Genomic DNA, 461,373 nt, shown 5'->3' with positions numbered 1-461,373 from the left:
AATTTCGTCTCCAGGTTGGGCTATGGAAATAGCTTTATTAAATGCTTCGACGGTAGTAACAAGATTGCCTCCATCGGTTTGTTTTGTATTATTAGTTTGCGTGCAAGAATTTGCAGTTAATAGAATAGCTAGTAAATAGCTATAGAGTCTACTTTTTTTCATTTGTTTGTTTTGAAATATTTGTATTAAACATTCCCATTAAACTTTAAAAAATAGTCTAATGCTTTATTAAAAAGTAGATACTTGTAAGCTGTGTGTGGAGAGCAATTTAGGTCTATTTTTTATAATAACCAAGTCGGTTCTTAATGAATGGAGGATTAACAAAAACATAAAAGGTGTTTATGTATCAAGTTAGCATAAACACCTTTTCGCTTTTAGATATTTAGTCACAATAGCAAGCTGGGTGAAGAGGCCAGGTTTCTAATGACTTACAAACCCATACAGGACATGGAGGTTCGCCACCTGTTATTGTTCTTTGCTTTTCTTTCTTGAGAATCTCAATCCCCTCTAAATTTAAAATTTTGTGTAACATATTTTAGTTTTTTAAATTTTTGTATTCTTTAAATTTATAAAAAGAAAAGGGTATTTTGCTAAGAAGAAAGTCATTTTAGGATTTAAATAACTTTTCGAAGATTTTTCCCCATCTAAGTTTACGGATAAAACGTCCTTCAGGTTCGGTAACTAAGAAAGGTTGTTGTGTTCTTTTAGCTTTAAAAAAACCAGTTATGTAATCATTAATTAGTCTAGGTTGTTTTTTTAGTAAAGCTAATTTTGTAGATGCGATCAAAGTGATAATGAAACCATATCGCATTTTATAAAAAGCCTCACCTTGCTTATATTTTGCTTTTGGGTTATAGGTATTTCCTGTTGGTTTTAGGTGTTTTACCTTTAACGATTCATCAGTTTTGATTTCCCAATGATGGTATTGTGCTAATAGTTCATCTACTGTATCCCAGCCCATTGCAGGTTTAAGCCCTCCGATCTTCTGAAAACAAGATTTCCTATAAGCTTTTAATGCCCCTCGAATATGATCTTTATTTGTTAGGTTTTCTAGGATCCAATTATTGCCTTTTTGGATATAACAGAAACCACCAACCATTCCAGTTTTTTGATTTTTTTCGAAATGTTTTATTAATGTCTCCAGATAGTTTTTTGGAAAAATAAGATCCGCATCAAACTTGCAGATTACATCATATGTATCGTCTAGTGTTTTATACCCTTGATAGAATGCATTGATAACTTTGCTACCTGGCATATGATCTTCAGAAGAACTTGTATTTACTAAAGAAATATAATCATGTTTGCTAATGAATTCATTAACCATAGCCGCTGTACCATCGGTAGAGTTGTCATTAACTACTACTATTTTTTTAGGAAGTATTGTCTGAGTAACTATTGAGTCTAAAGTTTTAGCAATCAATAGTTCTTCGTTATGTGCTGGTATGACAATATAAATGTTCAAGATAGTAGTATTTTAATCTAAACTATTTTCTTTCTGCGTATACGATATAATATCGTGGAGTAAAATACCTAAGCAAAGGTCTGAAACCGATCTTTCTAATAGGATGTGTCCATTTCTTTCTGGCTTTTATTTCCCAACCAGCTTTTTCTAATAACCAATCAAATTGCCAATCTTCGAACTCGTGATAGTGACGATCCCAAGGATCTGTTTTACTCCTGTACGCTGGAGAAAACCATAGTTTTAAAGGAATAGAGGCTACTATTTTGTTTGCTTTAATATCAGATAATACATTAAAAGGAGCAATTAAATGTTCGAAAATTTCGAAAGCTGTTATAACTTCCGCGTTGCTTATTTTTACAGCTTCAGTTTCTACATCAAGATCTTCTCCAGATGTATTACTTACTGTATATCCTTCTTTCTCCATAAACTCCACAAAAGGGTTATGGACACCAAGATCTAGTATAGTTGCCGGAGCCGAAATGTGCGCTCTTAAGAATTCTAATGTTTCTTTATATCGTTTGTGAGGAAACGTTCCTTCGTACATATTAGTTCTAACTTTTCTTAATTAAAAACAAAATTACGTTTAACAAAAAAGGATACCATAAATATAGTATCCTTTTTTACTTATTTTTTTAGAAGTCTAATTGCATTCGTTTGTATATTCATATATGTGTTTAGCAAATTCTGACCATTTGATTCCATCGCTGTATTTTTCAATCATAGCAGGACAATCTCCAAAGAATTCTTTAAATTCTTCTTCATAATTTTTTTTCTTAAGACGAATTGCAACTTTTTCTCCATCCTTTTTTACATAGTAAGATTTAGCAATACCACCAGCTTTAAGAGGACCAATACCAATACTAGCGGTTTCTCCTGCAAATGGATCTTGATAAACCTTAATTTTATTACTAAAATCAGGATTAACCAATTGTACCATTAAGGTTTGTGTCTTTTTCTTAATTTGAACTTCAGATTTTTCGAAAAAAGTATATCCTTCTTTAAACAAATTCTGATCTAGGTCTTTGTTTTTCCATTGCTGAGCATCGGTGATAAATTTTCCAAAATTATTAAGTTTGGCAAGTTTACTTGGTGGTAAATACATAAACACAATGTCTTTTGGTTCAATTTTCACCTTGTTTTCACTTGCATCCTTAATGTAAATAGCTTTTATAAGACCTTTTTTGTAGTTAAATCCTTTTAGGTTTCCTTCAGTTGTTGTTCCATCTTCTAGATGAACATATGTGGTTTTCTTTTTAGAAAATCCGTTAAATCCAGGAAGAAAATTTTGTGCTTGAACAGATAAAGTGGTAGCTAAAAAAAAGATAATGCTTAGGGCTAAGTAATTTTCTCTTTTCATAATTTGTTTAAATTTAGGGGTTTAATTTATTTTGCAAATATAAGATTTCCATTTGTTATTTAGAACAGCACTGTTTTTAATGAAATAAATTGATAATGTTAGAGTTGTACAGCGGATACGTTGGTTTAGAATTGATACAGAAAAGCATTGATATTCATACCGGCACCGACACTGGCAAATAATAATATATCCCCTGGATGAATAGATTGATTCGTTATTTTTCCTTTTAGAATTAAATCAAAAAGTGTAGGAATGGTGGCTACGCTACTGTTTCCAAGTTTTTGTATGCTCATAGGCATTATACCATCAGGAGCTTCCCGATCATAGAGTTCATAAAATCGTTTTACGATGGCTTCGTCCATTTTTTCATTTGCTTGATGGATGAGAATTTTTTTAACCTCAGAAATGTCAACGTTAGCTTGATCCAGACATCTTTTCATTGCCTTGGGAACGTTGGTTAAAGCAAATTCATATATTTTACGGCCATACATTTTGATATATTTAGTCGTATCGTTTGATGTAGTATCATAGGTGTTTCCGAAGTATAAAAAATTAGCCTCTTCATAGGTGTAAGATGCACTTGCAGAAGATATAATTCCTCCAGTATTTTCTGTGATTTCTATAATAGAGGCTCCAGATCCATCAGAGTAAATCATGGAATCTCGGTCGTGTTTATCAATGACACGAGATAAAGTTTCTGCACCGATTATCAGACACTTTTTTGCCATACCACTTTTTATAAAAGAAACTGCCTGTATAATTCCTTCTATCCAACCGGGACACCCGAACAGTACATCATAAGCTACACAATATGGATTCTTTATTTTTAAAAGATGTTTTACTCTAGTAGCCAGACTAGGCACGGTATCAGCTTGTGATGAATTTTTAGTAACGTCTCCGAAGTTGTGAGCAACAATAATATAATCTAAGGTTTCTGGGTCTATACCAGAGTCAGCAATGGCTTTTTGGGCAGAAAGAAAAGCAATATCCGAGGTGTTTAATGTAGAAGAAGCATATCTACGCTCTTCAATACCTGTAATTTTTTGGAATTTATCTATAACAACGGAAGAAGGATGTCTGATTTGACTACCATCAGTGTTAAGGAATTGATGGTTTTCAAAATCTTCATTTCGTATAATTTCTGTAGGAATATAGCTTCCTGTACCGGTTATTTTGATATTCATTTTCCCTTTTCTTTTTTGCAGTAGGGAAGGTAGTTATTAAAAACCACTTTATTATGCTTGCATAATAAATTTTACGACGGCTAAGTTTTTGTAGCTATTGTAAGAAGTAATAAGGGAGGATCATTTTTTTTGAGTTTTTAGTTGTATTACGGTAGCGATTGATAAGGCTCGGGTTTTCATTAATTCTGCCTTGATTCCACTAAAGTTGTTGTCCACCGTTGTGGTAAATAATGCTAACCAGGTATCAAAATGGATTTTTTCTAGTATCTTTTTTTGATGCAGATTTTGGTGAATCTGCAATACATTCTTTTTGTAGTTGCCCGTATAAAATAGTTGTTGTTCCCAGAAATCAGTTATATGCGGGATGTGATCTTTCAGGTTAATTTGGGCTATTTCTGTAAAGAACAAGCCAATAGTAGGGTTTTTCAATGCCTTTTTATAAAACGCCCATATTAAATATTCAATATCCTCACGGTTGGTTATGTCTTTTAAATTATCCTTGTCCAAAAATACCTTGATTTACATTAATGTATAAATGCAAAATTACAAGGTATTCGGGCAAGTACTTTGGTTTTGGGTTATAATTTTTGTTTAGAGACAATAAGATCTCGCAATTCTTGTTGTTTTTCTTTTTCGATCATTTTTTGATGGGCATAGGCAAAAATTGCATTTTCCACGACCTCATTTTCTCTTTCTCCTGATAGAATATAGGAGATACTCGTTTTGGAATATGATTTTTTACTAGGGCTTAAAATCTTGTTCTGGTTTAAGTAGGCTTGTATTTTCTTTACATGCTTACTTCCTATGACCTTTAAGATCGCGGTACGTTCTTCAGGTGTGATCATAAATAAGTTGGCTAATATTGTTGGTATAAGTATCTTTGTGAATGTAGTGTTATCGTTTTGTTATGCAATATTATATAAAATATTAGATATACACAAATAATAGTCAATATTTTGGATAAAAAAGATAAAATTTTAGATAGAGTTATTGTATTTTCGGCCCATTTAGGAATTAGTCTTAGAAGTTTTAGTCTCTCCATTGGTGCGAGTGCTGGGTATTTACATAGATTACAATCAGCCAATAGTAATATTGGAGGAGACTTTATAGAAAAGGTTATACAATTGTATACAGATATTAATCCTACCTGGTTGGTTACCGGAGAGGGAAATATGCTTAAGGAAGGTCATCTTGTCGAAGAATCTCAGGTCATTTATGGCGATAAAGATTACTTCAAACAAGCTTTACTAAGATATCTAGATGATCAGGATATTAGGGATAAACTTGCAGAAATAAAAAAGAAAGAGGAGCTCGACATAGATTGAGAATCTCCCCTATTTTATACAAAAATCACAATATTTCTTTTGCTTCTGCGGCAGCCTTAAGAATTACTTTTACCACAACGATACTGTTCAGAAACTTCTTTCCATCTTTTCTTTTAATGGTAATATGCGTTTTTCCTTCTATTTCTTCTTTATTGGTAACAACTACTTGAACTCCTTCTAATTTTCTGAAATTAGTGGTTCCTCCCTTTTTGATGATAAAATTTAAACGAGGGAACAGGATGTATTGATACGTCTGCGCTGATGGAGCTCCTAAGGTAATAATATCGCCAATGGATATAGTCTCTGAGGATAAAACTTTCGAATCTTGAGCATTCATCGTAACGATCGATAAAAATGCTATAAATACTAGATTTTTCATAGATGTGTAATTTTTATGGAATGATGTGTGTCCTAAATTTACCAATATTTGATTAACTACAAAACACAAAATTTGGTTAAATAATAGTTAATGTATTAAATATTGATAGTAATACTATTACTTTTGAACAAAATAGTTTTAATAATGAAATTTATACTTCAAGACTTAAAAGTTAATATCAACAATAATATATATCTGAAGGATCCGGAATCCTCGACTTTAGGAAAAAAAATTATAGAGTTTAGTATCCTATTAATTGATGAGATAGGCTTTGATAGTTTCACTTTTAAAAAACTGGGCGAAAAAATTGGATCTAATGAAAGTTCGATTTATAGATATTTCGAAAATAAACATAAATTACTTTTATACCTTACTTCTTGGTATTGGGGATGGTTAGAATACCAATTGGTATTTACAACTAATAGTATTTCTGATGCGAAAGAAAAACTAAATAAAGCGATAGAAATTATTACACGTGCAACAAAAGAAGATTCTTCTTTTTCTCATATTAATGAGGTGTTACTAAACAAAATTGTTATTAATGAATATTCTAAATCATATTTGACTAAAGAGGTCGATAATGAAAACAAAGAAGGATATTTTTCTATATATAAAAGGCTGGTAAATCGGATAAAGGATATGATTATGGAAGTTGATAATCATTATAAATATCCCACCAGTTTGGCAAGTACAGTGACCGAAGGATCTTTGCATCAGCATTTTCTAAAGGATCATTTTTCTTCATTAACCGATTGTGATGAGAAGATCACACCCACTACATACTTTATTAACCTAGTATTTAATTCTTTAAATAACCAAAAGAATGGCTAAAAACATATTGACTGCTTGGCAGCGTCTGATGGGACTCTTAAAACTTGATAAAAGAGATATCCTCCAAATATTTTATTATGCAATTTTTGCGGGATTGGTAAGTTTATCGCTTCCTTTAGGGATACAAGCGATTATCAATTTATTGCAAGGAGCTCAGGTGAGTACATCTTGGATAATTCTGGTAATTTTAGTTACCGCAGGTGTCTTATTTGTTGGGATACTTCAGTTTATGCAAATTAGAATTATTGAAAATGTACAGCAGAAGATCTTTACCAGAGCTTCTTTTGAGTTTACGTATCGATTTCCTAAAATCAAGATGAGTGAATTACGTAATTATTATCCACCAGAACTGGCAAATCGTTTTTTTGATACGCTAACAATTCAAAAGGGATTATCTAAAATATTAGTGGATTTCCCTACCGCTTTAGTACAAATCATTTTTGGACTCTTACTTTTATCTTTTTATCATCCATTCTTTATTATTTATGGTTTGTTGTTATTGGTATTAATCTATATCGTATTTAAATACACAGCAACCAAAGGATTGGAGACAAGTCTAAGTGAATCCAAAAGTAAATATAAAGTAGCGCATTGGATTCAGGAGGTAGCACGATCTATTGTAAGTTTTAAGTTGTCTGGTAGAACGAGTCTGGCGTTAAATAAGAATGATGCTTTGGTAGCCGATTATCTGGATTCTAGAGAGAGTCATTTTAGAATATTGGTGATACAATTTATTCAGATGATTGGTTTTAAGGTGCTGGTAACAGCGGGACTTTTATTAATAGGTGGAGTACTGGTTTTAAATCAACAGATGAATATAGGTCAGTTTGTAGCAGCAGAGATTATTATTTTACTAGTGATTAGTTCTGTAGAAAAATTGATTGTAGGGCTCGAATCATTTTATGATGTACTAACTTCTTTAGAAAAAATAGGGCAAGTTGTCGATAAAGAATTAGAACCTCAGGAAGGAGAAAAACCCTTTAAAGAAGATGAAGGATTTGTAATAGAACTAGATCAGGTTTCTTATTCAGTTCCAGATAGAGACAAAAAAATCATAGATAATATTTCTTTAACGATATCAGAGACTTGTACCATATTAATACAAGGATCTAATGGCTCTGGTAAGACAACTCTTTTACGATTGATGGCAGGGTTACTAGAACCAGACAGTGGTAGTATTTATATCAATAATGTTTCACTAAAAGGAGTAAACCTTAATTACTATAGAGGGTATTTAGGACAGTCGCTTACAGAAGAATCTCCTTTTGAAGGAACTATTTTGGAGAATATAACTTTTGGCGATAGCAATATTACCAGTGAACAGGTGTATTGGGCATTAGAGAAAGTAGGGCTACTTCAATTTGTAAAAGAACAACCAAAAGGATTACAAACCATGTTATATCCAGAAGGAAGACAAATACCATATACAATTGGTAAAAAGATTGTATTAGCTCGAGGTATTGTGAGAAAACCAAAATTACTGATTCTTAAAGACCCATTAGATCAATTTAATGGAGCAGAAGCTACAAGGATTATGGATTTTCTTGCAGATCCAGAAAATCCTTGGGCATTAGTTGTAGTTAGTGAGAATAATAAATGGTCATCACGCTGTAGTAGAATTATTACAATGGATAACGGAAAAATAGTAAGCGAAAAATAAAAGGTATGCTAAATATTTCAAATAACAAGCTAAACAAAACTGTGGATATTTTAGGATATAAAGCATCACAGAGGGTCTTTGGTAAGGAACATTATAAATATTTTAATCGATTTTTATTAACATTTACCATTATCGTTTTTATCATATTGTTTTTTCCTTGGACTCAAAACATTACGGGTAATGGGTTTGTAACTACCTTAACTCCAGGTCAACGACCGCAGACAATTCAATCTCCAATACCGGGTAGAATAGAGGAGTGGTATGTGCGAGAAGGAGATTACGTTAAAAAAGGGGATACGATCCTACGAATCTCTGAGGTTAAAAACGAATATTTTGACCCTAATCTAGTATCGAGAACAGGACAGCAGATCAAAGCAAAATCTATGTCGGTTACTTCGTATGGCGAAAAGGTCAAAGCATTAGGTAACCAAGCAGACGCACTAGTGCGAGAACGTGTGCTAAAATTACAACAAGCGAATAATAAGTTACTACAATCTCGATTAAAAGTGAAAAGTGATAGTATTGATCTGGAAGCTGCAAAAACTAATATTAGTATTGCAGAACGACAGTTCAAGCGTACTGAACAACTAGAACAAGAAGGACTGAAATCGCTTACAGATGTAGAGACAAAACGATTAAAACTACAAGAAACACAAGCTAAATTAATTTCGCAAGAGAATAAATTATTGGCCAGTGAGAATAATGTGATCAATGCACAGATAGAGATGAACCGTATCCAGGCAGAGTATGCAGAGAAAATATCAAAATCTCAAAGTGATCGTTTTACTGCGCAATCGGGTCAGTTTGATGCGGAGGCACAAGTAACCAAGTTAGAGAACGAATATACCAATTATGAGATGCGTAATGATTTATACTTCATAAAAGCACCACAAAATGGATACATTAATAAAGCGATCCAATCTGGTATTGGAGAAACCTTTAAAGAAGGAGATCAGTTAGTAGGGATTATGCCATCAGAATATGACATGGCAGTAGAAACCTTTGTAAGGCCTATAGATCTGCCTTTGGTACATATTGGCGAAGAAATAAGAGTACAGTTTGATGGTTGGCCGGCAATCATATTTAGTGGTTGGCCTAATGTATCCTACGGAACCTATGGAGGAAAAGTAGTTGCCGTAGAAACATTTATAAGTGCTAACGGAAAATATAGAGTGCTAATATCACCAGATCCTAATGACCACGAATGGCCAGACGGTGTACGTGTAGGATCAGGAGCGTATACGATTGCATTACTGGAGGATGTGCCGATCTGGTTCGAATTATGGCGCCAATTAAATGGTTTTCCACCTAATTATTATCAACCTGAAGGTAAAACAGCAACTGCCAAAAAGAAAAAATAACCTATGAACAAATACGTGTTGTACAGTTTTCTTTTTTTGACCACGGTGCTATGTGCACAGGAAGAAGATACCATTACGCTTAATTTTGAAGAATATCTGGGTTTTGTAAAGAAACATCATCCGGTAGCTAAACAAGCGGAGTTAAATATAAGTGTAGGAGAAGCAAATCTATTAAAATCCAGAGGTGGTTTTGATCCTAAAATAGAAGTGGATTATGATCGAAAAAAATTCAAAGGGTTAGAATATTATGATTTGCTGAATGCTACTTTCAAGGTGCCAACCTGGTATGGAATCGAGCTGAAAGCTAATTTCGAACAGAATGAAGGGGTTTTTCTTAATGAAGAAAGAACAGTGCCTGATGAAGGACTGTATAGTGCAGGAATATCGGTACCTATTGCACAGGGATTATTGATCAATGATCGTATGGCATCACTAAAAAAGGCACGATTATTTAGGGAACAAACCAAAGCAGATCGGGATCTTCTGGTCAATGAGATTTTATACGATGCATCATTAGCCTATTTTGATTGGTTAGAAGCATTTAATGAAAAAGAAATCTATCAGAATTTTCTAACCAATGCTAGAGCACGTTTCCAAGGTGTAAAGAAGAGTGCCTTAGCAGGAGATAAAGCGATTATTGATACGGTCGAGGCAAAAATTACGGTACAGAATCGTCAGTTAAGCTTAGAACAGGCAAAGGTAAAATTGATGAAAGCCAGCTTAGATCTTTCTAATTATCTGTGGATTGGTAACAATATTCCTGTAGAGTTACAGCCTAATGTGATTCCAGATAATGAGGTAGATGCAGTTATTGATCAGACATTACAAATACAGCAAGCCTTGTTTACAGAAGTAGACTTGGTAAACCATCCTAAACTAAGATCACTTAACTATAAAATAGAAGGACTAGAGATAGATCGTAGACTCAAAGCCAATAAGTTGCTGCCTAAAATTAATCTGGAGTACAATTTCCTAACAGCTTCACCAGAAATAGGTAATTCCTTTAATACGGCAGATTATAAAGGAGGAGTTAGCTTTCAGTTTCCATTATTTTTGCGAAAAGAGCGTGGTGCGGTAAAACTAGCTAAATATAAGATCCAGGATGGGCAGTATGAATTGGCCAGTGTACAATTGCAAATAGAAAATAAAGTAAATGCCATTTATAACGAGTTAGAATCCTTTAAAACTCAAAATAATTTAATCGCCAATATTGTAAATGATTATACCACTTTATTACAAGCAGAGGAGCGTAAATTTAGTTTTGGTGAGAGTTCATTGTTTTTGATCAATTCACGAGAAAGTAAATTGATTGATGCAGAGTTAAAAAGTAATAAATTGCAGAATAAGTATTTTGGTACGAAAGCAAAGTTATTTAAGAACCTAGCCGTCAATCCAGAGAATCTGTAATCTTATTTATATTTCTTCTTTTTTGTAATAAAAAATCATCAAGCTGTCATTCTGCTGTATAGCAGTATCCAGAATAATGGTAACATGTTTATAGTGAATTCCGGCCTCCGCTGGAATGACAAAAAAAGATAATACCGGTAAATTCAAATGATAACTGATATAAGCCCTTCGACTACATTTCGGTTTCGCTCGGTGTGAACGCTCCAGGCTCTGGGCAGGCATATAAACGGTCGAGCTCGAAGGGTTTCTCTCACCCGCATAAGCCTTCTAGCTTTTAGAGAACTCCTGGTTAGTATTAAAACAATCCTTCGCAGGGTCACTTTATGACCTCTAACCCCTAAAATTAGGGGTAATTACCTTCTATAATGGGCTCCCAGCCCTAATTTCTGGCCATAGTGTCTTCATTTTTGGCCTTAGAGACTTTACCAAACTCCTTCTACCTATTAAATCAATGCTTCGAACTACCTTCTCGATGGCTAAAGGGTATGTCACTAAGGGGTTAATGCCTAAAATACCGGGTATTGGGTATTGAGATCATATAATTTGCAGGGTAGTTTTACATCAGAAATTAATTCAATACTATGGATACGAATAATTACCTAATTTTTTCTGCATTGACATATAAACTGGTATGTCTAGCAGTAGGAGGACTTGCTGTTTATCTTGGATACAGATTGTTTTCTAAAGGGATATGGGGACAGTCAGGAGATTTACAAGCCAAGTTTAGTGATACTAGATTGGTGCTAAAGAATGGGGCTCCAGGAACCTTTTTTGCTGTGATGGGAGCAGTGATTATTTGTGCGACCATAATGAGTGGATTTAAAGGAAAAAATGAAATCTCTGGTAATAGTGCTGTCTTGCAAACTGATACACAGTTAAACAAACCACAAAAAGAAGTCAATAAACCACCATTAGATTAATAGATATGAAAACAAAGACTATAACTCTAGCAGTATTCCTTACCCTATTATCAGTATCGACATCTGCACAAATAGAACGAAAAGACCTATATGTTATAGGAAAAGAATTTTATGAGAATGATAATTTTAAGGAAGCTGTTGTGTACCTGTTTGCTTATAGAGAAATAAATTTAGAGTATCTAAAAACAAATGCATTAGAAGATCTCGGAAAAATAAATGCTGCATTAGACCATTGTAGAGAGAATATACGAAATGAATCTTCGATTACTTTTATGGTGACTTCCGATATGCAGGCAGCTATACCCTACAACACTACGATTAACATAGAAGGCAAAATGTATAAAATACAAAACCTTCAGCCTAATGTAAGTGCACCGTTGCTTATAGAGCAATAACACTTCAGATAATACTTAAAAACTTATCATAAACAGGAGTAACACATCAATGAATTTCTTAATTATTATAGGATGGGTTGTGATATGTTCTGTCTAAAAATAATAGTAATTAAAATAAATAAAGTATGAGTCAACAGAATGAAAAAATCGAAAAGATGATTCGCGTCATCAGAGAAAAATTTGAAAGTCGAATTAACGAAATTAAAAAGAGAGGAACTAAAAAAATAAATCAAATTAGTGATGAAACTCCGGATCCATCAGGTTTAGAAGCAAGCTTAGATGTTATTTTTGATGTTAAATGGAAAACAACCTCTATAAAATTTGATGTACCACAATTCAGTATGAAGCTGGAGTCTATAAAATTTGATATTCCAGAGGTTAAAATGAAATTAGAATCTATAAAGTTTGATGTTCCGAGAACTCGAATGAAGATGAGGTGTGTGGCTAAAAATCCAATAGGTGGCGGTTGTTTGTTAAAGACCAAAATACCAGAGGTATATATGCATACTATAGAAATCAAAACAGATATTCCTCAGATTCATTCTAAACGAGTAGAGGTGAAGTTACACCTCCCTGAGGTAAGGATGGAAACAACAGAAATCAAACTAGATCTTCCACAGTTTTATTTGAAGCGTCTTAGTGGTGAGTTGCAGAACCAAGAAAGAGATGTACAGGAAGTTTCTAATGAAATGACTTCAGAGATTACGAAAGCAGAAGCTGATCTTAAAATTGAAATACAAAAAAATCTGTCTACTGAAATCGAAGCATTATTCTCTGAAATGCTAGAAGAGATAATAAAAAAGAGAGAAGATATTGCTACGAAGTATGATGAAGCCATTGCTAAAACAAAATCATCTATTAAAACACTGAAAGAAAATAATGCGACCGCAGAGGTTCAAAAATTAGAATCTCAATTAGGAAAAATGGTCAATGAATATATTGTAATACTCAAAGATCTAGATAATGCAATTGAACAAATTCATTCTCAGAAAAGAGATACATTACTATCATTAAAAATCGTGTGAAAATTGATATAGCAGTAAATGCTCACCTTATTTAAGTAGTTGGGGGAAACAAAAAAAACAGGTACTATTACCTGTTTTTTTCGTGTAGAGGAAGCAGTACTTTGCAAAAATAAAATACATTTGTAACAAGAGAATTTTCCCCGATATGTCAACCATGTTTCCTGTGATGATACAACAAATTGTAAATGAAAGTAGTACGGATGCGATTCCCAATCCTGCTCGCTCTGGTTATTTGTGTGTGCCTACTGATTTTTTATCGGGATTGATCCGATTTGTGTCTATGATGCAAGTAATAAAGATCGGTGTCGGTAGTGAAATTGCAGCCATAAAAAATGATTTAGAAATAGCCAATCAGTCACCATTTATTACACAATCCGATGATCGATTGTATAAACTAATGGTGGGTGCTATAGAACGTATAGTTACTATTTGTACCACAGAAGGAGAACGCGCAGCATCAGCAGGAGAGAAGAAATTAGCAGAAACCTATGCCTGGTGTATCGCAGGATGCCAATTGTTTTTAGAATACTCTAAATCTATAGAGTAACATACTGAGCCCTTCGATTGCGTTCAGGACTAGACTGTTGAAGTATGCAACTCAAAAAATATGGTACGCTGAGCCCTTCGGCTCAGGACATGCATGTCGAAGTGAAACCAGAATCCAAAAGTAATAAGATGTCACAACACATACCGTAACGTTACGAACATTTGAGGAGCGTCCTGCGAAAAACAAAAAATGGAGATATATAAAAGGATTATTGAAATAATTGATGTGAATCTGATTTTCTGTCTGATTCCAATAATTCTGACTTTAATTTTTGTAAAACTAATTTTCAAAAACCGATTTGAAACAAAAAAAGTGCTGAATTTAGTTTGCTTGACAATTATTTCCTACACATTAATTACTTGGACTTTTTATTTAATTGGAATGGTAACTACTGAAAATCCTGAGGAATATGCACTCTTGAATAGAGCAACTGGACCTTATGCTTGGGCATATTGGATAATGTTCTTATCTGCTTTAATTTTACCGTTGACTTTATTAATTAAAAAATTAGCATCAAAATTTTGGTATGTACTTTTAGTTGCATTCGGAATGAAAAGCGGAATGTATTTTGAGCGTTTTGTGATAATTGTGACTAGTTTTCATCGAGATTATTTGCCGAATAATGTAGGCACAGAATTTGATAATAGAAATGTTGAATTAATAGACTTATTCTCATTCGGAATTGGAATGACTTTTCTGCAAGGAATTATAATTACAATTTTGACTTTAGGAATATTTGAAATAATAAAAAGAAAAAAACTACACATAACAAAGGTAACCGTTGAACAAGCCTCTAAAAAATGAAAATTGATTAAAAACCAATGTTCTAAGCTCTTCTTTTTTTAAGTAAATACATATGCTCTAAACGGCTTATTTGATGGTTTAGAATGGGTTTTAATCGAAAAACAAAGGTAAAACATACTTCATGACTTACTGGCGTTTTCTTTATGAATTTCCAGTATTTCTTCAGGTTATAAGCAATAGCTGCCATAAGCATACACTTATTTGCATTTCGGATTCCTAATGTATTGACTTTTCGCAGGGCCATAAATCTTTTTGAAGTACCGAATACTGGTTCTACTATACTTTGTCTTTTGGTTTTCATATACCGTACCCGATCCCTCGGATATGATAGCGCGGAATTGCTTTCCGTGCCAAGTATGAGTAAGATTTCAGAATGATGTTATTAAATAATTAGTAAATCTGCGCTATCTGGTTTTGGCTTTATGCACAAAAAAGATAAAATAAAAAGTTTTGGCTAAGTGCTTAATCGAAAGTTCACTACTTTTAATTCCTGTACTAACCATAGTCTTAACGTTAGCAAACATTTTAGCAGTAATGAATAAATTTTTCTCAATTTTCTTAATCATTCTAACATTTTTTAGTTGTAAAAACAACACTATTTCATATTTCGACGAAGAACCTCCTTCTACAATTCCTAAATTATTTGCACCATCAATTGTTAATACTGGAAATATCGAACTTAATGTAGTTTTTAATTATGACAATACAGAAATGTTCTTTTCAAGAATTGTTGACAACAGTTTTGTTATTCACCATTCTGAATTAATCAATGGCAAGTGGTCTGACATTAAACCCATTAAATTATATGACGATAATGTCTTATTTTCAGTTGCTTGCGACCCCACAATTACAAAAGATGGAAAGACAATGTATTTTCTCGGTGTAGATCCTAAGCTTTATAAAAATGATGTTACCAGAGAAGAACTTTACACAATACCACCAGACATTTATGAGAGTAAAAAAGTGGACGGTAAATGGGAATTAGCCTCTAAAGTGGATTTTTTGGTTTCCACCGAATATTTAGAAACCTATCCTGTTGTTACAGCAGATGGGAGTTTATATTTTCGCTCAAATAGACCAAGTGATGAAGGTGGAATGAACACATATCGTGCACAATATTTAGGAAATGAAAAATTTGAAACACCGGTTATCATTAACACTAAGACAGAAAAAAAAGAACTAATAACTTATGTTTCACCAGATGAGCGGTATGCCATTACTAATGGCCAAGGTAAATTTCAAATAACGTTTAATGATAATGGTGAATGGACAAAACCGAAAGAAATACCATTAAAATATGAAAGTAACTGGCGCTATTATTGTCCGTATATGTCTTCGGATAAAAAATATTTCATCTACTCTAGAAGATATAATAACCCTGAAAAAAAAGGATGGGCTGGTGTTGAAAAAGGAGAGGTTTATTGGGTAAACGCTGATGTACTCTTCAATGCAAAAACAGAATAAAACATTTGCTAAGCCGTGTATAACCCGATCGCTCGGATATGATAGCGCAGAAATGCTTTTCGTGCCGAGTATGAGTAAAGTTTCAGAATGATGTTATACATAACTAGTAAAACCGTACAGATAGCAAATCTGCGCTATCAGAATGTCTGATTATAAAAATTGGTACTTTAGCGTATATATTTCTGGATGCTTACGCTCTTCGTAAAAGGCATTGACTATAAAGAAGAGCTAAAACGTGAGATCCAAAATGTTACTATTAATAAAAGAATATGAAGCAAAAAGAACTATTAGAATTAACAGATCAAGAATTATTAGACGAAGCAAAAAAAATGAGAAAAGCATCCATCATTAATGCTTCCTTAATTGGATTTATGATTGGAATTATTATTTATAGTATTCTGAAAAACACTGTTGGACTTTTTACATTAATCCCCTTGTTTTTTATATTCAAGGTATTTCATAAACCAGAAAAAAATGCAGCATTGAAAAAACTTTTGAAAGAAAGAAATTTGAAATAAGAAATTACCCCCACAACGTTTCTGAATGATAATGTGCTGGTGTAACTTCATAACTTTTTATGGAGCACCTTTTTTCTAAAAAAAATACGCGTCTAATTTTCGGTTGCTATACGGATATGAGTATCGGTCCTTTGTATAAAAACAAAGGACAATGAATTTTAAAGAACTACATAATCAAAAAACACCTTTGCTACTAGGGAATGTTTGGGATGTACCTAGTACCAAAACAGCTGAGAAATTGGGGTTTCAAGCCATAGGAACATCGAGTGCTGCTATTGCCAGTCTTTTGGGATACCATGATGGTGAGGAAATGAGATTTTCAGAACTCGCATATTTTGTAAAACGAATTGCAGCCAATACCCATCTGCCAGTATCTGTAGATCTGGAATCTGGTTATAGTCGAGACCCAAAAATCATCGCCCAACATATCAAAGAACTTGTAGATTTTGGTGTCGTAGGAATCAATATAGAAGATAGTATTAGTACCGATACAAGAATATTATTAGATGCAGATGTATTTGCCAATACAATCATAGCGGTAAACAGCATACTTGCACAAGAAAATATTGATATCTTCTTAAATGTACGAACGGATGGATTTTTATTAGGAGACCCAAATCCCATAACAACAACCAAAAACCGAATCCAATTATATGAAGCCGCAGGTGCGGATGGGATTTTTACTCCCTGTATAGAACAGGAGTCAGATATCAAAGAAATTGTAACTTGTACACGGTTACCAGTTAATGTGATGTGCAGGCCAGATCTTCCGGATTTTGAGACGTTATCAAATTTAGGTGTACGACGGATTAGTATGGGTAATTTTCTTTTTGATAAGATGTATGGTCAGTTAGAAATTACTGCCAAAGAGGTTATAGAACAACAATCATTTCAATCCATTTTTTAAGATGTTGATTACAGAAAACAAAACGATAGAAATATATTACAAAGCATTGCTAGAAAGAAAAGAAAGCTTTGTGGGAATATTTTTTGTGGGTGTAAAAACGACTTCTGTTTTTTGTATCGCTACCTGTAGAGCGAGAAAGCCAAAATTAGAGAATGTGGAATTTTATACTTCGTTTAAAGAGGCACTGGATCATGGATATCGACCTTGCAAAATTTGTAAGCCTACAGAAAATGCTAATGAAGCACCAGAACAGGTAGAAAAAGCCATTGCCCTGATAAAGCAACATCCTAAGGAGAAAATCACAGATGATCAGTTACGGAAACTAGCCATCAGTCCAGAGGTTGTGAGACGATGGTTTAAGAAAAACTACGGAATGACGTTTCAGTCATATCAGCGAATGTATCGGATTAACAATGCTTTTCAGGAATTAAAAAAAGGAAAAAATGCTACGCATACTGCTTTTGATTCTGGATATGAATCCTTGAGTGGTTTTGGGTACACTTTTAAAAAAGTAATCGGTAATTCTCCTCTAAAAAGTATACATAAGAATGTAATTTTAATTAGTCGATTAACAACACCTTTGGGACCTATGTTTGTGTGTGCTACAAAAAAAGGAATTTGTTTGTTAGAATTTGTAGATAGGCGCATGCTAGAAACCGAGTTTACCGATTTACAAAAGCGATTAGAAGCACAGATCATAGCAGGAGAAAACGAACACATCAAGCAAGCCAAAAAAGAAATCACTGAATATTTTAACGGGAAAAGAAAAATCTTTGATGTAGCCATAGAATCACCTGGAACGGAGTTTCAGAAAAGAGTTTGGCATAGTTTAAAAGAAATCGAATACGGAAAGGTAACTACCTATAAACAACAAGCAGAAAAAATCAATAATCCCAAAGCGGTTAGAGCAGTGGCGGCTGCAAATGGTTGTAATAGAATTTCTATCATAATTCCGTGCCACAGAGTAATCGGAAAAGATGGAAGTATGACAGGTTATAGTGGAGGTGTCGAACGAAAGAAATGGTTGTTAACACACGAAAATGAACATCTCTAATCTGGTTCGCTTATTATGGAAATAACGAACATATTGAGAAAAGATAATCTATGATCAGTTGTGTTAAAATCTCCTTTATTTTAGAGCGCATCACAAGTATCTTTCCTATTTTGCGAATAAAGACATATTAGATTGATTACAAATAGACTGCTATGAAATATTATACATCCTTACTGTTATGGATTGTTACATCAACTGCGTTTAGCCAATATGCCCAGAATGCGTTGATACCTATAAAACGTCATACTTTTTCTTCAGAAATATTAAAGGAGGAACGAAGTTTTCAGGTGTATTTGCCACCTAGTTATTTTTATAGTGATCAAGGTAGTTTTCCGGTCGTATATCTTATGGATGGGGATTATAATTTTTACCACGATACAGGACTCATCGAGTTTTTGTCTACGGTAGCAGATAAAATCCCAGAAATGATTGTAGTAGGTATTTCGGATAAAGGCAGTGCCAAATACCGTGAGTATTGTCGTCCTAATGCAGAAGGGACAGAAGGAGGACGTGCTAATACCTTTATGACTTTTCTGGAAGAAGAATTAAAACCTCTAATTAATAAAAAATACAGAACATCATCTTATGAAATCCTAGTAGGTCACTCTATGGGTGGTTTATTCGTTACGAATCATTATCTGGAAAAACCAGATGCATTTCATAGTTATATTGCCATTGATCCTTCTTTATGGTGGAATGACTATGCGCTAACTAAAAAAGCGAATACTGTTTTTATGGATCAAAAAGAATTAAGCTCCAACCTGTTTATTTCTCTAGCTAATACGCAAGGTATGGGTGTTAGGGGATTTGTAGGTGTACTGGATACGTATTTTCCATATGATACTAAATGGAGTTTTACGCATTATGAAGATGAGAATCATGGGTCTGTGCATATGATAGCGGTAAAAGAAGCTTTGTTACAATTATTTAAGAATTGGGAAGTAAGCCGAGACACGTTTTATACATTTAAATCATCGCAAGATTTAATGGATCACTACAAGAAGCTAAACTCAGAGTTTGCGACTCAGTTTTCCTTACCAGCATATAATTTTGGGAATATGATGAACTATTATTATCGCAAAAACTTAACAGCAGATATAGCCATAATAGGGTCTGAGATAATGAATCATTTTCCTAATTCTTTGGATGAGTTTTATAGTGTTTTAGGGCGATATCATCTGGAGGCAAAAAAATATGAGGAAGCTGAAAAGACATATAATACATGCTTAATAAAACGACCAAATTCTTTTCGTGCTTATGATGGTTTATCAAAAGTATATACTAACAGAAAAGAATTTAAAAAAGCAACAGAAACGAGCCGTCGTGCTATAGAACTAGCTAAAAAAGCAAACGCAAGACAATGGCAATTGAATGAATTACAATCTAATCTAGACAACATTATTGAGCTTTCTAAAAAGAAAAATTAGATAATGTTATAGCGCTTTTAACTTATTTGTGTCTTTACTAACCTATAGAAGTTGCGGGGTGTCAATGTACTTTAAAATTAAGTTGTTTTCAAATGAAAGACAATAGCTCCAATTCTCAAAATATGCATACAAAATTAAGGCTGAATTTTTTGGTTTAACCTTAGAATTCAGCCTCTATTTGTAAAATGTATAAAATCACGATTTAGTAGGAACCGCTAATTACTTTTTTTGTTACAATTACTTTATTTGTTGAGTCCAATAACCTGAGGAAATAAACTCCTTTGGGTACGTTTGTAGAAAAACTACTACTGCTAGCAGAGTTACTTATCGGTTCATTGGCAACTTCTCTACCATACATATCTATAAGTTGTATGCTGGTAATTTCATTCTTGTTTCCTGATAATTGAACTGTTAGATTTGTTGTAAACGGGTTTGGATAAATCGAAATATTGGTAATCTCTTCATTTCCAATTCTATTAGATAGACTCTGGCTACCACCAGAACAAATTACTTTAAATTCATTTACAGACGACCAACTACCAGAATATCCTGATGCACCTGTAATAGTTAGTTTTACATATCTAGCAGTTTGCGCAGAAAAACTTCTGTTAATCACCGAACCGCCAGATGTGTTATTGGAAGCATTGGTTAACACTGAGAATCCTGAAGTAGGGGAGTTTTTAGAGCCTTCAACAATAAACTGATATGCTCTATTGTTATATGGATATAAATCGATCTCACTAATAGCATATTCTTCTCCTAGATCTATTACTACGTTTTGAGGAAATCCTTCTGCGGACCATCTATTATCAGTATCGTTATCGATAATATTGCTTGCTGGGTTTGTTGTTTGTTGATCACTATATGAAGAAAGATTAGCATTTAATGATAAATTACTTCCCGCAGTACAACTAGGAATATCAATGGTATTGCCAAAGGCTCTAAATTGAAGAATGCTAACCCAAGATCCCGAATACACAGATGCACCGGATACGGTTACTCTAATATAACGTGCGTTTATAGAAGAGAAAGAATCCGTTACAGGAGCAGAAATTGTTCCAGGTGTAGCGTTATTGGTTCTATCAACTATTTCTGTATAAGTCCCGTTGGCATTAGTAGCAGTTTCGATAGTATATTGATATGCTCTGCCTTGATAAAAAACCAATTCTGTTTTATTAATGCTGAAATTATCTCCGAGATCTACAGTAAATGATTGAGGAAAACCATTGACTGACCAACGAGAATTAGTAGATCCATCTACTAGGTTGTCGGCAATATTGTTGCCATCTGGAGTTCCTGTGGACGTTACAGGTTTATTTAAAGCTAAATTGGCACTGGTAGTAGGAGAAATTACAGTTACAGTTGAGGTATCAGTGAACCCTCCATCCTCTGTATTTACTGTAATAATAGCTTGACCTGCACCAATGGCGTTGATTAATCCGTTAGAATCGATTGTTACCGCAGAAGTGTTATTACTGCTGTAGGTGACGTTTTGATTCGTTGCATTGTTAGGCGATATCATGGCTGTTAATTGCTGTGTGTTTCCAATTTCTATAGTGGTAGCATTCGGAGAAAGAATCACACTATCCACGGATATAGTAGCTGTTATACCTAATTGAGTTATAATGATTGTTCTGGTCAAAGATCCACCACTGACGATTACAGTACCAGTTCTTGTAGTGCTTTGTGAATTAGCGGAGACTGATATCACAGTGCTGCCATTATTTACTCCAGATGTAGGACTTACGGTGATCCAGGAACTATTATCGGATATTGTCCAGTTAACATTGGATGTTATCGTAAGTGTCTGACTTCCGGATGTAGCTGCAAAATCATCAATTGTGGATACTGCTAATATATCTGTAGGAGGTGTATTGCTGCAGGAACTTAAAGAATCACCCATATAATCAACAAAACAAGCACCTACGAGTAAAGCTACATCGCTATCGGAGTATGGAGATTGAGAAATATTTGATCCTGCATTAGTGCCAGAAATACTTAAAATTTCACCATTAGTACTAGCTGATAAATTTGCCGAAGAGAATCCATTTACTGATGCACCTAAGTTTGTGTTATCATATACATTTCCTGAATAAGATAACGATGAACCAATAGCTGAAAAATCACCATTATCATCTTCTGTAATAACATTTGTACTATTTGATGAATTACTAGAAAAGAAAATGACATTGTTATCAATGTTACCAGTGTTGTTGCTAGTACCTTTATCTCCATTAAAAAATAAAGGAGCATTGGTGTTTACAATTGTATTGTTGGAAACAGTAATGTCTTCTGATTCTTGGTAACCATTAGATACACTAGTAGCATCACAATTATCTTGAGAACTGGTAGAGCCTCCCATAAATGTAATTCCATTATTCCATTTAGCTTGATCAATAACAGTGATACAATCCTGGATGTAATTGTTGGTAATTGTATGGTCGCTATCTACTATTCGAATTCCTCCTGTTCCATCAACATTTTCTCCTAAGAAGTAGTTGCCTTCTACAGTAGCACCAGAACCATGACGTAATGTTAATGATCCTCTACACCTTCTAAAAGTATTGTTTTGGTAGGTGTTATTGTCACTTTTGTTGGTAATGATTTCGTTTTCGCCATCTGCCTCAACAAAATAGTTATTGCTAACTGTTGTTCTACAATCTACATTCTGGAATTCACTAGTCCCTACACGAATGGTTTCACTATCACCGGAGTTGGATAATGAAGGATCCATTTTTTCGTATTTATAAAAATAATTATTACGTATTGTATGACCAACAATGTCACAGCGGTTAACTTCTGCATTGTATTCTAATTCAACTAATACCAAAGCTCCCGCAGTAGATTTATTTAAAAAAGAACAATTTAAAACATTGTTATTATTTCCATATAAGACAATCCATCTATGTTTAACAATGGCCCCATCTTGTTCCGCTTCAGCCGCATCGCCTGGTTCAACACCTAAACCATCAATTACGCAATTTCTGATTGTAGAATTTTGTGCATAGGTTGTTCCGTTTCTGAATTGTATAAAATTACTAGCTCCGTAGCCTCCTTTCCAGTGAAAACCTTCGACTATGAGGTAGTTTCCGGCAATATCCATTTGTAGTCCGTTATTAAAAACAACACCACCAGGCGTTTGGGCTTTTAGAGTAATAGGATTTGATGAGGTTCCATTGGCACTAAATACAAGTCTTTCATCATTATTATAAGTTCCGTTTTCCCAGATGACTACATCACCTGGCGATAAGTTTAAATTGTTAAAATCGTCTATTGAATTAATGATGTACTCCGCAGCCAAAAGGGGAGTGGAGAAGAGAAAAACAATCATAAATAATGCTTTTACACTTCTTTTTTTTAGTAGTTTATTAAAGAGAAAAACATCTAGATCAGATTGTTTTTGCTTTTTTACAGACCAAAATGTGTGAAGATTTTTCATATAAAATGTGTTAAATAGTTTAGTTACAAAATGAGCTAGCCTTCGCAGTTTGGTTTGATTTTTATGTTTAGGTTTTAAAAGCTAGAGTATTAGTTTTGTTTTTGATTAAGGAATAAGTTTAGTTCTTAGTAGTGATATATTAAATTGGTTGACCAATTTAATGTTTTTTGCTGATATATTAATATTCTACGTGTGTAAATAATCTGATTGCGTGAATTTTGTTAATTAATTAGGGAAATATCAGTGATGTACTTATTGATATCTAAGATTAAACCATCCAAAGGCTTCATATAATTCTATATCGATCTTAATAACCTACACTTCATTAATAAGATTATATAGATAATAAGTTAGCTGTCTAACAAATTGATTTTTTTTATAACATAATATTTGATTCACCAATTTAAATAGTTCAATTTATATGAAAAATCTAATTAGCTCCTCCGTCTTCTTAACACTTAATACGTATTACTATTTTAATCTCCATTGAAATTATTTTGGACAGTTAAGTGTGCCATTTTTTTATCTTTTTATAAAATGCTCTAAAAAAAGTGATTTAGAATTATATTTAGTTTAACCTGAACTCAGTATAGCTATAATCATCTATTAGATCAATGTCATGGCATAGAATATATACCGTTTTTTTTGATTCTTTTTTTTCAAATCACCATTAATCTTTGATTCGTCTGATGTTGAAAATACGAAGCGTGCAAAAAAATCAATGTGATATCCAAGCGCTTAATCAATTCTATATAGTACCGTTAACCATTTTACTTTTCATTAATATATAACACAAAATATCATGACTCTAAAAAAAACCGTTTTTATCGCAAGTATTCTATTCACATCCTTAAGCATCTATAGTGTAAAAGGGCAAAATGCTATCGGAGGCCACTTTGGCTTTGTACAACCTTTAGTAACTATTCAGGACGGAGAGGTCTCTGATGGATTTGATCCATACACTATTGGGTTTCCAATAGGGGTAACAATCCGGAAAAGTGAAAAATTTGCTTTTGATGTAGAACTTGTGCCATTTATAAGTTCTAATAAGAATGCTGGCGGGGATAATGTTAGTTCTGTAAGTGAGTTATTAATACATCCAGGTTTACTCTGGGGTATCGGTAATAAACTTACGTTTGGAAATAGGATTGCTTATGAAACCAGAAGCGGAAGATATGGTATCACTCCACTATTAAATAGAGGATTTCTTATAGGAAAAACCAATGTTTTTGCAGAGCTAGTATTACCTGTAAGAGTAGGGAATGATCAAGAAATATCATTTACTGCTGCATTACATTTTGGAATAGGTTTCTAAATAATTTAGTAAAAAATAGCTATTTCCTTTATATGGTTTTTTGTATAAGGATTTCCCGTAATTATAGATAATATCTATTTACTTATAATTTTATAAATAATATTCTCTTTTTAGTTACAAAAAAGTACTACTATTTTTAAAAATCGGTACTCAAACAGTTTATTAATTAAAAAAAACACACAAATGAAAAAACCACTCTTAATAACCTTAATCTGCGTGGCATTTCTCTTAGTTGGATGTCAGCAAGATGAAGTAAAAGCAATACCAGGCGAAGCGCCTGCAAAAGGTGAATGCCCTTTTGGCTTCACATCAGAAGGACCATCAGGAGGTCTTAATGTCAGTAATGATGGTAAAACCAATAGAGACTGGTTTCCTAATCAAATCGATCTAAGCGTGCTTCGACAACACGCAGCTAAATCAGATCCTATGGGGAATGAATTTAACTACTCAGAACAGTTTGAAAGCTTAGATTACGATGCATTAAAAAAAGATCTTACGGATTTAATGACAGATTCTCAAGACTGGTGGCCAGCAGATTATGGGCACTACGGGGGATTATTCATTCGTATGGCATGGCACAGTGCGGGTACGTATAGAACTGGAGATGGTCGTGGTGGTTCTCGAGAAGGACAACAACGTTTTGCTCCACTTAACAGCTGGCCAGATAATGGTAACTTGGATAAAGCACGTAGACTTCTTTGGCCTATTAAAAAGAAATATGGAAGTAAAATCTCATGGGCAGATTTAATGATACTTACGGGAAATGTAGCCTTCGAATCTATGGGATTTAAGACCATTGGTTTTGCAGGAGGTAGAGAAGATGTTTGGGAACCTGCAAGCAATGTCTATTGGGGTTCAGAAACCAAAATGTTGGATGATGAACGATATACTGGTGATCGAGAACTCGAAAAACCTTTAGCAGCAGTTCAGATGGGACTTATTTATGTAAACCCAGAAGGCCCAAATGGAAATCCAGATCCTGTAGCGGCAGCGATTGATATAAAGGAGACTTTTGGACGCATGGGGATGAATGATGAAGAAACCGTAGCGCTTATTGCAGGTGGTCATACTCTTGGTAAAACTCACGGGGCTGCCCCTGGTTCTCACTTAGGTGCTTCACCAGAAGAAGCTAAGATAGAAGAACAAGGGTTGGGTTGGAAAAATGATTATGGTACAGGAAAAGGAAAAGATGCGATTACCTCAGGTTTAGAAGTAATCTGGACTGCGACACCTACACGATGGAATAATACGTTCTTTGCTAATCTATTTAATTTTGAATGGGAGTTGACCAAAAGCCCAGCAGGAGCCCATCAATGGCAAGCAAAGGATGTAGGAGAAATATTTCCAGATGCTTTTGATTCAGAAAAGAAACATAAACCTACGATGCTAACTACGGATCTTTCCTTACGTTTTGATCCGGTTTATGAGAAGATTTCAAGAAGATTTCTAGAAAAACCAGAAGAATTTAATGCTGCTTTTGCACGCGCATGGTTTAAACTAACGCATAGAGATATGGGACCGAGTACTACATATCTTGGACCTGAAATTCCTAAAGAAGAATTTATCTGGCAAGATCCAATTCCAGCGGTTAATCACAAATTAGTGAATGCAAAAGATATTGCTGACTTAAAATCAAGTATCCTAAATTCCGGTTTAACGAATAGCGAATTGATCTCTACAGCGTGGGCTTCTGCATCTACCTATCGCAATTCAGATAGAAGGGGTGGTGCTAATGGCGCACGTATTCAATTAGAACCTCAGAGAAATTGGGAAGTCAATAATCCTAAACAATTGAATAAAGTATTAACTACCTTAGAAAAGCTTCAAAGTGATTTTAATGCAAAAGGTAAAAAAGTATCAATCGCTGATCTGATCGTTTTAGGAGGATCTGCAGCTGTAGAAGAAGCTGCTAAAAAAGCTGGGTATCCTATCGAAGTTTCTTTTACTCCAGGACGTATGGATGCTACACAAGAGCAAACTGATGTAAAATCTATGGCATTATTAGAACCCATGGCTGATGGATTCAGAAATTATCTAAAAACAAAATATACACTAACAATCGAAGAATTGCTTGTAGATAAGGCTCAGTTGTTAACCTTAACTGTTCCCGAAATGACAGTTCTTCTGGGAGGTATGCGCGTTTTAAATACAAATCATGATAATTCTAAACATGGTGTTTTTACCAAAAACCCAGGAACGTTGACGAATGATTTCTTTGTCAATCTTTTGGATATGAGCACAGAATGGAAAGCTGTCTCTGATGCGAAGGAAAAATATGAAGGAAGAGACCGAGCAACAAAAGAGCTTAAGTGGACAGCTACACGTGCTGATCTTATCTTTGGCTCAAATTCAGAATTAAGAGCATTGGCTGAGGTATATGCTGGTGATGATGCTCGAGAGAAATTCGTAAAAGACTTTGTGAATGCTTGGAATAAGGTTATGAAACTTGATCGTTTCGATCTATAGTAAACTAGATATAATACCCGTTGTGCATTTTGATTTTTTATTCAAAATTCGTCGATTCGAGTGCTTCGAATAAAAGAAGAAGTGTATCGAGAATAGGATTTTGGATTAAAAAAGCTATTCTCGATACAATTTCCCTCCATTTCATTTTGGAAAATTACTCGAATTGACGCTTTTCTTTAAAAATGTATAATAGGTATATAACATAAAATTTCACCAATGAACCCCGCTTAATTATTAAAACTAAGCGGGGTTCTTTTATAGAATTCATTTAGAATTTTTTGACCGTAGTACAGGTTTTCTATTAAAAGGATTTGGTCGTTTCTGTCTTGGGCGTGACCGCAAGGGTATGTTTTGTAGTTTATCGTGAACGAAGCCAAAGAACTACAATTTCTCGCACTTTTTGGCCTCGGAGGAGAAGGCCATGGGATTTCCATTGCAATCCTTCAAGCAAAAAAGGAAATTTTCCGTAGACTTTTTTTTGAATTATAGATAATCAATATTTTGCTAGGTTTTACTTTTTTGTAAATTAATAATCTTAAAATAAGGTATCCCTAATTCTATGATAGTGTTACGTAAAATAATATCATTAACTATTGAATTAGAAAGTGTATAGTATTAGATTTGTGGTTAATAAAAAAATAATATAGATGAAATACGCCATATTCACTTTTATAATCGTTCTTTTTGTTTCTTGTAATGCAGGTCAAATAAAAGCGGATCTTAGAGCAGAGAACGAGAAAGAGATTATAAAATATATAGAGGATAATGGTCTGATCGCAGGAAAAAGTGATACAGGTTTACATTTTGTTATTCGTGAGCCAGGAACCGGAATCAGGCCCAGAAGATCAGATAAGGTTACTGTGGCATATAAAGGATATTTTACAAACGGTGCGGTGTTCGATAAAAGTGATGCAAACGGTATTTCTTTTGATTTACAAGAGGTAATAAAAGGCTGGAGAGAAGGGATTAGATATTTGAAAGAAGGTGGTAGCGGTACACTATTGATACCTGCACATTTGGGATATGGTCGCAGATCTGTAGGGCCGATTCCGGCAGGTTCTGTATTACTATTTGATATTACATTGATTTCGGTGAATTAAGAATCTTTAAATAGAACTAATGTAAAATTATGAAAGTAATCGGAATAGAAATAGATAAAAAAAGAGCAATCTGCGTGGTATTATCTAAAGATCCGCAAGGTGAATATATCAATCTTACTGGTAAGATCAAGTATATTGAAATTAAAGATGATCAGAGCAATCAGGATATTCAAGCTTTTCTAAAAGAGATTCATGCTTTTTTTGATGTTATAGAGCCAGCGCATGTTGCTATTATTAGTAGACAAACTAAAGGAAAGTTTGCAGCGGCAGCTGTTTCCTTTAAATTAGAAGCATTGATACAATGTTATCCAAATATCGAAATGAGTTTTGTTTCCAAGCAAACCTTGACTGCTTATTATAAAAAGAATACCCTTCCGGTATCGTTTGATAATGCTTACCAAGAAAATGCAACCAGATTGGCGGCGTATTTGTTGAGAAATTAGTGGCGTTTGATATCGCCAATACTTTTTTAGACGCTTTAGAATAGGAAAAATTCCATTATAAGAGGAAAAATTCCAAATCTCGATTATTTATTTTAAATTTGTACTCCAAAAAAAAGTAATGTCAGAAAAATTATATGCTGTTATTGATGTAGAAACCACAGGTAAAGGCATTAATGGTAATCGCATTACAGAAATTTGTATTGTATTGTTACAAGGCAATACAATAATAGATAAATTTACTTCTCTGGTAAATCCTGAATGTCATATTCCACCCTTTATTACAGGCCTTACAGGGATTGATAATGATATGGTGCGAAGTGCACCTAGATTTCATGAAATAGCAGAACGTATTGTACAGATGACTACAGGAGCCATCTTTGTGGCGCATAATGTAACTTTTGATTATAATGTGGTCAGAGGAGAGTTTAAAAACCTCGGGTATTCATTTGTTCGAAAGAAACTTTGTACCGTTCGCTTATCCAGAAAATTAATTCCGGGTATGTTTTCGTATAGTTTAGGGAAACTATGTTCTTCTCTTAATATTCCTTTAGAAGATCGACATAGAGCAGAAGGTGATACGGATGCTACTGTAATTCTTTTTCAACGGATTCTTAGCCTAGATCCTGAATTTTTGGTCATTAATAAATTCTTAAATGCGCGCTCTAAGGAAGCCACATTGCCGCCACATCTCAAAGTCGAAAACATAGATGCACTGCCAGAAGAAACAGGTATTTACTTATTTAAAGATCAAAAAGGGAAGGTGATATATGCTGGCAAAGCTAAAAATATTAAACAACGAGTGATCAGTCATTTTTATGATAAAAAGAATAAAGAATATGCACTAGGTCAGGCTACCTATACTATAGATTACGAAGTAACAGGTAATGAACTCGTTGCTTTACTATTAGAATCAGAAAAAATCCAAAAACATTATCCGAAGTTTAATAAAGCTCAGAAAAGACCAGTAGCTCCTTATTGTGTTATGTTTTATACGAATAGAAAAGGAGTGGTCCAATTGGCAATTGATAGATCGCATTCTATAGATCATTCGGTAGAAATATTTTATAGCAGGGCAGAGGCCGTAGAAAAACTCGAACAGCTTTGTGAAGATCATCAACTATGTCCACGATATTGTAGTTTACAGAGTACGACAGAAAAATGTTCTCATTATAAAATTAAGAACTGCAAAGGTATTTGCATAGGAGAAGAGTCTGTTGCCTTGTATAATATGAGAGTCCAAAAAGCTTTATCTTCTTTACGAAGAGATCAAAAGAGTTATTTTATTAAAGAAAAAGGCAGAACATTTAATGAGCAAAGTTTTGTAATGATCCAAGATGGTGTTTATAAAGGTTTTGGATATATCCAGGAAGATGAACAAATTGCTAAAATAGAAGATTTTGATGATTTTTTAAATCTTCAGAAGCATACTTACCATACAACCAAAATAATCAAAAGCTATCTACGTAAGAATGGAGATAGGAATATTGTTCCGATATAAATATTCTTAATACCTTTTTAGAAATTATAACAAAATCATGGTATACATCTATACTGTAAATTAGTACTTTGAGGAACTTATTATTAGCGATCGAAGTGGGATTGAAATTTTTAAAACAAGTCGTTTAAGTTTGTATGTCAGATCGAGTGGAGTATAGACCTAACCAATTATTAAGGATAACCTCTCGACTCTACTTGAGGAAACATTCTGATAGTTGTTTTTTTGTTATAATTATAATTGAACTGAAATTTCTAAATTAAATCATTTATTATCTATGAAAAATATACTTACTACAATGATTATATTCCTGACCATATCAATCTATGGTCAAAAAACTATTGATTTTCCTTCTAAAGATGGATTAACGATAACGGCAGATATGTACGAAGCTAAAGGCAGTAATCAGTTTATCATTCTTTTTCATCAGGCAGGATGGAGTCGTGGAGAATATCTAGAGATTGCTCCAAAACTTACCGCATTAGGATATCATTGTATGGCAGTGGACCAGCGATCTGGTGGTGCAGTAAATGAGATAACTAATAAAACAAATGCTGCGGCTAAAACAGAAGGTAAGCAAACAGGATTTAATGACGCCTACCAAGATGTAGAAGCTGCCATAGCGTATGTAAAAAACACTTATAATCCTGATAAAATTATTATTTGGGGTAGTTCGTACTCTTCTTCATTAGTTTTAAAATATGCAGGAGATTATCCAGATGCTGTGCAAGGAGTATTATCATTTTCTCCAGGAGAATACTTTGATAAAAAGAACTTTATTACTACCAGTGCAGATAATATTAAAATTCCTGTGTTTATTACTTCTGCGAAAAGCGAAAAAAAGAGTTGGTCAGGAATCTATGATGCTATTCCGTCAGATAAAAAGCAATTCTTTCTTCCCGAAACAAAAGGAAACCATGGGTCAAGAGCGCTTTGGGATAAATTTCCTGATAGTGATGATTACTGGAAAGTAGTAAATGAGTTTTTGAAAACTATATAATTAAATAAAAATTGCCTGATACTTTATTATTAGTACCAGGCAATTTTTATTTAAATATACATTAATTTATACCTCTTCCATATATTCCTCAATAGGAGCACAAGTACAAATAAGGTTTCTATCTCCGTAAGCATCATCTACACGTCTTACCGTTGGCCAGAATTTATTATCCGCTACATATGATAATGGATAAGCTGCTTGTTCTCTGGTATATGGAAAATCCCAAGAGTCTGCAGTTAACATGGTCATAGTATGAGGAGCATTTTTCATTACATTGTTAGGGTTGTCTGCGTTAGCTTCTGCTATTTCCTGACGAATACTAATCATTGCATCACAAAAACGATCTAACTCCGCTTTGCTTTCACTTTCTGTTGGTTCAATCATAATTGTTCCTGCAACAGGGAAAGAAACCGTAGGAGCGTGGAATCCATAATCCATTAATCGCTTGGCGATATCTGTTACTTCAATTCCGTGTGCTTTAAATGGGCGACAATCTACAATCATTTCGTGAGCAGCACGACCGCGTTCTCCAGAATATAAAGTGCTATAATGTCCATCTAATCGTTCCTTGATATAATTAGCATTTAGGATAGCATATTCTGTAGATTCTTTAAGACCTTTTTCGCCTAACATGGTTATATAACCATATGATATTAAACAGGCTAAAGCTGATCCCCAAGGTGCTGCAGAAATAGCAGTAATTGCCTGATCTCCTCCTGTGGCAATAACAGGATTACCAGGTAAAAATGGTACCAATTGTTTTGCTACACAAATCGGTCCAACTCCAGGCCCTCCACCTCCGTGAGGAATAGCAAATGTTTTATGCAGGTTTAGGTGGCATACATCAGCGCCAATGGCTCCTGGATGTGTTAATCCTACTTGAGCATTCATATTAGCGCCATCCATGTATACTTGCCCTCCATTATCATGGATAATTTTAGTAATTTCTTTAATTGCAGATTCGTAGACTCCGTGAGTAGAAGGATACGTTACCATTAATGCAGAAAGGTTGTCCTTATACTTTTCAGCTTTTTCTCTTAGGTCTTCTACATCTATATTTCCTTCTTCGGTGGCTTTGGTTACTACTACTTTCATTCCAGCCATCACTGCAGATGCAGGGTTGGTACCGTGCGCAGAAGAAGGGATCAAACAAATATTTCTGTGATGATCTCCTCTGGATTCGTGATACGCGCGAATCACCATTAAACCTGCAAATTCTCCTTGTGCTCCTGAATTAGGTTGCAAAGAAGTTCCTGCAAAACCTGTAATTTCGGTTAACTGATCCTCTAGTTTTTTTAGTACTTCTTGATATCCTTTGGCTTGTTCTACCGGAACCATCGGATGAATGTTACCCCATTGTGGATCACTTAACGGTAGCATTTCGGATGCAGCATTTAGCTTCATTGTACAAGAACCTAACGGAATCATAGAATGATTTAAAGAAAGGTCTTTACGTTCTAGCTTTTTGATATAACGCATCAATTCCGTTTCAGAATGATAGGTGTTAAATACTTCATTCGTTAAGAATTCTGTATTTCGTTTTATTGTATCCGGAATATTTACCAAATTATTATTTACACTTATTTCTATACTTTCTTTTCCCGCTGCTTTTGCAAAAATCGATACAATTGTATTTAGATCTGCAGTAGTAGTAGCTTCATTTAAAGAGATGGATACTGTTTCCGTATCTGGATAGTAGAAATTTACCTGATGTTCTTCAGCGATTTCTTTAATTTTGTTTGCTGATGATTTGATTCTGATGGTATCAAAGTATACTGTATTCAATTGTTGATATCCTAATGATTCAATGGTATTAGCCAACTCAGAAGCTGAAGTGTTTACTTTATTAGCGATGTATTGCAATCCATCCTTACCGTGATATACAGCATACATTCCCGCCATCACAGCAAGCAATACCTGAGCGGTACATATATTAGAAGTTGCTTTATCGCGTTTAATATGTTGTTCGCGGGTTTGTAATGCCATACGTAATGCACGACTCCCATTCATATCCTGAGTAACACCAATGATTCTACCAGGAATATTTCTTTTATATTCTTCTCTAGTTGCAAAATATGCTGCGTGAGGTCCTCCATATCCTAATGGAATTCCGAATCGCTGTGTAGTACCTACTACTACATCTGCATCAAAACTACCAGGGGATTTAAGCACTACAAGACTAAGGATATCGGCAGCTACTGCTACTTTAATTTCAGACTGATGCGCGTTTTCTACAAAAGCGGCATAGTCAAATACTTGACCAGATACACCTGGATATTGTAAAATAGCACCATAAAAATCTGTTGAAAAATCAAATTTTGTGTGGTCACCTATTATTAATTCAATACCTAATGGAATTGCTCTGGTTTTTAATAAGGAAAGCGTTTGTGGTAGTATTTCTTCAGAAACAAAAAACTTATGAATGTTTTCTTTTTTCTGCGCTCTGGATCTCACTGCAAATAACATGGTCATTGCTTCTGCAGCTGCAGTACTTTCATCAAGTAAAGATGCGTTAGCCAATTCCATTCCGGTTAGATCACAAACCATAGTTTGATAATTTAGCAATGCTTCTAATCTACCTTGAGCAATTTCTGCCTGATATGGTGTATAAGCAGTATACCATCCTGGATTTTCTAAGATATTACGTTGTATTACTGCTGGCAAACTTGCTTCGTGATATCCTAAACCCATGTAGGTTTTAAACATCTTATTTTTAGCGGCTAACAGCTGTATGTGAGCAGAATACTCTTGTTCGCTCATCGCCTCGTCAAGTTTTAACGGGGCTTTTAGTAAAATGTCATTAGGGACAGTTTCGTGGATAAGTTGATCCATAGAATCAGCCTTGATTGTATTCAGCATATTGTCAAGATCCTTTTCTGAAGGACCAATATGACGCAGTTTAAATGAGTCAGTTTTCATAGCAAAAAAACAGTTGAGATTGAAAGCGCAAAAGTACATATTTAATCCCTAAAATTTTCACAATAAATTAACCTAACCCTATCAAGTTTTTAACCAATTTACAGTGTTATTAACAGATTCCCCTAAATTCACCGTGTGAAAACCTTAAAAAGCATATTTAGTTTTTATGTAAACAGCAGTATCCATGTAGCCTTAGCCGTGGCAGCCTTGGTTAAGCTTACTTTTTTAAAGTTCGAAATTCTGGGAGGGGATGTGTATATATATTTCAGTTTTGTGGGGGCTATTGTAGCGTATAATTTTGTGAAGTATGCTAATATATCCGAATTATATCACAAACGATTGACAAAATCAATGACTGTCATAAAAATATTTACAACGGTTTGTGCTATAATTTTTGTGTATTTTGGGTATCAGCTTTCCATAGATACGTTGATTTGGATGTTACCTTTTGTGTTCCTTACAATACTTTATGCTGTTCCTGTTTTTCCAAATAAAAAGAATTTAAGAAGTGTAGCAGGAATTAAGATTTTTATTATTGGTGTTACTTGGACTGGAATAACTGTATTGATACCTGTTATTTATACAGAAGGAGCTTTAGAGTTTAATATGAGTATAGAAATCATACAGCGTTTTTTGTTTGTCGTAGTGATAATGCTGCCTTTTGAGATTAGAGATTTACAGTATGACGGAAAAGAATTAGAAACAATCCCTCAGAAAATTGGTATCACAAGAACCAAAGTATTTGGAAGTATTTTACTAGTGATTTTTTTACTAATTACCGTGTTTAAGGATGAACTTTTTTCTACAGAAATTCTCAGTACAGTGTCTATTACAATTATTAGTTTATTGTTTTTATGGGGTACGGATAAAAAACAATCGGAATACTTTTGTTCCTTTTGGGTCGAAAGCATTCCGATTATTTGGTTGTTTATATGGGTCTTGATGCAGCGCTTATTTGGCTAATTCTTTTCGTAGTTGTTCTTTCATCTCTTCCTTTTTAGAAGCTTCTATCACCTGTACTTTAGACTTTTTAATTGCTTTAGTAAGTTTGCTGTTTCTTTTAGAATAAGCTCTTGTTACTTTGCAATACATTAACCTGATATTCAATTTGATAATTTCCATAACGGATGCCTCACCATATTGATTCTTATCACAGATATACTTCGCTTCCTCGCAGGAGATTGATAAATTATTACTTGTTTTCATTACAATTTTAAAATACTATTATTTTGGGTGTTATTTAACTTATTTATTCTTGTTCAGACATTTTTTTCTTTAATTGTTCTTTCATCGCATCCTTAGCTGATTGATTGATACTTATTACCTTAGGATCTTTAAATAAATTAGTTAGTTTCGTATTCTTAGACGAGTATTTCCTACAAGCCTTACAATAAATCAAATGAATATTTAATTTTACTTTTTCCCAAAAAGAGGCTTCCCTATATTGATTTTTATCGCAAATGTGATTAGCGTTTTCACAACTTACAAATATTTTGTTTTCTGTACTCATGTGTATTAAAACCAGTTTTTTTCTAAGCATTCTGCCATCGCTGTACGTGCACGATGAATGATTACCCATAAATTAGACGCAGTAATATCGAATTCATTACAGATTGCTTCTGTATCAAATCCTTGAATAGTTTTCATAGAGAAAATACGAGCTTGTTTCTCAGGTAATTTGCCGAGGCAATCGTGGATTGCGACTCCTAATTCTTTATTCTCAATTTTACCTTCGGCGTTTTGATCAAAGGGATCCGCTACTCTTTCTTCTAACCAATCTCCTTCAGTCTCACCATCATTGGTGTAATTGATACGCACTTCTGCTTTACCTTTATTACTATTTATTTTTCTATAATGATCAATGATTTTTCTTTTAAGTATAGAAATAAGCCAAGTACGTTCGCTTGCCTCTCCTTTAAAGTTTTTCATTGATTTAAGACCTGCAAAAAAGGTCTCTTGCACTAAATCTTGTGCAATTTCTCTGTCATCAACTCGCACTATGGTATAGTTAAATAGGTAGTCACTGTATTTATCTATCCACGAATTGGGGTCTATTGTGTTTGTCGGCATAGTGTATTCGCTCTTTTCCTCAAAAATAGGATAAAAAGTTGAATCTTAAATAAGTTTAAACCATTGAATTGCAGAAGAACTTCTTAAAGAAACCTTGCAGGATATCGATAACGTTGTTTTTTTAATAGCTATGTGATTTACGATTACTGTCATGATTCACTAAAAATAGCTTAATACAATAAGTAAAGATAATTACCTTATGGTTGATTGTTCTGTTTCAGTCTTTATATGCTGGTTTCTTGTAGAGAGGAATTTGGTTAAATGATTTTTTAAAAAAAACCGATCAAAAAATCTTCCTAAAAACCCATAAGGAGTTTCGTATTCTAGAAGATCAATCATTTTAGTTCCGGTTATTGTTTCCTTAAAAATATGTTGATGTTTAAAACTCTTAAAATGACCATGAATCATTTCATCTATAAAGAAGGTTGGATATTTTAAAGATGTTATTTTGCTTTGGTGCTTTAGATACAAGCCAAAATGCTTTCCTTTCCAAGTAACAGTTTCATATAAGTTTATCAATCCTGAGGTTTTTCCAGCAATGGCTATTTCCTTAGTTCTCTTTGCAGAACTCATATGAAGATCAATATTTCTTGCAGCATCGAAAACAGTTGCCAAAGGAGCATCGATAAGAGTACATAGTTCAATTTTAGTCATAATTATGAGGTTAAATCTATTAGTGCTTTGGTGAGGTTAGGGTGCTTAAATCTAAAACCTGAATCTTGTAGCTTTTTTGGAATAACATTTCTGCTTTTTAGAATCAATTCAGTTTCGGTTTTAATAATTCTAGCTCCGATCTCTAAAAGAGGTTTGGGTAATGGAATTCCGAAGGGAGTTTTAGTAGCATTTCGCAGTGTTTTCATTAACCCATTATTATCTGTTGGTTTAGGAGCAACGATATTTATAGGACCTTGAATTTCTGAGTTTTCAATAATAAATTCCAAACTTCTTGCAAAATCGTCTTCATGAATCCAACTAAATTTTTGATTTCCTTTCCCTTGTTTCCCGCCAAAACCAATTTTTACTAAATTGAGAATGGGTTGCAAAGCGCCACCATTTTTACCTAAAACAATAGACGTTCTCAAAGCTACTTTTCTGGTTTTGGGAGTCTGATGAGAGAAAAAGACACTTTCCCAATTGGTAGCTACATCCACAGAAAAACCCGTTCCGATCTCACCATTGACTTCATCCATTTCTTTGTCCAAAGAATGTCTGTAGATGGTCGCCGTAGAAGAGTTTAACCAAACTTTAGGAGGATTTTTACAAGCTAAAACAGCTTCGCCTAATACAGCAGTAGAGTCTACTCTAGAGGAAAGAATGAGATTCTTATTCTTTTGATGATATCTGCAATCGACTGATTTTCCTGTCATATTGATAAGAACATCTGCATCATCAAGTTCTTGTTTCCATACTCCTAGAGTTTTGGCATCCCAATGCACATATTTGATATTCTCTATGGATTTGTTTTTACTACGAGTAAGTATTACTATAGTCTCTGCTTTGTTTTTAAAATGCTCAACTAGTACGTTTCCTAAAAAACCTGTTCCTGCTGCTATAATTAGTTTTTTCATATTCTTTAAAATTAAAATAATAATATTGGTAACCATAGGATTCTGTATGTAATCCAGGTTAGGGTCAAGTAAGATGGTAATGCTAGTTTTTTAACTCTTCTTGCGTGTTCAATAATCATTAGTAAAACAACCGCTAAGAATAAAAGAATTCGGATCTCTATGGATATTTGTTCTTTTTGAAACAATAATATCATCGGAATTAGTGCTAACGACCCTAATAAAGAAACCGTAATCATATTATAGAGATAACTATGAAGTTTTTTCTTTATAAAAATCAATATGATACTTCCTTGCCATAAAAGTTGACCAGAACACATGATCATTTCTTTGGTTAAATTATCATTGGGAATCAATTCCGGAAGTGCTTTTGCGTAGTAAAACAATACAACTGTTGATAGTATGGTAGCGATGATGATATACATCCATTGATATGTGATCCGAGCTATATTCATTAAGTTATTTTTCTGCTGTTATGATATAATATCCAAAGCTTTTCATATGCAATCCTGATAGTAATGCAAAAATAGATCCTTTAAGGTTTTTCCAACTTTGAGGCTTTAGCATTTCTTTTTTAAATAATTTTTTGAAAATAAAACCAATTATTGCAAAAGGCACGTGTAATACCGAAGGTGCCACTCTGAAAGAAACATCTTCTACGATTACGTTTTTGAAACCAACTTCCTCTAAGGTTTTTTTGACTCGCTGTATACTGCCTAGCCCTTCCAGGCTCCATCCTTTGCATAGTTGATCATAACAATAATGACTTCCTGGGCATAATTGATCTTCATCTTTTTTTAGAAAAGCATCTGCTATTACTAGTTTGCCGCCAGGTTTAACTATTCTGTAAGCTTCCTTTAATGCTGTTTCGCTATGACCAGAATGACAATAACTTTCTATAGCATATGCACTATCCATACTATTAGAAGTAAAATATGTGTGGCAATAATTTTCTTCTAGAATCAATCCGTTCATGTTTTTAAGTCTTTTATTACCTTCCTGAACCTGAAAACGAGAAAGTGTTACTCCCATAACACTAAGACGTGGATATTTGCGTAAACCATATCTCATAGTACCACCAATTCCACAACCCAAATCTGCAATCAATCCATTTCTTTTATTGAAGTTTAACCGATTAAATACCTGATTATTCATTTCATTAAGCATGGTATCTCTTTTAAAAAGTGTTGTTTTAAAAGGAATGTAATATCCAAAATGCATATTGAAATCCTTGCTCCAGAACTCATAATCTTCTGTAGCTTCATCATAGAGTTCTATAAGATTTTCTTTATTAGATTTTTGAAATCTGATTTTATGTAAGAGTGGAAGTGTAGTATTCATAACTTGATGTTTTATTTATGATTGAAAAACACAATATATTTATTGAACCTGAGGCCCTTTTGGTCTTATTGTTTGAGTAACAACTGGTGGCCTTTGTTTAGATTTTTTTCTTCCTCTAAAAAACAGGTACATGTTAAGGAATAGCATTAACCCTAGGTAAATTGAAAATCCACCAATTTTAAAGCTCAATATTTCTACTAAATTTTGATAAGTGTCATTAAAGTTATAGTTGTCAATCTTTAGGATTAATAATGCCCAACCAATATTTAGTAAGTAAAAACCAACTTCAAAAAGACGATTCGTTGCGATTGCAATATCATCTTTACCTTTAAAAATGTCGATCATAAAGGTTTTTCCATTCTTAAAAAGTGTTTTAGAGACAAAATAGGTAAGGATAATTGCTATGGGTAAATAAATAATATATCCTATAAAAATTTTAGAAGTTTCCATAAAGTTCGTATTTATAATTATTTAATGTTTTTAATAAATTTTGTAATCCAGAACAGATTGAAATAATGTAAAGTCGCCAGTATACAGATTATGGTTGCTGTATGTTTAGACAAGCTTTCGATCATTTGCGAAATAGAATTGATCGTAGTCCATCCGGTTAATGTTATTACTGTGTATCCAATGTTTATAAGATAGTACCCTGTCAAAAGCATATTGTTTATTCGTAAACAGAAATCTTTATCATCAGGAACAAGATGCGCCACAAATATATTTCCGTTTTTATAGCAAATAAGTCCTACCTTGATAATAATGAATACAGTGATTAGTATGTATATACTATATGTAATCAGGTTTAAGTTCATGGATTTCTTTTTTGATTTGATACGTGGTATACACAAAGTATGAAGCAATACCCATTGGAATTACAGCATAAAAAATTAATCCATATGTGTTTTCAAAACTTTGATTTAAAAGATAGAATGCTAACCAGTACGAAATAAAAAGGAACCAATAAATTGAGATCAACTTTTTAGATAATGGATTCAGTTCTTTCCAACGACTTAAAATGGATAATGCTAAAATGAACTGAATAAATCCAAGCGGTATTTGGGCTAACAATCCTAGATATACCGTTAAATAAAGCAATAAAGTGATGATAAAACTCCATTTGTTAATGTTATGCGTTGTCTTCATAATTCTAATATTTTTAAAGTTTCAATAATTTATGAAACATCATTTGAAAAAGAAAAGGAATTTCTTCCTTGTATCTTATTGATTACGTTTTAGGTTATTATTTAATAAGTTTCATAAGCGTTTTTGTAATCCAATTAGATTCTTGATTTACGATTTTGTTCATCATCGTATCTGCATTATTTGCCAATTCATACAAGGCCTTCGTTTGTTTTATTAATTCTTCTGTCTTTTTTGACCCATCTCCTTCTATCCCGGATACTTCTCTTAAGACCTTTATAACGGGCTTTATTTCTCTTCTGCTTCTTTCTTTGGCTACTTGTCTTGCTAACTCTTGCACATCCTTTTCAGAAACAAAATACTCTTTACGCTCTCCTGGTTTACTTTCTTTAAAAACAATACCCCAATCCATTAATTGGCGAAGATTCATACTTGTATTTCCTCTGGAAATATGTAACTCCTCCATAATATCTTCCATAGAAAGTGGTTCTGGTGAGATCCACAATAATGCATGGATTTGCGCCATAGCCTTATTAATACCCCACAAAGTACCTAAGGCTCCCCACGTTGATATAAATTTATCTTTTGCTTCTTTGTAATTCATAGTACAAATATACAATAAATCTTAAACTTTCAGTAATTATTGAAAGTTTAATTTATTGATTATGTTAAAACCATAGACTAACAGATGTTAGTGCAGTTGTTTTTTTGCGGATTAGCCACTTTGGTAATAGTTTGGTTTTGTGTAAGTTAATAGTCTAACACAAACTCATTTAAAAATGCAAAAGTTAAACTTAATTATTTCAACAATTTTGCTTAGTCTATTTATGTATAATAGTCATGCACAGGAACCATCGGATATGTTTTATGCTACGATGGAGACAAAAGATGCCTTGGGGCTTCAAAAGAATCATCCTGAAGATATACAAATTATCGAATCAAAAAATGGTTATAGTGCAGTGCTGCTTAGTGATGAAGCTGCTCATGAATTACACCATAAGGTATTAGTTCACGGTCCTGGTTTTATCTATCAAAACTCAAAAAAGAGCGCAGTTTCGGCGATACAACAGAGAAGATTATTTCAGAAACTTGCTGGAGGGTTTTCTATTACCCAAGATCAATTAGTAAGACAAAGTCTCGATTTAGTGAATAATCTAAATATTGCAAATCAAATTCAAGAATTAGAAAATTATGGGACTCGCTATCATACAAAAAGTAATGCTACCCAAGCTGTTTTAGATCTAAAAACAAAATGGGAAAACTTGGCTAGTGGTAGAAGTGATGTGTCGGTTCGTATTGTAAATCATACGAGTACCAATATGCCTTCTGTGGTTATGACGATTACGGGAACTGAAGCTCCTGACGAATTTGTAATCATTGGTGGTCACATAGATTCTACCTCTGGTGGCAACAATAATGATGCTCCTGGAGCTGATGATAATGCATCAGGAATTGCTACAATTACTGAAGCAGCAAGAGTTTTGTTCGATATGAATTTTAGACCTAAAAGAACCATGGAATTTATGGCTTTTGCAGCAGAAGAAGTTGGGCTTAGAGGTTCCAGAGAAATCGCCGAAGATTATCGAAATAGAAATGTAAATGTAGTTAGTTATATGCAATTAGATATGACAAACTATAAAGGCTCCGCCAATGACGTCTATGTTTCTACAGATTCATATAATGATGATACATTAAATGACTTTTTGGTAGAGTTGATGGACTATTATAATACCTCGGGTACTCATAGAATTACCTACGGGACTTCTCAATGTAATTATGGGTGCTCTGATCACTATAGTTGGGCGCAAGAAGGATACGCGGTGGCTTTTCCTTTCGAAGCAACATTTAATCAAAGTAATCCAAATATTCATACAACAAGAGATACTTTTGATAGATCTCCAACGCCTAATGCAACTCACGCAGCTAAATTTTGTAAACTAGCATTAGAATATTTAATAGAAATCTCCAACGGAGTAAACACAGGTGGAGGTGGAGGAGAAGAATGTAATATTAGTATTACAAGTTTTCCTAACGCGGAAAGTTTTGAAGGATCAGTCGGCGCTTGGACGCAATCCACAAATGATGATGTTAATTGGACAGTGGATGCTAATGGTACACCATCTAACGGCACTGGTCCGGTAAGTGCGGCAGATGGATCTTCTTATATTTATGTAGAAGCTTCTGGAAATGGAACAGGGTTTCCAAACAAAAGAGCAATATTAAATTCTCCGTGTTTTGATTTAAATGGATTGACCAATCCTACTATTGGTTTTAAATATCATATGGAAGGAAGTGCAATCGGTAGCCTATCAATTGACATAAGTACTGATGATGGAGCCAATTGGACAAGCCTTTTTAGTAAATCAGGTTCACAAGGAAGTGATTGGAATGCAGCTGATGTAGATTTGGCATCTTATAATGGAACAAGTATCCAGCTTAGATTCAATACCGTAACAGGATCTAGTTGGCAAGGAGATATAGCGATAGATGATTTTAGAATAGGAGAGTCTTCTTTGGATCCAGATCCAGATTCATGTATTGCTTTAGATTTTAATGATTATACGATTTCAGCTTTTTCTAATCAGGATTCGGCAGGTGATTTTTCTGTCCTAAATAATGGATCAGGAGTTTCTTTACAAAATAACACTTGGAAATACATCTCACTTAACTATACTGTAACATCCTCTACAGTCTTAGAGTTTGATTTTAGTAGTACTACGCAAGGAGAAATTCATGGAATAGGTTTCGAGGATGATAATACCTTAACCTCTAATAGATATTTTAAAGTTCACGGTTCTCAAAACTACGGCTTAACTAATTATGACAATTATTCAAGTGGTACAACATCATATGCGATCCCAGTTGGAGATTTTTATACTGGTGCTATGGATAGGTTGGTATTTGTAAATGATAATGATGCAGGAAGTGGAAACAATTCTATTTTTTCTAATGTGAAAATCTATGAAAGTTCTTGTACCAGATCTTCGACAGCTGCAGTAGCTTTCGGGACTAAAACTCCAATACTGGGAGATGAAGAGGAGTTAGGCGCATCTATAATTACCATAGCTCCTAATCCTACTAAAGATAGTTTTGTGCTAAATGTTAACGGAGCTACTAAAAAGGGGATTGTTGCGACGATTTATACTATTTTAGGAAAAAAAGCATCTAGAATTCAATTAAATTCTGGAGCTAACAATATTTCGGCCAGTAATCTGTCATTAGGATCAGGAATATATCTTATACGAATAGAAAGTGAAGGAGAAAAACTAGCTGTACGCAAATTAATAATTCAATAATCCCAAAATAAATCGAAACAATAACTTAAAACCGTAATCTAAAAAGGTGCTTCAATTTGAAGCACCTTTTTTATTTGCTTATTTCTTATAAATTATTCTTTTATCAACCCAGCGCGTTTTAACAGTGCTTCTGGTTTTGGTTCTTGGCCTCTAAATCGTTTATATAATGTCATAGGGTTTTCAGTTCCTCCTTGAGATAATACATTATCCTTAAATTTAGTAGCTACTTCTTTATTAAAGATTCCATTTTCTTTAAAATACTCAAAAGCATCTGCATCTAATACTTCTGCCCATTTATAGGAATAATATCCAGCAGAATAGCCTCCCTGAAAAATATGAGAAAAAGAGGTGCTCATACAGTTCGTAGCAACATCAGGATATAAAGAAGTATCAATAAATGCTTTCTTTTCATGTGCTTTTACATCCTTAATATCAGCAGGGTTTTGTGAATGCCAAGACATATCTAATAACCCGAAACTTAATTGACGCATTGTGGCCATTCCTTCCATAAAAGTGGATGATTCTTTTATCTTTTGAACCAATTCCATAGGTATAACTTCACCGGTCTCATAGTGTTTGGCGAATAATTCTAATGCTTCTTTCTCATAACACCAGTTCTCTAATACCTGACTTGGTAGTTCTACGAAATCCCAATAAACGCTTGTTCCCGATAGTCCAGGATACGTAGTATTGGCTAACATCCCATGTAAAGCGTGACCAAATTCATGAAACAATGTCGTTACCTCGTTAAAAGTTAATAGTGAAGGCTTGCTTGGTGTAGGTTTGGTGAAATTACACACGATAGAGATGTGTGGTCTTATATTTTTATTATCCTTTCTCATTTGAGGCTTATACGATGTCATCCAGGCACCATTTCGTTTTCCAGATCTTGGATGGAAATCTGCATAAAATTCGGCAATAAAATTTCCTTGAGTATCCGTAACATGATACGTTTTGACCTCTTCGTGGTATTTGTCTACTTGATTTGTTTCTTCAAATTGTAACCCGAATAGATTAGTAGCTATCTGAAAAACACCTCCTATAACATTCTCTAGTTTGAAATATGGTTTCAATTTTTCATCATCTAGATCAAAAAGTTTTTGCTTTAATTTTTCTGAATAGTAAGATCCATCCCATTTTTGAAGTTGATCGATTCCGTCTAATTCTTTAGCGAAATTTTCTAATTGTTTAAATTCTCTTTCCGCAGCTGGCTTTGCTTTTTCCATAATTTCATTTAGAAAAGAGAATACTTTATCCGGAGTTTCTGCCATACGTTCTTCTAAAACATAATTAGCGTGAGATGTATAACCTAAAACATTGGAGCGTTCATAACGTAGTTTAGCAATTTTAAGCACAATTTCTTGATTATCTAACTCATTATTTTGAAATCCTTTAGAACCAAAAGCGAGTGCTAATTTTTTACGTAATTCTCTGTTGTCTGCATAGGTCATAAAAGGGATGTAGCTAGGATAATCTAGGGTAATCATCCAGCCCTTTTTTTCTTTAGATTCGGCAAGTGCCTTAGCTGCTTCTTTAGCTCCCTCCGGCAAACCGGCAAGATCAGTTTCGTCCGTTAATAACATTTCGAACTTATTGGTCTCAGCAAGTACATTTTCGCCAAACTTAAGACTCAATTGGGAAAGTTCTTTATCAATTTCTCTGAGTTGCTCTTTTTTATCCGTAGGAAGATTCGCCCCATTTCTAGAAAATGATTTATATCTCTTTTCTAATAGAGTAGATTGTTCTGGAGAAAGGTTTAGTGAATTCTTTTTCATATAAACAGTTTCTATTCTTTTGAATAGATCTGTGTTTAGAGCAATATCGTTACCAAACTCAGATAATAGTGGAGAAGCTTCTTGTGCAATCTTCTGAATTTCTTCGTTGGTTTCGGCACTATTAAGATTAAAAAAGATACTAGTTACTCTATCGAGCAATTCTCCACTATATTCTAGTTTTTCTATAGTATTCGAAAAAGATGGATTTTCTGTATTAGTTACAATAGCATCTACTTCTTGTTTCGCAATAGTAATTGCATTTCTTATAGCTGGCAAAAAGTGCTCAGATTGTATTTGAGAAAAAGGAGCAAGGTCAAATAATTCTAATAATGGGTTTTTCATTATCTAATAGTGTTTTCTTTATGTTTTATATGTTCACTTGTCGAAAAAGTGTGTTCTTTATCGGCGATTGCTTTTTTTGTGATATTACATTTTGATTAAACCACAGTTGATAAGCATACATTTGTATTAGGTTTATTAGTAATGATCTATGCAAAGAACCTAAATTACATTATTGCTGTAGGGGTATGGCAACGATAAGTAATCTTTGTAAAGGTCAAATATATTGAAAGAGCTACAATAATTGTAGCTCTTTTCTTTTCTATTTTGATTAAAAAGCTACAGTTTTAACCGAGAAATACGTAAAATGTATATTTTTCTATGGGAAAAAAATGAAATAAATGCAGTTTTATCACGTATTATCGATAAAAATCGCATTTTATCGAAAATGTTAATAAGTTTTGACAGATAATTATTGCGTAGTTAAAGTAAGGGATTACCTTTGTACCAGGTTTTAAGAGTATGGTCTTACGATGAATTTTTTGTGTAATATATTTAAGTTGGTTAATAAATATTGTTATATTCTATTGTAAGACCTGATATTGGAAAGAGTCGCTGAGGAGCGACTCTTTTTTTTGCAGTAATTTTTAGTGTTTATTTTTTTATCTGTTTAGCGCCTTCGATTACTTTTTGTTTCAATCCTTCTTTGTATATTAAAATTTTGTCCAATACACATTTGTCAGATACACCAATGATTTGGGCAGCAAGAATTCCAGCATTCATTGCACCATCTAGTGCTACAGTTGCTACAGGAACACCACCAGGCATTTGTAATATAGAAAGAACAGAATCCCAACCATCAATTGAGTTTCTAGATTTAACAGGAACTCCTATCACCGGCAAAGGGGATAAAGAAGCCACCATTCCGGGAAGATGAGCAGCTCCACCAGCTCCGGCAATAACTACCGATATTCCTCTGGTATGAGCATTCTTTCCGTAATCGAATAATTTTTCTGGTGTACGATGTGCGGATACAATATCAATTTCTACTTCTATATCAAAGCCTTTTAGTACTTCAATTGCTTTTTCCATAACGGGCATATCGCTTGTACTACCCATGATAATTCCTACTTTACTCATTTGCTTGCTATTTCTTATTGTTAAAAGCTAGTTTTATGCTTTGGCTCGAGATATTGTGATACTTGATTTCTATTAAGGATTAACCAGTGACTACTTTGATAGTTTTCTTTACTTTTTCCGCAATTTTTCTTGCTTCAGAAATATCTTCATTAACAATAGTTACGTGCCCCATTTTTCTGAAAGGTCTGGTTTGCTTCTTGCCATAAATATGTGGCGTAACACCTTTTAGTTTCATAATGGTTTCGATGTTTTCATAAACGACATTTCCTGCATGTCCTTCGGCTCCTACAAGATTCACCATAATTCCGGCGACTTTACTCTCAGTAGCACCGAGTGGTAAATCTAGTATTGCTCTTATATGTTGTTCGAATTGATTGGTGTAACTAGCCTCAATACTATAATGACCACTATTATGGGGTCTTGGAGCAACTTCATTGACCAGAATATCATCATCTTTTGTTTGAAACATTTCTACAGCTAATATACCAACATGTGAGAAGGCTGAGGATACTTTTTCAGCAATTTCCCGTGCTTTTTCAGCAATTTTTTCGTCAATTCTAGCTGGACAAATCACATACTCTACTTGATTGGCTTCTGGATGAAACTCCATTTCTACCACAGGATACGTTTTTATTTCATTCGAAGGATTACGAACAACAATTACTGCAAGTTCATTTTTAAAATTAATTAAGGTTTCTGCTATACATTCTGTATCAGGAAGTTTAGCAATATCTGCTCCAGTTCGTATAATAGAAACTCCTTTACCGTCATACCCGCCTTGAGTACTTTTCCATACAAAAGGAAGTTTTACTTTACCACTGGTAATACCTTCTGTTAGATGTGCTTTATTAGAAAACTGAATAAAATCGGCTGTAGGTATTCCTTGTTCTTTGTAGAAAAGTTTCTGTCTTCCTTTATTTTGAATTTTTTCTAAAGTTTTAGAATCAGGATATACTTTTTTTCCTTCTCGTTCTAATCTGGCTAAAGCCTTTATATTAACAGTTTCAATTTCGAAAGTTAGTATGTCTACTTTTTTTCCAAAGTTGTAGACAGTGTCATAATCCATAAGATCACCTTTCTGAAAGTGATCACAGGCTATTCTGCAAGGGGCATCGGGGTTGGGATCTAGAACATAGGTTTGGATATCGTATTTTCGGGTTTCGTAGAGCATCATTTTACCTAATTGACCACCACCCAGAATACCTAACTTAAAGTCTGACGAAAAATAGTTTGTCATTTTTTGGAGTATCTAATTTACCTTAAGCAACAAAAATAAATTTTTAATAAGTAAAAACCGCAATATTGGACAGTAAATGCAGTAGAGATCTATCATAAGTCTTGTTTGTAATCACTATATTTGCCGCTTTAAAAACAAAACGGATACTGTGATAATCTCATAATACAATGATTACACTACACGACTTACAATTTGAACCCTTTATTGCTGAAGAAAAAATAACCAAAGCAATGGACAAATTGTCTGATAGACTTAATGAAGATTTATCAGGTAAAAAACCTCTTTTTATTGGAGTGCTAAACGGTGCTTTTATGTTTGTGTCTGAAGTATTGAAGCGATTCAATCACGATTGTGAAGTGAGTTTTGTAAAACTAGCTTCTTATGAAGGGACAGAAACAACTGCGAATGTCCAACAGCTTATAGGATTGAAAGAAGATATATCGGGTAGAACTGTGGTTATTCTTGAAGACATAGTCGACACCGGTAATACGATTGTAGAATTGACAAAAATGCTTCAGAATAAAGGATGTAAAGAAGTGAAAATTGCAACTTTATTTTTTAAACCAGAAGCATATACTAAAGAAATTACTATAGATTATATAGGGATAGAAATCCCAAATCGATTTATTGTAGGATATGGACTAGATTATGACGGCTTAGGTCGTAATCTTACAGAAGTTTACCAATTAAAACAAAACAACATGACAAATTTAGTGTTATTCGGACCTCCAGGAGCAGGAAAAGGAACACAAGCAGAAGTTTTAAAACAAAAATATAATCTTGTACATATTTCTACGGGAGATGTATTTAGGTATAACATAAAAAATGCTACAGAATTAGGAACATTAGCTAAATCATATATTGACAAAGGACAATTGGTACCCGATGAAGTAACGATTAATATGCTAAACGCTGAGGTTGACAAAAACCCAGACGCTAAAGGTTTTATATTTGATGGTTTCCCGAGAACTGAAGCACAAGCAAAGTCATTAGCAGAATTATTATCTTCTAAAGGAGCAGAAGTAAGTGCTATGGTTGCTCTAGAAGTAGATGATGAGGTGTTGGTAGGGCGTTTATTGGAGAGAGGAAAAACATCTGGTCGTCCTGATGATGCAGATGAAGGTGTTATTAGAAATCGTATCAAAGTATATTATGATGAAACTGCCATTCTAAAAAACTATTATCAAAAACAAGATAAGTATTTTGGAGTTGATGGAGTAGGAGGTATCGCTGAGATTACTGAACGTTTAAGTAACGTTATTGATAAATTATAGTTGCTAGTTGAAGCATTTAGAAACTTCGCTTGCGATTATGAAAAGATTAAATTGAAAAGATTCCGGTCTAGGCCCGAATAAGATGTAAAGTATTATGACAGAAGGGAATTTTGTAGATTATGTAAAGTTACACGTAGCTTCAGGAAATGGAGGTAAAGGATCTGTACATTTACATAGAGAAAAATATATTACTAAAGGAGGCCCCGATGGAGGTGATGGTGGTCGTGGAGGTCACGTCATTTTTAGAGGTAATCCAAATATGTGGACATTACTCCACCTTAAGTTCAAACGTCACTTTAGAGCAGAACATGGAGGGCACGGAAGTAAAAGTAGGAGTAGTGGAGCAGATGGAGAAGATGTATATGTAGATGTACCTTTAGGAACTGTAGTACGAGATACTGAAACTCAGGAGATTCTTCATGAAATTACAGAAGGGGGACAACAAATCATACTTGCAGAAGGAGGAAAGGGTGGACGTGGAAACTGGCATTTTAAGAATTCAGTGAATCAAACTCCAAGATATGCGCAACCCGGTATCGAAGGTCAGGAATATGAAATCACACTAGAACTAAAAATATTGGCAGATGTAGGTTTGGTTGGTTTTCCTAATGCAGGGAAATCTACTTTACTATCTGTAATTACTTCTGCAAAACCAAAAATTGCGGACTATGAGTTTACAACACTTAAACCAAATTTGGGGATTGTAGAGTATAGAGATTTTCAGACCTTTGTGATGGCAGATATTCCTGGTATTATCGAGGGAGCTGCAGAAGGCAAAGGTATTGGACATCGTTTTCTGAGACATATAGAACGTAACTCTACGTTACTTTTTTTAGTTCCTGCGGATGCTTCAGATATTAAAGAACAATACGAGATCTTATTAGACGAATTAAGAAGATACAATCCTGATTTATTGGATAAAGAGCGATTGATAGCTATTTCTAAATGTGATATGTTAGATGATGAATTAAAAGCAGAGTTAAAGTCAGAATTGGATACACAATTAAATGTACCTTATTTATTTATTTCTTCTGTTGCTCAACAAGGACTGCAAGATCTTAAAGATGAGTTATGGAAAATGCTAAATAATTGATCAATAAAATCCTATGCTATTTTTGATTTCTCTCTAAGCTTATCTGAGCATTAGTTTTAAAGTAATATCTGATATTCCCATTTTTAAAAAGTATAATCCTTTTGGATATCCTGTAAGGTCAACAGTTTTACTAATGCCATTTATAATCTCTTTTCCTGAAAGATCATAGACTATCCAATTTGTCTTTTTAGGAAGGTTATAGGACCCTGAACTGGGATTAGGGAAAATTTTGATGTTCGATTTTTCATTATGATTTTCTACAGATAAAGCATTTGTATAAAAATCCCACTCGTTAATTCTTTGTTTTGAGACTCTAAATTCATCAAACCAAACATAATAATCATCATCTTTCGGAGCATAATCATCCACATTAGATCCTCCTAGAAAAGTGGAGATTAATATATGATTGATTGTTATGTTTTCTCTGTTTTCTGATGGGTTCCTGTAGTAATTAAAATAATTAGACTCTACAAAATCATAATTTACACCATCTACCCATCCTTCAAAGAGACCATCGTTACCGTTCGGAGAACTTTCCAGAACATAATGTAATTCGATATTATGCCACCCTTGCGCTCGAAGATAATTTTCATATTCAAAAGAACAAATATTAGCGCCATCTACTATACGATCTCCCCAAAATCGCAGTTCATTTTCATCCTCGTTAATAGCGTCATCTGCAGGTTCTTGCTCACCTGGAAGTTCCATATAGAACTGAATAGCACCACCTTTTCTGAACATAATACGACCTTTCCATCTATTGCGATCTCGATCTCCATCAGGAGTATTTGGATCAGACCCACCAAGACTTGGTAACTTACCACCACATAAATTAAAGTCAAAATCATCACTAAACTTTATCCAATATGATAGATATAGATCTGAAGATTCATAATAGTTATCTTTAAAGGTATTCATTAATGGTATTCTAGTGTCAATACCTGAACTACTAGTTTTGAGTAATCCTTTAGGGTATTTTACTTTTAGAGAAACTCCGCCGGGATCAATACTGTTTTCATAATCAATGGACACTCTGTCTTGTGTGTCATCTTTTTGACCATTTATGGTTTGGCCATCATAAAACCCGATTCCGTTAGAAGTAGGAAAATCTGTTTTAAGTTCATTTTCGGTATATGTATCGCCAACTCTTAAGTGATCAAAGCTGATATGGTATTCATCATTTTCTAGCAATGGATCTGGAGCAAGAATGATATTTCTCTGTGATGTGGATGCTACAGTTTCATATTTTAAAGCACCAATTTTTAATTGAGTACTACTATTGCCGGTTGTTAAATCGAAAACTCCATTTTCATCTGTTTTGGCATAATTACCAACGTCATTCGCATTACATACTAATGCGTTTTCGATTGGATTTCCAGATTGATCTTTTACGGTTCCTGAAATCTGTGCTTCTACATTTGCTATGGATGCTAGCAATAGTAGTAGACCAAGTTGGTAATTTTTCATAGTGGTTAGTTAGGTTAATCGATTCGAAAACGAAAATATTTTAAAAAAAGTATACCTATATTCGGTTATTAATTTTAATCCTTACATATCCACATTAACAAAATATAATTGTATATCAACTGCTTATAGAATATCCTTTTTTTAATATTCCATCTGCAGCTTCGGGATGTTTTTTTAAATAAGCTGCAACAAAGGGACAAAGCGGTACCATTTTATATCCTTTCTCCTGAATGTAGTTGAGTACTTTTTTTACAATCATACTCCCTAATCCTTTTCCTTCCATAGTTTTTGGTACTTCAGTATGAGTAAGGTATATGGAATTGTCATTAGTCAGGATATACTCTATAAATATAATTTCATTTTCTACCTGAAGTTCAAATCTCTTTTTAGGACGATCTGTGTTATTTATTAATTCCAGTTGTGACCAGTCATTCTTTGCCATAAGTGATTTTTGAAGTTATATCTCAAAATTATGATATAAATGATTATCAATGACTTAACGAATGGTTAAAAACTCGAGGTAATTGTTTTAACTTATCTCTTTGCCGAATAACAGGTCGATTTCTAGATATTGTTCTTTTATAAGACTTAAACCAAATGCTGCAGCAGATGCAGAGAATACAGAATAATCTAAAGGACCTTTGATACCCAATGTAATTGTCATTGCAACCCCAAAAATCAATAATAAAAATCCACTTGCTTTTGCTGCTAATGAGGTTTTGAAACCAATAAATAAAAAAACTGCCAACAGTATTTCTAAGAATGTTGCTACTATTCCAAGACTATTGATCATAAACTCTGAAGCCCAAGGATTCAGTAACTTTGTGTACGCTAAAAAACTTTCCCAAGTACCCCAAGCCGATTTTTCTTTTGACCAAAAACCAAACCTGTCTGCAACCGCTGATATAAACCCGATGGAAATACTAACTCGTAAGAAGAGTTTTATAAAATTGATTTTCATAATAAAATAGTTTCTAGATTTATTCTTGTGAAGGTACAGGTACAAGTAAAGTAGCTATTCCTATTCTGTTCCATGAGTTGATTCCACATATAGCCATAATAATATCGGCTACTTTTTTTTCTCCAAATGTTTCAATAGCTTTTTGATACACATTATCTGATAATCCATAATCTGAAATATTAGTAACCTCTTCTGTCATTGCTAAGATAACTTGTTCTTCTTTAGTAAAAAAAGGAGAATCTTTCCATACAGGCAGTGCGTGGATACGGTATTGTTTTTCACCTTTTTCAACAGCTTCTTTAATGTGCATTTGCATACAGTATGCGCATCCATTGATTTGTGAAGCTCTGATTTCGATCAACAAAAACTCTTGTTCGGTTAATGTACTTTTTTTACAATTAGTGTATAAATCAAATAGTGGTTGGTATGCGTTTGGCCTTACTTTACTAATATCTATTCTATCCGTTTTCATATGTATGAGATTATTTGTTTAGTACAAAATTCAGCATATCGAATGATGAAAAACTTAATCTAGATTAAGAAATATATTAGGAGTGTTTTTTTGCTCTTATTTTGCTAAGGAATTCTGGAGTAAAGCCAAGATAGGATGCTAACATATATTGTGGGATACGTTGGACAAATTCGGGATTGTATTCATAGAAAGTGTTATAAAGTTCTTCTCCAGAAAGATTAAACATGTACTGAATCCTTCTTTGATCTGCTATGCGTACACGCTCCAAAATGATCCTGAAATACTTATTAATTTCTAAAGAGTTTTGTAAAATAAGATCCAGTTTTGCTTTACTAATTTTTAGAACTATAGCATCTTCAGTGGCCTGTATATTAAGTTGTGATTGCGTTCGATTCATAAAACTATCAAAATCGGTAAGCCACCAATCTTCAATACCAAAATTGATGGTTTTTTCAATACCTTTTTTATTGATAAAAAATGATCTGAAACAACCTTTTACAATGAAATGATTGTAATTACAATAGTGTCCTTCTTTTAATATGTAATGCTTGGCAGAAATTTTTTCAGACTCAATAATATTCAGGAAATCTTGCATCTCTTTTTTAGAGGGACTTACGAATTTTAGGATATGATTTTTTAAGGATGCTATCATTGTTTAGTAAAAGTAGAATTACAAAATTATTCAGACTGCTTGATCTATTAATTTTTTGTTTTCAGGATTAAGAAATGATCATCCATAACATTCCCAGTTATAATAAAATCTTCAAAAGGAGTCGCGACAGTTGATCCAGACATTACTGTTCCATCGTTTGTATATACCTGCTCTATATCGTAATCATTTTCACCACGATACGTAACTTTAATAATTTCTGAAGGAGAAGTTTCTTTTTTCCCTTTGGCATAGGATCCAAATCGCAATAAATTAGGGTGCGCCCCTATCCATAGATTTCCCTTCGTATCGATTTCAATATTATCTACTCCTGTACCGCAAGGGATATCTTCTACAAATTTCAGAGAACCATCTAGATTTCTTGAATATACTTTAACCAAAAAAGCTCTGGGAGACGCTACAAATAATAGGTTTCGTTTAGTATCGAAATTAATTCCATTGGCATAGGCAATTCCGTTAGCAACTTCAATATAGTTTTCACCATCATAATACAGTACATTGGATATAGAAAGTCCAAGATATTCTTCTAATACTTTACCAAATCCATCCGTATATTTATGATCATTGGTTACATAAAAACGATTTTCATCAATTAGTACAAGATCGTTTGGGCTAACCAAGGAAGGATGTGTTAATGTTTTTTCGTGAACCAGGATTTTATTTTGCATTGTAAAAACTTCGATAGCATGTTGTCCATCTGGAGTATGGTTAATTGCCATTACTTTATAGGTGCTATCTTTTTTAATCATCGAAATTCCATGTGGGGCAAAAGATTTTTGATAAGAAGATGTAAGATGGGTAATACTAAAATCATTGTCCTTTATATTCATAAGATATAATCCTCCCTTTTCTTCCTTCACAGGAGGATGTATTTCTCTATTTGTAGAGGATATTAGTGCAAAACCATCAGAGGTGCTTACAGTGATATCCTCTGCACCGGGAATAGGAATTTTCTTTAGAACAGTTCCTTTAAATTGATTTTCGACTGTTCTAAAAAAACCAGTTGATATTAATGTATAAGCAACAAAGGCAATAATTGCTACTAAAAGAATTAATAAAATTCTTTTACTAAAACGCTTCATATATTTCTGATCTTATTATTTTTTATTATTGTTAGGGATTGGTGGTGGTCCTTCAGGAACAATAGCTTCATATACTTCATCTCCTTTACGTTCTTTGTATTCAGCTTTTACTTTTTCTAGAGCTTCAGGGTTTTCGTAAAGATCTGTCATTGTCATAGCCATTGCTTTAGAAGCGTATAACATTCCTTTATGACCAATACTCATCCCACCACATGCTACTACAGCCCAAGAATGCCAAGGTGTATCTTTTGGAGCAGTTGTAACTCCTAGATTAATATTAGCTACATTCCAGCTTACATCTCCCACATCGGTAGAACCGCCACCTGGATGTTCCTTAGTTAATTCGAGCGGATTGATGGCGCTGTCCATACCTACTTGTTCTTTTTTAGTCACTTCTTGAATTTTTTTACCGAAAGCAATTTCCTCATCGGTATAGGTAATCGGTCCAAGAAGTTCTAGATTATTCTGCATTAGTTTTCCTCCTTCTCGATTTACAAGCACTTCATAAATGCCGGAGATCAAAGAGATTTTGTAGTCAACATTTGCCATTATAGCGGCTCCTTCTGCCATTTTCTGTACTCGTTCATATACAGGCATCATACCAGAGCGTTTGGTGTCGCGCACTCGCATCCATAATCTAGCGTAGTCTGGAACTACATTAACCACTTGTCCACCATCCTGAATGTGATAGTGCATACGAACGGTTGGTTTTACATGTTCTCTATAATAGTTGATTCCGGTTGTGTATAACTCTAATGCATCAGAGGCACTTCTACCATTCCATGGATCAGCAGAAGCGTGTGCCGCTTGTCCAAAAAACTCTATTTTAAAATCTACTAATGCTAATGAGCTTTGTACATCTGCTTTGGTAGATGCGGATGGATGCCAACTAATATTTGCATCGACATCATTCCATAACCCTTCTCTAACCATCCATATTTTTCCAAAGTATTTTTCTTCACTAGGTGTGCCAAAAAACTTTACCGTTCCTTTGATCTTACCGCTTTGAATCAGTTCTTTTACAGCGATCGCAGCTCCTAAGCTTCCTGCTCCAAATAGATTGTGTCCGCAACCGTGTCCTCCAGCTCCTTCATTAAGCGGAGATTTTGTAGGTTGTGCTTTTTGCGAGATTCCGGGTAATGCATCAAATTCGCCTAATACACTAATTACAGGTTTTCCAGAACCATAGGTTGCAACAAACGCTGTTGGCATTCCCGCAACTCCTCGTTCTACAGTAAACCCTTGCTTTTCTGCATAATCTGCTAATAATTTTGAAGATTGATTTTCTTCAAAAGCGGTTTCTGCTAATGCCCAAATTTTATCACTGATACTGATAAGTTCTTGTTGATGTCTTTCTATTGATTTTATGATTGCTTGTTTACTTTCAGAAGGTTTTTTTTGGCCATAGATCGGAATGATCAATATGGAACAAAACAATAAACATATAAAGTTATTTGATTTCATAATAGCCCAGTTTTTGACAAGTTTGATTAAGATGATTACCTTAAAAATAATGTTTTTTATACTGATAATGACATTTTAAAACATTCTTATGAGCTTTTACTTTTAGATTTTTGATAATCGTATATAGGTCTTTTACGGCACAACCACATGTGTAAAAAGACGTTTACTAATTAAGTTCTTACGAATACTCATTTGTTAACATTTCTTAACGTTAATTACAATAGTTTTAACCTGTAGTCAAGTAATACATTGATTATATAATTGTTATTGATAACATAAGAATTGTAAAAATTACTCCATAAAAATCAATTTTAAAAATGAAGATTAATAGTTTATTTAATGTTTTTGCATTTATCCTGATTATTACATTTGTTTCTTGTCAAGATCTTGTTGTTCAGAAAGAAGATCGGACCTTAGAAAACAATAAATTAATTGCACAAGCCGATGTTACTTCAAAAGAAGAAAATCTTTCAAACATCAATGAGTTGGTATCCTATGATATAGCGTTTTCTGATTTAAATAAGATCGTTCAATCTTCTGAGTATGCTACCAAGTTTAATGGCACAACATCATATACTGTATTTGCTCCGTTAAATGGTGCTTTTAAGAAATTACCGAAAGGAACATTAGAAAAATTAATAGCATCCGAAAATAAAGATGAGTTGACTGCAATTATGAATTGCCACATCATTCCGGGAACCATAAATGAGCAAGATATGATCAAAGCTATTAATGAAGGAGGAGGAAGTGTAAAGTTAAAAACACTTGGAGGTACTAAACTGATAGCAAGTAGAAAAAGAGGTAAAATTTATTTAATCGATAAAAACGGTAATGCGGGTAGATTGATGAAAACAGATATTGAAGCTACTAATGGAGTGATCCATACGCTAGAGACTGTAATGATGCCTAGAAAATAGAAAGACATAATTTAATGTGTTTGTTTAAAACCGGAGAACCTCACAATTAGATAGAGTTGTGAGGTTTTTTATGATTTAAAATCAGCTTTTTCTGCCCACTCCAAATCTTTTATCAGTTCCTTGTTGCTGAACTCTAAATGGATAACTCTTCTTCTTTGATCATTTGTTGTACGACTGGAACTATGCAATAATAGAGGTTGCATAAGCATAACGTCTCCTGTTGGTACGTTGCAAACTATTTCTTTTTCTATATTCCAGTCAATGGTTTCTGGTCTATAGATTCCTTTGAGGTGAGATTCAGGGATTACTTTTAAAGCTCCATTATGCTCATTAGTTTCATCCAGATGTATTCGTATAGTATAGATGTTTTCTAAAACTTCTAAAGGAGGTTGTACTCCAAATTGATTTTGCTTTACTGTCCAATTAGTATATCCCGGTATTATTACTTTTTTGTTTACTGAAATTGACAAATCCTGATGGTAGGATACAAACCAATTAGAAGCGGGTGGTTTATCAAAGTATATCGACTTAACTAGGAAATAATCTTTTCCGAAGTATTCGTGAATTAAATGCTTAAGGGTATTATTAAAAAGCAGATCTTTAATCTCAGGAACTTCTTTTAAGAACCGTCTAATTGCAAATAGGTCTTTCGTTTTTCTGAAATTAGTATTCTCAATGTTCAAGAATTCCAACACCTCAATCAATTCATCTATTTCTTTACTTGAATAGATATTTGGAAGGGTTGTGAAACCTTGTTTTTGAAGCTCTAATTTGTGGTTTAGTACTATTGACATTGTTAAGAAGATAATATTGTTAGCAATAATTCATTTTTCAATTATCAAATTTTCTAGATATCTAACAGCGGAGGCTATTAAATTCTTACGATTCATTGCTTTTTTTTCAAAGTAATCAAGAGTCTCTTTATTTAATTTTCTTCCCTTTATAAATACAGTTGATGGGTTTTGCAATGTAGATAAGTCTAATAAAGGATTATTATCCATTAATATTAGGTTTGCAATTTTGCCAACTTCAATAGTACCCATATTGTTCATAATCGAATGAGTTTTTGAAGCATTTACAGTGGCTGTTTTTAATACCTCATAATTGGAAAGCCCAGCTTCTTTATAGAATGCAAGTTCTTGATGAATTGAAAACCCAGGTATAGTTATACCTATTCCAGCATCCGTTCCACAGATAAATGTGGTACCTGCTTCATGGAGTTTTTTGATAATTTTCAAATGAAAATCATGCTGATTTTTAATAGTCTTGACAGTAGAAGAATCTTTTAGCTTAGCAGTATACCACCTTTCAAACTGTGCTTTACTATCTACTTTTTTAATAAGCGGATTCATGAATTGTAGTTGCTCTGACATTAAAATTTTATCATCAATAAGCATTTGGTAAATGTTATTGTAAACCGTTAAAGTTGGGCTAAAAGAACTGTGTTTTGATTTCGAGAAATCATTAATCACTTCTTTTAATTTTAATGTATCTAATTTATAGTTTAAAGGTTGCTGAATAATGTCTTCAGCATGTTCTATAGATTTTATTTGAGGATTAAAATGATAGGAGTAAGGTACTTTTTGTGAAGGATGTGCAACAATATCTATATCAGAGATTATTGCTTGTTCAATAACGGCATCGAATATATCTTCTGTCATGCCATAAAAGGTTTTTATAAAATCGTATCCTCTCTCCTTATATGAAATTACTTTCTCCTTAGCTTCATTGGGACTTGTTAATTGTAAATTATCATCTCCAATAAATTCTGGACCTGTGAGTTTAGGCCCGGTTGTGAAAAATATTGGTGAAATAATCTCGTCATTGTTTACAGCTTCTTTAATTCTTAAATGCATTGGCATCCCCCATAAATTACGAACCGCTGTAACACCATTGGATAGATACAAACCAAGTTCATATCGATCCCATATGTGGACATGCATATCTATAAGTCCCGGCATAACATATCCATTCCCTCCGTCAATAATTTCAATGCCTTGAACTTTAGTACTGTTTTCAATAGATTGAATAATACCTTCCTTGACATATATCATTTTGTTTGTTAAAATAGTGTCTTGCGTCATCGGGATAATGTTAATATTCTTAATGAGGTATGAGTTGTTATTTGCAAACTCATTCTTTTCAACTTTCAGGTAGCTTGTTTTTTGTATATCAACTCCCAGTATAATAAGAATTGTTATTAGTAGTATACCAATGAGTATGAAGATGATCTTAAAAATTCGTTTTAATAATTTCATTTATTCCAATTATTATTAAGGTTCAATATGTCAATTTTAAAAAATAAATTATATCTGAGCCAATCGATTCTTTTTCGTTAATTTTTATTCTTTAAAACTTATAAGAATTTAGTGTCTTTTTAGAATAGGTAATAATCTTTCAACTTGGGCTAAGCTACTATGATTTTATAGATTGTTTGTTCTTCTGATTGAAAATAACCATTAATTCTATAGCTACCAATCCAAAAATAACTAGGAGTTCCAAGAAAAAGTAAAGAAGCCCTAAAACAGTCATATTTTGGAAGTAGTAATAGATGAATACAATGGTGATAAAACAATAGGCTAGATTTGCAAAAGCTATGATCTTCAAAAAAGGTTGCCAATTTCTGGGATTAAGAAAATAGCAAGAAATTGAATATATTCCATAAATAACTGCTATTACGGATAAAAAATAGAGTGTCTTTTTAGGCATTCCAATATATTCCTGAAATGTGGTTAATACGATAGTCAGAAAAAATATGGTGAGCAATGCCCCCAATCCATCGATAAAGAAAAGTTGTCTTGGTTTTTTTCTGAAGGTGTCAATTAATTGCTGAATTCTGTGAGTCATACTTCAAAACGGTGTTGTTTAGTTTTTATGAATCCTTAATAATCCAAAATCAAAAGGAGTCCAAAGACAAGATTTTAATCCACTTTCCTTAAATCCTAGGTTTACCCAACTATTACAGGTTTTAAAACATGAATAACTTCCTTTTGCTCTGTAAAAGTCATCTATTGAAGAATAACCTTGATTCTCTAAAATAACTTTCATTCCATTTTCATGAGTTTTAAAAGTACTTCGTAGATAAGAATTCAGTTTATCTAATTCAGTTTTGCTTATTTTTATTTGAACCCAGTCAGAGTGTATAGATTTATAACGTGTTACGTGCATTAGAGTAGAACTTTTTAAAAACATAGCTTTTAAAGCATTTTTAAAAGTTAAATCTCCCCAAGTGGGTGTGTTAATGTAAAAATTCTCATCTCCCCAACCAAAAGAGAAGTAGTAGTCCGATGGTTCTCTTTTTATTCCACGAAGTAATAAGCTGTCAATGTTATTTTTTGGAATTACAATGTCTAAATGGACTCCATTGGTGGCTAAATAAATACTTTTATTCTGTTCCTCGCTATTCGTTTTTGGAGTTACGGGAATATAAGAACAAACTAAGGCAACAATTAAATATGTGATCGGAATTAGGAGTGCTACTCCTAAGTATTTTAGTGTCTTTTTTACCAGTTGCATAGTACTAGTTACAAAAAATCAATGAATTCTTTTGGATGATCCAGGAACTAATATCAGCTTGCTACGACCTAGCTATGTAACTTATACCTAACCTTTAGTAACTGTAATCGTATAAGTAGCCACGATATCGCCATTAATTTTTAGATGAGTGTCATAAACTCCTTTGTTTTTAAAAGAGTGTGTAAAGGATATGATATTGTCTGTGTTTTGAGTATTGTAAATTTTGAATATTTTTTCTTCGATACCAATATAATGTACCAACGCAATATTCTTATCCAAAATGTTTTTAGATGATTTGAAACTAAACGTAATTTCATCATCTTTTTTGATGGATATATTCATGAGTTGTGGAGACATAGGAATGATGCTGTTTTCAAAAGTTTCTGCATATACTAATGGCGCTTTTATAAAATCAGTAGACGTTACATTATCATTAAGCAACCACTTTTGTTCTAAAGGGAAGTGGTTTTTTCCGAATAAAACTGGGTCTGTCAAGAAGTATCCATCATTATAGGCAGTTACAAAAGTATTATATTCGTTTAAGTAACCGCTCGCCCAAGTAGCATCGCATAAATACCATTTATCATTTAACTGTACAGCATTCCAGGAATGATTGGCCATTTCCAACTCTTTAATGTTAGACGTTACAGATCTTCCGTATCCATCTACAATCTCACATTGGATATTTGCCAAAAAACATAATTCTTTAATTAGATAGGCATAGCCAGTACACATTGTTTTTTTACGTTTCAGTAACTTTTTAAAAACAGTTTTCTTGTATTCGTGATTCCATCTCAAAAATGAAATAGAATCATGTTGAAGCTTTTTACGTTTCTTATTCACTATAGTAAACTGTGTATTATCCCCTTTAATGTTTTGGCAAACCCACTTGTAGATTGCTCTAAACTTTTCTGCATCGCTGGGCAATGTATTTGTTAGTTGATATGCTAAAATAGGGAGGTTTTCTAAAGAAGCTCCTTCATTCAATTGGGCAATGTTATCGGCTCTTATAAAATCTATGGATGCAAAATCAGAGATTTGTGGATATAGGCAATTCGTAAAAACGGTAATAAAAAAAATATAAAAGCTGGCTCTCATAACGATGCTGATTGATTAATTCTTTTTTGAACTATATACTTTTTTTACCGCTACTTTACCCATAAGTACACAACCAGATGTTTTTAGGTTTACATGTAAGGAGATATCGTTAGCAGAATTTTTATCCTGAATTACTATTTTTTTAGACGTAAAACCTATGTAACTGAATACTAAAACATCCCCTTTTTTAAGTTGTTCAGGAAATTCAAAATTACCATCAAAATCGGAAGATGTTCCTATTGCAGTTCCCTCTAAAACTACATTGGCGCCTGGCAACGGAATGCCATTTTCGGATACAACGCCTTTTACGGTGATGTTATTTTCATTAACGATATTCTGAAATTTCGAAGGATTCTTATTCGTATTTTTTATTTGACTTTTTATATTTTGTGCCTGTGTTTTGGTAATAGAAAATAAGGCAATAAAGCCAAAAGCAATTCCACTAATAAAACTAATATTTTTTCTTTTTGGAGCGGGATATGTATAGGTTGTTAATTGCTTACTGCTAAACCTTCTGCATGTATTTTTAGTGGTGTTTGTTTCAAAGTAATGTATGATTTCCTGAGAATTCATTGTAGAGAAATCGATTACCTCTTTTGTGCAAGCATTGCAAAATCCACCTTTCTCAGTTTGAGAAAAGTTATTGAAATTCTCCGTACAAGGACTTTTGACGTTTAAGCTAAATTGATTATTCATAGTATTCTTCTTTATAGTTAATACTTCAAACCTAGGATATCAATAGCTTTTATGAAATGTAGAATTAGTGAACACCTCTTTTTGATAGGTAAAGTGTTCTTTTTGGTGAGTGAGAAAATATCAGAACAATAAAATAATGAAGGTTATCGAGGAGGCGGATGCCTTTGATAGGTCACATAGCGCTTACTTATATCTTTTAATGATGTTGTTTGATTATCGGAGATAGTGAAATAGATGTCATACACTTTTCTATATACCAACCTCTTTCTAGGCAATTCGTAATAACGTGTAATGTTCTCATTGTAATCTAGTATATATAATCATATATAATGCATCGATCAGCGGTATGCTTTGAGTATTCCGGAAAGCTATACTACCCATCCGCGGAGTACAATCATCGGTTATCTTTAGCAATTCCTGGTGGGTATAGAAGTAGTCCGCGGACTATTTTACTTGCTCAGCGTGCCGATGGTCGATAATCCTACTTGATTTAATAGAAAATCTACTACAGCATCACTCCACCTTTACTCTCACACCTTTAGAATGAGTGCTGAACTCTGGTGCATACATGCTTTGGATCTTAGTAATGCCGTTAGAGAAATCGCCTTTGTTGTTGACACGTAGATCGTATTCAAATATATAAACTCCTTTTGGTAAATAGTCAAAGAAAAAGTTAGTAGAAGCATCTTTGGTGCTTTCATAATATCCTAATCCATCCTTATATTTATATTGAGAGATGACATTGATAGGCTCTAGTCCAGAAGCACGCATATCTTTCATATGTACAAACTCAAAGTTGTTTTTTACATTCAGTTCCACACGTACTGTGATGAGGTTACCTATGCTAAGTTGTTCTTGGTCAGTAATTCTTTTTAACACAGTTCCTTCATCATCATTTTGTTTAAGAAAAAGTTCTTTTTTGATCATGATTTGATGTGCTGTTGGAGCTGTGATGTTATCCAAATCTTCAAAATACTGCCAGTAATATCCTCCATATTGGGGTACGCTACTTTTGTTCTGTATGGTTACATAATTCATTGTATCAGTAATCTCCTTCGTGTTCCACTGTTTTTTTATATATCCGGTTCCGGCTTCTGTAGAATTCATCGGTAATAGTTCTTCAGGATTCAATTTTCTCCCAAAAGAAATATCGGCACCTTCTTCTACAGATAACCAATCACTACCGTGTAATAATAGCGCATAAATCGCTTCTGTAGTAGCTTTGGTAGTACTCCAACTCTGTAATTGTTTGTTTCTCAATAACCAGGTTTTTAGCTCATTGATCGTTTCAGTATCTCCAGTAATTTCAGAAAAGGCTTCGGTAATTAATGCCTGTAATTCTATAGGGGATTGATGCCAATACAAGCCAGATTTATTTTCTTTCCAATACATTCCGTTTTCCTTAGACATCACTGCATTTTCTTCTAAGGTTTTGATAATGTTTTTGGCAATTTGTTGATCTCCGTTTCGCTGCAGAATTAATGCTAAGATGGTTTTATCAAACAAACCTTTCTGCATCCACTTTTTTTGTTCTTTAGGAATGTGTCTTTTATAAATACTATCTATTTTTTTACTCGTTGGATACTTTTCTTTCCAAAAACTTCGGGCATAGAAGTAATGTAGATCGCTTTTAGAAAAAGAGTAGGTACTATCAAATAATAGCGCACGCTTATAATTTTCTAGGTATTTTTTGTCCAGATAGGCGATTGCTTTTTTAGCAATTGTATTAGCGGTATACATGTTTTCTGTATCAACTTGTAATTTTTTGAGATGTCCTAATCCAGATACAATATGTCTGGTGATATATGGGTTAACATTACCGCCACTAAACCAAGGAAATCCACCAGAGGCATCTTGTAATCCTTGTAGTTTTTCTAAAATAGCTTCTTGTTTTGTAGTAATTTTTACTAAATCAAACAACTCTGCAAGTCTGGTTTGTTGTTCTTTTTCGTTTTGAGAATTTCTAAGCCAAGGTGTTTCCTGTATTAATATATTTTTTAACTCTTGATTCTTTTCTAGATCAGATACCAATTGTCCATTTTTTTTCCAGCTATCAAAAACCGCTTTAATTTTTGGATTGCTATTCAGGATATGACTTGCAATTTCATTACTGTAATATCTGGCAAAGGTCTGCTCCGCGCATTCGTATGGATATTCCATCAGGTACGGAATGGATTTAATAGCAAACCAAGCAGGATTAGTCGTATATTCTAGTGTGATCTGATGGTTTTTTCTGGTTGCAGAAGGTTGATTGTTCATTTTAGAGAAACCAAAGGATTTTTGTTCTCCAGGGCGCACCCACATAGGAATACTTTCAGTCACTAACATTCTGTTGGTCAACACGGGAATGATACTCTCTTCGCCATCACTAAATGTACCAGCTTTTGCTACAATTTTATATCTAATGGCCTGTACAGATTGAGGAATGTATAATTTCCAACTTGTAACCGTGTTTCCTCTGGCATCTATGGCAAAATTTTGCACGTGATTATTGTCTATAAATAGTGCTTTTAAATCTTTTTGAGAAATCTCATCAGTTAAATTTAAAGATACCAAACCTTTCATTTTCTTGATATCTAGGTTAGCAATTTTGGCAGATATAGTAATGGTATCGCCTTCTCGTAAGAAACGGGGAATGTTAGGGACAATACTTAGTTCTTTTTGAGTAACTACCTCGCTTTGAATTAACTTCGTATTGAGTTTTTTATCGTAAGCAAAAGCTTGAAACTTCCATCTAGTCAATGCTTCTGGCGAACTAAAACTAAAACTTACGTTTCCTTTTTTATCTGTGTGTAATTGCGGAAAGAAAAAGGCAGTTTCCTTTAAATTTTTTCTGGGAACTACTTTTTGTAGTTCTTTCAACCCTTTTTTGGTAGTGATAATGATAACACCATTAACTCCTCTGCTTCCGTAGATGGCTTCCGCAGCAGAACCTTTAAGCATCTTTATATCTGCCAAATCCATTGTGTTTAGTGATTGTTGTCCTTTTAAAAAAGGTACTCCATCTACGATAACCAGTAGGTTGTTATCATTTTTAAAAGAGGAGTTTCCTCTTATTTTTATCGTAGCGGAAGATCCGGGAGTCCCTGTTGCAGATACTACTTGCACTCCGGCAACTTTGCCTTGTAGAATATCACTATAGGTGCTATTCACCTCTTCTGAAGTAATTGTTGAAACTGAATAGCCTAGAGATCGTCTTTCTCGTCTAATTCCCATAGCGGTAATCACAACTTCTTCTAGATGAGAGACATCTTCTCTCATTACTACCGAGGCTTGATTGTTATGCACCTTGATTTCTGAAGAAATAAATCCTATATAAGAAAAAATAAGAAGATCATTTTTAGTAGCGTCAATCGTAAATAGTCCATCAAAATCGGTTTGAGTTCCCTGAGTAGTTCCTTTGATAACCACATTTACCCCTGGTAACGGAAGCCCAGAATCATCTGTTACGATTCCGGTTATAGTACCTCCTGAAGCTCTTAATAGTTTGCCAGCTTTAGGTTTTGATGGTCTAGGATGATAGCTAAGAGTTCTTAGGTAATTTCTATGACCTCTATCTGGATTAGAAAAATGGAATCCAAAGGTATTGATCGCATTATATGTAAAATTGCTAGGACGATAATACTTAACCTGAAGATTTTTTATCCAGATGGAAATATTCTGAAACGAAATTCCAGTATCTATCCTTGGGAGCTTATTATAATAGTAGGATTCTTGTTTGTGTATTTTTATATCACTTCTCCATTGGTGTCCAATAAAAGTATCTAGTGACATATCGTACATAGAGACCAATACTTCTGCTGAAGCTGGGTCGCTACTGCTGTTCAGAACCTTAAGCTTCCAAGTTTCATTAGTGCCAGGCTCTAATTTGTTTCTAAAGGTTTCTAATTCTATCGCTAAATCAGTATTTTGTATCTCCCTAGGGAAGTAATATGCGAGCTGATCTGTCCATATACAGTTATATTTTATAAATGAGACTTGTATATCAATTTGATCTTTTTTCTGCTGTAAGCGTATTGGAATGTTGTATTGACCATCAATGATTTCAATAATGTCATTAAAGATTAGCTTGTTTTTTTGGTAAGCTTTCACATTAACAAATAAAGATTTTGTTGCTGTCCTTAATTCAATTTGTAAAATATTTTTAGTGTTTAGCTGATCATCATTTATTTTGAAGTTAAATATTTGTTTATCAGCAAGATATTTTTCTTCCGGATTTGTAAGTGTAAATCGCCGTTCTGTAGTGATGTTATAACCAAACTCATCTTTAGTATGAAATTTAACGATGTATTTTCCGCCTTTCCAGTCTTTTATATTACCTAAAGATATTTTGTCATCCTCTTTTGTGTTCACGATATAAGTTCTTATTGCATTCGTATCATCATATTGCTCATCATATTCTGTTGTGTAAGCGTCGTTAGGAAATAGTTTTAAAAAAGTGTCCTTAGGAATTTGCTGAACATCCGGAATACTCCAGGGTCTTTTTCGTAAAACTCTATCCGGATGTTTTAGTTTATATATAGATACGGTTCCTTCATATCCTATTGGATGATTGTTCAGGTTTTTTATACTAGCGTAAAGTTTATTATCTGTTTTGTCCGAAGATAACTTTTGATCCATTAGAATAGTAGCTTCCAGGCTATGATATCCCACTCGTACATATTGTGTCTCATTTCTTGTTTCTCCATTAATATCTGTGATCTCCGCATCGATACGATATCTATAAACGGGTCTTAATACTGGTGTAGCTCTGGAATCAGTTGTAGCGATAAACCCAATTGTAAAATCTCCTTTTAGGTTAGTACTGGTGTTTCCGGTAACAACCTTTTCTTCTTGATCAAAAGGTAGTTGATAATTCGTTTCTCTGGTAATGGTATAATTTACCGGGACCTTAGATATAGCTGATCCTAAAAATGCCTTGGCAGTTCCTTTTACTTTTATCGAATCGTTTAAGGTATATGTCTTGGTTATTTTATCAAATGTAATTTCGAATCTAGGACGTTTGTATTCTTCTACTTTGATCCCGTGTTCTGCGATCTCAAAATCATACATGTTTTCCCAAAAATCTGAATCTTCCTCGTAATCTTCATCTATTTCTATTGTAAATTCTCCGTTTAATCTATTGGTAGGTAATGTAAATTCTCCATGAACAGATCCAAATTCATTCGTTTTCAGGCGTAGTTCTTTAATTTCATCTTCATTAGCGTCATATAATGTGACGATAACGTATTCTCCAGAAACCGGGCTGGAAATTTTCTTTCTCCGTTGTGTAAGTACACCTTTAAAGAATACTTTCTGTCCGGGACGATATATGCTTCTGTCGGTAAATATTTTTGCTTTCGCTTCAAAATCTTCTGAATCTTTATTACGATAGTTATAAGGTATATATCGTTGATTTATGGATGTTTCCAAAAAAAGAGAGTCACTATCTTTAGACACTAAAGTATTTAACTGATGAGATTTTTTTTGTAAGTTAATATTTATATTTCCTTTTTTGTCAGTAGTGAGTTTCCTAAAAAAAGGGCTTTCTATTCTAGTATCCTGCAATAATATGAGAGCCTTTTTGATGGGTGAACCACTATGTCGGTTTACCACCTGATAGCTGTTTTTTTGGTCACTAGAAGAGGATATCAAGGCCAATGGAGTGGATTGAATATAATTAATTCCATAAATGTCATTTTCGAAAGAGGCTTGTGGATCTTTTCGAACAATAATAACATATTTGCCAGGTGTTAGTTTTGGTAAAATAATTTCTGTTGATCTTTTTAGGTGATATTTGTTTTTTGGTAATGCATATGCAGCTTTTTTAGCTGGAACGCGATTCTTTGTGAAATCGGTGATTAAAGAATCGATATCATAATAACTGTCTTTTATGGATTGATAGGTAAACGGAACTTGATAAAAAGAAACATGAATACTGTCCACGTCTTTATATTCAATTAAAGCTCTACTCTTTTTGTTAGGAAGGATAAACTTTTCTGTGGTAATATGTAAGCTTGGGTTAGTTATCAGTTCCTTAAGTTTGAGTGCTTCGATTCCCGTAATGCTATTCGGTGCTGTTTCAAGAATTCGATTACATATTTCTATTGCTTTTTCATTATAATCAGGATAGGAGGTGAGGTTCATATGATTCTTAAAGTAGCGCGCTAAGTATAATAAGATTGGCAGACGCGATGCTCCAGTAAATTGAGATTGTAAGCTCTTCAGAGCATCAAAATATAAAGGATCTGCAGGATAGTTTTTACTATTAAGAAATTCTAAACGATCTATTGCTGTATAGACAACCGATAAAGAATCTTCTCTTGTTAAATGTATTTTTTCAATACTTTGGTATAACTCCAGCGCATTTTGTGTGGATGAGTATTCGATATCATTGTCTATCATTGTAGAAATAAAGATAGAGGGAGTGCTGTAATGTTCTTTGTGTATTGAAAAGTTGTCTTTCTTGCTGTAGTAATAGTTTTGAGTACTATAAAAACTGATAGCTCTATTGGCCAAGATATCGTAAAGGGTATTGCGATATTTTTGATCATTATCTCCGAACTTTAAAATTTCAGAGAATACGGTATCCCTAATCTTTACAAGTTCTGTAGATTGTTTCAACGAGTTCTGAAAATGCGTATGTATTTGTTTGTTTAGCGTTTTAACATCCCAGGTTCTATAATCTGTGGAGATAATAGTATCAATAGTAGTCGTTCGTTTTCGGATTTTGTAAGCATTACTATCCAAATAGCCTTCTAAACTTTTGGCTAGAATAGATTCTAGAATATTTTTAGTCGGGAAAGAGGTGTTTTTTACCTCAGAGAGTAGCATTTGATAAACGTGAATACTGGCATCTTCTTCTAATAAAAGTGTGTACTTCGCTTTATATAAAAAGGATTTGATGATTTGTGATTGGTTATTTTCTCGTTTTGCTAAACCAGAGATTTGATCAATTTGTTTAGAAGCGGATCTCGTTTTACCTTCAATTTCTAGGTTCTCAACTTTAGCCCATAGTTTATCATATTTATATTGACCATTAATAGTAAAGCTCAAAAAGATCAAGAATGATAGGATATAGTATTGCTTTTTCATAGTTGTTAGTTTACTACGAAGTACTTAAATCAATATAATTTATGCCATAAGGAATGAGTGAACTTGGTATTTGGGTTAGGGAAGTAACGTTTTTAAAACAACAACCTCTTTTCTGAAATAAATTAGGAAAGAGGTTGTTTTAAATAATCTGAATGTCGCTTTTACTCCTCGTAAATATCAAACTCTGCAGAAATAGCTTTCATTAATTCAGTATCTTCAAAATCACTATCAGACATCTGAGACAATTTTTCTAAGTATAAGTCAAATTGACCATTTTTAAATATGCTAAGCATTTTTCCTCCGTCTTTACAACTTGCAGTATGCCATACATTAGGTGGTACAGTGATCGTGTCTCCTGGTTTTGCGATAATAGTTTCGTCATCAAAAATTAATTCAACTTCGCCCTCTAGTATGTAAAATACTTCAGTCATTATTTTATGATGATGCCTGGCTAGATAGAATCCGGGCTTTAAAGTGTCTTCTACAAAACACAACTCTCCTTGGGTTCTATCCGAAGAAAGCTTAATAAAGCAATGATCCTGAGAGTAATTGTAATTGTCACCTTTTCCGTTTCTTATAATTTCTTTTTCTTTCATTTATGTATTTTTTAATTAAACCAAATTCTCTTTAATGTATTTTCTTTTTTCTGCACCCAATGCAGCACAAATCCAGAAATATGAAATAATAGTAAAAGGAATATCATTTTGGCCATTATGTGATGCGATAACATAATAGGATGAAAACCATTTGTGCTTATTTCTGGAAGATCCTGCCAATTACCAGATTTTAATGAATATATAATTCCTTCTAAAAAAAGAGAGAATAATCCAGATATGCACATCCAAATAATACCAATGTAAAAGCCATAATACACCCATTTTTTTAACCGTTCTCTAATCGATGTTTTAGAATATAAACTATTAGGTCTTGGGTCATTAAATAAAGCTATAACCCTTATAATGGTGAGCATGAACACTAGAATTCCGAATGAGAAGTGTGTTTGGTATAGTACAAATTTACTTTCACTAATGGATTGATGTTCCATACGGATTCCTGTATAGATTAATCCTAAAATAAGTAATGTAGAAACCCAATGAATCCAAATGGTACGATTACTATATTTTAAAAAAGACTTTCGCAGCATGATTAGTTTGTAACTATAGAAGTGTAATTAGAAATACTTTACCATTGTATTGTGGTTTTAGTCTATATTTTGGTTGTTGACTAATAACTTCTAAAAATTGTTGAGTTTCTTTCATGTTGGCGTTATCTACATAAATGGTAGTATTGGGATGAAAATTAGGTTCAAGCATTCGAAATAAAGGTAGGTACAAGTCTTTCCAACCATCTAAAAGCAATAGATCTATTGGTGCTTTATGATTTTCTAATGTTTTCATTGCATCCCCAATTTTTATATCAATGAGATTGTCAACTCCTGCTTTTTTGAATGTTTCATTTGCTTTTTCAGCTTTAGAAACAATTAATTCAGTCGTTATAATATGACCGTTAGTTTCTATGGCACCTAAGGCCAGATAGAGTGTTGATATTCCGAATGAGGTTCCGAATTCAACTATGTTTTTATAGTTGTTTTCTATAATTAGTTTAGTTAAATCGTCACCTTGTTCTTTAGAAATGGAGAGATATAAATCTTTAAAGTCATCAGGTTTTAAGGGTCGGATTACACTTTTTGAAACAGCCTTAATCATTTTAAAAAAGTCACCTTTAGAATCACGAAACAATTCATCTAAAATCATGTTGGTTTTTTCTTTGCTCATAGCATGTTCTTATAAATAGAGTTTGATGAAAAGGATGAAACTGTTTTTTCAGTGATAACTGTATGTACTATTTGATAGTACATACAGTTAGTTAAGTTTACGTTCTAAATTAGTTGAGGGTTATGGTAAAACTTGTTCCGGGATTGAAATTAAACCCCTCTCCAATTTCTACTACTAGAACACTGTTAGAATCTATTCTAAGACTTACAGAGTCATTATTAGAAGAAAAACCAGTTACATTTTGCGGTTCATCAAAAGTGAAATAATACCTATCAAAAGTTCCTGTTTCTAAAGTCCTGAATAAATCTCCATACGTTGCATCTCCAGTTTGTGCTACCAATTCAAAAGAAATGGTGTTTTGATCAATATCAATATCATATAAACCTAGTAAATAAGCGGGGAATTCAATAGCATTTTCTACATCTGCCGTTGCTTCTAATGAGCCGGCAGGCTGCATGAATAAATCTTCGATTGCGGTTTCGACACTGCTTGTAATTGTAGTTGATTGAAATGTGTTCGCTACTGTTACACGTACTCCTGAGGCAATAGGAGGAGATGCAGTATCGTCGTCACTATCACAGGAGATGAATGAGGTAAATACCAATGATAGTATTAAGTAGCAAATAATAGGTTTTAAAGTTTTCATGTTTAAAGTTTTAAAGTTTTAAAAAGTTTACGTTCGTTTTAAAATAAATGTATGTATTGGAGTTTTTAGTCTAGAATTTTCCATTCTCATTCTTCCATTCTGATTTAGGTGGAATTGTTGTAATTACATCCCAATGCTCTACTATCAATCCATTTTCTAATCTAAATAAATCATAAAAAGCAGTCTGGTCTCCTTTGCCAAATTTTCCTTCACTTACAGCTAGCACAAAGTTTCCTTCACCCATAACCATATGTAATTTTTCATACTCCATGACCAATCCATTCTTAGCAAAATACTTCATTGCTTCTCCAAAGCCTTCTAGTCCATCTGCAACAGCAGGATTATGTTGTACATATTTTTTAGGATTTATATAGTTAGTTATCTTATCCATTTCACCATTTAGAAGTATTTTTTCAATAAAATCTTTTACTTTTATTTTGTTCGCCTTTGTTTTATCCAAATCTGTAATTTTAGTAGCACCGTCAAATTGGGTATGTCCACTAGGGTTAGGTTTTTGTACCTCTAATAAATTATCCCAATGCTCTACAATGAGACCATTTTCAAACTTGAAAATATCAAATCCTGCTTTTGGGCCAAAGAAGTCATATTCTGTATGGGTAAATACATAATCACCATCTTCAAAAGCTCTAATTACCTTTGTTTTAAATCCTCCTTCAGGAGCATTTTTCATTACTTCCCCAAAGCCAGCTAATCCATCTGCTACATCTAGATTGTGTTGAATATATTTTTGTGGATTGATATAAGAAATAGGTGTTTGATCTCCCGTGTTAAAACTATTTAGCAATGCGATTACTTTTTCTTTTTTGAATATGTGCGCAGGTAAAGATTCATAGCGTCCCATAAACATAGATGATTGATCCATTTTCGACATAAACTCCTTTGCTGTTGGATTTGCCATAAAACCGCTCAAAGATGCATCTGAAGCTGCTTTGTTAGTCCAGTAAACAGCAACTGCCTGCTTTCCTTTTTCATTTACCCCGGTAAGTCTTTGTATAAATCCTTGTCTTTTACCTGTGAAATTTGTTTCTACTTTTTGATTAAGTTGATTAAGTTTTTCTAAATCTGTGTCCGGCTTTAGATCAAATGTCATCACTTCTACAAATTCACTTTTGTTTGCATTAAATGCTTTATCCATGGTATAACGTTCCATTTTCATTGTTGAACCATTGATCATTTGCGCATAATCTGCAACAGATTTATCGCTCATAAATTTATTCATAGATGCTTCTGCATTTGCGATATTCTCCCAATAAACGATTACTAAATATGCTCCATTTTCGTCAATAGCACTTTGTCTTTTTATAAAACCAGGTTGTTTGCTTGTGAAATCTTTTTCTATAAGTTGATCTCTGGTTTTAAATGCTATTGGGTCTACATTAGCATTTATATTGAAAGTAGTTACCTCCATAATGGTTTTACTTTCTTTAGATGTTTTTTTGGTTTTGGCACAATGACTTAGAGATAAAGTCATTAAAACGAGGGTAAGTTTGATTGCGTGTTTCATTTTACTGTGTTTGATAATAATAGAAATTGTATTATCAAAAGTAGTTCAGTATCAAAACTATAAAGTGGTTAATATTGTCCCGATTAGTGTCAAAATAGGAAAATATTACTGATGTGATCGTCTAAAGGTTTCTGGAGAACTTCCAACGTATTTTTTAAAATACTTAAAAAAATTAGCAGGGTCATCGAACCCTGATGTATATGCTATCTCTTTAACTGATGTATTAGTACCTATAAGCAATCTTTTTATTTGCGTAATGGTAATTTCATCAATAAAATTTTTGGCAGGTTTATTAACTATTGCCTGCACAATATTGTTTAATGTTTTGGTAGAACAGCCCATTTTTTGAGCATAATACATCACTTTTTTATTAGTAAAGCAATTTTCTTCGACCATTTCCTGAAGCGATAAGAATTCTGTTAAATATTTTTTCTTGTTTGGTAGTTGTCCGTTATTAAATTTGATACGAAATAGTTTGGTAATTAGGATGTGCAAGGCACTACGGGTTATACTAATAGAGTATTCATCTTTTAATTTATACTCGGATACTGTTTGCTCAATTAAAGAGTGAAAATTGGAAAAATTATTTTCTTTTACATTTAATTCAATCTTAGGAAAGCTTATCAACTCATTAAATAGTTGAAATGATTTTAACGCTTCTAGTTTGTTGATATGACTAACTATAAACTCTTCTGTAAATATTAGTAAGTACCCTTTTACAGTTGAGTTTTTTGAAAATTTTTGAATTTGGTCTTTCCTAATTAATAGCACAGAACCTTTTTGGTATTTATAATCTACAAAATCAATAGTATGGTAACCATTCCCTTCTATGATAAAAATTATGATGTAGAATTTCACAATATGATTTTTACAAATATCATGATCCAACTTTCTATTTAGTAATTCCTCAAGTTGTACTACTTCAAAATAAGATTTAGGATTCGTCTTATTGTCAAATTTTATATGTTTTATATCATTATTCATTAATCAAGTTAAAAATGGTCATAACCATTGTGCTTGTATTCCAATTTCTTTAAGTTCTTCAATAACGTGGTTTTTAGCATAACATAATGTAACCTTTTTAAGGTTCGGGAAGTTTTTAACATCTTCAGTGTTTTCTATATCCCAATATTCCTCCCAACCTTCTCCAAATCGTAATAAATTTAAGTATACATCATTTCCACCGTCTTGATAGATTTCAGTTATTTCGGCTGCCAATTTTTTTGGTATTTGTAAATCTTTAAAATATTCTGTAACCTCTGGTATTGGTTGATATCCTTCTTTTTCTATATCAATTTTTCTTTTATCATACCACGCTACGAATTCATATAAGTCGAATTTTGGTTTTAACAAATTTTTGCGATACATCAATTCTTGAATAATTGATAGTTTAAATCCAAAATCACTGAATTCAATTTGTTCTTCAGCTAAATCTTTTATTAGGTATTTATCTTTAGGAGTTTCTTCTTTAAAGTTTAAATTTTTACCAATTGAAATTGAATAAGGCTTAACTTGTCCTTTATAAGTTAGCTTTTGAACTTTGTGCTTTTTTAATTCAAATTTTTTGAAATCTTCGTTTTGTATTTCATTATTATCTACCGAAATTTTACCAGAGAAAAAACTCTTAGGAAAGTGTTTTAATTTATGCTTTTTTGAAAGAAGAAATTTGATATTCAGTATATTGTCCCAAGTTGCATAATCAGCATATATCCCTAAATCATCCCAAACTACTCGCCATAATAAATCGTGATCCTGTTTCGAAGGTTCTCCAAATAATTCTTTGAGAGTATTTAGATGTATTGGGAATGTTACTTCTAAATTATTTATCGTAATACATTTTTCGTCGCATTGCACTAAAATACGGACTCCTTTTTTTTCTTTCTTTTTAAATATATTAAACATCTTTAATCTATTCTCTTACAAATTGGTTGTTACGCTCCAGAGATGCATCGTAGCTTGAATAAATCAATGGTTTTGAGCTGCAATGACATATATCTATCATTAATATTTACAATTTCAGTTAAAATATATGATATTATAATAACAAACTAAGATAGAAAGTGTTTTTTCAATCCTATTCCTGTCGAAATTACTTTTCGTTTCGTTATTCTCCATTTTTGTTATGGTTTAAGATATGTCGTGGTTGTACAAATAATAGTTCATTTCTTTTTGAAAGTGTTTTTTACTTTTTATGAAATTCAATAGGTTCTTTTTGAGCATATATTTCTAACATTGATGTTTTTCCTTTTGTATCCATAATAAATTTAACAGTAAATTCAGGGTTAAAGGATTCTTTAAAATCTTCCATACCTTTTAGATAGAAATTATTATAGTTTTGATGTGCCAATTTAAATGTATGAGTAGGAAATATTGCCAGTAATTTACCTGCTTTTTCGATAACTTCTATTTTTCCGAAACCGTCAGCATAATAGAATCCCGAAAAATTACTGATAGGTTGTGTTGGCATTTTATCAATATTAAATGATGTATCCTCGCTGTTAGGTTTATACAGATCAGAAATAAGTACTGGATATTCATTTTCTGGAGGAAGTTGAAGTAGTCTTCTTGAAATCTTATCAGATATGATGTAAGGAAGTATAGAGCCATTTTGATTACACAAAACAACAATTCCTATATTTTTAAAAGGAAATAACTCCGTTACACTACTAAAACCTTGAGTATTGCCTCCATGGCGTAATCTGTAGTGACCATTCCAAGATCTAATACGCCAACCGAACCCTTCTGTATATAAAAACGAATCTTCTGTGTACTCTTCTTTATGCTTTAGGTTTTGAGGTCTGGAAGCTTCATAAACATATTCTTTTGGGATGACTTGATTTCCATTAAAAACACCTTTGTTTAACCAAGTACGCATCCAGTTGGATAGATCTTTTACGGAGCTTTTAATGACTCCAGCTGGACCAAAAGCGTAATAGTTTTGATAGGGAACTTTTTCTGATTTTCCTTTATACACTCCATAACCCAATGAAAAATTATTAGACTGCTTCATCTCTTCGATTGTAGTACAAGAGTTTTTCATGTGTAAAGGGGCAAATATTTTTTCTTGAAGATTAGTTTCCCAATTTTTGTTTGTTACTTGTTCAACAATAGTTCCTGCAAGAGTATATCCCATATTGCTGTAATTCCAACTGTTTTTAACTTCAGACTCAGGCTTTAAATACTGTAATCGTTGTACTGTTATTAATTTATCTTTATCTGGGAACATTTCTAAAGAAACACCCTGAGAACCAATTCCACTTTTGTGACTTAATAAATCTTCAATAGTAATAAGGTTGTTCATTTCGTCATTGTAGAACTTAAAATTTGGAACGTATTGTCCAGGTTTGTCTTTTAAAGATAATTGATTATTTGATTCTAAAATACCTAACAAAGAACCAGTGAAAGCTTTTGTCATAGAAGCAATATGAAAAAGTGTATTTTCAGTAACAGGTAATTGTTGTTTTAAGTTTCGATAACCAAATCCCTTAGAATATATAACCTTATCATCTTTGACTACAGCCACAGATAGGCCAATTGTATTATATGCTGTCATTAATTGAATGATTTCATCATCAATCCCTTTTAATTCTTTTAGTATTTGTTGACTAAAACAAAGTTGAGCAGATAAGACTAATGCGAATGTGTAAATAAATTTCATCATTGTGAATTATTAATTTTTAAGCGAAAATGAGGAATCATTTAGATTTAAAAGTCCGAGTAAAGAAAGTAGGACTGATTTTTATTTGTTGTATTTGTATGCTTAATTGATTTTTTTGAAAACTATATTTTTTAGATTTTGTCCAGATACTTTTAGGGATTCAATAGTTGTTCCATTAGTATTAGTAATAAAATCTATTTTCCCAAAATATGATTGGTTAGAGTAAAAACTATTCTTTCCTAAAGGTTTCAATACGATATCATAACTTTTATTACTATGGATTGCAATTAAAAGATTGTTTTTTACGACCAAATTATATGAAGTATTATGTTCGGTGCTTTTATATGTTCCGGTGAAGTCTTGTAAGTTTATGTTCTCTAGTTTTGGTGATTTTAGAACTGTTTTTGTGCAAGGATACATCATATCAGCAATATGAAAATCAACTCTGTTGTTGTTGAAGACAAACCTAGCATGTGGGATATACGGAAAATTAAATACGTTTTTATCTAGGATTGTAAGCAACGTTTTATCTGTTGTTCCATATTCTTGAAAATATAGATTTCCTTTCTCAGCAATAAATGTATAATATACGCCCGGAAACATTTCATAAGTTCCTTCGAGCTTTTTTAGCTCTTTATAGTTTGCGGTATTGTCCGCTTTCTCTTCTTGAATAGCATCTTTTAAAATAATTTCAAGAGCATTGTACAAAATATCCAATCCTAACATACCTCCCTTATTTGATAAAAAGATGAGTGATAATTGGTGTTCTGGTGCGTGCAGAATGTATGATCGATAACTTTCTGTGCCTCCACCATGAAATACAACATCAATACCTTTGTAATTATCGTGTTGTAAACCTAAACCGTAGTTTGTTTTTTTACCAGAATTTAGAACAGTTATGGTTTGCATTCTTTCATAAAACTCCCTTTTTCCTAAAGTTGTATTTTGATAATTTTTAACCCATAAACCTAAGTCTTCTATTGTTGTGAAAATACCAGATGATCCAATCGTTGAAAGTTTAACTGGATTATTTATGTATTTGTTATCGATTAAGTTATATGAATATGCTTTATCCATTATCACAGTGTTTTTATTATCAACAACAGTTGTATTATTCATTCCTAATGGAGTAAAAATCTTTTTTTCTAGTTGCTCTTTAAATGATCCTTTACCAACTCGCTCAATAATTATTGAGAGTAATATATATCCCGTATTATTATATACATGCTTATCTCCAGCTTCAAAATTAATTTGTTTTATGTTTAACAACATTTCAACAACTTCCTTATGATTCATTGTTTCTATACCTTTTAGTTGTGATAATTCATCTGGATTAGGTAAACCGTGTGTATGATTGGCAAGTTGTCTAATTGTTATTTTATTAGGTAAATCTTTAAGCTCTTTTATATAGGATCTAATATCATCGTTAAAAGAGAGTTTCCCTTCTTCTTCTAATAGCATTGAAAGAAAAGTCGTGAATTGCTTGGAGACGGATGCAATGTTAAATACAGTAGAATTGGATATTGGAATTTGGTATTCTATGTTAGCTAGCCCCTTATAATTCTGATACATAGTTTTCTCATTTTGTATAATAGATATTATAGATCCGGTATGATTATCTTGATGATAGAAGTTAAATAAAGAATCTATTTTTTTTTCTGCTCGTTTTTCAAGAATCTCATGTTGTGATAGAATTGACTGAGAGAAAAGTAGTAATGCTATAACCTTTACTGTTTTTAGAATATAATCCATGAGTATCTATTTTTTTAATTTGATACAAATCTGAATTATTTTGATGTATTAGAAGTCCGAGTAAAGAAAGTCGGACTGATTTTATCCAAAATAATAAGTTCGATATAAAATCGGACTATGTTTAATTAATTGATTTTCTGTATTCTGAAGGTGTTTGGTTTGTTGTTTTCTTGAAAGCTGTGTAAAAAGAGGATTTAGAATTGAAGCCAACTTTATACAAGATTTCTAAAACAGTAAGCTTTTTTTTGGTAGGATCTTGTAGCAGTATTTTTGCATCATTTATTCTGTATTCATTTATGAAGTCAAAAAAGTGTTTCCCTAAATGATGATTGATTAGTATGGATAATTCTCTTTCTGGAATATCAGTTTGTAGAGCTAGCTTTTGTAATGTTAATTCGAAATCTAAAAAGGGTTTTTCCTCTTCCATAAATGAAGTCAGTTTTTTTAGATATTCATTTTTGGATTCATTTTTTTGAATATTAGTTTTAACAGTTCTCTTTTCTACAAAGGATTTTATTGGACTTAGATTTATATTAATCCCAGTAAAAAGTTCTGGTTGGTACAAGGCTTTTAAAACAAAGAATATGGTTATGGATAGAACAGAAAGACTTATCACTATATTCATGTTTAGAACATATTCTTGATATATGGAATTAGATAAATACCATCTTGTAATAACAAATGTATGAGCTATACACGAGAATATTGTAATTTGAAACAACCACTTATAGATTGCATAATTTGCATTTGAATAATTTTCAAGATATACAGTTTTGTATTTCTTTAAAACTATAAATACCGCTATGATATAAGTGAAATATTGTAATTCTCCTATTATTTCAAAGAACAATAAACTTTGGCTAGAGAATGCAGTTATTTTGAAAATGATAAGGAATGATATGAATAAAAAGAAATGTATAATGTGCTTTTTTGTAATCCTAAAATTAGAATAACAAGCGGATAATACATAGAGATAAAATAAGGGTAATTGAAGTAGACTAGAAGAGATTTTTAAATTTCGGATATTAGGATACTCTAATGTTTTGTTGGTAAACAAACCAATTAAATCAAATGCTATAACTAATAAGTAGATACCAAATAATCTATTTGATAACTTGTTTTTAGTTTTAACTGTAAAAAGAAAAACAGAAAGGATGACCATTATAAAAACAACTATCTTTCCAATACTCTCTATTAGTTCTACTTTAATTTCCAATAATTTTGAACTTTTTTTTATCCTTCTACCAAATATATAAATCTGATTAAGGAAAGCAAGCCTGAATCAATTGATTTTTTTTCACGTATTTTTATTTCTTATTTACGAAATAAAAACTTAGCGCAGTTGGAAAAGGGAAATCAGCTTTCAATTGGCACCAAACTTTGCTCCGATTTTATATATGATGTTAGTAATAGTTATTTATGGATTTCACAGACACATCTAAATCCAATAAAATTTTTGTTGTTGATCCCTTCATTGATTGATAATTTTTCACTTTTTGTAAATTCAAATATAGGTAAAACCCTATACCCTTTTGGATGATATGAAAAATAGGTTTTTAATAGTTTTTTATCTTTAAAGTTTGTTAATTGATTTGTTCTCTTAAACCAAGTTTTTGCATCAAACAATTCACTTTCACTAGGTAATCGGTATAGGATCTTTGTTGATAAATCTCTTTTTCTTTCATCACTTTTTTGAGAAAACCATAAGTTTTTTACCACTTCAGTTCTCCATTGACAAAAGTCAATAGCTTGTTCTTTAGAAATATTTAATATTGGATGATCGATATAAATTGTGTCTTTATAGTATTTTTTTCTTTTTAGGTATTTATCTGAGGGAGACATTTCTATTAAGAAAGGAGAAGGGTATTCAAAATCAAACATTGATTCATCAGAATCTTTATTTTCAATATTACATTTAGAATATTCTTCATAAGATTTGAATCCTTTTCTTTTTAAAAAATCTTTTCCTATTAAATATTCAACAAACATAAAATTAGTTATTGGAGTACTGTCTATGTATATACTATCATTAAGTTTTATTGTTCCTGGAGGATTTGCAGATTGGCAATAAATAAAACTTGGTATAAAAAACAAGATTATCAAGGTTTTAGTCATAATTATTGCTAACGTGTTTGTATATGGTTTGTTGCGTGTTTTAAACACCTAATTTAACAAATACAAACCGAATCGAAAATTCTTGAGAATTTTCGTAAGTAAGTTAGAACAAGCAATTACTTATAGCCATTGTGCCTGTTGCATAAGTTAAGAAAAAATGTTAATTTCACGATATACCAGGCAAGAAGGAATATCAAAAAAACTCTTCACTAGTTTTCGATTAAGTGATCGAGTTGCTCAACATAATTTTTATCGTCATTTAAAAGAATGTTTGGAATTAGATTTTCTACGTTCTGTTACGAAATGTTTTTATGGAGAAAGTGTTCATACTCAGGCTATCAATTCCGCTCCTGTGAATACCAATGCTTCGATGTATAGCCTGGAGTTAAAGGTTCCCGCAGAGGAACTCGAAGATCATTTACGCAAAATACGTCATATCAATGTTAGGAATAAAGAAGAACCACTACGAAAAGCCAAAGAAGACAAGGCTAGTAAAGCACAACAAACCATTAGTGTCAGTGAAAAAGAATTACGCGCTATCACTATCAGAAACAAGAAATGGACAAAGGGTCAGGATCAGCGACCTTAGGCAGGAAATAAAGGCAGTAGATATACTTCTAATAAGACACATTACAGTCCCACCGATCCAGATGCCCGTATGAGTGTAAAACCTAGTAAAGCCAGAAAGCTCAATTATCTAAGTCGACTTACCCTAGATACTGCCCATCACGTGATCACTGATATACAAGCTTATCACGCAGGCAAAAAAGATTATCAATACTTATAAGATACAGGAGAAAGAGTTCGACAACGCCTATGGCAACAAGGTTTGGTTTTTCAAAACTGTGTTGCCGATAATGGCTATAGTAGCGGAGAGAATTATGCGTACCTAGAATCTAAGAATATTAAAAGCTTTATACCGCCCCACGGAACTTATAAAGGAGGTCCAGATGAGTTCGTTTACGATAAAAAAGAAGATCATTATGTATGCCACAAGGCAAGATCATTCCTTTTACTAAAGTTTTTATAGAGAAGAAAAGTAATACGAAAAAGAAAGAATACCGGGCTTCTAATAAGATCTATATAGACTGTCCATTACGCAGTAGCTGTTTAGGTAAATCTGCTCAGGAAAAGAAGTTTAGTGTTACGTATTATAGAAAGGAGTATTAGCGAAACATCGCTAGAGTAAACAGTAAACGAGGGCGGTATATGAAAGCCAAAAGACAAAGTGCCGTAGAACCAGTATTCAGTACTTTAAAAGAGTTTATGGCCTTAAGAAAAGTCAATACATTAGGAATCCGAAATGCAAATAAGTGCATGCTTATGGCAGCTATTGCTTATAACCTGAAGAAATACTTGAAATTCATAAAGAAAACTCCAGTAAGTCAAACTGGAGTATGTTTTACCTTTGTTTTTCGATTAAAACCCATTCTAAACCATCAAATAAGCCGTTTAGAGCATATGTATTTACTTAAGATATTACAATATTAGTACCAAAAAGAAGAGCTTAGAACATTGGTTTTTTAATCAATTTTCATTTTTTAGAGGCTTGTACAACGGTTACCCTTGTTAGCATTAGTGGTGTTTTTTCTGTTATTTTTTTCAAGAAATAAATTCTGATGTTTCATAATTTAATTGTGCCTGTCAAAAAATGTTTTTACTAAATTGAAATACTCATCGCGAACGGATTCCTTTTTTAAATTGTGTGCTGTATTAGGGATAATATGTAGTTCTTTATTTTCTTCTGGAACTCCTTTAAGCGCATTATAAATCATTTCACCTTGTTTAATACCAACAGCATAATCATATTCTCCTTGCAGAACAATAACTGGTTTATTTATAATATTCATTTCATCGATAATATTCAAATTGTTGTAAGAAGGTGTATTGCGAAATTGCTTATTTACAATTTCCATTTTTTCTAAAGAAGTTTTTAGCATTTCTGGTGTGTAATTGGCTCTTTTAAATACCGCAATTGTATCTAATAGCTTCTTGTTTTCATCATCTTCCTTTTCGTATTTATAAGGACTAAAACCGAGTTTTTTTGGAAATTTATGTTTTATCAAGTTCATATTAGTGTAGAAATCTTTAAAACCACTATTTTTTATTTCAGATAGCTTTGTCAGCATATCGTCAAATAGCTTTTTATCCTTTGGATTGTTCGTTTTTGCCAAAAACTTCTTTGCGAGTTCTTCTTCGTGTTCTATCAAAGAAATATTTTGATAAACAGAATTAGCTTTTCCGCTTGTGCAGGCAAAAGATGTTATTTTATCTTGGTGGTCGATTAAATATAGTAAACCATATGTCCCACCCCAAGAAGTGCCTAAAAGATTTATATTCTTATTCGGATATCTGTTCTGAAGTGTATCAACTACAACATCTAAATCTTTTACAAATTGCTGTGTAGTTAATAAGGTCGAATCGTTCGAAATATCAGACCTACCACTTCCTCTTTGGTCAAGGTAAACAAGTAAATAATCGTTTTCAAGGTAAGGGGCGTATATTTCGTGGCTAAAACCTGAAAAACCACCAGGTCCTCCGTGCAAATCGATAATTATAGGTTTGTTTGGATTACCAACTAAACGGATAAATAAATTTGATTTTTCAACAGGAATATAAAATTCTGTATCAATAGCACTTTTTTCCTTATTTTGTTTGCAAGAGGTTAATATTAAAATTGAAGTAATTAATAATGGGTAAAATATTTGTTTCATTTTTTTAAATCTTCTTTTTTGAATTTAGCAGAATGTTTTTTTTCATGCTCGTAAAGGGACATGGTTACACAAGTTAAAGATTAGGTGTTTACACTAAATTAGTTTCTAACGTTGTCGGTTGTTGTTTGTTTCTAAGATGTTTTTCATCAAAGAAACCTAAAAATACATTTCTATAAAAGACTTTCCAAATTCCATTTCCAATATCTTCAATAGCAATGTATTTTCCTTTTAAAGCAGCTGATATATATACCCAATAATAGGACTTCCATCTCACCGCTTCACTTTTAGTTACTTTAAGAATTCTATACTTAGAATCATAGTCAAAATTTGCTATTTTTTCAAGGAATGGCCTGTGAGAAAAGTCATGAATATATGCTGGTGTTTTCATGTCTAATGCCTCATGCAGTCTTATGTTATTGTATTGTTTTACAAAGTGGTTTAATCGCCTTTGCTGCGCTTTTAAATCATAAGCAGAAGGTTTTGCACAAGCAGCTTTTAAATCGCGACGCATACGTTCATGTCTACCGTTTTGTTGTAGCTGTCCAGGATCAGAGAAAACAGGAGTAATGCCGATTTCAATAAACCAATAGCAGAGCTGTGTAAATCGTTGAATTGCCTTACCGATCCGAAAGGACTGCCGTTATCGGTGTGTAACTGTTTAGGGAGAGCAAATATTCTAAAAACCCTTTTAAACGCTGCCTTAGCCGACTTTAGATTTTCTTTGTAATGCCCTTTAGCAGTGAATAAAAATCGACTTTTAGAATCTGCAATGGTTAGCGGATGACAGTATGTTTTATTTCCCATTAAGAACTTTCCTTTATAGTCCGCACTTCAAACTTCATTACATGATTTAGGGTCGAAAATAATGTGTGCGGGTTTGACTCTTCGCATTCTTTTTTGAGGACATACCAAACCATTTTTCTTTAGAATATTATGAACCGTAACCACCGAAGGAACTTCTTGGGATGGAAACTCTTTAAACAATAATTCTCTTATTTTTTTAGCTCCCCAAAGTTTGTATTCTGCTTTCAAATTTAGAATACTTTTAATGATATCTTCTTTTGTTGCGTTGGGATTATTTGTAGGCGCTCTAGAGTGCTTTTTTTAAGCCCTCAAAACCTTGTTTTTCAAACCTACTTATTAACTTATAAGCTGTGGGTCTTGAGATTTCAAAACTTCTAAATAATTCTGTAATGGTATATTTTCCAGCACACCATTCACAGATGAATTCAATTTTTTGTTCCATAGTTGTTGTTGATTTCCAAGGCATGATAATTTGATTTTTGTCTCAAATTATAACTTTAAAAAGTGTAAACTATGTTCCTTTAACGTACCTGCTTGCAGGTAACGTTTAATATATGGCAAGTTGGGCAGAAAATAAGCGATTATTTTCGGTTAAGCCACAGGCCAAATTTTTTCATTTTGTTTTAATTTTTCTCTTTTAATACCAAATCAAAAGATTTGGTGACTTTGCAAATACACAATAATTTTTTGATTGAAAACTAATCGCCCTATTTGCTATATATCGTGTTAGCAACCGTTTTCATTTTCAGAACTAGATATAATCAAGTCGTAACAAATAACACTATAAATCGTCTTCAATAAAACATGAAAGTATGAAATACCCTTTGATTAAACCTAAATATTACTTCTCATTATTTAAAGAAATTGTAGGTTTTATTAAAAAGCCTAGAATTGAGAAAAATCTCGAAAAATCAGTGAAGTTTAAAATTTACGATACCATTGGACTCTATTTTTTAAAGTTAGTATTCTTAATTCCGGTTGTTTTATTTTTTGCAATTGTATATGATCCAGAAAATATACAAAAAGGAAATATGTCTGAACGTTTTACTCCAATTGTTTTTTTATTAGTAGGAGGAGTGATTCTACCATTTATTGAAGAAGTTGCCTTCAGGCTTTCATTGAAGTTTAAACCTATTTATTTAGTTTTATCATCAAGTGTACTCTGCTATTATATTTTAACTAAATTTCTTTTTCACACCAAAATTAGTGTTATTGATGAAAGCTTTTCTACTAGGATAGTTATATCAACTTTTTTAGGAATAGCTTTTTATTTGGTAATCAATATTAAATCAGTAAATGAAAAATTGATTAAATTTTGGAGCGTGCACTTTCGAAATATTTATTATATCTCTTGTATATTTTTTGCTTGGATACACATATCGAAGTATGAATTAAACAGGTATAATATTCTTTTACTTCCAATTCTTACTTTACCACAATTGATGAGTGCTTTAATTTATGGGTATATTAGAATATCCTTTGGATTTCAATACCCACTATTTTTTCATATGTCTAATAATTTGATAGGTGTAGGTTTATCTTTTTTACCCTTTACCGATTTAATTTTAATTTGATATTGGTGAGTTTAATAGAAATGTTCGTAAAGGGAAATGGTTGCTAACGTTTAGCTATGCGTAGTGCGGGAGCAGAAAATCACTGGTTTTCGAGTAAGCACTTAGCCAAAGTTTATGTTTTGTTTTTATATTTTCTAAAATACTAAATTTAATACTTTGGCGATAAACCAAATAAGCACTGACTTTTTGAATAAACCTAAACTCCGCATTATCGCATAGATGTTGTTAGGCACAGTTTCTTTTCAACTCAATTTCCGCACAATCTTTTACAAAATCATCGAAATGTGTTAAGAAATATGATTTTAGTATTACTTCTGCTTTGTCTTTCCCAAAGTAATAGGTTAAATCAATTATTTTCTGAATAGCAATTAACAAATCACTATCCTTACTTTTATCAATTGAGTATTCAAGTTTTGAAATTTTCTTTATCTCTTTTGTTAGATCATTTACTTGTTTAGAATTCAACTCTTCGATTAATCCAGGATTATGGAAATAGATATCAAATATTAAATAATAAGAATATTCAACATTTTGTTTGTCAATTTCGTGATGAGTATCTGTCAAAATATTTAGAGTATTTATCAGTTCAATACTAACTTTCTCTTCTATTTCTCCATCAAAATTATAAGTACTATATAAAATTCCAAGTATAGAGTTTAATGATTTAATATCACTTCTAAATAAATTTAGTTTGATCAAATCTAGTATAGTCAACTCCTCATTTTTATTCCAATTTTTGATTTCAGATTCAATCTCTTCAAGTAATTCAACTGAGTAAGCTTTACTCTTTTGTAAATCCTTGATCTTATTATTTAGTTCTTGAATATTTGTCATTTTTAGAATTGTGTCTAACATGTTTATATAGTTACAAAAGGTAACCATATATCTATTATATCTTTATTTTTATCCGTAGAATTAAACGTTTAATTCTACGGATAATTTTTATTTTATGTTCTAAAAAAAATACAAAATTCCCCACAAAAAAACAATAATCCATTCTTGTAATCATATCTATCAGTTCGTTTTGGCAAGCAGAAAAGTATTATTATTCAACTTTTATTCGTACTCCTTCAGAATGACTACTAAACTCTGGTGCATACATACTCTGTATGGTAGTGATACCATTAGAGAAATTGCCTTTGTTGTTGACACGCAGATCATATTCAAAAACGTACACCCCTTTTGGTAAATAGTCAAAGAAGAAGTTGGTAGAAGCATCTTTTGTACTTTCATAATACCCCAATCCATCCTGGTATTTGTATTGTGAGATGACATTGATGGGTTCTAATCCAGCCGCACGCATATCTTTCATATGCACAAACTCCATGGTGCGATCTGACCTTAATTCTATGCGTACTCTCACCAAGTCTCCTAATTTTAATTGTGTTTTATTAGTGATTTCTGTAATCTCCTCACCAGTATCCGTATTCTTTTTAAGGAATAACTTTTTCTTCAACTTTAATGGAGTTTCTGCCGAGGTTATCTTATCCAGATTTTCAAAATACTGCCAGTACAAAGCTCCCCAAGCAATCCCTTTTCCTTTTTTGGTGATTTTTGCTGTAGCCATATCTTTTTGTATTTCACTACCATTCCAAGAAGTTTTAAAATATCCCGTTCCGGCTTCTACTTTTACATCTTCCATCTGGCTAGGATCGATTTTTTGATCGCCTAATACAATCTCTACCATATCAGTAACGGATAACCAATCACTGCCTTGTAATAGTAAAGCATATACAGCTTCTGTAGTGGCTTTGGTAGTTTTCCAACGATTGGTCTGTTTATTCTTTAATAACCAAACCTTAAGATTATCTACGATCTCTGTTTTTTTTGGTTCTTGCTCAATCTCCGCAAAAACTTCAATCATTAATGCTTGAGTTTCTATTGGTGCTTGATACCAATACCAACTAGCAGTATTGGATTTCCAATACATGCCCAGTTCTTCACTAGTAATACTTTTCTCATCTAATGATTTAATGATTTTGGTTGCTGTAGTAGCATCATTATTTCGATGTAATATCAAGGCCAACATTCCTTGTGAATACAAGCTTTTATTTAGCCAATACTTTTTGGACTGTCCCATATAATACTTCCAAGCCTCATTAGTGCTGTTAGCCCGTTTGATATCCGAAAAGAAACTACGCATGTATAAATAGTGAGTCTGTGTGTAACTCAGGTGATCTTTATTGATATCGATCTTATTTCGTTCACAGTATTTCTTAAGCTCTTTATATTCTTTTACAAACTCCTGATCTAGATAGCGAACTGCTTTTTGTAGCATATTCTGAGTCTTATTCTCAAATTTTGTAACGCCTAGTTTTTTTAAGTGTCCAAAACCTGCTGCTATGTGCTGCGTGATATAGCGATTCTCTCTTCCGCCTTTAAACCAGGGAAATGCTCCTGAACCAAATTGCATTTGCTGTAATTTATTTAATGCACGCTGCAATTCGTTATTCATCTTATTAAGATCAAAAAGCAATGCGATTCGTTTCTTTTGTTCGGTTTCGCTTTGGGCATCTCGTAACCATGGAGTTTCTTGGATAATCAAAGATTTTAACTCTTGATTTTTTTCTAGATTACTTAGTAACGCATCTGTATTCTTCCATTGATTAAATACCTCTTGGATTCTAGGGTTAGCATTTGCTATATGACTCGCTAGGGAATTGGCATAATATCTGGAGAATGTTTGTTCAGCACATTCATATGGATATTCCATAAGGTAAGGTAGTGCCTGTACAGCATACCACGCCGGATTAGAGGTCATTTCTAAAGTAAGCTTATGATTTTTTAATGTAGTGGACGTATTACTCTTTAGTTTATCTAGCGTAAATGTTTTGGTCTGATCAGAACGTATCCACATTGGTAATGTCTCTGTTACCAACATTCTGTTGGATAACACAGGTAATACATTCTGTTCACCATCAGAGAAATCTCCTGCTTTGGCTACAATCTTATATTGAACTGTTTGCACATTGTCTGGAATCTTCAGATTCCAATATACATTCGTATTTCCTGCTGCTTTTACAGAAAATTCCTGACGAATATTGGTGTTCTGTAAATCTGCATCAATAGATTTTCCTGTTAAAGCATCTATTAATTGTAATTCAATAATGCCTGTAAGATCTTTGGTGGAAATATTAGAAACCTTAGAACTTAGAATAATCTGATCACCTTCTCTCAAGAATCTCGGTGGATTCGGCAAGATCATTAATTCTTTTTGGGTAATCGTCTCTAATATTTGTGTCCCTGCATTCAATTCTTTGGTATGAGCAAGTAGTTGTAATTTCCATTTAGTTAAAGCTTCTGGAGCTGTAAAATTGAAACTTATATTGCCTTCAGGATCCGTGGTTAACTTCGGAAAGAAAAAAGCGGTTTCCTGAAGGTTTTTACGAATTTTGACACCTTCTAGAGATTGCTCTTTCTTATCATCTTTTTTATTACTTTTATTTTCGACACCAATTGAATCTACTTCACTTTCTTCTTTCATAGCATTACCAGCTACGGCAACTTCTTCCATTTCCGCATCATCTGCAGCCATTTCCATGGATGCCATTGGGGCAGGAGCAGATTTACTCATTCTACCTCTTTTTTGAGATCCGAGATTGTTATAACGATAGCTTTGCCCAAAATATAAACCAAACCAATTTAGTTGGTCATATCCTTGATGTTGGAAACTGGTATTGCGAGTATATCCATTATAAATATTAAAATTTCCTTGGGTAAAACTTCTAGCAGCTTTTCGCTGTGAATAAGAATAATAAATAGGTCTATTAATCGGATTGAAATACCATTGATGTGGTCTGAACTGATCCAAAGAAATATCATACATACTTGCTAGCAGTTCGGCAGTGACTTTGTCTCCCTTTGGACCTTTAACTGTAAAACTCCATGTTTCTTGTTGTCCTGGTTGTAGTTTGTCTCTAAATGTTTTTGTTTCTATAGTAAGTTCTGTAGGTTGGTAAGGGACCGCGATAGGAATTGTTCCACTTGTATATGCATTGTAATTTGCAAAACTATACATAACTGCAAACCCACCCAAATCTTCTTTATTTACTGGAATTTTTATCGTTTTGCTAGTATTGGATAGCTTTACAATTTTGGTTTCGATAACCTTATGATTTTTTTCAATATCTATAGTAATAGAAATATCTTCAGATGCTGAACTTAGTTTTAACACCACTTCATCTCCGATATTATAAGTACTCTTGTTTGTTGTAATTTCAAACAATTTGTTATCCGAAATAGTATCGTCTGACTGATCAAATACGGTGATGTACTTGATATCTTTTACCTTTTGTCCGAATTTATCTTTAGTACTAAGTTCTATAATATATTTACCAGTTTCCCACTTTTTAATATTTCCAAAAGATATATCTTTGGTGCCTTTAGCATTGTTTTTAGTTTCTTTAGTATCATAGGTTTTGTCAAAAACTATGCTTCCTTTTTTCCAGTTTCTAAAATCATCTTCATTGCCATATGCGTCGTGAGGGAATAATTTTTTGAATTCTTCTTTTGTAAAGCTACTGTAGTCTGGTGCTTTCCATGGGCGAATACGCAAAGGGCATTCTGGCGCTTGTAGCTTATGTATTTTGATCGTTCCGCTATTAGCTACAAATTCATTATTTAAATTTTGAGTAGCGATGCTGAGTGTATTATCTTTTTTGGTTTTATCAATTTCGGAAGAGATATTTATGGATGTGGTTAAGGCGTGATATCCAACATTAACAGTGGTAGTAGTACTTCTTGTTTCTCCATTGATATCTGTTACGTCTGCTATCACTTTATAGGTAAAAATCGGCTGATTATCTTTCGAAACATTTTTGTCTGGTAGTGCGGCAAAAGTGATGTTGTATTCACCCGTATCATCAGTTTTGGTTTCTCCATGTGTAATTTCTTGCTCTTCGGTTCTGTTTCTTGGATACCAATAACACCAGCGAGGATATTGCACTTGTCTATATACTCGATATACTACTTTAGCATCTGTAATATTACTTCCTGCATAAGCGGTGGCGGTTCCTGTAAGTTTTATACTGTCGTTAATTTTGTAGGTTTCAGTAACCGGGTTAAATTTAGTTTCAAATTTAGGACGTTTATATTCTTCCACAGAAATAGAAGTACTGTAATAATTATTCGTTTGAATGCTATAATTACCGGTTAATCCTGAAGATGGTAATATAAACTCACCTGCAAAGGATCCGTATTCATTCGTTGTAAAACTCAACAACTTTACTTCTTGTCCGTTTACATCAATTAATTTTGCAAAAGCAGATGCGTTGGTGACAACTTTAGGGTTTTCTTTTCCTTTGGCAGTCATCATAATTCCTTTGAAATAGACCGTTTGTCCTGGTCTGTATATACTTCGGTCTGTAAAAAGGAAGGAGGTGTATCTAGTACTTGTATCTGGTTTGCTATTGTCTGGATAATGATTAAGATATAATCCACTAAAATAAGCTTTGTCGGTTCCCTTGCTTACTGTTGCTAAAACATTGTAATAATAGCCTTCTTTAGAAAAAGAAGCTTCTCCTTTCTCATTAGTAGTCAAGGTTTGGTTTAAGCTATTTCTTTGGTTGTTAGAAACCAATTTTATAGAGGCTTTAGGAATCGGAGCACCATTGTTTCTATCTGTTATCTGAAACTTTGTTTTGCTTGCTGTTTTGTTTTCAATGAGTGTAATGTTGGTGACCTGAAGGTTTCCAAAAGAAAATGTATGTTCTTCGCTTAGGTCTTTTGTAGTTGATCCAACGATAATGTAACTTCCTTGTTCTAATTCAGGGACTGCAATTTCTGTGGTATGATTTTGATAGTCTTTTTCGTCACGAATCGCGGAACTCCATGAATTAACAATAGATAATTTATTCAGAAAAGCAATTTTCTCTTTTTGTTTATAAATTTCCTGAAATGATTTTAATTGATTTTGTTTGACTGTTAGAACTTTAAAATATAGTAGCTCTAAGTTTTTATAATTCACTAGAAGCCTGGATGGTTTGTTAATCGGAATATAACTTTCTAATGTGATAGAATTTACTTGTTTATTAAGAATTTGATCTTTTAAATAACTACAATTGTTAGCTCCTCTAGATTCTGGATATTTATTAATCGCTTCTTCACAAACTTTTAAGGCTTTCTGAAGTGTCCATCGATGTGTTTCATTTTCGGCAGGGATATACGTTGCGGCCTGTGTTTGGTATAGCGCAGCAATTTCATAGTCATATAAAGTAGAAGAAGCATTATTTTGATGTTTTTCTTTTTCTGAAACCAAAGTTGCTAGTAGCAGTTTTTGTTTATCACTAAATGTAGCATTGTCGTGGATGAACTTCAGGCGCTCTATATTTACCTCAATTAAGGCATCAGGTTGCTTATCTCTTTTGTGAAAATTAATAAGGTTTTGATATATTTTTAACGCGTGAAATTGTAATGATAATGAATCTTTAGTGGTGATGTTCAATCTAGAAAATTCCTCATAACTCTTTAAATAATCAGGAGAATCTATCTCAAACGCATATGCTGGTTTTGTAATGTTGGTTTCTGAAGTTTTATAAAATGCCAAAGCATTATGTGATAAAAAATCAAAAAGTGTGGGTCTATATGTTTTAGAATCATTGGATTGAGAAAGTATATCATTAAATTCTGCAAGATCCGTTTGTTGGGCTAATAGACCGTTGTTTAATGATTTCTCATAATAGGAATGGATTTCGGTAAATAAAGTTTCTAAATCCCAGGTTCTAAAATCTTCGGTGTCTACTTTTTGAGAAGTTTTAGTCCTGTTATAAAATTGCCATCGATGCTCCTGAAAATATTGCCAATATAGATTGGCTAAAATACTTTCTAGAATATTCCTTCTAGGAAATTCACTATTTGCAATTTCACTTTTAAATTCCTTTATGATATTTAGTTGTGCATTTTCTTCTAATACCAAATTATACTTAGCTTTATAGAATAATGCTTTAGTGATTTGATTCGTGTTGTTAGTTTTTTTAGCATTAGTGTGAATCGTTTCTACAGCTTCTAATGCAGATTTTGGAAGCCCTTGTTGATCAAAATCTTTTACTTTTTTCCAATCGTTTTGATAGTTATCTTGAGCCATCATATAATTTAGGTTTGTAATAAAGAGTATGAAAACAAGAATGATATATTTGTTCATCTGTTTGATTTTTTGTGTTTGTTAAAACAATAATACAAGTCTTATTCCAATGTTTATTAAATAAAAACTCGAATAAAGTAAATAACTATATAAAGCTACATAATTGCAACGATAAATTAGGGAAAACCTTGTTTTGTTTAGTGTAGTATTTTAGCGGGTGAGTATGTCCGTGTTTGAGAAACTCAGTATAGAGGCTTAAAGCGTTAGCTTAACAAAGCGATAAAAGTTTGTTTTTTGACAGAAAAAAATAAAGTCCAAAACCTACATGTTTTGTTTTATCGTAAATCATAATTCTAACTTCGCAATTAATTTTATCTTTACTCTTTCGAATCAAGAATATAATTATGCGTGTACATTTTATTGCGATAGGAGGTAGTGCCATGCACAACCTAGCTATGGCACTGCATCAAAAAGGAGATCAGGTAACTGGGAGTGATGATGTGATTTTTGAACCATCAAAGTCTAGATTAGATCGGTATGGATTACTTCCCGAAACGTTTGGATGGTATCCTGAAAAGGTTACTGAAGATATTGATGCTATTATTCTAGGAATGCATGCCAAGGAAGATAATCCGGAATTAAATAAAGCACAGGGATTAGGATTAAAAATATATTCATATCCTGAATTTCTTTATGAACAATCTAAGAATAAAACTCGTGTAGTCATTGGTGGTTCTCATGGTAAGACTACTATAACTTCTATGATTTTGCACGTATTACATTACCACGAAAAGGAAGTGGATTATATGGTGGGAGCTCAATTAGAAGGTTTTGACACTATGGTGCATCTCACAGAAGATAATGATTTTATGGTACTGGAAGGTGATGAGTACCTTTCTTCACCAATAGATAGAAGACCTAAATTTCACTTATATCAACCAAATATTGCGTTGATAAGTGGCATTGCATGGGATCATATTAATGTATTTCCAACATTTGATAATTATGTAGAACAGTTTCAGGTTTTTGTAGATAGTATTGTTCGTGGAGGAAGCATAAACTATAATTCAGAAGATCCTGAAGTCGTTAAAGTGGTTGAAAACTCAGAAAATCAGATTCGCAAAATACCATATACGACTCCAGAATATCGTGTAGAAAAAGGAGAGACTTTATTACAAACTCCAGAAGGGGAAATGCCTATTGAAGTTTTTGGAGCGCATAATCTGAGTAATTTGGCTGGAGCCAAATGGATTTGCCAGCATATGGGTATTGATGAGGATGAGTTTTATGAGGCAATTGCATCTTTTACAGGCGCTTCTAAACGCTTAGAGAAAATTGCAGAGAGTGCTACAGCTGTTGCTTATAAAGATTTTGCACATAGTCCATCAAAAGTAAGTGCAACTACTAATGCTGTCAAGGAGCAATATGAAGATAGGCAGTTAGTCGCTTGTCTTGAGTTGCATACATATAGCAGTCTTAACGCAGAGTTTCTAAAGGAATATGAAGGAGCACTAAATGCTGCAGATGAAGCTGTGGTGTTTTATTCTCCTGATGCTGTGAAAATTAAACAGTTAGAAGAAGTGTCTGTAGATCAGATAGAAAAAGCTTTTAAAAGAGATGACCTTATTATTTATACCAATCCAGAGGAATTTAAATCATATTTAAAACAAAAGGATTTTACAGATTCTACCTTGTTGCTTATGAGTAGCGGTAATTACGGAGGACTAGATTTTGATGAAGTGAAAGAGATGATTTAATTTAAATTTAAGGAAAGATAAAAATAGGGTGTTACATTTTTGTGACACCTTTTTCTGTTTAGTCATGTAACACTACGGTTGTAAATAGTACCAATATTGTAGAGGAATTATTTATGAAGCGGCATAGTATGATAAAAAGGAAATTTGGAGATAACGATTTTGATTTTAAAAAGATAAGTTTCAGCAGACTCATAGCTGGGTTAGGAATTGGTTTTTTTGTAGTATTTCTAGTGTACTCTTTTTTGATCATTTTTGTTGAAGTTTTTAGAGTGTTTCAATTTGGGTTTAGTAATAGTAATGGAATTATAAAATTTGACCCTTATCAACAATATTGGAACAATGTTTTGTTATCTGGATTAGCAGTCGTACTAGGTAATTCAGCATTTATTTTATTCTGCTTAAGCAGGCCTCAAAGAATATTTAGAAATCACTCCACAAAGTATAAACGACTTATTAATGATCAGATATTTCTTACGTTTAATTTTGTGTATTGGTTTACGAAAGTTGCTTATTTTATTGGTTTGATGGTTTCTATGCTCATAGATTTTGAATTCATTTATCAATATTATTATGTATTTGTCTTATTATTAATTGTCTTGTTTTTAGAAAGCTGGAAAACTTTAAGTCAGGTGATCAAAAAAAATAAACTAAGAACAAAGATTCTACATTTTTTAATGTTAACAATTATTGCACTGGTTTTAGCTTTTTATCATCCGTTAGACTCACAAAAAATAAATGATTTAATGGAAGAAAGTAATCCTGTAATAGAGTTGCCGGTTTCTGAACACGAAAATTATGAGGATATAATTTCATCTATGACTCTTAAATTGTTTTGGGATGAAGGAAAGTATTATGTTATTTATGATAGAGGAGATTTTAGGATAGCTTTGGATAAGTATAATGATTATTTGAAAAGTATGGAGAATGATATATATAGAAGGCAATTTACCATGATTAGTTTGTTAGCTCCAAAAAAGACGCCAATTACGATTTTGAAAAAATTAGAGAAAGTACTTTATATTAATGGCTATCATAGAATTAAATATGTTACTAAAAAGAATGACAAACGTGCAGAACGTTATCCTAAATATGGTATTGTAACAAGAATTAGGATTCCTGATTATTTGATGTCAGAGTTTCCAATGCCACTTGGGTTAGATATGATTTACTTAGAGGGACTTACAAAAAAAACTATACGGATTGAAAATGGTTATACTATAGAAGAACAAAAAAATGTGGGAGATAAAGAGTTAAAAAAAATATTCGAAAGATATGCTAGAGAAGATGTTTATTTTGAATTCGAATATTCTAAAGACCTATCTTATCAAAAATACATAGATGTTTTATCTAGCTATAAGCAAGTTATTTTGGAAAAGAGAAAAAGCCTTGAAGTAGTATCAGATAGAGGGAATTGTTTTATTTATTCTTTTAATAATGAGCAATTTAAATTTTGTAAGGAAGAGGTTAAGAATATTAAACGTGAATATCCTTTTAATTATAGTGAGGTAATAATAGATTAATAGATTTTAAAAATGTTATGTTAAAAATGCATCTCAAACAATTCATTTACAAAATCAGCAACACTCTTCTGATTGTTTTTGATTAATTCTTGTTTAGCATTTTCAATATCAGAAGGTACTTTATCCTGACTAAGTTTAAATTTCCCTTCCCATTGTTGTACTTCGATTTCAAAACAATGTATATAAGGAACTAAACGATCCATGCGTGAATCTTCTATTGATAATTTAAAATCTTTATTAGGAGCCTCTAGGAAATCAGTCATAGTAACTATAGATTTTTTTATAGATTCAGGATCTTTAATTTCTTTTACAATTCCTGTTGCATGTGCAATGATATAATTCCAGGTAGGTAATTGCTTGGTAGTATAAATAGATGGTGAAATATAAGTTTGTGGCCCTTGAAAAACAGTGGTTACAGGGTAGTTGTCTTTTAATAATTCAACATGCGGATTATTGGCATCGATATGTCCCACAAGTTTATTTTCATGAAATATAAGGGGAGCATGAGTAATAAAAGGTTTTGTTTCTTGTGCAGAAATTATGGTAGCAAAGGGATATGCAACTGCTACATTTTTAATATTCTCTGTGTTATAGTCTTGGTGATGTTTTGGTGGGTACACAGACTATATGTTAAACTGTTGTAAATGATGATCCAGATGCTTGTATTGCATTTTACCCCATTGATCTTTTGTGAATTTTCCAAACATAGGATGTGGATCCCATTCGGTAATCGTTCTTTTTTCAGAGAATTCGTTTACTAATTTTAGTAAAGTCTGTTTTTCTTCTTCAAAAACCTTTGTTTCTACTACTTTAAGTTTTGGATGTGTTGGTAAACTTTTCTTCCACGGTTTGTCATTATACATTGCTTTTTTAAAGAATAACTTAGCCAATAAACTAGGTTTCATCGGCGGATGTTCTTTTTTTAAAGCAATTTTAAGCGGAAATTGACAATGATAAAACATTTGAGAAATATTCATCTTGCCCCATACCGGAACACTGTCAGTAGATAATTTATGAATACGATTTTCTATTTCGTTTTTTATAGTTTCATCAAAGAGGGATTTCATATTTTATATTGTTTAACATCCAATACTCAAAAATAACAGAATTATTTTAAAAATTGGCTATAAAAACCCTAAGCTATTGATAAATAACTTTTCAATAAAACTAAAAATAAATAAATTAAGTCTGCCTAACCTACTTTTTCAAAAACAAGTTTTAATATACCCTCTAGATCATCATTAGCAGAAATATCTGAAGGTGTTCCTAAATTGATCATCAAGGGTTGGTCTTTAATTTTTCCCATCAAGAAATACTGAAAAGTAGTTCCAGACTTAAATTTAAATCCAGTAAGTGGTGATCCAAAAGAAGTAAATGTTACTTCAGATTTAGATGTGTTACTTGCAGTAAAAGCTTCAATAGTAGCGTCAAAAACAGCCGAAAGCATATCGTCACTATAATAGTCCCACTTAATAGAGGTTCCATTGCAGGCTAGTAATTCAAATTCTGATTGTGCTTGACACCCTCTAGGAACTTGTATGTGGTTTCCTACTAGGTTCAAAAAACTTATACGTTTTCTGTCTTGTCCATAGAAACTTATGGTAACTAATAATAATACGAAAGTAAAAATGTTCTTCATAAATAGGTTAATTTGAAGTTGTTAAATTCAATGTTTTTAGATTATGGGTGGTCAAATATAGTAAAACTTTCATTTTCAAACAAATATATGTTTGGTCAATCTGTAAATATCAACAGATTAAACAATATTTGTTGGTATGTTTTGAATAATAATATCTTGTATTTGAGATAAATAGTTTATACTTATGCCTTAAAGTGTTCAGGGAATAAAACTGTATTAAAAATTTTTATGAGTGAATATAATTCTTCATTTTCTATCAGGGAATGGGATGAAAATGATCGTCCAAGAGAGAAATTAATGGTTAAAGGGAAGAATACGCTTAGTGATTCTGAGTTGATTGCTATTTTGATTGGTTCAGGAAATCGTGATGAAAGTGCTGTAGCGCTAAGTAAGAGAATTTTGGCTAGTGTAGACCATCAAATCAATTCATTAGGAAAGCTATCCGTAAAGCAGTTGATGAGTTTCAAAGGTATAGGAGAAGCAAAAGCAATCACTATTGTAGCTGGTTTGGAACTGGGAAGAAGAAGGAAGGAAGAAGACGATCCTGTGATATCTAAAATTACCAGTAGTAAAGATGTGTATAATATTATTTATCCTTTTATAGGAGATTTAGAGCATGAAGAATTTTGGGTACTTTATTTAAATAATTCAAATAAAGTATTACAGAAAAAGCAGATCAGTATTGGAGGTAAGACCGGAACATTGGTAGATCCAAGAATTGTATATAGATATGCATTAGAATTTGGTGCAACCTCTATAATCTTGGCTCATAATCATCCTAGTGGATCGTTAATTCCCAGTTCATCAGATAAGGCATTAACTCAAAAGCTAAAACACGCAGGAGTAAGTTTAGATATAAAATTGTTAGATCACTTAATAATAACAGAAAAGAAGTATTTTAGCTTTGCAGATGAAGTAATGCTATAATCAGAAGTATGCTATTAGTTTATGTCCAAAAAATAACTCCAAGAGTATCTTACACGTTTCGACATATCTGTAAACGAATTTTGGGGTTAGAAGTTGATTTTACTTCTAAAATAGAGTCATTCATCGCACATGACGGGCCTAAACTGTCATATGGTAAACAACCATTGGGAAAAGAACTTTATTTTCAGAGTGTTGATTTACTTTTTGAGCATGGATTTAATGAGGTGGATATTCAAGTTTTTCCTTGGGAAGATACACAATGTTTTTTTCAGGTAAAACATGCAAATACAGTATTACCATTTGATATTTTTGCAGCCACGTTTTATCTTCTAACCAGATATGAGGAATATCTTCCACATGTAAAAGATGAACTTGGGAGATTTACTGCTAAAGAAAGTATAGCTTACGCGAATGGATTTCTGGAAGAACCAGTTGTTGATATGTGGGCACATAAATTCAAGAATGTTTTAAAAGAAAAATATCCAAATATAGAATTTCAGGAAAAGAAATTTAGCGTTCTTCCTATTTTATACATAAACCAAACTTTTGCATATTGGCAAAAAGGAATTTTAAGGTCAATAGGGGGAGGGGTGCGTGATCTTTGGCAGTTAAAAATTAATGAGGTAACAGATAGAATTAAGGTAATGTTAGGATTTAAAAAAGATCCATATGATACCTTTGATTTTATTATTGATTTACAAAAAAAGAATTTCAGGAAATGTATTATGTTTTTTGGTCTTGGTGATTATACAAATTATGAGAAAAATATTAGTCATAATAATCCCGAACATCGAAGTATAATTAAGCACGTTTCGGATTATACCGATATTGGACTAAAGGTATCTTATGAGGCTATTTCTGATTTAAGAGCATTAAAAAAAGAGAAAATGAGAATTGAGAATATTGTAAACAGACAGTTGCAATATTCGTTATGCGCTTTTTATAAAATTAAGTTGCCTGAAGCTTACAGAAATTTTATTGAATTAGAAGTAAAAGAAGACTATTCTATGGGCTATCCAGGGCATTCTGGTTTTAGAGCGGGGACTTGTACTCCTTTTATGTTTTATGATCTGGATTATGAGGTGCAAACACCATTGGTCATACATTCTTTTTGCTGTACACCTAAAAGTTTTGAAAATGCCGAAAATGAATATGCTGTAAAGCAAGAGTTAAACGCTTATGTAGATAAAATTAAAAAGGTAAACGGGTTGTTTATTCCAGTTTTTAGCAATGGTTTATTTAGTGACCTTAATGAGCAAAGTTATTGGAAATCAATATTGGAATTTATTTGGGATAAAGATGAAAATAGAAAAAATTGATCACATATTCTTTGATTTAGATCATACACTTTGGGATTTTGATAAAAATTCGGCTTTGGCGTTTCGGTTGATGTTTGATAAATTCGAAATTCAGATTTCCATGGATCAATTTTTATCAGCTTATCAACCGATAAATTTACGTTACTGGAAATTATACAGAGAGGAGCAAGTAACCAAAACAGAACTACGTAGAGGACGTCTTATAGAAGCTTTTGCTGTTTTCGGTAAACAATTTTCATTAGAGGTTATAGATGCTTTGTCTGATGATTATATTAATTTTTTACCTCTTAATAATTATTTAATTGACGGCGCAAAAGAATTATTAGAGTATTTAATGCCAAAATATCAGTTGCATATTATTACTAATGGTTTTAGAGAAGTACAGCATACAAAACTTTCTAATGCTAAAATTGAGCATTATTTTAAGACAGTAACTAACAGTGAAGAGGTTGGTGTTAAAAAACCTAACCCTATAATATTTGAACATGCCTTAAAGGTTTCCGGAGCAGATATAGATAAAAGTTTGATGATTGGAGATAATTATGAAGCAGATATTGTTGGTGCAGAAACTTTGGGAATCAGGACAATATGTTTTAACTATCATCAAGAAGAATTACCAGCGAAAGCTAGGCAAGTTTCAACATTAAATCAGATAAAAAGTTATATTTAGTAATAAATATTTGTATATTTTCGTTATTACTAAACAACTCCCCCCAGATGAAAACAAAAAAGGCCTATGCATTGCTGCTATTTATTGGCGCAATTTTGATAACAGCTTCTTGCGTCAAGGAGCTAGATTTTGAGCAACTTGATGAAGTTGTTCTTACACCTGTGTTTGAAGCAGATTTTATTTATTCGGAATTTGATGTAGAAAATAATATTCCTGAAGGGACTCCTCCAAATACTGAATTCACAATTCCTCCAGAAGTTTTACGAGACACGATAAATTACGATTTAGTAGGTTCGGATTTTGCGATAGATAATTTAGATAGAGTAGAGTTAACTATGGAAGTTCGGAATATTATTCCAATAGCATTCACGATCCAGTTTCAGTTTTTAACACAAGCTGGTCAACCAATAGGGCAATTGTACAGGATTCCGGTACAAGCTGGACTAGGTGAGGGAACAGAGCCTGTAATATCATTTTCCGACCCTAATCCAATAGTACTTGATAACGCTACTTTAAATCAACTAGCTTCGGCTCAAAAAATAGCTACAGAGATTATTGTTCCAGCTTTAAATTCTGACCTAAGGGGAGTCTTGCAGATAAGATCAAAGGCTAGTTATTATGTAAATTATCAATTATGAGAGTCTTACTATGCCTTTTGGGGTTGTTAGGATGCTCATTGTATTCTCAGAATAAAGAAACCTTATACGATTTTACGGATTTGCCTCAATCATTAATGCTTAATCCAGGTGCGGATGTAAATTTTAAGTATCATGCAGGAGTTCCGTTTCTGTCTCAGATACATTTTAATGTTGGATTTAAAGGAGCTTCGATTTATGATGTTTTTGCAGATGATGGTAGAGATATAAATGATAAAATTGAAAATACAATAAACAAGTTAGGTAGTAATGACTATTTTACGCTAACACAGCAATTGGATCTCATAAATTTTGGTTGGAGAAGTAAAAGGGATAGTAACTTATACTATTCTGGAGGTATATACCAAGAGCTTGATCTGATTGTTTATTTCCCGAAAGATTTTGCAGTATTAGCATATCAGGGAAATCAAGATTTTATTAATGTTCCGTTTCGATTTTCTAATATTAGCGCTACAGGAGAATTCTTGACTGTTTACCATTTTGGCTATAATAAAAAAGTAAATAAAAAACTTACTTTTGGGGCTAGAGCAAAATTTTATTCTAGTATGTTTAACTTTAGAAGTACAAAAAATAGAGGAACTTTTACGACGATAGAAACGCCTCAGGGAAATAATATATATCAGCATGTAATTAGCAATGCAGATGTCAGTGTTCAAACGTCTGGATATGCTTCTTTGCGTGACATTGAATCTGAAGATAATGCTGATGGAGCAAAACAAGTGCTCAATAAGTTTGTGGGAAGAGCATTTCTAGGAGGGAATTTAGGTGTTGGTGTGGATATTGGGTTTAGTTATAAATTAGAAGATCAGTGGACTATTACTGGTAGTATGACCGATTTAGGAATGATTTTTTATACAAAAGATGTTGAGACCTATAGGGCTAGAGGTAGTTTTGTTTTTGAAGGATTAGAGACTCCGATTACAGATAATAATGGTCAGGATGTTTTAGACGAGTTAGAAGATGCAATACCTATTGATACTCTTAATACAAGTTATGCAGCTTTGCGTCCTTTAAAACTTAACGGTTCAATTAAATATTCTTTTAATAAATATGATGACGGTACCTGTGATTGTATGGATTCTCCTTACCAAGATGCGTTTGGATTACAGATTTTTACACAATTTAGACCCAAAAGGCCTCAGTATGCCGCATCACTGTTTTATTATAAGCGCTTATCTAGTTTTCTGAGAACAAAATTGACATATACAGTCGATGATTATTCTTTTAAGAATATTGGTTTTTTAATGTCTACCCATATTAATAAAATTAATTTCTATATTTCGGCAAATAATCTTTTAGAATATTCTAATCTTGCAGATGCCAGGGGAGCATCTGTTCAATTAGGATTTAATGTAATAATGTAATGAATATAACACGTATTTTATTTTTTGGGCTTGCATTTTTCTTTACTATCAATTTTTCTGCTCAACAGAGTGTGAATGATTACAAATACATCATTGTCCCAGAAGGATATGTGTTTTTAAGAGAAAATGACGGGTATCAGTTAAACTCTTTGACAAAATTTTTGTTTAAAAAGTATGGTTTTACAGCCTTTATAAGAGGAGATGAATTGCCAGATGATCTAAAAAGAAATGGATGTAAAGGATTAAGAGCTGATGTCAAAAAGGAATCAGGATTATTGAAGACTAAACTTATTGTTAATTTAACTGATTGTAACGGTAAAGTTATTTTTAGTTCTAAAGAAGGAACAAGTAGGGAAAAAGATTTCAAGAAATCATACCATGAGGCTCTTAGAGATGCTTTTAAAGATGTAAAGTACCTAAAATATAAGTATAATGGCAAACAGGAAATCCCTGTACAGAATAAAGATAATTCAGTCCAAGAACCAAAAATTTTAGCTCAATCGGTTGTAATAGAAAAAACTCCAGTAGCCAAAAATGGTAGAGTAGCGACAATAAATGAAACTAGAGATGGACTCTCAAAAGATTTGCCAATTACAAAAGCGGTTTCCTTTACTTATAATGAAGAAACGTTCTTTTTTGAAAGCAAAGTATATGGTTTTGAATTAATGCAAAAGAAAAATGTAAAATTAACTTCTATAGGGAAGGTTTTTAAGTCTAGCAGGAAGAACAATTATATTATACAGGCAGGTGAGTTAAGTGGAATTGGATATTTTGATGCCTACGGAAATTTTGTTCTGGAAAGAATTAATCCCGTTACTGATAAGTTGATTACAGATATTTTTGCCCGTCAGTAATTCTAGTAATTGTATTTATCACCCCAACGAGATTTTAGAAAAGTTCTTAGTGCATTTTCGCGCTGATTATTACCTGGTTCATAAAGTTTTGTGTTTTCTATTGATTCAGGAAGAAATTCTTGGTGTATAAAGTTTTTGTTATGATCATGAGCGTATTTATAATCTTCGCCATAGCCTAATTCTTTCATTAATTTAGTTGGAGCATTTCTAATATGCAAGGGCACAGATAAATCTCCGGTTTGTCTCACTAATTGCTGAGCTTTATTAATAGCCATATATGATGCATTGCTTTTTGGAGAAGTCGCCAAATAAACGGCACATTGACTTAAAACAATTCTAGCTTCGGGATAACCTATAGTTGTAACCGCCTGAAACGTATTATTAGCCATAATTAATGCGGTAGGGTTAGCATTTCCAATATCTTCGGATGCTAATATGAGCATTCTACGGGCTAGGAATTTTAGGTCTTCTCCACCTTCAATCATTCGTGCTAGCCAGTATACAGCTGCGTTAGGATCACTTCCTCTAACAGATTTAATAAATGCTGAAATGATGTCATAATGTTGTTCTCCTGTTTTGTCGTATCTAACGGTGTTTTGTTGTACTAGTTTTAAAACAAGATCGTTGGTAATTATAATATCATCTTGATCCTGACTAGAAACTATTAATTCAAAAATGTTTAATAATTTTCTAGCATCTCCGCCACTTAATCTAAGTAATGCTTCTGTTTCCTTGAGTTTTATCTTTTTTGATAGTAAATAGTCATCTTGTTGCATTGCTCTATCTAGTAGGGCTTCTAATTCTTTTTTTCCAAAAGGATTAAGAACATATACCTGACAACGGGATAGGAGAGCAGGAATCACCTCGAAACTTGGATTCTCTGTGGTAGCTCCTATTAATGTGATCCAACCTTTTTCTACAGCTCCTAACAAAGAATCTTGCTGAGATTTACTAAAACGATGAATCTCATCAATAAATAAGATTGGGTTTTTGGAAGTAAATAACCCACCACTTTGTTTTGCTTTATCAATTACCTCACGTACTTCTTTTACACCGCTGTTAATAGCACTAAGAGTGTAGAACGGTCTACCAGACTCATTAGCTATGATATTAGCCAAGGTAGTTTTTCCTACTCCAGGAGGCCCCCAAAGAATTAAAGAAGGAATAATTCCTTTTTTAATTTGTTTAATTAATGAACCGTCATCACCAATTAAATGCTCTTGACTCAAGTATTCCTCTAAAGATTTAGGTCGTATTCTTTCTGCCAGTGGTTTATTCATGATCACAAAGGTACTAAAGAGCATTAAGTAGATATATTATAATTAGTAACTTTATTCATTGTTCAATTAGTTTCTGACACTTTTCATATGGTTTGAATGTTCGAATTACTGACAAATTAGCGGTGTTTGATTTTTGGATGGTTTTTTGATTTGTATTAAATGACTATGGAAGGAAGTAATGATTTTAAATTTAGTACCGGAGTTATTGGATATCCATTATTATTTGTGTTGGTTATCTGGATTACTTTTTGGTTTGAGATTCGCTTTGGCTTTGATTTTAATCATTTTGGAATATACCCAAGAACTTTAACAGGGCTTAGAGGAGTGCTTTTTTCTCCATTTATTCACGGAGATTTATCGCATTTATGGCATAATACTTTGCCGCTATTAATTTTATCGATGGCGCTTTTTTTCTTTTATCCAAAAAATTCTTGGAAGGTACTATTCTTAGGAGCTTTGTTTACAGGAGCAATGACTTGGTTATTAGGTCGGCCGGCAAACCATATAGGAGCTAGTGGAGTTATTTATATGCTTTTTGGGTTTCTGTTTTTTAAAGGAATAATAGCAAAACATTTTAGGTTAATCGCATTGTCATTTGTAGTTGTCTTTATATATGGTAGCATGATTTGGTATACATTACCAGTGGATCCAAAAATCTCTTGGGAAGGACATTTATCGGGTTTAATAGTCGGTGTATTGTTAGCTTTCTTGATAAAAAGAGGGATCGCCAAACCAAAAACATATTATTGGGAATCTTCAGATTATAACCCTGATGATGATGAGTTTCTAAATCATTTTGATGAACATGGTAATTTTATCGAAAAACTACCCGAAGAAGAAGAAGGTGATATAGAAATAGTATATGAATATAAATCTAAAGATCATTCTTCTAAAGAGAATTAGTAATATTTATTGGTTCTTACATCCTTTGTCTTATAGCTTCATATAAGAATACACCACAGGCAACAGAAACGTTTAAAGAGGCTATTTCTCCGTACATTGGTAATTTAGCCATATGATCAGCAATTTTTAATACAGAGTTAGATATGCCTTTACCTTCACTACCCATAACTATTGCTGTAGGAGTGGTTACATCAATATCATAGATAGGGGAAGCTGCTTTTTCGGTTGCTGCTACTATTTGAACCCCTGATGCTTGTAAATAAAACATAGCGTCTTTAATATGATCGACCTTGCAAATTGGAATTTTGAATATAGCACCAGCAGAGGTTTTTACAGTATCAGCACTTACTGGAGCTCCACCTTTCTTTTGGATAATTATTCCATGCACACCCGTGCATTCTGCAGTTCTAATAATTGCACCAAAATTACGAACATCAGATAACTGGTCAAGGATCAAAAATAGGGGAGTCTTACCAGATTCTATCACCTGAAGTACTAAGTTTTCTAAATCCTGAAATTCAATTGGTGCTATATGAGCAACAACGCCTTGATGATTTTTACGAGTGAGTCTATTAAGCTTTTCTACAGGTACGTAAGAAAAACTGAGGCTTTCTTTGTTTAGTAGGTTTATCAGCTCTTTGGCTAGTTCTCCTTGTAAACCTTTTTGGATAAAAAGTTTGTCAATCGTTTTACCTGAATTAATTGCTTCGATTACTGCTCTTATTCCAAAGATTTGTGATTCGTTTTTCATTAATAAGTATTGTTTTAAATAGTAAAGGTTGCCTATAATTAGGCAACCTTTACTGTTTTATTAATGTTACTTCTATTTTAATATATTAAAGAGAAGTAACAGTATAAGTAGTTCCAGCTTTAATAACTCTTGCTACCCCAATTGATGCAGAGTCATAATCTCCAGCTGAGCCATCCCAAGTTTCAGATCCAGCAGGTAGAGTACCTGTAAAGAAAGCAACAGTTCCGTCTGGTAACGAATAAAATACTGTGTATTCTATATCAGCTGTTGTTTGAGTTTCTACTGTATTAAAAATCTGTACAGAAAAAACAAATTCACCATCTGGAAAATTAGATGCAATTGATAGGCTTTCGTATCTAGTTCCCGTTTGAGAAGGAGGATCTATATCACCAAGGCCAGTAAGAGTACCTCTAAGATCCAGATCATTAGAAGGTGCACCACTCCAGTCTACCAATAAATTCATATTACCAACAGCAGAAACTGCTGGAAATTGGTTATAAACATCAATGATGACTGCTTCAGAACTTAAGGCTGTATTGTCATTAGCTACAGGAGTAACTGTTTCATCAGTACCTTCACCTTCAATAGTCACCAATCTTACTCCAGAAGCAGTAATTGCAACTTTTTCAGGAGTATATCCAATCCCTGCGTCTATATCTAGAACAGTGATGGTACCCGAACCAGTTGTTGCACCATCTTCTAATCTTACCTGAGTAGTTGAAAGAATTGAACCAGATTTTGAATCAACTTGGATTATAGCGTCGTTAGAAAAACCTTGAGGAACTGAGATATCAAAGTCTAAATCACTTCCTATAGATGTAAAAGTAGCACTAGGAGTAACAGTAGCTGTTACATTTACAGAAGGTGCTTCTGGCAGTACTACATTGTTTAGCTCATTATCTTCACCGTCACAAGAAGCAAATCCTGCAAGAATAACAGATAGTGATAATATATATTTATAATTTTTCATTTTATTATTGTTTTTGAAGGTTAAATGGATGTGCATTTCCTGCAAATGCGTCAAAATCAACTGTTAAGTTAATTAATCCACCAGCACAAGGAAGTACTAATCCTGATACATCACCATAATTATCAGTTGCGAAAGCACCGGCAGCAGCGTCAAAAGCTAGTCCATCGGCACCACGAGATACAGTCCCAGTAGTGAAATTCACATTCAGTACTAAATCATCAGCACCATAATCAGGATATTCTCCACCAACAATAGTGATTTGACCATCACCAGGTCCAGCTATGATTTCTCTTGTTGCAGTATTGATAGGGAATGTAGCACCAAAACTAAAATTAAGAACATCATAAGTACCTACTACATCTGCAGTAGTAAATACAGGACACGCAAAAGTGAAATTAAATGCCATTGCGTTTCTGTATACTCCAGTTAATAGATTTGCAGAAGTGTTACCACCTGAAAGAATGCCAGTATCTCCATCAAAAACAGGAACTTGTCCAGTAAATGCAACACCGTCATTTCTCACCGCTTCGGCAACAAAAGCAAAGTTGTCACCAAAATCTAAATCACTTAATGGCATATTTAAAGCATCTGCTATCATTTGCGCACTAATTGTTAATGTAGCTGGAAAACTGTCAATTGTAATAAAATCATCTACAATAGCAACATTACCACCTACAGTTGCTACCATATCTAAAGTATAACTAGTGGTGTTTCCATTTACGTCCTCTATTGGTAAAGATAAACTAGCTTCAGCAGGAACTGCAAAACTAACAGTTGCAGGAGCTATTTCATCTACAAAGCGAATAAATGAACCTTGAGAAGCAGCAAAATCAGGTAAAGGATTTTTACTGTCATCGGTACATGAAATAATCATGGTTAATGACAATAAGACTAATATTTTATGTAAGTTTTTCATGTCTTTTGTAAATTAAATTAATCGATGAAGCCTGCAGGATTGTTATCCCAGAAAACTTGATCTGTAAGTTGATTAAAATCAAAATTAGGATTCACATTTACCTCATCTCCTGGTACTATAAATGATCTTGGGAATGGTGAAGCATCAATTGGATCCTCAAGTTCAGGAAGACCAGTTCTTCTATAGAAGTTAAATGCTTCTATACCATTACCATAGGTAGTAATGTAATATTGCTCTATAATAATAGTCTGTCTCTCCGTATCGGTAGTAGCAGCATCATAATCACTTAATACACCATTAACAAAAGTATCTACATCAGCCGTACTTGGTATAAATGCAGCTTCAGCATCTGCAGCTCCAAAAGCCATTACTTTAGCGATATGATTTCTTACTCCTTCTTCTAAAAGAGTTCTAGGATCACCTGTAGTTCCTAGAGTTATAGCTGCCTCAGCTTGTATGAATTTTGCATAACTAGATAATAAGATAGGGTTAATTCCGGCCCCATTTAATCCTGTGTTTAAAGTACCTGGTGTATTATTGTCATTATCAAATGCTCCACCACCAGGATAAATACCGTAAATAGTTCTGGCTAAGTTATCAGCTGGAATTCCTTGTGCATTAGTATGTTCTCTTCCCCAATAAAAGCCACCAATGTAACATTGAGCTAAAGTGGTTGTACATGGCAAATCATCACCAGATGGATCAGTTAAAGATTGTCTGTAAAAATAGTATCGTAACCTAGGGTCATCACTATCTCTCATTCTTCTCATTAAGTCATTACTCATATAGATGGCTGCACCTCCAGGAAGATAATTTTCCGTAAAATAAGGGTGTCTACTTTCTGCTGGAGCACTGTCAGTGGTATAACTAAATTGGAAATCGTCACTTGCAGTTTCCATTAAATTACCACCTGCAATTAAAGCATTGATACCTGTTGTTGCTCTAGTAGCATCTATATTACTAATTTGATTATACATTTTTAATTTTAATGTATTTCCGAATTTAATCCAATTCGTCAAATCTCCATTAGCATAAAACAAGTCGTTAGATATTACTCTACTGGTTTCTCCTTGTAATGCACTAATGCTTTCATCAATTAATAAGAACATCTCTTCATAAATCGCAACCTGATCATCAGCTGAAGGATTAAGAATTCCTGAATCATTTGCCTCACTAAATGGAATATCTCCAAAAATATCTACAAACAGAGTAAACGTATAGGCAGTTATTAATCCTCCTATTGATTTCTGTTGAACTATATCTGGATTAGCCTCCGCTAAAGATTCTAATAAAAGTCTATTTCCATTTATACGATATGCTCTTGTCCAAACATTATCATCAGAAGGAGGAGCAAAAGCATTAAATGTAGTATTTTCTATATTACTCTGATATGCGCCAAACATATTAGCCAATCTCATAGTAGTTGTGGCTTCATCTCTAACCCCCTCAAACAATCGATTTAAATCAATTTGCATTTGGTTTAAGATGAAGTTTGGATCGGCACTTTCAGGAGAAAGCGTATTTGGCGAAACTGTAAGGTCTAACTCTGTTGTATCACAAGATCCTAATAGGATGGCAACAGATGTAGCAACCCCTACAAAGTATCTACTTATATTATTTTTAATTTTTTTCATTTTCAATTTAATTTGTTATTAAAAAGTAGCTTTTATACTAAAAGAATATCTTTTAGATGTAGGAGCAGTTTGGAAGTCTAATCCTTGTCCATTACCAACACCTGTACTTAATACTTCCGGATCAAAATTTAGATATTCAGGAAAGTTGTAAGCTTTGTACCATATGTTTTGACCAGATATAGCGAATGAAATACTTCCGAAAGGAGTCTTTGCTAACATTTCTTCTGATAATTTATATGCTAAGGTTACATCTCTTAATCTTAGTGTTGAACCGTCAAAAACTTGCCCTTCATTTGCTCTGAATACATTCTGGAAATAGATGTCATTTGCACCAATTTGAACTGTATTCTGTATTGGTTGTCCGTTGGCATCCAAAACAGGAAGTCCTGTAGTAGGATTTCCGACAACACCCGGTAATATAGTTGTAGATTCTCTATCTTCTGTATCTCTAGTAACACCTCTTGTTAGTAGGTTAGAGGCAGTATTCGAAAGAATATCACCACCGTGAGTATACTCTAACTGTGCTGATAGAGAAAGCCCTTTATAGCTAAAGGTATTGATAGTAGTCATTCTCCAGTCTGGATTTGGATCTCCAATAACAGCTAAATTGTCTTCAACAGGAACATCGTTACTTGTTAAATATCTTCCTTGTGTAGTTGTATTTGTAGCGTCCACAAGTATGTTACCATTGTCATCTCTTATATAATAAGTTCCTACGATCACACCTAATGGTAAACCTTCTATTGCATAGTTACCTAATCCTCCGAATCCTGATGTTAAAATTCTTTCTTCAGGAATCTCTACAACTTCTGTTTCAGCAGCAGTAAAGTTATTCTGTATATTCCAAGAAAAAGAATCCGTTTTTACAGGTGTTAAACCTAAGGCAATTTCTATACCTTCTCCATCAATTTGACCAGCATTAAAAAATTGTGCTGAAAACCCTGTAGATGGACCCAAATTTCGTTGTAAGATTTGATCTTTCGATACCCTAGAATATACACTAGCATCTAATGTAATTCTACTATTAAAGAAATTTGCTTCAATACCTAATTCTATCTCTCTGTGTAGTTCTGGCTTTAAGTCTGGATTAGCTAAAAAGCCAGAAAATGTGTTTGTAGTAGTAGGGTTAGTACTTGGACCAAATGCATTAGCTACAGAATTTAGCTGTTGAGCTGTTCTAAATAATGTTGGGAAACCTGCTGATGTAGCATAACCTCCACGTATTTTTAGAAAATTAAGAACATCACCTCTTAATCCTTCAAATGCTGAAGTAGGAATAAAGGAAATTGATGTACTTGGATAGAAAATTGATCTGTTTGCTGGTTGAACGTTAGACACCCAGTCATTTCTTCCTGATATTGTAGCGTATAAGTAGTCGTTGTAATCTACCTTAACTTCTCCAAAGAAACCAACTACATTTCTCTCATCGTTAAATTGTAAATCTACACCCGATACTGGGTCAAGACTGTTATGATTGATATAATTATCATGATTTTGTCTTCCAAATACAACTTGATTAGTACTTGCGATTCCGTCTCTTCCAAACTCATCACGTCTACTCTCAAATCCAACTAACGCACCAAATCTGAAGTTACCAGCACGGTAACCATCAAAATTTAAAATAGCTCTATGATTTAAAATTTCGTTTGTTGATGTAGTTGTTCTTAGGTAACCTACTTGGTATTCTGCTCTGGCAACTGCCCCTTTATTTACAGAAAAACGTTGTAAGTCTGTATAGGTATCAAGACCAAATGTATATTGTAGACTAATATGATCATTAAAAGTATATCCAGCATTGAAAGAACCATATGTTCTTCTAGTATCAGATGAAGTACCTGCATTATCAAGTAACCAATATGGATTTTCGATATCAGGTCTGTAATAAACACTAGAACCATCAACCGGATTTTGAAATGGTAAGTTTGTTAAGTCAATATTTCTAGGAATAAATAAAAGTCTTTGGAAAATAGTAAGCGCTCCAATACCGTTACTCGCACTAATAGGAGGAGTCCTAAGAGTTGTATTAACATAATTAAGAGTACCACCAACATTAAAGTTGTTTGATAATTTTAAATTACCACCAATACTAAAACTGTTTTTTCTTAAATTATTACTTTCGATATATCCATCTTCATCAGTATTGTTGTAGTTAATACTGAAGTTTCCTTTTTCAGAAGCACTTGATACACCAACAGATGTAGATCTACCAAGACCAGTTCTGAAAAAATCTTTAACATTGTTTTCTGCAGCTTGATAAGGAATTTCTATCCCAAAAAATTGAGGAAATAATTGATCAAACCCTGGGTTTCTTCCGTTAGCATAAGGATGAATAACATTATCGATATCAGAAAATGCAGCACCCCAGTTACCAACAAAACCAGGATTAAAAGCTTGGTCAGCTCCTTGTCCATATGTGTTTTGAAATTCAGGTAAATTAGATATTTGAGTGATATAAGTTGTATTAGAAAAACTCACCTCAAATTTCTTGTTACTTTTTTCAGTAGAACCTGCTTTTGTAGTAATCAATATAACTCCATTTCTACCACGTGATCCATATAGATTGGCAGCACTTAAACCTTTAAGAACACTTATGTTTGCAATGTTATCTGGATTTAAGTCGAGCGTACGGTTACTAGTACTCGTAGTACCAGATGTAAAACCACCAGTCGTATTAGGACTGGATTCAAAAGGAACACCATCTACTATATAAAGTGGTTGGTTGTTACCAGTAATAGAAACACTTGTTCTAATGAATACGTTTGTTGCACTACCTGTAGCACCACCCGCTCCTGTAATTTGAACACCAGGTATTTTACCATTTAATGCTCTATTGATATCAGATTCAGGTTTTTGCTCGATTTCATCACTTTGTACAACTGTAACTGCATATCCTAAAGATTTTTTCTCTCTTCGAATACCCTGTGCAGTAACTACTACTTCTTCTAAGGTAGCAGCATCTTCAGCAAGTTGGATGTTGATGGAGTCTCCATCCCCAACCGCAACTTCTTTTGTTGTAAAACCTAGATAACTAAATGAAAGAACCGCTCCTCGATTTACTTCAATAGTATAATTACCATCAAAATCAGATTGCGTACCCTTACTAGTACCTTTTACAACGATATTTACCCCTGGTAATGGTAGACCACTATTATCGGTCACATTACCTGAGATCGTTTTTTCTTGTGCAAACGTTAGTTGCACTACAAACGCCAGCAATAGCGTTAGAATTCCTCTAAACTTTGTTCTCATTTTATAATTTATTTGAATTAGCCAATGCCAAAAATCATAATAATATCTTAATTAAACAACTTTTATTTAGTTAAAAATTAAATTATTATTTCGTTAGGGCTTATATAATGGGAAATGTAACTATAACGTTATAGTGGAAGGTTTTTGTGTTTTTGTTCATCTAAAATGAACTTTATTATATGTTTTATTATTTTTTTGAATGATTTTTTATTTAATATCTTTCTTTCGGAAAACGTTAGTTTTAAAATGGTTATGTTTTTTTTATGATTTAATTTGAGTGTTATTTGGTTTTAAAATTGATCTTATACATTAATAGGCTATCGTCATTAGCAAGAGCGATTAGATATTCTTTTTCTTTATAGTTAATTAATCTTAATTTTTCAATTTGTTTTTTCAGTGAATTTATGCTCATTTCCTGTAAAAGCTGGTATTTTATAAGAGAAACTTGTTTGTTTTGGTGTATTAAAAAGTTAGTATTAGCGTTAAAAACTCCATGGTACGTATTGAGACCATTAAAATTGCCGGCGGTTAGTAATTGATTATTACCTGTTTTATTGAAATCATGTTTTAGAAAACAGTTTATTGACGATAATTGGAGTGGTGGAGGGAATTCTTTGAAGTCACTAAAGCTATTACCATTGTTGATAACGTAACCACTAGCTAGCGTATTTATTTTATATATGGTTATCGGAGAAGAAGTGTTGAGTTTTTTTATTATGTCTTCGATTGTCTCGTTAGCATAACTTTTGTAACTACTATATAATTTATTGATAATAGGTAATTGTGATGCTAATTCATCTTTAGAGTTTACTGGGTAATATTTCTGATCTATTGGGTAAGCCAGAATAGTTTCTTTTTTGCCGTTTTTATCAAAATCAGCATAGTACATTCTGATCGGAGCTATGGATGTTGCTTTAAATTTTGTATTCAATCCCCAGTTACCTAACATGATGTCTTGGTCTCCATCATTGTCGATGTCATAAGTTGCGATAGATTGCCATAATCCTTTAAGTGAGTTTAGTTCTTCTATTTCTTGTAATTTACCTAATTGATTTATATAGACTCTTGGGTGGTCCCATTCTGAGGCGATTAACAAGTCTTTAATTCCATCGTTATTGATGTCTGTCCAAGTCGCATCTGTAATCATCGTTTTAACAACGAAATCTGCGTCTTTTTCAAATATACCATTACCCTTGTTTTTAAGTATGTATGAGGTTGTTTTTTCTCCGAAATTTTTTGGATTGGATTTATTTCCTACAAAAATGTCAATATCTCCATCTTGGTCATAATCATAAGGTTTTAAAGTGGCTGTGTTTAATAAGTTTTTAGGTAAGTTGTTACCTTTTTTGAAAGAGCCATTTCCATCGTTTATGTATATTCGATTATTTTGATATATAGAATCTTTTTTTGAAATAATACCCGATGCTACTAGCAAGTCATTATCATTATCATTGTCGATGTCTATAAAAATAGCATCTATATCTTCACTTATAGAGTCTTTTTCTATCTCCGGGATGGCTGTCTCTTTGTAACCCCCAGGAGAGCTGATAAACAACTTAGATTTTTTGTAGGAAGCACCTCCAATAAAAATATCATCCATTCCATCTTTGTTTAGGTCACTTAAAGCGATAGCTGGACCTTGAGTGGAAACTTTATAAGGAATCAGTTTGTCAATGTTAAAATCGTTATAATAATCCTCTTGATGTTTATGTAGAATTAAGTTTTCTTTTGTAAATAGAGACGGTTTGTTTTTTATTTTAGTAGAGAAGGGCTTAGCGCTATTATTATAATTTACAATAATATTATTGGAAGAAGTTTCGGGTAGGAATTGTTGTTTTGTTTGGTTAGGCCATACAATCACAATGGAGTCTATTTTATCATTATGTGCTAGACCAAAATGAAGTTTTGGTTCTACGGAAGAAATGAACCCCCTTGAAGAAAATAGTTGCTTGTATTGAATGTTTCTTTTGCTGTATAGATATACTTTGGAGCCAATGCCTAATTTGTTGAACTTCTTGTAGTTAAGTTTTATAGATAGATTAGAGTTGTTGTTTGTAGAATCGGAATTGTTTTCGTAGATACTAGCATCATTATTAAGGTTGTTAGTGATGATGTCTAGATCCCCGTCTAAATCTAGGTCGGCATATACAGCACCATTTGATAGAGAAGGAGTGTTGGCAATCCAATTTCCTGTTCTGTTTACAAAGATTTCAGAATTTCCTTCAAAGATTTGATTTGGAGCTTCCCCTGTCGGCATAACAGCTAATGATTTAATTAGCCAATCATTATTACTTTTATTTTGAGACTTTGTTTTAAATGAATTAGAGAGATACCTCATAAAGTCTAGATTATTTGGCCTTTTGGCGATTCCATTTGTTACAAATAAATCTTGATGGCCATCATTGTTGAAGTCAGCAAAAAGTGGTGACCAGCTCCAGTCTGTAGCGGCTACGTTGTTGTATAACCCTGTCTCAGTGAAATGAGTTCCCTTATTGTTTAATTGAAGCATATTTCTAGCATACTGTTTTTGGTACCCTTGTTTAATAAGAAAGTCTTGAGTATCGTATGAAATATCTCCGTCTGATTGCTTTAATACTTTTTCATTATTTGGAAGCATGTCTAATGTAATTAAGTCCAGATATCCGTCGTTATTTACATCTGCTACATCACTACCCATAGAAAACCTGCTGGTATAGGCAAATTTTTTAGATAGTTCATTCTTAAAAGTGCCATCTCCATTGTTTATGTAGTAATAGTCATCTTCATGAAAATCATTACAAACATATATATCATCCCATCCGTCATTATTAAAATCTGCAATTGCTGCGCTAAGTCCGTACCCATTTGCTCCTCCATAAATCTTAGCCTCAAGACTTACGTCTTTAAAAAAGGAATTGTCATTTCTCAATAATCGATCACCAATAAATTCAACTCTTTTTCTTCTTATGTAAGAGGGGCCATGAGAGGTTTTAGTGTGTAATGCATGATTAACTATGTAAACATCTAAGTCATCATCTTTGTCATAATCAAAAAAATATGCTTGTGTGGCATATCCTTTAAGGTTTAATCCGTACTTTTTTGATTCTTCTCTAAAGGTTCCGTCTCCATTATTAATGAATAATTCATTACTGCCATTAAACCCTAGTATTTTAGTTACGGCACAGACGTAGATATCAAGCAAACCATCTCCATTAATATCAACCATTGTAGAGCCAGTATTCCAATCAGAGTTTCCACCAGTTCCTGATTTTTCAGTAATGTCTTTAAATTTTAAATTACCTTGATTTAGATAAAGTCTGTTTTTTTCTCTATTGGAAGTCAAATAAAGGTCGGGTAAACCATCATCATTAATGTCTCCAACAGATACTCCTCCTCCATTATAATAATAAAGGTAATTCACGATGTTGTGCTTACTATCCTCTAAAATGTTGTTCTGAAAATTTATTCCCGTGGATTCGTTATCCAATTTTGAAAATAAAAAGGAAGGCTGTAAAGTTTCTTTTTCAGTGCAGGAAGTTAAGAAAAGAAGCGATATCAGGATTTTAAAGATATTTTTCATTACTTAAAATTAAAAAAAAAGAGGCTGTTTATTGAACAACCTCTTTCATTGTGTAAAAAAACTTAGTTCGTTTTGTTATTCTAAAGATGATGGAATATTGTTAAAATCTGATTCGAATGCAGGTACTGGCCAATATTCCAGATATCCATAATTAATCGTAGCATTTGTGTTTAGTACAGCATTTTGATCTAGTACACGTGCTCCCGTTCTAGAACCGGAAGCTATACCGTAACGACGAGCGTCATAAAAGGAAACAGCTCTAAAAATTAGTGCTAAACGACGTTCTTTTCTAATTTCCTCTAAGGCTTGATCTTGGGTTAAACCTGTTCCAACGGTAGCGGCTAATCCTGAGTTTTGAAGGGTTCTTACTGCATCCAAATGAACAAGGCCGCCTTCGATATCGTTAGTTCTCACTTTGGCTTCTGCTAAAAATAATTGATTTTCTTCAAAACTACCTGCATAATACATTGCTATTTCTTCAGCTTCATTCGATTGGATTGGCGATTCTACCTGCCAAAAATAAGAGGCTCCATATTGTATTCCTCTACCTCTTTGATTAGGGAAAGGAAATCCATCATCTGGGTCTTGGATAAAGTATTCGTCGAACCGTTCATCTCCAGGATTTATATCTTGAATTAAACGATCACTCGGAAAGTACCAAAAACCTAATACAGCAGATGGTAACCAACCATTCGCAATAAACGAAGATTCTGACCTCATAACAAAAGCATTATCATTTAAGGAAACACCATTATTAGCTAGAGTAATCACTTCATTCCAATCAGTAGCACTCATGTCAACAACCTTTGTGTTGTATACAAGATTTCGAACTCTTAAGGTGTTGATATTTTCTAGTAAACCAGCTTTACCCAGATCTCCAATATGACCAAGAAAGAAACTTGTGAAAGTACTGTCAAAACTGCCGTCATTTGTAACGCTGTTTAAAAGAGATTCTAATTCATCTAATAAGGAATTAGACTTTGCAATTATTGCAGTATTTGCAACAAACGCTGTGCTTGGGACAGAAGTGGGGTTTGTAATTAATCCACTATCATTAATTACACCGCGTTCGTATAACGATCCTAATCTACTGTAAGCATACGCTTTCCACCATAAAGACCAGGCAAGAAAAGCATTTTTAGTTACGTCGTCAGCTGGTAGCTCTGGTAACGCTTCTGCAATAGTGTTACTTTGTACTATGGTACTATACATATCTCTCCATTCGTATTGCAAAGCATTGTCACTACCAGCATCTCGGGTGTTTCTAATTGCGATCTCACCAGGCTGAGACCCTCCTGCTGGAGGGGTAACAACAGTTCCATCGTCTAAAACAATGGATTCTGTTTGATTTACCCATCTTCCACCAAAATTACCCCAAGGCATAGTAAGTACATCTCCCATAGTTTCGTGGTATCCATAAGTAAACCATAGCATAGGACTTTCTTTTTCTGGTCCTACACTCTCGAAAACATCTTCAGAAGAAATAAAGTCATAAATTCCTTTCGAAAAAGTAGTCAGTCCATCAACATTTCCTAATGAAGCGATAGTTGGTAGATTGTTATCTACGGGGTCAATGTCCGTGTCAAGTATGTTATCCTGACATCCTGTAAAACAGGTTAGTATTAATAGAAATACTATTGAGTTAAATAAACTTTTCATAGTTTTTATTTTTTAGAATGTAAGATTTAATCCAAAATTGTAACTCTTTACATTTGGGTGTGTGAATTCATCAAATCCTCTCTGGAAGGTGTTTCCAAAGCCTCTTGCTGCTTCAGGATCTAAACCTTTATAGTCTGTTATGGTGATAAGATTTCTCCCCGAAACAGTTAAGTTTATTTGATCGAAGATATCTGCCTTAAGTAACTTATTAATTTTAAATCTAAGACTAATATCTCTGAAACGTATAAATGATCCGTCTTCAACAAATTCTGAAGTAGGTACATTTGTGTTGTAAAGGGATGTGTAATAACTTACGAAAGCACCCGTTTGAACCGTCCCGGTAGGATCTTCAATAGAAACAGGTACAGCAGTGTCAGCATGCAATCCATTATTGTATAGCCATTGTCTTGCTCTATTATATACATCTAAACCTTGAAACCAATCAATTTGGAATGAAATCCCTACAATATCGTTAAATAAAGAAACGTCATTTAAGAAAGTTAAAACAAAATCTGGTTGTGTACTACCTCTTACCTCTTTATCTGGGCCAATAACTACATTACCAGTATTCTTATTTACAACATACCCTGAGCTCGCTATAGTAAAATCATCTACGTCAGCAGCTGGGATAATTCTATTTCCACTGTTGTCTACAGCATCCAGACTGGTAATAACAGGAAAAACTGAAAATGTACCGATCTCCTCGCCTTCTTGTAAAACAAAATTGTCATTAACTACTACCGGAAGCCCATTTTCTATTCTGTCCAATGTGGCTGTAGATTTTGTAAAACGTACCCCAAAATCCCACTTAGTTTTTTGAGAATTGTACATTCCAAGATCTATTGAGGCTTCGATACCATCACTACTAATATCATAAGAGTTGTCGAAAACTGCAGAACCACCCGTGCTCGTAGGGATTCCCAAATCAAAAATAGCCCCTTCTGTTTTACGGTCAAAGTAATTGATGGAACCATCCACTCTATTAAACCAAACACCATCGCTAGGAGTAAAGGTGTAGTCAATACCAACCTCAGTTTCTTGAGATGTTTCAACTTCAAGATCCGGATTAGAAACCGTAGATGGGATACTGGATAAAGCTTCACTACCTACTGTTGTTAAGGCAAACGTAAAGATGTTTTGGCTAAATAGGGGTTGTATCCCTGCTTCACCATATGCAGCTCTTAATTTTAATGAGTTTATAGTTTTAGAGTCAAAAAGTTCTGCAATATTGAAATACGCATCAGCACGTGGGAAAGTAAAGTCTAAACCATTACCGAATCTATTGGAAAAATCTCTCCTAAAACCACCTGAGAACCCGAATAACGATTTATAATCAAATTTTTGGTTGATTAAAAATCCATAGGTTCTAAAAGGAGATTCAAGAAAACCATTAAAGGTTTTTACGACAGCTTGATTTATATTAAAGGATCCAAAAGGTCCTGCAGGAAGATTTGTACCTGTTACAAGTGTCTGTCTTAGTTCTTGATCTCTCCAGTCAAAATTAAAAGTCGTAGTAGACGTAATAGGTACATTCAGCTTTAGGTCTTCATCGAAATCTAATGTTAGATTTGCTGATAGTAATAAGTTTTGAAAATATTCTTGAGTATCTATCTGATTAATGATTCCTGTGATATTTGTAGGGATCGAACCTGATTGTAAATGATTGCTTTGGTTTTCTTGAAAAAAAGTAAAGTTTTGTATGTAAGTGTCATATCCATATTTCATGTTAAGCGAAAGGATATCAAGAGGTTTGTATGTTAAGTCAAAATTAGCCAGATAACGGGTGATATTATCTTGTCTTGTTTGAGTTTCTCTAAAGAAAAATGGATTAATAGAATTTGGATCAGTGGCATCAGGAGAAACCGTTAAGTCACCATCAGAATTTCTATTAAAGAAATTTACGTGAGGTAAATTCTGAAATACATTGTTGATTAGATTGCTGGCATTTGCATTATCAGTATTAGTTCCTGTGTCATTGGTACTGTTGATGACATCAAATCTGGTGTTTATTTTTATTTTTTTACCCAAATCAAAACCTAGGTTTAATCGCGCGTCATATTTTACATACTTGCCTTCTACGAGAACACTTTCCTGCTCTGATCTGTTACCCGCAACTAAGTATGTAATATTATCAGACCCTCCGGAAACTGTTATTCCTGTTGTGCTGTTAAATGCGTCATTAAACAAAATGTCCGTTGCCAAAAAGATTGGTTCGGCGAATGGTGTGTCATTAATACCTTGTGCTCCTAGCATTGTTCCATTTACATCTCTTTCGTTTGGATCAACTGCTAAATATTGAGAGTTGCCATTTAGATTCGTAACAGGGGTTCCGTTTAGATCTATTAAAAAACCTTGTGGATTAGTAGAATAATGATGTAAAGTTGCTCTATTTGCATCATCATTTGTAATAGCAGAAGCGATACTGACGTTGGATCTAATAGTTACCTTTGGAGCTCCAGCTTTACCTTTTTTGGTAATAATGTTGATAACACCATTTGCTCCCTGAGCACCATATATGGTACCGGCTGCAGCACCTGATATTGTCTCTACTCTTTCTATGTTAGTGAAGTCAATATCTGCTAAACGAGAACTCTGATTGGAAGCACCACCAACACTGGTTTGGGAGGTGGAAACTTGAATTCCATCAATTAATATCATTGGCTGGGAAGAGTTCAAGCTATTAATTGACCGGAGAATTATATTTTGTTGTTGTCCAGGTTGACCTGTTGTAGACTGGATAATAGTACCAGCGATCTTACCCTGTAATGCCTGATCAACTGATTGGGCGCCTTGAACCTGTAAATCTTCAGCCTTCACTGAGTTTACAGAAACACCTAATTTGCGTTTGCTGGTCCCAGAGGCAACACCAGTTACTACTACCTCATCAAGAGCTGCAGCATCTTCTGAAAGTTGAACATTAATTTGATTGTTACTTCCAACGGTAACTTCTTTAGTAGCAAAACCAAGATAGCTAAAAGTTAAAACTGCTCCAGAGCTAACATTTATAGTGTATTTACCGTCAAAATCTGACTGAGTTCCACTATTTGTTCCTTTTACTATTATGTTTACTCCAGGTAGTGGTATGCCTGTGTCGTCCGTAACTTTACCCGTTACAGTGCTTTCTTGCGCAAACGAGATTTGCGTGACTAATGCTATAAAAAGCATCAGAATTCGATTTTTGTGTGATTTCATTGTTGTTTTAATTATTTAAATTAGCCTATTCCAAAAATCTTAATAATATCTTAAAAAAACAATTTTTATTTAGTTTAAAACCAAATTATTACTCTCGTTAGATTAAAATGGTTTAAAACTTTAATTAAGTCTTAGTGTTCGGTTTTTAGGTGTTTTTATACTAATTTTTCAACCTCTGTTTCTGGGTTGTATTAGAGTAGAAGATTAATTGTCTTTTTTTGATTTTTAATTGAAATCAACTTATTTTTTAGCTTGTTGTTTAGGTTTAGTTTTATTGGTTGGTCTTACTTTTGGTTGTTATTTAATGTATATTAACTTTTGGTATTCATTTAAAATGTTTTGTAGGTTCTTTTTGGTTTTAATGTAGTTTTATGATGCTTAAAATGATGCGTTAAGACTAATATGAACCTTTGTGTTAGAGAACTTGAAGTTCGAATCACTGTTTTTTCCATTTGCAAAGATTATTCTAAATAACCCTGTTTGAGTATTTAGTCCTAGCCCAAATCCAAAGCTTGTGAGGTTGTCGGATGATTCAGAGCTTTCGTCTTCAAAATAAGAGTAGTCTATAATAGAGTGGATATATAGGTTTGAAGATAGTATGTATTGATATTCTGTATTTAACACATTATATAAGGATGCGTTAATACTGTTTTCTTCAAAGCCTCTTATAGAATTGATGCCCCCAAATCTCAATAACTCATTAGTGAAAAGATTGTCAGAAAAAATTGCAGAGGCAGTGTTTTTTAATAAAATAGAGTTTCTTTGGTTTAGTTTAAAAGTATAACTAATATCAATACTTCCTTTTATTTGGTTAATACTTTCTATGTCCGTTTTCCTGTTGCCAAACTCTCCTGTAATGATATATTTATTTTTGATTGGAAATAAGCTGTTGTTTTGTCTTCTTGTATGATTAAAACCAGCGGTAAAAAATGAGGAGGAGTAGTCGGTAATGTTTAAAGATGGTTGAGGGGTGTCTAGGAGGTTGTTTGAGGAAATAGCTTTGTATCCGATAAAGACACTTTTTTTATCGTTGATAAGATAATTAAGGTTTGCCTTTTGTTCTGTAATTAAAAAACTTGAATCTTTTTTAAATATATCTAAACCGGCTTCTATACCAATAGGCGTTTTTAATATATAAGGTAATGAGATATTCGCCTGAAATCTTTGTTGCTCGTTCCCGTCACTTTTGTATATTAGATTTAGTTGTTCTCCGTAATTCAGGTTGTTGATCAAGTTTAAGTTTAAATACCCATTTAATTTTAGGTCTCCAGATTCGGTATCAGAAGAAAAGCCAAGAAACCCATCAAAGGTGTTGGCTGACTTTTTTTCAAGATATAGGTATACTTTGGTAGAATCTTTCTCGAATAGAACCTCTGGAGATTTAATGTTTTTTGCGAAACCAAGATTATCAATTTTCTTAGATTTTTCAATGACATCATTTTTTTTAAAGAGGGTTCCTTTTCGTATTTTACTGTTGTATTTTAAATAAGAGTATGGGAACTTGCTGTAGCCTTTGATTATTATATCGTCAATTGTTCTGGTTTTGCTTTTTGTGCTTATAAGCTTTGCTGAAATTTCGTTTTTATTTTTTTTAATATTGATAAGTGATAAGTTGCTAAAGGTATTTCCTTGATTAACTAGGTAGTTTGTTAGAAATTGAAGTGTTTCTTCTGTTTTTTCAAAGGGTATAGAAAAGTATTTATCAGTTATCGTGGTTGATATTTGATTAAAGGTTTCCTTCGGGATTAAATTTTTGTTATAATAGATGGTTAGTATGTCGTATTTCTCATTTAACTCAAAAACACTTGTAAATAAGGAATCGGATGTTTTTTTGAGTTCAACTAATCTGGTGTCAAGATATCCTGACTTTAAAAGTCTTTCTTGAATAGTGCTTATCTCTGTTTTTAAATCTAGAAAATTCTTGAAATTCTTTTTGTATCCAATACTATCTATTTTCTGAGTTTCTAAAGAATCATTCCCTGCGATAGATAAATGCAGAATAGGTTTTTGTGCATAACAAAATGAATGTATACTTATATATATTATTAGAAGATAATGTTGCGATGTTTTCAACTTGCTTTTTAATGGTGCTAAAATAACGTAAAACGTAAGGATTTCTTACAGTTAATAGCTGAGATTTTAAATCTATTTGAAAATTAATGTATTAGGATTTGAATTGCCGAAAAATATTTCTACCTTTGCAGCCCTCATAAAAGAGGTATTGTAAAATATATTTAAAAATAGTGTAAAGCAAATTATGCCAACAATTTCACAATTAGTAAGAAAAGGTAGAGCCAAAATAACTAAGAAGAGTAAATCGGCTGCTTTGGATTCGTGCCCGCAACGCCGCGGTGTTTGTACGCGTGTTTATACTACTACACCAAAAAAACCAAATTCAGCTATGCGAAAAGTAGCTCGTGTTAGGTTAACAAATGGTAAAGAAGTAAACGCATACATCGGAGGTGAGGGTCACAATCTACAGGAGCACTCGATAGTATTAGTTAGAGGTGGAAGGGTAAAAGATTTACCAGGAGTTAGGTATCACATTGTTCGTGGAGCTTTAGACACCGCTGGTGTTGAAGGAAGAACGCAACGTAGATCTAAGTATGGTGCAAAACGCCCTAAGAAGTAATTAAAAAACTTTAAGAAGAAGACATGAGAAAAAGAAAGGCTAAAAAAAGACCTATTTTGCCGGATCCACGTTTTAACGATCAATTGGTGACTCGTTTTGTAAACATGATGATGTGGGACGGAAAGAAATCGGTTGCTTTCAAAATTTTCTATGATGCTATTGATATCGTAGAAGAAAAAAGACAGAACGAAGAAAAGACAGCTTTAGAAATGTGGAAAGATGCGTTATCTAACGTAATGCCACACGTAGAAGTAAGAAGTCGTCGTGTTGGAGGTGCTACCTTCCAGATTCCTAACCCAATTAGACCTGATAGAAAGATATCTACTGCTATGAAGTGGTTGATTCAATTCTCTCGTAAGAGGAATGAGAAGTCTATGGCTCAGAAGCTTGCTGCAGAGATTATTGCTGCAGAAAAAGAAGAAGGAGCTGCGGTTAAGAAAAGAGTTGATACTCATAAGATGGCTGAAGCAAATAAAGCATTCTCACACTTTAGATTTTAATCACGAACAGAAATGGCTAGAGATTTAAAATATACAAGAAATATAGGTATTGCTGCGCACATTGACGCAGGAAAAACTACGACAACTGAGCGTATTTTATACTATACGGGAGTTAGTCACAAGATTGGTGAGGTGCACGATGGTGCTGCTACAATGGACTGGATGGAGCAAGAGCAGGAAAGAGGTATTACAATTACTTCTGCCGCAACAACTTGTGAGTGGAGTTTTCCAACAGAAAATGGTCAGCCTTTGGATGATACTAAAGGATATCATTTTAATATTATCGATACTCCAGGTCACGTTGATTTTACGGTTGAAGTAAATCGTTCTCTTCGTGTACTTGATGGATTGGTATTCTTGTTTAGTGCTGTTGATGGTGTAGAGCCACAATCAGAGACTAACTGGAGACTTGCTGATAACTACAAAGTTCCAAGAATTGGTTTTGTAAATAAAATGGACCGTCAAGGGTCTAATTTTATGGAAGTGTGTCAACAGGTTAAAGATATGCTAGGTTCTAATGCAGTGCCTATAGTATTGAATATTGGTGACGAAGAAGATTTTAAAGGAATCGTAGATTTGGTTAAGAATCGTGCTATTGTATGGCATGAAGAAGGGCAAGGAGCTACGTTTGATGTTGTAGATATTCCTGAAGATCTAAAAGAAGAAGCGAAAATGCTTCGTGGTAAACTTATAGAAGAGGTTGCTGCATATGATGAAGATCTCCTTGAGAAATTTATGGAAGATGAGGATTCAATTACAGAAGAAGAAGTGCATGCTGCACTTAGAGCTGCTGTAATGGATATGTCTATTATTCCTATGATTTGTGGATCTGCGTTTAAAAATAAAGGTGTTCAGTTTTTATTAGATGCGGTATGTCGTTACTTGCCTTCTCCTACAGATAAAGAAGGTATCGTGGGTGTGAATCCAGATACGGATAAGGAAGAGCTTCGTAAGCCAGATGTAAAAGAGCCATTTGCAGCTCTTGCATTCAAAATTGCTACTGATCCATTTGTTGGTCGTTTAGCATTTTTCCGTGCATATTCAGGTCGTTTGGATGCTGGTTCTTATGTATTAAATAATCGTTCCGGTAAAAAAGAACGTATTTCTCGTATTTATCAAATGCATGCTAACAAGCAAAATGCGATTGATTTTATAGAAGCTGGAGATATTGGAGCTGCTGTTGGATTTAAATCTATCAAAACAGGAGATACGCTTACAGATGAAAAACATCCTATAGTTTTAGAATCTATGGACTTTCCTGATCCTGTAATCGGTATTGCGGTAGAGCCAAAGACTAAAGCTGATGTTGATAAGTTAGGAATTGGCCTGGGTAAACTAGCCGAGGAAGATCCTACATTTACTGTGCGTTCAGATGAAGCTTCAGGACAGACTATAATATCTGGAATGGGTGAGCTTCACTTAGATGTTATTGTAGATCGTTTAAGACGTGAATTCAAAGTAGAAGTTAATCAAGGTCAACCTCAAGTAGAATATAAAGAAGCTATTACTGCAGCTGCGGATCATAGAGAAGTTTATAAGAAACAATCTGGAGGTCGTGGTAAATTTGCTGATATTGTATTTACAATTGAACCAGGTGAAGAAGGTGCTGTTGGTTTAGAGTTTATAAACAAGATTAAAGGTGGAAACGTACCAAAAGAATTTGTTCCTTCTATTGAGAAAGGTTTCAAAATGGCTATGGTAAATGGACCTTTAGCTGGTTATGAAGTAGATGCTATTAAAGTGACTTTAACTGATGGTTCATATCACGATGTGGATTCGGATCAGTTATCATTCGAATTAGCTGCTAAATTAGGATTTAAAAACTCTGCTAAAGCTGCTAAAGCTGTTATAATGGAGCCTATTATGAAATTAGAAGTTATTACTCCAGAAGAGAATATGGGTGATATCGTAGGTGATCTTAATAGACGTAGAGGACAAGTTAGTGATATGGGTGATAGAGCTGGTGCAAAAACTGTTAAGGCTACTGTACCACTTTCAGAAATGTTTGGATATGTTACGACATTAAGAACATTGTCATCTGGTAGGGCAACATCAACTATGGAATTTTCTCACTATGCTGAAACTCCTTCTAATATTTCAGAAGAGGTAATTGCAGCAGCAAAAGGAGTTAACGCTTAATTTTACAGAAATGAGTCAAAAAATTAGAATAAAACTAAAATCTTACGATCATAACTTGGTAGATAAATCTGCAGAGAAGATTGTTAAGACCGTTAAGAGTACTGGAGCTGTGGTTACTGGCCCGATTCCATTACCAACACATAAAAAGATTTTTACAGTATTACGTTCTCCTCACGTTAACAAAAAATCTAGAGAGCAATTTCAATTAAGTTCTTACAAAAGACTTTTGGATATTTATAGCTCTTCTTCAAAAACGATTGATGCGTTAATGAAGCTAGAATTACCGAGTGGAGTAGAGGTTGAGATCAAAGTTTGATAAAACTTCTAAGTAAGGAAATCTTACGATAAATGTCCCAAGCTGCGTGCAAGGGAAAAACGGCAAAAAAAATACATTCAGGGTTGAAGTGTTTTGACCCTGTTTTTTTGCAAAAGAATGAGTAGAATACTAATTAATAATTAATAAATATGTCTGGGTTAATAGGAAAAAAGATCGGCATGACTAGCATCTTCGACGAAAATGGGAAGAATATTCCTTGTACTGTTATCGAAGCTGGGCCATGTGTGGTTACCCAAGTCAGAACTCAAGAAGTGGATGGTTATGAAGCTATTCAATTAGGTTTCGATGACAAAGCAGACAAAAATGCTACTAAAGCGGCTTTAGGTCACTTTAAGAAAGCAGGAACTGTTGCTAAACGTAAAGTTGTCGAATTTCAAGGTTTTGATGAGGAGTACAAATTAGGAGATACAGTAACAGTGGATCATTTTGCTGAAGGAGAGTTTGTTGATGTTTCAGCAACCTCTAAAGGAAAAGGTTTTCAGGGTGTTGTTAAAAGACACGGCTTTGCTGGTGTTGGTCAAGCGACTCACGGTCAGCACAACCGTTTAAGAGCTCCAGGTTCGATAGGTGCAGCATCTTACCCTGCTAGAGTGTTCAAAGGAATGCGAATGGCTGGAAGAATGGGTGGAGATCAAGTAAAAATTCAAAACTTAAAAGTGTTAAAAGTAGTTGCTGAAAAGAACTTACTTGTTGTGAAAGGATGTGTTCCTGGACATAAAAACGCTTATGTAACGATTCAGAAGTAATGAAGGTAGCAGTAATTGATATTAACGGAAAAGAAACAGGAAGAAAGGTTGACCTTTCTGATGCTGTTTTCGGTATAGAACCTAATGATCATGCTGTATACTTAGATGTGAAGCAGTACTTGGCAAATCAACGTCAAGGAACTCACAAAGCTAAGGAGCGTGCTGAGATTGTAGGTAGTACAAGGAAAATAAAGAAACAAAAAGGAACTGGTACAGCTAGAGCAGGTAGTATTAAATCTCCTATTTTCAAAGGTGGAGGTAGAATTTTTGGTCCTAGACCTCGTAGTTATTCTTTTAAATTGAATAAAAATTTAAAAAGATTAGCACGTAAATCTGCGCTAAGTATTAAAGCAAACGAGAAGGCGATTACAATTGTAGAAGACTTTACTTTTGATACAATTAAAACAAAGAATTTTACTACTGTTTTAAAGTCTTTAGGGCTTGATGGGAAAAAATCTTTATTTGTGTTGGGAGAGTCAAATAAAAATGTATATTTGTCGTCACGCAATTTAAAAAGCTCAGAAGTTATAACTTCCTCAGAATTAAGTACTTATAAAATACTTAATGCTAAGAATGTTGTTCTTTTAGAAGGTTCTTTGAAAGGAATTGAAACGAATTTAAGTAAATAGAAGCCATGAGTATCTTAATAAAACCTATTATTACGGAAAAGGCTACTGCTGATAGTGAGGTGTATAACCGCTATGGTTTTGTAGTAGATAAGAAAGCGAATAAGGTAGAGATCAAAAAAGCGGTTGAGTCTGCTTATGGAGTATCTGTTACTAAGGTTCGTACAATTAATGTCCGTCCAGACCGTAAAACTCGTTATACAAAAACGGGAATGGTCACTGGTAAAACAAAAGCTGTTAAAAAAGCTATTGTACAGGTGGCGGAAGGTGAAGTAATTGATTTATATAGTAATCTTTAAGACTAAAAAATGTCAGTAAGAAAATTGAAACCAATTACCCCAGGTCAGCGTTTTAGAGTAGTTAATGGGTATGATGCCCTTACTACTGATAAGCCGGAGAAGAGTTTATTAGCTCCGAAAAAAAGATCTGGAGGTAGAAACAATCAAGGAAAAATGACCATGCGCTACAAAGGTGGTGGTCATAAGAAAAGGTATCGTATCATTGATTTTAAACGTGATAAGCAGGGAATTCCTGCTACCGTTGCGACAATAGAATATGATCCAAACAGAACTGCTTTTATTGCGCTTCTAAACTATCAAGATGGTGAGAAGCGTTATGTTATAGCTCAAAATGGTCTACAAGTTGGTCAGAATATTGTTTCTGGAAGCGATGTTGCTCCAGAAATTGGAAACGCAATGCCACTTAGTGATATCCCTTTAGGTACAATCATTTCTTGTATAGAGTTACGTCCTGGTCAAGGTGCTGTAATGGCGCGTAGTGCAGGATCTTTCGCTCAGCTTATGGCTCGTGATGGTAAATTTGCTACGGTAAAATTACCTTCTGGAGAGGTGAGATTGGTTCTGGTGAGTTGTATGGCAACTATAGGTGCGGTTTCTAACAGTGATCATCAATTATTGGTTGGTGGTAAAGCAGGTAGAAGTCGTTGGTTAGGTCGTCGTCCACGTACACGTCCAGTAGTGATGAATCCAGTCGATCATCCAATGGGTGGTGGTGAAGGTAAATCTTCAGGTGGTCATCCACGTTCTAGAAAAGGTCTTCCTGCTAAAGGATATAGAACCCGTTCTAAGACGAAAGCGAGTAATAAGTATATTGTAGAACGTAGAAAGAAATAATAAGATATGGCACGTTCATTAAAAAAAGGACCTTACATTCACTATAAATTAGAGAAGAAAGTAGCTGCAAATGTAGAGGCTAATAAAAAGACTGTGATAAAGACTTGGTCAAGAGCATCAATGATATCACCCGATTTTGTTGGTCAGACAATCGCAGTGCATAATGGTCGCCAATTCGTTCCTGTATATATTACGGAAAATATGGTGGGTCATAAGTTAGGAGAGTTTTCGCCAACACGTTCTTTTAGAGGGCACGCTGGTGCTAAAAATAAAGGTAAAAAATAATTTAAGCTATGGGAGTTCGTAAAAGAGAAATGGCAGAAAGAATTAAGGAAGAGAAAAAGCAGATTGCTTTTGCTAAACTTAATAACTGTCCTACGTCACCTCGTAAAATGCGCTTAGTAGCGGATTTAGTTCGTGGTGAAAAAGTTGAAAGAGCACTTCATATTCTTAGATTTAACCCTAAAGAAGCATCACGTCGTTTAGAGAAGTTATTGCTTTCTGCAATAGCAAATTGGCAGGCGAAAAATGAAGACGCTAGCATCGAAGATGCAGATCTTTTTGTAAAAGAGATTCGTGTAGATGGAGGTAGTATGTTGAAAAGACTGCGTCCAGCTCCACAAGGTCGCGCACACAGAATAAGAAAACGCTCTAATCACGTTACAATCGTGGTTGCAGCAAAAAATAATACACAAAGCTAATATAAATAGTATGGGACAGAAGACAAATCCAATCGGAAATCGCCTTGGTATCATTAGAGGATGGGAATCCAACTGGTACGGGGGTAATGACTACGGTGATAAACTTGCCGAAGACGATAAGATTAGAAAGTACGTACACGCACGTTTATCTAAGGCTAGTGTATCTAGAGTAATTATTGAGCGAACGCTTAAGCTTGTAACCGTTACTATCACTACTGCTAGACCTGGTATAATTATTGGGAAAGGTGGCCAAGAGGTAGACAAGCTAAAAGAAGAGCTTAAGAAAATTACTGATAAGGAAGTTCAGATCAATATTTTCGAAATCAAAAGACCAGAACTTGATGCATTTTTAGTTGGATCCAGCGTTGCAAGGCAAATAGAGAGTCGTATCTCTTATCGTCGTGCGATTAAGATGGCTATTGCGGCTGCAATGAGAATGAATGCTGAAGGTATCAAAATCCAGATTTCAGGACGTTTGAATGGTGCGGAGATGGCACGTTCAGAGTCATATAAAGATGGTCGTATTCCTTTATCAACATTTAGAGCTGACATAGATTATGCTTTGGTTGAGGCGCACACTACTTATGGTAGATTGGGTGTTAAAGTATGGATTATGAAAGGCGAGGTATATGGTAAGAGAGAACTTTCTCCTTTAGTTGGTCTTTCTAAGAAACAAGGAAAAGGTGGCGATAGAGGAGCCGGACGAGGTGGAAATAATAAATCACGTCGTAGAAAGTAATTTTTTAAAGTAAATTAACAATGTTACAGCCTAAAAGAACAAAATTCCGTAAGCAACAAAAAGGACGTATGAAAGGTCTTTCTCAAAGAGGACATACACTTTCTAACGGGACTTTCGGAATTAAATCATTAGATTCAAGTTTTGTTACTGCTAGACAAATAGAAGCAGCACGTATTTCTGCTACTCGTTATATGAAAAGAGAAGGTTCTCTGTGGATTAAGATTTTCCCAGACAAGCCTATAACTAAGAAACCTCTTGAAGTACGTATGGGTAAAGGAAAAGGAGCTGTTGAGTATTGGGCGGCAGTGGTAAAACCAGGAAGAATCTTATTTGAGATCAGTGGTGTGCCATATGATGTAGCAAAAGAAGCATTACGCTTAGCTGCACAGAAGCTACCAGTAAAAACTAAGTTTATCGTGTCAAGAACCTATCAAGGTTAAAATTCAAAAAGAGACTATGAAACAAACACAAGTAAAAGAATCGTCTACAGCTGAATTGCAAGAAGAACTTGGTAAATCTCGTAAAGAGTATTCAGATTTAAAAATGGCTCATGCTATGTCTCCATTAGAAAATCCTTTACAATTACGTAAAGTGAGAAGATCTATTGCAAGAATGGCTACTGAGTTAACTAAAAGAGAATTAAACGGTTAATTCTGCTGAAAGATGGAAAAAAGAAACTTAAGAAAAGAGCGTATAGGTGTAGTTACTAGTAACAAGATGCAAAAATCAATTGTTGTTGCTGAAGTAAAAAAAGTAAAACACCCGATGTACGGAAAGTTCGTGTTGAAAACGAAAAAATACGTTGCACACGACGAGAAAAATGACTGCAATATTGGTGACACTGTAAAGATCATGGAAACAAGACCTATGAGTAGAACCAAATGCTGGAGATTAGTAGAAGTAATTGAAAGAGCGAAGTAATTATGGTACAACAAGAGTCTAGATTAAAAGTAGCAGACAACACAGGTGGTAAAGAAGTTTTAGTTATCCGTGTTTTAGGTGGTACAAAAAGAAGATACGCCTCTGTAGGAGACAAGATAGTTGTCAGTGTAAAAGAAGCAACTCCTAATGGAAACATTAAAAAAGGAGCAGTTTCTACTGCAGTTGTAGTTCGTACCAAAAAGGAAGTGCGCAGACCAGATGGTTCTTATATCCGTTTCGACGATAACGCTTGTGTTCTTTTGAACCCAGCCGGAGAAATGAGAGGAACACGTGTTTTTGGACCTGTAGCAAGAGAACTTCGTGACAAGCAGTTCATGAAGATTGTTTCACTAGCGCCAGAAGTGCTTTAATAGTATAGCGAAGATGACAAAGCTAAAAATTAAATCAGGAGATACAGTAAAAGTTATCGCTGGAGACAATAAAGGTCAACAGGGAACGGTACAAAAAGTATTGAAAGATAAAAACAAGGCGATTGTAGAAGGTGTTAACTTAGTTTCTAAGCACCAAAAGCCTAGTGCAGCTAATCCACAAGGTGGTATAGTGAAGCAAGAAGCAGCTATTCATATTTCTAATTTAACGTTGTTAACCTCTGGTGGTGATACGACAAGAGTAGGATATAGAGTAGAAGGAGATAAGAAAGTAAGGTTTTCTAAAAAATCTAATGAAGTAATATAGTTATGGCTTATATCCCAAGACTAAAACAAGAGTATAAGGACAGGGTAATGTCTACTCTTACAGAAGAATTCAGCTATGGTAATGTAATGGAAGTGCCAAAACTTAAAAAAATTGTTTTAAGTAGAGGTGTGGGTGCAGCTGTAGCCGATAAGAAATTAATCGACTACGCAGTAGATGAATTAACAATGATCACAGGTCAAAAAGCCGTTGCTACAATTTCTAAAAAGGATGTTGCGACTTTCAAATTACGTAAAGGAATGCCAATTGGAGCAAAGGTTACGTTAAGAGGAGAAAGAATGTACGAATTTTTAGATCGTCTGATTACTTCAGCCTTACCTCGAGTAAGAGATTTTGGTGGAATTAACGCTACTGGTTTTGATGGTAGAGGTAATTATTCACTAGGAATTACTGAGCAGATCATTTTCCCAGAGATTGATATCGATAAAGTGAATAAAATTTCAGGAATGAACATTACTTTTGAAACTTCTGCGAATACAGATAAAGAAGCAAAATCATTGTTAACACAACTAGGGTTACCTTTTAAAAAGAATTAATTATGGCTAAAGAATCAATGAAAGCCCGCGAGGTGAAGAGAGCAAAGACAGTTGCTAAATATGCTGAGAAACGTAAAGCTTTAAAAGAAGCTGGAGATTATGAGGCATTACAGAAACTGCCAAAAAATGCATCTCCAATCCGTATGCACAATCGTTGTAAATTAACAGGAAGACCAAAAGGATATATGCGTCAATTTGGTATCTCTCGTGTTACATTTAGAGAGATGGCTAATCAGGGATTAATCCCAGGAGTAACTAAAGCTAGTTGGTAATAATAAAAAATTAATTGGTTTAAGGTTCTGCTAAACTAGTGGAAAACCAAGATCATAAATTATATACAATGAATACAGATCCTATAGCAGATTATTTAACCAGAATACGTAATGCAAATAGTGCTCAACATAGAGTTGTTGAGATTCCTGCATCGAAGGTTAAGAAAGAAATCACTAAAATATTATTCGATCAAGGGTATATTTTAAGTTATAAATTTGAAGATAATACGACACAAGGTAGTATTAAGATAGCTCTTAAATACAATAAATTGACCAAAGAACCTGTAATAAAAGAATTGCAAAGAATCAGTAAGCCTGGTTTACGTAAATACGCAGGGTCAGGCGAGATACCAAGAATTCTTAATGGATTAGGTATAGCTATTGTTTCTACTTCTCATGGTGTTATGACTGGTAAACAGGCTAAGCAAGAGAACGTAGGTGGAGAAGTACTTTGTTACGTATATTAACAGTATAAAAGGCAAAAGAAATGTCAAGAATAGGAAAAAATCCAGTAACTATTCCGTCTGGTGTCACTGTAGAAGTGACAGGTAATGTTGTTACTGTTAAAGGAAAATTAGGAGAGCTTTCTCAGGAGATAGATGCTATCGAAGTGAAAGTAGAAGAAGGTCAGGTTGTTCTAGAAAGACCTACTGAAACTAAAGATCATAAGGCAAAGCACGGTTTATATAGAGCTTTGATCAATAATATGGTACAAGGTGTGTCAGAAGGTTATACTAAAGAATTGGAATTGGTAGGAGTAGGTTATAGAGCTTCTAATCAAGGACAAAAATTAGATTTAGCTCTAGGTTTTTCTCACAACATCGTACTAGATGTTGCTCCAGAGGTAAAAGTAGAAACTATATCTGAAAAAGGTAAAAATCCGATCGTAAAATTAACTTCTCACGATAAACAATTAGTGGGGCAGGTAGCAGCTAAAATTAGAGGTTTCCGTAAGCCAGAGCCGTATAAAGGTAAAGGAGTTAAATTCGTAGGAGAACAATTAAGAAGAAAAGCAGGTAAATCTGCATAATAACGAAGTTATGGCATTCTCAAAAGATTTAAGAAGATTAAAAATCAGAAAGCGAATCCGCGGTAAAGTAAGCGGAACAGAACAACGTCCTAGATTATCTGTTTTTAGAAGTAATAAAGAGATCTATGCGCAAATCATAGACGATGTAACCGGTAAAACTATTGGTTCAGCTTCTTCTAGAGATAAAGACATTGCTACTGCATCAGGAAATAAAGCAGAAAAAGCAAGTTTGGTAGGTAAAGCTCTTGCTGAAAAAGCTAAAAAAGCAGGTGTAGATATCGTTTCCTTTGATAGAGGAGGGTATTTATATCATGGTAGAGTAAAATCATTAGCTGAAGGAGCTAGAGAAGCAGGACTTAAATTCTAAGAAATTATGTATCAAAAATATAAAAACGCAGAATTAGTAAAACCAAGTGGACTTGAATTAAAAGACCGTTTAGTTGGAGTACAACGTGTTACTAAAGTAACTAAAGGTGGTAGAGCATTCGGATTTTCTGCTATTGTAGTTGTAGGAGATGAAAATGGTGTTGTAGGTCACGGTTTAGGTAAGTCTAAAGAAGTGGCAGAAGCTATTTCGAAAGCAGTAGAAGATGCTAAGAAAAATTTAGTCCGTATACCTTTAACTAAAGGAACTTTACCTCACGAACAGAAAGGTAAGTATGGTGGGGCAAGAGTATTGTTACTCCCTGCTGCAACTGGTACAGGAGTTATTGCTGGTGGAGCAATCCGTGCAGTATTAGAGTCTGTAGGTGTACATGATGTACTATCTAAAAATCAAGGATCGTCTAACCCACACAATGTGGTGAAAGCAACTTTTGATGCTTTATTGCAAATGCGAAGTGCAGCGCAAGTAGCAAAACAAAGAGGAGTTTCACTAGAAAAAGTGTTTAAAGGATAAATATTAGGAACGATGGCAAAGATTAGAGTTAAGAAAGTAAAAAGCGCTATTAACCGCACACAAAGACAAAAAAGAACTTTGGAGGCTTTAGGTCTTAAAAAGATCGGTCAGGTTGTAGAGCATGATGACACTCCTAATATCCTTGGGATGGTAAATAAAGTTAAACATTTAGTTTCCGTAGAAACAAAATAAAATAAGCACATGGATTTAAGTAACTTAAAACCTGCTGCAGGTTCAGTAAAAAATAACAGTAAGCGATTAGGTCGCGGTCAGGGTTCCGGAAAAGGTGGAACTGCTGCTCGTGGTCATAAAGGAGCAAAATCACGTTCTGGGTATTCTAGGAAAATTGGTTTTGAAGGTGGTCAGATGCCACTTCAAAGACGTGTGCCTAAATTTGGTTTCACAAATATCAATAGAAAAGAATATCAAGGAGTCAATTTAGATACCTTACAGAAGTTAGTTGATGCTGGTAAAATAACTGATACCGTTAATGTTGACGTGTTATTAGATACACGTCTCGCAGGAAAAAATGATTTAGTTAAGATACTGGGTAGAGGTGAATTGAAGGCTAAATTAAAAGTCTCAGCTCATAAATTTACAGCCACTGCTAAGGCAGCTATAGAAGCAGCTGGTGGTGAAGCAGTAACCTTATAAAAGACATTTCATGAAATTTATTGATACAATAAAAAACATTTGGAAAATCGAAGAACTAAAGAATAGAATCTTAATTACTTTAGGATTACTTTTAGTCTATCGATTTGGAGCACAAGTTGTACTACCAGGAGTAGATGCGGCAGAGTTGGCTAATTTGGGTACTCAGACTCAAGATGGTTTACTAGGATTACTTAATGCATTTACAGGAGGGGCTTTTGCAAATGCTTCTGTATTTGCTTTAGGAATTATGCCTTACATATCTGCTTCGATTGTTGTGCAGTTGATGGGAATAGCTATTCCATATCTTCAGAAATTACAAAAAGAAGGGGAAAGCGGAAGAAAGAAAATTAATCAAATTACCAGGTGGTTGACTATCGCAATTACTTTAGTTCAAGGGCCGGGGTATATTTATAATTTGTTTGCAACACTTCCTCCAGCAGCTTTTAGTACAGAGATCAGTCAAACTGTTTTCGTTGTATCATCAGTAATTATCTTAACTACAGGTTGTATTTTTGCTATGTGGTTAGGTGAAAAAATTACAGATAAAGGTATCGGTAATGGTATTTCATTATTGATTATGGTTGGTATTATTGCTACACTTCCTCAATCATTTGTTCAGAATTTTATTTCTAGAACTTCTGGAGAAGGTGGAGATATTATTATGGTATTGATTGAATTGGTAATATGGTTTGTAATTATTTTAGCATCGGTGCTATTAGTAATGGCTGTACGTCAAATTCCAGTCCAATATGCTAGAAGAACTGCTAGCGGCGGATATGAAAAGAATGTTTTCGGATCACGACAATACATACCATTGAAGCTTAATGCTTCCGGTGTAATGCCGATTATATTTGCACAAGCAATTATGTTTATTCCAGCTGCGGTAGCAGGTCTTTCAGAGTCTGAAACTTCTCAAGGTATAGCAGCCGCTTTTAGCGATATATTCGGATTATGGTATAATTTATTGTTTGGACTATTGATAATAGTGTTCACATATTTTTATACTGCTATAACTGTTCCAACTAATAAGATGGCTGACGATTTAAAGCGAAGTGGTGGTTTTATCCCTGGAATTAGACCGGGTAGTGAAACTGCGGAGTACCTAGATAAGATAATGTCACAAATAACGTTGCCAGGATCTATATTTTTAGCGTTAATTGCTGTTTTTCCAGCAATCGCTGTAAAGGTTTTAGGTGTTCAGCAAGGTTGGGCATTGTTTTTTGGAGGAACTTCACTACTGATTATGGTAGGTGTTGCAATAGATACAATGCAACAAGTCAATTCTTATCTATTGAATAGACACTACGATGGATTAATGAAAACTGGTAAAAACCGAAAAGCAGTAGCATAATGGCAAAACAACCAGCAATAGAACAAGATGGAAGTATAATCGAAGCATTGTCTAATGCAATGTTTCGTGTAGAGCTAGAAAACGGTCACGTAGTGACAGCTCATATCTCAGGTAAAATGCGTATGCATTATATAAAATTACTACCTGGAGATAAGGTTAAGTTAGAAATGAGTCCTTATGATTTATCAAAGGCTCGTATAACATACAGATACTAATAATTTTAAGAATATTAGTTAATTAAGATTTTTTACGTACTTTTGCGGGCTGAAAATCTTGTTAACGACACCTTCTGAAATGCTTAATATGTATTTTCAGGATTTAAACACAAAGAGATGAAAGTTAGAGCATCAATAAAAAAGAGAAGTGCCGAGTGCAAGATTGTGCGTAGAAAAGGCCGTCTTTACGTAATTAATAAAAAGAATCCTAGATTTAAACAAAGACAAGGGTAATTATGGCAAGAATTGCAGGGGTAGATATACCTAAACAAAAGCGAGGAGTTATAGCATTAACCTATATCTTCGGAATTGGTAGAAGTAGAGCTAAAGAAATTTTAGTGGCTGCCAAAGTAGATGAAAATATTAAAGTTTCTGACTGGGATGATGATCAAATTGGTCGTATACGTGAAGCTGTAGGAACCTTTACTATTGAAGGAGAATTACGTTCTGAAGTACAGTTGAATATCAAACGTCTTATGGATATAGGATGTTACAGAGGTATTCGTCACAGAGCTGGTTTACCACTTAGAGGACAGCGTACTAAGAATAATTCTAGAACGCGTAAAGGAAGAAGAAAAACAGTTGCTAATAAGAAAAAAGCAACTAAATAATAAGTAGTATGGCAAAGTCAACTTCAAAAAAACGTAAAGTAATTGTTGAATCAGTAGGAGAAGCACATGTAACAGCTTCTTTTAACAACATTATTGTATCGTTAACAAATAAAAAAGGAGACGTTATTTCTTGGTCTTCAGCTGGAAAAATGGGATTCAGAGGTTCTAAAAAGAATACTCCCTATGCTGCACAGTTAGCTGCAGAAGATGCTTCTAAAGTGGCAATCGAAGCTGGGTTAAAGAAAGTAAAGGTCTATGTTAAAGGACCTGGAAATGGTAGAGAATCTGCGATACGATCTCTTCACAATTCAGGAATTGAAGTTTCAGAAATTATTGATGTAACTCCAATGCCACATAACGGATGTCGTCCTCCAAAAAGACGTAGAGTTTAATAATTGTATCCCGGAATTTTTTCGGGATCTTTTATACCTCATATATAATAATTAAAAGTAAGTCTAAAAGAGGAACAAAGGATTATCGAAGGAAAGAGACCTTAATTCATAACCTCCTCTAACAATTAAATTAATAAAATAATGGCAAGATATACTGGTCCAAAAACTAAAATCGCTCGTAAATTTGGTGAAGCGATCTTCGGAGACGATAAGTCATTCGAGAAAAGAAATTATCCTCCTGGTCAACACGGTAATAACCGACGTAGAGGTAAAAAAAGTGAATATGCTATTCAGTTAATGGAAAAGCAAAAAGCTAAATATACATATGGTGTATTAGAGCGTCAATTCCGAAATATGTTTGAAAAAGCAACAAGATCACAAGGTATTACAGGTGAGGTTCTACTTCAACTATGTGAATCTCGTTTAGATAATGTAGCTTTCAGAATGGGATTGGCAAATTCTCGTAGAGGTGCTAGACAGTTAGTCTCCCACAGACACGTTACCGTAAATGGAGAATTAGTGAATATTCCATCTTATCAGTTGAGACCTGGTGATGTTGTAGGGGTAAGAGAAAAATCAAAATCTTTAGAAGTTATTCAAAACTCTCTTTCTAATAATAGCAAAGTATACGAGTGGATTACTTTTAATAATGACACAAAACAAGGTACTTTCGTATCTGTTCCGGCTAGAATTCAAATTCCGGAAAACATCAACGAACAATTCATCGTCGAATTATATTCGAAGTAATAACTCTTAGAAGAAACAATAATATGGCAATATTAAATTTTCAGAAGCCCGATAAAGTTATCATGATCGACTCTAGTGAGTTTGATGGTAAATTCGAATTTAGACCATTAGAACCAGGGTACGGATTAACAGTTGGTAACGCTTTGCGAAGAGTTTTGCTATCTTCTTTAGAGGGATTCGCTATAACTTCGTTAAGAATTGAGGGGGTAGATCATGAGTTTTCTACTATTTCTGGAGTTGTAGAAGATGTAACAGAAATTATTTTGAATCTTAAACAAGTACGCTTTAAGCGTCAGATAGAGGATATCGATAACGAGTCTGTTACAATTTCAATTTCTGGTCAAGAGCAATTGACGGCTGGAGATTTTCAAAAGTTCATTTCTGGTTTCCAAGTTCTTAATCCGGACTTAGTAATCTGTAATATGGATAAGAAAGTAGCACTTAACCTTGAGATTACTATTGAAAAGGGAAGAGGTTATGTTCCTGCAGAAGAAAACAAGAAAGCGAACGCTCCTATTGGTACAATTTTCACAGATTCAATATATACTCCAATTAAGAACGTTAAGTATAGTATTGAGAATTATCGTGTTGAACAAAAAACAGATTACGAAAAATTAGTTTTCGAAATTGTTACCGATGGTTCAATACATCCTAAGGATGCATTGACTGAAGCTGCAAAAATCTTGATTCATCACTTTATGTTATTTTCTGATGAGCGTATTACATTAGAAGCTGATGAGATCGCTCAGACTGAAACATATGATGAAGAATCTTTACATATGAGACAGTTGTTAAAAACTAAGTTGATTGATATGGATCTTTCTGTAAGAGCTCTTAATTGTTTGAAAGCAGCAGAAGTTGATACATTAGGTGATTTAGTATCATATAACAAGAATGACTTGATGAAGTTCCGTAACTTTGGTAAGAAATCTTTAACAGAGCTTGAAGAGCTTGTAAATGTTAAAGGTCTTAATTTTGGTATGGATCTTTCCAAATATAAATTAGATAAAGACTAACACATCATATTTTGCTCTCTGCACGAAGCAGATTGAGCAAGATGATGCTTAAATTTTTAATGTCATGAGACACGGAAAAAAAATAAATCATTTAGGTAGAAAGACAGCCCATCGTAAAGCTATGCTTGCTAATATGGCTTGTTCTCTTATAGAGCATAAGAGAATAAATACTACTGTTGCAAAAGCAAAAGCGCTTAAACAATTTGTAGAGCCATTGGTAACTAAATCTAAAGAAGATACTACGCACAATCGTCGTATTGTGTTCAGTAAATTACGTAGCAAGTACGCAGTAGCGGAATTGTTTAGAGATGTAGCTGCTAAAGTTGGTGATAGACCTGGAGGATATACCAGAATTATTAAACTTGGTAATCGTCTTGGGGATAATGCAGATATGGCAATGATAGAGTTAGTTGATTATAATGAGCTTTATAATGCGGGTAAACCAGCTAAAAAGAAATCTACTAGAAGAGGTAGAACTAAGAAGACTGAAGCTGCACCAGTAGTAGAAACTCCTAGTTCTGAAGAAGAATAAATGGGAAATGTGATTTACACATAATTATAAAGGATAAACGTTCGTCGTTTATCCTTTTTTTTTGAATATTTTTAAATTTTTTAAAAGCCTTTAATAGGAAATTAAATAGCAAAAAGTATATAAGATGAAATATCAATCTCGAAAAAAAGCAATTGTCTTATTAGCAGACGGAACCATTTTTTATGGAAAAGCTGTTGGAAAAGAGGGTACGGCATTTGGTGAAGTATGTTTTAATACAGGAATGACGGGTTATCAGGAGATTTTTACAGACCCTTCATATTTCGGACAGTTAATGGTGACTACCAATGCGCATATTGGAAATTATGGAACGAATGATGAGGAGGTAGAGTCAGATTCGATTAAAATTTCTGGTTTGATTGTTAAAAATTTTAGTTATGAATTTTCTCGTGATCTTGCTGATTGGTCTCTTCAAGAGTTTTTAGAAAAGCATAATTTATTAGCCGTGTCTGATGTAGATACGCGTGCTTTGGTAAGTTATATACGCGATAATGGTGCAATGAATGCCTTAATCTCTACAGAAATTGATGATATTGATTCGTTGAAAAAACAATTAGCTGCAGTTCCTGATATGAACGGTCTAGAGCTTGCATCCAAGGTTTCTACAAAAGAACCTTATTTTTTTGGAGATCCTAATGCAACATACAAGATTTCCGCTTTAGATATTGGGATAAAAAAGAATATACTTCGTAACCTGGCAAAAAGAGATGCGTATGTTAAGGTTTTTCCTTACGATACGACTTTCGGGGAAATGAGTGAATGGGGTCCAGATGGATATTTTCTTTCTAATGGACCAGGTGATCCTGAGCCGTTATCGAAAGCTATTGAAACTGCTAGAGAAATCATCAAAAGGGATTTGCCATTGTTTGGTATTTGTTTAGGTCATCAGGTAATAGCTCTAGCCAATGGTATAAGTACATATAAAATGCATCATGGCCATAGAGGTATAAATCACCCTGTAAAAAATTTAGTTACTGGAAAAGGAGAAATAACATCTCAGAATCATGGTTTTGCAATCAATAGAGAAGAAACAGAAAACAATTCTGATGTAGAGATAACTCATGTTCATTTAAATGATCATACAGTAGCTGGAATTAAAATGAAGAATAAAAATTGTTTTTCAGTTCAATATCATCCAGAAGCTAGTCCAGGACCAAATGATTCTATTTATTTATTTGATCAGTTTATTAGTAATATTAAGAAAGCAAAGGAGGAAGTTTAAACTTTTATGTTTGTTGCGAATACCGTGTGTTTAACGAGAAGTTAATCTATAACGTTATAGTTGATAACTTGTTGTGTTTGCTGTGGTTTAAGCAATAAATTAAGAGGTTTTCTGAGGTATTTAAATTTACCTGTTTTGTATATTGCGAAGAATTAAAATTATCCAACAAAAACAAATCAAGAAATGAGTGTAATTATAAATATTCACGCTAGACAAATTTTAGATTCACGTGGTAACCCTACAGTAGAAGTAGACGTGATTACCGAAAATGGTGTTTTAGGTAGGGCCGCAGTTCCTTCCGGAGCGTCAACAGGAGAACACGAGGCTGTGGAGCTAAGAGATGGTGGAAGTGATTATATGGGTAAAGGAGTTAAAAAGGCAGTAGAAAATGTGAATACTATAATTGCTGAAGAATTATTGGGATATTCTATATTTGACCAAAACTTATTAGATCAGACTATGATCGAACTGGATGGAACTCCTAATAAATCTAAATTAGGTGCAAATGCAATTTTAGGTGTTTCCTTAGCCGCTGCAAAGGCAGCTGCAAACGAACTTAATATGCCATTATATCGTTATGTTGGAGGAGTAAGTGCTAATACATTGCCTGTTCCGATGATGAATATTATTAATGGAGGGTCTCATAGTGATGCACCAATTGCATTTCAAGAGTTTATGGTGATGCCTGTAAAAGCGAAAGATTTTACTCATGCAATGCAAATGGGAACAGAAATTTTCCATAATTTAAAGAAAGTACTTCATGATAGAGGATTAAGTACTGCGGTAGGTGACGAAGGTGGTTTTGCACCAACTTTGGACGGTACAGAAGATGCTTTGGATTCGATTGCATTAGCTGTTGAGAAAGCTGGGTATAAGTTTGGAGATGAAGTAATGGTTGCTTTAGACTGTGCCGCTGCAGAATTTTTTGTTGATGGGAAGTATGACTATACTAAATTTGAAGGAAAAACTGGTGTCATAAGAACTAGCGAAGAACAAGCTGATTACCTTGCTGAATTAGCTTCTAAGTACCCTATTGTTTCAATAGAAGATGGTATGGATGAAAATGACTGGGATGGTTGGAAATATCTAACGGATAAAGTTGGAGATAAAGTACAATTGGTTGGAGATGATTTATTTGTAACAAATGTAGAAAGGTTGTCAAGAGGAATTGAAAATGGTATAGCTAATTCAATTTTAATTAAAGTTAACCAAATAGGAACACTTACAGAGACAATAGCAGCCGTAAATATGGCACATAATGCAGGGTATACTTCTGTGATGTCTCACCGATCTGGTGAAACTGAAGATAATACTATTGCAGATTTAGCAGTTGCTTTAAATACTGGTCAGATTAAAACAGGTTCAGCATCACGTAGTGATAGAATGGCAAAGTATAATCAATTACTTCGAATAGAGGAAGAATTGGGTGTAATAGCCTATTATCCTAAGGAAAAAGCATTCAAAGTTAAAAAATAAGTAAGTAGAGAATAGGGAGAGTTCTTGTTATATTCTTCTTATTGATAGAGTTTTATGTATTTGAAAATGACTAATCAATTTCTGTGTTTTATGAGTTGATTTTTTATAAAAAATATAGATTTTTAAAAGAGGATTCATTGTGAATCCTCTTTTTTTTAGAAGTAACATCAAAGAGAGAGTTCTATTCTAAAATAGATGGTATCATTAATAATATATTAACACTATATTTTGTAATTTAGCAACCCTTATTATAACAGCAAAATTCTAAATAATCACAATGTCAAAAAAAGCTACTTTAGAAATAGACGGTAACAAATATGAGTTCCCAATAATAGAAGGAACTGAAAAAGAATTAGGAATTGATATCAAAACTCTTAGAGGTGTCACTGGAGGTATAACTACTATTGATCCAGGGTATAAAAACACAGGGAGTTGTGAGAGTGCGATTACTTTTCTGGATGGAGAAAAAGGAATTCTGAGATACCGAGGATATTCTATAGAAGAGCTAGCCGAGAAAGCAGATTTTTTAGAAGTAGCTTACTTATTGATTTTTGGAGAGTTACCATCAGCTGAGCAGCTTGGTAAATTTGATAAAGATATCAAAGAGGAGTCTCATGTTGATGAAGACATGAAAAAGATTCTTGATGGATTTCCAAAAAGTGCCCATCCTATGGGAGTTCTTTCATCTTTGACAAGTGCATTAATAGCCTTTAATCCAGGATCTGTTGATGTCGATTCTGAAGAGGAGATGTACAATGCTATTGTGAAAATATTGGCTAAGTTTCCTGTGTTAGCAGCTTGGACAATGAGAAAAAGAAAAAGTTTGCCATTGGATTATGGAGACAATGCTTTGGGGTATGTTGAGAATTTGCATAAAATGATGTTCTCTAGGCCTAATAAAACATATGAAGCTAATAAGATTGTAAATGATGCATTAGACAAACTGTTAATTCTACATGCAGATCACGAGCAAAATTGTTCTACTTCTACTGTTAGAATTGTAGGATCATCTCATGCAGGATTGTTTACTTCTTTGTCAGCAGGAATTTCAGCACTATGGGGACCTTTACATGGGGGAGCAAATCAGGCAGTTATAGAAATGCTTGAAGCAATAAAAGAAGATGGAGGAGATACGGCAAAATATATAGCTAAAGCAAAAGATAAAGAGGATTCTTTCCGTTTGATGGGGTTTGGGCATAGAGTTTACAAAAACTTTGATCCAAGAGCAAAAATTATAAAAGTAGCTGCAGAAGAGGTACTTGCTGATCTGGGAATTGAAGATCCTGTTCTAGATATTGCTAAAGGTCTTGCTAAAGTAGCTTTAGAAGATGAATATTTCGTAAAAAGGAAATTATATCCTAATGTGGATTTCTATTCTGGAATTATATATAGAGCCTTAGGAATACCAACCGAAATGTTTACCGTTATGTTTGCGTTAGGAAGATTACCTGGTTGGATTGCGCAATGGAGAGAAATGCGTCTTCGTAAAGAACCAATAGGAAGACCAAGACAAATATATACTGGAGAAACATTTAGGGCTTTTAAACCAGTTTCTGATAGATAATTAAAAGCTTATAAAAGTGAAAGGGTGTTGAAGTATTTCAACACCCTTTTTTTATGAAATTATCAATATGTTGTTTTTAAAGAAGCTCACTTTAGGGATTTGATAAAAAGTTAATATTTTTTTCGAATAAAATTAGCATCTACATAACCCCTATTCCTATATTTGTTGGATCATAAAATGATATAACAACTATAGTTTTACCTTAAAAATAAACGATTGAAACTAAACATCCAAAATGAAACTTCAAGACTCAGAGCAGTTGTTTTAGGTACGGCCATAAGTAACGGTCCTGTTCCAAAAATTGAAGAAGCTTATGATCCTAAATCCATAGAGCATATTAAAGCTGGGACATATCCCAAAGAGTCTGATATGGTTTTGGAGATAGAAGCTGTAGCTAAGGTTTTTGAAAAATATGATGTAAAAGTATATAGACCTGAAGTAATACAGAATTATAACCAAATTTTCGCAAGAGATATTGGATTAGTAATAGAGGATACATTTATAAAATCAAATATACTTCCAGATAGAGAAAAAGAGATTAAGGCTATTGAATATGTAATTGATCAAATCAATCCTAAAAAAGTCTATAAAGCCCCATCAGAAGATATCCATTTTGAAGGCGGTGATATTATGATTCACAACGATCATGTTTTTATAGGAACTTATAGAGGACAAGATTATAGTGATTGTATTGTCGCAAGAACCAACATGAAAGGGGTGGAATATATTAGATCACTTTTTCCAAACAAAATAGTGAAGGAGTTTGATCTTCGTAAATCAATGGATGATCCAAGAAATAATGCTTTACACTTAGATTGTTGTTTTCAACCTGTAGGTAAAAATAAAGCTATAATCCATAAAGAAGGATTCAGAAATTTAGATGATTATAAATATTTAGTTGACTTTTTTGGAAATGAAAATTTATTTCATATTAACAGAGATGAAATGTATTATATGAATTCTAATATATTTTCTATATCGGAAAATATAGTGATTTCTGAGAAAGGTTTTACTAGATTAAATACTTGGTTACGTAGCTTAGATATAACTGTAGAAGAGGTTGCTTATTCGGAAATAGCAAAACAAGAAGGTCTTTTACGTTGTTCCACTATGCCATTGATAAGAGATTAGATAATGAAACAAATTACAAACACTATAGTAATGATTCGTCCGGTTAAGTTTAGGATGAATGAGGAAACAGCAGTTAATAACTATTATCAAGATACTACTGATAATAGTAGGGAAGACGTTAATATAATAGCACAAAAAGAATTTGATAGTTTCGTCGAAAAACTCAAATTAGTAGGTGTAAATGTTATTGTAATAGATGATAAGCTAGAAAATGATACACCAGATTCTATTTTTCCAAATAACTGGGTTTCTTTTCACGAGAATGGAGATGTGGGTTTATATCCTATGTTTGCTGTTAATAGGAGGAGAGAACGTCGTCCAGAGGTTTTAGATGTAATTGAAGATGCTGGATTTGAAATAAAAAATATAATAGACTATACTGCGGCAGAGGAAGATGATATTTTTCTTGAAGGGACAGGAAGTCTTGTTTTGGATAGATTTCATAGAAAAGCGTACTGTGCACTTTCGCCACGAGCAGATGAACAATTACTGATTGAGTTCTGTGAGGATTTTGAATATACTCCAGTAATTTTTACTGCATATCAAACGGTGAAAGGTGAGCGATTGGCAATTTATCATACCAATGTTATGATGGGAGTTGGAGAAACTTTTGCAGTAGTGTGTTTGGATTGTGTCGATGATAAAAAAGAACGGAAAAGTTTGGTAAAGCATCTAAAGAATGATGGCAAAGAAATAATTTCAATAACCGAAGCTCAGGTTAATAATTTCGCTGGGAATATGTTACAAGTAGTTGGAGCCGATGAGAAACAATATTTGGTAATGTCCTCTGCTGCATATAATAGTTTATCAAAGGATCAAGTATCTAAAATAGAGAAACATTGTGATATTTTACATAGTAACCTTGAAACAATCGAAAGATTAGGTGGAGGAAGTGCTCGTTGTATGATGGCGGAAATTTTTCTTCCCAAAAGATAATTATGATCTGAAAACGGTTAAAAGATATCGTAAAAATACGAAGTGATATCTTTTAACTATTTTTGATACAATAAATAAACAAATGCTTTCGAAGAAAACAAAATATGGATTAAAAGCACTAACCTATATAGCAAGAAAAAGGTGTGAACATCCTGTTTTAATATCTGAGATTGCTAAAAGTGAAAATATTTCTCAAAAATTTTTAGAAAGTATATTACTTACGCTTCGTAAGAATGGTCTTTTAGGTTCTAAAAAAGGAAAAGGCGGTGGGTATTATTTAATTAAAGAACCTAAAGAAATTTCAATGGCATCAGTAATAAGAGTACTAGAGGGACCAATAGCAATGTTACCTTGTGTAAGTTTGAACTTTTATGAAAAATGTGATGATTGTCCTGATGAAGATGCTTGTACTGTGCATCGACTTATGTTAGAGGTAAGAGATAATACCTTAAAAGTTTTGGAAAATAGAACGTTAGGCGACTTTATGGGTTGATCTCTTAATATTCGGGAACTCGAATAAATTTATAAGGCCCTTGAATGCTTCCCCAAACTTGTTTACCTTCTATATCATAACCTCTATCCCAAGAGGTAATTTTATTTTTACTGATTACGATATTACTCGTTGTATAAGATATTTTATTGCTGAAACTACTGGGGCAAGTGCCATTTTTAGTTTTTCCATGATAAATAGTTGAAGTCTCTTTTTTAAAATATACATTACATCCTTCCTTATTTTTAAGACTATCAATGGTTAATTTATCAAACTTAGAAATGTCTTTCCAACCATTTATATATTTTTTTTGATTAGGGATGATATAGTTAACACTGTTAATAGTTGTACTATCTAACTTCTGAAAATTTATTATCCTTTGATTATAAATTGAGGAACTATTCTTTTCATTATATAGTTCTTGATAGAACCAATAACCTGGTCTATCTTTCCATATGGGAATATTAACCAAGCATACTGCAAAATAGCCAGATTCTTCTTGCGCTTGTTTTTTTGAAGAAAATTTCCCTGATAAAAACCCAGTAAAATCATCTAGTTGAGAATCACGCTCTATCTTAGTACTACAACTCAAAGTAGTAATTAATAAGATTAGAAAAAGTGATGATCTCTGCATGTGCTTTTTGTACAAAAATACTAATATTTTAACAAAAAAACGTTGTTTACCGATAAAATAGGCTTTTTATCTATTTTTATTTTTGTTTTGTGACGCGATATTACGTATCATTCCACCGAATATAAAGTAATGAAAAGGAACCATGAGATACCAGTACAATCTACCCCAAATTCCTCTCGGTCTAAAGGTAGCGGTTTGATGGAGGATGTTATCTTTATCAATATCAAATTCTAACCAAGCCTCTCCAGGAACCTTCATTTCGGCAAAAAGTAACAAGCGCTTTTCGTTTTTATCAGCAACCAAAACTCGCCAAAAATCTAAAGCGTCTCCAGAGTAAATTTTATCTAGATTTGTCCTTCCTCTTCTTAATCCAACTCCACCAAAAAATTTATCTATATGTCCTCTTATTTTCCACATCCAATCTCCATAATACCAACCGGTTTCTCCACCAATTGCCCATATTCTTTCAACGACAAGATTAGGATCATTAATTTTAATTTTCTTCTTGTCTCTAAGGCATCCTTTTTTAGGAACTGTAACATATTTCTGAATATCTTCATTAAAACGTCCGCTGATCATAGAATCCTTCCAGCTAGATACTACTTGATTTTGTTCAATTTTAATAAAAGCTAATTCCAAGGCTTTGGTATATGTCATAGGTTCAATCTCTAACATTTCTTGTAACCGTTTATCATTAGCAACTACAGGTATGCTCATGCTGTCTACCAGGTTTAATGCAAGTTTATAAGAGGTAGATGTTACAAAATATAACCAATAAGAAGAAAGCTTAGGAGTCATGACGGGTAACGTAAAAATAAATAGTTTAACTCCTCTTACTTTTGCGTAGAGTAATAACATTTGTTTATAGGTGATTACATTGGGTCCACTTATATCAAATGATTGGTTATAACATTCTGAATTACCTAATACTCCCGTCATAAAACTGAGAACATCTCTAACGGCAATAGGATGAGTTTTGGTGTTTACCCATTTTGGTGTTATCATTACGGGTAATTTTTCACATAGATCTCTTATGATTTCAAAAGAAGAACTACCAGATCCAACGATAATTCCTGATCGTAAAACAGTTAGGTTAAAATCTCCTTGATATAAGGTTTCTTCAACATTCTTTCGCGACCAAAGATGTTTAGATAAATTCTTTTCATTTACAATGCCACTTAGATAGATTACTTGTTTGATATTGGTTTGAGCAACATATATATTGAAGTTTTGAGCAGAAATTTCTTCCTTTTTGTCAAAGTCAGAAGTTGATGAACTCATAGAATGAATTAGATAATATGCGGCATCAATGTCTTTAGGTAGGATTTTAGTATCTGGATCTTCTAAAAAATCAATCTCTACAATAGAAATTCTTTTCAATGTTTCTTGATCGATTGAGAGTCTGTCTTTATCTCTTACCGCACAAATGACCTCGTGACCAGAATCTAATAATAAGGGTAGTAATCTCATACCAATATATCCGTTGGCACCGGTAAGTAGTATTCGCATTTTTTATGTAAAAGATACGAAGAAATAAATTGGTCAGACCTACATGGAATAAGAAGGATTTTATTTAATTGAGCAATTAAAGTTTTAATAGAATTTAATTATAAATCTTCCACGCATGTAGGCCTATTGTATGCTTTATAGTTGATTATTTTTTTTACATATTGATGAATTTTGGTATCAGTACTTTTTGCGTAAAATTTAATAAAATAATTGTCTTTATAAATACTATATTCTTTTGCTTTCCTTTTGTAGAGAGTTAATTTATAAAAAGGAATAGCTAATAGATATGTTTCTAAGCAAATTCCAAATCCTACTAAAACATCTTTAGGTCTAAACTCTATATTACAGCTATTTAGATTATTATCTAGTATTAGTGAATTATTGATTTCTACACTGGCTTTAGTTATGCTAAGTTTAGGAGAACCGACACTACCTAATTTTATTTGCTCTTTTATGGTAAATGGCTTCCGAACTTGTTCGTGAAGATTTTTTTTAAGTTTTGGATGTCGGCACGTATAATTAACCAGCATTTTTTCTTTTGTTACAAGATACGAATTGATCCATATTCAAGTGGTAGAAGATTATATTTCTATTATCTTTACTGCCTGATTTTTGTACCAAAGACAATTTATAAAATGACATTACAACAAACCATTTCGGGACAGGTAAAAGCAGCAGTAAAAGAACTGTATAGTGCAAACTTAGAATCTGTAGAATTACAAGGAACTCGCAAAGAGTTCGAAGGTGATATTACAGTAGTAGTTTTTCCTATGTTGCGCGTCGTAAAGGGTAATCCTGTTCAGATAGGTGAAGCTGTAGGAGCTTATTTAATAGAGCATGTAGAAGAGATTACATCATTTAATGTGGTAAAAGGATTTCTTAATCTTGTAATTGCCGATCAATATTATCTAAACTTTTTTACAGATATAAAAGATGTCAAACAGTATGGTTTTGTAACTCCAAAAAAAGGGGGTAAAGCTGTAATGGTTGAATATTCTTCTCCAAATACGAATAAGCCATTGCATCTTGGCCATGTAAGGAATAATTTATTAGGCTATGCGGTATCAGAAATCATTAAAGCTAGTGGTAAAAAAGTATATAAAACCCAGATTATTAATGATAGAGGAATCCATATTTGTAAAAGTATGGTAGCATGGCAAAAATTTGGGGATGAAGCAACTCCAGAGTCTACAGGGTTAAAAGGAGATAAACTGGTTGGTAATTTTTATGTAAAGTTTGATCAAGAATATAAAAGCGAAATATCAGAGTTGATTGCTTCTGGTAAAACAGAAGACGAAGCAAAAAAGGAAGCTTCTATTTTGATGGAAGCTCAAGAAATGCTTAGAAAATGGGAAGCTGGAGATGAAGATGTTGTAAAGCTTTGGAAAACCATGAACAGTTGGGTATATGCTGGTTTTGATGAGACATATAAATCACTAGGTGTCGATTTTGATAGCTATTATTATGAAAGCAATACATATCTTTTAGGAAAGGATAACATAGAAGAAGGTCTTGCCAGTGGCGTATTCTTTAAAAAAGGAGATGGATCTATTTGGTGTGATCTTACTGATGAAGGCTTGGATGAAAAATTAGTATTACGTAGTGATGGTACGTCGGTATATATGACTCAAGACATTGGTACGGCCATACAGCGTGTTAAAGATAATCCAGATATCGGAGGTATGATTTATACTGTAGGTAATGAACAAGATTATCATTTTAAAGTACTTTTTCTAATTCTTAAAAAACTTGGATATGATTGGTCCAAGAATTTACACCATCTAAGCTATGGAATGGTAGATCTACCTAGTGGTAAAATGAAAAGTAGAGAAGGTACTGTAGTGGATGCGGATGAGCTTATCATAGAAATGGCAGAAACCGCTGGAGAAATTTCTAAGGAATTAGGAAAATTAGAAGGATATTCTGAAGAAGAAAAAAATTCAGTTTACAAAACCATTGGATTGGGAGCATTAAAATATTTTCTTCTAAAAGTAGACCCTAAAAAAAGAATACTCTTTGACCCTTCAGAGTCGGTAGATTTTCAAGGTAATACTGGACCTTTTATCCAATATACATATGCAAGAATCCAGGCCATAATACGCAAAGCAGATTTTGATTTGAATGATTCTGTGAAAAATATTACATTGGATGGAAAAGAGAAAGAACTAATAAAATTATTAGAAGTATATCCTGAAATCATTCAGAATGCGGCAAAGGATTTGAGTCCAGCAATTATAGCTAATTACACTTATGATTTAGTGAAGGGGTATAATTCGTTTTTTCAGAATGTATCTATATTTGGAGCAGATTCTGAAGCCGAAAAGATTTTTAGAGTTCAACTTTCGGGAGTAGTTGGTGCTACTATTAAATCTGCATTTGGACTATTAGGGGTTGAGGTTCCAGAGCGTATGTAATAATCTACGAGACCGAAGTTTTAGGAAGTGTAATACAAAAGGTGCTTCCTTCCCCTTGAGTACTTTTAACATCTAAGGTTCCTTGATTTAGAGTAATTAGTTCTTTGCAAATTTTTAATCCTAACCCAGTACCTGTTTCATTGTTTGTCCCTTTAGTAGTTAGGTTTTCATCGGTAAATAGTTTGCTTGTGTTTTTCTTAGAAATTCCTATTCCTGTATCTTTAAAATAGATTTTGGTGCTATTTCCCTCTTCTTTTTTATAAATAGTGATCGTGTCGCCGGAGTTGCAAAATTTTATAGCATTAGCAATTAGATTTTGAGTTACAATAGTAGACATATCTTTATCTGCATATACTCTTGTAACTTCAGTCATATTATTGATGAGTTTTATTCCTTTCTTAGAAGCTTTAGATGCAAAAAACACAAACTTATTTTTTATTATTTCAGAGAAATCAAAAGTTTTAGGATTAGCCTTAAGTTCATTCATTTGTGACTTAGACCAGTTTAAAAGATTAGTTAATAGTAAAGAAGTCTGATGAGTGCTATTAGACAACAGTGGAATTATTTCCTTGAATTCATTTTCAGAAATTACATCATCTCTTAATAAGTTAAGTGTAGTGTCTAGTCCGTGAATTTCATTTTTTAAATCGTGAGAGACGATAGAAAATAATTTGTTTTTTACCTGATTAGATTCATTAAGTTCCTTGATATACTTAGCTCTTTGTAACCTGCTTTTTACTATTCCAATGATAAAAATAATGGCTACAGCAAAACCAGCAATCGCAATATAAGTGTAAATTTTTTGTTTAAATAGTTCTTCTTTAACCTCTTGTTCAGCTATTTTTTGTTTATCTAAAATTGCCTGTTGTTTTTTTTCATTTTCGAGTCTTTTTTTAACGAGGTCTATTTTCTGACTGGTTTCTTTAAGTGTATGTTCATTAAATAAATTTTTATATTCTTTCTGCCACCTGTAAGCGCCTACATAATTACCTTTTGCAGAATCTAATATCGAAGATAAATCATAACTATTAAGTAATAATGGAGTAGAGTTAAGGTTTTTTGCTTCTTTTCTAGCGGCAGAGATATATGTATCAGCTTCTTGATATTTGTTCGTTTTGATAGCAATTTCGCCTAATGACAGTTTCGTTCGAGTAAGTCGTTCTTTGTAAGCTATTTTCCCACCAAGAAAAAGTGCAGATTCGTAATATTTCTTAGCCTGCTGATATTCTTTCTTAAGAAAAGAAATTTTGCCCAGTGCACTATATGCTTCAGAGATACCTTGACTGTCATTATCTTCTTTGTTTGTTTTTAATGATTGGTTCAATAATACTAATGCGCTATCAAGCTTGTTTTCTTTTGTGTAAATTATAGCTAAATTATTTAAAGTAGAACCTATGGTATTGGAATTAGTTTTCTTTTTTAGTTGTAAAGACTGATAGTAGTATTTTTTAGCAGCATCAAAGTCATTTAGGTCAGCATAAACATTTCCAATATTATTGATAGTCGTCGATAAACTAGCACTATCCTTTAGCTTTTCATAGTACATGTTTGCTTCTAAGAGATGAGTAATACTCTTTTCTGGGTTGCCTAATCGCTGTTCTATAACAGCTTTGTTATTTTGGATCATTGCAAGTCCTCGGGTGTAATTAATTCTTCCGTAATATAAAGCCGCCTGATCAAAACATTTTAATGATTCATAGAGTTTATCTGTTTGGTTGTATATAGATGCTTTTTCATTGTGTAATTGACCAACTCCTTTATCATATTTTATTTTTTTAGAAATTCTTATGAAAGTGTCGCAATACTTTAAACCTTCCGTGAATTTTTCATTCAAGCTCAATTCATAAATTAGATCGGCAGCTGAGTTAATATGTAATGAATCTGATATAGAATTTGTAGCTAGAATAAGGCTGTCCAATTGTTTTTGTTGACAAAAAGAAATACTACTAAAAAATAATAGTATCAATGTAAAAAGAAGGCGTAGGTGTTTCATACATATTATTTAGGGCAGGTATAAATTACAATATTTTCATCTAGTTTTGTGTTTTTTTTAACAAAAATTTTTATTTCTGTGTGTTTTTTGTTTATTTTAGGGAAAAGTTGTTTTACCCCATAACAAAAGAAGTTCTCTTCTACGATACTAAATGAATTATCAAATTTCTAAAGCTACGGATAGTGATTTACCATTAATGCAGCGTCTGTTTTATCAGACAGTTACTATTTATGGTTCTAAAATTTTCACGAAAGAAGAAGTGAAAATATATTCTAGATTAGCTTTAGATAAAAAACATTGGATTCAAAAATTCACTGAAGATTTTGTGTACAATGCAAAACTAAATGGAGAGGTGGTTGGTTCATTTTCTCTTAGTAAAGATGGTGTCATAGAGTATATTTTTGTCCATCAGAATTATCAAGGTCGAGGTATTGCGAAAGAGTTGTATAAAACTTTGGAAAGAGTAACTAAAGAAGCTAGGATAGGAATCTTAACAACTCGAATTAATATGAGTACAAAAGATTTTTTTAAGAAAAATGGTTTTGAAATAATTAAAAGTATAGAGAAAGTAGCTGGAGGAGAAGATATAGTTACTTACAATGGCGTAAAGAATTTTTAGAAATTTAGACGTAAAACAGCATTTGGGGTAATCCTGAGACCTAATTCTTTTACTTCTTCTACTTCGTTTTGATCTCTTCTTATATAATAATTATTAAAAATATTTTCCTGATCAGTAATATTCCAAATAGAAATTCCTGCAAGCCCATTTATTTTTTTGGTAATTTTAAAAGTATACGTGGAGGAAAGATCTAACCTAATGTAACTACCCAATCGATTGCTATTAGGGTTTAAGTAGTTTATAGTATCGTTTTGGATTATATTGTTTGGGTTAGGTAAAGTAGTTGGTTTTCCGCTATGCCAGTTAATACCAGCAGATATTTTTAGATTATTCTTGTTATATGCAACAGCAAAATTTACATTATGACGTATATCATTATTATTAGGAAAGTTAGAAGGACTTAAACTATTAAATGTATATTCATTGTCTGCATAGGAATAGCTAAGCCAAGTACTAAAGTTTTTGAATCTTTTATTGACTAAAAAATCAATTCCTAAAACAGAATAACTACCATGATCATTTTCAAATTCAAATTGATTTTGAAAACCTTGACTTCTGGTAATAATACCTTTAACATCTTTATAATAAAGATCTGTAGTAACTAACCAGTTATTATGGTTATAGCTAAGACCAATAGAGGCTTGTTTACTTTTTAGAATAGGAATGTCTTCATCATTTGATAATACCCATCTTCGACTTTCTATACCTAAAAAATCATTTTGAAGATCAATAATCTGTGAGCTTGATTGGCTTTTTATTTCACCAAGAAGTTCCAGTGTGAAATGATTCATAAATCGTTTGTAAAGATTTATACGAGGTTCAAAAATATAGGTATTAAACTTCTCTAAATAGTTAAGACGAGCTCCCAAATTGGCATATATGGAATTACCGTCAGACCTATATTCTATCTCCGAAAATAGACTATGTGTTCGAACTACTTCTTTCGTGAGATCTCTAAATGTCGGATTGTTTACATCTCGTAGATATGATACTCCAGTTTCGTTAAATTGATATCCATTTTTTAAATTAATATTAAAATTAGTCTTAAGCAGAGTGTTTAGTTTTACACCATTTTCCAAGACATCATTTTCTTGGAGAAGTCTCTGATTATTTTGTATATCCGAATTAACCGTTTCCAGAGTATAGTTTGTTCCGTACAGGAGTAATTCACTCTGGAAAAATTCACTCCAATTACGCTGGTACAGAATACCACCTACAAGATTTTTTTGTTTAGCACTACTTTCTCTTGAAATATCAATTTGACTATCCATGGCATTTTCCTGAAAAACAAGATTATTACGCATTGCCAAGGTGTTTATTTTAATAAGATCTTTTGATGATAGTTGGTATAACCATCTTATACTTAAATCATAAAAAGAAAACCGTTCATCAGAATTATCACTGCTGATTACCTCAGAATTCTGGAATGCTTTACGAAAGAATCGATTATAGGTAGGAGTTTTAAGGATTTCATTAGTAGAGTGTCTTACGGCTAATTGAATGGAAGATTTTTTACTAATAGGAGTGTCAATATAGCCATCAATACTTATTAAATTAAGACCAATACTAGCATCTAGTTCATCGTTAATGTTGTTAGTAGTGTTCATTGCGATCACACTAGAAACTCCATCACCATACCTTGCACTAGAACCATTTTTAAATACTTGTACGTTTTTGGTTAGATATGGATTAAACGCAGAAATGAGACCAAAAAAGTGACTGGATTGGTACATCTTTATGCCATCCCATAGTATTAGATTTTGATCATTAGTTCCACCACGTACATTAATATCAGAAACAGTTTCGTTTACGCTCAGTATGCCTGGAAGAGCTTGTATCGTTTGTAATAAATCCGGTTCAGTAAGGCCTGGTAGAATGCCAAAATTATTATAATCTATACGAATGGAACCATCTAGCTGTTTATCTATTCCTTTAATCAGGTAATCGTTAAGAATAATTTCATTTATGTATTCAATTTTTTGAGTCAAAATAACATTCTTACAAGGTTCTTTAATGAAGTCTAATGAAGAAAGTGTTAGAGGTAGATACCCTAGGTAATTTATTTTAATTTTCTCATTTGGTGAGTTAATTTTAAGTATGAATTTACCCTCAGGATCACTAATTGTAGCACTGCTCGGACTCTGAATAGTAGCATCAGTTATAATAGTATCATCAATACCTTTTAGAATTCCGCAAATTTCTAAAGGTTTAAAACTTAATGCTACTGTATTATCTTTTAAAATAGTATAGTTAAAAGGTGTGTTGTTTTCAAGATACTTTATGGTTTCCTCAAAACTTATCGAAGCCAAAGGTTGAGGAGTGTACACACCTTCTAGTTCTTGGTTAATATATGAAAAATCGTATCCAAATTTTTTCTGAATAGTGTTTAAAACAGATATAAGAGAATACTTGCCTTTTTCAGTTTGGGATGTAACCGTAAAAAGAACAAAAAATATGAGGACACTGGAAACGAGGATTTTGGGTTTAATCACTCTTTGTATAAGGTTACAGTTTTGTTATTAATCACATATTTTAAACGCATCGGAATCGTAATAGATTTTAATGCCGTTTGAATATCTGAATGTACAAAATTACCTGTAAAAAGTATAGAAGGATCAATATTTTTTGTTTTTACAGTCACTCCATACTGCCATTCTAATTCTTTCAATACCCTTACGAAAGGAGTTTCCTGGAAATAGCTTTTATTAGAATACCAATTAGGTTCTTTATCTATAATTTTCTTCTCCTTTATCTGTTCAGAAACTAGTTCCAAAGCATTTCCCGCTTTTAAATATTTGACTTGATTAGCAATAGTAACGCTAACAACTCCTTCGTAACAAATTACCTCAAAAATGTCACCTCTTTGTTTAATATTAAATTGAGTTCCAATAACACTTACAACACCCGCTGGAGTGTAAACGTCAAACTTATTGCCTTTCGCTACGTTAAAAAATGCTTCTCCTTCTAAGGATAGTTTTCGCTCATCATCCCAATTTTTTTTATCATAAGTAATAGAGGAAAGCGCATTGAGCTTTATAATAGATTTGTCAGGTAACTCATGAGTAGCTTTCTCACTGGCAATAGTATTTATGGTGGTGTCATACTCTTTGAAGAAAGAAAAATATAATCCAAGTCCGAGAACAAAAACCGCAGCAATTCGCAAAAATATTTTTTGGTAAGAATTTTTTTGAATATTTCCTTTTCGTTCTAATAATTTCTTTTCAAGTATTTCTTGATTACTTGAAATATTATAATCTGGAGCGCTGAAACTTTTAGCAGCTTCTGATATCTTTATGTAAGAATCATAGGCGTTCAATTTCTCAAACGCCTCTGATTCATGCTTAGTGAGTTGTTCGTTGCTCAACCACTTTTTAATAAGATCCTTCTTTTTCATAACAAGATTCTTATTACTATAACAATCGATAAGCATTAATTCCTACCCTTTGTTTTGTTTTGTTTTTAAATCCCTTCAATATCTTTTCTTAATTTTTCTAGAGCACCATAGATTCTTTTTTCTACCGCTTTTCTTGAAATCCCTAGTAACTCAGCAATTTCTTTGTGTTTTTTCCCCTCAACTCTATTCATCAGAAAAGCTACTCGCTGAGCTTCGGTTAATTTTGTAAGTGCTGTTTGATATTTTTGCAAGTATTCTTTTTCTTCTAATATAAAATGTGGACTTTCGTTAGTTCTGTCTTTCGTCTCTGTCTGTTGATACCTTAATTTTACTTTATCGTGTTTTATTTGATTTAAGGAAAGATTGTTGGCAACTGTAAACAAAAAACTTTTTGCTTTTTCTAAAGAAACTTTATTACAATTATCCCAAAGTTTAATAAATGCTTCCTGAACTTGATCTTTTGGATTAATGTGTTCACCATATTTATAATATATAAAGTCGTGAAGATTTTTAGAATGCTTTACGAAAAGTTCTGAAAACAATCTTTCTTCACAAACATTTTCAAATAGATCTTTAGGCATTTTTAGTTTTCTTCAAAATTAAAAAAAAACTTAAGTTACTGGGAATTTAAGCTCTTAAATTGTTATTATAGAAAGTTGAATAAAGAATTGTGGTATGAAAAAGTTAGGGTATTGGTTTATAGGATTATTTGTTAGTTGCGCTTTTTTTATGATTTCTTGTCAAGAAGAAGAGCGAGAATTAATTGATTCGACACTGTATAATAATGCCATTCCAAAAGATTCACAACTAGCAAAATTAATGAGAAATATTGTTATACACGATGGATCTTATGATGATTTGGTAGATGGAGGTAATTGCTATAGTATTAATTTGCCATATTTTATTATAAGAAATATAACAGAGGAAATTATAATTGATGAGATAGAAGATTATAATCGATTAAATCAATCTGATGATATTAAGATTAAATTTCCTATTACTGTAACTAGAGATAATCATTTAGAAGAAATTATCGAAAATGATATAGAGTTACAATTGTTAGCTAATAGCTGTGAAACACAGGATGATGATATTGAATGTGTAGATTTTGTATATCCTTTTCGGTTTGCAACTTTTAATTCTGATAACAATATAATCAGTACCATAGAAGTTATACATGATGCTCAGGTATTTGGATTTATGGAAAATCTGGACGAAAGTACTGTGGTGGCAATAAATTATCCTATTAGATTATTGCTTAGTACTGGAGAGTATTTGGATGCAACGCATAACGATGAGCTATTGTCTAGAATTCTTGCCTTTGAAACATCCTGTGAAGAAAACGATGGATAATTTTTGTTTAATTTTTTTAACTAAAACATTAAACAAAAAGTTAAAAAAGTATTAAAATCACTTTTTGAGGTAGCACTTTTCTTCTATCAGTTGTTTCATCATCGAACAATTAATTATAAAATTAAAACCAATAACATGAAAAATTTCTTCAAAAAAGCTTTTTTAGTATTATGTATAATTTCAATCGCTTCCTGTAGTGATGATGACGATACGATATTTACTCCAGATTCGATGACCATAGCAGATTTTGTGGCGAATAATGCGGATTATAGTTCATTGTTAGCTGCTTTACAAAGAACTGGTCTAGATGTGGATTTAAATGGAAACGGTACTTTTACTGTTTTTGCACCAAACAACGATGCATTTACTGAATTTTTAGATGGAGCATCCCTAGATGATGTGCCTGATGCTACCTTAGAACAATTATTAAGAAATCACGTATTAGGTACAACTGAGACTGCTGCTGATTTAACAACGGGTTATGTGAAAAATATAGCAACCGAAACGAATTCTGGAGCAAATATAAGTATGTACATAAATACTACTGCTGGCGTAGTTATTAATGGAGAATCTACAGTGACTACTGCAGATATAATGACAGATAATGGTGTGATACACGCTGTAGACAAAGTGATTCCATTGCCAACAATGCTTACGTTTGTAGGTTTAGATAGTAATTTTTCTACATTAGCAACGGTTGCTACAACAACTATTGGATTTAACACGGATTTTGCAGCTGTATTAAGTGGAGCGGATAGTAATTTGACTTTATTAGCTCCAGATAATGATGCTTTTACAGATTTTGGTGATATTTCAGGATTTTCTGCTGCTGAGGTAGAGCAAGTATTATTAAATCACGTAATTGCCGGAACAAATGTTTCTACAGCTCTTACTACGACATACTCGAATACGTTAGCTACCTACGGAGATACTATGAATAATTTGAGTATTTATATTAATACAGATAGTGGTGTTTCTTTCAATGGTATTTCTGATGTTAGTGAGGCGGATATTGTAACGTCTAATGGGGTAATTCATAAGGTAGATGCAGTAATTGCATTGCCTACAGTGGTAACTTTTGCAATAGCAGATGCTAACTTTTCTACCTTAGTATCCGCATTAACAGATTTAACTCCTATGACTGATTTTGCTTCTATTTTGTCGAGAACTGAAGCGGGCAATTTGGATGGTTTGGATCCTGCTTTCACAGTTTTTGCTCCAACGAATGCGGCATTTGATGCACTTGCATCAATTCCTGACGAAAGTGGTTTAACACCAATATTACTTCACCATGTAATTGGAGCGGCTAATGTACGTTCTAGTGATTTAAGTGATGGTTTGGTTACACCAGGTACACTAGAAGGAGATGCTCTTACGGTTAGTATCCCAGGAACTAATGGTGCTATAGCTAATTTAACCGATGGAGCAGGAAATGATGATGTAGAGGTTGTTGCTGTTGATGTGCAAGCGAGTAATGGAATTATTCACGTGATCAATAAAGTAATGATTCCAAATCCATTAAACTAATATAATTTTCTTCAAAATATAATTCCCCCGAAAGGGCATTTAGAAATTGGAACCCCCAATTTTTTCAAAACTAAATGCCCTTTTTTTTCACACTCATTTTAAGTATTAACTAATTTAAATTAAAACCCATGAAAACGCTAATCCAAAGATTAACGGTACCATTCTTGTGCCTTTTTGTAACGTCTCTTTTGGTCTCTTGCCAAACGGATAATAACGAGTTAGACCAATCAAACCCTGATCAGATCCAATTTGAGGAATCAAAGATTATAAGCTTTGATGAAATCGAAGAAATGACCCAAAATATTATTGATGGAGAGTTTGCAGAACCTGAAAATGATGGAAAATCTTTTTCAGATTCTAAAAATTCTAGATTCGATATTAGTCGAGAAAAAAGGGTATATGATTTTTCAGCTACAGTAAATAGTGGAGCGGGAGCTGGAACCGAGATTGAAGGTGAGCTCAGATTACATTTCACTTTGTATCATGCAAGTTTTACAATTGTAAGAGGAAATTTGTCATTGCCTGATGGAACTAGAGCAAGAGCAAGAGGAGCTATTGTAAGTGATGGAATTGTTTATTTAATAATCAATCCACCGGGTAGAGGTTTTATTTTCGGAATTGGAAGAGTGAATGAAGAGGGTAACTTACAAGGAGGATTCAGAATTTTTGGTAACGGTATAGGACGAGGAGAGTGGAGTGCAGAATTGATAGAAACTACTTTTCCAGATAAGACTATAGTTGATTTAATTGTTGAGGATGGTAGATTTACATCTTTAGTAGGAGCTTTACAAGCTACAGATTTAGTAGCGCCATTATCAGGAGAAGGCCCTTTTACAGTTTTTGCTCCAACAGATGAAGCTTTCGCTGCCTTAGATGAAGTTCCAGAATTGGAAGTTTTAAAACAAGTTCTTTTATACCATGTTACTAGCGGAAGATTCAATACACCTGAGTTATTACAAGAGGAAATGATCGAAACATTGCAAGGAGAAGATATAAAAGTAAGTTTAAATGAAAATGATGAGATCGTTATTAATGATACCGTAAAACTTCTTTCCGCTAATATTGGAGGATCTAACGGAGTAATTCAAATTATCGATGCAGTATTGATCCCACCATCTTTTCAACCATTACAATCAATTGTAGAAATAGCAGTTGCTACTCCAGAACTTTCTACTTTAGTGGGAGCTCTACAAGCAGCTGATTTAGTAGATACTCTGAATGGGGATGGACCATTTACAGTTTTTGCACCAACTAATGATGCATTCGCTGCATTAGATGCAATTCCGGAAGGAGATGCATTAACAGAAGTACTTTTATATCACGTTGCTGCTGGTAAATTTACAGCAGAAGATTTACTTGCTGGTCAGGCGGTTACAACTGTTCAAGGTGATGAGGTTACTATCGAGATGATTAATGATGAAGTCTTTTTAAATGGTTCTATTAAAGTAAGTATAGCTGATATTGAGGCGTCTAATGGTATTGTACACGTAATCGATGGAGTATTGCTTCCTCCGACAGATCTACAATCTATTGTTGAGATCGCTGTAGCTACACCAGAACTTTCTACATTAGTTGGAGTGTTACAAGCAGCTAATTTGGTAGATACCTTAAATGGAGACGGACCTTTTACAGTATTCGCTCCAACTAACGATGCATTCGCTGCTTTAGATGCAATTCCGGAAGGAGATGCCTTAACAGAAGTACTTTTGTATCATGTTGCTGCTGGTAGATTTACAGCAGAAGATTTACTTGCAGGGCAAACTGTAACTACGGTTCAAGGTAATGAAGTTACTATCGAGATGATCGATGGAGAAGTTTTTTTGAATGGAAATATAAAGGTTAGTATTGCTGATATCGAGGCTTCTAATGGTATTGTGCACGTAATTGATGGAGTACTGCTTCCTCCTGCAGACCTACAATCAATTGTTGATATCGCTATAGCTACACCAGAACTTTCTATATTGGTTGGAGCGTTACAAGTAGCTAATTTAGTAGATACCCTAAATGGCGACGGACCTTTTACAGTATTTGCTCCAACGAATGCTGCATTCGCTGCTCTAGATGAAATTCCACACGGAGATGCATTAGCAGAGGTGCTTTTATATCACGTTGCTGCTGGTAAATTTACAGCAGAAGATTTGCTTGCAGGTCAAACTGTTACAACGGCGCAGGGTGATGAAGTTACAATTGATATGATCGATGGAGAAGTCTTTTTGAATGGAGATATAAAAGTTAGTATTGCTAATATTGAAGCATCAAATGGTATCGTACACGTAATTAATGGAGTATTACTCCCTTGATCTTTATAAAACAAAGGGCATAAATTTGAATTAGCCAAAATTATGATGTCCACAAAGCTATTAGAAAGAGAATTCTTATTCTTTCTAATAGCTTTTTTATTTTAAACAAATTTCTCTTAGGATATTTAGAATTCTATCTTATCCATTCTTTATTAATACACATCAAATCATTAAATTTGCACCTGTCTACTAAAAAAGTAGAATTTTTCAAAACCTGAAGAAAGCATATGTTTGATAATTTAAGTGATAAGTTAGATAAGGCGTTACATATTCTAAAAGGCCATGGTCAGATTACTGAAGTAAATGTCGCTGAGACACTTAAGGAAGTTCGTAGAGCATTGGTTGATGCAGATGTAAACTATAAAATAGCAAAAGATTTTACCGCTACTGTAAAGGAAAAAGCTTTAGGGCAAAATGTACTTAAAAGCCTTAAACCTGGTCAGTTAATGGTGAAACTTGTTAAGGATGAATTGACTGAATTGATGGGGGGCGAAGTTGCAGGAGTAAATTTGTCTGGAAATCCTTCTGTAGTTTTAATGTCTGGATTACAGGGTTCTGGTAAAACTACATTTTCTGGGAAATTAGCAAACTTTCTTAAAACTAAAAAGACTAAAAAGCCTCTTTTAGTAGCTTGTGATGTATACAGACCAGCAGCGATAGATCAGTTACACGTTGTCGGTGGTCAAATAAATGTTGAGGTTTATAGTGATAAAGGTAATAATGATCCTGTTGCAATTGCAAAAGCAGGTTTGGCACATGCTAAGGAGAATGGATTTAATGTAGTTATTATAGATACGGCTGGTCGTCTGGCTGTAGATGAAGTAATGATGACCGAAATTGCAAATATTCATAAAGCAGTAACTCCAGATGAAACCTTATTTGTGGTAGATTCTATGACAGGTCAGGATGCTGTGAATACAGCAAAAGCGTTTAACGATGTCTTAAATTTTGATGGAGTAATACTTACCAAACTCGATGGTGATACTAGAGGTGGTGCAGCTATTTCTATTAAATCTGTTGTTAATAAGCCAATTAAGTTTATTGGTACTGGAGAGAAGATGGAAGCTATTGATGTGTTCTATCCTTCTCGTATGGCTGATCGTATTTTGGGAATGGGAGATGTAGTTTCTCTTGTAGAAAGAGCTCAAGAACAATTTGATGAAGAGGAAGCAAGAAAATTACAGAAAAAAATTGCTAAAAATCAATTTGGTTTTGATGACTTTTTGAAACAAATTCAGCAAGTTAAGAAAATGGGGAACATGAAAGATCTTGTAGGCATGATTCCTGGAGCCGGTAAGATGATGAAGAATGTGGATATAGATGATGATGCTTTTAAACATATAGAGGCAATTATTCATTCAATGACGCTTGATGAACGTACAAAACCTCAAATTATAAATGCTAGTAGAAAAAAGCGTATTGGTAAAGGTTCAGGTACTTCCGTCCAGCAAGTCAATCAATTGCTAAAGCAGTTTGATCAGATGAGTAAAATGATGAAAATGATGCAAGGTGGCGGAGGAAAACGCATGATGCAAATGATGGGTAAAATGAAATAACTTGTACAAACAATATATAATTTAAAAATAGAGTAGGGGTTTAATATGGAAGTTTTAGACGGAAAAAAAGTAAGTAACGACATAAAAAATGAAATCGCTGTCGAGGTTCAGAAAATAAAAGACCAAGGCGAGAAAGTTCCGCACCTTGCTGCTGTTTTGGTAGGTAATGATGGAGCGAGTCTTACTTATGTGGGTAGTAAAGTAAAAGCATGTGAAAGAGTAGGTTTTGAGTCTACTTTGGTGAAAATGCCAAGTACTACTAGTGAAATTGAGTTATTAGCCAAAATAAAGGAGCTGAATGAAAATTCGGATATTGATGGTTTTATAGTTCAATTACCTTTGCCTCCACAAATTGATACTCAGAAAGTGTTATTAGCTGTAGATCCTAATAAAGATGTGGATGGTTTTCATCCAATGAATTTTGGTAAAATGGCATTAGATATGTCGACTTTTATTCCTGCGACTCCATTTGGTATTTTAGAACTATTAGAGCGTTATAATGTGGATACTAAAGGAAAGCATACGGTAGTGATAGGAAGAAGTCATATTGTTGGTAGACCTATGAGTATACTAATGGGAAGAAAAGGGTGGCCAGGTAATTCTACAGTAACGTTAACCCATAGTCATACTAAAAATATAACTCAGATTATTTCTCAAGCGGATATCGTTATTTCCGCCTTAGGTGTTCCTAACTTCTTAAAGGCTGAAATGGTAAAAGATGATGCTGTTATTATAGATGTTGGTATAACGAGAGTTGCTGATGATAGTAGAGAGAGAGGTTATAGAATTGTGGGTGATGTTGATTATGAAAATGTTAGTAAAAAAGCTTCTTTTATTACACCTGTTCCGGGGGGAGTTGGTCCGATGACTATAGCGATGCTTCTTAAAAACACATTATTAGCTAGAGAGAGACACCGTAATAATAGATAGTTTCTATTTATTTATTATTAGAACTAAATAATTCGCTATATATTTTAGCAAGTCAATAAGATATTAATATAAAGGCCTTAGAAGTTTAATTATAAACGCTAGGGCTTTTTTGTTGTTGATTAAGATGAAATATAAATCTGATGATTGTTTTTGATGATTTCTTTTGAAATTGAAGTCTTAAATTGGCTGGGTTGTCTTAAATTAATTTTCTGAATGAAATAATGGATAATGAAAAGAAATAAAATAGGCACCATAAAATGGTGCCTATTTACTTTACATTTATTATTGGTGATAATAAAAATATATTTTTGTTTAGATTATTTTCTTAGAATGCATTAAACTTGCTTGCATCAATATTATCTTGATCTTCTGCATCATTGTTGTATAATGTTCCGTTAGGCATAAGGTCTAAAGATAAACTGTAAGATGGTACATTAATACCTTCAGAAGTCTTAATCGTGTTGTAGTCTAAGATATCTTGCCCTTTTTCATACAAAGCATTTTTTGTAAATGTTCCTTGACGTTTTCCATTAGACTTTCCTTCTTCTTTCCATTCTTTTCCGTAAGCAATTACACAGTAATACTCACCTTGAGGGATGTTTCTGATGAACTGAGTTGATCCACTATTTATAAATACGATTCTTACAGTTTCATCATCCTTTTCAGTTTTACCCATTTTTACGAGTTTAACAACTACATCGGTATTGTTACCAACATCTACTTTAAGATAGTTGTCTAACTTATATTCAAATTTACCTTTGAAATTGAATGATTTCGGAGTCGCACCTGATTTATAGGTCTTTTTCTCCCAACTAGCGAATTTATTTTCTCTAGTTACTTTTGATGGAGCAGCTGAAGTTCTAGATGAACTAGCGTTACTGCCATTTGAAGCTGTTTTAGATTCTATAGGGCTGTAAGCTGTATCGGTGTTACCTAAGGTTCTTCTGTTAGCTGCCTCTAAAGCTTTTTGTGTGTCTGCAAGTTCTGATAATCTTCTTTGTTCAGCAGCACTTCTGTTTTGATTTGCAGCGGCAGCAGCGGCAGCGGCGGCAGCAGCATCAGCTTCAGCTTGTCTTGTTAATCTTTCAGCCTCAGCGATAGCTTTTCTTGCGGCTTCAGCAGCAGCGATTTTTGCAGCCTCAGCAGCAGCGATTGCTTTATTGGCAGCATCTTGTGCAGCCAATTTTTTAGCATTAGCAGCTCTTGCAGCTGCTTCAGCATCTGCAATACTACTATCTTGAGCTAGTAACTTTGTTTGCACAAAACCGTTACCGTTTTTGTGTTGTACTGTACTCCAGTCTCCGTATCCAGAACTAATAACATATACCTGAGTTCCCTGAGGAATCTCTGCGATAATGTCAAAGTTTGCACCTGGTCCAGTTCGTAATTCTAATTTGGCGGTAGCCATTAAATAGCGATCCAAAGACTTTATTTGAGCAAAAGTCGAGGATGTCATCACCAATAGTAAAATAAATGTAAAAATTGATTTCATAATCTTTCTGTGTTTACATAATTAAAATTCAAAAAATAAAGCAGATTAGGGTTCTTTTATAAAAGGGTGTTAATCTTTTTCGCTTTAATATCTTATTTTATAAGTTTTAAAAGTTTTTAATTAAATTAATATTCAAAAATTTCACTTTCAAAAAGCATGCCAAATATATTTTTTAGCATTAATAAATTATTAACAAATATTGATACCGTGTTAAAATTTATAATCTTTTAAAGAACTTTTTTTAGCTTAAGAGATTGATTTTCAGTTTTTTAGGCATGTTTTTCTTTAGTATAAGTTTAAACTTGCTGATTAATTAACTGAGTTGAAAACTCTTAAACTATAAACAAAAGTAAGTTATTAATATGAAAAACACAACTTGTTTCTATTTTATTTGCATAAAATTCCACTTTTTTTTTCAACAATTTGTGTTTTTCAACGATTTTTTTATGCATTACATCTGATTTGTTCTGTATTTACAAGGGTTAAAGTCGGTTAGGGTCAATTTCTATTTGAATAAAGTTTTTTCGATTTTTATATGAAAAAATATTCGTAGATAGAATTAATTTTTTTTGCAATATTTTAACATTTATTATTATGCTTGCATAGTAATTTATTGAATTTTTGAATGAGTTGATTTTTAAAGTAGACGTGTATAATTTTGATATTAAGACTCTTACCGTATTGCTGAATTTTGTTTTCTGTAAAGTCTAAAAGACTGTTTTAATATGAGATATGTTATGAAATTTAACAAAATCAATTTTTCCTTTCTTTTTAAAAACACAAATTTTAATGCTCTTTTTTTTAATGAATTATGGTGTCGTCAGAAATAGCTGACCTTTTTTATGTGTACGATTTTATTGAGAATACGATTCTTTTGATAAAGAATCTGTAAATGTGTGATGAGAAACCGATTAATGAGTGTCTTTAATTAATTCGGGGAATTTTTTATGAAAACGTTTTAATCTAGGAATAGAAATATTTTGAATATATCTGTTATATGGGTTTCTTTTTTCATAATCTTGATGGTAGTCTTCGGCTTTCCAAAATTTTTGAAAAGAAGTTACTTCTGCTGCAATCTTTCTGTTTAAGGTTTTGCTTAGGAAATCTTTCTTTTTTTGGATTATGTTTTTTTGACTTTGATTTTGAAAGAATATAATAGATCTGTATTGGGAGCCTATATCTGGTCCTTGTCCATTTATTTGTGTTGGGTTTTGTGATCCAAAGTAAACGTCTACTAAAGTGGAAAAGGAAATGGTTTTTGGGTCGTATAGGACTTCTATGGCTTCGGCGTGACCCGTTCGTCCTGTATTGCTTGATTCGTATGTTGGATTTTCTGTATGACCTCCAGAGTATCCTGAGATAACTTCTTCTACTCCTTTCACGCTTTCATAAATTGCTTCTACACACCAAAAGCATCCACTTGCGAAATAAGCTCGCTCTAGTCCGTTAATTGGTTTTGTCTGAACTGGAGCGATGTCTTGGTTTTGTTGTGTAGTGTTTTTTTGATCTTGAGTTTGACTATTGCCTTGACAGCCTGCTAATAAAATAGAAATGGTACATATGCTATATAATAAAGTCTTCATGGTAAATATATTTTTAGTAGTGCTTAGTCTGGATTTATTTCTAAACCTTTCGAGCAATAGTTTTAAAATGTAAAATTAATTAGATAGAAGGAGGTTTGGTCTTAAAGAAATTTTAAATAAAAACGGCTGTCAAATTTTGACAGCCGTTTCGTATATATTATATGGTTAGTAATCTATCCATTCATAGAAATCAAAAATTCGTCATTATTACGAGTTTGTTTAAATCGATCATTGATAAATTCCATCGCTTCAACAGGATTCATGTCTGCGAGATATTTACGCATTACCCACATTCTTTGAATAGTGTTTGCGTCTAATAAAATATCATCACGACGTGTACTGGAAGATGTAAGGTCGATAGCAGGGAAAATTCTACGATTAGATATTTTACGATCTAACTGTAATTCCATGTTACCAGTTCCTTTAAACTCTTCAAAAATAACTTCGTCCATTTTAGAACCAGTTTCTGTTAAAGCTGTAGCTATAATGGTAAGCGATCCTCCGTTTTCTATGTTACGAGCTGCACCAAAGAAACGTTTTGGTTTGTGCAGAGCATTAGCATCTACACCACCACTAAGGATTTTACCTGAAGCGGGTTGCACGGTGTTATATGCTCTTGCTAGACGTGTTATAGAGTCTAAAAGTATTACTACATCATGACCGCATTCTACTAAACGTTTTGCTTTCTCTAGTACAATGTTTGCAATTTTAACATGTTCGTGAGCTTCTTTGTCAAATGTAGAGGCGATAACTTCTCCACGTACATTACGTTGCATATCTGTTACTTCTTCGGGACGTTCATCGATTAGAAGTATCATTTGGTATACTTCTGGATGATTGGCAGCAATTGCATTGGCTACATCCTTAAGTAGCATTGTCTTACCCGTTTTTGGTTGAGATACAATCATACCACGTTGTCCTTTTCCGATAGGAGAAAACAAATCCATTATTCTTGTAGAAATAGTGCTTTGTCTTTCTGCTAATTTGAATTTTTCTTGTGGAAAAAGCGGGGTAAGATGTTCAAAAGATACTCTGTCTCTTACTACTTGTGGATCCAAACCATTAATCTTGTTTACCTTAATTAAAGGGAAATACTTTTCGCCTTCTTTTGGAGGTCTTACTTGTCCGAGAACTGTGTCTCCGGTCTTAAGTCCAAAAAGTCTTATCTGTGATTGAGATACATATATGTCATCTGGAGAAGAAAGATAGTTGTAGTCACTAGATCTTAAAAAGCCATATCCGTCCTGCATAATGTCAAGTACTCCTTCACTTTGGATAATTGCGTCAAATTCGTAGTCAGGTTCTTTATAGCGATTTCGGTTATCTCTATTACCGCTATCCCTATTTCCGTTATTTTCCTTTTTATTGGTATTCCGGTTTTTGTTTTGGGGTTTATCGTTATTTCTATTACGATTATCTTTTCTGTCGTCCTTTCTATCGTCCTTTTTGTCTTCTCTTTTTTGTTGAGGTTTTTTATTTTCAGGAACTTCTTTAGGTTTAGTAGTGTTGGTTTCTTTTGTTTCCGTTTTTGGAACTGGACTTTTCTCCACTACGATATTAGTTTCCTTTTTGTTAGGAGGGTTTTGGTTTTTATTAGAAGGGTTCTGAGTATTCGGTGGCTTGCGAGGTCTTCTCTGACGAGGAGCTTCTTTTGGCTTTTCATTTTCAGTTTTACCAGAAGATTCTTCAGTAATAACTTCTTTTACTTTGCTGGGGTTTGCAGCTTGGTAGTCTAAGATTTGGTATACCAAATCTAGTTTTTTCATGGTGCGAAATTTAGGTACTTTTAAATTTTTCGCAATTTCCTGTAGCTCAGGAAGCTTTTTCGCTTTTAATTCAGAAATCTCTAACATTTAAATTTGTTATATAATTTAAGGTTCTGGTAATAAATTTTCTAAAGAAGAATTCTAGGAAAATTTTATTTTGAAGGTAAGTAACCTAAATAGAATAGATTACATAATTTGTGTTGCAAGTATACGACTTTATTTTTAATTTTTTAGACATATTTATAAAAAGAAACTCTTATTTTTGCTTTTCCAAAAGAAGTAAGGGGCGATGATACAAAGAATCCAATCTGTTTATTTGTTTTTAGTAGTGGTATTATCTGGTGGGATATCCACGATGTTGCCGTATGGACTAAATCAAGATGGAGAAGCTTTATTGTCTCAGAATAATTTTTTGGTTTTAGGAATGTTTACTGGATCTGCTGTATTAGCTTTGGTAAGTATTTTTTTATTTAAAAATAGACAGCTTCAATTTGTATTGGGGCGTATCAATATCTTATTAAACTTTATTTTACTAGGAGTATTTGTTTATTGGTCACTAACATTATCTGGAGAAACTTTGGTTTCGGAGAAAGGTATTGGGATGTTGATTCCTGTTATTTCTATCGTTTTATTAGTAGTAGCTAACAAGGCTATCAAAAAGGATGAGAATCTCGTAAAATCTGTTGATCGATTACGATAAACCTAAAATCTTAGTAGTATTAGTGCGTTAAGACCCGAAGTATGCCAACTTCGGGTCTTATTTTTTACCTAATTCAATAACTTCTAAATTTTCGATTTTACCAAGATTCAATGTAAATCTTAACATGGTTCTTACTTTATGAAATCCGTGTTTTCCCGCAGCACCAGGATTCATATGTAATACATCATTAATTTTATCAGGAATTACTTTAAGAATGTGAGAATGACCGCAAATAAATAATTTAGGTGGATTAGTTTTGATTTCTTCCCTAGTATTTACATTATATTTTGGGGGATACCCTCCGATATGCGTTATCCAAATGGAAACTCCTTCGCAGGAGAATCTCTGATTTAAGGGAAAGGTAGCTCTTGCTTTATCGTCGTCAATGTTTCCATAAACGGCTCGAAGCGGTTTAAGATTCTCAATAGCATCAGAGACTTTTAGATCTCCAATATCTCCTGCATGCCATACTTCGTCTGCTTCTTTTACATAATGTAAAATACGTTCGTCAATATAACTATGTGTATCGCTAAGTAAAAGTATTTTTTTCAAATTGGTAATAAAAATGATTTATGATGTTATAAATAAACTGAACGACCCTATACAATTCATCTCTGTAATATAAAGTATATTTGCCATCAGATTTTGAACAAAAATAGCATAAAGCTTTGAGATATTTTTTAGAACTTTCATATAATGGCACACCTTATCATGGATGGCAACGCCAGCCTAATGCAATTTCTGTTCAAGAGGTCTTAGAAGATTCTTTATCATTATTATTGAGGTGTAAAATTGTTGTTGTGGGCGCAGGTAGAACGGATACAGGAGTTCATGCACGACAAATAATGGCTCATTTTGATAGTGAAGCAGTCTTAGATACTATTCATTTTGAATACAGGCTTAATTCACTTCTTCCCAAGGAAATTGCTGTGGATAAAGTGAGTTTAGTAAAAGAGGATACACATGCTAGATTTGATGCTATCAGTAGGTCGTACGAGTATATTATATCACTATCTAAAGACCCTTTTAGAATAAATAGTGCATATTATCTTAAGAAAGAATTAGACGTAGATTTGATGAATGAAGCTGCTAAATTACTGTTAAACTATACTAATTTTAAATGTTTTAGTAAGTCTAAAACCGATGTAAAAACGTATAATTGTAACATAACTGATGCTATGTGGGAGAAGACTGGTGATGTGTTAGTTTTTAAAATTTCTGCAAATCGCTTTCTTAGGAATATGGTTAGAGCTATTGTTGGTACTTTACTTGAAATTGGAGAACATAAACTTGATCTGAATGATTTAAAGAGTATAATAAAAAGCGAAAATCGAAGTGAAGCGGGTTATTCAGTTCCAGCACACGGTTTATATTTAACAGAAGTACAATACCCAAATACTATATACCTTATTTAATAATGGCTGAAAAAAGCGGTAAAGCATTTGACTTTAAATTGTTTAAGAGATTGATTAGTTTTACTAATCCATATCGCGTTACATTTTATTTTGTGGCTTTATCTGCTATATTATTATCTGTATTTGCAATACTTAGGCCTCTTTTATTGCAAAAAGCTATTGATAAAAGTTTTATTCCAAAGGATGAAGAGCTGATATTATTTTATATCAGTTTGATGCTAGGGGTATTATTATTAGAAGTGATATTTCAATTCCTATTTATTTATTTTGCCAATTGGTTAGGGCAAGAAGTGATTAGAGATTTAAGAGTAAAGCTTTTTGATCATATGCTAGGTTTTAAAAAACAGTATTATGATAGGTCTGCGGTTGGTCGCTTGGTAACAAGAGCCGTGAGTGATATCGAAACTATTGCCAGTATTTTTAGTCAAGGTCTTTTTATGATTATTAGTGATCTTCTAAAGATGATGGTTATTCTTGGTTTTATGATTTATTATAGTTGGCAGCTTACTTTAATAGTTTTAGCGGTACTACCTTTTATAATTTTTGCTACTAGGGTTTTTCAAAGAAAAATGAAAACTGCTTTTGAAGAAGTGAGAACCCAGGTTTCGAATTTAAATTCTTTTGTTCAGGAGCGAATTACTGGAATGAAAATAGTTCAACTATTTACCAGAGAAGAGATAGAGTATACGAATTTTAAAGAAATTAATGATAAGCATAAAAAGGGATGGATAAAAACAGTTTGGTATAATTCTATATTTTTTCCTATAGCAGAAATGTCTAGCTCTATAACTATTGGACTAATTGTGTGGTACGGTGGATTGAGGGCGGCACAAGGCGATGTAATCACATTAGGTGTAGTCATTGCGTTTATTGAGTTATCCCAAATGCTATTCAGACCTTTACGTCAGATTGCTGATAAATTTAATACACTGCAGATGGGTATGGTAGCTGCCAACCGAGTATTTGCAATTTTGGACACTGAATCAAAAATTAATGACGTTGGACAATTAGAATTACCAGCTATTAATGGAGATATTAAATTTGATAATGTAAGATTCAGTTATTTAGAAGGAGAAGAAGTATTAAAAGGAGTTACATTGTCTGTAACGTCTGGAGAGACCGTTGCTATAGTTGGAGCTACAGGAGCTGGAAAGTCTACTATTATTAATTTGCTAAGTAGGTTTTATGAAATCGATAGTGGAACTATTTCAATTGACAAAAAGCCAATTAATACCATTGATCTAAAATCTTTAAGAAGTCATATCGCAGTAGTGTTGCAAGATGTATTTCTTTTTGCTGATACGATTCTTAATAATATAACACTTAATAATCCTGATATTACGGAAGAACAAGTTCAAAAAGCTGCTAAGGAAATTGGGATCCATGATTTTATAATGAGCCTTCCTAATGGATATTACTATAATGTAAAAGAAAGAGGGGTAATGCTTTCTTCTGGTCAAAGACAATTGATTTCTTTTCTGAGAGCATATGTTACTAATCCAGAGATTTTAGTTTTAGACGAAGCAACTTCTTCTATTGACTCGCATAGTGAGCAACTTATTCAGGATGCTACGGACAAAATAACTGAAGGTAGAACTTCTATAGTAATCGCCCACAGATTGGCTACTATTAAAAATGCGGATAAGATTATCGTTATGGATAACGGTAAAATAGTAGAAGAGGGTAATCATAATGAGCTACTAGAAGTAGAAAATGGATATTATAAAAACCTCTATGATGTTCAGTTTGCAGAAGTGAGAGCGGTTTAGTTTATGAATCCATATTCTTTTAGAAATTTGGATGAGAGCGCTATAATTACTCCAATACCTATCGTGATTAATATAACTAAGAACCACCCAATAAACCCTTTGATTATTACTTTTTTGTAACTTATTAAGTATAGGTTTTTGAATAAAAAAGTAGCATATATGAACTGAATTAATAGGAATATGAAACTACTTTTTTCTATATAGTCTCCAAAAATAAAAGTTATGATATAAGGGATAAAAGTTAATATGGTAAGGTGAGATGTAAGGTAAGAGTTAATGACAATGTGTTCGGTGAAATTATATTTTTTATACTTTCTAAATATAAAGCGTGATATGACAGCATAAAACGGGATTAAAAGAAAATATCCCAACGTAGGAAATTTTTCAGTTACTTCAATAAAAAGCTGAACAAATTTTGCTGATTCATCATACTTTTTAGCTTCCGAAGGTATGTCAAAACCCCTCTCTTTTATAAACGTAAGCATCGCAGCTAGTGTGACGGATAACAAGAAATATGAAGCTACATTTAGATATCTCTTTCTTACTCCATTAATATAACCATCGATTACTATGTGTGGTTTTGTAGTTAAATCTTTTATTGTATTAATAAACGTATTATCAACATTAAGATATACCTCACTTATTTCGGTGATTAGGTTTTTAAAAGTAATGCGTTTTGTGATTTTTTTGGCTCCGCAATTAGAACAAAAATTAACGTCTTCTATATTGTTTTTACAATTTTTACAGTTTTTTATTGTAATAGTCTTAGCCATTTTATTTTGGTGTTAATCTCCTTTTTTTGATTTTTAATAATGCTTTTCTACAAATTAGAGGCTATATAGTAGAAGGTTCTCCATTTGGTATTAAACCCATTTTTGCCATAATAATGCCAACAATTATTGAAAAGATTATAAAAAAGATGCTTATAATCAATACGAACAAGAGGGTTTTAATAACTATTTTTTTCAAGCTAAGGTTGTAAAGACTTTTAAGAACGTATGCGATGTAGATTATAGAAACAGGAAATTGAATCCAGAGAATCAAGAATAAATTTTTTAAAGTTAGAAGTAATGGTAAGGTTATAAAACTTATAACCATAGTAATATGTGAATACGCATATAAATGGATGACGAAATGTTCTGTTAGATTATATTTTTTATAATTTAGGAATACCAGTCTTGATATGAAGGCTAAAAGTGGAATCGTTAAAAATGAGATCAGAGATTGATATTCAAAAGATAAATCTGAAGCTACTTTGGAGACTTCAATTTGATTAACATCGGTAAAGACGTCGGAGAAAATGGTATCCTTGTATTTCCCTAAGACAAAACTATATAAACTGGCAATAGTAAGGGAGATTGCGAAATAACTAAAAACATTTATATACCTTTTTCTAACACCGTTAATATAGCCATCGATTACATCTTTGGGCGTTGTAAATAGATGTATGAATGTTCTTATGAATGAATTATCAAGATTTAGAAAACGATCACTAAATTCCTGAGTCAAGTTTTTAAATGTAATACGTTTTGTGATTTTTTTAGCCCCACACTCTGGACAAAAAGAATAATGATCAATTTGGAAACCACAGTTTTTGCAGTGATTTATGTTTGTAAGATTAGTACTCATTATTGAAGATCTCTCTTTATTTTTTCTATTAACTCTTCGGGTGTTTTAAAAATTACAAACTCACCATTTCTTATATATGACATTTGACCTGTTTCTTCACTGACTATAAGAGCTAGCGCATCGGTTTTTTCTGTTATACCTATAGCTGCACGATGTCTTAATCCAAAACGCAACGGAATGTCTCTATCATTCGTTACAGGTAGAATGACACGAGTAGCTACAATCCTATTGTCCTCTACAATCATAGCACCATCATGCAATGGACTGTTTTTGTAAAAAATACTTTCTATAATCGGAGTTTTTACTAAAATATCTAGTTCATCACCAGAGGTTTTTACAAAATCCATAGAAGTATTTCTTTTAATTACGATTAGTGCTCCTGTAAAAGTAGTTCCCATTTTTTGACAAGCTTTCACAATTGAGGTTACATCGGTAATACTATCTTCAGGAGTGTCTCTAATAAATTTTAATTGGCGTAGAAACTTCCTTCTTCTTCCAAAATTCGTCGAGCCAATCATTAATAGAAACTTTCGAATTTCTTGCTGGAAAACAACAATTAATGCAAACATTCCTACTCCAATAAATTCTCCTAGAACACTACTGAGCATCTCCATAGCCAGAAACTGTGTAAGTTTCCAAACCAGATAGATCATTACAATACCGATAAAAATATTGATGGCTGCGGTCCCTTTAACCAACTTATAGATATAGTACAGTAGGAGTGCTACAAGTACGATATCTAGGATATCTAATATTCTAAGGTTGATTAAATCCAAATGAGGTCTTTTTGTAAAAATAGAAAAATTAGTGAAACTCTGATTTGAAAAGCTTGAAAAAGCGTATTTAAATCAGTTAGTAGGACTAATTTCGTTGAAGAATAGGAGCTATTGTTGATTAATATTTTATAATTAGAAAATTTGCTTAAGACAGAAAATTCGAATTAGTTAGTTAAGATTGTTCACGATACGTATTAGTGAGAGCAATACATTCCATTGCTTCTTTTACGTCGTGTACTCTTAAGATCGAAGCTCCTTTAAGCAATGCTATGGTATTTAGTGAAGTTGTTCCATTTAATGATTCTGATGGGGTAATGTCTAAAGATTTATAAATCATGGATTTTCTTGATACTCCTATCAAAAGTGGTAACCCTTGAAGCTTTAATAAGTCCAGTTTTCTAAGAAGTTCAAAGTTTTGATCGATGTTTTTTGCAAAACCAAAACCAGGATCAATAATAATATCATTAATACCTTCTTTTCTTGCTTCAGTTACTTTTTGAGAAAAATAAAACTGAATATCTTTTAGTAAGTCTTCATATTGATTTAACGATTTCATAGTTTGCGGTGTACCTTTCATATGCATCATAATATATGGTACTTTAAGCTGTCCAATAGTTTGAATCATATTTTTATCCAGATTTCCGGCCGAAATATCATTAATCATTGCCGCTCCCGTATCAATACATTGTTTTGCAATTTCACTTCTAAAGGTGTCTATCGATAAGATAGTATCCGGAAAATTAGAAAGAATTAATGCTATTACAGGTAAAATTCTTTTCTCTTCTTCTTCAATAGAAATGTGATCTGCCCCAGGTCTTGAAGAATATGCACCTATATCTATAAAAGTAGCTCCTTCTCGAAGCATTTTCTCTACCTGATGTAAGATTTGTAATTCGTCTTTGTATTTTCCTCCATCATAAAAAGAATCTGGTGTTAGATTTAAAATTCCCATTACTTTTGGGGAAGAGAGATCTACTAAGGAACCTTTGCAATTAATAGTCATATAAGAGTTTATACTATATTTTTAATGTTTATTTGGTATTATTGCCATATTAAAGCGAAATTTACGCAAAATTCAACAGTTATATGCAAGATACGTCAACACAATATGACGCGGTAATCACTAAATGTCGTGATCTGTTTATTAAAAAAATGAAAGATTATGGCAGTGCATGGAGAATCCTTAGATTGCCATCACTCACAGATCAGATTTTTATAAAAGCACAACGGATTAGAGGACTACAAGAAAATGAGGTTAGAAAGGTAGATGAAGGCGAGGTTTCTGAGTTTATCGGTATCATAAATTATAGTTTGATGGCTCTGATTCAGCTAGAGGAAGGAATTGCAGAACAACCTGATTTGTCTACAGAAGAAGCTACGGACTTGTATGATAAGCATATAAAAATTACAAAAACATTGATGATGAATAAAAATCATGATTATGGCGAGGCATGGCGTGATATGAGAGTTAGTTCACTAACAGATTTAATTATACAGAAATTACTTCGTGTTAAGCAAATTGAAGATAATAAAGGAAAAACATTGGTGAGTGAAGGTATCGATGCTAATTATCAAGATATGATTAATTACGCCATTTTTGCAATGATTCATTTAGGTGAAGCTAAATAATTTGCGATTTTATAAAATACTGTTAAACTAAAAGCAACAAGGTATAAAGCTATTATCTTGTTCGAAATAAATTATAATTACCATTCTAATGATGAAAATACTTGTTGGTTTTTCCAGAATATTTGTAGCAGCTCTTTTTTTATTTTCAGGATTTATTAAACTTAATGATCCTTTAGGGTTTTCTTATAAATTACAGGAATATTTTAGTGAGGGCGTATTGAATATGGAGTTTCTAATTCCATTCGCGCTACTAATGGCAGTATTCTTATGTGTTTTTGAAATAATAGTAGGAGTGACATTATTGTTAGGGTATCTACCAAAATTTACCGTATGGTCCTTATTAGGTATGATTGTCTTTTTTACGTTTCTTACTTTTTATTCTGCTTATTTTAATAAGGTAACGGATTGTGGGTGCTTTGGGGATGCTTTGCCATTGACTCCTTGGGAGTCTTTTACAAAAGATATTATACTGCTAGTATTTATTTTAATTTTGTTCTTCGGAAGAAAGTATATAAAACCAATACTACAGGAGTCTTCCCATAAATGGATTGTATTTGCTTGCTTTACTGCGTGTTTGGGATTTGCATATCAAGTATTAATGCATTTGCCAACTTTTGATTTCAGAGCTTATAAAATAGGAACAAACATACAGGAAGGGATGTCAGTTCCCGAAGGAGCTCCAGAAGCGGCGTTTGAATATTTCTGGAAATTCAATATAGATGGAAAAGAAGAAATTATTAAAACTAGTGGCGAATATCCTCAAGTAGATGGTAAGTATATAGGTGTAGAAACCAAAATGCTTGATGAAGGATATATTCCACCTATTCATGATTTCGCGATAGAAAAAGATAGTCAGGATTATACCACAGAGTTTTTAGAAAAAGAAAATGTTGTCCTTATTATTATGTATAATCTTTCTAAAAGTGAAGGAGAAGGAATGAATGCGATGAAAGGACTTACTGATAAGGCTTTGTCTCAGGGGTATGATGTAATAGGACTTACAGCATCTTCTCCTAAGGAAGTTTCTCAGAAAAAAGAACAGTATGATTTAAGTTTTGATTTTTATAGCACTGACGAAACTGCACTTAAAACTATCTTACGATCTAATCCAGGAATCGTAAAATTGAATAAAGGGATCATCATAGAAAAATTACACTGGAATGATGCCGATAAATTAATTTTAGACAAGGTAGAACGATCAAAGCCAATTATTAAGGAAGCAATAGAGATAGAAATAGACAGCCTATCGATTGATACTTTATCTAGAGATTCAGAAAAATCTAATTAAACATGATTAAATACTTCTATAAATTTGGGTACTCGTTACTTACTTTACTAGGAGTAATTACTGTGATTTTTTTATTGTTTACAATCCTTCCGGGTGACCCAGCACAAATGATGATGGGTCAAAACGAAAATAAAGAACAATTAGATATCATAAATAGAAAATATGGTTTCGACCTTCCTACTAGTACTCAATATCGTTATTATCTAAATGATCTTTCCCCAATTTCATTTCATAGTACTAAAGAGGATGATTTCTCATATTTCGATTCTAAAAAATATTCTGGAATTTCATTATTTATTATAAATGATACGAAAACAGTTTTTAAGTACCCTTATCTTAGAGAATCTTTCCAGAAAAATGGAAAAAAAGTAAGTCAGGTAATCAAGGAAACATTACCCAATACAGCTGTATTGGCGGTGTCTGCAATTTTGATAGCTATATTTTTGGGTATTTCTATGGGAATTGTTAGTGCATTGACGAAGGATCGATGGCCCGATCGATTAATTCAATTGGTGAGTACTATAGGAATGAGTGTTCCTTCTTTTTTTAGTGCTATTATTTTTGCTTGGCTGTTTGGGTATGTATTGCACGAATATACCAGCCTTAATATGACCGGAAGTCTTTATGAAGTGGACGATTTTGGAAAAGGGACATATATCCAGTGGAAAAATTTAATACTGCCTGCAATAGTTTTAGGAGTGCGACCATTAGCAGTGGTTACTCAATTAATGCGAAACTCTTTGTTAGAGGTAATGAGCCAGGATTATATAAGAACAGCTAGCGCAAAAGGTTTGTCATTACTTCAAGTGATTAGAAAACATGCATTAAAAAATGCGTTAAATCCAGTTGTAACAGCAATTTCAGGATGGTTTGCATCCATGTTAGCAGGAGCAGTATTTGTAGAGTATATTTTTGGATGGAATGGACTAGGAAAGGAGATAGTGGATGCATTGAATACATCGGATCTTCCTATTATTATGGGGGCGGTAATTGTGATCTCTTCTGTTTTTATTCTAATCAATATATTTGTTGATGTTATTTATAGATGGTTGGACCCAAGAATTCGGGTGTAATTATTATGTTTTAGATTGTAACCAAATAATAACCACACACACATAAATTAAAATTAATGAGAGCGAAAATTGTAGCAGGAAACTGGAAAATGAATAAAAACCTTGCAGAGACAGGGGTTTTACTTTCAGAACTAAAAACGGAACTCAAGGAAGTGCAAGACGCAAAAATCATCGTAGCGCCAACATTTACAAATTTATATTATGCTTTTGAAGAGCTTAAAGGATTTGATATCGAGGTAGCAGCACAAAATATGCATCAAGCGGAAAATGGAGCATTTACTGGAGAAATTTCTGCAGATATGTTAAAAAGTGTTGGCATCGAAATAGTTATTCTTGGTCATAGTGAACGTAGAGCATATTTTGGAGAAACGGATGCATTGCTAGAGGAAAAAGTAAATACAGCGTTAAAACATGATATGACAGTTATCTTTTGTTTCGGAGAAGAGTTAGAAGATCGTAAGGCTGGTAAACATTTTGATTTAGTAGAGAGTCAGTTAAAAAATGCCTTGTTTAAACTAGATACTTCCGCTTGGAAAAATATTATTTTGGCATATGAGCCAGTTTGGGCAATAGGAACAGGAGAAACAGCAAGTCCAGAACAAGCGCAAGAAATGCATGCATTTATTCGTAAAACGATTGCTGATGGATTTAATACAGAAATCGCAGAAGAAGTTTCTATACTATACGGAGGAAGTGTAAAACCTGCCAATGCAAAAGAGATTTTTGCTAAGCCTGATGTTGATGGAGGATTAATAGGTGGAGCTGCATTAGATCCTGAGAGTTTTGCTGCAATAGCAAATTCATTCTAAATTAAAAATTTAAAGAACAAAAAAAGGTATTCGTTTGCGCGAATACCTTTTTTTTATTGGTCAAAATAGTAACTTTGCAACTTAATTTTAAATGATAATAATGACACCTATATATATCGGCTATTACTTTACTATTGAGCCTTTACAGCCGGCAACGGAAATTTTGATTGCAGAATTAGGTTATGAAGGTTTTGAGAGCTTTGTAGAAACTGAAAAAGGAGTAGATGCCTTTATTCAAAAAGAGGAATGGAATGAAAATATCTTGAATGATATTCATGTACTGAATTCGGATGAATTTGATATAACATATACTTCAGAGGAAATAGAACAAGTAAACTGGAACAAAGAATGGGAGAAAAATTTCACTCCTATTATGGTAGATGATATTTGTAGTGTACGAGCTCCATTCCACGAAAATCCAGAAGTGGCATATGATATTGTGATAGAGCCTAAAATGTCTTTTGGTACAGGTCATCATGAAACGACTCATATGATGATTCAACACCTACTAAAAAACCATTTTGAAGGTAAAAAGGTGCTGGATATGGGTTGTGGAACTGGAGTTTTGGCAATATTAGCAGAAATGAAAGGAGCAGAACTTGTAGATGCTATTGATATTGATAATTGGTGTTATCTGAATACAATCGAAAATGTGGAGCGTAATAATTGTAAATATATAACTGCCTATGAAGGTGATTCATCATTATTGGTAGGTAAACAATATGATGCTGTTATCGCTAATATAAATAGAAACATACTGCTAAATGATATTTCCGTATATACAGGAACATTGACTTCAGGAGGAAATCTTTTTCTAAGTGGTTTCTATAAAGAAGATTTAGAGATGATTACTGAAGAGTGTAATGCTCATAATTTGGAACTTCAAGAAAGTATTGAGCGAAATAATTGGATAGCAGCTAATTACAGATTAAAATAATCTAATAGACGATTAATTTTTCTTTTCGAAATAGTATATTTGTATAAAATTAATGTGATGAGCACTCAAGAAAAGGTTTTAGAGGAGGTTTTAGAAAAAACGGTAGAACAAAATAATAATGAGATTGTTTTATATAATGATGATGTCAATACATTTGATCACGTAATTGAAACTTTGATCTATACGTGTGAGCATACACCTGTGCAGGCGGAGCAATGCGCAATGCTAGTTCATTATAAAGGTAAATGCACAGTAAAAACAGGGGTTTACGAAGAATTGGTTCCCAGGTGTTCTAAGTTATTACAGGCAGGTTTAAGCGCAGAAATCGTTTAAGTATAATAATATTTGTAGGAATAATCGCTCAATAAAATTGTTTATTGAGCGATTTTTTTGGTCTAAAATTAAAAATTACGGTTATGACATAATGATAGTAAGGTTTTTGGAGTTTTATTAATTGTGTCATTCATCGAAAAAATGATATTATATTGATGAATATTTAATGATTATTTGTTTTAGTAAAGAATAATTCAACACATTAACTTTTTTTAGTAAAAAATTATCATATCTTTGGATTGGAAAAATTGTACGCCCCAAAACTTTCTTATTGATTTTTAAGCTAGCGCAGTTCGTTGGTTTTGAATGTACTTTCCCAAAATAATTTATACAAACTCAACACATTTTTACAATGAAAAGAATTAAATTCTTAGCACTATGTGCTATCGCAGCAGGTCTTATTACATCTTGCCAAAAAGAAGACGTTTCATCAGAAATCGAAACAACAAACAAAGAAGTTTCCAAAGAGGTAAAGCTTCAATTAGAAGCAATTGGAGTAAATTCTGATGATGTTACTATACAAACTAGAACATTTTTAGACGGTTCTAAAATTTCAGGAATTAGATCTGGGGATTACTTTTCTACCTTAGATAATCTTATGAATACTCCTGCTTTAGGAACTGGTGAAGCTAATACTAAGCAATATAGAACTAACAACTTAGTGACGGGTTCTAGCAGAACTATTGATATTATTGGTTATACAGGAAATAATAGTAATGGTCTGAGTAGTAAAGAGCAAACTGGACTGCAATGGGCGGTTAATAATTATAATAGATTAAACTTATCAGTTAGTTTTAGGTTAACCTTTGGTACAGATTATCAATCTAAGGATATGGTAGTCTATCATGATCCAAATGAAGAAGCAGCCGGAGAACAAGGAGGAGTTGCAGGATTTCCTGACTCACAGGGAAGACCAAATAAGTGGGTTGCAATTTATGGTTTAGGTGGATACTCTAATAACGTAAATGAGCACGTAATTACACATGAGATTGGTCATTCTATTGGTTTCCGCCATACAGATTGGTTTAGCCGTCAAAGTTGTGGACAATCAGGAGAAAGTGCTGGATCTGATGGAGCTATTAATATTCCAGGGACACCAACAGGATATGATTCTACTTCTATTATGCTAGCATGTTTTAGTACTAGCGCTGATGGTGAGTTTAATGGTAATGATGTAACCGCATTAAATTACTTGTACTAGTTATAGATACTCTATAATTATAAGGTGAGTATAAAAAAAGCCCGACATTAGTTGGGCTTTTTTTATACTCACCTTATAATTATGGTTATCAGAATACAATCTTTAAAAGATTGGAGAGCTACTTTTTTTCAGAATAAAGTACGGTAAAACATCCATTAGTATTTTTTTAACACTTTTTAGTTAAAAATTTATGATAAGTAAGAAATAACTTTCAAAATTTTTTTTTATAAAAAATTGAAAGTTATTAGATATTATTGATGCTGCTTCATTTTTTTATAGATAGAGAATATGTGTGATTATAATGGCAATGCATTTAATCGGTTTTATCGTGTAACTTAAAGGTGTGTGTTTTTTAAGTAAATGTTCGATTTACTGAATTTAATGTATGTATTTTGATGATAATCAGAGAATAGTTCAAATAATTAACTGATTTTTAAAAAAAAATATCATATCTTCAGCCCGCTTAAATTTTAAAAAGGTTCAAAGCATTACTAAAATTTATTTCAACAAAATGGATAACGTAGTAAATCTATTTTGTTTAATAGTAACTACACAAACTCAACTTTTTAAAAATGAAAAAAATCAAATTTTTAGCGCTTTGCGCTATCGCGGCTGGTGTTATGACATCTTGCCAAAAAGACGAAATTGCCAACGATGCTCAGCCAGTTTCATTAGAACTTAGTAAAGATTTACAAAACAAATTATTAGATGCCGGAGTAAACCCTGGAGATGCAGAAATTGTTACAATAACTGGTCTTGATGGTATTGCAACACAATATGTTAAATCTGGTGATATTACGCTAAACTTATCTTTATTAGAAAATGATTCTTATAAGTTAGGTGTTGCGGATGATGGTGAAAATAAGCAATACAGAACCTCTAATCTTGTTACTGGTTCTAGAAGAACTATTGATATTTTAGGTTTTACTGGTTCTGGAAATGCACTTTCTAGCAATATGCAGACTGGATTACAGTGGGCTGTTAATAATTACAATAGATTAAATAATACATTAACATTTAGATTGACTTTTGGGACTAATTTTCAAGCTGCTGATATGGTAGTGTATAATAATAATCAGTCTGGACAAGGTGGATCTGCTGGTTTCCCAAGTGGAGGAGCTCCTTTTAAATTTGTTCAGATTTTAAACGGATTAAGTAACGCTAGTAATAACTTAAATGAGCATGTAATTGGTCACGAAATAGGACACTCTATAGGTTTCCGTCACACGGATTATGCTCGTAGAAGATGTGGTGGATCTAACGAAGGTAGCGCAGGAGTAGGAGCAATCAACATTCCAGGAACTCCTACAGCTAATCAGTGGGGTCAGAATGGTTTAGATTCTAATTCTATAATGATTTCTTGCTTCGATGGAAGTGAAGATGGAGAATTTAGTAGTGCCGATATTACTGCTTTAAACTTTTTATACTAAAACTAAGTATATATTATAAATAAACTTTGAATCTTTTTATAAACCATCCGTCTTAGGCGGATGGTTTTTTTTATGGACAATGTTAAGAGTAATGAAATGGGAAACCATGTCTTGGAATTATGGAATGAATAGATCTGAACCCGAATAAAGAATAAGTTTAATAAAGAAAATGAAATGGTTGACTAAACCTTATGATAATCAAGTGAATGAACATTAAAAAAAGTATTAATAACAGATGCTTTGTGATGTTAAAAATCAATTCTAAACGATACATTGGGGGTAATGCCAGAGGAAAATGTGTTTACTTCTTGTAATAAATAATTATCGTTATCAAATTTGATATTGTATGTTCGGTTTAGGATGTTTTTTTCATCATATAAGTTAAATAGAGAAAATCCTATTTTGCTTCGCCATGTATCATTTTTTGACAAATTAAACTTGTAAGATGCAGAAAAATCTAATCGATGATAACTATCTAATCGTTCACTATTAATCTCTCCGTAATCGATAAAAAGAAATTGATCAGTTTCAGTAATGCCTAGTGCAGGAGTAAAAGGTCTTCCAGTTCTAATTGTCCATCCTAATGAGAATTCGAAATTATTCCATTGATAACTATGAATCCAGGATAGATAGTGACCAATGTCAAAATTACCTGGAAACGACTTTCCTTCATTAACATTCGCAAATTCAAAATCTTGATCGGTTAAGGAATAGGAGATCCATGTTCTATAATCTCTTATTCTTTTTTTGATTAATATGTCTAAACCCAGAATTTCACTTTCTCCTGTCTCTAAAGCAAGTACTCCATTAAAACCATTAGCAAACGATGTAAGTCCGTCTATTGCCTTGTAATACCCCTCAATATCGATATACCAATCATTCTTGTTGATAGTAAAACCGGCAGAAACTTGATTGCTCCCAAGCATTGAAACAAATTCAGAATCAGCTAATAACCATATTTGATTATCCAGATTAAAATCATTTGGCAGGTAATTAGAAACCTGACTAATCACTTGATTTCTTCTTTCTGCAGATAATTTGGTTATGATACTTTTAGACAAATTAACTTCTAGATTAATTCTTGGTTCCCAATATGTTTTATCAAGAACAGAGAAATAATTACCTCGAATACCAGCGCTTATTTTAAGTTTTTCGTTAGAATTAAATTTATATTCTCCAAATATGGCGTGTGTCATATTGTTGTCACTTTCATCGAAAGAAACCCCATCAGCAGAATAATTAGCGTTATATGCTACATCATTGTTAGAAAAATCATAACCAGAAGTAAAACTATGTTTGGGATTTATGTACCAATTTCCATGAATAGACCCACCAGCATCTCTTATTGTATTCTTCTCTGTAATATTATTCTCAAAAAAAAGGAATCCATCACTACTTGCCCTAGATTCTCTTAATCCATCATAGTCAAATTCATAGTTTGAAAAATAAATGTTAGTTGAATGAGAGAAATGAGGGTTCCATTTTTTCTCCCATTTCATGTTGATTCCTTGATTTACAAATTCTAAGTCATCTTTCTGGTTTTCATCAAATGGTTCGCTAAATCCTAGAATGTTTTTGATGTTTAATGTGTAATTGAGATTGTTATTTGTGAATATGGAGCTTATCGTAAATTTTTCATTGTTAGATATTTTAAAAATTCCTTTAACCGTAAGATCCGTAAAGTAAAACACATTTTCGTTTTCTACAGTTTCTTGATCTAACTTTTGATTATCCACAAAGAAACGAATACTTTGAAAAGCTCTATCGGAGTAACTCCGAAAAGTAGATGTTTCGAGAAGATCAGTGAATGATCGTCTTGCGGATATGACTACTCCAAAACCTTCATCAATAGGAGCTTCGATATATGCATCTACGGTAGTCATATTAAAACCAATTCCAAAACCAAAATCTTTTGGGATTTCACTTTTGGATTCTATATCAACAACCCCTGAAATTCTGTTTCCATATTTAGCTTCTGTGCTACTTCTAAAAAGCTTTATGTTTTCGGTAATGTATGGGTTGAAAATAGATAATAGATCAAAAAAATGACCTGTACTATACATTTTTATACCATCCCATAAAATCAAATTATGATCAGGAGTTCCTCCTCTAATATGTAAAGCTGAAGCAGTCTCGGTGGGACTTTGTACTCCAGGCAGAAACTGAAGGATTTGTAATACATCGGGTTCAACTAATCGCGGTAAAATACCTAATTTGCTTGGATCAATATTTATGGAGCTACTTGCTCCTTGTCTTGATATTCCCGATGTTACGTATTCTGTAATAAGAACCTCGTCTAACTGAAAATTATCTTCAGACAGAAATATTTTAATACAGTCCTTCTTTTCAAGATCTTTAGCAATAAATTGTTGATTTTTATATCCTAAGAATCTAATATTAATCGTGTCATTAGGTTCAGATAGGAATAATTGAAAATAACCGTTAACGTCTGAAATGACGGATTTAGATTGATTTCTGTTATTTACAAAAGCTTCTGCTATAGGTTTTTTGGTAGAACTATCAAGTAAGTATCCGCAGAGTGAAATTCTTCCTGCTTTGTTTTTTCTTCGAATAACATAGTATCTGTTATTAATCTTTTGAAAAAAGATAGAAGTTTGAGATTGTATTTTTTGGAGGATTTTTTCCAACGGATCTTTTGCAGAAACACTAACCCTTTCACTTTTAATAATTTCAGGATTGAAAGAAAACTTAATAGCATACGTTTTTTCTAAAACTTTTAAAACGTTGTTTAAAGGAGTATTATCATACGCTAAACCAGCTGTTTTTTGAGAAAAAGAGCTAAAGTAGATGAATATAAAAAGATAGAAAAAAATTGATTTCATTTATTCTTTAACGAGAACTATGTTGTTTTCGTTGTTAAAAGTATATGAAATTTCCATAGGAACAAAGATTGTTTTTAAAGCTAGTTCAATATTCTCGTGATTATAACTACCAGTAAAACGTTGATTTTGATCAATTTTGTCTTTGTTAAAAGTAATTTTAAACTGATTCTCTAGAGAAAATATTACCTGTTTTAATGGAGTATTGGTAAACGTAGTTTCGCCAGATATCCAACTTGGTTTTGTTGTTGGTGTTTCCCAGTTTTCGACACTATTGTTTGCTACCCTAAAAGCTTTTCCTTTAACAAGAATAGCTTCATTAGAATTGTAACCAATTGCTTTTACTTTACCTTCATGACAGATAACTTCAAAAAAATCTTTTTGAGTATTTACGTTAAACTCCGTTCCTATAACTTTTACATTTCCAGATGCTGTTTCTACTAAGAAATCAGAACCTTTTTTTACTTTAAAAAATGCTTCTCCTGACAAAGTAACTTTTCTATTATTCTTCCAGTCAGATTCTTTAAATGATAATTCAGATTTAGAGTTAAGAATTACTTCAGATCCATCCAAAAGTTTTATTGTGATTTGTTCACCATAATCAGTTGTGTGTGTAGTAGCTTTGTTAAAGAAAAAAAATAGTCCTATTAGTGCCAATAAGGTAGCCGCAATACCATAGCTCCAGTTTGGAATTAAAGATGTGTTTTTTTTATTTCTAACGATATCATTTTTAATTGCTCGAAATATCTTATCTTTTTTGTATTCAGGAGAATCCAGCGTATCTATTTTATTTATAATAGTCACGTATTTCCGATAATCTTCCGATTTTTCAAACGCTATTTTTTCTTTAGCATCTAGAGCCCCATTAAGCCACCTTGCTAAAAATGTTTCATCAGAATATGGATTTTTCATTAGTTATGTTTTGCTTTCTATATGTCTTCCTTATTAATAACAGCCTTATACTATATTACCCTACATATGATTATAAAATATCACCCAGTTTTTGCCGTAAGCTTAGTAATGCGTAGTGTATTCTTTTTTCAATAGCTTTTACAGAAACCCCTGTGATTTCAGCAATTTCTTTATAAGATTTCTTGTCAATCCTTGATAATAAAAATGTTTCTCTTTGTTTTTCAGGAAGAGCATCTATTGCATTTTTGAGTTTTGACATGAACTCTTTTTCCTCAATAATGAACTGTGGATCCTGATTATTAAGATCCGAATGCGGCTTTTGTTCATATCTAAGAACTACTTTTTTATGAGCGATATGATTTAATAAAGTGTTGTTAGCTACAGTAAAGACATATGATTTTGCTTTGTAATAGATAACTTTTTTACAGTTCTGCCACAATTTTATAAAAGCATCTTGAATTATATCTTCTGCCAGATCAATATCACCACATTTATAGTAGATAAGATTCCGTAGCGACTTTGAACAATCATCAAAGATTGCTTCAAAATTTTTCTCATCACAAACAGATTTCTTTTCCATATATTTTTCGAAGATATTTATTTTATTGAGATTTTAAAACTTAATGGATTATAGTTTTTTTAATCTGAATAAGTTTTATGGATAGATTTTTTAGTTTTTACTTGAGACTGATTTGAAACCCGTTGGGCTGCATATTTTGTTAGTAATGAAGTTTTTTTTAGCTCACAATTAAAAAAAATAAAGTATACTAACCAAATTTAAAAAAAAACAGTTGTGTATGTAGGGTTTCCTTCTGTTAAGTTGTTTACTATAGAAGTAACTCAACAAAATTTTTAAAATGAAAAAAATTATCCTCTTAGTTGTAGCATTATCTTTCGGGTTTTCTGGGACTGCACAATTTAACTCAAGTGCTCCCTGGATGAAAGAGCTAAACGTGCGAAAAAAATCTTCTGGAATAGAAGAATCTATCAAATTCCAAGAGATTGTCGATGCATTTAATGAATATTGGAAAGATAAAGATCATACAAAAAAAGGATCTGGATATAAACCTTTTAAAAGATGGGAGAATTTCTGGAAAGATTGCTTAAATGATGATGGTACATTAATGAGTGCAAAACAAATATGGGATGCAGGATTACAGAAAAAAGCTTCGTTTAATAAAATGGCTGATCTGAGTAATTGGATTGCTTTAGGTCCTGATGATTTTATAGATAGATCTTTTTCTAGTGCTAATATAGGTCGTGTTAATACAATTATTGTAGACCCTGTTGATCCTAATAAATATTATGCGGGGACACCAGCAGGAGGAATATGGAAATCAGAAGATGCTGGAGGAAGTTGGATTCCGTTATCTGATGAACTTCCACAAATAGGAGTTTCTGCTATCGCGATAGATCCAGTTGACACTAATATTATTTATATAGGAACGGGTGATGATGATGCTAATGATACGGTTAGTGTAGGACTATTGAAGTCTAATGATGGAGGGCAAACTTGGAATACTACAGGATTAAGTTTTACTATATCAAATGGAATTAAAATAGGTGAAGTATATTTAGATCCATTAGATAGAAACAAAGTGTTTGTTGCAACCAGCAGCGGTTTTTATAAATCCGTAGATGGAGGAACTAGTTTCACTCGTACTCTTAACACAGATGTAAACGATGCTAAATTAAAACCAGGAGATTCTAATATTATATATGCAGTTTCTGATGTTAGTGTTTATAAATCTATTGATAATGGAGATTCTTTTTCGTTGATATCGAGTGGTTTACCAAGTTCTTCAACTAGATTAGCTATTGATGTGACTCCAGCTGATCCTAATTATGTATATGTTTTAAGTGCAGGATCAGGAAGTTCTTTCCAAGGTTTATATAAATCTACGGATAGTGGTGTTTCATTTACTAAATCATCAACTTCTGAAAATGTTTTTGGAGCAGGTCAAGCTTGGTATGATATGGCACTTGCTGTTTCTGATACCAATGCAGAAGAAATATATACAGGAGAGCTTGATGTATGGAAATCTACTAATGGAGGGGATAATTTTACCCAAGTAAACAACTGGTCATCAAGAACAGTTTCATATACACACGCTGATATTCATTTTTTACGATTTTTTAATGGCGAATTATTTTGTGGAAGTGATGGAGGTATTTTTAAGTCTACTAATGGTGGGAATACTTTTTCAGATTTAACAGAAAAAATGCAGATTGGACAGTTTTATAAAATTGCCGTTTCTAAGTCCAATGGTAAGTCTAAGAAAATGGCTGGTGGACTACAGGATAATGGAAGTTTTGGGTTAACTAATTCTGGAGAATGGAATGTCTATGGAGGAGGTGATGGTATGGATGCAGCTATTGATCCCAATAATGATAATAATTATTATGGATTTATGCAGAATGGACAGAATCTTTGGATTTCAAATAATGGAGGGGTCAGTCAAGCTACAAGTGTTTCACAGCCATCTGGTAGTTCTGGGAATTGGATAACTCCGCTTGCGATGAATAAAGAGAGTGAATTATATGCTGGATATAATGCGGTTTATAAGCTTGATAGTTCTAGTTTTGTTAGAGTTTCACCTGATTTTTTTGGAGGCAGCATTGATAGGCTAGAAATAGATCCTTCTAACTCAGATAATATGTATGTGGCTATTAATGGAGTACTTTATAAAAGTACAGACAGAGGTGTTACTTTTAGTGTCGCTGAAAATTTTTCAAGATCAATTACATCTGTTACGGTTCATAATGGTGACAGTAATATAGTATATGTAACTACTTCTGGAACGTCAGGAAAAGTATATAAATCAGTAGATGGAGGCCTTGACTTTAGCGATATTACAGGAGATTTGCCAAATATTCCAAAGCTTGTTATAAAGCATCAAGGATCACATTCTGATGATCCATTGTTTGTAGGTACAACTACAGGTGTATATAGAACAGATGAAACAACTCCAGGAGTTTGGGAGATTTTTGATAATAATTTGCCAAATGTTCCTATTAGGGATTTAGAGATTAATATTAATGATGCTAATATCACTGCAGCAACTTATGGTAGAGGGGTTTGGCAATCAGAAATACCTGTTCAATTGGCTCAGGATGATGTACGCTTAATTTCTATAAATGCCCCCGGTATCGAAATAAACTGTGGTGATGTAACTCCTTCTATTGATGTTGAAAATAATGGATTGAATCCTATTACTTCTATTGATATAGAGTACATCGTTGATGGTAATTCTAACACGATTTCTTGGACTGGAAATATTAATTCTAGCGAAACACAAATAATTGACTTACCTCAATTAAATGTAAACCTTGGGGAACATACTTTGAACATAATAACTACAACTTCTGGTGATGCTAATCTCGGTAATAATTCATTATCCAGTACTTTTATTACTAATGCAAGTGCGATCGGTGTAGATATTAATGATTTTGAAGATTCAACTGATGATGTTTTGGTTGTAGGAGGTGTTTGGGAGCGTGGAATTCCTACAGGAACTGATCTTAATACGGCCTCATCAGGACAAAACGTGTATGGAACTAACTTAGATGGTAACTATTCGGATTCGAATACTAGTTTTTTAGTATCTAATTGTTATGATCTTACAACTATTGGGAATCCTATTTTAAAATTTAATATGGCTTTTGATATCGAGTTAGATTGGGATTTTGTCAACATAGAACACTCTACTGATGGAGGTTTGAACTGGAATATTTTGGGATCAGCTAATGATGCGAATTGGTATAATAGTAATACTTTACCAAATAATTCTAATTGCTTTAATTGTCCAGGAGCTCAATGGACAGGAAAAGACGCTACTATGAAAGAATATAGTTATGATCTTGCAGCTTTTGCAAGTGAACAGAGTTTTATGTTTAGATTTAATTTTGTTACGGATCAAAACACTAATGAAGAAGGAGTTATTGTAGATGATCTTCAGATAGAAGGTAATACGCTGAGCGTAGATGACTTGGAGAATAGACCAGCATTCAGTTTATTCCCTAACCCTTCTAAAGATGTATTTAATATCCAATGGAGAAACGCTACAAAAGTTTCGTATCGAGTTACTGATCTAGCAGGAAAATTAATTTCCTCTAGAAGTGGATTGGATTCTTCAGGAAATACTGCGCAAATTGATTTGTCTAATTATTCAAAAGGAATGTATTTTCTTAGTGTTTCTTTAGATGGTGTTGATAAAACAATGAAGTTAATTAGAAACTAAAAAGAATAGATTTTTTTAAATAAAATTTATTTTATGAATCCAAGACCCTTGCCTAATTTATCGCAAGGGTCTTTTTTTAACTCAATTTTAGAGAGTATAATTAATTTTTTTGGTAATAAATTATTGTTCCAATTTGTATCTAAATTTTAAAAGGATACTTAGTAGGTTGCAATTTTCTTTTTAATAATTATTATTCCTTTTAGAAAAGAAATGGGTCTTAATTATAGATTGAAAAGATTATGTTATCCTGATTGTATATGTTTTAAATGAGGTAGTAAAAAAATATGATCAAGAAACTTTCTCTGCATACGAAGAAGGTTTTATTCCTGACCCATATGTTAAGGCAAGCGCTTTTGTGAATTCTGCTCCAAAGAACAAAATAAGGCTAGAATACGAAACCCACAACAATATTAATATTACAGATCCTGCTGCGCCAAATGTGGATCCAGGATTGACTGTTCCAAAATAAATACTTAAAGCATATTTACCGATACTAAATAAAATCGTAGTCACGAAAGCCCCTAACCAAACATCTTTCCATTTCATTTTTACATCAGGTAAGACTTTAAATATCATTGCAAATAGTACCGTGGTCAAAACAATAGATAATAGAAAATTAATAATCAGAATAACATAAATAATAATATCTGGGAAATGTTTGCCTATCCAATCTGTAGTTGCTGTGACCAAAGTTGTCAATATTAATGAGGTTAATAACAAAAGACCAATCATAAGAATCAATCCCAAAGAAAAAATTCGGTCTTTAATCATTTTTAATATTTCACTTTTAGGTTTAGGCTTTACACCCCAAATCGTATTTAGTGCTTTTTGTAAGGCGACAAACATTCCTGTTGCTCCATAAAGAAGTGTAAAAATACCTATGATAATTAATAAGGTAGGTTGTTCTTGATCTATAGCATTTTTAAGCATTATTTCGATGGTTTTAGCCACATCTTTTCCTAGAACATCGGTAATTTCGTTTATAATTTTTCCTTTAACCTCATTTTTTTGATAAAATAAACCGGTAGTTTGGATAATTATAATCAATAGAGCGGGAAAAGAAAATAATGCATAATAGCTTACTGCTGCACTCATTTGGAACGGCTCATTAGCACTCCAATTTTTATAAGTGGTTATGAGAATCTTAAAAAATGATTTTATTGGTATCAATATGTGCTTCATAATGCTAAAAATAAATTAATCAACGACTTCATTTATAATATTTCCTGTGACTCCATTTGGATTTGAAATACCTAATAAAGCTGAAATGGTAGGTGCAATATCTGATACTGTGGTTTTTATTTTTGTAGCCCCTCGTGATATCCCGTTTCCATAAAATAGTAGAGGAACATGAGAATCATAAGTATATCCGCTTCCGTGTGAAGAGCCAGTCCTGGAATATGCAATTATAGAAGGGGAAAGTGTATAAAGAACATCTCCACTTCTCTTTTGATGAAATCCATTTTGGAGTAACGCTACTGTTCCGTATGTATAATTCATATTTTCTAGTTGACTTCTTGTATACACTTTATCAATACTTTTAAGAGTTAAAAGGTGATTAGTAATTTTATTCTGAATTTCTTCTATGTTTAGATTTTTATTGTTTATCAACTCATAATTTAAAAATACTTGATTGTTTGATATGTTTTGGATAATTTCATTGTCTTGATATAAAGAATTGATATAATATTTCATGTTTAAATGAACTGAAGCTTCCTTAAAATATCCTGCTGGAATTTTTACAGATTTTAAGTATTGGGGAACTTGTGTGGCTCCATGATCAGACGTTAGAAAAACGGTATATTGATTTTCACCTACTTTCTTATCCAAAGTCATTAACAAACGTTTTATATCTTGATCTAAGCGAAGGTAGGTATCTTCGACTTCCTTAGAATTTGCTCCGAAATTATGCCCTATGTAATCTGTACTCGAAAAACTGATCGTTAAAAAGTCCGTATCATTACTTTTTCCTAATTTTTCTTTAGTTATCGCTTCAATGGCAAAATCAACAGTTAAGCTATTTCCATAAGGGGTATGCTTGATAATATCGTACTGACCATTAAATTCTTTAAGTCTTAGTAAATCATAAGGAAACATGGCTTTTTCTTGTCCTTTAAAACCTCTCTCAAATTTTGTATTGTCATTTCCGCTAGCAGTATAGGAGTCAATTTCATAAAGAGTATCCCAATCCCTAAAATAAGAATCAATCAAGTTCGATTCATTAAAATCTACAACCCATTTGGGTAATTTAGTCATATAATAAGAAGATGAAATCCAACCTCCTTGTCCTTTTCCTCTGAACCAATAAGCAGCATTTGCTGTATGTCCTCCAGAAAGTATTGCTCCTCTATCTTTAAGGGCTATGCTAATAGTTTTACCTCGCATTTGGGTATGTAAACGATTTTGATCAGCGATAGTAGTAATTTTAAGCTTTATTGGAGACATTCTACCAGCGGAGCTACTTGTGCCAATCGGAGAGACAGTATTATCTTCAACACAATATACTTTTTGCTTACTTATTTTATCATACCAACTATTACCAATAATACCATGGTTTTGAGGAGTAGTGCCTGTAAAAATAGAAGCATGTCCAGGCGCGGTGGTCGTTGGAATGTAATCAATATGATGATTATTACAAGAAAAACCATCTCTAATCATTCTTTTAAAACCGCCTTCGCTAAATCGATTATAAAAGCGGGTTAGATAATCATAGCGCATTTGATCAACCACAATACCTACTACAAGTTTAGGTTTTGTCTTTTTTACATCTTTTTTAATTTTTTCTTGAGCGTTTGTCGATAAAAAAAAAAGTAAGATGATAATGAATAATCTGTAAGTCATAGATTCAAATTCATAATAAACCTCAAAGTAATCAAAAAGTATGTAACTTGATAGTGATTTATGGATACAGTCAAAACTTCTAGGGATTACGTCATATTTAGACACTATTTGTTTCCATATTTGTAATGGTGAAAAATGTTTACTAAATAAGCTCAATGAAGTTTAAAAAAAATGTACTATTTATATATCTATTGATATTTTTATGTCATTCTCAAATGTACTCTCAGGATATTGAGACGATAATTCCTAAAAAAGAGAGCTACGGTATAGACCAGAAACATAATATTATTGTGTGGAATTTTAAGATTCCAGCCTCTCCAAATCACAATGATAGGTTAAAAATAACTTTTGATAAAGACTACATATTCTATTCACCATTAGATAGTTTGTCATATACAAGAAGTTATAATGTGAACCATAATGACAAAGTATTTAAATTATACATAACAGAATTACCTATTATTCAAATAACTTCTGAAGAAGATATAAAAGATGATCCAAAAGTTTCTTCTCAATTCACCATTATCAATCAAGATAGTATTCAGAATGCTATAGCAGGTTTGGAATTACGAGGTAATATATCATTAAAATTCCCGAAAAAATCATATGATTTAGAATTTTGGGAGACTACTGAAGGAGAAACTTCAGTGGATATAAGTTTCGGAAACTTAAGAGAAGATGATGATTGGATCCTAGATGGATTATATAATGAGCCACTTCGTTTACGATCTTATTTTTGTAATAAACTTTGGTTATCGATTAATAAACCTTCATATGTAGGTAAAGAAGAAGACGCAAAAAGTGGTATTGATTTAATGTTTACGGAAGTGTTTTTAGATTCAAAATATATAGGAATTCATGCTTTGACCGAACAAGTAGATCGAAAACTGCTGCAGCTTAAAAAATATAAAAAAGGTAAAGTAAAAGGTGAATTATTTAAAGCAGGAAGTCATAATGGTGCCCCAGCATACAAAACGTCACCAAAGTATAAAAATATTTTCCCGCATTGGGCTGGATATGAGGTAGAATATCCCTTCATAAATTATAAAGCACAATGGAAAAATATTTATCGATATACTAAATTTGTGATCAAATCTAAAGATTCCACATTCAAGAAAAAGATAGCAAAAAAGTTTGATCTAGATAATGCTATTGATTATTTCTTATTTATTAATCTTGTTCGTGCTACAGATAATCTAGGAAAAAACTTTTATGTTGCCAGGCACGATAATAAAACACCTTATTTTAATGTGCCTTGGGATTTAGATGGTGTCTTAGGAACTATTCAGGATGGTAAAAGAATTCCAACAACAAATGATATTTTAAGTAATGGACTATTTGATAAATTGCTAAGAGTAAATCCTGACAATTATAAACAAAGATTAAAGGCTCGCTGGTTTTTTCTGCGAAAGCAAGAATTTAGTAATTCTTCTTTATTAGGAAATATTAGAGAGACATATGATTTTTTTGAAAAAAATAAAGTGTACGAAAGAGAAATGTTAGTTTGGGCTTCAGATGCAGTGTTATCGGATCATTTAGATTATATGGAATCTTGGTTATCTGATCGTCTTAGATATTTAGATACTTATTTTAATGACCTACCCTAATTTTTTATTAGAATTATCAAAATAGAGCTCTTTTTAACAAAAAAGGAGGAATATCCATCAAAAGAGTTACCCTTTCTATCATATGCATTAATCCCTGAGAGAGTTCTTATTTATCTTGCAAGTGGTAATGCGATATTTACAAATATTTAAAATTATTCTAATCATTAGTCTCTATACAGTGACTATAAATAATATTATGGCCTCATTAGACACTATACATTTAAAGAACAAAATTATTCCCTTATCGATTATTAAGGAGGCTGGAATAGCGCTATCACATTATCCAGAATTAGAAGAAGTGAGAATCGAATTTAAGTTTAAGCCTTCTCTCAAGAAATCATTTATGAAGGCGCAACCAAAGTTTTCTACGCTCTTTGGATCAAAAAGGAAAAGAGCTTATGTCATTTTGATGAGTGAGGTTTTTAAGATAGATAGTCTAGAACTCTCTATTAAAGATATCCCAGAAAATGTGATGATAGGTTGGTTAGGACACGAGTTAGGTCATATTATGGATTATCACAGAAGAAGTAGTTTGAATCTCGTGTCATTTGGAATACAATATTGGATTTCACCAAATTATATTAGGGAGGCAGAACGTATGGCAGATACTTATGCCGTAACTCACGCTATGAAAGATTACATCTTAGCGACTAAAAAGTTTATCCTTAATCATAGCTCCTTATCAGAGAAATATAAAGCACGTATAAGGCGATTATATTTATCTCCTGATGAAATATTGCATTTGGTTAAAGAGCAAGAAGCAAACTAACTTAAATTCTTAATATACTCGACTAACAATTTTTTAATTAAAAAGAATACAAATGGAAGCTATACTGGAAAAAGCGGAAAACTACATATTTGAACTCTTTAAGGAAAAATTACCCAAAACGTATTTATATCATAATTTCCTACATACGCAAAGAGTTGTAGAAAGTGTACAAGAGATTATTGAAAAAACTGATATAAGTAATGAAGATTCAGAAGCAATTCAGATAGCGGCTTGGTTTCACGATGCAGGATATATAAATGGAAAAGAAAATCACGAAAAAGAAAGTGTAAGAATTGCGACTCAATTTTTATCAGAACATCAAATAAGTGATAAAACAATAACGACAATACAAAATTGTATTCTGGCAACAGAGTTTGGGAAAAAACCAAATACTATTCTTGAAGAAATTATCAAAGATGCAGACAGTTCCCACTTGGCTAAAGATTATTTTGTAGAAGTCAGTGAACTTCTACATCAGGAGCTAATACTTCAAGGTATTTCAGAATTGTCTGGAAAAGAATGGAGAGCAGAAAATGTAAAACTGTTTTCTAGGCAACACAAATATTATACTCGATATGCAGTTGAGAATTGGGAGCCAGAAAAAAATAAAAACTTATTAAGTCTTCTTAAAAAGCAGAAGAAAAATAAAAAAAAGCATAAAAAAGAAGTTGTCAAGGCAAAACTTAAGGCGAAATACAAAGAAGAAAGCCCGGAGAGAAGTATTCAAACCCTATTTAGGGTTACGTTAAGGAATCATATTAAACTTAGTGATATAGCAGATACCAAAGCCAATATTCTACTTTCTGTAAATGCAATTATTATTTCACTAGCACTAGCAAATCTAATCCCTAAGCTTGATGCAGCAAGCAATCGTCATTTAATGATTCCTAGTTTGGTTTTAGTGCTCTTTAGTGTGGCATCTATTATTTTGTCTATAATGTCTACACAACCAAAAGTCACTGGAGGAGAGTTTACCAAGGAGCAAGTCATGAATAGAAAAGTGAATTTATTATTCTTTGGGAATTTCTACAAAATGTCTTACGATAGATATCAATGGGCAATAGATGAAATTATTAATGATAAATCTTATGTATATAAAATGCTAACGAAAGATCTTTATTTATTAGGGTTGGTACTTAAAAAGAAATACACTTTACTTAAAATAACATACATAGTATTTACCATAGGGATTATATTATCGGTGGTAGCGTTTATTGTCGCTTTTGCAGGAATTGATTTAGTAGAACAAGCAGGTAATCCAGAAATTTTAGAAAAAATAACAGAATAGACATGGCAATTATAGGATCATTAATAAAAGGTGCGATTGAATTGAAAGGGGCATTGACTTCAGAAACCAATCATATAGAGGCGCAACAAAAAATACTGGAGATGTTACTAAAAAAAGCTTCTGATACCGAATTTGGCAAAGCTTATAAGTTTAATGAAATTCTCGAATCAGATAATATACAAAAAGCATATACTAATAAAGTACCCTATTTTGACTACCATAAGTTACATAAAGAGTGGTGGTCTAAAGTGATTGATGGAGAAGAGGATGTAACCTGGCCAGGTAATCCGGATTATTTTGCATTGAGTTCTGGAACTACTGGAAAAAAAAGTAAGCGCATTCCAGTTACAAATGACATGATTGAAGCTATTCGCAATGCTGGAATTAAACAAGTTGAAGCGCTATCTAATTTCGATTTACCTGCAGAATTCTTTGAAAAAGAAATCATGATGTTGGGTAGTTCTACCGATTTACAAGAAAAAGATGGGCATCTAGAAGGAGAAATTAGTGGTATTAGTGCTAGTAATATTCCTTTTTGGTTTGAGGGGTTTTATAAACCCGGTCGTGATATTGCAAAAATTGATGATTGGGACAAACGTGTTCAGCGTATTGCAGAAAAAGCAAAAGATTGGGACATAGGAGCATTAAGTGGTATCCCATCTTGGATGGAGTTAATGCTTCAGAAAGTTATTGAGTATCACAATGCTGAAACCATACATGATATATGGCCAAACTTACAAGTTTATACCTCTGGAGGGGTAGCTTTTGCACCTTACGAGAAAAGTTTTAATAATTTATTAAAACATTCCATTACCATAATTGATACATATCTCGCCTCTGAAGGATTTATAGCCTATCAGGAACGTCCTGAAACCGATGCAATGAAGTTGATTACAGATAACGGTATTTATTTCGAATTCGTTCCTTTTCAACCAGAGTATATCAACCAAGATGGTTCTTTAAAACAAGATGCACCTTCAATCACATTAGCAGAAGTAGAAACCGATCAGGATTATGTGTTATTGATGAGTACCGTTTCTGGTGCATGGCGTTATATAATTGGTGACACGATAGAATTTATCGATGTAGCAAGAGCCGAGATTAGAATTACTGGACGGACCAAGTTTTTTCTAAATGTTGTTGGCTCACAATTATCGGTAAATAAAATGAATGTGGCTCTGCGCGAAATAGAAGAGAGATTTGATATTGAGATTCCTGAGTTTACACTGGCAGCTACACGTATTAATGACGAATTCTATCATCATTGGTATTTGGGAACCGAAACTTCTGTAGAAAATACTGTTTTGGCAGAAAAACTAGATGAGGTACTTAAAAAAGCTAACAAGAATTATAAAGTCGCCCGAAGCAAGGCTTTAAAGGGAGTAAAAGTGACCACAGTGCCGATGTCCATATTTTCAGAATGGAGTGGGACACAAAAGAAAAAGGGAGGACAGGTAAAAATGGAACGTGTTATGTCTGAAGAAAAGTTTGCAGAATGGGAAGCGTTTATATCTAAGACTGTTTAAAACTACAAAGAACTATAAATTATTATGAATTATAAATATATAACACTTACTATACTTGCTTTTTTAGCGTCTAGCTGTGCACTTTATGAACCAAAATATAGAGAAGCTTTTGATGATACGGTTATACTTCAAGAAAAAGAAATCGAAAAAACTTTTTATTTGATTGGAGACGCAGGATATGCAAAACCAGATCAAAGTACAACTGCTCTATTGGCTTTAGAAAAATATTTAGAGAATCATAAACAAAAAGGAAACTATACCATCTTTCTTGGAGATAATATTTACCCTGATGGGATGCCAAAAAAGGATAAAAAAGATAGAGAAATAGCAGAACATCGTTTAAATACTCAAATAGATGCTGTCAAAAATTTCGATGGGCAAGTGTATTTTATTCCGGGTAATCACGATTGGTACAATGAAGGTTTAAAGGGATTAGAACGCGAGGAAAAATACTTTGAGAAGAAGTTAAAAGACAAAAAAGTATTTAGGCCATCAAAAGGTTGTGCACTAGAAAGTATAGAAATCACAGATAATATTCAATTAATTATTCTAGACTCGCAGTGGTATCTTGAAGATTGGGATAAACATCCAACGATTAATGATAACTGTCCAGAAATTAAAACCAGAGAAGCGATGTTTCTCGAGGTAGAAAGTGAATTCAAAAAAAATCAAGACAAAACAATTCTTTTTGCTTTACACCATCCTTTATATACTAATGGCGTTCACGGAGGTAAATACGCACCTGTTAAACACTTGTATCCATCACAAAAAAAAGTGCCAGTACCTATTTTGGGGTCATTGGCTATGCAAATCCGTACAGCAGGAGCAATATCAACTCAGGATAATCAAAACAAGCAATATAAATCTTTAGTGCAACGACTAGAAACATTGGCCAAAGGATCAGAACGTATCATTTTTGCTTCGGGTCACGAACATTCTTTGCAGTACATAGAACATAACGGAATCAAACAGATAGTCTCTGGAGCTGGGGCTAAAAATTCATATGCTACCTTAAGTAATGACGGGCTTTTTGCCTATGGAGGACAAGGTTTTGTAAAGTTAGATGTTTATAAAGATGGAGCTGTGTGGGCTTCGTTTTTTAGTAGTAAAAATAATAAGCCAGAATTGCTTTTCAAGAAAGAAATTTATGAAAAAACCCCAATGTATGATCTTTCTACTATTGCTGAAATAAACCAACCAACTATTGCTGCTTCGATTTATGAAAAAGAAGGTACTGATCGAACTGAGTTTTATGAAAGCATTTGGGGGGATCATTATAGGGATTTATATGGTACTAAAATCCAAACTAAAGTTGCTATTTTGGATACGTTATATGGAGGGTTAGAAGTCGTGCGTAAAGGGGGAGGGCATCAAACCAGATCATTGCGACTAAAAACAAAAAGCGGTAAAGAATATAACATGCGTGCTTTAAAAAAGAGTGGTATAAAATTTTTACAGTCTACTGTTTTTCAGAATAACTATATCGAAGAATCTTTAGAGAATACTATTTCCGAAGATATTCTGCTGGATTTTTATACAGCTGGACATCCATATATTTTCACAATAATTCCCGAATTATCTGAAGCTATTGGAGTTTTTCATACAAACCCCAAGCTATATTATGTTCCCAAACAAAATGCTTTAGGAAAATACAATGCTGATTATGGAGATGAATTGTATATGATTGAGGAACGACCAGAAGAGAATCATAAAGATTTAGCTTCTTTCGGAAAACCTGATGATATAGAAAGTACTTCGGATGTATACGAAAGGCTACGAAGAGACGAAAAATATAGAATCGATGAATCATCTTATATAAGAGCTAGAATTTTTGATATGTTGATTGGTGATTGGGATCGTCATCAAGATCAGTGGCGATGGGCAGAATATGAAATGAAAAATGGAGATCATGTTTTTAAACCGATACCGCGAGATCGAGATCAGGCTTTTTCTAATTTTGATGGCGGATTTTTAGGAACTTTAAGAGGACTAATGGGATTTGCAAATCAGTTTCAGGTTTATGATGAGGAATTAAAAGATGTAAAGTGGATTAATTCTTCTGCTACTAGATTAGATCGTACCTTGATTAGAAACAGTGGAAGAGCTGAATGGCTAAAGCAAGCAAAATACATACGACAAAATCTTACGGATACAGCTATAGAAAGTGCTTTTCTGAATATTCCTGCTGAAGCAAAAGGAGAGGACTTAGATAATATTAAGAAGAACCTAAAAGGAAGAAGACAAAATATCGTTGACATCGCAGATCGATACTATGATTATCTTACTAGTCTAGCTATTGTAATGGGTACGGATAAAGATGATCTTATAGAGATTCATCGGATGAAGAAAGGTAAAACTAGAGTAACAGTCTCCAGAATTAAGGATGGTCTAAAAGGGAAAATTGTAAGTGATAAAACATTTGATAAGAAAGAAACAAAAGAAATTTGGATTTATGGGCTAGATGATGATGATGTTTTTGAATCAAGTGGAAAAGCAGATAATCCTATAAAAATCAATATTATTGGAGGGCAGAATAACGACATTTATCGATTTAAAAAAGGTCGTAAAATTGCTGTGTATGATCATAAGAGTAAGCCTAATACTATAGAGAAAAAAGGTGGAGCAAAAATTAGATTTACAGATAATTATCAAATTAATAATTTTGATAAGAATGAAGGTGTGCTAACTACTTCTTCTGTATTACCAGTCATTGGTTTTAATCCAGATGACGGTGTGCGTATAGGTCCAATGGCGGTGTATACAATTAATGGATTCCATAGAAATCCTTTTTCCAGTAGTCATAGTTTTTCTGGAGGATATTATTTTGCTACACAAGGTTTTGACCTTGGATATCGTGGCGAATTTGCAGGAATTTTAGGAGATTACAATTTGTTAATCGGTCTTAAATATACTAGTCCTAGTTTTGCAATAAACTTCTTTGGCTTTGGAAACGAGACAGAAAATAATCAAGACGAGTTAGATTTTGATTTTAATCGAGTGAAATTAAGTACTTATGGAGTATCTCTAGGAGCTGTAAAAAACGGACGTTTAGGTAGTTACTTTGAGTATAAAGGTTCTATAGAAGGTATCGAGGTAGATGATACTCCAGATCGTTTTATCACTCAGGAAGCAGGTTTACAAAATCCAGAAGCTTTTGAGCGAAAATGGTTCGCTGGATTAGACGGAACCTATAGATATGAAAGTTATGATGTGGTTGTAAATCCTACCAGAGGTATGAAATTTGAAGTTAATGTAGGTGGAAGAATGAACGTAAAAGATGTTGATAGAACTTTTGGGTACATCAAACCATATCTTGGATTTTATAACGCGCTAACTCGGAATCGTAAGTTGGTTCTCAAAACTGCTGCTCAAGGGCAGTTTAATATCGGAGAAAATTATGAATTTTATCAAGCCGCACAATTGGGTGATGAGAACTTGTTAAGAGGTTACCGAACGGAACGTTTTACCGGACAATCTTCTCTAGCTGGTAGTGCAGATATTCGATATAGTTTTAATCAATTTAAAACTCGAGTGCTACCATTGCAAATTGGAATATTTGTTGGAGGCGATACAGGTCGAGTTTGGATTGCTGATAATGATACTTCTGATAAATGGCATAGTGATTATGGATGTGGTTTTTGGATAAATAGTGCTAATGCTATGAGTGGAACTTTTAATCTATTTACTGGAGAAGACGGAGCTAGATTTTCATTTTCTTTTGCATTTAAATTTTAAAATATCTTATGATTAAACATATACTACTTTTTATATTATTAGTTATTACAGTATCTGTTCAATCTCAAGTTTCGGATCTTGCGCGAGTAGAGTATACTTTTTTTCCACAAAAAGATAGCGACAACTCTTTTCGGAGGCTCAGAGTATTTGCTAAATATCCAATAAAATTGAATAATAAAGGAAGCTATTTGGTACCAGGTATCGAATACCGAAACGTGAATTTTATATATCGAGATGAAACTGCTTTTGATACAAATGATTTAGAACGTTTCAGTTCATTTGAAGGTAGCTTGACATATACTTTTTTGTTAAAAAATAACTGGCGCTTTGCAGCACAGGTGGGAGCTATAGTAGCCTCTGATTTTGAGGGAGAGGGGATAGGTGCGGAAGATATTTTATTTACAGGTTCAGTTTTTTTCGTAAAGGATAAAACAAAAGAGGCTGTCTCAAAACCTTGGCGCCTTATTTTGGGGATGCGTTATTCAACAACCGCGGGGAGACCTTTTCCATTACCTTTTATAAATTACTATAGAGAGTTTCGTCCTAATTGGTCATTTGTGTTAGGAGTCCCTAAATCTAATATCAAGTATCGCTTTAAAAAGAAAAATGCTTTGCAGAGCTTTGTTACATTAGACGGTTTTTTTGCTAATATTCAAAATAATCGAAATTTTACAGATATCGTAACCTCAGAGGAGAAAATAGCGAATAATATTTCCATGACAATTGTACTTACCGGACTAGGATATGAAAGATATCTATCAGATCATCTGGTTTTATACTCTTATGCTGGTTTTACGGTTATAAACGATATACGTTTACGTAATGATAATCAGGAAAATGTGTTAACCATTAATGATCGAAATAGCTTCTATATTCGAGGTGGATTAAAGTTGAAAATATAATTTTTTAGTATGCTAAGGAAGGACGAATTTCTAAATATATGTATCGAGAAGTAAATTTTTATAAGTAAACCCCGTAATTCTCATTACGGGGTTTTATTTTTATAAGCCAAATTTATTAAAATGAAGTACTATAAAAGGCTTTATGAATTTGGAAATTTTCAAAATATCGGTGTTTGTACAAGCTTAACTTGCAGATACTTTGTGCATCGCTGTTGCGATTAAATTATCACCCTTTAAAATTTCGAAAACAGAATAGTTAGCGCTATCATTATGTAATGATCTTACTAGCGTCTGCGCCACATCATCTCGACTAATCTCTCCAGAATTTTTTAGTTTTGAATCTAAAATTATTTTACCAGTTCCAGGTTCATCTGTAAGACTTCCAGGTCTTACAATAGCAAAGTTTAAATCACTACGCTTTAAGTATTCATCGGCATTGTGTTTAGCTCTTAAATATTCTTTTAATTCGTCTGCGTCTTCTGGAGAGTCTGCTCCCATTGAACTAAGCATGACAAATTTTTTGATTTTAGTTTTATTTGATAAGTCTATAAGTTTTTTTGCTCCTTCTTGATCTACTGCTACAACTTTTTTTCCTCCAGAACCAGCTGCAAAAATAATCTTATCTATTCCTTCAGTTACACCAGAAATATCTTCTTCCAGATCTCCAACCACTGTAGCAATATTTCTAATTTCAAATTGTTTTTTTTGCTCTTCTTTTCTAATCATTGCAACAGGTTTAAAGTATTGCGATGCTTCTAAAAGATTAACTATTTTTTTTCCTACAGCACCGTTGGCACCTGCTACTAGTATATTTTCCATAAAGTATTTGTTTAAGCGCAAAGCTCTTTTTTTTACGTCGAATAACTTAATGCAAATCATATAATATTTAGCTCATATAGAATGACTTGTTATTGATATGAGTCAACAATTTTAGGGATTATGATAACAACTATTTTATGATTAAATGATCTTTGTAAAAAGAGAATTATTATCAAAAAAAATAATTATGAAGTTAGATAAAAGTGTTTTAATTATTACAGGTGCTTCAAGTGGTATCGGTGAAGCAACTGCTCTGAAACTTGCAGAAAAAGGTGTAAGAGTTGTATTGACTGCAAGAAGAAAAGACAAACTAGAAGAGTTAAAAGATAAGATCGAGAAAAAAGGTGGTAATGCACTTGTGATCACAGGCGATGTTACAAAAAAAGAAGATTTTGACAGCATTGTTTCTAAAACCTTAAATGAATATAATACGATTAACGGAATTATTAATAATGCCGGGCTTATGCCATTATCTTATGTGAAGAATTTGAAAACCGAAGAATGGGAAAAAATGGTAGACGTTAATATCAAAGGCGTGCTTAATGGAGTTGCTGCTGTACTTCCAACGCTAATAGAAAATAAAGGCGGACATATTATAAACATATCTTCAACAGCAGCTTATAAATATTTTCCGGGTGGAGCTGTGTATTGCGCAACGAAAGCAGCAGTAAAGATGTTCTCAGAAGGACTCCGGCAAGAGCTTTCTCCTAAATATGGTATCAATGTGACGTCAATTGAGCCAGGAGCAGTTTCCACAGAACTTATGGAAACTATTACAGATGAGGAAATTTTGGAAAAATTATCAGACATGCAAAAGATGACTACTCTAGAGGCAGAAGATATTGCAGAAGCGATTTATTATGCTATTTCACAGCCAAAACGTGTAAATATTAACGACGTATATATTATGCCTAGCGAACAACAATAAGTAAGAGTCTCTTTTTTTTTAAGACGAAACTATTAACACAAAAATTACTATGAAAACTATAACAAAGGAAAATACAATTACAACTATTAATCCAGCAACTGGTGAAGAGATACAACACTATGAATATATAACAGATGAGGTACTCACTACTAAAATTGAAAATTGTCATAATGCTTTTTTAAACTGGAGACATGTATCCTTAGAAGAAAGAGCTAAGGCTATTCGAAACTTAGGGAAAAGCTTAAAAAAATATAAGACTGAAATTGCTGAAACCATGACCAAGGAAATGGGCAAACTGTTATCACAAAGTGAACATGAGGTAGACTTGTGCGTCGCTATTTGCGAATATACAGCAGAAAATGGACCTAAGGAACTCCAAGATGATGAGCGCGAGCTTTCGAATGGTGGCAAAGGTATTGTTGCATATAGACCATTAGGTGTTATTTATGGTATCCAACCTTGGAACTATCCTTCTTATCAAGTGGTTAGGTATGCCGTTGCAAGTATTATGGCGGGGAACGGTGTGCTACTAAAACATGCTTCAAATGTAACAGGTTCTGCTGAAATACTAGAAAAAACATTTCAGGATTCAGGTCTACCAAAAAACCTTTTTACAGTATTAATTATAAGTCATCAACAATCTGATAGTGTTATAAAGAATGATTTAGTGAAGGGTATCACATTAACCGGAAGCCCTAAAGCTGGAAAAGATATAGGCGAAAAGGCAGGTGCACAATTAAAAAAGTCAGTACTGGAATTAGGGAGTAATGATGCTTACATTGTATTAGATGATGCTGATGTTGATGTAGCTGTTAAAATGTGTGTTAAAGGTCGTATTTACAATAATGGAGAAACCTGCATTGCTGCAAAACGCTTTATAGCCGTGGCTTCCGTTTATGAATCCTTTAAAAAACGTTTTGTAGCAGCTATGGAAGCTGTAAAAATAGGTGATCCTTTTTCTAATGAAAATGATATGGGCCCAATAGCAAGAGAGGACCTACGTGATGAGTTGCACGATCAAGTAAAGAAAAGTGTAGCGAATGGTGCAGAAATATTATGTGGTGGAGAGATTCCCGAAGGAAAAGGGTTTTATTATCCGGCAACTATTTTAGGGTCAGTACAACCAGGCCAACCTGCTTATGAAGATGAGTTATTTGGACCTGTAGCATCATTAATAAAAGCCAAAGATACAGAGGATGCTTTTCGCATAGCAAACGATAGTAGGTTTGGATTGGGCGGTGGAATATTTTCTAAAGATATAGATAAGGCTATAAAATTAGCAGAAGACCATTTTGACACAGGAATGGTATTTATAAATTCTTTTGGATTAGCAGAGCCAACTATGCCCTTTGGAGGTGTTAAAAATTCTGGTTTTGGAAGAGAACACGGTGGTTTTGGAATAAAAGAGTTCGTAAATATTAAATCCATTATCATTAGGAATTAATTTCATAGGAAATCTTAAATTTATAAATATGAATTTTCTTGTTAGAAATAAGGAGCAATATTGAAGATCTAAGACAAGTAACTCATCTATAATAGAGGGCTGAAAAATCGCGCAATACCTTCTGATAATTTTCGTTTCATCCCTCTTTTTTTATAGGTTTCATAGTCCAATAATATACTTTCTCCGCAATCGGCTAAAAAATCTTGAGATATACTTTCTGCAATTGCGGGGTCATAGATCAAAGCATTGGTTTCAAAATTATGTTCAAAACTTCGGTGATCAAAATTACCTGAACCAATAGAGGCTATCTCACCATCCATGACGATTACTTTACTATGCAGGAAATCATCCTTTTGTTGGTAAATTTCAATTCCCAAAAAGAGTAATTCCTCGAAAAATGACAACATACTATGTTTTGCTAACCAAGAATCAGATTTCTTAGGAACTAGTAGTTTTATTGTCACATCACTTAGAGACGCTATTCTAAGTGCCTCAAGCATCGCATTGTTTGGAATGAAATAAGGGTTAGAAATATAAATATATTCTTCGGCGAGATTAATCATGCTAATATATTGTTGCATAATCGAGGGATGATCTGCATCAGGTCCACCTGCTACAATCTGAACCGCTACATCTCCTTGTTTTTCAATTTCGGGAAGGTATTTATTTGTTAATAATAATTCCTCATTACTTGCAAAATAGTAATCTTTAATGAATACTCTATGTAAGCTATCCACTGCAGGACCATTTAGATATAAGTGTGTGTCATCCCAAATACCAAGTTCTGATTTAGGATTAATATATTTATCGGAGATGTTGACACCCCCGGTAAAACCGATTTTGCCATCTATAATTATAATTTTTCGGTGATTGCGATAATTTAAAGTAAATAAAAAACTCCCAAAATTTAACGGCATAATAGGGTATACACTTGCTCCTATATCCTTAAATTTTTTGATTGCTTTTTTGCGTAGCGAATAACTGCCTATTGCATCATATAATATACGTACCTCGACATTGTTTTCCAGTTTATCTTTAAGTAGAGAATAAAGTTTGTCCACTAACTCTCCTTCTTCAAAAATGTAGTATTGTAAGTGTATGAATTTTTCGGCTTTTTGCAATTCTTTAAAAATAGTATCAAAAGTCTGTTTCCCATTTTGAAGTACTTCAATTTGATTTGAGGGTTGGGTAGCAAAATTTGAACTGTTTCGTAACAATTTAGATAATTTGGAACTCTTTTTATTCTCAAATTCAATTTTTTGTTCTTTAACTAATCGGTCTCTAAAATTTTCATCATATAAACGCCTTCTAACTGTCTGTTTAAGTTTAAAGAACTTAAATCTTCTTCGGTTGATACCAAAAACAATATACAATACAATGCCCAAAAATGGGAATATTAAGACAATTAGAAGCCAGCTTAGAGATTTAGTAGGTCTTGAGCCATAAAGAATAATATGTAGAATAGCTAGAATAGTGAGCGTGCTGTATAAGCCAATTGCGATGATCATATTAACAATGTTTTAAATGAGTATGACAATTGCTATGATTTTTAAATGAGTTACTATTTATAGCTATTGGACTACTAAAATTTGGTAGTGGTTTTTATTTTTATTAAAAGTAAAAATTTAAACATTATGGGAATCATTTCTACCGATAAAAATAAAATTACATTAATTTATAACTCCGGAACTTCATTAGGTAAACAAACTTATAGTTACGTATATACATCAGATAAAGATATCTTAGCTATCGACACTTCTAAAACTAATATTACTGGAACACAATGGCTGGAAATTGCTGAAGGTCTTGATTTGGAGATTTCGGACTTAATCCAGAAAGAATTTCCTAATTATAAAAAGTTGTACGATCCAAAAGTTATACTTGAACCAGAAGACTGGATAAAAATCATTAAAAATCATCCTGAAGTAGTCTTGTTTCCTATAATAATTTTGGGAGAGAAATTTTATCAAATTAAAAATCCTTCGGATTTTATTAGATTAAGTAACGCCAATTTGCATAATGTTTCTAGAAATTAATGTTACAAAAAAGTAATTAGTTTTTATCTGGGATTAAAGTAAAAAGTCCTCTTTTGAAATGTTTTCCTGTGGTATATTATCAAAGAAATTTGATACTAAATCCAGCTCTTGCTTTGGGTTGTTTTTTTGTATAAAAGTTCCTTTTGATCCATTGATCGTTTTGAGCACGTATAAAATAGAAGTGTCCGCAGGATTTTTGATTCCTTCAAAAAGGTATCTTGCAATAATATATACTTCGTTAGGTTTAAATTCTTTTGAATCTGAAACATCTACAAGTTTATGCTGATGTAGGATGTAATCTGAAGTGTATCCTTTTTTTTTATAAATCTCTTTATATTTATTTTCATTGGCATCAAAATTCGATTCCATTAATTTATGTTTTATTATGCTATGATGTTTAAAATGATAAGAAAGTAGAAGCACATTAAGAAGAATAGTAGAAAAAAGAAAAATATAGCATAGGTTGCTATTTTTTTATATCCGAATTTATAAAGAAATACCCTTTTTAATCTTAACATAATTATTAATTCATAGAGGAATTAGTATCAACAGGCAATTAATAAAAAATTACCTGTTGATAAAAAAGTGCTTTTGCTTCATATGATTAATTATCATCAGTGGCATCGTCTACAGCATCTTTCACTTCCTCGGCCCCATCTTCTATAGCATCTCCTGTCTCTTCTACAGCATCTTCAATTTTTTCTCCAGTACTTTTCTTTTCTCTACAGCTAATTGTGGTTGCAGCAATTAAGCAAAATATTGTGAATGATAATAATATTTTTTTCATGATATTTAATTTTATGATTAGTTTATGCTTTAAATCTTTTACCAAATATGAGAGATAAAATAAATAGCACTATGAATATGAAGAATAAAATTTTAGCAATACTGGCAGCACCTGCGGCAATACCACCGAATCCAAAGACTCCAGCTACAATTGCTAAAATGACAAAAATGATAGTGTAACGTAACATAAAAATAATTTTTGGTTATTAAAGGCTCTATACTAGAGAGCAATTTGATTATCAAATATTTATACTTCAAAATTCTTAAAATATTTGGAACCTCGTTAACTGTATCGCTAAGATTGTTAACTCCATTACCGGGTATGATTCATTTTTGGTTTGAATTGATTAAATTAGAAGTATATTTATACCTATACCTGTTGACAATCAAAATAAATGAAGAAAAAAATAGAAGTACAGGATCATCATGTAAAAAATGTGGTTATTGCCTTAGCCGATAGCCTTGGAATAGATTATGAGAATTCTCATCAGGAATATTGCGTGCGATTACCAGAGGAGTTTGGCTCAGGGTATATAAAGTCTTACCAATTTGATTTTGGAATTGGTATTATAGAAACTGATTATTTATTAAAAAAGGAGTTCATCTATAAACTGTCGAAAGGACTTATTCACCCTTTGAAAATTATGTTCAATAGAGAGTCTGGTTTTTATCACAAGTTTGAAAATAGCGAAGAATTTCACGAAATACGTAGGCTTGAGAATGCCATGATTTCCAGCACTTCTAAAAATAATCATGTTTTTAAAACACCTGAGAATACCCCTATTTGTATTTTTAGTATTGAGATTAACAGAAAACTGTTTGAAGAAAAAATAGAATCTTTTTTACCGAACATGAATGAGGATCTTATTGAATTGTTCAGAGATGTAAATGGTATCAATCAATTTTATTACAAAAACTATTACAGTCTTGAGATTTCCAAATTCATTTCTGAGTTTACTGAGTGCGAACTCACTGGCTTTATGCGCCAAGTATTTCTAGAAGGAAAGGCATACGAAATATTGACCCATCAATTACAACAATATCTTGATGATCTTAATGAACCAGACAAAAGATTGATCTTAAGACAAGCTACGATCGAAAGTATAGAAGATGCCGTATCCATAATTAAAGAGGAAATGGATAGTATTGGTAATATTGTGGATCTAGCAAAGCGTGTCGGGCTGAATCAAAATACATTACAAAATGGATTTAAACAACTTTATAAAACATCAGTGAACGAATATATTAAGGATCATAGGATAGAAACAGCCAAAGATTTGTTAGAATCATCTAATCTTAATATCACTGAAATCACTTATAAGGTGGGTATAAATTCAAGGAGCTACTTTTCAAAAGTTTTCAAAAAAAAATACGGAGTAACTCCAAAGCAATACTTAGATCAAGCAAGAAACAAAAAAGATAATTCCGTATCAGCATAAAGCGTCGAGGTCAATAAAATACTTAAGAGAACTCTTTTTATCTAGAAAAATTCACTATCACATTGGGCTAAAACTGATCAATAGTGTTAGTATATGTTTCAAAATTGTTAATCTGTTTATTCTAAATCTAATTTCTTTGCACAAGGCACAAAATATAGCATAGAATTTAGAAAGAGAATGCAAAAAATTGAGATACATAGCATTGATGGTGCAGAAATTTTAGAACAATTAAATGTTCATTTGAAAGGAAAGTTAACCGATCAATGGGGAGAACATGTTTTGGAATTTGATAATGAATTCGGAAAAGGAATTGTGCGAAGTATTACATTTGATTGGGGTGTTTCTTTGGTGGATTATGACGTTAGTTTTACTCAAGACACTAAAATTGTATTCACTATTGAAAAAACCAATCCGATAGAATTTATTTTTATATCAGAAGGTAAGCTTAATTATACCAATAACGCAGAAGAAAGACCATATACCTTTGAGCGGTATCAAAACATAATTATTTCTACAAAGAAGTTTTCTAAAGAAACGTATGTTTTTCCTAAAACAGCAGCTGTTAAAGTCAATTTTATTTATGTAATACCTGGAGAATATGCAAAGAAAAAAAATAACAACTTATCATATTTGAGTAAAACTTTATTCTCCGAATTTGAAGGAAAAAATGAAAACTCTCCTTATAAACATTACGGGAATTATAACCTGAAGATAGCAGACCAGATTAAACAATTGCAGGAAAGCCATGAAAGCGGTATTGTTCGTACACTTTCGATTGAAGGTCAGCTCAATTTGATAATGGCAATGCAAATGTTGGAACATGATAATTATGAAAAAGGTTTGACATTGCCGGATTCTTTATCCAAGGAGGATATTAAAAAGATTCATAATTTATCAGGGTTTATTATTGATAATATTTCGGAACCATTGTCAGTACAATCTTTGGCAACAAGGGCTAGTATGAGTTCCAAGAAATTACAACTTGGATTCAGAGTTTTATATTCTAAATCCGTTAATGAATATATAAGACAGTTAAAATTAGAAATCTCTAGAGATTATATAAAAAATACCGACGATTCTATTTCTGAAATAGTATATAAAATAGGCCTTAAAAGTAGAAGTTACTTCTCGAAAATATTTTCTGATCATTATGGAATATTACCGGCTGAATACAGGAAAAAAATCAAAGCAAAGGGATAACATTAATAATTTATCTTTTTGGATTAAGACCAATACTACCACCTGTCTTAAATTTGCCACAGAATTTAAACTTGATGGTATTTCATAACCTTTTGGTTTATGATTAAATATGCTCTAACCTACTAATCATTTACATGCAGAACGAAAAAACAATTGTTAATCTGAGATTTAAATCAAATTTGCCTATTGATGAAGTTTGTAAAATATCGACAAATCGGAAACAAATACTAAAAAAAACCGAAGGACTGATTTCTTTATTTTGTTATACAAATGAAGAAACTAACATCATTGGTGGTACTTATATTTTTGAAAATATACAACTTGCACATCAATATTTAGGACAGTTCTTAACTCAGGGTATTGCTCCAAAATATGGAATAATTCCAGTAACATTAAAGATAGATGTTGCTTCTCTAAAAGAGGAAATACAAGGAGATAATATAGAGTAAAAAAAATCTATTTTCGTGCTAAAGGAATGCCTTTGTAATAAACAGGTTCAAGCATGGATTCGTAAGAGATGTCGTTCTTGAAAAATTCTTTGGCGATTGGGTGTGCTTTAAATTCTAGTGTATTAGGGAGATTTAGAATATAATCAATTTCATCCATATCAGTTTTAGGATTTAACCAAATATCACTTAAATTATCAGAAACAAATATTGGCATTGAAGTACTTAGATTTTGTATTTTATCTATGATGCCTGTTGTTTTTGTCATTACCATGGAACAAGTAATGAAACCATCATCTAGTGTATTGTAAACTCCTGCTATATAGAAAGGCTTTTTAGAATCAAGGTACACGTAGTATGGATATAACGTGCCGTTGTATAAATGATATATAAAAAAACCAGTAACAATGATAAGACAACGTCTTTTATGATAAGGCTCCTGAAATATTCCATTAGAATTTAAATTTTCTTTAGGAACACTTAAGGTGTCCAAAGCTTTTTGAAAATCAGACCACTCACCTTCATAGTTTTTAGGTAATATTCCCCAGATAGCGTATGATATATGATCTGGGTTATCCATGGTAATTATGGATAATGTAGCCTCTTGAGAACCATCGATTACTGAACTTGGAGTGTATAGCCTTGGAAACTTATACTTAACACCTAATTCCTTCTCGATAAATTCTCGATCTGCAATATTTGAAATCTTCTTATACATTATTATAAATTACTTGTGCAAGTAAAAAAAAAAACGAATCCTAAGGTAGCGCGTATCAATTAAATAATAACGCAATCAATAAGTTGAGCGTTAAAATTTAGTAATTATTTATTGAATTACACAATAGCGATAAGTAAATACCCAAAAACGTTAAACATTAGCATATTAACGAACTACTTTTGTAGTATAGATATGTTGTGTAACTATCTTATAATCAATTATTAAATTATTAAGAAGGGTGTAATGAAAAAAACAGAAAATGATTTGGTGAGCGTTCCTTCTGAGTTAAATGTTCTTAAAGAACACCTTCAGGGAAATATTACTGTAGATTATGATATCCATACATTAACTTTAGATTCGGTGATTGGAAAAGGTCAAGTACGTTATACAAATTTACAAAGCGGTTTACAATCGTTCGATTTTGATTTAAAGCTAATAAAGGATATTGAAATCCCGATAGCTTCTATGACATCAGAATCAATTCAATTTTTGTATTGTTTAGAAGGTCATTGTTCTCATCAATTTGAAACTTTCGAAGAAGCTACGTTAGTTGAACAATTTCAAACCGCAGTTGTCCATAGTAATAGGGGTTTAGCAAGTAAGATTATAATAAAAAAAGGGGATCACTTGATGCTTAACATAATCTGTGTGAATAAGAAAGAATATTTCGATAAGTTTGGCAAAGAGAACAATCCATTTAGTAAAAAACTTCAAGGGTTGCTTTATGAGATAGGAACCAAATCGAAACACTTTCATTTGGGAGGTTATAGTTTGAAAATAGCAGAGCAATTAAAATTGTTGTTTGGAATAGAGTATAGCAATGAAGTTTCTGAATTATTATCTCAAAAAGGACGCTATTATTTGATCTTAGCAAAACATATTGAACAGTTCCATTCGGAAATTGAGAATAACTCAAATACAAGTGGTTTGCTCAAGAATGAATTAAAGGCTATTTCTCAAGTAAGTGACTTTATTAAAAAATATCCAGAGATACAGCATAGTATAAAATCGTTATGCTTGGAGTCTGGACTTTCTCCTGCAAAACTACAAGAAGGTTTTAAATTTATGTTTCAAAGAACTGTCTCTGATTTCGTAAGAAACGTGCGATTAGAAAAGGCAGAAAAACTAATAAAGACTACAGAGTTAACTATTTCTGAAGTGGTGTATTCTGTTGGATTAACTAGTAGAAGTTATTTCTGTAAAATCTTTAAGAAAAAATACTCTTATAGCCCAAAAGAATATAAATCAAAGTAATCAGCAATATTTCAGATTTACTTTACGTTTTTCTCAGGTAACGTAAGTCTTTTATCTAATAAATGCATATAAGAAAGAGATCATTAAAATATTAATGATCTCTTTCTTATATGTGAAAAATAATTTATCTAGTGTAAGTCTTCTAATCTTTTAATAGAAGATAGTCCTTGTAGAATTTTATTTTTTTGTTGTGTTAATACAGTTTGTGTAGTTGGAGGTAATGTAGATTCAGAAAGAACATCGTTATATTCCTCTAATGCAGATTTCTCTCCTCTAATAGCCTCTTCTAACATGGACTCTTCATTATCAGATGATAAAAATGATTTTATATCCATCCATGCTCGATGTGCTGATCCTGTAATGCTTCCTCCTTTATCGATCTCTTGACCAACAGATTTAATTTCTGTTTTAAGCTCGTGACCAAAATCATAACGCTCTTGAGATTTTTGAGTGAAATAATTTTTTAGTCCAGAGTGTTCGGTATTTTCAGCAGCTTTTTTAAACCCTTTTTCTGCATCATACGTCTTTTCTAATAAATCATTAAGTTTGTTTCCAACTTTTTCAGAATAAGTTGCCATAAATTTTAGTTTTAAATGAACGATAATTATTTATAGATGCTTATCGATTAACATCTTTATGCGTTTTACTTATAGTATCTGTTATCGTATTGTACTACTTCCTATTTCTGTTTTTTCGCATACCTGTTGTAACAACAATAATTACACCCGAAGCAAATCCGCTTGCAAATATTAATAGAAATTGAAGCACCATTTTTTATTTAGATTTTACACGAAGATAAAGTCGTTTAATAGTTCCTTTTTGCTCAGATAAGCGAAAAGTTAACTCATTTAGAATTTAACTTTTTTTTAGTTAAGTGTAGGTTTATCAATGGGTTTGAGTTAATAATATTTTTGATAGGATTAATCTGTATGATTTGTAAAATTGATCTTGCAATAAAAATTATGATACAAAGGGGTAGCAAGGTTTCGTGGAAATGGGGGCAAGGTAAAGCAGAGGGAAAGGTAGAAGAAACCTTTATTCAGAAGGTAACCAAAACAATAAAAGGAACTGAAGTAACTAGAATTGGTGAGAAAGGAAATAAAGCACTATTTATAAAACAAGATGATGGGGATTATGTGCTTAAAAGTGAAAACGAGGTTGAGCATGAACAGGTGGATTGAAATAATTAAAAATTATAGGATGATAAAAAAAGGAGAAAAAGTAAGGTGGACACAAGATCAAACTACTTTATTCGGGATTGTCGAAGAGACATATGTGTACAAGATTACAAGAAAAATAAAGGAGAATTCACTGGTCCGCTTTAGTAATGCGAATAAGGCTTTATATATTAAGAGTCAAGATGGTTCTCACGTGTTAAAAAACGATACAGAGGTTATTTTGTGTAGGTAATTCTATTAACGGACCAAAGCAATTTTAATAAACAAAGAATTAATAACTAATAAAACATAAAACGATGTCTTTACTAACAATAATTTTAAATATTTTATTACCACCATTGGCGGTCTTTCTGAAACACGGATTAGGTACTACTTTTTTAATTAGCCTAGTACTAACCCTTATTGGTTGGTTGCCTGGTGTTATTCATGCTTTTATTGTCAATGATTAATTTTTATAATAAGAGGAAACTAACGATAATTCAGGCGCTTAAAATATGAGGGTTGAGAGCGGGAATATAGTAAGATGATTGCACCTTAAAGGTATAAATATAAGATCATACCTTCATGTTTTCAGAAATCTCTTTATTGTAACATTTACAATCTTTCCTGACCTGAATTATCCGGTTTACCATACTCAGACTTATAGATCTGGACAACAATAAGAAATAAACTAATAAGTAAGGGGCCAAATATCAAACCTATAAAACCAAATAAAGGAACACCGACAATCACTCCAATAAGAGTTATTATTGGGTGCACATTATCTAATTTTTGTAAAACATATAACCTGACTAAATTATCGGAGAATCCAACAACTATTAATCCGTAAATTAAAATTCCCCAAGCCTGAAAAACGTTTCCGGTTGAGTGGGTAATTATAAATACTGGTAGAATACCAATGATTGTACCTACAAAAGGAATCATTGATCCAACGATTACTATAACGAACCAAAACAAAGGATCTTCTATGCCGAATATTAGAAATCCAATAAGGGCTACGACTCCTTGTATGATGGCAACTAATGGAATGCCAACAGCATTAGATCTAACCATTTTTTGACTTTCATCCCCAATAATTTTTAAATTATCTATATTAATTGGGATGTACTCAAAAAGAGATTCTCTTAATTTCCTTCTATTTGTAAACATATAGTACAGTAAAAAGTACATTATTCCTATAGAAATAAATACATTAAAAGTCCCTCCGGCAAATTTTTGTAGATTCTCTGTAACCCACGAAGAAATTGCATCAGGATCCATTTGAGTACTAATATCATAACCTAGTTGATTTTCCCAAGTATCGAGACGTCCTTTCAATGCTATAACGATCCTTTTAGAGTTTTCAGTTACATCACCAATTTTGTTACCTAACATGAATAAGATTCCAATCACAGGCATTAATATACCTGCAAAGGAAGCTATCATCAAAGTAATAGCAGCAAGATCTGGATGCCAACCTTTGCGAACCAAAAGGACCATCCACTTTCGTAGAATCACATAAATCGTGATCGCTCCCAGAATACCTGACAGATACGGAAGGATTTCTTTGAAGATAAGCCCGCCAATTAGGAATATAAGAAGTAATACAAAAACCTGCCGTATAACGTTTGGGCTAATATTTTTCATTTATAGTTTTGATTTATTCTTTAAAGATATTCTATTTTTCTTCTTTTTTCATTAATTCAAAACCTTTAGGTAAATCCAATGTTCGTATTGGGAACGGAATATTGACGTTATTTTCATCGTATGCTTTTTTCATTAACATCATGGTTTCACTTTTAGCTTTAGCTACTTCCAAAGCAGAGGTTGAATTAATCCAAAAACGGAGTTCGTAGTTAATTGAACTATCACCAAATTCTCTCCATAAGAATAAAACGTCGTTTTTTTTCTGTACTGCCTCAAAATTAGAGACGATAGTTTCCTTAGTAAGTTTTTCAACAAATCGTAGATCCGATTCATATCCAACACCGCATTCAAGAATAACACGCGATTGTGCAGTAGTTGAATAATTTTTGATTGGATTGTCTACTACCAACTTATTAGGGATATATACCAAATTATTATCTACTTGCTTTATAGTAATAGCGCGGAGATCTATATCGATGACTTCTCCCTCAAAGTTATTAGTTTCTATCCAGTCTCCAAATTTAATTTGTTTGATGTAAGAAAGGATTATACCAGAATAGGTGTTAGCTAATGCTCCTTGCAATGCCAAACCAACGGCAAGACCAGCTACTCCAGCACCCGCAAGAATAGTGTTGAGTGCTTTATCCAGATTAAGAATGCCTAGAATCAGAAATAAACCTATGATGACAACAGCAATAGATATAAATTTTGCAATTAGGCTTTTCATCGATGGTTGAAGGCTACTTTTATTAAGTATCTTTCGCGCTAGTTTACTAATATATTTTGAAGCAATAAGTGCCATTACGAAAACAAGAACTGCTATTAAAATATTGGGTAAGTTCACTACAATCGAATTTAACCAAGATTCAAGTTTTTCATACATTTTATTCCAAGCATTGATTAGTTTGTCATTCATATTTTTTGATTTTTATTCTTCAATATTTTTTAAAAATGTTGGCGTATAGTCTGTTAATAAATTTAAAATAGCGTGTTCCGTATTAGTGAAATAATCGGCTGATTGATTAGAAGTATTAATTTTGTTAAATACCTTTTTTATAGAGCCATCTTTATACGATGATTCTATAAATGGATGCACATAGTATTTACGGCATACATTTCTGGTATTTCCTAAACTGGCTGCAGCCATATCGTACGCTTTTAGGATGTTTTTTTGTATTTCTTTTTCTTTAGTACTAATTCCCAGATCCATTAAGGTTTCAAAAAAAATTGTAGTTGCGCCCCAGGTTCTGAAATCTTTTGCAGTAAACAGATCACCACCAATCTCATGAAGATATTTGTTAACCATGCTACTTTCAATACTGTGTTTTTCTCCTTGCTGATCATAATACTGGAATAGCTCCCAACCTGGTATTTCTTCACAACGATTAACCAGGCGAATTAGTTTCTTGTTTCGAAGTGTTATAGAATGTTTTTTTCCTTTTTTTCCCACAAACTCAAACTTAAGTTTATCCTTTTCTATGTTTACATGTCGAGTTCTCATTGTAGATAAACCATAGGTTTTATTACGTTTGGCATACTGCTCATTGCCGATACGTATATGAGTTTCTTCCATTAGCCGTATGATGAGTGCTAATACTTTTGTTTTTGACCAATTTTTTTGTTCTAAATCCTGATCTACCTGTTTTCTTATTTTGGAAAGTTGCCTTCCAAAAACAGCCATTTTATAAAATTTTGTCTGGTTGCGTATGGTGTTCCAGAGTGGATGATATCGGTATTGTTTTCGGTTTTTTAAATCTCTACCAATGGCTTGTAGGTGTCCATTGTCTATAGCAGCAATTCTGACATGGTTCCAAGCAGGAGGAATTACTATTTTTTTTATTCTTTCTAAATCTTTTTCAGTTGACAGTGTTTTACCATTTAGAAGGTATTGAAAACTTTTCTTGTGTTTTAATCTAGTTATTATTAAAGCATCGTCTTTTACGTATACTAGATTTAGTTGATCAATTACCAATTCGGGTTCTTTGATGATCTGAGTTATAAATTTTGCATCTGTAAAATTTGTGTTCATCATATTATGTTTTTAAAATAAAAATGACCTCTTCGAGTATATCTAAAGAGGCCATTTTATCAACTAACCATATCTATCTGGAATTAGATATACTATTTAGTGAAAATCACTTTAGATTTTTTTAGGTCTGATTTAAAAGCATTTATATCTTTTACATATTTATACTGATCGTTGAATACTCTGTCTGGTTTTTCTCCCATAATAATATGCTTTACATTAAGATCAGGAGCATTAAGAATTACACGGTCAGAAATTCTTAATTTTTTATCGCCTAGATCTTGATCTAATTCTTTTAGTCTAGAAATCACATATAACTTGTCGTTAGAAGCTATGATCTCTGTTATATCTATAGAATGTTCTTTACCAGTAACTTCTGCTTCTACAGTTAATGTCAATTCTTCTTTCTCTCCACTATTTGGCATATCTACATCTACATAAGGTACTTCTACCTCTACTTCTTCCATTACTACAACAACCTTAGGAACTTTAACCATTTTAGTTTTGGTTCCCACATTCACCTCAGCCCAATCAACATCGAATGTTGGAAGTTGTCCTGCTTCGGTATCAATATCTATGGCTACATCAGGTAATTTTGTTTCTTTTTTTTGTTGTACATCACAACTAGTTACTAAAAGAATGATCATAAATATTCCTGCAATTTTTTTCATAATTAAAAGATTTTTTGTTTTAAAAATTAAGGGCTACTTAATTTAACACATCACATTTGCCCTAATGATATTTTACATTTTTGATTTTTGTAGCCCTTATTTCTATTTACATTATTTAACACGACAAAGGTAGATTCCGAAGATTGATAAACTGTGCGCATATACAATTTTCCTTGACTGTTTTGATAGTTAGGCGGGATTGAGTAAGGAGTACTTTCCTTTAGGTATTGAGTTAATAAATATAGTGATTGCACACCAATAGCGAAGATTAATTTCTCAACTTGTAATTCATGATAATTTTTAAAACTAGAACGATATGAGTTCCATAAAACAACCGAATTTTTCTAATCTAAAAGCATTGTATATCAATTGTACTTTAAAAAGCTCCAGCCAAAAAAGTCACACAGAGGGGCTTATGAATGTGTCTATGAATATTATGAAATCTGAAAATGTATTGGTAGAATATCTTCGATTAGTAGATTATGATGTGGCTTACGGGTTAATGCCCGATATGAGGGAAGAAGGAAAAGAAAAAGATGATTGGCCGGAAATCTATGAAAAAATAAAGAATGCTGATATTCTAATTATAGGAACACCTATATGGTTAGGAGAAAAATCATCTGTAGCGACTAAATTAATAGAACGGTTGTACGGTATGAGTGGAAAAACGAATAAAAAGGGGCAGTATATTTATTACGGAAAAGTAGGTGGTTGTGTTATCACAGGTAATGAAGACGGTATAAAACATTGTGCCATGGGTATCTTATATGCTTTGCAGCATTTAGGTTATAGCATACCTCCACAGGCGGATTGTGGATGGATTGGCGAAGCAGGTCCCGGACCAAGTTATCTAGATGAAGAGTCTGGCGCAAAAAACAATACTTTCACCAATAGAAACACTACCTTTATGACTTATAATTTACTTCATTTGGCTACTATGTTAAGTAACAATGGTGGTTATAACTCATATGGTAATTCTAGAGAAGATTGGGATGATGGGACAAGATGGAATTTTGAAAATCCTGAATATCGTTAATCTATATCTTATGAAAAACAGATAGACCGTTATGAAATCAACATTGAAGTTTTTAAAAAGGATAAAAAGTGCTGTCTTTCATAGTATCGCATTTTACCCCATTCTAATCAGTGCAGCATTTTTTTTGTTAGCAATTACTTTATTGTTTGTAGAAAATCTAGAGGTAACTAATGCATTAAAAAAAGAAGTGCCTTATCTTTTGGTACAGGATAATGAAACTGCTAGAACAATTCTTTCTACACTGTTTGGTGGAATATTATCGTTAACTGTTTTTAGTTTTACGATGGTAATGGTAGTGCTTAATCAAGCTTCATCTAACTTCTCTCCAAGACTTCTACCCGGATTAATTTCTAACAAAAAGCATCAAATTATATTGGGGTTTTATATAGGAACAATCTTATTTTCGATAATTGTTTTAATGTCTTTGGGTGCTTATGGCGCATCTGCAAATGCTGTAGGGTTTTCTGTTATGGTATCAGCTGTATTGGGTGCATTTTGTATTGGTTTGTTTGTGTATTTTATTCATAGTATATCCCAGGCAATACAAATACATAATATTATAGATAAGATTTATGCCTCTAGTACTAAGTTGCTTGAAAAGGAAAAAGAAGAACAAAAAGAAAAGGGTTTCGAAAACCAAAATATCCCATATGAATATTGGAAAACGATACCTAGTCAAAAAACCGGTTATTATCGGTCATTTGATATTACACTATTAAATGATTCTTTGAAAAAGAAAGAAAATACAATAGAAATAATCCCATATGCTGATCAACATATATGGAAAGGAGATCCCGTTCTTGGTATCAAAGAGCCTCTTTCTGAAGATGAATTAGCATCCTTGCATATTTGTCTCTATATTCTATCTAATCGACATGAAGATGATAGTGGTGTTGGAGGAATGATAAAATTAACCGAGGTAGCCGTAAAAGCTTTATCACCAGGTATCAATGATCCAGGAACTGCAATTAATGCGATTTCTAAATTAGGTCAATTAGTGCAACAGGCGTTTAAAATTCAACCAAAAACTATATTGGGTGTAACTGATTGTGAAATCACTATAATTCATAATAAAATAAGTGCTTCAGAATTGATGCGTATTGTGATCGAACCAATTCGCGTATATGCTAAAGCAGACAGTACGGTTTCTTATGAACTATTGAGTGCATTGATTTTTATTAGAAAAAGTAAGGACACACACACTGATTATACTGAAGCGGTACAGAATGAGATAATGGCATTAAGCAACGATTTAAAAAAACATATAAGTAATAATCAAGATCTAAAACGTATCTTAGAGTTATTAGAGACTTAACTTTTTTCTTCAATATATGAAAGCAACACCCACATTACTATGCATACCCGATATTAGTGGTTTTACTGAGTTTATGAGTTCTACAAATATAGAATTAAGTTCTAAAGTCATACCATCACTACTTAATAGAGTAATCTATGCGAATAAATTAGATCTTAAAGTTTCAGAAATTGAAGGAGATGCTATTTTGTTTTACAGAACTGGTCCATTGCCAACATTCACAGAACTGGTATATCAGTGTAGATTGTTTTATACAGAATTTTATGAACAGTTAAAAAAACTTCACAACCAATATAAAAATACAGAAGAAGGAAAGAATATTCCAGAGATGCTCGGTCTTAAAATTGTATTACATTATGGTCAGGAAATTAGTGCGGTTCCAATAGGTAAAAACATAAAACTTATGGGAGAAGATGTTATTATAGCGCATAGATTATTGAAAAATAAAATCCCAATAGACGAATATATTCTGCTTTCTGAAGATTTGTTATCGGAATTTAAAAATGAAACTATCGAACGAAATTTTGGTTGGGGAGAACTCCACGATCGAGAAGCTGAATATAAGCATATAGGAGAAATTAACTATAGTTATATTAATCTAGAGCCTTTGGTCGATTAAAACTTTTTACTACAATTTGATATAGCTTTGTATAAACCGGAAAAGATGCTTTTTCTCGATTAATACCAGATTTCTAAAACCCTATTCTTATGATATTCGGCTAGTGTTTCCTCTCCTCACGATAGAGTTAAGATAAATAGTATATGAGCAAAAGATGCCATTATACTTCAGGTATCTTTGTGTTGAACAATAAACAATCACACAATTCTATTGTTCGATTTCAATATATTATTAATCTTAAAAAATTGCTATGAATTATTTGAACATGGATGAGAAAAAGCTTTTACCTGTAGTATTAGAGTTAAATATACTTTTAGCTGACTACAATTTATACTATCAAAAATTAAGAGGTTTCCACTGGAATATTTTAGGAAAGAACTTCTTTGATCTTCACGTAAAATTTGAAGAATTATATAATGATGCCAAAATAAAAATAGATGAAGTCGCAGAGCGTATTTTAACGTTACAGCATCATCCAGTAAGCCAGTTCGCAGAATATATAAAACTAGCAGATATAGAAGAGGTTACACCTTTGATGAAAGATATAGAAATGGTAAAAGAATTACTCGGAGACCATAAAAAATTACTTACTCAAATGAGAGTAACATTAACTCATGCGGAAGAGGCAAGAGATGAAGGTACAATAGATATGGTAGGAGCTTATATTAGAGAGTTAGAAAAATCAAGCTGGATGCTAAACGCTTGGTCAAAAAATACTTCAGACCACTTAGATACTAGCTTGATTAGAAAAGCATAGAGGACAAAACAATTTAAAAAAAAATAAATATAAAAATGAAGATAATAAAAATTATTACAACGCTATTAATAGCATTTACTTTAACAGGAATAAGTGCGCAAACAGTAAAGACGAAAACCACTAAAACCTATAATTTCAAGAAAGACGGTAAAACCATTCCTTATAGAGTTACGGTTTATAAAACTGCTAAGTCTAAAACAGTTTTAAACAAAGCTGATAAAGACAAAGTAAATCAGGAAATAAAAGTTTCTGATAAAGAGATAACGAAATTGATTTATGTTGATAACGATATCTATGATGACTACGACAAATATATAGTACTTAGATATACAAAAGAAGCTGATGACAGTTTTGAGCTAATACCGACTGATAAAGGATTTAAGGTTGTGGTGGATAATAAAAATGTAGAATACATTATTGGTGAAGGCGTGTATTTTGTGAATAATATTGATAAAGATTACTTTTTTGTGGATGAATTTGATTCGATCTAAAAAGCCACTTAGAAAAAATATTTGTTTTGAAGACTCCCTTTTTGGGAGTCTTTTTGATTTTATAAGAAATATTATTTGTAATAGTATTTCTTTTTTTGGTGTATCTTAACAAAATAATATGTCATAAATTATTTATTTTTGTTCAACATTGAGTAACAAAAAAAACTTCATCCTAACTATTATTTTGACGATGTACGCAGAACCAACAACCGCCATAGAAATTAATATTACTGCTAAAGATACCGAAGGAACGGTTAGGCAAATACAGGAAGTTATAGGAGGTAAAATAAAAGAAAGATGGGGTGAGTATGAACTCACGGTTAATAATCTAAATGCTCATGGTTCCATTAGATTTATAACGTTTGATTGGGGTGTTAATTTATTAGAGTACGATATTATATTTCATAAAGATGTTGTGTTAATTATGGACGCTTCAGAATACAACCCAATTCATTTTGCTTATTGTCTCACAGGACATTGTGGGCATCGGTTTGGATACCAAAATGAAATACATACCTTAGAACAGTTCCAGTCAGTTATTATTACTAGCCGTGATGGAGGACATAACTATGGTTATTTTCCGAAAGAAGAAAAATTAGAGATTAATGTAATCCAAATTGCTAGAAAAAAATATTTAAAAAAACGGCTTAATAATGTATCACAGCTCAATGAAAGGCTGTATAAAGTTTTTATGGATGAAGACCATGAAAAAGCCTTTGCTTATTTTGGGACGTTTAATCTAAAATTAGCGGATCAGATTGGTGCTCTGCGTAAAATAAAGCAAAAGGGCATGATAAGGATATTGCAAATAGAAGGTATGATCTATCAAATTTTGTCTATGCACATTCAGCAACACGATCGAGCAATGAAAGAAGAAGTTTTACCGACCACGCTTTTAAAAAGAGAATTAAAGTTAATTAGAAGTTTAGCTAAGAAAATCATCAAAGATGTAGCCAAAGACTACTGTTTAGAACAATTGTCCGAAGAAGCAGGTTTACCTCAGGCAAAGCTTCAAGAAGGATTTAGATTGTTATATGCGAGAACAGTAACAGAATATATCCGACACGTGCGCTTAGAAGCTGCAAGAGATTTGATACGAACCACTGACATGAATATTTCTGAGATTGTATATTCTATAGGATTCAGTAGTAGAAGTTATTTTTCTAAAATTTTTAAAGAAAAGTATGATATTAGCCCTAATAATTTCAAAAACAGAACAGAATTGCCTGTGGAAGAAATCGTGGGAGTATCATAATATTATTTGAAGAGCCTTTTGATTAAATAGAATATACCATATTTTTTCACTGCACTAAGAGCTGTAGAAACCCACTGATAGGGTTGCAAGTCGTCTTTGAACTCAGATTTAAGAAGTTTCATTTCTTCTAAGCATATTTGACGTTGTAAATTCAACTTACGCAGATCTTGTTCTATTTCCTTAAAAGAGGTGTATGTTTTTTTCATAACGTTAATCAAAGAATTCTTGAGACATTTTTTTAATAATGTTTTTATCAATTTGTTTGCGAACAAAATATGCTATGCCGGTAATAAGAAAAAGCGCTAAAGCTACGAATAAACAAGCCAGTGCAGTACTACCAATAAGATGTCCTAACCAAATTGCTCCAGAAACCGTTAAGAATATTAAACCTAAGAAAAGCAAGCCACCAATAATGGCCAGCTTGCTTAAGAATGAAAATGCTCTTGTTAATTGCTGGAAAGCTTTAAGCTTATAATATTCTTGAGAGGTTTTTACATAAGTTTCTCCAGAATCAAAAGCTTTATTAGAGGTTTCGTTTATTGCATCAATTACTCCCATTATGATTTTTGTAATTTTTTGTTTTTAGCTTTCAACTCACTTAATTTTTTTTCAAGGGAGGTAATTACATCATCTGCTTTATAACTTGCATCAGAAACTAGAGACTCAATTTTGGTATCTAATGTTTCCTTTTGAGTAGAAACAGTATCTGATATTTGATGTTTCAAGATAGAAGCTTCTCTTGCTAAATGATCTTTGGTTGCCTGCGCTTCATCTGCTAATTTTCTTCTAGTATTTACTCCTTTATCTGGAGCAAAAAGAATACCTATAGCTGCACCGATTGCAGTTCCTGCTAAAATTCCTAAAAATGTATTGCCATTATTACTCATGGTTATCGTTTTTTTTAATTCTTAAAATATTTATCACAAAGTTGATTAAAAATAGCTGTACGCTTTAACTCAAACCATAAGGATGTTAACCGAAATGATTTTTAGCAAACGAATTAACATTTATATCAAAAGCGTTCATTCTTTTCTCTTCCTCAATATACCTTTGGAATGTAATCAAATTGAGATTAGATGACAAATACAAATACAATAATTTATTTTTTAAAGGGAAATTTCTAAAAGATATGTTTCGTGGGAAAGAAAATGAAATTGATACTTCTTTATGAAAATTTAAAGAAGCATTTTTAGTCCGCTATTATTTTTTGATAGAATTAACTTTAAATAGATAAAGCAAAGAGCTTTTAAAAGAAAGGATTAATAATTAATAAAAGTAGTATATAAAATAATAAAATTTTAACTAAAATATACAAAAATGAAATTCGTAAAAGAAGAAGACGAGGAAAGAAGAGATTATATTTTTCAGAAAAATACAAAGACAAAAGCAGGGATGAAAATCATTATATTAGTGTTGATTTTACTAATCGTAGGAGTTGTTGCTTCGGGAGTATTTTTGGAACTATTTTAATAACCGTTGATAATGAAAGAAGTGAGCATGACTTTTTAAAAAATACCGAATAAGAATATTTAATCTCCTTTTCTAATTTTTAAATAATAACGATATGGCAAAGATAACAGAAGTAAAACTTGATAAGATTCCAGAATATGTTGAGGTAGATGATACGAAAACAAATACTATAATCGTAAAAACTGAAATAGAATTTCATCCGTTGGATATTTCCGGAAATATGGAGTATTTGTTACACCTATTTGTCTATGACGTTCATGGAATTAAAGATGTGCCCGTGTTGATTTCTAATTGGGATGATACCAAAGTGTTGCGAGTAGTTAGGAATGAACGGAAAGATGATTTTTTATGCAAGGAAAGTGTTTTGATAAGATCAGACGAGGCAAACAAAAAAAGCATGAGTTTTAGGACCCCTATGACTATCAAACTGGGTAGACTAGAGAATAATACTTCAGTGTATACCAAGAAATTTGAAGTTTTTGCAACACTTATTCCAGCAATAGATAGAGTGTCAAAGTGGTCGGAACCTTTTGAATCTCAGCTAGTTTTTTAAAAAATAGAGAAATGGTATTGACGCTAAGTAACTAATTTAAAAATGAAATGATGAATGTATCTGAACAGTTATTGGAAATATTGCAAAACGAAGGAGTGAAACACATTTTTGGAGTTGCAGGAGATGCTCTAAATCCTCTTATAGATGCTATTGGTAAACAAGATATTGTAAAATGGATTGGAGTACATCACGAAGGAAATGCATCTTATGCAGCGTTTGCTCAAGGAGAACTTAATCATAATTTTGGTGTTTGTGCTAGCACCGTAGGTCCCGGCGCATTACACTTAATTAATGGTTTATACAATGCAAAAAAAGAACGATCTCCAGTAATTGCGATAACAGGCCAAATACCAATCGAGCATTTAGGGACAAATTATCATCAAGAAGCTGATCTTAAAAAAATATATGATGACATATGTGATTATCAAGCAATCATTAGGTCTCCTGAAGAAGCACCAAGGGTCATTCTGCGAGCTATAAGAATTGCAGTAAACAATAAGTGCGTTTGTAGAATAGAATTGCCGGCGGATATTGCACAAATGAAAGCCGAAAATGAAAATTTTGTTCATACCATATTTAGATCAAAAAGTAACATTGTTCCCAGTCAAGAAGAGCTAAATCTCGCTGCAAAATTTATCAACGAGTCTAAAAAAGTAGGAATTTTAGCAGGAGCAGGATGTAGAGAGGCAAGAGAGGAGGTGATTCGTTTTTCGCAATTATTAAAAGCTCCAATAACTCATACGTTAAGAGCTGCAGATGTATTTGATCACTCAACTGATAATGTAGTGGGACTAACAGGGCTTATTGGTAACCCATCCGGTTATAAAGCTGTGATGGATTGTGATTTATTATTGATGTTAGGAACAGACTTTCCGTACACAAATTTTCTTCCTGAAAATACTAAAACTATTCAGATTGATATTAGACCGGAGAATATAGGAAATCGGTCACCCGTAACCTTAGGTCTTCATGGGGGTGTCAAAACAACGATTACTTCGCTTCTTAATTTATGCTTAGAGAAAAAAGATGATTCCTTCTTAAAAACTTTAAATGAAAAATTTAGTGATTGGAAAAAATCTAACGATAAAAAAGCAAATCCATCTAGAGATATGGAACCCTTGCATCCTCACATTTTTGCAAAAGCTGCTAGCGATCTGGCTTCGAGTGATGCCATTTTTGCCATCGATACGGGAACCGCTGCGATATGGGCGTCTAATTTCATGAATTTTCATTCTGATCGGAGAATCATAGGATCTTTTAATCATGGATCAATGGCAGTAGGTTTACCTGCCGCAATAGGCGCGCAATTACAGTTTCCGGATAGAGAAGTTTGGGGGTTGATTGGTGATGGTGCTTTTAATATGTCGCTACAAGATTTTTCTACAGCTGTGAAGTATAAATTGCCAATTAAGATTATTGTGTTTAATAATTCCCAATTAGGTTTTGTTAAAATAGAAATGGAAGAAGCGGGATTAGCTCCTAATTTTGAAGCTCTCAAGGTTGATAATTTTGATTTTGCAGAGTATGCTAAGCTTTGTGGAGGGAATGGGGTAAAAGTTACTCATGCAAAAGACATTCTGGCAGCTATACAAATGGCAAAAAATTCTAAGCAGCCTTTTATTATTGATGCTGTAGTTACAAATGCAGAACTTTCTCTGCCTCCTAAAATAGGTTTCGAAGAAGCTAAAGGTTTTGGACTGTCAAAAATTAAAGAAGTATTTAGAGCGTTTAATGGAGAAAAAGAACAATGGGAAAATATTAAACAGGAAATAGAAGCTTATTTTGATTAGACCACATTATAATTGGCAGAAAAGAAAAGCGTATCAGAATAACAAATTAATATTAATAAATAGATCAGATAAAATAAAATGGAAAAATTAGGGCTTACCGGAGAAAATTGGGAACAATTTGTAACATGGGTTTGGGATTTTGTACCAGGACTTATCTCTGCAATTGTAATTTTCTTTGTCGGTATATGGGTTATTAACCTTATTAGTCGAGGACTTCGTAAATTTTTTCAGAAAAAAGATTATGATGAAACTTTAGAGAAATTTCTATATGATCTTATTAATATAGGGCTTAAGATTTTACTAATAATTTTAGTAGTAACTCAATTAGGAGTTCAGACTTCTTCGCTTGTTGCTATATTAGGAGCGGCTGGTTTAGCGATAGGTTTAGCATTGCAAGGTTCTCTAGCTAATTTTGCAGGAGGTGTGTTGATTCTATTTTTTAAACCTTTCAAAATAGGAGATTTTATAGAAACCCAAGGAGTTTCTGGTACAGTAAAAGAAATTTCGATATTCACCACCAAACTGAATACTTTTGGAAATCAATTGGCGGTAATTCCTAACGGGAAAGTATCTAATGGTAATATTATAAACTACTCATCAGAATATAAAAGGCGTGATAAAATCGAGATTGGAATAGCGTATACGAGTAATATCAAAGAAGCAAAAGATACATTACTTGATTTAATTAATAGCCAAGAGAAAGTTTTGAAAGATCCAGTACCAGAAATTTACGTTTCTGATTTGGGGGAGAATGCAGTAACAATATCTTTACGTTATTGGGCATTAAATGAAGATTTCTGGGAAATTCATTTCTACACCATTGAGGAAGCTAAAAAACGTCTTGAGGATAAAGGCATATCCATACCATTCCCGCAAAGAGAAGTTCGTGTGATCTCAGATAATAAAGCATTACAAAGTGCAGAAAAAAATGGTTCATAAATTAAAATGGGAATAGGTTACCTATAAGCAATGAAGACCAATTCGAAGTGTTATGAGATGCAGGCCTAGTAAAAAAAGCTGCTCGAATAGCAAATACTTCAAATAGCGCTAAAAAAATGTAGTAAAGCTTCAATTATGAAGTTAAAACTAAGTAAGAACTATATGATCAGACTAAAAAATTTAGCCTCTAAGGTTAGTCAGAAATGAGTAAAGAAAAACTTATAAAATCACTAAGAAATAATTAAAACTAATCATTATGAATTATGTAATCATTGTTATGCAAGCTGTAGTAGGACTAAGTATATTAAATGTATGGCTCATTCAGAATAAAAGAGCTACAAAATGGAGAGGAGGTAATGCGAGCAATATTATCGAAGAGTTTCAGGTTTACGGGCTTCCAACTTGGTTTTGTTATTTTATAGGAACACTAAAGGTTATTTTGGCAGTTTTATTAATAATGTCGATTTGGTATCCTATGCTAAAAGAAACTGCAGCACTTGGTCTGGCAACGCTTTTATTAGGATCAATAGCGATGCATTTCAAAATTAAAGATCCATTATATAAATCTTTTCCAGCTTTTCTTTTTTTTGTTATGTGTACTCTTATTGCTGCCAGTAGTCATATAAAACTTTATTTTTAAGAGAGTTCCGAGATGAAAGTGTTTTGAAAAAATATATAAAAATTGAGGATTGCATATAATAGAGATGGCATAGACACTAGTAAAGGATCTTTAATTTTTATTCGTACTCCAAAACCAAGTATCATTAGTAAGGCGAGAGAACCGGAAGACACTGAGATGAGAATTGGAAAACAAAAATAACCAACAATCAACCCTAAGCCTCCAAGTATTTGTAATACACCGGTTAAATTCCTTCTCTTTTCAAGACCAAACCGAATAAACTCATTTTTCATATGATTAGAAAACAGACAACTAAATCCATATAAAAGAAAAGATAGAGCTGAAAAAAATGTTATGATGGTTAGTAACTTCATAGTGTACTAAGATATTGAATGATCTATTATACTTAATTAAAATCTCATAAAAAATGCAGGATTTAAAACTCCTGCATTTTTTTGTAAGATATACTTTGTTGTCAAAGAATTAATTCTTCAACATATTAAATAATTTTTCAGCTACTTCTTCAGAAGATGCTGGGTTTTGTCCAGTAATTAAATTTCCATCTTGTACAGAATAGGATTGCCAATCATCGGCTTTACTATATTTCCCTCCATTATCCTTTAACATATCCTCTACTAAAAACGGAACAACATCAGTTAATTGTACCGCAGCTTCCTCGCTATTAGTAAATCCGGTTACACTTTTTCCTTTTACAAGAAATTCGCCGTTACTAGTTTTTACGTTTTTTAGGGCTGCAGGTGCGTGACATACTAAGCCTGTAGGTTTATTACTTTCGTAGAATGATTGCAATAATTTGATAGAATCTTTGTCATTAGCCAGATCCCATAAAGGACCATGACCGCCTGGGTAAAAAATAGCATCATAGTCTTCTTCATTTATTTTAGAGAGTTGTAGTGTCTTACTCAACTTTTCTTGCAGTTTTTTATCATCATGGAAGCGTTTAGTAGCCTCCGTTTGATTTTCTGGTTTGTCACTACTAGGGTCAATAGGAGGTTGGCCACCTTTTGGAGATGCTAATATGATTTCTGCACCTTTGTCTGCAAGATAATAATAAGGGGCAGCAAATTCTTCAATCCAAAATCCTGTTTTTTCTCCTGTATCTCCCAGTTTGTCGTGTGATGTTAATACGAATAAAAATTTCATCTTTGTTGTTTTTAATTTAATAAGTTTTCATTTTACCTTTTCTTTTTTCTAGTTGATCGCTGAGATCTCGAATAGTTTCGGTAATTGCTTCCTCAAAACTTAATTTATCAGATGAAGCATATAATCTTGGACCAGGAGCACTTAAGCGAATACCACAGATATGTCCAGTATTGTCGTCTCTACTCTCTTTTTTAAAGAATATGTCTCCACGAATTACAAAAGGATATTTTTTTGATAAATTACCTAATTTTTCTTCTACAAATGATTCTAATCTATCACTCGCACTTACATTAGTGTATTCAAAAACTGTTTTCATTTATTTTTAATTTTTGTATTTATTAATTATTACCGTTATAAGCAAAAGCTTTGTATTTTAATAAAGCTACAAATACAACTCCACCTATAGCATTTCCGACAATCGCGATTCCCTGAAAGGAAAGATAGTCTATTATTGTGATTCTGTTTGATACGATTAATCCTGAGAAAACCTCAATATTCCCTACAATACTATGATGCAAGCCCATAGCGCCAATTACTGCAGTAATGATATAAATAACCAAAATTCTACTAATCGTACTGTCCGAAGATGTAAGTAACCATGATAATAACCCCATTAACCAGCCTGCTAATATCGCGCTTACGAATATGACAGATAGGTCATTATGAAGTACGTGTTCTGCAACTTTTTCAACAATTTTTATATCAAAAATCCCTAATTTAGGACCAATCCATATGGCGACTAGGCTTATTAACATCCCTCCAAAAATATTACCAGTAAGTACTAAACCCCACAACCTAAAAAGATCTATTACTTTTGATTTTTTGTTTAGTACGGGTAGTGTAAGTAGTGATGTTTGTTCTGTAAATAACATAGATTTACCTAAAACAACAAGAATAAATCCAACAGGATAAACTAGTGCATTTATTTTCCACACTACAGCACTATTTGTTTCATCAATAAAAAAAGCAGTCATTACACAGATTAGCAAAAAACTAAATCCAATTTCTAAGCCTGCGGAGAACGAACTCAACAGAATACTAGAATTTGTTTTGTCATATATAACCAAGGCCTCTGATACTTGTTCTCTCAAGATTTCAGAATGTGACATTGGTGAATTTTCCAACACTTCGTCTCTTTGCTCTTCTTCCACTACCAATTCTTGATTTTCTTGTTTCATATTGTTTTTTGTCTTAGATCAGCTAGATGATTGTTCTTAGCTTCATTTTGAATTAAAATGAAAGAGGTGAAAATATTTTAAACCGACTAAGTTCTTTATTTTGAATGTTTAATCAATCATAACTTTCTTCATTGGGATATATCCAATATTCTATAAAATTATGTGATTGGGTGTACATGTGTGGATAACTTATAAACGAAATTATTTTAAAATATACAGTAAAATAAAACTACTTAACCTTTGTATCTCTTTTGTTTCTTAATCTCTTTTCTAAAAATAAAGGTACATCAGCTATCTCAGTAAAAGGTGCCATAATGAAAGTTTGATTAGCTCAAATCAGAAATAAGTTTTATTATCATAGATAAGGTCTTGTGTATTTGCTCAATATTAAATTATGGCCTATTTCTTAGGTTTAGTATTATTATTTTTAATACGTTTTCGTATTTCTCTAAGAAATGCTTTACTACCAAATTTTTTTCGGAGTAATCCTGGTCTTTGTATTGAGTTTTTATTTTTCATAGTTTTCTTTTCTAAAATTTGTATTTTCTTGATTCGATAGAGTTTAAGAATCTTTTTAATAAATAATATTGATAAACTTTGGGTTATATTAAAGGTAAAGAAAAGCTGTAGAGTCTATTGACTCATTTCATACATATTTTGCCTCAAACGTTATCCTTATTTATAATGGATAATTAAGAAAGAGGTCTTAGTTATTGAGGCTATGTATAGAAGATTAGAATCACTCAGTTAATTTAGTGATTTTTACATTTTATACAAAACTATAATTTTGTATAAATAAAAAAGAGTTACAGAAATAAATAACTGTAACTCTTTAGCTTTAAAGTGACCTCGGCAAGATTCAAACTTGCAACCTCTTGAGCCGTAATCATAAGTTCATAGTGTGAGTTGTTATGTGTTTATTTGTAAAATATTTGACAATCAGTATTTTAAGATATTTTGATTACTGTTTGTTTATAGGTCTTATGTCTTTAATTAGTGGTTTTGTGTGCAAATTTTGTGCAAATTAATTATGTTTGCACAAAGGTAAATCACTATGAGTTATAGTATTTCAATTTTTCATGACACTAGAAGACCTAAAAAGAACGGATTATGCCCAGTCAAACTTCGAGTATATGCTACGAACTTAAAAAAAGTAAAATTATATCCATTAAATATTGATCTTTCGGATAAAGATTTTAAAAAAATATGGGAAAGTAATACAAAGGTTAGAGGCAAGAATGAAGATACACGAATAGAACTTCGGGCTATTGAAAATAGAGCGAATGATGAATCCAGAAAAATTAGTTTTTTCAATTTTGAAGATTTTGAAAGAAAGATGTTCAGAAAATCAACTGATGGAAATAATGTTTTCTATCATTTTGATAAAGAAATAAAACGTAATATTAGAAGGAAGAAAGTAAATACAGCAGATGGCTATAAGTATACCTTAAAGTCGTTAAAAGATTTTCTTCTGATTACAGATGGTTCAGTAGGGGATAGGTTTCCTTTTTCGATGATAACTCCTCGTTGGTTAGAAGATTATGAAGAATATATGTTAGATAAAGGCAAAAGCGTAACTACGATAGCGATATATTTGCGGAATTTGAGAGTAGTTTTTAATCACGCTATTGATGACGGTGATATTAATCGGGATATATATCCATTCGGACAAAAGAAGTTTCAGATTTCTGAAAGTGGAAAAGTGAAAAAAGCGCTGAATCAACAACAGTTATCAACTTTTTTTAAGGCTAAACCTAAAACTCCAGAACAGAAAAAGGCAAAAGATTTCTGGTTTTTTAGCTTTGCATGTAATGGAATGAACATGAAGGACATTGCATTATTAAAATATTCCGACTTTGATGGTAATTCCTTTCATTATTACAGAGCCAAAACTTTTCAAAAATCGAAAAGAAAGACAAAAATCAATATTTATTTAAATGATTTTTCGAAGAGTATTATTAAAAAATATGGGAATAAATCTAAGTCAGGTTATGTATTCCCGATACTAGAAGAAGGTATGTCCGCAGTTGATGTAACAAAGCACATAAAAAACTTCAATCGCTTTATCAATCAACACATTAAGAAAATAGCTAAGAAAAATAAGCTGCCTGAAGATATTTCTTTTTATTGGGCTCGTCATAGCTTTGCGACTAATGCCATAAGAAAAGGCGCAAGTATGGAGTTTATTAGCGAAGCTTTAAACCATAGTGGTTTAGATGTAACCAAAGGATATTTCGCAGGATTCGAAGATGAAACTAAAAAAGAGTTTGCTCAAAATCTAATGGACTTTTAAGATTATGTCAGAAACTATTACTACTCTAGAAAAACTAGCTTCTTCGGTTTTACAAACCCTGAAAGAAGAAAAAAATATTGAGCAAAAGTTACAATCACCGCTACGGAATCAAATTCTAAAAGGGGAAATCAAAAAGATTACTGATGTAGAAGATAGAGCGAATCGATTATTGGAGGAAGGCGTAATAGATATCTATGCTGAACAGATAGATTCGAACTATATAAGAGAAATCGAATATTTACGGATCAAAGCAAACTATTATCGATCTAAGGTTTTACAATCCATCGATGTAGATCAAGAAGTTGTTTATGTATATGCTACACACATTTTTTTAAAAGATTTTTTAGAAAAAGAACTACAACAATTTACAGGAGATATTCTAGATATAATAGCGTTAGAACAACTTGAAAAAGAAGAACCAATAGTTGTTCAACCTAACGAAAATTTAGTAAGTCTTTACGAAGATCATGGATTAGGATCGTTTTCCAAACCAAGGGAACAGGGACTACCTATTTTTGAAAGTTCTTCCATATTTTCATTATGTAATCTCCTGAAGCCTTATTTTTCAGAACAGGATTTTTACTATTTGGAAAGCCTATTCGAAACAGCAGTTCAGGTTCCGAGGAAACTATTTTTTCTTTCTGAAGGAAATAAACTGGCAGATCTATTCTGGCAATTATATGAGAACAAGCTTGTGTTTAATTGCAATAAAATGCAATTGGAAAGATGGATTGCTATTAATTTTCAATATTCCGAACGGGGAAAGGTTAAAGGTTTCACCCCAAAATATCTCAATAAAATCATTTCTACGGATCATCAAAAGTGTAAAAATCCAATTGTGGATATCTCTAACGATTTTTCTACAAATATAAATAGTTAAAAATCACTTAAAAACAGGTGGGTTTTAGTGGGGTTTGGATTTCCCCCATTGTATACCTACAAAGCAAGCACCTAACATTGCGGTATAATAATTAAAATATACCGTTATGGAAGAATTATCATTTGACAAACTACCAAAAGCCGTTGCAAAACTTAGCAATGAAGTAAGTGAGATCAAAAGAATCTTATTACAAAGCAAAGATGAAGAACCTGAAAAAGACAAACTTTTTACTGTAAAGGAAGCGGCTGAATTTCTGGAATTATCCGTACCCACTATCTATGGGTACGTGCAACACAAACAAATTCCTGTGATGAAAAAACATAAGCGATTGTATTTTTCTAAACAGGAGCTTATGAATTGGATCAGGGGAGGAAGAAAGAAAACCATATTCGAAATACAAAAAGAAGTAGATGAAGCATTATCCGGTAAAAAGAGAAAGATATGATTACAAAGAAGCATATACTTTCCAAAACGCACTACGGATTAAATATTTACAGCTATATCCTAAAACAATATCCCTCTGAAGAAGCAATAGGGTTATCTATTAGCAACCGAGAGTGTAAACCTGTAAACAATCCATTTTTACCGCAATATCGTGGTAGTTTGAAAATTAGTGTTGTAAATGATAAAGCTGTTTACCAGGATCTAACAGACGATAGCTTTAAGGGAGATGTTTTTGATTTTGCACAATTACATTTTAAAACTGCTACCGAAGATGAATTGCTTTTTCATATTAATGATGTGTTGCATTTAAAACTAGAATCTAAGATATCAGATTATGATTCGAGATTAGAAAGAATTAATCAGGCTTTAGATGATATATCTGACGAAGAATGGAACCCAAAATTTAGTTACTTCAAAAGAAATCTTTTTAACCTGTATGCAACTAAAGCCATTGGTATATATGAAGTGTATAAAATGATCACGGATACCGTTAGAAAATATCGTACAGATAGTCTCAGGAAATTGACGAGCAAAAAAGAGCAAGCAGTATACAAGAAAAAATATTTTGATTATGTCACCTTTTCAGGAATGTTTACAAAACGAAATAATACTTCACTTATCAAACATTCAGAATTACTCACCATCGATATAGATGGAATAAATAGTATAAACAGACTGAAAGAAATAAGGTGCAAATTACTGGAAGATTCTTATTTCCCAACGGAACTATTGTTTACATCTCCCAGAGGAGAAGGACTAAAATGGATTATTAAAATATCCTTAGAAAAAGCAACACATATCGAATACTTTCAGGCAGTTTCCAAATACCTGAAACAAACGTATAACATTGTGATGGACGCTAGTGGAAGTGATGTAAGCAGAGCTTGCTTATTGCCTTATGATCCTGAAGCTTATATAAACCCGAAATATAGTATACATTGAAAAAGAAAGAATTTAACGTAAAAGAATGGATTTCGGATAAAGAAGAAAAAACCGAAGCCATTGAGAAGGGAATAATATCATTATATCCAATTTCGAATACTAATGAAGCAGTAGAGCAGTTGGTGCAATGGGTAGAAGCTACCGGAACAGATTTAACATCCAGTTATGATGATTGGTTGAAAATTGGTTTTGCATTGGCAAATGAATTTAGCGAATCCGGAGCTTCCTATTTTCATAGAATTAGTAAATTTTATCCAAACTATACACATCAGGAATGCGAAAAACAGTATCAGCACTGTGCCAATGCAAAAGGAAGCGGAGTGAAGATTGCAACCCTTTTTCATTATGCCAAACAAGCAGGATATGTTATAGAACGAAAAAATACTCAAGTCTCTAATGAAGCGCTGGAAACAAATAAAATTGAAATCCCTAAAAAGGAGTTACCTGAATTTTCCAATGCTATTTTTGAAGAACTTCCAAGTTTTTTTAAAGAATCGACTGAAAGAGCTAATAATTCTAGGGAACGTGATATTTTGTTGTTAGGAACCATAACGGTATTAAGTGCATGTTTACCTAATGTTTTCGGATTATATGATGATCTAACCCTTTATCCTAACTTGTATTTATTCATTACAGCCCCACCATCATCGGGGAAAGGGCGTGTAAACCTGTGTAAACGCATTATATACCCTATTCATAAACAAAAGAGAGAAGAAACCAGTAATGGTAAAATACAATATGAAGTAGAGTTGGCAGCTTACCTAAGTAAAAAGAGTAAAGATAAAAGCCTTACTAAACCTATAAAGCCAAGAGAACAAATGTTGTTCATACCAGCCAACAGCAGTGCGACTGGAACTTTTGAACTGCTAGATCAAAATGATGGGTCCGGATTGATCTTTGAAACAGAAGGAGATACATTAGCCCAAACTTTTAAGACTGAGTATGGTAATTATAGTGATGGATTTAGGAATGCATTTCATCACGAGGCGATTAGCTACTACCGGCGAACTGATAGTGAACTCGTAGAAATCCCTCAACCCAAGATTTCTACAGTACTCACAGGAACACCAGATCAGGTGCTATCGCTAATGCCAGATTCACAAAATGGTTTGTTCAGTCGTTTTATGTTTTATAAGATGGAACGCCAGAAAAAATGGAGAGATGTTTTCGCTAATACACATAAAATGGGGTTAGATGTTTATTATGATCAGTTGGGAGCAATATTCACCAACTACTACCAAAAATTAGTAACCTATCATAACGGTATTCAGTTTCGTTTAAGTCTAGAACAAGGAAGACAGTTTCACGCTTTCTTTAGTACCCAGTATGATAAGTTTGTTTTCTTGAAAAAAGATGATCTGGAAGCTTCTTTATTAAGATTGGGAGTTATATGTTTTCGACTTTCAATGATTTTTTCGATCATCAGAGCTTTAGAGAATGATATGTTAGAACCTATTATAGAATGTGAGCAACGGGATTTTGAAATTGCATTAAGTATGATTAAAGTGCTATTAGAACATACTGAAGAAGTGTTTTTGTATTTACCAAAGAAAAAATTAACACTACCCAAAAGTAAAAATGACAAAGAGTTGTTTCTAGATGCACTTCCCAGGGAATTTACAACCAAAGAATATCAACATATCGGAAACCGTTATGGATTGTCTCAATCTACCTCGAAACGATATACTAATGAATTTATTAAAAAAGGCTGGATTCATAGAAAATCTCATGGTCAATTTACTAATAAGTTCAAGAAGGGAACGTGAACTTATTGACCCTTTTGACTTTATTAATCTTTTTAGGATCTGATTAGGTCAAAAAGTTTAAAAAGTTCAAAAAGGTCATAACCCTTTTTTGACCTTTTGTGTATTTTCGGGTTTTGTTTTTAATAAAAAAGGTTGCGGTGTTTACCACGATATACGATACTGGAAAACATGTTTTCCATTTTGGTAAACATTTTGGAAAACAAGTGGTAAACATTTTGGAAAACATTGCTTACTCCATTGTTTATGCTGGTTTACCCGATTTTTGTGTTTTCTTTTAAAATCATCTAAATGTGTCCAGAAATAATCTTTTTGACGAAAAAAAGAGCTAACAATCTTTAGGATCAATAGATATTTTAATTTGATCTAGTAATTAAAATCACTTATTAATATTCCTGATTTCCTCTTTATATATTTCCTGATCTACTCCTTTCTCAATAACTGCTAGTGATTTTGCAACGATGTATTTAACATTTCCTGGAGTAAACCCTATTGCTTTGGCCATTCTTTCTAACCAAAGAGTTTGTTGTTCTCCAGAAATGGTTTCATCTTCGGAAATAAGCTTTGCCAAGGTATACATACTTTCTAACCGCTCATTATAGGTGGTAGTGGGTTCTAATGGATAGTTGAGATAGTTTTGCATGATGTAATCATATTCTTCTTGTGAAATTCCTAAAACTTTCGCTAAGTGATCTAAAAAGGTTTTCTCTTCTTCCGATACTTCTCCATCTCTTAAAGTTATTTTAACAACTGCGCCAAATTGATAATGATAGGTACTTTCTGATTTCATAATATAGTAGTAATTTTTGCTAAACAATGAAATTAGCAAAAACTAATAACACACAGATTATCTTTTAAGATCATCTTTAAAAAATTGATTATTATGAAAACGATCATCACGGGGCTATTATTAATAACTTTTCTATCTACATATAGCCAGACACAAGATGAAAAACTACAAGAAAGACAAAAGAACAAAGTAGAGATATTCTCATCGGATGAAAAAGACAATTTACAAGTTTTCGTTGCCGGAGAAGTGGATAAAATGAAACTTTCTGAAGATTTGCAAGATGATTATTACATGATTCTTGGATATCACACTAACAAAATGGGCAGGTTAGATGATAAAGATGCTCAGTTTACAGAAAAAGAAATAATATCCAAGTTTAAGATTATGGTAAAAGAGTTAGATAAAGATATGAAAGAAATCCTCACTAATGATCAGTTTGCAATACATAAGGAAAGTTTTGGTAAAATTATAACTAGCGTATATAATCGTAATGGTTGGACCAATTAGGAATTATGCTAACTTAGTTACAGAATGAGAATCAAAAATATTTTCTTTGGTATATGGTTTATTTTTTTTTCAACAATCACTTTTGGACAAACAGAAGTTATTGAAGATGATACAAAACCTGTTTTAGAAATATTTAAGAAGGAAGAAACCAAGTATATCGAAAATTGGATCAGGAATCTCATTACGGATGAAGCGATGACTCCAAAAGCAACTGCTCGATTTATGGTTATTACATCCTATTATGGTTTAAAAATGGAACAAATCAGTGAAGATCCTCAACTAACTAAGATTGAGATCATTGACAGCTTTAATAATTTGATAAAAAAACAAAACAAAGAGCTTGAGCAAATATTACCTGTAAAACAATTCGAGAGTTTTTCTAAATTTTATGATAAACTATCCTGGTCAGTGAATAAGCGGCTCAATCAGTTATAACCAATTATTTTAATTTATAGTATACACGCATCATCTTAGTAATATGAAAAACACAACATTACTACTCTTACTCATTTTTGCACAGTTGTTAGGATATTCTCAATCCTCAAAAACAGTGACTATAAGTATTCTATCTGATAAATCAACAGCAAAAACAACCCAGTTACTTACAAAACTTCAAAATGAAATAAGATCTGTTGTTTCACCAAGTGCAACAGTTATTTTTAAGGATGTTCTTGAAAATAGATTTGATATCGAAACAGCAAAATCAAATTACAGTACATCGATCAATTCTGATGCTGATATCATTTTAGCTTTTGGGCTAATTAATACTATAGTAATTGATAAAGAAGAACAGTACCCAAAACCTATTATTCTTTTTGGTAGTGCTAATAGTGATTTTTATGATTTTCCAGAAGGTCAAAAAACCTCTGAAACAGATAATATCACCTACCTCATTGCTCCTTTTTCTTATACGAAGGATTTAGATGTTTTTAGATCACTATTTGATTATAAAAGGATTGGTATCATTATAGATGATTTTATGATTAAACAATTACCTGTAAAAAAATTATTTGATGATTATTTCGCTAAGAAGGATAGTTCTTATCAACTGATTTTATTAAACAAGGATGGTAGTCTATCTACGGATTTAAAAGGCCTTGATGCAGTATATCTGACAGGAGGCTTTTATTTAAATGATATTGAATTCAAAACGTTGATTAAAAGTATTAATTCTAAAAAGCTCCCTTCATTTTCAGCATTTAGTAAAGAAGATGTAAAAAAAGGAATTTTGGCTTCTAATCAACCGGAAACGAATATTGATCAATTTTTTAGGCGTATTGCATTAAATGTAGAAGCGATTGTTGAAGGTAGTAATCCTTCAGAATTACCTATACTTTTGGAATATAAAAATAAACTTTCCTTAAATTTTAATACGGCTAAGGAAATAAAATTTCCATTACGATATAGTATGTTGGGAACCATGGATATTGTGGGAGGAGAAAACGATTTCATTTCTGAAAACACCTACTCGCTTTTGGATATTATGAATGGACTAATAGGTCGTAATTTAGAGCTTGAGGCAGAACGTAAGAATATTGATTTAAGCACTCAAGATATAAAAACGGCAAAAAGCAACTTTCTTCCAAACATATCGGCAAGTACTACCGGAACTTATATTGACCCTAAATTAGCTGAAGTTTCTTTTGGAGAAGCTCCAGAGTTTACTACAGAAGGCAGTGTTGAATTAGAACAACTTGTTTATTCTGAAGCCGCAGCTGCTGGAGTCACCGTCCAAAACAATCTTCAAAAAGCGCAACAGGAGACCTATAATGCACTGGAACTAGATGCTATTTTAAACGGCTCTGTAGCTTATTTTAATGCTTTGATTTTAAAAACCAACGCTCAAATTCAGGCGCGAAACTTAGAAGTTACCAAAAAGAATCTCGAAATTTCTGAGCAAAATTTTCAGGCAGGTGCTGCCGGAAAATCAGATATATTCAGATTCAGAAGTGAACTTGCGCAAAATATGCAAACTTTGATTGAAGCCGGTAATCAATTGAGTCAATCATACTATACTATTAATCAACTAATGAATAATCCCATTGCGATGGAAATAGATGTCCAAGATGCTAACATCTCTGAAGGGTTATTCGTAAATTATCGTTATGATGATTTTAAAGAAATTTTAGACAACCCAAAACTAAGACCACATTTAGTCCATTTTTTAATAGAAGAAGCAAAAAAGAATGCACCTGAACTTAAAAATATTGGATATAATCTGGAAGCAACTCGACGCAATTATAAATTAAATAATGCTGGAAGATTTGTTCCAATTGTAGCCCTCGCTGGAGGATATGACTTAGAAATTTCGCGATCAGGTATAGGAAGTAGTTATCCAGAAGGCACACCTGATATTCCAAGTGGATATTATTTTGCCGCTTTAAAAGTTTCATTACCAATTTTCAATCAAAACACCAGGAATATAAATAAACAAACAGCCAAAATCCAAGAGGATCAGCTCAATATACAGAAAGCGAACATTAATTTGAGTATTGAGAATAATATCAATATGCTGATACTAGACTTGACCAATGAAATTGCTAACATCCAAATTTCAAAAGTAGCAGAAGATGCAGCCAAGGAAAGTCTTATTTTGACTCAAAATTCTTATAGGGAAGGAGCTGTCCCATTAATTCAATTAATCGATGCGCAAACTAACTATTTACAATCACAAATAGCAAGAGCTAACGCCAACTATAATTATTTGTTAGCATCTATGCAATTAGAACGTTCAATTGGTTATTTTTTCCTAATGAATTCTGAGGAAAGCAACCAGGATTTTATCCAAAGAGCTCGAGCGTTTATTTTAAGTAAAAACTAAAAAAACATATACTAGATCATGAAATATTTACGTCCAGTAATGCTAATACTACTAGCAGTTTTAGTAATTAATTCTTGTAAAGAGGAAGAGAAAAAAAAAGAGGAGGTTCTACGTCCTGTAAGTTACCAAACAGTAGGCACTTCTAATGATCAGAAAATTCGTTCATTTAGTGGTGTGGCTAAAGCTGGTGATGAGATTGAATTAAGTTTTAGAAGTGGTGGAATTATAACCGAACTGAATGTTGCTGTAGGACAAAAAGTAAAAAAAGGCGATTTAATTGCAAAGTTGGATAATGTACAAGCTAATCTTGCGTATGAGCAATCAGTTTCTGCATTAAATAGTGCAAACTCGGCTATGAAAACAGCCAAATCCGCTTTGGAAAGAACCAAATCTTTATATGAAAGTGGTAGCCAATCGTTAAGTGAATATGAATCTGCAAAAAATAATTATCAAAGTGCTTTGGATCAATATGAATCTGCAAAACGAAATAAAAGAATTCAACAATCACAGATTAGCTATGGATATATTACCGCACCCAAAGATGGGACTATCGCCAATAAACCTGGTACTTTAAATGCTAATGTGAGTGCAGGTCAAACAATTGCAGTTTTAAATGCCGGTGAGCAAATTAACATTGTCGTTGGCCTGCCCGAAAATGTTATCAATAAGATTGAAACCAATATGGAAGTAACCGTTTCTCTTTCTTCATTAGACGGCAAGTTTAAAGGTAATGTAATAGAGGTATCGCCTGTTGTTGATTCAAATTCATCAACGTATCCAGTTAAAATAGATATTACAGCAGCAAATACCCAAGTAAAACCTGGTATGGCAGCAAATGTTACTTTCAATTTTGGAAAACTAGATGGGACATATGAAAACACTTTAATAATACCTATTAAAGCTGTTGGTGAAGACAATGGAGGAAATTTTGTATTTGTTATTCATACAAATGATGACAAAACTGGAACTGTAAAAAAACAGAAAATAGAATTAGGTGAAATGACTAGTAATGGTTTTAAAATAAAAAGTGGATTAAATAGTGGCGAAAAAATAGCCATTGCCGGTTTACAAACATTATTAGATGGCCAAAAAGTAAGATTAAAATAAGTTAACCTTAAACAAAAAGATATGAATCTTACTAAATTTTCTATAGATAATAATCGTGTTGTATTAAGTATTCTTGGGGTGGTTATACTTATGGGAATTGTCGGTTATCAAAGTCTATCACGAGATAGTATGCCTCCATACACAATTCGTGTAGCTTCCATAGTCTCTTCATTTCCTGGAGCCAGTCCTAGCAGAGTAGAAGAACTAGTAACAGATAAGATTGAAAAAGTGACTCAAGAACTTCCTGAATTAAAAGAAGTTACTAGTACATCGAGAACTGGTTTATCAGTGGTACAAGTAGAACTAAAAATGGAAGTAACACCTGAAGAACTTCAAGCTGTTTGGGATCGATTGAGACGTAAACTAAATAATATCCAAGGATTACCATCTAATATCCAACCAGATTTAAAAGATGATGGAATAGGCGAAGTTTTTGGTATTGCAATAGGGATGACGAGTGATGGATATTCTTTTGATGAAATGAAAACGTATGCTGATGATTTAAAGGATGATTTAGTAAAATTGTCTGATGCGGCCAAAGTTGAAATTAATGGTGATCAGGATGAAAAGGTGTTTGTAAAGTTTGATAATTCCAAGTTAAAAACATATGGACTAACTTCAAGTATATTGCAAAATGCAATAAATAACACTAATATTTTAAGTTCAGGTGGAAAGATTAATGTTGAAGATGAAAGAATTACCCTAGAACCAACAGGTAATTTCAATAGTGTAGAAGACATAAAAAACATGTTAATTCCTGTGGGAGAAAGTGGACAGGTAGTTGCCTTAGGTGATATTACTTTAATAGAAAAGGGTTATGTAAATCCACCAACTCAGAAAGTTAGAATTAATGGAAAAGACGCTCTTTCATTACATATCTCACTAAATGACGGCGCAAATATTATCCAGCTTGGTGAAGAAATAGATATTTTGCTTGAAAAATGGAAAAACAAACTTCCCATTGGTTTGGAGTTGTCTCGTATATCTTCAATTGACACTTATATTGATAACAAAATAGGTGATTTTGTTGGTAATCTTTTGCAATCTATAGGCATTGTACTAGCTGTAATGCTGATCTTTTTAGGTTTTAGAACAGGTTTGATCATTGCAAGTCTTATTCCCATTGTAACTATAACAACACTTTTTATAATGGGGTTAATCGATGTTGGACTAAATCAGATAACTCTGGCAGCATTAATAATGGCATTAGGTATGATGGTGGATAATGGTATTGTTGTGGCAGAATCAATAATGGTTAAAGTAGAAAAAGGTCTTGATCTAAAAAAAGCAGCCATAGATTCTTGTTCAGAACTTTTTACGCCACTTCTCATTTCCACCTTGACAACTTCGGCGGCATTTCTTTCCTTTTATATGGCTGAGTCTGTAATGGGAGATATTATGGGGCCAATTTTTGTAGTGATTACAATTGCTCTCTTATCTTCCTGGATTATCTCTTTAAGTATTATTACTCTGTTCTGTGTTTTCTTCCTCAAGGTGAAAAAACAAGAAGAAGGGAAAGTAAGTTTTCTTGACCGTTTGATTAATGGTTTAAAAACAAAATACAAGGATTTAATCCTAATCGCATTATCTTGGAAGCGAAGTGTATTATTTGGTATTGCTTGTTTGTTTATTTCATCCATTCTAGGCTTCGGACTCTTGGCATTTGTTTTCTTTCCTGATAGTGACCGTAATATGATTACTGCTGATATAAATTTACCAGAAGGGACAAAAATTGGTAAAACACAAGAAATTATTCTTGATATTGAGTCTTACATACGAAAAGAATTGCAGGTAAACGAAGAAAGAGTTGATGGCATTGTGGATTGGTCAGCTTATATTGGTGAAGGACCATCTGCATATGATATTGGATATAGCGCCGATGAGGCCAACTCGAACTATGCACATATTCTAATTAATACTACAAGCTATTTAGTAAATGCGAGTTTAGTTGAAAAATTAGATACATATTGCTACAATGCTTTTCCTAATGCAGAAATTAAAGTAGGACTTTTAGGGTCTGGTGGATCAGGAACACCTGTAGAAATAAAAGTATCTGGCGATAACCCTGATAAATTAGCAGAAATATCTGAAACTATAAAAGCTAAACTTACTTCTATAAAAGGTACGAAAAACATTAAAGATGACTGGGGACCAAGGGGTAAAAAATTTGTTATTGATATAAACCAAAACAAAGCTCAATTAGCCGGAATTACAAACCAAGATATTGCGACCTCTTTGCAAACTGTATTAGATGGTTTTAGTGCGGGCGAGTATAGGGAGGATGACAAGTCAATACCTATAGTAATGGTAAGTGATCAACAAACAGAACAATCTTTAACTTCTTTGGAATCGTTGAATGTATATTCACAAAATTCAGGCAAAAGTGTTCCGTTACTTCAAGTAGCTTCAATTTCTCCAAAATGGCAATACACTTTGTTTAAACGCAATGACATAACAAGAACAATTAATGTTTCTAGTGAACTTGCTTCCGGTGGGAATGCCTCAGCTATCATCGAAGAGATTACACCTTGGTTAGAAGAACAAGCAGAACAATGGGGTAATGAATACACTTATAATCTGGGAGGAGATGCAGAAAGTACTTCTGAAAATATGGGAGCAGTTGCTAGTTATTTACCATTATCCGCCTTTATTATTGTGATGTTATTAATAATTCAATTCAACTCCTTTCGTAAAATGGTCATGATTGTTTGCACTATACCATTGGGAGTTATTGGTATGGTATTGGGTCTATTAATCTTTAATGTTCCTTTCGGATTTATGGCCTTTTTAGGTGTGATTTCATTAGCAGGAATTGTAATTAATAATGCCATTGTACTTGTAGATCGGATTGAAATAGAGGAAAATGAAATCAAACGAAAACCACAAGATGCTATTATAGCAGCTTGTTTGCAACGCTTTAGACCTATAATTTTAGCAACGTTCACTACTGTTTTAGGTCTTATCCCCTTGTATCTAGGTGGAGGAGAAATGTGGGAACCTATGGCGGTTACAATTATGATTGGATTGTTATTTGGCACTGTAATTACTTTACTATTTATTCCTGCTTTTTATAGTGTATTGTATAAGGTGGATTACAACGGATATAAGTTTGATGATACATTGTTGGAGTAAAAAATGTTTCAGAATTTATTAAATGGTTGATATCTAAGTTTAACATATGCCTAATGAACTATACTAAAAAATTGCATTAACATGGAAAATAAAGTTTTGATAGTTATTTATTTTCTTATAATTGGTATTATGGTGAGGGCACAAGAAAAAAATCACATTAATATAGATCCTCTTTTACCAATTTTTGGTACTGTGCAGCTTCAATATGAAAGAGCCATTTATGATCAAATAAGTGTAGGAGTTGCTGTTGGGTTAAAAACAGGTTCAGGAATATTTAAAATCCCAGGAATTAATAGAGATCAGATTTCTATCGACGAGTTTAGTTTTAAGGGAATAAAAATCTTGCCCGAATTTAGATGGTATACACAAAAATCTAGTAATGGATTGTCTGGGTTTTATGTTGGAGTTTATGCTAAATATCAGAATTTCACCGATGAAATCTTAGGTGTTTATACAGATAGCAATCAAATGGACAGTACTATTGAAATTGATGCCAACATAATAACATTTGCCGGTGGATTAGAAATAGGCTATAAATTAATGATTATGGAACGTTTCTTTATCGATTTTTTGATTGCTGGGCCTGGCGTAAGTACTAATAAGATTAAGCTTATTGAAAAACAGCCCATACCAGATGAATTCTATGATGATGTATCTGATGCGCTTTCTGAATATGCTGTTTTTGATGGACTTAATCTTGATTTTCGTATAAATGGAAACCAAGATACAACTATTGTACTTCCTGCATTTCGATATGGAATAAAATTGGGCTACTCATTTTAAAAACTAAAAAAATTAATCAGCTAAATTTATTTGTAATGAAAAAAATAAAACATCTTCTAAGAGTTACGCTAATTAGCATAATTCTGTGGAGTTGTTCTGCGATCAAGTTAATTGATTCTTGGAAATCAGAAGATTTTCTAACAGTAAAAAGTAAGAAAATTTTAGTAGTTGCAAAAAGCCCTAATCCTGCCATTCAAAAATCTTATGAAAAAGCAATTGCATCTAAACTAAAGAAACAACATATTGATGTTGTTGAAATGCATAATGTATTCCCTAATATCAGAGATAAAGAACAAAGAACTACGGAAGAAGTTGAGCAAATTCTAAGAATGTTCGAAGAAAAAAAAATAGAAGCATTATTAATTACATCATTAAAGAAAACTATCGAAACCAACAATTCTTCGAAACCGGAAAGAGGAAAAATTCTTATAGAAAATAAAAGAAAAAGCACTTTTACAGTAGAAACCTTTGATAATCTAAATGATTTGCCAGATCTAGACAAGCTAGATTTTGATTCATCACCGGAGTCAAAGACTATATCTACTACGTATATTTTAGAATCTATTACGTACGATTTAACTTTAGAAAAAGACCGACAATTAGTTAATGTGTGTCTTCTTGATGTTGCAGATCCTAATACTGCTGACCAAGTTCTAAATGCCTTTGTTAAAATGATTTCTGATCAATTTAAAAAATGATTAATGTGACATTAGAGAAATTTACTTTTAGGGATTTATTAATGCTACTTCTTTGTTTTGCTTGTACTAGTTGTGCTATTAAAGCTCCTATTGTTCACAATCCAATTTATAAAGGAAAAAATCCTAGAAAATTAGCAGTATTTCTGGATGGCACTCATAATAATGAAGCAAGTCATACGAATATATCTAAACTTTATAATCTAACTACGCTTCAGGATAATCCAAATGTAAGTGCTGTATATCTAAGAGGAGTCGGAAACGGAGCAGATATATTGGGTATGGTGGCAGGTTCAGGAATAAAACGTGAAGTATGTAAAGGATACCTTTATTTAGCAGAACATTATAATCATCAAAGACAAGATGAAATCTATATTTTTGGATTTAGTCGAGGTGCGTATGCTTCAAGAGTTTTAGCAGGTTTGATTTACGTTGCTGGAATTATAGATGTAAAAAATATTCCTAAAGAAAAACGTCTAAAATTCATCAAAAAAATCTTTGATGCGCATAAAACTAAAAAGGCCTTAGAAGATCGGAGAAAAGATGTTTTTGAAATAACAGGACAATCGATACATCCTGATGATTATAAGATCAATTTTATGGGATTGTGGGATACGGTAGCAGCCCTTGGAGTTCCAAAATATGATGAGGAGTATTATGCTCCTAAAAACAACTATCTTGATCAATTATGTAATGTAAAAAAAGTAGTGCATGCCCTATCACTTAATGATAATCGAAGTTCTATATTTACACCTGTATTGCTTACTCAAAGACGGATAGTGTCTACCTGTCCAGAAGTAAAACCAGAAGATGTTGCTAATGAAGTTTGGTTTTTTGGAGCACATTCTGATGTAGGTGGAGGTTATAGAAACACTAATATTAGCGGAGTTTCTCTAAACTGGATGATTCAACAATTAGAACCGTATCAATTACTTCCTTCTCAGACCAAGGTATATGAAGATCGTTTTGATAAAACTAATAATCCAGCAAAAGGCTTTGTTAGATTGTTTTACCCCAGAAGCAGTCGTAAGCTTTCTTTTTTAGTTTCGAAAAATGGTTATAAAAAAGAAAAACTAAAAATTCATAAATCCGTTTTAGATCGATTACAAGTATCTTTACAAACCTATGAGATTAACCTCATCAAGCTTTTTAGCGAATGTTTTGAAAAAAATCAGATCGGCGGATATAATTATAATAGAGATACTAACTGTTTTATAGTGGTTGAATAATATAATATGACAGAGAAATTATATGCATATCGTTTTGAAATCTTTCTGTTTAGTCAGATCGCTATTCTTTTTGGCTCTTTAATTATTCCTGAGGGCTTTTTCGAGGTTTATATATCTCCCTTATTGTTTTTGATCAATTTGGCAGCAGGTGTTTTATTAATTTCAAAGAAGAAAAAACTCATGTGGTTTTTTATCGCATTGCTAATAGTATCCGGTATTGTATTCAGTGCGGATATGCTAGAGAACCAAAACAGTAAGCTACTGAAATTTCTTAATATGGGAACCTACTTCTTGTTTTACACCATGGTTACTTTTGAAATCATCAAACAGATTTGGGAAACCAAAGACGTTAATAAAAATGTGATTTTTGGATTAATTAGTGGGTACATATCGTTAGGACTTATTAGTTTTTTTATTTGTTTGAGTATAGAAATATCTTACCCCAATTCTTTTGAAGGACTTAAGGCAGCAATTGATCAGCCCCAATTATTCACAGAAAGATTAATGTATTATGCCTATATAACCTTAATGACGATTGGCTATGGTGAAATTGTGCCAATAACATCGTTGGCGCAAAAAGCAGCTATTTTGATAGGAATGATGGGGCAGTTTTACTTAGTGATTCTTACTGCTATTATTGTAGGTAAATACATTAACAAAACCAATAACTAATATAATTTGAAACATTATAAAATCAACTTTACAGGGCAACAAATTAAAATCAGAATAAGAACTTTATTACTCATATCACTCAGTATATCTTTCTTAATTAATCTGAACAGGTTTTTGTTTATTGTATCCGCCAGTTTAGCTTATTTTAATGATGTTGCGGCCGGTTCGGTTCTTGTTTTTTTATTTCGATTACTAAGCTTTGCCGCATATTGTCTAGTTCTTTTATATATAACCATATACTCAACTAAGTATTTATTACGGTTTTCTAAATCAATTAGATTATTGACTTTTATTATAATTATTACTTTTTTTTCTATAGTTGCTTTTCATCTAATCCTGTGGATTCATCATCTAGTATTGTTTAAAGTTATAGAGCCAGAAAGAGAAGGAATACGTTATGTTTGGGTGGTTATGGGCATAACCTCTGTTTTGATTGGTTGGTTGATTGTATTTCAGCAAAAACAGAGAATAAATGAACTTGAAAGAGAACAACTTATCAAAGAAAATATTCAGAACGAACTCTTGGCACTGAAGAGTCAGATCAATCCTCATTTTTTATTCAACTCATTAAATTCTTTGAATTATATTATTCGAAATTTCCCAGAAGAAGCCACTGATTATGTAGATAGGCTCTCTCTTATTTTTAGATATATCCTACAAAGTAGGGACAAAAACCTCATCCCACTGAAAGATGAGATAGATTTTTTGAATAACTATATGCATTTGGGAGCTATACGATATGGTACGAATGTGAAAATAGCAATGAACATTACAAAAGAGTATCACTTCATTTTAATTCCTATACTTTCTTTACAAATACTTTTAGAAAATGCTATAAAGCATAATGAAGTTTCGAAAGAATATCCTTTGACCATAAAAATTTACATTGAAAATGAGTATCTTATAATCGAAAATAAAATTCAACCCCGAAACAATCCTGAGGAAAGTACAGGATATGGACTTACAAATTTATCCAAACGCTATATCTTATTAAAAGAAAAGGATATTGAGGTTTATAAAAATGATCATTTTATTGTTAAACTACCTTTAAGCTAATTATGAATAGTATAAAAGCAATAATTGTAGAAGATGAGATCGCAGCTAGTAAAAACTTAATCAATTTACTCTATCAAGAAAACCCTGAAATAGAAATCATTGAGGTATTGGATAGTGTAAAATCCTCCGTACAATATTTTTCAAAGTATACCGATTTTGATCTTATTTTTATGGATATTCATTTAGGTGATGGTATATGCTTCGAAATTTTTGAAGAAATTGAGTTAAATACCCCTATAATTTTCACGACTGCCTATGACCAATATGCTATCGAAGCTTTTAAGATAAATAGTCTATATTATATACTAAAGCCGATCCGCGAAAAAGAACTAATGAATGCTATTGCCAAGTTCAAAAAAAATGCTCATATACTAGAACAAAAACAATTTAACCTACTGCTGAAAAGTCTAAAAACAAGCAAACAAAAATATCATACGTCTTTTTTAATACCTAATCGAGGAGATATCATCCCAGTAAAAGTTAAAGACTTTGCTTTTTTTTATATTAAAATGGGAGTAGTACGAGGAATCACTTTTTCTCAAACATCTTTTACCATGGACAAAAAGATACAAGAATTAGAAAAGGAGCTAAATCCTGAATTATTTTATAGGGTTAACAGGCAATTTATTATAAATCGTGAAGCTGTTGGTAAAATAAATTATCCTTTTTATGGTAAAATTAAAGTAACCGTAACTCCAGAAATTGATGATAGTATAATAATTAGTAAGGCAAAAGCAAAAGATTTTAAAAATTGGCTAATGATCAATTGAAGTTCTGATTCATCCACTTCAGGTAAGCATTTGTTCACTTTACTTCTTTTTGTTTTTTTAAAGATTTTAGATCAAATACATTTAATATGATCTAATAAACCTAATTCATTTGGATCATGATTTTTAGTAATACCCACACACAAATCACGTATACTAATGAAACGAGAATATTTTGTATATCAGGTATCTTATTTTAAACCACTATTAATGAGATTAGAAAATTTCGGTATTGATACCGAAAGAATTATTCAAAAAAGCGAAATATGCCATTTTGATCTTTCTAATTCACAAAATTATGTTCCTACTGCAGTGGTTCATGATTTTTTTTCATTGGTACGAAAGAACATTGAAATAAATGAACTCGAAGTTAATTTATTAGATGATTTCAGCCTTTTAGAACTAGGCAGTTATGGTTCACACCTAGCTAGTTTCTCTAGTCTTCACGAGGCTATAACTTCTTTTATGGAATCCAGTTACATGCTTCAGACTAATATTAAAACTGATTTAGAAATTTATAAAAATACAGCGGTATTTTCTTTTTTATTTTCAGACCAACATTCTAAAGGCGGTAGAGTATCAGAGTATATTTTATTAGTCATAATACGTCAATTATTTGTTTTTTACGGGGGGGATGATTGGTTTCCAATAGAAATTCATACACCAATCAGCTCAATTTCGGATATACAGTCTTTATTCCCAAAAGGCTCCTATACTATTAAATATAATCAATCTGCATATCGATTTGTTTTTTCAAAATCATTATTGAAATATGAAGAATCTGTCAATCCTATTATGAAACCAGCCTATAAAGAAAAAAATATTACGGAAGTTATTGAAAATGTGATATCGAGTTATAAGTTTGGGTGTATCCCTTCTCTTAAAACACTAGCTGGTCATTTTAATACTTCCGAAAGTAGTATAAAAAGAGTACTAAAATCAAAAGAGGTCAAATTTTCTGATATTCTTGTCCATATGTTACAAAAAAGAGCCGTAGGTCTTCTTACTAATTCTGACATGAACATTAATCACATTAGTGAGCACCTTGGGTACTCCGATAGCCCAAATTTTATTCGATCCTTTAAAAAATGGACCGGTGTAACCCCTGGTATTTATAGAGAAAACTTATCTGCTTGATTTTTTTTGGAAGTATCTGTAAAGAGACTTTAGGTTCCTAATAGGCGTTACTTTCACTTACATCGTAATCGATTATTATGATTACTTTTTTAATGTAATTATTTGCCCATTACGCAGTACTTTTAGTTTTAATTGGTCTGTAGCTTTAAGGTTCTTTCCCAGTTCACCTAATTTTGCTAAAGATTCATCGGTTAAATCAAATTCAATTTCATTAAAAGCTAGGATAATATCACCTCCAATTATTAATTTTTGTCCATCAATGACAACCTCTGTATCACCCGCTTGTAGTCCCATTTTATATAATACGGATCCAAAAACCACGCGTTGCACCAATAAGCCACTATTTTGGGGGACGTTAAATAAACGTTTGGTTTTTCCCGTAAGAGGATAAGCATCAAAACCTAACCAAGGTGTTCTGTTATTTGCGATCAGGTTTTTAGTAATATTAGCAGTTGCAGCAAATCCAATACCTTCAAAACCTCCTGATTTGGTGAGAATTTGACTTACAACTCCAATTACTTCTCCTTTCATATTAAACATTGGACCTCCAGAATTACCTGTATTGATAGCTGCATCCGTTTGGATAAACTCTGATTGGGTAAATGGATTAGTACCTAACTTATTCTTAATAATTCCACTAACATACCCCGATGAAAGCGAATGACCATAACCAAAAGGAGCACCAACAATGAACACTTGTTCTCCTATTTTCATTTGATCAGAGTCTCCAAAGGGTATCGTTATAGCATTTTTCCTAGGGATATCTAGTTTAATTAAAGCAACGTCTGCTGACTTAAAAGTAGAAACTACCTTAGCAGAAATGATCTCTCCATCTAGAAATTGAACTCTAAGTTGTTCTGCAGCATCCACAACATGAGATGCTGTAATAATTTCTGAGTCTGAAACCATAAAACCAGAACCCAAACCCTCTGAAGTTATTGTTTTAGTAATCCCTGCATTAGACTCTAATTTGGCTTCTTGAGTAAATATTACTACCACAGCTGGGTTGACTTTTTCATAAAGTTTAGATAAGTCCTGTGACGAAATAGTTAAAATAAAAAAGTATGTGATTAAAAACAGAACATATTTCATATAAATCTTTTAAGTGATTTTTATAAAATTAATGACTTAACCCCATAATATAATTATCATTTAAGTTCAGACAATTTCAATAAATAGGGGAAAGAATTTTATTCTTGAACCAAATTGATAATCAATTCTTCCAAGGATACTCTTAAATTTATAGGAGTATGAAAATTCCTAAACCATTTTGATGCTAAAAAACATTCTAAAACCTGATATATATCAGATTTTAGAATGCATTAATATGAGATCTTTATCGCTTACAACTAGGAATTAAACTCTTACATAATCCTATGCCAATAAAAAGTTACTTAGTACACCCTCATCAAGGAATGAAAGATACGCTTATAGATGCTTTGTCTAAACACAACCAGTGTGAAGTAATTCCTGCTAAAAACAAAGAAATAATCATTCTAATTACGGATACAGAAAACTCACGTGAAGAGGATCTCTTAAAAGAAAAAATAGAGTCTATTTCTAGTTTAAAACTTTTAGCAATGGTATCTGGTTTTAATACACCAAAAAACTAATCTATGATGTATACAGCAACACTAACTAATAGACGAAGTTTTATCAAGAAAATGGCAGTCTTATCGGCAATGGCTGCTGCAGCTTCTATGTTTCCTGGGATTATTTTTGCTGAAGAACAAGAAGCAGGAGTTCCTAAAGGAGCAAATCTAGATTGGAAAAAGGCGCCTTGTAGGTTTTGTGGAGTAGGATGTGGAGTTTTAATAGGAACAGAAGAAGGGAAAGCTATTGCTGTAAAAGGAGATCCGCAATCTCCTGTTAACAAAGGATTATGCTGTGTAAAAGGGTATCATTCTATCATGGCATTATATGGCAAAGATCGCTTGACAAAACCATTGATAAAGAAGAATGGTCAATATGTAGCAGTCTCTATGAAGGAAGCATTGGATTTGATTGCTTCTAAAATGAAAGAAACGATAAAAGATCACGGTAAAGATGCCGTTTCCATTTACGGATCAGGACAATGGACTATTCCTGATGGTTATGTAGCTTCAAAATTATTTAAAGGGTGTATCGGCACTAATAATGTAGAAGCTAATGCCCGTTTATGTATGGCAACAGCGGTAACCGGTTTTTTATCCTCTTTTGGGTTAGATGAACCTATGGGATGTTATGAAGATATTGATTATGCAGATACTTTTTTTCTGTGGGGGAATAATATGGCAGAAATGCATCCTGTGTTATTTTCCAGATTATTGGATCAACGTCTCAAAAGAAGCTCAAAAATCATAGATTTTGCTACTCGAACTACTCGAACGAGTATGGCAGCAGATAGATCAATCATATTCAATCCGCAATCTGATCTAGCTGTAGGAAATGCCATTTGTTATGAAATTATACATAATGGCTGGATGAATTCAGCATTTGTTGAAGAACATTGTAATTTTAGTAAAGGCTTAACCAAAATGGGGTATGGACTCGAAGATAATTACAAGTTCACCGATAAGCCAGAGAAAATAGATTTTGAAGCCTATAAAAAGTTTTTAGAAGATTATACGCCAGAAAAAGCTTCTAAAATTTCTGGGGTATCGGTAAAAGATATTAAATATATGGCTGCGCAATATGGCGATCCTAATAAGAAAGTCATGTCTTTTTGGTGCATGGGGCCAAATCAGCATTCGCGCGGTACTTGGATGAATAATATCATTTATAATATTCATTTATTGACAGGCAAAATTTCAGAACCTGGTAATAGCCCATTTTCATTAACCGGACAACCGAGTGCCTGTGGTACTGTGAGAGAAGTTGGCACATTAACCCATAAGCTCCCACATGGTGTGGTAACGAATAAAAAACATCGTGAATTTGCCGCAAAAATATGGGATGTTCCTGTAGGAAATATTGATCCAAAGCCCACATATCATACTGTAGAAATGTTTAGAGCATTGGATCGTGGAGATATTCGTTTTATGTGGATTCAGGTGACCAATCCTATGGTAACCATACCAAAATTAAAACGATATAGAGATGGTGCCAAAAAAGAAGGACGTTTTATTGTGGTTTCTGATATCTACCCTACTCCTACTACAGATATAGCTGATGTAATTTTACCATCAGCTATGTGGGTTGAGCGAGAAGGAATGTATGGTAACTCAGAACGGCGTACCCAATATTTTGAACAAATGTTGGAACCACCAGGAGAAGCTATGAGTGATACATGGCAATTGATAGAAGTAGCAAAACGTCTTGGGTATGAAAAGCAATTCTACTATAACGAAGAAACTCATATCGAAGAGATTTATAATGAATACAGAAAGCATCATGTAGGTAAGAGACACAATATGGCTCCACTGGAGGTGTTAAAGTCACAACCAGGAGCTATGTGGCCTTATGTTGAAGGAAAATCTACACAATGGAGGTTTAATTCTAAATACGATCCTGCTTGTTCTAATGGAAAGGACTTTCATTTTTATGGGAAACCTGATGGTAAGGCCGTCATCTGGCAACGTCCATATGAGCCCGCTGCAGAAGAACCCGATCAGGAATATCCATATTGGTTAGGAACAGGTCGTGTAGTAGAACATTGGCATACGGGATCAATGACACGTAGAATTCCAGTACTACATCAAGCAATGCCTCATGGATATGTAGAACTTAATCCGGGAGACGCTAAACGATTACAAATTAAAACGGGAGATGATGTAAAACTAACCACGCGTCGAGGAGAGATTATTTTACCAGCTTCTGTAAATCAAAGGGGAGTTCCTGCTCCTATGCAGGTATTTGTTCCATTTTTTGATGAGAATATGTTGATCAATGATATCACCCTTGATTCTTTTTGTCCAATTTCTAAAGAACCCGATTATAAAAAATGTGCTGTAAAAGTAGAAAAGGCATAATTAATGAAAAAAAGACTAGGCATTATATTATTATTTACATTGCTATTCGCTGGTTTTATAATTAACTGGGGCTATAGCTATAAGAAAGGATTAGAAGAAGCATATATTCCTATTTCTGATGATTTTTTGGCACCCATAATTCCCTTAGAAAAAGGCGTTTTTGAACGATCAGAATATGCGTTAGCGTATCTGAACATGCCAATAGATAAAGCGCATCAAAGAACATTAGCGACCTATTATAATAATCGAGCGTATCCTGGAGCACCACCAAGTATTCCTCATCCATTAGTAAAAGGAGAGCGTGGTATGGGAGGAAAAGCTTGTTTACAATGTCATCAAAATGGAGGATTTGCAGAGCAATTTAATGCATATGCGCCGGTTACACCGCATCCTGAGATGATCAATTGTCGACAATGTCATGTAGCACAAAAAGAAAGTACAGTATTTAAAGAAACTACCTTTTTTAAAACACTTGCAGCATCTGTAGGAAATAATAATGCACTCCCAGGGAGTCCGCCGATCATCCCACATCAAATCCAAATGCGAGAGAATTGCTTATCATGTCATGCAGGACCTGCAGCTCCAAAAGAAATAAGAGTTACGCATCCAGATCGGATAAATTGCCGTCAATGTCATGTGCCTGAACAAGAGATGATAAGTACAGCAGTTTTTACAAGAAAAATCTTTACAAATGATCAGTAAAAAGAGCTATATATATGTTTTGGGAGGTTTATTTATAACGATGTTATTGTCTTGTAAGCATGGCGAAGGAGAATATCACAGTTTAACAGATAAGATAGAAGCAGAAAGTAAAAACTATCATGGTACTTCTATTTCTTCAGAATCCTACATTGGAGATATGGAGACCATAGAAATTATTGAAGGAGAGCATACTTTTTTGATTCCAGAACGCAAGAGTCAGATTACTTCTTTTGAATGTGCCCAATGTCATACAAAACCGTTAAAAGAGCTTAAAGATGTTGACGTAAAGAAAGCACATTGGGATATTAATCTAGTACACGCCAAGGAGAAGATTATGAATTGTGCTACCTGTCATAATGGTAATGACATGAATAATCTACAGAGTTTGACTGGTACAGCTATTGATTTTAATCGAAGTTATCAATTATGTGCACAATGCCATAGCTCACAATTTGAAGACTGGAAGGGTGGTGCCCATGGAAAAAATATAGGCGGATGGTCAATACCAAGAGCAGCGATGACCTGTGTAAATTGTCATAATCCACATAAACCTTCGATTGAATCCAGATGGCCATCAAGATTTAATACGCAGAAAGTAAAAGAAAGAGAATAATCCAATAACATTTTATTGTGATTTTAATAAAACTTAAGTTATGAGTGGAATTGGAAAATATTTTAAGTTAAATCTAAACAGTGCTATCAAGCAGACTTCAGGAGGATCCTGCGGTTGTGGAAGCACTTCAGGTGGATGTGGTTCTCAGGTAGAGGAATTGACTCCTGTTAAGGCATCATCCTGCGGTTGTGGAAATACATCAGGTGGATGTGATTCTCATAGTACGCCTGAGATCAGTGATCAGGAATTTATTGATGCCACGGTAAATGCTTCTATTGGTGATGAACACAAAAAAGATGGTTTTGATCAAGTGTTTGAAGTTAAAATGGATCGTCGTACAGCTTTCAGAAAATTAACAGCTAGTTTGATGATTGGAGCAGGTGCAGTTAGTACTTCGTGTAGTATTATTTCAGGAGAGGATTCTAAAGAAAAAGCGCAAATTGATTGGGAAGAACAGTTTAAAGGGAATTATAAATTGATGACGGATGAAGAACGAAATGCAACAGTAAATCGGCTAGTGAGATCCTATGAATTAAGAAAAAAAGAAAACATCACCATGAAATCCACAGATGCAGCAAAAGATGTATTGTTTGGATATGCATTTAATATATCTAAATGCCAAGGTTATATGGATTGCGTAAATGCATGTGTTAAAGAAAACAATCAGGATAGAAATTCTGAAATGCAATATATCAGGATTCATGAGATGAAGGATGGAGAAGGATTTAAATTTGACGAAGCTGATGATAACTATTATCATGAAGTACCTGCAGAAGGGCATTTCTATATGGGAACCCAATGTTTTCATTGCGATAATCCTCCTTGTGTGGAAGTATGCCCGGTAGAAGCTACTTGGCGAGAGGATGACGGATTGGTAGTCATTGATTATGATTGGTGTGTAGGATGTCGCTATTGTATGGCGGCATGTCCTTATGATGGTCGAAGGTTTAATTGGAGCAAACCAGAAGTTCCACAAGAAGAGGTAAATAAAGATCAACATTATCTAGGAAATCGCATGCGTAAGAAAGGTGTGATGGAAAAATGCACTTTTTGTGTACAACGCTCTAGATCAGGAAAAGATCCTGCTTGTGTAGAAGCATGTCCAACGGGAGCTCGAATTTTTGGTAATTTATTAGACCCCAATAGTACCATCCGATGGGTATTAGAAAATAAAAAAGTTTTTAGACTAAAAGAAGACCTAGGAACAGAGCCTAAGTTCTGGTACTTTATGGACTGATAGTTTACTTAAAAAATAGTTTTGCGTGATGGATAGAAGTGAAAATCCCGCAGTATTGTCATATGAAGCTTCCTCCAAAGGCGGACAGATGTCGAAGTAAGACAATACGAGGAATTGTAACGGATAGCCCGACCGAAGTGTAATGAAGGGCACGCCCAAAAATAATATACATGAAGACACTCAAAGTTTTTGGAAATTTAGTTAAAGATAGCCTTGATACTATTACTAAAGGATCTATGAAATATATGATTTGGATGGGTTTCTTGACTTTTGTAATGTTAGCAGGGATGTACTGCTATTCGATACAACTAGAACATGGCCTGAGTGTCACAGGAATGAATGATAGGGTTAGTTGGGGGTTGTATATTTCTAATTTTACTTTTTTGGTAGGTGTAGCCGCAGCGGCTGTGATGTTGGTCATGCCCACCTATGTTTTAAAAGATATTGATTTTAAACAAGCGGTACTTATTGGAGAAGGACTAGCGGTTGCTGCACTAATTATGTGTTTGGCATTTGTAGTTGCCGATATGGGAGGACCTTCTGTTTTATGGCATATGATACCTGGAATTGGGGTATTTAATTTTCCGAATTCTATGCTCACATGGGATGTGATTGTACTAAATGGATATTTGTTTATTAATATTACAATTCCACTTTATATTTTGTTTAGACATTATCAAGGTAAAGATGCGAACCCAAAAGTATATGTTCCCGGAGCTGTACTATCTGTTTTCTGGGCAGTGGGGATTCATTTGGTTACTGCTTTTTTATATCAGGGATTACAAGCGAGACCTTTTTGGAATAATGCATTATTAGGGCCTCGATTTTTAGCTTCTGCATTTGCTGCTGGACCAGCACTAATAATTTTGGTACTGGCGGTTATTCGAAGTTTTACTGAGTTTAAAATAGAAGATAAAACAATCAAAAAAATCGCTATGATAGTCACAGTAGCTGCGCAAATTAATTTGATTATGTTGGTTTCTGAACTTTTTAAGGAATTCTATGCCCCCACCCATCATAGTGAGAGCGCATATTATTTATTTTTTGGATTGCACGGTAAAACAGCTTTATTGCCGTGGATTTGGACAGCAATTCCTTTAAATGTATTGGCAACTGTATTACTCACATTTGGTAAACTACGGAACAATTTTAAGGTATTGTATTTTTGCTGTTTTATCCTATTTGTTGCTATATGGATTGAAAAAGGGTTTGGTTTAATAGTTCCGGGGTTTATTCCTGGACCTTATGGTAAGATTGCAGAATATACACCAACAGGAATAGAAATTGGCGTAACACTTGGTATATGGGCTCTAGGAGCTTTTGTATTTACCATACTTGCCAAAACGGCTATAGGTATTGAAACAGGTAAGCTTCGGTATGGGAGTAAATGAAATAATTCATGCTAGCATTTCATATATTAACACTCATATGGCTAGGATGGAATCTTTCGAGTGTTTTTCGCAATAATTGTAAGAAAGAAGATGATAAAACTTAAGTTGAATTTCAGTTCCCAATTTTACCTAAATCTCCTTGTCTTTAACAGTCTTTTTGAATTTCAAAATAGGCATTAATTGTTCTCAATATTACACCCTTACTTAATTATATGGTGGTTTTAACTTAATAAAATTAATTTGATTTTTTTACATAAAAAATGTCGTTTAAATAGAATTCACTTCATCAAAAGTAAAAAAGATAATTTTCATTGCTAATTATCATATCGTTATTGCAAGTTTTATCTAAAGCTCTTTCTGATTTTTTCTAAGAATAAATCATTTTTTTAGATCAAAGCTTATCTGAATTTTGGAAATTATCACCAAAAATCCTGGTTCAATAACATATTCGTCTACCCCTAATTTAAATGTGATATTTTCCCGATTAGTATTGTCATTAATAGCATACCAATTATAATCTTCAGAATCTAATTCTTGAATTGAGTGTGCTTTACCAATACTTTGCCCTAATTCAATTGCTAATAAAGCTGCCTTTTTCTTAGCCGAGCTAATAGCTTTTTTTCTAGCTTGGGATTTATGATCAGAAAGACTTTTTACTCTATAATCAAAGTATATATAATCTTTATAGCCCAATTTATGTAACTCAAACAAATATCTATCTAATCTACTTAATTCGTTTATGGTTACAAAAAATTTCTTTAATATAAACTGATTCTTTTACTTGAATCAAACTTTCAGAAATGTCTTTGTTATTAAAATCAAATAATTTGATTTTAGTGTCTTCATCCTTAAAAATCCCAAAGACATTTGAGTTTCCTTGAGAATTGAGTCTGATTTCTTTGTTCACTTTAATCCCTAATACTACATAATCAGGCTTAACTTTAACCACCCCTTTTCCTACTACTGTTATAAGAGGAATATTCTCAAGTTGCGCAATCCCATAATTACTCATTGTAATAAATACAATAATATTAACAATATTTTTCATCGTTTCAGTTTTTATCTTAGGTAACATTAAAAGTTGAATGTGTATTAGTGTTACTGATTGTATCGTTTTACTATACATCAGTGAAGTCAGACGATTATATCAATTTAAAAACAGTGACATAATTTTATATAAAATTATGTCACGGCTCATCAAAGATATTTATTGAGATTGACGTATACAAGCGCAGTTGAAAAACCCCTAAGGGTATGATTTTTTTGATGGATTAGATGTAACCGTTTCCTTCAATCCATTTATTTTATTTGTATTACGCGTATCAAGAACGTTGGGATATTTCTACGTGATGCGGTCTAGGTAGCTTAAGGTTTAATTTCTCATAAGTTTCCTTTCATTAATATTTTAGACAAGATATTTTCAAAATTCTTGAACCAAATTGATAGCCATAGTACATAATAAAGTATTTAATTTTAAGTAAAAAATTAAGCTTTATAGCAAAGAAAGATTCAATATTAAGTTTAGACACTTCATTTTTGATTTAGGTTACTTCACTTAAATGATTAGAAATTTAATCTTAATATCAAACTATTTTAGTTAAGAATTCTAACATCATTATTGTCTATAAAATTATATGTATGTATTGTAATTATTTTATCACAGTCATTTTGGCTTGCTTTTGTTTCTTAAATGTGCAGGCACAAGAATTAACAGACGAACAAAAAGAACGTCTCGAATATAAAGTCGATGTTTTTTCTACAGATGACAAAGAACTGCAAGCATTATGGTATGAAGACCGAATGGATAAAATGAAGCTAACAGGAGAGTTACGAGAAAATTACAAGAAAATTGTGGTCTATCACGCCTACAAAATGGAACGTCTTGGAAACCCAAAAGCTCAATTAAGTGATGAACAAATCCGTCATGAATTCCCGAAGCAGATACGAAAACTTCACAAGGATGTAGAAGACCTGCTCAACCCTAAACAATTTGAAATTCATAAGAACAGTTGGAATGCCATTCTTAAAGGTATTTATCAACGTAAAAATTGGAAATTAACTAACTAAACACTTGAGATATGATTTGGATTGAATTATTAGTTGTACTCTTTTTTATATTCTTGGGTTCAAAACTGGGAAGTATCGGTATTGGTTATGCTGGTGGTGCTGGTGTTGTTGTTCTTACCTTGGTTTTTGGACTCAAAGCTGGTTCGGTTCCAGTAGATGTAATACTCATTATTATGTCTGTAATAGCTGCCATTGCTGCGATGCAAAAGGCTGGCGGACTGGATTATCTAGTCAATGTATCTGAAAAGATTCTTAGAAAAAACCCAAAACGTGTTACGTTTATTGCGCCTACCGTAACCTATTGGATGACGTTATTGGCAGGAACTGGTCACACTGCTTATGCTGCTTTACCTGTAATTACTGAAGTGGCTAAAGAAGGAGGCGTAAGACCTTCTAAACCTTTAAGTATCTCTGTAGTAGCATCACAAATAGCAATTACAGCTTCTCCTATTTCAGCAGCTGTAGTGATTTTTGCAAGTTTTTTAGAGCCTTTAGGAGTATCGTACTTGCAACTTTTAGCTGTTGCTATTCCTTCTACAGTTTTAGCTTGTATGGTTGGAGCTATTGTAGCTAACAAATTAGGGAAACCCTTGGCTGAAGATCCAGAATATCAAAAACGTGTAGCGTCTGGATTGATAAAACAGAAAACAGAGGAACGTAGCGAAAGCCCCAAAAGCGCAAAATGGTCTGTGGGTATTTTTGGTGTTGCCATATTAATTATAGTAACCTACGCAAGCTTAATTTCTAAGAAAGTGGGGTTAATTCCTGATCCAACAATTAGTCGTAATCACGCCATAATGGCAATTATGTTATTAGCTGCTATGGTGATTGCATTAGTTTGTAAAATAAAACTTAATGAAGTTACAGGTATGTCCACTTTTAAATCGGGTATGAGTGCTGCAATATGCGTTCTTGGTGTTGCTTGGTTAGGAGATACCTTTGTGAGTAATCATATTGTAGAAATTAAAGAAGCAGCAGGAGGTATTTTAAATGAATATTCTTGGATGCTGGCAGTTGTTTTATTCTTAGCGAGTATGCTACTGTATTCTCAAGCAGCAACTACAACCGCATTAATGCCAGCTGCTTTAGCATTAGGAGTAAGCCCTATTGCTGCTATAGCTTCTTTTGCCGCTGTAAGTGCCTTGTTTGTATTACCTACGTATCCGACATTATTGGCTGCCGTAGAAATGGATGACACAGGCTCTACCAAAATAGGGAAATATGTATTTAATCACTCTTTTATTATTCCTGGAATAGTAACGATTGCTTCCAGTGTCATCTTCGGATTTATACTTGGAGGTCTTATTTTATAAACTCATAATCAAATCAAAATAAAGAACTTATGAAAACAAGAAAAGAAACAGATCTTTTAGGAGAGCTAGAAATAAACGGAGATTTGTATTATGGAGTTCATACACAAAGAGCTCTTAATAATTTTCAAATTTCGCATTCAATAATCGGAGATTATCCGTTTTTTATAAAAGGATTAGTAGTTACTAAAAAGGCGTGTGCATGTGCGAACAAAGAAATCGGAACAATTCCGGCAGATAAAGCAGATATGATCATTCAGGCTTGTGATGAAATTCTTGAAAATCTAGATAAGTACGCAGCATATTTTCCTTCAGATGTATTTCAAGGAGGAGCAGGTACTTCTGTAAATATGAATACTAATGAAGTGATTGCAAATGTAGCTTTAGAACTAAACGGGCACGAAAAAGGAAGTTATGATATTTTACATCCTAATGATCACGTAAATAAATCACAGTCTACGAATGATGCCTATCCAACTGGCTTTAGGGTAGCTGTTTATTATTATATGAATCATTTGTTGGGAAAAATCAATGTACTGACCACTAGTTTTGATAAAAAGGCTGCCGAATTTAAAAATGTCCTTAAAATGGGTAGAACGCAGTTACAAGATGCTGTACCCATGTCCTTGGGTGATGAATTTGGAGCTTGGTCTGCAAATTTAAAAGAAGAAACTAAAAACCTAAAAAATAGTCGTAACCTTATTTTAGAAGTTAATCTCGGTGCCACAGCAATCGGAACAAGAGTAAATGCACCTGATGGATTCACAGAACTGTCCATAGGGTATTTACAACAATTCACAAAGGCTAGTTTTGTGCCTGCTGCAAATTTGATAGAAGCGACTTCAGACTGTGGTGCGTATGTGATGATTTCCGGAGCTTTGAAAAGAACAGCGGTGAAGTTATCTAAAATTTGTAATGATTTAAGATTACTTTCTTCTGGCCCCAGATGTGGATTAAATGAAATTAACCTTCCAGAAATGCAAGCAGGTTCTTCCATTATGCCAGCGAAGGTAAATCCGGTAATTCCTGAAGTAGCGAATCAGGTGTGTTTTAAGATTATTGGAAATGATGTGACCATTTCATTTGCAGCCGAGGCAGGACAATTACAGCTAAACGTAATGGAACCTGTAATTGCACAATGTATGTTTGAATCTGTAGAGCTACTCTCCAATGCATGTGTCACACTAGCCAAAAAATGTATTGATGGTATCACTGCCAATGAAGAGCATACCAAACAAATGGTGTTTAATTCGGTTGGAATTATCACCTTCTTAAACCCATACATTGGTCATCATATGGGAGATGTTCTGGGTAAAGAAGCTGTGGCAACAGGAAAATCAATTCGTGAATTGGTTCTCGAGAAAGAATTGCTTTCCGAAGAAGAATTAGATAAAATTCTCAGTGTAGATAATTTGATGCATCCAAAATATACAGCTGCATTACATAAAAATAATTGATTTTTCCAAAAGCAATAGAGAATACAAACTCTTTTATTATGAAATTATTTAATATAAAAATAAAGGCATTCCTAATAGTAGTTGTAATAACTGCTATTGGATTTGCTCAAGACACAGACCTTCCAAATGTAAAAATTCTAGCAACTGGAGGTACCATAGCGGGATCAGCTTCGTCAGCCACTTCTGGGAGTTATTCTGCAGGTCAGGTTGGTATTCAGACCATGATTAATGCTGTACCTGGTATAGAAAAACTGGCTGATGTCTCTGGAGAACAAGTTGCCAATGTGGGTTCGCAAGACATAACCGTTGAAATTTGGTTGAAATTGGCAAATCGGATTAATGAATTGTTAGCTTCTGACGACGTGGATGGCATCGTAGTAACTCATGGCACCGATACACAAGAAGAAACAGCATATTTTCTAAGCTTGGTTGTCAAAAGTGACAAGCCTGTGGTTACTACAGGTTCTATGCGTTCCTCAACTTCTATAAGTGCTGAAGGTCCTTTGAATCTATACAATGCGGTGGCTATTGCTTCGAACCCGGAAGCTAAAGGAAAAGGTGTAATGGTATCACTCAATGATCAAATACACGCTGCTCGTGATGTGAGTAAAATGAATACGACCAATGTGAATAGTTTTCAATCCCCTATTAAAGGGATGTTGGGAGGTGTATTTTATGGCAGATTGGGCTTTTTCCGTGAACCTAATACAAAATTTGGGAACACAAGTAAGTTTTCAATAACCGGTGTTAAAGAATTACCTCGTGTAGATATCATTTATGCCTATGCGGATATGGCTCCGGATTTAATCGATATACACGTAAAAGCTGGTGCCAAAGGTATCGTAATTGCAGGTGTTGGAAATGGGAATATGACTGATGCAATCTTAAAAGCGGCTAAAAAAGCCTATGAAGACCACGGTGTAATTATCGTTAGAAGCACACGTGCTGCCACTGGGTGGGTTTTGCGAGACAACGAGTTTAAAGATAAAGATTATCACACTGTTGCCTCTGGAGATTTAAATCCGGCTAAAGCAAGAATTTTATTAATGCTTGCGCTTTCTATGGGTGAAAAATTAAATGACATGCAAGAACTTTTTTATACGTACTAATTTAACAGAAATAGATTATGGCACTTAATCCATTATTTTTTAGGAAAACACTTGTTGCAGGAACAGGGCTGTTCTTATGTGTTTTCCTGGTAGTACATCTTTCTGCAAACTGCATTCTGTTATTACCCGAAGACATTGCTAGAGGAATGTATAATTCGTATTCGACTACTTTAAGGGAAAGTCCATTGATAAAGATTGTAGCGTATTTGTTATATCTATCTATTATTCTTCATGTGGTGTATGCATTACTGATTACTATCAGAAATAGAAAAGCGAAGCCACAAAAATATGTTATGAATCACGCTAACGAAAATAGCAGCTGGTCTTCTCGAAATATGGGGATTTTAGGAACGCTTATTTTGATCTTTATCGTTATACATTTAGTGAATTTTTGGGCGCGTATCAAATTAGGATTTGGTGATGCGGTAGCATTAGATGTAGATGGGAATAAAGATGTATATGAAGTAACGTATAGTCTTTTTCACAACATTTATTATGTTATCTTTTATACTATTATATCCGTACCGCTGGCATTTCACTTGTATCACGGTTTTAAAAGTGGTTTCAAAACCTTAGGCTTTTATCATAAAAAAGGATTAAAGATTATAGCAAAGGTCTCTTTGGTTTATGCTCTTATTATGGGTATTGGTTTCGGGATTATTCCATTCATTGTTTACCTCAAATAGAATATACAGATGAAATTAGATTCAAAAATTCCAGAAGGAAAACTAGAAGATAAGTGGCGTAACTATCAGGTTACATCACAATTGATCAATCCAGCCAATAAAAAGAAGTTAAATGTTATTGTAGTTGGTTCAGGACTTTCGGGTGCAGGAGCAGCTGCTACACTTGCAGAATTGGGATACGATGTACAATGCTTCTGTTACCAGGATTCTGCCAGAAGGGCACACTCTGTAGCAGCACAAGGAGGCATCAATGCGGCTAAGAATTATCAGCATGATGGAGATAGTGTTTGGAGAATGTTTTATGATACCTTGAAAGGTGGAGATTTTAGATCTCGCGAAGCGAATACCTATAGATTAGCCGAACTTTCTGCTCCGCTTATTGATCATTACGTACAACAAGGAGTTCCCTTTGCCAGAGAATACGGAGGCGTATTAGTCAATCGTAGTTTTGGGGGAGTACAGGTACAGCGTACTTTTTATGCCAGAGGGCAAACAGGGCAACAATTATTAATGGCTGCATATTCTCAGTTGTATAAAATGGTACGTGCTAAGAAAGTAAAGATGTTCCCCCGTAGTGAGATGTTGGATTTGGTAGTTATTGACGGAAAAGCAAAAGGAATCATCGTTCGTGATTTGGTAACAGGCGAACTTAAGCGTTACGCTGCGGATGCTATAGTACTCGCAACTGGTGGGTATTCTCGTGTTTTCAGATTATCTACATTGGCTATTGGATGTAATGGTAGTGCCTTATGGAAAGCTCATAAAAAAGGAGCCTTATTTGCAGCTCCCAGTTTTACACAAATTCACCCAACAGCATTGCCACAATCTAGCGAAGCGCAATCTAAACTTACCTTGATGTCAGAATCGCTTCGTAATGATGGACGTATTTGGGTGCCTAAACAACAACAGGATGCAAGAAAAGCAAACGATATACCGGAGGATGAACGAGATTATTATTTAGAACGAAGATATCCAAGCTTTGGAAATTTAGCACCTCGTGATATAGCCTCGAGAGCCGCAAAAGAGCGAATAGATACAGGATATGGCGTGGGGAGATTAAAGAATGCCGTTTACCTTGATTTTAGACATGCCATCGAAAAATTCGGAATCCAGACGATTAAAGATCGCTATGGAAACCTCTTTACGATGTATAAAAAAATCACAGGGATTGATGCCTATAGAGAACCTATGCAAATATCACCTGCGGCGCACTTCTCTATGGGAGGATTATGGGTAGATTATGAATTAATGACTACGATACCCGGATTGTATGCGATAGGCGAATGTAATTTCTCTGATCATGGAGCTAATAGACTGGGAGCAAATTCATTACTTCAAGCAAGTATTGATGGCTATTTTGTGCTTCCGAATACGATAAATAATTACTTGGCAAGTGCTTTAAAAGAAGATCATCCAACTACAGATCATCCTGAATTTGAAAAAGCCGAGAAAGCGGTAAAAGCTGATATAAATAGAATTTTGAATATCAATGGTACGAAAACCGTAGATCATTTCCATAGAGAATTAGGAAAAGTGATGTGGCAAGAATGCGCTATGAGCCGCAATAAAAAAGGATTGGAAAATGCTATAGCACAAATAAAAACAATACGTGATGAATTCTGGAAAGATGTAAAAATTACCGGTAGTAGTAATGAACTGAATACAGAACTAGAAAAAGCCTTGCGATTAGCTGACTTTATTGAATTAGGAATTTTAATGTGTACAGATGCATTAGAACGTGACGAATCCTGTGGAGCACATTTTAGAGAAGAATTCCAGACAGAAGATGGTGAAGCAGTGAGAGTAGATGAAGACTATTCTTATGTATCTGCCTGGGAGTATGATGATGGAGATTTTAAGTTGCACAAGGAAGAACTAGAATTTGAATTTGTAAAACCTTCGGTGAGAAGTTATAAATGATATATTATGAAAGTAACATTCAAAATATGGAGACAGGAAGGACCTGAGGATAAAGGAGCGATTAGAGACTATGAAGTGGATGGATTGACGGAAGATATGTCTTTTCTGGAAGCACTAGATCATTTAAATGAATTATTGGTCCTTAAAAACGAAAAAGTAATTGCTTACGAATATGATTGTCGTGAAGGGATTTGTGGGCAATGTGGTGTTTTTATCAATGGTCGTGCACACGGACCACACGATAATATGACTACCTGTCAATTACATATGCGTAGCTTTAAAGATGGAGATACCATTGTCGTAGAACCTTGGAGAGCTGCCTCTTTTTCGGTGATTAAAGATCTGATTGTAGATCGTTCTGCTTTTGATAGAATCATTGAACAGGGAGCGTATATAACCGCAAAAACAGGAACAGCACCAGAAGCCAATGCCATTCCTATTCCCAAAGAAATATCCGATAATGCTATGGATGCTGCCGCTTGTATTGGATGTGGAGCTTGTGTTGCGACTTGTAAAAATTCTTCAGCTGCATTATTTACTGCTGCAAAAATTAATCACCTCAATAGGTTACCACAAGGAAAAGCGGAAGAACACAAACGGGTACAAGAAATGACGTATCAAATGGAAATAGAAGGATTTGGTAGTTGCACTTTTACAGGTGCTTGCGAAGTAGAATGCCCAGAAGGGATTTCGATACTGAATATCGCAGAAATGAATGCTCGTAATGCTAAAGCTAAATTATTAGGCTAACATAAGTTTTTTGAATGACTAAATTATTTAAGTGTATGAAAAATGTCAATTTTCCATTAATAAATGTTATAGTGATTGTTATGACTCTACTCCTGATGAATGGAATATATGCACAAGCCACTAATGCTGAAGAAACAAGGACTTCAGAAAACGAAAAAAAAGATTCAAATTGGATAGATGAAATTACCTCTCGGGTTACACCTTATGGGAGTATACGAATTGGAGCCGGTTTTGCAGAAGAAGGTGAAATAGGAATCTCCAATAATGCACCACGTATAGGATTAAATTTTAAACACGCTTTGTCTAATAACGAAGCTGAAAATTTTAATATTATTGGCGGAGTTGAGTTTGGTCTAAACCTTGTTTCTAGAGATGATACGGTAGAGTTTGCGGTAGATCCTGGAGCAGGGATTGCACAAGTTGGTGATGCAGTATTTACTCGATTAGGATTTGTTGGAGTTTCTTATCAAGATTTTGAATTTACATTCGGGAAACAAAACTCAGTGTATTATACAATGGGAGCTATTGAAATAGATCGCTTCTTAGCCTTTGGAGGTGCTGCTATTGGTGTATGGAACATCTCTGATGGTGGAGTTTCTGGGACAGGTCGTGCCAATCAGGTTTTTGTTCTAAAATACCAAAAGAATGGATTGAGCCTGGGAGCTCAAGCAGAAGCAAGAAATATCTCAGAGAATAGTGAAAGTATTGATACCTATGGATTTGGAGCTAATTATAAAATAGGAGGACTTGGTATAGGAGTCGGTTATAATAAAGTGAATGATGGAGTTGAAGATCCATTACCAAATCAAGCTAAGGATGGAGATGAGGCTTTTGTAGCTTCCGTATCCTATGAAATAGATAGATTTACAGTAGCAGCTTCGTATGCTATTTTAAAACAGCATCAACGGTTAGGAGATATTTTTTATGATGCTAAAGGTGTTGAGTTCTATGCTCGTTATAAATTCTCAACGAATAAACGATGGCATGTTGCTGCAGGTTTCAATTATTTAAAACCAGATGATGACCAAAATCTAGGTGATTTTGACACCAAATTCGGAATTACCGAAGTAGGCTATAACTTTAAAAAATCCAGTCATATTTTTGCTGCTGCAAGTATAGATTACAGTGAAGATGGTATTGGTGATAGACGTAGTCAAAGTATTTTTGGTGTAGGGATTCGATTTGGGTTTTGAATAAGAAAAAACGGTAAACAAACTGATGATTATGGATAAAATTATAAACTCCAAATAGATTATGGAAATAGGTCCTAGGGACACTATTGTTATAGCCTGTCTAGTCCTGTTTCTGGGCAAGTATATTAACAAGAAAATATCCTTTTTTAGAGCATATAACATTCCTGAACCTGTGACGGGCGGAGTGATTTTCTCTATATTTTTCGGTATTCTTTATACTATTACGGGTATAGAGGTAAACTTTGCTCTTGAATTAAGGGATGCACTTCTCATCATCTTTTTCATAACAATAGGGCTTTCTTCAAGATTAAAAACACTATTAAAAGGAGGTAAATCGTTAGCCCTACTTTTAGTAGTAGCGGTAGGATATCTTTTTATCCAAAACCTTAATGGTATTGGTATTGCTTATATTACTGGTATGTCAAGTGTGACAGGGATTTTAGGCGGCTCTGTTTCTTTCAGTGGCGGACATGGTACTACTATTGCCTGGGTTCCTACTTTTCAAAACGATTTCGGTATTGAAAATGCCATGGAAATGGGTATTGCTTGCGCAACTATTGGCTTAGTACTTGGAGGCTTTATAGGAGGTCCCATTGCAAAATTTCTAATAAAAAAACACAATCTAAAACCAAAAGATAGCAAACCCGTTACGGTAGGAGTACGCCATGGTAAAGGGGATACTGTAGAAATGAATTATAATAACGTTTTGCAAATGATTTATTTCATTTTCTCAACAGCAGGGTTGGGTATAGGAATTAATGAATTGCTCGTATGGATAGGGCTCTCACTCCCGTCTTTTGTCACAGCATTGTTTGCAGGCATTATCATTACCAACCTAATTCCGGTATTTTCTAAAAATTTTCATTGGGAACCTGAAAAATCAAAACCTCTGGCCATGGCCTCGGATTTATCATTGGGGCTTTTTTTAGCCATGTCATTAATGAGTCTTCAATTGTGGACACTGACTGATTTGGCTGGACCACTATTCCTAATTGTAATTGTACAGGTGTTAGTGATTTCTGTTTTCGTAATTGTAGTTGTTTTTAGAATTATGGGTAAAGATTATGATGCTGCCGTGATGAGTGCAGGATATGCTGGATTAGCTTTGGGCGCAACACCTACGGCAATTGCCAATATGACTGCAGTAACTAAAAAGTTTGGGGGATCGCCTAAGGCATTCATTGTTGTTCCTCTGGTTGGTGCTTTTTTTATTGACCTATCTAATGCTTTGATTATTAAACTTTTATTAGGTGTTTTTGGGTAGTTATTACTTTATTTATGATGATATCAGTTATGAAAAAACTTTATTTAATACTTGCTTTACTAACATGTTTTTTTAGCTATTCACAATCTTCTTCGGATAACCTTGAAAATAATTCCCAAAATAGGTTCAGATTCATAGAGATAAAATCTCATTTTGGTGCTTTTCTGAAATCAGATAATGCTTTAGGGAATAGTGGTATTTTAGACAATGGTTATGGCGGAGTAACCGTGAAATTAGGATGGCAACCAACCAATCCAAATGGATGGGCTAGCAGATATGGATATCCATCTTATGGTATTGGAGCGTATGTTGGATTTCTGAGTGATGCTAATGTTTTTGGAAATCCAAATGCTATTTATGGTTTTATGAATTTTCCTATATCTGGGTCTCATAAGAGAAATGTTTTTAGTATTGAACCCTCTCTCGGGATTACGTATAATTTGAATCCTTTTGATGAAGACACCAATGAGTTAAACACTTCTATAGGAGCCAGAGCAGCAGTGTATTTTAATATTGATCTTGGATTCACCTATAAGTTTACAAGAGAGTTAGATTTGTTATATGGATTCGATTTTACTCATTTTAGTAACGGTTCTACGTTTAGACCTAATAGAGGTCTTAATCTGTATGGTATCAATTTAGGGATGCGCTATAATTATAATGCAGCTCAGTTTAAGAAAGATAATGATCCATATACAAATAATGTATTGCCAGCCAGATTTAAAAGACCTTTACGCGCTGCTCGAGATACAACAGGTGGAAATTATATAAGCTTATATGTAGCTGGAGGAGTCGGACAAACCGATAGAGAAATTGGAACCAATACAGTATTCGGAACTTTTTCTGGAGTGCTTGATTATGAACATCAATTCAATGAAGTACATACCTTAACGGGTGGTGTTGATTTCTTTTACGATAATCGTTTTCGAGATGTTGAAGCTTCTGAAAGAACATTAATAGGAGTTCATGCTGGTTATGATTTTTCATTCTGGAAATTAGCTATGAAATTTCAGATCGGTACGTATGTGTCCGATGATAAAGGAAAAGGTGGATATTTTATGCGACCTGCATTACGATATAATATTTCTAAAACTTTCTTTGCACAAATTGGTCTTAAAACACTAGATGGAGGTTCTGCAGATTATATAGAATATGGTTTTGGTTTTAAGCCTTTTAAATGGTAAGGAGTAAGTAATAATAGTATACTAAAAAAAAGGGATGAGTTTTTTCGATGTTCTTGATATACTAGGTACGATTGCTTTTGCTATTTCTGGTGCATTAGCTGCGATAAAAAGACAAATGGATCTCTTCGGTATCTTTATTGTAGCATTCGTTACGGCCTTAGGCGGAGGTATTCTAAGAGATGTCTTTATTGGGAATACGCCGGTTTGGTGGATGGGACATTTCTATATCGTACACTTTATTAGCATTTCTGTTATTTTGGCTATAGTATTTCGAAATAGGATTTATTTTTTAACGAAATCACTCTTTATATTCGACACCATTGGCCTAGCCATATTTACAATTAGCGGTGTGCAAATTGGAATTTCTGCAAGTTTGGATCCAGCCGTAAGTGTTGTACTTGGAATTATGACGGGATGTTTCGGAGGAGTAATCCGTGATATTTTGTGTAACAAAATTCCAATACTTTTCAGAAAAGAAATTTATGCACTAGCTTCCCTTGCTGGTGGAGTATGTTATATCATTCTTTACTCCTTAAAATTCGATAAAAATATATCATATCTAAGCACTATTGCATTAGTGGTTGTTATACGAGTTTTGGCGGTAAGATTTAGTATTTCTTTACCAACTTTTACCATCAAAAAGAAATAAAAAAAATAGTTAAAAACCTTTTACATTATAATTAATATAAACACATATGAAAACTTTACTTTATGCGGCTTCTATCTTTTTAATAGTAACATCCTGCGCACCAAAATTGGGCTCTACCTGGAAATCAAAAGACTACAAAGGACGTACATATACTAAAATTGCAGTTGTTGGTATCAGTGAAGATCTGGCAGCGCGTAAAGCCTTCGAAAATAATGCTGTTCAATTACTAAAAGACAATGGTATTCATGCAATTACGGGGATCACTATTTTTCCACCAAAGATGTCTCCTAAAAAAGGTGAAGACGCAAAATTTATTAAAATTTTAAAGGATAATGATATTGATGGAGTCATCACGATGAGTTTGATCAATACGAAAGAATCACAAAGGTATACGCCAGGCGAGACGTATGCAGTCCCATTAGGATATAGACGTTTTGGCAGATATTATTACAGAACATATAGTTATATTTCTACCCCAGGATATTATCAAGATGAAAAATCATATCTAATAGAAGCTGTTTTATATGATGTTGCAGGAGAATTGCAAGAAGGTCAAAATACTTTGGTATGGTCAGGTCAAAGTGCTTTAATTAACCCATCTTCTTCACAAAATGCAGCAGTAACTTTTACCAGCGAAATGGTAGCGTCCTTACTCAATGATATGGTAATTTTACCGTCTCAAAATTGATATAGATGTAATAAAAACTCTTGATCAAAATCGAAACCTAACGATCGATCTTGCATAAAAATGTTGTGTATCAGGTATTACTTTTCCGAATGTAAAAAAATGATCGAAGCCAATGGAAATATTATGATAAGAAAGAAAGATTCCATTGGTAAGCGTTATATGATTATTACTTATATTATCTAAAGCAAATTCAAAATCCCTATCAAATAAATTACCTTGTGCTGTGGCATCAAACCCTGTTATAGTACCACCAATCGTTGACTTTAAGTAATACTTAAATTTTTTATCAGATAGAATACTATTACCAAAAGCAGCTGATTTATATAGTTCTCCGAATTTACCAATACGTAAACCTACCGCAGGACTAATGTCAATATATAGATTTCCTAATCGTGTGTCTACCATCCCAAATACATCAAACAATTTGCTTTTAGGTGTAAAATCATATACGATTTTAGTGTTTATGTTAAAAATGAATTGATTTGGGATTTGAAATCTCCACCCATCAAAAGTAGATCCTCCTGTTATGTTATTGTGAAACCATCCCTGAAGCTCTTCAGCTTGGGATAAAGGTCCCATAACCCCTGCCAAAAGACCAACTTCAAAAAAGGATTTTTCGAAAACATATGTTGCATCAAGTGTCCCATATAATATACCTGCAAAAGGTCTGTCAAAATTAGAAACACTCTGTTGATCAGATTCTATGACTATTGATTTGTTAGAAGGAGTATACCCTTCTAAACGTAATTCGGTTCCAAAAAAGTAATCACTTTTAGAAGGAAATAGTTTTTCAAGTCGTAATAGTCTCTCTGTTCTGAAGTCGTATTGTATTCCTACTCCAAAGGTGTAATAGCGATCAGAAATTTGCCAAGCAACCAAAGCATCGTTATCTGTAGTTAAAGAAACTTCTTTATCATAATGTCGTGTTTGTTGCGCTTTCAATTGTGCTACATAGCTTAAAGAAGCAAAAACAATATGGAGGTATCGAATTAGGTTCATGATTTCCAGATTTAGCTAATATTTCTTAATGACTATATTAAAAGTACTGGATAATCAAAAGATCCATACGGTATTCTTTGGTCAAGTTGCTAAAAATAAAGGTGAACTATCCTATGTTTACAATGAAATAATATAAACTAGTTTTATGTTTTATAATCTTGACATATACATACTGTAGTTCTTGAGATAGCTGATACTCAAAACAAATAAATCATTTGATATCCAACTGATACTCACTTTTCATTTAGAACGTTTCACCTATGCTTTTTTGCTGTTTCAGAAGAAAAATCATAGCCTCCTTCATAAACTTAATCTACTTTTACACAATAATATATATCTAGTTATGACAAAAAGTATTCTTATTTATGTAGTATTTGCTTTTATACTATATAGCTGCCAAGGTACCCAGGGAAATAATAAATCATTAGAAGGAAATGAAGCTATCCAAAGTAAAATTCTTCTAAATGATATTTGGAGTATGACAAAAATTAATGGCGAAGACTATAAAGATGTTGCTCAAAAACGACCACAATTAGAATTTAATCATAGAGAGAATAAATTTACTGGAAATGATGGTTGTAATCAAATTTTTGGAAATTTAAAAAGACTAACGAATACACATTTAGAATTTGATGCTATAGGAGCAACCAGAATGAAATGTATTGAAGCAAAAACCTCAGTGCAATATCAAAACTTGCTCAGAGAAATTAGATATTATAAAATAGAAAACCTCACCTTGTCTTTACTTGATACTGAAAATAAAGCCTTAATGGTGTTTAAAAAAATAGATTGAAGTGTTCTTAGGAATAATTCTTCATTTTAAAACATATGTTTAATTTGTAAAAAACTACAATAATGAGAGATATAAAAAGATATATTATAAGTGCGGTATTTGGTGTTTTTTTAATAACATCTTGTTCAGAAAAACAAGCTTGTTCTAAGGGAGTAAATGGTACTTTGGTAAATATGTTAGGATTGGATGGATGCTCTTGGGTAATTCAGTTAGATACTGGTGAAAAATTACAACCAGTTAATCTGTTTGATTTCGAAATTGACAAGAAAAATGAGCCAAGGATATCCATCGTGTATAAAGAAGCTGAAGCTATGGCGGGAATTTGTATGGTGGGCAAAATGGTAGAAATATCTTGCCTAAAAGTAATCCATTAAGAATTAGGTGCAGAGAGAGACCTTGTTAGAGGTTTTTAAATCCCTATAAATAAATTACCAGACTTGATAATGTACTAGTACGATGATTTCAGTCCGGTAATTTTTGATAAGAACATAAAGTGCTTCGCTCTTGTGAATATAGAGAAACTTTATCTTATAATCATAGTCTGATTTTTTTTACATTTTAAAAGCTAAAACTGGTAAGGTTGCATGATGCACAAGATCTTCTGATATGCTTCCTCCAAAAAAGTGAACCAAACCTGTTCTACCGTGAGTTGACATAGCAATCATATCCATATTTGTATTATTAGCATAACTTAGAATTCCAGCTTCAACTGAATAATCCGATATATATTCAATCGTAGGTAACCTGTTTAGGTTTCCATCAGCTTTTTCTAAGAAATTTTTTGCTTGTTCTTTTATTTCTGTAGTGCTTTGGAAATTTGAATATGGTAAATTAACGTGCAATAAAGTAGTTTCACTGTTCATCTTAGATAATAAGTCTAGTGCTTTTTTGAACGCAGGAATACTTTCTTCAGAAAAATCTGTAGCATATACTACCTTATCAAAATCTACATTAGTAAGTTTAGATTTAACGATCAATACGGGGACATTACTATGTCTAACGACTTTTGCAGTGTTAGATCCAGAAAATATACCTTCTTGTCGACTGTGACCATGAGATCCCATCACAATAAGATCTGCTCCAATATCTTTGGCTACTTGATCAAGTTCATCAAATACTTTATGGTGCTTAATTATTGTTTCAATTTCTATACCTTCTAAATAATCCTTTTGCAAAAATTCTTCAAACTTCTTACTTGCTAATTTTAGCATAAATAGCGTTTCATTCTGTGTTTCAGTGCCAGATACCGACAAAACCGCTTCTGATAATTCTAACATATGAATAACGATGATTTGTGCATTATGTTTTTTTGCTAAAGCAGCCGAAGTTTCCAGTGCATACTCAGAGTATTTAGAGAAATCTATAGGGACTATTATTTTTTTCATGTAGATGAAGTTTAAATGATTTGTGAAAACATAAATGTAAAAAAAAGAGCGTAAAGAAATGTGTTTTTTCTTGACAATTATATTCCTTCATATCTAATACCGTTTCTGACTTACTATTACCCACTAAAATCTGTTCTTTTTCATTGATGCTTCAAAATAAAATGTAATCGTAGCATAGGCTATGCTGACATTTTCTCTTTTGTCCAAACAAAAAACACTTCAGTATAAAGTCGGGAAGCTTCACTTTCGCTTTTGGTTGTTTCACTCGAAAACTCAATAATTAGCAGCCCATACCGAGCTACATTTGTACTAGAAAACAAAGATAAGTATAGCACTAAAAGTAGAAAGGATATGGAAACGAAACCTTTAAGAATAGTATATGATCACAAAAGAGAATATTCAGAAAACAGTTCAAAACGTAATAAAAGAATCATTGAGCTTTCAATATGGTCTCTTAAAAAAATCAGGACTCTAATTGACCATTACTTAAAAGAATTAGAACAATGGGGATCAGGAGCTGGCGAAGCTATTAGAAGGTAAATTACATGAAAATTAATACTAAAAGATAATGTGATGAAAACAATACAATCAATATTATATACACTCTTCCAAAAAATAGGGAGTGATATAGTAAGAAACAAGAGATACAAAAGTCAAAAAGAATTTCAGTCTTTAGATAAGCAAGAAGAAGTTTTTTTATTCATCTAAAAAATTGAGAATTATGAAAACTATTAATAAAATAACAGGAACATTGATAGTGTTGATACTCTTATCAAGCTGTTCATCCGTAAGGATAACAGATTCTTGGAGAAACCTTGAGGTCCCAGAAATAAAAGGTAAAAAAGTGATGGTGGTAAGTAAGACAGATGATCAAACCGCTAGAGTACGTTTTGAAAAAGATTTAGTCGAAAACTTAAACAAAAAAGGATATCAATCTATTGAAAGCTATATTGTTTTTCCAAACTCATCTCCAACCAAAGAATTAAGCAAATCCGAAACGATGGAAATAAAAGATAAGCTTAAAAAAAATGGGATAGACATAGTAATAGTAACCATACTAAAACATAGTGAAGAGTATACTAAAACGACTAGTAAAAACAATTCTTTTTATACAGTATACCCGTCATATTACGGTTTAGGATATTATAGAGGATTTTATAGATACTATGGAACAATATATGTAGACTCTGATCCAGTGACAGTACTAACAGAGAATGTTAAAAAATATACGCTGGAAACTGTAGTATATGATCTTACACAACCAAAAGAGAAACAATTGTTATCAGTAATTACAACTGAGATTGATGATCCACAAACCCTCGGAATGGTATCGCTAGATTTTTCTAAAAAGGTAGTCAAAGAATTGAATAAGTAAGTTGTTTTTTCATGATAGAGTTTGGTTGATGACTGGCAGTCGGAGATTTATTAGGTGTTTTCGGCTGCCTTTTTAAAGTACATATTACATTATCAACTCAAAGTATGTTAAAAAAACACTGCAAGAATTAATTGATTCAAATTAAGAAGTGAAGAGTTTCCCCATACCTTCACTTCTACATAGAAGCCTCCAATCTCCATACGGAGGCTTCTTCTTTTTAATTCCGGTTTAAAGAATAAATAACAACAATATGACTGTGGTTAATAATTATATGATCCGTACAATTTTCCGTAAATTTAACAAGTACGAATTAAAGAAGATATTATTTACATTGAGCTCTAGAAAAGTAAAACACATAGTGATGTTTAGGATAGCACTGCTCATTGCGACTCTTATTAGTTTACCACGTACATTGACATTATTTGATGTAAATCAGAAACTGTTTGATTCTTTTTCAGAAGTTTCAGTACAAGATATTATCATTCGCTTTTTATTTCTCTTTGTAATGTCACTAGTTTCATTGGAACTTAATAGTAATTGGAAGTATATATACGCTCAATATTCCGTTTTTTCACGAACATGTATAACTATTATGCTCAATACAGTATTTTTTTTAGGTATCGTTCAGTTATTTGTTTCATTATATCCTTTAGTAACAGGACAAGAGTTATCAGATTCAGAAATTGGATTTACGTACTTTGTGTATTTTGTAGTTCTAGTGATTACTATTTTTATAACGAGAATTCTTAAATATCAAATGATACATAACGAAGATCTTTTAGAGAACGAAAAACTAAAACAGCAAAACCTTCAGAAAGAACTAACAGCCTTAAAAAATCAAATCAATCCTCATTTTCTTTTTAATTCTTTGAACTCATTAAATTCAATAGTCAGAGATAATAAAGATGCAACTACGTTTATAAAAGAACTATCTTTTATGTATCGCTATATTTTACAGAGTGGAGAAAGAGATCTAGTTTCTTTACAAGAAGAACTTAAATTTTTAGATAGCTATGTTCATTTGGTGAAAACCAGATATCGTAATCGTTTTGAGATGAATGTGTCAATAGATGAAAAATATTTACTAAGAGAAGTTCCTCCGCTAGCACTACAATTATTAGTAGAAAATGCAGTAAAACATAATGAGATTTCAGAAAAGAATCCTTTACAGATAAACGTATATTCAAAAAATGAATTTATTTATGTCGAAAACAAAATAAGAGAAAGAACTTCTTTTGTAGATAGTACAGGTAATGGATTAATGAACCTTGATAAACGATATTTTTTATTAAAAAAGCAACATATTAGTATTCGTAAGAAAGAGAATATATTCAGCGTGAAACTGCCACTAAATTGACGATATGAAAGTAATAGTAGTCGAAGACGAAATAACAGCAAGTGATCAACTCACTTTTTTACTTAAATCAATAGATCCTACTATTGAAGTATTGAAGGTTTTAGATTCTGTAAAAACGGCAATCGAGTATTTTTCTGGTACTCAAGAAGCATCCCTTATTTTTATGGATATTCATCTGGCAGATGGTATTTCTTTTGAAATATTTGAACAAGTAAAAATTGAAACTTCTATTATTTTTACAACTGCCTATGATCAATATGCAATTAAAGCCTTCAAAGTAAATAGTGTAGATTATTTATTAAAACCTATTGATGAAGATGAATTGTTTGAAGCCATTGAAAAATTTAGAAACAGATCCAAAGAAGAGGGTTTTCTAGACCATCAAATTCAAGGAATGCTACAGGTACTTCAGACTAAAACAAAACCTCATAAAACCACATATCTGGTACATCATAGAGATGAATTACTTCCTATAAAAACCGAAAAAATTGCCTATTTCTATATAGACACAGGTGTCGTGAAGGCGATTACTTCAGAAAATAAAGCATATAGCATTGATAAAAAACTAGAAGATATAGAAGATGAACTAAACCCAGAGGTTTTTAACAGGGTGAATAGGCAATTTATAATAAATAGAAATGCTATCGAGAATATTAAACACTATTTTAATGGTAAACTGATTGTTAATATAAGTCCAGTTTCCAAAGAACGTATCGTAGTAAGCAAAGCCAAAGCTACGAGGTTTAAAAAATGGGTGGATTTATAAATTTATATGACTACCTCTTGCTCTTCACGAGCCAAAAAACAATTTGAAAAACGTTGTTGACATTGCCGTTCTACCTTTCTCAAAAAATCATCGTTATGTTCTGGATCATGGTGTGTGAGGTATAGCATTTTTACATTCGCAGCCTCAGCAACTCCAATGGCCTGTTCCCAACTACTATGTCCCCAGCCTTTGTGATTTGGTAATTCTTCAGGAGTATATTGAGCATCATGAATAAGCACATCAGCATTTTTACAAAAATTGACAACATTTTGATCTAACGAATCACCGTGTTCTATATCTGTACAATAGACAAATACTTTTCCTTCAGTTTCTAAACGATACCCATAAGCTCCACCAGGATGCTTATGTTTGTTGACTGTTATTTGAACTCCATCAAAGGCAACTTTACTGCCTTTATTCACAGTAAAAGTGAAATTTGCCCCCATATCATCTATACCTATAGGAAAATAGGTGCTCTCCATTTGTTTAGCAAATATTTCTTTGAAATCATGTAGGTCTGGAGCATCATCTCCAATGATAAAAAATTGGATTTCTTTATTTATATCATACGCAGGAGCAAAAAATGGAAATCCCTGAATGTGACCCCAATGGAAATGTGAAAAGGTTAGAAAAATCTTATTCCCTTGAGAAAAGTTTTTTGAAATGAGTTCTTTTCCTAATTTTCTAATACCCGTACCAGCATCAAAAACAAGCACACTTCCTCCTTCCTTTTTACCGGATACGGCTACGCAAGTTGTGTTACCTCCAAACTCCTGAAAGCCAGATTCACAAACAGGTATAGAACCTCTGGTGCCATAAAATGTTATGACCATACATCTAATTTAGCTAAAGAAGTAAATACAACACTAGAATTATTTATTAATATTCCTAATTTCTTCTTTATATGTTTCTTGATCTATCCCTTTCTCAATAACAGCTAATGATTTTCCAACAATGTATTTAACATTTCCTGGGGTAAATCCTATTGCTTTGGCCATTCTTTCTAACCAAAGGGTTTGTTGTTCTCCAGAAATGGTCTCATCTTAAGAAATAAGCTTTGTTAAGGTATACATACTTTCTAATCGCTCATTATGGGTAGTGGTGGGTTCTAATGGATAGGTTAGATAGTTTTGCATGATGTGATCATATTCTTCTCCTGAAATTCCTAAAACTTTGGCCAAATGATCTAAAAAGGTTTTCTCCTCTTGCGATACTTCGCCATCTCTTAAGGTTATTTTTACAACTGCGCCAAATTGATAATGATGGGTACTTTCTGATTTCATAATATCTTCTTGTAAATATTTGATTTATTAAATTTAAAGAATTATTCGATTAATTCTCATGATAATGTTTGTTTTAAAAGAAAATATTAAATTAAAAATCACCAAAACACAAAACCCATATGTCATAAATTCTACGAAAATTGCATTAACTCAAAAGAGTAGAAGATAGTATTATACCAATATCATTTTTAGTTTGTTCCTGATTTTTAACATCGTTTATTATTAAAAAGATTCATTAATCCCAAAATAAAAACCATTATTACCATTTTCTCCAAATCCAGTATCCAAACGCAGCCAGGTACTTTTGTTTTTAAGTAACTTAAAGCGTATTCCAGCTCCTGCACTGGGTTTCATATTGCTTATGCTAAAGAAATTTTCAGGATTACTAGCCACTTCGCCTACTAATCCAAAGGCTGCAATTGTCCATCGTGGTCTAAAACGCCATCTATACTCTGTTTGTATAATATACATATGGTTGTCTGTAAATCTACCATAGAAATATCCTCTGGCACTATAGCTTCCACCAAACTTTGCTAGTCCCTGAAAAGGTGGGTCTCCAAAAGTATTCTCACTATAGACTTGCATAGCCAGAATACTCGTTTTAGTTAATGGTTCGTAGGTCCGTAAATCCAAAAAGAATTTATTATACCCATGAGTTGCCCCTAGAAGTTCGCTAGAAAATTGAGCATTAAGCTTATAATAACGTCCGGATAGAGGAGATCCAATATCATCTCGAGTATCTAAATTAAAAACAACGCCTAGACCGCTTATAATTGCTCGATCACTGCCTAAAACTGTCGCAGCATCTAGAATTCCTCCCTCTTCAACCTCGGTAACTTCATGGTTTTCGAAGACATACTCAAATCCGAAATTAAGATTTGGAGGTAAGCGTCTTAGGTATCCCATTTTTAGTTTATGCGAAGTCATATTATAAACTTCTTCATCTCTATCTGGTGTACTATTACCTATGCCCCAAAATAAATTAGGGTATATTTCCCAAGTATAGTCTATATCAATAAAATAATCTCCTTTGCCTAAATATATTTCTGGCTTGATTTCAAATAAAAACTGTTTATTTAGGGTGTAAATTCCACTAAATAAAATGTTTGATTGCCGGTCATTATAGATATTGGTTTTGTTTAACAAAAATAGTTGTCCACCGCCGCCAAAACCAAATTCAGTCTCTGGTGTATAAAATGCAATAGGAACTCCTATAAATTGAATACTTTTTGTGCTTGCAATCGTATCAGTTTTAAATAAGGTTTCTTTACTTTGAGATTGAACTCTATTAGATATTAATACTATCAGAGCAACTATATATATTAAAATTTGCTTTTTCATTAGAAACTATCTACTAAAATGTTAAAACCAAATGAAAAAGAAATGCTATTCACAAAAATGTTTTCCGAGGTAGTAGTGTTTACAGGGATTGATTCTTGATCAATAGTAATCCATAATAAATTAGTTTTCAATCCTACATCAAAAGTAACTGCGTCTAAAAACGCATAAGAATACCCAACGCCTAATAACGCCCCAAAACCGCTGCCTTCGCTCAATTCTTCTACAAAACCAGTTGTTTGTTCTATGCGAGTATTATCTCTATAACCTACATATCCAGGAGATACTTGAAAAAAAAGTGATCCACGCTCTACCTTGGAGATGTAATACGAAATTAATGGGCCTACAAATAAGTTCTCTGTAGTTCTCTCCACCATTCCTGAGTTATTACTTCTATTAGCTGCAATAGTACCCCCGACTAAAAAACTATCTTTTATAAATTTTCCGGTACTCAGATTAACTCCATATTCATTGGTCGTTGTAGTTTCATCAGTACTGCGTAATTCAATGGTACTGGAATTGATGGTTCCAGATAAACCCGTAAGCCATTTTCCTTTACGAAACGGGGTAACTACTGAATCATTTTTAATTTCCTGTCCATTGATCGAATTATGAAAAGAAAGCATTGTGCATATGATAATTATTTTTAGAATAACGTAGTATTTCATTACATAAGATGAATTCATAAATACAATAAATTATCGCTTCAATCTAATGATTTTTCCATTACGTAGCACCTTTACTTCTAAGGGATCTGTAGTCTTAAGGTTCTTTCCTAATACGCCTAGTTTTACTAAGGATTCATCTGTTAAATCAAATTCTATTTCGTTAAAAGCTAGAATAATATCACCACCAATAAACATTTTTTGCCCATCAATGATTGCTTCTGTATCTCCCCCTTGTAATCCCATTTTATAAAGAGTAGAGCCAAAAACTACTTTTTGAACCAATAATCCACTATTTTGGGGCACATTGAATAAACGTTTCATTTTGTCATTTAAAGGATAGGCATCAAAACCCAACCAGGGAGTTCTGTTATTGAGCATTAGATTTTTGGTAATATTAGCAGTAGCTGCAAATCCAATTCCTTCAAAACCTCCTGATTTAGTGAGTATCTGACTTACTACGCCTATCACTTCACCTTTCATATTAAACATTGGCCCACCGGAATTACCTGTATTGATGGCGGCATCAGTTTGGATAAACTCAGCTTGCGTAAAGGGATTGTTACCTTGTTTGTTTTTGATAATACCACTAATATAACCGGAGGATAAAGAATGACCGTAACCAAAAGGAGCCCCCACGACAAAAACTTGTTCTCCAATCTTTATCCGGTCAGAATCACCAAAGGAAACCGTTATGGCATTTTTTTTAGGAAAATCTAGTTTTATCAAAGCAACGTCGGCTGTTTTAAATGTAGAAATTACTTTTGCCGAAATAATTTCTCCGTCAAGAAACCGAACTCTAAGCTGTTCGGCTGCATTTACAATATGCGAAGCAGTAATGATTTCAGTATCCGAAACCAAAAACCCAGACCCCAAACCCTCTGAAGTTATTGTTTTGGTAACCCCTGCATTAGACGCTAATTTAGCTTCTTGAGTAAATATTACTACCACCGCAGGATTGACTCTTTCATAAAGTTTAGATAAATCTTGAGACCAACCGATATTTACAATAAAAAAGAATAGGAGAAGAACCTTATTTCTCATGAGAATGTTTTATAACTCCAAACTACTAATTAGGGGTCTATAGGTAATTATCATTTGGGTTCAATAAACTCAGGATATAAAATAAGAATTTTATGCAAATTTTGTGCAAATAAAAAAGCGTTACAGTGATTTATTTCTGTAACGCTTTGATTATCAAGTGACCTCGGCAGGATTCAAACCTGCAACCTCTTGAGCCGTAATCAAGTGCACTATTCAGTTATGCTACGAGGCCTTTTTTGCGGGTGCAAATATATGGGTATTTTATAAATTATAAAACTATTTTAAAATTTCTTTTTCAAATTTTTAGGTGATTTGTTTTTATTTTAGGGTGATTTCCATAATTTTTTAGTGCTCTTTTTCGATTTTTATTATTTTGCAGCCATGAATATACAAGAATTAATAAGAGATATTCCAGACTTTCCGAAGCCGGGAATTATTTTTAAAGATATTACACCTCTTTTAGCGGACGCTTATGCTTTGGTATATTGTGCCGATCAATTGGCAGGGTTGTGTCCAGCTCATGTAAAAATTGACAAAGTAATAGGAATTGAGGCAAGAGGCTTTATTTTGGGAGGTATGATTGCACAGCGATTGAATGCAGGTTTTATTCCTGTTCGAAAGAAAGGAAAACTACCATCAAAGGTGAATTCTAAAAGTTATGGATTAGAATATGGAGAAGATGTTTTGGAGATTCATAAAGATGCTATTAAAGCAGGAGAACATATATTGATTCATGATGATGTTTTGGCTACAGGTGGAACTGCGAAAGCTGTATGTGAACTTGTAGAAGAATTAGGAGGTATTGTAGTACAATGTAATTTTATTATGGAGTTAGATTTTCTTAACGGCAAAGACAGGCTTCAGACCACAGTGGCTTCATTGTTAAATTACTAATTTATGCAAAAATAAAAAGAGTCTTCATTGTTCTGAAGACTCTTTTTGTATAAAAATTATCACGGATTATTTTTTGGAAGTCGCAATGATAGCTCCATCTTTTGCTTTATCCCCATAGATACTAATTGCTGTTGTAGCCTTTAGGAAATCAACTTCATCTAATTTATCTGATTTGGCCAATTCATCTAATGTTTTAAAATCTGACTCTTTTCCATCTATAATGATTAGTTTTTCTATATCAGGATCATCTACAAAGCTATATTTCTTCGATTTACTAAAATGTGATGGGAATTGTTGACCGTTAAAAATAAAGTTTCCATCTTTATCTTCATCAAATTCTAAAGAATTCGTGATTTGATCTTTTAACTTGTTGATGTCAAAACGCTGACCATTAAAAAATATAGAATCTCCTTCTTGATCAAAATCAAAGTTAAATCTGAAATTTTGATTTTTTAATATACTATCCAGATCAAAATTCTGATTGTTAAAACCTATTTGATTTTTCCAAGAAGTAATATCAAACATCCCAGAATTAGTTATATATAGATTGCCATTTTTATAGCCAAGCTCGACATCTGATATAGGTTCTGAGGAAGAGGAAGAGTACTTGCTTTTCGCGCTCCCTTTTTGAAGAATGATGCTTAAACTAGTAATCTCATTTTGGTTATTAAACTCTATGTTTTCTATGATGAATTCAATACCATTTTCAGAGAAAAAAGTTTTAAGATCCTCGAGTTCATTTTCTGTGGTGTTTTTATTGATAGTGGCAATGATCTCATTAGGTGGGGATTTGTCATGCATCTGGTCTATATGTAAACAAGAAGTAAATCCTGTTAGGGATAGTATACCTAGTAAACCAATTCCTAGAATGATCCATTTTTTCATACTAAATGTTTTTTTTGGTTTTCGATTTTAATTGAAATTATTCTCTTCTAAATACGGAAAATTGAAATCAATGTTGCAAAGTAAGTTTTCTGATTTTTTATTTCATTTAAATACTGTGTGACTTTTAAAGCCAATATAATCAAGCGTTTTGGATAATTTAATATATAGAATAGAGGATTTAGTATCAATAATGCGGAATTGGTTTTTCTAGCTTTGGAATAACTTATTTTAAATGTAAACACAAACTTTAATTTTATGAAAAATTTAAAAATTTTAACTAGAACACTTTTGGTGTTATTTGTTTTTTCATTTTTGTCATGTGAAAAAGAACCAGTTAACACGATCAATGAATCTTCTCAAGATATCCCTCAAGAAATATTAGAGAAAATTTCAGAATTAAACTTTAATCATAATCAAGTCACTAAAGAAATTTTAACAGATATTGATGGTACTCAAAGAGAGATGTTTCTAATAGAAGATGATATTGCTTTTACATATGATCAAATTATGCAATTGAATAATGGAGAAGGAGTACATAGTAAGCAATTTCATACCACCAATCTTGTAAATACTCCAAGAAACATTCGTGTTGTCGGCTATAACGGGAATAATAGCTTTGGTCTAAGTGATATTGCTCAAACAGGTTTAAGGTATGCTGTAAATAACTACAACGCTATTAATGTAGATTTTCAACTTGAGTTAGTGTTTACAACTAACTTTAATAGTAATGATATTGTAGCGTATACACAAACTAACGCATCAGAGATAGCTCAAGATGGAGTTAGAGGAAGAGCGGGATTTCCAAGTGGGGGAGAGCCTTTTAAAAGGGTAATCATTAACGGCGGAGCAAATACTAATAACAATGATCAATTACTAGAGGGATTGTTTACACATGAATTAGGACACTGTTTTGGATTAAGGCATACTGATTGGGATACTCGTCAATCTTGTGGACAAACTGGAGAGTCGGCAAATCCGGATGGAGCAATTTTTATTCCAGGTACGCCGGGTGCTAGTCAAGATCCAGGTTCAATTATGAATTCTTGTTTTCCATTTAATGGAGGAGAATTTGGCGAATTTGATATAGTAGCCTTAGAGTTCCTTTATTAAGTATATTAGATATTTTGAAAATGAAACCTGAAAAGTATATTCTCGGATACTACTTTTCAGGTTTTTAAATTTCGTATTTAAAGGGCTCTTTTAGTTACATATAACTTCCAACCAAAAATTAGCATTTGTAATTTAGTTGCTTTACTAAGATCCAATTGTTTTTTTGTAAAACTGGGGAGTAGTAGTTTGTTTAGTTTTGCGATAAAGATAAAAAGCTGTTTTTCCATATATCTAAAATAAAAAAACTCATCGAATTGTGATGAGTTTTTAAATACTTGTTTATTTAATATACCGTATGGCTATTTTTTTAAAATAACTTCTACAACTCCATTTTTTGCTTCATTACCATATTTTTCTATAGCCTTTTCTGCCTTATAAACATTTACTGATTCGATTTGTTTGTGTTTAATTTCTTCAAATTCAGTATGATTAATTTTTTTTCCGTCAACAAATATTAATGGTTTTCTGTCGGCTCCTCCGATACTCATATTATTTTTATCAATATTTAGATTGAAACCTGTGCCTTTTTTTACATTCTTTTTTGTCGTAATATTAATGACACCATCCTTTGCCTTTTTTCCATATTTCTTAAGTTTAGCCTTACCTTTGGAGATATCAATACTTTGAATCTCATCAGATTTTAGTTTTTTCATCTCCTTTTTGCTGGCTTCTTTTCCGTCAATAAGAAATAAAAGATCTTTGTCAGAATTACCATCAAAATCAAAAACTGTTTTATGATCACTTGAGTTTATGAATATATAATCATCATTATGATCACTTTTTATAATGAATTTGTTTTTATTATCTTTTTTCGCTATTACTTTTCTTTTATGTTTTTTATCGCCTTCTATGATGAAAATACTTTTTCCCTCATTGTCTGAATTTATACCTATTACTTGAGTGTCAGAGTCTATATTTCCATTGTTTTTACTAATCCAAATATTATTATTTCCGGATTGACCAATACTCATCTTTTCATTTCTACTGTCATAAGACAAAACAAATGGTTTTATCGGAGTGTCATTGGCAATAGAATAATTAGCATTACTCTTTTTGGATGCAACTTTTACGCTGATGCTAGTAATTTCATTATTGCTATTTCTATTTAGATCACTAAATGTTATTGTTACATCATATTCATTTTTTAAAATTCTTTTAATCTTTTCTAGATGATCTTTTGTAGCGCTTTTATTTATAATGAATTCGATTACATTTTTTTTGACTTCGGTGTTCTTTGATTCTGTCAAAGGTTTTTTTTGCGTTGGAGCTGTGATAGTTTTTGAGAGTGTATTGAGAATAGGTTTATGAGCAATTATATTTTGACGATTTGTTGTACTGAGGTGTTCTTTTTTAGAAGGAAATGAAGGCTCACTTGTTTTAGGGGTATCTTCTCTTTCAGGAAGAGGTATAACTTCTTCAGAAATACTATCGGTTTCATTGCGCAAATCTTCCATTACAGAAGTAGCTTGATCTGGAGTTTTATTTTGGATGTACTGTATCTCTGTTTTAGTATTAAAACTCCATAAAAACAAACACAAAAGGGGTAATATAATTGTTGCTTTCCAGAGATTCTGTTGATTTGATTGTTTTTTGTTTAACATAACGATTCGTTTTTTGATTAATGATTGATAAAAATTATTCGTGATTGATGAATAATTACTTGATGATACTTTTACTAAAGTTAATTGATACTCTTTTTTTGAAGGAAGATCTCGAGTTGCTTCTTGATCTGCAATGAATTCTAGGTTTTGTTGTAAGCTTTTTTTGTAGAACCAGATAAATGGATTAATCCATTGAAAAATTGCAAAAATATTGGTTATTAATATATCTACTGTGTGATATTGTTTCGCATGTATTTTTTCGTGTTTCAAAATCATTTCTAATTCTTGATTATCATGAAGAATCGGGTTAAATATGATGTATTTAAAGAAAGAGAATGGAGCAATGTCTTCTGTTGTTTTTAAAAAAGAAAACCCTTCATTTTGTCGGTTTTGACTCCCTTTAAAGATTTTTAATAGAGATATAAGCTGAAGAATAAAACGCCCCAATAGGATCAAAGTGAAAGTAATATATAGGTTAAAAAGAATTAACCACCAATTTGTTGGTTTAGATTGGTTTTCTGTAATATCAGAGTAAGAAGCCTGGTATCCTATTGTCTGGAAAACTGGTTGTTCTATAAATTCTATAGTGGTAAACTCTAAAAAAGGAAGTAATAACGAGCTTAATATTCCAGTGAGTAAGAAATGTCTGTTTACTTTAAAAAATGTGTCTTTTCTTAAAAAAAAGAAATAAACAAGATAGAATAAAGATAGTATAACACTTGACTTAAGTAAGTAGATTAAAAAAGCTTCCATAGTGTTATTTTTTTTGTTCGATTACATCTAAAATTTCTCGTAATTCTTTTGCTGTAATTTTTTCTTCTTTGGCGAAAAATGACACCATGTTTTTATAAGAATCATTAAAATATTGTGTCATAGCTTTGCCGACAAAATTATTTCGGTATGCTTCTTTAGTGATGATAGGATAGTATTGATGGGTTTTTCCATATGCTTTGTGGTCTATGTATCCTTTGTCTTCTAGGTTTCTGATGATGGTAGATACAGTATTGTAATGCGCAGTGTTATTTAGTTCGGACAGAACTTCTTTTGCAAACGCTTTTTCTAGTTTCCATAAAGCTTGCATGATTTCTTCTTCCTTATTAGTTAGTTTTTCCATGTGCTATTTTTTAAGTAGTTTCAAATATAACTATAAAAATAGTTGTAAAACTGTTTTTATAGTTATTTAACTATTTTTTTAGTTTTGAATTATAAAAACTATATGATATGAAATCAAAAAATGCTAGTTACATCCACTACATATGGTATACTTATTTTATATTCGCAAACAAATAAGTAGCATATGATTCAGAGCGTAATTTTTGTAATAATCGGGTTTGTACTCTTGGTAATTGGAGGTGAGTATTTGGTACGTTCTTCCGTTGCGTTATCTTTTAGGTTAAAGCTGTCAAAAATGGTTATAGGTCTTACTGTTGTGTCATTTGCTACATCTGCACCTGAGTTATTGGTTAGTCTACAAGCTGCTCTAGGAGGATCTGCAGATCTCTCTCTTAGTAATATTATAGGGTCTAATATTGCAAATATAGGATTGGTACTGGGTATAACAGCACTTATAGGTCCATTAGCTATAGATAAAGATTTTTATAAGTTTAATTGGCCGGTAATGATGCTGCTATCTTTTGCATTGTATTTCTTTTTGGATAATGATGGCGTATTAACTAGAACTGAAGGCGGTGCGTTATTGATTTCCTTATTTGTGTATATGTTCTTATTAATCAAAAGAGCAAGAAGGCAAACAGACAAAATGATCGAAGAAGTTGATGATGCTTTAGAAAAGGTTTCCAACTTTAAGATGATTTTTTGGTTGTTTATAGGAGGATTAGCACTGTATTTTGGTTCGGAGTTATTGGTGGCAGGAGCGAAGGATATAGCAATGAAAATGGGAGTGAGCGAGGCTGTAATAGGTCTTACTATGGTTGCTATAGGAACTAGTGTGCCAGAATTAGCAGCTTCTGTAATTGCTGCATTGAAGCAGGAAAAAGCAATCTCTTTGGGTAATCTTATAGGTTCTAATATTTTTAATATAGCGTCTGTTCTTGGTGTTACTTCGTTAATTCAGCCGATAGCGGTTACTGACCCTCGATTAATGAATATAGATATCTTTTGGATGCTTGGATTTGCATTGATTCTGTTACCGCTAGCTTTTATCCCAAAAAAAATGATTTTAGGAAGACCAAAAGGGTTTTTGATTTTTGCTGGATATTGTATTTTTATTGCCTTAGTGTTTTTAAAGTAGATCTTCCTCGGAACGAAAGATGAGAATAATTTTTCGTTAATATTTTGTGGTTACCTGATAGGGCATCTCGATTTCTAGCCTTCCATGTAAAGTTAATAAATACTTTATAGGCTTTGTGATGTTGAGATGTTGCCTAAATTGAATTTAAGATACTTTGTATTGGTTAATGTGCATCTAATAACAACCAAGTTGTGGTTGGATCATCGGTTGTGATAGATTACTTGTTTTTAGATAGCTAAAAACATCTAAATGATATGTTTGAATAGATTTTCTAATACTAGAGTTAAAATTATTATTGAAGAATCAAGAATAAAAAAAGTCTCCTGATATTTTCAGGAGACTTTTTTGCGTTTAACAAGTTTTAGTTAGTTACTTGCTTAAAATCATTATGCTATAACTGCTGAAACATCTGCAGTTTTTACAGTTTTTACAATTCTAGCCGCAATTTTATAAGGATCACCATTAGATGCAGGACGACGATCTTCTAACCATCCTTTCCATCCGTTTTCTACAGTGATTATAGGTATTCTTATAGAAGCTCCTCTATCAGATATTCCAAAAGAGAACTCATTGATAGATTGTGTTTCATGTTCTCCTGTAAGTCTTTGATCATTAAACTCACCATAAACAGCAATATGTTCTTTAGTTACAGGTCTAAATGCTTCACAAATAATTTCATAAACTTCTTTAGATCCGCAAGTTCTCAATACTTCATTAGAGAAGTTAGCGTGCATACCAGAACCATTCCAATCACCTTTTACTGGTTTAGGGTGGTATTCAATATAGAACCCATATTTTTCTGTTAATCTATCTAATAAGTATCTAGCAACCCATATTTCGTCACCAGCTTTTTTAGCACCTTTAGAGAATAATTGAAACTCCCACTGTCCACTAGCAACTTCTTGATTGATCCCTTCAAAATTAAGTCCAGCATCAATACATAGATCAGCATGCTCTTCTACAAAATCTCTACCATGTGTGTTTCTTCCACCAACAGAACAGTAATACATTCCTTGTGGTCCAGGGTATCCACCAACAGGGAAACCTAAAGGTAACTGAGTGTTTCTGTCCATAATAAAGTATTCTTGCTCGAAACCAAACCAGAAATCACCGTCATCATCTATTGTCGCTCTTGCATTAGATTCATGAGGACTTCCATCAGCATTCAGAACTTCTGTCATTACTAAGTATCCATTTCTTCTTGTCGGATCAGGATAAATAGCTACAGGTTTTAATAAACAATCAGAAGAACCTCCTTCTGCTTGTTTTGTAGAACTACCGTCAAAAGACCATACAGGACAATCTTCAAGCTTTCCGCTAAAATTATCTTCAACTTTTGTTTTACTTCTTAGATTAGCAGTTGGCTTATAACCATCTAACCAAATGTATTCTAATTTAGCTTTACTCATAATTAACACTTTATAAATTGAACTCTTAAGGTTTCAAAATTAGTTTTATTTTATGATAATGAAAAAAAAACAGGGGGTCAAATGTGTATTTTTTGTCAATTTTTATCAACACCCTACTTTTTTATAGGGTATTTTGGTTTTATTCTAATTTTTAAAGAGCATTTTTTTAATATTAACAATAAAAACTTCTTTTATATTTGCAAAAAAATTACTCAATTATGTCAACACTTAGATTCCAAGCATTAAAAGAAACCTTAAATCGTAGTTCCGTGATAGTTACAGAGACTGAACGTCGATCCGTGTTATTTGGCGAAAATGTATTTAATCAGGCTACCATGCTTCAGTATTTAACTAAAGACGCATACAATAGTGTAATGGATGCTATTGATCATGGAACTAAGATTGATAGAAGGATTGCTGACCAAATTGCATCTTCAATGAAGGATTGGTCATTGGCTAAGGGGGTTACGCATTATACGCATTGGTTTCAGCCACTTACTGGTGCAACAGCAGAAAAGCACGATGCTTTTTTTGAAACTATAGGTGACGGTAAAGGTATAGAGAAGTTTGGTGGAGGGCAATTAGTACAGCAGGAACCTGATGCTTCTTCCTTTCCTAATGGAGGAATTCGTAATACATTTGAGGCTAGAGGTTATACTGCTTGGGATCCTACTTCTCCGGCATTTATTTATGGAACAACTTTATGTATTCCTACGGTTTTTGTGGCATATACTGGTGAGGCATTAGACTATAAAACTCCATTACTAAGAGCGTTGCAAGCTGTCGACACTGCAGCAACAGCTATTGCTAAATATTTTGATAAAAATGTAAAAAAAGTAAATGCTTCACTTGGTTGGGAACAGGAATATTTTTTGATTGATAGAGCGCTTGTAGAGTCTAGACCAGATCTAGTAATGACCGGAAGAACTTTATTGGGGCATTCTTCAGCAAAAGGCCAGCAACTGGATGATCATTATTTTGGTAGTATTCCCAATAGAGCTTTAGCTTTTATGAGAGACTTAGAAGTAGAATGTATGCTGCTTGGGATTCCTGTAAAAACTCGTCACAATGAAGTAGCTCCGAATCAATTTGAGTTGGCGCCTATTTATGAAGAAACAAACCTAGCAGTGGATCATAATTCTTTATTAATGGATATTATGGAAAAGGTAGCCTCAAGACATAATCTAAAAGTATTGTTACATGAAAAACCATTTGCAGGAGTAAATGGATCTGGTAAGCATAATAATTGGTCGTTAAGTACCAATACAGGTATAAATTTATTAGGACCTGGTAAAACTCCCATGAGTAATCTTCAGTTTTTAACCTTTTTTATTAATACCATTAAAGCGATTAATGAGCACGAAGAGTTGATGAGAGCAGGAATAGCTTCTGCAAGTAATGATCATCGTCTTGGTGCTAATGAGGCACCTCCTGCTATTATGTCTGTATTTATTGGAGAGCAACTTACGTCAGTACTTAAAGAATTGGAAGGTGTTACGGATGGAAAATTATCTCCAAAAGAAAAAACGGATCTAAAACTTAATGTGGTAGGTAAAATACCAGAGATTTTATTGGATAATACGGATCGTAACAGAACATCACCTTTTGCTTTTACTGGGAATAAGTTCGAATTTAGGGCTGTCGGTTCTAAGGCAAATTGTGCGAATCCTATGACGATCTTAAATACTATAGTAGCAAAGCAGCTTGTAGAGTTTAAGAAAGAAGTTGACAAGCTTATCGATAAGAAAAATTTAAAGAAAGATGAAGCTATTTTTAATGTATTAAGAGAGTATATAAAGAAGTCTAAAGATATTTTGTTTGAAGGTAATGGGTATGGAGAAGAATGGGAGAAAGAAGCAAAAAAACGTGGCCTAAGTAATAACAAGACAACACCAGAAGCATTAAAAGCAAAGGTTTCTAAAAAGACATTAGATCTTTTTGAAGAAATGGGGGTAATGAACAAGATAGAAGCCGAAGCACGTTATGAAATAGAAATTGAAGAGTATGTAATGCGTATTCAGATAGAAGGACGAGTATTAGGAGATATTGCCAGAAATCATATCATACCAACGGCTATCAAATACCAAAACATGCTAATTACTAATGTTACCGGATTGAAAAATCTATATGAGAAAGATTTTAAGAAGTATGCAAAGGAACAGATGGAGATTATTGAAGAGATTTCTGAACATATAGGTAAAATAAATACTAAAGTAAATGAAATGACGGCAGAACGCAGAAAAGCTAATAAATTGGAAGTTGCTGAAAAAAAGGCTGCTGATTATTGTAATAAAGTAAAACCATTATTTGATCAAATTAGATATAGTTGTGATAAATTGGAGCTATTGGTTGATGATGAATTATGGCCATTAACTAAGTATAGAGAGCTTCTTTTTACTAGATAGGTAAGAATTACCTGACTAAGTGTATTTTTTGTTTTATTTTTAACAAAAAATTAATTTCTGTTAAACCCTTGAAAAATCCATAGGAAATTACTGTTTTTATGGGTTTTCCGTAATGCATTTTGTCGAATTCTTACAGAATTTCCAAAAATACCCTTAATGTTTTCATAAATTAGCACTGTCAGTAAAGATCAATAGATTTTTGTTTGATAACTCCCCCAGATTTTTTTTAAAATAGCGTTAGGTTTAATTACCTATCACTACTTCGTACACCCCAAAATGTTTAGGGCTTGAATTGAATTATTAATCAAATTTAATATATTTTACGTATGAAAAAAGTAATTTTTAGTCTAGCAGCTTTATTAAGCGCGTCAGTGATGGTTGCACAGTCGAACGTTAGTAGCGTTGATCAATCTGGTGATAATAATGGAGCCAATATTACACAGGTAGGTTTAGCAAATGCAAATACAACTACTCAGTTAGGAGAGGGGAATAATGCAGAAGCTATTCAAGGTAGTGAAGCATTTACTTCTAGAAATGGAATCGTTACTCAAACGCAAACAGGTGAAAAAAATACTGCTTTTGCTCAACACGAAGAAGATAGAAATGAAGTTTTTCAAGAGCAAATAGGAAATGGGAATTCTGCTTCTGCTACTCAAAACTTATCAAACTTTGGAGGAGATAATTTGGCTGTGCAGGTACAGGAAGGTGACGGTAATACTGCTACTATCTCACAAGAAGGAGCAGGTTTCTTCGGAGATGGTTCTTTAAATCAAGCAGGTCAAGGTCAATTTGGAGATGCTAATACAGCTACAACATCTCAAGGTGGTGAAGAAAACTTTAGTTTAATCATTCAGGATGGTTCTTTTAATACAGCTTCAATGGCTCAAGTTGGAGATGTTAACAGCGCTGACCAAACACAAACTGGTGAAGCTAATCTTGCTACTGGTGAACAGTGGGGATCTAACAATTTATTGATTCAATCACAAAATGGTGGAGGTAACATTGCTACTTCTCTTCAAGGAAGTAGTTCTTTTGATTCTAGAGGTGGTGTTGTAGATCAGTTTCAGTCTGGTGAAGAGAATGAGGCTTACGCTCAGCACGAAGAAGATAACAATGTTATTGTACAAACCCAGTTAGGTGATGGTAACTCTGCTTCTGCAACTCAGAACTTAGCTTTCTTTGGTGGAGAAAATACGACAGATCAGGTTCAGTTGGGTAATGGAAATGTTGCTACTGCATCTCAGGAAGGTGATTTTGGTATTTTTGGAGAAGGAAATTTAGTGCTTCAAGGACAAATTGGTGACGAAAATGTAGCAGAATCTTTCCAAAATGGAGCTGGAAACATCAGTGATATATTCCAGGTAGGAGATTCTAATTTTGCACAAGATACTCAGTTTGGTGAGGGGAATACTACTTTTGTAACTCAAACGGGTCAATCTCATAGCAGTATCATTCTTCAAAACGGAACAGGAAATGCTGCTGTGGTAACACAGAGTGGTTCTGGAGGAGAGCTTTAAGAAATAATTTTAATATATTTGAGAGAGTTGCACTATCTTTAAGGTAGTGTAACTCTTTTACTACTTTTAATACCTTTTATCAATGAAAAAATATATCACACTTTTTGTTGTTGCTTCTATCTTTTTATTTTTCGGAAATGCATCTGCTCAGAACACAGAAAATCAGGAAGAATCATTGGTAGAGAGTCAGGAACGATTTATTACATTAAATCAATTGCAGAATAACACAGCTGTGCAAGTAGCTCGGGAGAATATGGTTGGCAATAATGCAGTGTTTATTCAGCAAATCGGAACCGGTAACCAGATATTTTCTAATATTACAGCGCAATCATCAGATATTCGTTTAAGTCAGAATGGAGAGCAAAACTTGATCGACATAAATGAAACATCCAAAGAAATAGAGAAATTTATTACTCAGAATGGTAATAATAATACAGTAACTGATTTCTCTTTTAATTCTGATATTTCAACTAGTTTAGAGATTCTTCAAGAAGGAGATAATCTTTCTTTTGAAAAGTTCGGGAGTAACGAGTTGTCCAAGAATTTGAAATTTAAAATGACCGGAAATGCTCGTGCGATTATTGTTAGAAGTTTTTAATAAAGTTTACTCGTTTACTTTATGAATATTAAGCTGATCATATTATTTCTTTTAATATTTCAATTCGCAAATGGTCAGTCTACAAATACTCAGGTTGTTGCTAAAATTAAAACTGAGAGGATTGATGATATAGTTTCTGTCAGTGCTGAAGCTGCTAATTCTACAGAAGTTTATAAAAGTTTAAAATATACTTTTTCAGTTTTCAGAACTGATCCGGATAATAATGTTACAAAAAACAATCAAGAAGGTAGATTTACATTAGAGGCTAATGAACAAAAGAATTTAGCTAATGTGTCTGTAGGTATTGATGAGAGTGATAAAATTGTAATTCTTTTGTTAATTTACGAAGAAGAAACGATTGTAGGTAAAGACCGTATCGCTTTTAATGAAGAAGCTAAGAAAAAGAAAAAAGAAGAAGAATATATTGAGGATGATGGTATAGAATTAAAAGGTATTGTTATCGAAGAAACAAAGACAAAACCAGGAAAAGATTTTTACGAATTCTTTTATAGTTCATATACATTGAACAGGATAAATGGTTCTAAAATAGTAGGAGTTTATGAAAAGCTTAGTTTTGGAAGGAGTACTATTATTCAAGTCAAAATAGAAGATAAAGTCATTCATGAATTTTTAGGCAAACCAGATATAGAATACCTAGAGCAAATGTCTAAATTTGCCATCCGTAGAGTATATAAATATTTTAAAGATCTAAAGAAACAAAAGAGAGATATTTTTCAGTATTAATTACTTATTCTAAAAAATAATGAAGTCAATCATAATAACTATTATACTTATTTTCTCAGCTTATCAATATAGCTTTGGGCAAGATTTAGTATATAGGCCAAAGAATCCTGCTTTTGGAGGTGACACATTTAATTATCAATGGCTATTAAGTTCTGCAGAAGCTCAGAACACATTTACAGAAGATAACGATCCAAATGCAGATGATAGATCCGAACTGGAGCGATTCACAGAAAGTCTTAATAATCAATTGTTAAGTCAAATATCAAGAACTTTATTTAATGAACAATTCGGCCAAGAAGGTCTTACAGAAGGAACCTTTAGTTTTGGGACATTGTTTATAGAGATTTTTCCATCTGGAGAAGGTTTGGTGATTAATATTTTAGACACCAGTACAGGAGATCAATCTCAAGTAATAATTCCTAATTAAATTTTAATGCGTCATAATTTTTATCAAGTAATTCTAGTAATTTCTTGTTCAATATTGCTTTCTGGATGTGGTACCTATTTTAATCAACCCATTACAATAGAGCAAGCACGAATCGGTGAAGACACTCAATTTACCAAAGCTTTAAGAAATTTTCCTCTCCCAATAGAACCAGTAGTTGTTGGTGTTTATAAATTTAGGGACCAAACTGGTCAATATAAACCCACAGAGGCGGGTAGTACTTTCAGTACTGCAGTTACACAAGGAGCAACTACTATTTTGGTTAAAGCTTTAGAGGATTCTAAATGGTTTGTACCCATTGAACGAGAAAACCTAAGTAATCTTCTGAATGAGCGAAATATTATACGTTCAACTAGAAAAGAATATAGAAAAAATAAAAACCCAAATGAACCTCAATTGCCTCCGTTATTATATGCTGGGATTATTTTAGAAGGAGGGATCGTATCATACGATTCTAATATTATAACAGGTGGACTTGGTGCTAGATATTTTGGGATTGGTGGTTCAACTCAGTATAGACAAGATAGAATAACGGTTTATTTAAGAGCTGTTTCTACATCAAGCGGTAAAATCTTGAAAACCGTATATGTTTCTAAAACTATATTATCGCAAGCACTGGATGCAAGTTTTTTTAGATATGTAAAATTTAGTAGATTGTTAGAAGCTGAAACTGGTTTTACAAAAAATGAACCAGGGCAAATTGCCGTTTCTGAAGCTATTGAAAAAGCTGTAGAGGCTTTAATAATAGAAGGGATAGAAGATAAACTATGGAGTTCTAAAGCTGAACCGGAAAAAATAAATGCGTTAGTAACTGATTATAACGCTGAGAAAAATGAAGCTCAAAATACGGGGCTTTATGAACGTTATTTTAAAGAGAGACGAGGAGAAAAGGCAATTTTTGCTAATGGAGGATTGGCATTGATGAGTGGGGATTATAACAATGCAGATTTATCCTATTCTGCCAGAATAGGAGGAAAGTGGTATTTTAATCCATATTTAAATGCTAATGCAAGTCTTAGTAAATTTCAGTTGAGAAATGAAGGTGCTTTTTCTGAAGGGTTTAATGCTATAGATGTAAACGCGGAATTAACACTTTTACCTTTCGAAAAATTAACTCCATTCTTTTTTGGAGGAATGGGAACCGTAAATAGTGATGATTTTGATAGAACTTTCTTTAAGTTTCAGTATGGAGGAGGTATTGAATACTTGGTTTCTGAGCATATTGGTGTCTCTTTAAATGCAACACATAATCTTGTGTTAGGAGATAAGTTAGATAATGTTATACAAGGTAAGAGAGATGATCAATATTTTGATTTCTCTGTGGGCGTAAACTGGTATTTCAAAAATCCTCTAAAAATGGATAAAGAGCTCCGTAAACAAAAACGTAGAGAGCAAAAAGAACTCAGAAAACTTAAAAATAGAAATCGAAAAGTAATTGAAAATGGTGATGGTGCAAAAGGATAAAACCCTGATGAAAATGATAAAATATATTATAAAAATAGTAACCGTATTTACCATATTAATGATGGCTTCTTGTAGTGAGGATACTATAGATTTAGAAGGTTTAGGTGCCATAAGAGGGAGTGTAGTGGCTGTAGGGACAAATGAACCTTTAGAAAATGTAAAGGTATCTACAAACCCTTCATCTAGTACAGTTTTTACAGATGCGAATGGAGTATATGTTATTGAAAATATTCCCTCAGGAGATTATTCATTATCAGCTCAAAAAGAAGGGTTATTAGCGCAGTTCGAGGCAGTATCTATAATAGCAGATAGAGAATTAGAAATAGTTTTTGAAATGGATATTGAAACAGCAGGTAATAGACCTCCCGATGCAGCTATTTTAGACTCACCGACAGATAATTCAATAGATCAGCCATTAGAGGTCGATTTAGTTTGGACGGGTGCAGATCCTGATGATGATACACTTACGTACACTGTTACTTTACGTAATGATGAAAACTCTGATGTAGAGATTTTTGAAAATATTACAGATACTACCTATGCTTTAACGAATCTTTCTTATAAAGTTAAGTATTTCTGGCAGGTAATTAGCAGTGATGGAATAAATGATCCCGTTAATAGCAGTACTTTTGCCTTCGAGACAATGAGTCCTCCAAATAATCGAATTATATACACCAGATTCGTTAATGGTAATAGCGTTATTTATTCTTCGAACGAGCAAGGAGAGACTGAAATTCAACTTACTTCAGAAACCAAAAATAGTTTCAGGCCAAGACGTAATATGGAAACTGGTAAAATTGCTTTTTTGCAATCAGTTGGTTCACAAACACATTTGTTCACAATGAACGAGGATGGTTCTCAGATAACACAAGTTACTTCACAAGTTTCAGTTTCAGGATTTAACTTAGGAGAGATTGATTTTTCTTGGTCCGATAACGGTTCAAAATTATTGTTTCCTAATCAGGATAAGCTATATAGTATTAATGTGGGCGGAAGTGGTTTAACTCTAATATTTCAAACGGCAAATGGAAACTTGATTTCAGAAGTTGATAAGAACGATAATAATAATATCATAGTGCTTAAAACAAATAACCTTGATGGGTATGATGTAGAGATTTTTACTATTAATACTTCAGGGGTGGTATTAGAAACAGTAGTATCGGGAGTAACTGGAGCAGCTGGAAGTGTTAATCTTTCGGTAGATGGTACTAAGCTTTTGTATTGCCAAGATGTTTCTGGTTTCGAAAGTAGTGATTATAGGCAATTAGACTCTCATTTGTTTATTTATGATTTTAACGATAGCTCCATACTAGATATCTCTATAGAAAAGCCAGCAGGAACAAATGATTTGGATGCACGTTTTTCTCCAAACGAAGCTACTTTAATCTTTGTGAATACTTCTAATGATGGTATATCGCAAAAAAACATACAAACCATGTCAGTTATAGAAATTGCTAATAGAGCTGATTTGATTACTGATGCTTCTATGGCAGATTGGGAATAATATAATTCTGAATTCAGAATTCTGAATTCAGAATTTCAACTATCTTTGCGCTTTATTATCCGCATAATATTATAATAATGAGTCAAGAAGTAAGTAAACGTTACGCTCAGCGTGGGGTTTCAGCATCTAAAGAAGATGTCCATAGTGCTATAAAGAATATAGATAAGGGTCTTTTTCCAAAGGCATTTTGTAAAATAGTTCCAGATCATCTTACAGGTGATAAGGATTATTGTTTGATTATGCATGCAGATGGTGCTGGTACTAAATCTTCTCTGGCATATATGTATTGGAAAGAAACAGGAGATGTTTCTGTATGGAAAGGTATTGCTCAGGATGCATTAATAATGAATATTGATGACTTGTTGTGTATTGGGGCTACTGATAATATTATGCTTTCATCAACTATTGGTAGAAACAAAAATCTAATTCCTGGAGAAGTAATTTCAGCTATTATTAATGGAACAGAAGAATTACTGGAAGAGTTAAAAAGTTTTGGGGTTACGATTCACTCTACAGGAGGTGAGACTGCAGATGTAGGGGATTTGGTAAGAACTATTATCGTGGATTCTACAGTAACAGCACGTATGAAACGTAGTGACGTTATTGATAATGCAAATATAAAAACAGGAGATGTAATAGTTGGTTTAGCTTCTTTTGGTCAAGCTACTTATGAGAAAGGATATAATGGCGGAATGGGAAGTAATGGTCTCACATCTGCTCGTCACGATGTGTTTCATAAAGTTCTGGCAGAGAAATATCCAGAAAGTTTTGATGCTGCAGTACCTTCTGATCTTGTTTATTCTGGAAAAACCAATCTTACGGATGAGGTAAAGAACGTTCCAATTGATGCAGGGAAATTAGTATTATCACCAACAAGAACCTATGCGCCAATAATAAAAAAGATCTTATCTAAATTTGATAGCGAAACTATTCACGGAATGGTGCATTGCAGTGGAGGAGCACAAACTAAGATTTTACATTTTGTAGATAACTTGCATATCATTAAAGATAATTTGTTCGAGGTTCCTCCTTTATTTCAACTGATACAAGAAAACTCAGGTACAGATTGGAAAGAAATGTATCAAGTTTTTAATATGGGACACAGAATGGAATTGTATGTATCTCCGGAGATTGCTGATGAGGTTATTTCGATTTCTAAAAGTTTTAATGTAGAAGCTAAAATTGTTGGGCGTGTTGAAGATTCGGAAGAAAAGAAGCTTACTATTAATAGTGAGTTTGGGACATACACTTATAATTAGATAGGGTAGCGTAATTAAAGATTTGTTTTTTCAATGTATTTTTTTCTAAGTAAATTAAGTTTGGGGTGTACATACCGTTTACAAAATGGTTTCTCAGGATTTTTTTTGTAATAATTTAAAAGTTCAGATCTAGATAGATCGAATTTATCTAATTTTAAAATCTGTGTGATAACCTCGTTTTCAAAATCTTCATTTAGTTCATTTATGTAAGTTTCGATAACCGGTTTTTGTTTCTCTTCAAAATAGTAGACAGCGCTCCGATATTTTTCTCTAAAACTATGGTCAGAAGTACTATTGTGTGTATGTAAATGAATATCAATTAAGTCTCTTAACGAAATAATTTCGGGATTATAAGATACAATTACTGCTTCAGAAAAAGAGTTGTTTTTTTTAATACTGGAAATATAACCTTGTACTACCAAAGTTACTCCTTTTAACGATTGGAAAACTGCCTCAGTACACCAGTGACAACCTCCACCTAAACCAATTTGAAAATTACTCATCACTTACAAAAGTCGTAAATTATTATAAACTGTTATGTTTTATTTCGAAAACCTGAAAAATCATTTTGGTAACTCTCCAGGCTCTCGATACTATATAATCAGTAAAGCAGTAGGTTTATTTATGATCCTAGTTCATTATTAAATTGAACAGTCTTTGTTTCTGTGTCTTCTTCTTTTGTTTCTGTAAGTTCTATAGTGTTATCATCGTTAAATTTTCCTTCTTTTTTCTGAAAGAAAATTGGAACAGGAATCATGGCTACCATAACAATAAATAATAGTAAGATGATACGTCTTAGTATTTTTTTTAATCTTTTCATTTTTGGTAATAGTATAAGCTGCTATCTTTTTATGATAGCAGTGTTTAGATGTTTTGAAAGTTGGCTAAAAAGCCAAGAATAGGGTGTTATACTAAATGAAAAGAGTCTTCTTCAACGGTGTAGTTATTGTTTCTGATAAAGAATACTTTGTGCATTATTGATAAAGGAATAGAGTTGTTGAACTCTTTTATCTTAATCAAAGAAATTGTAGTGTGATATTTTGATATCTGTTTTAGGTAGGTGTTATAAGTATCGAAATGTTCCTTAATGAGTAAAGCTTCCGAATATGAGAATGTCTTATTGTAACTTTTCTTATTATAAATGACTAATTCAATTGTAGTTTGAGCAACAATTGGTGGCGTATAATTGGTGTATCCTCCAATACCAAGGAAAAGTGAAAGCGTAATGAACCAACTTGAGATCAGGTTATTATTATATGTGCGCTTATAATTTAACATTTCAATTGTAAAAATACAATTTTTTGGGTTATATAATACCGCTAGAGAATATTAAAAGCCAATGCGACCTTTGGACAAAAAAGCGTACTTTTGTAAATTCCAAGCACAGGATAGATAGAACTATGATTGATAAATTAAATATTGTAAAGCAACGATTTGATGAGGTGACCGATCTTATTATTCAACCAGATATTATTTCTGATAGGAAAAGATATGTGCAGCTCAATAAAGAATATAAGGATCTCAAAGCACTTATGGATGTAAGGGATCACTATATTGAGTTGACTAATAATAAGAAAGAGGCAGAAGAGATCATTGATGATGGCAGTGATGCGGAAATGGTCGAGATGGCAAAAATGCAATTAGAAGAAGCTAAGGAGGAATTACCAATTTTAGAGGAAAAAATAAGGTATATGTTAGTCCCTAAAGATCCAGAAGATGTTAAAAACTGTGTCGTGGAGATTCGTGCTGGAGCAGGTGGAGATGAAGCTAGTATTTTTGCGGGAGATTTATTTAGGATGTATACTAAATATTGTGAAGGTAAAGGTTGGAGTGTTAGTGTAGTTGATTTAAGTGAGGGAACCAGTGGTGGTTATAAAGAAATTATATTAGAAGTCAATGGTGAAGATGCTTACGGAACTATGAAATTCGAAGCAGGAGTGCATCGTGTGCAACGTGTGCCTCAGACGGAAACTCAGGGACGTGTTCATACAAGTGCTGCTACTGTAATGGTGTTGCCTGAAGCTGAAGAGTTTGATGTAGAACTGGATATGACAGAAGTAAGAATTGAACGAACTACTTCTACTGGTCCTGGAGGACAATCGGTGAATACCACTTATTCTGCAATTAAATTGCATCACGAGCCTACAGGAATGATTGTAAGTTGTCAAGATCAGAAATCCTCTCATAAAAACTTAGAAAAAGCTTTAAAAGTATTAAGATCCAGATTATATGAGATAGAGCTAGCTAAAAAACAAGCAGCCGATTCAGAGAAACGAAAGAGTATGGTGTCTTCTGGAGATCGATCTGCAAAAATTAGAACCTATAACTATCCCCAAGGTCGTGTAACGGATCATCGAATCGGATTGACATTGTATGATCTAGGTAATATTATTAATGGAGATATTCAAAAAATTATAGACGAACTTCAGTTGGTAGAGAATACCGAGAAGTTAAAAGAGTCTAACGAGGTTTTTTAAATACAATGACTTCACAAAAAAAAGAGATCAGTAACACTAGTTACTGATCTCTTTTTTTTGTTATTTAATAAATTTTATAGAATCAAAAGCTTTTTCGTTTTTATAAATATTTAAAAAATAGACTCCTTTTGGTAATTTTTGCGTATCAATTTCAATTGTTTCATTATTAATCATCGAATAATTTTTTATAGGAAACGATTTTCCTGTGATGTTTACAACTTCGATTTTTCTAAACTCTAATGTTGATGGTAAACCGACAATTCTAAGGTGATTTTCTGTTGGAATCGGGTATGCAATTAAGTTGTTTTTAAATAAATCTGTTATAGATAGTGTGTTGTCGTTAGAACAGCTATTCGTAAATGCTGAGCTCAATTCATCACTCTCATCTAAAAAAGCATCGTTTGCTTTGCAAATACATCTGCCATCACTTTCTTTAAATGTGACATAGATAGCATCAGTTTCATAAGCTTTTACTGTGCATTGTTCAAAACTTAATGGTCCAGTAACCGTTTGTGTATTGTGGTTCCAGTTGGAGAATAAGGTTGTTCCTCCATTCCAAAAATTAAATCCAGGTTCTTGAGAGAACTCACAAGGTTTTAAAAATAGAATGTATAATGTTCCAGTTCCTCCTGCGCCACCTCCAATATTTATAGCAAGACTACCATCGCCTCTAAGATCGCCAATAAAAGAAATTGATCTAGAGAAGCGTTCTTCTGATTCTAGAGAAAGATTAAAACCACCTTCTGTATTGCTTATTTTAGTATATGTTTTTACAGTTTTATCTGTGTTGAGATATAGGATATAGGCATGACCCTCATCTTGCTGATTGGCACCTGTTATTAAATCAGGAACTCCATCTGAGTTGAGATCTCCTGGACTTGTCATAGCATGTCCAAATTGAGCTCCACTTGTTCCATTAGGATTTATTTCGTCATCCAAGTTGTCGGTAAAACCACCTATTCCTTCTGTGATCTTTTGTTTAGAAATAACATTGTAATTATCATTGCTTAAAGATAGAATCCAGATAGCTCCTTTACCACCTTCGGATTGAAATGCTCCTACAGCAAGTTCTTTATTACCGTCATTATCTATATCTCCTAGCATAGCAACCTCGCGGCCACCAAAAGAATCGCCATTTTCTAACCCTGATCCAAATCCCCCGTTTGTTGAACTTATTGTCACTACATCCGAAGTTTCAATTTCTGATAGTTCGTTTAAAAATAAAATATTAATGGCTCCTCTGTCTGTTCCTCCATCATCAGAACCTGGATTGCAAGCTACTAAATCGATCCTTCCATCTTCGTTAAGGTCTCCAATGGCAGAAAGCCCCTGAGCTATAATATTAGAGTTTTTTACAAAATTTTTAACGGTGCCATCACGATTTAAGTGGATAATGTATAGAGCATTGTTAGATTGAGTTGGAGCGGAAACAGCAATATCTGGAATTGAGTCATCATTGTAATCCCCAATGCCTGCAACACCATACCCAAAGAAGTTTCCTTCGGTTAGTATTTCGTTAAAACCCCCTTCTAGCATTGATATTTTTTGATGCGTAGATACAGTTCCATCAGAATTCATAAATAAAATATACACTGCTCCCGCATCTGTTTCACCATCATCATCTGATCGTGCTCCTACTACTAAATCTAGTACTCCATCGTTATTAATGTCTCCGACAACATCGTGATCTCTACTAAATCGATCCCCTCCTTCTAGGACGGCATTAAACCCTCCTTCTCCTTCGGAAATACTTATAAAACTTTCGGGGCCGTACAAGTTAGTATTTTGGCTAAGTAGTATGGAGTTATTTAAGAAAAGGGATATTCCTAAAAATAGCAACATTGGTGTTCTCATGATTTGTGTCTTTTAAGTTGTAAAACTTTAGACTTATAAAAAGTAAAAAGGTTTAAAATCAAAATAGATTTTTGAAAATTCTATTAATGAGAGAAATAAAAAAGAACTTTTCTTGTAAAGAATGATTGGTTACTTAAGTGTATATGATTTAGATCTTTTTGATGATAGATATTAGAAAAAGAAAGTGGCTAATGAAATTTTTCTGGTATGAAAATATATTTAACAAAACTAAAAAAGAGGATAAATTCTAAAATTTATCCTCTTTTTTAAACTCTTATTAAGTTTGTTATTTTAGTGTATATGATTTAGGGTCTTCCGGAACTTTTTTGGCTCTAACCACAAAATATAAACCAACAAGAATGAAAGGTATACTTAGCCATTGACCAGTAGATAATGATTCTCCTAAAGTATCTTCAAAACCTCCTTGGCTCTTTTTAACATTTTCGACAATAAAACGAACAATGAAGATCAGAATCATATACATTCCAAAAAGAAAACCTCTGTTCTTTCTTTTATCTGTTTTCCAGTAAAACAACCAAAGTATTAGAGATACAAAGATATATCCAAATGCTTCGTACAGTTGAGCAGGATGTCGATATGGAATTGCTTCTAATAGATTAGAAAACTGTGGATCATTGACCACAGCAGAATATGCTTCATTCACATTTTTGATTCCAGTTTCTCTTACTACTTCTCCTTTACGCAGTCCGTCTCTAATGAACTTTACTCCAAAAGCCGAATCACCCGAAGCTTTTCCTATTATTTCTGAATTAAAAAAGTTTCCTAATCGTACAAAAATCCCTCCAACAGCAGCTGGAATGGTAACTCTATCCATAATCCATAAAGGATGTTTCTTCAAAACGTTTTTAGAATAATAGTACATAGCAATAATAAAAGCAATTGCAGCTCCATGACTCGCTAGTCCTCTAAAACCAATAAACTCAAACGTCGGATTGAATTTAAATGGTAAAATAATTTCCAATAAATTATTTCTATAATAATCCCAATCATAAAAAAAAACGTGTCCTAATCTTGCACCTAATAAAGTACCGATCACTGCATAAATGAATACAGAATCTAACTTTTCCATAGAAATATTTTCTCGGATATATATCTTCTTCATTAAATACCAGCCTAGTGAGAATGCAACTACAAACATTAGGCTGTAAAAACGAATGACAAAAAAGCCAAGATCGAATCCTTCGATGGGATTCCAAACTATTTTAGAGAATATCATGTGGAAATCTATTTTTCAAGGGTAAATATAGGTATTTAATTAAATTCGAAATTACAAATGGAATAATAATGAGTTAAAGTGCTATTTAGATGAGTTAACTTTCTTTTTTTCGTTGATATCCGGAACAGGGTCATAACCACTACGTCCCCAAGGATGACAACTAAAGATGCGTTTTATAGCTAGTTTCCCTCCTTTGAGTAGACCGTGTTTTTCTAACGCTTCTACAGTGTAGTGTGAGCAAGTGGGTTGATAACGACATGTAGCAGGGGTTAAAGGCGAAATTACGTATTGATATAATTTCACAAGACCAATGAATGGTGCTATTAGAATCTTTTTTAAGGTTAAATCTGAACCCAAAATAAAGTGTTAATGTTAGTTTAGAGTAAAAGTGGTTCCTTCGCGGCCGTCCTTTAGCTGAATTCCCATAGCTAATAGTTCGTCTCTGATCTTATCGCTAGTTGCAAAATCTTTATTTGCTCTTGCTTCAGCTCTTAGATGAATTAATAATTCAACGGTGCTCGAAAGTTTATTACTAATGTCTGAAGAAGCTTCATTTATATTTACCAATCCAAGAACATCAAAAACAAATTCATTTATTGTTTTGTGAACTAGTTTGTAATCATCTATAGATATTGAAGCTTTATCTTCTTTTATAGAATTAATAAATTTTACCGCTTCAAAAAGTTTAGCAATTAGAATCGGACTATTAAAATCATCATTCATTGCTTCATAACATTCTTTAATCCAATTATGAACATCGAATCCTTCTGTAGCTTTGCTAGTTTTTAAATTTTCTAATGTTTGAATAGATTCCATTAATCTGTAAAAACCTTTTTCTGAAGCTTCAAGAGCATCATTAGAAAAATCTAAGATACTTCTGTAATGAGCTTGTAGCATAAAGAACCTAGCAACTGTAGGAGCAAAAGCCTTATTTAGTTTATCGCTTTCTCCATTAAAAATTTCTGCAGGTGATAAGATATTGCCTGTAGACTTAGACATTTTTTTTCCATCTAGCGTAAGCATATTAGCATGCATCCAGTAATTTACTGGACTTACTCCGCAAGCTGCCTCTCCTTGAGCAATTTCGCATTCGTGATGAGGGAATTTAAGGTCCATTCCACCTCCATGAATATCAAATTTCTCTCCTAGATATTTTGTACTCATTACCGTACATTCTAAATGCCATCCTGGAAACCCATCACTCCAAGGCGATGGCCAACGCATAATATGTTCTGGCTCTGCTTTTTTCCATAGTGCAAAATCCTGTGGATTTTTTTTATCACTTTGCGCAGTCAATTCTCTGGTATTGGCAATCATATCTTCAAGATTACGACCACTTAACTTTCCGTAATCGTTAGTCTCATTAAATTTCTTTACATCAAAATATACAGAGCCATTAGTAACGTATGCAAAACCATTATCGATTATCGATTTAATCATTTCAATTTGTTCAACAATATGACCGGTCGCTGTTGGTTCTATGCTGGGCGGGATATTGTTAAATTTAGCAAGTATATTGTGGAAATCAAGCGTGTAACGTTGTACAATTTCCATAGGCTCTAATTGCTCTAATCTAGCTTTTTTAGAAACCTTGTCTTCTCCTTCATCAGCATCATTTTCCAGATGGCCAGCATCGGTTATATTTCTTACATAACGTACTTTGTATCCTAAATGTTTAAGATGCCTATAAATTAAATCAAAAGAAATAAACGTACGACAATTTCCTAAATGCACATTACTATAAACGGTTGGTCCGCAGACGTACATACCTATATTACCTTCCGTAATAGGAGTGAATACTTCTTTTTGACCAGAAATAGAATTGTAAATCTTTAGTTCCTGAGTTTTGTACAACGGAGCTACTGCCATAATTTTGGTAAATGCTTGTTATTATTGATTAAAGATAAAATTAAAAAGTAGTTTCTAGTTTGATATAGTCTAAGAATTCTCTTCGAACAGCGTCCTCTTTGAATTTTCCGCCAAACTCACTAGTTACTGTGCTACTTTCTATGTCTCGTATTCCCCGAGAATTTACACATAAATGTTTTGCATCTATTACACAAGCAACATCTTTTGTGTTAAGAACTACCTGAAGATCTTGTACAATTTGCATAGTTAAACGCTCTTGTACCTGAGGTCTCTTTGCGTAATAATCAACAATACGATTCATTTTAGATAACCCTACAACAGTTCCGTTAGAGATGTAAGCTACGTGAGCACGACCAATTATTGGTAAAAGATGGTGTTCGCAAGTAGAGTATACAGTTATATTTTTTTCTACTAACATTTCACCATATTTGTAGTTGTTGTCAAAAGTAGAAGCTTCTGGTTTTCTTTCAGGATGTAATCCTGAAAAAATTTCGTTTACAAACATTTTTGCAACTCTTTGAGGGGTGCCTTTAAGACTATCGTCACTAAGATCTAATCCTAAAGTTTCCATAATATGTTTAACATCATCTTTAATCAAAGCGATCTTTTCTTTATCACTTAATTTAAATGCATCTTCTCTCAGAGGAGTGGTTGCGCTAGTAGCTACATGATTATCACCTAGCGCTTCAATAGCTTCGAGGGCCTTATCTATCTTCAAAAGTTCAAAATTTTATTATTATAAAATATAAAAGAATTATAAAAAACGCACGCACATTATTTATGATATAAAATGTGTCCTTCGATTAAAATTGAAACAATACCTTGCTGGAATGTACAATTTTAACTCATTCTTCTTTTTAAATTCCCTACAATGTATACGTCGAAAATTATTAATAAATCCATATACTATTCTGAATTCAAGTAAAATCAACTGCAAATGGGCTGCAAAGATACGATTTTGTCTTTTTACTTAGTGAAAGCTATGTTAACAATTATAAATAATGTCATTGTTTTTTAAGCGCTATATATTTATATTAGTAAATTTAATTCCTACATAAGAAAATCAACTAACCTACGTTATATAAAATATGACAAAATTACTACCTCAAATCTTATTGTTATTTGTGCTATTTTGTTTTAGTAGTACATTACTAAACGCTCAGGACTTTGATACGGCCTGTCAAAATTCCCAGCCTTTTTGTTCTGATGCTTCTTTAGAGCTTACTTTTCCCAACACCACTGGCGATTTAGACGGTTTAGGAGAAGTTGGATGTTTAAACACCACGCCAAATCCTTCTTGGTATTTTTTGCTTATTGATGAAGCTGGTGATTTGGTTTTCGATATTCGTCAATGGATGGATGCGGATGGTGATAATCGCTTAGACCGCAATGAACGACAGTTAGATGTTGATTTTATTGCGTGGGGACCATTTCAGACCTCTTTTATTATCAATTGTGAAGATGAGCTACCGCGAGGGTGTGATCTTAATGGAGATGGAGAAAATATTCGTCCGGCTGAATGTGCAAACAATGCTGATGAACCAGATTTTTATATCAATGATGAAGATAATACGAATATCATAGATTGTAGTTATGCAAGAACATCGGATGACAATTTCATAGAAACCTTTACCATACCTAATGCTCAAACAGGAGAATTTTATATTGTATTAATTACTAATTTCTCCGATGAGGCAGGGGTTATACAATTAGAGCAAACAAATCTAGGAGAAGATGGTGCAGGAACTACGGATTGTAGTGTGTTAGAACCAGGTATTCCTCAGGATAGAATTGCTACTTGTGGAGAGTTTCCATTGACTATAGAAGGAAGATTTCCGGCAAGTACGGGTCCGCCTGCAGTTCCTGCAGCTGTAACTTTTCAATGGTCAAGAGCTGATCTAGGGAATACCAATTTTGTAGATATTCCTGGGGCAACTTTTCCTTTCTATGACCAGGTAAATTCTAATGGCATATATAGGCTTAGAGGTTTTGATGCTAGTGGCATTGAAGTTCCTGACTCTCCGGATCAGGTTTCAGTTTTAGACGTTTCTCAAATAACTTTCGAGGTTGGTTATACAATTACAGAAGGATCGTTTTCTAATAATTATACACTTACGGCAGAAGTATCAACAGACCCAATTGTCGAAAATGAAGGATTTACTGATTTCGAATATCGATTAGATAGAGATGTTAATATGGATGGCATTTTTGTAGAGTATAGGGCTTTTCAGTCTTCGCCAGTTTTCGAAGGGATTCCTGCAGGTGATTATAGGATTGTAGCCAGATATGTTAATTGTCCAGATAATGAAAGGATGTCTGTAGATATCATGATTCTAGGATATCCTAGATATTTTACTCCTAATGGAGATAATTTTCATGATACTTGGAATTTAATTAATCCTGAAGATCAACCCATTCCTGCATTGGTTTATATATTTGATAGACACGGAAAATTATTAAAACAACTGAATCCAACTGGAGCTGGGTGGGATGGAACTTATAACGGAAATTTAATGCCTTCTTCACAGTATTGGTTTAAAGTAGAGTTTAATGAACAAGCCGATCGTGATCCTAATAGAAGCAGAAAAATTTTTGCAGGTAGTTTTTCTTTAATTCGATGATTTTTTAAAATAGAATTTGTTTTTTTGTCAGCTATTATGATCTGATAATATGTGTATTTTGAGGTTTTGCTAAAAGGAAATTCTCTTATTCTTGAATTGTAACTGTATCAATTAAAAGAATCAAAAATCTAATTATTTAAATTTTATAATAGTATTTCTTAGGGTTTCTCTTTGTAAGATTGTTTTATATAGGAATGCTTTGAGTTTAAGAAATAGTAACAGTTTTATCATTGATTTAAATGTTGGTAATGATTAAGAGAACACCTACGCTAATATTGTTTTTATGCCTTTTTATATACACTAATCTGAGTGTAGCGCAAGGTTCGGTTTGCGCAGATGCGATTGGAGATGATGGTGCTGATCCATTTTGTAGTGCTACAGGTATTGTTTTTCCTAATTGTAATAGCTCTAATAGTAGTTGTGTGAATAGTTCGGAAGTTGGTCCTAACTATGGTTGTTTAACGACACAACCTTTTCCTGCGTGGTATTATTTACAGATAAATGATACAGGAAATTTATCTTTTACGATCTCTCAATCTTCTAACGAAGATGGTACTGGAACCCAATTAGATGTGGATTTTATATGTTATGGTCCTTTTCCTGATCCGATTTCTCCTTGTACTGCACAATTAACAGCGGCTAGCACGGTGGATTGTAGTTACTTGCCCGATGCTGTTGAAAGAATGGATATTGCCGGTGCAACAGCTGGTGATTTTTATTTGGTATTAATCACCAATTTTTCTGGAAGTCCTGGTTTTATTAATTTTCAGCAAACAGGAGGAGCTGGTTCTACTGATTGTTCTATATTAGAAGCTACTCTTGGGCCAAATCAAGACATTTGTGGGTCTACCCCTGTGATTTTGGATGGAGAATCAGATGGGGCTGTTCGTTACGAATGGTCGTTGTTTAATGAAATAACGATGGTATTTGATGTTATTTCAGGAGAAACGAATCCAACTTATACGGTAACTACAACAGGAAGATATCAGCTACTTATCGAAGATATTGATGGAAATACAGAAACAGATGAGATAGTAATTACTTTTTACACTGAACCAGTGGTTGCTAATACACCAATGGATTTGATGTCTTGTGATGACGATGGAAATGGTTTTGATACTTTTGATCTTACTCAGAATTCTTCTGTTATTATTGGAGGGCAAGATCCTACAGAATTCACAGTGACATATCATTTGACTCAAGCAGATGCAGAGAACTATAGAGGTGCTACAAGTGATAATATTATAGCTAATCCGGATACTTTTGTAAATACTGTTGCTGATCAAACAATTTGGGCTAGAATTGGCGGGACGAATCAGATATGCTTCGAGGTGACATCTTTTGTGTTAAGAGTATATCAGAATCCAGTAGCAAATGTACCACAGGATATAGAGTTATGTGATAATGATCTTGATGGTAGCGATACTAATGGAGCTATAGAATTTGATTTTTCTAATATTGCAACGGAGGTTTTGGGAACACAGAATGCTGCTGATTTTTCTGTTTCTCTTTATGAGTCTCAAGTTGACGCTGATGCTGGGGTTATAGGCACAACATTACCTAATAATTATACAAACACTTCGAATCCGCAGATCATATATATAAGGATAGAAAATGTATTGGAGCGAAGTTGTTATGAGACTACAAGTTTTCAGTTAATTGTTAATCCTCTTCCAGTGGTTTTGCCTATAGTATCTTTGTTGCAATGTGATGATGATACTGATGGTATTTCCTTGTTTAATTTATCCGAGGCGAATGTTTTGATTTCTGGGAATGCTTCAAACGAGACTTTTACGTATTACTTAACGGAAATTGCGGCAATTAATGAAGATGTAACTAGTCAAATTGTAAATTTCACAGTGTATCCTAATCCCACACCGATAACTAGTACAGTTTTCTCTAGGATAGAAACTAATGATGGTTGTTTTAGAACTGCTCAGATTGATTTGGTGGTTTCTGCAACCCAGATTCCTGCTAGTTTTAATCTTTTATATAATGAATGCGATACTATTGATATAGATAATGATGATGCTAATGGAATTGCAACTTTTGATTTTAGTAGCGCAACAAATCAGGTAGAGGCATTGTATCCGCCTGGTCAAAGTTTAATTGTTACCTATTATGAAAATTTAGCAGATGCATTAGCAGAGGAAAATGAGATTGTTGACCCTTCAAATCACAGAAATGATGCATCTCCTTTTGTTCAGGATTTATATATAAGAGTGGATGATGGGACTGATAATGAATGTTTAGGTTTGGGGCAACACATACGATTAGAAGTGAATCCATTACCGTTAAATAATCCGGTATCTGATTTTATTTTGTGTAGTAATGATGCTAATCAGGCAACATTTGATTTAACAGAGAAAGATTCTGAAGTAATTGGAACACAAACTGAAGTGTTATTGATAAGCTATCATAGAACAGAAGTAGAAGCAAATAATAATACAGGAGCTATTGTGGGGTTATTTACAAATCAAACGAATCCGCAGACCATATGGGTTCGTGCTCAATTTGATGAAAATAATAATGGTGTTGGAGATGCTGACGAGTGTTTTAGAGCTACTATTTCTTTTGATTTAGGAGTGCTTCCTAATCCAGAATTAACAGACCCGGATCCTATTGTATTGTGTAGTGATCAGGTAAATACAGTATATGACTTAACGGTAAGAGAGAGTCAGATAGCAGGGAGCGCTACAAATATTACATTCACCTATTATGAATCTCAAGCTGATGTAGATATAGATAATGCTATTACTGATCCAGTTGGATATATTAGTATGATGCAGATAAGAGATATTATAGTGGTTGGTAGAGATGACGACAATGGTTGTGTTTCTAATGTTACACTGCGGTTACAGACTATTTTATATGATGCTTTTAATCTAACTCCAAGTGTATTAGAAACATGTGAGTTGGATGAAGCTGGTATTGCAGTCTTTGATCTTACCGAAGCTACACAAGATATTCTTAATTTAAATGACACCGACGCGTCAAATGATTTAAGTGCTTCTGATTATGATATTCAATATTACGAAGTTATAGAGGATGCTCAATCGGGTAACGCAACTACAATAGTATCTCCTTCCTCATATCAAAATATACAAGAGTTTGATCAAACGGTTTATATTCGTTTTGATCCTTTAGTGAGCGGGAATGATTGTTTTAGGGTAGTTCCAGTTCGATTGATTGTCAATGAGCTACCGGATTTTATGTTAGAAGAAGAGTACGTTATTTGTCTTGAAAATGATGGAACGGTTATTAATTTAACGCCAACAGATGTAATTGATACAGGTTTAGCTGATACTATTTATGATTTTCAATGGTATGTGGGTGTTACCACAACAGCCGGAAATGAAATTCCTGGTGAAACAGAATCGATTTATAATCCCAATACACCAGGTCAATATTCTGTTTTAGTGACAAATATCCAAACTGCTTGTGTTTCATCAGTATCAACAGTAGTTATAGAATCATACCCTCCACAACAAGAAGATTTTACTGCAGAATTAGTTTCTGGTGCTTTTTCGGATAATGCTACTATTCAGGTAATAGTTGGTGTTGGAGCGATCGGAGAGTATGAATATAGATTAGATAGTGGCGATTGGCAAACTTCTACAGTGTTTACTAGGGTGAATAGAGGAGAGCATGTTATATATGTTAGGGATGTGCGTATGTGCGGTGAGATAGAGTTACCAGTAGAATTTGTAGTAGATTATCCAAGATATTTTACACCTAATGGAGATGGTTTTCATGAAACTTGGGGGATTGTTGGTAATGATAATGTTCAAATTAATGGAATAGTAATTTTTAATAGATTCGGAAAGTTGCTAAAAGACTTAGGTGCTTCTGGAGAATGGGATGGAACTTATAATGGAAACCTGCTCCCATCCAGTCAATACTGGTTTAAAGTTCAGTATACTGAAAGTGGAATTATGAAAGAATTTAATGCTAGTTTTTCATTGATACGATAGATATCATAAAAAAAAGGAGCTGAAATAATCAACTCCTTAAATTTTTCAATGCGACTTGTTGTTATAAATTTAAACCTAACGTGAAGGTAAGATTATCTCTATAGCTATCTATAGATGCGAAATTAGTGAAACTGGAGTTAGGGTGAAATTCTTGATTACGTTGTTGCTCCGAATAGTCGTAAGCGATATCGAATTTTACTTTTCCGAAGTTATAGCCTATTCCTAGAGATAGCCCGGTTCTTTCTCCGAGGATGGATTCGTTCTTGTATGGGCTTTCTTCGTACCTATAACCTCCTCTAAAACTCCAATTACCATTTCTTAATTCTCCACCTATTCTAAGTGTAGAAGCACCTTGTAAAGTGTTTTCTATTTGTCTATTTAAATCAGAAAAATTTGCTCCTTCATCAGAGTCAAATTCTGTAGATGAATAATCTTTATACGAATAATCTAAGCTAATTAGTCCTCGTTTTCCAAATAATACTGCAATACTCCCGGTTGCTCTTGCTGGAGTGCGCAGTTGGTACTCTGGAAAGATATTTATGACGTTAGGGTCTACTAAAACTCTACCATTAGCATTACTAAAAGTTTCTAGGCGTTGTGTTGTTTCTTCTTGGATATAGTACCAGGTTGGTGATTCGAATGAAGCACCTAGTCTAAGCATATTAGATACTTTTAGGATACCTCCAACTTGTGCAGAGAAACCAGCTCCAATTGTGGATAAACGATTTGTAAATAGTATTTCATTAATAGAACTTCCGGCATTATTATTTCCTTCAAAAAAATCGGTTACTCTATCATAGTTAATGAAGTGAGAATTGAGGTTGACTCCTATATAGAATTTATCGTGTATTTGTGCTCCTCCATTTACAGTAAATTTCCCGTTTAATCCAGTGCTTTCATAATAGTAATCTTGTACAGCTGGATTGTTAATATCACTTACCACGGCAGAAGAATAAGAGGTGTTATTTGGGTCATTTGGGTCATCAGCTACTATGATGCCGCTTTGATTTCCTAAAAAAGCTTGTTGATATCTAAAACCATCCGCACCACTATTTTCTCCTAGGTCTATATAAACATCTTGAACTGTTTCATTGCCAGTAATTGGACCTATCGATGATAATGGAACTCCTTGTGCTTCTCCTAAGAAATATTCAGCTATAGAATTGCTACTACGACCAAAAACAAAAAGCTCATCCGCAAAATCTGTTGTCTGATCGTATGCGATACTTAAGGATAACTTATTTAAGCCTGAAGACTCACTTCCATTATTATATACAAAAACAGCTCCGATTTGATTGAAATTAAGGTTAGACGAAGAAGCCGTACTGACACCATTTAGGTAACTAGCATCATTTTGAATGTTTGATGTAGAAAGTGTAATTGAACCTGTAGAGCCTAGAAATACTGCAGATCCTGCAGGGTTTATTTGTAGTGCAGACATGTCACCTCCTAGAGCGCCAAAAGCTCCACTCATTCCTCTAAAGCGAGCGGTTCCTAAAATATCCTGTTGAGAATACCTTAATGCATCAGAGATGTCCTGAGCGCTCAAAAAAGACATGGATAGTACACCTATGAATAAAAATATCTTTTTCATATATGAATTATATTCTTTGATTAATGTGAATTTTATCCTCTTCCTCCTCGACTTCTAGAGGATCCTCGACTTCCACCAGAACGAGATCCGCTACTGCGACTAGAACTACGACTTCTGGTAGCGCTATTAGAACTTCTGCTTCTGCTAGAGCCAGAATAATTTCTCGTTCCGGAACTACTTCTTGATCTACTTCCGCTATTATATGTTCTTGTGCCGCTTCTATTAGAAGAGCTGGATCTTGATCGAGAATATGTGTTATTGTTTCGTGATCTTGTCCCATTTGAGTATGCGGAGTTTCTTGTTCTTCTATTGTTGTCGGCAGAAATTCTTCTTCTGTTATTATAAGAATTTCGGTTGTTATATGAACTGTTACGAGATCTATTATTGCTATTATATGCTCTAGACCTGTTATTGAAGGCACCACGATTTCTATAATTACTTGCATATGCATTCCTAAAACCTCTATTTCTAAAACCTCTATTGTATGCAATTCTATTTCTTCCGTAGAATCCAAAACCATTGTTGTAATAAGGTGGGCACCAAAATCCACCACCATACCAGTAAGGATTTCCCCATCCGAAGCCAGCATTCCATCCCCAGTTGTTCCAGCCTAAACCAAATCCATTACCCCAACCAGCATTCCATCCCCAGTTGTTCCAGCCTAAACCAAATCCATTACCCCAACCGGCGTTCCATCCCCAGTTGTTCCAACCGTTATCTATAATGTTTATGGATATTTCATCACTATTGCTACCCCAAGTAGGTTGTCCGCCTTCATAATTCTGAGCAATACCAGTGGTGTCAGAAGGGTTGTAATTTTCGCTAGAATAAGAATCTACATCCGTAAAAATAGCGTCCTGCTCTATAGCATTATCAATCTGAGCTGATTTTTCTGAGAAATAATTAGAGTAATAATTAGACGCCGTCCCAGTTTCTGTTCTGGTAGGTTGAGGTTCATAGTTTCTTTGGCTTCTTCTTTCACCATAAATGCCATCATCATAAGATACATAGTCATATGAACCACAAGATGTCAACATAAGTAGAGAGGCTGTGAGAAAAATCCCAACAGCTCCTTTTTTTTGAAAATAATTTTTAAGTCGCATATCTCCTTATTTTATTGTTGAACAATACAAATTTAGTTAGTTTTGCGCTAACTATTTTTTATTTAACAAAGTCACAACATTTGTGCCAAATAGCAGGTTATGAGCAAAAATCTAACAAAACGTAGTGAGGATTACTCTAAATGGTATAACGAATTGGTCGTAAAGGCTGATTTAGCTGAGAATTCAGCGGTAAGAGGGTGCATGGTAATTAAGCCCTATGGATATGCAATTTGGGAGAAAATGCAAGCTGAATTAGATCGAAAATTTAAGGAAACAGGTCATCAAAATGCATATTTTCCTCTTTTTGTTCCCAAAAGTCTGTTTGAAGCTGAAGAAAAAAATGCGGAAGGCTTTGCAAAAGAGTGTGCAGTAGTAACTCATTATAGATTAAAAACAGATCCAGAGAATCCTTCGAAATTAATAGTAGATCCAAAAGCTAAGTTGGAAGAAGAGCTAATTGTTCGTCCTACTTCTGAGGCAATTATTTGGAATACTTACAAGGGCTGGGTTCAATCATATAGAGATTTACCTATTTTAATAAACCAATGGGCGAATGTAGTAAGGTGGGAGATGAGAACACGCTTGTTTCTTAGAACGGCTGAGTTTTTATGGCAAGAAGGTCATACAGCTCACGAAACAAGACAAGAAGCGATTGCGGAAACCGAACAAATGAATAACGTGTATGCTGATTTTGTGGAAAATTTCATGGCTATCCCGGTAGTTAAAGGAAGAAAAACAGAAAGTGAACGTTTTGCTGGTGCAGAAGATACATATTGTATCGAAGCGTTGATGCAGGATGGTAAAGCATTACAAGCAGGAACATCGCATTTTTTAGGACAGAATTTTGCAAAAGCATTTGATGTGAAGTTTACTTCTAAAGAAGGAAAGCTTGATTATGTTTGGGCTACATCTTGGGGGGTGTCAACCAGATTGATGGGCGCGCTGATTATGACCCATAGTGATGATAATGGATTGGTTTTGCCTCCTAGTCTTGCTCCGATACAAGTTGTGATTGTTCCGATATATAAAGGGGAAGAGCAATTGAGTCAAATTTCAGAAGTCGCAAATGAGTTGGTTAGAGATTTAAAAGCGAAGGAGATTTCTGTAAAGTTTGATAATAGAGATACTTATAGACCCGGAGCTAAGTTTGCTCAGTATGAATTACAAGGTGTTCCATTGAGAATAGCAATTGGTCCTAAGGATTTGGAAAAAGGAACGGTAGAACTAGCACGTCGTGATACCTTATCGAAACAATTTGTAAATAAAGATGAAGTTGTAAGTACTATCGAGTCTTTGCTTACTGAAATACAAGAAGGTTTACATAAGAAAGCAACAGAGTATAGAGACGATCATATTACAGAGGTTTCTTCTTTTGATGAGTTTAAAGATGTTTTAGAGAATAAAGGAGGTTTTATATCGGCTCATTGGGACGGTACTATCGAAACTGAGCAAAAGATAAAAGAATTGACTAAAGCAACCATACGTTGCATTCCTTTTGATGCTAAAGAAGAAAATGGGGATTGTGTATATAGTGGTAAGCCTTCTAAAATGAGGGTGTTATTTGCTAAAGCATATTAAGTTTTAGAAAAAAATAAAATAACTCTTGCGCCATTAAAAAATAGTTGTATTTTTGCATCCGCAATTAGACAAACAACTATGGCCCGTTCGTCTATCGGCTAGGACGCATGGTTTTCATCCATGTAAGAGGGGTTCGATTCCCCTACGGGCTACGATTAAAAAATTAATTGCAAGTTTATGGTTAAATCTATAAATTTGCAATCCTTGGAAAAGGAAAAAAGGCCCGTTCGTCTATCGGCTAGGACGCATGGTTTTCATCCATGTAAGAGGGGTTCGATTCCCCTACGGGCTACGAATTTTATAATAAAGAAATTTAACAAAGAAAAGATGGCAAATCATAAGTCAGCATTAAAGAGAATTAGAAATAGTGAGACTAAGCGTCTTAGAAACAAATATCAGCATAAAACAACGCGTAATGCTATCAAAAAATTACGTGAAGCGGATAAGAAAGAAGCTGAGACTTTGTTTCCTTCTGTAGTTTCTATGATTGATAGATTGGCAAAACGCAATATTATCCATGATAATAAAGCAGCTAATGTAAAATCTAAATTAGCTAAGTACGTAGCAGCTCTTTAATTAGAAAAGAGTTTTAACGATATTTATAGCTTCTTCACTTATGTGAGGGAGCTTTTTTTGTTGTTTAGTAATGAAAAAAGAAAGGTAGGGTTGCATATGATTAGGCTAGGGTATTCTATTTGTTTTTCTCCTCAATCCATCGCGACATAAATTCGGTACTTCGCAATGTGTGGTGTTGTAACATGGATCCTATGAAGTTTTTAGTGCGATAGTTTTCTAGGTTATTCTGTAGTTCTATTATATGTTGAATAAATTGATTGCTATATTTTTCCTTCAGAAATAGTGTATTCACAATTTCTATTCCATTTTGTTGTGCTTGGTTCCAGATGTTTTGATTGTTGTATAGTTTTATGGCAGCATCTGCAAATTCTTCTGGTTTGTCCTTTATAAAACCATTCCAGTCAGAGTCTTCTCCAAGCATACCTTCTGCTCCAATTGTTGAGGTGATGCTAGGAGTTCCGCACAGCATTGCTTCGACTAATTTTCCTTTGATTCCTGCTCCAAAGCGCAAAGGAGCAAGGCATACACGAGCTTGTTTCATGACCTCTTGCGCATTTTTTGCCCAGCCCTTGATATGAAAACCTTGCTTCGGATTGTGTAATTGTGTTGCTTTTGGAGGAGGGTAGGCGCCAAATATGTGTAATTCTACTTCAGGTAATTGTTTTCTTATTAACGGCCAGATGATTTCTTTAAGGTATAGAACGCTATTCCAGTTCGGTTCATGACGAAAATTCCCTATAGTTATAAAATGATTTCTTTTATTAAACAAGGGCCATTTTTGTTTTGTTTCTTCTGTAATTGGGTCTAGGAGAAAAGGTAGGTGATATGCCAGATTTTTGTCGATGTTGAATACTTGTTCTAATAAGTTTGTTTCGAAATTAGAAATAATTAAAGAGAGGTCACAGCGATAGATGCTGGCAATTTCTCTTTTTGTAATGTTACTATTTTTTAAATCTGAATAGTTAAATGTGGTTCCTGCTTTAAATGTTTCTTGCCTAGTTTTGCGAAGACTGTGTAAATCTTCGGTATTTAAAATTCTAAGAGTATCTGGAAGGTGTTTAGCAACTCTCCATCCAAATTGTTCTTCTGTCATGAATCTATCGAACATGACAATATTGGGGTTTAATTCATTTATGAAGTTATCAAAATTGTTATTATTAATTTCGATATTGGCTTTAGTGACGCCAAGTGTTTCGATGTTGTGCATGTGATTACTCTCTGCTGCTGCGCTTGCAAAAGTAATTTTCCAGCCTTCGGATAAGAATAATTGTATTAATTGCAACATTCGGGTTCCAGCTGCCGATGAATTAGGTTCTGGCCAGACACTGCCTATAATAAGAATGTTGTTCATCTGTAGTTTTTATAGAGAATAAAAAAAGCCTCAGAAATTTCTGAGGCTATAATATTATATAAAAAAAATAAATTTAAGACAGTTTAGAAAACATTGTCTCCATTTTTTCTTTTTCTTCTTGTGCTAAAGCTTGATCTACTAAGATACGGCCACTATGCTCATCAGTAATAATCTTTTTGCGAGAAGCAATCTCCATTTGAACTTGAGGAGGGATTGTGAAGAAAGAACCTCCAGAAGCTCCACGCTCAATTGGTACAACTGCTAGTCCATTCTTTACATTATTTCTGATTCTGTTATAAGCAGCTACTAATCTTTCTTCTATTTGTTTTTGAAAATCTTCAGACTTAGCTATTAAAGCTTGTTCTTCTTTTTCGGTTTCTGCAAGAATGGCATCAAGCTCACCTTTTTTGTGGCTAAGATGCTTGTTTCTTTCAGAAAGACGTTCTTTAGTCTGATCTATAATCTCATTTTTCTGAACGATCTGTACTTTAAACTCTTTGATATGCTTGTCGGATAACTCAATTTCTAGCTCCTGAAACTCTATTTCTTTACTAAGAGAGTTGTATTCACGATTGTTTCGTACATTTTTCTGTTGCTCTCCGTATTTTTTGATTAAAGATTTAGCTTCTTCGATTAGGTTTTTCTTAGTCTTGATACTTTCGTCGATAGTTTCAAGATCTGTGTTTAATTTTTCTAATCTTTTGTTTAATCCGGCTACTTCATCTTCAAGATCTTCAACTTCTAATGGAAGCTCTCCACGCACGTTTCTAATCTCATCAACTCTAGAGTCAATTAATTGCAAATCGTATAATGCTCTTAATTTTTGCTCAACAGTAACTTCTTTCTTTGCCATATTTTAGATGTATTGAATGGGATTGGTGTTTTTATCCGATAAAATGATTGCAAAATTACTGATTTTTTTTCTAAGATAGCTAACAATTAAGTTTTTTGTGTACTGCTCACTTTCATAATGACCGATATCTGCAAGAATAATCTTATTTTCTGCTTCATAAAACTGGTGATATTTAAGATCAGCTGTGATAAATATATCTGCCCCAGCGTTTTGGGCGTTTTTAATTGCGAAACTACCACTACCTCCTAATACAGCAACTTTTCTAATTGGTTTGTCGAGTAAGGCAGAATGTCGGACACAGCCTGTTTGGAAAATTTCTTTGATATGTTTTAGAAATCCAGTCTCATTCATTTCTTTAGGTAGCTCTCCAATCATACCCATACCTATATGTTGGTTTTTATTTTCTAAAGTTGTGATTTCATAAGCAACTTCTTCATATGAGTGGTTGTCAGTTAAAGCTTTTAAGATTCTATTTTCATTATGCTTTGGATATGTAATCTGTATCTGAGTTTCTTTTTCTTGATGAGTTTTTCCAATTTTTCCAATAGAAGGGTTTGCGTTTTCCGAAGCTCTGAAAGTTCCAGTTCCTTCTGATGAAAAACTACAATGATCATAATTACCAATAGTGCCAGCTCCAGCATCGAATAGTTTAGATCGTAACGAATCAGCTTCTTTATTCGGGGCAAAAGTGACTAACTTTTTTATGTTTCCGTTTTGCGGAATTAAGATTCTTCTATTTAATAATCCGAGTTGTTCACAAATCATATCATTTACTCCATGCAAGGCATTGTCTAGTGCTGTATGGATTGCGTAAATAGCTATGTCATGTTTGATTGCTTTCATAACCACACGTTCTACATAATTATTGCCGTTAAATTTTTTAAGGCCTTTGAAAACTATTGGATGGAAGCTAACGATAAGATTGCAGTTCTTTTCTATAGCCTCGTCTATGATAATTTCTAAAGTGTCTAGTGTAACAAGAACCCCTGTAACAGTTGTGTTTTTATCCCCAACTAATAACCCTATGTTGTCAAAATCTTCAGCGTAATTGGATGGAGCTAAAGTTTCAAGGTGTTGTATGACCTCTTTAATCTGCATTTGTGAATGTTTTTAAATATAAATTGAATGTAAAAAAACTTTTGCCAATAATCAAAGTTTCGTTTTATACATTTGTCATTATAAAATTATAAATAGTAAGTATAAGCGTTTGAATATATTACGAAAAATACTTTTTCCAATTGTTCCTGTCTACTATTTCGTGACTTGGTTGCGCAATAAATTGTATGATTTAGGAGTAAAAAAATCAGTTTCTTATGATTTTCCGGTGATCGCCGTGGGTAATTTGAGTGTTGGTGGAACTGGGAAATCACCTATGGTTGAATATCTTATCCGATTGCTAAAGGATAAAGTTGTGTTAGCAACACTTAGTAGGGGATATAGAAGAGAAACTAAAGGTTTTCATGAGGTGAAGGTTGATGCTACAGCGAAAGAGGTGGGAGATGAGCCATTACAATTTAAAACTAAATTTACTAACGTTACGGTGGCTGTTGATGAAGATAGACGTAATGGTATAAGGAGTTTAAAAATGCAGAATTCTAATCTTGAAGTTATTTTGTTAGATGATGCTTATCAGCATCGTAAAGTAAACGCAGGATTTTACATTTTACTTACTCCGTATTATGATTTGTATTGTAATGATATTATGTTGCCTACAGGAAATTTAAGAGAACCTAGAATTGGTGCAGATCGTGCGGATATTATTGTGGTTACTAAATGTCCAAATAATTTAGGAGATGAAAGTATAAAGGAAATTGAAAATAAATTAAGAGTAAAACCTTCTCAGATCTTGTTATTTTCCACAATTGATTATGGAGATAGTATTATCAGTGCGTCAGACAAGCGATCATTAGATATGCTTAAAAAAACTTCGTTTACCTTAGTTACCGGAATCGCTAATCCAAAACCTTTAATAGATTATTATCATTCTTTAGGTCTTAAATTTAATCACATTAATTATCCTGATCATCATAACTTTACAGATGTTGAACTTGATGAGTTAAAAAAGTGTACGTTCATAATTACTACGGAAAAGGATTATGTGAGGTTAGCTCCTAATTTTTCTGAAGACGTATTATGGTATCAACCAATAGAGATGAAATTTATCAAAAATCGAGATGTTTTTGATAATAGCATATTGAGTTATATAAAAAAATAAGGTCTTACTTTTGTTGCCTCATTTTATATATTCTACTAACTCAAACAAAGAAAATAAATATCTCTTGTGCTGAGTTATATGTTAATCATTAGATATTCTAAATTTTTAAGAAGTGGTTTGTTTTTTTGACAGCGCTTTATGTAGTTTAGTGAAAAACTCTTCTGTTTTATATGGTTTTGGAATGATGTCATTAAAGCCGTTGTTGTAGAACTCATCTAAATTGTCATCCAGTGTTACAGCGGTTAAGGCTACAATAGGAATTTCGGTATTAAATTCTCTAATTTGTTTTGTTGCTTCAATTCCGCTTATTCCTGGCATATGAATATCCATAAGAACTAAATCAAACTCGCTATTTTTTACTTTATTGACAGCGATATCTCCATTATCAGCTACATCGCAGATCATTTTGTTTTTCTCTAAAATCTTTCTAGTTATCAGTTGATTGATTTTATTATCTTCTACAACCAGAACTTTTTTGTCTACCATTACACTGTAGTCGATTTTTTTTGCTTCTTCTTGATAATTAGACAGAATATCCTCAAACACTTCAAATTTAAGATCAAAATGAAATCTGGATCCTTGTCCTAATTCACTTTCTAATTTTATTTCGCTATCCATTAGCGATAGTAGGTTTTTAACTATTGATAACCCTAAACCAGTACCTCCAAATTTTCTATTAATCTGAACTGATCCTTGTGTGAAGTTTTCGAAAATGCTCAGTTGTTTTTTATCAGATATACCAACTCCGTTATCTTTAATTTCGAAATTAAGAAAAACCTTATTTTCAATATGATTGATCATCTTAACCTTGATCCAGATATCTCCATTTTGAGTAAACTTAATAGAGTTTCCTATAAGATTGATGAGAATTTGTGAAATCTTCAAAGGATCCCCTTTAAGTTTAGTAGGGATTGATTTATCAAATTCGTAGTGCAGATTATTGTTACGATCTTTTGCTGACTTCCCTAAAGCTATTAAAACATCATTAATTCTTTTCTGAAGATTGAAAGAAGTGTTTTCTATCTCAACTTTGTTTGCTTCTAACTTGTTTAGGTCTAATATGTTATTGATTAAAGAAAGTAGGTATTCTCCAGAAAACTTAAGAGAATTCAGATGTTCTTTTTGATTAGGAGTAGGACTTTCTTCTAGCAATAAATGAGTTAATCCTGTTACAGCATACAAGGGAGTTCGTAGTTCATGTGTTATAGTGGATAAGAATTGAACTTTTGCTTCACTTGCTCGCTCCGCATTTTCTTTTGCTAAAATCAGTTCCGTGTTTTTATTTTGTAGCAATTCATTGGCTCTTGCTCTCAGGTTATTGTTTTTGTACAAAGAAAGAGTAAGAAGTGATAGTATTGTTATTAACGCAATACTTAAAATAGTGGTAAGTCGTCCGAGTTTAAGTGATTTTTGTTGTTGTTTGTTTTCTTCTGTAAGTTCTTCTATTTTAACCTTATCATCACCTAGACTTAATTTTGCTCTTGCATCTTGGGCGATTATTTCTTTGTTGATATTAAATAAAGAATCTTTGAATTGTTGATGAGATCTTAGATTAGCAAGTGATGTTTCGAAATCTTTTTTCTTTTCATAAATCTGGCTATACAATTGAAAGCTTTCTGATTGTATTTCAAAATACCCCATTTCAGAGCCTATCTGCATTGCTAAATCATTAGTGGCGATGGCATTATCTAGTGAATCTAGTGCCATTTCAGCTCTTGCCTTATTAGTATAGAGTTTTGCTTTATAATAGGATTGTTCGAGAAAATCAACTTTCGGAAGGCCACTATTAAAATGTTTAATCGCTATTTCTGGTTGATTCATTTCTAGAGCTAAAAGACCTGTGTTAATCTTTACTGGGCCTTCCAATCTTTCTAAATTGTTTTTTTTAATTAATGAGTATGCAAGTTCCAGATGTTTTTTAGCATTTGCAAAATCTTTAAGCTTTGTGTGTATTGATCCACATACATTATAAGAATTAGCTAACGCAATTTCATCTTCTTGTTTTATTTGAATCTCTATTGCACTTTTTATTTGTTCCTTTGCGCTTTTTAGGTCACCTAATTCCAGATACAGTTCTGCTAAAACTCGATTTGTTTTAGCTTTGTATGTTTTATCCTGATTTTCTACTGCAAGTTCTTTTGCAAGTGTGATATTTTCTAAAGCAGTAGCTAATTGAGCAGTGTTTATAGCATAAGAAGCTTTGGTTAGATAGTTCTCAATAGAATCCTTAACCCCTTTGTTTCCTTGTATTTCTCCAGTTTGCGAAGAAACCATGAAGCTACAACTAAGTAAAAATATAAATATAAAATGTTTGATTTGGGTTGGCATTTTCCTTGAAATATCTCAACTAATATAGTTATTTCTTACAAATGTTGATAATTAAATCTATTATTCTGTTACTATACCCTATTTCATTATCATACCAACCTATGATTTTGACCATTTTTCCGATAACAGAAGTCATTAGAGAGTCGAAAACACAAGAATGTGGATTTCCTATAATATCTACAGATACAATTGGGTCTTCTGTATAAGCTAAAATACCTTTTAGATGAGATTCTGAAGCGTTCTTAAAAGCATTATTAATTTCTTCTATAGAAGTTTCTTTTTTTACATTAAATGTTATGTCGGTTAGTGATCCATCCGGAACAGGGACTCTAATCCCACATCCTCCTATAACATTACTCAATTTTGGAAAAATCTTTGTTAATGCTTTCGCAGCTCCAGTTGTTGTAGGAACTATGGATTGACTTGCTGCTCGAGCTCTACGAAGATCTCTATGAGGTTGATCGTGTAAGCTTTGATCGGTTGTATAGCTGTGAATTGTTGTTATGTATGCTTGCTCAATACCACAAAGTTGATCTATTACTTTGATCATAGGAGCGGCATTATTGGTTGTGCAAGATGCATTAGATATAATGGTCTCTTTGCCATTGAGAATATGTTCATTGACACCTAATACAATAGTTTTTATGGAATCTTCTAGAGGGGGAGCTGAAAGAATTACTTTTTTAGCCCCAGCAGTAATGTGTTGTAAAGCAGCTTCTTTAGTTTTAAATTTTCCTGTTGCTTCTACTACGATATCAATATTATGCTTTTTCCAGTTACAATCCCCAGGATGTTTTTCATTTAGTAAAGGGATCAACTTGCTATTAACTACAATGGAATTGTCTTTATGAGATATGTCATGAGTTAAAACTCCATGTATACTATCGTATTTAAGAAGGTGGCTTAGTGTTCTTGCATCAGCAAGATCATTTATTGCTACAACTTCGATATCCGGATGATTAATTAATAATCTAAAAAGATTACGACCGATTCTTCCAAACCCGTTAATAGCTATTCTTATGGGTGTATTCATTAGATCAATACTTATAAAAAAATTAAGTCAGGTGTTTTTGAGCTTTGTACGAAGAACGAACTAATGCTCCACTTTCTACATGTCTGAAGCCCATTTCTAGCCCAATCTCTTCATATTTTTTAAATTGATCTGGTGTAATAAATTGTTTTACTGGTAAATGTTTCTTGCTTGGTTGCAGATATTGTCCGATAGTTACAATGTCAAGATTTACAGTTCTTAAGTCCTTAAGAACCTGTATGACTTCTTCTTCAGTTTCACCAAGACCCAACATGATTCCACTTTTTGTACGATTGATACCATTATCTTTTAGATACTTAAGAACCTGAAGGCTTTGTTCATATTTAGCCTGGATTCGAACTTCTCTTGTTAGTCTTTTCACTGTTTCCATATTATGTGAAACAACTTCTGGCTTTACAGCAATAATTCTATCTATATTTTTGGTCTTTCCTTGAAAATCAGGTATCAAGGTTTCTAAGGTAGTTTCAGGGTTCATTCGACGAATTGCCTGAATGGTTTCTGCCCATACGATCGATCCTCCATCTGCTAAATCATCTCTATCTACAGAAGTTACCACGGCATGTTTAATATTCATAATTTTAATAGAACGGGCAACTTTTTCAGGTTCTTCCCAATCTACTGTTTCTGGTCTTCCTGTTTTTACACCGCAAAAACCACAGGATCTGGTACAAATGTTACCTAATATCATAAAAGTAGCAGTACCTTCACTCCAGCATTCGCCCATATTGGGGCAACTTCCTGAAGTACATATGGTATGCAAATTATATTTATCTACTAAACCACGAAGTTCTGTATACTTTTTTCCAGTTGGTAATTTTACCCGTAACCATTTTGGTTTTCCTTTTGGAGGAGTTGCAGTAATTACATCATTATTCATACCCAGCAATATTTTGTACAAAAATACAAAGAAAGCTTAGATTAAAATATAGTTTTAGATATTCTTCTGAGTTTTGGTTTGGTTCTCATACATCTTATTATCGTGATCAGAATTTTATAAGTTTAATAGAGCAAATCTGGAAATTTCAGATTTCTAACAACCTTATTTTGGTAGTATTATCCTTACAAAATGTAGTTTCTAGGGAATTTTTAGATAAAAAAAAATGATAATTATCATATTAGGGATTGTGGAATTTTTTTATATGATTTAATTTTTTTTTAAATTGATTTCCAGTATGTTATATACGTGTTGGATTAAGTGTGTATATCGTTTTTGGGGATATTTTCTTTGATATATTGAAAAAAAATTATGGTAAAACCGTAATTTTTTTGTGGCTTTTGTGCATAATATAATTTCTTTTCATATTTTTGACATACATAATTTTGAGTAGAAATACTTTAAATCATGGTTAAAATTAGCTTAACCCCATTTTTTATTCATTAAAAAAAAGTTAAAAAACCAAACACAAAATGTCAAAAGAAGATTTAGAACAACAGAAACAATTGCAAAAAAACAGGAAACGAGTAGAAAAATGGTTAATTAGTAATCAGGATTTTATCAATATAACTGGTATTGAAAAAGAAATATCTGCTCCTAAAGGACTCGTACAGAAATTTATTAAATACGATAAGAAAATAAATGATAAATGGATTAATCCATTGCATGAGGTCTTAAAAAGAATAGCCACTTTTAGCCTTAGATAGATTAAAGTGATTAATTGAGAACAATAAAAGGGGAGTTAATTAGATTTTTGAAATTTAACTAACTCCCTTTTTTATTAGTAATAATTTCCGCAAGAAGTTTTTTGGCTCTTAGTAATTTCACCTTTACATTGTTCATAGGCTCATCTAATACTTCAGAAATTTCTTTATAACTCAATTCTTGAAAATATCTTAGGTTTATAACCTCTTGATAATGTGGTTTAAGCTGTTTGATGTATCTAAGTAATTGAGCAAGATTTTGCTCGGTAATCAATTTATCTTCAGGTGTTGGTGTGTCATCTATTATTTTATAAACTACATCACCAACCTCGATAGTTGTTTTAGAGCGGATTGAAGCATTTTTTTTCCTTAATAGATCAATATGGATATTTTTAGAAATCTGGATTAACCAAGTTTTAAAATTATATTCCTCTTTAAATGTGTCTATTTTATCGAATGCCTTAGAAAAACTCTGAATAGATATATCTTCAGCTTCATATTCGTTTTGAGTTCTCTTAAGTTGAAAATTAAAAACGTCATTCCAAAAAGTATCTAAAAGATAATTAAAAGATGCTTGCTTGCCTTCTTTAGCCTTTTTTATATGTTCTGATAGTGTTAAGAGTTCTTTTTCCAATGAAGTATTTTTGAATGGAAATCGTTGATCAATTATTTAGAGTGCTCTGTTTCATCACAGTTAGCATATTGATCTGGAGTCTTGCCGCACATAGAACAAGATTCGCCTTCTTTGTTAAGAAAAGGACTTTGACTTGCACAGGTTCCTGCAAATTTCCCATCTTTTTTGGCCCATAATTTAATAGCAATTCCTGCAAAAGCTATTAATAAAAGACCAACTGTAAGTAATACCAGTTTCATAATTTAATACTATCTAAATTAGTATGCAAAGATACAAAGAAAAATAGCTGAAATTATGATTTATAGAAAATTTGATTCATATTCGGATTTCAAAAAAATACAGGAATGCTCAAATTATGTTTACCTCAGTTTCTAATACGATTCCAAATTTTTCTTTAATAGTTTCTCGAATTTTTTTGGAGATTTCTAATATTTCTTGCCCGCTGGCATTATCATAGTTTACTAGTACTAGCGCCTGTTTAATGTGTACTCCGGCGTCACCCCAGCGTTTTCCTTTAAACCCGCTTTGTTCGATAAGCCAACCTGCCGGAATCTTAGTGTTATTTTTGTCTACTTGATAAAATGGAATATCTGGGTGTAATTTTTGTAGCTCGGCAAAACTTTCTGAAGGAATTACAGGGTTTTTAAAAAAGCTGCCACTATTTCCAATTTCTTCGGGATCTGGTAATTTACTTTTACGGATAGATATTACTGTTTCTGAAACGTCTTTAATTGTCGGAGATATAATATTTTGTTCTATTAATGCTTTTTCAATAGCTCCATAGCTTGTGTTCAAAACATGATTTTTAGTAGTTAGCCTAAAAGTCACTTTTGTAATAATATATTTTCCTTTTAATTCGTTCTTAAAAATAGAATTTCTATATCCAAAATTGCACTCTTCTCTTGTGAAGAGTTTTTTTGTGCCACTAGCAACGTGAATAGCTTCGCAACTAATAAAACTATCCTTTATCTCTACACCATACGCGCCAATGTTTTGAATCGGAGCACTACCAACATATCCAGGTATTAGCGACAGGTTTTCTATGCCTCCAAAATTATTATGGATACAGAATTCAACAAAATCATGCCAGTTTTCTCCCGCATTAGCAGAAACTAATGCTGAATTATCAGATTCAATATTAGTTGTTATCCCTTTAATCGTAATATGTAAAACAAGTGCTTCTAGATCTTTAGTAAGTAACATATTACTCCCGCCACTAAGAATGAAAATATTTTTTCCTTTGTGCATAGAAAGTATCTCTATAAGCTCTTTTTCAGAATTGATTTTTATAAACTCTGTTGCTTTTACGTTAATACCAAATGTATTATGTTCTTTAAGAGATTTGTTACGTTCTATTTTCAAAAATGATGGAATTTAGATTAACTGCTATTTTCTTTTCACTATAAGTTCCGAAATATATGATTATTTATAGTTTTATAAAGTAATATTTTCTTCGGCGACTACAATTGTTTTTTGATCAGTATATTTTTCTAATGCTAGTTTTAGAATATTAATAGACTTTTTTAGATCTCTTCTATTCAGAACGTAGGCTATTCTTACTTGATTTAATCCTACATTAGGACTAGAATAAAATCCTGAAGCAGGAGCTAACATTAGTGTTTCGTTGTTTACGTGAAACTCATCTAATAGCCATTTTGCAAAATGATCTGCATCTTTTATAGGTAGTTCTGCAATACAATAAAAAGCCCCATTTGGCATAGCTACTTTAATACCTGGTATTTGTCTTAATCCTTCGACTAGTGTGTCTCTTCTTATCTTATATTTTGCTACTGTTTCAATATAGTATGATTCTGGAGCTTCTAGCGCTGCTTCGCTGGCAATTTGTGCAAAAGTAGGAGGGCTTAGTCTTGCTTGTGCAAACTTCATCGCTGTTTCCATAACACTTTTGTTTTTACTTACCATACATCCTATTCTAGCTCCACACATGCTATATCGCTTAGAAACCGAATCAACCACTATGGCGTGATCCTCAAGAGCTCTTTCTTGTAAAATCGAGTAATGTTCTGAATTTCCATATACAAATTCTCTGTATACTTCATCTGAGATTAGGAATAAATCGTGTTTAATAGCTAGTTTTGCTAACTGTCGTATTTCTTCTCTGCTATATAGATACCCTGTAGGGTTGCCTGGATTGCAAATTAGAATAGCTTTCGTCTTAGGGGTAATAAGTTTTTCGAATTCTTTTACTGGAGGTAGTGCAAATCCATTGTCAATTGTCGAAATTACAGGTACTACGGTTACTGTTGATTGAGTAGAAAAACTGTAATAGTTAGCATAAAACGGTTCAGGAACAATAATTTCATCACCTGGATCCGTAATACTCCCCATTGTAAAAATTAATGCTTCGCTTCCTCCTGTAGTGATTAAAATATCATCAGAGGATATTGTAATATCATGTTTTGCGTAATATCCTGTTAGTTTTTTTCTAAAGCTTTTAAAACCTGCTGAATGGCTATAGGCAAGAACATCTAGTTTGTGATTTCTTACAGCATCCATAGCCTCGATAGGTGTTTTTATATCCGGCTGTCCGATATTAAGACGAAAAATATGTTTTCCTTCTTTTACCGCTTTTTCTGCAAAAGGAGCTAATTTACGAATGGGAGATTCGGGCATTGCTTTACCTTTACTTGATATTACTGGCATTTTTTTAATTTTTATAAAGTAAAATAGCAGTAAATTTCCTAAATTATTTAGGATTTAAGTTAATTATTATCATGAATTTTCAAGTATTTTTCTATATTTAGAGTAATGGAGATTTTGTACCTAGATTTTTATCATTTTCTTAAAGAGAAAGCCTTAATTCTATTTTTAATTGTTTCTTTTGCTTGTATTGGACAAGAGGGGTTTAAATTACCTGATGATCAGCGTAGTGATAAGATTAAGTTTGAATTAGCTAATAATCTTATAATAATACCTGTAGAGCTCAATGGAGTTCAGCTGTCTTTTATTTTAGATACAGGAGTGGGTTCTACTATTCTTTTTAGTATCGACCAAAGAGAATCTTTAGAATTAAAAAATGCTTCAAAAATTTTCTTGAGAGGATTAGGAAACGATGAACCAGCAGAAGCAATAAAATCCACGGGCAATTTATTAAAAATAGGAAATACTTACAGTAATGATCATACTGTATATATGATCTTTGATGAGACTATGAATTTTTCTCCTATGATGGGGTTTCCAGTTCATGGAATTATAGGATACGATTTTTTTAAAGAATTTATTCTGAATATTAGCTATTCAAAAGAATTTATTAAAATATTCGATCCTGAATCATATCAATATAAAAAATGCAAAAAGTGTTATCAAACAGATTTAGATTTAAGCAATGGCAGAAAGAGACCTTTGATTAAAGCTAAGTACAAAACAGATAAAGGGTTAATTGATGTAAATCTTTTATTGGACTCTGGATCTAGTTCAGCGCTATGGTTGTTTGAAAATTCTGATATTAATCTCAATGTACCGGAAGATTCTTTTGAAGACTTTTTAGGAACAGGATTCAACGGAGAGATATATGGACAAAAAACAAAAGTCAAAAGCCTACATTTAGGGGGTTTTAAAATTAATGAAGTCACAGCATCTTTTCCTGATTCTCTTTATATACAAGGAATTTCATTAAAAAATCGTCAAGGCTCTATCGGCGGTAGTGTGCTAAGGAGGTTTAATATGATTATGGATTACCCTAACCAAAAGATAACCTTTAGGAAGAATAATTTTTTTAATAAACCTTTCAATTATAATATGAGTGGTCTCACTATTCAGCATAGTGGTGTAAGAGTTTCGAAAGATTATAATATACGTAAAGCTCCTTCTAAACCATCATTAGGTTTTATAACTAGGGATAATGGTAAAATCTTGGTTAATGTTCTTAAAGCTGATGCTAGTACTTTTGTATATTCATTACAGCCAGAATATATAATCACTGAGGTTAGACCAAATTCACCTGCAGCATTAGTTGGGTTATTAAAAGGGGATAAAGTTCTAGGGGTAAATGGTAGAAAGTCTTATCTGTATGAACTTTCCGATTTGAATGATTTGTTTTATTCAGAAGAAGGAAAGAAAATTACAATTGAAGTAGAACGTCTTGGTGTAGAGATGAAATTCACGTTTTTTCTTAAAAAAGTCATTTAAAAAAGGCTTCACGAATTAACGTAAAGCCTTTATCAATATTATCTTAGTGAATCTCTAGTTCTTTTTTTCCAGAACACTTTTCGTATCGTCAAGTACAGTACCTTTTATCTTAATAGCTTTGGTAGATTCCTCAGCATTAGAATATACTGTAATGGTTTTACGGATTGGTCCAACTCTTTTTGTGTCATATTTTACTTCTATAACTCCTGTTGTTCCAGGTTCAATTGGATCTTCAGGTTTTTTAGGTATTGTACATCCACAACTAGAATATACTCTGGAAATGATCAATGGAGCATTTCCTGTATTTGTGAACTCGAATTGGCGAATACCATCACTACCCTTGGTAATTTCCCCATAATCGATCACTTCTGATTTAAACTCGATTTTTGCTTTAGCTTCCTGGGCGTTTAGGGTAATCCCCAGAAAACCAATAAATAAAATCATCATTACATTTCTCATAACGTAGGTTTTTATAATGTGTAAAAGTAGTTACTTTTTATCCAACTTCAAAATTGCAAAAGACTTTCATGTTGTCGTATTTAATAATTACTTTTGCACTCTAAATTCCAAAAACCGGACCAAACTATGGCTTTAGCTGGAAAGTATGATGCAAAATCAATAGAAGATAAGTGGTATAACTACTGGATGGAGAATAATTATTTTCATTCTGAAGTTGATGAAAGAGAGGCATATACTATTGTCATTCCTCCACCAAATGTAACAGGAGTATTGCATATGGGGCATATGCTTAATAATACAATACAGGATGTATTGATTAGAAGGGCTCGTCTTAAAGGATATAATGCTTGTTGGGTTCCTGGTACTGATCACGCTTCTATTGCCACAGAGGCTAAAGTAGTGGCGAAGTTAAAAGAAGAAGGAATAGATAAAAACGACCTTACAAGAGAGGAGTTTTTAGAACATGCTTGGGAATGGACTCATAAACATGGGGGAATTATCCTAGAACAGCTTAAAAAACTAGGAGCTTCTTGCGATTGGGAGCGTACTGCGTTTACTATGGATGACAATTTGTCTGAGTCTGTGATTAAAGTTTTTGTTGATTTGTACAATAAAGGCCTTGTCTATAGAGGGTATAGAATGGTTAATTGGGATCCTGAAGCAAAGACTACTTTGTCTGATGAAGAGGTTATTTATGAAGAAAAACAAGGAAATCTTTATTATTTAAAGTATAAAATAGAGGGAAGTGATGATACATTAACAATTGCCACAACGCGTCCGGAAACGATCATGGGAGATACAGCGATTTGTATTAATCCAAATGATCCACGTTTTACGCACTTAAAAGGTAAAAAAGCAATAGTGCCAATTGCGAATAGAGCAATTCCGATTATTGAGGATGAATATGTGGATATGGAGTTTGGTACAGGATGTCTTAAGGTAACCCCTGCACACGATCAAAATGATAAGGTTTTAGGTGATAAGTATAAATTAGCGGTAATAGATATCTTTAATGATGATGCTACACTAAATTCTTATGGATTACATTATGAAGGAAAGGATCGATTTGTAGTAAGAAAAGAGATTCTAAAAGAATTAGAAAGCTTAGGTGTTCTGGAAAAAACAGAAACTCATCTTAATAAAGTTGGAACAAGTGAGCGAACCAAGGCGGTAATAGAACCAAAATTAAGCGATCAGTGGTTTCTGAAAATGGAAAATTTAGCTAAACCTGCATTGGATGCGGTTTTAGAAAAAGATGTGAATCTGGTTCCAGAGAAGTTCATCAATACATATCGCCATTGGATGGAAAATGTAAGAGATTGGAATATTTCTCGCCAGTTATGGTGGGGACATCAAATTCCTGCATATTTCTATGGTGATGGTAAAGAAGATTTTGTAGTTGCAGAGAGTAGAGAAGAAGCACTGGTTTTGGCAAAAGAAAAAACAGGTAATGCTTCTTTAATTGATTCTGATCTTACTCAAGATCCAGATGCCTTAGATACCTGGTTTTCATCTTGGTTATGGCCAATGAGTGTGTTTAATGGTATTCTAGAACCAGATAATAAAGAGATTAATTACTATTATCCAACTAATGATTTAGTAACGGCACCAGAAATTTTATTCTTTTGGGTAGCAAGAATGATCATAGCAGGATATGAATATAGAAAAGAGAAACCTTTTACCAATGTATATCTTACTGGTATTGTTAGGGATAAGCAAAGACGTAAAATGTCTAAATCTTTAGGTAATTCACCTGATCCTTTAGATTTAATATCTAAATATGGGGCTGATGCTATACGAGTAGGGATGTTATTAAGCTCTCCAGCTGGAAATGATCTAATGTTTGAAGAAGATCTGTGTGATCAAGGGAGAAAATCTTTTGTGAATAAAATATATAATTCATATAATTTGATTAGCGGATGGGAAGTGGATGCTTCTATAGAGCAGCCACAATCCTCTGCAATTGCCATTGATTGGTATCAATCCAAGTTTCAAAAAACCTTAGCAGAATTAGAAGATGCTTATTCTAAATATCGAATTAGTGATGCATTGATGATTACTTATAAATTGGTTAGAGATGATTTTAGTGGTTGGTTATTAGAAATGATCAAACCAGCTTATCAAAGCCCAATTGATGGGAAAACTTATGAAGAAGTAATTGGAATATTAGAAGATACTCTGAAAATTGTACATCCATTTGTTCCTTTTATTTCAGAAGAGATTTGGCAAGATATTGCTAAAAGAACTCCTGAAGAAGCGTTAATCATATCAAGTTGGCCCAAGATGACTTCTGTTGATGAAAGTTTAATAAAAGAGTTTGAAATTGCTGCAGATGTGATTTCCGGAATTAGAACAATTCGTAAAGAAAAGAATATATCTTTTAAAGAAACAATTGAATTAGCGATAGTAAATAATGAGAGTACTCCAGCAACCTTTGATTCGGTAGTGTCTAAATTAGGTAATATTTCTTCTGTGGATTATGTAACTAATAAAGTCGACGGAGCGCTTTCGTTTAGAGTAAAATCCAATGAGTATTTTATTCCAATTTCTGGAACCATTAATATCGAAGACGAGATTAAGAAACTAACAGAGGAATTAGCATATACTGAAGGGTTTTTAAAATCTGTTCAGAAAAAACTTCAAAATGAACGCTTTGTAAACAACGCACCTGAGCAAGTTATTACTAATGAGCGTAAGAAGGAAGCAGATGCAGAGGCAAAAATAGCTACTTTAAAATCTAGTCTTTCTAGTTTAGGATAGTTGTTAAAAAAAATAGTAGACAAAAAGCACTTTAATCTTTAGATTAAGGTGCTTTTTTATACGTCGGTTATATGTTTATTAACTAGTTCTATATATTTTAATTTAGCTTCTTCTGGAGTAAGATTCTTTACTTGAAACAGCGCATTGAGTTTAAACGCATTTCTAAGCTCACTGTTTCCGGACGGAGTATAAAAACCTTCTGTATATGTTGCTTGTTTGTAGTATGCATAGAAATGTAGCATAACATCAGGTGGCAATTCTATTTTGGTATTGCAAGCTTTTTCAAAAGCCTTTTGGAAAGTGATATTTAATTCCTCATTGGTCATAAACTATACGCTAGCGATAATACTTTCTCCTCCTTTAACTTTTTGATTTAGTAAGACATTAATTTCTGTTCCTATAGGTAAAAATACATCTACTCTGGAACCAAATTTAATAAATCCACTATCAGAACCTTGGGTTACTTTTTCACCTTCTTTAGCATAATTTACAATTCTTTTTGCTAACGCCCCAGCAATTTGTCGATAAAGAATCTCAACAAAACTATTTTTTACAACAACTGTTGTTCGTTCATTTTCTTCAGATGCTTTGGGATGCCAAGCAACAAGATATTTTCCAGGGTGATATTTACTTAATTTTACATCTCCATTAATTGGATGTCTGGTTACGTGAACATTAATTGGAGACATGAAAATAGAAACCTGTAGTCTGTTTTCTTTGAAGTACTCTTTTTCAAATACTTCTTCTATGACTACTACTTTTCCATCTACTGGGGCTACGACTGTATTGTCATTTACATCAGTATGTCTTTTGGGGTTTCTGAAAAATTGTAATATTAATATCAAAAAAACCAATGTAACCGAAAATATACCGATAATCCATTCGTCTATCTGAATTGATACGTAAGATGCTGCATTAATACCTAGAAAAAGTACTATTGCTACTGAAATAATTTTATAACCTTCTTTATGAAACATGCTTCAATATTTGTAAAAATGCATATAAAAATGGACTAGCAAATATAATGCTATCCAGACGATCGAAAATTCCGCCGTGACCAGGCATTATCGATCCACTATCCTTTACTCCGGCTTGCCTTTTAAATTTAGACTGTATAAGGTCGCCTAGAGTGCCAAAAATACTCATAATTATACTTATAATCAACCAGACCATAATCGATAGGGTCTCAGAGAATATAGCTATTAAGTACCCTGCTAATAAAGTAAAAAGAAAACCTCCAATAAAACCCTCAATAGTTTTTTTAGGAGATATGCGTTCTAATAACTTATGTTTTCCAAAGTTTTTACCAACCAAATAGGCAAATGTATCGTTTGTCCAAATCATTAAAAGTGGCCCTGCTACCATAATAGGATTGTATTTATCGTCATATGATGGTATGAGTGTTAAAAATACTATTGAGGTAATAAGGAAAAATATACTGGTAAAGTATTTTCTTTTTTCGAACATAGGAATTATTCGAATTGTAATAAGATCTCTAACTAAAAATAATTGTGTGATTATAGTAAGAGCCAGAACAATCAAAGTAATCGAATATGGTGTCTTAAAATTAGGGGTATGGAATAAAAAAAGAAATCCAATAAATACAATGTAAAGCCAAACTTTTTTTAAATGAATTAACTTTTGAAATTCATAAATACAGATAATACCAAAGATAAGAAATACTCCAATGAAAGTATATTTATGAATAAATATAGAAATTAATAATATCAAGATATATAAAAATCCTGATAAAGACCTTGTAAGCAGTTCCTTCATATTATAAATCTTCCAGCAGCAGCAAATATAGATTTTTTGAGCTACTTCCGTAGCTTAAGAAGTCTTTTTCTTTTTGCGGTTCGAAGTTTTTAATAGTAGTAATGTTCGAAGGAATTGAGTTTTTGTTTTTTTCTTTAATTCCTTTTAAACCTTCACCTATGCTGTTAACTAGTTGGCTAGTAGAAGCTAGTATAACAAAGTTATCAGGGAGTTCGGTTAGTTTTTTTTCTCTTAATTGATTAGAAGAGATAAGGATTGCTCCGCTATCTGCAATAAGATATTCGCAAGTAGCAAAAAAGAACGATGAAGGTAGTTTTTTTACGTAGTTAAGATTGAATCCAGAAAATTTATGCTCCAGTCCCATATCGAAACAACATACATCTTGTTCATACCAATCATTTTCTAAAAGGATCTTGTCAAAAGAATCAAGTACTTCATCATCGCTATCGCAATACAGAAATTTGCCTCCATTTCTTTTGAAATTAATCATAAAGCTTTCATCAACCGGGAGATTGATTTCGGGCATGTATTTACTGCGATCTTCAGCGTGACGTTCCTTACTCTTTTGGTCTGATTTAGATTTTGAGGAAAATATTCTTCTAAATAGACTCATCTTTTTTATTCGATCGGGGATTACGGGTTAACAATACTTCCAAAGATAAAAAAATCTTAATCTAATATTCTTATTAGATTAAGATTTTTTTATTTTACTAGTAGAAATTACTTTAATATACTACGTAGGTTCTATTATTGTCTCTTCTTTCTTGCCAAATGGACGTTCTCCAAAAATTTTCTCTAAGTTATCTTTAAATATAACCTCTTTCTCGAGTAATACTTCTGCAAGTTCAGTCAGTTTATCTTTATTGTTCTCTAACAATTTAATAGCACGTTGATATTGCTCTTCAATAATATTAGATATCTCCTTGTCAATAAGCTCACTTGTTTGTTCGCTATACGGCTTAGTAAAGCCATATTCGTTTTCACCAGAAGAATCATAATATGTTAAGTTTCCAATTTTATCGTTAAGACCATAAATGGTAACCATGGCACGGGCTTGTTTAGTTACTTTTTCTAAATCGCTTAAAGCTCCTGTAGAAATTTCATTAAAGATTACTTTTTCCGCTGCACGACCTCCAAGAGTTGCACACATTTCGTCTAACATTTGATTAGGGCGTACTATGAGTCTTTCTTCAGGAAGATACCAAGCAGCACCCAGAGATTGACCTCTAGGAACAATTGTTACTTTTACTAATGGAGCTGCATGTTCCAGCATCCAACTAACTGTAGCATGACCCGCTTCGTGGAATGCAATTGCACGTTTTTCTCCAGGTGTAACTATTTTGTTTTTCTTTTCTAGTCCACCAACTATTCTGTCTACTGCATCAAGAAAATCTTGTTTACCAACTGCTTTATTTCCTTTACGGGCTGCGATAAGTGCAGCTTCATTACAAACATTGGCAATATCTGCACCAGAGAAACCAGGTGTTTGCTTCGATAAGAAATCTGTATCTAGTCCTTCTTCCTTCTTTAGAGGTTTAAGGTGTACTTCGAATATTTCTTTACGTTCTCTTACATCAGGTAGATCAACATATATCTGTCTATCAAAACGACCTGCTCTCATTAAGGCTTTGTCTAACACATCCGCACGGTTGGTAGCAGCTATAACAATTACGTTAGTATTTGTACCAAAACCATCCATTTCTGTTAGAAGCTGATTCAAAGTGTTTTCTCTTTCATCGTTAGATCCTGAGAAATTACTCTTTCCTCTTGCTCGTCCTATCGCATCAATCTCGTCAATAAAAATAATGGCAGGAGATTTTTCTTTTGCCTGTTTAAAAAGGTCACGAACTCTAGAAGCACCTACTCCTACAAACATTTCTACAAAATCAGATCCTGATAAAGAGAAGAAAGGTACTTTGGCTTCACCTGCTACGGCTTTTGCTAATAATGTCTTTCCTGTACCAGGAGGACCTACTAATAATGCTCCTTTGGGTATTTTTCCTCCTAATGAGGTGTATTTTTCAGGATTTTTGAGAAAATCAACGATTTCCTGAACTTCCTCTTTTGCTCCTTCAAGACCAGCTACATTTTCAAAAGAAACTTTTACATCTGTATTCTGATCAAAAAGCTTTGCTTTGGATTTCCCAATATTAAAAATCTGTCCTCCAGCACCACCACCGGCACCACCACTCATTCTTCGCATAATGAATATCCATACACCAATAATTAGTGCAAAAGGCAGTAAAGTGATAAAAAGATCACCCCACATATTACTTTCGGTATCATAACTAACTTCGGTGGATAGGTTGTTGTCACTTTTAATTTTCGCAATTTCATTCTCAAAGTTTTGAAGATCACCAAATTCGAATTCGTAATCAGCGTCATTAGGACTCTGAGGTAAGATAGAATTCTTTTTGTTTTTGGAATGTTTTTCTTGACTTTTTGCTTCTTGAGTCAGAAAAACCTTTGCTTTTCTTCTATTGATGATCAATACACGCTCTACTTCGCCACTGATTAAGAAATTGTTGAAATCTGAAGGGGTGGTTTCGGGAGCTGATCCCATATTACTACCGCCTAAAAAATTTAATGCTAAAAACCCAATAATTATGATTGCATAAATCCAATATGCACTAAATTTCGGTTTTTTATTAGGTTCTACTTTTTTATTTTCTTTAGCCATTTACGCTTTTTTTAATAGTTTGTTTCAATAGTTGTTGTTTTCGCGTCTCCCCATAATCCTTCAATATCATAAAATTCTCTGATGTGTTTTTGGAAAACATGTACAACTACATTTACGTAATCAATCAATACCCATTCTGCATTTTCGCTTCCTTCTATATGCCAAGGCTTGTCCTTAAGTGATTTGCTTACTGTTTTTTGGATGGAATTAACAATGGCATTTACTTGGGTGTTAGAGGTTCCGTTACAAATAACAAAATAATTACAAACGGTATTTTCGATTTCTCTTAAATCTAATATACTAATGTCATTACCCTTTACTTCTTCAATACCTTTAATAATTTGAGTTATTAATTGATCAGTACCGATTTCTTTTTTAGTCATGCATTTTTTTAATTTGTGTAAAGTTATTACTTTTTATGGTTTTAATGTCCGTATTTGTGGACATTTGTAAAAACTTTCACATCGTTATTTATGGATATAATCAAAGTTGATGCCATTGACTCTACAAATACTTTTCTTCGGGATATGAATCGTGAGAAAAACTTAGTTAAACCTGTTTGTGTTATTGCAAGGGAACAACTTAAAGGTAAAGGACAAATCGGAACAACTTGGCAAAGTAACCCTGGAGAAAACCTTACATGCAGTGTGTTTATGCCTATTGATGAACTTGGTGTTATGGATCAGTTTTATATTTCTATGACGGTTTCTCTGGCGGTATATGATGTTTTAGACAGGTTAATGCTTCCGAAATTATCTATAAAATGGCCAAACGACATTCTGTCAGATAGATATAAGATCTGTGGTATTTTAATAGAAAATGTTGTTAATAATGGCAGATTAAGAGGTGCGATTGTAGGTATTGGAATAAATGTAAATCAACAAGATTTTTATAATCTTCCACGTGCAGGGTCTATTAGAAAAATTTTAGGACAGCGTTTTAGCTTAGATGAGATGTTATCTTTATTGTTAACAAAGATAGAATATCGATTTTCGGTTCTTAATACTTCTGTCTTTACAATTCTTAAGAAAGAATATGAATCACTGCTTTTTAGAAAAAACAAACCCTCTACATTTTTGGATGCAAAGGGTAATTCTTTTGTTGGTATTATTCAAGACGTTACTACGTTCGGTAAACTTCAAATACTTTTAGAGGATGAAATCATACAAAGTTTTGATCTGAAAGAAGTAAGCCTACTTTATTAATCAATGCGTGATTAAGTTTTTTAATTAGTGGTTTGTTTAGAGTTAGAAGTTAAGATTTGAATTTATATTTTACTCACACCCTCACATATCTGAGTCTAAAGCTTACTAATATTTTCACTTAGCGTGTTAATAAAATTCTGGATTGGATTTTTTATCATCATACCCATCATTGCATTAAATTGGCCTTCAAAAATAAGTTGAGTCGTACTTTTTTGTCCTTCGGTATCTATAATATTTGCAGTAAGTGTAAAAGGTAACTTTTCACTGGCTGCACCAAGAACGACAGTCGAGTGCTCCGTACTTCCTTTTTGTTCTAACACGATTTCTGGCATTCCTTTTAGTTGAAAAAGAAATCTTGAGTCGCTTAGTTTTTCAAATTTTTGTTTGCTTTCCGGCATTAGCTGTTCAAAGTTTTCGACTTTTGTTAAAAATTCAAAAACTTCTTGTTGAGTTTTTTCTACAGTAACTGTAGGGCTTTCTAAATTCATTGATGTTAAAAATTTATTGATTCCACTCTGCTGGATTAATTCTCCAGTTTTGTAGCGTTTTTTGTTGCTCTTCTGTGATATAGTTAGTATCTAATGCTTGTTCCAGAAGGTTTTCATAATTACTTAAGGTTTGCAAAGATAATGCCGCTTCTTCAAAGTTTTTTGAGGCAATATCAAAACCGTAGTTAAAGATGGCAACCATTCCTTTGACGTTCGCGTTTGCTTCATTCAAAGCTTTTACCGCATTAAGGCTACTTTTCCCAGTACTTATAAGATCCTCTACCACGACTACATTTTTACCTGAAGGTATAATTCCTTCTATTTGGTTTTTTCTTCCGTGTTTTTTTGCTTCTGGCCGAACATAAATAAAAGGTAAGTTTAGTTGTTCAGCAACAAGCATCCCGATACCAATGGCACCAGTAGCTACACCAGCTATTACATCAGGTTTGCCGTATTTTTCTTCGATAAATTTAGCAAGATTCTCTCTTAAAAAGTTGCGAATCACAGGATATGAAAGTGTAACACGATTGTCACAATAGATTGGAGATTTCCATCCTGATGCCCAAGTAAAAGGTTCTTGCGGTTGTAATTTAATTGCATTAATTTGCAATAATAGTTCAGCGGTTTTTTTTGCCGTATTTTTATCAAAAATCATAGTTGCAAATGTATAAAGTTTTTGTGAATAATACGCCTATTATTCTGTCTACAAAAAAGGGAATTGAAGATTATGAAACAATTCATATCAAAGAAGTAGATTTTCCTAAAATTATCAGAAATATTTTGCGAAAAGAAAATGAAGGTATTGAAGTTAAATATCATTTCTATCATAAAATTGAAGATAAACTTTTAGAGCATCTGTATGCTAAACTGCCGGTTGTAGTTGCAGCAGGGGGAAAAGCATATAATGCTGAGAAAGAGATTTTATTTATTAAGCGTAATGGTAAATGGGATTTACCAAAAGGTAAAGTAGAGAAAAAGGAGCATTTAGAAACTGCTGCAATTCGTGAAGTAGAAGAGGAGACAGGAGTTACAGGACTGGAAATTACCAAATTTTTATACAAAACATTTCACGTATTTAAGAGAAATGGTGAATTCCGATTAAAGGTTACCTATTGGTTCGAAATGATTACTGAGTTTGATGGAGAATTGGTGCCTCAGAAAAATGAAGGGATTACAAAAGTGAAATGGAAAAATAGGAAAAAAGCGAAAAAAGCACTGACCAATTCTTATGCGAATATCAAAAAGCTTTTTTCTCATGATTATCTATCATAATATGTATTAGGAAGTTGATAATGAAAATTTCTGAGATTAAAAAAATGTAACTTTTGTAATCAGAATGTGACCTATGATATACATTGTTTTATTTTTTTAATCTATGCCATAATCTTTGAAGTATTATTTTTTATTACAATACAAACGTATTTATAGAAGTTTTAAGGATTTCGGAACAGAACCTTTTATAGGATATCCTATAATTATTATTTTGTTCTATTGGATGTCTTCAAGTATTTTTGAAAATATATTATATGCAAATTATATATATGCTCTAATCAGTATATTTTTTACTTATGCAATAGGCAACTCCGAGCATCGTAGATTTGTAAAACAACACTTTTCTATTGCAAACTATCGAAAAATTATAGTAATTAATAATATGCTAAAGGTAACTCCATTTGCAATGTTTCTTCTATACAAAACATATTACATTGAAGTATTTTTGGTTTACGGTTTAGCATTTTTAGTCTCCTTAACAAAAAAAAGAACTAAAGTATCCTTAATGGTACCAACTCCTTTTGGTAAGAAGCCTTTTGAATTTGTTATCGGTTTTCGTAAAACTTTATGGTTGTTTCTGTTAATATATTGCTTGACTATTATAGCTGTTTATAAAGGGAATTTTAATTTAGGAGTATTCTCTTTAGTCTCTGTTTTTTTTGTTTGTTCCAGTTATTTTATGAAGCCGGATTCAGATTTCTATATTTGGATACATGCTATGAATTCTAGAGAATTTCTAAGACATAAAATCGGAATAGCTCTTCGAAATAGTTTTGTACTAGCGCTTCCGATTCTTATAGGGTTGTCAATTTTTTACTTTGATCAGTTACATATAACTTTATTTTTCTTGTTTGCAGGGTTTTCGTATATGTTGATGTATTTGTTAATGAAATATTCTTTTCAGAATCAAGGAATGGAAATATTTCAAGGGATAATAGGCATATTGTGTCTTTTATTTCCACCAATTCTGATAATCGCAATACCTTATTTTTATAACAAGACTATAAAGAACTTAGATCTACTACTGAAATGATATATATTAAAAAATTGTATAAATCTTATGGAAATAATAAGATCCTCAATGATATTAATTTAGCATTTAACCCAGGAGAAATTCATGGTGTGGTAGGGGAGAACGGAGCTGGAAAAACTACTTTGTTTAGAGCTATTTCTGGAATGGAAAATTTTAGAGGTACTGTAACATATACGGAAGGTAAAGTGAAAGATTTCATAGGTTTTTTGCCAACTGATCCATATTTTTTGTCAAAGATTACAGGAAAGGAATATTTACAATTATTATGTAATGCCAGAAATATTGAAATAAATAATTTCAAAGAAAAAAATATTTTTGACTTACCCCTAGATCAATACGCCGAAACGTATTCTACAGGAATGAAAAAGAAACTAGCATTAACAGGTATTTTATTGCAAAAAAATGATGTTTTTATTTTAGACGAACCATTTAATGGAGTTGATATTTATAGCAATGCAATTATTAATCAGCTTTTGGTAAAATTAAAAGAACTTAATAAAATAGTGATTTTGTCATCACATATTTTTTCTACATTGTATGAAACTTGTGATTATTTACATCATTTAAAAAATGGATGTATTTTAAAAAGTGTAGATAAATCTCAATTTGAAATTATTGAAAAAGAGATGCAAGCGTCGGGTATTGGACTTAAAATAGATAAGTTAGATTTAGAATAAATCTTATTTTAAAATTCGATAAATAGGATATCTCATATGTGCTTTTTCATAGTTTTCTGATTGTTTATGAATCCAATCTAATTGTGCGTACCAATTCTTAGCAAAAGCACTATCCTTTTTCTTTTCTTCGAACTTCTGTTTCAGTTTTTGATCACTTTTTAGTAATTCTGATGCTTTATCTTCCCAAACATATGGAGAGAACCCTTCCTTTTGTTGTAAAATAGTATCGAAGAAATTCCAATTAAAAAATGAGTCAGGAGCTTCGGGTTCTAATGTTTCCAATAAATACCTAAAGCCTTTTTGATTCGTAGGAATGATCAAGTCTCCATTTTTAAAAATTATTTCTTCTACGCTTTTTTTAACGGTGGTTGAATAATGTAAATAATGACCTTCATAAGGAGATTTTCGACTTTTGTAATCCTTTATGTGATACACTTCTACGGATATAGTAGAATCTTTTTCTAAGGTTTTGTATGATATTTGGTTGCGGTCTAATTTTATTTTCATATCCCACAATCCTTGTGGAATTATGTAAGCTTTAGGAATAGTAATTTCAGTAGTTGATGTAAAATAATTTTGATATAGTACTTCCTTAGAATAGGGTCTTTTCTGATCATATTTTAGTCGTTTTGATCCAGTGATTTCACTATCAATATATGCTCCTTCATATCCCTTAAAAGTAAATTTGGTTACTTTGGTTGTATCTACTTTCCAGTTTACAGGATATGTCTTTTGTTTTGGTAAATCTGAAAATGCAAGCTCACGAAGAGATTTAATTTTTTCACCATCTTTTTCAATAATATCAATCATTGATTTCATTAATTGATAGGTGCCTTCTACTCTAGGTTTGTAAGGTTTTAGCATATGGGTTTCTACCATCATTCCTAAGGTGTTCCATAAGGTAGTATATCCGGTAGAATATCTGGGAGAATCCATAAACTGTGTCCAGCCTTTGTCTGGGGTGGTTCCCCAAACATTCACATAAGGAGTGATATCCCAGTTTTTAGCAGAAAGCGATGTTTCTAGCTGTGGATGCATTTCGTTATGTAGATAATCACCAAGCTTACCATTTAATTTATTATGTTGGGTGAATAAATGTGTTAATGTATATTGGTAATCAGCTCCATTACTTACATGGTTATCGATAAAAACATCAGGTTGTACCAAATGAAAAATCTCTGCAAAGGTTTGTGCATTTTTTGTATCACTCTTTATAAAATCACGATTCAGGTCATAATTTCGAGCATTTCCTCTAAAACCGTACACTTTCGGTCCATTTTGATTGGTTCGAGTTCCGGTATTACGATTTAATGCACCGCCAATGTTATAGATAGGGATCGCTACTGTAACCGTGTTTTTCGGTGCTTCGATTTTACCTTGAGCAATATCTCTAAAAAGTAACATTGTTGCATCAATACCATCGCTTTCTCCCGGATGAATTCCATTATTGATTAGTAGGATACGTTTGGTTTTTCGAATTTTTTCGAAATCAAACTCTTTATCAGGATTAAGAGTAATTATATGTAAAGGATTACCGCTGTCAGTAATTCCAATTTTTCGAATATCGATTTCCGGATAGGTTTCAGAAAGATTTTTATAATACCTAATCACTTCTGGATATGTTGGTGTTTCAGTACCGTTACTTTTTTCGAAAATTGTTGTAAAATCAATATTTTTAGTAGATTCTTTTTCAGAAGTATTACAAGAAATAATCATTAATAAGCTGATAGTAAGTAGTGTAATTCGCATAGGTGATATGTATGAGGGATAAATATACTAAGTTTTACGATTTTTAAATCTTCTATAACGTTTTAGTTGTATATGAGGTATAGAATAGCAATTGATTTTGCTTGTCAAGACATAAATTAACTGTATTTTTGCCCCCTCAAAATAAACTGATTATGACCGAGTTTGTAAGAAAAATTATTCCAAATGCTAAAGATGATGTTATAGCAGGAATTACTGTGTCATTAGCTATGATACCAGAGGTAGTGGCTTTTGCTTTTGTGGCTCAAATTGATCCTTTGGTGGCATTGTCTGGAGCTTTTATTATAGGGCTTATTACAGCTGTTTTTGGTGGGAGGCCTGGTTTAATATCAGGTGCTGCAGGTGCAGTGGCAGTTATTTTTGTAAATCTAATATCAGAAGGTCACGCAAAAGGTTTAGAATTTGATATTCCAATAGATAACATGGGATACTATTATTTGTTAGCTGCCGTGGTTTTGATGGGGTTGATTCAGATCATTGCAGGGGTATTTAAATTAGGTCGTTTTGTCCGTTTAATTCCGCATCCCGTTATGATGGGATTTGTAAATGGCTTGGCAATAGTGATTTTTATTGCTCAGGTAAAAATGTTTACTCATAAGAAATTAGAAATAGCAGCCGATGGAGTAAAAAAGTATATCAGTATTCCTATGGAAGGAATCGAACTCTACACAACACTAGGGTTGGTGTTGTTAACAATGATGATTGTTTGGGGACTCCCTAAATTAACTACTAAAATACCTGCTGCTTTAACTGCAATATTAGTAACTACTGGAATTGTGGTATTTGCTAAATTAAAAGTAAGTACAGTAGGATCATATATTAGAGAAGGTGGAGGTGATGGTCTTTCTGGTGAATTTCCTACACCCAATGTAGAGTTATGGGAATTCTTACCTTTTACGGCTGATACTTTATGGTTTATTTTACCCTTCGCATTTTTGGCAGCTTCGGTTGGACTGATAGAATCCTTAATGACAATGAATTTAGTTGATGAATTAACAGAATCTAGAGGTGATGGTAATCGCGAGTGTGTTGCTCAGGGATTTGGTAATGTAGTAAGTGGGTTATTTGGAGGTACTGGTGGGTGTGGTATGATAGGTCAAACAGTGATTAATATCAATGCAGGAGGGCGAGGAAGATTGTCTGGTATAATAATGGCTGTCACTTTATTGATTTTTATTTTGTTTGCTGATAGCTACATAGAACAAGTGCCTATTGCGGCTCTGGTAGGAGTTATGTTTATGATGGTGATAGAGACTTTCGCATGGTCTAGTTTTCGTATTCTTAGAAAAATTCCGATTGCTGACGCTATTGTTTTAGTCATTGTATCGGCAGTTACTGTTATTTATGATTTGGCGATTGCCGTTTTTGTAGGAGTTATTATTTCTGCTTTAGTTTTTGCTTGGGAAAATGCGAAAAAAATTAGAGCTAGAAAACATCTTAAGGAAGATGGAACCAAGGTGTATGAAATTTGGGGTCCGCTTTTCTTTGGTAGTATACAAGCTTTTAATAGTAAGTTTGATATAGCGAATGATCCAGATAATGTAGAGATTGATTTTATTGAATCTCGTGTGAGTGATCATTCTGCACTAGAAGCTATTTTTAATCTAGTAAGGAAATATGAAGAAGCTGGTAAGCAAGTTAGGTTAAAACACTTAAGTGAAGAATGTCAAGCATTAATGATCAAAGCTTCTCCAAGATTAGCAAACGTTATAGAGCACGATATTGATGATCCGAGATATCACGTAATGGCTAAAGTCATGAAGTAAATAAAATGTATATTTCGATCTTTAAGTCGAAAATAAGTATTAAAATGGATATTCCTTTTGAACCGGTAGTTTTTGGTATTAAAGTGAATATCCATTTGATTTTAGAATATGCTGCTTTTTTTGTTGGATTTCGATACTATGTATTTCTAAAAAGGAATATAACAGATCCAATATCTTCTACGAATAGATTATCAATAATCATAGGAGCAGTCTTCGGAGCATTTTTAGGATCTAGAGTCATTGGTTTTTTAGAAAATCCTTCTTTTTTAGCATTTAGTCCAGAATATCTAGTTCAGTTGTTAAGCGCTAAAACTATTATGGGCGGTCTTTTTGGAGGTTTGATAGGAGTTGAGCTAGCTAAGAAAATCATTGAAGAAAAAAGATCATCTGGAGACTTATTCACGTTTCCTATTATATTAGGGATAATAGTAGGAAGAGTTGGTTGTTTTTTAGCTGGAATCAACGAATTTACTTACGGAAAAGAGACATCTTCTTTTTTGGGAATGGATTTAGGAGATGGTTTGTTAAGATATCCAATTGCGCTTTTCGAAGTGGTCTTTTTAATACCATTATGGATTGTTTTAAAGCGATTTCAAAATAAGCGTAATTCAGATTCAGGAATACTTTTCAAGTATTTTATGATTTCTTATTTTCTATTTCGTTTTTTGATAGAGTTTTTAAAACCTAATACTTTTTTTGTTTTAGGACTTAGTAGTATTCAGTATTTATGTATCTTATGCTTGATTTACTACCATAAAACAATCCGAAAACTCTTTTATGCCAACTAGAAATTATACGTATTACGATTTTACATTAAGTTTATGTCCTACCTGTCTTAAGAGAATTGATGCCAAAATTGTTTTTGAAGAAGATAAGGTTTTTATGTTAAAGCGATGTCCTGAACATGGCAGATCCAAAGTGCTGATAGCAGATGATATCGAATATTATAAGAATATCAGAAATTATAATAAACCTTCAGAGTTTCCTTATAAATTTAATACTTCAACTGATTACGGATGTCCATATGATTGTGGGTTATGCCCTGATCATGAGCAGCACTCTTGCTTATCAATTATCGAGGTTACGGATAGATGTAATCTTACCTGTCCAACTTGTTATGCATCCTCATCACCTCATTATGGGAGGCATAGAACACTGGATGAAATAAAGAAAATGTTGGACACTATTGTCGAAAATGAGAAAGAACCTGATGTTGTTCAGATTAGTGGAGGTGAGCCAACGATACATCCTCAATTTTTTGAGATACTTGATTACGCCAAGAAATTGCCTATTCGGCATTTGATGGTAAATACAAATGGAGTCAGAATAGCCAAGGACATTGGATTTGCGGAACGACTAGCAAGTTATATGCCTGATTTTGAAATTTATTTGCAGTTTGATTCTTTGAAAGCTGAGGTTTTGGAAAAGCTAAGAGGAGAGGATCTTACTCAAGTAAGAAAACAAGCTATTGAAAATTTAAACCAATTTAACCTATCTACTACTTTGGTAGTTACCTTAGAAAAAGGACTAAATGATTCAGAGATAGGGGATATCATATCATTTGCTACACAACAGAAATGTGTAAGAGGAGTAACGCTACAGCCTACACAAATTGCTGGCCGATTAGAGGATTTTGATACTCAAGAAAATCGAATTACTTTGACAGAAGTTCGCAGAAAAATATTAGAACAGTTTCCTGTTTTTGAATCTGATGATTTAATTCCTGTACCCTGTAATCCAGATGCTTTAGTGATGGGGTATGCATTGAAGAATGAAGAAGGAATCATTCCTTTAACACGCTATGTGAATCCGGCGGATTTATTAAATAATGGGAAGAACACCATTGTTTATGAACAGGATACGGAATTGCATGGTAAAATGTTAGAGTTGTTTAGTACAGGGAACTCTGTAGATGTAGCCTCTGAGAATCTTAAATCTATTATGTGCTGTCTGCCGGAGATTGATGCACCTGATTTAGGGTATGATAACTTATTTAGAATTATTATTATGCAATTTATCGATGCTTATAATTTTGATGTAAGGGCTGTTAAAAAGTCTTGTGTACATATAGTAAATAAGGATTGTAAAATTATTCCTTTTGAAACCATGAATCTATTTTATAGAGATGATAAAAAAGAATATCTTGAACAATTAAGAGAAGAAATAATATGATCACGAATTCAATTTTATTAGAGGTTGGAAATCTTAATGGAATAGTGTATTTAATCTTATTAATTTTGTTAGGACCACCAATATTTTTAGCATTGATTGGTTTGATTCTTTTTAGAACTAAAAACCGTAAAGCAGGAAAAGTTTTTTTTATTCTTGCAGGGGTTTATCTTGTAGTTGGATTAGGAATTTGTGGAGCATTGCTGGCTCAAGGTTAATCTCTTTCTAAAAGATACATGTGTTCATTAAGAATTTGATTCTTATTATTTATACCGAACTCTGACGCGTACATCCCTGCTAAATCAAATTCATTTTCATGCTCTTTAAGATGATAGCCTTTTATGTTTGAATAATATGAATTAGGTATGGTTTGATGAGAAAATGAGTCATTAGTATCATTATTACTGTCAAAATAATTAAGCAATCTTTTGTATATATCGGTTTTCTCTATTTCGGGTACATAAGATACACTTCCTACCAGATCTCCTTCGTGCTGAAGGTTTTTAAAAACTCGAAAAATTTTGTTGGTAACCGTTTGATTTAAGAAGAATAAAACGCCTTCTAGTAGTATAAATATAGGTTTGTTTTTGATCAAAGGTTTTAATGAAGCGATCATCTCTTCTTCTGTGTCTAAATTAAAATCCAAAGATAAATATTGGATATCACGTTTAGGTAATTTCATTTCTTCAGTCCAAAGATCTACGTACTCTTTTTTGTATTTGATAATTTCTTTTTTGTCAATCTCTATAGTAGAAATGGTATCTTCTAATAAAAATTGATACATGCTAAAGCCAGCTCCAAAATTGATTAATGTTCCGCCATTATTTTTATTAAAAAAAGATTTCATTTGCTCATAAAAGAACCTGTTTCTTATGCTATGTAAAATAGATTCATGTTCTGAAACATTCTTTAGGATGTCAGGTATCAAAGCTTCAGTGGCAGGATTATTCCACAGCTTCGCATAAATATCTTTACTAACATCTTCATGTTGTGATCTATATGTAGATACTACAAAGGCGGTTTCATGGATTTGCATACTATTATAATAAATTGATGACTAAAATTATCAAAAATATTCTATTAAGTATTGATGGTTTTGTGTTTTTTTAATTGAAGGCATAAAAAAACACCGCCATTCCAAGCAAGAAAATAGCGGTGTCTTTAAAATATGTATTTAAAAAATTATGGCAATAATCCAGTAATTTGTGTGGTGTCAGTTATTATAGTGTCCTTTTCTTTTTTGTCATTATTTGCTAATCGAGTATTTTCCTTGCTGTTTATATTAAAACCATTCTTGATCATCAACTCCTTGTAGAAGTCAGTTTTGGTTTCCGTAGTGGTAGTTTGGATTTTTTTGATTTTAATATCAAAATTATTTACAGCGATCAAGGTTTCATAAAAATCCACCTTAGTATTCTTAACATCATTAGAATTCTCGTTAGTAGATTGTAAAGAAGACGTTTCTTGAGCGTTTACATTAGAGAAAGAAAATAAAATTATAATCGTAAGAATAATAGTTTTCATAATTTTGGGGCTTAATGAATTTATTACTTGATCTGTAGCAAATTTACAATCAAACAGTTATGAAAAAAAATGATTTAAGATCTTTTAGATAAAGCGATCTTTTATATCGATAAACAACACATATTTTACGGTTTAACCGTATTTTATTATATGATTTTTGTTCTTTTCTGCATTGATTTTCGGTTTGTAATTCTTTAAGCCTAGTAATTTATGTTAAGGTTTAATTTGTTTTTAATGAAATAGGTGTTGTGTTTAGCTAAGTGTAACATGTGCCTTGTAGTCGATAGACTACACTTAATGTTAAGAGGGGTGTTTTCTGATATTGTTTGGGTTATATTATTATATAAATGTTAGTTTGCTAAAATCTCTATTCAAAATATTTTTATTATCAACTTCTAGCCAGTTATCAAGTATAGTAGCATATATACTCCTAAAGTCTACATTATATTTAATATCTCCATTAGTATCCAGATTAGATAGGTCGGGTAGTTCATTATAAACACCTGGCTTTTTTAGAGAACCACCAATGGCAAGTACATTATTGGCTGCACCATGATCTGTTCCGCGACTTCCATTTTGTTTTACTCTGCGACCAAACTCAGAAAAGGTTAGTATTAGAGTGTCTTTAAATCTATTATTCTTTTTTAAATCTTTTACCAAGGCACCAACAGCTTCAGAATATATCCCCAATAATCTATCTTGACTATCTAATTGATTAACGTGACTATCAAAACCGCCTAGAGAACTATAGAAAACTCTAGTTTTTAATCCAGAAATAATAAAATCAGCAATGGTTTTTAGGTTTTTTGCAAATGATGACTGGGGATATTCTATATTGGTTTTATATGTTTTAGAAGTTTCATGGATATACGATGCAGATGAATAAGTTTCCAGCATTGTCTTATATAGGTATCCCTGATTATCTTCATCTAACATGTCTTTATGAGTGTTATCTACAAGCTTATTAAAAAAAGGTTCTCTTGTAGTGCGATATAATTGATTAGGATCAGAAACAGCTATGCCGTTCATTCTATTTCCTTTCATAGTAAGAGATAGTGAATTATCTACTTCTATTGCTTGATACGGATGTTGACAATTAGCATCGAGATATCTGCCTACCCAACCAGTAGATAAATATTGGTTAGTGTCACTAGCTGTTTGCCAGATGTCCGTACTTCTAAAATGTGATCTGTTCGGATTGGGATATCCTACATTGTTAATAATAGATACTTCTCCTTGATCATATAATTCTTTTATTGCTCTTAGGTTATCGTTAAAAGCTAGGTCATTTGTTATTTTTAAAGTTTGTGTTGTTTTTTTAGAAATTGTTGGTCTTAAACTGTGATATATGTCATTACTAATTGGTATGATACTGTTTAAACCGTCGTTTCCGCCAGAGAGTTGTATAATAATTACATTTTTATATCCGGATAATTGATCAGGCGTTAGAAATTCCATTCCTTTTAGAAATGAAGGAACTAATGCTATTCCTGAAGCAAAAACCGATTGTTTTAAAAAATCTCTTCTGTCCATAATCTTAGAGTTTTAGCAAAGTTGGTATTCTGGTAAGCTCATTAATTCTATAATGAAGTTTTTTGTATTGGAAGGATCAAGCTTTGTTATAATAGCGCTTGCTCCTTTGGATGGTTTAGGTTGAATTATGAAGTTTACTAATTCTTGTTTATCTCTTTGTTCAAGAGAGGTAAGAAAATTTTTCCAATTTGGTGTAGCTTTTACTTTTTTCTCAACTTGGGTTTTCATCTTTTTATATAATTTTTGACGCATCATCGAGGTTGCTTCCATATCGTTCTGGTCATGCCATTCGATTACTCCGTTGTTCAGAGTAACAGAAGCTAGTTTTAAGCGAAGCATCAATGTAGAGTTGTCTATCCAGGATTTTCCGCCAGGCCAGCCTGCTACGTTGGGAGGGAGGAATAATGTTTGATTTAATTTACGTTGCAGATAGAGGAGAACTTTCGGATCTTTATATACTACCTGAAATGGTTTACTTAAACCTACTATCAATTCTATAGGAGATTTTATTTTGGTTCCAATGTTTTGATATTCATAAAACCAATCGCTCATCAATATCTTTCTCATTAAGATTTCCAGGCTATAGTTAGATTCGTAAAAAGTAGTTGCTAATTCTTCTATATGTTTTGGATCTATTTTTTCGTTCACAAAATATCGATAGATCTTTTCTGTTATGTATTTGGCAGTTTGTTTTTGATCTAGGAGAATTTTGATAACATCCTCTCCGGTAAAATATCCGGTTTTTCCTAAAACTGTTTTGGATTCAGAATCGTGTCGATTTTTTCTAAATACAAAAGAACCATTTTCATTGAAGTTCCAACCTGTAAAGGCTCTTGCTGCTTCTTTGATATCTTTTTCTGTATAGCCATTATCTCTGCCTAATGTAAAAAGTTCCATCACTTCACGTGCAAAATTTTCATTTGGACTATTTTTTCTGTTTTGTCTGTTATTTAGGAATAATAACATTGCTGGAGATTTAGAAACTTCCATTAACATATCTCCAAAGTTTCCTAATGCATGTTTTCTAATTATATTATTCAGGTGAAGACTAGCTCTTGGGGTTTTTAATCGAACAGCAAAATGATCATGAAAAAATAACGTCATTTTTTCTCTAAGAACTTGTTTTGTTTCTACAAGCTGTTTTAGCCAAAGTACATTGAGTTCTAACATTTTTTGATTGCGAAGTTTTCGTAATTCTTTACGTTCTTCGCGGGATAGATCTTTTTGCTTTTTAAGTAAAGAGCCAAAATCTAGTGATAACGGATTTTCCTTTATACTCTCTATAAATAATTGATCTACAATTTGTTTCTTAGAAAACTTTCTGGCAAATTTTAGTTCAGATGAAGAAATCCCGAAACCAGTTCTCCAGTAAAGGTGTTGTATTTGTTTATCTGATAAAGAAGTACTCATAATCACAGGCTTTGTATATAGGACTGTGATTTAGATAGAAGGTTTAATAGAGGGATTATTTTTATGTTCTATTAGATCCCATTTATTACCATATAGATCTTCAAAAACTACAACAGTTCCATAGATTTCTTCTCTTGGTTTTTCAAGAAAAGATACTCCCTTGGATTTCATATCAGTATAATCTCTCCAAAAATCATCACTATGTAGGAATAAGAAAACTCTACCACCTGTTTGATTTCCAATCGCTTTTTCCTGTTCTGAAGTCGCAGCTTCTGCCAGTAAAATTATAGTTTCAGAACTATTTTGAGGAGCAATGGTAACCCAACGTTTTCTATCACTTAGTTTAGTATCTTCAATAAGTTTGAAGTTAAGCTTAGTTAAATAATAATGAATAGCTTCATCATAGTTTTTAACGACTAAGGTAATAGCCCCAATACTTCTTTTCATTATTAATTACAAGTTATTTCACTCAAAACAGCAATTTCGTTGATAGCATCATTTTGAGTTATATTTTCAGAGAAAAGAACAAATCTATCAAGCGCATGGAAAGTAGATCTTGCAGAAACCTCTAGTGTATATATTCCAGATGCATCAAATTCGACAAAAATATCATGTGCATCATTATCACTTGTAGAGGATTGCCATTTCCATTGTTCTGCATCACCACTTTTATAAATTTTAAACCAGCCACCTTTACTAGCGCCATTAGGAGTAGGTGATTGACCAGTATCTGCTGGATAAACAACACTCTCTCCTTTTTTTCCATAAAATTTGGAAGCATCTGAAAATCGTAACCAAGAATCGTTGTGTTCAGATCCCGATGTTCCATTGGTTATTCTAGATCTCCAGATAAATTGATAAACACCTGGATTAGAAATTTTTATTTTATAAGTAAGTAAACCATTCCCAGGAGCGTTTAAAAATTGATTCTCTTTCCATACCAAGTAATGTGTTCCTAGGAATCCCGTAGTTGAGTTTTCTTTTGTCCAATCATTGTGATCTTTAATACTTTCAAATTCTACTACAATCAATCCATCTTTTTCCTCATAAATAGAAGTATTAGCATCTTGACAAGTTACAGGGTCTGTAGTACTATCAGTTGCTTCATCACTACTACAAGAGTAAAATATTGTGATCATAGAAAAGATTAGTATTAATTTAGAGGGGCTAAACATAGGTTGCATAGGTGTAATTTTTTGGGGTTTAACGAATTTTATATTTTTTTTACTCTCACAGTATCGGGGACTAATCCGGTGTAATCACCATTGTTTCTTATAACATCCCGAACGATAGATGATGAAATATAACTTTTTCCAGATGAGGTAAGTAGAAAAACGGTTTCTATTTCTGTTAGCTTTCTATTAGTATGCGCAATAGCTTTTTCAAATTCAAAATCTCCCGGATTTCTAAGTCCTCGTAGAATAAAATTAGCATCCTGTTGTTTGCAGAAATCTACAGTCAACCCTTTATAAGTCATTACTTTAATTTGAGGTTCGTCTTTGAAAGCTTCTTCAATAAAACGCTTTCGTTCCTCTAAAGAAAACATATATTTCTTTTCGGCATTTACACCGATGGCTAATATAATTTCATCAAAAAGAGTCAATCCTCTTTCGATGATATCGTAATGTCCTAAAGTAATTGGGTCAAATGAACCTGGAAAAACAGCTCTTCTCATAAGTGAATCTTGATTATTTGTATAAATATAGGTAAAGTTACAAAGTAAAAATTAGTTTCATTTCTAATTTCATATTCTTGTTATATCTCTGTTTTTATTGCTTCTTCAATGGTATTGGTTAATAATTCTGGTAAACTAATACCTGCGGCAATTGCTTGTTGAGGTAGAATACTAGCTTCGCTAAATCCGGGGTTTGTGTTCATTTCTACAAAATGAGGTTCTCCATTATGAAAAATATATTCGCTTCTAGAAAACCCTTTTATTTTAAGTATCTGGTATATTTTTAAAGCTAAGTTTTTTACTTTTCGCTCATCTACCTCACTCAGTCTGGCGGGTGTTATCTCTTGTGATTTTCCTAAATATTTTGCTTCATAATCAAAAAAATCATTTTCTGAAATAATTTCAGTAATTGGTAATACAGTGTCCTGTCCTTTATAGGTAATCACACCTACAGAAACTTCTGTTCCACTTAGGAAAGATTCAATAATAATCTCGTCATCTTCTTTGTAAGCTACATTAATGGCAGGAATTAGTTCTTCTTCTGTTTTAACTTTAGAAACTCCATAGCTGCTGCCAGCTTTGTTAGCTTTTACAAAACAAGGTAAGCCGACAGTATTTATTATAGATTTAGCATGTATTGCATCACCTTTGTTTAAGAAATAATTTTTGGCAGTTGGAATTCCATAAGGTTTTAAAGTACTAATACAGTCTCTTTTGTTAAAAGTAAGAGCAGCTTGATAAAAATCACAAGCTGTTTGTGGAATTCCGATCAACTCAAAATAGGCTTGTAATAAGCCATCTTCTCCCGGAGTGCCATGAACAATATTAAAGGCGGCATCAAAATTGATTTTGGAACCATCAAGATGTAATGAAAAATCATTCTTGTCTATGTTGGTTTTTTGATCATTGTCATCAACATAAAACCATGAGTCTTTAGTAATATGAATTCGATAAGGTTGGTATAAGTTTCTATCCAGATGCTTATATACTACATTTCCACTTTGGATAGAAATATCAAATTCACTGGAGTAACCTCCCATAAGGATGGCAATATTCTTCTTCATTGAGTACTGTTTACAAACAAAAATATCATTTATCTCACAACAAAAGCTAAAAAGTTTCCGTTTTTATATCTTTGCCGAAACTATCAATCGATACATGGATTTTATAAAAGGACTTTTGAGATTTATTTGGAGTAAAACATTTCTTATTCAACTTGTAATTGCAATAGCAATGACCGTGATTTTATGCTATGTAGCATTGAAGTGGTTAGATGGTTCTACAAACCACGATCAGCGAATTGTGGTGCCGAGCTTAAGTAAGAAGACGTTAGATGATGTGAAAACACTTTTAGAGTCGAAGGATTTGAGGTATGAGGTTCAGGATTCTGCCAATTTTAATCCGGATTTCCCTAGATATTCTGTTATAGAACAAAATCCTGTGGCTGGTAATATGGTTAAAGAAAATAGAAAAATCTATGTTACGCTAAATCCATCAGGTTACCGCAAGATTGAGGTTCCTAATGTGATTCGTAAAACCAGAAGACAGGTAGAACCAAGATTAGTTGCGTTAGGTTTTAAGATAGGTTCGATTACTTATAAACCAGATCCATCAGATCAGGTGCTTGAGCTTAAGTACAAAGGAAAAGCATTAAAACCAGGCGATAAAATAATGAAAACTTCCACTATCGATTTGGTAGTTGGTGATGAGAGCGGAAACTTAAGACTTTCCCAATAAAATTAATACCATAAACAACATACTTTTGGAAGAGAATCCGGATATTGAAAATTTAGGACCTAATGAAGATGATCTATACGAACACCATCGGTCTGTAGCCGGAGCGGGACAAGTTCCTCTTCGTGTAGACAAATTTTTAATGAATTTTATTGAAAACGCTACACGAAATAAAATACAACAAGCTGCCAAGGAAGGAAGTGTTTTTGTTAATGATGTGGCAGTAAAGTCAAATCATAAGGTAAAACCAAACGATGTTGTGCGGGTTTTGTTTTCACATCCTCCTTATGAGAATTTACTAACTCCAGAAAATATTCCGCTTGATATTGTATATGAAGATGATGTCCTTTTGGTAGTTAATAAACCCGCAGGTATGGTAGTACATCCGGGCCATGGGAATTATTCAGGTACTTTGATTAATGCTTTAATTTATCATTTTGATAACCTACCGAACAATAGTAGTGATCGTCCAGGGTTAGTACATCGTATTGATAAGGATACGAGTGGATTATTAGTAGTTGCTAAAACTGAAGAAGCTATGACTCACTTAGCAAAGCAGTTTTTTGATAAAACTTCAGAACGCGAATACGTAGCTATTGCTTGGGGTAATATGAACGAAGATGAAGGAACTATTGAAGGTAATATAGGACGTCACCCTAAGAACAGATTACAAAATACTGTTTTTGTAGGAGATGATGCTGATAAAGGAAAACCAGCAGTTACGCATTATAAAGTAATAGAGCGCCTAGGATATGTGACTTTAGTTTCGTGTAAATTAGAAACAGGGAGAACGCATCAGATTCGTGTGCATATGAAATATATAGGCCACACATTATTTAATGATGAGCGCTATGGTGGGGAAAAGATTCTTAAAGGAACCACTTTTACTAAATATAAACAGTTTGTAGAGAATTGTTTTAAAGTTTTACCAAGACAAGCGTTACACGCCAGGACTTTAGGGTTTGTACATCCAATAACTGGTGAGAAAATGCATTTTGAAACTTCTATACCTGATGATATGGAGCAATGTGTAGAGCGTTGGAGAAAGTATGCTAAAAATCAATTGGATGTATAGCATATTAGAGTCCTAATAAAGAAATGGAAATATCTTTCATAGAAATTTTTACCCTAATAGGAATTGTTCACGGATTCATTTTGGGACTCATCATCTTGTTTTCTAGATTTTTCAGAAATAAAGAGAACTCTTATTTAGGATACACACTTGTAGTGTTATCTATTATTGGAATAAATAACTGGTTTTGGGATTTAGGAAGGAACCCTATCATCATTTCGATTTCAGACCTTTTTTTATGGCAGTTTTTATACCCGGTAACATTGTTTCTTTTTTTCTTAAAGAAGGTTAAGCATCCATTTGCAGAAAGTAAGAAAAGTAAACTTCTTTATATCCCATTTATTATACTTAGTGTAATCAATATTCTAATCTCTTTTGATACTATATTTGATGTATATAAGACGAACTTTGTCTATAAAAAAGAAGCAATATTTTACTTCTATAAGATAGTCAGTATCTCTTCCATTATTTTTCCGGTTATTTTAATTCTTTTTTCTGCTAAGTATCTTTTTTTTACTAAAATAAAAGGTGCTATTAAGTGGATTAAATGGATCTGGATATTTATGTCTTTCTTAGAAATTTATGGAATTGTTTTAGAAGGACAACGTTTTCTATACGGATCTAAGATGTCCTTAACATTTTTATGGATTGCAGTTTCAATTTTTATGTACTGGTTGATTTATAAAGGACTATATCAATTTAAACTGTCTAATGAGCAATATGAAGTGAGACAACTTCTCAATCGTTCTAAGAAAGAGATAAGATCTACAATAAAGAAAGAAACCAATACATATATAGATCAATTGATTATCCTAATGCAACAAGAGCATATTCATCATAATCCTGATTTGAGTAGGGATTTGGTTGCTAAAAAATTAGGAATAAGCAGTGGTTACCTCTCTCAGCAGATAAATACTAATTGTGATAAGAATTTTTCTGAGTTTATTAATCATTATAGGGTAAGCGATATTAAACAGATGATTCTTAATCCAGAGTTCGATAAATATAGCCTATTAGCTATCGGTATGGAAGGTGGGTTTAAATCCAAAACAACATTTTATACTGCTTTCAAAAAAGAAACAGGCATGTCTCCAAATACATTTAAGAAGAAATATAAATAGGTTCGAATTTGTTAGAGTCTTACAATCTCGAACATTACCAATAATTACTTTCACTAGGTTTGACACTGTTAATTATAAAATAATACCAGATGTATAAATTTAGTAAACCCTTTGTCTCTTATTGCATTTTAGTTGTAATCAGTTTCACTTCATTATTTAGTCAACATAAAAGTTTTGCTTTTGAAAACGTCCACGTTATTCCAATGAATAGGGAAATAGTGTTGCATAATCAACGAGTAATTATTATAGATGGGAAAATATCCAAAATTGAACCAGTTTCAGCAAAAAGAGCCAAAGATATTGATAGCATAATCAATGCTAAGGACAAGTATTTGATTCCTGGTTTAGCAGAAATGCATTACCATCTAGAAAATAATGCAGAAAATGAATTTAAGCTCCTGATAGCTAATGGGGTTACTACAGCGAGGAATATGGCAGAATATGATGGGCAAGATCAAATAAAAATTAGAGAGCAGGCCAATAACAACGAAATATTGGCTCCTTATTATGTGACTTCAGGACCCTATCTAAAAGCAAAAGATTTACAAACAAGTACTGATGTTGTAAATGTGGTTAAGATGCATCAAGAGAAAGGGTATGATTTTCTGAAAATAGCCGATAATTTACCAAAGGAAATATATCTGAAACTTCTGGAAGAAACAGGACGATATAATATTCCGGTTATAGGTCATGGTCAAAGAAAGCTTCCATTAGAATATTCATTAAAAATGAAATCAATCGCTCATATAGAAGAGTTTATGAATATTTTTAGTTCTGAACAAAAAGAAGACACGATATATCTTAAACAAGCTGCAATCAAAATAAAGGAAAGTGGTATTTATGTTTCACCTACTCTAGGTATTTTTGAAATGATTAGTCGATATGCGGATGATGAGAAGTTTGAGATTTTGAAAAGAAATGATGAAATTAAATATCTTCCAGAAAAATACGCTGCTTACTGTATGTCGGATAGTACTCATTATCGAACTAATTCTTGGTTTACTGCTCCAGAATCTTTGATTAGGCTACAAAATGAGTTAGAATGGCAACAAAGGTTTACTAAGATCTTGAGTAATGAAAAAGTGCCGTTATTAGCAGGAAGTGATACGTATGGGTTGTTTTTGCCTGGTTTCTCATTGCATAGAGAATTGGAGTTGATTTGTGGTGCAGGAGTATCGCCTTATGAAACCTTAAGGACTGTAACTGTATATCCTGCTAAATATTTGAATAGAGTATCAAGCGGTACTATTGCTGAAGGTAAATTAGCAGATCTGGTATTATTAAATAAAAATCCATTAGAAAACATACAAAATACCAAGACTATTGAAGGTGTAATGCTTAAAGGAAAATGGATGGGTAGAAACACACTTGATTCGATGTTGGAAGAGGTAGAATATGGAGTGAAAAAAGAGTAGTAATAGTTCACAAAGCTTGCACTATTACTACAATGTATTCAATATTAACTAAACGTTACTAAAAACTTTATTTTTAAATAAATAAGGAAAATTCAGGAAATAATATTATATTCGCGCTTTAATTATTTACAATGAACAAAGGAACAGTAAAATTTTTTAATGACTCCAAAGGATTTGGATTCATCACAGAAGAAGGATCAAACAAAGATCATTTTGTACACATTTCAGGCTTAATCGACGAAGTTCGTGAAGGTGACGAAGTAGAGTTTGATTTACAAGAAGGTAAAAAAGGAATGAACGCGGTAAACGTGAAAGTATTATAATATACATATTGACTTTTTTAAAACATAAGCCTATCCATTTGGATAGGCTTTTTTTGTTTTCTTGTGTTTTAATCAAATATGTATATACTATGAATTTAGTTAGTATCTTAGATAAAACTAATGTAAATGAGTAAGATAGGGGTTATAGGAGCTACAGGAATGCTTGGTCATCATGTTGCGAAAGCTATTTTAAGTAACTCAGAAAACCAGCTGATAGTCTTACATAGAGAAACTTCCAATCTTTCAGCTATAAGGGATTTAACTTTTGAAAGTAGAATCACAGATTTAAATGACGGGGATAGTTTAAAAAAATCATTTCAAGGATTAGACTATGTTTTGAATTGTGGTGCATATTATCCCACTGATCCGAAACCTCTAAAAAAAGAAATTAAAATAGCGGAGCATCAAATGAATAATTTCGTTAATGCAATTAACGAAAGTGGTGTAAAAAAGGGATTGTATTTAGGCGGAGCAATTGCTATTCCAAAATCCAGTAATGGAATCGGTAGTGAAGATCTGTTTTATGATAAGAGGCCGGTTAATAAATCAGCCTATGTTCAGGTTAAATATGTAATGGATAAAATAGCTAGGGAAGCTGCAGTATCAGGAACACCTATCGTAATCGGAATACCTTCTATGACTTTTGGAGAGTTTGATTATGGCCCATCAACAGGGCGACTGATAACGAATACTGTAAATCAAACACTACCAGGATATGTTGATGGAAATAGAAATGTAGTGTATGCAGGTGACGCAGCAAGAGGTTTGTTATTGGCTTGTTTGAATGGAAGAATAGGAGAGCGATATTTAGTTACAGGCGAAAATATATCCATGGAAAGTTTAGTTAATAAAATAGTTCAAACCGCTAAACTTCCAAAAATGCCTAAAAAAGTTTCAATTCGTCTTGCTAAAATGGTATCCAAGATTAAAATGGCACAATATAAAATGTTCGGAGGAGAACTTCCTTTGCTTAATGATACAGCTATTGCAGTTATGTCAGCTGGACAATTTCTTAGCGGAGAAAAAGCTAAAAGAGATATAGGATATGAGCCAGAAGTATCTATAGATGAAACGATTCAAAAAAGTATTGATTGGTTTAAAAAAGAGAGTTATATAAAATAGTATGCTATAATACCTCTTCAGACTAATTAAAATATTATATCACATAGAACATTTCGATACCCTAATAGACAAGAATTACGCTAGTTGATTTTATTTATCAGAACACTATTGTACTTTTGAGGAAATAAAAGTCACCTGAATGAAAATTGTAGTATCACCAGCCAAGTCCTTAGATTTTGAAACATCGTTACCAACAGAAAAATATACAGAACCATCTTTTTTAGCGGAAGCAGAAAATCTAAATGCTGTGCTTCAGAAAAAAACTCCTAAAAAATTGTCTGAGCTGATGAGTATTAGTGATAATCTAGCTCAATTAAATTGGCAGCGAAATCAAGATTGGGAGCTTCCTTTTACATCAGAGAATGCAAGACCTGCTGTGTATGCGTTTAAAGGAGATGTGTATATCGGATTAGATAGTTATAGTATTCCAGAAGGTAAATTAGATGCGCTACAAGATAAACTAAGAATACTTTCAGGTCTATACGGGATCTTAAAACCATTAGATTTGATGCAGCCGTACCGATTAGAAATGGGAACTAAGCTCAAAGTAGGGAATAAGAATAATTTATATGAGTTTTGGAAAAAACAGTTGACTGAACAACTGAATGAAGAATTGGAAGATGATGAGTTATTTGTAAACCTTGCAAGTAACGAATATTTCAGTGTGATCGATAAGAACGTATTAAAGGTTCCAATAATTACCCCACAGTTCAAAGATTGGAAAGGTGACAAACTTAAGATAATTAGTTTCTTCGCTAAAAAAGCTCGTGGTATGATGGTACGCTATATTATTGATACAGGAGCAGAAACAATAGAAGAATTGAAAGGGTTTAATTATGATGGATACAGTTTCAGCGAAGAGTATACAACTAAAGAAAATGAATTAGTTTTTGTAAGGTAAATTTTAGATTGTAAATTAATATCTTTTTCTTAGTGACACTAACGATGCATTCAATTTCTAAATGTATCTAATTTTAGTATCTTCAACGTTTATATTATTTACATAAATCGTTAAGTGCAAAAAATCATAAATTTTCTCGATTGGATTGGTGAAAAAATGGGAACTCTGGTAAGTTGGGTAGCGGTTTTTTTGGCAATTGTTATTGGATTAGATGTCATTATTAGATATGTATTTCAATTTACATTTATTTGGATGATTGAGACAGAGATCTATTTATTTGGAATCTTGTTTCTGGTTGGTTCGGGATACACATTTAAATATGGAAAACATGTTAGAGTAGATGTGTTTTATACAAAGTTATCTGAAAAAGGTAAAGCCTGGATTGATCTATTAGGAGGTGCTTTTTTATTAATTCCATGGTGTTATGTGGTAATTGTTTCTTCTTGGTATTACGGATTATCTTCTTTCTTAATTAATGAAGGGTCTCCGCAACCAGGTGGATTACCTGCTTTATATGTGCTTAAGTTTTGCATCACTTTTGGTTTTGTCTTTTTACTTTTACAAGGTATTTCTCAGATGCTAAAATCGATTCAGATCATTTTTAATAGAGGTAATTAATGGAGTTTTTAGCAATCATCTTATTCGTAATTATCTTTGTCTTAATCCTAAAAGGATATCCAGTAGCCTTTACGTTGGGAGGCATTTCTGTAGCCTTTGCTTTTGGAGTATCGATTTTCGCACCAGAGTATTTTATCATGTCTACTTTTTATTTACTGCCTTCTCGGATTATGGGAGTGGTAAATAACTACGTCTTGATGGCAGTGCCTCTATTTATCTTTATGGGGATTATGTTGGAGAAATCAGGTCTTGCACAAAGTTTATTGGAAACTATGGCAATGATGTTTGGACGAGTGCGAGGAGGTTTGGCGATTTCTGTAGTTATTGTTGGAGCATTATTAGCTGCATCAACCGGAATTGTAGGAGCTACCGTTGTTACCATGGGGTTAATTAGTTTACCCACAATGCTAAAACGAGGATACAAAACAGAACTGGCAGTAGGAGTGATTGCTTCTTCAGGAACTTTAGGGCAAATCATACCACCATCTATCGTATTAGTATTATTGGCAGATACTATCAATAGTTCTTCAAGAGGAGCTGCATCGGTAGATGTGGGAACGTTGTTTTCTGCGGCTTTATTTCCAGGTTTAATTTTAGTTGGATTGTATATTGTGTATATTTTAATAAAATCTTTTATCCATAAAGAAGATGCGCCAAGTATTCCAGCTGAGGAAATTGCAGCGTTTAGAGGCGATAATTTCATTCCTAAAATACTTAAAGTACTCTTGTTACCTGTCTTGTTAATAGTAATCGTTTTGGGTTCGATTTTTACAGGTGTAGCTTCTCCAACAGAAGCTTCCGCGATTGGAGCACTGGGAGCGACCATTCTAACCATTGTTCAGAAAAAATTTTCTTTTAAAATTTTAAAGGAGGTGGCACAAGAAACCACAAAGTTAACTTCAATGGTCTTTTTTATTTTATTGGGTGCAACGACTTTTACATTAGTGTTTAGAACATTAGGAGGAGATCAATATCTTCAGGAATTGATTATGTCCTCTCAGTTAACTCCTTTGATGTTTCTGTTATTAGTAATGTTAGTGATTTTTATTGCAGGATTCTTTATAGATTTCATTGAAATAATATTTATAATAGTCCCTGTAGTAACTCCAGTTTTTAATGCTTTTGATATGAATATGCTTTGGGTGGGAATATTGATGGCATTGAATTTACAAACTTCATTTCTAACACCACCTTTTGGATTTGCTTTATTCTATTTAAAAGGTGTGGCACCAGAAACGGTCAAAACCAGCCAGATATATAGAGGAATTATTCCTTTTATTGTGATTCAGTTAATCATCGTAAGTTTAGTGATGTTTTTTCCAGAGATTATTTTTAATTCGAAGTAAATTTAGAAACCTATTAGAGTTTTTTAAGCTATAACTAAAGTTTTTTTAGGCTGTTTATTTCAGTTTTGGCAGCTTTTAGTATTTTTTTAAATTTTCTTTTTTGTATCCTACATTTTGATTGCAACAAATCAAGTTGAATTCTACAAATCAAAGATTCGCAATAATCTATGCGATTTTGAATAGGGAGTTTTGAAATAACTGTGTTATACAGATTATCTTTTTTTATCAACGAAGTTGTGAGGTGTTTTCTGAAAAATGACATTTTAGGTAGGTTAAAGAGGTTATCGTTATATTATATTTTAAATATTAAAATATAATTGCTTCTAAAAGTGCTCAAATTTCATTCCGTATTAGGTTCTTAAGCATTAAAATTCACCTAAAATTACAATGTATTTTTAGGTCTTCCTTTTTATAAGTATTGATTAGTTTTCAAAATGGTTTTCATCATAAATACTATTTCTTATTATAAGAAATAGTATTTAATTAGGAATAATTATAAATTGAGAGTCTAATAAAAATTAAAAAATGAGTTTTAATATAACACAGCTATTCCGAACATATGATATGAAAAGGTTATTCGTATTGTTATTAGTCAATTCATTTTTTTTATCCTGTTTAGGAGAACCACCTGCAAGTATGAACAACTCTTCATCCTACAATGTGGCAAAACCTAATAAAATATTTCATTGGAAAATGACAACGACCTGGCCGCCTAATTTTCCTGTTGTTGGTGAAGTAGCGGAAAAATATGCTAAATGGGTCGATGAACTATCTAATGGTCAAATTAAAATCAAAGTGTATGGAGGAGGGGAGTTAGTGCCACCTCTAGAAGCGTTTGATGCAGTTTCACAAGGAACAATCGAGATGGGATGTGGAGCTGCGTATTACTGGGCAGGGAAAACCCCGGCAGCACAATTCTTTGCAGCAGTACCTTTTGGGATGAATAGTCAGCAAATTACTTCTTGGTTAGAAGTAGGTGGTGGTTATGAGCTTTGGAAAAAAACCTACGCTAAATTTAATTTGGTGCCCTATATGGGAGGGAATACAGGAGTACAAATGGGAGGATGGTTTAATCGTGAGATCAATTCTATAGAAGATTTCAAAGGGTTGAAAATGCGTTTGCCTGGAATTGGAGGCAAAGTATTAGAAAAGGCAGGTGGAGCTGCAGTTTTAGTCGCAGGTAGTGAAATTTATACTAGTTTAGAACGTGGAGTTATTGATGCAACAGAATGGATTGGTCCATATCATGATTATAAAATGGGGTTCCATAAAATTTCTAAATATTATTATACTCCCGGTTGGCATGAAACTGGATCTCAATTAGAGTTTTTTATTAATAAAAATCTACACGATGGTTTGCCTCCACATTTACAAGCTGTTTTACAGGCAGCTGCTAAACAAGCTCAAGTTTGGGTATTATCAGAATTTGATAAACAGAATGGTATTTATCTTGATAAGTTAGTAAATGAAGAAGGAGTTGAGGTTAGAGAATTTTCTAAAGAAACACTCGATGCGTTAAGAGGTTTTACCGATGAAGCTATACAGGAAATGATAGGGGATGATCCTTTATCCAAAGAGGTATATGAAAGTTATTCTAACTTTCAGAAAAGAATTTCTAAATGGTCAGAAATAACAGAGAAAGCCTACTATAATAAGATTCAGAAATAGGTTGTTCGATCGTAACTTTTATTTTTAAGTGTTCATTATAACAACTTAATAGAATTAGTTAATTGTTAATACAAAACTTAATTATTTAATTTATTCTGATTAAAATGTATTGGAAGTATTATTTCTAATCAATATCTTCGCAGCGAATGTTCGCTAAATATTATTTAAACACAAAATTATTATCATGCAAATTAAGAAGGTTTTAGTTGCCAATCGAGGGGAAATAGCTATCAGAATTTTTAGAGCGTGTACGGAGATTGGTTTACAAACCGTAGGAGTTTATACCTATGAAGATAGATATTCTTTACATCGATATAAAGCAGATGAAGCGTACCAAATAGGAGCTGATAATGAGCCTTTGAAACCGTATTTAAATATTGAAGCGATCATAAAGGTTGCAAAAAAGAATAATGTGGATGCAATACATCCTGGATATGGATTTCTTTCAGAAAATGCTGATTTTGCGCAAAGGTGCGAGGAAAACGATATCATTTTTATTGGACCTAAAGTATCGGTACTTCGCTCATTAGGTGATAAAATAATGGCAAAAGAAGTCGCTATTGCTAACGATATTCCTATAATTCAAAGTAATAAAGAAGATCTTACAGATGTAAAGGTAGCAATCGAAGAAGCAAAACGCATTGGGTTTCCAGTTATGCTTAAAGCCGCTTCTGGAGGAGGAGGACGAGGAATGCGCGTAATCAGAAGTGTGGAAGAGCTAGAAAAAGCGTATCCTGAATCCCAGAGAGAAGCTTTAAACGCATTTGGAGATGACACAGTTTTTCTGGAGAAGTTTGTGGAAAACCCAAAACATATTGAAATACAGATTGTAGCAGATCATCACGGCAACATGGTGCACCTTTTTGAGCGGGATTGTTCCGTGCAGCGACGTTATCAAAAAGTGATTGAATATGCTCCTTCCTATGGAGTCGAGCAAGATATTTTGGATAATCTGTATGAATATGCTTTGAAAATATGCAAAGCAGTAGATTATAATAATATAGGTACGGTAGAGTTTTTAGTGGATGATGATGATAGTATTTATTTCATCGAGGTAAATCCTAGAGTACAGGTAGAGCATACGGTTACCGAAATAGTAACTGGTATCGATTTGATTAAAGCGCAAATTTTTATCGCAGGAGGTTATCAGTTATCGGATAAACAAATCAAGATAGAAAGTCAAGAGAGCCTTAAAGTAAATGGATATGCGGTACAATGTAGAATAACCACCGAAGATCCTGAAAACGATTTTAAACCCGATTATGGAACTATCACTACGTATAGAAGTGCTTCAGGGTTTGGTATTCGATTAGATGCAGGTAGTGTGTATCAGGGAGTAACGATTTCACCATTTTTTGACTCTATGTTGGTAAAGGTTTCTGCTAATAGTAGAACCTTGGATGGAGCCTGCAGAAAAATGCGTAGAGCTCTTTCAGAATTTAGGATTCGTGGTGTGAAAACAAACATGCCGTTTTTGGATAATATTCTAAAACATGAAACTTTTAGAAAAGGAGCGGTTACAGTTAATTTTATAAGAGATACAAAAGCATTATTTGCTGTCAAAGAATCTCGAAATCGTGCCACGAAGTTAGCAACATTTTTAGGAGATATTATTGTAAATGGTAATCCTGATGTAAAAACCATGGATCCAACAAAAACTTTTGTTCTTCCTAAAGTTCCAGAATTTGATCAAACAAATGGATATAAAAAAGGGACTAAAGATATATTAACGGAATTGGGACCTGAAAAATTTGCTGACTGGTTGAAGAATGAAAAGAAAGTTCATTTTACTGATACTACAATGCGTGATGCACATCAGAGTCTGCTCGCAACGAGAATGCGAACTTATGATATGCAAAAAGTAGCAGAAGGGTTTGCTAAAAATCATCCAGAAGTATTTAGTATGGAAGTTTGGGGTGGAGCAACATTTGATGTTTGTCTTAGATTTTTAAGAGAAAATCCTTGGGAACGTCTTCGTGAATTAAGAAAAGCAATGCCTAATCTACTATTACAGATGTTAATTCGAGGATCAAACGGAGTTGGATATACGGCTTATCCCGATAACCTGATAGGAAAATTTGTGGAGCAATCTTGGGAAAATGGAGTAGATGTTTTCAGAATTTTCGATTCATTAAATTGGATGAAGTCTATCGCTCCTTGTATTGAACACGTTAGAACTCGCACACAAGGTTTGGCCGAAGGTTCCTTATGTTACACAGGAGATATATTAGATCCTAAACGAACTAAATATACATTAGCGTATTATGTGCAATTAGCAAAGGATATTGAGAATGCCGGAGCACATATATTAGGAATTAAGGATATGGCCGGTTTATTGAAACCTTATGCTGCTTATGAGTTGGTTTCAGCATTAAAATCTGAAATTAATATTCCAATACATTTACATACTCATGATACTTCTTCTGTGCAATCAGCTACTTATTTGAAAGCTATTGAAGCTGGTGTAGATGTAGTAGATGTTGCACTTGGAGGGCTTTCAGGATTGACGGCTCAACCTAATTTTAATGCAATTATGGAAATGCTTAGATTCCATGAACGTGAGAATCCGATGAACATTACCAAGTTGAATGAATATTCTAATTATTGGGAAGCTGTTCGTGAGTATTATTATGTTTTTGAATCTGGCCTTAAGGCAGGAACGGGAGATGTATATCAACACGAAATTCCTGGAGGACAGTATTCTAATCTAAAACCACAAGCACAAGGGTTGGGGTTGGCAGATCGTTTTCATGAAATCACCAAAATGTATGGCGAGGTTAATACCCTTTTTGGAGATATAGTGAAGGTTACACCAAGTTCTAAGGTAGTAGGAGATATGGCACAATATCTGGTAAGTAATAACCTCACAATAGAAGATGTAAAAGAAAGAGGAGAAACCATTTCTTTCCCACAATCTGTTGTTAGTTTATTCAAGGGAGAATTAGGACAACCGGAAGGAGGATTCCCAAAAGATCTTCAGAAATCAATACTAAAGGATCAGAAACCATTTATCAATAGGCCGAACGCACATCTGGAACCAGTAGATTTTGAAACAGAGTTCAAAGATTTTGTAAAAGTCTTCAAGAAGGGCATGGGTAGAGAATTGGATATCACAGATTTCCTTTCGTATAAGTTATACCCAAAAGTGTTCACTGGTGCATACAATCACCATCTTAAGTATGGTAATGTGATGAATATTCCGACTAAAAACTTCTTTTATGGAATGACTCCAGGGGAAGAGATTATCATAGAATTAGATAAAGGTAAAATCTTATTGATCGAGTTAATCTCAATCGGAGAGCCTCACGATGATGGTATGGTGACTGTATTCTTTAAAGTAAATGGTCAGACCCGAAATGTAGAGATTAAAGATAACTCTATTAAGGTTGATAAAGTTGTACATGCAAAAGTAGATAAAACAGATACTAAGCAGATAGGAGCACCGTTACAAGGATCCTTATCCTCGGTATTGGTAAAAACAGGTCAGGAAGTTAAGAAGAACGATCCATTGTTTATTATAGAAGCTATGAAAATGGAGACAACTATTACTGCTAATGAGAGTGCAACGATCAAAAAAATAGTACTTAAATCCGGGACGATGGTGGAAGCAGATGATTTGGTGATAACCTTAAAATAATAATTTTTTGGAACTATTAAAACAAAAGCCTCTTAGTAAACTAAGAGGCTTTTGTTTTAATTTAATGAGATTCTACTCTTTAATAATTCGTTTTATAATAGTTCCTTTTTCACCTTCAATATTAATAAAATATACTCCTGAACTTAATTCGGAAATATCAAAAGGATTATTAAGTGTTTCAAATACTTTCTTGCCTATTATATTGTATACCGTTGCTTTTTTTATAGGAATTGAAATATTAACTAAACCGATGGTTGGAATAGGGTATACACGTAATTGATTAATAATAATTTCTTCCTCTTCATTACTAAGAGTTGCAACAACAAAACAAGAAGATCTTTCTGTGCATCCGTTTATTGTGATTTCTACTGCGTAGTTACCATTTTCAGTTGCAGTAAAAGACTGGTTGTTTTCTCCAGCAATAGGTGTATTTGAATCACAGTCAATCCATTGGTAGGATTCTCCAGTTGTATTGGTGGTAAAAGTAGGTGTGGAAGAATCGTCTATTGAAGTATTTGGTGTATTGAATACTTCTATGGTATCAGATGCTGAGTTAGAACATCCATTTGCATCAATAAAATTGTAGGTTATCATATGAACTCCTGCACCAGCTGTTGCTGGATCAAAAGAATAGGTTGTTCCATTACCATTGTCCGTAACTCCAGATCCAGAATATATACCTCCAGTCGCAGTTCCACCACTTAATCCAGTCTGTATACCTGCATCAATACACAGATCTGCAGGAGCTGCAAATGTTACTGTTGGTAGATTAAATACTTCTATGGTATCAGATGCTGAGTTAGAACATCCATTTGCATCAATAAAATTGTAGGTTATCATATGAACTCCTACACCAGCTGTTGCTGGATCAAAAGAATAGGTTGTTCCATTACCATTGTCCGTAACTCCAGATCCAGAATATATACCTCCAGTCGCAGTTCCACCACTTAATCCAGTCTGTATACCTGCATCAATACACAGATCTGCAGGAGCTGTAAATGTTACTATTGGTAAGTCAAATACTTCTATGGTATCTGATGCTGAATTAGAGCATCCATTAGCATTCGTGAAGTTATATGTTATCGTATGAACTCCTGCACCAGCTGTTGCTGGATTAAAAGAATAGGTTGTTCCATTACCATTATCTGTAACTCCTAACCCTGAATATACACCACCAGTTGCAGTTCCGCCACTTAATCCAGTTTGTACACCTGTGTCAATACATAGATCTGCTGGAGCTGCAAATGTTACTATTGGTAAGTCAAATACTTCTATTGTATCTGATGCTGAATTAGAGCATCCATTAGCATCAGTAAAATTGTATGTTATCGTATGAACTCCTACACCAGCTGTTGCTGGATTAAAAGAATAGGTTGTTCCATTACTATTATCTGTAACTCCTAACCCTGAATATACACCACCAGTTGCAGTTCCGCCACTTAATCCAGTTTGTACACCTGTGTTAATACATAGATCTGCTGGAGCTGTAAATGTTACTATTGGTAAGTCAAATACCTCTATTGTATCAGATGCTGAGTTAGAACATCCATTGGCATCAGTAAAATTGTATGTTATTGTATGAACACCTACACCAGCTGTTGCTGGATTAAAAGAATAGGTTGTTCCATTACTATTATCTGTAACTCCTGACCCTGAATATACACCACCAGTTGCAGTTCCACCACTTAATCCAGTTTGTACACCTGTGTCAATACATAGATCTGCTGGAGCTGTAAATGTTACTATTGGTAAGTCAAATACTTCTATTGTATCTGATGCTGAGTTAGAACATCCATTGGCATCAGTAAAGCTGTATGTTATGATATGAACACCTACACCAGCCGTTGCTGGATCAAAGGAAAAAGTCATTCCATTACTATTATCAGTCACTCCAGTTCCAGAATATACACCACCAGTTGCAGTTCCACCGCTTAATCCAGTTTGTACACTTGCATCAATACACAGATCGGCAGGAGCTGTAAATGTAACCATTGGTACATCAAATACTTCTATCGTATCACTGTCACTATCATTACAAGTACCGGAGCTTGTATATGTTATTGTGTGTGTGCCTAGACCTGCAGTTGCTGGATCAAAAGAATAAGTTGTTCCATTACCATCATCCGTTATACCAGGTCCGGTATACGTTCCTCCTGTAGGAGTTCCACCACCTAATCCGTTTTGTATGCCGGCATCTAAACATAAATCTGCAGGAGTTGTGAATGCAACAATATCATTTGCAGTAACATTAACATTGACGGTTCCACAAGAACTGGGAATTACACATAAGCCACCTTCTCCTCTAATAAAATAGGTAGTACTTGGTGAAGATGGTGTTACTACAAAAGTAGTAGATGTTGTAGTTCCTATTTCTGTACCACCACAAGATCCTGTATATATGTGCCATGCTGTTGCATCGTTAAGATTTCCGGAAATTGTAAGTGTGGCATTATTGCCGTCACAAATTGTTGATGGAGCAAAAGTTACCATCGGTACATCTGGATCAGTACATGGAATAGCAGTAAGATCCAATGAGAATAATAAATCAGTTCCGGGTTGAGCAGTTCCTGCAGAATAGCGTTGTCCATTTGGATAATCAGGATCAGTCTCATTATCGAACACGATAAGTGCGGTACTGGATATATCGAATGTGTATTGCTGTCCAGCTATTAGGACTATGTTTAATGAAGAAAAATCAAATACGGAATAGTCGTTTGCAAAATCTGTTGAAGGAGATGTAGTTTGATTAAGTAAAGTTCCCAAAACAGATCCGCCATAACCTTCACCACTACGTATAGTGACTGTTGCATTTACACTATTGTTTAGTGCTGGAACGCCAATAGTGTTTAAAATTCCGTTACAAGTAGGTGTAAAACTTTGGCCAGTTGAACCATCAATTCCACCATTAGTTACGCCAACAAGAGTTTCATCAATATTTTCTGTGGAACATTGACCATTGCTAGTATGTGCAATACAAAAGATTGCAATTCCAAGTATAATTCTTTTCACTTTAAAGTATTTTAAATACACCTTTTCAGAGTTGTTAACACTGAGTTTGAAAGTTATTAACAATGTAGATTTGGGACTTATTTGTATAAGGTAGTCTACTGTTATGACTTTAAGGATGTTAAATGTTTACGCTGTAAAGATAGATAATTATTTTTTGTTAATAACTTTAACATTCAAAGGGCTCAACTTGCAGTTCAAATTTGAGCACAGAAAATGATGTAAAATGCAGATTTTTAGATGAGTATTGTTAATTACGTGAAGTTTTGACTAGAGGTTAATTGTTTTTGTCTACAAACAAATTGTAGAGTTTTGTTATTTTCGTTGGATGCCATATTTTTTAATTATCGCCTTACAGGTTTTTTGTATTTATCACGCTATCAAAAATAGAAATGAGTATTATTGGTACTTTTTGATTTTATTTTTGCCGGTTGTTGGTAGTATTATCTATTTAGTCACCCAGGTTTTTAATAAAAAAGATCTGGATGTGGTTCAAAATGAGATTGTAAGTGTGATCAATCCTACTAAGAAAGTAAATGATCTTAGAAAGCAAGTAGAATTTGCAGACACCTTTCAGAATCGAGTGCATCTTGGAGACGCATTCTATGAAATAGATGATTATAACGCAGGCATAGAAGAATATGAAATCGCCTTGAAGGGTAACTATAATCAAGACGCAGGAGTTGTTAAAAAATTACTCGAGGGACATTATCAAACAAATCAATTCGATAAGGTGATTTTTTGTGCTGAAAAAATAAACTTAAGATCAGACTTTAGAGGCTCTAGAAGTCAGTTTCTATATGGTTTGGCGTTAGAGGAAAATGGCAGATCTAAAGAAGCAGAAGAAAATCTAAAACCAATCGATCAACGATATTCTAATTATAAAGAACGCTATGTTTTAGCTCAATTTCTTATTGAAAAAGGAAAAATTACAGAAGCCAAAGATATTTTGGAAGAGGTAATATTGGAATCTCAGCATATGTCCAAGCCTAATAGAAACAAATATAGAGAAGTAATTAATGATGTAAAGCAGTTAGTGTCTTCATTACAATAATGAACCTTGTTTGCTATTTTTTTAATATAATACAAACTTTTTTTTCATCGCTTTAATTTAATAAAATGTTATGCTATCTTTTTGATAGGTTGATATTTCCCTAAATTACACTATCTTTAAGTCTAAGGAATTTTATTTTGAGCAGTCATTATATTATCTGTTCAAATTATTCTTTATGAAGGCAAAACCTTGATTGCCTTTATAATGGCTCAAGGAATATTAATATTAATTCATTTTTATTATGTTTAAAAATCTCTTAAAACTAAACGGGGCTCAAGCAATTACTAAAAAAGAACAACAAACAATTAACGGTGGTGGATCTTCACGAGGAAATTGTTATCCCTTTTTTCATTTAGGACCTTGCAGATTAGACTGCAATTGCCCAGGAACTACTGCAAGACAACCATCAGGTGCAAGTCAGTATTGTCTTTTAAATTACCCAGCAATTATTCACAATGCTAGACAGTGTGGTGGTGGATCCGGTGGTGGTGGAGGCCCAATATTTGCTTAAGTAAAACGCTATAGTTTAATAACCTGTTGTGCATTTTGAAAGAAATGTTAAAGAAAAGCGTCAATTCGAGTAATTTTCCAAAATAAAATGGAGGAAAATTGTATCGAGAATAGCTTTTTGTGATCCAAAACCCTATTCTCGATACACTTCTTCTTTTAGTCGAAGCACTCGAATCGACGAATTTTGAATAAAAAAATGAAAATGTACAACAGGTTTTAATTATATGCTGCAATGGAAACATTGCAGCTTTTTTTATGTAAAGTGACATGTAGTATATCTTTTCTCTACTATAGATTAATAATTTCTTTGCATTTCGCAAAAACTTTCTATTTTTACAAAAACGAAAAGCCCCCGATAGTCTTGAAAATCAAACCTATTCAAATATCCCTGTTTTTGATACTCCTATTGGGTGGGTTATTTGGGTTGATGTTTTTGAGCAAAAAAGGAGGAATTCAAAAGGAGCAAATTCAAGAAGATGGATTTTCTTACGAAGGTATTTCTCTTAAGTACCCTACTTATAAAACGTTTTTAGCATTAGAAAAAGACTCTTCTATAACTAGACAAGATATTCTTAAAGTTACAGAAACTGTAGTTCCTGTGGCAGATGAATCGGATTTAGAGCCAGATATAACATCTGATGTTCTAGCCAAAAAAGATAGTATACAACGACCTGATTTTTCCAAAATAGACACAACAAAATTAGAAAGGATAATATATCCGGCTGGTAATCCTGATTTTGCCAAAGAGTTACAAGCTAAACTATCTTCCAAATCGTGTAGAATTTTGCATTATGGAGATTCTCAGATTGAAGGCGATAGAATTACTGGATATATACGTAACAGGCTGCAGGGAATGTACGGAGGGAGTGGTCCTGGGTTTATTCCTGTGAAACCTGTATATAATCAAATTGCGGCGATTGTAAAACCAAGTGAGAACTGGTTTAGATATGCTAGATTTGACCCAACACAAGAGAAATTTAAGCATAGGAAATACGGTGCCTACATGTCTGTATCTAGATTTACAGAACATAAAAAGGTACTTCCGGATAGTGTTTTATTAGATTCTTTACCATTAGTTAAGGCTTCTGTAACCATTGGTAAATCTAAAAAAGCATATGCTAAATTCAGAAGATTTACTAACATAGGATTGCATTATGGAAATTGTAATTTTCCGATAAAAATTTCTGTGTATAATGAAGGGAAGTTAATTCAACAAGATAGTTTGATTCCTGATGGGAAATATCATAAATATAGAATAAAAACCAGTACTACTCCTAGTAATTTAAAAATTGAATTAGAAGGAAAAGTAAGTGCTGATTTTTACGGGTTAACGTTAGATGGAGGATCAAGAGTTCAGATGGATAATGTAGCTATGCGTGGTTCTTCTGGGACAATTTTTTCTAGTACAAATGCTTCTATCTACGGTCAGATGACAAGGAGTCTAAAACCGAAGATCATTATTATGCAGTATGGAGGAAATACAATGCCGTATCTTAAGGATTCTACAAAAGTGGATAATTACGCTAAATCTATTGTCAATCAAATAAATTGGTTGAGACGTAGAACTAAAAATGTAAGCTTTGTATTTATCGGGCCTACTGATATGTGCCTTCCTGTAAATGGTAAGATGGAAACATATCCTTTATTACCATATCTTAATACCAAATTAATGGAAACTTGTTCTCAGAATAATGTTGCTTATTGGAGTATGTATGATGCTATGGGAGGAAAAGGATCTATGCCTTTTTGGGTAGAAGAAAAGCTCACGGCTAATGATTATATGCATTTTACCTGGAAAGGAACTAAAATTATTTCGGAATTGTTTTTCACAGCCCTATACCTTGACCTAAAAGAAGAACCAAATGATGAGACATAGCATATTATTTTTTTCTTTATTCATAGTTAGTTCTTTGGTAATGGCTCAAGATTATGTTTTGGATACGATTCAAAACAAATACCCTTTTGTAAATTGGGAAGCTAATCAAATCAAGTTCGCAGAAGATTCGCCTTCATTTGCCAAATTATTTCGTAAGCTGGATACAATTGTCAATGGAAGTGAAGAAGACATCCATATTTTTCATATTGGTGGATCCCATATTCAGGCGGATATTTATTCGAATAGATTGAGAACATATTTACAGCATATGAGTCCCACCGCAAAAGGACAACGTGGATTTATTTATCCATATAAAATCGCTGGCACAAATAACCCTAGTAATTATAATGTAGAGTTCGACGGGAATTGGACCGGATATCGTTGTTCTATAAAAAAGGATAGTGTAGCTTGGGGAATGGCAGGCGTGAGTGCTGTTTTTAAGGATTCTATTGCTAACATAAGAATTAAAGCTAATCATAGGGGTTATGATGCGCAACAATATGATTTTAATAGAATCAGAGTCTTTTATGATAATTGGAGCGATGATTATGAAATTAACTTTAAAGAATCAGGATTAATAGCGGATACCAAAGTAAATAAAGAAGCCCATTTTATTGAGTTTATACTTACACAAACACTAGAAGAATTAGAGTTTTGTATACAAAGAATTGGGAATCCAGAAAACCCCGAGTTCCTAATGATGGGGATGGAATTAATGAATGATAATAGAGGCGTAGAATATACGACGATAGGGGTTAACGGGGCCAGTTTTAGCTTTTATAATAGGTGTAAGTATTTTAATAATCAATTGATGCTTTATAAGCCTGACTTATTTATAGTTTCTGTTGGAACTAATGATGGATACCACCCTGATTTTAAGCCAAAAAAATATAAGAAGTATTATGAAAATCTTATTTTAACCGTTCAAAAAGCGAATCCTGACTGTGCAGTTTTGCTTACAGTACCTAATGATTCTTATTATAAGAGGAAATATCCAAATCCTAGAACAAGAGTAATGCAGAAGATTATTTATGATTTGGCGAAAAAACATAAAATGGGAGTTTGGGATTTTTATGAAATTATGGGTGGTTTTAATTCCTCCAAAGATTGGTATCAAAATAAATTGATGCCACGAGATAGAATACATTTTACACAGTTGGGATATAGAATTAAAGCAGATTTATTATTAAAGGCATTGACAAGTTCGTGGGAAAAAGAATTGAAGTTAGAGCCAAATTCTGTTTTGAATCAAATAATTAATGAATAGATTAAAAAATATTTTTTCTTTTTCAGAGGATTTTCCTTTGATATTTACGCAAGCAGATTTCTGGATATTCTTTGCAGCGATCTACTTTTTGTACGCAATTGTATATCGTAAAAAGAGCCTCCGTAGCGCATATCTTTTTGCCATTAGTTTATTATTTTATTATAAGACTAGTGGTTTATTTATCGGAATTCTGCTTTTTAGCACCGTAAATGATTTCTTTTTAGGTAAAGCCATTTATCATACTAAATCTGTTTTAGTAAAGAAAATGTTAGTAGCTTTTAGTGTTATTGTTAATCTTGGAACACTTTGCTATTTTAAATATGCCTACTTCTTTACAGAGTCTTATAATAGTCTTTTTGATACAGACTATCAGATAATTAATTATCTAGCACAGTTTGCTAATACTTGGGCAAATGTAGATTATTTTACTGTAGATGCGATTATATTACCAGTAGGTATCTCTTTTTATACTTTCCAAACAATAAGTTATAGTGTAGACATTTATAGAAAACAGATCAAACCATTAAATTCTATTATTGATTTTGGTTTTTTCGTGAGTTTCTTTCCTCAGTTAGTCGCTGGCCCTATTGTTCGTGCGGCAGATTTTGTACCACAGATCAGAAAAGAGATTAATATTACCAAAAAAGATTTTGGTAATGCGACTTTCATGATTCTCAAAGGACTGATCAAGAAAATGCTTTTTGCAGATTTTATAGCCATGAATTTTATGGATCGCGTATTTGATGTTCCAGAAATGTTTTCTGGATTTACCAATATTATGGCAATGTTCGGATATTCATTGCAGATTTATGGTGATTTCTCAGGATACACAGATATTGCTATTGGATTGGCATTGCTCATGGGATATAAATTACCAGTTAACTTTAATTCACCCTATAAGGCCATACATTGTGGAGATTTCTGGAAACGGTGGCACATATCACTATCCAGTTGGTTAAAAGATTACCTATATATCCCAATAGGAGGAAATCAGAACGGAAGTATTTTCTCTTATATATTTATTATTATTTTTACTTTTTTAGGAGCATTGGCATTTGCAGATTTTGGGATGGCTATTATTGCCACTTCTATAATAGGAGGGCTACTTGTTATTACTGTTTTTTCATCTAAAATCGCCTGGCATTTTAATAGAAATGTGAATATTATGATCACCATGTTGGTAGGAGGGTTATGGCACGGAGCATCTTGGAAATTTGTGATCTGGGGCGGACTTAATGGTCTAGGAGTTGTTGCTTATAAGTATTGGCGTACAATCAGTCCTTATGAAAATTCTAATACTTGGTTAGCCACCTTATGGAAGATTACATTCACTTTTGTTTTCATCACCTTTACCCGAATTTATTTTAGAGGGAATAGTATGGATCATATCGATCGTTTTTATCAGTCCATAATGACTAATATGGATTGGACGAACGCATTAGCAGTACTTTGGGAATATAGAGTGGTTTTCATTGTAATGCTGATCGGGTATATTACACATTGGTTGCCTTACAAAACCAAAGATTGGTTGCTAGATCAGTTTATTAAAAGTAATGTGGTGATTAAAGGACTAATAGCAACTGTTGTAGCTATTATCTGTTATCAAACCTATGCTGCCGATTTTCAACCATTTATTTATTTCCAGTTTTAGAAACCGTATTGTTATTGGGTATCTTGGTCTTCGACAAGCTCAGACTACCAGTTTCGAGACCTGTCCGCCTCAGGAGGACCGCTTAACTCACAACCCTCATTAACTTCTTTTTTCCTGTCTTCTCATTTCTCACAAACTCATCACTCATTAACTCCTTACTAATTCGTACTCTTTACTTTGTACTCACTACTCATAAATAACATCCCCTTAACCCCCTTCTAAGTGGGAATTTCGAACTTCGTGGTGAACCTCAATCTACCTTCTTTACTCCTTAACTAATACGTCACATCGAGTGTCCGCCTCTGGCGGATGTATCGAGATGTTATCTGAGTAAAAAAGTTGATAATTAGTTGATGGTTTGCCAAAATGAGGTCGCGTCTGTTATATTCAAATTTGAGTGATTTATACTCAATTTTGAGTGTTTTTTGCTCAATTTTGAGTGTTTTTTACTCAAACTTGAGTCTTTTATATTCAGTTTTGAATATTTTATACTCAACGACGAGTGTTTTTTACTCAACTTTGAGTACTATATATTCATAAAAAAACCAGAAAGACTCAAGGACGAATCTTTCTGGTGATGTTATCGGGGTTTCGTGATCGAAAAAATTATTTTTTAGAAAACCGCTTTCTTAAATCCTCATAAATCGGTTTGGCGCTAGGTACTCCTTTTTTGTTGGCTTCATTTACCTGTCCGTAGTACAATAATGCAGCTTGTAGGGCTTCACTGCCGGCTAATAGTCGAGTGTCATCTACATCAGAAAACAATTGTTCCAGCACATTGGCAATAGGAGTTAATTGGGATACTACGGTTTCATCTTTTAAGAACTCGTCTTTATCCATATAGCCTGGCATAAACTCTGGATTGGTTTCTGTATATCCTTTTACCTTTTGTACCGTAGGTAAGGATTTATCACCCATTTTAAAAAGCCCTCATCGTTCGTTAGCGGTTAACGCCTGTAAAAAAGGGGCTAACGCAGTTTTACATTCTTGTAGTTTAGTAGCTACTTCATCAATAGTTTCTTGCGGAATGACTACACTAATTTGGTTCTCTTGTGCCATACGTTCAATTTTTTTATAATTAGTATTCTTATTACACCCGCTTTTGTAGCGAGTCACTATACTATTGTGTATGGAACTATAGAATTGTTACCAGTGTTTTTGGAGTTTTTTTGGAAAGTTGGATATTTAGATTATTGGATCTTTGGAAAGTTGATGGTTGATGTTTTGACTTTGACTGAATAGGGTTGGGTTGTATGGGGCTTGCGTATGAGTGGTAGTGGATTTCTACTCACAAACCTTTCGGTTTAGCACTTATTAGCTATGTTTTATAGGACACCGTGTTATGTGTTTTTTTCTAATTTATCTTCTCGGGTAATAATGTTTTAATCTCTAAATCATGTTTATTTGATAAGTTCCAATTGAGGATACTATCACCTTGAAGTTCATCTAATCTTTTGAGTTTCTTCATAGGGGAATCATCTGTAATTCTCATTATTTGATGTCCATATTTTTCAATTCGATCACTTGGGAAAACTAAATTACCATAAACATAACGTTTTGATACCTTTTTGAAAATAGATTTTAGTCCTGTATTTTTTGTGTGTAAATGAACTGATAAATCATACATGAAATTTTCAATCCAGTTAATCTCTAAGATAAGAGTTCCTCCTGTTACGTCTTTTTCAGCTTTTAGATAATAAGATGTATCAGCATATTCTCTTTTATGTTCTTTAATTATTTTCCATTCCATGATGGGTTTTTTAAAGTCAGTATTTATTGTAGCCATCATTGTTATGTGCTTTTTTATTCCAAATCAGCTTGTCCGAGTCAAATAATTCTGATTTAATTGATTTAACTTTTCCTTTTTCTTTAAGCAAGTTGAGTGTTTGAACCAACTTTGGGGTATTGTCTTTATATTTATGACTTAATGATTTAAACTCTTTTGTTGTTTCCATATAGTATTGAAAGAACCATAAGTCTAATACGCCATAATAGCCATCAAATTTTAAATTTATATCTACAACTTGCCCTGTTTTAGAATTAGAAAAGCATATATCTCCTCCATGGAAATTATATCTCCAATTTTTTGATAATTTATTTTCATCAAGTTCTAATACTTTCCTTATTTCTAGGAATGTTTTTTTTGAATCTATAAAACTGTATTCATATTTTTCTTCAAATTCCGTTATCAGTTTTTCAGACGTTAACCTGTAACTTTTAATAGCTTTTTCTAATTCTCTAGAACTTTTTTCAATTTCTATGTCTGAAAATAAACTATAGATATTATAAAATTTCAGATCTTTAAATTCTCCCTTGTGAATTTCAACATTGAGATTTTGATTAATATTTTCAATATATTTTTTTAAGTTTTTTAGAAATCGGAATTTAAATTTAGAATTATAATCTATTCTTATCCGATCATTATTTTCCAACTCTTCTTTGATAACTTTTATGGTAGGCAAGTCACTGGTTTTATTACAATATATTTGTTTTAACTCTCTCATTTTTGGAATTGCACATAACGATTGATGTATAAGGCGTAATGTCCCGTTAGGGCATTATGACTTCATACATTCGTGTTATAAGCTTTTTATTTTTGGGATTCTAATAATTTTTCAATTTTAGCTAATCGCTCAGATAAAGATTTCAATTCCTGATTTTCCTTTTCAAGCTTTTCAATTTTAGCGTTTTGAATGTTCATTTTTTTCTCTTGTGCTATTGTATAAAGAGTCAGTTCCTCAATTTTTTGAAGTAATTTAGAGTCCATTTGTCCTAAAAAAATTCCATTTTCTTCTACCTCTTTTGCACTTGGGATATCTTTTAAATGTCCATTCTCTTTAATGTGATTTTCTACTTCTTGTAGAGTTGGTAGTTGATAATCATCAAAAAATACAAAGTCAGACCATCCAGTCTCTACTTTGATTTCTTTTGCTCTAATTTTACCATTAACGGCTAATCTCCAAGATTCAGGGTTAGTTGTACCAATACCGACATTTCCACTATGATTAATAATCATATCATAGCCATTATTAACTGTATTATTGTGAGGAACTTTAAATCCTAAGTATCCTTGATTATTCCCTGTAGCATACAAAGAAATATCAGAATGTAACGTTCCACCAGAGTTACTTTTTGATCTGAATCTAATGCTAGCCTCTCTATTTGGAGTATCATTTTCTAAACGCATTGTACTATAACTGTCACCATTTACAGTTAATATTCCATTGCTAGTAGTGGTTGTACCTATTCCAACATTCCCGTTGTAATCTGAAAGAATAATTTTTTTCCAATTTTTCCAGTTACCATTAAAATTGTATCTCAACCATAAATCTTCCCTGTTTAGCCCAAAAGCTAGTTGAGCGTCATATCTAGTATCATTAAATTGAGTTTGAAAAATTGACCACCAATTTTGTGAGTTTGGAAAGTTGTTTTCGATTGGAGGAGCAATTTGATTGTTTCTCCAAATTGCATTTTTTTCTCCTATAGCATTATTTGCATTATTAGAAGGAATACTTGTTTTAGATTCGACATATTCCTGAGCATTAATCAAACTAAATATTCCAAATAAAGAAATAATTAAAATTATTTTTTTCATCATTAAGTTTTTATCATTTATAATTAAGTGTCTTATTTGTAGAAAATGTTACCTTAAAATTTTGAGAAATTGCTCATAACATGGTTATATACGTACTAGTACGCATATTTCTTTTATATATTCAATTATAAACGATTACAAACGTATAATAAACGTTTAATTCTGCGGTTAATTTTTATATAGATTCTAAAAATAGCGTAAAATTCCCCATATAACAAAATTGTGTAGTGATTCTATGGAGTAGCTACTTTGATTGTGCTGGGTGTTAGTGTGATTATGGGTTGTTGGTTTTGGGGATTGGGTTTCGGACTTCGGACTTCGGACTTCGAGAGCCTCAGTCCTCGCTAACTTCTTTACTCCTGTCTTCTCATTCCTCACAAACTCACCACTCATTAACTTCTTACTACTTTGTACTCATTACTTAATACTCACTACTATTTCATAAATCTTGCTACCTTCGTAACTCATAATTCATAAATCGTTATTCCGTATTGTTCCAACACACCCATCCATACGAACCTTTTTTTCCTGAGGGAGCTACTAAATTAATAGTAGGAACTTTGCCGCCACCACGCTTTACTTCAGGAGAACTAAAAAAAGGAGACGTTGATTTTTGTTATGGCAGTATTAGCGGATTGCTATGGCCAGTTTTGGATCGTATTTTTGACTTAAAACTAAAATTCAAAACCACTGAGGAAGCTGTAGCGCAACGTAAGAATTTCTTAGCATCCAGAGGAATAGGAGTTTGTGATATCGTGCATAGTTGTAAACGAGATAAAATTGATGCTTCAGACCTGGGAATGCAATACATAGAACTTAGAGATGTAGTATCATATTTGCATCAGTATCCTAAAATCGATACACTTCTATTTACAGGCGGTAATAGTAAAAATGGCCCGGAATATTTCTTTAGAAAACATCTTAAAAATTACCAATTACAATTAGCATTGGTGTCTAATAACATTCCCAGAATACACAGCTTTCAGTTAGAAGAAAGAACAATAAAAACGGTGTCGCTAACAGCACCTTCTGGAGCAGCAAATAGATCTATTGGAAGTTTACAATCCTATAAGGACCAGAAAAATCAAAACCCTACATTCAATACTATTGATTTTAGAGTGATGCAGTACAGTGGTTTTTTTTAACTGAATTCTCCTTAATTTCAAGTATAAACCCCTATTTCATTTTGTTCATATATAAGGTAATTTAGTGTGCTTAATCATAGCGAATCAGACTAACTCTAGTGGTTATCACCGCACTAAAATTACTTTATATGGAAACATACTTACATAGTTTATTAGATGAAAACAATGATCCAATTGTTCAGAAATATTTAGAATATATTAAAACAGGATTCCCTAAAGCCAAAGGGAAGAAAAAAGATGTGTTAGTTGTTGGAGCTGGAATGGCAGGAATGGTTGCGGCATCTATTTTAAGAGGAGCAGGACATAATGTTACAATCGTAGAAGCAAATACCCGTATTGGGGGAAGAGTTAAGACTTTCAGGAATACAAAAATCAAGAAGTATTGGGAAGACGATTCATTGTATGCAGAGGCAGGAGCAATGCGATTACCTAATTTTCATAATATGATACTTGAGTATTGCAAACAACTGGAAGTTCCCTTGGAACCTTTTTATTACGTTTCTGTTGACAAAAAAGAAGCATTAAAAAATAAAGAACAGAATTATGTAAATTATGAAAAAGAGAGTGATGTATTTCCAAAGAAAACATTCAATTCATTCTTATTCGTTAATTATCAACAAGTAGTTCAAAAAGAGTATTATAAAAAAGATGCGGATATTAATAAATTACTGCACTATCATGTGCAAACTAATAAAGACCCAAATATTCCTGATGAAAATATAGCAGCCAATGTGTTGTTAAATAATGCGTTGCAACCGCTTAAGGATTTTATAGCTATTGATCCAGTTGCAAACTGGCCAAAACTAATAGAAAAATTAGGAGAATATTCTATGAGACGTTTTCTAAAAGAATTTACCAATTATTCTGAGAATGCGATAGAGATGATAGCCGTAATACAGAATCTGGAATCGCGGATGTCTTACGATTTCTTGCAAAGTTTTATCGAAGCTAATATCATTAAAAATGATACCGTATTCTGGCAAGTAGTGGGAGGGACAGATGTTATTACAGAGTCCTTTTATAAAAAACACGAATTAGCAGAAATTACACATCTTGATACCAAGATGACTGATCTCTATCTAAGAAACGGAAAAGTAAGGATCTCTACAGAAATAGAAATCAAGAGAGATTCGTCTTATTACGAAAAGATAGGGTTTACAAAGCAAGAAGTACCTGTAAGCGAGATGGAATTTGATGAGGTTATTGTGACGATACCATTTTCTGCATTTAGAATGGTACATGTATGGCCTAAATTTTCACAAGATAAAAGAAAAGCAGTTCGAGAGCTTCATTATGATTCTGCCACTAAAGTGTTGATTGAATTTACAGAGCGATGGTGGGAAAAAGATCCATATAATATTGTGGGAGGAGGAACCATTACCGATTTATCTAATCGTTTTATTTATTATCCAAGTCAGCATATTAATAGAGAAGGGAATGGATTAATGTTAGCTTGTTATTGTTGGGCAGATGACGCCAGAAAGTGGGATTCTATGAGTCATAAAGACCGTTATATATATGCATTGGATAACATTGCTGCAGCACACGCACCAGAGGATTTAGATGAACAAAGAAGAATTAAATCTTTATCTGTTTTCAATCCAGATTTACCAGAAAATCCAGAATATGTAGATGGGATAAAAGGAGCAGCAACTGTTTCCTGGATGCAGAATCCATATGCTTTTGGAGAGGCAGCTATTTTTACGCCAGGGCAATTAAATTTATTGCAGGGAGCTATAGAAAAACCTGAATGGGATGGAAAAGCCCATTTTGCAGGGGAACACACATCATTGAAGCATGCGTGGATAGAAGGTGCTATCGAATCTGGTATTCGTGCAGCATTAGAAGTAAATGAAACGTCTGTAGAACTTTAAATACCTGGTAAAATGAGTAAAATAACAGTAGCAAAATATCTGCAACTTCGTCTTGAAGAACTTGGATTAGATACAGTTTTTGGTGTTGCAGGAAATTATTCAGCACCTTTTCTAAATACAATTATAGAGGATCCAAAGGCTAAAATTAAAATTATAGGAAATACGAATGAAATAAATGCAGGACATTGCGTAGATGCTTATGCGCGATTAAAAGGAATCGGAGCAGTTGGTGTTACCTACGGGGTTGGTGCATTTAGTATTTTAAATCCTGTTGCAGGTTCTTATGTAGAACATAATCCTGTACTAGTGATTAATGGAGCTCCGACAAATGCAGAACAATCAAAAAACCTTGGAGAAGGGTTGATGGCCTCTCATATGACTGGTGATATGTATAGTAATATTAATGTTTTTCGGAATGTAACTGTTGCTGCGGAACAGGTCACAGGAGGAGGAGAAGCGCCTTATAAAATAGATGGTGTGTTAAATGCTATGATTAGTTATGGTAGACCAGTGTATTTAGAGGTTTTTGAAGATGTGTGGCGATCAAAATGTGATGTTCCTGATCGCCCTATTACCCGAAAACATAGTGATCTGTGTATATCCACTGCAAAAAGTGCAGCCAGTGCTACTGCAGATCTTATAGAAGCAAAAGACAAACCAATTTTTTGGGCCGGAGTAGAGATTCAACGTAAAGGACTTCAGAAGAAGTTTTTACAACTTGTAGAAGATACGGATATCGAGTTTACAACCTCTATTATGGGGAAATCCATTGTTTCTGAGGATCATCCATTATTTAAGGGTGTTTTTAATGGAAACGCTTCTCCTAATGATGTTTATGAAAGATTTACAAAAGCAGGATCTAAAATAGGTATAGGCGCATGGACAACAGGCAAAAACTTGGGGGGATTTAATATCTGGGATGATAATACCGTATTGGCTAATCATTCTGGAATTAGAGTAGGTGCAAAGTTCTATGCAAATATGTCATTGGAGGCATTTATTGATGAACTTAGAGAGGAGTTGATACAGCGAAAAGAGAATTTTAAAAAGTTCTCTATGGATGCTGCCATTAGTAATAATCTTAAAAAATCACTGCAAGTTCAAACTTCCGATGAGTTAACATATGATCGATTTTTTACAAAAATGAATAGCTATATCACAGCTTCTAATACTGTGGTAGTTGACGCGGGATTCCCTTTACTTGGAGCTCAGGGATTACATAGAGGTAAATCGAATACATTTATAGCACAAGCCAATTGGTTGTCTATAGGGTATTCTGTTCCTGCCGCGATAGGAGTTAAATGTGCAGCACCTGATCAAAGAGTATTAGTGTTTGTGGGAGATGGTGCTTTTCAAGAAACCTGTCAAGCAGTTTCTACACAACATCATTTAAAACAGAATACAGTGGTTTTTGTACTAGATAATAAGATATATGGTATCGAGCAAATGCTAGTCAACCCTAATCCATTTAGAGGAAAAGATAAGATTGATTATCCTCAAGAAGATCTAAACAAAGTATATCCCTATAATGATTTGAATAATTGGAAATATGCTAAGCTTACAGATGCTTTTGGAGGTATTGGTTTAGAAGTAAAAACACAAGATCAGCTGAATGATGCATTACAGCAAATAGATAAACACCCTAATGATAATTTTGTCGTGCATGTTCATATTCCCAAAACCGATATTCCAGATTCTATTCAGTATAGAACCAAAAAGGCAGGAGAAGATGAAACATTAAATCCGGATTGGTCATTGTGTTAAATGATTTTAAAAAGAGTAATCCTAATGCTAATTATTCTTAATTTTAGGATTACTTTTTATACCGATAATGTCCAATAATTTTATAGTCAAATAAACAATCGGCTAATACTTGTCCACCACCGATATTATGAACGATTAAATATCGTTGTTGATCATCAGATTTTTTATCAACTACTAATCCAATATGAGTGAGCCCACCTCCTAGACTCCAGCATACAACATCTCCAGGGAGATAATGCTGTGCTTTTTTAGAAATAGATTTTACCTTACCAAATCGGGAAAAGAATGCCATAAGATTCGGAACTCGTCTATGATCAATATTTTTATCAGTTTTTGATAATCCCCAGTTTTTTGGATATAAACCAAAATTAGCTTTCATATCTTCATGCACTTCTTTTTGGAGATCGATTCCTAACTTTCGATATGCTCTGATTACTACATCTGTACATACACCTTTGTCACTGGGCACATCTCCATTAGGATATTTCATAGAAAAGTAAGCAGGATCATATGTTACGTTCTGTGCAGTTAATGATAAGGAAGCATCAGATAAACGGTTGTAAAAGTCTTCCTGAGCAAAAAGAGTAGAAGAAATTAGAAACGATAGTAAAAATATGATTTGTCTGTTCATATGGTTATATTTAGAATATGTTAACAAAATTAATTTTTTATTATTAAGAAAAATCTTGCATTATAGTATATAAATTCTTTTTTTTGACGCTGATTAAAAATAAGCTAATTACGTAAAACAAATTGTATAGGTTTATTTTGTCCCCCTAATCTTCTTTTTTTGAATATACCTCTTTTGCGAAGGTGACTAAACAAAGTTACTACGATATTTCGCTATGAGAATTTACTACTTGCCAATTTTTTTCTATTACCTGATAACAAGTTGTTATGCTCAGCAGATAGATACTGACTTTTCCAGAAATGGATTATTCTTGTTTAAAGAGTTAGGAATGGTTTCTTCTCATATTATTGATTTTGATGTTATTGAAGAGAACAAAATCAACGTCCTGTATGAGGCAGATACTAAGAAAAATCTGGTACGCCTGTATAAGAATGGTACCAAGGATATTAAGTTCAATATAACTTCCAGTAATTTAGACAATCAAAATACCATACCAGTGGCTATGAGTGCTAAATCAGACGGAAGTATTTTAGTATTATCTAATTTTTGGAATGGACATAGCTGGATGATTTCTATAAACGGATTTTATGAAGATGGAAGTGTTGATAACAGATTTGGACATGGTGGAGTATACAAAAAGAATATACTAGATAATTTAGAAGATAATTATGGTCAATATATTTATGCATCATCTAGCGATGAGATAATTGTGGTAGCCAAAGTTAGAGGTTCTAGTATTTCAAAAGAAGAAGAAAAAATAGCGATCCTAAAACTTTCTGATATAGGAGAAACATTGTCATCTAGTTTGTATGATGATCATCATTTTACATTAAATTGTTCGGCAATGGAAAATAACTATTTGTTATTGGGATATTCTGAGTCAGTAGATAATGGGGAAGAGCAATCAACTTATTTAGCGGGTTTTGATAGTAGTCAAATGGCATCTAATAATCTTTATTGTCTTACTATAGAAGAAGATTATCAATCCTTTGATCATATTGTTCTGTCAAATTCAAAACTATATACATCTCAAATAGAAAATGAGACTGAGGGTGTATATCGCATCCGTAAATATGGAGAGAAAGGAAATCTGGATGTATCATTTTTTGATTCTGGAAAAATGGGGTATAACACAGATATTTATAATACTGATTTTGTAGTTAATGAAGAAGGAGAAGTGTTTGTTATTTCTAAGAGCTTGGACAGTGAGTTCGAAATATTGATCAAAAGGTTATTGAGTAATGGAGATATAGATATTGACTATGGTGTAAATGGGGTTGCGTCTATTTTCTTGAAGTACCCAATTATTGATCTCCATAAAATACGATTAGATAAAAAAAGTAAACTGTATATTTCTGGTGCTGTAGGAATTGACGGTGATTCATATGGTTTTATTGCAAAACTTAAACTTAATGTTCAACAAATAAAAAGAGAAAAATTAGAAAAATTCCTAGATAATTTATTTACAAAAGAATAATAATCTTACTTAGATAATTCTTCTAATCTTTCTTTTTCTGTTTTACTGAGTTTATCGATTCCTTGATTGTTTATTTTGTCCAATAACCGGTTTAATTCTTTTTCCTTTTCGATTTTAGTTACATTATAACGATCATCAATATCAAGTAATCCTTCTGGTTTTTGTTGGATGGTTTTTCTGAATTGTAAAAAATCAGGTTTTAACCATTTGATAAAAACAAAAATGATAATTATAGCAATTATTAAAGGAATAGATATAAAGCTTATTAATAAAGTTGGAGTCATCGTTTGTATTAATTCTAAATGTATGTTTATAATATATACAATTATAGCTAATTATTTATTTAGAAATTTATGAATATTATCTAATTTCTTTTATAAAATCTTCAACACTTTCAACTCCATTTTGGGTTAAGTGCTTAATAAAGGCAGAACCAATAATAGCGCCTTTCGCAGTTTTTGTTGCTTGTGTGAACGTTTCATTATCACTAATTCCAAATCCTACAATCTGCGAAGCTTTTAGATCCATGTTTGCAATACGTTCAAAATAAGATTCTTGAGTGTTTCCGAAACCAGATGTTGATCCTGTGACGCTTGCAGAACTAACCATATATATGAATCCATTAGATACACTGTCTATGAATCTAATTCGCTTTTCAGATGTTTGTGGTGTAATTAAAAACACGTTGATCAATCCATATTTTTCAAAAGTCTCTTGATACTGTTCATGATATTCTGCAACTGGAAGATCTGGTATTATCAATCCATCAATACCAATTTCTTGGCATTTAGCACAGAAAGCTTCGACACCATATTGCATCATTGGATTAAAGTACCCCATAATGATTAGGGGGATATTTACGGACTGACGAATATCTGCAAGTTGTTCAAATAATAACTTGGTGGTCATTCCATTTCTTAAAGCAGTGGTAGAACTTTCTTGGATGGTAGGTCCATCAGCCAGAGGATCGCTAAATGGTAATCCAATCTCAATCATGTCTACACCACTTTTTTCTAGATCTTGAATGATTTTTTTAGTATCATGTAATGCTGGATATCCAGCTGTAAAATATATGGATAGTAGTTTTTTATCTTGCTTAAGAGCTGTGTTTATTCTGTTCATGTTTTATAGTACTAAGTATTCAATATTAAGTGTTCAGTAATGAGTGAGACGCAAGAAGTACCTAATAATTGGTTCTTAATACTATGTACTCATTACTTTGTACTCTTTTACAATTTAAAATAATCAATATAAGTGTTTAGATCTTTGTCTCCACGTCCAGACAGACTTATCACTACAATGTCATCGGGCTTAAACTTTTTGTCATTAAATATTGCTAAAGCATGTGATGTTTCTATAGCAGGAATAATTCCTTCTAGTTGCGATAATTCTAATCCTGCAGTCATTGCATCATCATCCGTTACGGAATAGAACTCGCCTCGGCCTGTCTTATATAGATGTGAATGTAATGGACCTACACCAGGATAATCTAATCCTGCAGAAATAGAGTAAGGTTCTGTAATTTGTCCATCAGTTGTTTGCATCAATAGTGTCTTACATCCGTGAATGATTCCTTCTTTACCCAATTGGGATGTAGCCGCACTTTCTCCACTATTGACTCCTTTTCCAGCTGCTTCGACAGCAATAATTCCGACACTTGGTTCGTCTAAGAAATGATAGTAGGTTCCCGCTGCATTACTCCCTCCACCAATACAAGCTACAACATAATCGGGATTTTCTCGTCCTTCTTTTTCTTTTAGTTGCCACTTGATTTCTTCAGAAATAATGGATTGAAATCTTGTTACCATATCTGGATACGGATGAGGTCCAATAGCAGAACCTATTATGTAATGGGTATCTACAGGATTATTAATCCAATCTCTGATTGCTTCATTAGTTGCATCTTTTAGTGTTTTACTTCCGGATTTTGCAGGTCTTACTTCTGCACCAAGCATTTTCATACGGGCTACATTAGGTGCCTGACGTTTGATATCAATTTCACCCATATAAACGATACATTCAATACCCATTAATGCACAAACTGTAGCAGTTGCAACTCCGTGTTGTCCAGCTCCTGTTTCTGCAATGATTCGGTTTTTTCCTAGTTTTTTGGCAACAAGAATTTGTCCAATCGTATTGTTTATTTTGTGAGCGCCTGTATGATTAAGATCTTCTCGTTTTAAATATATTTTGGTATTATATTTTTCTGAAAGCCGTTTAGCATAATATAAAGGCGATGGACGACCTACATAATCCCTTAATAATTGATCAAACTCTTCTTTAAAAGAAGGTTCATTCATGATATCCAGATACGTAGATCTTAATTCTTCTACATTGGGATATAACATTTCGGGGATGTAAGCTCCTCCAAAATCACCATAATATCCTTTTTCGTTTACTTGATAACTCATTTGTGTCAGTTTATAGTTTCTGTTTAATAATTGATGTTTTGGTATCAATTAACAATCAACAGATAATAAGTTTTTAAATTCTTTTAAATCATTTATGTTTTTCAATCCTGGCTCAATTTCGAATTTACTATTAACGTCAATAGCATATATTGGTAAATCTGTTTCTAGGATTGCTTTTATTTTGTCAACTTCTTGTAATCCAATTCCACCACTTAGGATGAATGGAGTAGTAGAATTATAGTTCTTTAAAACATTCCAATCAAAGGTGTATCCATTTCCACCTTTTTCTTTTCCTTTTGTGTCAAAAAGGAAGTAATCAACAATGCCTTCGTATGGTTTGAGTATCTCAAAATCGAATTCATTTTTGATAGAAAATACTTTAAATATTTCGCTGCTGTTGTCTCCAGACTTGACAGGTTTTGAAAACCTGTCAGGTCTATTTATGGCTTTACTTAACTCATAACAATATTCAGCAGATTCATTTCCATGTAATTGTATGGCCTTAAAGTTATGTTTTTTTACTTTTTCTAAAATGAAATTAATTGATGCGTCTACAAAAACTCCTGTTTTTTTGATAGTTTCCGGTAGCTCAGGAATATCCATATCAAAGTTTCTGGGTGATTTCTCATAGAAAATAAATCCAAGATAGTCTGGTTGCAATCCAGCTACTGCTTTGATGTTTTTTTGATATTTCATTCCGCAAACTTTCAGTTTCATGTTTCTTTTGTTGGATGTTAAAGGTTTGGTTCTAATGTAATATTAGCGTTATCAAAATTAATATCATGTGCAAAATCATACACTTTTTTAAAGTGATCCTTCATATTAGGTTCTTCAATATCTACAAGCAGTTCTCGTATTAATTTAGATTCAAAATAATGCTTTTCAGAGATAGAATATTTTAGTAGTTGAGAACCGATGGTTTTATAAAACAATGTTTCCATAGTTGTCTTATTTTTTGGCTCTTCAGGAACTAATTCTATTTCTACACCACATTTTTCTAGAATGCTAGTAATGATATAATGTGTCGGAACGTTCTGGGTTAAGGTAATATTTAACTGTTCTTCTTTACTCTCAGCGGCTCTAACAATTCCTTTTGCAACATAGTCTACAGGAACGATATTAAGTCCTCCTTCCATATTTAATGCCATTCTAATTTTTCCCATTTCCGGGTATGTTTTTTTCATCTTTTTAAAGAACTCGCCGATTGAATAAAAGACAATATATCTACTACTTACATATTTCGGGAAATCAATAAGCCTACCTGATACTACGCTAGGTCTTGCAATTGTGCAGCTAAAATTATTTTCTTTTGCAATTTGTAACACTAGTTTTTCAACCTTCATTTTGTAAGCCTCATAAAAGTTCCTGAAATCGAAACTTGAAACAGAATGATAATCATCAGTAATTTTGCCAGCTATTTCTCCCCTAGAAAAGGCAGTACTTACAAAAATTAATTTTTTTGTACGAAGTTTAATAGCATCAAAAAAAGCTTGTGTGTTTAGATAATTGACGTGAGCTATTTCATTTTTAGCCTTTTCGGTATTACTCAGGTTTACAGAAGCTGCTAAATGATATACTATTAAACTAGTTCCTGCTTCTTCCGGAATTACAAAACTATTAATATCTCCTTCAATTATTCTAACATATTTCTCTAAATATTCTTTGTAAAAAGGGGCGATTTTTTCTGGAACAAGTTGTTCAGTAAACACCTCATCGATTAGACGTTGTTTAGCGGATTTATCTTTTTGTTTTCTAATCAAAACATAAATAATCGCCTCTTCATTCTTTGAATACAAATCAAATAAGAGCTCAAACAGTACATGTGAACCTATATTTCCTGTGACTCCTGTTACTAAGATTGTATTCATACTTTTTAGTTTATTTTAATTTTTGGATGAATTCTACTGCACTAATTCCTGGATTTTCGGTTTTCATGAAATTTTCACCAATCAAAAACCCTTTATAGTCATATTGTTGTAGCTCTTTTATAGCTTCAATACTACTGATACCACTTTCCGAAACTTTTATAAAATCATCTGGGATATGTTTGCTTAGTTCTTTACTTACATCTGTACTAACGTCAAAAGTTTTAAGATTGCGATTATTAACGCCTAGCATATCTAATGATGGCATAATTGATTTCTCAAGTTCCTCCAGATTATGAACTTCAAGTAGTACATCTAGTGATATACTTTTTGCAAATTCTGATAATGATTTAATTTCATCTCTGGATAATACTGCTGCTATTAATAGTATAACATCCGCGCCATATGCTTTAGCTTCTAATAATTGATATTCGTCAATTATAAATTCCTTTCTAAGTAAAGGCATGGTTGAGGCGGCACGTGCAAGTAATAAATCATCTAGTGAACCGCCAAAATATTTTCCATCCGTTAATACAGACATTCCACAAACTCCGGCTTCCTGATATCCAGTAGCTACGTCTTGAACACTAACACTTTGGTTAATAACCGATTTAGATGGAGATCTACGCTTGTGTTCTGCGATAATTCCTGTTTTACTATTACGTAAAGCTAAAGCCAATGAGTTAGTTTGGCGATTGAATAGTACCGAATTTTCTAATTGTTGAATAGGAATTAAACTTTTTTTAAGTTCAACTTCTTTGTATTTATCTGCTACTATTTTATCTAGTATGTTCATATTAGTTTTTCGTTGCCAGTTGATTATTAATTTCGGGTATCTATCGCACCGTTTTTTGCTAACTCTGTTATTTCCTTTACAAAAGCAGCTTTCCCTTTTGTAAAACTTCTTCTGTCTTTACTATATTTTGAAACAAGATCTAGTTTTAGATTTTCATAATTTTTTGCAACCTCTGGATGTTCTCTCAGGTAATCTCTGAAAAAAATTCTATCCCATAGCTCGGTATGACTCTTTGGTGTCATATGAACATAATATTGTTGTTCTTTTTTCCCTTCTCTGTTAAAACCTTTAGCAAAAATCATATATACAGGTCCATAACCTCCTTGTTGACAATATTCATAACCAATATTTTGCATTTGTTGAATGATGTCTTCATCAAAAAGTATTGTAGCAGGAATATCCACTAGAATATCTATACTTCCTTTAGAAGCTAGGTTAGAGATTGAAGTACTCCCCATATGTTGGATGTCCAGTACTACGGTTTTGGTCAGCGTTTTTTCGATCAGAAGTTTTTCTTCCTGAAAAATTGAAACCCAATTTTCTTGAGGACGAACCATTTCTATCGGAAATAACTCTCCCCATTCTTCCACGGTTAATTCTTCTAATTTTTTGTCCACTACATCCATTATGTTGTCTTACTTAGTTCTTGTACTTTATTTAATGCTATTAATCCTTTACCTGATAATAATGATTCTTTTGCTTTTTCGAATCCTTGTATTGGTGATAGATTTTCAACCGTTGCTATCGCCATACCTGCATTGGCAGAAACTACATTGTTTTGAGCCTCGGTTCCTTTTCCGTTTAATATGTTCATGAAAATAGCTGCAGATTCCTCAATAGAATCTCCACCTACAATTTCTTCCATTTTTAGAGTGTTTACTCCAAAATCTTGAGGAGTTAACATTCCTTCTGTATTATTGGATATGGTCTTAGTGCTGCCTGTAAGAGATATTTCGTCATATCCATCTAATGCATGAATGATGGTAAAGTTTTTATCAGTGTTCTGATATAGATACCCATACATTCTAGCCAATTCTAGGTTGAATACGCCTACGATTTGATTTTTGGGAAATGCAGGATTTACCATTGGTCCAAGCATATTAAAAAATGTTTTCACACCTAATTCTCTTCGTATAGGAGCTACATTTTTCATTGCAGGGTGAAACAGGGGAGCATGCAGAACACAAATTCCTGCTTCGTCAATACTTCGTTTTAGAAAATCTTTATCATTACTGAATTTAATACCTAAATGTTCCATTACGTTAGAACTACCGCATTTTGAAGAAACTCCATAATTTCCGTGCTTGGTTACTTTGATACCTGCTCCTGCAGCTACAAAAGATGAAAGTGTAGAAATGTTAAAAGTATCTTTTCCATCTCCTCCGGTACCACAAAGATCAATAGGATTATATTCGCTAAGATCTACAGCAACACAAAGTTCTAATAATGCGTCTCTAAAACCTTCTAACTCATCTACTGTAATGCTTCGCATCATATATACCGTTAGAAAAGAGGCAATCTGACTTTGGTTATAAGATCCTTTAGAAATATTTACTAAAACACCTTTAGCTTCTTCTTTAGAAATAGTTTCGTGATTAATTAATCGGTTTAATAAATTCTTCATAAACAGCCCCTCCTAGCCTCCCAAAGGGAAGGAACTCTTACTCGGGTTCAGTAGAGTTTTATTTATTTATCATTAAAATTCCCTTCCTGAGGAGGGGTAGGGAGGTGTCTAACTTCCCATAATTATTTTTATAACTAATTATTGATCCAGTTTTCTAATATTTTTTTTCCATCGGGAGTAAGTACAGATTCAGGATGAAATTGTACACCTTTAACATCTAGTTCTTTATGGCGTAGAGACATGATTTGTCCGTTTTCATCAAAAGAAGTTGCTTCCAGACAAGAAGGTAAATCAGTATCCGCTACTACCCAAGAGTGATATCGTCCTACATCAAAAGTTTTATTAAGCCCTTGAAAAAGGAGTTCGTCTGATACCGAGAGTTTTATTTCGGTTGCGACACCGTGGTACACATCATCTAGATTAATCAGGCTTCCGCCAAAGACTTCTCCAATAGCTTGTTGACCAAGACAAACCCCGAAAATACTCTTGGTATTTGCATAGGTTTTAATAATCTCTTTTAGCAATCCAGCTTCATCAGGAATTCCAGGTCCTGGTGAAAGTAATATTTTTTCAAAAGGAGCTACTTCCTCTAATGTTAGTTGGTCATTACGTTTTACGATTACCTCACAACCTAGATCTTCTAAATAATGAACCAGATTGTAAACAAATGAATCGTAGTTGTCAATTACTAATATTTTTTTCATCTTATTGTTCAGGAGTTTATTAGCTCCTTATATTTCTTCAGCTAGTTTTAATGCTTTGGTTAATGCTCCTAGTTTATTGTATACTTCTTGTAATTCGTTTTCTTCGTTTGATTCGTTGACTAATCCAGCTCCTGCCTGCCAATGTAGTTGGTGATTTTTACTTAAAAATGTTCTAATCATAATGGCGTGATTAAAGTTTCCAGAAAAATCCATAAAACCAATAGCGCCTCCATAGAAATCACGATTTACAGTTTCGTATTTTTCGATAAGTTGCATGGCCATATGTTTTGGGGCTCCGCTTAATGTTCCTGCAGGAAATGTATCTGCAACTACTTGCATCGTTGTCGTGTCCTTATGTTTTTTGCCAGTCACTTTACTTACCAGATGAATCACATGTGAGTAAAACTGTACTTCTCTGTAGGTGTCTACTGTAACTTCACTTCCATTACGACTTAAATCGTTACGTGCAAGATCTACCAGCATCACGTGTTCTGCATTCTCTTTTTCGTCTGCAGATAATTTTTTAGCTAGTTCTGCATCTTGTTCATCGTTACCGGTTCGTTTAAAAGTTCCTGCGATTGGATGAATTTCGGCTATTTCATCCTTGACTACCAATTGCGCTTCTGGTGAACTTCCGAATATTTTAAAATCTCCATAATCAAAATAAAATAGGTAAGGCGATGGGTTAATACTTCTTAATGCTCTGTAAACATTGAATTCATCTCCCTTAAATTTCTGAGAAAAACGTTTAGATAAAACTAGTTGAAAAACATCTCCACGTTGACAATGTTTTTTAGCTAAAGCAACCTGTTCTTTATATTGCTCATTATCTAAGTTAGAGGTTGTTTCGTCTACAGTGGTAAAGGTATAAGATGCAAAGTTTTTAACTTTTAATAAAGATTCTATTTCATCAATATTACTATCAGATTCATAGCAGTGCGCAAAAATACAAGCCTCATTTGTGAAATTACTGATAGCGATAATGTTTTGATAAACGGTATATTGCATGTCTGGGATATCTAGACCTCCCTCTTTTTTTGAAATCGAAATATCTTCAAAATAACGAACTGCATCATAAGAAATATAACCGAACAGTCCATTGTTTATAAACTTAAAGTCACTTTTAGATGTTTTAAATTTCTGTCCAAATTGTTCTATAATAAGAGGGATATCTGTATCATTGGTTATCGGGGTTTCCTTATGGGTTTTATCAGGAAACGATTCGTAAATAATCTCATTTTCAATTTTAATGGTAGCAATAGGGTTGCAACAGATATATGAAAAGCTGTTCTCACTACCTCTATAATCATTATTTTCTAATAACAAACTATTAGGAAAACGATCTCTTATTTTTAGATATACACTTACTGGAGTGATAGTATCTGCAAGAATTTGTTTGAAATGTGTGGTTAATGTATAACTCATGTTACATTTTGATATTAATAATTTATAAAACCCCTTATTTATTCGAACAAAAAAAAGGCTTGTCGTGATTTGACAAGCCTTTGATATGTTTACTTAACTATATGACAGGAGCTATCTCACGACGTTTTCGTTATAAGATGACCACCACCAGGTATTTGTTAAGATTAAATTCATTTTCTAATTTCTTGAGTCAAAGATATAAATTTATTGTAATTCAAAAAACAAAAAATTACATTTTTAAATTTACTTCCAATACAAATTCATCAGAAATGGCTTTATCTCCTAAGTTATCAAAGAAACTTCCTGAACCATATTTAATATCATACTTTGTTCTATCTACAGCAAGAGTTGTAGTAGCAGATCCACCATTAACAGCAAGATCAAAAGTGATTGGATTCGTTTTCCCTTTGATGGTTAGGTCTCCTGTAATTTTATAACCTCCATCCATTTTGGTAGCTTCTTTTATAACTAACTTGGCGTTTTTATGGTTTTTAACACCAAAGAAATCATCCGAGGTAAGATGCCCTTCTAGTTTTTCCTTTCCCTTTCCAGCTTCGAGATCTGTAACTGCAAGAGAAGTCATGTCTACTACAAATTCTCCACTTTTTAGTACATCAGAGTCAAAAGTCAAGAATCCGCTAGAGAAATTAAGTGTTCCTGTATGCTCACCTGTAACTTTTTTACCAGTCCAGTTAATGGAACTTTCTGAAGCATTGATTTGCTTTTGTTGTGCGTAAATTGATGCAGTAGCTATTAAAGTGAATGCTAAGAATAATGATTTAAGTTTGATTTTCATGATTTTTAAAATTAATGGTTATATAAATGTGTTTACTTAATTAACTTCTAAGTTTATTCAATAGATCGTTTAGTGTAATTAGTTCTTCTTGTGAGAGATTGGATGTTATCTTTTTTTCGAAATTATTCATAGCGGGGCTAACTTCGTCTAAAAAATTATAACCTTGATCAGTAATTGTAATTTCTACTTTTCTTCGATTAGACTTGCAGGTAACTCTTTTAACCAGATTTTTTTTAATGAGTTTATCTACCAGCCTTGTGGTGTTACTCATTTTACTGACCATTCTGTCCTGTATAGTGGATAGGTTTGCTGGTTTACCTTCTTGACCTTTAAGAATTCTAAGTACATTAAATTGTTGGATAGAGATATCATAAGTTTTCAATTCAGTATTTATCTGATCACTTATCCAGTTTTCAGTATATAATAAATTTACAATCGCTTTTCTGAAAAACGGAAGTTCCGTTTTGGTTTTAATGATATCTTCAATATTCATTTGTTTGTACAATATTTGTATATACAAATGTATATTATTGAATGTTTAAGAAATAATAAATAGATACTAATTCTTTGTTAAAGTTCTCATGAATACTATTGTTAAATATTATTATTGTTTGATTAAAAAAAAGTGGAAATCATAAAATTCTCTTTATGAATTACATAAACCTTGTTAATTTCCTTTTGGGTAATGACGCGTTTTAATACATTAGTGTAATGCAGAAATGGATGTTATATATAGTACTCACCGTAGTATTGGTAAATTGTAAAGGGGAACAGAAAGTGGCGATAGAGGCTTCTAATGTTTTTTCTGGCAAAGGTGTAGAAATACCAGTATATGATTTTAAAAATTTCGAACATTTACTGAGTATTAATGATGGAAAAACTCGAATTATTAATTTTTGGGCTACTTGGTGTAAACCATGTGTAGCAGAATTGCCTTACTTCGAACTTATTAACAGTAGATATCCAGATAATGAAGTTGAGGTGATTTTGGTGAGTCTGGATCTTCCTAATCAAGTAGAAACTAAATTAATTCCTTTTGTTAGAAAACAACGGATACAAAGTAAAATTGTATTATTAGATGATCCAGATGCTAATAGTTGGATTCCAAAAGTAAATGAAAACTGGTCAGGTTCTATTCCTGCAACTATTATATATAAAGGAAATACTTCAAATTTTTATGAACGATCTTTTACATATGATGAATTAGAAAGAGAGCTGAAAAAGATATTATGATATTTGGAAGAGTTTCCAATTCTAATAAGTAAAACTTAATAAAACAAACAAATGAAAACTTTAAAGATTTTAGTAGCGGTTGTTTTAGTACTAGCCGTAAGTGCATTTGCGATTGATAAAGTTAATGTATCGAAGATCGATGCAGGGTATATAATAGGAGATGCTGCAACGGATTTTAAACTTAAGAATATTGATGATACTATGGTGTCTTTAGCAGATTATAAAGATGCTAAAGGTTTTATTGTCATTTTTACTTGTAACCATTGCCCATATTCTGTGGCTTATGAAGATAGAATTATAGAATTAGATAAAAATTTCAAATCAAAAGGTTATCCTGTAATTGCAATTAATCCAAATAATCCTAAAGCATATCCTACCGATAGTTTCGATAATATGAAGGTTAGAGCAAAGGAGAAAGGATTTACATTTCCTTATTTGTTTGATGATGGACAAAAGATTTATCCGCAATATGGCGCTACAAAAACTCCACATGTATATATCTTGGAAAAGACTTCAAACGGTAATGTTGTTAGGTACATTGGAGCAATCGATAATAATTACAAAGATGCCTCATCAGCTGATCAAAAATATGTAGAGGATGCGATTAATGCTTTACTAAAAGGAGAAAAAATTCCAGTTGAAACTACAAAAGCTATTGGTTGCAGTATAAAAGCATAAGTATATCTAATATTATATTTTTGGATAAATGAATGTATGACTTCGTACAATTCGCTTAGGACTCTTATATTTGTATGGAATTGTATGGAATTGTATGGATAAAAGTTCAATTTTAAAAATAGGAAATATAAAATGGCCGAAGATATAACACAAGATCAATGGAAAGATCTTATCTCTAAAGATAATAATGCAATAATTCTGGATGTAAGAACAGAAGAGGAAGTAGAAGATGGTTTTATCCCGAACATGCTTAATCTTGATATACGTATGGGACAGGGTTTTCTCGATGAAGTAGAGAAACTGGATAAGTCGAAAAACTATTATGTATATTGTCGTTCTGGAGCTCGTAGTGCACAAGCTTGTACTTTGATGAATCAAATGGGTTTCGGAACTACATATAACTTAATCGGAGGTTTTATGAATTGGGATGGCGAAGTTTCTGAATAACATTATCTAATCATACTTATGAAAATCAAAACAATATTAGCCGTAGTTGTTCTTTCAATTCTATTGTTTAGTTGTACGGATAGTAATACTAAAGATACTGCTGTAGAGCTTATTACGGTTGAAGAAATGGATTCTCTACTGGAAATGGAAAAAGTACAACTGGTAGATGTGCGCACACCACAAGAATATGCTGAAGGACATATCGAAGGTGCGATTAATATAGATTTTAGTGATGAGAACTTTGAGACTTTAATCTCTGAAGTAGATAAATCAAAACCTGTGGCTGTATATTGCGGTCGTGGAGGAAGAAGCGGTAAATGTTCTTCTTACATGAAAAAAGCGGGGTTTACTAAGATTTATGACCTAGATGGTGGGATTACAGAATGGAAGTATAAAGGGAAGACTTTAGTTAAGTAATTATTTAACTATTTTGTTATAGTTATTAGATACAAAAATGAGATTGCATATGCAATCTCATTTTTGTAAACAGTGATTGTTTATTGTACGGCTTTCAAAACATTGATTTTTCCGTATCCATATTTATTGCTACGATTTGGATAATATTCTCCTGCTTTTTGCATTTTATCCAGTACTTGTTCCCTTGTCATGTTTGGATTTGTAGCCCATACTAATGCTGCTATACCAGCTGTGGTAGCAGTTGCGATAGATGATCCTCCGACCACATTTCTAACGTCTGAGCTAAATCCTAAAACAGGTAATGTTCTATTATTAGCAGCATCTCTTTCCATTGCTACAGTAAAATCAATCTTTTTCCCATCGTGGCATACAAAACAGCGTTTACCATTTTCTTTAATTCCAGTAACCGCAACTGTTTCTTTCATACTAGCAGGGAATATTACAGCATACCAATTCGTGAATTGTGTAGATGTTCCACCAGCAGCAATAATCATTTTGTCTTTTGAGTATGCATATTTCACAGCATCTTTAATATTTCTTACAGTCCATACCCATCCAATTGACATGGATATTATCTTAACATCGGATCTATCTCCTAGTTCTCTAATTGCTTTACTTACCGCCTTACGTTCTTTACTGCCTTCTAATAGTACATCACCAGTTCCTCGGTACACTACCAAGTTACTATTATATGCTACTCCTACCGGCATGGCATCATCATTACGGGGAGATGCTATAGCTGCAGACATTGCAGTTCCGTGTCCGCAGTCATCATAAATCGAACCATCAAATGTACCATATTGCTCTACAGTTCTGCCATTTGAAAATCCATCGTTAAAATCCTCTCCTAAGAATTTTTGAGTCTGTGAAATTCCAGAATCAACAACTCCAACGGTAATATTTCTTCCAGTACTAAATTCCCAGGCTGCAGGAATATTATGCACGTCAAATGACCAAGGTAACCAGGCATTGGGAGTAATTATCCTATAATCTTCTGGATTAACAATTCTACCTTCTGTGGCACAACCAAAATTACGTTCTTTATCATTCGGTAAAAAAGAAGAGTAGCTAGGTTCAATATATCGAACTTTATCTGTTTTCTGAAGTGCTATGATCGTTTCAAGCTTACTAACTTTTACTTCTATAAAGTTTAAAATATCGTCATCATATTGCACAGTATTCGATTTAGTTGATTGCTCTATAGAATTAACCACATCAAGAATATTGGCTTTAGCATCGATTAATTCTGGAGAGCGGTTTTCTGAAAAATTTTCATCTTCATTGCCATACCCAATAGTAATGACTCCATTAGAATGTATTGCCGCACTCCATAATACTAAAGCAGGAGCTTTTGTCCAATCTAAATCACCGTTTTCTTTAAGCTCAGTAGCTATATAGTCATTTACTTTTTCCACAGAAAGCAACTTCTGGTTACTCTCTTGAGTCAGATTTGTACTGTCTTCAATACTTTCGTTAGAACAAGAGAAAAGCAGTGAGATCACTAAAATCAAAGAAATTATTTTTTTCATTTTATAAAATTTATGAGTTTATGTTAAGTGGTTAAAAGTTTTGTGTGGTGATTAGTTGGTATTCACTATTTATTTGATTGTTAGTCTCCTTTCTTTTTAATAATTATTATTTAAAATTTTGAATATTATAAATAGGTCGTAGTGTATCGTTTCATTCGATAACGATAACAGTAACCATTCCAACATTTCTTAAAGCGCTGGATAGGGTTTTTTGACAAAAAACTAGTTTCTTACTAATTTTTTATCAATGTTGAGATATAGCTATTTTTTCCGTTACGCATCTTTATAAAATATTGACCACTTTGCAGGGGCAAAAAATATTGATCAAGAGGTATACTTTTACTTCCTGATTCTTTATCAGTTTCATTAAATGACCTTAAAACCCTTCCTGTGATATCGAGAATGGATATGTTAGATGTGGTATTTGCTTGAGCTTGATATGTAAGAAAAATATTAGTGCCATCTGTAGGATTTGGATAAATAATCATATCTAGTTGCGTAGCGAATGTATCGTCTTGTAAGCCTTGATTTTCTTTGGTTAAAGTACTGATGGTTACATCCAGATTTCCCGGAGTAGACCAATTACCTGCAGCATCTCTTACCAGACTTTTTACTTTTCCATTTCTTCTACGAATATCCTTTGTAACGGCTGTTCCCGCAGAAATACCCTGTGATCCTGTTGCTCTGAATTTATAAACTTTAAGATCATCAAATTCCACTATGGTCGTATTGGTTCTTAATGATATTGAGCTTCCGTTTTTAATGGGAGAGCTGTCAGTCCATTTTAAAATAGACTTATTATTCCTGAATACTTCTAATACGCCAAATCCGGGACTATATGTAATTTTATAATTTGCCCATTTATTATCTAGAGAAACATCAGCAATTGCTCTGAAATTTAGATTATTATTAATTGTTTCGTAAACTCTTACCTTATTGTCTTCACCACTGAACCAAATAAGATATGAATTTCCTCTTTGTGATTGTGTTGCATCGCTTGCCATAATATGGATTCCGAATTTTCTTGCACCCGATGTAGAAACTGTCTTAGCGGAAAACTCATATAGGTATGGTAAACCTGAATTTTGAGAAAGATAGGTACTTAATTTAGTATTGTCAGAAGAAGTATTGGATTGTCTCAGGTGTTTATCGTTGATGTTCCAGTTTCCTGCGCCGGTAGTATATCCGGAATAGAGTACATTAAAATTGTCATTAAAGAATCCATTTCCTCTATTAGCATACCAATTGTCCTCGTATTTTTCTAATGCCTGATAAAATCTACGAGTTACTCCCACATTATCATTATCAGAAAAGTTGGCAGTAAAGTCTCCAGATTGAGTGTTTCCTCCAGATGCGCTGATCGATGTAGTAGGAACTGTAGTGTCAGATCCGCCGCCGCCGCAGTCATTAGCTATTAAATTACTCACTCCAGTTCTTATGCTTCCTAGAATACTATATCCTCCGTTTCCTGGACAGGATGAGCAACTTGCACCTCCATCACGATGTCCAGCAATGTTTTTAAGACTTGCATTAATAGAATAATGATATGAAGCCCCTGTAGGGTTGATGTTTTCTTTATTTGCTTTCCATGCTAGTATTTTCTTCAGTGAAGTTTGAGCATTTGTGGTTGGTTTTGTACCGCTGTTACTATAATCTCCAAGTAAACAAACCCCCATTGTTTTTGCATTTTTTCCACAGAAATGTGCTCCTTGTGCGCGATCGCCGCCCGCTCTTCCTTCATAGATAGTACCGGTAGGGGAGATCAAAAAATTGTAACCTATGTCAGACCAACCTCTTGTGTTCATATGAAAATTTTGAACAGATCGTACTCTAGCTGCCCAATCACTGCTGGAATTTGGACCTAATTCATGATGTACAATTAAATGTGTTGCAATTGTTGTTGGAAAACTACTTGCAGGATTCCTTGCTCCCCACTGACTTCTGGATATAACTGTTGGTTTTGAGCAGGAGGCTTTAGCAATTTGATTACCGCTTTCTTGTATGATCGTTTTTATTTCTTCAGGAGTGTCTCCAGGGCTATATTGACCTAAAGTCGTTTGCGTAATTGTTATTTTCTGTTTTCCTAAAAAGGTCACTTTGTATTGAATGTATTGTATATCGACTTCTAAGAATTCCATTACAGAAGCTAATTTTCTACCATTTTCTTCAAAATGGCCATCAAATTTACTCTCTTTCCAATGTGACCAATTTCTTCCATTCTTTGATATTCGATAGTGAAGGACTATATTATTTCTGTATAGATTAGTTCCTTGCCACAAGGTATGAGCTGCAATAAAAGGTTTAGGCGCACTTATTTTGATTCTCTGAGGTTTAAGAATTAAAGTAGGTGATTCTTGAGCGGTTTCATTCGTTGATATTTCTGTGGCTTTTTGATCAAGATTCGAACTTTTTTCGATGATGTTTTTAGTGTTAAATAGAAGTCTAATCTCTTGATAATCTTCTCCTTTAAAATTGTCACGGTCTTTTTCTTGACTATATGCCGAATTTGTTAAAAATATGTATAGCGTTATGAATATGAAATAATTGATGATTTTCATGGAACGAATTTTAAGAGTTTACTAAGAATTAATTTTATATCTACTACACCTCCTTATTCATAAGGTGTAGTAGATATTACCGTGCATAGTAGGTACAATTATTTTTTTATAATTTGAAAGACGTTTGTATTCTTTCCTTTTCTAACTTTTATAAAATAATTACCATTTGGTATGGAAGAAACATATTCACCTAAGTTTAAATTTCTTGGTCCAGTTTCTTTTACTTTATCTTCAATAGATTTTAAAATTTTACCAGAAATATCAATTATCTGAATGAGTGTGGATTCATTAGAAGTTGCTTGATACGATATATTTAGGTTTTTTCCATTTGTAGGATTTGGGTATATCGAAATTTCGTTTGTTTCAATATAAGTGTCATTCAGAAGATTTGGGTTTTCTTTGGTTAAGGAACTGATGGTTACATCCAGGTTTCCCGGAGTAGACCAATTACCTACTGCATCTCTTACCAAGCTTTTTACTTTTCCATTTCTTCTACGAATATCCTTTGTAACTCCCGTTCCTGCAGAAATTCCTTGTGTTCCCGTCGCTCTAAATTTATAGACTTTAAGGTCATCAAACTCTACTACTGTTTTATTAGTTCTCAATGATATAGTACTGCCGTTTTTAATAGGAGAGCTATCAGTCCATTTTAAAACAGAGCGATTATTTTTAAATACTTCCAGTACTCCAAATCCCGGACTATAAGTGATTTTGTAATTCGCCCATTTATTATCAAGCGGTACGTCTGCGATTGCTCTAAAGTTCAAAACATTATTGATAGTTTCATAAACTCTTACTTTATTATCTTCACCGCTAAACCAAATGAGATATGAGTTTCCTCTTTGTGATTGTGTTGCATCACTAGCCATAATATGGATCCCGAATTTACGGGGTCCGGAAGTTGATATTGTTTTAGCTGAAAATTCATATAGGTATGGTAAACCTGAATTTTGAGAAAGATAGGTACTTAGTTTTGTATTATCGGAAGAAGTATTGGATTGTCTCAGGTGTTTATCGTTGATGTTCCAGTTTCCTGCGCCGGTAGTATATCCGGAATAGAGTACATTAAAATTGTCATTAAAGAATCCATTTCCTCTATTAGCATACCAATTGTCCCCGTATTTTTCTAATGCCTGATAGAATTTACGTGTTACTCCTACATTATCGTTATCAGAAAAGTTAGCGGTAAAATTACCGGTTTGGGTATTACCTCCTGAAGCACTAATCGAAGTAGTAGGTGCAGTGGTATCAGAAGAGCCGCCGCCACCACCGCCACCACCGCCAGAGCAGTTACCGATACTATTTTCTAAAGCAGCTACATAAGCATCAGCAAATTTGTTTCTCCAAGAATCGCTTAGTAATTTTGATTTGTCAGAAGAATCAACAAAGCCAATCTCACTAAGAACACCGATAGCATTATTACTGGTAAGAACACCGAGATGGAATATATAAGATGCATCTTCAACTGATCTTCTATTGATCCATTGCCCTTTTTCGACCATTCTATTTTGAACTTCTTTAGAAAATTTACTATTATCAGCGTCTTTAGAATTGCTGCGGTTGCACCAAAAAGTTTCTGTTCCGGATCCACCACCGCCATTGCAGTGAATGCTGATAAATCGATCTGCATTCCAACTATTAGACATGGTTCTTCTTTGCGTCAGCGAAATCCATCCATTTCGAGTGGTTCTTGTCATTCTTACAGTCCAGTTACCACAACCATTCTGGAGTTTAGTACGAAGCTTTAACCCTACAGCTAATGCAGTGGCATGCTCTGTATCTGTTCTTCCATCTGGGTCAGTTACTCCATTAGATGCATATCCATGTCCTGGATCAATCACTACTACCTGAGCACTAGCCGAAAAAGAAAGGATAAAAAGAAAAAAAGCGCAAAACAGAATATTATTTTTTGAGAATGTATTTTTCATCGGTTTAGTTTTTAAATTTAAGATCAGCAATAAAAATCCTACCTGATTTTTCATCAGAAAAGGCAATTCTCTTTCCATCCGGAGAAACATCTCCCCACATTTCTATTTGATCTTTGGTAAACGTAAGTTGTTTTTTGTTTAATGATATTGTAGAAATAAAATAAAGATCTGAGGCTGTTACGTTATGTCCATCTTCACTCTTATCTTCAAAAGAAATGACACCTTTACTATCTGGTAACCATCCACTGGCAATTCCAACTCCTAATTCTTTTCTTTCTTGGTCTCCGTAAATTGTGTACTTGTATATTATTGGGCCATCATGTACAACAACAGATTTTTGATCAGGTGAAACAATAGGGTGGTAAAACTGACCATCTTCCTTGCTAATTATCCAAGGTTTTCCATTGATACCTTCTTTTGCCTCAAGCTTTAATGTTTTTTGATTTATGTAGACGATAAGATTTTTGTTAGATGTCCTTGTTTTAGTACTATTCGGATGTACATCTTTTAGTGTTGCTTCTTTTCTCGTTTGTAGATTGATACTTTTTACTTGTATGTCAGAAAAAGTTCCTCCTTCTGGTTTTTCTCTGAAGATGACACTTTTACCGTCTGCAGACCAATTCGAAAGATATCCAATACCTTGCCCATTTTTGATTTTTTTGATGTTATTATTAGATAGGTCAACTACAAATAATGCATCATTGTGATGATCCGTAAACAGGATTTTCTGTCCGTCGGGAGACCAAATGGGAGTGCTAAATTCGCCATTACTAGTTATAGGTCTGCTATTAGAAATAGTTTGGGATTGTACAATCGAACTGAGTAAAGTACACACAATAATGCATATTACTAATTTTGTGGTTTTCATATAATGAGATTTGTGTTTTTTGGTTTATGTTGTATACCTAATTTTGAAAAGGAAAAAGGGTTCAGATAATTTTTATTATCGCCATCATTAACCAAATTGATTGAACCCTTTTACACACACATTTTCAAACTAGTTTTTGATAACTGATATTACTTTAGAACCGTTTTTATCACTTACTTTAATGAAATATTGTCCATTTTGAAAAGTAGTAAAGTAGTTACTGAGATCTATAGATTGATTAGTTGATTCTTTAGAATACTCCTTAAAAGATTTTAATACGCGACCAGTGATATCGATAATAGATATAGCTGTGTAGGAATCTGAAACGGATTGATAATTCAGTTTTACATTTGTTCCATCTGTTGGGTTTGGATATATAAAAATATCATTTGCCTCAATATATGTGTCATTTTGAAGATTAGGATTTTCTTTGGTTAAAGTACTGATGGTTACATCCAGATTACCTGGAGCTGACCAATTACCTGCGGCATCTCTTACCAGACTTTTTACTTTTCCATTTCTTCTACGAATATCCTTTGTAACGGCTGTTCCCGCAGAAATACCTTGCGATTCTGTTGCTCTGAATTTATAGACTTTAAGATCATCAAATTCCACTATGGTCGTATTGGTTCTTAATGATATTGAGCTTCCGTTTTTAATGGGAGAGCTGTCAGTCCATTTTAAAATAGACTTATTATTCCTGAATACTTCTAATACGCCAAATCCGGGACTATATGTAATTTTATAATTTGCCCATTTATTATCTAGAGAAACATCAGCAATTGCTCTGAAATTTAGATTATTATTAATTGTTTCGTAAACTCTTACCTTATTGTCTTCACCACTGAACCAAATAAGATATGAATTTCCTCTTTGTGATTGTGTTGCATCGCTTGCCATAATATGGATTCCGAATTTTCTTGCACCCGATGTAGAAACTGTCTTAGCGGAAAACTCATATAGGTATGGCAAACCGGAATTTTGAGAAAGATAGGTGCTTAATTTTGTGTTATCCGATGAAGAGTTAGATTGCCGAAGGTGATCATTGCTTATTGCCCAGTTTCCTGTCCCTGTTGTGTACCCTGAATACAGTACATTAAAATTATCATTAAAGAATCCGTTTCCTCTATTCGCATACCAATTATCTCCATATTTTTCGAGTGCTTGATAAAACCTACGAGTTACTCCTACATTATCATTATCAGAAAAGTTAGCAGTAAAATCTCCAGATTGTGTATTACCTCCAGATGCACTAATTGACGTAGTAGGTGCAGTAGTATCCGATGTGGGAGGAGGAGTTCCTACGCTATTATTTGATTTATAACGATAATCCTGTCTGGGTTCCCCTATTCCTTTAAACCTTCCTTTTGTAGAAGCATTTCCTCCTGCAGCTCTCCACTCAAAATGGATATGGTCTCCCGTTGATCCGCCTGTCGTACCTTCTTTAGCAATTACTTGTCCTCTTGTTACTGTTTGACCATTAGACACCAAAAGTGATTTATTATGAGCGTAATATGTTCTTGTTCCGTCGCTGTGTCTGATGATGACTAGTCTACCATAACCAGTGCTTAAACTACCACTAACACCAGAAAATGTAACAGTTCCGCTAGCGGCAGCTCTAACATTTTGATCACTTGACAACGAAGTTGCAAAATCAACCGCTGCATACCCATGGTGTCCTCCTGGACCAAATTGGTTACATCTTCCTTGATTAACGTGTGAACCTGATGGACCTGGAGTTCCATGTCTGGATACACAAAGGCTTACTCCAGCATCCCAAGGGAGGTAATAATCAAGAGATGAAAACTTACTTTGATTTTTTTGAGATGTTGAATTGCTGATTTGATTTTTCCAACCTTTTAAAATTATTGATTGTCCTTTAGAAGATATAATAGTTGTTACTTTACCAGTTTGCATATTAAGCTCGTAGAGAATATCTGTGTTACCGTGAACATAATCTACAGAATCATCCAATGTTCCTGAAAAAATCATTTTATTACGATCTGGAGACAATAAAGGAGTTCTGATGTAACTTTTTGGAGCATTGATTTTCTCGATGCCCCCATTGCTTATATCGTAAATAAATATTCCTTCATGCTCCTTATCACTATCTAAATATATAGCCTCAATGAATATTTTGTCAGGATGCTTGGTCCAAGCAATGGGTTTGTACGCAATCTGATTTCTTCTTTCATTCTTTTTAGAGATAAGCAGTTTACTTTTCCCCATTTTACTATTAACTTCATTTAATTTAAAACCAGCTTTGAGTTGTTCTCTTTCTAGAAATATCCAACGATCCGAGTCAAAAGGACTTTGTAATGCTTGAAAAAGATCATATTTTTTGGTTATCTGTACTTGTGATGATATTTGCTCAGCATACAATGTTATTCTATCTAATGGGACAAATTGAAGATGTAGGTTTTGGTTTTTTGATTTGAAATTAATCTTTCTTTTATTTTCTATATCAAAAGATACTAGTTCTTCATTTTGGCTAAAAATAATTTCCTGTGCGTTTGAGATTGACATACATAGAAGTAATCCCAAAAAAGTTTTTAATGTAGTATTTTTCATAATGGTGGGTTGTGTGATTAAGCATCATTAGCTAGATCTATTACTTTGGAACAGAAAACCAATAATATTCAACTCGAAATTAAGAACACTTTTTTAAAAATAATTAGGCACTTGTCCTCATTTTGAAGATAATAGTGAGAAAAAGAGAATTAATAAGGTTTAATGATGGATATCTTTCAATTTCATGGTAAACTTAAATAGTGCGTTGGCACCAGATATCTCTAATTTTTTACAAATATTCTGGCGATGGTTTTTAATTGTTTTTTCACTTTTAAAAAGTTCCAAAGCAATTTCTTTGTTGGTTTTACCGGACGCAACCTGATTCAGAATTTTTATTTCAGTTTTAGAGAGTAATTTAAATATTTTATTTGATGGTTTGGGAATTGGACTGGCTTCTTCTTTGCACCAAGATTCCCTAAATACTCGACTTATATATGGTTTATTTTGGATCGCCCTTCCTGCACATTTGGTAATGTTTTCAACAGTATCTGCCTTATATAATATCCATTTGACACCTAGTTTTTTAAGCTCCTTAATTAACCACTCATCAAGAGAAAAAGTCATTATAATGATTCTGGTTTTATTAGCATGAAGTTTAGTATATTTCGCTAATTCAATACCAGAATTATCAGAATTTAAAGTGGCATCAATAACTATAAAATTAGGTTGACGATTAACAATCACTTTTTTTAAAGCCTCTAAATCACTTATGTCTTCATATAAGTTAAACTTCATATTTTTGGGGGCCTCGAGCATAGCTTTTATTCCTAGTCTTTTGAGGGGGTCATTATAGGCAACGACAACATTGTATTCTTTCATAGCTGTTCATTTATGGAAGAAAATTAAGGAGCTATATGGAATTTTTTTCCAAAAGCTTTGTTGAGAAAATTTAATTAAAATATGTGGATTAAGATCTTTTGGATTTACAATTTTCCAAAAAATAATTGCCAGAATAATGGTTTAGGATGTGATTAACGGTTTTCATAATTTGAGTTTTGTTTGAGATACTTTAAAGTTAAAATTTATTTCTTTGTTTTTTTAGAGTGATTTCATTTTTCGATGTAAAGTGTGTTTTTTTGGATAAATAAATATGATTTTGATAAATTATAATCGATAATTTTGAGAATTATATAATAGCTAAACCTTTTTACTATAGTGTTTTACTAGGTTATTAATATTTTCTTTCATTTTTTTAAATCAAAATGAGTAGGATTTTTCCTTCTTTTTGTTTATCAATTTTATATTAGTTTTTGTTAATATAGTATTATCTATACAGTTTTATACTTGTATTTACAGGTAATGAATTCTTGAAATCAAACTTTTTTAAGTGAAATAGTTTTGTTTAGTGTTTGTTTTAATTGAGTATATATACTTTTATAACGAGGAGCAGTATATATAAAGCTTTATGAAATTGAGCTTCTGAAAACATTATCTTGAAGCAATAAACAACATATAAATTTTTCTAAAAACATATGATTTTAATGCTTTTTTGGGGGATTTTTAACAGTATAACATATTGTTTTTTAGTATCTTAATTTAAAATAGAAACTATGAAAAAAGTACTACTTATTATGTTGTTTTTTGTTGGTTTAACTCCCTTGTATTCCAACTTAGATTATACCGAAATGGATGTATTAGCTGTTACAAATGATAGAACATTCTCTTTTGAGCTTGACGCTACGGCGGCACAACAATCTATTTCTATTTTATCTGACGTAAAAGAGCCTATGTTAATTAAGATTATTGACAAATCTGGTTTTATTAGAATTCAGAAAAAATTGCATCTCGATAGAGAAATCGATCTTGTTTTGCTGGAGGAAGGCCTTTACCTAATTAAAGTGTATGTAGGTAACCATATGGAGGTGAAAAGGTTTTATAAAGGTAATGATGGTGTAAACGTTAGATGATTGTACATTACTTAAAAAAAGAGATTTTTAAATAAATTTATTATTATATAAATTGATAAAAAACCATATCAAGAACGAATCTGGATATGGTTTTTTTGTTATTAATAGCTGCATATAAAATAGTTTACTAAGAACTTTTGATTATTTTTTTTATCAATTTTGAAGTTCCATATTCTAGAATCAAGATATACACACCAGTTCTATATGCGGATAAATCAATTATTTGCGAAGTTTGATTTAAAGAATTTGGGGATGTTCTTTGTATAAGCTTTCCATTGATATCTAAAACAGAAATATGGCTTTTTGAATGATTCGGAATTCCATTAATATAAACAAGATTGAGCAATGAATTTTGATAAATATTAATATTGCTTTTATCCAATTCAGATATACTTAGCGTTGGCTCAATATTGATCGTAAATTGTATGGTTTGGGATGCTCCGTTACAATCATTTGAAAAATCAATTTCTACAGTCCAATTACCCTCTACTTCAACATTATTATCTGAAACAGCAGTAAACGAAATTTCTTCAGAAGAATACGTAGTATTATTTGGAGCTGTCCAGGTTAATGTGCCGTCGTATAGATTGGATGGTAACTGTAAACTTAAATCACTGCCTGCATTGATATTTAATTCGGTGGTGTTTTCTATGTTAGTATATCCAGTATTATTTATATTTACTTGGATAGCGTCAGATAAGTCTGCATTCGACGGATATACCGTTAGATTTAAATTTTGAGTACTATCTTCATCACAGGCATTTTGATTTTTATACCGTACAATATAAGTTCCAGAATCGGATGGTACTACATTGGTCAATTGCCAAGCAGTTGATAAATAAGGTGTTGAGTCTATGGTTCCGCCAGGATATTCTAATTCGAAATTAGATGTGCCTGCATTTTGGACTCCAAGATAAATACTGGCACCTTCACAAATTTCTAGATCACCCTGTTGAAACCAATTGGTTCCATCATTTACAAATGGAGTAAGTATGAGAGGTTCCTGTACATTCAATACAATAGTTGTTTGTGCAATACAAGATCCATTATCATAAGAAATAAGATAAGAACCAGAATCCGACGGTTGGACATCATTAAAAATCCATGCTGTAGATACATCTGGAGTATCATCAATAGTTCCGTCTGGATATTGTATTTGAACATTTTCTGATCCTACATTCTGAATTCCTAAATAAATATTTGCTCTAGAACAAACATTAAGAGTACTTTGTTGTAACCATTCTGTTCCGTTGTTTATATATGGAGTAACTACTTCATTACACTGTAAAGGTGATAATGAGGCTTCAAAAATTCCTCTTCCGTGGGTTCCTATAAATATTTTATCTTCGTTTAAATATTGAATTTCAATATCGTTCACGGATGTATTGGGTAGGCATCCATATTTTTTCCACTCTTGTGTTTCGTTTTCCAGAAAGAACACACCATTGTATGTTCCTATAAAAATGGAACCTTCTAGGGTATCATAAGTTTCTAATGATAAGACAGGAATGTTTGGTAAATTATAAGATATGTTTTGCCAGTTAATTCCTCCATCAGTGGATTTGTAAACTTTACCATTATTAGTATAACCACCATATGATATGAAAACGGTGTTTTCCTCCGTAGGATGAACTTCTAGATCAGATATGTATTGATTTACAGGAGTCGAACTAGATGACCAATTTAAACTATTAGAATCTTTTGAATAAACTACATTAAAGCGAGAAGCGTATATTTTATCAGAGTTAGTTTTAGCAATAGCAATTTGTTCTAGGTCTTGAGAAGGGCTTATGTTGTTTCCAATAGTAGTCCAATTAGCTCCTTGATACATTAGCAGAAAGTAGGACAAACAAAACGGGACAGAATAACATTATTGTCAATGGAGAGGGTTCTGACCTCAGCAAAAAAGAGACGTTAAAAGGTAGAGCGAAACGAAAAACCATCACGCAAATAATGATGTTACGCTTAATAGAGGTGGCTCAGGAAAATGGAGAGCCAGAATTGGAGAAATCTTATTGGAATACCTATTACTGTCAGCAAAACATAGTTACAGCGGACGGCAGATTATACGGTAAGTATTGTAAAAACCGCTTTTGTACTTTGTGTTGTAGTATTCGAAAGGCTGAGATGATCAATAAATATTATCCAGTAATGAGAGAATGGAAAGAACCATACTTTCTTACTCTAACTGTGAAAGCATGTAATGCATACAATTTGCCGAGATATATAAAGAAATTCACACAAGGCATACAAAGAATAACAGAAAAACACCGTAAAAGATACCAAAGAGGGAAGGGTAAAAAGCTTATTGGAGTTCGTTCGTTAGAATGCAATTTCAATCCCAAAAAGAAAACATATAATCCGCACTTCCATATAATCACTAAGGACAAATATACTGCTGAGGTTTTATTAGCCGAATGGTTAAAATTATGGACTCCAAAATACACCAATAGAGGAGGTCAAAAAATCAAGAAAATCACTAATCTAGAAGGAGGGCTTATTGAGATCATAAAATACGGTAGTAAAATATTTACCGAACCGGATTTGAAGAAAAGAGAAAAAGAGACAAGTACAGCGCAAATCTATATCAAGGCTTTAGATACGATTCTTACCGCGATGAAAGGTAAACGTATCTTTGATCGATTTGGTTTTAACTCACCTCAGCAAATAATAAAACAGAAATTCTCAGCAAAGTTGCTTAGTAACTACAGTGAATGGGAGCATAACCTAAAGACTTCTGATTGGGAAAATAAAGCAACAGGAGAGCTTTTAAGCGGGTATGAGATGCCACCACATTTATCAGCTCTGCTGACGAATAATATTAATGATTCAATTAGCTGAAACTAATTACAACGCTGCTGGTAGGTTTAAGGTATCTATAAATTTATCTCGTACAAGCTCTTATTGATTCATAAAAATCCCTGTACTGATCATAATTGACTAGTTCACCATTTTTGTCTAATAGAACATTACCATTCTTTGGGAAATCAAAAAAAGATATTTTCTTCATTGTATAGTCTCGAAATACAAATTCGAAATAACTGTTCTCGTTCATCATAGAATCTTTGTAATTTATAGAAAAAACACCATCAAAATTACCATAAGCATTCACACAAACGGAATCGTTTACAGTAAGTTTGATTGCTACTAGATCTACAGCAGAAGAATCATTGTGAATTACCTTTCCTGAGACAATGTCATTACCTAATGGCTTATAATCGTCTTGTATTTCAATAGGATCTGCAATCTCTTGAGCTACAGGTGGATCAATTGGTTTGTTAGTTTTGCAAGAATCTATAAATAATACTGTTATAAAAATTAGAAATATTGTTCTCATATGAATCCTAATTATAATATTTAATTATTTCCTTTTGCATGATCTTCCATTGCCAGTGATAAAAGTCTTTGCCCTTATTATTATAATCCATCAAATTAGTAGTTTCTGACATCACGAACTTATGCTTATTGTTTTGTGAAACCGTATTATAATCCTTTATTCTTTGATTTATTTTAGCAATTCTGTTATTCAACTTAGTAATATTACTTAAAACGCCATCTTGACGATATTTTGAGTCACCTCTGTATTCTTCATTTTTCTTAAGCTGATCTTCGTAGAATTTCTTATTCTTATTTAACTTAGTAACATAATCAGAGCTTTCTATAAATAAGTGTTCTAATCCTAAGGCGTGACCGACTTCGTGAGAAACATCGCTTGTTAATACCGAATTTAAATATAAATATACAAACTGCTCATCAAGAGGGATTGTTTGTGTGTCTCCAGCTTTACTTTTTGTATTCTCCATTCCTACATAAAAAATAACTAAACCTTTAAAGTTGTTATCGGTTTGATATTTTTCTTTTAAAGCTTCTCTACCTTTTTTGTTAATATTTATTCTATTAACACCAAACATTTCGTCCGATAATTCATCAAGATTAATAAACTCCAGACTATCAAAGTCTTTATTTATTATTCGTGGTTTAATAAAAGCTTGATTCAAAGAACCATTAACTAAATGCTCTTCAATTTGATTTATATTCCTATTGAATTTTTCTTTCAAATGATTAAGTGATCTGGGATTACCAATATTTACTTTCACAAACTTAATATCTAGATCATACATTTTATCATTCTTCACAACAATAATTTCACCTACGAGTTCATCGTTTTTATCTAATAACTCTATACTAGTGTCTTGGTTCAAAGGATTTTCACAAATAACCTTAACTTCTGTTCGAGTTATTTTTGAAACGTCACCTTCATAACCTTTAGCCTCTTCTTTTTCTAATTCTTCCTGTTCCTTTTCCAAATCTTTAAGAGATACTTCTTCAGGTTCAAATTTTATACCACCTTTGGCTGGAAATTTAATAACATCATCTTTTCGAGCTTTACCTTCAAGAATATCTAACTTTAAATTTAAAATAACTTTATCTTGATCAGGAAGCATACTTAAATAAGGAACAAAGTATTCTTGATCATTAATTTGAGTTTCCTTGTATTCTTTCTTTAAGTCTTCATAATTTAGAGAGACACCAGTGCCATAGTCATCTCTCATCCAATCAAAACCAAACTCACCTTTATAATTGTCTTTACGTTCAAATTGAACTGTGAATTTTAGATCCTCAAAAACTTCAATACTAGTAGTTTTAGTAATCCCTGCGACTTGTAATTTAAAAGTATTCTTTCCCATTAATTTTGTTGCTTAATTACTTCTAACTCTATTTTTTCAAGGTTACTGCCTATTTCATAATCAGTTAAAGTATCATTCACCAATACTTCATTACCATACTTGAAATCTACAGTTTGATCGTCTAGATTAATTGTAATCTTTTCACCTATCAGGTTACGCGTGTCTATATTTAAAAAGATAGTTTCGCCTACTACCGTTTCTTCAATTCTTTTATTATTAGTATCCGTAATATAATATTCTACAACTCTAGGTTCATTATCAGATGCCTCACTCTCAGCTACTGGAGCAGTATTAGGATATGTAACCCTCCAATATTCTGAGAACTCCGCAGTGCCTTCTTTCATTCCTGCTGAGGTAATATTTAGATTAATGGTCATTGGGTTTTTACTATCGCTAGTAAATTGCTCTACATAATCTACACAACAAGCATCAATAAATTCTAAAGTCCTTCCTCTACCATTCATTGCTCTTGGCTCTATTCGTATTTTGAGTTGCTTTGATATAAATGGATCTACCATCCATTCTAATAATTCTGCATCTTTTGTAGATTCTATTACCACAGATAACCCTGCGAATTGAGGTTTGGAAGATGGGTTTCCATTATAATCACTCTCCTGTCTAAAAGTGTATGAAAAATCAAGAATATTTATCTCTTTGTCATCAAAGAGCAGTTTTGCTGTAAAACTCATATTATAGCTAAGTATAAAAAAGTACAAATATAAAAGTATATCTATGATGTATGTATACGGTAAAACCTTCTATTTGTTGTTTTTAGAAATAAAAATTTTGTAAATATAGAATAGGGAAAAAATATAGTATTATAGTTATTGATAAAACACTATTTTAGTGTTTGCTTTAAGGTGTTATTTCATTGTTACTGGATTTTCTCTTGATTTTGAACAAAACACTATTATAACTATACTAATCATTTTTATGGCATTATATCAAATCTCTGTACTTAAGAAATATCTAAAACAACAAGATAACGAAGCAATAAATAAAGCCTATAAAAAATACGTAAAGTACTTTTTGAATATTACAATACAGGATAATATTCGTAGCTCAAAAGAAGAGCAATTTCAGGCTACATTTCTAACGGAGTTGTTTGTGAATATTTTAGGGTATACTTTAAATCCTAAACCTAATTTTAACCTCACAACAGAATTTAAGAACCAAAAGAATGCTGGTAAAGCGGATGGTGCTATTCTCAATAATGATGGTGCAATTGGTGTTATTGAATTAAAAGGAACAAAAACTAAGGATTTAGAAAGTATTCGTAAACAGGCGTTTGATTACAAAGCGAATCAAAAAGGTTGTGTTTATGTTATTACTTCTAATTTTGAAAAGCTTCGTTTTTATATTAACGATGCAACAGAGTTTGAAGAGTTTGACCTATTTGAGCTTACAGAGGAAGATTTTCAGCTTCTGTATCTATGTTTGTATAAGGAGAATGTACTTACGAATGTGCCTTTGACCATAAAAGAAGCCTCAATTGTAGAGGAAGAAAACATTACTAAGAACTTCTATAATGATTACTCGGTGTTTAAAAGAGAGTTGTATCGAGACTTGGTAAAACAAAATGGGACTAGACTTAAAACGGAAGCACGTGAAGAATTAAAAAAAGAACTAACTACCGATGATGCTCAAAAAAGTGAATTAGAACTTATAGAGAAAAATGTAAAACTCTCCCTATTTAAAAAGTCGCAGAAACTTATAGACCGTTTTCTATTTGTTTTCTTTGCAGAAGATAGGGGTTTATTACCTCCTAACTCTACAGTACAGATTATAAACAAGTGGAGGGCAGATTTAGATTTTGGAGATGATCGACCATTATACGATTTATTTAAACAGTATTTTAACTTCTTAGATATAGGAAGACAAGGCACAACTTCACGTGAAGAGATATATGCATACAATGGTGGTTTATTTAGACCAGATGGTATTTTGGATAGTCTAATTATAGATAACGAATTACTACATAAATATACATTTCAACTTGCTAATTATAATTTTGAAAGTCAAGTAGATGTAAACATATTGGGGCATATTTTTGAGAACTCCTTAAATGAAATTGAAAGTATTAATGCCGAAATAGAAGGAGGAGATTTTGATAAGCAAAAAAGCAAGCGTAAAAAGGACGGAGTATTCTACACGCCAAAGTATATAACGAAGTACATAGTAGAGAATACTGTAGGTAAACTTTGTGATAAAAAGAAAGCTGAATTAGATTTTAAGGAAGAGGAGTATTTTAAGGGCAGGAAAAATCGAAATAAAAAGACCTTAACAAAATTAGTACAGCTTTTAGATGATTATAGAGCATGGTTATTACAAATTACCATTTGCGACCCAGCTTGCGGTTCTGGTGCTTTCTTAAACCAAGCATTAGATTTCTTGATAAAAGAACATAGGTATATTGATGAGCTTAAAGCAAAAATCTTAGGGGGTGGTATTGTATTTAGTGATATAGAAAATACCATTCTGGAAAATAATATTTATGGTGTAGATCTTAATGAAGAATCTGTTGAGATTGCAAAACTCTCTTTATGGCTACGTACAGCACAACCACGTAGAAAGCTAAACGATTTAAGTAGTAATATAAAATGCGGTAACAGCCTTATTGAAAGTAAAAGTGTTGCAGGACATAAAGCATTCCATTGGCAATCCTCTTTTGCTAAAGTATTTGATAATGGAGGTTTTGATGTTATTATTGGAAATCCACCTTACTTAAATATGACAATTAATAATACCAATAACATTTGGTTAAAGTATTATACGAATGAGTTTAAGAGTGTTATTAATGCTAACTCTAAAAATATCTACACTCTTTTCAATGAAATGTCTTGTCATTTAGTTAAAGAAAATGGAATAGTTTCATTTATAATTCCAGAAGGTTTTCTGAAAACAAGAAGCTATAATGACTGTGTAATTGAAATGGAAAAACACGGTAAAATTTATTCTGCCGTATATTTTGAAGATTGGGTTTTTGACGATGCAACAACTGGTAGTATGATTTTTGACTTTGTTAAAAGTCTTGATAAACGTATTCCTTTTAAGGAGTATTTTATGAATAAAAATAAAGTAGTTAGTGAAATTATACCTGTTGTAAATCCTGTATTGATAAAATATGAAAAGCTTGATTTTAAAACCATAGACGATTACTGTGATTTATTCAAGGGAATGGCTGTTAAGAATAGAAAAGAATTTATTTCAGAAATAGAGTGTGAACTACCTAATGTTTTTCTTCTGGGTAATTGCATTGATCGATATACAATAACAAATAAATTTTATTGCGATTATAACAAACTTACTATCGTTGGAGGTACAAAGAAACTTGAAAAACACAATATAGCTCCAAGAATTCTTATTCGTAGAACAGGTAACTATTTATGCTGTGTTATGCTTGAAAAAATAGCATTGACAGAAAGCACTCTGTATTCTTGTTCACTTAAGTCCAATGATTTGAATATTTTCTATTTATTGGCGCTATTTAATTCGAAAATGCTTACATATATAGTAAGACAAAAAATGATTACTAATGAGCAAGCATTTCCTCAAATTATGATGACTGACATAAAGTTGTTAAAAATCCCATATGTAAATTTAGAAAGTCAATTGTATTTAGCTAATAAAAGTAAAGACCTTTCCGACTTACAACAGAAGCATCATACTTACAAAACGAACTTTATATTTTATATAAAATCTTCCTTGTCTTTTACTAAGACTTCAAAAAAATTACAGAACTGGCATTTATTGGATTTTAGTAATTTCATTAAAGAACTTAACAAAGCGATAAAAGCTAATAACAAAATACTTGTTTCAGAAAACAAAGAAGTTATAGCTACATTAACTAAAAAGGATGAGTTTGAGTGGTTAGAACTCTTTGAAGAAAACAAAATGAAAGCGCAAGATTTGCAAAATCAAATTAATCAAACAGAAAAAGAGATTGATGTAATGGTTTATGAGTTGTATGGTTTAACCCAAGAAGAAATTGAAATTGTGGAGAATAGTTAAGGTTTTAGATAGCGATATGGAGAAAGTTGTGTCAAGTATAGAAGGTCAAATAAAAACTTCAAATTGACTTATGTTTCTGGATTTGGAATAGGAAAAGTATTTGAATAGATGAGCGGATTTAAACTATTAGCGATAAGACCAACCAAAGATTGTGATATGCAATTTTTAAAAAACTTAAGCCCAAGTAATATCTATAAGTTTTATCAAGACTATCATTTTGTTTTAGATGAAAAGGAAAATAAAGTTATTGAAATTCAACATAGATCTAGTATTCCAAAAAAGTTATATGGAGAAAATATTAGTATTTCAGCAGTTGTAGGAAAAAATGGTAGTGGAAAAAGCACTCTTGTAGAACTTTTTTGCTTATTTGTTTTTTGCTTATCAAAGCAATTGAACTTAATCAATATAAATGATTTTATAGAGACTCATAAACTCTCAATAGAGGATCAAAACCGCCTAAATGATGAATTAAAAAGTTTTAAATTATTTACGTGTGAAATCTATTTTTTAATTGATAATAAAATATACAGTATAACTAAAAACACGCAAGGTTTTGAACGAGTGTCATTTGAAAATTATTCTACAGACAATATGCTCGCAAATAGATTCAAGCCAAATCCTGATATTTTAAAAATCACAGATTTACAGCAAGAGTCTAGTAGAAATGAGTTTTTAAGAGCTTCATTTTTTTATTCAATTTTGGCTAACTATTCTTTATATGGGTTAAACACTAATGAAACAGGAATTTGGTTAAGATCTATTTTTCATAAAAATGATGGGTATCAAACACCAATTGTGCTAAATCCAATGAGGACAGAAGGTAAAATAGACATAAATAGACTTACTTATTTATCTAAGTCTAGATTATTAGGGAATGTTTTTAAAAAGTTAGAAGAAGGGCAGAAAGAGGAAGAGAGTTTGCGAAGTTTGGTTAATAATAAAATTGTAGACAAAATAATTTTAGAATTAGATTTTAGAAAATTTACAATCGTAGATGAAAATAGCCTAAAACCTGAACAGAAAGCAATTGATATTATTGATATTGATAATAAATCGATTTATTTAGAGTTTACCGCAAAAAATAAAAACATATATAAGCACAATTATTTTCTTTTGTTAGTAAAATCATTTTTCCCAAAAAATGATTTAGTAGATGTGTCATTTTCTAATAGTAAAATTAAAAGAATTTGTAAAGAGTACATTTTAAAGAAAGTGGAAGATGTCGTTAAAAAGTATCCGCAGTACAAAGCTTATAAAAATAGAGTCTTTAGATCTAATGCAAAGGAGGAAATTGTTAAACAATGTTTTAATAGTTTAGCAGAAGATTTTACACATAGCACGTTTAAAATTAGGCAAGCTCTTAATTTTTTAGTTTATGATTTATATAGTCTGAATACAAAAAGTAACACTTATGAACTTTCTACTCCTTCAAAAGAAGGTATTGCAGATGAAATTAATAGAAAAAGAGAAGCTCTTTTAAACGATGAACTAGAGGAGAATAGATGGCTTTTGGAAATTAATCCTAGCGAAAGTAATTTAGAACAAAATAACAAGGATAGTTATAGAAGACATAGCTTAACTAATTATTTACCGCCATCTTTTTTCGAAATTGATTTTGAGTTTAAAGATGAAGGTTTATTTAAAGATTTAAGTTCTGGTGAGAAACAAATGATATATAGTATAAATTCAATTATATATCATTTACTCAATCTTGATTCTATTTATTCGATGGAATTAGAAGATAGTGTTTCTTACAAATACTATAATATAATTTTGGATGAAATAGAACTTTATTTTCATCCAGAATTTCAGAGGATTTATATTAATGAATTAATTAAATCTATAAATCTTATAAAAAGTAATAATTATAAATTTAATATCATATTTCTAACACATTCACCTTTTATTCTTTCTGATATTCCGACATCAAATATTCTGAGGTTAGAAGACGGTAAAATTGAAAATATAGAGGAACAAACCTACGCAGCTAATGTACATGATTTGCTGGCTAATGATTTTTTTCTAAAAAAAGGCTTTATGGGTGAATATGCTAAGGAAAAAATTAAAGATTTACTTAGATTCCTAACAGATGATGAAGGAGAATCAGTGTCAAAAAATAGTGAAAAACAAAAAGAGTATTGGAACCCTAACTTAGCAGAAGAGTTTATTGGAATAATAGGAGAGCCATTATTAAAGTATGACCTTAAAGAGTTGTATTTAAGTAAGTTTTATACTGAGAAAAAGATTGATGATGAAATTGCAAAACTTCAAGAATTGAAAAGAAAAAATGACAATAATGTATGATTTCTATTAATCAAAATATAATATCAACTATTTTGGAGTCTAATGCTACCGAGATTGATCAATTAATATCAACAGCGAAAGAAAATGTCATTAATTTCAGAGCAGTACCTGATAAGAGTGGTGGTAGAAATAATCCAAGAATTCAATTACCGTTATCCCAAGAAGAAATTAATTATTTAGATATTTTAATAGATGATTTTGAAGCTATTGTAAAAGCTAAGCCTCTAGATATTGATACTTATAAAGAGTTATTTGATGAAGAAATAACAGGTGTTGAAATGTCTAAGTATCATAAACCTTTTAAAAATGAATTGCTTAATCGAATGGGATACTCAAAATTAAGAAACGATTATTATGCAGGTTATTTTGAGAGTACAGGTTTAAAAACTTGTGTTTATTGCAATTCTCAATTGGCTGTTACCGTTAGATCTTTTAAAGGAGGGAAATCTGCTAAATTTCAAGTTGATCATTTTTTACCTAAATCCGAATATCCTTGTTTTAGTATTTCGTTTTTTAATTTAATACCTGTGTGCGCTTCATGTAATGGTAAAAAAAGCGCAAATGCTGTGAATTTCGATATTTATTCTGATGATCCAACTGATTTAAAAGGTTCACTTTTTAAATTTCGACTAGATAAAAAATCAATTGTTTCTTACAGAGTAAACGGAGTTAAGGAGAAACTGATAGTAAAGTTTGATGATCCATTTAATAAGGGGTTTAATGAAAATTTTGACATAGAAGGGATTTATTCAACACAGAAAGATTTGGCAGAAGAACTCGTACTTAAATCAATGATTTATAATAAAAGTTATTTAAAGTCTTTGAGCGAATCTTTTAAAATACTATATCCTAATAAAATTCCTATGGTAGAAAGGTTATTAGTTGGTAATTATACTAGCGTTAAGGATATCCACAAACGACCAATGTCAAAATTCACACAAGATATAGCTAGGCAATTAAAAATTATTAAATAATGAGTAGAACGTAAATCATGCAAATCTTTTTACAAGAAGATATTAGGTGCTTTTTTAGGTATTATGAATCGTAATTGTCGACCAAATTGTCGACTAAAAATTAAAACTCCCGTAATCATTGGTGATTCGGGAGTTTTTTGTGGAGTCGGAGGGATTCGAACCCTCGTCCAAACAAGTAATACAACTGCTTTCTACACGCTTAGTTTTTGTTTAGATTTTCGTTAGCTTGCCGGTCAAAAACAACCAACGCACTACTTATTCTTAATTAAGTTTCGAAATTATATCAAGACACTATAATTTCTAGGTTTACTTTTACGATACTCAAAACCAAACGCCATAAACCAAGGCTTTTGAAGAGTATCCTGCTTGTCTACCTTGTAGACCGAGGCATTATCCTACTAAAATTCAGATTATGCAGCTAGGGCGTAGTTATTCTCGCCGTTTAAAAAGGTGAAATAGATATTAACGAGCATTAACTTCATAGCTCGACGTGCTTACAATCCCATTAATCTCGCTGTCAAAACCAGTCGACCCCGAATTTTTTAAATTCTCAATTCAAAATTTCGAATTCAGAATTAGGTTGGCAAAGATAATCATATTTGTCATATCTTAGCCGCGCTTTTACATAAACAAAATATATACCAAAACTATATGACTACATTCGGAATTATCAGAGAACGAAAAAACCCGCCAGATCGTCGGGTAGTATTCTCGCCAAATGGTCTTAGTGACACAACGTCTAAATTTTCTGAGGCTTCTTTTAAGGTAGAAAGTTCTGATATTAGAATTTTTACCGATGCAGATTATAAAGCTGCAGGTTTTGAGATTGTTGATAATCTTTCTGATTGTGAAGTTTTGTTAGGAGTAAAAGAAGTTCCAATTGATGATTTGATTCCAAATAAAAAATATTTTTTCTTTTCGCATACTATTAAAAAACAACCTTATAATAGAAAGTTACTTAATGCAATTCTTGATAAAAATATCGAACTATACGATCACGAAGTGGTGGTTAACCCTAAAGGTTTTAGGCTTATAGGTTTTGGTAGATATGCTGGTATTGTTGGTGCTTATAATGGTTTTAGAGCGTTGGGCATGAAAAATGATAGTTTTCAGCTTCCTAAAGCAGAAACCTTATCCGATCAAAAAGCATTAGAATTAGAATTAACCAAGATTAATTTACCAATTATAAAGATCGTACTTACTGGAAAAGGTAAGGTAGGATGTGGTGCTAAAGAAATTTTAGACGCTATGAAGATCAAAGAAGTATCAGTTGATGATTATCTAACTACTACTTTTGATCAACCAGTATATGTGCAAATTGATGTTTTGGATTATAATAAACGTACAGATGGTCGAGTGATTGATAAAAACGATTTTTATCATAATCCTCAGGAATATGTCAGTGATTTTATGAGATTCGCCAAAGTTAGCGATATGTATATCGCTGGTCACTTTTTTGGTGATGGAGCTCCTTTTATTTATACTAGAGAAGATGCGAAATCTTCAGATTTTAATATCAGTGTAGTTGCGGATGTTTCTTGCGATATCGATGGCCCGGTAGCTACTACGATTCGATCTTCTACTATTGCGGATCCTATTTATGGATACCACCCTGGTAGAGAAGAAGAGTTGGATTATAAAGATCCGGAAGCCATAGTAGTTATGGCGGTAGATAATTTGCCTTGTGAGTTGCCTAAGGATGCTAGTGAAGGTTTTGGAGATATGTTTTTGGAACACGTGATTCCTGCATTTTTTAATAAAGATGCGGATGGAGTTTTAGAACGTGCAAGAATGACACAAAATGGTAAATTAACAGCTAGATATGCTTATTTACAAGATTATGTGGATGGAAAAGAATAGTTTTGTACAACACAAATGATATTAAAAAATGACGACTCAGGAACTTGTTGATCAAATATGGAAAAAGAAATCTTTTTTATGTGTAGGGTTGGATGTGGATCTAACTAAAATTCCGAAACATTTATTAGAAGAAGAAGATCCTATTTTTGAGTTCAATAAAAAAATCATTGATGCTACGCATCATTTAGCGGTTGGGTATAAGCCTAATACTGCTTTTTACGAAGCATATGGATTAAAGGGATGGAGATCTTTAGAAAAAACGATCCAATATCTAAATATTAATTATCCTGATGTTTTTACGATCGCGGATGCAAAACGAGGAGATATTGGTAATACAAGTGCGATGTATGCCAAAGCTTTTTTTGAAGATCTGGAGTTTGATTCTGTAACTGTAGCTCCTTATATGGGTAAAGATTCTATAGAACCATTTTTAGAGTTTCAAGGGAAGCATACCATTATGTTGGCACTTACTTCTAATCAAGGAGCTTTTGATTTTCAAACTAAAAATGTTGATGGAAGAGAATTATACAAGCAAGTGTTAGAAACTTCTAAAAACTGGCGGAATTCTGAGAACTTGATGTATGTGGTGGGAGCTACTAAGGCAGAATACCTGGCTGATATCAGAAAGATTATTCCAGATAGTTTTTTGCTGGTACCAGGAGTTGGTGCTCAAGGCGGAAACCTGCAAGATGTATGTAAGTACGGAATTAATGATCAGATTGGATTGTTAATCAATTCATCAAGAGGAATTATATATGCTTCAAACGGATTAGATTTTGATACAGTTGCAGGAAAAAAAGCAAAAGAACTTCAGCAACAAATGGAAGAAATATTAAAAGCTAAAAAATAAAAAAAGGAAACTGAATGCATACTCAATTTCCTTTTTTCTTTTTAATCCCTCATCGAGAAAAGAACTCTCGATGAGGGATTAAAAAAATTAACGTCTATTGGCTTTAAATACTTGTTTTGCATATCCCACAAGTCCATATGTGATAAAAAATACAAAAAATGCCAAAAAACCATAAATAATGATGTTAAGTAATACTGAATTCATAGCCCCAAAGATTTTAAATTAATATTCGTTCTTATAAAATAATAAATTTTTGTAGGAATTCCTAGTTTTAATATCTTAATTATTAGGGTTTTGTGTTTTTTTTATGATTATTACGTGACTTCAGAAATATGGTTAAGAAAAAAATATGTTATACACAGATCAATTAGGTAGAGATATTAAGTTAATTTCAACTCCTGCTCGCATTATCTCTCTAGTCCCATCTCAAACGGAACTCTTGGTAACATTAGGTTTATCAAATTATATAGTGGGTGTAACTAAGTTTTGTGTGCATCCCGATAGCATAAGGAAAGAAAAGAGAGTAGTAGGAGGAACTAAAAATATACATTTGGATAAAATCCGTGAATTAAGTCCAGATATTATTTTATGTAATAAGGAAGAAAACACCAAAGAGATTGTAGAAATATTAGAAGAAGAGTATCCTGTTCATGTTTCGGATATAAGTACTGTAGAAGAATCTTTAGAGTTAATTGATCAGTATGGAGAGATTTTTAATAAGACTAATGATGCTGCAACACTAATTTCTGAAATTAGATCAGAACTGAAGAGTTTTTCTGAATTTATTAAGGACAAACCTCAAAAAAGAGTCACTTATTTTATTTGGCGTAAACCATGGATGGTAGCAGGTAAAGGAACTTTTATTCATCATTTGTTAGAGCTCAATGGTTTTATAAATATGTTTGGTGTTCAGGATCGTTATCCAGAAATTTCTGAAGAACAATTATCAAAATTAAAAGATATTGATCTTATCTTATTGTCATCAGAACCGTTCCCTTTTTCTGAAGAGCATAAGAATGAAGTAGCAAAAATGCTTCCGGATACTAAGGTAATTTTGGTAGATGGAGAGTATTTTTCTTGGTATGGATCAAGGCTAGCCCAAGCTTTTACGTATTTCCGAACGCTTCATTAGGACAAATATGTTGAACAATACATTAATTACTGTTAACGCTACATATAGTGAACAATAAGTCATTATCTTTACGCAGTAAGATATTTTATGCTTAACTATTCTATATATCATCATCCAGAGAATACTAATTGGGTAACTTTTGTTCATGGGGCAGGAGGCAGTTCTTCTATCTGGTTTAAGCAAGTTAGGGAGTTTAGAAAACATCATAATGTATTGTTATTAGATCTGCGCGGACACGGTCGTTCTAAGTCTGTCATAAAAGATCCTTTTAATTCTAAGTATACATTCGATACAATCACAGAAGATATTGTAGAGGTCATTGATAAAGAAAAAATAAAATCATCACATTTTATAGGAATTTCACTTGGTACAATACTCATCAGAAATTTAGCAGAAAAATACCCTAACCGTGTAGATAGTATGATTATGGGAGGAGCAATTATGAAATTAAACTTAAGATCTCAAGTTTTGATAAAATTAGGGGTTGTGTTTAAATCAGTAGTTCCTTATATGTTGTTGTATAAGTTTTTTGCCTTTATTATCATGCCTAAAAAAAATCACAGAAAGTCTAGATCTCTTTTTGTAAATGAAGCAAAGAAATTGTATCAAAAAGAGTTTATAAGATGGTTTAGATTAACTTCTGAGGTTAATCCTTTGTTAAGGTTTTTTAGAGATAAGGATATTAAAATACCCACGCTTTATGTAATGGGAGAAGAAGATTATTTGTTTTTACCATCAATAAAAAAAATAGTGTCCATTCATGAATTTTCTAATCTTTATGTAGTTAAAAATTCTGGACATGTGGTCAATGTAGAGCAGCCAGAAGTTTTTAATGAAGAATCACTTTCGTTTTTGAATCAGTTTTCCGTTTAGTAACGGTTAATGATGATGTTCCATTTGTTTAATTTCGGTCAAAATTTTGTTTGCTTCTTCGTGCATAAGATCACTTTTTTCCTTATCCTTAATAGCAAGATTGTACGCGTTTTTCATTAATCTGCAGTATCGTTTCTGCAGTTTTTGAAGATCAGTTTTGTTCTTAGGCCAATAAAACATTTCCTTTCTTTTTATGCAAAAGTATTAGATGTAATTTAATTAGTTTCTTAAGAGGTAGTTAAGGTTATCTAATAGTATACTTAAAAAGGGCAGTATGATTTAAAATCATACTGCCCTTTTATGGTTTTGATCAAATGATATTATGTTTTAGTATCCGTCGTTTTGTGGTAAAAGGTTCGGGTTTACGTTTATTTCTCTTTGCGGTATCGGTAAAACCAATCTACCATCATCAAAAGATAAAGCTCCAACAGGAACTTCTAATCTCTTAAAATCGTGTAGTTTATGACCTTCAAATGATAATTCACGTAGTCTTTCTAAGATGATGCCTGTATATGTCAAGTCAGTAAGTACAAATGCATTAGATCTAGCGCGCACGGTATTAACATCGTTTATAGGGTCTGTTCCTATTGCTGTACCTAGAATAAAATTAGACTCGGCTCGTATAAGGTGCATTTCAGGGAGTCTGATAAAAGGTATGTTAGCATTACCAATAATCCATTTGAATGACGCTATACCAGACCCTGTTTCGTTATCAATGTAAAAGTAATTAGCTCTTAAGTCGTTGAAGTCATCAAATATTCCAAAAAATGCATTTTCAATAGATATGTCTGGATTTCCTGGTCTTCCTCCGAATCTGTCAGTAGCCCAAAATGTATTCATACTGTTAGCTCCGTCTGAATCGGTTACTTGCCAAGCAAAAATATCTTCTGTAGAGTTATCATCATTATTGTAAGCATCATCAAGTAACTCTGTTATTAAGAATCTTCCTGATTGTATTACTTCATTTGATAAATCTCTTGCAGCTTCATAATTACCGATTTGTAATTGTACTCTAGCAAGTAAAGCTTTAGCTGCGTTATTAGAAGCAAAAACACCATTTGTTTCAGGTAATAATACAATAGCATCTTCTAAATCATTAATAATAAATTCATATACTTCACCGATTGTATTTCTAGATGGATACGTAATATCATCAAATGTAATTACCGGAGTTCTGATAATAGGAATACCTGGCTCGCCATCGTTGATCCTTTCATTATTATGTTTAGAGAAAAAGCGTACTAAGTCAAAATAGGTGAGAGCTCTTAAAAATTTGGCTTGACCCTCTACAGAGTTTTTACTATCTAGATTTTCAAAAACATCTAGATTATCAAGAACTATATTTGCTTGATTACTGATGTTATATCCGTTTAACCATAAGTTAGCAACAAAAGTGTTATTAGTATTAATCACCTTAGCGTTAAACTCACCTGGATCAGAAAATGTTCCATTCCATTTTAGTTCTTGATTGTTTACCAATAGTTCCGCGATTGTGTATATCTGGCCTCCATAACTTGCTGCTTGCCCAGCTTGCGCATATGTACCAACAAGAATATTGGTCACTTTTGCAGGTGTATCAAAAGCATCTTCTGTAGTTAATGCTTGATTTGGATCAATGTCTAAGCGATTTTCACAACTTACTGAGATTATCGAAAGAGTGAATACTATGATTATTTTTATATATGTTTTCATTTTTTTTACTTTAAGATTTTAGTATTAAATTTTAAAAATCGAATTTTTAGAATTCAATATTTATTCCTAGTGTATATGTTTTTGCAGGAGGAGCCGAGTAAAAGGAAGTACCAGTTCTTACACCAGAATTTCCGTTAAAATCTGCAGTAGATTCTGGATCATATCCTTCATAATCTGTGATCGTTAATAAGTTAAGACCACTAAAATAGAATCTTACTTTCTCCATATAAAACTTTTTAGAGTACGTAGGATTGATTGTGTATCCTAGTGTGATGTTTCTTAGTCTTATAAAATCTGCTTCTTCTAGGTAACGTGTAGAGTCTGCTTGTCCATTTTCCTGATTTAATCTAGCTTGAGGTACATCAGTTATGTCTCCAGGATTTTGCCATCTATCTAATTGATCTACGGTTTGATTGTCAAAGAATTTACCGTTTCCGGAAGTGAATTTACCTGCTTGATCAAAAATTGAAGCTCCAAACTCTCCTTGAAAAATAAATTGAAAATCTAAGCCTTTTATTTTTAAAGTATTGGTAATTCCAACTTGATAATCAGGAAAAGGATCTCCTTTAACAATTTTATTAGCTTTAGCTACACTGTTAGTTAATGTTTTATCTAGTGAACCGTCTGCTTTTAATGTGTTGGTATAGAATAAAGCATCTCCATTAGCCGGATCAACTCCTGCATATTCATAAAGGTAAAAAGAAGAAACAGCTTCTCCTTTTCTTATGATGTTTACACCATCTATAATATCTCCACTCGGTAGATCAGTAACTTCATTATCGTTTTTAGTAAATAATGCTCCTACATTCCAAGTAAGTGAAGGTTTAGAAATAATTCTTGCATTAATATTTACTTCAAAACCTTTATTGACTATTTCACCAATATTTCTAACGATAGATGTAAAACCAGATGTACCAGGTAATGGTTGGTTAAATAATAAATCATTTGTGGTTTTGTTATAATAATCAAACTCTCCGGAAATAGTATTGTTGAATAAGCCAAAATCTACACCTAAGTCATATTGAGTAGTTTTTTCCCAACGTAATTCGTTATCTCCTAATTGAATTGGTGATACTCCAAGTCGCTCATTATAAGTTGTTACTCCATAAAGATCTTTGCTAGCAAAGTTTCCTATTTCTGCATTTCCTGTAATACCCCAACTACCTCTTAGTTTGAACTCATTTAGAAGGTTAGAATTAACTAAAAACCTTTCATTACTAACTACCCAAGCCGCTGATGCCGCTGGGAACCAACCAAACTGTGAATCTTCACCAAATCTAGAAGAACCATCACGACGAATACTTAGATTGAAAAGGTATTTGTCTGCAATAGAAAAACGTGATCGAGCAAAGTAAGATAGAAAGTTGTACTTTGTTTTATTAGATCCTCCATTTGTTATTAAAACAGCATTGTCTAATGTTTGTAGGTCATCTGATGGAAATCCTTGTCCAATTGTAAATTGACTTTTACGATTAGTTTCTTCAAAACTTCCTCCCAGAGTGGCAGAAAAGTCTACAGAATCTCCAAAAGTTCGCTTATAAGCGAAGTAATTTGTTAAAATGTAACGTTCTGTAATAGCATTGCTAACAGTACCAACTCCTCCTGCGGATGCGAATTCGGTTAAGCTTCCTGAGAATCTTTCTGCATTTTGGTTATTAGCATCATATCCTATTTCGGATCTATATTGTAGGTAATCGTTTATATAAAAATCACCATAAATGTTGGCTATAGTTCTCCATATATCCGTAACAAATCTTCCTGTTTGTTCTTGTCCAAGAAAGTTTTGAAATAATGTAGATGGACCATCTACATTCGCTGTCCCATCTTCTAATAAAGCGGGTGTTAATGGAGATTGAGCTATAGATTGAAGCGGAGATATGAAAGCATTATCATTAGATAATCGATCGATGGTTACCTTTGATAGATTGATGTTTACTCCAATAGTAGATTTTTCAGTAATATCAGCATCTACTTTACTTCTTAAGGTATAGCGATCCAACTCATTTCCTAAGATGATACCTTCGGTTTTGTTATACGAGGTAGAAAGAAAGTATTTTACTTTTTCACTTCCTCCAGATGCGGATAGGTCTATATCTTGAGTAATACCTTGTACTAGTGCTAGATCCTGCCAATCGGTATCTACTTCATTATTTCTCCAATCGCGACCTAGTGATAATTGATCAAATCGTGTTTCGATCTCAGGTAAAGAAAGGCCGCTGTTTAGTGCAGCTTCTGTATAAAATTCTGTATACTCCTCAGTATCTAAGAATTCTCTTTTATTCGTAGCAAAGTTCCATCCCGATGATGTATTTAAAGTAACTTTGGTTTTTCCAGCTTTTCCTTTTTTTGTTGTAATGATAATGACACCATTTGTTCCTCTGGCACCATAAATAGCCGCTGAAGAAGCATCTTTTAGAAAATCGATAGAATCGATATCATTAGGGTTAAGGCCTATTAAAGGATTGATAGGAGAGTTGTTTATAGACTCATCATCGTTAATTAACGGTACACCATCCAATACATATAAAGGTTCTTGAGAAGCACCAATCGTAGAAATACCTCTAATTCTAACTTTAATACCAGATTCTACTCTTCCGGAAAGTTGAGTAATTTGAACTCCTGTAACCTTACTAGTCATCAATGATTGAATACCAGGAGTATTTATATCTGCTATATCATTAGCTCGGATACTAGATATACTAGCTGTTATTTGTTTTTTAGAAGAACTACCGTATCCAATAAGTACTATTTGGTCTAGGCCTTCTACATTGTCTTTTAAAGTAATATTTACTACTGTTGATCCAGCAATATTAATTTCTTTTGTTTCAAAACCAACATAGGAAAATATTAGGGTATCTCCTGAGTTTGCTTCGATAGAATAGTTTCCGTCAAAATCTGTTTGAACTCCGTTACTGGTATTTTTTACTAGAACATTTGTTCCCGGAAGTGGGATTCCTGATTTATCAATAACCGTTCCTGTTATTGTTTTCTCTTGGGCTTCAATAAGTCCAGAGCACAGAAGCATAAGCATAGCTATGCTTAGTTTGATTAAGTTTTTCATTGAGGGCGTTTTTTAAATCGAGCACGAAATTACGTCAATCCCGTAAGAAAAACACCCCTACGTTAGAATAACCCTCTATAAATGATAGGTTTGTCCTGAGAATATCAAAACTTGTTCAAGAGACAAATTCCCTTATTCTTAATGAATCATAAAATTGTTTAATATTATAGTAATAAAACAGATAAAAGCATGAATTTTTGCGAAAAATTAAAAAATCGTTAAAATTGGTGTTTGATTCGATAAAAAGCAGGTGTTGTACGTTTATTCTTTCGTTCGTTATTTTCCATCCTGGAGTGCAAAAACCTTACGTAACAAATCCGTAGTTCTAGAACTAAGTTTGGTTCTTATTTCACCTTCTTCTACTGCAATCATAGTATAAACTCCTTCTAAGGCCTCACTAGTTACATAGTCTGTAAGATCTGGATTGACGTTGTTGGTAAAAGGTATAGAGTTGTATTTATTAATGATATTTGACCAAACGCGATCAGCTCCTACCTTAGATAGTGAATTTTTAATAACAGGATTAAATTTTGAATAAAGAGCTGTCTTGGTAGTGCCTTTTAGATATTGTGTTGCCGAATTATTATTACCTAACAAGATTTGTTTAGCATCATTAAATGTTATTTGCTTTACAGCATTTACAAAAATAGGTGTAGCTTGTTTTACTGCATCTTCAGCTGCTCTATTGAGAACCTTGAGGCCTTCATCTGCTAGGTTGTCAAGACCGATATCTCTTAGTGATTTATCTACTTTTCGTAATTCATCCGGTAATACAATTTTTACTAATTCATTTCTGAAAAATCCGTCTTTTTGGGTAAGCTTAGTTACTTGCTTGTCAATCCCCTTATCTAATGCTTGTCTAAGACCATTACCTATATCAACATTACTAAGTCCTATTGCTCCAGTAGTTTCCTGAGGAAGACTTTCTATTACTTGTTGAAGCTCTGCGCAACTTGATAGTTGAAATATAACTAGTACTAAAAAAATTCTTTTCATAATTTCTTATTAGATTTGAGATGATAATAATTTAATATGAATTCAAAGTTAATTTTTTTCATACTATCTATCTTAATCATTTCCTGTAAAAATAGAGAAGATCTAACAGAAATAGAAGTAAAGGTATCTGATAATTTTGATCAATACATTACTATCTTAGGTATTGCTCAGGATGGAGGCTATCCTCATATTAATAATACTGAGGAGTTTGAAGGTGTAAAAGAAGGTAAATTGGCCAAGGAACTCGTTGTTTCTTTAGGAATCATAGATCAACAGAAAAAAAAGAAATTTTTAATAGAAGCTACTCCAGATTTACCTGAACAATTAGCTATGTTAGATGCAAGATACTTACATCACGATAAAATTATTGATGGAATATTCTTAACCCACGCACATATTGGTCACTATACAGGTCTTATGTATTTTGGTAGAGAAGCCATGGGATCAAAAGGTATTAATGTATTCGCAATGCCAAAAATGAAATCTTTTTTAGAGAATAATGGACCTTGGTCTCAATTAGTAGATTTGCAAAACATTAAAATCAATTCGTTAGAAAACGAAATAACTGTTGCCATTACTGAAAATATAGAAGTAACACCATTTCTTGTTCCACATCGAGATGAGTTTTCTGAGACTGTTGGTTATAAGATCAAAGGTAAAAGGAAATCTGTACTATTTATTCCTGATATTAATAAATGGTCATTATGGAATAAAAATATTGTTGATGAAATCAAAAAGGTAGATTATATATTTATTGATGCTACTTTTTTTAAAGATGGAGAGATTCCAAGGCCCATGTCCGAGGTTCCTCATCCTTTTATTCAGGAAACTATTCAATTGTTTAAAAACGAATCAAAAGAAACAAAGTCCAAGATTATATTCATTCATTTTAATCATTCGAATCCTTTAATTTATAAGAATAATAAAGAAAGAATTCGATTAGAAAAAGAAGGATATCGATTTGCAAATACAAAAGATATATTTGAATTATGAAAAAATAACCGTTTTGTTATTATATACTAATACTTTTCTTTCTATGTGATGCTTTATAGCCCTAGATAGTACTATTTTTTCCAGATCACGACCTTTCAGAATAAAATCCTGCACATTATGAATATGAGATACTCGCACTATTTCCTGCTCTATGATAGGTCCTTCATCAAGATCGGAAGTAACATAATGACTAGTAGCTCCAATTATTTTTACACCACGTTCATAGGCAGAATGATATGGTTTTGCGCCCGGAAAAGCTGGTAGAAATGAATGATGAATATTAATGATTCTATTAGAAAACCGATCCACAAAGTTTTCAGAAAGAATTTGCATATACCTAGCCAAAACAATGAAATCTACTTTGTGTTCTGTTAATAAAGCTATCTGTTCTGCTTCAGCCTGTTGTTTGTTTGATTTATTGACAGGGATGTGTTTAAAAGGAATATTAAAATTATCTGCAATCGGTTTTAGGTCCAGATGATTACTAATAATGATTGGAATTTTTACTTGGAGTTCTCCAGAAGCATGTCTTCCAAGAATATCATATAAACAGTGATCATATTTAGAAACAAAAAGTACCATTTTCGGTTTCTTTTCCGCATTATACATTTCCCAGTGCATATTGTAATTATCGGCTACTTCTTTATTGAAAGATTCTTTGAATAAAGCCAGTTTTTCTTCATCTTGATCAAACTCACATTCTAATCTCATGAAGAATTCACCTAATTCTCGATCAACGTGTTGTTCAATGTAGATAGTGTTTCCTTTTTTTGCTAAAATAAAATTGGTTACCGTGGCTATTATTCCTTTTTTATCCGGACAGTTAATGAGTAAGGTTGTTTTTTTCATGTATCAATTGGCTTGATTTTTTTCTTTCCAGATATAAACTTACTATTAAGAAGATGAAAATTATAATAATTTCAAACAAAGATGAAATGGATTCTTTGTTTTTAAATAATCTAAGGCATAAGCTTAATATTTCTAAATTATTTACAATAAATAAAGGCTGATTTTAACAATAATCAGCCTTTATGAATTTATAATTAGATCGAAGTTATTTAATGTCTTCGATTGCGTTATTGATTAATGTTCTTAAATGATCTTTATGAGCCTTAGATAATTTATTTCCGGTACCATTTGATATCATAGACCTGATTCTTTTTAGATTATATAAAGCCATTGATTTAGAAGCATAGGTGTATTTTGGCCCTTTAGTACCTGAATTTTTAGCTACATTGATAAGTCTTTTAGTGTATTCTAATTGTAGATTCTGTCTAAAAGTATTTACAGAGCCTGCAGCGTCAGCCTGAAAAATAGCGTTGTTAAGATCTGACATAAATTCTGATAATTTGTACTCATTACCATATAGCTCAGAATCTGTAATTCTTTGCAAAGTATTAGGGTGTAAGATATGATCAAGTACTCTTTTTTGGAACCCAAGTACAAGGTCGTGAATCTTAGGATCTTCTGGACCTCCAAAGAAATTATAACCTCTTCGTTGCATAGCGATATAGTTGTATAAATCGCTAGGTGTTTTGTATGCATCTGGAGCAAATACGTACTTTTTTAAAGCTTTCATAGCTCTTTTTTGATCTTCGTAACTAACAGGGGTAAAAGGTTTAGCGTTCGTATCTTGTCCTACCATACTTCTGTCTACATAAACACCACCAATAAATCTGGAAATTACATTTCCTGCCTGAGCATACTGACCTCTTAATATGTAATATGCTTGTCTTAACTCTTGATAAGATTCTCCTTTTTTACTGAATTTCAGTTTGATTTCCTCCATCATATCATTTACTAATTCCATTCTATTAATAGAATATGTAATCTGATCATTAGACATATCACCAATCATTACTCTTGGATCTATTGCCTTTCCTGGAGCACGCATATCATCTGCGTCATTACCAAAAACTAATTCAGGTTTGGTGGATTGACTGGCGATCTTTTCCAGTTCACTTTCAGAATTTACTGGAGTATATCCAAACTCAATTGCCCATTTGTCATAAGGTCCTACAGTTGTAGAAAAATAATGTCCTTGATTTAATTTATCGTTTGTGACATTAATAGCAGTATAATCCATAACCGATCCTGTAAGACATTTGTCTTTGATGAATTCTGGGTTATTTAATTCTTCTGGAGAGAATAATTGGCTTGCTTTCATGTTGTGATTTAATCCTAGGGTATGACCCACTTCATGCATAATAAGCTCCTTCATAGCTTCCATTTTCATGCCTTTCATTTCATTATCATTTGCCCCATATGCTATAAGAGCTGCTTGTCCGAATAAAGAATTTTCTTGCATTAAATGACCATATGAACAGTATAAGTGTTTGTCTTTAATGATTACTGGAAAATCATTTTCCTTATTTTCACTATTAGCAGCAAGGTTAAATAATCGATCATATTTTACACGATTGGTATGATATACATATTCTAACATAATATCAGCACCTAAAATCTCTCCCGTTCTGGGGTTTACAAAGCTTGGACCATATCCACCAAAAGGAGGTCTTGGAGAAGATGTCCATCTAAGTACATTATATCTTATATCTCCAGCATCCCAGGTAGCATCATCTGGCTGTAATTTTACAACCATTGCATTTTTAAAACCGGCTTTTTCGAATGCTTTGTTCCATTCTAATACTGCTTCTTTGATGGTCTCTCTAAATTCTACAGGAGTCGTATTTTCCATCCACCAAACGATTGGTTGTACTGGTTCAGAAATTGCCTGGCTAGGATCTTTTTTTACTAAATTCCAGCGATGTACCAAATCCCTATAGGGTGTTGGACTTGTAGAAGTCATATCAGTTACTTGAGTTAAGAAATAACCAATTCTTGGATCATCAAATCTAGGTAGATAATCATTTTCAGGCATTGCTATCAGACTATGTTCAACTTTAATTGTTACATTTCTACCGTCCGTTACTGCATTGGAACCTCCATTAAGAATATTCGATTTAGAATATACATAATGACTGTTTACGTTCAGGTTTTCTGGATAATTTTTAATTGCCTTAATTTTAGTTTTCTCTTTGCTAAGAGAACCTAGTTTAAAAGCAAAAGGAGATTGACCAGGAAAGTTAGGTGCCTTAATTTGTTCGAAAGTTTCTTTAAGGAAAAGATCATCTGATTTGATTAAATACAATCCTTTTTCCTCATCCAGTGATTCGATTTTTAAACTAGCCATAATTCCTTCACTAATATTAGCTTTGGAAGCTTTAGATAAAGCATTATTTTTATCAAAATAGTAAGAAGCATTTTGAGTGATGAACTCAATTTTGTTATAATGCTTCTCGATTTTAAATACTTTATTATTCATGTACGCTCCTCTAAATGCGCCCGCTTCTAAAACTCCATCAGAAATCTGACTGAAGTAGATAAACTCTTTTCCGATCTGATCATTATGGATCAACATTTGAGTAGTGCCATCGATTGTATCTCGATACATAGTGAATAAACCTTCTATTTTCTCACTTTTTTTAGTGAGGTCTTCAATAGATTTTTTTTTAGAGTCTTTTTTAGTAGCATCTACTTGCTCCGTTTCTCCTTTTTTTGATTTTTTTTCTTTTTACGTTGTGCTTCTGTGTTTTGGATCCCAAATCCCAAAACGAATACAAGCGATAATAAGAATAATTTGTTTTTTGATGATGTGATTTTCATTTTTTAAAATGTATTTGTTTTCAATAATCGCGGAAGATATTATTTTATTTACTTAGATAGTAAGTGTTTAATAGATGCGTTAACATTTTGTTAGTAAATAAACACTTAAAGTAATTACGGTTTTGTTGTACTATTTTGAGGAGAATAAGTATTAAATTTGAACTATAAATAATGAAATAACCAATAGAGTTAATTAAATTATATAATTCTAAAAAAATAATCCTTTTTACTGCGTATTTCGTAAATTAGCACCTCTAAAAACACCTTTTATTGTCAATGGAACAAATTGCACCTTATAAACCAAAAAATAAAGTTAGAATTGTAACGGCAGCATCATTATTTGATGGGCACGATGCAGCTATCAATATTATGCGTCGTATTATTCAGTCTACAGGCGTGGAAGTGATACATTTAGGGCACGATAGAAGTGTCGAAGAAGTTGTAAATTGCGCAATTCAGGAAGATGCTAATGCTATTGCGATGACTTCGTATCAAGGGGGGCATAATGAATATTTTAAATATATGTATGATTTGCTTAAAGAAAAGGGAGCAACGCATATTAAAATATTTGGAGGAGGAGGAGGAGTAATCCTTCCAGAAGAGATTAAGGATTTAATGGATTACGGAATCACTCGTATTTATTCTCCTGATGATGGAAGATCATTGGGATTACAAGGTATGATTAATGATTTGGTTAAACAATCAGATTTTCCGATTGGCAACAATCTTAATGGAGAAGCGGATCATCTTGTAGATAAAGAAATAGGATCTATCGCTCGTATAATTTCCGCTGCAGAGAATTTTCCGGATATCGCTAAAGATACGCTTGATCAAATCCACGAAAAAAATAAAACATCAAAAACACCAGTTTTGGGTATTACAGGTACTGGTGGAGCGGGAAAATCTTCTTTAGTAGACGAATTGGTTCGTCGATTTTTGATTGATTTCCCTAATAAAACAATTGGATTGATTTCTGTAGATCCATCTAAACGTAAAACAGGTGGGGCTTTGTTAGGAGATCGTATTCGTATGAATGCTATTAACTCACCTAGAGTATATATGCGTTCACTGGCTACCAGACAATCTAATCTTGCTTTGTCTAAATATGTTGCAGAAGCTATTGAAGTCTTAAAAGCAGCAGAATTTGATATTATAATACTAGAAACTTCTGGTATTGGACAATCAGATACTGAGATCTTAGAACATAGTGATACTTCTCTGTATGTAATGACACCAGAGTTTGGAGCAGCTACTCAGTTAGAGAAGATTGATATGCTTGATTTTGCAGATTTAGTTGCTATAAATAAATTCGATAAGAGAGGTTCTTTAGATGCTCTAAGAGATGTGAAAAAACAGTATATGCGTAACCATCAGTTGTGGGATATTCCACAAGATGATTTACCAGTTTATGGAACTATAGCTTCTCAGTTCAATGACCCAGGAATGAATACGCTTTATAAAGCGATAATGGATAAGGTGGTTGAGAAAACTGGAGCAGATTTAAAATCTGACTTTCATATTTCTAAAGAAATGTCTGAGAAGATATTTGTAATTCCACCAAGTAGAACAAGATACTTATCTGAAATTTCAGAAAATAATAGAGCATACGATAAAACCGCAGATGCACAGGTAGATGTAGCACAAAAATTATATGGAATATATAAAACCATTTGTAGTGTTGCTAATTTAGATTTTTTAGACTTATCTAAAAATGGTATTGAAGAAGATGGACTTAGAAAAGTAAAGAATGATACAAATGTAGATTTCTTAAAATTGCTATTAGCCGAGTTCGATCGAGTGAAATTAAATCTTGATCCTCATAATTGGGAGACAATAACTGGCTGGGCAGTAAAAGTACAGAAATACAAAGATCCTATTTATTCTTTTAAAGTTAGAGATAAAGAAATAAAGATTGAAACACATACCGAATCTTTATCACATAGTCAGATTCCTAAAGTAGCATTGCCGAAGTATCAAGCTTGGGGTGATATCTTAAAATGGTGTTTACAGGAAAATGTTCCTGGTGAGTTTCCTTTTGCATCGGGATTGTACCCTTTTAAAAGAACAGGAGAAGATCCAACACGTATGTTTGCAGGAGAAGGTGGACCAGAGCGAACTAATAGACGGTTTCATTATGTGAGTTTAGGGATGCCAGCAAAACGTTTATCAACAGCCTTTGACTCGGTTACACTTTATGGAAATGATCCTGATCATAGACCTGATATTTATGGTAAAATAGGTAATGCAGGAGTTTCGATTTGTTGTTTAGATGATGCTAAAAAACTATACTCTGGTTTTGATCTTACTCATGCAATGACATCTGTGAGTATGACGATTAATGGTCCAGCACCAATGTTGCTAGGATTTTTTATGAATGCAGCAATTGATCAAAACTGTGAAAAATATATTAAGGAAAATGATCTAGAAGAGGAAGTAATAACTAAAATAAATAAAATATATAAAGAAAAGGGAGTTACACGTCCAGCATATCAGGGAGAACTTCCTGAAGGTAATGACGGATTAGGACTACTATTGTTAGGTGTAACAGGTGATCAGGTATTGCCTGCAGATGTATATGCTGATATCAAAGTAAGAACATTAAATACTGTTCGTGGAACTGTACAGGCAGATATTCTAAAAGAAGATCAAGCTCAAAATACATGTATATTCTCTACAGAATTTGCATTAAGATTGATGGGAGATGTACAAGAGTATTTTATTGAAAAACAAGTACGTAACTTTTATTCTGTTTCTATTTCTGGATATCATATTGCCGAAGCGGGGGCAAATCCAATTACTCAGTTAGCGCTAACATTAGCTAACGGATTCACGTACGTAGAGTATTATCTAAGCAGAGGAATGGATATTAATAAGTTTGGACCAAACTTATCCTTCTTTTTCTCTAATGGTATTGACCCAGAATATGCGGTGATTGGTAGAGTAGCACGTAAAATTTGGGCAAAAGCCTTAAAGAATAAATACGGAGCTAATGCAAGAGCCCAGATGCTTAAATATCATATACAGACATCAGGTCGTTCCCTACACGCGCAGGAAATAGACTTTAATGATATACGTACTACTTTACAAGCATTGTATGCCATATATGATAACTGTAATTCTTTACATACCAATGCATATGATGAAGCTATTACTACTCCTACAGAAGAATCTGTGCGTAGAGCAATGGCTATACAGTTGATTATCAATAAAGAATTGGGATTAGCTAAAAATGAAAACCCAATTCAGGGATCTTTTATTATTGAAGAATTAACTGATTTGGTGGAAGAAGCTGTGCTTACTGAATTTGATAGAATTACGGAGCGTGGAGGTGTATTAGGAGCAATGGAAACGATGTACCAACGTAGTAAAATACAAGAAGAAAGTTTGTATTACGAAACCTTAAAGCATAACGGAGAGTTTCCAATAATTGGAGTAAATACATTTTTAAGCTCTAAAGGTTCACCAACGGTAACTCCTGGGGAAGTAATTCGTGCTACAGAAGAAGAAAAGCAATATCAAATTACGATGCTTAATGAATTACAGAAAGGAAATAATGATGAAACTTCAGAATTGTTAAAAGATTTACAAGAAAGAGCAATTACGAATCAAAATATTTTTGAAGCATTAATGGAGGTTTGTAAAAAATGTTCTTTAGGTCAGATTACTTCTTCATTGTTCGAAGTAGGAGGACAGTATAGAAGAAATATGTAAAATTTAATTAAAAAAGCTTATCATAAGTGTATTCAAAGGTCTTGTCCAAAACTTGTTTTGAGATCTATTTTGAAGTATGAGGCAAGCTGAAGCATAGTAAGTAGTATGCAATCACTTACCTTCTAAAAACGTTGAGATTTCGATATATGTTTTGCTTATATGAGTTGATCAACACTAATAATAAATGAAATCCTGTCTCATGACAGGGTTTTTCTTTTCTTATAGTTTTCCTATCTTTAGAAAAACACAACTCATCATGAAAAGAATACTCATAGTCTTACTTATCTGTGGTAGTACCTTTGCGCAACAAAACTCATTAAAAGCTTTAGTCGGTGGAACATTAATCGACGGTTTTGGTGCTACTCCTATAAAAAATAGTGTCATTATTATAGAGAATGATAAAATCAAAGCCATAGGTACAATCAAAACTTTAAAAGTTCCAAAAAATGCAGAGGTGATTTCTACAGAAGGAATGTCTGTCTTACCTGGACTTTGGGATATGCATGTACATACTATGATTAATGGTCATGCAGATTACTCATATTGGGATAAAACATATCCTCCATTACTAGAAAATGTCATTATGCCTTCTTCTGCAGAACAATTATTAATGGCAGGAGTAACCAGCGCACGAGATCTTGGTGCTCCTCTTAAAGAAAGTATTTCTGTTAGAGATCGGATTAATAAAGGAGAAATTCCCGGAGCCACTCTATATGTTTCAGGACCGTTTATCCAAAAGAAACCCTATCCAGGAACTGAAGCTTTTCGTTGGGGTATTAACGGAGTAGAGGATGCTAAAAAGAAAATTAAAAAATTAGCCGATGCAGGTGTAGATTGTGTAAAACTAATTGATCAGGATCAAATGACCACTGCAGAATTGAAAGCTGTAGTAGACACTGCGCATAAATATAATCTGAAGGTTGTTGCTCACGGACATCGTCCCCAAGAGATAAGAGCGGGACTTCAAGTTAATGTAGATTGTTTTGAACATACAGGTTTGTCATCCGCTCCTAGATATCCTGATGATGTAATGGAAGCTATAAAAGAACGTACTGCACAGATGAATCTTGGCCCCTTGTTCTGGTGTCCAACTGTAGAAGGTTTATATAATTATGAATATGTAAGAGATCATGGAGAGCATCTCGATAATAATTCATGGCATCGAGGATTGCATGATACGATAGTAGCTGATATAAAAAATAGTTTTATTCATAAAGACCGTTTACCTTATTTTCAGTTAACACCTTTGCGAAAACCAACCTTAGAAACTAAAATCAAACAATTGATGGATGCCGGAGTCGTACTTATGATTGGCACTGATAGTGGTATACCTATGAAATTTCATAGTCAATCTACTTGGAATGAATTGGATGTGTGGGTAAATGAATTTGGAATTGATCCTATGTATGCTATAAAAGCGGCTACTTATTGGCCATCCGTTTGGATGGGAGTTTCGGATAAAGTAGGCACTATTACCGAAGGTAAATATGCTGATATTATAGCAGTAAAAGGAGATGTCTTAAGACATGTTAATCTATTACAAGATGTAGATGTCATTATTAAGCATGGTAAAAGATATAAATGATTTTCAAATTTTTAATAGTATTATTTATTTGTACTACCACGTATGCCCAAACGTATGATAGAGGAAAGGTTATAGATTCTATTTTGATTTCAGAGATTACGAAGGAAACATTTGCGATGTACCTGCCAAAATCTTTTGAATCTGGTAAAAAATATCCATTTGTTTTTATTTTTGATCCTGGGGCAGAAGGTAAAAGAGGGATAAATCAATTTATTAAAGCTTCAGAAACATATGGGTATATACTAGTTTGTTCTAATAATACTAGAAACGGACCATATGATCGCAATTTTGAAATCACTAATCGTTTGTTCGATTTTGTATATGCCAATTTCAAAATTAAACAAGATCAGATATATTTAGCCGGTTTCTCTGGAGGATCTCGTTTAGCTTCGGCCATTGCAGTATTAACAAACCAAGTAGCGGGTGTTATAGGGTGCGGTGCTGGATTTTCTCTAGAACAATCACATATTCCTACTACTCAGAATTTTGCATATGCGGGAGTATGTGGAGATAGGGATATGAATTATCAGGAAATGATTCGCGCTAAAGGATATTTACAAAAATTAAATTTCACAAATACATTAATTACATTTGATGGGAATCACAGCTGGACGCCAGCTGATCAAATTTTAAGAGCATTCGATTGGCTCGAAATTCAGGCGCATCTAAAAGGAATTAAGAAAAGAGAAGCTCCAGAAATCTATAAAAGTTACCTGAACGTATATGATACTGCACTAGAAGCTCAAAAAGAAGGTGATTTGATAATAGCCGTAGAAAATTATGAAAGAGCCGTAACTACTTATAATTCGTTTTATAAGTTGGATAGTATAGTGAATACACTAAACGTAATCCTTAAAAGTAAAGTGTACAAAAAATTATTGAAATCGGTATCTAATGCATTTGATAGAGAAGTTATTTTAACAAGAAAGTTTACTACGCGTCTTTTTGAAGATTATAAAAATTATGATAAAATTGATTTCTCCTGGTGGGAGAAAGAACTAGGAGAATTAAAAAAACTAGACGAAAAAGAAGACCCTCAAACTAAAAAGATGTTAGAAAGATTAAGGTTTCAGATTTTTGCTGTAGCATATTCTATGAACAATCCAAATCTATACCAACCTAATAAGCAACAAAAGGAATTTATTGATAAAATTAGAAAGTTGATATACCTTAGATTATAATGACATCATCCAGTTGCGCTGTAATCTTTTGAATTTTTTTAACTCTTTGCGAAGTAGTCTAACAAAATCTTTACCATTACTTTCTGAACGTTCTAATCTTTCACAGTTTTTATATAGTTTATTAGTAAGACTCTCTAGAAAAATTGCATGTTTTAAGCGATCATCCTGAAAAATATGATTTTCTGCTTTAATGATTTCTGGAACTAAACAGTCAGAATCTTTCACAATATCACCTGTAAAGTAAATAAATTGATTTTCGTTACCGTTTTTTTCTAATGGAGCCAAATCATGAGAAAGATATTTAGAAACACTCTTAGATAATATGAGTATTTCTAGTGCTTTTTTATAAAGTCTTATATTTTTAGGGCTTGATTCCATTATTAAACCAAAATTAAGAGTATTTAAGGAGATATTGCTTTTTACTTTAAGGTAAAAAAGCTAATTTGCTTTAGAAAATAAAGTAAAATAAGTTTTTTGATTTAAATAATAATGGATAGTATAAACTGGAAAATTCTTCACTTATTACAGAAAAATGCAAGGTTAACCAATGCAGAAATTGGTAGAAACGTTGGGTTAAGCTCACCTGCGGTTGCAGAACGGATAAAAAAAATGGAAGATTATGGCATTATAGAAGGATATACAACAAAGGTCTCGTATGCTAAAACTGGATATCAGTTAAAAGCTATTATTACTTTGCGAGCTTTTATGGGACGTTTAAAACCGTTTTTGTCTAAAATATCAGAGTTTAGTGAAGTGCTTAATTGTTATCGAATTACGGGTAACGAAAATATAATTATGGAAGTAGTTTTGGAAGATCAAGTTCATCTTCAGGGTTTTATCGATAGATTGATAACCTATGGCGAAGCTAAAACTCATATTATTTTATCTAATATAGTAGAAAATAATCCGATTCTTAATAGAAAAGACTAAAACAATTTATACCACTTCGCAAATAAAATATATACTATCTTTAGAATGTTATGTACGTTACCTTAGAATATTATGTTACGGCAATCGTGTGCCTGATTACAGCTTTTGTAATTCACAGGATTTACTATAATGAAAAAATCAAAAGCCAATCTTCCATAGCTATAAGTGGTATTAAATGGTTTGGTTTTGCAATTTTTTTATGGGGATTGGGTGCTCTCATCAATATTGTGCTAGTTCAATTAATCGAAATTAGAACTACCCATAAAGTTGTTATTTATTTAGGCGTATTAGTTTCTTTAGCTAATTCGCTTAGTATACTACTTTCTTTACCCTCAATAGAACATCAGAAGGAACGTAATATTATAGTTAGATTAGTACAGCGATTTTCAGAGAAAGAGTTTGTTACACTTTTTAGTGGAGTGCTTATAATGATTGCTTTTGTATTTATAGTAACTTCTTACAGTAATACAGAAATCAGCAATAATTTTATTTGGCTTATAGATATTCCAATTTCATTAATTGTAGCATTTGCATTATTAAATGAACTTAATAAAGCTTTTGCAAACCGAAACATGAGGTTTATGGTGTTTCCTTGCTTCATGTTATTTGTACTTATAGTTATAGCAGTTACACATAGAATTATTCCTCAGGATAAAGCTATAGCATTTATTGATCAAGAATTTTGGAGTCTATTTGGCGTAATTACTGGTTTATCCTTTAAGTTTTTATTCATTCTATTATTTTCTATTTTGTTATATAGTTGGAAGTTTCTTTCCGAAAAAGAGGTGAAACAGACAGAATTAGAAATTCTTACTAAAGAAAAAGAACAGCTGTTAAGTGAGCAAGCAAAACTTGAATTGGCAAATGAAAGTCATTTAGATACTATTGCTTCTTTACAAAAGCGTTTAAGAGAAAGTGATGTGAAAATTAGCTCCCTAGAAGAATCAACAAGAGTAATATTGTCTGATAGACAAAAAGAAGTATTAGGGAACCTTGGAGTTTGTGGTATTAATAAGTCATATACAGAAATAGCAGAGGAGATGAATATTAGTTTGGATGGATTTCAAACTCACATCTATCAAATCAAAAAAGTATTAAAAATTAGTGGAGCTGATGGTAAGGGGCAATTGATAGCATTTGCAAAAGCCAACCAATTATTAAAATATGCAAGTATCACTTATAAAGATACTGAGTAAGTATATGCTTAATCATTCTAATTTTCTAAATTCATCATTGCGTAACCTTTTGTAATAATCTCTTTTACTTAATCTTCGTCTGAAATCATAAGACTTAAAACAGATGAAGAAAATCATAGCCATGTGCGTCTCACTTTTTGCGTACACATGTGTTACAGCACAAGAAGTAGATACAGAGTCATTGGATCAACGCATTAATGATGGGTTTAAAAATGCTACGGATTGGTTTGTAGATGCAATTTTTGCAGAAATCCCTATAACTTCCATGGTTGGTATTCCTTGGGTATTGATTGTTTTGCTATTTGGAGCTTCTTATTTTACTATCTATTTTAAAGGGATTAATTTCAGAAATTTTTGGACTTCTATTAATATAGTTAGAGGTAAATATGATGATCTGGAAATGTCTAATACTTTAGAAGTTTCAGAATCTGTTTATACCATCGAAGGAGATCAGCCTGATACTGTTAGAGTAGAAGGTAAAGAC

At 32.9% G+C, this 461,373-nt stretch carries 431 protein-coding genes, 3 tRNA genes and 1 other RNA gene (2 of these 435 running past the window's edge); 235 read left to right on the top strand and 200 right to left on the bottom strand.

Annotated elements, in window-relative coordinates:
- The 7 genes from Q0921_RS14720 to Q0921_RS14690 form a co-directional block, all read right to left on the bottom strand.
- Nucleotides 1–162, bottom strand: partial view of a chondroitinase-B domain-containing protein gene (locus tag Q0921_RS14720; protein WP_299258102.1) — the start only. Its footprint begins 2,142 nt before the window's first position; 162 of the gene's 2,304 nt are visible here — the first part of the coding sequence; it begins with the start codon at nucleotides 160–162; its stop codon lies beyond the left edge, outside the window.
- 445 nt (nucleotides 163–607) lie between these two features.
- Nucleotides 608–1,462, bottom strand: a complete 855-nt coding sequence (locus Q0921_RS14715; protein ID WP_299258100.1) for a glycosyltransferase family 2 protein — start codon at nucleotides 1,460–1,462, stop codon at nucleotides 608–610.
- 22 nt (nucleotides 1,463–1,484) lie between these two features.
- Complete coding sequence (locus tag Q0921_RS14710; protein WP_299258098.1) at nucleotides 1,485–2,006, bottom strand: methyltransferase; 522 nt, start codon at nucleotides 2,004–2,006, stop codon at nucleotides 1,485–1,487.
- 96 nt (nucleotides 2,007–2,102) lie between these two features.
- A complete protein-coding gene (locus tag Q0921_RS14705) occupies nucleotides 2,103–2,819 on the bottom strand; it encodes a hypothetical protein (protein WP_299258096.1) in 717 nt (238 codons plus the stop codon).
- Nucleotides 2,820–2,944: 125 nt separating this feature from the next.
- On the bottom strand, nucleotides 2,945–4,003 hold the full coding sequence (locus Q0921_RS14700) for a 3-oxoacyl-ACP synthase III family protein (RefSeq protein ID WP_299258094.1): 1,059 nt from the start codon (nucleotides 4,001–4,003) through the stop codon (nucleotides 2,945–2,947).
- 120 nt (nucleotides 4,004–4,123) lie between these two features.
- Nucleotides 4,124–4,510, bottom strand: a complete 387-nt coding sequence (locus Q0921_RS14695) for a group III truncated hemoglobin (protein WP_299258092.1) — start codon at nucleotides 4,508–4,510, stop codon at nucleotides 4,124–4,126.
- Nucleotides 4,511–4,581: 71 nt separating this feature from the next.
- Nucleotides 4,582–4,848 carry a recombinase family protein gene (locus Q0921_RS14690; protein WP_299258090.1) on the bottom strand — a complete coding sequence of 89 codons (267 nt, stop codon included), beginning with the start codon at nucleotides 4,846–4,848 and terminating at the stop codon, nucleotides 4,582–4,584.
- Nucleotides 4,849–4,959: 111 nt separating this feature from the next.
- Between Q0921_RS14690 and Q0921_RS14685 the strand changes: the two genes are divergently transcribed.
- Nucleotides 4,960–5,328: a hypothetical protein gene (locus Q0921_RS14685; protein WP_299258088.1), complete on the top strand. Its 369-nt coding sequence runs from the start codon at nucleotides 4,960–4,962 to the stop codon at nucleotides 5,326–5,328.
- 25 nt (nucleotides 5,329–5,353) lie between these two features.
- Here Q0921_RS14685 and Q0921_RS14680 read toward each other — a convergent pair whose 3' ends face one another.
- Nucleotides 5,354–5,707, bottom strand: a complete 354-nt coding sequence (locus Q0921_RS14680; RefSeq protein ID WP_299258087.1) for a hypothetical protein — start codon at nucleotides 5,705–5,707, stop codon at nucleotides 5,354–5,356.
- 144 nt (nucleotides 5,708–5,851) lie between these two features.
- Between Q0921_RS14680 and Q0921_RS14675 the strand changes: the two genes are divergently transcribed.
- The 9 genes from Q0921_RS14675 (at nucleotide 5,852) to Q0921_RS14635 (ending at nucleotide 14,657) form a co-directional block, all read left to right on the top strand.
- On the top strand, nucleotides 5,852–6,538 hold the full coding sequence (locus Q0921_RS14675) for a TetR/AcrR family transcriptional regulator (RefSeq protein WP_299258085.1): 687 nt from the start codon (nucleotides 5,852–5,854) through the stop codon (nucleotides 6,536–6,538).
- Nucleotides 6,531–8,198 carry a peptidase domain-containing ABC transporter gene (locus Q0921_RS14670; RefSeq protein ID WP_299258084.1) on the top strand — a complete coding sequence of 556 codons (1,668 nt, stop codon included), beginning with the start codon at nucleotides 6,531–6,533 and terminating at the stop codon, nucleotides 8,196–8,198. Before Q0921_RS14675 ends, Q0921_RS14670 begins: the two co-directional genes overlap by 8 nt.
- Nucleotides 8,199–8,203: 5 nt before the next feature.
- Entirely contained in the window at nucleotides 8,204–9,559 is a 1,356-nt protein-coding gene (locus tag Q0921_RS14665; RefSeq protein WP_299258083.1) for an HlyD family secretion protein, read from the top strand.
- 3 nt (nucleotides 9,560–9,562) lie between these two features.
- Nucleotides 9,563–10,966, top strand: coding sequence for a TolC family protein (locus Q0921_RS14660; RefSeq protein ID WP_299258081.1), 1,404 nt, complete (start codon nucleotides 9,563–9,565; stop codon nucleotides 10,964–10,966).
- 581 nt (nucleotides 10,967–11,547) lie between these two features.
- Nucleotides 11,548–11,886 carry a hypothetical protein gene (locus tag Q0921_RS14655; RefSeq protein WP_299258079.1) on the top strand — a complete coding sequence of 113 codons (339 nt, stop codon included), beginning with the start codon at nucleotides 11,548–11,550 and terminating at the stop codon, nucleotides 11,884–11,886.
- A gap of 5 nt (nucleotides 11,887–11,891) precedes the next feature.
- Nucleotides 11,892–12,281: a hypothetical protein gene (locus Q0921_RS14650; RefSeq protein ID WP_299258077.1), complete on the top strand. Its 390-nt coding sequence runs from the start codon at nucleotides 11,892–11,894 to the stop codon at nucleotides 12,279–12,281.
- Nucleotides 12,282–12,406: 125 nt separating this feature from the next.
- Complete coding sequence (locus Q0921_RS14645; RefSeq protein WP_299258075.1) at nucleotides 12,407–13,306, top strand: hypothetical protein; 900 nt, start codon at nucleotides 12,407–12,409, stop codon at nucleotides 13,304–13,306.
- Nucleotides 13,307–13,469: 163 nt separating this feature from the next.
- Nucleotides 13,470–13,853, top strand: coding sequence for a hypothetical protein (locus Q0921_RS14640; RefSeq protein ID WP_299258073.1), 384 nt, complete (start codon nucleotides 13,470–13,472; stop codon nucleotides 13,851–13,853).
- Between the two features lie 189 nt (nucleotides 13,854–14,042).
- Nucleotides 14,043–14,657 (top strand): hypothetical protein, encoded by a 615-nt coding sequence (locus tag Q0921_RS14635; RefSeq protein ID WP_299258071.1) that lies wholly within the window; start codon nucleotides 14,043–14,045, stop codon nucleotides 14,655–14,657.
- Between the two features lie 22 nt (nucleotides 14,658–14,679).
- Here the strand turns inward: Q0921_RS14635 and Q0921_RS14630 are convergent, their stop codons facing one another.
- Nucleotides 14,680–14,958 (bottom strand): transposase, encoded by a 279-nt coding sequence (locus Q0921_RS14630; protein ID WP_299258069.1) that lies wholly within the window; start codon nucleotides 14,956–14,958, stop codon nucleotides 14,680–14,682.
- A 149-nt stretch (nucleotides 14,959–15,107) separates the two neighbouring features.
- On the opposite strand from Q0921_RS14630, the gene Q0921_RS14625 reads away from it, so the two are divergent.
- From Q0921_RS14625 to Q0921_RS14605, 5 genes are all read left to right on the top strand, one after another.
- Nucleotides 15,108–16,121: a hypothetical protein gene (locus Q0921_RS14625; protein WP_299258067.1), complete on the top strand. Its 1,014-nt coding sequence runs from the start codon at nucleotides 15,108–15,110 to the stop codon at nucleotides 16,119–16,121.
- A gap of 269 nt (nucleotides 16,122–16,390) precedes the next feature.
- On the top strand, nucleotides 16,391–16,639 hold the full coding sequence (locus Q0921_RS14620) for an FUSC family protein (RefSeq protein ID WP_299258065.1): 249 nt from the start codon (nucleotides 16,391–16,393) through the stop codon (nucleotides 16,637–16,639).
- Between the two features lie 151 nt (nucleotides 16,640–16,790).
- The gene (locus tag Q0921_RS14615) at nucleotides 16,791–17,546 is read left to right on the top strand and encodes an isocitrate lyase/phosphoenolpyruvate mutase family protein (RefSeq protein WP_299258063.1); all 756 of its coding nucleotides are present in this window, start codon (nucleotides 16,791–16,793) and stop codon (nucleotides 17,544–17,546) included.
- A 1-nt stretch (nucleotide 17,547) separates the two neighbouring features.
- On the top strand, nucleotides 17,548–18,600 hold the full coding sequence (locus tag Q0921_RS14610; RefSeq protein ID WP_299258061.1) for a bifunctional transcriptional activator/DNA repair enzyme AdaA: 1,053 nt from the start codon (nucleotides 17,548–17,550) through the stop codon (nucleotides 18,598–18,600).
- A gap of 152 nt (nucleotides 18,601–18,752) precedes the next feature.
- A complete protein-coding gene (locus Q0921_RS14605; RefSeq protein ID WP_299258059.1) occupies nucleotides 18,753–20,027 on the top strand; it encodes an alpha/beta hydrolase-fold protein in 1,275 nt (424 codons plus the stop codon).
- 202 nt (nucleotides 20,028–20,229) lie between these two features.
- Here Q0921_RS14605 and Q0921_RS14600 read toward each other — a convergent pair whose 3' ends face one another.
- Complete coding sequence (locus Q0921_RS14600) at nucleotides 20,230–23,466, bottom strand: chondroitinase-B domain-containing protein (RefSeq protein WP_299258057.1); 3,237 nt, start codon at nucleotides 23,464–23,466, stop codon at nucleotides 20,230–20,232.
- Between the two features lie 802 nt (nucleotides 23,467–24,268).
- Here Q0921_RS14600 and Q0921_RS14595 point away from each other — a divergent pair.
- The 6 genes from Q0921_RS14595 to Q0921_RS14570 all read left to right on the top strand — a co-directional run bounded on the left by Q0921_RS14595 (nucleotide 24,269) and on the right by Q0921_RS14570 (nucleotide 31,285).
- The gene (locus tag Q0921_RS14595; protein WP_299258055.1) at nucleotides 24,269–24,781 is read left to right on the top strand and encodes a hypothetical protein; all 513 of its coding nucleotides are present in this window, start codon (nucleotides 24,269–24,271) and stop codon (nucleotides 24,779–24,781) included.
- 183 nt (nucleotides 24,782–24,964) lie between these two features.
- On the top strand, nucleotides 24,965–27,247 hold the full coding sequence (katG, locus tag Q0921_RS14590) for a catalase/peroxidase HPI (RefSeq protein ID WP_299258053.1): 2,283 nt from the start codon (nucleotides 24,965–24,967) through the stop codon (nucleotides 27,245–27,247).
- A 647-nt stretch (nucleotides 27,248–27,894) separates the two neighbouring features.
- The gene (locus Q0921_RS14585) at nucleotides 27,895–28,347 is read left to right on the top strand and encodes an FKBP-type peptidyl-prolyl cis-trans isomerase (RefSeq protein WP_299258051.1); all 453 of its coding nucleotides are present in this window, start codon (nucleotides 27,895–27,897) and stop codon (nucleotides 28,345–28,347) included.
- A gap of 29 nt (nucleotides 28,348–28,376) precedes the next feature.
- On the top strand, nucleotides 28,377–28,790 hold the full coding sequence (locus Q0921_RS14580; RefSeq protein ID WP_299258049.1) for a DUF3010 family protein: 414 nt from the start codon (nucleotides 28,377–28,379) through the stop codon (nucleotides 28,788–28,790).
- 118 nt (nucleotides 28,791–28,908) lie between these two features.
- Complete coding sequence (locus Q0921_RS14575; RefSeq protein WP_299258047.1) at nucleotides 28,909–30,288, top strand: exonuclease domain-containing protein; 1,380 nt, start codon at nucleotides 28,909–28,911, stop codon at nucleotides 30,286–30,288.
- Nucleotides 30,289–30,562: 274 nt separating this feature from the next.
- A complete protein-coding gene (locus tag Q0921_RS14570) occupies nucleotides 30,563–31,285 on the top strand; it encodes an alpha/beta fold hydrolase (protein ID WP_299258045.1) in 723 nt (240 codons plus the stop codon).
- A gap of 66 nt (nucleotides 31,286–31,351) precedes the next feature.
- Here the strand turns inward: Q0921_RS14570 and gcvP are convergent, their stop codons facing one another.
- Nucleotides 31,352–34,204, bottom strand: coding sequence for an aminomethyl-transferring glycine dehydrogenase (gene gcvP, locus Q0921_RS14565; RefSeq protein WP_299258043.1), 2,853 nt, complete (start codon nucleotides 34,202–34,204; stop codon nucleotides 31,352–31,354).
- A 135-nt stretch (nucleotides 34,205–34,339) separates the two neighbouring features.
- On the opposite strand from gcvP, the gene Q0921_RS14560 reads away from it, so the two are divergent.
- Complete coding sequence (locus tag Q0921_RS14560) at nucleotides 34,340–35,167, top strand: hypothetical protein (RefSeq protein WP_299258041.1); 828 nt, start codon at nucleotides 34,340–34,342, stop codon at nucleotides 35,165–35,167.
- Here Q0921_RS14560 and Q0921_RS14555 read toward each other — a convergent pair.
- From Q0921_RS14555 to Q0921_RS14505, 11 genes are all read right to left on the bottom strand, one after another.
- Entirely contained in the window at nucleotides 35,156–35,410 is a 255-nt protein-coding gene (locus Q0921_RS14555; protein WP_299258039.1) for a hypothetical protein, read from the bottom strand. The genes Q0921_RS14560 and Q0921_RS14555 overlap by 12 nt on opposite strands.
- 43 nt (nucleotides 35,411–35,453) lie before the next feature.
- Complete coding sequence (locus tag Q0921_RS14550) at nucleotides 35,454–35,714, bottom strand: hypothetical protein (RefSeq protein WP_299258037.1); 261 nt, start codon at nucleotides 35,712–35,714, stop codon at nucleotides 35,454–35,456.
- A 5-nt stretch (nucleotides 35,715–35,719) separates the two neighbouring features.
- Nucleotides 35,720–36,274: a sigma-70 family RNA polymerase sigma factor gene (locus Q0921_RS14545; protein WP_299258035.1), complete on the bottom strand. Its 555-nt coding sequence runs from the start codon at nucleotides 36,272–36,274 to the stop codon at nucleotides 35,720–35,722.
- A gap of 192 nt (nucleotides 36,275–36,466) precedes the next feature.
- A complete protein-coding gene (locus Q0921_RS14540) occupies nucleotides 36,467–36,928 on the bottom strand; it encodes an SRPBCC family protein (RefSeq protein WP_299258033.1) in 462 nt (153 codons plus the stop codon).
- Nucleotides 36,929–36,930: 2 nt separating this feature from the next.
- Nucleotides 36,931–37,842 (bottom strand): TIGR01777 family oxidoreductase, encoded by a 912-nt coding sequence (locus tag Q0921_RS14535; protein WP_299258031.1) that lies wholly within the window; start codon nucleotides 37,840–37,842, stop codon nucleotides 36,931–36,933.
- Between the two features lie 11 nt (nucleotides 37,843–37,853).
- Nucleotides 37,854–38,294 (bottom strand): hypothetical protein, encoded by a 441-nt coding sequence (locus Q0921_RS14530; protein WP_299258029.1) that lies wholly within the window; start codon nucleotides 38,292–38,294, stop codon nucleotides 37,854–37,856.
- 4 nt (nucleotides 38,295–38,298) lie between these two features.
- Nucleotides 38,299–39,180, bottom strand: a complete 882-nt coding sequence (locus tag Q0921_RS14525; protein ID WP_299258027.1) for a methyltransferase domain-containing protein — start codon at nucleotides 39,178–39,180, stop codon at nucleotides 38,299–38,301.
- A gap of 39 nt (nucleotides 39,181–39,219) precedes the next feature.
- Nucleotides 39,220–39,630 carry a hypothetical protein gene (locus tag Q0921_RS14520; RefSeq protein ID WP_299258025.1) on the bottom strand — a complete coding sequence of 137 codons (411 nt, stop codon included), beginning with the start codon at nucleotides 39,628–39,630 and terminating at the stop codon, nucleotides 39,220–39,222.
- A gap of 17 nt (nucleotides 39,631–39,647) precedes the next feature.
- Entirely contained in the window at nucleotides 39,648–39,992 is a 345-nt protein-coding gene (locus tag Q0921_RS14515; protein WP_299258023.1) for a hypothetical protein, read from the bottom strand.
- The gene (locus Q0921_RS14510) at nucleotides 39,967–40,323 is read right to left on the bottom strand and encodes a hypothetical protein (RefSeq protein WP_299258021.1); all 357 of its coding nucleotides are present in this window, start codon (nucleotides 40,321–40,323) and stop codon (nucleotides 39,967–39,969) included. Before Q0921_RS14510 ends, Q0921_RS14515 begins: the two co-directional genes overlap by 26 nt.
- Nucleotides 40,324–40,420: 97 nt before the next feature.
- Nucleotides 40,421–40,924 carry a MarR family transcriptional regulator gene (locus Q0921_RS14505; protein WP_299258019.1) on the bottom strand — a complete coding sequence of 168 codons (504 nt, stop codon included), beginning with the start codon at nucleotides 40,922–40,924 and terminating at the stop codon, nucleotides 40,421–40,423.
- A 175-nt stretch (nucleotides 40,925–41,099) separates the two neighbouring features.
- On the opposite strand from Q0921_RS14505, the gene Q0921_RS14500 reads away from it, so the two are divergent.
- Nucleotides 41,100–43,616 (top strand): M20/M25/M40 family metallo-hydrolase, encoded by a 2,517-nt coding sequence (locus Q0921_RS14500; protein WP_299258016.1) that lies wholly within the window; start codon nucleotides 41,100–41,102, stop codon nucleotides 43,614–43,616.
- Nucleotides 43,617–43,708: 92 nt separating this feature from the next.
- Here Q0921_RS14500 and Q0921_RS14495 read toward each other — a convergent pair whose 3' ends face one another.
- The 3 genes from Q0921_RS14495 to Q0921_RS14485 form a co-directional block, all read right to left on the bottom strand.
- A complete protein-coding gene (locus Q0921_RS14495; protein ID WP_299258014.1) occupies nucleotides 43,709–45,733 on the bottom strand; it encodes a M3 family metallopeptidase in 2,025 nt (674 codons plus the stop codon).
- Between the two features lie 591 nt (nucleotides 45,734–46,324).
- Nucleotides 46,325–46,810 (bottom strand): 5-(carboxyamino)imidazole ribonucleotide mutase, encoded by a 486-nt coding sequence (gene purE, locus Q0921_RS14490; protein WP_299258012.1) that lies wholly within the window; start codon nucleotides 46,808–46,810, stop codon nucleotides 46,325–46,327.
- A 79-nt stretch (nucleotides 46,811–46,889) separates the two neighbouring features.
- On the bottom strand, nucleotides 46,890–48,047 hold the full coding sequence (locus Q0921_RS14485; protein ID WP_299258010.1) for a 5-(carboxyamino)imidazole ribonucleotide synthase: 1,158 nt from the start codon (nucleotides 48,045–48,047) through the stop codon (nucleotides 46,890–46,892).
- A 167-nt stretch (nucleotides 48,048–48,214) separates the two neighbouring features.
- On the opposite strand from Q0921_RS14485, the gene Q0921_RS14480 reads away from it, so the two are divergent.
- Nucleotides 48,215–49,321 (top strand): adenylate kinase, encoded by a 1,107-nt coding sequence (locus Q0921_RS14480; RefSeq protein WP_299258008.1) that lies wholly within the window; start codon nucleotides 48,215–48,217, stop codon nucleotides 49,319–49,321.
- Between the two features lie 94 nt (nucleotides 49,322–49,415).
- Nucleotides 49,416–50,414 carry a GTPase ObgE gene (gene obgE / locus Q0921_RS14475; protein ID WP_299258006.1) on the top strand — a complete coding sequence of 333 codons (999 nt, stop codon included), beginning with the start codon at nucleotides 49,416–49,418 and terminating at the stop codon, nucleotides 50,412–50,414.
- A gap of 39 nt (nucleotides 50,415–50,453) precedes the next feature.
- On the opposite strand, the gene Q0921_RS14470 is transcribed toward obgE, so the two are convergent.
- From Q0921_RS14470 to Q0921_RS14440, 7 genes are all read right to left on the bottom strand, one after another.
- Entirely contained in the window at nucleotides 50,454–51,881 is a 1,428-nt protein-coding gene (locus Q0921_RS14470; RefSeq protein ID WP_299258003.1) for a polysaccharide lyase, read from the bottom strand.
- A 115-nt stretch (nucleotides 51,882–51,996) separates the two neighbouring features.
- Nucleotides 51,997–52,323, bottom strand: a complete 327-nt coding sequence (locus tag Q0921_RS14465; RefSeq protein ID WP_299258001.1) for a GNAT family N-acetyltransferase — start codon at nucleotides 52,321–52,323, stop codon at nucleotides 51,997–51,999.
- A gap of 87 nt (nucleotides 52,324–52,410) precedes the next feature.
- Entirely contained in the window at nucleotides 52,411–52,842 is a 432-nt protein-coding gene (locus tag Q0921_RS14460; RefSeq protein WP_299257999.1) for a DoxX family protein, read from the bottom strand.
- A gap of 19 nt (nucleotides 52,843–52,861) precedes the next feature.
- A complete protein-coding gene (locus tag Q0921_RS14455) occupies nucleotides 52,862–53,314 on the bottom strand; it encodes a carboxymuconolactone decarboxylase family protein (RefSeq protein ID WP_299257997.1) in 453 nt (150 codons plus the stop codon).
- A gap of 76 nt (nucleotides 53,315–53,390) precedes the next feature.
- A complete protein-coding gene (locus tag Q0921_RS14450; RefSeq protein ID WP_299257995.1) occupies nucleotides 53,391–53,966 on the bottom strand; it encodes a Crp/Fnr family transcriptional regulator in 576 nt (191 codons plus the stop codon).
- Between the two features lie 47 nt (nucleotides 53,967–54,013).
- A complete protein-coding gene (locus Q0921_RS14445) occupies nucleotides 54,014–55,066 on the bottom strand; it encodes an SMP-30/gluconolactonase/LRE family protein (RefSeq protein ID WP_299257993.1) in 1,053 nt (350 codons plus the stop codon).
- A 15-nt stretch (nucleotides 55,067–55,081) separates the two neighbouring features.
- Nucleotides 55,082–56,530: an amidohydrolase gene (locus Q0921_RS14440; RefSeq protein WP_299257991.1), complete on the bottom strand. Its 1,449-nt coding sequence runs from the start codon at nucleotides 56,528–56,530 to the stop codon at nucleotides 55,082–55,084.
- 317 nt (nucleotides 56,531–56,847) lie between these two features.
- Between Q0921_RS14440 and Q0921_RS14435 the strand changes: the two genes are divergently transcribed.
- Nucleotides 56,848–57,447 (top strand): fasciclin domain-containing protein, encoded by a 600-nt coding sequence (locus Q0921_RS14435; protein ID WP_299257989.1) that lies wholly within the window; start codon nucleotides 56,848–56,850, stop codon nucleotides 57,445–57,447.
- A gap of 68 nt (nucleotides 57,448–57,515) precedes the next feature.
- On the opposite strand, the gene Q0921_RS14430 is transcribed toward Q0921_RS14435, so the two are convergent.
- The 6 genes from Q0921_RS14430 to Q0921_RS14405 all read right to left on the bottom strand — a co-directional run bounded on the left by Q0921_RS14430 (nucleotide 57,516) and on the right by Q0921_RS14405 (nucleotide 62,757).
- Nucleotides 57,516–58,241: a phytanoyl-CoA dioxygenase family protein gene (locus Q0921_RS14430; RefSeq protein WP_299257987.1), complete on the bottom strand. Its 726-nt coding sequence runs from the start codon at nucleotides 58,239–58,241 to the stop codon at nucleotides 57,516–57,518.
- 30 nt (nucleotides 58,242–58,271) lie between these two features.
- Nucleotides 58,272–59,705 carry an amidohydrolase family protein gene (locus tag Q0921_RS14425; protein WP_299257985.1) on the bottom strand — a complete coding sequence of 478 codons (1,434 nt, stop codon included), beginning with the start codon at nucleotides 59,703–59,705 and terminating at the stop codon, nucleotides 58,272–58,274.
- A gap of 157 nt (nucleotides 59,706–59,862) precedes the next feature.
- A complete protein-coding gene (locus Q0921_RS14420) occupies nucleotides 59,863–60,294 on the bottom strand; it encodes a hypothetical protein (protein ID WP_299257983.1) in 432 nt (143 codons plus the stop codon).
- A gap of 18 nt (nucleotides 60,295–60,312) precedes the next feature.
- Entirely contained in the window at nucleotides 60,313–60,963 is a 651-nt protein-coding gene (locus Q0921_RS14415; RefSeq protein ID WP_299257981.1) for a DUF2459 domain-containing protein, read from the bottom strand.
- Nucleotides 60,964–61,050: 87 nt separating this feature from the next.
- Nucleotides 61,051–62,061: a transglutaminase domain-containing protein gene (locus tag Q0921_RS14410; protein WP_299257979.1), complete on the bottom strand. Its 1,011-nt coding sequence runs from the start codon at nucleotides 62,059–62,061 to the stop codon at nucleotides 61,051–61,053.
- Nucleotides 62,062–62,076: 15 nt separating this feature from the next.
- Complete coding sequence (locus Q0921_RS14405; RefSeq protein ID WP_299257977.1) at nucleotides 62,077–62,757, bottom strand: carboxypeptidase-like regulatory domain-containing protein; 681 nt, start codon at nucleotides 62,755–62,757, stop codon at nucleotides 62,077–62,079.
- Nucleotides 62,758–63,086: 329 nt separating this feature from the next.
- Here Q0921_RS14405 and Q0921_RS14400 point away from each other — a divergent pair, with 329 nt between their 5' ends.
- Complete coding sequence (locus Q0921_RS14400; protein WP_299257975.1) at nucleotides 63,087–63,236, top strand: hypothetical protein; 150 nt, start codon at nucleotides 63,087–63,089, stop codon at nucleotides 63,234–63,236.
- A 34-nt stretch (nucleotides 63,237–63,270) separates the two neighbouring features.
- Here Q0921_RS14400 and Q0921_RS14395 read toward each other — a convergent pair whose 3' ends face one another.
- The 12 genes from Q0921_RS14395 to Q0921_RS14340 form a co-directional block, all read right to left on the bottom strand.
- A complete protein-coding gene (locus Q0921_RS14395) occupies nucleotides 63,271–69,831 on the bottom strand; it encodes an alpha-2-macroglobulin family protein (protein ID WP_299257973.1) in 6,561 nt (2,186 codons plus the stop codon).
- A 161-nt stretch (nucleotides 69,832–69,992) separates the two neighbouring features.
- Nucleotides 69,993–70,427 (bottom strand): cupin domain-containing protein, encoded by a 435-nt coding sequence (locus Q0921_RS14390; protein ID WP_299257971.1) that lies wholly within the window; start codon nucleotides 70,425–70,427, stop codon nucleotides 69,993–69,995.
- An 11-nt stretch (nucleotides 70,428–70,438) separates the two neighbouring features.
- Nucleotides 70,439–70,975, bottom strand: a complete 537-nt coding sequence (locus Q0921_RS14385; RefSeq protein WP_299257969.1) for a cytochrome b/b6 domain-containing protein — start codon at nucleotides 70,973–70,975, stop codon at nucleotides 70,439–70,441.
- A 13-nt stretch (nucleotides 70,976–70,988) separates the two neighbouring features.
- Nucleotides 70,989–71,606: an O-methyltransferase gene (locus Q0921_RS14380; RefSeq protein ID WP_299257967.1), complete on the bottom strand. Its 618-nt coding sequence runs from the start codon at nucleotides 71,604–71,606 to the stop codon at nucleotides 70,989–70,991.
- Nucleotides 71,607–71,715: 109 nt separating this feature from the next.
- Nucleotides 71,716–72,252 carry a hypothetical protein gene (locus Q0921_RS14375; protein WP_299257965.1) on the bottom strand — a complete coding sequence of 179 codons (537 nt, stop codon included), beginning with the start codon at nucleotides 72,250–72,252 and terminating at the stop codon, nucleotides 71,716–71,718.
- A 70-nt stretch (nucleotides 72,253–72,322) separates the two neighbouring features.
- On the bottom strand, nucleotides 72,323–73,777 hold the full coding sequence (locus tag Q0921_RS14370; protein ID WP_299257963.1) for a nuclear transport factor 2 family protein: 1,455 nt from the start codon (nucleotides 73,775–73,777) through the stop codon (nucleotides 72,323–72,325).
- Nucleotides 73,778–73,882: 105 nt separating this feature from the next.
- Entirely contained in the window at nucleotides 73,883–74,761 is an 879-nt protein-coding gene (locus Q0921_RS14365) for a helix-turn-helix domain-containing protein (protein ID WP_299257961.1), read from the bottom strand.
- 18 nt (nucleotides 74,762–74,779) lie between these two features.
- Nucleotides 74,780–75,679 carry a hypothetical protein gene (locus tag Q0921_RS14360; RefSeq protein WP_299257959.1) on the bottom strand — a complete coding sequence of 300 codons (900 nt, stop codon included), beginning with the start codon at nucleotides 75,677–75,679 and terminating at the stop codon, nucleotides 74,780–74,782.
- Nucleotides 75,680–75,959: 280 nt separating this feature from the next.
- A complete protein-coding gene (locus tag Q0921_RS14355) occupies nucleotides 75,960–77,438 on the bottom strand; it encodes a serine hydrolase (RefSeq protein WP_299257957.1) in 1,479 nt (492 codons plus the stop codon).
- A gap of 99 nt (nucleotides 77,439–77,537) precedes the next feature.
- Nucleotides 77,538–79,187, bottom strand: coding sequence for a serine hydrolase (locus tag Q0921_RS14350; RefSeq protein WP_299257955.1), 1,650 nt, complete (start codon nucleotides 79,185–79,187; stop codon nucleotides 77,538–77,540).
- A 121-nt stretch (nucleotides 79,188–79,308) separates the two neighbouring features.
- Nucleotides 79,309–80,403, bottom strand: coding sequence for an AraC family transcriptional regulator (locus tag Q0921_RS14345; protein ID WP_299257953.1), 1,095 nt, complete (start codon nucleotides 80,401–80,403; stop codon nucleotides 79,309–79,311).
- A gap of 197 nt (nucleotides 80,404–80,600) precedes the next feature.
- Nucleotides 80,601–81,302, bottom strand: a complete 702-nt coding sequence (locus Q0921_RS14340) for an SUMF1/EgtB/PvdO family nonheme iron enzyme (RefSeq protein ID WP_299257951.1) — start codon at nucleotides 81,300–81,302, stop codon at nucleotides 80,601–80,603.
- A gap of 157 nt (nucleotides 81,303–81,459) precedes the next feature.
- Here Q0921_RS14340 and Q0921_RS14335 point away from each other — a divergent pair, with 157 nt between their 5' ends.
- From Q0921_RS14335 to Q0921_RS14325, 3 genes are all read left to right on the top strand, one after another.
- A complete protein-coding gene (locus Q0921_RS14335; RefSeq protein ID WP_299257949.1) occupies nucleotides 81,460–81,891 on the top strand; it encodes a hypothetical protein in 432 nt (143 codons plus the stop codon).
- A 398-nt stretch (nucleotides 81,892–82,289) separates the two neighbouring features.
- The gene (locus Q0921_RS14330) at nucleotides 82,290–82,472 is read left to right on the top strand and encodes a hypothetical protein (protein WP_299257947.1); all 183 of its coding nucleotides are present in this window, start codon (nucleotides 82,290–82,292) and stop codon (nucleotides 82,470–82,472) included.
- A 39-nt stretch (nucleotides 82,473–82,511) separates the two neighbouring features.
- Entirely contained in the window at nucleotides 82,512–82,793 is a 282-nt protein-coding gene (locus tag Q0921_RS14325) for a transposase (protein ID WP_299257945.1), read from the top strand.
- 140 nt (nucleotides 82,794–82,933) lie between these two features.
- On the opposite strand, the gene Q0921_RS14320 is transcribed toward Q0921_RS14325, so the two are convergent.
- From Q0921_RS14320 to Q0921_RS14305, 4 genes are all read right to left on the bottom strand, one after another.
- Nucleotides 82,934–84,016, bottom strand: coding sequence for an alpha/beta fold hydrolase (locus tag Q0921_RS14320; RefSeq protein ID WP_299257943.1), 1,083 nt, complete (start codon nucleotides 84,014–84,016; stop codon nucleotides 82,934–82,936).
- An 88-nt stretch (nucleotides 84,017–84,104) separates the two neighbouring features.
- Nucleotides 84,105–84,584, bottom strand: a complete 480-nt coding sequence (locus Q0921_RS14315) for an integrase core domain-containing protein (protein WP_299258234.1) — start codon at nucleotides 84,582–84,584, stop codon at nucleotides 84,105–84,107.
- Nucleotides 84,585–84,847: 263 nt separating this feature from the next.
- Nucleotides 84,848–85,048, bottom strand: a complete 201-nt coding sequence (locus Q0921_RS14310) for a hypothetical protein (protein WP_299257941.1) — start codon at nucleotides 85,046–85,048, stop codon at nucleotides 84,848–84,850.
- A 58-nt stretch (nucleotides 85,049–85,106) separates the two neighbouring features.
- The gene (locus tag Q0921_RS14305; protein WP_299257939.1) at nucleotides 85,107–85,286 is read right to left on the bottom strand and encodes a helix-turn-helix domain-containing protein; all 180 of its coding nucleotides are present in this window, start codon (nucleotides 85,284–85,286) and stop codon (nucleotides 85,107–85,109) included.
- A gap of 346 nt (nucleotides 85,287–85,632) precedes the next feature.
- Here Q0921_RS14305 and Q0921_RS14300 point away from each other — a divergent pair, with 346 nt between their 5' ends.
- On the top strand, nucleotides 85,633–86,394 hold the full coding sequence (locus Q0921_RS14300; RefSeq protein WP_299257937.1) for a hypothetical protein: 762 nt from the start codon (nucleotides 85,633–85,635) through the stop codon (nucleotides 86,392–86,394).
- Between the two features lie 225 nt (nucleotides 86,395–86,619).
- Here Q0921_RS14300 and Q0921_RS14295 read toward each other — a convergent pair whose 3' ends face one another.
- Together Q0921_RS14295 and Q0921_RS14290 are read right to left on the bottom strand one after the other, a co-directional pair.
- Nucleotides 86,620–87,228, bottom strand: a complete 609-nt coding sequence (locus Q0921_RS14295) for a hypothetical protein (RefSeq protein ID WP_299257935.1) — start codon at nucleotides 87,226–87,228, stop codon at nucleotides 86,620–86,622.
- A 211-nt stretch (nucleotides 87,229–87,439) separates the two neighbouring features.
- Nucleotides 87,440–93,532, bottom strand: coding sequence for an MG2 domain-containing protein (locus Q0921_RS14290; RefSeq protein ID WP_299257933.1), 6,093 nt, complete (start codon nucleotides 93,530–93,532; stop codon nucleotides 87,440–87,442).
- A 344-nt stretch (nucleotides 93,533–93,876) separates the two neighbouring features.
- On the opposite strand from Q0921_RS14290, the gene murC reads away from it, so the two are divergent.
- Both murC and Q0921_RS14280 read left to right on the top strand, forming a co-directional pair.
- Complete coding sequence (gene murC, locus Q0921_RS14285) at nucleotides 93,877–95,229, top strand: Mur ligase family protein (protein WP_299257931.1); 1,353 nt, start codon at nucleotides 93,877–93,879, stop codon at nucleotides 95,227–95,229.
- Nucleotides 95,230–95,357: 128 nt separating this feature from the next.
- Nucleotides 95,358–96,749, top strand: coding sequence for a hypothetical protein (locus Q0921_RS14280; RefSeq protein ID WP_299257929.1), 1,392 nt, complete (start codon nucleotides 95,358–95,360; stop codon nucleotides 96,747–96,749).
- A gap of 20 nt (nucleotides 96,750–96,769) precedes the next feature.
- Here the strand turns inward: Q0921_RS14280 and Q0921_RS14275 are convergent, their stop codons facing one another.
- The 3 genes from Q0921_RS14275 to Q0921_RS14265 all read right to left on the bottom strand — a co-directional run bounded on the left by Q0921_RS14275 (nucleotide 96,770) and on the right by Q0921_RS14265 (nucleotide 98,388).
- Nucleotides 96,770–97,369, bottom strand: coding sequence for an FMN-binding negative transcriptional regulator (locus Q0921_RS14275; RefSeq protein ID WP_299257927.1), 600 nt, complete (start codon nucleotides 97,367–97,369; stop codon nucleotides 96,770–96,772).
- Nucleotides 97,370–97,372: 3 nt separating this feature from the next.
- Nucleotides 97,373–97,816 (bottom strand): DUF1569 domain-containing protein, encoded by a 444-nt coding sequence (locus Q0921_RS14270; RefSeq protein ID WP_299257925.1) that lies wholly within the window; start codon nucleotides 97,814–97,816, stop codon nucleotides 97,373–97,375.
- Nucleotides 97,817–97,941: 125 nt separating this feature from the next.
- Nucleotides 97,942–98,388 (bottom strand): hypothetical protein, encoded by a 447-nt coding sequence (locus tag Q0921_RS14265; protein ID WP_299257923.1) that lies wholly within the window; start codon nucleotides 98,386–98,388, stop codon nucleotides 97,942–97,944.
- Nucleotides 98,389–98,616: 228 nt separating this feature from the next.
- Here Q0921_RS14265 and radC point away from each other — a divergent pair, with 228 nt between their 5' ends.
- Genes radC through Q0921_RS14235 form a run of 6 tightly spaced genes read left to right on the top strand, consistent with a single transcriptional unit; the run spans nucleotide 98,617 to nucleotide 104,178 of the window.
- A complete protein-coding gene (radC, locus tag Q0921_RS14260) occupies nucleotides 98,617–99,315 on the top strand; it encodes a DNA repair protein RadC (RefSeq protein WP_299257921.1) in 699 nt (232 codons plus the stop codon).
- An 8-nt stretch (nucleotides 99,316–99,323) separates the two neighbouring features.
- Nucleotides 99,324–100,634: a polysaccharide deacetylase family protein gene (locus Q0921_RS14255; protein ID WP_299257920.1), complete on the top strand. Its 1,311-nt coding sequence runs from the start codon at nucleotides 99,324–99,326 to the stop codon at nucleotides 100,632–100,634.
- On the top strand, nucleotides 100,615–101,304 hold the full coding sequence (locus Q0921_RS14250; RefSeq protein ID WP_299257918.1) for a YjjG family noncanonical pyrimidine nucleotidase: 690 nt from the start codon (nucleotides 100,615–100,617) through the stop codon (nucleotides 101,302–101,304). The genes Q0921_RS14255 and Q0921_RS14250 overlap by 20 nt, the downstream gene beginning before the upstream one ends.
- Before the next feature lie 47 nt (nucleotides 101,305–101,351).
- Nucleotides 101,352–101,942: a hypothetical protein gene (locus Q0921_RS14245; RefSeq protein ID WP_299257916.1), complete on the top strand. Its 591-nt coding sequence runs from the start codon at nucleotides 101,352–101,354 to the stop codon at nucleotides 101,940–101,942.
- Nucleotides 101,939–103,324 carry a DUF5723 family protein gene (locus tag Q0921_RS14240; RefSeq protein ID WP_299257914.1) on the top strand — a complete coding sequence of 462 codons (1,386 nt, stop codon included), beginning with the start codon at nucleotides 101,939–101,941 and terminating at the stop codon, nucleotides 103,322–103,324. Before Q0921_RS14245 ends, Q0921_RS14240 begins: the two co-directional genes overlap by 4 nt.
- Nucleotides 103,324–104,178, top strand: a complete 855-nt coding sequence (locus Q0921_RS14235) for a hypothetical protein (RefSeq protein WP_299257912.1) — start codon at nucleotides 103,324–103,326, stop codon at nucleotides 104,176–104,178. Before Q0921_RS14240 ends, Q0921_RS14235 begins: the two co-directional genes overlap by 1 nt.
- A gap of 2 nt (nucleotides 104,179–104,180) precedes the next feature.
- Here Q0921_RS14235 and Q0921_RS14230 read toward each other — a convergent pair whose 3' ends face one another.
- A complete protein-coding gene (locus tag Q0921_RS14230) occupies nucleotides 104,181–105,458 on the bottom strand; it encodes a replication-associated recombination protein A (protein ID WP_299257910.1) in 1,278 nt (425 codons plus the stop codon).
- A 159-nt stretch (nucleotides 105,459–105,617) separates the two neighbouring features.
- Here Q0921_RS14230 and Q0921_RS14225 point away from each other — a divergent pair, with 159 nt between their 5' ends.
- A complete protein-coding gene (locus Q0921_RS14225) occupies nucleotides 105,618–106,361 on the top strand; it encodes a rhomboid family intramembrane serine protease (protein WP_366520021.1) in 744 nt (247 codons plus the stop codon).
- A gap of 16 nt (nucleotides 106,362–106,377) precedes the next feature.
- Here Q0921_RS14225 and rlmB read toward each other — a convergent pair whose 3' ends face one another.
- The 9 genes from rlmB to Q0921_RS14180 form a co-directional block, all read right to left on the bottom strand.
- Nucleotides 106,378–107,112, bottom strand: coding sequence for a 23S rRNA (guanosine(2251)-2'-O)-methyltransferase RlmB (rlmB, locus tag Q0921_RS14220; RefSeq protein WP_299257908.1), 735 nt, complete (start codon nucleotides 107,110–107,112; stop codon nucleotides 106,378–106,380).
- An 85-nt stretch (nucleotides 107,113–107,197) separates the two neighbouring features.
- Nucleotides 107,198–108,082, bottom strand: a complete 885-nt coding sequence (locus Q0921_RS14215) for a hypothetical protein (protein WP_299257906.1) — start codon at nucleotides 108,080–108,082, stop codon at nucleotides 107,198–107,200.
- A 4-nt stretch (nucleotides 108,083–108,086) separates the two neighbouring features.
- Nucleotides 108,087–108,998, bottom strand: coding sequence for a hypothetical protein (locus tag Q0921_RS14210; RefSeq protein ID WP_299257904.1), 912 nt, complete (start codon nucleotides 108,996–108,998; stop codon nucleotides 108,087–108,089).
- Between the two features lie 17 nt (nucleotides 108,999–109,015).
- Nucleotides 109,016–110,632: a SusD/RagB family nutrient-binding outer membrane lipoprotein gene (locus tag Q0921_RS14205; RefSeq protein WP_299257902.1), complete on the bottom strand. Its 1,617-nt coding sequence runs from the start codon at nucleotides 110,630–110,632 to the stop codon at nucleotides 109,016–109,018.
- An 18-nt stretch (nucleotides 110,633–110,650) separates the two neighbouring features.
- Nucleotides 110,651–113,881: a SusC/RagA family TonB-linked outer membrane protein gene (locus Q0921_RS14200; protein WP_299257900.1), complete on the bottom strand. Its 3,231-nt coding sequence runs from the start codon at nucleotides 113,879–113,881 to the stop codon at nucleotides 110,651–110,653.
- A gap of 280 nt (nucleotides 113,882–114,161) precedes the next feature.
- Nucleotides 114,162–117,440: a VCBS repeat-containing protein gene (locus Q0921_RS14195; RefSeq protein WP_299257898.1), complete on the bottom strand. Its 3,279-nt coding sequence runs from the start codon at nucleotides 117,438–117,440 to the stop codon at nucleotides 114,162–114,164.
- Between the two features lie 75 nt (nucleotides 117,441–117,515).
- Nucleotides 117,516–119,099, bottom strand: a complete 1,584-nt coding sequence (locus Q0921_RS14190) for a RagB/SusD family nutrient uptake outer membrane protein (protein ID WP_299257896.1) — start codon at nucleotides 119,097–119,099, stop codon at nucleotides 117,516–117,518.
- Nucleotides 119,100–119,111: 12 nt separating this feature from the next.
- Complete coding sequence (locus Q0921_RS14185) at nucleotides 119,112–122,291, bottom strand: SusC/RagA family TonB-linked outer membrane protein (RefSeq protein WP_299257894.1); 3,180 nt, start codon at nucleotides 122,289–122,291, stop codon at nucleotides 119,112–119,114.
- 378 nt (nucleotides 122,292–122,669) lie between these two features.
- Entirely contained in the window at nucleotides 122,670–124,364 is a 1,695-nt protein-coding gene (locus tag Q0921_RS14180) for a ShlB/FhaC/HecB family hemolysin secretion/activation protein (protein WP_299257892.1), read from the bottom strand.
- A 184-nt stretch (nucleotides 124,365–124,548) separates the two neighbouring features.
- Between Q0921_RS14180 and rpsL the strand changes: the two genes are divergently transcribed.
- The 38 genes from rpsL (at nucleotide 124,549) to Q0921_RS13990 (ending at nucleotide 148,573) form a co-directional block, all read left to right on the top strand.
- The gene (gene rpsL, locus Q0921_RS14175; protein WP_024770883.1) at nucleotides 124,549–124,923 is read left to right on the top strand and encodes a 30S ribosomal protein S12; all 375 of its coding nucleotides are present in this window, start codon (nucleotides 124,549–124,551) and stop codon (nucleotides 124,921–124,923) included.
- Nucleotides 124,924–124,946: 23 nt separating this feature from the next.
- The gene (gene rpsG, locus Q0921_RS14170) at nucleotides 124,947–125,423 is read left to right on the top strand and encodes a 30S ribosomal protein S7 (protein ID WP_299257890.1); all 477 of its coding nucleotides are present in this window, start codon (nucleotides 124,947–124,949) and stop codon (nucleotides 125,421–125,423) included.
- Nucleotides 125,424–125,435: 12 nt separating this feature from the next.
- Entirely contained in the window at nucleotides 125,436–127,562 is a 2,127-nt protein-coding gene (gene fusA / locus Q0921_RS14165) for an elongation factor G (RefSeq protein WP_299257888.1), read from the top strand.
- 10 nt (nucleotides 127,563–127,572) lie between these two features.
- A complete protein-coding gene (rpsJ, locus tag Q0921_RS14160; RefSeq protein WP_010181931.1) occupies nucleotides 127,573–127,878 on the top strand; it encodes a 30S ribosomal protein S10 in 306 nt (101 codons plus the stop codon).
- A 149-nt stretch (nucleotides 127,879–128,027) separates the two neighbouring features.
- On the top strand, nucleotides 128,028–128,645 hold the full coding sequence (gene rplC / locus Q0921_RS14155; RefSeq protein WP_299257886.1) for a 50S ribosomal protein L3: 618 nt from the start codon (nucleotides 128,028–128,030) through the stop codon (nucleotides 128,643–128,645).
- Entirely contained in the window at nucleotides 128,645–129,274 is a 630-nt protein-coding gene (gene rplD / locus Q0921_RS14150; protein ID WP_299215941.1) for a 50S ribosomal protein L4, read from the top strand. Before rplC ends, rplD begins: the two co-directional genes overlap by 1 nt.
- A gap of 5 nt (nucleotides 129,275–129,279) precedes the next feature.
- The gene (rplW, locus tag Q0921_RS14145) at nucleotides 129,280–129,570 is read left to right on the top strand and encodes a 50S ribosomal protein L23 (RefSeq protein ID WP_299257884.1); all 291 of its coding nucleotides are present in this window, start codon (nucleotides 129,280–129,282) and stop codon (nucleotides 129,568–129,570) included.
- 9 nt (nucleotides 129,571–129,579) lie between these two features.
- Nucleotides 129,580–130,404 carry a 50S ribosomal protein L2 gene (rplB, locus tag Q0921_RS14140; protein WP_299257882.1) on the top strand — a complete coding sequence of 275 codons (825 nt, stop codon included), beginning with the start codon at nucleotides 129,580–129,582 and terminating at the stop codon, nucleotides 130,402–130,404.
- A 6-nt stretch (nucleotides 130,405–130,410) separates the two neighbouring features.
- Nucleotides 130,411–130,689 (top strand): 30S ribosomal protein S19, encoded by a 279-nt coding sequence (gene rpsS / locus Q0921_RS14135; protein ID WP_027392549.1) that lies wholly within the window; start codon nucleotides 130,411–130,413, stop codon nucleotides 130,687–130,689.
- A gap of 8 nt (nucleotides 130,690–130,697) precedes the next feature.
- The gene (gene rplV, locus Q0921_RS14130) at nucleotides 130,698–131,105 is read left to right on the top strand and encodes a 50S ribosomal protein L22 (RefSeq protein WP_118461079.1); all 408 of its coding nucleotides are present in this window, start codon (nucleotides 130,698–130,700) and stop codon (nucleotides 131,103–131,105) included.
- Between the two features lie 10 nt (nucleotides 131,106–131,115).
- A complete protein-coding gene (gene rpsC / locus Q0921_RS14125; RefSeq protein ID WP_027392547.1) occupies nucleotides 131,116–131,844 on the top strand; it encodes a 30S ribosomal protein S3 in 729 nt (242 codons plus the stop codon).
- A 20-nt stretch (nucleotides 131,845–131,864) separates the two neighbouring features.
- Nucleotides 131,865–132,284, top strand: coding sequence for a 50S ribosomal protein L16 (rplP, locus tag Q0921_RS14120; protein ID WP_027392546.1), 420 nt, complete (start codon nucleotides 131,865–131,867; stop codon nucleotides 132,282–132,284).
- A 16-nt stretch (nucleotides 132,285–132,300) separates the two neighbouring features.
- The gene (gene rpmC / locus Q0921_RS14115) at nucleotides 132,301–132,495 is read left to right on the top strand and encodes a 50S ribosomal protein L29 (RefSeq protein ID WP_299257880.1); all 195 of its coding nucleotides are present in this window, start codon (nucleotides 132,301–132,303) and stop codon (nucleotides 132,493–132,495) included.
- 12 nt (nucleotides 132,496–132,507) lie between these two features.
- Entirely contained in the window at nucleotides 132,508–132,765 is a 258-nt protein-coding gene (rpsQ, locus tag Q0921_RS14110) for a 30S ribosomal protein S17 (protein WP_027392544.1), read from the top strand.
- 2 nt (nucleotides 132,766–132,767) lie between these two features.
- Nucleotides 132,768–133,136, top strand: coding sequence for a 50S ribosomal protein L14 (gene rplN / locus Q0921_RS14105; RefSeq protein ID WP_027392543.1), 369 nt, complete (start codon nucleotides 132,768–132,770; stop codon nucleotides 133,134–133,136).
- Between the two features lie 13 nt (nucleotides 133,137–133,149).
- Nucleotides 133,150–133,461, top strand: a complete 312-nt coding sequence (gene rplX, locus Q0921_RS14100; protein ID WP_299257878.1) for a 50S ribosomal protein L24 — start codon at nucleotides 133,150–133,152, stop codon at nucleotides 133,459–133,461.
- Between the two features lie 2 nt (nucleotides 133,462–133,463).
- Nucleotides 133,464–134,015 (top strand): 50S ribosomal protein L5, encoded by a 552-nt coding sequence (rplE, locus tag Q0921_RS14095; protein WP_299257876.1) that lies wholly within the window; start codon nucleotides 133,464–133,466, stop codon nucleotides 134,013–134,015.
- Nucleotides 134,016–134,017: 2 nt separating this feature from the next.
- Nucleotides 134,018–134,287: a 30S ribosomal protein S14 gene (gene rpsN / locus Q0921_RS14090; RefSeq protein WP_010181917.1), complete on the top strand. Its 270-nt coding sequence runs from the start codon at nucleotides 134,018–134,020 to the stop codon at nucleotides 134,285–134,287.
- A 68-nt stretch (nucleotides 134,288–134,355) separates the two neighbouring features.
- Nucleotides 134,356–134,754: a 30S ribosomal protein S8 gene (rpsH, locus tag Q0921_RS14085; RefSeq protein ID WP_299257874.1), complete on the top strand. Its 399-nt coding sequence runs from the start codon at nucleotides 134,356–134,358 to the stop codon at nucleotides 134,752–134,754.
- A gap of 20 nt (nucleotides 134,755–134,774) precedes the next feature.
- Nucleotides 134,775–135,317: a 50S ribosomal protein L6 gene (gene rplF / locus Q0921_RS14080; RefSeq protein WP_299257872.1), complete on the top strand. Its 543-nt coding sequence runs from the start codon at nucleotides 134,775–134,777 to the stop codon at nucleotides 135,315–135,317.
- A 10-nt stretch (nucleotides 135,318–135,327) separates the two neighbouring features.
- Nucleotides 135,328–135,684: a 50S ribosomal protein L18 gene (rplR, locus tag Q0921_RS14075; RefSeq protein ID WP_299257870.1), complete on the top strand. Its 357-nt coding sequence runs from the start codon at nucleotides 135,328–135,330 to the stop codon at nucleotides 135,682–135,684.
- 6 nt (nucleotides 135,685–135,690) lie between these two features.
- On the top strand, nucleotides 135,691–136,215 hold the full coding sequence (gene rpsE / locus Q0921_RS14070) for a 30S ribosomal protein S5 (protein WP_299257868.1): 525 nt from the start codon (nucleotides 135,691–135,693) through the stop codon (nucleotides 136,213–136,215).
- A 12-nt stretch (nucleotides 136,216–136,227) separates the two neighbouring features.
- Nucleotides 136,228–136,407: a 50S ribosomal protein L30 gene (gene rpmD / locus Q0921_RS14065; protein ID WP_149624746.1), complete on the top strand. Its 180-nt coding sequence runs from the start codon at nucleotides 136,228–136,230 to the stop codon at nucleotides 136,405–136,407.
- 9 nt (nucleotides 136,408–136,416) lie between these two features.
- Complete coding sequence (rplO, locus tag Q0921_RS14060; RefSeq protein ID WP_299257865.1) at nucleotides 136,417–136,869, top strand: 50S ribosomal protein L15; 453 nt, start codon at nucleotides 136,417–136,419, stop codon at nucleotides 136,867–136,869.
- A gap of 10 nt (nucleotides 136,870–136,879) precedes the next feature.
- Nucleotides 136,880–138,220, top strand: coding sequence for a preprotein translocase subunit SecY (gene secY, locus Q0921_RS14055; protein WP_299257863.1), 1,341 nt, complete (start codon nucleotides 136,880–136,882; stop codon nucleotides 138,218–138,220).
- Nucleotides 138,220–138,435 carry a translation initiation factor IF-1 gene (gene infA, locus Q0921_RS14050; RefSeq protein WP_010181908.1) on the top strand — a complete coding sequence of 72 codons (216 nt, stop codon included), beginning with the start codon at nucleotides 138,220–138,222 and terminating at the stop codon, nucleotides 138,433–138,435. Before secY ends, infA begins: the two co-directional genes overlap by 1 nt.
- Before the next feature lie 117 nt (nucleotides 138,436–138,552).
- A complete protein-coding gene (ykgO, locus tag Q0921_RS14045; RefSeq protein ID WP_013621733.1) occupies nucleotides 138,553–138,669 on the top strand; it encodes a type B 50S ribosomal protein L36 in 117 nt (38 codons plus the stop codon).
- 2 nt (nucleotides 138,670–138,671) lie between these two features.
- Nucleotides 138,672–139,046 carry a 30S ribosomal protein S13 gene (rpsM, locus tag Q0921_RS14040; protein WP_299257861.1) on the top strand — a complete coding sequence of 125 codons (375 nt, stop codon included), beginning with the start codon at nucleotides 138,672–138,674 and terminating at the stop codon, nucleotides 139,044–139,046.
- 8 nt (nucleotides 139,047–139,054) lie between these two features.
- Nucleotides 139,055–139,438, top strand: a complete 384-nt coding sequence (gene rpsK / locus Q0921_RS14035) for a 30S ribosomal protein S11 (RefSeq protein ID WP_091411316.1) — start codon at nucleotides 139,055–139,057, stop codon at nucleotides 139,436–139,438.
- Nucleotides 139,439–139,579: 141 nt separating this feature from the next.
- Nucleotides 139,580–140,185 carry a 30S ribosomal protein S4 gene (rpsD, locus tag Q0921_RS14030; RefSeq protein ID WP_299257859.1) on the top strand — a complete coding sequence of 202 codons (606 nt, stop codon included), beginning with the start codon at nucleotides 139,580–139,582 and terminating at the stop codon, nucleotides 140,183–140,185.
- 23 nt (nucleotides 140,186–140,208) lie between these two features.
- Nucleotides 140,209–141,201, top strand: a complete 993-nt coding sequence (locus Q0921_RS14025) for a DNA-directed RNA polymerase subunit alpha (protein WP_027392530.1) — start codon at nucleotides 140,209–140,211, stop codon at nucleotides 141,199–141,201.
- 64 nt (nucleotides 141,202–141,265) lie between these two features.
- Nucleotides 141,266–141,733: a 50S ribosomal protein L17 gene (rplQ, locus tag Q0921_RS14020; protein ID WP_299257857.1), complete on the top strand. Its 468-nt coding sequence runs from the start codon at nucleotides 141,266–141,268 to the stop codon at nucleotides 141,731–141,733.
- Nucleotides 141,734–141,857: 124 nt separating this feature from the next.
- The gene (gene carA, locus Q0921_RS14015) at nucleotides 141,858–142,973 is read left to right on the top strand and encodes a glutamine-hydrolyzing carbamoyl-phosphate synthase small subunit (RefSeq protein WP_299257855.1); all 1,116 of its coding nucleotides are present in this window, start codon (nucleotides 141,858–141,860) and stop codon (nucleotides 142,971–142,973) included.
- A 183-nt stretch (nucleotides 142,974–143,156) separates the two neighbouring features.
- Nucleotides 143,157–144,449 (top strand): phosphopyruvate hydratase, encoded by a 1,293-nt coding sequence (gene eno / locus Q0921_RS14010; RefSeq protein ID WP_299257853.1) that lies wholly within the window; start codon nucleotides 143,157–143,159, stop codon nucleotides 144,447–144,449.
- Nucleotides 144,450–144,726: 277 nt separating this feature from the next.
- A complete protein-coding gene (locus Q0921_RS14005; RefSeq protein WP_299257851.1) occupies nucleotides 144,727–146,013 on the top strand; it encodes a citrate synthase in 1,287 nt (428 codons plus the stop codon).
- 216 nt (nucleotides 146,014–146,229) lie between these two features.
- Nucleotides 146,230–147,144, top strand: coding sequence for an amidinotransferase (locus Q0921_RS14000; protein WP_299257849.1), 915 nt, complete (start codon nucleotides 146,230–146,232; stop codon nucleotides 147,142–147,144).
- 3 nt (nucleotides 147,145–147,147) lie between these two features.
- Nucleotides 147,148–148,080: a citrulline utilization hydrolase CtlX gene (gene ctlX, locus Q0921_RS13995; protein ID WP_299257847.1), complete on the top strand. Its 933-nt coding sequence runs from the start codon at nucleotides 147,148–147,150 to the stop codon at nucleotides 148,078–148,080.
- 82 nt (nucleotides 148,081–148,162) lie between these two features.
- On the top strand, nucleotides 148,163–148,573 hold the full coding sequence (locus Q0921_RS13990; protein WP_299257844.1) for an Rrf2 family transcriptional regulator: 411 nt from the start codon (nucleotides 148,163–148,165) through the stop codon (nucleotides 148,571–148,573).
- A gap of 4 nt (nucleotides 148,574–148,577) precedes the next feature.
- Here the strand turns inward: Q0921_RS13990 and Q0921_RS13985 are convergent, their stop codons facing one another.
- The 3 genes from Q0921_RS13985 to Q0921_RS13975 form a co-directional block, all read right to left on the bottom strand.
- Nucleotides 148,578–149,204, bottom strand: a complete 627-nt coding sequence (locus Q0921_RS13985) for a chromophore lyase CpcT/CpeT (RefSeq protein ID WP_299257842.1) — start codon at nucleotides 149,202–149,204, stop codon at nucleotides 148,578–148,580.
- Between the two features lie 66 nt (nucleotides 149,205–149,270).
- Nucleotides 149,271–150,713 carry an SDR family oxidoreductase gene (locus Q0921_RS13980; protein ID WP_299257839.1) on the bottom strand — a complete coding sequence of 481 codons (1,443 nt, stop codon included), beginning with the start codon at nucleotides 150,711–150,713 and terminating at the stop codon, nucleotides 149,271–149,273.
- Nucleotides 150,714–150,811: 98 nt separating this feature from the next.
- Entirely contained in the window at nucleotides 150,812–151,243 is a 432-nt protein-coding gene (locus Q0921_RS13975) for a hypothetical protein (RefSeq protein ID WP_299257837.1), read from the bottom strand.
- A gap of 105 nt (nucleotides 151,244–151,348) precedes the next feature.
- Between Q0921_RS13975 and argS the strand changes: the two genes are divergently transcribed.
- Nucleotides 151,349–153,127 (top strand): arginine--tRNA ligase, encoded by a 1,779-nt coding sequence (gene argS, locus Q0921_RS13970; RefSeq protein WP_299257835.1) that lies wholly within the window; start codon nucleotides 151,349–151,351, stop codon nucleotides 153,125–153,127.
- A gap of 4 nt (nucleotides 153,128–153,131) precedes the next feature.
- Here the strand turns inward: argS and Q0921_RS13965 are convergent, their stop codons facing one another.
- Nucleotides 153,132–155,120 (bottom strand): tetratricopeptide repeat-containing sensor histidine kinase, encoded by a 1,989-nt coding sequence (locus Q0921_RS13965; protein ID WP_299257833.1) that lies wholly within the window; start codon nucleotides 155,118–155,120, stop codon nucleotides 153,132–153,134.
- Between the two features lie 151 nt (nucleotides 155,121–155,271).
- Here Q0921_RS13965 and Q0921_RS13960 point away from each other — a divergent pair, with 151 nt between their 5' ends.
- Entirely contained in the window at nucleotides 155,272–155,739 is a 468-nt protein-coding gene (locus Q0921_RS13960; RefSeq protein ID WP_299257831.1) for a GNAT family N-acetyltransferase, read from the top strand.
- On the opposite strand, the gene Q0921_RS13955 is transcribed toward Q0921_RS13960, so the two are convergent.
- From Q0921_RS13955 to Q0921_RS13945, 3 genes are all read right to left on the bottom strand, one after another.
- Nucleotides 155,736–158,231 (bottom strand): TonB-dependent siderophore receptor, encoded by a 2,496-nt coding sequence (locus tag Q0921_RS13955; protein WP_299257829.1) that lies wholly within the window; start codon nucleotides 158,229–158,231, stop codon nucleotides 155,736–155,738. The two genes, Q0921_RS13960 and Q0921_RS13955, sit on opposite strands and share 4 nt — an antisense overlap.
- A complete protein-coding gene (locus Q0921_RS13950; RefSeq protein ID WP_299257827.1) occupies nucleotides 158,228–159,133 on the bottom strand; it encodes a FecR family protein in 906 nt (301 codons plus the stop codon). The genes Q0921_RS13955 and Q0921_RS13950 overlap by 4 nt, the downstream gene beginning before the upstream one ends.
- A 65-nt stretch (nucleotides 159,134–159,198) precedes the next feature.
- A complete protein-coding gene (locus tag Q0921_RS13945; protein WP_299257825.1) occupies nucleotides 159,199–159,714 on the bottom strand; it encodes a sigma-70 family RNA polymerase sigma factor in 516 nt (171 codons plus the stop codon).
- A gap of 94 nt (nucleotides 159,715–159,808) precedes the next feature.
- Here Q0921_RS13945 and Q0921_RS13940 point away from each other — a divergent pair, with 94 nt between their 5' ends.
- From Q0921_RS13940 to Q0921_RS13920, 5 genes are all read left to right on the top strand, one after another.
- The gene (locus Q0921_RS13940; RefSeq protein ID WP_299257823.1) at nucleotides 159,809–160,486 is read left to right on the top strand and encodes a hypothetical protein; all 678 of its coding nucleotides are present in this window, start codon (nucleotides 159,809–159,811) and stop codon (nucleotides 160,484–160,486) included.
- Between the two features lie 135 nt (nucleotides 160,487–160,621).
- A complete protein-coding gene (locus Q0921_RS13935; protein ID WP_299257821.1) occupies nucleotides 160,622–162,013 on the top strand; it encodes a fasciclin domain-containing protein in 1,392 nt (463 codons plus the stop codon).
- A gap of 128 nt (nucleotides 162,014–162,141) precedes the next feature.
- The gene (locus Q0921_RS13930) at nucleotides 162,142–164,313 is read left to right on the top strand and encodes a fasciclin domain-containing protein (RefSeq protein WP_299257819.1); all 2,172 of its coding nucleotides are present in this window, start codon (nucleotides 162,142–162,144) and stop codon (nucleotides 164,311–164,313) included.
- Between the two features lie 227 nt (nucleotides 164,314–164,540).
- Entirely contained in the window at nucleotides 164,541–165,869 is a 1,329-nt protein-coding gene (gene ffh / locus Q0921_RS13925) for a signal recognition particle protein (RefSeq protein ID WP_299257817.1), read from the top strand.
- A 45-nt stretch (nucleotides 165,870–165,914) separates the two neighbouring features.
- A complete protein-coding gene (locus tag Q0921_RS13920; RefSeq protein WP_299257815.1) occupies nucleotides 165,915–166,799 on the top strand; it encodes a bifunctional 5,10-methylenetetrahydrofolate dehydrogenase/5,10-methenyltetrahydrofolate cyclohydrolase in 885 nt (294 codons plus the stop codon).
- A gap of 325 nt (nucleotides 166,800–167,124) precedes the next feature.
- On the opposite strand, the gene Q0921_RS13915 is transcribed toward Q0921_RS13920, so the two are convergent.
- From Q0921_RS13915 to rho, 3 genes are all read right to left on the bottom strand, one after another.
- Entirely contained in the window at nucleotides 167,125–168,291 is a 1,167-nt protein-coding gene (locus Q0921_RS13915; RefSeq protein WP_299257813.1) for an SH3 domain-containing protein, read from the bottom strand.
- 911 nt (nucleotides 168,292–169,202) lie between these two features.
- Nucleotides 169,203–169,874 (bottom strand): peptide-methionine (S)-S-oxide reductase MsrA, encoded by a 672-nt coding sequence (msrA, locus tag Q0921_RS13910; RefSeq protein ID WP_299257811.1) that lies wholly within the window; start codon nucleotides 169,872–169,874, stop codon nucleotides 169,203–169,205.
- Between the two features lie 173 nt (nucleotides 169,875–170,047).
- Nucleotides 170,048–171,727 carry a transcription termination factor Rho gene (gene rho / locus Q0921_RS13905; RefSeq protein WP_299257809.1) on the bottom strand — a complete coding sequence of 560 codons (1,680 nt, stop codon included), beginning with the start codon at nucleotides 171,725–171,727 and terminating at the stop codon, nucleotides 170,048–170,050.
- A 202-nt stretch (nucleotides 171,728–171,929) separates the two neighbouring features.
- Here rho and Q0921_RS13900 point away from each other — a divergent pair, with 202 nt between their 5' ends.
- Nucleotides 171,930–172,340 carry a DUF4293 domain-containing protein gene (locus Q0921_RS13900; RefSeq protein WP_299257807.1) on the top strand — a complete coding sequence of 137 codons (411 nt, stop codon included), beginning with the start codon at nucleotides 171,930–171,932 and terminating at the stop codon, nucleotides 172,338–172,340.
- Between the two features lie 57 nt (nucleotides 172,341–172,397).
- Here Q0921_RS13900 and Q0921_RS13895 read toward each other — a convergent pair whose 3' ends face one another.
- Complete coding sequence (locus tag Q0921_RS13895) at nucleotides 172,398–172,892, bottom strand: metallophosphoesterase family protein (protein WP_299257805.1); 495 nt, start codon at nucleotides 172,890–172,892, stop codon at nucleotides 172,398–172,400.
- Between the two features lie 116 nt (nucleotides 172,893–173,008).
- On the opposite strand from Q0921_RS13895, the gene truA reads away from it, so the two are divergent.
- Nucleotides 173,009–173,755 (top strand): tRNA pseudouridine(38-40) synthase TruA, encoded by a 747-nt coding sequence (gene truA, locus Q0921_RS13890; protein ID WP_299257802.1) that lies wholly within the window; start codon nucleotides 173,009–173,011, stop codon nucleotides 173,753–173,755.
- A gap of 2 nt (nucleotides 173,756–173,757) precedes the next feature.
- The gene (locus Q0921_RS13885; protein ID WP_299257800.1) at nucleotides 173,758–175,524 is read left to right on the top strand and encodes an ABC transporter ATP-binding protein; all 1,767 of its coding nucleotides are present in this window, start codon (nucleotides 173,758–173,760) and stop codon (nucleotides 175,522–175,524) included.
- Here Q0921_RS13885 and Q0921_RS13880 read toward each other — a convergent pair.
- The 4 genes from Q0921_RS13880 to folP form a co-directional block, all read right to left on the bottom strand.
- Entirely contained in the window at nucleotides 175,521–176,297 is a 777-nt protein-coding gene (locus Q0921_RS13880) for a DUF3667 domain-containing protein (RefSeq protein WP_299257798.1), read from the bottom strand. The two genes, Q0921_RS13885 and Q0921_RS13880, sit on opposite strands and share 4 nt — an antisense overlap.
- A gap of 61 nt (nucleotides 176,298–176,358) precedes the next feature.
- A complete protein-coding gene (locus Q0921_RS13875) occupies nucleotides 176,359–177,153 on the bottom strand; it encodes a DUF3667 domain-containing protein (RefSeq protein WP_299257796.1) in 795 nt (264 codons plus the stop codon).
- Nucleotides 177,153–177,929, bottom strand: a complete 777-nt coding sequence (locus tag Q0921_RS13870; RefSeq protein ID WP_299257794.1) for a diadenylate cyclase — start codon at nucleotides 177,927–177,929, stop codon at nucleotides 177,153–177,155. The genes Q0921_RS13875 and Q0921_RS13870 overlap by 1 nt, the downstream gene beginning before the upstream one ends.
- A gap of 172 nt (nucleotides 177,930–178,101) precedes the next feature.
- On the bottom strand, nucleotides 178,102–178,932 hold the full coding sequence (folP, locus tag Q0921_RS13865; RefSeq protein WP_299257792.1) for a dihydropteroate synthase: 831 nt from the start codon (nucleotides 178,930–178,932) through the stop codon (nucleotides 178,102–178,104).
- Between the two features lie 83 nt (nucleotides 178,933–179,015).
- On the opposite strand from folP, the gene Q0921_RS13860 reads away from it, so the two are divergent.
- The 8 genes from Q0921_RS13860 (at nucleotide 179,016) to Q0921_RS13825 (ending at nucleotide 186,629) form a co-directional block, all read left to right on the top strand.
- Nucleotides 179,016–179,558 carry a DUF1599 domain-containing protein gene (locus tag Q0921_RS13860; protein ID WP_299257790.1) on the top strand — a complete coding sequence of 181 codons (543 nt, stop codon included), beginning with the start codon at nucleotides 179,016–179,018 and terminating at the stop codon, nucleotides 179,556–179,558.
- An 88-nt stretch (nucleotides 179,559–179,646) separates the two neighbouring features.
- Nucleotides 179,647–180,846: a BT_3928 family protein gene (locus Q0921_RS13855; RefSeq protein ID WP_366520020.1), complete on the top strand. Its 1,200-nt coding sequence runs from the start codon at nucleotides 179,647–179,649 to the stop codon at nucleotides 180,844–180,846.
- A 2-nt stretch (nucleotides 180,847–180,848) separates the two neighbouring features.
- Nucleotides 180,849–181,919, top strand: coding sequence for an ABC transporter permease (locus tag Q0921_RS13850; RefSeq protein WP_299257788.1), 1,071 nt, complete (start codon nucleotides 180,849–180,851; stop codon nucleotides 181,917–181,919).
- A gap of 56 nt (nucleotides 181,920–181,975) precedes the next feature.
- Nucleotides 181,976–182,728: a triose-phosphate isomerase gene (tpiA, locus tag Q0921_RS13845; protein WP_299257786.1), complete on the top strand. Its 753-nt coding sequence runs from the start codon at nucleotides 181,976–181,978 to the stop codon at nucleotides 182,726–182,728.
- Nucleotides 182,729–182,828: 100 nt separating this feature from the next.
- Complete coding sequence (prmA, locus tag Q0921_RS13840) at nucleotides 182,829–183,665, top strand: 50S ribosomal protein L11 methyltransferase (protein ID WP_299257784.1); 837 nt, start codon at nucleotides 182,829–182,831, stop codon at nucleotides 183,663–183,665.
- A gap of 57 nt (nucleotides 183,666–183,722) precedes the next feature.
- Nucleotides 183,723–183,998, top strand: coding sequence for an ATP-dependent Clp protease adaptor ClpS (locus Q0921_RS13835; protein ID WP_027392496.1), 276 nt, complete (start codon nucleotides 183,723–183,725; stop codon nucleotides 183,996–183,998).
- Between the two features lie 352 nt (nucleotides 183,999–184,350).
- Nucleotides 184,351–185,199 carry a M57 family metalloprotease gene (locus tag Q0921_RS13830; RefSeq protein WP_299257782.1) on the top strand — a complete coding sequence of 283 codons (849 nt, stop codon included), beginning with the start codon at nucleotides 184,351–184,353 and terminating at the stop codon, nucleotides 185,197–185,199.
- Nucleotides 185,200–185,771: 572 nt separating this feature from the next.
- Nucleotides 185,772–186,629, top strand: coding sequence for a M57 family metalloprotease (locus Q0921_RS13825; RefSeq protein WP_299257780.1), 858 nt, complete (start codon nucleotides 185,772–185,774; stop codon nucleotides 186,627–186,629).
- Nucleotides 186,630–186,877: 248 nt separating this feature from the next.
- Here Q0921_RS13825 and Q0921_RS13820 read toward each other — a convergent pair whose 3' ends face one another.
- The 3 genes from Q0921_RS13820 to Q0921_RS13810 form a co-directional block, all read right to left on the bottom strand.
- Nucleotides 186,878–189,472: a TonB-dependent receptor gene (locus tag Q0921_RS13820; protein WP_299257778.1), complete on the bottom strand. Its 2,595-nt coding sequence runs from the start codon at nucleotides 189,470–189,472 to the stop codon at nucleotides 186,878–186,880.
- Nucleotides 189,473–190,381 (bottom strand): FecR family protein, encoded by a 909-nt coding sequence (locus Q0921_RS13815; protein WP_299257777.1) that lies wholly within the window; start codon nucleotides 190,379–190,381, stop codon nucleotides 189,473–189,475.
- 70 nt (nucleotides 190,382–190,451) lie between these two features.
- Entirely contained in the window at nucleotides 190,452–190,961 is a 510-nt protein-coding gene (locus Q0921_RS13810; protein ID WP_299257775.1) for a sigma-70 family RNA polymerase sigma factor, read from the bottom strand.
- Nucleotides 190,962–191,238: 277 nt separating this feature from the next.
- On the opposite strand from Q0921_RS13810, the gene Q0921_RS13805 reads away from it, so the two are divergent.
- Complete coding sequence (locus Q0921_RS13805) at nucleotides 191,239–194,622, top strand: T9SS type A sorting domain-containing protein (protein ID WP_299257773.1); 3,384 nt, start codon at nucleotides 191,239–191,241, stop codon at nucleotides 194,620–194,622.
- A 288-nt stretch (nucleotides 194,623–194,910) separates the two neighbouring features.
- Here the strand turns inward: Q0921_RS13805 and Q0921_RS13800 are convergent, their stop codons facing one another.
- Nucleotides 194,911–195,804, bottom strand: a complete 894-nt coding sequence (locus Q0921_RS13800; protein ID WP_299257771.1) for a YihY/virulence factor BrkB family protein — start codon at nucleotides 195,802–195,804, stop codon at nucleotides 194,911–194,913.
- A 15-nt stretch (nucleotides 195,805–195,819) separates the two neighbouring features.
- On the bottom strand, nucleotides 195,820–197,463 hold the full coding sequence (gene pafA, locus Q0921_RS13795; RefSeq protein ID WP_299257769.1) for an alkaline phosphatase PafA: 1,644 nt from the start codon (nucleotides 197,461–197,463) through the stop codon (nucleotides 195,820–195,822).
- Nucleotides 197,464–197,618: 155 nt separating this feature from the next.
- Here pafA and Q0921_RS13790 point away from each other — a divergent pair, with 155 nt between their 5' ends.
- The 6 genes from Q0921_RS13790 to Q0921_RS13765 all read left to right on the top strand — a co-directional run bounded on the left by Q0921_RS13790 (nucleotide 197,619) and on the right by Q0921_RS13765 (nucleotide 207,290).
- Nucleotides 197,619–199,070 (top strand): CotH kinase family protein, encoded by a 1,452-nt coding sequence (locus Q0921_RS13790; RefSeq protein WP_299257767.1) that lies wholly within the window; start codon nucleotides 197,619–197,621, stop codon nucleotides 199,068–199,070.
- A 196-nt stretch (nucleotides 199,071–199,266) separates the two neighbouring features.
- Complete coding sequence (locus tag Q0921_RS13785) at nucleotides 199,267–199,839, top strand: hypothetical protein (protein ID WP_299257765.1); 573 nt, start codon at nucleotides 199,267–199,269, stop codon at nucleotides 199,837–199,839.
- 52 nt (nucleotides 199,840–199,891) lie between these two features.
- Nucleotides 199,892–201,127, top strand: a complete 1,236-nt coding sequence (locus Q0921_RS13780; protein WP_299257763.1) for a Pycsar system effector family protein — start codon at nucleotides 199,892–199,894, stop codon at nucleotides 201,125–201,127.
- Nucleotides 201,128–201,129: 2 nt separating this feature from the next.
- The gene (locus tag Q0921_RS13775) at nucleotides 201,130–202,653 is read left to right on the top strand and encodes a GH3 auxin-responsive promoter family protein (RefSeq protein WP_299257761.1); all 1,524 of its coding nucleotides are present in this window, start codon (nucleotides 201,130–201,132) and stop codon (nucleotides 202,651–202,653) included.
- Between the two features lie 24 nt (nucleotides 202,654–202,677).
- On the top strand, nucleotides 202,678–206,388 hold the full coding sequence (locus Q0921_RS13770) for a metallophosphoesterase (protein WP_299257759.1): 3,711 nt from the start codon (nucleotides 202,678–202,680) through the stop codon (nucleotides 206,386–206,388).
- Nucleotides 206,389–206,396: 8 nt separating this feature from the next.
- Complete coding sequence (locus Q0921_RS13765) at nucleotides 206,397–207,290, top strand: hypothetical protein (RefSeq protein ID WP_299257757.1); 894 nt, start codon at nucleotides 206,397–206,399, stop codon at nucleotides 207,288–207,290.
- Nucleotides 207,291–207,473: 183 nt separating this feature from the next.
- On the opposite strand, the gene Q0921_RS13760 is transcribed toward Q0921_RS13765, so the two are convergent.
- Nucleotides 207,474–208,109: an SDR family oxidoreductase gene (locus tag Q0921_RS13760; RefSeq protein ID WP_299257755.1), complete on the bottom strand. Its 636-nt coding sequence runs from the start codon at nucleotides 208,107–208,109 to the stop codon at nucleotides 207,474–207,476.
- Between the two features lie 187 nt (nucleotides 208,110–208,296).
- On the opposite strand from Q0921_RS13760, the gene Q0921_RS13755 reads away from it, so the two are divergent.
- Both Q0921_RS13755 and Q0921_RS13750 read left to right on the top strand, forming a co-directional pair.
- Entirely contained in the window at nucleotides 208,297–209,037 is a 741-nt protein-coding gene (locus tag Q0921_RS13755) for an SDR family oxidoreductase (RefSeq protein ID WP_299257753.1), read from the top strand.
- A 49-nt stretch (nucleotides 209,038–209,086) separates the two neighbouring features.
- The gene (locus tag Q0921_RS13750; RefSeq protein WP_299257751.1) at nucleotides 209,087–210,481 is read left to right on the top strand and encodes an NAD-dependent succinate-semialdehyde dehydrogenase; all 1,395 of its coding nucleotides are present in this window, start codon (nucleotides 209,087–209,089) and stop codon (nucleotides 210,479–210,481) included.
- 86 nt (nucleotides 210,482–210,567) lie between these two features.
- On the opposite strand, the gene cls is transcribed toward Q0921_RS13750, so the two are convergent.
- Nucleotides 210,568–211,989: a cardiolipin synthase gene (gene cls, locus Q0921_RS13745; RefSeq protein WP_299257749.1), complete on the bottom strand. Its 1,422-nt coding sequence runs from the start codon at nucleotides 211,987–211,989 to the stop codon at nucleotides 210,568–210,570.
- Nucleotides 211,990–212,115: 126 nt separating this feature from the next.
- On the opposite strand from cls, the gene Q0921_RS13740 reads away from it, so the two are divergent.
- Nucleotides 212,116–212,517, top strand: coding sequence for a hypothetical protein (locus tag Q0921_RS13740; protein WP_299257747.1), 402 nt, complete (start codon nucleotides 212,116–212,118; stop codon nucleotides 212,515–212,517).
- A gap of 33 nt (nucleotides 212,518–212,550) precedes the next feature.
- Here Q0921_RS13740 and Q0921_RS13735 read toward each other — a convergent pair whose 3' ends face one another.
- The 3 genes from Q0921_RS13735 to Q0921_RS13725 form a co-directional block, all read right to left on the bottom strand.
- Nucleotides 212,551–212,886 (bottom strand): hypothetical protein, encoded by a 336-nt coding sequence (locus Q0921_RS13735; RefSeq protein WP_299257745.1) that lies wholly within the window; start codon nucleotides 212,884–212,886, stop codon nucleotides 212,551–212,553.
- 235 nt (nucleotides 212,887–213,121) lie between these two features.
- Nucleotides 213,122–213,304, bottom strand: coding sequence for a hypothetical protein (locus Q0921_RS13730; protein ID WP_299257743.1), 183 nt, complete (start codon nucleotides 213,302–213,304; stop codon nucleotides 213,122–213,124).
- Nucleotides 213,305–213,326: 22 nt separating this feature from the next.
- Complete coding sequence (locus Q0921_RS13725; protein ID WP_101447995.1) at nucleotides 213,327–213,491, bottom strand: DUF1328 domain-containing protein; 165 nt, start codon at nucleotides 213,489–213,491, stop codon at nucleotides 213,327–213,329.
- A gap of 207 nt (nucleotides 213,492–213,698) precedes the next feature.
- On the opposite strand from Q0921_RS13725, the gene Q0921_RS13720 reads away from it, so the two are divergent.
- From Q0921_RS13720 to Q0921_RS13710, 3 genes are all read left to right on the top strand, one after another.
- Nucleotides 213,699–214,742 carry an AraC family transcriptional regulator gene (locus Q0921_RS13720; protein WP_299257738.1) on the top strand — a complete coding sequence of 348 codons (1,044 nt, stop codon included), beginning with the start codon at nucleotides 213,699–213,701 and terminating at the stop codon, nucleotides 214,740–214,742.
- A gap of 177 nt (nucleotides 214,743–214,919) precedes the next feature.
- A complete protein-coding gene (locus tag Q0921_RS13715) occupies nucleotides 214,920–215,942 on the top strand; it encodes an AraC family transcriptional regulator (RefSeq protein WP_299257736.1) in 1,023 nt (340 codons plus the stop codon).
- Nucleotides 215,943–216,076: 134 nt separating this feature from the next.
- The gene (locus Q0921_RS13710; protein WP_299257734.1) at nucleotides 216,077–216,391 is read left to right on the top strand and encodes a YdhR family protein; all 315 of its coding nucleotides are present in this window, start codon (nucleotides 216,077–216,079) and stop codon (nucleotides 216,389–216,391) included.
- Between the two features lie 7 nt (nucleotides 216,392–216,398).
- Here Q0921_RS13710 and Q0921_RS13705 read toward each other — a convergent pair whose 3' ends face one another.
- Nucleotides 216,399–217,106 (bottom strand): SOS response-associated peptidase, encoded by a 708-nt coding sequence (locus Q0921_RS13705; protein ID WP_299257732.1) that lies wholly within the window; start codon nucleotides 217,104–217,106, stop codon nucleotides 216,399–216,401.
- A 243-nt stretch (nucleotides 217,107–217,349) separates the two neighbouring features.
- Between Q0921_RS13705 and Q0921_RS13700 the strand changes: the two genes are divergently transcribed.
- Nucleotides 217,350–218,360 carry a helix-turn-helix transcriptional regulator gene (locus Q0921_RS13700; RefSeq protein ID WP_299257731.1) on the top strand — a complete coding sequence of 337 codons (1,011 nt, stop codon included), beginning with the start codon at nucleotides 217,350–217,352 and terminating at the stop codon, nucleotides 218,358–218,360.
- Between the two features lie 128 nt (nucleotides 218,361–218,488).
- On the opposite strand, the gene Q0921_RS13695 is transcribed toward Q0921_RS13700, so the two are convergent.
- Nucleotides 218,489–218,938: a PA2169 family four-helix-bundle protein gene (locus Q0921_RS13695; protein WP_299257729.1), complete on the bottom strand. Its 450-nt coding sequence runs from the start codon at nucleotides 218,936–218,938 to the stop codon at nucleotides 218,489–218,491.
- Between the two features lie 384 nt (nucleotides 218,939–219,322).
- Between Q0921_RS13695 and Q0921_RS13690 the strand changes: the two genes are divergently transcribed.
- From Q0921_RS13690 to Q0921_RS13680, 3 genes are all read left to right on the top strand, one after another.
- A complete protein-coding gene (locus Q0921_RS13690) occupies nucleotides 219,323–219,541 on the top strand; it encodes a DUF2945 domain-containing protein (protein ID WP_299257728.1) in 219 nt (72 codons plus the stop codon).
- 19 nt (nucleotides 219,542–219,560) lie between these two features.
- Nucleotides 219,561–219,770 (top strand): HVA1 family protein, encoded by a 210-nt coding sequence (locus tag Q0921_RS13685; RefSeq protein WP_299257727.1) that lies wholly within the window; start codon nucleotides 219,561–219,563, stop codon nucleotides 219,768–219,770.
- 64 nt (nucleotides 219,771–219,834) lie between these two features.
- Complete coding sequence (locus Q0921_RS13680; RefSeq protein ID WP_299257726.1) at nucleotides 219,835–219,987, top strand: YqaE/Pmp3 family membrane protein; 153 nt, start codon at nucleotides 219,835–219,837, stop codon at nucleotides 219,985–219,987.
- 145 nt (nucleotides 219,988–220,132) lie between these two features.
- Here the strand turns inward: Q0921_RS13680 and Q0921_RS13675 are convergent, their stop codons facing one another.
- The 4 genes from Q0921_RS13675 to Q0921_RS13660 form a co-directional block, all read right to left on the bottom strand.
- A complete protein-coding gene (locus Q0921_RS13675) occupies nucleotides 220,133–221,164 on the bottom strand; it encodes an AI-2E family transporter (protein ID WP_299257725.1) in 1,032 nt (343 codons plus the stop codon).
- A 31-nt stretch (nucleotides 221,165–221,195) separates the two neighbouring features.
- Nucleotides 221,196–222,080, bottom strand: coding sequence for a mechanosensitive ion channel family protein (locus tag Q0921_RS13670; RefSeq protein WP_299257724.1), 885 nt, complete (start codon nucleotides 222,078–222,080; stop codon nucleotides 221,196–221,198).
- A 12-nt stretch (nucleotides 222,081–222,092) separates the two neighbouring features.
- Nucleotides 222,093–223,193: a DNA topoisomerase IB gene (locus tag Q0921_RS13665; RefSeq protein WP_299257722.1), complete on the bottom strand. Its 1,101-nt coding sequence runs from the start codon at nucleotides 223,191–223,193 to the stop codon at nucleotides 222,093–222,095.
- A 92-nt stretch (nucleotides 223,194–223,285) separates the two neighbouring features.
- Complete coding sequence (locus Q0921_RS13660; RefSeq protein WP_299257720.1) at nucleotides 223,286–223,861, bottom strand: hypothetical protein; 576 nt, start codon at nucleotides 223,859–223,861, stop codon at nucleotides 223,286–223,288.
- Nucleotides 223,862–224,177: 316 nt separating this feature from the next.
- Between Q0921_RS13660 and Q0921_RS13655 the strand changes: the two genes are divergently transcribed.
- From Q0921_RS13655 to Q0921_RS13630, 6 genes are all read left to right on the top strand, one after another.
- Nucleotides 224,178–224,897 carry a flavodoxin family protein gene (locus Q0921_RS13655; protein ID WP_299257718.1) on the top strand — a complete coding sequence of 240 codons (720 nt, stop codon included), beginning with the start codon at nucleotides 224,178–224,180 and terminating at the stop codon, nucleotides 224,895–224,897.
- Nucleotides 224,898–224,928: 31 nt separating this feature from the next.
- The gene (locus Q0921_RS13650; RefSeq protein ID WP_299257716.1) at nucleotides 224,929–226,212 is read left to right on the top strand and encodes a DUF2254 domain-containing protein; all 1,284 of its coding nucleotides are present in this window, start codon (nucleotides 224,929–224,931) and stop codon (nucleotides 226,210–226,212) included.
- Between the two features lie 16 nt (nucleotides 226,213–226,228).
- Complete coding sequence (locus Q0921_RS13645) at nucleotides 226,229–226,831, top strand: DUF2652 domain-containing protein (RefSeq protein ID WP_299257714.1); 603 nt, start codon at nucleotides 226,229–226,231, stop codon at nucleotides 226,829–226,831.
- A 250-nt stretch (nucleotides 226,832–227,081) separates the two neighbouring features.
- Nucleotides 227,082–227,588, top strand: coding sequence for a DNA starvation/stationary phase protection protein (locus Q0921_RS13640; RefSeq protein WP_299257712.1), 507 nt, complete (start codon nucleotides 227,082–227,084; stop codon nucleotides 227,586–227,588).
- A 35-nt stretch (nucleotides 227,589–227,623) separates the two neighbouring features.
- The gene (locus Q0921_RS13635; protein WP_299257710.1) at nucleotides 227,624–228,079 is read left to right on the top strand and encodes a hypothetical protein; all 456 of its coding nucleotides are present in this window, start codon (nucleotides 227,624–227,626) and stop codon (nucleotides 228,077–228,079) included.
- A 190-nt stretch (nucleotides 228,080–228,269) separates the two neighbouring features.
- Nucleotides 228,270–229,334 (top strand): response regulator transcription factor, encoded by a 1,065-nt coding sequence (locus Q0921_RS13630; RefSeq protein WP_299257708.1) that lies wholly within the window; start codon nucleotides 228,270–228,272, stop codon nucleotides 229,332–229,334.
- A 2-nt stretch (nucleotides 229,335–229,336) separates the two neighbouring features.
- On the opposite strand, the gene Q0921_RS13625 is transcribed toward Q0921_RS13630, so the two are convergent.
- Genes Q0921_RS13625 through Q0921_RS13615 form a run of 3 tightly spaced genes read right to left on the bottom strand, consistent with a single transcriptional unit; the run spans nucleotide 229,337 to nucleotide 230,221 of the window.
- On the bottom strand, nucleotides 229,337–229,540 hold the full coding sequence (locus Q0921_RS13625; RefSeq protein ID WP_299257706.1) for a DUF6327 family protein: 204 nt from the start codon (nucleotides 229,538–229,540) through the stop codon (nucleotides 229,337–229,339).
- A gap of 4 nt (nucleotides 229,541–229,544) precedes the next feature.
- Nucleotides 229,545–229,892: a phage holin family protein gene (locus Q0921_RS13620; protein ID WP_299257704.1), complete on the bottom strand. Its 348-nt coding sequence runs from the start codon at nucleotides 229,890–229,892 to the stop codon at nucleotides 229,545–229,547.
- A complete protein-coding gene (locus Q0921_RS13615; RefSeq protein WP_299257702.1) occupies nucleotides 229,892–230,221 on the bottom strand; it encodes a YtxH domain-containing protein in 330 nt (109 codons plus the stop codon). The genes Q0921_RS13620 and Q0921_RS13615 overlap by 1 nt, the downstream gene beginning before the upstream one ends.
- Before the next feature lie 430 nt (nucleotides 230,222–230,651).
- On the opposite strand from Q0921_RS13615, the gene Q0921_RS13610 reads away from it, so the two are divergent.
- The 5 genes from Q0921_RS13610 to Q0921_RS13590 all read left to right on the top strand — a co-directional run bounded on the left by Q0921_RS13610 (nucleotide 230,652) and on the right by Q0921_RS13590 (nucleotide 234,726).
- A complete protein-coding gene (locus Q0921_RS13610) occupies nucleotides 230,652–230,804 on the top strand; it encodes a hypothetical protein (RefSeq protein ID WP_299257700.1) in 153 nt (50 codons plus the stop codon).
- A gap of 94 nt (nucleotides 230,805–230,898) precedes the next feature.
- Nucleotides 230,899–231,357 (top strand): hypothetical protein, encoded by a 459-nt coding sequence (locus Q0921_RS13605; RefSeq protein WP_299257698.1) that lies wholly within the window; start codon nucleotides 230,899–230,901, stop codon nucleotides 231,355–231,357.
- Between the two features lie 50 nt (nucleotides 231,358–231,407).
- Nucleotides 231,408–233,147 carry a thiamine pyrophosphate-dependent enzyme gene (locus tag Q0921_RS13600; RefSeq protein WP_299257696.1) on the top strand — a complete coding sequence of 580 codons (1,740 nt, stop codon included), beginning with the start codon at nucleotides 231,408–231,410 and terminating at the stop codon, nucleotides 233,145–233,147.
- Nucleotides 233,148–233,225: 78 nt separating this feature from the next.
- Nucleotides 233,226–234,086, top strand: a complete 861-nt coding sequence (locus Q0921_RS13595; protein ID WP_299257694.1) for a mechanosensitive ion channel domain-containing protein — start codon at nucleotides 233,226–233,228, stop codon at nucleotides 234,084–234,086.
- A 256-nt stretch (nucleotides 234,087–234,342) separates the two neighbouring features.
- Nucleotides 234,343–234,726: a DoxX family protein gene (locus Q0921_RS13590; protein WP_299257692.1), complete on the top strand. Its 384-nt coding sequence runs from the start codon at nucleotides 234,343–234,345 to the stop codon at nucleotides 234,724–234,726.
- On the opposite strand, the gene Q0921_RS13585 is transcribed toward Q0921_RS13590, so the two are convergent.
- From Q0921_RS13585 to Q0921_RS13570, 4 genes are all read right to left on the bottom strand, one after another.
- A complete protein-coding gene (locus Q0921_RS13585; RefSeq protein WP_366520022.1) occupies nucleotides 234,723–234,998 on the bottom strand; it encodes a DoxX family protein in 276 nt (91 codons plus the stop codon). The two genes, Q0921_RS13590 and Q0921_RS13585, sit on opposite strands and share 4 nt — an antisense overlap.
- 190 nt (nucleotides 234,999–235,188) lie before the next feature.
- Nucleotides 235,189–235,869, bottom strand: coding sequence for a type 1 glutamine amidotransferase domain-containing protein (locus tag Q0921_RS13580; protein ID WP_299257688.1), 681 nt, complete (start codon nucleotides 235,867–235,869; stop codon nucleotides 235,189–235,191).
- Nucleotides 235,870–235,885: 16 nt separating this feature from the next.
- Nucleotides 235,886–236,185 (bottom strand): HPF/RaiA family ribosome-associated protein, encoded by a 300-nt coding sequence (locus Q0921_RS13575; protein ID WP_299257686.1) that lies wholly within the window; start codon nucleotides 236,183–236,185, stop codon nucleotides 235,886–235,888.
- A gap of 22 nt (nucleotides 236,186–236,207) precedes the next feature.
- The gene (locus Q0921_RS13570) at nucleotides 236,208–237,047 is read right to left on the bottom strand and encodes a formate/nitrite transporter family protein (RefSeq protein WP_299257684.1); all 840 of its coding nucleotides are present in this window, start codon (nucleotides 237,045–237,047) and stop codon (nucleotides 236,208–236,210) included.
- Between the two features lie 1,054 nt (nucleotides 237,048–238,101).
- Between Q0921_RS13570 and Q0921_RS13565 the strand changes: the two genes are divergently transcribed.
- The 5 genes from Q0921_RS13565 (at nucleotide 238,102) to Q0921_RS13545 (ending at nucleotide 243,372) form a co-directional block, all read left to right on the top strand.
- Nucleotides 238,102–239,340, top strand: a complete 1,239-nt coding sequence (locus tag Q0921_RS13565; protein ID WP_299187927.1) for a site-specific integrase — start codon at nucleotides 238,102–238,104, stop codon at nucleotides 239,338–239,340.
- Nucleotides 239,341–239,344: 4 nt separating this feature from the next.
- A complete protein-coding gene (locus Q0921_RS13560) occupies nucleotides 239,345–240,220 on the top strand; it encodes a hypothetical protein (protein WP_299257682.1) in 876 nt (291 codons plus the stop codon).
- A gap of 106 nt (nucleotides 240,221–240,326) precedes the next feature.
- Nucleotides 240,327–240,665 carry a helix-turn-helix domain-containing protein gene (locus tag Q0921_RS13555; protein WP_299187923.1) on the top strand — a complete coding sequence of 113 codons (339 nt, stop codon included), beginning with the start codon at nucleotides 240,327–240,329 and terminating at the stop codon, nucleotides 240,663–240,665.
- The gene (locus tag Q0921_RS13550; protein ID WP_299187920.1) at nucleotides 240,662–241,606 is read left to right on the top strand and encodes a BT4734/BF3469 family protein; all 945 of its coding nucleotides are present in this window, start codon (nucleotides 240,662–240,664) and stop codon (nucleotides 241,604–241,606) included. Before Q0921_RS13555 ends, Q0921_RS13550 begins: the two co-directional genes overlap by 4 nt.
- Entirely contained in the window at nucleotides 241,603–243,372 is a 1,770-nt protein-coding gene (locus Q0921_RS13545; RefSeq protein ID WP_299187917.1) for a DUF3987 domain-containing protein, read from the top strand. The genes Q0921_RS13550 and Q0921_RS13545 overlap by 4 nt, the downstream gene beginning before the upstream one ends.
- Before the next feature lie 376 nt (nucleotides 243,373–243,748).
- On the opposite strand, the gene Q0921_RS13540 is transcribed toward Q0921_RS13545, so the two are convergent.
- Nucleotides 243,749–244,159, bottom strand: a complete 411-nt coding sequence (locus tag Q0921_RS13540; RefSeq protein WP_299257680.1) for a TerB family tellurite resistance protein — start codon at nucleotides 244,157–244,159, stop codon at nucleotides 243,749–243,751.
- Between the two features lie 93 nt (nucleotides 244,160–244,252).
- Here Q0921_RS13540 and Q0921_RS13535 point away from each other — a divergent pair, with 93 nt between their 5' ends.
- From Q0921_RS13535 to Q0921_RS13480, 12 genes are all read left to right on the top strand, one after another.
- Nucleotides 244,253–244,666, top strand: a complete 414-nt coding sequence (locus tag Q0921_RS13535) for a hypothetical protein (RefSeq protein ID WP_299187911.1) — start codon at nucleotides 244,253–244,255, stop codon at nucleotides 244,664–244,666.
- A 24-nt stretch (nucleotides 244,667–244,690) separates the two neighbouring features.
- Complete coding sequence (locus Q0921_RS13530; protein ID WP_299187908.1) at nucleotides 244,691–245,101, top strand: hypothetical protein; 411 nt, start codon at nucleotides 244,691–244,693, stop codon at nucleotides 245,099–245,101.
- A 43-nt stretch (nucleotides 245,102–245,144) separates the two neighbouring features.
- Complete coding sequence (locus tag Q0921_RS13525; protein ID WP_299257676.1) at nucleotides 245,145–247,487, top strand: TolC family protein; 2,343 nt, start codon at nucleotides 245,145–245,147, stop codon at nucleotides 247,485–247,487.
- A gap of 18 nt (nucleotides 247,488–247,505) precedes the next feature.
- Nucleotides 247,506–248,594: an efflux RND transporter periplasmic adaptor subunit gene (locus Q0921_RS13520; RefSeq protein WP_299187902.1), complete on the top strand. Its 1,089-nt coding sequence runs from the start codon at nucleotides 247,506–247,508 to the stop codon at nucleotides 248,592–248,594.
- Between the two features lie 21 nt (nucleotides 248,595–248,615).
- A complete protein-coding gene (locus Q0921_RS13515; protein WP_299187900.1) occupies nucleotides 248,616–251,726 on the top strand; it encodes an efflux RND transporter permease subunit in 3,111 nt (1,036 codons plus the stop codon).
- A gap of 81 nt (nucleotides 251,727–251,807) precedes the next feature.
- Nucleotides 251,808–252,509, top strand: a complete 702-nt coding sequence (locus Q0921_RS13510; RefSeq protein ID WP_299187898.1) for a DUF3575 domain-containing protein — start codon at nucleotides 251,808–251,810, stop codon at nucleotides 252,507–252,509.
- Between the two features lie 35 nt (nucleotides 252,510–252,544).
- The gene (locus tag Q0921_RS13505; RefSeq protein ID WP_299187896.1) at nucleotides 252,545–253,207 is read left to right on the top strand and encodes a hypothetical protein; all 663 of its coding nucleotides are present in this window, start codon (nucleotides 252,545–252,547) and stop codon (nucleotides 253,205–253,207) included.
- Between the two features lie 5 nt (nucleotides 253,208–253,212).
- Nucleotides 253,213–254,433, top strand: coding sequence for a DUF2235 domain-containing protein (locus Q0921_RS13500; RefSeq protein WP_299257674.1), 1,221 nt, complete (start codon nucleotides 253,213–253,215; stop codon nucleotides 254,431–254,433).
- Nucleotides 254,434–254,439: 6 nt separating this feature from the next.
- Nucleotides 254,440–255,105, top strand: coding sequence for an ion channel (locus tag Q0921_RS13495; protein ID WP_299257672.1), 666 nt, complete (start codon nucleotides 254,440–254,442; stop codon nucleotides 255,103–255,105).
- 282 nt (nucleotides 255,106–255,387) lie between these two features.
- Nucleotides 255,388–256,161 carry a sensor histidine kinase gene (locus Q0921_RS13490; protein WP_299257670.1) on the top strand — a complete coding sequence of 258 codons (774 nt, stop codon included), beginning with the start codon at nucleotides 255,388–255,390 and terminating at the stop codon, nucleotides 256,159–256,161.
- Nucleotides 256,162–256,163: 2 nt separating this feature from the next.
- Complete coding sequence (locus Q0921_RS13485) at nucleotides 256,164–256,931, top strand: LytTR family DNA-binding domain-containing protein (RefSeq protein ID WP_299257669.1); 768 nt, start codon at nucleotides 256,164–256,166, stop codon at nucleotides 256,929–256,931.
- 156 nt (nucleotides 256,932–257,087) lie between these two features.
- Nucleotides 257,088–258,065: a helix-turn-helix transcriptional regulator gene (locus tag Q0921_RS13480; protein ID WP_299257668.1), complete on the top strand. Its 978-nt coding sequence runs from the start codon at nucleotides 257,088–257,090 to the stop codon at nucleotides 258,063–258,065.
- Nucleotides 258,066–258,146: 81 nt separating this feature from the next.
- On the opposite strand, the gene Q0921_RS13475 is transcribed toward Q0921_RS13480, so the two are convergent.
- Nucleotides 258,147–259,157 (bottom strand): trypsin-like peptidase domain-containing protein, encoded by a 1,011-nt coding sequence (locus tag Q0921_RS13475; protein ID WP_299257666.1) that lies wholly within the window; start codon nucleotides 259,155–259,157, stop codon nucleotides 258,147–258,149.
- Between the two features lie 284 nt (nucleotides 259,158–259,441).
- On the opposite strand from Q0921_RS13475, the gene Q0921_RS13470 reads away from it, so the two are divergent.
- The 6 genes from Q0921_RS13470 to dsrP all read left to right on the top strand — a co-directional run bounded on the left by Q0921_RS13470 (nucleotide 259,442) and on the right by dsrP (nucleotide 265,958).
- Nucleotides 259,442–259,678, top strand: a complete 237-nt coding sequence (locus tag Q0921_RS13470) for a hypothetical protein (protein ID WP_299257664.1) — start codon at nucleotides 259,442–259,444, stop codon at nucleotides 259,676–259,678.
- 3 nt (nucleotides 259,679–259,681) lie between these two features.
- Entirely contained in the window at nucleotides 259,682–262,015 is a 2,334-nt protein-coding gene (locus Q0921_RS13465; RefSeq protein ID WP_299257662.1) for a molybdopterin-dependent oxidoreductase, read from the top strand.
- Between the two features lie 3 nt (nucleotides 262,016–262,018).
- Nucleotides 262,019–262,717, top strand: coding sequence for a multiheme c-type cytochrome (locus Q0921_RS13460; RefSeq protein ID WP_299257660.1), 699 nt, complete (start codon nucleotides 262,019–262,021; stop codon nucleotides 262,715–262,717).
- Nucleotides 262,707–263,330: a cytochrome c3 family protein gene (locus Q0921_RS13455; RefSeq protein WP_299257658.1), complete on the top strand. Its 624-nt coding sequence runs from the start codon at nucleotides 262,707–262,709 to the stop codon at nucleotides 263,328–263,330. The genes Q0921_RS13460 and Q0921_RS13455 overlap by 11 nt, the downstream gene beginning before the upstream one ends.
- 40 nt (nucleotides 263,331–263,370) lie before the next feature.
- Complete coding sequence (locus Q0921_RS13450) at nucleotides 263,371–264,567, top strand: 4Fe-4S dicluster domain-containing protein (protein WP_299257656.1); 1,197 nt, start codon at nucleotides 263,371–263,373, stop codon at nucleotides 264,565–264,567.
- A 170-nt stretch (nucleotides 264,568–264,737) separates the two neighbouring features.
- Nucleotides 264,738–265,958, top strand: coding sequence for a sulfate reduction electron transfer complex DsrMKJOP subunit DsrP (gene dsrP, locus Q0921_RS13445; RefSeq protein WP_299187865.1), 1,221 nt, complete (start codon nucleotides 264,738–264,740; stop codon nucleotides 265,956–265,958).
- Nucleotides 265,959–266,336: 378 nt separating this feature from the next.
- Here the strand turns inward: dsrP and Q0921_RS13440 are convergent, their stop codons facing one another.
- Nucleotides 266,337–266,651: an SIMPL domain-containing protein gene (locus tag Q0921_RS13440; RefSeq protein ID WP_299257654.1), complete on the bottom strand. Its 315-nt coding sequence runs from the start codon at nucleotides 266,649–266,651 to the stop codon at nucleotides 266,337–266,339.
- Nucleotides 266,652–266,682: 31 nt separating this feature from the next.
- The gene (locus Q0921_RS13435) at nucleotides 266,683–267,006 is read right to left on the bottom strand and encodes a hypothetical protein (RefSeq protein WP_299257652.1); all 324 of its coding nucleotides are present in this window, start codon (nucleotides 267,004–267,006) and stop codon (nucleotides 266,683–266,685) included.
- A 590-nt stretch (nucleotides 267,007–267,596) separates the two neighbouring features.
- Here Q0921_RS13435 and Q0921_RS13430 point away from each other — a divergent pair.
- From Q0921_RS13430 to Q0921_RS13375, 12 genes are all read left to right on the top strand, one after another.
- Nucleotides 267,597–268,025, top strand: a complete 429-nt coding sequence (locus Q0921_RS13430; protein WP_299257650.1) for a hypothetical protein — start codon at nucleotides 267,597–267,599, stop codon at nucleotides 268,023–268,025.
- Nucleotides 268,026–268,036: 11 nt separating this feature from the next.
- On the top strand, nucleotides 268,037–269,338 hold the full coding sequence (locus Q0921_RS13425) for an anaerobic C4-dicarboxylate transporter (protein WP_299187857.1): 1,302 nt from the start codon (nucleotides 268,037–268,039) through the stop codon (nucleotides 269,336–269,338).
- Between the two features lie 29 nt (nucleotides 269,339–269,367).
- On the top strand, nucleotides 269,368–270,792 hold the full coding sequence (gene aspA / locus Q0921_RS13420) for an aspartate ammonia-lyase (protein WP_299187854.1): 1,425 nt from the start codon (nucleotides 269,368–269,370) through the stop codon (nucleotides 270,790–270,792).
- Nucleotides 270,789–271,901 carry a type II asparaginase gene (locus Q0921_RS13415; protein ID WP_299257648.1) on the top strand — a complete coding sequence of 371 codons (1,113 nt, stop codon included), beginning with the start codon at nucleotides 270,789–270,791 and terminating at the stop codon, nucleotides 271,899–271,901. Before aspA ends, Q0921_RS13415 begins: the two co-directional genes overlap by 4 nt.
- Nucleotides 271,902–271,918: 17 nt before the next feature.
- On the top strand, nucleotides 271,919–272,587 hold the full coding sequence (locus Q0921_RS13410; protein ID WP_298539111.1) for a succinate dehydrogenase cytochrome b subunit: 669 nt from the start codon (nucleotides 271,919–271,921) through the stop codon (nucleotides 272,585–272,587).
- A gap of 9 nt (nucleotides 272,588–272,596) precedes the next feature.
- On the top strand, nucleotides 272,597–274,507 hold the full coding sequence (locus Q0921_RS13405; protein WP_299257641.1) for a fumarate reductase/succinate dehydrogenase flavoprotein subunit: 1,911 nt from the start codon (nucleotides 272,597–272,599) through the stop codon (nucleotides 274,505–274,507).
- A gap of 6 nt (nucleotides 274,508–274,513) precedes the next feature.
- Nucleotides 274,514–275,257 (top strand): succinate dehydrogenase/fumarate reductase iron-sulfur subunit, encoded by a 744-nt coding sequence (locus Q0921_RS13400; RefSeq protein WP_299187845.1) that lies wholly within the window; start codon nucleotides 274,514–274,516, stop codon nucleotides 275,255–275,257.
- Nucleotides 275,258–275,292: 35 nt separating this feature from the next.
- Entirely contained in the window at nucleotides 275,293–276,450 is a 1,158-nt protein-coding gene (locus Q0921_RS13395) for a porin (RefSeq protein WP_299257639.1), read from the top strand.
- Between the two features lie 61 nt (nucleotides 276,451–276,511).
- Nucleotides 276,512–277,714, top strand: coding sequence for a sodium/glutamate symporter (gene gltS, locus Q0921_RS13390; protein ID WP_299257637.1), 1,203 nt, complete (start codon nucleotides 276,512–276,514; stop codon nucleotides 277,712–277,714).
- 29 nt (nucleotides 277,715–277,743) lie between these two features.
- Complete coding sequence (locus tag Q0921_RS13385) at nucleotides 277,744–278,898, top strand: acyloxyacyl hydrolase (protein WP_299257635.1); 1,155 nt, start codon at nucleotides 277,744–277,746, stop codon at nucleotides 278,896–278,898.
- A 34-nt stretch (nucleotides 278,899–278,932) separates the two neighbouring features.
- Entirely contained in the window at nucleotides 278,933–279,547 is a 615-nt protein-coding gene (locus Q0921_RS13380) for a trimeric intracellular cation channel family protein (RefSeq protein ID WP_298539095.1), read from the top strand.
- A gap of 46 nt (nucleotides 279,548–279,593) precedes the next feature.
- Nucleotides 279,594–280,235: a hypothetical protein gene (locus Q0921_RS13375; protein WP_298539093.1), complete on the top strand. Its 642-nt coding sequence runs from the start codon at nucleotides 279,594–279,596 to the stop codon at nucleotides 280,233–280,235.
- Between the two features lie 24 nt (nucleotides 280,236–280,259).
- On the opposite strand, the gene Q0921_RS13370 is transcribed toward Q0921_RS13375, so the two are convergent.
- Entirely contained in the window at nucleotides 280,260–281,234 is a 975-nt protein-coding gene (locus Q0921_RS13370) for a lipid A-modifier LpxR family protein (RefSeq protein ID WP_298539091.1), read from the bottom strand.
- Nucleotides 281,235–281,577: 343 nt separating this feature from the next.
- Here Q0921_RS13370 and Q0921_RS13365 point away from each other — a divergent pair, with 343 nt between their 5' ends.
- Both Q0921_RS13365 and Q0921_RS13360 read left to right on the top strand, forming a co-directional pair.
- Complete coding sequence (locus tag Q0921_RS13365) at nucleotides 281,578–282,027, top strand: META domain-containing protein (protein ID WP_298539089.1); 450 nt, start codon at nucleotides 281,578–281,580, stop codon at nucleotides 282,025–282,027.
- A 62-nt stretch (nucleotides 282,028–282,089) separates the two neighbouring features.
- On the top strand, nucleotides 282,090–282,401 hold the full coding sequence (locus tag Q0921_RS13360) for a hypothetical protein (RefSeq protein WP_298539087.1): 312 nt from the start codon (nucleotides 282,090–282,092) through the stop codon (nucleotides 282,399–282,401).
- 177 nt (nucleotides 282,402–282,578) lie between these two features.
- Here the strand turns inward: Q0921_RS13360 and Q0921_RS13355 are convergent, their stop codons facing one another.
- The gene (locus Q0921_RS13355; protein WP_299257632.1) at nucleotides 282,579–283,412 is read right to left on the bottom strand and encodes a universal stress protein; all 834 of its coding nucleotides are present in this window, start codon (nucleotides 283,410–283,412) and stop codon (nucleotides 282,579–282,581) included.
- A gap of 351 nt (nucleotides 283,413–283,763) precedes the next feature.
- Here Q0921_RS13355 and Q0921_RS13350 point away from each other — a divergent pair, with 351 nt between their 5' ends.
- The 4 genes from Q0921_RS13350 to Q0921_RS13335 all read left to right on the top strand — a co-directional run bounded on the left by Q0921_RS13350 (nucleotide 283,764) and on the right by Q0921_RS13335 (nucleotide 286,910).
- Entirely contained in the window at nucleotides 283,764–283,952 is a 189-nt protein-coding gene (locus Q0921_RS13350; protein WP_298539083.1) for a hypothetical protein, read from the top strand.
- Between the two features lie 181 nt (nucleotides 283,953–284,133).
- Nucleotides 284,134–284,787 carry a hypothetical protein gene (locus tag Q0921_RS13345; protein WP_299257630.1) on the top strand — a complete coding sequence of 218 codons (654 nt, stop codon included), beginning with the start codon at nucleotides 284,134–284,136 and terminating at the stop codon, nucleotides 284,785–284,787.
- Between the two features lie 361 nt (nucleotides 284,788–285,148).
- Nucleotides 285,149–286,144 carry a sensor histidine kinase gene (locus Q0921_RS13340; protein WP_298539075.1) on the top strand — a complete coding sequence of 332 codons (996 nt, stop codon included), beginning with the start codon at nucleotides 285,149–285,151 and terminating at the stop codon, nucleotides 286,142–286,144.
- Between the two features lie 4 nt (nucleotides 286,145–286,148).
- Nucleotides 286,149–286,910 carry a LytTR family DNA-binding domain-containing protein gene (locus Q0921_RS13335; protein WP_298539073.1) on the top strand — a complete coding sequence of 254 codons (762 nt, stop codon included), beginning with the start codon at nucleotides 286,149–286,151 and terminating at the stop codon, nucleotides 286,908–286,910.
- A gap of 2 nt (nucleotides 286,911–286,912) precedes the next feature.
- Here Q0921_RS13335 and Q0921_RS13330 read toward each other — a convergent pair whose 3' ends face one another.
- From Q0921_RS13330 to Q0921_RS13300, 7 genes are all read right to left on the bottom strand, one after another.
- On the bottom strand, nucleotides 286,913–287,743 hold the full coding sequence (locus Q0921_RS13330) for an MBL fold metallo-hydrolase (protein WP_299257629.1): 831 nt from the start codon (nucleotides 287,741–287,743) through the stop codon (nucleotides 286,913–286,915).
- A 39-nt stretch (nucleotides 287,744–287,782) separates the two neighbouring features.
- The gene (locus tag Q0921_RS13325; RefSeq protein ID WP_299257625.1) at nucleotides 287,783–287,908 is read right to left on the bottom strand and encodes a hypothetical protein; all 126 of its coding nucleotides are present in this window, start codon (nucleotides 287,906–287,908) and stop codon (nucleotides 287,783–287,785) included.
- Nucleotides 287,909–287,953: 45 nt separating this feature from the next.
- On the bottom strand, nucleotides 287,954–288,193 hold the full coding sequence (locus Q0921_RS13320; protein WP_299257623.1) for a hypothetical protein: 240 nt from the start codon (nucleotides 288,191–288,193) through the stop codon (nucleotides 287,954–287,956).
- Nucleotides 288,194–288,415: 222 nt separating this feature from the next.
- Entirely contained in the window at nucleotides 288,416–289,534 is a 1,119-nt protein-coding gene (locus Q0921_RS13315) for a BamA/TamA family outer membrane protein (RefSeq protein ID WP_299187804.1), read from the bottom strand.
- On the bottom strand, nucleotides 289,534–290,217 hold the full coding sequence (locus Q0921_RS13310) for a hypothetical protein (protein ID WP_299187801.1): 684 nt from the start codon (nucleotides 290,215–290,217) through the stop codon (nucleotides 289,534–289,536). Before Q0921_RS13310 ends, Q0921_RS13315 begins: the two co-directional genes overlap by 1 nt.
- Nucleotides 290,218–290,229: 12 nt before the next feature.
- Entirely contained in the window at nucleotides 290,230–291,240 is a 1,011-nt protein-coding gene (locus tag Q0921_RS13305; RefSeq protein ID WP_299257621.1) for a trypsin-like peptidase domain-containing protein, read from the bottom strand.
- A 158-nt stretch (nucleotides 291,241–291,398) separates the two neighbouring features.
- Nucleotides 291,399–291,472: transfer RNA gene (locus Q0921_RS13300), tRNA-Arg, on the bottom strand.
- Nucleotides 291,473–291,621: 149 nt separating this feature from the next.
- Here Q0921_RS13300 and Q0921_RS13295 point away from each other — a divergent pair.
- Nucleotides 291,622–292,134, top strand: coding sequence for an adenine phosphoribosyltransferase (locus tag Q0921_RS13295; RefSeq protein WP_299257619.1), 513 nt, complete (start codon nucleotides 291,622–291,624; stop codon nucleotides 292,132–292,134).
- 66 nt (nucleotides 292,135–292,200) lie between these two features.
- Here Q0921_RS13295 and Q0921_RS13290 read toward each other — a convergent pair whose 3' ends face one another.
- The gene (locus tag Q0921_RS13290; protein WP_299257617.1) at nucleotides 292,201–293,019 is read right to left on the bottom strand and encodes a hypothetical protein; all 819 of its coding nucleotides are present in this window, start codon (nucleotides 293,017–293,019) and stop codon (nucleotides 292,201–292,203) included.
- Nucleotides 293,020–293,274: 255 nt separating this feature from the next.
- On the opposite strand from Q0921_RS13290, the gene Q0921_RS13285 reads away from it, so the two are divergent.
- Nucleotides 293,275–294,129, top strand: coding sequence for a M57 family metalloprotease (locus Q0921_RS13285; protein WP_299257614.1), 855 nt, complete (start codon nucleotides 293,275–293,277; stop codon nucleotides 294,127–294,129).
- A gap of 77 nt (nucleotides 294,130–294,206) precedes the next feature.
- On the opposite strand, the gene Q0921_RS13280 is transcribed toward Q0921_RS13285, so the two are convergent.
- The 3 genes from Q0921_RS13280 to Q0921_RS13270 all read right to left on the bottom strand — a co-directional run bounded on the left by Q0921_RS13280 (nucleotide 294,207) and on the right by Q0921_RS13270 (nucleotide 296,844).
- Nucleotides 294,207–294,356: an SsrA-binding protein gene (locus tag Q0921_RS13280; protein ID WP_299257612.1), complete on the bottom strand. Its 150-nt coding sequence runs from the start codon at nucleotides 294,354–294,356 to the stop codon at nucleotides 294,207–294,209.
- 72 nt (nucleotides 294,357–294,428) lie between these two features.
- The gene (locus Q0921_RS13275; protein WP_299257610.1) at nucleotides 294,429–296,483 is read right to left on the bottom strand and encodes a M56 family metallopeptidase; all 2,055 of its coding nucleotides are present in this window, start codon (nucleotides 296,481–296,483) and stop codon (nucleotides 294,429–294,431) included.
- 4 nt (nucleotides 296,484–296,487) lie between these two features.
- Entirely contained in the window at nucleotides 296,488–296,844 is a 357-nt protein-coding gene (locus tag Q0921_RS13270) for a BlaI/MecI/CopY family transcriptional regulator (RefSeq protein WP_299257608.1), read from the bottom strand.
- A 183-nt stretch (nucleotides 296,845–297,027) separates the two neighbouring features.
- Here Q0921_RS13270 and Q0921_RS13265 point away from each other — a divergent pair, with 183 nt between their 5' ends.
- Nucleotides 297,028–297,981, top strand: a complete 954-nt coding sequence (locus Q0921_RS13265; RefSeq protein ID WP_299257606.1) for a calcium/sodium antiporter — start codon at nucleotides 297,028–297,030, stop codon at nucleotides 297,979–297,981.
- A gap of 386 nt (nucleotides 297,982–298,367) precedes the next feature.
- Here the strand turns inward: Q0921_RS13265 and Q0921_RS13260 are convergent, their stop codons facing one another.
- On the bottom strand, nucleotides 298,368–299,390 hold the full coding sequence (locus Q0921_RS13260; RefSeq protein ID WP_299257604.1) for a glutamine synthetase beta-grasp domain-containing protein: 1,023 nt from the start codon (nucleotides 299,388–299,390) through the stop codon (nucleotides 298,368–298,370).
- A 218-nt stretch (nucleotides 299,391–299,608) separates the two neighbouring features.
- Here Q0921_RS13260 and Q0921_RS13255 point away from each other — a divergent pair, with 218 nt between their 5' ends.
- From Q0921_RS13255 to Q0921_RS13220, 8 genes are all read left to right on the top strand, one after another.
- Entirely contained in the window at nucleotides 299,609–301,795 is a 2,187-nt protein-coding gene (locus tag Q0921_RS13255; RefSeq protein WP_299257602.1) for a glutamine synthetase III, read from the top strand.
- Between the two features lie 326 nt (nucleotides 301,796–302,121).
- Nucleotides 302,122–303,312 carry a hypothetical protein gene (locus tag Q0921_RS13250; protein WP_299257600.1) on the top strand — a complete coding sequence of 397 codons (1,191 nt, stop codon included), beginning with the start codon at nucleotides 302,122–302,124 and terminating at the stop codon, nucleotides 303,310–303,312.
- A gap of 82 nt (nucleotides 303,313–303,394) precedes the next feature.
- On the top strand, nucleotides 303,395–303,910 hold the full coding sequence (locus Q0921_RS13245; RefSeq protein WP_299257598.1) for a hypothetical protein: 516 nt from the start codon (nucleotides 303,395–303,397) through the stop codon (nucleotides 303,908–303,910).
- Nucleotides 303,911–303,931: 21 nt separating this feature from the next.
- Entirely contained in the window at nucleotides 303,932–304,654 is a 723-nt protein-coding gene (locus Q0921_RS13240; protein ID WP_299257596.1) for a CsgE family curli-type amyloid fiber assembly protein, read from the top strand.
- A 19-nt stretch (nucleotides 304,655–304,673) separates the two neighbouring features.
- A complete protein-coding gene (locus Q0921_RS13235) occupies nucleotides 304,674–305,081 on the top strand; it encodes a curli production assembly/transport component CsgF (protein ID WP_299257594.1) in 408 nt (135 codons plus the stop codon).
- Between the two features lie 6 nt (nucleotides 305,082–305,087).
- Nucleotides 305,088–306,563, top strand: a complete 1,476-nt coding sequence (locus tag Q0921_RS13230) for a CsgG/HfaB family protein (RefSeq protein WP_299257592.1) — start codon at nucleotides 305,088–305,090, stop codon at nucleotides 306,561–306,563.
- A 13-nt stretch (nucleotides 306,564–306,576) separates the two neighbouring features.
- Entirely contained in the window at nucleotides 306,577–308,067 is a 1,491-nt protein-coding gene (locus tag Q0921_RS13225; protein ID WP_299257590.1) for a carboxypeptidase regulatory-like domain-containing protein, read from the top strand.
- Nucleotides 308,068–308,144: 77 nt separating this feature from the next.
- Entirely contained in the window at nucleotides 308,145–309,326 is a 1,182-nt protein-coding gene (locus Q0921_RS13220) for an AIR synthase related protein (RefSeq protein WP_299257588.1), read from the top strand.
- Nucleotides 309,327–309,340: 14 nt separating this feature from the next.
- On the opposite strand, the gene Q0921_RS13215 is transcribed toward Q0921_RS13220, so the two are convergent.
- The 3 genes from Q0921_RS13215 to Q0921_RS13205 all read right to left on the bottom strand — a co-directional run bounded on the left by Q0921_RS13215 (nucleotide 309,341) and on the right by Q0921_RS13205 (nucleotide 310,604).
- Entirely contained in the window at nucleotides 309,341–309,829 is a 489-nt protein-coding gene (locus tag Q0921_RS13215; protein WP_299257586.1) for a peptide-methionine (S)-S-oxide reductase, read from the bottom strand.
- Between the two features lie 119 nt (nucleotides 309,830–309,948).
- Nucleotides 309,949–310,146: a hypothetical protein gene (locus tag Q0921_RS13210; RefSeq protein WP_299257584.1), complete on the bottom strand. Its 198-nt coding sequence runs from the start codon at nucleotides 310,144–310,146 to the stop codon at nucleotides 309,949–309,951.
- Between the two features lie 86 nt (nucleotides 310,147–310,232).
- Entirely contained in the window at nucleotides 310,233–310,604 is a 372-nt protein-coding gene (locus Q0921_RS13205; RefSeq protein WP_299257582.1) for a hypothetical protein, read from the bottom strand.
- A gap of 122 nt (nucleotides 310,605–310,726) precedes the next feature.
- Between Q0921_RS13205 and prfA the strand changes: the two genes are divergently transcribed.
- Nucleotides 310,727–311,803 carry a peptide chain release factor 1 gene (gene prfA, locus Q0921_RS13200; RefSeq protein ID WP_299257580.1) on the top strand — a complete coding sequence of 359 codons (1,077 nt, stop codon included), beginning with the start codon at nucleotides 310,727–310,729 and terminating at the stop codon, nucleotides 311,801–311,803.
- Nucleotides 311,804–311,863: 60 nt separating this feature from the next.
- Here the strand turns inward: prfA and Q0921_RS13195 are convergent, their stop codons facing one another.
- The 5 genes from Q0921_RS13195 to folE all read right to left on the bottom strand — a co-directional run bounded on the left by Q0921_RS13195 (nucleotide 311,864) and on the right by folE (nucleotide 317,481).
- Nucleotides 311,864–313,657 (bottom strand): T9SS type A sorting domain-containing protein, encoded by a 1,794-nt coding sequence (locus Q0921_RS13195; RefSeq protein WP_299257578.1) that lies wholly within the window; start codon nucleotides 313,655–313,657, stop codon nucleotides 311,864–311,866.
- A 286-nt stretch (nucleotides 313,658–313,943) separates the two neighbouring features.
- Nucleotides 313,944–314,894 carry a prolipoprotein diacylglyceryl transferase gene (gene lgt, locus Q0921_RS13190; RefSeq protein ID WP_299257576.1) on the bottom strand — a complete coding sequence of 317 codons (951 nt, stop codon included), beginning with the start codon at nucleotides 314,892–314,894 and terminating at the stop codon, nucleotides 313,944–313,946.
- An 81-nt stretch (nucleotides 314,895–314,975) separates the two neighbouring features.
- On the bottom strand, nucleotides 314,976–315,251 hold the full coding sequence (gene yidD / locus Q0921_RS13185) for a membrane protein insertion efficiency factor YidD (RefSeq protein WP_299257574.1): 276 nt from the start codon (nucleotides 315,249–315,251) through the stop codon (nucleotides 314,976–314,978).
- Nucleotides 315,252–315,266: 15 nt separating this feature from the next.
- Nucleotides 315,267–316,763 carry a cysteine--tRNA ligase gene (gene cysS, locus Q0921_RS13180; protein WP_299257572.1) on the bottom strand — a complete coding sequence of 499 codons (1,497 nt, stop codon included), beginning with the start codon at nucleotides 316,761–316,763 and terminating at the stop codon, nucleotides 315,267–315,269.
- A gap of 40 nt (nucleotides 316,764–316,803) precedes the next feature.
- The gene (gene folE / locus Q0921_RS13175; protein ID WP_299257570.1) at nucleotides 316,804–317,481 is read right to left on the bottom strand and encodes a GTP cyclohydrolase I FolE; all 678 of its coding nucleotides are present in this window, start codon (nucleotides 317,479–317,481) and stop codon (nucleotides 316,804–316,806) included.
- 370 nt (nucleotides 317,482–317,851) lie between these two features.
- On the opposite strand from folE, the gene Q0921_RS13170 reads away from it, so the two are divergent.
- Nucleotides 317,852–319,384 (top strand): T9SS type B sorting domain-containing protein, encoded by a 1,533-nt coding sequence (locus Q0921_RS13170; protein ID WP_299257568.1) that lies wholly within the window; start codon nucleotides 317,852–317,854, stop codon nucleotides 319,382–319,384.
- Nucleotides 319,385–319,632: 248 nt separating this feature from the next.
- Entirely contained in the window at nucleotides 319,633–323,358 is a 3,726-nt protein-coding gene (locus Q0921_RS13165; RefSeq protein WP_299257566.1) for a T9SS type B sorting domain-containing protein, read from the top strand.
- A gap of 61 nt (nucleotides 323,359–323,419) precedes the next feature.
- On the opposite strand, the gene Q0921_RS13160 is transcribed toward Q0921_RS13165, so the two are convergent.
- Both Q0921_RS13160 and Q0921_RS13155 read right to left on the bottom strand, forming a co-directional pair.
- Nucleotides 323,420–324,952, bottom strand: coding sequence for an OmpP1/FadL family transporter (locus tag Q0921_RS13160; protein WP_299257565.1), 1,533 nt, complete (start codon nucleotides 324,950–324,952; stop codon nucleotides 323,420–323,422).
- Between the two features lie 32 nt (nucleotides 324,953–324,984).
- Nucleotides 324,985–326,055 carry a hypothetical protein gene (locus tag Q0921_RS13155; protein WP_299257562.1) on the bottom strand — a complete coding sequence of 357 codons (1,071 nt, stop codon included), beginning with the start codon at nucleotides 326,053–326,055 and terminating at the stop codon, nucleotides 324,985–324,987.
- A gap of 99 nt (nucleotides 326,056–326,154) precedes the next feature.
- Between Q0921_RS13155 and proS the strand changes: the two genes are divergently transcribed.
- From proS to rpsT, 4 genes are all read left to right on the top strand, one after another.
- The gene (gene proS, locus Q0921_RS13150; protein WP_299257560.1) at nucleotides 326,155–327,633 is read left to right on the top strand and encodes a proline--tRNA ligase; all 1,479 of its coding nucleotides are present in this window, start codon (nucleotides 326,155–326,157) and stop codon (nucleotides 327,631–327,633) included.
- An 80-nt stretch (nucleotides 327,634–327,713) separates the two neighbouring features.
- Nucleotides 327,714–327,785: transfer RNA gene (locus Q0921_RS13145), tRNA-Glu, on the top strand.
- 68 nt (nucleotides 327,786–327,853) lie between these two features.
- Nucleotides 327,854–327,925 (top strand) — tRNA-Glu (locus Q0921_RS13140).
- 35 nt (nucleotides 327,926–327,960) lie between these two features.
- Nucleotides 327,961–328,209, top strand: coding sequence for a 30S ribosomal protein S20 (rpsT, locus tag Q0921_RS13135; protein ID WP_299257558.1), 249 nt, complete (start codon nucleotides 327,961–327,963; stop codon nucleotides 328,207–328,209).
- Between the two features lie 115 nt (nucleotides 328,210–328,324).
- Here the strand turns inward: rpsT and Q0921_RS13130 are convergent, their stop codons facing one another.
- The 3 genes from Q0921_RS13130 to Q0921_RS13120 all read right to left on the bottom strand — a co-directional run bounded on the left by Q0921_RS13130 (nucleotide 328,325) and on the right by Q0921_RS13120 (nucleotide 331,511).
- Nucleotides 328,325–329,560 carry a glycosyltransferase gene (locus Q0921_RS13130; RefSeq protein WP_299257556.1) on the bottom strand — a complete coding sequence of 412 codons (1,236 nt, stop codon included), beginning with the start codon at nucleotides 329,558–329,560 and terminating at the stop codon, nucleotides 328,325–328,327.
- A 73-nt stretch (nucleotides 329,561–329,633) separates the two neighbouring features.
- A complete protein-coding gene (locus tag Q0921_RS13125; protein ID WP_299257554.1) occupies nucleotides 329,634–330,413 on the bottom strand; it encodes a C4-type zinc ribbon domain-containing protein in 780 nt (259 codons plus the stop codon).
- A 3-nt stretch (nucleotides 330,414–330,416) separates the two neighbouring features.
- On the bottom strand, nucleotides 330,417–331,511 hold the full coding sequence (locus tag Q0921_RS13120; protein ID WP_299257552.1) for a Nif3-like dinuclear metal center hexameric protein: 1,095 nt from the start codon (nucleotides 331,509–331,511) through the stop codon (nucleotides 330,417–330,419).
- A 109-nt stretch (nucleotides 331,512–331,620) separates the two neighbouring features.
- On the opposite strand from Q0921_RS13120, the gene lpxK reads away from it, so the two are divergent.
- Nucleotides 331,621–332,628, top strand: a complete 1,008-nt coding sequence (lpxK, locus tag Q0921_RS13115) for a tetraacyldisaccharide 4'-kinase (protein WP_299257550.1) — start codon at nucleotides 331,621–331,623, stop codon at nucleotides 332,626–332,628.
- 105 nt (nucleotides 332,629–332,733) lie between these two features.
- Here the strand turns inward: lpxK and Q0921_RS13110 are convergent, their stop codons facing one another.
- The 3 genes from Q0921_RS13110 to lipA form a co-directional block, all read right to left on the bottom strand.
- Entirely contained in the window at nucleotides 332,734–334,902 is a 2,169-nt protein-coding gene (locus Q0921_RS13110) for a response regulator (protein ID WP_299257548.1), read from the bottom strand.
- A gap of 82 nt (nucleotides 334,903–334,984) precedes the next feature.
- Nucleotides 334,985–335,989 (bottom strand): type I glyceraldehyde-3-phosphate dehydrogenase, encoded by a 1,005-nt coding sequence (gap, locus tag Q0921_RS13105; RefSeq protein WP_299257546.1) that lies wholly within the window; start codon nucleotides 335,987–335,989, stop codon nucleotides 334,985–334,987.
- Nucleotides 335,990–336,011: 22 nt separating this feature from the next.
- Nucleotides 336,012–336,884, bottom strand: coding sequence for a lipoyl synthase (gene lipA / locus Q0921_RS13100; RefSeq protein WP_299257544.1), 873 nt, complete (start codon nucleotides 336,882–336,884; stop codon nucleotides 336,012–336,014).
- A 530-nt stretch (nucleotides 336,885–337,414) separates the two neighbouring features.
- On the opposite strand from lipA, the gene Q0921_RS13095 reads away from it, so the two are divergent.
- Nucleotides 337,415–337,648 carry a hypothetical protein gene (locus Q0921_RS13095; RefSeq protein WP_299257542.1) on the top strand — a complete coding sequence of 78 codons (234 nt, stop codon included), beginning with the start codon at nucleotides 337,415–337,417 and terminating at the stop codon, nucleotides 337,646–337,648.
- A 58-nt stretch (nucleotides 337,649–337,706) separates the two neighbouring features.
- Here the strand turns inward: Q0921_RS13095 and Q0921_RS13090 are convergent, their stop codons facing one another.
- The 4 genes from Q0921_RS13090 to Q0921_RS13075 all read right to left on the bottom strand — a co-directional run bounded on the left by Q0921_RS13090 (nucleotide 337,707) and on the right by Q0921_RS13075 (nucleotide 340,943).
- Nucleotides 337,707–338,279 (bottom strand): sigma-70 family RNA polymerase sigma factor, encoded by a 573-nt coding sequence (locus Q0921_RS13090; protein WP_299257540.1) that lies wholly within the window; start codon nucleotides 338,277–338,279, stop codon nucleotides 337,707–337,709.
- A gap of 32 nt (nucleotides 338,280–338,311) precedes the next feature.
- Nucleotides 338,312–338,518: a membrane or secreted protein gene (locus Q0921_RS13085; RefSeq protein WP_299257538.1), complete on the bottom strand. Its 207-nt coding sequence runs from the start codon at nucleotides 338,516–338,518 to the stop codon at nucleotides 338,312–338,314.
- 109 nt (nucleotides 338,519–338,627) lie between these two features.
- The gene (gene murB, locus Q0921_RS13080) at nucleotides 338,628–339,641 is read right to left on the bottom strand and encodes a UDP-N-acetylmuramate dehydrogenase (protein ID WP_299257536.1); all 1,014 of its coding nucleotides are present in this window, start codon (nucleotides 339,639–339,641) and stop codon (nucleotides 338,628–338,630) included.
- A gap of 72 nt (nucleotides 339,642–339,713) precedes the next feature.
- Nucleotides 339,714–340,943, bottom strand: a complete 1,230-nt coding sequence (locus tag Q0921_RS13075; RefSeq protein ID WP_299257534.1) for a pyridoxal phosphate-dependent aminotransferase — start codon at nucleotides 340,941–340,943, stop codon at nucleotides 339,714–339,716.
- 105 nt (nucleotides 340,944–341,048) lie between these two features.
- Between Q0921_RS13075 and Q0921_RS13070 the strand changes: the two genes are divergently transcribed.
- A complete protein-coding gene (locus tag Q0921_RS13070; RefSeq protein ID WP_299257532.1) occupies nucleotides 341,049–342,428 on the top strand; it encodes an aspartyl protease family protein in 1,380 nt (459 codons plus the stop codon).
- 54 nt (nucleotides 342,429–342,482) lie between these two features.
- On the opposite strand, the gene Q0921_RS13065 is transcribed toward Q0921_RS13070, so the two are convergent.
- A complete protein-coding gene (locus Q0921_RS13065) occupies nucleotides 342,483–342,887 on the bottom strand; it encodes a DUF1573 domain-containing protein (RefSeq protein WP_299257530.1) in 405 nt (134 codons plus the stop codon).
- 126 nt (nucleotides 342,888–343,013) lie between these two features.
- Between Q0921_RS13065 and Q0921_RS13060 the strand changes: the two genes are divergently transcribed.
- Nucleotides 343,014–345,647 (top strand): valine--tRNA ligase, encoded by a 2,634-nt coding sequence (locus tag Q0921_RS13060; protein ID WP_299257528.1) that lies wholly within the window; start codon nucleotides 343,014–343,016, stop codon nucleotides 345,645–345,647.
- Between the two features lie 56 nt (nucleotides 345,648–345,703).
- Here Q0921_RS13060 and Q0921_RS13055 read toward each other — a convergent pair whose 3' ends face one another.
- From Q0921_RS13055 to rsfS, 6 genes are all read right to left on the bottom strand, one after another.
- Complete coding sequence (locus Q0921_RS13055) at nucleotides 345,704–345,973, bottom strand: acyl-CoA-binding protein (RefSeq protein WP_299257526.1); 270 nt, start codon at nucleotides 345,971–345,973, stop codon at nucleotides 345,704–345,706.
- 3 nt (nucleotides 345,974–345,976) lie between these two features.
- Nucleotides 345,977–346,624: a phosphatidylserine decarboxylase family protein gene (locus Q0921_RS13050; RefSeq protein ID WP_299257524.1), complete on the bottom strand. Its 648-nt coding sequence runs from the start codon at nucleotides 346,622–346,624 to the stop codon at nucleotides 345,977–345,979.
- A complete protein-coding gene (locus Q0921_RS13045; protein ID WP_299257522.1) occupies nucleotides 346,614–347,423 on the bottom strand; it encodes a phosphatidate cytidylyltransferase in 810 nt (269 codons plus the stop codon). Before Q0921_RS13045 ends, Q0921_RS13050 begins: the two co-directional genes overlap by 11 nt.
- A gap of 1 nt (nucleotide 347,424) precedes the next feature.
- Complete coding sequence (locus tag Q0921_RS13040; protein WP_299257520.1) at nucleotides 347,425–348,036, bottom strand: LUD domain-containing protein; 612 nt, start codon at nucleotides 348,034–348,036, stop codon at nucleotides 347,425–347,427.
- A 120-nt stretch (nucleotides 348,037–348,156) separates the two neighbouring features.
- Complete coding sequence (gene ftsH, locus Q0921_RS13035) at nucleotides 348,157–350,103, bottom strand: ATP-dependent zinc metalloprotease FtsH (protein WP_299257518.1); 1,947 nt, start codon at nucleotides 350,101–350,103, stop codon at nucleotides 348,157–348,159.
- A gap of 11 nt (nucleotides 350,104–350,114) precedes the next feature.
- Entirely contained in the window at nucleotides 350,115–350,486 is a 372-nt protein-coding gene (gene rsfS, locus Q0921_RS13030) for a ribosome silencing factor (protein ID WP_298543544.1), read from the bottom strand.
- Nucleotides 350,487–350,576: 90 nt separating this feature from the next.
- On the opposite strand from rsfS, the gene Q0921_RS13025 reads away from it, so the two are divergent.
- Nucleotides 350,577–351,308: a biotin--[acetyl-CoA-carboxylase] ligase gene (locus Q0921_RS13025; RefSeq protein WP_299257516.1), complete on the top strand. Its 732-nt coding sequence runs from the start codon at nucleotides 350,577–350,579 to the stop codon at nucleotides 351,306–351,308.
- Nucleotides 351,309–351,403: 95 nt separating this feature from the next.
- Here Q0921_RS13025 and Q0921_RS13020 read toward each other — a convergent pair whose 3' ends face one another.
- Together Q0921_RS13020 and pyrE are read right to left on the bottom strand one after the other, a co-directional pair.
- Complete coding sequence (locus Q0921_RS13020; protein ID WP_299257514.1) at nucleotides 351,404–351,796, bottom strand: SRPBCC family protein; 393 nt, start codon at nucleotides 351,794–351,796, stop codon at nucleotides 351,404–351,406.
- Between the two features lie 13 nt (nucleotides 351,797–351,809).
- Nucleotides 351,810–352,451 carry an orotate phosphoribosyltransferase gene (gene pyrE, locus Q0921_RS13015; RefSeq protein WP_299257512.1) on the bottom strand — a complete coding sequence of 214 codons (642 nt, stop codon included), beginning with the start codon at nucleotides 352,449–352,451 and terminating at the stop codon, nucleotides 351,810–351,812.
- An 8-nt stretch (nucleotides 352,452–352,459) separates the two neighbouring features.
- Here pyrE and Q0921_RS13010 point away from each other — a divergent pair, with 8 nt between their 5' ends.
- From Q0921_RS13010 to Q0921_RS13000, 3 genes are all read left to right on the top strand, one after another.
- Nucleotides 352,460–353,068, top strand: coding sequence for an NUDIX domain-containing protein (locus Q0921_RS13010; protein WP_299257511.1), 609 nt, complete (start codon nucleotides 352,460–352,462; stop codon nucleotides 353,066–353,068).
- A gap of 115 nt (nucleotides 353,069–353,183) precedes the next feature.
- Nucleotides 353,184–354,101: an ABC transporter permease gene (locus Q0921_RS13005; RefSeq protein ID WP_299257510.1), complete on the top strand. Its 918-nt coding sequence runs from the start codon at nucleotides 353,184–353,186 to the stop codon at nucleotides 354,099–354,101.
- On the top strand, nucleotides 354,098–354,778 hold the full coding sequence (locus Q0921_RS13000) for an ATP-binding cassette domain-containing protein (RefSeq protein ID WP_299257509.1): 681 nt from the start codon (nucleotides 354,098–354,100) through the stop codon (nucleotides 354,776–354,778). Before Q0921_RS13005 ends, Q0921_RS13000 begins: the two co-directional genes overlap by 4 nt.
- Before the next feature lie 3 nt (nucleotides 354,779–354,781).
- Here Q0921_RS13000 and Q0921_RS12995 read toward each other — a convergent pair whose 3' ends face one another.
- Entirely contained in the window at nucleotides 354,782–356,527 is a 1,746-nt protein-coding gene (locus Q0921_RS12995; RefSeq protein WP_299257505.1) for a M14 family metallopeptidase, read from the bottom strand.
- Nucleotides 356,528–356,679: 152 nt separating this feature from the next.
- Between Q0921_RS12995 and Q0921_RS12990 the strand changes: the two genes are divergently transcribed.
- From Q0921_RS12990 to Q0921_RS12975, 4 genes are read left to right on the top strand one after another with little or no spacing between them, the layout of a single operon-like run.
- Entirely contained in the window at nucleotides 356,680–358,311 is a 1,632-nt protein-coding gene (locus Q0921_RS12990) for a SulP family inorganic anion transporter (protein ID WP_299257503.1), read from the top strand.
- 44 nt (nucleotides 358,312–358,355) lie between these two features.
- Entirely contained in the window at nucleotides 358,356–359,099 is a 744-nt protein-coding gene (locus Q0921_RS12985) for a prolipoprotein diacylglyceryl transferase (RefSeq protein WP_299257501.1), read from the top strand.
- The gene (locus tag Q0921_RS12980; protein WP_299257499.1) at nucleotides 359,089–360,483 is read left to right on the top strand and encodes a radical SAM protein; all 1,395 of its coding nucleotides are present in this window, start codon (nucleotides 359,089–359,091) and stop codon (nucleotides 360,481–360,483) included. The genes Q0921_RS12985 and Q0921_RS12980 overlap by 11 nt, the downstream gene beginning before the upstream one ends.
- Nucleotides 360,480–360,698, top strand: a complete 219-nt coding sequence (locus Q0921_RS12975) for a hypothetical protein (protein ID WP_299257497.1) — start codon at nucleotides 360,480–360,482, stop codon at nucleotides 360,696–360,698. The genes Q0921_RS12980 and Q0921_RS12975 overlap by 4 nt, the downstream gene beginning before the upstream one ends.
- Here the strand turns inward: Q0921_RS12975 and Q0921_RS12970 are convergent.
- The 8 genes from Q0921_RS12970 to Q0921_RS12935 form a co-directional block, all read right to left on the bottom strand.
- Entirely contained in the window at nucleotides 360,695–361,516 is an 822-nt protein-coding gene (locus Q0921_RS12970; protein WP_299257495.1) for a class I SAM-dependent methyltransferase, read from the bottom strand. The two genes, Q0921_RS12975 and Q0921_RS12970, sit on opposite strands and share 4 nt — an antisense overlap.
- Before the next feature lie 146 nt (nucleotides 361,517–361,662).
- Nucleotides 361,663–362,004 (bottom strand): hypothetical protein, encoded by a 342-nt coding sequence (locus Q0921_RS12965; RefSeq protein WP_299257493.1) that lies wholly within the window; start codon nucleotides 362,002–362,004, stop codon nucleotides 361,663–361,665.
- Nucleotides 362,005–362,343: 339 nt separating this feature from the next.
- Entirely contained in the window at nucleotides 362,344–363,537 is a 1,194-nt protein-coding gene (locus tag Q0921_RS12960; protein WP_299257491.1) for a DUF1501 domain-containing protein, read from the bottom strand.
- Nucleotides 363,538–363,549: 12 nt separating this feature from the next.
- Nucleotides 363,550–364,947, bottom strand: a complete 1,398-nt coding sequence (locus Q0921_RS12955) for a DUF1800 domain-containing protein (protein ID WP_299257489.1) — start codon at nucleotides 364,945–364,947, stop codon at nucleotides 363,550–363,552.
- A gap of 30 nt (nucleotides 364,948–364,977) precedes the next feature.
- Nucleotides 364,978–365,394 carry a VOC family protein gene (locus Q0921_RS12950; protein ID WP_299257487.1) on the bottom strand — a complete coding sequence of 139 codons (417 nt, stop codon included), beginning with the start codon at nucleotides 365,392–365,394 and terminating at the stop codon, nucleotides 364,978–364,980.
- Nucleotides 365,395–365,396: 2 nt separating this feature from the next.
- Nucleotides 365,397–366,086 (bottom strand): hypothetical protein, encoded by a 690-nt coding sequence (locus Q0921_RS12945; RefSeq protein WP_299257485.1) that lies wholly within the window; start codon nucleotides 366,084–366,086, stop codon nucleotides 365,397–365,399.
- Nucleotides 366,087–366,160: 74 nt separating this feature from the next.
- Nucleotides 366,161–366,622: a pantetheine-phosphate adenylyltransferase gene (gene coaD / locus Q0921_RS12940; RefSeq protein WP_299257483.1), complete on the bottom strand. Its 462-nt coding sequence runs from the start codon at nucleotides 366,620–366,622 to the stop codon at nucleotides 366,161–366,163.
- An 80-nt stretch (nucleotides 366,623–366,702) separates the two neighbouring features.
- Nucleotides 366,703–367,686: a D-alanine--D-alanine ligase gene (locus Q0921_RS12935; RefSeq protein WP_299257481.1), complete on the bottom strand. Its 984-nt coding sequence runs from the start codon at nucleotides 367,684–367,686 to the stop codon at nucleotides 366,703–366,705.
- Between the two features lie 94 nt (nucleotides 367,687–367,780).
- Here Q0921_RS12935 and Q0921_RS12930 point away from each other — a divergent pair, with 94 nt between their 5' ends.
- From Q0921_RS12930 to Q0921_RS12880, 11 genes are all read left to right on the top strand, one after another.
- The gene (locus Q0921_RS12930; RefSeq protein WP_299257479.1) at nucleotides 367,781–368,359 is read left to right on the top strand and encodes a PASTA domain-containing protein; all 579 of its coding nucleotides are present in this window, start codon (nucleotides 367,781–367,783) and stop codon (nucleotides 368,357–368,359) included.
- A 25-nt stretch (nucleotides 368,360–368,384) separates the two neighbouring features.
- Nucleotides 368,385–369,431 carry an RluA family pseudouridine synthase gene (locus tag Q0921_RS12925; protein ID WP_299257477.1) on the top strand — a complete coding sequence of 349 codons (1,047 nt, stop codon included), beginning with the start codon at nucleotides 368,385–368,387 and terminating at the stop codon, nucleotides 369,429–369,431.
- 23 nt (nucleotides 369,432–369,454) lie between these two features.
- A complete protein-coding gene (locus Q0921_RS12920) occupies nucleotides 369,455–370,549 on the top strand; it encodes a helix-turn-helix domain-containing protein (protein ID WP_299257475.1) in 1,095 nt (364 codons plus the stop codon).
- Between the two features lie 203 nt (nucleotides 370,550–370,752).
- Nucleotides 370,753–371,964, top strand: a complete 1,212-nt coding sequence (locus Q0921_RS12915; RefSeq protein ID WP_299257468.1) for an amidohydrolase family protein — start codon at nucleotides 370,753–370,755, stop codon at nucleotides 371,962–371,964.
- A 131-nt stretch (nucleotides 371,965–372,095) separates the two neighbouring features.
- Nucleotides 372,096–372,287: a cold-shock protein gene (locus Q0921_RS12910; protein ID WP_299257466.1), complete on the top strand. Its 192-nt coding sequence runs from the start codon at nucleotides 372,096–372,098 to the stop codon at nucleotides 372,285–372,287.
- Nucleotides 372,288–372,413: 126 nt separating this feature from the next.
- Nucleotides 372,414–373,409 (top strand): NAD-dependent epimerase/dehydratase family protein, encoded by a 996-nt coding sequence (locus Q0921_RS12905; protein ID WP_299257464.1) that lies wholly within the window; start codon nucleotides 372,414–372,416, stop codon nucleotides 373,407–373,409.
- A 139-nt stretch (nucleotides 373,410–373,548) separates the two neighbouring features.
- The gene (gene yaaA, locus Q0921_RS12900; protein WP_299257462.1) at nucleotides 373,549–374,310 is read left to right on the top strand and encodes a peroxide stress protein YaaA; all 762 of its coding nucleotides are present in this window, start codon (nucleotides 373,549–373,551) and stop codon (nucleotides 374,308–374,310) included.
- 114 nt (nucleotides 374,311–374,424) lie between these two features.
- A complete protein-coding gene (locus Q0921_RS12895; protein WP_299257460.1) occupies nucleotides 374,425–374,928 on the top strand; it encodes a TRAP transporter small permease subunit in 504 nt (167 codons plus the stop codon).
- A complete protein-coding gene (locus Q0921_RS12890; protein ID WP_299257458.1) occupies nucleotides 374,928–376,274 on the top strand; it encodes a TRAP transporter large permease subunit in 1,347 nt (448 codons plus the stop codon). The genes Q0921_RS12895 and Q0921_RS12890 overlap by 1 nt, the downstream gene beginning before the upstream one ends.
- Before the next feature lie 525 nt (nucleotides 376,275–376,799).
- Entirely contained in the window at nucleotides 376,800–377,942 is a 1,143-nt protein-coding gene (locus Q0921_RS12885; protein ID WP_299257456.1) for a TRAP transporter substrate-binding protein, read from the top strand.
- Nucleotides 377,943–378,126: 184 nt separating this feature from the next.
- A complete protein-coding gene (locus Q0921_RS12880) occupies nucleotides 378,127–381,579 on the top strand; it encodes a pyruvate carboxylase (protein ID WP_299257452.1) in 3,453 nt (1,150 codons plus the stop codon).
- 72 nt (nucleotides 381,580–381,651) lie between these two features.
- Here Q0921_RS12880 and Q0921_RS12875 read toward each other — a convergent pair whose 3' ends face one another.
- Nucleotides 381,652–384,588 carry a T9SS type A sorting domain-containing protein gene (locus Q0921_RS12875; RefSeq protein ID WP_299257449.1) on the bottom strand — a complete coding sequence of 979 codons (2,937 nt, stop codon included), beginning with the start codon at nucleotides 384,586–384,588 and terminating at the stop codon, nucleotides 381,652–381,654.
- Between the two features lie 325 nt (nucleotides 384,589–384,913).
- Here Q0921_RS12875 and Q0921_RS12870 point away from each other — a divergent pair, with 325 nt between their 5' ends.
- From Q0921_RS12870 to Q0921_RS12850, 5 genes are all read left to right on the top strand, one after another.
- On the top strand, nucleotides 384,914–385,639 hold the full coding sequence (locus Q0921_RS12870; protein WP_299257447.1) for a CDC27 family protein: 726 nt from the start codon (nucleotides 384,914–384,916) through the stop codon (nucleotides 385,637–385,639).
- Between the two features lie 241 nt (nucleotides 385,640–385,880).
- On the top strand, nucleotides 385,881–386,150 hold the full coding sequence (locus tag Q0921_RS12865; RefSeq protein WP_299257445.1) for a hypothetical protein: 270 nt from the start codon (nucleotides 385,881–385,883) through the stop codon (nucleotides 386,148–386,150).
- A gap of 393 nt (nucleotides 386,151–386,543) precedes the next feature.
- Nucleotides 386,544–388,025 (top strand): lipase, encoded by a 1,482-nt coding sequence (locus tag Q0921_RS12860; RefSeq protein ID WP_299257442.1) that lies wholly within the window; start codon nucleotides 386,544–386,546, stop codon nucleotides 388,023–388,025.
- Nucleotides 388,012–389,292 carry a GDSL-type esterase/lipase family protein gene (locus tag Q0921_RS12855; protein WP_299257440.1) on the top strand — a complete coding sequence of 427 codons (1,281 nt, stop codon included), beginning with the start codon at nucleotides 388,012–388,014 and terminating at the stop codon, nucleotides 389,290–389,292. Before Q0921_RS12860 ends, Q0921_RS12855 begins: the two co-directional genes overlap by 14 nt.
- Complete coding sequence (locus Q0921_RS12850) at nucleotides 389,285–390,943, top strand: MBOAT family O-acyltransferase (protein WP_299257438.1); 1,659 nt, start codon at nucleotides 389,285–389,287, stop codon at nucleotides 390,941–390,943. The genes Q0921_RS12855 and Q0921_RS12850 overlap by 8 nt, the downstream gene beginning before the upstream one ends.
- Before the next feature lie 606 nt (nucleotides 390,944–391,549).
- On the opposite strand, the gene Q0921_RS12845 is transcribed toward Q0921_RS12850, so the two are convergent.
- From Q0921_RS12845 to Q0921_RS12825, 5 genes are all read right to left on the bottom strand, one after another.
- Nucleotides 391,550–391,861 (bottom strand): hypothetical protein, encoded by a 312-nt coding sequence (locus Q0921_RS12845; protein ID WP_299257436.1) that lies wholly within the window; start codon nucleotides 391,859–391,861, stop codon nucleotides 391,550–391,552.
- A gap of 12 nt (nucleotides 391,862–391,873) precedes the next feature.
- Nucleotides 391,874–392,002, bottom strand: coding sequence for a hypothetical protein (locus tag Q0921_RS12840; protein WP_299257434.1), 129 nt, complete (start codon nucleotides 392,000–392,002; stop codon nucleotides 391,874–391,876).
- 295 nt (nucleotides 392,003–392,297) lie between these two features.
- On the bottom strand, nucleotides 392,298–392,693 hold the full coding sequence (locus Q0921_RS12835; protein WP_299257432.1) for a hypothetical protein: 396 nt from the start codon (nucleotides 392,691–392,693) through the stop codon (nucleotides 392,298–392,300).
- Nucleotides 392,694–392,709: 16 nt separating this feature from the next.
- The gene (locus tag Q0921_RS12830; RefSeq protein WP_299257430.1) at nucleotides 392,710–393,447 is read right to left on the bottom strand and encodes a hypothetical protein; all 738 of its coding nucleotides are present in this window, start codon (nucleotides 393,445–393,447) and stop codon (nucleotides 392,710–392,712) included.
- An 86-nt stretch (nucleotides 393,448–393,533) separates the two neighbouring features.
- Nucleotides 393,534–394,538: a hypothetical protein gene (locus Q0921_RS12825; RefSeq protein WP_299257428.1), complete on the bottom strand. Its 1,005-nt coding sequence runs from the start codon at nucleotides 394,536–394,538 to the stop codon at nucleotides 393,534–393,536.
- A 491-nt stretch (nucleotides 394,539–395,029) separates the two neighbouring features.
- Here Q0921_RS12825 and Q0921_RS12820 point away from each other — a divergent pair, with 491 nt between their 5' ends.
- The 3 genes from Q0921_RS12820 to Q0921_RS12810 all read left to right on the top strand — a co-directional run bounded on the left by Q0921_RS12820 (nucleotide 395,030) and on the right by Q0921_RS12810 (nucleotide 399,321).
- A complete protein-coding gene (locus Q0921_RS12820; RefSeq protein ID WP_299257426.1) occupies nucleotides 395,030–395,683 on the top strand; it encodes a uracil-DNA glycosylase family protein in 654 nt (217 codons plus the stop codon).
- 128 nt (nucleotides 395,684–395,811) lie between these two features.
- Nucleotides 395,812–397,557 (top strand): FAD-dependent oxidoreductase, encoded by a 1,746-nt coding sequence (locus Q0921_RS12815; RefSeq protein WP_299257422.1) that lies wholly within the window; start codon nucleotides 395,812–395,814, stop codon nucleotides 397,555–397,557.
- Between the two features lie 12 nt (nucleotides 397,558–397,569).
- The gene (locus tag Q0921_RS12810; protein ID WP_299257420.1) at nucleotides 397,570–399,321 is read left to right on the top strand and encodes a thiamine pyrophosphate-dependent enzyme; all 1,752 of its coding nucleotides are present in this window, start codon (nucleotides 397,570–397,572) and stop codon (nucleotides 399,319–399,321) included.
- A 49-nt stretch (nucleotides 399,322–399,370) separates the two neighbouring features.
- Here Q0921_RS12810 and Q0921_RS12805 read toward each other — a convergent pair whose 3' ends face one another.
- Nucleotides 399,371–399,952 carry a DUF1287 domain-containing protein gene (locus Q0921_RS12805; RefSeq protein ID WP_299257418.1) on the bottom strand — a complete coding sequence of 194 codons (582 nt, stop codon included), beginning with the start codon at nucleotides 399,950–399,952 and terminating at the stop codon, nucleotides 399,371–399,373.
- A 214-nt stretch (nucleotides 399,953–400,166) separates the two neighbouring features.
- On the opposite strand from Q0921_RS12805, the gene Q0921_RS12800 reads away from it, so the two are divergent.
- Nucleotides 400,167–401,429: a hypothetical protein gene (locus Q0921_RS12800; protein WP_299257416.1), complete on the top strand. Its 1,263-nt coding sequence runs from the start codon at nucleotides 400,167–400,169 to the stop codon at nucleotides 401,427–401,429.
- A 5-nt stretch (nucleotides 401,430–401,434) separates the two neighbouring features.
- Here the strand turns inward: Q0921_RS12800 and Q0921_RS12795 are convergent, their stop codons facing one another.
- From Q0921_RS12795 to Q0921_RS12740, 12 genes are all read right to left on the bottom strand, one after another.
- Nucleotides 401,435–401,713: a DUF6576 domain-containing protein gene (locus Q0921_RS12795; RefSeq protein ID WP_299257414.1), complete on the bottom strand. Its 279-nt coding sequence runs from the start codon at nucleotides 401,711–401,713 to the stop codon at nucleotides 401,435–401,437.
- 76 nt (nucleotides 401,714–401,789) lie between these two features.
- Nucleotides 401,790–402,551, bottom strand: a complete 762-nt coding sequence (trpA, locus tag Q0921_RS12790; RefSeq protein WP_299257412.1) for a tryptophan synthase subunit alpha — start codon at nucleotides 402,549–402,551, stop codon at nucleotides 401,790–401,792.
- Nucleotides 402,552–402,658: 107 nt separating this feature from the next.
- Complete coding sequence (trpB, locus tag Q0921_RS12785; RefSeq protein ID WP_299257410.1) at nucleotides 402,659–403,840, bottom strand: tryptophan synthase subunit beta; 1,182 nt, start codon at nucleotides 403,838–403,840, stop codon at nucleotides 402,659–402,661.
- Between the two features lie 48 nt (nucleotides 403,841–403,888).
- Nucleotides 403,889–404,557, bottom strand: a complete 669-nt coding sequence (locus Q0921_RS12780) for a phosphoribosylanthranilate isomerase (protein ID WP_299257408.1) — start codon at nucleotides 404,555–404,557, stop codon at nucleotides 403,889–403,891.
- A gap of 17 nt (nucleotides 404,558–404,574) precedes the next feature.
- A complete protein-coding gene (locus Q0921_RS12775; RefSeq protein ID WP_299257406.1) occupies nucleotides 404,575–405,708 on the bottom strand; it encodes an SDR family oxidoreductase in 1,134 nt (377 codons plus the stop codon).
- 10 nt (nucleotides 405,709–405,718) lie between these two features.
- Nucleotides 405,719–406,501, bottom strand: a complete 783-nt coding sequence (trpC, locus tag Q0921_RS12770) for an indole-3-glycerol phosphate synthase TrpC (RefSeq protein ID WP_299257404.1) — start codon at nucleotides 406,499–406,501, stop codon at nucleotides 405,719–405,721.
- Between the two features lie 26 nt (nucleotides 406,502–406,527).
- A complete protein-coding gene (locus Q0921_RS12765; protein ID WP_299257402.1) occupies nucleotides 406,528–407,118 on the bottom strand; it encodes a GrpB family protein in 591 nt (196 codons plus the stop codon).
- An 8-nt stretch (nucleotides 407,119–407,126) separates the two neighbouring features.
- A complete protein-coding gene (gene trpD, locus Q0921_RS12760) occupies nucleotides 407,127–408,125 on the bottom strand; it encodes an anthranilate phosphoribosyltransferase (protein WP_299257400.1) in 999 nt (332 codons plus the stop codon).
- A 134-nt stretch (nucleotides 408,126–408,259) separates the two neighbouring features.
- Nucleotides 408,260–408,829 (bottom strand): aminodeoxychorismate/anthranilate synthase component II, encoded by a 570-nt coding sequence (locus Q0921_RS12755; protein ID WP_299257398.1) that lies wholly within the window; start codon nucleotides 408,827–408,829, stop codon nucleotides 408,260–408,262.
- A gap of 27 nt (nucleotides 408,830–408,856) precedes the next feature.
- Nucleotides 408,857–410,254 (bottom strand): anthranilate synthase component I family protein, encoded by a 1,398-nt coding sequence (locus Q0921_RS12750; protein ID WP_299257396.1) that lies wholly within the window; start codon nucleotides 410,252–410,254, stop codon nucleotides 408,857–408,859.
- Nucleotides 410,255–410,483: 229 nt separating this feature from the next.
- Nucleotides 410,484–411,050, bottom strand: a complete 567-nt coding sequence (locus tag Q0921_RS12745; protein ID WP_299257394.1) for a YceI family protein — start codon at nucleotides 411,048–411,050, stop codon at nucleotides 410,484–410,486.
- A gap of 40 nt (nucleotides 411,051–411,090) precedes the next feature.
- Nucleotides 411,091–411,543, bottom strand: a complete 453-nt coding sequence (locus Q0921_RS12740; RefSeq protein ID WP_299257393.1) for a MarR family winged helix-turn-helix transcriptional regulator — start codon at nucleotides 411,541–411,543, stop codon at nucleotides 411,091–411,093.
- Nucleotides 411,544–411,761: 218 nt separating this feature from the next.
- Here Q0921_RS12740 and Q0921_RS12735 point away from each other — a divergent pair, with 218 nt between their 5' ends.
- The 4 genes from Q0921_RS12735 (at nucleotide 411,762) to Q0921_RS12720 (ending at nucleotide 413,825) form a co-directional block, all read left to right on the top strand.
- Nucleotides 411,762–412,283: a TlpA disulfide reductase family protein gene (locus tag Q0921_RS12735; protein ID WP_299257392.1), complete on the top strand. Its 522-nt coding sequence runs from the start codon at nucleotides 411,762–411,764 to the stop codon at nucleotides 412,281–412,283.
- Between the two features lie 51 nt (nucleotides 412,284–412,334).
- Nucleotides 412,335–412,961 (top strand): thioredoxin family protein, encoded by a 627-nt coding sequence (locus tag Q0921_RS12730; RefSeq protein ID WP_299257391.1) that lies wholly within the window; start codon nucleotides 412,335–412,337, stop codon nucleotides 412,959–412,961.
- Between the two features lie 132 nt (nucleotides 412,962–413,093).
- Nucleotides 413,094–413,408 (top strand): rhodanese-like domain-containing protein, encoded by a 315-nt coding sequence (locus Q0921_RS12725; RefSeq protein ID WP_299257390.1) that lies wholly within the window; start codon nucleotides 413,094–413,096, stop codon nucleotides 413,406–413,408.
- 18 nt (nucleotides 413,409–413,426) lie between these two features.
- Nucleotides 413,427–413,825, top strand: coding sequence for a rhodanese-like domain-containing protein (locus Q0921_RS12720; RefSeq protein WP_299257388.1), 399 nt, complete (start codon nucleotides 413,427–413,429; stop codon nucleotides 413,823–413,825).
- A gap of 80 nt (nucleotides 413,826–413,905) precedes the next feature.
- Here the strand turns inward: Q0921_RS12720 and Q0921_RS12715 are convergent, their stop codons facing one another.
- The 6 genes from Q0921_RS12715 to Q0921_RS12690 all read right to left on the bottom strand — a co-directional run bounded on the left by Q0921_RS12715 (nucleotide 413,906) and on the right by Q0921_RS12690 (nucleotide 424,098).
- The gene (locus Q0921_RS12715) at nucleotides 413,906–415,354 is read right to left on the bottom strand and encodes a S8/S53 family peptidase (RefSeq protein WP_299257384.1); all 1,449 of its coding nucleotides are present in this window, start codon (nucleotides 415,352–415,354) and stop codon (nucleotides 413,906–413,908) included.
- Nucleotides 415,355–415,587: 233 nt separating this feature from the next.
- Nucleotides 415,588–417,912 (bottom strand): N-acetylmuramoyl-L-alanine amidase, encoded by a 2,325-nt coding sequence (locus tag Q0921_RS12710; RefSeq protein WP_299257381.1) that lies wholly within the window; start codon nucleotides 417,910–417,912, stop codon nucleotides 415,588–415,590.
- Nucleotides 417,913–418,010: 98 nt separating this feature from the next.
- Complete coding sequence (locus tag Q0921_RS12705; RefSeq protein WP_299257379.1) at nucleotides 418,011–419,840, bottom strand: N-acetylmuramoyl-L-alanine amidase; 1,830 nt, start codon at nucleotides 419,838–419,840, stop codon at nucleotides 418,011–418,013.
- A gap of 4 nt (nucleotides 419,841–419,844) precedes the next feature.
- Nucleotides 419,845–420,708, bottom strand: coding sequence for a hypothetical protein (locus Q0921_RS12700; RefSeq protein ID WP_299257377.1), 864 nt, complete (start codon nucleotides 420,706–420,708; stop codon nucleotides 419,845–419,847).
- A gap of 129 nt (nucleotides 420,709–420,837) precedes the next feature.
- Complete coding sequence (locus Q0921_RS12695; RefSeq protein WP_299257375.1) at nucleotides 420,838–423,279, bottom strand: peptidoglycan DD-metalloendopeptidase family protein; 2,442 nt, start codon at nucleotides 423,277–423,279, stop codon at nucleotides 420,838–420,840.
- 159 nt (nucleotides 423,280–423,438) lie between these two features.
- A complete protein-coding gene (locus Q0921_RS12690) occupies nucleotides 423,439–424,098 on the bottom strand; it encodes a response regulator transcription factor (protein ID WP_299257373.1) in 660 nt (219 codons plus the stop codon).
- 731 nt (nucleotides 424,099–424,829) lie between these two features.
- Between Q0921_RS12690 and Q0921_RS12685 the strand changes: the two genes are divergently transcribed.
- The gene (locus Q0921_RS12685) at nucleotides 424,830–425,186 is read left to right on the top strand and encodes a T9SS type A sorting domain-containing protein (protein ID WP_299257371.1); all 357 of its coding nucleotides are present in this window, start codon (nucleotides 424,830–424,832) and stop codon (nucleotides 425,184–425,186) included.
- A 127-nt stretch (nucleotides 425,187–425,313) separates the two neighbouring features.
- On the opposite strand, the gene Q0921_RS12680 is transcribed toward Q0921_RS12685, so the two are convergent.
- The gene (locus Q0921_RS12680; protein WP_299257369.1) at nucleotides 425,314–427,017 is read right to left on the bottom strand and encodes a T9SS type A sorting domain-containing protein; all 1,704 of its coding nucleotides are present in this window, start codon (nucleotides 427,015–427,017) and stop codon (nucleotides 425,314–425,316) included.
- 122 nt (nucleotides 427,018–427,139) lie between these two features.
- Here Q0921_RS12680 and Q0921_RS12675 point away from each other — a divergent pair, with 122 nt between their 5' ends.
- A complete protein-coding gene (locus Q0921_RS12675; RefSeq protein ID WP_299257367.1) occupies nucleotides 427,140–428,027 on the top strand; it encodes a protein rep in 888 nt (295 codons plus the stop codon).
- Nucleotides 428,028–428,070: 43 nt separating this feature from the next.
- Here the strand turns inward: Q0921_RS12675 and Q0921_RS12670 are convergent, their stop codons facing one another.
- From Q0921_RS12670 to tssD, 3 genes are read right to left on the bottom strand one after another with little or no spacing between them, the layout of a single operon-like run.
- Entirely contained in the window at nucleotides 428,071–428,523 is a 453-nt protein-coding gene (locus Q0921_RS12670; RefSeq protein ID WP_299257366.1) for a hypothetical protein, read from the bottom strand.
- A 7-nt stretch (nucleotides 428,524–428,530) separates the two neighbouring features.
- Nucleotides 428,531–429,874, bottom strand: coding sequence for a hypothetical protein (locus Q0921_RS12665; RefSeq protein ID WP_299257364.1), 1,344 nt, complete (start codon nucleotides 429,872–429,874; stop codon nucleotides 428,531–428,533).
- The gene (tssD, locus tag Q0921_RS12660) at nucleotides 429,874–430,563 is read right to left on the bottom strand and encodes a type VI secretion system tube protein TssD (protein ID WP_299257362.1); all 690 of its coding nucleotides are present in this window, start codon (nucleotides 430,561–430,563) and stop codon (nucleotides 429,874–429,876) included. Before tssD ends, Q0921_RS12665 begins: the two co-directional genes overlap by 1 nt.
- Before the next feature lie 244 nt (nucleotides 430,564–430,807).
- Between tssD and Q0921_RS12655 the strand changes: the two genes are divergently transcribed.
- The 3 genes from Q0921_RS12655 (at nucleotide 430,808) to Q0921_RS12645 (ending at nucleotide 437,163) form a co-directional block, all read left to right on the top strand.
- Nucleotides 430,808–433,885 (top strand): DNA methyltransferase, encoded by a 3,078-nt coding sequence (locus Q0921_RS12655; protein ID WP_299257359.1) that lies wholly within the window; start codon nucleotides 430,808–430,810, stop codon nucleotides 433,883–433,885.
- Nucleotides 433,886–433,993: 108 nt separating this feature from the next.
- Complete coding sequence (locus tag Q0921_RS12650; RefSeq protein ID WP_299257357.1) at nucleotides 433,994–436,189, top strand: hypothetical protein; 2,196 nt, start codon at nucleotides 433,994–433,996, stop codon at nucleotides 436,187–436,189.
- Complete coding sequence (locus Q0921_RS12645; RefSeq protein ID WP_299257355.1) at nucleotides 436,186–437,163, top strand: HNH endonuclease signature motif containing protein; 978 nt, start codon at nucleotides 436,186–436,188, stop codon at nucleotides 437,161–437,163. Before Q0921_RS12650 ends, Q0921_RS12645 begins: the two co-directional genes overlap by 4 nt.
- Nucleotides 437,164–437,300: 137 nt before the next feature.
- Here the strand turns inward: Q0921_RS12645 and ssrA are convergent.
- Nucleotides 437,301–437,698: a transfer-messenger RNA gene (ssrA, locus tag Q0921_RS12640) on the bottom strand.
- Between the two features lie 116 nt (nucleotides 437,699–437,814).
- On the opposite strand from ssrA, the gene Q0921_RS12635 reads away from it, so the two are divergent.
- From Q0921_RS12635 to Q0921_RS12620, 4 genes are all read left to right on the top strand, one after another.
- Nucleotides 437,815–439,023, top strand: a complete 1,209-nt coding sequence (locus Q0921_RS12635; RefSeq protein WP_299257353.1) for an NAD(P)-dependent oxidoreductase — start codon at nucleotides 437,815–437,817, stop codon at nucleotides 439,021–439,023.
- 28 nt (nucleotides 439,024–439,051) lie between these two features.
- A complete protein-coding gene (gene pyrF, locus Q0921_RS12630) occupies nucleotides 439,052–439,873 on the top strand; it encodes an orotidine-5'-phosphate decarboxylase (RefSeq protein ID WP_299257351.1) in 822 nt (273 codons plus the stop codon).
- Nucleotides 439,874–440,222: 349 nt separating this feature from the next.
- Nucleotides 440,223–441,005, top strand: coding sequence for an ABC transporter substrate-binding protein (locus Q0921_RS12625; RefSeq protein ID WP_299257349.1), 783 nt, complete (start codon nucleotides 440,223–440,225; stop codon nucleotides 441,003–441,005).
- 87 nt (nucleotides 441,006–441,092) lie between these two features.
- A complete protein-coding gene (locus tag Q0921_RS12620; RefSeq protein WP_299257347.1) occupies nucleotides 441,093–441,878 on the top strand; it encodes an alpha/beta hydrolase in 786 nt (261 codons plus the stop codon).
- 6 nt (nucleotides 441,879–441,884) lie between these two features.
- Here the strand turns inward: Q0921_RS12620 and Q0921_RS12615 are convergent, their stop codons facing one another.
- The 4 genes from Q0921_RS12615 to Q0921_RS12600 all read right to left on the bottom strand — a co-directional run bounded on the left by Q0921_RS12615 (nucleotide 441,885) and on the right by Q0921_RS12600 (nucleotide 447,627).
- Entirely contained in the window at nucleotides 441,885–442,058 is a 174-nt protein-coding gene (locus tag Q0921_RS12615) for a Lacal_2735 family protein (protein WP_299257344.1), read from the bottom strand.
- Between the two features lie 147 nt (nucleotides 442,059–442,205).
- Nucleotides 442,206–443,570 (bottom strand): RagB/SusD family nutrient uptake outer membrane protein, encoded by a 1,365-nt coding sequence (locus tag Q0921_RS12610; protein ID WP_299257342.1) that lies wholly within the window; start codon nucleotides 443,568–443,570, stop codon nucleotides 442,206–442,208.
- Between the two features lie 46 nt (nucleotides 443,571–443,616).
- A complete protein-coding gene (locus Q0921_RS12605) occupies nucleotides 443,617–446,631 on the bottom strand; it encodes a TonB-dependent receptor (protein ID WP_299257341.1) in 3,015 nt (1,004 codons plus the stop codon).
- Nucleotides 446,632–446,907: 276 nt separating this feature from the next.
- Nucleotides 446,908–447,627, bottom strand: a complete 720-nt coding sequence (locus Q0921_RS12600) for a DUF4197 domain-containing protein (RefSeq protein WP_299257339.1) — start codon at nucleotides 447,625–447,627, stop codon at nucleotides 446,908–446,910.
- 36 nt (nucleotides 447,628–447,663) lie between these two features.
- Between Q0921_RS12600 and Q0921_RS12595 the strand changes: the two genes are divergently transcribed.
- On the top strand, nucleotides 447,664–448,620 hold the full coding sequence (locus Q0921_RS12595; protein WP_299257336.1) for an MBL fold metallo-hydrolase: 957 nt from the start codon (nucleotides 447,664–447,666) through the stop codon (nucleotides 448,618–448,620).
- Here Q0921_RS12595 and purU read toward each other — a convergent pair.
- Entirely contained in the window at nucleotides 448,615–449,469 is an 855-nt protein-coding gene (purU, locus tag Q0921_RS12590) for a formyltetrahydrofolate deformylase (RefSeq protein ID WP_299257334.1), read from the bottom strand. The two genes, Q0921_RS12595 and purU, sit on opposite strands and share 6 nt — an antisense overlap.
- Before the next feature lie 205 nt (nucleotides 449,470–449,674).
- Nucleotides 449,675–452,074 carry a zinc-dependent metalloprotease gene (locus tag Q0921_RS12585; RefSeq protein ID WP_299257332.1) on the bottom strand — a complete coding sequence of 800 codons (2,400 nt, stop codon included), beginning with the start codon at nucleotides 452,072–452,074 and terminating at the stop codon, nucleotides 449,675–449,677.
- Between the two features lie 488 nt (nucleotides 452,075–452,562).
- Between Q0921_RS12585 and Q0921_RS12580 the strand changes: the two genes are divergently transcribed.
- The 3 genes from Q0921_RS12580 to Q0921_RS12570 all read left to right on the top strand — a co-directional run bounded on the left by Q0921_RS12580 (nucleotide 452,563) and on the right by Q0921_RS12570 (nucleotide 458,763).
- Nucleotides 452,563–455,997 (top strand): methylmalonyl-CoA mutase family protein, encoded by a 3,435-nt coding sequence (locus Q0921_RS12580; protein ID WP_299257330.1) that lies wholly within the window; start codon nucleotides 452,563–452,565, stop codon nucleotides 455,995–455,997.
- Between the two features lie 256 nt (nucleotides 455,998–456,253).
- Nucleotides 456,254–457,582 (top strand): amidohydrolase family protein, encoded by a 1,329-nt coding sequence (locus Q0921_RS12575; protein ID WP_299257328.1) that lies wholly within the window; start codon nucleotides 456,254–456,256, stop codon nucleotides 457,580–457,582.
- A complete protein-coding gene (locus tag Q0921_RS12570; protein WP_299257326.1) occupies nucleotides 457,579–458,763 on the top strand; it encodes a hypothetical protein in 1,185 nt (394 codons plus the stop codon). The genes Q0921_RS12575 and Q0921_RS12570 overlap by 4 nt, the downstream gene beginning before the upstream one ends.
- Here the strand turns inward: Q0921_RS12570 and Q0921_RS12565 are convergent.
- Nucleotides 458,758–459,141, bottom strand: a complete 384-nt coding sequence (locus Q0921_RS12565; protein ID WP_299257324.1) for a hypothetical protein — start codon at nucleotides 459,139–459,141, stop codon at nucleotides 458,758–458,760. The two genes, Q0921_RS12570 and Q0921_RS12565, sit on opposite strands and share 6 nt — an antisense overlap.
- A gap of 105 nt (nucleotides 459,142–459,246) precedes the next feature.
- On the opposite strand from Q0921_RS12565, the gene Q0921_RS12560 reads away from it, so the two are divergent.
- The 3 genes from Q0921_RS12560 to Q0921_RS12550 all read left to right on the top strand — a co-directional run.
- Nucleotides 459,247–459,693, top strand: a complete 447-nt coding sequence (locus Q0921_RS12560) for an Lrp/AsnC family transcriptional regulator (protein WP_299258228.1) — start codon at nucleotides 459,247–459,249, stop codon at nucleotides 459,691–459,693.
- A gap of 50 nt (nucleotides 459,694–459,743) precedes the next feature.
- Complete coding sequence (locus Q0921_RS12555) at nucleotides 459,744–460,889, top strand: hypothetical protein (protein ID WP_299257322.1); 1,146 nt, start codon at nucleotides 459,744–459,746, stop codon at nucleotides 460,887–460,889.
- A gap of 103 nt (nucleotides 460,890–460,992) precedes the next feature.
- A protein-coding gene (locus tag Q0921_RS12550; protein ID WP_299257320.1) for a sodium:alanine symporter family protein crosses the window boundary here: on the top strand, nucleotides 460,993–461,373 show its 5' end (the start). Its footprint extends 1,218 nt past the window's final position; the window shows 381 of its 1,599 coding nt (coding positions 1–381); it begins with the start codon at nucleotides 460,993–460,995; its stop codon lies beyond the right edge, outside the window.

This window comes from uncultured Aquimarina sp., assembly GCF_947496855.1.
In the GTDB taxonomy this organism is placed as follows: Bacteria; Bacteroidota; Bacteroidia; order Flavobacteriales; family Flavobacteriaceae; genus Aquimarina.
This window is presented reverse-complemented; position numbering and strand designations above follow the sequence as displayed.

Coding starts and splice junctions, on each gene's coding strand:
- Q0921_RS12745 (WP_299257394.1), bottom strand. CDS start 411,050: ATGAAAATCAAACTTAAATCATTATTCTTAGCATTCACTTTAATAGCT.
- Q0921_RS14210 (WP_299257904.1), bottom strand. CDS start 108,998: ATGAAAAACTTACATAAAATATTAGTCTTATTGTCATTAACCATGATT.
- Q0921_RS13755 (WP_299257753.1), top strand. CDS start 208,297: ATGAAGTTAGATAAAAGTGTTTTAATTATTACAGGTGCTTCAAGTGGT.
- Q0921_RS12740 (WP_299257393.1), bottom strand. CDS start 411,543: ATGAATATTGAAGATATCATTAAAACCAAAACGGAACTTCCGTTTTTC.
- Q0921_RS14430 (WP_299257987.1), bottom strand. CDS start 58,241: ATGTCAATAGTACTAAACCACAAATTAGAGCTTCAAAAACAAGGTTTC.
- Q0921_RS13020 (WP_299257514.1), bottom strand. CDS start 351,796: ATGAATTTAGAAAGCCCTACAGTTACTGTAGAAAAAACTCAACAAGAA.
- Q0921_RS14255 (WP_299257920.1), top strand. CDS start 99,324: ATGCTATTAGTTTATGTCCAAAAAATAACTCCAAGAGTATCTTACACG.
- Q0921_RS13880 (WP_299257798.1), bottom strand. CDS start 176,297: ATGGCTAAGACTATTACAATAAAAAACTGTAAAAATTGTAAAAACAAT.
- Q0921_RS12755 (WP_299257398.1), bottom strand. CDS start 408,829: ATGAAAAAAATATTAGTAATTGACAACTACGATTCATTTGTTTACAAT.
- tssD (WP_299257362.1), bottom strand. CDS start 430,563: ATGAGTTTTACAGCAAAACTGCTCTTTGATGACAAAGAGATAAATATT.
- Q0921_RS13560 (WP_299257682.1), top strand. CDS start 239,345: ATGTCAGAAACTATTACTACTCTAGAAAAACTAGCTTCTTCGGTTTTA.
- Q0921_RS12555 (WP_299257322.1), top strand. CDS start 459,744: ATGTACGTTACCTTAGAATATTATGTTACGGCAATCGTGTGCCTGATT.
- carA (WP_299257855.1), top strand. CDS start 141,858: ATGAAATATCAATCTCGAAAAAAAGCAATTGTCTTATTAGCAGACGGA.
- Q0921_RS12935 (WP_299257481.1), bottom strand. CDS start 367,686: ATGAAGAAGAATATTGCCATCCTTATGGGAGGTTACTCCAGTGAATTT.
- Q0921_RS14655 (WP_299258079.1), top strand. CDS start 11,548: ATGGATACGAATAATTACCTAATTTTTTCTGCATTGACATATAAACTG.
- Q0921_RS14520 (WP_299258025.1), bottom strand. CDS start 39,630: ATGGAAACTTCTAAAATTTTTATAGGATATATTATTTATTTACCCATA.
- gap (WP_299257546.1), bottom strand. CDS start 335,989: ATGAATACACCCATAAGAATAGCTATTAACGGGTTTGGAAGAATCGGT.
- Q0921_RS12965 (WP_299257493.1), bottom strand. CDS start 362,004: ATGAAAACTATTATTCTTACGATTATAATTTTATTTTCTTTCTCTAAT.
- Q0921_RS13860 (WP_299257790.1), top strand. CDS start 179,016: ATGCAAGATACGTCAACACAATATGACGCGGTAATCACTAAATGTCGT.
- trpA (WP_299257412.1), bottom strand. CDS start 402,551: ATGAACAGAATAAACACAGCTCTTAAGCAAGATAAAAAACTACTATCC.
- Q0921_RS14610 (WP_299258061.1), top strand. CDS start 17,548: ATGTTGATTACAGAAAACAAAACGATAGAAATATATTACAAAGCATTG.
- Q0921_RS14530 (WP_299258029.1), bottom strand. CDS start 38,294: ATGAATATAGCTCGGATCACATATCAATGGATGTATATCATCATCGCT.
- Q0921_RS13830 (WP_299257782.1), top strand. CDS start 184,351: ATGAAAAGAATTAAATTCTTAGCACTATGTGCTATCGCAGCAGGTCTT.
- Q0921_RS13680 (WP_299257726.1), top strand. CDS start 219,835: ATGTCTTTACTAACAATAATTTTAAATATTTTATTACCACCATTGGCG.
- rplF (WP_299257872.1), top strand. CDS start 134,775: ATGTCAAGAATAGGAAAAAATCCAGTAACTATTCCGTCTGGTGTCACT.
- Q0921_RS12910 (WP_299257466.1), top strand. CDS start 372,096: ATGAACAAAGGAACAGTAAAATTTTTTAATGACTCCAAAGGATTTGGA.
- obgE (WP_299258006.1), top strand. CDS start 49,416: ATGACAGAAGGGAATTTTGTAGATTATGTAAAGTTACACGTAGCTTCA.
- Q0921_RS13850 (WP_299257788.1), top strand. CDS start 180,849: ATGATTAAATACTTCTATAAATTTGGGTACTCGTTACTTACTTTACTA.
- Q0921_RS14660 (WP_299258081.1), top strand. CDS start 9,563: ATGAACAAATACGTGTTGTACAGTTTTCTTTTTTTGACCACGGTGCTA.
- Q0921_RS12680 (WP_299257369.1), bottom strand. CDS start 427,017: ATGTATCAAGGAGCTAATTGGACTACTATTGGAAACAACATAAGCCCT.
- Q0921_RS12920 (WP_299257475.1), top strand. CDS start 369,455: ATGGAAATATCTTTCATAGAAATTTTTACCCTAATAGGAATTGTTCAC.
- Q0921_RS14480 (WP_299258008.1), top strand. CDS start 48,215: ATGATTACACTACACGACTTACAATTTGAACCCTTTATTGCTGAAGAA.
- rpsJ (WP_010181931.1), top strand. CDS start 127,573: ATGAGTCAAAAAATTAGAATAAAACTAAAATCTTACGATCATAACTTG.
- Q0921_RS14500 (WP_299258016.1), top strand. CDS start 41,100: ATGCAAAAGTTAAACTTAATTATTTCAACAATTTTGCTTAGTCTATTT.
- Q0921_RS13550 (WP_299187920.1), top strand. CDS start 240,662: ATGATTACAAAGAAGCATATACTTTCCAAAACGCACTACGGATTAAAT.
- Q0921_RS13570 (WP_299257684.1), bottom strand. CDS start 237,047: ATGAAACAAGAAAATCAAGAATTGGTAGTGGAAGAAGAGCAAAGAGAC.
- gltS (WP_299257637.1), top strand. CDS start 276,512: ATGGAAATAGGTCCTAGGGACACTATTGTTATAGCCTGTCTAGTCCTG.
- Q0921_RS12580 (WP_299257330.1), top strand. CDS start 452,563: ATGGAACAAATTGCACCTTATAAACCAAAAAATAAAGTTAGAATTGTA.
- Q0921_RS13750 (WP_299257751.1), top strand. CDS start 209,087: ATGAAAACTATAACAAAGGAAAATACAATTACAACTATTAATCCAGCA.
- Q0921_RS12855 (WP_299257440.1), top strand. CDS start 388,012: ATGATGAGACATAGCATATTATTTTTTTCTTTATTCATAGTTAGTTCT.
- Q0921_RS14230 (WP_299257910.1), bottom strand. CDS start 105,458: ATGAATAAACCACTGGCAGAAAGAATACGACCTAAATCTTTAGAGGAA.
- Q0921_RS13735 (WP_299257745.1), bottom strand. CDS start 212,886: ATGGAATCGAATTTTGATGCCAATGAAAATAAATATAAAGAGATTTAT.
- ffh (WP_299257817.1), top strand. CDS start 164,541: ATGTTTGATAATTTAAGTGATAAGTTAGATAAGGCGTTACATATTCTA.
- Q0921_RS12575 (WP_299257328.1), top strand. CDS start 456,254: ATGAAAAGAATACTCATAGTCTTACTTATCTGTGGTAGTACCTTTGCG.
- Q0921_RS13305 (WP_299257621.1), bottom strand. CDS start 291,240: ATGAGAAATAAGGTTCTTCTCCTATTCTTTTTTATTGTAAATATCGGT.
- Q0921_RS13365 (WP_298539089.1), top strand. CDS start 281,578: ATGACAAAAAGTATTCTTATTTATGTAGTATTTGCTTTTATACTATAT.
- rpsK (WP_091411316.1), top strand. CDS start 139,055: ATGGCAAAGTCAACTTCAAAAAAACGTAAAGTAATTGTTGAATCAGTA.
- Q0921_RS13290 (WP_299257617.1), bottom strand. CDS start 293,019: ATGAAAAAATGGATCATTCTAGGAATTGGTTTACTAGGTATACTATCC.
- Q0921_RS13780 (WP_299257763.1), top strand. CDS start 199,892: ATGGAAGCTATACTGGAAAAAGCGGAAAACTACATATTTGAACTCTTT.
- Q0921_RS13800 (WP_299257771.1), bottom strand. CDS start 195,804: ATGAAGCACATATTGATACCAATAAAATCATTTTTTAAGATTCTCATA.
- Q0921_RS13535 (WP_299187911.1), top strand. CDS start 244,253: ATGAAAACGATCATCACGGGGCTATTATTAATAACTTTTCTATCTACA.
- Q0921_RS13700 (WP_299257731.1), top strand. CDS start 217,350: ATGAAAAAAACAGAAAATGATTTGGTGAGCGTTCCTTCTGAGTTAAAT.
- rplX (WP_299257878.1), top strand. CDS start 133,150: ATGACAAAGCTAAAAATTAAATCAGGAGATACAGTAAAAGTTATCGCT.
- rpsD (WP_299257859.1), top strand. CDS start 139,580: ATGGCAAGATATACTGGTCCAAAAACTAAAATCGCTCGTAAATTTGGT.
- rplN (WP_027392543.1), top strand. CDS start 132,768: ATGGTACAACAAGAGTCTAGATTAAAAGTAGCAGACAACACAGGTGGT.
- Q0921_RS14585 (WP_299258051.1), top strand. CDS start 27,895: ATGAAATACGCCATATTCACTTTTATAATCGTTCTTTTTGTTTCTTGT.
- fusA (WP_299257888.1), top strand. CDS start 125,436: ATGGCTAGAGATTTAAAATATACAAGAAATATAGGTATTGCTGCGCAC.
- Q0921_RS12670 (WP_299257366.1), bottom strand. CDS start 428,523: ATGAGAACAATATTTCTAATTTTTATAACAGTATTATTTATAGATTCT.
- Q0921_RS13855 (WP_366520020.1), top strand. CDS start 179,647: ATGATGAAAATACTTGTTGGTTTTTCCAGAATATTTGTAGCAGCTCTT.
- Q0921_RS13580 (WP_299257688.1), bottom strand. CDS start 235,869: ATGAAATTTTTATTCGTATTAACATCACACGACAAACTGGGAGATACA.
- Q0921_RS13805 (WP_299257773.1), top strand. CDS start 191,239: ATGAAAAAAATTATCCTCTTAGTTGTAGCATTATCTTTCGGGTTTTCT.
- Q0921_RS14400 (WP_299257975.1), top strand. CDS start 63,087: ATGCATCGATCAGCGGTATGCTTTGAGTATTCCGGAAAGCTATACTAC.
- Q0921_RS13280 (WP_299257612.1), bottom strand. CDS start 294,356: ATGGAAAAACAGCTTTTTATCTTTATCGCAAAACTAAACAAACTACTA.
- cysS (WP_299257572.1), bottom strand. CDS start 316,763: ATGGCAGTAGCTCCGTTGTACAAAACTCAGGAACTAAAGATTTACAAT.
- Q0921_RS12595 (WP_299257336.1), top strand. CDS start 447,664: ATGAATTCAAAGTTAATTTTTTTCATACTATCTATCTTAATCATTTCC.
- Q0921_RS12930 (WP_299257479.1), top strand. CDS start 367,781: ATGGATTTTATAAAAGGACTTTTGAGATTTATTTGGAGTAAAACATTT.
- Q0921_RS12685 (WP_299257371.1), top strand. CDS start 424,830: ATGAAAAAAGTACTACTTATTATGTTGTTTTTTGTTGGTTTAACTCCC.
- Q0921_RS14690 (WP_299258090.1), bottom strand. CDS start 4,848: ATGATCACACCTGAAGAACGTACCGCGATCTTAAAGGTCATAGGAAGT.
- Q0921_RS13635 (WP_299257710.1), top strand. CDS start 227,624: ATGAAGATAATAAAAATTATTACAACGCTATTAATAGCATTTACTTTA.
- Q0921_RS13695 (WP_299257729.1), bottom strand. CDS start 218,938: ATGGCAACTTATTCTGAAAAAGTTGGAAACAAACTTAATGATTTATTA.
- Q0921_RS14630 (WP_299258069.1), bottom strand. CDS start 14,958: ATGAAAACCAAAAGACAAAGTATAGTAGAACCAGTATTCGGTACTTCA.
- Q0921_RS12945 (WP_299257485.1), bottom strand. CDS start 366,086: ATGATCACAATATTTTACTCTTGTAGTAGTGATGAAGCAACTGATAGT.
- Q0921_RS13615 (WP_299257702.1), bottom strand. CDS start 230,221: ATGAGTAATAATGGCAATACATTTTTAGGAATTTTAGCAGGAACTGCA.
- Q0921_RS12840 (WP_299257434.1), bottom strand. CDS start 392,002: ATGGCACAAGAGAACCAAATTAGTGTAGTCATTCCGCAAGAAACTATT.
- Q0921_RS14425 (WP_299257985.1), bottom strand. CDS start 59,705: ATGAAATTATTAAAACGAATTTTTAAGATCATCTTCATACTCATTGGT.
- Q0921_RS14200 (WP_299257900.1), bottom strand. CDS start 113,881: ATGAGAACAAAGTTTAGAGGAATTCTAACGCTATTGCTGGCGTTTGTA.
- Q0921_RS14280 (WP_299257929.1), top strand. CDS start 95,358: ATGATAAAAAGGAAATTTGGAGATAACGATTTTGATTTTAAAAAGATA.
- Q0921_RS13505 (WP_299187896.1), top strand. CDS start 252,545: ATGAAAAAAATAAAACATCTTCTAAGAGTTACGCTAATTAGCATAATT.
- Q0921_RS13685 (WP_299257727.1), top strand. CDS start 219,561: ATGATAAAAAAAGGAGAAAAAGTAAGGTGGACACAAGATCAAACTACT.
- rplO (WP_299257865.1), top strand. CDS start 136,417: ATGGATTTAAGTAACTTAAAACCTGCTGCAGGTTCAGTAAAAAATAAC.
- rpsH (WP_299257874.1), top strand. CDS start 134,356: ATGAATACAGATCCTATAGCAGATTATTTAACCAGAATACGTAATGCA.
- Q0921_RS13515 (WP_299187900.1), top strand. CDS start 248,616: ATGAATCTTACTAAATTTTCTATAGATAATAATCGTGTTGTATTAAGT.
- Q0921_RS13770 (WP_299257759.1), top strand. CDS start 202,678: ATGAATTATAAATATATAACACTTACTATACTTGCTTTTTTAGCGTCT.
- Q0921_RS12980 (WP_299257499.1), top strand. CDS start 359,089: ATGCCAACTAGAAATTATACGTATTACGATTTTACATTAAGTTTATGT.
- Q0921_RS13825 (WP_299257780.1), top strand. CDS start 185,772: ATGAAAAAAATCAAATTTTTAGCGCTTTGCGCTATCGCGGCTGGTGTT.
- pyrF (WP_299257351.1), top strand. CDS start 439,052: ATGACGACTCAGGAACTTGTTGATCAAATATGGAAAAAGAAATCTTTT.
- lgt (WP_299257576.1), bottom strand. CDS start 314,894: ATGATATTCTCTAAAATAGTTTGGAATCCCATCGAAGGATTCGATCTT.
- Q0921_RS12885 (WP_299257456.1), top strand. CDS start 376,800: ATGAGTTTTAATATAACACAGCTATTCCGAACATATGATATGAAAAGG.
- Q0921_RS14555 (WP_299258039.1), bottom strand. CDS start 35,410: ATGAAAACAAGTAATAATTTATCAATCTCCTGCGAGGAAGCGAAGTAT.
- rpsL (WP_024770883.1), top strand. CDS start 124,549: ATGCCAACAATTTCACAATTAGTAAGAAAAGGTAGAGCCAAAATAACT.
- Q0921_RS14435 (WP_299257989.1), top strand. CDS start 56,848: ATGAAGATTAATAGTTTATTTAATGTTTTTGCATTTATCCTGATTATT.
- Q0921_RS13330 (WP_299257629.1), bottom strand. CDS start 287,743: ATGGTCATAACATTTTATGGCACCAGAGGTTCTATACCTGTTTGTGAA.
- Q0921_RS13425 (WP_299187857.1), top strand. CDS start 268,037: ATGATTTGGATTGAATTATTAGTTGTACTCTTTTTTATATTCTTGGGT.
- Q0921_RS13485 (WP_299257669.1), top strand. CDS start 256,164: ATGAATAGTATAAAAGCAATAATTGTAGAAGATGAGATCGCAGCTAGT.
- Q0921_RS14355 (WP_299257957.1), bottom strand. CDS start 77,438: ATGATGAAATTTATTTACACATTCGCATTAGTCTTATCTGCTCAACTT.
- Q0921_RS14470 (WP_299258003.1), bottom strand. CDS start 51,881: ATGAAAAATTACCAACTTGGTCTACTACTATTGCTAGCATCCATAGCA.
- Q0921_RS13565 (WP_299187927.1), top strand. CDS start 238,102: ATGAGTTATAGTATTTCAATTTTTCATGACACTAGAAGACCTAAAAAG.
- Q0921_RS12865 (WP_299257445.1), top strand. CDS start 385,881: ATGTTTAAAAATCTCTTAAAACTAAACGGGGCTCAAGCAATTACTAAA.
- Q0921_RS12675 (WP_299257367.1), top strand. CDS start 427,140: ATGATGTTACGCTTAATAGAGGTGGCTCAGGAAAATGGAGAGCCAGAA.
- Q0921_RS13060 (WP_299257528.1), top strand. CDS start 343,014: ATGGCTTTAGCTGGAAAGTATGATGCAAAATCAATAGAAGATAAGTGG.
- Q0921_RS13310 (WP_299187801.1), bottom strand. CDS start 290,217: ATGAATTCATCTTATGTAATGAAATACTACGTTATTCTAAAAATAATT.
- rho (WP_299257809.1), bottom strand. CDS start 171,727: ATGTTAGAGATTTCTGAATTAAAAGCGAAAAAGCTTCCTGAGCTACAG.
- Q0921_RS13195 (WP_299257578.1), bottom strand. CDS start 313,657: ATGAGAACACCAATGTTGCTATTTTTAGGAATATCCCTTTTCTTAAAT.
- Q0921_RS13980 (WP_299257839.1), bottom strand. CDS start 150,713: ATGCGAATACTACTTACCGGTGCCAACGGATATATTGGTATGAGATTA.
- Q0921_RS14205 (WP_299257902.1), bottom strand. CDS start 110,632: ATGAAAAAAATTAAAAATAATATAAGTAGATACTTTGTAGGGGTTGCT.
- proS (WP_299257560.1), top strand. CDS start 326,155: ATGAGCAAAAATCTAACAAAACGTAGTGAGGATTACTCTAAATGGTAT.
- Q0921_RS13965 (WP_299257833.1), bottom strand. CDS start 155,120: ATGAAACACCTACGCCTTCTTTTTACATTGATACTATTATTTTTTAGT.
- Q0921_RS13040 (WP_299257520.1), bottom strand. CDS start 348,036: ATGAGTCTATTTAGAAGAATATTTTCCTCAAAATCTAAATCAGACCAA.
- Q0921_RS14305 (WP_299257939.1), bottom strand. CDS start 85,286: ATGCCTTGGAAATCAACAACAACTATGGAACAAAAAATTGAATTCATC.
- Q0921_RS14270 (WP_299257925.1), bottom strand. CDS start 97,816: ATGAAATCCCTCTTTGATGAAACTATAAAAAACGAAATAGAAAATCGT.
- Q0921_RS13885 (WP_299257800.1), top strand. CDS start 173,758: ATGGCTGAAAAAAGCGGTAAAGCATTTGACTTTAAATTGTTTAAGAGA.
- infA (WP_010181908.1), top strand. CDS start 138,220: ATGGCAAAACAACCAGCAATAGAACAAGATGGAAGTATAATCGAAGCA.
- pafA (WP_299257769.1), bottom strand. CDS start 197,463: ATGACTTACAGATTATTCATTATCATCTTACTTTTTTTTTTATCGACA.
- Q0921_RS12625 (WP_299257349.1), top strand. CDS start 440,223: ATGTTATACACAGATCAATTAGGTAGAGATATTAAGTTAATTTCAACT.
- pyrE (WP_299257512.1), bottom strand. CDS start 352,451: ATGATTTTTGATAAAAATACGGCAAAAAAAACCGCTGAACTATTATTG.
- Q0921_RS14650 (WP_299258077.1), top strand. CDS start 11,892: ATGAAAACAAAGACTATAACTCTAGCAGTATTCCTTACCCTATTATCA.
- Q0921_RS13475 (WP_299257666.1), bottom strand. CDS start 259,157: ATGAAATATGTTCTGTTTTTAATCACATACTTTTTTATTTTAACTATT.
- Q0921_RS12835 (WP_299257432.1), bottom strand. CDS start 392,693: ATGGAATGGAAAATAATTAAAGAACATAAAAGAGAATATGCTGATACA.
- Q0921_RS13480 (WP_299257668.1), top strand. CDS start 257,088: ATGAAACGAGAATATTTTGTATATCAGGTATCTTATTTTAAACCACTA.
- Q0921_RS13525 (WP_299257676.1), top strand. CDS start 245,145: ATGAAAAACACAACATTACTACTCTTACTCATTTTTGCACAGTTGTTA.
- Q0921_RS14440 (WP_299257991.1), bottom strand. CDS start 56,530: ATGAAATCAAATAACTTTATATGTTTATTGTTTTGTTCCATATTGATC.
- rplB (WP_299257882.1), top strand. CDS start 129,580: ATGTCAGTAAGAAAATTGAAACCAATTACCCCAGGTCAGCGTTTTAGA.
- Q0921_RS13240 (WP_299257596.1), top strand. CDS start 303,932: ATGAATATTAAGCTGATCATATTATTTCTTTTAATATTTCAATTCGCA.
- Q0921_RS14395 (WP_299257973.1), bottom strand. CDS start 69,831: ATGAAAAAGCAATACTATATCCTATCATTCTTGATCTTTTTGAGCTTT.
- yaaA (WP_299257462.1), top strand. CDS start 373,549: ATGAAAATTGTAGTATCACCAGCCAAGTCCTTAGATTTTGAAACATCG.
- Q0921_RS14240 (WP_299257914.1), top strand. CDS start 101,939: ATGAGAGTCTTACTATGCCTTTTGGGGTTGTTAGGATGCTCATTGTAT.
- Q0921_RS12650 (WP_299257357.1), top strand. CDS start 433,994: ATGAGCGGATTTAAACTATTAGCGATAAGACCAACCAAAGATTGTGAT.
- Q0921_RS13775 (WP_299257761.1), top strand. CDS start 201,130: ATGGCAATTATAGGATCATTAATAAAAGGTGCGATTGAATTGAAAGGG.
- rpsG (WP_299257890.1), top strand. CDS start 124,947: ATGAGAAAAAGAAAGGCTAAAAAAAGACCTATTTTGCCGGATCCACGT.
- Q0921_RS13230 (WP_299257592.1), top strand. CDS start 305,088: ATGCGTCATAATTTTTATCAAGTAATTCTAGTAATTTCTTGTTCAATA.
- Q0921_RS13265 (WP_299257606.1), top strand. CDS start 297,028: ATGATTCAGAGCGTAATTTTTGTAATAATCGGGTTTGTACTCTTGGTA.
- Q0921_RS14350 (WP_299257955.1), bottom strand. CDS start 79,187: ATGGATTATATTCTAAAAACAGTAAAGGTTATAGCATTACTACTTTTC.
- Q0921_RS13255 (WP_299257602.1), top strand. CDS start 299,609: ATGTCAACACTTAGATTCCAAGCATTAAAAGAAACCTTAAATCGTAGT.
- radC (WP_299257921.1), top strand. CDS start 98,617: ATGAGTGAATATAATTCTTCATTTTCTATCAGGGAATGGGATGAAAAT.
- Q0921_RS13395 (WP_299257639.1), top strand. CDS start 275,293: ATGAAAAATGTCAATTTTCCATTAATAAATGTTATAGTGATTGTTATG.
- rplV (WP_118461079.1), top strand. CDS start 130,698: ATGGGAGTTCGTAAAAGAGAAATGGCAGAAAGAATTAAGGAAGAGAAA.
- Q0921_RS13430 (WP_299257650.1), top strand. CDS start 267,597: ATGTATTGTAATTATTTTATCACAGTCATTTTGGCTTGCTTTTGTTTC.
- Q0921_RS13295 (WP_299257619.1), top strand. CDS start 291,622: ATGAATATACAAGAATTAATAAGAGATATTCCAGACTTTCCGAAGCCG.
- Q0921_RS14535 (WP_299258031.1), bottom strand. CDS start 37,842: ATGAAAAAACTAATTATAGCAGCAGGAACAGGTTTTTTAGGAAACGTA.
- coaD (WP_299257483.1), bottom strand. CDS start 366,622: ATGAGAAGAGCTGTTTTTCCAGGTTCATTTGACCCAATTACTTTAGGA.
- Q0921_RS12990 (WP_299257503.1), top strand. CDS start 356,680: ATGACCGAGTTTGTAAGAAAAATTATTCCAAATGCTAAAGATGATGTT.
- Q0921_RS13380 (WP_298539095.1), top strand. CDS start 278,933: ATGAGTTTTTTCGATGTTCTTGATATACTAGGTACGATTGCTTTTGCT.
- Q0921_RS13165 (WP_299257566.1), top strand. CDS start 319,633: ATGATTAAGAGAACACCTACGCTAATATTGTTTTTATGCCTTTTTATA.
- Q0921_RS13790 (WP_299257767.1), top strand. CDS start 197,619: ATGAAGTTTAAAAAAAATGTACTATTTATATATCTATTGATATTTTTA.
- Q0921_RS13110 (WP_299257548.1), bottom strand. CDS start 334,902: ATGGTTTCTTCGCAAACTGGAGAAATACAAGGAAACAAAGGGGTTAAG.
- Q0921_RS14190 (WP_299257896.1), bottom strand. CDS start 119,099: ATGAAAAGTTTATTTAACTCAATAGTATTTCTATTAATACTAACCTGT.
- Q0921_RS13585 (WP_366520022.1), bottom strand. CDS start 234,998: ATGAAAAATGAGTTTATTCGGTTTGGTCTTGAAAAGAGAAGGAATTTA.
- murC (WP_299257931.1), top strand. CDS start 93,877: ATGCGTGTACATTTTATTGCGATAGGAGGTAGTGCCATGCACAACCTA.
- Q0921_RS14545 (WP_299258035.1), bottom strand. CDS start 36,274: ATGCCGACAAACACAATAGACCCCAATTCGTGGATAGATAAATACAGT.
- Q0921_RS13810 (WP_299257775.1), bottom strand. CDS start 190,961: ATGGAAAAGAAATCTGTTTGTGATGAGAAAAATTTTGAAGCAATCTTT.
- Q0921_RS13975 (WP_299257837.1), bottom strand. CDS start 151,243: ATGCTGGTTAATTATACGTGCCGACATCCAAAACTTAAAAAAAATCTT.
- Q0921_RS13740 (WP_299257747.1), top strand. CDS start 212,116: ATGGGAATCATTTCTACCGATAAAAATAAAATTACATTAATTTATAAC.
- Q0921_RS13350 (WP_298539083.1), top strand. CDS start 283,764: ATGGAAACGAAACCTTTAAGAATAGTATATGATCACAAAAGAGAATAT.
- Q0921_RS12850 (WP_299257438.1), top strand. CDS start 389,285: ATGAATAGATTAAAAAATATTTTTTCTTTTTCAGAGGATTTTCCTTTG.
- eno (WP_299257853.1), top strand. CDS start 143,157: ATGAGTGTAATTATAAATATTCACGCTAGACAAATTTTAGATTCACGT.
- Q0921_RS14340 (WP_299257951.1), bottom strand. CDS start 81,302: ATGACTAAAACCTTGATAATCTTGTTTTTTATACCAAGTTTTATTTAT.
- Q0921_RS14330 (WP_299257947.1), top strand. CDS start 82,290: ATGCCACAAGGCAAGATCATTCCTTTTACTAAAGTTTTTATAGAGAAG.
- rpsE (WP_299257868.1), top strand. CDS start 135,691: ATGTATCAAAAATATAAAAACGCAGAATTAGTAAAACCAAGTGGACTT.
- rpmD (WP_149624746.1), top strand. CDS start 136,228: ATGGCAAAGATTAGAGTTAAGAAAGTAAAAAGCGCTATTAACCGCACA.
- rlmB (WP_299257908.1), bottom strand. CDS start 107,112: ATGAAAAACGAATCACAAATCTTTGGAATAAGAGCAGTAATCGAAGCA.
- Q0921_RS12615 (WP_299257344.1), bottom strand. CDS start 442,058: ATGTTTTATTGGCCTAAGAACAAAACTGATCTTCAAAAACTGCAGAAA.
- Q0921_RS14325 (WP_299257945.1), top strand. CDS start 82,512: ATGAAAGCCAAAAGACAAAGTGCCGTAGAACCAGTATTCAGTACTTTA.
- Q0921_RS13325 (WP_299257625.1), bottom strand. CDS start 287,908: ATGGCCAAAGCAATAGGATTTACCCCAGGAAATGTTAAATACATTGTT.
- Q0921_RS13075 (WP_299257534.1), bottom strand. CDS start 340,943: ATGCCAGTAATATCAAGTAAAGGTAAAGCAATGCCCGAATCTCCCATT.
- Q0921_RS13315 (WP_299187804.1), bottom strand. CDS start 289,534: ATGAAAAAGCAAATTTTAATATATATAGTTGCTCTGATAGTATTAATA.
- Q0921_RS13785 (WP_299257765.1), top strand. CDS start 199,267: ATGGCCTCATTAGACACTATACATTTAAAGAACAAAATTATTCCCTTA.
- Q0921_RS12655 (WP_299257359.1), top strand. CDS start 430,808: ATGGCATTATATCAAATCTCTGTACTTAAGAAATATCTAAAACAACAA.
- Q0921_RS13345 (WP_299257630.1), top strand. CDS start 284,134: ATGAAAACTATTAATAAAATAACAGGAACATTGATAGTGTTGATACTC.
- Q0921_RS14575 (WP_299258047.1), top strand. CDS start 28,909: ATGTCAGAAAAATTATATGCTGTTATTGATGTAGAAACCACAGGTAAA.
- Q0921_RS14445 (WP_299257993.1), bottom strand. CDS start 55,066: ATGAAGCGTTTTAGTAAAAGAATTTTATTAATTCTTTTAGTAGCAATT.
- Q0921_RS12970 (WP_299257495.1), bottom strand. CDS start 361,516: ATGCAAATCCATGAAACCGCCTTTGTAGTATCTACATATAGATCACAA.
- prfA (WP_299257580.1), top strand. CDS start 310,727: ATGATTGATAAATTAAATATTGTAAAGCAACGATTTGATGAGGTGACC.
- Q0921_RS13730 (WP_299257743.1), bottom strand. CDS start 213,304: ATGAAAAAAATATTATTATCATTCACAATATTTTGCTTAATTGCTGCA.
- Q0921_RS14505 (WP_299258019.1), bottom strand. CDS start 40,924: ATGAATTACAAAGAAGCAAAAGATAAATTTATATCAACGTGGGGAGCC.
- Q0921_RS13120 (WP_299257552.1), bottom strand. CDS start 331,511: ATGCAGATTAAAGAGGTCATACAACACCTTGAAACTTTAGCTCCATCC.
- Q0921_RS13225 (WP_299257590.1), top strand. CDS start 306,577: ATGATAAAATATATTATAAAAATAGTAACCGTATTTACCATATTAATG.
- Q0921_RS14485 (WP_299258010.1), bottom strand. CDS start 48,047: ATGACAAACTATTTTTCGTCAGACTTTAAGTTAGGTATTCTGGGTGGT.
- Q0921_RS13375 (WP_298539093.1), top strand. CDS start 279,594: ATGAAAACTTTACTTTATGCGGCTTCTATCTTTTTAATAGTAACATCC.
- Q0921_RS12715 (WP_299257384.1), bottom strand. CDS start 415,354: ATGAAAAAAATAATTTCTTTGATTTTAGTGATCTCACTGCTTTTCTCT.
- Q0921_RS13010 (WP_299257511.1), top strand. CDS start 352,460: ATGTATAAAGTTTTTGTGAATAATACGCCTATTATTCTGTCTACAAAA.
- ctlX (WP_299257847.1), top strand. CDS start 147,148: ATGAAACAAATTACAAACACTATAGTAATGATTCGTCCGGTTAAGTTT.
- Q0921_RS14540 (WP_299258033.1), bottom strand. CDS start 36,928: ATGACTAAAATTGAACTATGTACTCTTATCGATGCTCCTTTGGCAACT.
- Q0921_RS13470 (WP_299257664.1), top strand. CDS start 259,442: ATGCCAATAAAAAGTTACTTAGTACACCCTCATCAAGGAATGAAAGAT.
- rplR (WP_299257870.1), top strand. CDS start 135,328: ATGGCATTCTCAAAAGATTTAAGAAGATTAAAAATCAGAAAGCGAATC.
- Q0921_RS13820 (WP_299257778.1), bottom strand. CDS start 189,472: ATGAAATCAATTTTTTTCTATCTTTTTATATTCATCTACTTTAGCTCT.
- prmA (WP_299257784.1), top strand. CDS start 182,829: ATGACACCTATATATATCGGCTATTACTTTACTATTGAGCCTTTACAG.
- Q0921_RS12815 (WP_299257422.1), top strand. CDS start 395,812: ATGGAAACATACTTACATAGTTTATTAGATGAAAACAATGATCCAATT.
- Q0921_RS13950 (WP_299257827.1), bottom strand. CDS start 159,133: ATGAAAAAGAAGGATCTTATTAAAAAGTGGTTGAGCAACGAACAACTC.
- Q0921_RS14705 (WP_299258096.1), bottom strand. CDS start 2,819: ATGAAAAGAGAAAATTACTTAGCCCTAAGCATTATCTTTTTTTTAGCT.
- Q0921_RS13085 (WP_299257538.1), bottom strand. CDS start 338,518: ATGAAACTGGTATTACTTACAGTTGGTCTTTTATTAATAGCTTTTGCA.
- Q0921_RS13725 (WP_101447995.1), bottom strand. CDS start 213,491: ATGTTACGTTACACTATCATTTTTGTCATTTTAGCAATTGTAGCTGGA.
- katG (WP_299258053.1), top strand. CDS start 24,965: ATGAAAAAACCACTCTTAATAACCTTAATCTGCGTGGCATTTCTCTTA.
- Q0921_RS14455 (WP_299257997.1), bottom strand. CDS start 53,314: ATGAAAACGGATAGAATAGATATTAGTAAAGTAAGGCCAAACGCATAC.
- rplD (WP_299215941.1), top strand. CDS start 128,645: ATGAAGGTAGCAGTAATTGATATTAACGGAAAAGAAACAGGAAGAAAG.
- Q0921_RS12735 (WP_299257392.1), top strand. CDS start 411,762: ATGCAGAAATGGATGTTATATATAGTACTCACCGTAGTATTGGTAAAT.
- Q0921_RS13915 (WP_299257813.1), bottom strand. CDS start 168,291: ATGAAATCAATTTTTACATTTATTTTACTATTGGTGATGACATCCTCG.
- Q0921_RS13215 (WP_299257586.1), bottom strand. CDS start 309,829: ATGAGTAATTTTCAAATTGGTTTAGGTGGAGGTTGTCACTGGTGTACT.
- Q0921_RS12705 (WP_299257379.1), bottom strand. CDS start 419,840: ATGAAAAATACATTCTCAAAAAATAATATTCTGTTTTGCGCTTTTTTT.
- gcvP (WP_299258043.1), bottom strand. CDS start 34,204: ATGAAAACTGACTCATTTAAACTGCGTCATATTGGTCCTTCAGAAAAG.
- Q0921_RS12725 (WP_299257390.1), top strand. CDS start 413,094: ATGGCCGAAGATATAACACAAGATCAATGGAAAGATCTTATCTCTAAA.
- Q0921_RS14390 (WP_299257971.1), bottom strand. CDS start 70,427: ATGAAAGAAAAAGAAATTATAAGAAACGGAAAAGGTGACAATTACAAT.
- Q0921_RS13645 (WP_299257714.1), top strand. CDS start 226,229: ATGAAAGCAACACCCACATTACTATGCATACCCGATATTAGTGGTTTT.
- Q0921_RS14620 (WP_299258065.1), top strand. CDS start 16,391: ATGAAGCAAAAAGAACTATTAGAATTAACAGATCAAGAATTATTAGAC.
- Q0921_RS14195 (WP_299257898.1), bottom strand. CDS start 117,440: ATGAAAAATATCTTTAAAATCCTGATATCGCTTCTTTTCTTAACTTCC.
- Q0921_RS12995 (WP_299257505.1), bottom strand. CDS start 356,527: ATGCGAATTACACTACTTACTATCAGCTTATTAATGATTATTTCTTGT.
- Q0921_RS13920 (WP_299257815.1), top strand. CDS start 165,915: ATGGAAGTTTTAGACGGAAAAAAAGTAAGTAACGACATAAAAAATGAA.
- Q0921_RS13760 (WP_299257755.1), bottom strand. CDS start 208,109: ATGGAAAATATACTAGTAGCAGGTGCCAACGGTGCTGTAGGAAAAAAA.
- Q0921_RS14550 (WP_299258037.1), bottom strand. CDS start 35,714: ATGAGTACAGAAAACAAAATATTTGTAAGTTGTGAAAACGCTAATCAC.
- ykgO (WP_013621733.1), top strand. CDS start 138,553: ATGAAAGTTAGAGCATCAATAAAAAAGAGAAGTGCCGAGTGCAAGATT.
- Q0921_RS13835 (WP_027392496.1), top strand. CDS start 183,723: ATGAGCACTCAAGAAAAGGTTTTAGAGGAGGTTTTAGAAAAAACGGTA.
- Q0921_RS13465 (WP_299257662.1), top strand. CDS start 259,682: ATGATGTATACAGCAACACTAACTAATAGACGAAGTTTTATCAAGAAA.
- Q0921_RS13235 (WP_299257594.1), top strand. CDS start 304,674: ATGAAGTCAATCATAATAACTATTATACTTATTTTCTCAGCTTATCAA.
- Q0921_RS14420 (WP_299257983.1), bottom strand. CDS start 60,294: ATGACTCACAGAATTCAGCAATTAATTGACACCTTCAGAAAAAAACCA.
- Q0921_RS14525 (WP_299258027.1), bottom strand. CDS start 39,180: ATGAATACTACACTTCCACTCTTACATAAAATCAGATTTCAAAAATCT.
- Q0921_RS12950 (WP_299257487.1), bottom strand. CDS start 365,394: ATGAAAAGAAGTATTGGGGCTATTACCTTAGTCGTTAAAAACTATGAT.
- Q0921_RS13620 (WP_299257704.1), bottom strand. CDS start 229,892: ATGGGAGTAATTGATGCAATAAACGAAACCTCTAATAAAGCTTTTGAT.
- Q0921_RS13400 (WP_299187845.1), top strand. CDS start 274,514: ATGAAAGTAACATTCAAAATATGGAGACAGGAAGGACCTGAGGATAAA.
- trpD (WP_299257400.1), bottom strand. CDS start 408,125: ATGAAGAATTTATTAAACCGATTAATTAATCACGAAACTATTTCTAAA.
- Q0921_RS13335 (WP_298539073.1), top strand. CDS start 286,149: ATGAAAGTAATAGTAGTCGAAGACGAAATAACAGCAAGTGATCAACTC.
- rplP (WP_027392546.1), top strand. CDS start 131,865: ATGTTACAGCCTAAAAGAACAAAATTCCGTAAGCAACAAAAAGGACGT.
- Q0921_RS13990 (WP_299257844.1), top strand. CDS start 148,163: ATGCTTTCGAAGAAAACAAAATATGGATTAAAAGCACTAACCTATATA.
- rsfS (WP_298543544.1), bottom strand. CDS start 350,486: ATGACTAAAAAAGAAATCGGTACTGATCAATTAATAACTCAAATTATT.
- Q0921_RS14335 (WP_299257949.1), top strand. CDS start 81,460: ATGTTAATTTCACGATATACCAGGCAAGAAGGAATATCAAAAAAACTC.
- Q0921_RS13220 (WP_299257588.1), top strand. CDS start 308,145: ATGAGTCAAGAAGTAAGTAAACGTTACGCTCAGCGTGGGGTTTCAGCA.
- rplC (WP_299257886.1), top strand. CDS start 128,028: ATGTCTGGGTTAATAGGAAAAAAGATCGGCATGACTAGCATCTTCGAC.
- trpC (WP_299257404.1), bottom strand. CDS start 406,501: ATGAACATACTAGATAAAATAGTAGCAGATAAATACAAAGAAGTTGAA.
- Q0921_RS14250 (WP_299257918.1), top strand. CDS start 100,615: ATGAAAATAGAAAAAATTGATCACATATTCTTTGATTTAGATCATACA.
- folP (WP_299257792.1), bottom strand. CDS start 178,932: ATGACTATTAATTGCAAAGGTTCCTTAGTAGATCTCTCTTCCCCAAAA.
- Q0921_RS13070 (WP_299257532.1), top strand. CDS start 341,049: ATGGAGATTTTGTACCTAGATTTTTATCATTTTCTTAAAGAGAAAGCC.
- Q0921_RS12870 (WP_299257447.1), top strand. CDS start 384,914: ATGCCATATTTTTTAATTATCGCCTTACAGGTTTTTTGTATTTATCAC.
- Q0921_RS14235 (WP_299257912.1), top strand. CDS start 103,324: ATGAATATAACACGTATTTTATTTTTTGGGCTTGCATTTTTCTTTACT.
- tpiA (WP_299257786.1), top strand. CDS start 181,976: ATGAGAGCGAAAATTGTAGCAGGAAACTGGAAAATGAATAAAAACCTT.
- argS (WP_299257835.1), top strand. CDS start 151,349: ATGACATTACAACAAACCATTTCGGGACAGGTAAAAGCAGCAGTAAAA.
- Q0921_RS14025 (WP_027392530.1), top strand. CDS start 140,209: ATGGCAATATTAAATTTTCAGAAGCCCGATAAAGTTATCATGATCGAC.
- Q0921_RS14215 (WP_299257906.1), bottom strand. CDS start 108,082: ATGAAAAATTATAAATATATATTATCACTATCTGTTATTCTTGCAGGA.
- Q0921_RS13665 (WP_299257722.1), bottom strand. CDS start 223,193: ATGAACACAAATTTTACAGATGCAAAATTTATAACTCAGATCATCAAA.
- rpmC (WP_299257880.1), top strand. CDS start 132,301: ATGAAACAAACACAAGTAAAAGAATCGTCTACAGCTGAATTGCAAGAA.
- Q0921_RS13710 (WP_299257734.1), top strand. CDS start 216,077: ATGCAGAACGAAAAAACAATTGTTAATCTGAGATTTAAATCAAATTTG.
- lipA (WP_299257544.1), bottom strand. CDS start 336,884: ATGAATAATGATGTAATTACTGCAACTCCTCCAAAAGGAAAACCAAAA.
- rpsT (WP_299257558.1), top strand. CDS start 327,961: ATGGCAAATCATAAGTCAGCATTAAAGAGAATTAGAAATAGTGAGACT.
- Q0921_RS14595 (WP_299258055.1), top strand. CDS start 24,269: ATGACTCTAAAAAAAACCGTTTTTATCGCAAGTATTCTATTCACATCC.
- Q0921_RS13455 (WP_299257658.1), top strand. CDS start 262,707: ATGATCAGTAAAAAGAGCTATATATATGTTTTGGGAGGTTTATTTATA.
- Q0921_RS14570 (WP_299258045.1), top strand. CDS start 30,563: ATGAAAAATATACTTACTACAATGATTATATTCCTGACCATATCAATC.
- rpsS (WP_027392549.1), top strand. CDS start 130,411: ATGGCACGTTCATTAAAAAAAGGACCTTACATTCACTATAAATTAGAG.
- Q0921_RS14320 (WP_299257943.1), bottom strand. CDS start 84,016: ATGAAACAAATATTTTACCCATTATTAATTACTTCAATTTTAATATTA.
- Q0921_RS12635 (WP_299257353.1), top strand. CDS start 437,815: ATGACTACATTCGGAATTATCAGAGAACGAAAAAACCCGCCAGATCGT.
- Q0921_RS13690 (WP_299257728.1), top strand. CDS start 219,323: ATGATACAAAGGGGTAGCAAGGTTTCGTGGAAATGGGGGCAAGGTAAA.
- Q0921_RS13095 (WP_299257542.1), top strand. CDS start 337,415: ATGTCAAAAGAAGATTTAGAACAACAGAAACAATTGCAAAAAAACAGG.
- Q0921_RS14680 (WP_299258087.1), bottom strand. CDS start 5,707: ATGAAAAATCTAGTATTTATAGCATTTTTATCGATCGTTACGATGAAT.
- Q0921_RS12795 (WP_299257414.1), bottom strand. CDS start 401,713: ATGACTCCAACTTTATTAATAAGCTTTATATCTATTCCTTTAATAATT.
- Q0921_RS13355 (WP_299257632.1), bottom strand. CDS start 283,412: ATGAAAAAAATAATAGTCCCTATAGATTTCTCTAAATACTCTGAGTAT.
- Q0921_RS13640 (WP_299257712.1), top strand. CDS start 227,082: ATGAATTATTTGAACATGGATGAGAAAAAGCTTTTACCTGTAGTATTA.
- Q0921_RS12905 (WP_299257464.1), top strand. CDS start 372,414: ATGAGTAAGATAGGGGTTATAGGAGCTACAGGAATGCTTGGTCATCAT.
- Q0921_RS12975 (WP_299257497.1), top strand. CDS start 360,480: ATGATCACGAATTCAATTTTATTAGAGGTTGGAAATCTTAATGGAATA.
- Q0921_RS12605 (WP_299257341.1), bottom strand. CDS start 446,631: ATGAAAAACTTAATCAAACTAAGCATAGCTATGCTTATGCTTCTGTGC.
- Q0921_RS13940 (WP_299257823.1), top strand. CDS start 159,809: ATGAAAAAGTTAGGGTATTGGTTTATAGGATTATTTGTTAGTTGCGCT.
- Q0921_RS14515 (WP_299258023.1), bottom strand. CDS start 39,992: ATGAACTTAAACCTGATTACATATAGTATATACATACTAATCACTGTA.
- Q0921_RS14580 (WP_299258049.1), top strand. CDS start 28,377: ATGAAAGTAATCGGAATAGAAATAGATAAAAAAAGAGCAATCTGCGTG.
- Q0921_RS13650 (WP_299257716.1), top strand. CDS start 224,929: ATGAAATCAACATTGAAGTTTTTAAAAAGGATAAAAAGTGCTGTCTTT.
- Q0921_RS12720 (WP_299257388.1), top strand. CDS start 413,427: ATGAAAATCAAAACAATATTAGCCGTAGTTGTTCTTTCAATTCTATTG.
- Q0921_RS12665 (WP_299257364.1), bottom strand. CDS start 429,874: ATGGGAAAGAATACTTTTAAATTACAAGTCGCAGGGATTACTAAAACT.
- ftsH (WP_299257518.1), bottom strand. CDS start 350,103: ATGGCTAAAGAAAATAAAAAAGTAGAACCTAATAAAAAACCGAAATTT.
- rplE (WP_299257876.1), top strand. CDS start 133,464: ATGGCTTATATCCCAAGACTAAAACAAGAGTATAAGGACAGGGTAATG.
- Q0921_RS13705 (WP_299257732.1), bottom strand. CDS start 217,106: ATGTATAAGAAGATTTCAAATATTGCAGATCGAGAATTTATCGAGAAG.
- Q0921_RS14710 (WP_299258098.1), bottom strand. CDS start 2,006: ATGTACGAAGGAACGTTTCCTCACAAACGATATAAAGAAACATTAGAA.
- Q0921_RS13510 (WP_299187898.1), top strand. CDS start 251,808: ATGGAAAATAAAGTTTTGATAGTTATTTATTTTCTTATAATTGGTATT.
- Q0921_RS14405 (WP_299257977.1), bottom strand. CDS start 62,757: ATGAATAATCAATTTAGCTTAAACGTCAAAAGTCCTTGTACGGAGAAT.
- Q0921_RS14495 (WP_299258014.1), bottom strand. CDS start 45,733: ATGAAAAACCCATTATTAGAATTATTTGACCTTGCTCCTTTTTCTCAA.
- Q0921_RS12775 (WP_299257406.1), bottom strand. CDS start 405,708: ATGAATACAATCTTAGTAACAGGAGTCACAGGAAATATAGGTTCACAT.
- Q0921_RS12750 (WP_299257396.1), bottom strand. CDS start 410,254: ATGAGTTATACATTAACCACACATTTCAAACAAATTCTTGCAGATACT.
- rpsM (WP_299257861.1), top strand. CDS start 138,672: ATGGCAAGAATTGCAGGGGTAGATATACCTAAACAAAAGCGAGGAGTT.
- Q0921_RS13050 (WP_299257524.1), bottom strand. CDS start 346,624: ATGTTTCATAAAGAAGGTTATAAAATTATTTCAGTAGCAATAGTACTT.
- Q0921_RS13155 (WP_299257562.1), bottom strand. CDS start 326,055: ATGCGACTTAAAAATTATTTTCAAAAAAAAGGAGCTGTTGGGATTTTT.
- Q0921_RS12825 (WP_299257428.1), bottom strand. CDS start 394,538: ATGAAAAAAATAATTTTAATTATTTCTTTATTTGGAATATTTAGTTTG.
- Q0921_RS13170 (WP_299257568.1), top strand. CDS start 317,852: ATGACAAAATTACTACCTCAAATCTTATTGTTATTTGTGCTATTTTGT.
- Q0921_RS12710 (WP_299257381.1), bottom strand. CDS start 417,912: ATGAAAATCATCAATTATTTCATATTCATAACGCTATACATATTTTTA.
- Q0921_RS13605 (WP_299257698.1), top strand. CDS start 230,899: ATGGCAAAGATAACAGAAGTAAAACTTGATAAGATTCCAGAATATGTT.
- Q0921_RS13715 (WP_299257736.1), top strand. CDS start 214,920: ATGCAAAAAATTGAGATACATAGCATTGATGGTGCAGAAATTTTAGAA.
- Q0921_RS14385 (WP_299257969.1), bottom strand. CDS start 70,975: ATGCTGCGAAAGTCTTTTTTAAAATATAGTAATCGTACCATTTGGATT.
- Q0921_RS13670 (WP_299257724.1), bottom strand. CDS start 222,080: ATGAATGACAAACTAATCAATGCTTGGAATAAAATGTATGAAAAACTT.
- Q0921_RS14415 (WP_299257981.1), bottom strand. CDS start 60,963: ATGCAACTGGTAAAAAAGACACTAAAATACTTAGGAGTAGCACTCCTA.
- Q0921_RS12695 (WP_299257375.1), bottom strand. CDS start 423,279: ATGAAAAATACTACATTAAAAACTTTTTTGGGATTACTTCTATGTATG.
- Q0921_RS13285 (WP_299257614.1), top strand. CDS start 293,275: ATGAAAAATTTAAAAATTTTAACTAGAACACTTTTGGTGTTATTTGTT.
- Q0921_RS14605 (WP_299258059.1), top strand. CDS start 18,753: ATGAAATATTATACATCCTTACTGTTATGGATTGTTACATCAACTGCG.
- Q0921_RS14450 (WP_299257995.1), bottom strand. CDS start 53,966: ATGATAGCATCCTTAAAAAATCATATCCTAAAATTCGTAAGTCCCTCT.
- Q0921_RS14265 (WP_299257923.1), bottom strand. CDS start 98,388: ATGAAGAACATTTTTACTTTCGTATTATTATTAGTTACCATAAGTTTC.
- rplW (WP_299257884.1), top strand. CDS start 129,280: ATGAGTATCTTAATAAAACCTATTATTACGGAAAAGGCTACTGCTGAT.
- Q0921_RS13655 (WP_299257718.1), top strand. CDS start 224,178: ATGAGTTCCATAAAACAACCGAATTTTTCTAATCTAAAAGCATTGTAT.
- Q0921_RS13540 (WP_299257680.1), bottom strand. CDS start 244,159: ATGAAATCAGAAAGTACCTATCATTATCAATTTGGCGCAGTTGTTAAA.
- Q0921_RS12570 (WP_299257326.1), top strand. CDS start 457,579: ATGATTTTCAAATTTTTAATAGTATTATTTATTTGTACTACCACGTAT.
- Q0921_RS14300 (WP_299257937.1), top strand. CDS start 85,633: ATGAAATACCCTTTGATTAAACCTAAATATTACTTCTCATTATTTAAA.
- Q0921_RS13405 (WP_299257641.1), top strand. CDS start 272,597: ATGAAATTAGATTCAAAAATTCCAGAAGGAAAACTAGAAGATAAGTGG.
- Q0921_RS12585 (WP_299257332.1), bottom strand. CDS start 452,074: ATGTATCGAGATACAATCGATGGCACTACTCAAATGTTGATCCATAAT.
- Q0921_RS12730 (WP_299257391.1), top strand. CDS start 412,335: ATGAAAACTTTAAAGATTTTAGTAGCGGTTGTTTTAGTACTAGCCGTA.
- Q0921_RS14245 (WP_299257916.1), top strand. CDS start 101,352: ATGAAAACAAAAAAGGCCTATGCATTGCTGCTATTTATTGGCGCAATT.
- Q0921_RS13270 (WP_299257608.1), bottom strand. CDS start 296,844: ATGGAAAAACTAACTAATAAGGAAGAAGAAATCATGCAAGCTTTATGG.
- Q0921_RS13625 (WP_299257706.1), bottom strand. CDS start 229,540: ATGAAAAAAACATACACCTCTTTTAAGGAAATAGAACAAGATCTGCGT.
- Q0921_RS14645 (WP_299258075.1), top strand. CDS start 12,407: ATGAGTCAACAGAATGAAAAAATCGAAAAGATGATTCGCGTCATCAGA.
- Q0921_RS13130 (WP_299257556.1), bottom strand. CDS start 329,560: ATGAACAACATTCTTATTATAGGCAGTGTCTGGCCAGAACCTAATTCA.
- Q0921_RS13205 (WP_299257582.1), bottom strand. CDS start 310,604: ATGTTAAATTATAAGCGCACATATAATAATAACCTGATCTCAAGTTGG.
- Q0921_RS13210 (WP_299257584.1), bottom strand. CDS start 310,146: ATGAAAAGATTAAAAAAAATACTAAGACGTATCATCTTACTATTATTT.
- Q0921_RS14295 (WP_299257935.1), bottom strand. CDS start 87,228: ATGACAAATATTCAAGAACTAAATAATAAGATCAAGGATTTACAAAAG.
- Q0921_RS13610 (WP_299257700.1), top strand. CDS start 230,652: ATGAAATTCGTAAAAGAAGAAGACGAGGAAAGAAGAGATTATATTTTT.
- Q0921_RS14410 (WP_299257979.1), bottom strand. CDS start 62,061: ATGAGAGCCAGCTTTTATATTTTTTTTATTACCGTTTTTACGAATTGC.
- Q0921_RS12645 (WP_299257355.1), top strand. CDS start 436,186: ATGATTTCTATTAATCAAAATATAATATCAACTATTTTGGAGTCTAAT.
- Q0921_RS14380 (WP_299257967.1), bottom strand. CDS start 71,606: ATGAGCAAAGAAAAAACCAACATGATTTTAGATGAATTGTTTCGTGAT.
- Q0921_RS12880 (WP_299257452.1), top strand. CDS start 378,127: ATGCAAATTAAGAAGGTTTTAGTTGCCAATCGAGGGGAAATAGCTATC.
- Q0921_RS13590 (WP_299257692.1), top strand. CDS start 234,343: ATGAATTATGTAATCATTGTTATGCAAGCTGTAGTAGGACTAAGTATA.
- Q0921_RS13125 (WP_299257554.1), bottom strand. CDS start 330,413: ATGGCAAAGAAAGAAGTTACTGTTGAGCAAAAATTAAGAGCATTATAC.
- Q0921_RS14665 (WP_299258083.1), top strand. CDS start 8,204: ATGCTAAATATTTCAAATAACAAGCTAAACAAAACTGTGGATATTTTA.
- Q0921_RS14370 (WP_299257963.1), bottom strand. CDS start 73,777: ATGAAACACGCAATCAAACTTACCCTCGTTTTAATGACTTTATCTCTA.
- Q0921_RS14290 (WP_299257933.1), bottom strand. CDS start 93,532: ATGAACAAATATATCATTCTTGTTTTCATACTCTTTATTACAAACCTA.
- Q0921_RS13765 (WP_299257757.1), top strand. CDS start 206,397: ATGATTAAACATATACTACTTTTTATATTATTAGTTATTACAGTATCT.
- Q0921_RS12960 (WP_299257491.1), bottom strand. CDS start 363,537: ATGGACAGAAGAGATTTTTTAAAACAATCGGTTTTTGCTTCAGGAATA.
- Q0921_RS14185 (WP_299257894.1), bottom strand. CDS start 122,291: ATGAAATCACACAAAAATCGAATTCTGATGCTTTTTATAGCATTAGTC.
- Q0921_RS14600 (WP_299258057.1), bottom strand. CDS start 23,466: ATGAAAAATCTTCACACATTTTGGTCTGTAAAAAAGCAAAAACAATCT.
- Q0921_RS12690 (WP_299257373.1), bottom strand. CDS start 424,098: ATGAAAGAATACAATGTTGTCGTTGCCTATAATGACCCCCTCAAAAGA.
- Q0921_RS13945 (WP_299257825.1), bottom strand. CDS start 159,714: ATGCCTAAAGATCTATTTGAAAATGTTTGTGAAGAAAGATTGTTTTCA.
- msrA (WP_299257811.1), bottom strand. CDS start 169,874: ATGAAGACTTTATTATATAGCATATGTACCATTTCTATTTTATTAGCA.
- Q0921_RS13045 (WP_299257522.1), bottom strand. CDS start 347,423: ATGAAGGAACTGCTTACAAGGTCTTTATCAGGATTTTTATATATCTTG.
- Q0921_RS13370 (WP_298539091.1), bottom strand. CDS start 281,234: ATGAACCTAATTCGATACCTCCATATTGTTTTTGCTTCTTTAAGCTAT.
- Q0921_RS12890 (WP_299257458.1), top strand. CDS start 374,928: ATGGAGTTTTTAGCAATCATCTTATTCGTAATTATCTTTGTCTTAATC.
- Q0921_RS12805 (WP_299257418.1), bottom strand. CDS start 399,952: ATGAACAGACAAATCATATTTTTACTATCGTTTCTAATTTCTTCTACT.
- Q0921_RS14615 (WP_299258063.1), top strand. CDS start 16,791: ATGAATTTTAAAGAACTACATAATCAAAAAACACCTTTGCTACTAGGG.
- Q0921_RS13630 (WP_299257708.1), top strand. CDS start 228,270: ATGTACGCAGAACCAACAACCGCCATAGAAATTAATATTACTGCTAAA.
- Q0921_RS12700 (WP_299257377.1), bottom strand. CDS start 420,708: ATGAAAACCACAAAATTAGTAATATGCATTATTGTGTGTACTTTACTC.
- trpB (WP_299257410.1), bottom strand. CDS start 403,840: ATGAGTTATCAAGTAAACGAAAAAGGATATTATGGTGATTTTGGAGGA.
- Q0921_RS14675 (WP_299258085.1), top strand. CDS start 5,852: ATGAAATTTATACTTCAAGACTTAAAAGTTAATATCAACAATAATATA.
- Q0921_RS12620 (WP_299257347.1), top strand. CDS start 441,093: ATGCTTAACTATTCTATATATCATCATCCAGAGAATACTAATTGGGTA.
- Q0921_RS12600 (WP_299257339.1), bottom strand. CDS start 447,627: ATGAAAAGAATTTTTTTAGTACTAGTTATATTTCAACTATCAAGTTGC.
- Q0921_RS12915 (WP_299257468.1), top strand. CDS start 370,753: ATGAATAGGGAAATAGTGTTGCATAATCAACGAGTAATTATTATAGAT.
- secY (WP_299257863.1), top strand. CDS start 136,880: ATGAAATTTATTGATACAATAAAAAACATTTGGAAAATCGAAGAACTA.
- Q0921_RS13250 (WP_299257600.1), top strand. CDS start 302,122: ATGAAAAAAGTAATTTTTAGTCTAGCAGCTTTATTAAGCGCGTCAGTG.
- Q0921_RS13575 (WP_299257686.1), bottom strand. CDS start 236,185: ATGAAAACAGTTTTTGAATACACTAATGTAAGTGCGAGTGATAGATTA.
- Q0921_RS13935 (WP_299257821.1), top strand. CDS start 160,622: ATGAAAAATTTCTTCAAAAAAGCTTTTTTAGTATTATGTATAATTTCA.
- rpsN (WP_010181917.1), top strand. CDS start 134,018: ATGGCTAAAGAATCAATGAAAGCCCGCGAGGTGAAGAGAGCAAAGACA.
- Q0921_RS12800 (WP_299257416.1), top strand. CDS start 400,167: ATGAGAATTTACTACTTGCCAATTTTTTTCTATTACCTGATAACAAGT.
- Q0921_RS12565 (WP_299257324.1), bottom strand. CDS start 459,141: ATGGAATCAAGCCCTAAAAATATAAGACTTTATAAAAAAGCACTAGAA.
- Q0921_RS13320 (WP_299257623.1), bottom strand. CDS start 288,193: ATGAAATCAGAAAGTACCCATCATTATCAATTTGGCGCAGTTGTAAAA.
- Q0921_RS13435 (WP_299257652.1), bottom strand. CDS start 267,006: ATGAAAAATATTGTTAATATTATTGTATTTATTACAATGAGTAATTAT.
- Q0921_RS13000 (WP_299257509.1), top strand. CDS start 354,098: ATGATATATATTAAAAAATTGTATAAATCTTATGGAAATAATAAGATC.
- purE (WP_299258012.1), bottom strand. CDS start 46,810: ATGAGTAAAGTAGGAATTATCATGGGTAGTACAAGCGATATGCCCGTT.
- Q0921_RS14375 (WP_299257965.1), bottom strand. CDS start 72,252: ATGAAAACTTTAAAACCTATTATTTGCTACTTAATACTATCATTGGTA.
- Q0921_RS13660 (WP_299257720.1), bottom strand. CDS start 223,861: ATGAAAAAAATTGCAGGAATATTTATGATCATTCTTTTAGTAACTAGT.
- Q0921_RS14360 (WP_299257959.1), bottom strand. CDS start 75,679: ATGTTTAATATATTTAAAAAGAAAGAAAAAAAAGGAGTCCGTATTTTA.
- Q0921_RS13720 (WP_299257738.1), top strand. CDS start 213,699: ATGAAGAAAAAAATAGAAGTACAGGATCATCATGTAAAAAATGTGGTT.
- aspA (WP_299187854.1), top strand. CDS start 269,368: ATGAAAACAAGAAAAGAAACAGATCTTTTAGGAGAGCTAGAAATAAAC.
- Q0921_RS13160 (WP_299257565.1), bottom strand. CDS start 324,952: ATGAAAAAGATATTTTTATTCATAGGTGTACTATCCATGTCTTTTTTG.
- rplQ (WP_299257857.1), top strand. CDS start 141,266: ATGAGACACGGAAAAAAAATAAATCATTTAGGTAGAAAGACAGCCCAT.
- Q0921_RS14365 (WP_299257961.1), bottom strand. CDS start 74,761: ATGAATAATGATATAAAACATATAAAATTTGACAATAAGACGAATCCT.
- Q0921_RS13930 (WP_299257819.1), top strand. CDS start 162,142: ATGAAAACGCTAATCCAAAGATTAACGGTACCATTCTTGTGCCTTTTT.
- Q0921_RS13065 (WP_299257530.1), bottom strand. CDS start 342,887: ATGAGAAATGTAATGATGATTTTATTTATTGGTTTTCTGGGGATTACC.
- Q0921_RS13495 (WP_299257672.1), top strand. CDS start 254,440: ATGACAGAGAAATTATATGCATATCGTTTTGAAATCTTTCTGTTTAGT.
- Q0921_RS13675 (WP_299257725.1), bottom strand. CDS start 221,164: ATGAAAAATATTAGCCCAAACGTTATACGGCAGGTTTTTGTATTACTT.
- Q0921_RS12985 (WP_299257501.1), top strand. CDS start 358,356: ATGGATATTCCTTTTGAACCGGTAGTTTTTGGTATTAAAGTGAATATC.
- Q0921_RS14700 (WP_299258094.1), bottom strand. CDS start 4,003: ATGAATATCAAAATAACCGGTACAGGAAGCTATATTCCTACAGAAATT.
- Q0921_RS13555 (WP_299187923.1), top strand. CDS start 240,327: ATGGAAGAATTATCATTTGACAAACTACCAAAAGCCGTTGCAAAACTT.
- Q0921_RS12810 (WP_299257420.1), top strand. CDS start 397,570: ATGAGTAAAATAACAGTAGCAAAATATCTGCAACTTCGTCTTGAAGAA.
- Q0921_RS12845 (WP_299257436.1), bottom strand. CDS start 391,861: ATGGGTGATAAATCCTTACCTACGGTACAAAAGGTAAAAGGATATACA.
- Q0921_RS13450 (WP_299257656.1), top strand. CDS start 263,371: ATGAGTGGAATTGGAAAATATTTTAAGTTAAATCTAAACAGTGCTATC.
- Q0921_RS12610 (WP_299257342.1), bottom strand. CDS start 443,570: ATGAAAACATATATAAAAATAATCATAGTATTCACTCTTTCGATAATC.
- Q0921_RS13875 (WP_299257796.1), bottom strand. CDS start 177,153: ATGAGTACTAATCTTACAAACATAAATCACTGCAAAAACTGTGGTTTC.
- cls (WP_299257749.1), bottom strand. CDS start 211,989: ATGATCATCGCAATTGGCTTATACAGCACGCTCACTATTCTAGCTATT.
- Q0921_RS13260 (WP_299257604.1), bottom strand. CDS start 299,390: ATGAGTAAAGCTAAATTAGAATACATTTGGTTAGATGGTTATAAGCCA.
- Q0921_RS13985 (WP_299257842.1), bottom strand. CDS start 149,204: ATGCAGAGATCATCACTTTTTCTAATCTTATTAATTACTACTTTGAGT.
- Q0921_RS12830 (WP_299257430.1), bottom strand. CDS start 393,447: ATGAGAGAGTTAAAACAAATATATTGTAATAAAACCAGTGACTTGCCT.
- Q0921_RS13360 (WP_298539087.1), top strand. CDS start 282,090: ATGAGAGATATAAAAAGATATATTATAAGTGCGGTATTTGGTGTTTTT.
- Q0921_RS13410 (WP_298539111.1), top strand. CDS start 271,919: ATGGCACTTAATCCATTATTTTTTAGGAAAACACTTGTTGCAGGAACA.
- Q0921_RS14465 (WP_299258001.1), bottom strand. CDS start 52,323: ATGGCAAAGAATGACTGGTCACAACTGGAATTAATAAATAACACAGAT.
- Q0921_RS12955 (WP_299257489.1), bottom strand. CDS start 364,947: ATGAGTACTTCTTTATCAGATAAACAAATACAACACCTTTACTGGAGA.
- Q0921_RS13815 (WP_299257777.1), bottom strand. CDS start 190,381: ATGAAAAATCCATATTCTGATGAAACATTTTTAGCAAGGTGGCTTAAT.
- Q0921_RS13960 (WP_299257831.1), top strand. CDS start 155,272: ATGAATTATCAAATTTCTAAAGCTACGGATAGTGATTTACCATTAATG.
- Q0921_RS14510 (WP_299258021.1), bottom strand. CDS start 40,323: ATGAAGACAACGCATAACATTAACAAATGGAGTTTTATCATCACTTTA.
- Q0921_RS13025 (WP_299257516.1), top strand. CDS start 350,577: ATGGATATAATCAAAGTTGATGCCATTGACTCTACAAATACTTTTCTT.
- Q0921_RS13055 (WP_299257526.1), bottom strand. CDS start 345,973: ATGACCAATGAGGAATTAAATATCACTTTCCAAAAGGCTTTTGAAAAA.
- Q0921_RS14225 (WP_366520021.1), top strand. CDS start 105,618: ATGACTATGGAAGGAAGTAATGATTTTAAATTTAGTACCGGAGTTATT.
- Q0921_RS14460 (WP_299257999.1), bottom strand. CDS start 52,842: ATGAAAATCAATTTTATAAAACTCTTCTTACGAGTTAGTATTTCCATC.
- rpsC (WP_027392547.1), top strand. CDS start 131,116: ATGGGACAGAAGACAAATCCAATCGGAAATCGCCTTGGTATCATTAGA.
- Q0921_RS14005 (WP_299257851.1), top strand. CDS start 144,727: ATGTCAAAAAAAGCTACTTTAGAAATAGACGGTAACAAATATGAGTTC.
- dsrP (WP_299187865.1), top strand. CDS start 264,738: ATGAAGACACTCAAAGTTTTTGGAAATTTAGTTAAAGATAGCCTTGAT.
- Q0921_RS13520 (WP_299187902.1), top strand. CDS start 247,506: ATGAAATATTTACGTCCAGTAATGCTAATACTACTAGCAGTTTTAGTA.
- Q0921_RS13340 (WP_298539075.1), top strand. CDS start 285,149: ATGTTTAGGATAGCACTGCTCATTGCGACTCTTATTAGTTTACCACGT.
- Q0921_RS13530 (WP_299187908.1), top strand. CDS start 244,691: ATGAGAATCAAAAATATTTTCTTTGGTATATGGTTTATTTTTTTTTCA.
- Q0921_RS14670 (WP_299258084.1), top strand. CDS start 6,531: ATGGCTAAAAACATATTGACTGCTTGGCAGCGTCTGATGGGACTCTTA.
- Q0921_RS13600 (WP_299257696.1), top strand. CDS start 231,408: ATGAATGTATCTGAACAGTTATTGGAAATATTGCAAAACGAAGGAGTG.
- Q0921_RS13275 (WP_299257610.1), bottom strand. CDS start 296,483: ATGGAAGCTTTTTTAATCTACTTACTTAAGTCAAGTGTTATACTATCT.
- rpsQ (WP_027392544.1), top strand. CDS start 132,508: ATGGAAAAAAGAAACTTAAGAAAAGAGCGTATAGGTGTAGTTACTAGT.
- Q0921_RS13385 (WP_299257635.1), top strand. CDS start 277,744: ATGAAAAAACTTTATTTAATACTTGCTTTACTAACATGTTTTTTTAGC.
- Q0921_RS14635 (WP_299258071.1), top strand. CDS start 14,043: ATGGAGATATATAAAAGGATTATTGAAATAATTGATGTGAATCTGATT.
- Q0921_RS12780 (WP_299257408.1), bottom strand. CDS start 404,557: ATGAAACTGAAAGTTTGCGGAATGAAATATCAAAAAAACATCAAAGCA.
- Q0921_RS13900 (WP_299257807.1), top strand. CDS start 171,930: ATGATACAAAGAATCCAATCTGTTTATTTGTTTTTAGTAGTGGTATTA.
- Q0921_RS13460 (WP_299257660.1), top strand. CDS start 262,019: ATGAAAAAAAGACTAGGCATTATATTATTATTTACATTGCTATTCGCT.
- Q0921_RS13595 (WP_299257694.1), top strand. CDS start 233,226: ATGGAAAAATTAGGGCTTACCGGAGAAAATTGGGAACAATTTGTAACA.
- Q0921_RS13245 (WP_299257598.1), top strand. CDS start 303,395: ATGAAAAAATATATCACACTTTTTGTTGTTGCTTCTATCTTTTTATTT.
- purU (WP_299257334.1), bottom strand. CDS start 449,469: ATGAAAAAAACAACCTTACTCATTAACTGTCCGGATAAAAAAGGAATA.